This window comes from Endozoicomonas sp. ALD068, from assembly GCF_049310145.1.
GTDB lineage: Bacteria > Pseudomonadota > Gammaproteobacteria > Pseudomonadales > Endozoicomonadaceae > Endozoicomonas_A.
Window position 1 is genome coordinate 2,652,890 of sequence record NZ_JBLYNU010000004.1, and the last position, 461,373, is coordinate 3,114,262.

At 49.2% G+C, this 461,373-nt stretch carries 253 protein-coding genes, 2 tRNA genes and 3 pseudogenes (2 of these 258 only partly in view); 111 read left to right on the forward strand and 147 right to left on the reverse strand.

Annotated elements, in window-relative coordinates; all coding sequences use genetic code 11:
* The 4 genes from fabF to fabD all read right to left on the reverse strand — a co-directional run.
* A protein-coding gene (gene fabF / locus ACO6V5_RS09135; RefSeq protein WP_422133354.1) for a beta-ketoacyl-ACP synthase II crosses the window boundary here: on the reverse strand, positions 1–65 show its 5' end (the start). The gene continues 1,189 nt to the left of window position 1, outside the view; 65 of the gene's 1,254 nt are visible here — the first part of the coding sequence; the start codon lies at positions 63–65; its stop codon lies beyond the left edge, outside the window.
* 421 nt (positions 66–486) lie between these two features.
* Positions 487–720, reverse strand: a complete 234-nt coding sequence (acpP, locus tag ACO6V5_RS09140) for an acyl carrier protein (protein ID WP_034842413.1) — start codon at positions 718–720, stop codon at positions 487–489.
* Between the two features lie 182 nt (positions 721–902).
* On the reverse strand, positions 903–1,649 hold the full coding sequence (fabG, locus tag ACO6V5_RS09145; protein WP_422137727.1) for a 3-oxoacyl-ACP reductase FabG: 747 nt from the start codon (positions 1,647–1,649) through the stop codon (positions 903–905).
* A gap of 171 nt (positions 1,650–1,820) precedes the next feature.
* Positions 1,821–2,753: an ACP S-malonyltransferase gene (gene fabD, locus ACO6V5_RS09150; protein ID WP_422133352.1), complete on the reverse strand. Its 933-nt coding sequence runs from the start codon at positions 2,751–2,753 to the stop codon at positions 1,821–1,823.
* 422 nt (positions 2,754–3,175) lie between these two features.
* On the opposite strand from fabD, the gene ACO6V5_RS09155 reads away from it, so the two are divergent.
* Positions 3,176–4,021 (forward strand): MIP/aquaporin family protein, encoded by an 846-nt coding sequence (locus tag ACO6V5_RS09155; protein ID WP_422133351.1) that lies wholly within the window; start codon positions 3,176–3,178, stop codon positions 4,019–4,021.
* A 76-nt stretch (positions 4,022–4,097) separates the two neighbouring features.
* Here the strand turns inward: ACO6V5_RS09155 and plsX are convergent, their stop codons facing one another.
* The 3 genes from plsX to ACO6V5_RS09170 form a co-directional block, all read right to left on the reverse strand.
* On the reverse strand, positions 4,098–5,144 hold the full coding sequence (gene plsX / locus ACO6V5_RS09160) for a phosphate acyltransferase PlsX (RefSeq protein ID WP_422410467.1): 1,047 nt from the start codon (positions 5,142–5,144) through the stop codon (positions 4,098–4,100).
* A gap of 69 nt (positions 5,145–5,213) precedes the next feature.
* Complete coding sequence (rpmF, locus tag ACO6V5_RS09165; protein ID WP_422133349.1) at positions 5,214–5,393, reverse strand: 50S ribosomal protein L32; 180 nt, start codon at positions 5,391–5,393, stop codon at positions 5,214–5,216.
* Positions 5,394–5,396: 3 nt separating this feature from the next.
* Entirely contained in the window at positions 5,397–5,960 is a 564-nt protein-coding gene (locus tag ACO6V5_RS09170; protein ID WP_422133348.1) for a YceD family protein, read from the reverse strand.
* Between the two features lie 253 nt (positions 5,961–6,213).
* Here ACO6V5_RS09170 and ACO6V5_RS09175 point away from each other — a divergent pair, with 253 nt between their 5' ends.
* Complete coding sequence (locus tag ACO6V5_RS09175) at positions 6,214–6,798, forward strand: Maf family protein (protein ID WP_422133347.1); 585 nt, start codon at positions 6,214–6,216, stop codon at positions 6,796–6,798.
* A gap of 27 nt (positions 6,799–6,825) precedes the next feature.
* A complete protein-coding gene (gene ccoM, locus ACO6V5_RS09180) occupies positions 6,826–7,014 on the forward strand; it encodes a cytochrome c oxidase subunit CcoM (RefSeq protein WP_422410470.1) in 189 nt (62 codons plus the stop codon).
* Positions 7,015–7,030: 16 nt separating this feature from the next.
* On the opposite strand, the gene ACO6V5_RS09185 is transcribed toward ccoM, so the two are convergent.
* Positions 7,031–7,957, reverse strand: a complete 927-nt coding sequence (locus ACO6V5_RS09185; protein ID WP_422410472.1) for a LysR family transcriptional regulator — start codon at positions 7,955–7,957, stop codon at positions 7,031–7,033.
* A 506-nt stretch (positions 7,958–8,463) separates the two neighbouring features.
* Here ACO6V5_RS09185 and ACO6V5_RS09190 point away from each other — a divergent pair.
* Complete coding sequence (locus ACO6V5_RS09190) at positions 8,464–9,516, forward strand: porin (RefSeq protein WP_422410474.1); 1,053 nt, start codon at positions 8,464–8,466, stop codon at positions 9,514–9,516.
* Positions 9,517–9,694: 178 nt separating this feature from the next.
* Here ACO6V5_RS09190 and ACO6V5_RS09195 read toward each other — a convergent pair whose 3' ends face one another.
* Positions 9,695–9,979, reverse strand: coding sequence for a hypothetical protein (locus ACO6V5_RS09195; protein WP_422492094.1), 285 nt, complete (start codon positions 9,977–9,979; stop codon positions 9,695–9,697).
* A gap of 474 nt (positions 9,980–10,453) precedes the next feature.
* On the opposite strand from ACO6V5_RS09195, the gene ACO6V5_RS09200 reads away from it, so the two are divergent.
* Positions 10,454–12,646: a WD40 repeat domain-containing protein gene (locus ACO6V5_RS09200; protein WP_422413830.1), complete on the forward strand. Its 2,193-nt coding sequence runs from the start codon at positions 10,454–10,456 to the stop codon at positions 12,644–12,646.
* 313 nt (positions 12,647–12,959) lie between these two features.
* On the opposite strand, the gene ACO6V5_RS09205 is transcribed toward ACO6V5_RS09200, so the two are convergent.
* From ACO6V5_RS09205 to rluC, 3 genes are all read right to left on the reverse strand, one after another.
* Entirely contained in the window at positions 12,960–13,946 is a 987-nt protein-coding gene (locus tag ACO6V5_RS09205; protein WP_422133341.1) for a S49 family peptidase, read from the reverse strand.
* An 82-nt stretch (positions 13,947–14,028) separates the two neighbouring features.
* Complete coding sequence (locus tag ACO6V5_RS09210) at positions 14,029–14,691, reverse strand: HAD family hydrolase (protein ID WP_422413832.1); 663 nt, start codon at positions 14,689–14,691, stop codon at positions 14,029–14,031.
* A 76-nt stretch (positions 14,692–14,767) separates the two neighbouring features.
* A complete protein-coding gene (rluC, locus tag ACO6V5_RS09215) occupies positions 14,768–15,751 on the reverse strand; it encodes a 23S rRNA pseudouridine(955/2504/2580) synthase RluC (RefSeq protein WP_422133339.1) in 984 nt (327 codons plus the stop codon).
* Between the two features lie 571 nt (positions 15,752–16,322).
* Here rluC and ACO6V5_RS09220 point away from each other — a divergent pair.
* Both ACO6V5_RS09220 and ACO6V5_RS09225 read left to right on the forward strand, forming a co-directional pair.
* Positions 16,323–19,274 (forward strand): Rne/Rng family ribonuclease, encoded by a 2,952-nt coding sequence (locus tag ACO6V5_RS09220; RefSeq protein WP_422413004.1) that lies wholly within the window; start codon positions 16,323–16,325, stop codon positions 19,272–19,274.
* Between the two features lie 353 nt (positions 19,275–19,627).
* A complete protein-coding gene (locus ACO6V5_RS09225) occupies positions 19,628–19,939 on the forward strand; it encodes an RING finger domain-containing protein (protein WP_422413015.1) in 312 nt (103 codons plus the stop codon).
* A gap of 196 nt (positions 19,940–20,135) precedes the next feature.
* Here the strand turns inward: ACO6V5_RS09225 and ACO6V5_RS09230 are convergent, their stop codons facing one another.
* From ACO6V5_RS09230 to ACO6V5_RS09275, 10 genes are all read right to left on the reverse strand, one after another.
* Positions 20,136–20,900: a DeoR/GlpR family transcriptional regulator gene (locus tag ACO6V5_RS09230; RefSeq protein ID WP_422137096.1), complete on the reverse strand. Its 765-nt coding sequence runs from the start codon at positions 20,898–20,900 to the stop codon at positions 20,136–20,138.
* 164 nt (positions 20,901–21,064) lie between these two features.
* Complete coding sequence (locus tag ACO6V5_RS09235; protein WP_422413006.1) at positions 21,065–22,522, reverse strand: L,D-transpeptidase family protein; 1,458 nt, start codon at positions 22,520–22,522, stop codon at positions 21,065–21,067.
* A gap of 170 nt (positions 22,523–22,692) precedes the next feature.
* Complete coding sequence (murB, locus tag ACO6V5_RS09240) at positions 22,693–23,706, reverse strand: UDP-N-acetylmuramate dehydrogenase (protein ID WP_422413008.1); 1,014 nt, start codon at positions 23,704–23,706, stop codon at positions 22,693–22,695.
* A gap of 3 nt (positions 23,707–23,709) precedes the next feature.
* Positions 23,710–24,192 (reverse strand): low molecular weight protein-tyrosine-phosphatase, encoded by a 483-nt coding sequence (locus ACO6V5_RS09245; RefSeq protein ID WP_422133334.1) that lies wholly within the window; start codon positions 24,190–24,192, stop codon positions 23,710–23,712.
* Between the two features lie 25 nt (positions 24,193–24,217).
* Positions 24,218–25,009, reverse strand: a complete 792-nt coding sequence (kdsB, locus tag ACO6V5_RS09250; protein ID WP_422133333.1) for a 3-deoxy-manno-octulosonate cytidylyltransferase — start codon at positions 25,007–25,009, stop codon at positions 24,218–24,220.
* Complete coding sequence (locus tag ACO6V5_RS09255) at positions 25,009–25,230, reverse strand: Trm112 family protein (RefSeq protein ID WP_422133332.1); 222 nt, start codon at positions 25,228–25,230, stop codon at positions 25,009–25,011. The genes kdsB and ACO6V5_RS09255 overlap by 1 nt, the downstream gene beginning before the upstream one ends.
* On the reverse strand, positions 25,211–26,272 hold the full coding sequence (gene lpxK, locus ACO6V5_RS09260; protein ID WP_422413011.1) for a tetraacyldisaccharide 4'-kinase: 1,062 nt from the start codon (positions 26,270–26,272) through the stop codon (positions 25,211–25,213). Before lpxK ends, ACO6V5_RS09255 begins: the two co-directional genes overlap by 20 nt.
* Positions 26,273–26,369: 97 nt before the next feature.
* Entirely contained in the window at positions 26,370–26,798 is a 429-nt protein-coding gene (locus tag ACO6V5_RS09265) for an ExbD/TolR family protein (protein ID WP_422133330.1), read from the reverse strand.
* Positions 26,798–27,427, reverse strand: coding sequence for a MotA/TolQ/ExbB proton channel family protein (locus ACO6V5_RS09270; protein ID WP_422133329.1), 630 nt, complete (start codon positions 27,425–27,427; stop codon positions 26,798–26,800). Before ACO6V5_RS09270 ends, ACO6V5_RS09265 begins: the two co-directional genes overlap by 1 nt.
* Positions 27,428–27,558: 131 nt before the next feature.
* Positions 27,559–30,015 carry a DNA internalization-related competence protein ComEC/Rec2 gene (locus ACO6V5_RS09275; protein WP_422413013.1) on the reverse strand — a complete coding sequence of 819 codons (2,457 nt, stop codon included), beginning with the start codon at positions 30,013–30,015 and terminating at the stop codon, positions 27,559–27,561.
* A gap of 330 nt (positions 30,016–30,345) precedes the next feature.
* On the opposite strand from ACO6V5_RS09275, the gene ACO6V5_RS09280 reads away from it, so the two are divergent.
* Together ACO6V5_RS09280 and ACO6V5_RS09285 are read left to right on the forward strand one after the other, a co-directional pair.
* Positions 30,346–30,873 carry a DUF2062 domain-containing protein gene (locus tag ACO6V5_RS09280; RefSeq protein WP_422133328.1) on the forward strand — a complete coding sequence of 176 codons (528 nt, stop codon included), beginning with the start codon at positions 30,346–30,348 and terminating at the stop codon, positions 30,871–30,873.
* 196 nt (positions 30,874–31,069) lie between these two features.
* Positions 31,070–31,360, forward strand: coding sequence for a hypothetical protein (locus ACO6V5_RS09285; RefSeq protein WP_422133327.1), 291 nt, complete (start codon positions 31,070–31,072; stop codon positions 31,358–31,360).
* Positions 31,361–31,537: 177 nt separating this feature from the next.
* Here the strand turns inward: ACO6V5_RS09285 and ACO6V5_RS09290 are convergent, their stop codons facing one another.
* Both ACO6V5_RS09290 and ACO6V5_RS09295 read right to left on the reverse strand, forming a co-directional pair.
* Complete coding sequence (locus ACO6V5_RS09290; RefSeq protein ID WP_422133326.1) at positions 31,538–32,083, reverse strand: hypothetical protein; 546 nt, start codon at positions 32,081–32,083, stop codon at positions 31,538–31,540.
* Positions 32,084–32,107: 24 nt separating this feature from the next.
* The gene (locus ACO6V5_RS09295; protein WP_422442377.1) at positions 32,108–32,362 is read right to left on the reverse strand and encodes a hypothetical protein; all 255 of its coding nucleotides are present in this window, start codon (positions 32,360–32,362) and stop codon (positions 32,108–32,110) included.
* A 34-nt stretch (positions 32,363–32,396) separates the two neighbouring features.
* Between ACO6V5_RS09295 and ACO6V5_RS09300 the strand changes: the two genes are divergently transcribed.
* Positions 32,397–32,909, forward strand: a complete 513-nt coding sequence (locus tag ACO6V5_RS09300; protein WP_422442375.1) for a lipocalin family protein — start codon at positions 32,397–32,399, stop codon at positions 32,907–32,909.
* 607 nt (positions 32,910–33,516) lie between these two features.
* Here ACO6V5_RS09300 and ACO6V5_RS09305 read toward each other — a convergent pair.
* The 3 genes from ACO6V5_RS09305 to ACO6V5_RS09315 all read right to left on the reverse strand — a co-directional run bounded on the left by ACO6V5_RS09305 (position 33,517) and on the right by ACO6V5_RS09315 (position 35,794).
* Positions 33,517–34,065 carry a hypothetical protein gene (locus tag ACO6V5_RS09305; RefSeq protein WP_422414099.1) on the reverse strand — a complete coding sequence of 183 codons (549 nt, stop codon included), beginning with the start codon at positions 34,063–34,065 and terminating at the stop codon, positions 33,517–33,519.
* A 33-nt stretch (positions 34,066–34,098) separates the two neighbouring features.
* Positions 34,099–34,734, reverse strand: coding sequence for a hypothetical protein (locus tag ACO6V5_RS09310; RefSeq protein ID WP_422133324.1), 636 nt, complete (start codon positions 34,732–34,734; stop codon positions 34,099–34,101).
* Between the two features lie 670 nt (positions 34,735–35,404).
* The gene (locus ACO6V5_RS09315; RefSeq protein ID WP_422413783.1) at positions 35,405–35,794 is read right to left on the reverse strand and encodes a GNAT family N-acetyltransferase; all 390 of its coding nucleotides are present in this window, start codon (positions 35,792–35,794) and stop codon (positions 35,405–35,407) included.
* A 479-nt stretch (positions 35,795–36,273) separates the two neighbouring features.
* On the opposite strand from ACO6V5_RS09315, the gene ACO6V5_RS09320 reads away from it, so the two are divergent.
* Positions 36,274–37,515: a type II restriction endonuclease gene (locus tag ACO6V5_RS09320; RefSeq protein WP_422413785.1), complete on the forward strand. Its 1,242-nt coding sequence runs from the start codon at positions 36,274–36,276 to the stop codon at positions 37,513–37,515.
* On the opposite strand, the gene ACO6V5_RS09325 is transcribed toward ACO6V5_RS09320, so the two are convergent.
* The 4 genes from ACO6V5_RS09325 to ACO6V5_RS09340 form a co-directional block, all read right to left on the reverse strand.
* Positions 37,503–37,967 carry a very short patch repair endonuclease gene (locus ACO6V5_RS09325; protein WP_422413787.1) on the reverse strand — a complete coding sequence of 155 codons (465 nt, stop codon included), beginning with the start codon at positions 37,965–37,967 and terminating at the stop codon, positions 37,503–37,505. The two genes, ACO6V5_RS09320 and ACO6V5_RS09325, sit on opposite strands and share 13 nt — an antisense overlap.
* Positions 37,968–37,980: 13 nt before the next feature.
* Entirely contained in the window at positions 37,981–39,537 is a 1,557-nt protein-coding gene (gene dcm, locus ACO6V5_RS09330) for a DNA (cytosine-5-)-methyltransferase (RefSeq protein ID WP_422413789.1), read from the reverse strand.
* A 723-nt stretch (positions 39,538–40,260) separates the two neighbouring features.
* Positions 40,261–40,473, reverse strand: coding sequence for a hypothetical protein (locus tag ACO6V5_RS09335; RefSeq protein ID WP_422442374.1), 213 nt, complete (start codon positions 40,471–40,473; stop codon positions 40,261–40,263).
* Positions 40,474–40,842: 369 nt separating this feature from the next.
* On the reverse strand, positions 40,843–41,022 hold the full coding sequence (locus ACO6V5_RS09340; RefSeq protein WP_422442372.1) for a hypothetical protein: 180 nt from the start codon (positions 41,020–41,022) through the stop codon (positions 40,843–40,845).
* 290 nt (positions 41,023–41,312) lie between these two features.
* Here ACO6V5_RS09340 and ACO6V5_RS09345 point away from each other — a divergent pair, with 290 nt between their 5' ends.
* A complete protein-coding gene (locus tag ACO6V5_RS09345; RefSeq protein ID WP_422442371.1) occupies positions 41,313–41,675 on the forward strand; it encodes a hypothetical protein in 363 nt (120 codons plus the stop codon).
* Between the two features lie 90 nt (positions 41,676–41,765).
* Here ACO6V5_RS09345 and ACO6V5_RS09350 read toward each other — a convergent pair whose 3' ends face one another.
* Together ACO6V5_RS09350 and ACO6V5_RS09355 are read right to left on the reverse strand one after the other, a co-directional pair.
* Positions 41,766–41,984: a hypothetical protein gene (locus ACO6V5_RS09350; RefSeq protein WP_422442369.1), complete on the reverse strand. Its 219-nt coding sequence runs from the start codon at positions 41,982–41,984 to the stop codon at positions 41,766–41,768.
* Positions 41,985–42,064: 80 nt separating this feature from the next.
* Positions 42,065–42,271 (reverse strand): cold-shock protein, encoded by a 207-nt coding sequence (locus tag ACO6V5_RS09355; protein WP_257275284.1) that lies wholly within the window; start codon positions 42,269–42,271, stop codon positions 42,065–42,067.
* Between the two features lie 465 nt (positions 42,272–42,736).
* Between ACO6V5_RS09355 and ACO6V5_RS09360 the strand changes: the two are divergent.
* Positions 42,737–43,480, forward strand: a pseudogene (locus tag ACO6V5_RS09360) (IS5 family transposase); the annotation flags it as partial.
* A 553-nt stretch (positions 43,481–44,033) separates the two neighbouring features.
* Here the strand turns inward: ACO6V5_RS09360 and ACO6V5_RS09365 are convergent.
* From ACO6V5_RS09365 to gspE, 11 genes are all read right to left on the reverse strand, one after another.
* Positions 44,034–44,110, reverse strand: a tRNA-Asp gene (locus tag ACO6V5_RS09365).
* A gap of 64 nt (positions 44,111–44,174) precedes the next feature.
* A tRNA-Val gene (locus tag ACO6V5_RS09370) sits at positions 44,175–44,250 on the reverse strand.
* Positions 44,251–44,546: 296 nt separating this feature from the next.
* On the reverse strand, positions 44,547–45,056 hold the full coding sequence (gspM, locus tag ACO6V5_RS09375; RefSeq protein WP_422133317.1) for a type II secretion system protein GspM: 510 nt from the start codon (positions 45,054–45,056) through the stop codon (positions 44,547–44,549).
* Between the two features lie 5 nt (positions 45,057–45,061).
* A complete protein-coding gene (gene gspL, locus ACO6V5_RS09380; RefSeq protein ID WP_422137660.1) occupies positions 45,062–46,474 on the reverse strand; it encodes a type II secretion system protein GspL in 1,413 nt (470 codons plus the stop codon).
* A 9-nt stretch (positions 46,475–46,483) separates the two neighbouring features.
* Positions 46,484–47,461, reverse strand: a complete 978-nt coding sequence (gene gspK / locus ACO6V5_RS09385; protein WP_422133315.1) for a type II secretion system minor pseudopilin GspK — start codon at positions 47,459–47,461, stop codon at positions 46,484–46,486.
* Positions 47,458–48,225 (reverse strand): type II secretion system minor pseudopilin GspJ, encoded by a 768-nt coding sequence (gene gspJ, locus ACO6V5_RS09390; RefSeq protein WP_422133314.1) that lies wholly within the window; start codon positions 48,223–48,225, stop codon positions 47,458–47,460. Before gspJ ends, gspK begins: the two co-directional genes overlap by 4 nt.
* Positions 48,222–48,617, reverse strand: coding sequence for a type II secretion system minor pseudopilin GspI (gspI, locus tag ACO6V5_RS09395; protein ID WP_422133313.1), 396 nt, complete (start codon positions 48,615–48,617; stop codon positions 48,222–48,224). Before gspI ends, gspJ begins: the two co-directional genes overlap by 4 nt.
* Entirely contained in the window at positions 48,598–49,098 is a 501-nt protein-coding gene (locus ACO6V5_RS09400) for a prepilin-type N-terminal cleavage/methylation domain-containing protein (protein WP_422133312.1), read from the reverse strand. Before ACO6V5_RS09400 ends, gspI begins: the two co-directional genes overlap by 20 nt.
* 80 nt (positions 49,099–49,178) lie before the next feature.
* A complete protein-coding gene (gene gspG / locus ACO6V5_RS09405) occupies positions 49,179–49,613 on the reverse strand; it encodes a type II secretion system major pseudopilin GspG (protein WP_422133311.1) in 435 nt (144 codons plus the stop codon).
* A 148-nt stretch (positions 49,614–49,761) separates the two neighbouring features.
* Positions 49,762–50,982 (reverse strand): type II secretion system inner membrane protein GspF, encoded by a 1,221-nt coding sequence (gene gspF / locus ACO6V5_RS09410; RefSeq protein WP_422133310.1) that lies wholly within the window; start codon positions 50,980–50,982, stop codon positions 49,762–49,764.
* 29 nt (positions 50,983–51,011) lie between these two features.
* Positions 51,012–52,532, reverse strand: a complete 1,521-nt coding sequence (gene gspE / locus ACO6V5_RS09415; RefSeq protein ID WP_422133309.1) for a type II secretion system ATPase GspE — start codon at positions 52,530–52,532, stop codon at positions 51,012–51,014.
* Between the two features lie 365 nt (positions 52,533–52,897).
* Here gspE and ACO6V5_RS09420 point away from each other — a divergent pair, with 365 nt between their 5' ends.
* Entirely contained in the window at positions 52,898–53,545 is a 648-nt protein-coding gene (locus ACO6V5_RS09420) for a type II secretion system protein N (protein ID WP_422133308.1), read from the forward strand.
* A 34-nt stretch (positions 53,546–53,579) separates the two neighbouring features.
* Positions 53,580–55,700, forward strand: a complete 2,121-nt coding sequence (gene gspD / locus ACO6V5_RS09425) for a type II secretion system secretin GspD (RefSeq protein WP_422442367.1) — start codon at positions 53,580–53,582, stop codon at positions 55,698–55,700.
* Positions 55,701–55,933: 233 nt separating this feature from the next.
* Here the strand turns inward: gspD and ACO6V5_RS09430 are convergent, their stop codons facing one another.
* From ACO6V5_RS09430 to sdhC, 10 genes are all read right to left on the reverse strand, one after another.
* Entirely contained in the window at positions 55,934–56,824 is an 891-nt protein-coding gene (locus tag ACO6V5_RS09430) for a prenyltransferase (RefSeq protein ID WP_422133306.1), read from the reverse strand.
* 197 nt (positions 56,825–57,021) lie between these two features.
* Entirely contained in the window at positions 57,022–57,894 is an 873-nt protein-coding gene (gene sucD, locus ACO6V5_RS09435) for a succinate--CoA ligase subunit alpha (protein ID WP_422137656.1), read from the reverse strand.
* A gap of 2 nt (positions 57,895–57,896) precedes the next feature.
* Positions 57,897–59,063 (reverse strand): ADP-forming succinate--CoA ligase subunit beta, encoded by a 1,167-nt coding sequence (gene sucC, locus ACO6V5_RS09440; RefSeq protein ID WP_422133304.1) that lies wholly within the window; start codon positions 59,061–59,063, stop codon positions 57,897–57,899.
* Positions 59,064–59,330: 267 nt separating this feature from the next.
* A complete protein-coding gene (gene lpdA / locus ACO6V5_RS09445; protein ID WP_422442365.1) occupies positions 59,331–60,770 on the reverse strand; it encodes a dihydrolipoyl dehydrogenase in 1,440 nt (479 codons plus the stop codon).
* A gap of 62 nt (positions 60,771–60,832) precedes the next feature.
* Positions 60,833–62,056 carry a 2-oxoglutarate dehydrogenase complex dihydrolipoyllysine-residue succinyltransferase gene (gene odhB, locus ACO6V5_RS09450; RefSeq protein WP_422137654.1) on the reverse strand — a complete coding sequence of 408 codons (1,224 nt, stop codon included), beginning with the start codon at positions 62,054–62,056 and terminating at the stop codon, positions 60,833–60,835.
* A gap of 56 nt (positions 62,057–62,112) precedes the next feature.
* Entirely contained in the window at positions 62,113–64,944 is a 2,832-nt protein-coding gene (locus ACO6V5_RS09455) for a 2-oxoglutarate dehydrogenase E1 component (RefSeq protein WP_422137093.1), read from the reverse strand.
* Positions 64,945–65,490: 546 nt separating this feature from the next.
* Positions 65,491–66,213, reverse strand: a complete 723-nt coding sequence (locus ACO6V5_RS09460) for a succinate dehydrogenase iron-sulfur subunit (protein WP_422133301.1) — start codon at positions 66,211–66,213, stop codon at positions 65,491–65,493.
* A gap of 15 nt (positions 66,214–66,228) precedes the next feature.
* Complete coding sequence (gene sdhA / locus ACO6V5_RS09465; RefSeq protein WP_422133300.1) at positions 66,229–68,001, reverse strand: succinate dehydrogenase flavoprotein subunit; 1,773 nt, start codon at positions 67,999–68,001, stop codon at positions 66,229–66,231.
* A 3-nt stretch (positions 68,002–68,004) separates the two neighbouring features.
* Entirely contained in the window at positions 68,005–68,373 is a 369-nt protein-coding gene (gene sdhD / locus ACO6V5_RS09470; RefSeq protein WP_422133299.1) for a succinate dehydrogenase, hydrophobic membrane anchor protein, read from the reverse strand.
* Positions 68,367–68,741, reverse strand: a complete 375-nt coding sequence (sdhC, locus tag ACO6V5_RS09475) for a succinate dehydrogenase, cytochrome b556 subunit (RefSeq protein WP_422133298.1) — start codon at positions 68,739–68,741, stop codon at positions 68,367–68,369. Before sdhC ends, sdhD begins: the two co-directional genes overlap by 7 nt.
* A 440-nt stretch (positions 68,742–69,181) precedes the next feature.
* Between sdhC and gltA the strand changes: the two genes are divergently transcribed.
* The 5 genes from gltA (at position 69,182) to ddpX (ending at position 74,004) form a co-directional block, all read left to right on the forward strand.
* The gene (gene gltA / locus ACO6V5_RS09480; protein ID WP_422410733.1) at positions 69,182–70,465 is read left to right on the forward strand and encodes a citrate synthase; all 1,284 of its coding nucleotides are present in this window, start codon (positions 69,182–69,184) and stop codon (positions 70,463–70,465) included.
* Between the two features lie 313 nt (positions 70,466–70,778).
* The gene (locus tag ACO6V5_RS09485; protein WP_422133297.1) at positions 70,779–71,501 is read left to right on the forward strand and encodes a TerC family protein; all 723 of its coding nucleotides are present in this window, start codon (positions 70,779–70,781) and stop codon (positions 71,499–71,501) included.
* 53 nt (positions 71,502–71,554) lie between these two features.
* Positions 71,555–72,178 carry an HAD family hydrolase gene (locus ACO6V5_RS09490; protein WP_422133296.1) on the forward strand — a complete coding sequence of 208 codons (624 nt, stop codon included), beginning with the start codon at positions 71,555–71,557 and terminating at the stop codon, positions 72,176–72,178.
* 183 nt (positions 72,179–72,361) lie between these two features.
* Entirely contained in the window at positions 72,362–73,375 is a 1,014-nt protein-coding gene (locus tag ACO6V5_RS09495; RefSeq protein WP_422133295.1) for a PTS fructose transporter subunit EIIC, read from the forward strand.
* 62 nt (positions 73,376–73,437) lie between these two features.
* On the forward strand, positions 73,438–74,004 hold the full coding sequence (gene ddpX / locus ACO6V5_RS09500; protein WP_422410722.1) for a D-alanyl-D-alanine dipeptidase: 567 nt from the start codon (positions 73,438–73,440) through the stop codon (positions 74,002–74,004).
* Between the two features lie 94 nt (positions 74,005–74,098).
* Here the strand turns inward: ddpX and ACO6V5_RS09505 are convergent, their stop codons facing one another.
* From ACO6V5_RS09505 to nirB, 4 genes are read right to left on the reverse strand one after another with little or no spacing between them, the layout of a single operon-like run.
* Entirely contained in the window at positions 74,099–76,786 is a 2,688-nt protein-coding gene (locus ACO6V5_RS09505; RefSeq protein WP_422410724.1) for a molybdopterin-dependent oxidoreductase, read from the reverse strand.
* Between the two features lie 27 nt (positions 76,787–76,813).
* A complete protein-coding gene (locus ACO6V5_RS09510) occupies positions 76,814–78,079 on the reverse strand; it encodes an NAD(P)/FAD-dependent oxidoreductase (protein ID WP_422410726.1) in 1,266 nt (421 codons plus the stop codon).
* A gap of 1 nt (position 78,080) precedes the next feature.
* On the reverse strand, positions 78,081–78,455 hold the full coding sequence (gene nirD / locus ACO6V5_RS09515; protein WP_422133291.1) for a nitrite reductase small subunit NirD: 375 nt from the start codon (positions 78,453–78,455) through the stop codon (positions 78,081–78,083).
* Positions 78,456–78,495: 40 nt separating this feature from the next.
* Positions 78,496–81,030: a nitrite reductase large subunit NirB gene (gene nirB, locus ACO6V5_RS09520; protein ID WP_422410728.1), complete on the reverse strand. Its 2,535-nt coding sequence runs from the start codon at positions 81,028–81,030 to the stop codon at positions 78,496–78,498.
* Between the two features lie 376 nt (positions 81,031–81,406).
* On the opposite strand from nirB, the gene ACO6V5_RS09525 reads away from it, so the two are divergent.
* Positions 81,407–82,876: a NarK family nitrate/nitrite MFS transporter gene (locus ACO6V5_RS09525; RefSeq protein ID WP_422133289.1), complete on the forward strand. Its 1,470-nt coding sequence runs from the start codon at positions 81,407–81,409 to the stop codon at positions 82,874–82,876.
* A gap of 74 nt (positions 82,877–82,950) precedes the next feature.
* Here ACO6V5_RS09525 and ACO6V5_RS09530 read toward each other — a convergent pair whose 3' ends face one another.
* Complete coding sequence (locus ACO6V5_RS09530) at positions 82,951–83,583, reverse strand: LysE family translocator (protein ID WP_422133288.1); 633 nt, start codon at positions 83,581–83,583, stop codon at positions 82,951–82,953.
* A gap of 365 nt (positions 83,584–83,948) precedes the next feature.
* Here ACO6V5_RS09530 and ACO6V5_RS09535 point away from each other — a divergent pair, with 365 nt between their 5' ends.
* The 5 genes from ACO6V5_RS09535 to ACO6V5_RS09555 all read left to right on the forward strand — a co-directional run bounded on the left by ACO6V5_RS09535 (position 83,949) and on the right by ACO6V5_RS09555 (position 162,099).
* On the forward strand, positions 83,949–93,818 hold the full coding sequence (locus ACO6V5_RS09535) for a hypothetical protein (RefSeq protein ID WP_422492095.1): 9,870 nt from the start codon (positions 83,949–83,951) through the stop codon (positions 93,816–93,818).
* A 195-nt stretch (positions 93,819–94,013) separates the two neighbouring features.
* Positions 94,014–103,844, forward strand: a complete 9,831-nt coding sequence (locus ACO6V5_RS09540) for a hypothetical protein (protein WP_422492096.1) — start codon at positions 94,014–94,016, stop codon at positions 103,842–103,844.
* Positions 103,845–103,874: 30 nt separating this feature from the next.
* Positions 103,875–132,512, forward strand: coding sequence for a TcdA/TcdB catalytic glycosyltransferase domain-containing protein (locus ACO6V5_RS09545; protein WP_422442359.1), 28,638 nt, complete (start codon positions 103,875–103,877; stop codon positions 132,510–132,512).
* A 30-nt stretch (positions 132,513–132,542) separates the two neighbouring features.
* Positions 132,543–161,090, forward strand: coding sequence for a TcdA/TcdB catalytic glycosyltransferase domain-containing protein (locus ACO6V5_RS09550; protein ID WP_422492097.1), 28,548 nt, complete (start codon positions 132,543–132,545; stop codon positions 161,088–161,090).
* A 508-nt stretch (positions 161,091–161,598) separates the two neighbouring features.
* The gene (locus ACO6V5_RS09555) at positions 161,599–162,099 is read left to right on the forward strand and encodes a DUF29 domain-containing protein (RefSeq protein WP_422133284.1); all 501 of its coding nucleotides are present in this window, start codon (positions 161,599–161,601) and stop codon (positions 162,097–162,099) included.
* 324 nt (positions 162,100–162,423) lie between these two features.
* On the opposite strand, the gene ACO6V5_RS09560 is transcribed toward ACO6V5_RS09555, so the two are convergent.
* From ACO6V5_RS09560 to ACO6V5_RS09575, 4 genes and pseudogenes are all read right to left on the reverse strand, one after another.
* On the reverse strand, positions 162,424–162,861 hold the full coding sequence (locus tag ACO6V5_RS09560; protein ID WP_422410921.1) for a type II toxin-antitoxin system VapC family toxin: 438 nt from the start codon (positions 162,859–162,861) through the stop codon (positions 162,424–162,426).
* A complete protein-coding gene (locus ACO6V5_RS09565; protein ID WP_422133282.1) occupies positions 162,845–163,093 on the reverse strand; it encodes a hypothetical protein in 249 nt (82 codons plus the stop codon). Before ACO6V5_RS09565 ends, ACO6V5_RS09560 begins: the two co-directional genes overlap by 17 nt.
* A 268-nt stretch (positions 163,094–163,361) precedes the next feature.
* Positions 163,362–165,848: an ankyrin repeat domain-containing protein gene (locus ACO6V5_RS09570; RefSeq protein ID WP_422410919.1), complete on the reverse strand. Its 2,487-nt coding sequence runs from the start codon at positions 165,846–165,848 to the stop codon at positions 163,362–163,364.
* A 186-nt stretch (positions 165,849–166,034) separates the two neighbouring features.
* A pseudogene (locus ACO6V5_RS09575) lies at positions 166,035–166,271 on the reverse strand (ISNCY family transposase); the annotation flags it as partial.
* Between the two features lie 288 nt (positions 166,272–166,559).
* Between ACO6V5_RS09575 and ACO6V5_RS09580 the strand changes: the two are divergent.
* The gene (locus ACO6V5_RS09580; RefSeq protein WP_422492098.1) at positions 166,560–169,352 is read left to right on the forward strand and encodes a hypothetical protein; all 2,793 of its coding nucleotides are present in this window, start codon (positions 166,560–166,562) and stop codon (positions 169,350–169,352) included.
* Positions 169,353–169,572: 220 nt separating this feature from the next.
* Positions 169,573–172,458: a hypothetical protein gene (locus tag ACO6V5_RS09585; RefSeq protein WP_422410915.1), complete on the forward strand. Its 2,886-nt coding sequence runs from the start codon at positions 169,573–169,575 to the stop codon at positions 172,456–172,458.
* Here ACO6V5_RS09585 and ACO6V5_RS09590 read toward each other — a convergent pair.
* The gene (locus ACO6V5_RS09590; protein ID WP_422137643.1) at positions 172,453–172,587 is read right to left on the reverse strand and encodes a hypothetical protein; all 135 of its coding nucleotides are present in this window, start codon (positions 172,585–172,587) and stop codon (positions 172,453–172,455) included. The genes ACO6V5_RS09585 and ACO6V5_RS09590 overlap by 6 nt on opposite strands.
* 103 nt (positions 172,588–172,690) lie before the next feature.
* Between ACO6V5_RS09590 and ACO6V5_RS09595 the strand changes: the two genes are divergently transcribed.
* Positions 172,691–175,690: an RING finger domain-containing protein gene (locus ACO6V5_RS09595; protein WP_422410912.1), complete on the forward strand. Its 3,000-nt coding sequence runs from the start codon at positions 172,691–172,693 to the stop codon at positions 175,688–175,690.
* Between the two features lie 725 nt (positions 175,691–176,415).
* Here ACO6V5_RS09595 and ACO6V5_RS09600 read toward each other — a convergent pair.
* Positions 176,416–176,916 (reverse strand): hypothetical protein, encoded by a 501-nt coding sequence (locus ACO6V5_RS09600; RefSeq protein ID WP_422137641.1) that lies wholly within the window; start codon positions 176,914–176,916, stop codon positions 176,416–176,418.
* A 107-nt stretch (positions 176,917–177,023) separates the two neighbouring features.
* Here ACO6V5_RS09600 and ACO6V5_RS09605 point away from each other — a divergent pair, with 107 nt between their 5' ends.
* The 13 genes from ACO6V5_RS09605 to ACO6V5_RS09665 all read left to right on the forward strand — a co-directional run bounded on the left by ACO6V5_RS09605 (position 177,024) and on the right by ACO6V5_RS09665 (position 281,657).
* Positions 177,024–177,665: a hypothetical protein gene (locus ACO6V5_RS09605; RefSeq protein WP_422410910.1), complete on the forward strand. Its 642-nt coding sequence runs from the start codon at positions 177,024–177,026 to the stop codon at positions 177,663–177,665.
* A gap of 123 nt (positions 177,666–177,788) precedes the next feature.
* The gene (locus tag ACO6V5_RS09610) at positions 177,789–181,400 is read left to right on the forward strand and encodes a hypothetical protein (protein ID WP_422133272.1); all 3,612 of its coding nucleotides are present in this window, start codon (positions 177,789–177,791) and stop codon (positions 181,398–181,400) included.
* On the forward strand, positions 181,333–205,239 hold the full coding sequence (locus ACO6V5_RS09615; RefSeq protein ID WP_422442353.1) for a TcdA/TcdB catalytic glycosyltransferase domain-containing protein: 23,907 nt from the start codon (positions 181,333–181,335) through the stop codon (positions 205,237–205,239). Before ACO6V5_RS09610 ends, ACO6V5_RS09615 begins: the two co-directional genes overlap by 68 nt.
* Before the next feature lie 30 nt (positions 205,240–205,269).
* Complete coding sequence (locus tag ACO6V5_RS09620) at positions 205,270–233,655, forward strand: TcdA/TcdB catalytic glycosyltransferase domain-containing protein (protein WP_422492099.1); 28,386 nt, start codon at positions 205,270–205,272, stop codon at positions 233,653–233,655.
* Positions 233,656–233,751: 96 nt separating this feature from the next.
* Positions 233,752–243,549, forward strand: coding sequence for a hypothetical protein (locus ACO6V5_RS09625; RefSeq protein ID WP_422492100.1), 9,798 nt, complete (start codon positions 233,752–233,754; stop codon positions 243,547–243,549).
* Positions 243,550–244,866: 1,317 nt separating this feature from the next.
* Positions 244,867–253,521: a hypothetical protein gene (locus ACO6V5_RS09630; RefSeq protein WP_422492102.1), complete on the forward strand. Its 8,655-nt coding sequence runs from the start codon at positions 244,867–244,869 to the stop codon at positions 253,519–253,521.
* 190 nt (positions 253,522–253,711) lie between these two features.
* A complete protein-coding gene (locus ACO6V5_RS09635; protein ID WP_422492103.1) occupies positions 253,712–263,482 on the forward strand; it encodes a hypothetical protein in 9,771 nt (3,256 codons plus the stop codon).
* Positions 263,483–264,267: 785 nt separating this feature from the next.
* A complete protein-coding gene (locus ACO6V5_RS09640) occupies positions 264,268–273,156 on the forward strand; it encodes a hypothetical protein (RefSeq protein ID WP_422492104.1) in 8,889 nt (2,962 codons plus the stop codon).
* A 367-nt stretch (positions 273,157–273,523) separates the two neighbouring features.
* Positions 273,524–275,653 (forward strand): type I secretion system permease/ATPase, encoded by a 2,130-nt coding sequence (locus ACO6V5_RS09645; RefSeq protein ID WP_422133264.1) that lies wholly within the window; start codon positions 273,524–273,526, stop codon positions 275,651–275,653.
* Positions 275,646–277,055, forward strand: coding sequence for an HlyD family type I secretion periplasmic adaptor subunit (locus tag ACO6V5_RS09650; protein WP_422133263.1), 1,410 nt, complete (start codon positions 275,646–275,648; stop codon positions 277,053–277,055). The genes ACO6V5_RS09645 and ACO6V5_RS09650 overlap by 8 nt, the downstream gene beginning before the upstream one ends.
* 10 nt (positions 277,056–277,065) lie before the next feature.
* Positions 277,066–278,877 (forward strand): protein kinase domain-containing protein, encoded by a 1,812-nt coding sequence (locus tag ACO6V5_RS09655; RefSeq protein WP_422137632.1) that lies wholly within the window; start codon positions 277,066–277,068, stop codon positions 278,875–278,877.
* Between the two features lie 290 nt (positions 278,878–279,167).
* Positions 279,168–280,238: a hypothetical protein gene (locus tag ACO6V5_RS09660; RefSeq protein WP_422133261.1), complete on the forward strand. Its 1,071-nt coding sequence runs from the start codon at positions 279,168–279,170 to the stop codon at positions 280,236–280,238.
* Between the two features lie 489 nt (positions 280,239–280,727).
* Positions 280,728–281,657, forward strand: coding sequence for a hypothetical protein (locus tag ACO6V5_RS09665; protein WP_422133260.1), 930 nt, complete (start codon positions 280,728–280,730; stop codon positions 281,655–281,657).
* A 98-nt stretch (positions 281,658–281,755) separates the two neighbouring features.
* Here ACO6V5_RS09665 and ACO6V5_RS09670 read toward each other — a convergent pair whose 3' ends face one another.
* The 5 genes from ACO6V5_RS09670 to pdxB form a co-directional block, all read right to left on the reverse strand.
* Complete coding sequence (locus ACO6V5_RS09670; protein WP_422133259.1) at positions 281,756–281,950, reverse strand: DUF3955 domain-containing protein; 195 nt, start codon at positions 281,948–281,950, stop codon at positions 281,756–281,758.
* A gap of 188 nt (positions 281,951–282,138) precedes the next feature.
* Positions 282,139–282,780 (reverse strand): hypothetical protein, encoded by a 642-nt coding sequence (locus tag ACO6V5_RS09675; protein WP_422133258.1) that lies wholly within the window; start codon positions 282,778–282,780, stop codon positions 282,139–282,141.
* 161 nt (positions 282,781–282,941) lie between these two features.
* The gene (locus ACO6V5_RS09680) at positions 282,942–283,799 is read right to left on the reverse strand and encodes a hypothetical protein (RefSeq protein WP_422133257.1); all 858 of its coding nucleotides are present in this window, start codon (positions 283,797–283,799) and stop codon (positions 282,942–282,944) included.
* A gap of 211 nt (positions 283,800–284,010) precedes the next feature.
* On the reverse strand, positions 284,011–284,388 hold the full coding sequence (locus ACO6V5_RS09685) for a disulfide bond formation protein B (protein WP_422133256.1): 378 nt from the start codon (positions 284,386–284,388) through the stop codon (positions 284,011–284,013).
* 109 nt (positions 284,389–284,497) lie between these two features.
* Positions 284,498–285,649, reverse strand: a complete 1,152-nt coding sequence (gene pdxB, locus ACO6V5_RS09690; protein WP_422133255.1) for a 4-phosphoerythronate dehydrogenase PdxB — start codon at positions 285,647–285,649, stop codon at positions 284,498–284,500.
* 142 nt (positions 285,650–285,791) lie between these two features.
* Between pdxB and ACO6V5_RS09695 the strand changes: the two genes are divergently transcribed.
* Complete coding sequence (locus ACO6V5_RS09695; protein ID WP_422133254.1) at positions 285,792–286,856, forward strand: DUF3080 family protein; 1,065 nt, start codon at positions 285,792–285,794, stop codon at positions 286,854–286,856.
* An 81-nt stretch (positions 286,857–286,937) separates the two neighbouring features.
* Positions 286,938–287,627, forward strand: coding sequence for a hypothetical protein (locus tag ACO6V5_RS09700; protein ID WP_422409067.1), 690 nt, complete (start codon positions 286,938–286,940; stop codon positions 287,625–287,627).
* A gap of 105 nt (positions 287,628–287,732) precedes the next feature.
* Here ACO6V5_RS09700 and ACO6V5_RS09705 read toward each other — a convergent pair whose 3' ends face one another.
* The 4 genes from ACO6V5_RS09705 to ACO6V5_RS09720 all read right to left on the reverse strand — a co-directional run bounded on the left by ACO6V5_RS09705 (position 287,733) and on the right by ACO6V5_RS09720 (position 289,891).
* Entirely contained in the window at positions 287,733–288,146 is a 414-nt protein-coding gene (locus ACO6V5_RS09705) for a hypothetical protein (protein WP_422133252.1), read from the reverse strand.
* A gap of 216 nt (positions 288,147–288,362) precedes the next feature.
* Positions 288,363–288,710, reverse strand: a complete 348-nt coding sequence (locus tag ACO6V5_RS09710; RefSeq protein WP_422409069.1) for a hypothetical protein — start codon at positions 288,708–288,710, stop codon at positions 288,363–288,365.
* Between the two features lie 190 nt (positions 288,711–288,900).
* Positions 288,901–289,248: a hypothetical protein gene (locus ACO6V5_RS09715; protein ID WP_422133250.1), complete on the reverse strand. Its 348-nt coding sequence runs from the start codon at positions 289,246–289,248 to the stop codon at positions 288,901–288,903.
* A gap of 238 nt (positions 289,249–289,486) precedes the next feature.
* A complete protein-coding gene (locus ACO6V5_RS09720) occupies positions 289,487–289,891 on the reverse strand; it encodes a hypothetical protein (protein WP_422133249.1) in 405 nt (134 codons plus the stop codon).
* 602 nt (positions 289,892–290,493) lie between these two features.
* On the opposite strand from ACO6V5_RS09720, the gene ACO6V5_RS09725 reads away from it, so the two are divergent.
* The 3 genes from ACO6V5_RS09725 (at position 290,494) to ACO6V5_RS09735 (ending at position 293,446) form a co-directional block, all read left to right on the forward strand.
* A complete protein-coding gene (locus ACO6V5_RS09725; RefSeq protein ID WP_422409072.1) occupies positions 290,494–291,381 on the forward strand; it encodes a protein kinase domain-containing protein in 888 nt (295 codons plus the stop codon).
* Positions 291,381–292,784: a hypothetical protein gene (locus ACO6V5_RS09730; protein ID WP_422409074.1), complete on the forward strand. Its 1,404-nt coding sequence runs from the start codon at positions 291,381–291,383 to the stop codon at positions 292,782–292,784. Before ACO6V5_RS09725 ends, ACO6V5_RS09730 begins: the two co-directional genes overlap by 1 nt.
* Positions 292,785–292,963: 179 nt before the next feature.
* The gene (locus tag ACO6V5_RS09735) at positions 292,964–293,446 is read left to right on the forward strand and encodes a hypothetical protein (protein ID WP_422137623.1); all 483 of its coding nucleotides are present in this window, start codon (positions 292,964–292,966) and stop codon (positions 293,444–293,446) included.
* A gap of 274 nt (positions 293,447–293,720) precedes the next feature.
* On the opposite strand, the gene ACO6V5_RS09740 is transcribed toward ACO6V5_RS09735, so the two are convergent.
* The 6 genes from ACO6V5_RS09740 to ACO6V5_RS09765 all read right to left on the reverse strand — a co-directional run bounded on the left by ACO6V5_RS09740 (position 293,721) and on the right by ACO6V5_RS09765 (position 301,789).
* Positions 293,721–294,506, reverse strand: coding sequence for a hypothetical protein (locus ACO6V5_RS09740; RefSeq protein WP_422409076.1), 786 nt, complete (start codon positions 294,504–294,506; stop codon positions 293,721–293,723).
* Between the two features lie 262 nt (positions 294,507–294,768).
* Positions 294,769–297,849 (reverse strand): death domain-containing protein, encoded by a 3,081-nt coding sequence (locus ACO6V5_RS09745; RefSeq protein ID WP_422409078.1) that lies wholly within the window; start codon positions 297,847–297,849, stop codon positions 294,769–294,771.
* 603 nt (positions 297,850–298,452) lie between these two features.
* Complete coding sequence (locus ACO6V5_RS09750) at positions 298,453–299,220, reverse strand: hypothetical protein (RefSeq protein WP_422133243.1); 768 nt, start codon at positions 299,218–299,220, stop codon at positions 298,453–298,455.
* Positions 299,221–299,509: 289 nt separating this feature from the next.
* The gene (gene tusA, locus ACO6V5_RS09755; RefSeq protein ID WP_422133242.1) at positions 299,510–299,755 is read right to left on the reverse strand and encodes a sulfurtransferase TusA; all 246 of its coding nucleotides are present in this window, start codon (positions 299,753–299,755) and stop codon (positions 299,510–299,512) included.
* Positions 299,756–299,766: 11 nt separating this feature from the next.
* Positions 299,767–301,092 carry an MATE family efflux transporter gene (locus tag ACO6V5_RS09760; RefSeq protein ID WP_422133241.1) on the reverse strand — a complete coding sequence of 442 codons (1,326 nt, stop codon included), beginning with the start codon at positions 301,090–301,092 and terminating at the stop codon, positions 299,767–299,769.
* 46 nt (positions 301,093–301,138) lie between these two features.
* A complete protein-coding gene (locus ACO6V5_RS09765; protein WP_422137619.1) occupies positions 301,139–301,789 on the reverse strand; it encodes an alpha/beta family hydrolase in 651 nt (216 codons plus the stop codon).
* A 198-nt stretch (positions 301,790–301,987) separates the two neighbouring features.
* Here ACO6V5_RS09765 and ACO6V5_RS09770 point away from each other — a divergent pair, with 198 nt between their 5' ends.
* From ACO6V5_RS09770 to ACO6V5_RS09790, 5 genes are all read left to right on the forward strand, one after another.
* The gene (locus ACO6V5_RS09770; protein WP_422133239.1) at positions 301,988–303,469 is read left to right on the forward strand and encodes an MATE family efflux transporter; all 1,482 of its coding nucleotides are present in this window, start codon (positions 301,988–301,990) and stop codon (positions 303,467–303,469) included.
* Positions 303,470–303,570: 101 nt separating this feature from the next.
* On the forward strand, positions 303,571–304,494 hold the full coding sequence (locus tag ACO6V5_RS09775; RefSeq protein WP_422133238.1) for a Dyp-type peroxidase: 924 nt from the start codon (positions 303,571–303,573) through the stop codon (positions 304,492–304,494).
* A gap of 338 nt (positions 304,495–304,832) precedes the next feature.
* Positions 304,833–305,003, forward strand: coding sequence for a hypothetical protein (locus ACO6V5_RS09780; protein ID WP_422409133.1), 171 nt, complete (start codon positions 304,833–304,835; stop codon positions 305,001–305,003).
* Positions 304,991–305,422 carry a hypothetical protein gene (locus ACO6V5_RS09785; RefSeq protein WP_422133237.1) on the forward strand — a complete coding sequence of 144 codons (432 nt, stop codon included), beginning with the start codon at positions 304,991–304,993 and terminating at the stop codon, positions 305,420–305,422. The genes ACO6V5_RS09780 and ACO6V5_RS09785 overlap by 13 nt, the downstream gene beginning before the upstream one ends.
* Positions 305,385–305,918: an ABC transporter permease gene (locus ACO6V5_RS09790; protein WP_422409082.1), complete on the forward strand. Its 534-nt coding sequence runs from the start codon at positions 305,385–305,387 to the stop codon at positions 305,916–305,918. Before ACO6V5_RS09785 ends, ACO6V5_RS09790 begins: the two co-directional genes overlap by 38 nt.
* Positions 305,919–306,076: 158 nt before the next feature.
* Here the strand turns inward: ACO6V5_RS09790 and ACO6V5_RS09795 are convergent, their stop codons facing one another.
* Both ACO6V5_RS09795 and ACO6V5_RS09800 read right to left on the reverse strand, forming a co-directional pair.
* Complete coding sequence (locus tag ACO6V5_RS09795; protein ID WP_422409084.1) at positions 306,077–306,676, reverse strand: hypothetical protein; 600 nt, start codon at positions 306,674–306,676, stop codon at positions 306,077–306,079.
* Between the two features lie 304 nt (positions 306,677–306,980).
* Entirely contained in the window at positions 306,981–308,678 is a 1,698-nt protein-coding gene (locus tag ACO6V5_RS09800; RefSeq protein ID WP_422133234.1) for a hypothetical protein, read from the reverse strand.
* A gap of 478 nt (positions 308,679–309,156) precedes the next feature.
* On the opposite strand from ACO6V5_RS09800, the gene ACO6V5_RS09805 reads away from it, so the two are divergent.
* Entirely contained in the window at positions 309,157–309,522 is a 366-nt protein-coding gene (locus tag ACO6V5_RS09805; protein WP_422137616.1) for a hypothetical protein, read from the forward strand.
* 332 nt (positions 309,523–309,854) lie between these two features.
* On the opposite strand, the gene ACO6V5_RS09810 is transcribed toward ACO6V5_RS09805, so the two are convergent.
* The 3 genes from ACO6V5_RS09810 to ACO6V5_RS09820 form a co-directional block, all read right to left on the reverse strand.
* The gene (locus tag ACO6V5_RS09810; RefSeq protein WP_422409087.1) at positions 309,855–310,838 is read right to left on the reverse strand and encodes a transposase; all 984 of its coding nucleotides are present in this window, start codon (positions 310,836–310,838) and stop codon (positions 309,855–309,857) included.
* 205 nt (positions 310,839–311,043) lie between these two features.
* Entirely contained in the window at positions 311,044–311,331 is a 288-nt protein-coding gene (locus ACO6V5_RS09815; protein WP_422133231.1) for a helix-turn-helix domain-containing protein, read from the reverse strand.
* Between the two features lie 113 nt (positions 311,332–311,444).
* A complete protein-coding gene (locus ACO6V5_RS09820; protein ID WP_422492106.1) occupies positions 311,445–311,579 on the reverse strand; it encodes a hypothetical protein in 135 nt (44 codons plus the stop codon).
* A gap of 627 nt (positions 311,580–312,206) precedes the next feature.
* On the opposite strand from ACO6V5_RS09820, the gene ACO6V5_RS09825 reads away from it, so the two are divergent.
* From ACO6V5_RS09825 to ACO6V5_RS09870, 10 genes are all read left to right on the forward strand, one after another.
* On the forward strand, positions 312,207–312,524 hold the full coding sequence (locus ACO6V5_RS09825) for a hypothetical protein (protein WP_422409090.1): 318 nt from the start codon (positions 312,207–312,209) through the stop codon (positions 312,522–312,524).
* Between the two features lie 722 nt (positions 312,525–313,246).
* Complete coding sequence (ccoN, locus tag ACO6V5_RS09830; protein ID WP_422133228.1) at positions 313,247–314,689, forward strand: cytochrome-c oxidase, cbb3-type subunit I; 1,443 nt, start codon at positions 313,247–313,249, stop codon at positions 314,687–314,689.
* A gap of 15 nt (positions 314,690–314,704) precedes the next feature.
* A complete protein-coding gene (gene ccoO, locus ACO6V5_RS09835; RefSeq protein ID WP_422133227.1) occupies positions 314,705–315,316 on the forward strand; it encodes a cytochrome-c oxidase, cbb3-type subunit II in 612 nt (203 codons plus the stop codon).
* Between the two features lie 5 nt (positions 315,317–315,321).
* A complete protein-coding gene (locus ACO6V5_RS09840) occupies positions 315,322–315,534 on the forward strand; it encodes a cbb3-type cytochrome oxidase subunit 3 (RefSeq protein ID WP_422133226.1) in 213 nt (70 codons plus the stop codon).
* A complete protein-coding gene (gene ccoP / locus ACO6V5_RS09845) occupies positions 315,534–316,454 on the forward strand; it encodes a cytochrome-c oxidase, cbb3-type subunit III (RefSeq protein ID WP_422133225.1) in 921 nt (306 codons plus the stop codon). Before ACO6V5_RS09840 ends, ccoP begins: the two co-directional genes overlap by 1 nt.
* 363 nt (positions 316,455–316,817) lie before the next feature.
* Positions 316,818–318,218 carry a cytochrome c oxidase accessory protein CcoG gene (ccoG, locus tag ACO6V5_RS09850; RefSeq protein ID WP_422133224.1) on the forward strand — a complete coding sequence of 467 codons (1,401 nt, stop codon included), beginning with the start codon at positions 316,818–316,820 and terminating at the stop codon, positions 318,216–318,218.
* A gap of 18 nt (positions 318,219–318,236) precedes the next feature.
* Positions 318,237–318,815 (forward strand): FixH family protein, encoded by a 579-nt coding sequence (locus ACO6V5_RS09855; RefSeq protein ID WP_422133223.1) that lies wholly within the window; start codon positions 318,237–318,239, stop codon positions 318,813–318,815.
* 19 nt (positions 318,816–318,834) lie between these two features.
* Positions 318,835–321,333, forward strand: a complete 2,499-nt coding sequence (locus tag ACO6V5_RS09860) for a heavy metal translocating P-type ATPase (protein ID WP_422137613.1) — start codon at positions 318,835–318,837, stop codon at positions 321,331–321,333.
* A gap of 6 nt (positions 321,334–321,339) precedes the next feature.
* Positions 321,340–321,513, forward strand: a complete 174-nt coding sequence (ccoS, locus tag ACO6V5_RS09865; RefSeq protein WP_422133221.1) for a cbb3-type cytochrome oxidase assembly protein CcoS — start codon at positions 321,340–321,342, stop codon at positions 321,511–321,513.
* A 66-nt stretch (positions 321,514–321,579) separates the two neighbouring features.
* Complete coding sequence (locus tag ACO6V5_RS09870; protein WP_422409095.1) at positions 321,580–322,293, forward strand: sulfite exporter TauE/SafE family protein; 714 nt, start codon at positions 321,580–321,582, stop codon at positions 322,291–322,293.
* 19 nt (positions 322,294–322,312) lie between these two features.
* On the opposite strand, the gene ACO6V5_RS09875 is transcribed toward ACO6V5_RS09870, so the two are convergent.
* The 4 genes from ACO6V5_RS09875 to ACO6V5_RS09890 form a co-directional block, all read right to left on the reverse strand.
* Entirely contained in the window at positions 322,313–322,873 is a 561-nt protein-coding gene (locus tag ACO6V5_RS09875) for a DUF3605 domain-containing protein (RefSeq protein ID WP_422137612.1), read from the reverse strand.
* A 120-nt stretch (positions 322,874–322,993) separates the two neighbouring features.
* Positions 322,994–323,206: a hypothetical protein gene (locus ACO6V5_RS09880; protein WP_422133218.1), complete on the reverse strand. Its 213-nt coding sequence runs from the start codon at positions 323,204–323,206 to the stop codon at positions 322,994–322,996.
* A gap of 108 nt (positions 323,207–323,314) precedes the next feature.
* Positions 323,315–323,908, reverse strand: coding sequence for a hypothetical protein (locus tag ACO6V5_RS09885; RefSeq protein WP_422137611.1), 594 nt, complete (start codon positions 323,906–323,908; stop codon positions 323,315–323,317).
* 208 nt (positions 323,909–324,116) lie between these two features.
* Positions 324,117–325,139 (reverse strand): hypothetical protein, encoded by a 1,023-nt coding sequence (locus ACO6V5_RS09890; RefSeq protein ID WP_422409097.1) that lies wholly within the window; start codon positions 325,137–325,139, stop codon positions 324,117–324,119.
* Positions 325,140–325,544: 405 nt separating this feature from the next.
* Between ACO6V5_RS09890 and hemN the strand changes: the two genes are divergently transcribed.
* Positions 325,545–326,936: an oxygen-independent coproporphyrinogen III oxidase gene (gene hemN / locus ACO6V5_RS09895; RefSeq protein ID WP_422409099.1), complete on the forward strand. Its 1,392-nt coding sequence runs from the start codon at positions 325,545–325,547 to the stop codon at positions 326,934–326,936.
* Positions 326,937–327,035: 99 nt separating this feature from the next.
* Here hemN and ACO6V5_RS09900 read toward each other — a convergent pair whose 3' ends face one another.
* Positions 327,036–328,610 carry an autotransporter outer membrane beta-barrel domain-containing protein gene (locus ACO6V5_RS09900; protein ID WP_422137608.1) on the reverse strand — a complete coding sequence of 525 codons (1,575 nt, stop codon included), beginning with the start codon at positions 328,608–328,610 and terminating at the stop codon, positions 327,036–327,038.
* A 110-nt stretch (positions 328,611–328,720) separates the two neighbouring features.
* Positions 328,721–332,956: a hypothetical protein gene (locus ACO6V5_RS09905; protein WP_422409101.1), complete on the reverse strand. Its 4,236-nt coding sequence runs from the start codon at positions 332,954–332,956 to the stop codon at positions 328,721–328,723.
* 318 nt (positions 332,957–333,274) lie between these two features.
* On the opposite strand from ACO6V5_RS09905, the gene fnr reads away from it, so the two are divergent.
* From fnr to ACO6V5_RS09920, 3 genes are all read left to right on the forward strand, one after another.
* Complete coding sequence (gene fnr / locus ACO6V5_RS09910) at positions 333,275–334,033, forward strand: fumarate/nitrate reduction transcriptional regulator Fnr (protein ID WP_422133212.1); 759 nt, start codon at positions 333,275–333,277, stop codon at positions 334,031–334,033.
* A 34-nt stretch (positions 334,034–334,067) separates the two neighbouring features.
* Positions 334,068–334,607, forward strand: a complete 540-nt coding sequence (locus tag ACO6V5_RS09915) for an adenine phosphoribosyltransferase (protein WP_422137089.1) — start codon at positions 334,068–334,070, stop codon at positions 334,605–334,607.
* 209 nt (positions 334,608–334,816) lie between these two features.
* Positions 334,817–335,344 carry a hypothetical protein gene (locus ACO6V5_RS09920; RefSeq protein WP_422409103.1) on the forward strand — a complete coding sequence of 176 codons (528 nt, stop codon included), beginning with the start codon at positions 334,817–334,819 and terminating at the stop codon, positions 335,342–335,344.
* A 5-nt stretch (positions 335,345–335,349) separates the two neighbouring features.
* Here ACO6V5_RS09920 and ACO6V5_RS09925 read toward each other — a convergent pair whose 3' ends face one another.
* On the reverse strand, positions 335,350–335,685 hold the full coding sequence (locus ACO6V5_RS09925; RefSeq protein ID WP_317145896.1) for a TraR/DksA family transcriptional regulator: 336 nt from the start codon (positions 335,683–335,685) through the stop codon (positions 335,350–335,352).
* A 356-nt stretch (positions 335,686–336,041) separates the two neighbouring features.
* On the opposite strand from ACO6V5_RS09925, the gene ttcA reads away from it, so the two are divergent.
* A complete protein-coding gene (ttcA, locus tag ACO6V5_RS09930; RefSeq protein ID WP_422137606.1) occupies positions 336,042–336,962 on the forward strand; it encodes a tRNA 2-thiocytidine(32) synthetase TtcA in 921 nt (306 codons plus the stop codon).
* 187 nt (positions 336,963–337,149) lie between these two features.
* On the opposite strand, the gene ACO6V5_RS09935 is transcribed toward ttcA, so the two are convergent.
* A complete protein-coding gene (locus tag ACO6V5_RS09935; protein WP_422409105.1) occupies positions 337,150–337,983 on the reverse strand; it encodes a glucosaminidase domain-containing protein in 834 nt (277 codons plus the stop codon).
* Between the two features lie 433 nt (positions 337,984–338,416).
* Here ACO6V5_RS09935 and ACO6V5_RS09940 point away from each other — a divergent pair, with 433 nt between their 5' ends.
* The 3 genes from ACO6V5_RS09940 to ACO6V5_RS09950 all read left to right on the forward strand — a co-directional run bounded on the left by ACO6V5_RS09940 (position 338,417) and on the right by ACO6V5_RS09950 (position 341,688).
* Positions 338,417–339,028, forward strand: coding sequence for a Yip1 family protein (locus ACO6V5_RS09940; protein WP_422133208.1), 612 nt, complete (start codon positions 338,417–338,419; stop codon positions 339,026–339,028).
* Between the two features lie 143 nt (positions 339,029–339,171).
* A complete protein-coding gene (locus ACO6V5_RS09945) occupies positions 339,172–339,684 on the forward strand; it encodes a SprT family zinc-dependent metalloprotease (protein ID WP_422409107.1) in 513 nt (170 codons plus the stop codon).
* Between the two features lie 381 nt (positions 339,685–340,065).
* Positions 340,066–341,688: an AMP-binding protein gene (locus tag ACO6V5_RS09950; RefSeq protein WP_422452048.1), complete on the forward strand. Its 1,623-nt coding sequence runs from the start codon at positions 340,066–340,068 to the stop codon at positions 341,686–341,688.
* Between the two features lie 139 nt (positions 341,689–341,827).
* On the opposite strand, the gene ACO6V5_RS09955 is transcribed toward ACO6V5_RS09950, so the two are convergent.
* Together ACO6V5_RS09955 and recQ are read right to left on the reverse strand one after the other, a co-directional pair.
* A complete protein-coding gene (locus ACO6V5_RS09955) occupies positions 341,828–343,525 on the reverse strand; it encodes a glycoside hydrolase family 36 protein (RefSeq protein ID WP_422133205.1) in 1,698 nt (565 codons plus the stop codon).
* 127 nt (positions 343,526–343,652) lie between these two features.
* Positions 343,653–345,482 carry a DNA helicase RecQ gene (gene recQ / locus ACO6V5_RS09960; protein WP_422133204.1) on the reverse strand — a complete coding sequence of 610 codons (1,830 nt, stop codon included), beginning with the start codon at positions 345,480–345,482 and terminating at the stop codon, positions 343,653–343,655.
* Between the two features lie 156 nt (positions 345,483–345,638).
* Between recQ and ACO6V5_RS09965 the strand changes: the two genes are divergently transcribed.
* The gene (locus ACO6V5_RS09965) at positions 345,639–346,244 is read left to right on the forward strand and encodes a YecA family protein (protein WP_422133203.1); all 606 of its coding nucleotides are present in this window, start codon (positions 345,639–345,641) and stop codon (positions 346,242–346,244) included.
* A gap of 78 nt (positions 346,245–346,322) precedes the next feature.
* On the opposite strand, the gene ACO6V5_RS09970 is transcribed toward ACO6V5_RS09965, so the two are convergent.
* Positions 346,323–347,684, reverse strand: coding sequence for a substrate-binding domain-containing protein (locus ACO6V5_RS09970; RefSeq protein ID WP_422409110.1), 1,362 nt, complete (start codon positions 347,682–347,684; stop codon positions 346,323–346,325).
* Between the two features lie 177 nt (positions 347,685–347,861).
* Between ACO6V5_RS09970 and ACO6V5_RS09975 the strand changes: the two genes are divergently transcribed.
* Entirely contained in the window at positions 347,862–350,093 is a 2,232-nt protein-coding gene (locus tag ACO6V5_RS09975) for a tyrosine-protein phosphatase (protein WP_422409112.1), read from the forward strand.
* Between the two features lie 41 nt (positions 350,094–350,134).
* On the opposite strand, the gene ACO6V5_RS09980 is transcribed toward ACO6V5_RS09975, so the two are convergent.
* The 6 genes from ACO6V5_RS09980 to ACO6V5_RS10005 form a co-directional block, all read right to left on the reverse strand.
* Positions 350,135–350,503, reverse strand: a complete 369-nt coding sequence (locus ACO6V5_RS09980; protein ID WP_317145885.1) for a MerR family transcriptional regulator — start codon at positions 350,501–350,503, stop codon at positions 350,135–350,137.
* Positions 350,475–350,786 carry an integration host factor subunit alpha gene (ihfA, locus tag ACO6V5_RS09985; protein ID WP_317145884.1) on the reverse strand — a complete coding sequence of 104 codons (312 nt, stop codon included), beginning with the start codon at positions 350,784–350,786 and terminating at the stop codon, positions 350,475–350,477. The genes ACO6V5_RS09980 and ihfA overlap by 29 nt, the downstream gene beginning before the upstream one ends.
* An 89-nt stretch (positions 350,787–350,875) precedes the next feature.
* Entirely contained in the window at positions 350,876–353,254 is a 2,379-nt protein-coding gene (pheT, locus tag ACO6V5_RS09990) for a phenylalanine--tRNA ligase subunit beta (RefSeq protein WP_422133200.1), read from the reverse strand.
* 44 nt (positions 353,255–353,298) lie between these two features.
* Complete coding sequence (gene pheS, locus ACO6V5_RS09995; RefSeq protein ID WP_422137602.1) at positions 353,299–354,327, reverse strand: phenylalanine--tRNA ligase subunit alpha; 1,029 nt, start codon at positions 354,325–354,327, stop codon at positions 353,299–353,301.
* Positions 354,328–354,554: 227 nt separating this feature from the next.
* Complete coding sequence (locus ACO6V5_RS10000) at positions 354,555–357,059, reverse strand: ATP-binding protein (protein ID WP_422409115.1); 2,505 nt, start codon at positions 357,057–357,059, stop codon at positions 354,555–354,557.
* A 375-nt stretch (positions 357,060–357,434) separates the two neighbouring features.
* Complete coding sequence (locus ACO6V5_RS10005; RefSeq protein ID WP_422133197.1) at positions 357,435–358,013, reverse strand: hypothetical protein; 579 nt, start codon at positions 358,011–358,013, stop codon at positions 357,435–357,437.
* A 240-nt stretch (positions 358,014–358,253) separates the two neighbouring features.
* On the opposite strand from ACO6V5_RS10005, the gene thiS reads away from it, so the two are divergent.
* The 6 genes from thiS (at position 358,254) to smrA (ending at position 362,688) form a co-directional block, all read left to right on the forward strand.
* Positions 358,254–358,454, forward strand: a complete 201-nt coding sequence (gene thiS / locus ACO6V5_RS10010) for a sulfur carrier protein ThiS (RefSeq protein WP_422133196.1) — start codon at positions 358,254–358,256, stop codon at positions 358,452–358,454.
* Positions 358,455–358,511: 57 nt separating this feature from the next.
* On the forward strand, positions 358,512–359,279 hold the full coding sequence (locus tag ACO6V5_RS10015) for a thiazole synthase (protein WP_422137088.1): 768 nt from the start codon (positions 358,512–358,514) through the stop codon (positions 359,277–359,279).
* A complete protein-coding gene (thiH, locus tag ACO6V5_RS10020; RefSeq protein ID WP_422133195.1) occupies positions 359,279–360,394 on the forward strand; it encodes a 2-iminoacetate synthase ThiH in 1,116 nt (371 codons plus the stop codon). Before ACO6V5_RS10015 ends, thiH begins: the two co-directional genes overlap by 1 nt.
* A gap of 148 nt (positions 360,395–360,542) precedes the next feature.
* Complete coding sequence (locus tag ACO6V5_RS10025; protein ID WP_422133194.1) at positions 360,543–361,001, forward strand: type III secretion system chaperone; 459 nt, start codon at positions 360,543–360,545, stop codon at positions 360,999–361,001.
* Complete coding sequence (locus ACO6V5_RS10030) at positions 360,998–361,960, forward strand: hypothetical protein (RefSeq protein WP_422133193.1); 963 nt, start codon at positions 360,998–361,000, stop codon at positions 361,958–361,960. Before ACO6V5_RS10025 ends, ACO6V5_RS10030 begins: the two co-directional genes overlap by 4 nt.
* Before the next feature lie 149 nt (positions 361,961–362,109).
* Positions 362,110–362,688 carry a DNA endonuclease SmrA gene (gene smrA / locus ACO6V5_RS10035; protein ID WP_422133192.1) on the forward strand — a complete coding sequence of 193 codons (579 nt, stop codon included), beginning with the start codon at positions 362,110–362,112 and terminating at the stop codon, positions 362,686–362,688.
* Between the two features lie 69 nt (positions 362,689–362,757).
* On the opposite strand, the gene rplT is transcribed toward smrA, so the two are convergent.
* The 4 genes from rplT to thrS form a co-directional block, all read right to left on the reverse strand.
* Positions 362,758–363,114: a 50S ribosomal protein L20 gene (rplT, locus tag ACO6V5_RS10040; protein WP_422409118.1), complete on the reverse strand. Its 357-nt coding sequence runs from the start codon at positions 363,112–363,114 to the stop codon at positions 362,758–362,760.
* Between the two features lie 36 nt (positions 363,115–363,150).
* Positions 363,151–363,342: a 50S ribosomal protein L35 gene (gene rpmI, locus ACO6V5_RS10045; RefSeq protein WP_034837404.1), complete on the reverse strand. Its 192-nt coding sequence runs from the start codon at positions 363,340–363,342 to the stop codon at positions 363,151–363,153.
* A gap of 200 nt (positions 363,343–363,542) precedes the next feature.
* Positions 363,543–364,085, reverse strand: a complete 543-nt coding sequence (infC, locus tag ACO6V5_RS10050; protein ID WP_252180580.1) for a translation initiation factor IF-3 — start codon at positions 364,083–364,085, stop codon at positions 363,543–363,545.
* 83 nt (positions 364,086–364,168) lie between these two features.
* The gene (thrS, locus tag ACO6V5_RS10055; RefSeq protein ID WP_422133191.1) at positions 364,169–366,091 is read right to left on the reverse strand and encodes a threonine--tRNA ligase; all 1,923 of its coding nucleotides are present in this window, start codon (positions 366,089–366,091) and stop codon (positions 364,169–364,171) included.
* A gap of 571 nt (positions 366,092–366,662) precedes the next feature.
* On the opposite strand from thrS, the gene ACO6V5_RS10060 reads away from it, so the two are divergent.
* From ACO6V5_RS10060 to mnmH, 3 genes are all read left to right on the forward strand, one after another.
* The gene (locus ACO6V5_RS10060; RefSeq protein ID WP_422409121.1) at positions 366,663–367,898 is read left to right on the forward strand and encodes a hypothetical protein; all 1,236 of its coding nucleotides are present in this window, start codon (positions 366,663–366,665) and stop codon (positions 367,896–367,898) included.
* Positions 367,899–368,367: 469 nt separating this feature from the next.
* Entirely contained in the window at positions 368,368–369,288 is a 921-nt protein-coding gene (locus ACO6V5_RS10065) for a hypothetical protein (protein WP_422133189.1), read from the forward strand.
* Between the two features lie 291 nt (positions 369,289–369,579).
* Positions 369,580–370,689 carry a tRNA 2-selenouridine(34) synthase MnmH gene (gene mnmH / locus ACO6V5_RS10070; protein WP_422133188.1) on the forward strand — a complete coding sequence of 370 codons (1,110 nt, stop codon included), beginning with the start codon at positions 369,580–369,582 and terminating at the stop codon, positions 370,687–370,689.
* On the opposite strand, the gene ACO6V5_RS10075 is transcribed toward mnmH, so the two are convergent.
* Positions 370,665–371,648, reverse strand: a complete 984-nt coding sequence (locus ACO6V5_RS10075) for a hypothetical protein (protein ID WP_422409123.1) — start codon at positions 371,646–371,648, stop codon at positions 370,665–370,667. The two genes, mnmH and ACO6V5_RS10075, sit on opposite strands and share 25 nt — an antisense overlap.
* A gap of 177 nt (positions 371,649–371,825) precedes the next feature.
* Between ACO6V5_RS10075 and ACO6V5_RS10080 the strand changes: the two genes are divergently transcribed.
* The 4 genes from ACO6V5_RS10080 (at position 371,826) to ACO6V5_RS10095 (ending at position 376,526) form a co-directional block, all read left to right on the forward strand.
* On the forward strand, positions 371,826–372,980 hold the full coding sequence (locus ACO6V5_RS10080; protein ID WP_422409125.1) for a MalY/PatB family protein: 1,155 nt from the start codon (positions 371,826–371,828) through the stop codon (positions 372,978–372,980).
* A 258-nt stretch (positions 372,981–373,238) separates the two neighbouring features.
* Positions 373,239–375,380, forward strand: a complete 2,142-nt coding sequence (gene ovoA, locus ACO6V5_RS10085; RefSeq protein ID WP_422137593.1) for a 5-histidylcysteine sulfoxide synthase — start codon at positions 373,239–373,241, stop codon at positions 375,378–375,380.
* A 170-nt stretch (positions 375,381–375,550) separates the two neighbouring features.
* Entirely contained in the window at positions 375,551–376,264 is a 714-nt protein-coding gene (tsaA, locus tag ACO6V5_RS10090) for a tRNA (N6-threonylcarbamoyladenosine(37)-N6)-methyltransferase TrmO (RefSeq protein WP_422137592.1), read from the forward strand.
* Positions 376,265–376,286: 22 nt separating this feature from the next.
* The gene (locus tag ACO6V5_RS10095) at positions 376,287–376,526 is read left to right on the forward strand and encodes a YheU family protein (RefSeq protein ID WP_422409127.1); all 240 of its coding nucleotides are present in this window, start codon (positions 376,287–376,289) and stop codon (positions 376,524–376,526) included.
* Between the two features lie 64 nt (positions 376,527–376,590).
* Here the strand turns inward: ACO6V5_RS10095 and ACO6V5_RS10100 are convergent, their stop codons facing one another.
* The 4 genes from ACO6V5_RS10100 to ACO6V5_RS10115 all read right to left on the reverse strand — a co-directional run bounded on the left by ACO6V5_RS10100 (position 376,591) and on the right by ACO6V5_RS10115 (position 384,142).
* On the reverse strand, positions 376,591–377,901 hold the full coding sequence (locus ACO6V5_RS10100) for a hypothetical protein (RefSeq protein WP_422409129.1): 1,311 nt from the start codon (positions 377,899–377,901) through the stop codon (positions 376,591–376,593).
* 476 nt (positions 377,902–378,377) lie between these two features.
* Positions 378,378–380,063: a hypothetical protein gene (locus tag ACO6V5_RS10105; RefSeq protein WP_422409131.1), complete on the reverse strand. Its 1,686-nt coding sequence runs from the start codon at positions 380,061–380,063 to the stop codon at positions 378,378–378,380.
* Positions 380,064–380,419: 356 nt separating this feature from the next.
* Positions 380,420–382,222: a hypothetical protein gene (locus tag ACO6V5_RS10110; RefSeq protein ID WP_422413973.1), complete on the reverse strand. Its 1,803-nt coding sequence runs from the start codon at positions 382,220–382,222 to the stop codon at positions 380,420–380,422.
* Positions 382,223–382,357: 135 nt separating this feature from the next.
* Complete coding sequence (locus ACO6V5_RS10115; RefSeq protein WP_422413971.1) at positions 382,358–384,142, reverse strand: hypothetical protein; 1,785 nt, start codon at positions 384,140–384,142, stop codon at positions 382,358–382,360.
* Between the two features lie 311 nt (positions 384,143–384,453).
* On the opposite strand from ACO6V5_RS10115, the gene ACO6V5_RS10120 reads away from it, so the two are divergent.
* The gene (locus tag ACO6V5_RS10120; protein ID WP_422492107.1) at positions 384,454–385,971 is read left to right on the forward strand and encodes an IS1182 family transposase; all 1,518 of its coding nucleotides are present in this window, start codon (positions 384,454–384,456) and stop codon (positions 385,969–385,971) included.
* A gap of 192 nt (positions 385,972–386,163) precedes the next feature.
* Complete coding sequence (locus tag ACO6V5_RS10125) at positions 386,164–387,681, forward strand: IS1182 family transposase (protein ID WP_422492107.1); 1,518 nt, start codon at positions 386,164–386,166, stop codon at positions 387,679–387,681.
* A 654-nt stretch (positions 387,682–388,335) separates the two neighbouring features.
* Here ACO6V5_RS10125 and ACO6V5_RS10130 read toward each other — a convergent pair.
* Positions 388,336–390,096 (reverse strand): PT domain-containing protein, encoded by a 1,761-nt coding sequence (locus ACO6V5_RS10130; RefSeq protein ID WP_422413032.1) that lies wholly within the window; start codon positions 390,094–390,096, stop codon positions 388,336–388,338.
* A 518-nt stretch (positions 390,097–390,614) separates the two neighbouring features.
* On the reverse strand, positions 390,615–390,836 hold the full coding sequence (locus tag ACO6V5_RS10135; RefSeq protein ID WP_422413034.1) for a hypothetical protein: 222 nt from the start codon (positions 390,834–390,836) through the stop codon (positions 390,615–390,617).
* Between the two features lie 269 nt (positions 390,837–391,105).
* Between ACO6V5_RS10135 and ACO6V5_RS10140 the strand changes: the two genes are divergently transcribed.
* Positions 391,106–392,572 carry a hypothetical protein gene (locus ACO6V5_RS10140; protein WP_422413036.1) on the forward strand — a complete coding sequence of 489 codons (1,467 nt, stop codon included), beginning with the start codon at positions 391,106–391,108 and terminating at the stop codon, positions 392,570–392,572.
* A 438-nt stretch (positions 392,573–393,010) separates the two neighbouring features.
* Complete coding sequence (locus tag ACO6V5_RS10145; RefSeq protein WP_422133174.1) at positions 393,011–393,619, forward strand: flavin reductase family protein; 609 nt, start codon at positions 393,011–393,013, stop codon at positions 393,617–393,619.
* 120 nt (positions 393,620–393,739) lie between these two features.
* Here the strand turns inward: ACO6V5_RS10145 and ACO6V5_RS10150 are convergent, their stop codons facing one another.
* The 5 genes from ACO6V5_RS10150 to smc form a co-directional block, all read right to left on the reverse strand.
* Positions 393,740–394,324: a hypothetical protein gene (locus tag ACO6V5_RS10150; RefSeq protein WP_422133173.1), complete on the reverse strand. Its 585-nt coding sequence runs from the start codon at positions 394,322–394,324 to the stop codon at positions 393,740–393,742.
* Positions 394,325–394,327: 3 nt separating this feature from the next.
* Complete coding sequence (gene ligA / locus ACO6V5_RS10155; RefSeq protein WP_422133172.1) at positions 394,328–396,370, reverse strand: NAD-dependent DNA ligase LigA; 2,043 nt, start codon at positions 396,368–396,370, stop codon at positions 394,328–394,330.
* A gap of 195 nt (positions 396,371–396,565) precedes the next feature.
* Entirely contained in the window at positions 396,566–397,648 is a 1,083-nt protein-coding gene (gene zipA, locus ACO6V5_RS10160; protein WP_422137582.1) for a cell division protein ZipA, read from the reverse strand.
* 217 nt (positions 397,649–397,865) lie between these two features.
* Positions 397,866–398,048, reverse strand: a complete 183-nt coding sequence (locus ACO6V5_RS10165; RefSeq protein WP_422133170.1) for a hypothetical protein — start codon at positions 398,046–398,048, stop codon at positions 397,866–397,868.
* Between the two features lie 92 nt (positions 398,049–398,140).
* On the reverse strand, positions 398,141–401,650 hold the full coding sequence (gene smc, locus ACO6V5_RS10170; RefSeq protein WP_422413039.1) for a chromosome segregation protein SMC: 3,510 nt from the start codon (positions 401,648–401,650) through the stop codon (positions 398,141–398,143).
* A gap of 116 nt (positions 401,651–401,766) precedes the next feature.
* Between smc and ACO6V5_RS10175 the strand changes: the two genes are divergently transcribed.
* Positions 401,767–401,940: a hypothetical protein gene (locus ACO6V5_RS10175; RefSeq protein WP_422413041.1), complete on the forward strand. Its 174-nt coding sequence runs from the start codon at positions 401,767–401,769 to the stop codon at positions 401,938–401,940.
* Positions 401,941–402,008: 68 nt separating this feature from the next.
* Positions 402,009–402,992: a transposase gene (locus tag ACO6V5_RS10180; protein WP_422413043.1), complete on the forward strand. Its 984-nt coding sequence runs from the start codon at positions 402,009–402,011 to the stop codon at positions 402,990–402,992.
* A 446-nt stretch (positions 402,993–403,438) separates the two neighbouring features.
* Here the strand turns inward: ACO6V5_RS10180 and ACO6V5_RS10185 are convergent, their stop codons facing one another.
* From ACO6V5_RS10185 to ACO6V5_RS10195, 3 genes are all read right to left on the reverse strand, one after another.
* Positions 403,439–404,857, reverse strand: coding sequence for a hypothetical protein (locus ACO6V5_RS10185; RefSeq protein WP_422410574.1), 1,419 nt, complete (start codon positions 404,855–404,857; stop codon positions 403,439–403,441).
* A 534-nt stretch (positions 404,858–405,391) separates the two neighbouring features.
* Positions 405,392–406,984, reverse strand: a complete 1,593-nt coding sequence (locus tag ACO6V5_RS10190) for a hypothetical protein (protein WP_422410576.1) — start codon at positions 406,982–406,984, stop codon at positions 405,392–405,394.
* A 320-nt stretch (positions 406,985–407,304) separates the two neighbouring features.
* Positions 407,305–409,494, reverse strand: a complete 2,190-nt coding sequence (locus tag ACO6V5_RS10195; RefSeq protein ID WP_422410578.1) for a hypothetical protein — start codon at positions 409,492–409,494, stop codon at positions 407,305–407,307.
* A gap of 391 nt (positions 409,495–409,885) precedes the next feature.
* Between ACO6V5_RS10195 and ACO6V5_RS10200 the strand changes: the two genes are divergently transcribed.
* Positions 409,886–410,869, forward strand: coding sequence for a transposase (locus ACO6V5_RS10200; protein WP_422410580.1), 984 nt, complete (start codon positions 409,886–409,888; stop codon positions 410,867–410,869).
* A 456-nt stretch (positions 410,870–411,325) separates the two neighbouring features.
* The gene (locus ACO6V5_RS10205; protein ID WP_422410582.1) at positions 411,326–411,613 is read left to right on the forward strand and encodes a hypothetical protein; all 288 of its coding nucleotides are present in this window, start codon (positions 411,326–411,328) and stop codon (positions 411,611–411,613) included.
* A gap of 118 nt (positions 411,614–411,731) precedes the next feature.
* Here ACO6V5_RS10205 and ccmI read toward each other — a convergent pair whose 3' ends face one another.
* The 14 genes from ccmI to ACO6V5_RS10275 form a co-directional block, all read right to left on the reverse strand.
* Complete coding sequence (ccmI, locus tag ACO6V5_RS10210) at positions 411,732–412,901, reverse strand: c-type cytochrome biogenesis protein CcmI (protein ID WP_422410584.1); 1,170 nt, start codon at positions 412,899–412,901, stop codon at positions 411,732–411,734.
* Positions 412,898–413,428, reverse strand: coding sequence for a cytochrome c-type biogenesis protein (locus tag ACO6V5_RS10215; RefSeq protein ID WP_422137574.1), 531 nt, complete (start codon positions 413,426–413,428; stop codon positions 412,898–412,900). Before ACO6V5_RS10215 ends, ccmI begins: the two co-directional genes overlap by 4 nt.
* Positions 413,425–413,967, reverse strand: a complete 543-nt coding sequence (locus tag ACO6V5_RS10220; RefSeq protein ID WP_422133159.1) for a DsbE family thiol:disulfide interchange protein — start codon at positions 413,965–413,967, stop codon at positions 413,425–413,427. Before ACO6V5_RS10220 ends, ACO6V5_RS10215 begins: the two co-directional genes overlap by 4 nt.
* Complete coding sequence (locus tag ACO6V5_RS10225) at positions 413,964–415,982, reverse strand: heme lyase CcmF/NrfE family subunit (RefSeq protein WP_422410587.1); 2,019 nt, start codon at positions 415,980–415,982, stop codon at positions 413,964–413,966. Before ACO6V5_RS10225 ends, ACO6V5_RS10220 begins: the two co-directional genes overlap by 4 nt.
* On the reverse strand, positions 415,982–416,515 hold the full coding sequence (gene ccmE / locus ACO6V5_RS10230) for a cytochrome c maturation protein CcmE (protein ID WP_422133157.1): 534 nt from the start codon (positions 416,513–416,515) through the stop codon (positions 415,982–415,984). Before ccmE ends, ACO6V5_RS10225 begins: the two co-directional genes overlap by 1 nt.
* Positions 416,512–416,817, reverse strand: coding sequence for a heme exporter protein CcmD (gene ccmD / locus ACO6V5_RS10235; RefSeq protein WP_422133156.1), 306 nt, complete (start codon positions 416,815–416,817; stop codon positions 416,512–416,514). Before ccmD ends, ccmE begins: the two co-directional genes overlap by 4 nt.
* A gap of 5 nt (positions 416,818–416,822) precedes the next feature.
* Entirely contained in the window at positions 416,823–417,572 is a 750-nt protein-coding gene (locus tag ACO6V5_RS10240) for a heme ABC transporter permease (protein WP_422133155.1), read from the reverse strand.
* A 30-nt stretch (positions 417,573–417,602) separates the two neighbouring features.
* A complete protein-coding gene (gene ccmB, locus ACO6V5_RS10245) occupies positions 417,603–418,310 on the reverse strand; it encodes a heme exporter protein CcmB (protein WP_422133154.1) in 708 nt (235 codons plus the stop codon).
* A complete protein-coding gene (gene ccmA, locus ACO6V5_RS10250) occupies positions 418,307–418,975 on the reverse strand; it encodes a cytochrome c biogenesis heme-transporting ATPase CcmA (protein ID WP_422410590.1) in 669 nt (222 codons plus the stop codon). The genes ccmB and ccmA overlap by 4 nt, the downstream gene beginning before the upstream one ends.
* Before the next feature lie 258 nt (positions 418,976–419,233).
* Positions 419,234–419,509 carry a LuxR C-terminal-related transcriptional regulator gene (locus ACO6V5_RS10255; RefSeq protein WP_422442278.1) on the reverse strand — a complete coding sequence of 92 codons (276 nt, stop codon included), beginning with the start codon at positions 419,507–419,509 and terminating at the stop codon, positions 419,234–419,236.
* Positions 419,416–420,843, reverse strand: a complete 1,428-nt coding sequence (locus ACO6V5_RS10260) for a histidine kinase (protein WP_422410594.1) — start codon at positions 420,841–420,843, stop codon at positions 419,416–419,418. The genes ACO6V5_RS10255 and ACO6V5_RS10260 overlap by 94 nt, the downstream gene beginning before the upstream one ends.
* Positions 420,844–421,044: 201 nt before the next feature.
* On the reverse strand, positions 421,045–421,455 hold the full coding sequence (locus tag ACO6V5_RS10265) for a hypothetical protein (RefSeq protein ID WP_422133150.1): 411 nt from the start codon (positions 421,453–421,455) through the stop codon (positions 421,045–421,047).
* A 149-nt stretch (positions 421,456–421,604) separates the two neighbouring features.
* Positions 421,605–422,000, reverse strand: a complete 396-nt coding sequence (locus tag ACO6V5_RS10270; protein WP_422410597.1) for a hypothetical protein — start codon at positions 421,998–422,000, stop codon at positions 421,605–421,607.
* A 209-nt stretch (positions 422,001–422,209) separates the two neighbouring features.
* Positions 422,210–422,638, reverse strand: coding sequence for a hypothetical protein (locus ACO6V5_RS10275; protein ID WP_422410599.1), 429 nt, complete (start codon positions 422,636–422,638; stop codon positions 422,210–422,212).
* 308 nt (positions 422,639–422,946) lie between these two features.
* On the opposite strand from ACO6V5_RS10275, the pseudogene napA reads away from it, so the two are divergent.
* The 4 genes and pseudogenes from napA (at position 422,947) to ACO6V5_RS10295 (ending at position 428,919) form a co-directional block, all read left to right on the forward strand.
* Positions 422,947–425,091, forward strand: a pseudogene (gene napA, locus ACO6V5_RS10280) (nitrate reductase catalytic subunit NapA).
* Between the two features lie 303 nt (positions 425,092–425,394).
* Entirely contained in the window at positions 425,395–426,285 is an 891-nt protein-coding gene (locus ACO6V5_RS10285; RefSeq protein WP_422133147.1) for a hypothetical protein, read from the forward strand.
* A 102-nt stretch (positions 426,286–426,387) separates the two neighbouring features.
* Entirely contained in the window at positions 426,388–426,654 is a 267-nt protein-coding gene (locus ACO6V5_RS10290) for a NapC/NirT family cytochrome c (protein WP_422410624.1), read from the forward strand.
* Between the two features lie 267 nt (positions 426,655–426,921).
* Positions 426,922–428,919 carry a hypothetical protein gene (locus ACO6V5_RS10295; RefSeq protein WP_422410601.1) on the forward strand — a complete coding sequence of 666 codons (1,998 nt, stop codon included), beginning with the start codon at positions 426,922–426,924 and terminating at the stop codon, positions 428,917–428,919.
* Positions 428,920–429,004: 85 nt separating this feature from the next.
* Here the strand turns inward: ACO6V5_RS10295 and ACO6V5_RS10300 are convergent, their stop codons facing one another.
* The 4 genes from ACO6V5_RS10300 to ACO6V5_RS10315 form a co-directional block, all read right to left on the reverse strand.
* The gene (locus ACO6V5_RS10300; RefSeq protein WP_422410603.1) at positions 429,005–429,442 is read right to left on the reverse strand and encodes a rhodanese-like domain-containing protein; all 438 of its coding nucleotides are present in this window, start codon (positions 429,440–429,442) and stop codon (positions 429,005–429,007) included.
* A gap of 349 nt (positions 429,443–429,791) precedes the next feature.
* Complete coding sequence (locus ACO6V5_RS10305; RefSeq protein WP_422133144.1) at positions 429,792–430,538, reverse strand: RNA polymerase sigma factor FliA; 747 nt, start codon at positions 430,536–430,538, stop codon at positions 429,792–429,794.
* Between the two features lie 2 nt (positions 430,539–430,540).
* Positions 430,541–431,350, reverse strand: coding sequence for a MinD/ParA family ATP-binding protein (locus tag ACO6V5_RS10310; protein ID WP_422133143.1), 810 nt, complete (start codon positions 431,348–431,350; stop codon positions 430,541–430,543).
* A gap of 716 nt (positions 431,351–432,066) precedes the next feature.
* Positions 432,067–433,524: a sigma-54 dependent transcriptional regulator gene (locus tag ACO6V5_RS10315; protein ID WP_422410606.1), complete on the reverse strand. Its 1,458-nt coding sequence runs from the start codon at positions 433,522–433,524 to the stop codon at positions 432,067–432,069.
* Between the two features lie 365 nt (positions 433,525–433,889).
* Here ACO6V5_RS10315 and ACO6V5_RS10320 point away from each other — a divergent pair, with 365 nt between their 5' ends.
* Positions 433,890–434,801, forward strand: a complete 912-nt coding sequence (locus tag ACO6V5_RS10320; protein WP_422410608.1) for a helix-turn-helix domain-containing protein — start codon at positions 433,890–433,892, stop codon at positions 434,799–434,801.
* Between the two features lie 338 nt (positions 434,802–435,139).
* Here ACO6V5_RS10320 and ACO6V5_RS10325 read toward each other — a convergent pair whose 3' ends face one another.
* Together ACO6V5_RS10325 and ACO6V5_RS10330 are read right to left on the reverse strand one after the other, a co-directional pair.
* Entirely contained in the window at positions 435,140–436,342 is a 1,203-nt protein-coding gene (locus tag ACO6V5_RS10325; RefSeq protein ID WP_422410610.1) for an OprO/OprP family phosphate-selective porin, read from the reverse strand.
* A 287-nt stretch (positions 436,343–436,629) separates the two neighbouring features.
* Positions 436,630–437,787 (reverse strand): hypothetical protein, encoded by a 1,158-nt coding sequence (locus tag ACO6V5_RS10330; RefSeq protein ID WP_422410612.1) that lies wholly within the window; start codon positions 437,785–437,787, stop codon positions 436,630–436,632.
* 209 nt (positions 437,788–437,996) lie between these two features.
* Here ACO6V5_RS10330 and ACO6V5_RS10335 point away from each other — a divergent pair, with 209 nt between their 5' ends.
* Both ACO6V5_RS10335 and ACO6V5_RS10340 read left to right on the forward strand, forming a co-directional pair.
* Positions 437,997–439,166: a hypothetical protein gene (locus tag ACO6V5_RS10335; protein ID WP_422133137.1), complete on the forward strand. Its 1,170-nt coding sequence runs from the start codon at positions 437,997–437,999 to the stop codon at positions 439,164–439,166.
* A 158-nt stretch (positions 439,167–439,324) separates the two neighbouring features.
* Positions 439,325–440,464: a hypothetical protein gene (locus ACO6V5_RS10340; RefSeq protein ID WP_422133136.1), complete on the forward strand. Its 1,140-nt coding sequence runs from the start codon at positions 439,325–439,327 to the stop codon at positions 440,462–440,464.
* Positions 440,465–440,501: 37 nt separating this feature from the next.
* On the opposite strand, the gene ACO6V5_RS10345 is transcribed toward ACO6V5_RS10340, so the two are convergent.
* Together ACO6V5_RS10345 and hrpA are read right to left on the reverse strand one after the other, a co-directional pair.
* A complete protein-coding gene (locus tag ACO6V5_RS10345) occupies positions 440,502–440,810 on the reverse strand; it encodes a hypothetical protein (RefSeq protein ID WP_422133135.1) in 309 nt (102 codons plus the stop codon).
* Between the two features lie 60 nt (positions 440,811–440,870).
* Positions 440,871–444,890 carry an ATP-dependent RNA helicase HrpA gene (gene hrpA, locus ACO6V5_RS10350; protein ID WP_422410615.1) on the reverse strand — a complete coding sequence of 1,340 codons (4,020 nt, stop codon included), beginning with the start codon at positions 444,888–444,890 and terminating at the stop codon, positions 440,871–440,873.
* 344 nt (positions 444,891–445,234) lie between these two features.
* Between hrpA and ACO6V5_RS10355 the strand changes: the two genes are divergently transcribed.
* The 3 genes from ACO6V5_RS10355 (at position 445,235) to ACO6V5_RS10365 (ending at position 448,756) form a co-directional block, all read left to right on the forward strand.
* Positions 445,235–446,206, forward strand: coding sequence for an alpha/beta hydrolase (locus ACO6V5_RS10355; protein WP_422410617.1), 972 nt, complete (start codon positions 445,235–445,237; stop codon positions 446,204–446,206).
* A gap of 94 nt (positions 446,207–446,300) precedes the next feature.
* Positions 446,301–446,783, forward strand: coding sequence for a MaoC family dehydratase (locus ACO6V5_RS10360; protein WP_422137555.1), 483 nt, complete (start codon positions 446,301–446,303; stop codon positions 446,781–446,783).
* A 206-nt stretch (positions 446,784–446,989) separates the two neighbouring features.
* Positions 446,990–448,756 carry a hypothetical protein gene (locus ACO6V5_RS10365; protein WP_422410619.1) on the forward strand — a complete coding sequence of 589 codons (1,767 nt, stop codon included), beginning with the start codon at positions 446,990–446,992 and terminating at the stop codon, positions 448,754–448,756.
* Positions 448,757–448,828: 72 nt separating this feature from the next.
* Here the strand turns inward: ACO6V5_RS10365 and ACO6V5_RS10370 are convergent, their stop codons facing one another.
* The 3 genes from ACO6V5_RS10370 to ACO6V5_RS10380 are packed head-to-tail and all read right to left on the reverse strand — an operon-like array spanning position 448,829 to position 451,355.
* Entirely contained in the window at positions 448,829–449,551 is a 723-nt protein-coding gene (locus ACO6V5_RS10370) for an amino acid ABC transporter ATP-binding protein (protein ID WP_422410626.1), read from the reverse strand.
* A gap of 4 nt (positions 449,552–449,555) precedes the next feature.
* Complete coding sequence (locus tag ACO6V5_RS10375) at positions 449,556–450,527, reverse strand: amino acid ABC transporter permease (protein WP_422410621.1); 972 nt, start codon at positions 450,525–450,527, stop codon at positions 449,556–449,558.
* 18 nt (positions 450,528–450,545) lie between these two features.
* On the reverse strand, positions 450,546–451,355 hold the full coding sequence (locus tag ACO6V5_RS10380; RefSeq protein ID WP_422133128.1) for a transporter substrate-binding domain-containing protein: 810 nt from the start codon (positions 451,353–451,355) through the stop codon (positions 450,546–450,548).
* A 295-nt stretch (positions 451,356–451,650) separates the two neighbouring features.
* Here ACO6V5_RS10380 and ACO6V5_RS10385 point away from each other — a divergent pair, with 295 nt between their 5' ends.
* The 3 genes from ACO6V5_RS10385 (at position 451,651) to ACO6V5_RS10395 (ending at position 453,059) form a co-directional block, all read left to right on the forward strand.
* Positions 451,651–451,896: a hypothetical protein gene (locus ACO6V5_RS10385; protein WP_422442275.1), complete on the forward strand. Its 246-nt coding sequence runs from the start codon at positions 451,651–451,653 to the stop codon at positions 451,894–451,896.
* A gap of 318 nt (positions 451,897–452,214) precedes the next feature.
* Positions 452,215–452,568 carry a phage holin family protein gene (locus ACO6V5_RS10390; RefSeq protein WP_422137552.1) on the forward strand — a complete coding sequence of 118 codons (354 nt, stop codon included), beginning with the start codon at positions 452,215–452,217 and terminating at the stop codon, positions 452,566–452,568.
* 92 nt (positions 452,569–452,660) lie between these two features.
* The gene (locus ACO6V5_RS10395) at positions 452,661–453,059 is read left to right on the forward strand and encodes a hypothetical protein (RefSeq protein ID WP_422133125.1); all 399 of its coding nucleotides are present in this window, start codon (positions 452,661–452,663) and stop codon (positions 453,057–453,059) included.
* A 17-nt stretch (positions 453,060–453,076) separates the two neighbouring features.
* On the opposite strand, the gene ACO6V5_RS10400 is transcribed toward ACO6V5_RS10395, so the two are convergent.
* Positions 453,077–454,450, reverse strand: coding sequence for a hypothetical protein (locus ACO6V5_RS10400; RefSeq protein ID WP_422411839.1), 1,374 nt, complete (start codon positions 454,448–454,450; stop codon positions 453,077–453,079).
* Positions 454,451–454,719: 269 nt separating this feature from the next.
* Here ACO6V5_RS10400 and ACO6V5_RS10405 point away from each other — a divergent pair, with 269 nt between their 5' ends.
* The 4 genes from ACO6V5_RS10405 to ACO6V5_RS10420 all read left to right on the forward strand — a co-directional run.
* The gene (locus tag ACO6V5_RS10405; protein WP_422411837.1) at positions 454,720–456,372 is read left to right on the forward strand and encodes a hypothetical protein; all 1,653 of its coding nucleotides are present in this window, start codon (positions 454,720–454,722) and stop codon (positions 456,370–456,372) included.
* 298 nt (positions 456,373–456,670) lie between these two features.
* Entirely contained in the window at positions 456,671–458,947 is a 2,277-nt protein-coding gene (locus tag ACO6V5_RS10410) for a hypothetical protein (protein ID WP_422133122.1), read from the forward strand.
* 329 nt (positions 458,948–459,276) lie between these two features.
* Complete coding sequence (locus ACO6V5_RS10415) at positions 459,277–460,530, forward strand: valine--pyruvate transaminase (RefSeq protein WP_422133121.1); 1,254 nt, start codon at positions 459,277–459,279, stop codon at positions 460,528–460,530.
* Positions 460,531–460,894: 364 nt separating this feature from the next.
* A protein-coding gene (locus ACO6V5_RS10420) for a hypothetical protein (protein WP_422133120.1) crosses the window boundary here: on the forward strand, positions 460,895–461,373 show its 5' portion. The gene runs 247 nt beyond the window's last position; only the first 479 of its 726 coding nucleotides appear in the window; the start codon lies at positions 460,895–460,897; its stop codon lies beyond the right edge, outside the window.

Sequence of the window (461,373 nt, forward strand, 5' to 3'; positions counted from 1 at the left end):
TCAACACCCAGACCTACCGGAGATAAAGCTCCAAGCCCTGTTACCACTACCCTTCTGTGCGACAAAACAATTCACTCCTGCATCAGATCTTCTGACTTTCTTTTTTTATACCCGGGCATTGGGGGCGCTGACAATTAATCATCGAGCTCAGCCCTTTCATGAGTCATAAACCAGTTAAGGCCACAGGTTTACAAAAAATCATGCTAAATGATTATGTAAAAATGATGACATTATCTTTGTGTGAGTAGCTTATACCAATCGTGCTTTCTAACTCCCGTGATAAGCACGGAGATTTTTGCCTCAAGACAAGGCTACGATCGTCAACGCAGGATTAAGGCTCAAATCTTCAGCGCAATAGGGAGTTAGAAAGTTCGATTGGCATTATATCCCAGTCAGGTTACTCACTGTAAAAACACAAAAGCCGCACGCATTTTATTGCGTACGGCTTTTTCAGGACACATTTACTCGCATGCAACCCGGACAGAATCAGGAATGAGCGACAACGTAATCAATGGCTTCCTGAACCGTAGTGATCTTTTCAGCTTCCTCGTCCGGAATCTCAGTTTCAAACTCTTCTTCCAGAGCCATTACCAGCTCAACAGTGTCCAGAGAGTCCGCGCCGAGGTCCTCTACGAATGACGCACTGTTGGTGACTTCCTCTGCTTTTACGCCAAGCTGTTCGCAAACGATCTTTTTGACGCGCTCTTCAATGGTACTCATACCTGGTTGTGCTCCTATGGATATTCGGGTGCAGTAGGGCGATTCAAAGCCACCCTGTCTGCGGTCAATTACTATATATAAACGCTTGCGGTAATTTCAAGGACAGGCCTGTTATATTACCGAAAATTTCATCTTTATCGGAGGGGTTTTTGACACGAGTCAAGTGCAAATAACACCAAACACTAGCCCATGTACATCCCACCATTCACGTGAATGGTTTCTCCGGTAATGTAACCGGCTGCGTCACTGGCCAGAAAAGCCACCACACCGGAAATTTCTTCGGGCTGCCCAAGGCGAGCCATAGGCACCTGGGACTGCAAAAAGGTTCTTTGCTCTTCCGGCAACTCACGGGTCATATCGGTATCAATAAAGCCCGGAGCTACTGTATTCACGGAGATCTGGCGAGAGCCAATTTCTCTGGCCAGAGAGCGACTGAAGCCTTCTATTCCGGCCTTGGCCGCCGCATAGTTGGATTGCCCCTGATTGCCCATGGAACCTACCACGGAACTGATGTTGATGATACGACCCCAACGGGCTTTGGTCATGCCTCTCAATACCGCCTTACTCATTCTGTATATGGAGCTCAGGTTAGTATTGACGACATCGTCCCACTCATCATCCTTCATTCTCATCAGGATATTGTCACGAGTAATGCCAGCATTATTAACCAGAATTTGCGGGGCACCAAATTCGGATGTCACTGCTTTTACCACTTCAGTACAGCTTCCAGTCTCAGAGACATTCAAGACCATACCGCAGCCCTTTATTCCCTCAGCCTGCAGCATTTCAGTGATTCTTGCAGCACCCGGGCCGGAAGTAGCGGTACCTACCACTACAGCCCCCTGCTGGCCCAGATCAAAGGCAATGGCCTTGCCAATTCCGCGACTGGCGCCGGTAACCAGAGCCACCTTGCCTTCAAGGTTCGACATAGTTATATCCTGTTGTTCTAGTGCGAAACTACTTCTTCCAAGCGCCTAAAATAAGCACGTTTTTTTCGCTTATAGCTATCAGTCACAGAAGTGCGTACCAGTCAGCCCTGCAGACTTGAATGTAATGCAAGTCCGACAAACTGCCAGATACCGCATACCTGAAAATGACAATCAAGAATGACCTGGCAAATCATCGAAAGAGGATGCCGATTCAAGAGTCAGTACAGGTGACCTGCGCAGAATCCGCTTGTTAAGCCCAGCAAGCACCTTGCCAGCACCACACTCAACAAACCGAGCCACTCCCGCTCCATTCAGATACTGAATCGTCTCCACCCAACGAACAGGACTATAGAGCTGCCTGACCAGGTTTTCACGCATTTTATCCGGCTCTGAACAAGGCTCTGCAGTGACATTCTGAATCACAGCGATTGAAGGTTGGCTCAACTCAACAAGCTCCAGCTCAACAGCCAGCTTCTGTGCCGCTGGCTTCATCAGTGCGCAGTGAGAGGGCACGCTCACAGGCAAAGGCATTGCCTTTCTGGCACCCACCTCCTTAGCCAGATCAACTGCACGGGCCACTGCTTCTTTTTCACCGGCAATAACCACCTGGCCCGGAGAATTAAAGTTAACCGCTTCGACCACACTTCCCCGGGCAGCATTCTGACAGAGTGAAATCACCTGCTGATCTTCAAGTCCGAGGATGGCAGCCATGGCGCCCGTACCGGTCGGAACGGCCTCTTGCATAAAGAGACCACGCTGACGAACAACCCGAACGGCATCGGCAAACTTCATTACCCCCGAACAGACCAGTGCCGAGTACTCCCCCAGACTGTGACCCGCCATAAAGACAGGCTGCTCACCGCCCTTCTCAAGCCAGAGACGCCACAAAGCTACACTGGCAGTGAGCAGTGCTGGCTGGGTATTCTCCGTTTTGTTGAGTTCCTCTGCAGGCCCCTCACTGATCAGCCTCAGCACATCAAACCCGAGCACTCCAGCAGCCTCAGTGAATGTTTGCACGACAACAGGGTCGTCGATATGGTCAGCAAGCATGCCCACCGACTGGGATCCCTGCCCCGGAAAAACAAATGCAAGTAAATCCGTCATTGCTTTGGGTCTAATCCTGATATAGCCAACCTTTGAAAGAAGCACGCCCTTCCCGGCGATTCAGTTCTTCCTGAAAATCCTGACAATTATAGAAAAAGTCGAACCTCAGGTTGGTAAATTTATGTTTACTTCTGAAACAGCCATGCACGCTATGAAATTAATCCATGACTTTTAAGCTCAATGTCTATGTTTGCCGATAGCCTGCAACAAAGCGGACGAGCAGAGACCAGTTGCGAGAAACAAGCCTGTGAACTACCTTTTTTCCTGCCCCTTGCAGACCTGCCGAGACACCCGGGAGAAGCGATAACACCCCGGAGGAACTCACCACCAGGATCATAACATTCTGTAAATTGCTTCAGAAACAGTTTATCTCCCCGCCTGCGCACCGGATGACCAGACTTCAAATCAGGAGAATGACTCAAATGAACTATCTAAAAGGCTTTGCCGGAGAATTTATAGGCACGTTTATCCTTGTGTTATTTGGCTGCGGCTCAGTGGCCGTCACGGTGCTATTTTCTGCCCATGCCGGACTCTTTCAGGTGGCCATGGTCTGGGGACTGGCAGTGATGCTGGCGATTTACGCCACCCGACGTCTTTCCTGCGCGCATCTCAATCCGGCAGTGAGTATTGCTATGGTGATCAGTCGTCGGATGCCTTTGACCTTACTACCCTGCTATCTGATTGCCCAGTTTGCCGGAGCATTTGCGGCAGCCGCCCTGCTTTACCAGCTTTTCTCCAGCTCAATCGTGCAGTATGAATTAGCCCATGACATTGTCCGTGGTTCCGAGTCATCCATAGCCAGTGCAATGATATTCGGTGACTACTACCCCAACCCGATGGCCGGAGAAACAGCCTCTGTTTCCACTACCAATGCTTTTTTTGCTGAGTGTACAGGCACATTCACTCTGGTATTTATGATTCTCGCCCTTACCGAAACCTGCAACACAGGGCGGCCGGATCAGGCTCTGGCCCCGCTATTTATCGGTTTAACCGTTGCCGCCATTATCTCAATTATTGCGCCACTGACCCAGGCAGGACTCAACCCGGCCAGAGATTTATCCCCTCGTCTGTTAGCCTCAATGTCCGGCTGGGCGAGCGCGGCGTTTCCCGATAACCATTATGGCTTTTTGACGGTGTATGTTTTGGGCCCAATTACCGGAGGAATCATGGCCGCTTTGTGTTTCACGGGGATTATTGAACCACTGATGAACAAAGCACCAGCTGAAGAACATGGCAAAAGCAACAAAGCAGCAGCCCCTGACAAATAACAACCCTCTGACTGTCTCTGCCAGCAGCTCCGGGAGGCTGAGCAAGCGAAAAGGGTAGCCAGACAAACAGGCTCTCTCAGAGCAACCGCTCTTCAACCTCTCGGGCAATCCTTGCCGGAACATCATTTTGTGCTTCTTTTACTGCCTGAAGAATCGCTCGATAGAAACCCTCTTCATCGGCCCCACCGTGACTTTTGATGACAACCCCCTGCAAACCGAGCAAACTGGCACCGTTATGCAACACCGGGTCAACCTTGCGATTAAATTCCTTCAGCAGGGGTGATATTAAAAAATAAAGACATCGGTTTAACAGAGAGCGCTGAAAAATAGCCCTCAGGCCATCACGCACCAGGTTCGCAACTCCCTCTCCGGTTTTAAGGGCAACATTACCGACAAAACCATCACAGACAATCACGTCAGCCCGGCCACTGAAAATATCATGCCCTTCAACAAAACCGATATAATCCAGCCCCTGCTGTACCTCAAGCTTTTCCAGCAGCAGATGATGAGCCAGCCTGACCTGCTCGTTCCCCTTCATTTCCTCAGTACCAATATTCAGCAAAGCTACTTTCGGAGACTCCACACCATAAACTGACGAGGCTAACTGAGCCCCCATAATGGCAAACTGGTAGAGATGCATCGAAGTGCAGTCAACATTCGCGCCCATATCCATTAGCAGAGCACTGCCATTAGAGGTAGGCACACTGGCCGCTATTGCCGGACGATCAATACCAGCAAAGGTTTTAAGCACATAGCGCCCCATAGCCATCAGCGCTCCGGTATTACCTGCACTGACACAGGCTTGCGCCTCACCTTTTGAGACTGTCTCAAGCACCTTCCACATAGAGGAATCTTTTTTTCCACGAAGTGCCAGCGAAGGCCTGTCATGCATGGCTACCGTTTTATTGGCATGAATCAGGGTATAACGTGACTGATCAGAAAATTCGATATCGGAAATATAATCTTCCATGAGCTGTCGATCGCCGACAAGCAGAAGATGGAGAGAAGAATAATGCCTGAGCGACCTGACAGCCGCCTGGATACGAGAACGGGGACTATCGTCCCCGCTCATTACATCAAGCGCAACCGTTATTGTTCTATCTTCGTTTGCACCTGATGTCATTTTATCTCATGCCTTTGAAAGACAGCGAAACAGTCACTGTATCACTCCTTTGGGCAAACAGCCTGAGGCTTAATCTTCGCTGCTTTCAACCACTTTCTTGCCACGGTAGAAACCTTCAGCAGAAACATGGTGACGACGATGAGTTTCGCCGGAAGCTGCTTCTACAGACAGCTGAGCAGAAGTCAGACTGTCGTGGGAACGGCGCATATTACGCTTGGAACGGGTTTTACGGTTTTGCTGAACAGCCATGTGTCAACTCTCCTGGGTCGTAGTATCTTTTTTCAATTTGGCCAGAACGCTGAAAGGGTTACTGCTCCTGCGTTCTTTATCTGCCTCAATGGCAGCAGCCTGAGCCTCTTCTTCAGACTCAGTGGTGTAATATTGCTGAGCTGAACAGTCTTCAGGCGGATGATAGGCCACCAGCGGAAGTGCCAGAATCAGCTCTTCCTCGAGAATAGGCAATAATTCTACCGGCTCATCACCGTACATTAGCGGTTCAAAGTCTTCCGGCAGGGCTTTGGCCTGCTCGTCGGTCAGTACCCCCATCAAATGGAGATCAGCTCGCACCGATAGCTTGGCCACATCCAGACAGCGCTGGCAGATCATGCTCAGTTCCGCCTCAACATGCCCTTCCAGCACAACCCGGTTGTTTTCGCTCAATGAAAAGCGAAGGTCAACCTGGACTTCGCCTCTGTCATCAACCAGACTGCTTACCAGCCGGTCGAATTGACTCAGCGCCAGCGAACCTTGAAACTGCCTGCCTTGACGCGCGAATTTACGCGGATCAAAGGTTTTGGGTAATTGTCCGATAGCCATGAGCTCACGGGTTGGTTGTCATAAGCGCGCAATAATAGGGGCAAGAAAAGTCTCTGTCAAAGGGTTTAACCGCTTTAGACTGTTTAAGGCTCAGACATGGGGCCAGCAGACTCCAGAGCAACAAAAACAATAGGTAATTTCCGCCTCTGACACGTCTTATTCTGGCCTTCCGGGTAGTTATCCCTTAACGTTTGGAATGACTGCCAAAAACCTCTATCAATGAAAGCTTTTCCAACCTGAACAACCAAAATTTATGAAAATCATTCTGGCTTCCAGCTCTCCCTATCGAAAATCCTTATTGGCAAGGCTTGACCTCGCGTTTGAATGTCACTCACCTGATATTGATGAAACACCCGTTGCAGGCGAATCCGCAGAAATGCTGACCCAACGACTTGCCAGGAAAAAAGCCGATACGCTCAAAGCTCACTATCCCGAGCATCTGATTATCGCTTCAGACCAGGCAGCACAACTCAACAATATCACTCTTGGAAAGCCCGGAACCGAACAGCAAGCCATAGAGCAACTGCTGAAGTGCAACGGCCAGTCAGTGACCTTCTACACCAGCCTTTGCCTACTCAACACCCAAACTGACCGATATCAGCTTGCTGTAGTGCCTTACACCGTTCATTTCAGAACCCTGAAAAGGGTCGAAGTTGAGAACTATATAAAGAAGGAAAAACCACTGGATTGCGCAGGCAGCTTTAAGTGTGAGGGACTGGGCATCAGCCTTTTTTCCAGAATGGAGGGGAATGACCCAAACAGCCTGATTGGCTTACCCCTGATTCAACTAAACCACATGCTGATCAACGAAGGCATCAATCCTCTGCTTAGTCATTAGTTAAGAATTTAACAATCAAGAAAAAAGTTGACCCGGATCAATACCCTGCGCCATTCCCCGCTCTATCCTGTGGAAAACAAAAACTCAGGAGAATCAATTATGTATATGGACACGGTCGTGGTCGCAGGATTATTGGTGGTTGCAGCCACACTTATTTTTGGTTGTGCGGTAGCGGGCTTCATTATCAACGATAACCGTAAAAACCGGGGCAAATAAGCCCTGGTTCACCAGCTCAAAGTCTTTCGACCGGTTTGAAAAATTCCTGGAATTTACTTAACAGAAAGCTTCTCATCCACTGATGCGCCTGGTTAAACTGCCAATGCTCTGGCCACACCAGTTCAAATGTCAGGGGTGGAGAATCTGACAAAATAGGAAGGAGAACATAATCCTCAAACAGGTCCATTGCCAGGTACTCTACATTGGTGACAATGGTAAATGCGTCATTGGATCGAATCGCCTTCAAGGCAGCTTCGAGGCTTGGCAGCTTCAGCCAGGGGTTCTGTAAAAAGGCATACTGTTCACGCAATCCATTAATATACGGACTGGCGGCAATCACCGCCTGGGTTACAACAAAAGGATACTGGTCCATCTCGGTCAGATCGAGTGTGTCCCGACCACTCATCGGATGCCCCTTGCGCATCAGAACATTAAACGACGCTGAGGCAATCACTTCTTTGCAGAGATTCTCAGTGGTATCAGGAAAAGCAACAATGGCCCCGAGATCTAACTCGCCCGACTCCATTGAGTAAATTGTTTCCTCATTCGGCAGCGACACCGAACTGCTGATACCAGGCGCAACCTGCTTAAGCTCAATCAAAGCCTGAATGAGAAAATTATCAAGAACAACCGAACTTGTCCCTATCCGGAAATGATGTTCACTGGTTGCAGGGTCAAAGCTCTGATTCTCAAACAGGGTCTCAGAGTCTGCCATCAGTTTTGAAACCAGCGGCTGAATCTGACGCGCTTTTTCGGAAAGAAAAATATGATTGCCTTCCCTGACCAGAATGGGGTCATTCAAGGCTTCTCGCAGCTGTGACAAAGTCCTGCTCATAGTGGATTGGGTCACATGCATCTGATCTGCTGCGCGGGTTACACTTCCGGTATCCAGAATTGCCTGTAAAGCGGGCAGCAAACTCATTTTCAGCCGATTACTGGCCATGAGCACAACTCTCTCTGTTAGACATTGAAATGCCCATATCGCAAAAAAGGTTGCCTGGCAGCCTGACGGACGACTCATTCGATGCACTGAAACAAACTGTTTTTACGCTCTATGAAAGCACTTTGTTTTAGCCTCTTTTAATAAAGAGGAGAAGACAAAACCCTTTCAGCAACCCTATTATGCCGGAAACACTTTAAAGACAATAAACCCTGAAAACAAAAAAGCCGGCATCAATGACTCTGGGTTGATGCCGGCAAATACACACAACACATGAACCGGAGTAGACGATTCATGACGATTAGATTACCCACCCCAACTCCTCTCAGCCAGTGAAAGAAATCACTCAGCCCATTGAACTCACCAATAAGTAATTTACACACTAAGCGGCCAACTAGCACATTCGCGATTTCGATATAACCATTGATGCTTTCAACGTGACCCGTTAGTACAACTACATAACAATCTTGGCTCAACATTAAACACACAATCAGTTGGGATACGTAACCATGCACAAAAAGATTCTGGCCGCAGCAGTAGCCACCGCAGTGGCAGGTCCAGCAATGGCAGTAAACGTTTTTGACGACGGCACAAGCAGCCTGAGTATTGGTGGCCGTGTTGGTGTTGTTGCCAAAAATAATGATGGCGAAAACACCCTGAATAACGACAGCGCTCGTATTAATTTTAAATTCGCGCACAAGTTTGACAGTGGATGGACCGGCCAGGGTGTTGCAGAGTGGGGCTTCCGCGCTCAAGATGAATACGAAAATGGTGAGAAGAAAGACACCTTCTTTAACCGTCTGGGCTATGTTGGCCTGAGCCATGAAGAAATGGGTGCATTCGCTGCCGGTAAAAACTGGAGCGTAACTTATGACGTTTCCGGCTGGACAGACATGTATGCCATCGGTGGTGGTAGCGCTCTGGGTATCTATGACGGTCGCAACGGCGGCGACTTAGACGGTACTGCCCGAGCCGATGATGTTATCCAGTACCGTAACAGCTTCGGCGGTCTAAACATCGGTCTTCAATACCAAATGGAAGATCACTCGGTATCAGGTGCTCAGCGTGATTATGGTTATGGCATCTCTGCCAGCTATGATCTGGCCATAGGCCTCTCTCTGGGTGCCTCTTATTCTGAAACGAAATATGAGGAAGCAGCGGGCTATGAAGGTAAGGAAAAGTCCAAGTCCGCCACTGCCGGTCTGAGATTTGAAAACGAAAGACTGTACCTGGCTGCCATGTACGGCGAGCTGACAAATAAAACTCAACTCGGCGACGAGCTGAACGCCAAGTCCAAAGGTATTGAACTTTACGGTCGACTGGCTATGAACAATGTTCTGCAGGGTTTCTCTCTGGAAGCAGGTTATAATGAGCTGAAAGACGACAGTTCAGCAAACGATGACCAGTTTAAGAATACTCTGAAAGAAACCATGATTGGCGCCATTTATGAAACTGGCCCAATGCAGTTTGCCGTTGAATACGCCATCGATGACAGCAAAAATGATGCTGGCAAGAAAGAGGGTGACAACACCCTGTCTCTGCAGGCGCGTTACTACTTCTAATTGCCCATCAGACACAGCATGAAAAAGGCCAGCAAATCGCTGGCTTTTTTTTACAGAAATCCATTTCAGCCTTAATTTCTCAAGCACTCAATGACAAAGACACATTCTGACCTTTAAACATCAGCTTGACATCCTCCCCGCCGTGAAGAGGGTGTCGCAAAACTTCAACAGCTCGTTCTCACGCTCTGAAGTCGTCATTCCCGCGAAGGCGGGAATCCAGCGCCAACGATGGATCTCTGCCTTCTCGGGGATGACAAGGCCAGGGGGACACCGGGCAGTATGGTTCTGGTGGAGAGTCAGTGTGGATTCCCGCCTTCGCGGGAATGACGAGAATGAAGCCGGGAATGACGAGAATGAAGCCGGGAATGACGAGAATGAAGCCGGGAATGACGAGAATGAAGCCGGGAATGACGAGAATGAAGCCGGGAATGACGAGAATGAAGCCGACAATGAAGGGAGTCAACGCGTTCCCACGCCGGAGAGAGTTTTGCGACACCCTCTGAACGACGGGGATTCCTACAGCTAGACGGTCATGCCCGACCGCAGTGTATACCTTACCCAATAGCGGCATACACCTTATTCGACAATCTGCTCTACCTTTCGGATTGTTAACAAACACGGGCAGAAAGCGGAAGGTATTTTACTTTTCCTGTCAGGTAGCGTAATCGCTAAAAACACCTAACGGATAGTAAAGTAGCACAAGGGGCTTGCTCTGCAAGCCGAGCTTTCATCCCCGTCCTCAAAGTAAGGGGTTTTACGCTCATTCGATAAGAATCATTAATCAATACTCATTCTTAATGGCAAATCAGCATACCACCCACTTCGCATGTGGTTCTATTTTTTGAACTATTGTCCCAAAAAAGACTCTAATCTATTAAATCAACTCCGAATATCATTCTTGATTGCAGGAAAATATCTATCCAGGGAGGGTGCAAGTATGACTCGCATAAATGATAATTACGGCATTGTTGGCCTGTCAGAACCAAAGCAATCTCAGTCAGAGACAACGACCAGAGTCAGTTCGGGGAAGCATGTAACGGCACCTGATAAGCCACAACATTCATTGGCAAATTTGCCCCCCTTGGCACAATCGGAAATTTTTAAATTTCTGGATCTCCGATCTGTTAGCAGCTTAGAAAGGGCATCTCGCCTTTTTCAGGGTGCTACCAAACAAGGCGATACTCTGGCAAAGAATTGGTATGGCCGGTTTCCCTCTTCACACCAGGCTCAATTAAAGACAATACTCAGTAACAAAGATGACAAGCAGCTCACTGAATGGTTGCAGCGCTTTACCGATGATGAGGCGTTAATCGATTCAGTCATGAAACGCCGGGAGAGTGTTTATTTTCCTGCTCTGTTCTTTTTCACTGTCAGTAAAGTGATGTCTCAATGTAAAACATTTAAATTAGAGACAACCAGCATTTCCCATAACAGCAGCATCAACTCAGCGTCCTTAAGCGCCGATGGCCGCCATATGATAACCGTTGGTGACGATCATAGGGTGAAAATCTATGCTCTGGGAGAGGATGGAACACTGGAAGAAAAACTCACCATTTCCCATAGTGGCCGTATCAAATCAGCCAGATTCAGCGACGATGGCAGCAAGGTCGTGACCATCAGCGACGATCACAGTGTGAAAATCCTTGGCCAGGAGGTCGATGGATCATGGCAAGAAAAAACCACCATTCACCATACTGGCAATATCAGGTCAGCTGAGCTCAGCCCCGATGGAAGCCATCTGGTGACCGCCAGTGACGATCACACGGCGAAAATCTATGGCCAGAACGTCGATGGATCATGGGAAGAAAAAACCACCATTTACCATACTGATAAGGTCAACTCAGCCACCTTCAGCGCCGACAACCAACATGTCGTAACCACCAGTGACGATCATACGGTGAAAATCCACAGCCATAAAGCTGGGGGATCATGGGTAGAAAAAACCACCATTTCCAATAATGGTTTGGACAAACCAACTATCTTTAGTTCCGATGGCTGTCGTGTAGTGACCTTCAGTAGCGATAACACGGCGAAAATCTATCAGAAACTCAATGGATTATGGGTCAAAGAAGATACCATTTTGCATAATGCTCCCATGAAGTCAGCCAGCTTTACTGACGATGGTCGCCATTTGATAATCCTCAGTGGCGATAACAGGTTGAGAATGTATACCCGGGGGGCCAGTGGATCATGGATAGAAGAAGACACCGTCGCCGTGACTGGTTGGAGCCGCTCAACGCTCTATAGCGAGCAAGGCCTCTATGTAATTGATATCAAGGACAATGGCACTGCGACAATCCTTGGCCGGAACGGCGATGGATCATGGGTAGAAAAAACCACCATTTCTAATAAAGGTCCTGTCAACTCAGCCAGCTTCAGCATCAAGGGCCACCACCTGGTGACCATCAGTAACGACTACAGAGCGAAAATCTACGACTGGGGTATCGATGGATCATGGAAAGCAAAAACCATCGTTTCCCATAATGATAAGATCAACTCAGCCACCTTCAGCGCCGATGGTCGTCATCTGGCAACCGCCAGTGACGATCACACTGCAAAAATTTATGGAAGGGAGACCGATGGATCATGGGTAGAAAAAGCCACTATTTTCCATAAAGACAAGGTCAGATCAGCCACCTTCAGCGCTGATGGTTGTCACTTAGTGACCATCTGTGACGATCACACGGCCAAAGTCTATGACAAGATGGCCGACGGCTCATGGGTGGAAAGAGTCACCATTACCCATGAGGGTCGAATCAGTTCAGCCGCTTTCAGCGCCAATGGCCGCCATCTGGTGACCACCAGTGACGATCGCACGGCGAAAATTTATGAGCTGGGGGCCGATGAATCATGGACAGAAAAAGTCACCATTTCCCATAATGACAAGGTCATATCAGCCAACATCAGCGCTGATGGGAACCATGTGGTAACGGCCAGTGACGATCACACAGCAATAGTCTATGGCAAGATGGCCGACGGATCATGGGTAAAAAAAGCCACCATTTCCCATGAGGGGCCAATCACATCAGCCACCTTCAGCGCCGATCAACGCCATGTGGTGACCACCAGTAAGGACAAAACAGTACGAGTCACTAAATTGCTGAGGAGTGTGGGCAAGCAGCCTAATTGATTCAATCCTGTAGACATGGGTGACGACTGGATTCAGGGTGAGTGGAACTTCAAAGAGAGACTGAAAAACGACCAGAAGACAGAGGTTCCGTTGTACGCTGGAAAAGCTGATCTCAACTGGATCTGCAACAAACAAGGCCAGCAAATCGCTGGCCTTTCCAGGTTTAATTATACCAATCGAACTTTCTAATTCCCTATTGCACTGAAGATTTGAGCCTTAATCCTGCGTTGGCGATCGTCGCCTTGCTTTAAGGCTCAAATATCCATGCTCATCCCGGGAGTTAGAAAGCACGATGGGTCTTACTCAAAAAACATCACTGCAACGATAAGGAGTTCAACCCAAGCACCTTAACCGCAGTCGAAGCAACCCCGGCACCAAAATCTCTCGCAAAACGCTCGAAAGGAGTCAAACGCAGAGAAAAGTCGACAATTTCTTCTTCACCAATTACTTCGCGTGCTACATAACCGGCACTACCCAGACCATCCAGCAAACCCAGTTTTATTGCCTGTTCTCCTGTCCAGACCATGCCGGAAAAGATATCTTTATTATCAGACAGACGATCACCACGCCCCTGTTTTACGACATTAATAAATTGATTGTGGATCGTATCCAGAGACTGCTGCCAGCGCTGAGTCGCTTCAAAGTCCTCGGGCTGAAAGGGGTCATTGAAGGCTTTGAACTCACCTGCCGTATAGTTACGGCGGGTCACGCCCAGCTTTTTCATAGCCTCGACAAAGCCAAAACCGGAAGAAATCACTCCAATGGAACCGACCAGACTGGCTTTATCTGCATAAATCTTATCTGCCGCCGCCGCCACGTAGTAGCCACCAGAAGCACCGATATCCATGACTACTGCGTAGAGGGGAGTCTTAGGATACAAGCCTCTCAGCCGCCTGATCTCGTCATAGATATAGCCAGACTGAACCGGGCTGCCACCGGGGCTGTTAATACGAAGAATAACCCCCTTGGTACCTTTATCTTCAAAGGCTGCACGCAGCCCGGTAACCACAGAGTCGGCATTGACATCATCGGTTCCGATAACACCGTCCAACTCTACAAGGGCAGTATGGGATGCACTGGCTGGAGCACCAGAAAGATCTACATGCATGGCGTTGTAGAAAACACCAACGGATACAAACAACCAGATAAAAGTCAGAAGCTTGAAGAAAATCCCCCAGCGACGTGCACGACGCTGCTCTTTCAAAGCACCCTGGGCCAGGTTCTCAACCAGCTTCCAGGCACGCCCTTCTTTATCACCTGACTGTTCATAGTCATCACTCTCATTCCATGAACTACTCACTCAACTCACTCCCGCTATTTTCAACAAACTTCTCTGTCCCTTATTCGAACGGAGCACAAAAAAAGTTCTTTTTCTATGACTGTCAGTGTTTGCCCAGCCAATCAATCAAATCATCAAAAGAGTCCACCGTATACACCGGATCATACTCTTTCAGCTTGCTTTCATCCCGAGCGCCATAAGTGACTGCCACACTATCCATACCAGCATTGGCAGCCATGGCCATATCAAACCCGGAATCTCCAACCATAAGCGCCTGATCTGCAGTTACACCGAACTCAGCAAGCAACTGTTCAAGCATCATCGGATGAGGTTTGGAATGGGCATCATCGGCTGTCCGACTGGCCTCGAAGAATGACTGGTAACCGTTAGCGGTCATTGAGCGCTCCAGGCCCGCTCTTTTTTTACCCGTAGCCACCGCCATTTTGATCCTCGTACCTTTCAGATGCTCCAACCCCCGGGTAACCCCGGGGAAAGGACGGGATGGCTTCTGCTCCAGCTTAAGATGAAAGAACCGGTACGCTTCACGATAAGCGGCGACCTGCCCGTCATCCAGCTCAGGATAGAGTCTTGCAACCGCCTCCCCCAGGCTCAGTCCAATTATGCTTTTATAAGTCTCATTTGAAAGAACAGGCAACACCATGTTCTCTGCCGCCCTGACCAGGGCGGTTACGATATTGGGCACAGAATCAATTAAGGTTCCATCCCAGTCAAATACAACCAGTGAATACTCTTTTCTTTCCTTCATACCTGATCAATCTTCTACTGCTTGTCCAGATGTCTGTAACACAAAAAAAAAGACGCCATCAATATCCAAAAAAATATTAATTCCTGATCGTCTCAAGTACATCCTCAAGATCTTCCGGCAAAGGGGCATCAATTGTCAAAGACTGGCCATCCGGCAGAACCAGCTTTAGTTTGGCGGCATGAAGAAACAGTCGCTTCAACCCGAACTGCCTGAATCGTTTATTATCTTCATCTGGCGTGTATTTATCATCTCCAAGAATCGGGTACCCGGCGTGCAGACAATGCACCCTGATCTGGTGCGTTCTACCGGTAACCGGACTGGCCTCTACCAGAGTGGCTGCTTCATTGGCGCAACTGAATCTCTCAAGCACCTGATAAAGGGTTTTTGAACGCTTACCCTCTAAATCCACCGTCACCATCCGCTCTCCGGATCGAAGGGTATTTTTCAGCAAAGGGGCATTCACAAGAACTTTCCTGCTCGGCCAGCGACCCAGGACGAGGGCGTTGTAGATTTTACTGATTTTATCTTCCTTCAGCTGAGCATGAAGATAACGAAGCATGCTTCGCTTTCTGGCAATCATCAGGCAGCCCGAGGTATCCCGGTCCAAACGATGCACCAGTTCCAAACTTCGATCCTGAGGACGGATGTTTCTCAAAGTCTCAATAACGCCATAGGAGATACCACTGCCACCATGAACAGCAATACCGGCTGGCTTATTGATGATAATCAGAGATTTGTCTTCATAGAGGATGGCATCTTCCAGCTTCTGGATAATAACAGCCCCAGGCGTTGCCATGGGAGCCTTTTCAGAAATCCTGACAGGTGGAACCCTTAACAGATCTCCATCCTGAAGCCGGTAATCTGCAGTTACGCGCTTTTTGTTTACTCGTACTTCACCTTTACGGATGATTCTGTAAACCCGGGTTTTGGGCACACCTTTGAGAATCCGTACCAGATAATTATCGACCCGTTGCCCGGCATCTTCGCTGTCAATATTGATCATTTTTACCGCTGGGCGGGGTTCTCCGGCTTGCCGGGAGTCGTTCTGATGTCTATCCATTGCGCTATAGTATCAGCTTTCCGTCATTTGAAGCACTTACAGATTACTGGTATAGTTGTTGCACTGCCTTATGCATATACGAGTAGGCAGTTCGATTTACGAATCCTGAGAGCGGCCGACAGCGGAATTGGCAAGTACGAAAGAGCCATAAAGCCACTTGAACCAGAGCCGATGACACTCAGGACAGATGAAACACCATCACGGCCCAGCCGTGTAAGATAAACAGCGCTACTCTCTGTCAAGCAGTGCACCCCCGGATTCCGGGCGTGAGGAGAACTCCGGGAAGATTGACATTATAATCGGCCTACTTTTTTATCGAGCCAATCGCTATCGATAAACGCCGAAAATTCCCGGTAAAACTGAATTTCCCCGCCCAGGGTGACCCGTCTGAATTAAGACCTGGTCACCGGTTTGATGCTAAATAGTTACAAAGCTGGTTAAAGAAGTACTGGGAAGTAACCCTGATAGCACAGATTATAAACCGGCAGTTCCGCATCAGTGACGGACCGGAAGACAAGAAAACGGGCAGTGCCGGCTTGAGAGGATAGCCTCTTAATGTATTCGGTACTCTATGAAGAGAATGTTAATCAACGCAACTCAGTCTGAAGAGTTGCGCGTCGCGCTGGTTGATGGCCAGCGCCTTTACGATCTGGACATCGAGTCCGGCGCTCGTAAACAGAAAAAAGCCAACATCTACAAAGGAAAAATCACCCGGGTTGAACCCAGCCTGGAAGCAGCTTTTGTCGATTTTGGTGCTGAACGTCACGGATTCCTCCCCCTTAAGGAGATCTCCAGGGAATACTTCAGCTCCCCTCATCAAGGTGGTCGCCCCAACATCAGGGACGTTATCAAAGAGGGGCAGGAAGTCATTGTTCAGGTAGATAAGGAAGAGCGCGGCAATAAGGGCGCTGCTCTCACGACGCTGGTCAGTCTGGCCGGTCGTTATCTGGTTCTGATGCCCAACAACCCAAGAGCCGGCGGCATTTCGCGTCGCATCGAGGGTAATGAACGGGCTGAACTCCGTGAAATCCTGAGCAACCTCAAGATCCCTTCCGAAATGGGTGTTATTGTCCGCACAGCAGGTCTCGGTTGCTCCGGAGATGAACTGCAGTGGGACCTCGATTACCTGCTTCAACTCTGGAGTTCCATCAAGGATGCGGCACAAAAGCCAGCACCTATGCTGATTTACCAGGAAAGCAACGTCATTATCCGGGCAATCAGGGACTATCTGCGTCAGGACATTGGCGAAGTTCTGATCGACAAATCCAGCGTATTTGACGAAGCAGTGGATTTCATCACGCAGGTTATGCCCCAGTACCAGCACAAGGTCAAGCTATACAAAGACAGCATCCCGCTGTTCAACCGCTTCCAGATCGAATCTCAGATCGAAACAGCTTTTCAGCGTGAAGTTGAGCTGCCTTCGGGTGGTTCCATTGTCATTGACCCCACTGAAGCCCTGGTTTCCATAGATATTAACTCCGCCCGGGCAACCCGTGGTGGCGATATTGAAGAAACGGCACTCAACACCAACCTGGAAGCGGCCGATGAAATCGCCCGTCAGCTCAGGCTCCGTGATATCGGCGGGCTGATCGTGATCGACTTCATCGACATGAGCCACAACCGCAATCAGCGTGAAGTCGAGAATCGCATTCGTCAGGCACTCTCCATGGATCGCGCACGCGTGCAGACCGGACGTATTTCTCTTTTCGGACTGCTGGAAATGTCTCGCCAGCGTCTGCGCCCGTCACTGGGTGAAACCAGCGGTGTGGTCTGCCCAAGATGCTCTGGCCAGGGCACTATCCGTGATATTGAATCCCTGGCCCTGTCAATCCTGCGCCTGATGGAAGAAGAAGCTCTCAAAGACAAGACTTCTGAAATCCGTGCCCAGGTGCCGGTCGCTGTTGCTGCCTTCCTGTTGAATGAGAAACGCCAGACCATCGCCAAGATTGAGAAGCGTCACAAGATTCGCATTGTTGCGATTCCCAATCCAAACCTGGAAACACCGCATTACGACGTACAGCGTCTGAGAGATGATCACGTGCTGGAAGGCTCCGAGAGCAGCTACGAAATCATCACTGCCGACGAGCCACAGGAAGAAAAAGTAACCTCTTCACAGACCAGGGCAACTCCACGTCAGGAAGCGGCGGTTAAAAACGTAGCTCCATCTCAACCCGCACCCGCTCTGGCTGAAAAACAAGGCCTGCTGAAGTCTTTTGTCAAAGCAATTGGTGGTCTTTTTACGGCCGAAGAAGCCTCACAAAAGCCTACCCAGGCTGAAACCCAAAAGCCTGCTCCTCAGCAGCGCCAGCCAAGAGATCGCAATAATCAACAGCGCGACTCTCAGCAGCGAGATCATCGTGGCCAACGCCAGCAACGCAACAAGCCACCGCACCGCAAAGAGCAGGCTGATGATCGTCAGGCTCGGAATGAGCGCCGTCGCAGTAGTCGCCAACAGGACGAGAGAAGAGACAACTCGCCCCGTCAGGAACGCGTTGCTCGCCAGCAGCCGGAGGTGCGCAGCTCTCGTCGCCAGCAACAGGAAAGAAGAGATCGCCGTGAGCCTCTGACAGATCAGAAACATCAGGATCAGGCCATTTCCGAGCAGCAGGAAGATAACCGTCGCCGTCGTCGTCCCGGCTCTGCACATCGCAGAAGAAACAACCGTCCCTCCCAGAGAGATCGTAGCCAACTGGAACAGCCCTCACTACCCTCTCTGTCTCAGCCTGAAGAAGGCAAGACGGAAGTACCATCGCAACCTGCTGCCACCAGAACGAGTGCAGCTGTAAAAGAACCTGTAGAACAGACCTCTCAAAAACAGAGTGCTAAACCGGCTCTTCAGCAGGACCTAAGGGCCTCTCAGGAAGTAGAAGCCCTACTGAAAGCACCGACTGAAAAGATGGCTGCCAGAGAATCTGAACAGAAAGCATCCCACCAGCCAGAAAGGGTCGATGCTATTGCCGAAACGCCAGCAACAAGACAGGCTGAGGAAGCGGTTAGCAAGGCAGCTCCTGCCAACGGGCAGAAGCCTCAGGCTGAAGATACCCGACCTGCTAACCCACCAGTTATTGAGGCACCTGAAACTGCAGCGCCTCGCATGACTGAAATGGCCAAGGCAGTCGCTGCCAGCAGCCACAGGGAAGCATCCCCTCTTCAGCAGCCAAATGTTCCGGTTCAGCAAAGCATTGAGCCCACAGTCGCAAAAGCAGAAGAACCTGCCAAGCCCGCAGCTCCAGCAATTGAGAGCAGCAGGGAAGCCACTGCGGCACCGGTTGCTGAAGCAGCACCTCAAAAGCAGGAGGCAAGCAAAGCTGCCGAACCCGAAGATGCAGCCGAGCCAACATCAAATGTTGTTGAGTTCAGCAAGAAAGAAGAACCTGCCCCCCGCCGCAGACGCAGCAGGGCTCACAACGACCCTCGCATGAAGCGTCGTCAGGAGCAACAGCAGGCTTCAACAGCCCTGCAGACCGAAAGCAAACCAACTGAAGATGAGCAACCTGCTGTCTCTGCATCACAGGAAAATTAATCATCAAGCCCGGTGAACTATCATCGGGCTGTTATGACTCCAGTGATGAGAGTTCATCATTTCAACACTGTCAGATTGTAATGACACCCATAAAAAAAGGAGAGGCCATGCCTCTCCTTGCTTGTCTTAAAGCTCATAACTTCATGCTTATTACGGGAGTTGGAAAACACGATTGACGTTGCAACTCCGATTACATCGTTACCGCTTTTCAATAACCACCAAAAATGCAGAGGACCAGGGAACTAAAAGAGATAACGCAGGTCTAAAAAATATAAGCCAAGTAAACAGGAGTAAATATTATGAACGTAATCACGAGCCCTTCTGACCAATATTACTGGCCCGCTACTGAATATATGAAAGAGGACGAATGTCCTGTTTGTTATTTTAGTTTTGCAGAAAAAGAAGTATCGGTTACCAAATGCGCCCACAATTTTCACACATCCTGCCTGGTAACCTGGCTAGAGCATGGTGATGTATGTCCTATGTGTAGGACTCCCCTCAAGGAAAGGACAACCCAGCGAGAGGAATCACTTGTTCATTTCTTGATAGAAGCTGGTAACGTCACATCTATCCAGCACCCGGAGGGTCCAGACCTTAATCCTTTGTATATGTTAAATTTGTTGTTTCAAGCTCGCGTCAACTTCATAAATAGCGATAGCATATAAGCTAGCGGACTTTAATCCCTGAGATAAGAGCTTGTTCTTCTTCACCTGAAAGTCCGCCGGATTCTGGTTAGTATATGGTTGAAAGTCCTTTAACGGATGAAAATTTAATCTGGTATGGCTACAAGTGCTTTTTGGTTCTCTTTAACCATTAACCTTTTTTTGAGTAAAAGCACTTTTTATGAGCGACAGTGATCCGTTATTCGCAAATTACCATCTCTATCGCGCAATTTGCCATAACCTCTTTAAGCGGCTCAGGTGGCTCAACATCCGTGAACAGGACATCAATCTGCTCAAGATGACCCAGCCTGACCATAGCACTGCGACCATATTTACTGTGATCCGCTGCCAGGAAACAGTGTTTGGCATTACCAATCATGGCCTGAGCGACCCTGACTTCATGGTAATCGAAGTCCATCAGGGCACCGTCCATATCGATGCCACTGATGCCCATGACGGCATAATCCACTCTGAATTGCTCAATAAAATCCCGGGTTGCCTGACCGACAATACCGCCATCACGATTACGGACTTCCCCCCCTGCAATGACAACGGTAAAGTCTTCGCGCTGTAGCAAAATTGACGCCACATGAAGGTTATTGGTAACGACTCTTAACGCCTTGTGATTCAACAATGCCCTGGCCACAGCTTCAGTTGAAGTACCGATATTGATAAACAGTGATGCACCATCGGGGATTCTTTTTACCAGCTCGGCAGCAATACAAGCCTTTTCTTCACTCAGGCTCATCTTGCGCTCTGAATAAGCCGTGTTGACTGTACTACTGGACGGCATACCTGCACCACCGTGATGCCTTGAGATCAGGTTCTTTTTGTCCAGCTCATTCAAATCTCTGCGAATCGTTTGGGCAGCCACTTTAAAGTGTTGCACCAATTCATCGGTCGTCATAAAGCCATGCTGACGAATCAAATCAACAATCAATTCCTGACGATGGGTCTGAGGTATAGAAGATACAACAGCTGTCTTGGCAGTCATCCGAAAACTCTTGTCAGCTAAAACACCCTGCGCAGCAGAGTGTTAATCCATGGAGATATTCCAATCAATCCCTTCAGGATACCAACTTCAAATGCTCGTGGCGAAGAAAATTCGAACGTCTCCAGTGGTTGCAATTACAGTCCGGACAGTAATGCATCATCCAGATTGTAGATATCCTGCCTGAAGCGGACACGACCATGACTGTCTGGCCAGGCAGTGAAGTAAACAAAATAGAGTGGAACAGGCTTTCTGAGTTTTAACTTGCCCGTCTCCGAAGAGGCTTGCAAAGTCCTTGCTTCATTTTCCATTCCCTGGCTTTTAAGAATATTGCCAATTAAATGTTCAATATTTTCAACCCGGGTGCAACCGGAACTGAAGGCTCTGACAGATTCCTTAAAAAGATCCGGCTTGTCAGTATCATGCAGGTAAATACTGTAGGCATTGGGAGAGTCGAGCTTATATTTGCCCAGTGGATTCACCTTCCCCGGCTTCTGCTCCAGACGATAGGGAAAGACTCTGCGATTGTATTTTTTCCAGTTAATCGTGTCAGGATCCAGCTCTCTTGCAGTTGACTTCCAACTTTCATACACAGAAAAACCCTCACGTTTCAGGAATGCAGGATCTTTCTGAGCCCTCCTCAATATCGAAGTCGAGGAAATAGAGCTAGGTACCCGCCAGTATGGATTCACTGTAATACTCTCTATACTTTCCTGAAAAATCGGAGTCTGGCGAGAAGGCTTGCCAACAATGGCGCGATAAAGCCTCTGTTTTCTTTGACTCGTCACCCAGGCCACATTAAAACCGGCAATATCCACCAGCACATGAGGATAAGGCAAGGATCTGGGCATCCACCTCATTCGCTCCATATTCACCTTCAGGACTTTGATTCTCTGAAGGGTTAATGCAATCAGAGCCTGACGAGTGCGCTCACCTACATATCCGTCTGCACGAATTCGATACTGCTTCTGTAATGTCTTGACCACTGACATGTGGGATCGACTGTAATGCCCTGTCGGCAGACGATCAGCCAGATCCAGATCAAATAACCATTGGTTCAGAATCAAAATGGAAGGATGCCGATCCCCTTCTTGCAGCACCATACTGGACGGAAAGTGATCAGCAGCCGTCTCCAGATAGGTATAAAACCGTTGTAGCGCTCTCATCAACAACTCATATTGCGGCAGCCTGGGCTCAATCATATCAAGCGAGTTAGAGTCCATATGCTCCTGCAATACAGGCAAAGTAGCTGTGTCTGCAATTCTCCACCCCGGCTGATAAACCCTTCTGTCCAGTCGCCCGGTATCCAGATAAGCCGCAAATTCGTAAGCGACTTTTCGAACATTCTGCTCGGAGGGATCAATCGCCAGCTGCAACCACTGACTCTGTGGAAATTCAATACCATGCAGGGGCGCTGTTGACATCCAGCTGATCAACTGCTCACTGGAAGCAGCTTGTGAATACCCTTCACTCTTGATTTGGATTTCGGGATCTGAAGATACTGAAGGGACTGATAACCAGTCCTCTGCGGACACGGTTGTAGCAGATAGGTTAACAAAGAGGTACGGCAATACTAACGATAGAAAACCACGCATGAAAGCTCCATTTACAGTACAAGCCTCACTGCATAAAAGGCTTTCATCGAACAGAAAACATCTCGTACTTTCTTAAGAGTAGACAGCCTGAAAAAGGGGGTTTTCTTTATCATCAGAAGGGAAGGGGAATGCCAGAAAACTGGCACTCGTGATTGGAAAAGCTCAAGAAATTAATAGACTCTTGGCTCCATATCCAGCTCGACGCCAAATTTATTACGAACCACAGACTGAATATGCTTGGCCAGCCCCAGCAAATCATCGGGCCCTGCCCCACCATGATTGACCAGTACCAGAGCCTGCTTGTGATAAGTGCCTACCGATCCCTGACGAAAACCTTTCAGACCCGCCCTGTCGATCAGCCAGCCAGCGGCCAGCTTCCAGCGGCCTTCAAAGGGATAAGCGACGATATCAGGGTAATCTGCCTGTATCTTCTTCAAAAGTGCTTCATTCACTACAGGATTCCTAAAGAAGCTACCGGCATTACCCAGTTTCAGAGGGTCAGGCAATTTTTCCCTGCGAATATCAGAGACAGCCTCACTGATCACAAGAGCATCAGGGTTTCCGTCTGAGCGCCGCTCTACTTCCTGCTGTAAATCACCATAAGAGAGTTTGGGCGACCATCTGGCATCAAGAGCAAACGAAACAGACGTGATTATAAAGCGGTCTCGAGCTGATTGCTTGAAGATTGAGTCACGATAGCCAAACCGGCAATCCTCAAGAGAAAAGCTTTTCAGTTCTCCGGACTGGATATCCAGTGCTTCCAAACTGCGAAAGTAATCTTTGATTTCAACGCCATAGGCCCCAATGTTCTGAATCGGTGCTGCTCCAACACTCCCCGGAATCAGGGAGAGGTTCTCAAACCCGAACGCCTGTTCAGACAGAGTCCAGCGGACAAACTCATGCCAATTCTCACCCGCTCCCGCTGTCACGGTGACACATTCATCTTCACGGGAGATCACCTTTTTGCCAGGAATATTGATATGGACAAACAGAACCTCCTGATCACCACTTAACACCAGATTGCTACCACCACCCAGGGGAACGAGGGGTAGATTCTTTGTGTTTGCAAAAGCAATGGCCTCGCGGAGATTCTCAACCGAAACGGCATCAACGAAATAACGGGCATTGACCCTGAAACCAAAGGTGTTCAGGGTCTGGAGGGAATAATTTTCAAGAATTCTCATGAACTACCGCAATTCACTCCGATCATGATGTTTGATGTGCTCCAACAGTGACGCCCCGCCCTTCTCAACCAGAGACAGCACCTCGGTAAAACCCTGCGCCCCACCATAATAGGGATCAGGCACTTCACGTTCCGAAACATCACTGAAAGACAGAAAAAGTTGTACTTTATGGCGGTACTCAGGCGGGCAGATATCCAGCAAATCCCGGAGATTACTCTCATCCATGGCCAACACATAGTCAAACTCTTGAAAATCGGAGGTCAAGACCTGCCGTGAACGAATAAACGACAGATCATAGCCCAGACGTGAAGCTTCTGCTATTGACCGGCCATCGGGCTCTGCTCCCTTGTGCCAGCTACTGGTACCGGCTGAATCCACCCCGATCTGACCAGATAAACCGGCCTGCTCCACTAAATGAACAAACACACCGTGAGCGGTGGGAGAACGACAAATATTACCCAGACAGACAAAAAGTACCCGAATCATTCTTTTACCCTTGCTTGGCTGCCAATCAGGAAATATCTGCCAGCCTGTTCTCCATGAGCCCCCTGATCACTTCAAGATCATCTTCCGTATCAACCCCGTGGGGAGGTGTCTCCATGGCGTCAGCCACATGAACACGATGACCATTCCAGAGCAGTCGCAACTGCTCAAGCGACTCAACGGACTCAACCGGACTCTGTTGCCACTGTACGTATTGATTCAGCAGGTTGACACGATAGGCATAGATACCGATATGGCGTCTGAAAATATCCACCTTAGGCAGAACTTTAGCACTGTCAGCAAAGTCATCTCTGGCCCATGGCACAGGAGCACGACTGAAGTAGAGAGCAAACCCTTCATGATCAGTTACTACCTTGACTACATTGGGATTAAACAGATCTTCCCGATTTCGCACAGGCTCCGAAAGGGTCGCAGCACCGGCCGAGTCAGCCTGGATGAGATTATTAGCCACCTGATTAATGACTTTTGCCGGAATCAGTGGCTCATCCCCCTGCACGTTAACAATCACCTCATTGTCACCCATCTCATAAAGGCGGGTAACCTCCTGAAGACGATCGGTTCCGGAAGGATGGCCGGAGAGCGTCATGCAGGCCTCGGCATCGAAACTTTCAGCCACTTTGACAATACGCTCATCATCCGTCGCGATAATGACGCGAGTGGCGTGGCTCTCACAGGCCCGCTCATAGACGTGCTGAATCATGGGCTTACCACAGATATCAATCAGCGGCTTGCCGGGCAGACGACTGGAGCTGAATCGGGCAGGAATAACAACAGTAAACGCAGCATTGGAAGCACTCATCAGGCTGACGTATCCTCTTGGGAAGAAGTCGCCTCACCACCTTCAAGCCGCTCATCAGCAGTCAGGGTGCGGGCTTCGTTTTCCAGCATAACAGGAATACCATCACGAATGGGATAGGCCATGCCGCAGGGACGACAAATCAGCTCAGCCGCTGATTTGTCGTATTTCAGATTGCCCTTGCAGTGGGGACAGGCCAGAATCTCAAACAGCTTCTTGTCCATGGGTATCCTTATCAGGCCGGCTCTGCGGCCCTCGAGTTTCAATCAGTGTCAGAATTCGTTCAAAAACCGGCTCAGGCACCTGTGCCTGGACCGGCAGAAACCAGAAACGGGATTCTGCGAAAGCAGAACATTTTACTGCATCCTTGGCCGTCATGATAACGGGCAGATTGTCCCGAAACTGAAAATCTTCTTTCCTGAACCCATAATGATCGGGAAAAGGATGGGGAATCACCTCATACCCGAGCTTTTCCAGCGTTCTGAAAAAGCGCTCAGGATTACCTATGCCTGCCACTGCATGTATTTTTCCGGAGGCAGGAGGCAGATCTGCTTTTTGCCCATTGACAGGCTTAAGCACACCTGGCTCAAGGGAAAAATGCTCAGAGTGACAATCCAGCGTTCCGGAGGGCTCGCCATTGATCAGCACCTGATCCACTTCCCGGAGTCTGCCAGGGGGTTCCCTGAGAGGTCCGGCAGGCAGAATAAGACCATTACCCAGCATTCTCTGGCCATCAATCACCACCAATTCAACATGGCGATCAAGATTATAGTGCTGAAGGCCATCATCAGCGATGATCAGATTACAATTTTTCTGTTCAATCAACGCCTTCGCTGCTGAAACCCGATCCGGGTCGATCATAATCGGAATATTCAACTGCTGAGCCAACATCACAGGCTCATCCCCGACCAGAGCAGGATCAGAGTCAGGCAATACTTCTGCGGGTAAATGAATACCCTTTCCGGCCCCAAAGCCCCGACTGGCAATCCCGGGCTTGAATCCCTGCTGGATTAATTTTGCCACCAGACTGGCCACAAAAGGCGTTTTACCGGTGCCCCCTACCGTAATGTTGCCAACGATAACAACAGGAACAGGCGACTGCCAGCGCTCGGAGCGCTCTAGTTTTAACCTGCGGTTTTGGGCTATTCGAGCGTATAAAAAGGACAATGGAAGCAACAGTCGGGTCCAGCACCCACGGCCATACCATGACTTGAGAACCGAGTCACTGAATACTGCCTGCCAACGACGAGATTCCTTGCTTTCCATGAGGGGTCAGTTGCTCTCGTAAGAAAAAAATGCCAACGCAGTCTCTAGGAGCCTGCGTTTGTACCAGAGGTAACAGGCCTTTCAGGCTCATTTACCCTTACTGTTCCGATTCTACTGGTTTGCGCGTTGTCATACTGAGGTTGGCAAAACCGAGCTGACCGGCAGCATCCATGGCGGTGACTACTGACTGATAAGGTGTCTTGGCGTCTGCCGTAATAGTAAGAGGCAGATTGGAGTCTCCCTCACTGACTTTTGCCAGAGCGTTTTTCAATGTCTCCAAACCATTGTTCAAAAGAGACTGGCCATTCACCGCATAATGACCTTCACGGCTGATGGTAATTTCCACCTGAGTTTTCTCAACAGACGCGCTCTGCTCGCCACTGGCTTCCGGTAAATCAATGGCCAGCTGGGTCTCTTTGGTGAAGGTCGTCGAGACCATAAAGAAGATCAGCAACAGAAAGACCACATCAATCAGCGGTGTCAGGTTCAGCGAGACTTCTTCCCGGGACTGGCGACGAAATTTCATCACTTGCCCTCGCGGTCTTTCAGCTTACGCTCTCCCTGAAGCACTTCCACCAGCTTGGTGGCTTCCTGCTCCATGGTCACCACCAGCTCATCCACACGACGGGTAAAATAACGGTGAAAGATCAGACTGGGAATCGCAACGGTCAGACCGGCTGCAGTGGTGATCAGGGCTTTGGAGATCCCCCCGGCCAGCACACCGGCATTACCTGTCCCTTCCAGCATGATCACTGTAAACACATCAATCATGCCAATAACCGTGCCCAGCAGGCCCAGTAAAGGGGCAATGGCAGCCACCGTTCCCAAAGTATTGAGATAACGCTCCAGCTCATGGATAACCCTGCCAGCCTGCTCCTCAATACTTTCTTTCATGATATCGCGGCCATAGCGGGCATTACTGATGCCTGCAGCAAGGATTTCACCCAACGGTGACCCACCCCTCAAGCCACTGACTTTCTTGTTGTCCAGATCATTATTCTTTATCCACTTCCAGACCTGAGACAAGGTATTTCTGGGCGCAATACGCGACGGTCTGAGTGTCCAGAGACGTTCAAAAATAATCGCCATGGCAATGACAGAACTAAGCAGGATTGGCAACATCAGCCAACCACCGGATTTCACCAACTCGAACACAGCTCATTCCCTTCCAGAAGCCTGTTTAATGGAAAGACTTTATCACAGAGCATCGGTTTAAAACCACGCACACCTGCGTATCAACCCTAATATTGCCAACAACACGAGTGCAAACATTGGAGACCCCCTCCTCAGCGCCACCAGTATCTGGCACTTTCACTTTTGTATTTCTTCACGGTCTCAGGCTCCTTCCCCATAACAAAGCTGAGGGTTCCTGAACTGGCCGTGTTGAAGAGAGTCGCTCCCAGTTGTTCAACCCGGCTCAGGGTCTCTGCCGCCGGGTGTCCAAATGGATTTCGATAACCCGATGACACCAATACCTGTGATGGGTTGACCTGAGATAGAAACGCCTTTGAGCCTGAAAAGCGGCTGCCATGATGGGGAAGCAGAAGATAATCTGCCTCAAGGTTTTCAACCTGACTGATTAAATAAGACTCGGTTTTTTTGCCAATATCGCCGGTCAGGAGCAACTTTTCAGTGCCTGCTGTCACTTTCAAAACACAGGATCGCTCATTATCAGTCACCGATAACCGACTGCCTGACAATACCTCGAACGCCACTCCATCCCATTGCCATTTCATTCCGGGCAGACAGGGACTCATTGCCCCTTCAAACCCGGCAACCGCAGAGCCTGAAATAATCTCTGCTTCAGGATATCGCTGATGAATCACGTCAAGCCCACCGGAATGATCATTGTCACCATGGGAAATCATGACACGGTTCACCCGGTCAATACCAAAGCGATTAAGGTAAGGAACAATGATGCCATCCACCGAGTTGAAACGACCTCTGGAAGCCACTCCGGTATCATACAGCAGTGTCTTTCGACGAGTTTGCAAGACCACTGCAACACCCTGCCCCACATCCAGTACGGCTACTTTCACTTCACCTGTTTCAGGATAATCCTTGATGGGGAAAAACAGAGGCAGAAGAAAAAAGGGGAAAAGCACTCTTAACCCAAGCCCTCTGGGTGAAGCCAGAATCAATACAGCTGCTGCCATCAGGACAACTTGTATCAGTTCTATGCTGACCTCGGGCATAAAGACTGGTAATGATGACACGGCGGCTAATCCCATATCCCATAACCTGAAAGCACCATCCAGAAAATGAAGAATCCCGTTAGAGACCGAAGTGAAAACAGGCTGAAGGGCCAAAGCAAGAAAAGCTGCTGGCACGACCAGCAGTCCCATAACAGGAATCGCAACGAGATTAATCAGCGGTGAAAACAGAGATACTGACTGCTCATTGAATAACAACATGGGAGCCAGCATCAGGAAAACCAGCCATTGAGGTTTCAGCCAGAGCTTCGACCTGCCTCCCATACTGACATCGTCATCAGCTTTCATGCAAAGCCGTCCACAACAACCGAAAAGCAAAATACCCACCGCCGAAAAGGAATACCAGAATCCGGCACTGGTTATAGCCAGAGGTTCGATAGACAATACGACACAAAGCGCCAACAGGAACAACGTCAGGGGTCTGGCTTTAATACCCAGTAAAGGGCCTGATAATGCCAGACCGGTCATCACCAGTGCTCTCTGAACCGGTACCGTAAAACCTGCCATAAAGGCATACATCAGGGCAAACAGGAGCCCTGCTCCAGCGGCGTACCGGGGTAAGGTAATCTTCCTCAGAGGAACAACGCCTGTTCGTGCCAGCATCATCATTAACCAGTAACCTGCTGCTGCCATAAGACCTATGTGCAGACCCGAGATCACCATTAAATGAGTGGTACCCGTCTGATTCAACCACTGCCATTGCTGCTGAGAGATTCCTGACTTGTCACCAATTAACAGCGCCGATAACAAGCCAGCAGAATGCTCGCTGCAATGTTGATAGAGCCAGTGTCGCACAGCACTTCTAAGGCGACTTCTGAAGAAAACCATGCTATCTGAAGTCGCTATTTTCTCGCCTGTTTTGACATACCCCGTAGCCTGAATATTCTCTCTGGCTGCCCAGGCCTCTCTGTCGAAAGCCCCGGGACTTCGATTGCCGTGAGGGTGCTTGATCCGAACCTGTAATGTCCATAACTCTCCAGCCTGAACTTCAGGTGCCCGGTACCAGCTGAGTCGAATCTTTTTAAGATACCCGGCAGTCTCTCCCTCCAGCGTTTTCACATTAAAATCAAAGCGGGTAAGATGCGGGTGATAAGCAGGAATATCAGAGATAAATCCTGTTACTATCATCGCTCTACTTTCTTGCTCCGTGTTGATCCAGCTCTTCTTAAGCCCATCAGCATGTAAAAATCCTGTAAAGATTCCTATTAACCCCAACCCGACATAAAGGAGAACAGGCACCGAAAAATCATTCGGGAAATAACTAGCACCGGGCAAAATGCTCCGAAGGCTTCGATAAACTTTATAAAATCTCCGGAATCTCGACACTCTGCTTAATGGCACTGAATCTGCGGTTTGGGCGGCTCCAGCCTCCATGATGACAGACAGCAGCCCCGTTATAATCAACAGCACGCCCAGGACGCCGATAACCCTGATAGACATATCGCCTGGTATTGTCGGAAAAAGAACCGTCAGCACTATTCCCGATAAATAGCTACAGTACCCTGTGGGAAGATTGATAGTGTGTTTCATTTAATCAGTGCATAATGTCGCGCTTTTTGCAGAGAAGACAAGGGTCAGACCCATGATGAGTTTAACGCTTGGATCAGGCTCTCAGCATAGTCATCAAGATTGGATTATGCTGAAAGGTGTGCTGGTTAGATGGCTTTTAACCAACCAATTCTGCAAGGCAATGACAGGCTGAGTGATAAACACTCACAAGATTGCCTGATCAAAACAACCGGAGACGACCGACTTTTAAGGTGAGAATCACTAAACTTGATTCGCTGCTTATGGAACGGTATTTCCACACTGAAGACTGGAAATCAGTCTCAGATCAAAGAAAGAGTACAGTTAAGGGACATGGCGAGGAAACTGATAAAACGCTATCTGCCGGATCCGGGAACCATTAAGAACAACCGACATCTTCGGTTTCTGGGCAGTACTATCCATGACGCCAACCTCTGGCACCTGAATCGACGCTCTGCAGCCAGTGCTTTTTTTGTGGGTGTGTTTTGTGCTTTTATCCCCATCCCTTTCCAAATGGTTGTGGCTGCTGCCATGGCCGTTGTATTCCGCTGCAACCTGCCCCTCTCGGTGGCTCTGGTCTGGATCACCAATCCGGTCACTATGCCAGCCATATTTTATTTCACCTATAAGGTGGGATGCTATATTCTGGATGTCCCCATCAGCGAAACCTCTTTTGAGCTCTCGGCACATAGCGTGGGTGTTGAATTGGCCAGAATCTGGAAACCTCTGTATCTGGGTTCATTAGTTACCGGTGTAATTCTGGGTTTTCTTGGCTACCTGCTGATCAGGCTATACTGGCGCTGGAATGTCGTTCACAACTGGCGCCAGCGACGCAAACGTACAATATGCAAAAAGTCATAGACCCTTCTTTGCCCAAGTTTCCCTATGGCCAGTATTCCAGTCCAGGGTTATAAAAGGGTAAATTTCACTTAAAATGCGACATTTTTATTCTATTACTATGGACAGGAGATCGCTGTCTTCCTATAGTTATCGCCATGAGTTAAAGCACTCACGTTTCGAAAACTTTTTTTGACTTCTCGGTAATCCAAATACTGCCATGCAAAGAAGCTTCCAAAAGCGCAAGCCAAAGCTGGAAGGTCGCGGTGTGCTTGAGAACATCAGCACCGAAGGCCCTCACAGTGACTGGCTGGGTATGCCCGATTATTACATTCATACACTGACCATATCCGATGATGAGTATAAGTACCTCTCAGCCGACAAGACCTTGGATGTTAATGTGGGCGATACCATCGTCTTCCGCTATAAAGAACAGAGCAATGAAAAGCGTATCGACAAACGCTCGCTGGGTATCTACATTGATCCAAGCCAGTATATGAACGATAGCTGATCGATACTTCCCGAGCTGCACTTCCGCTGAAGTGCAGTTTGTGCTGGGTGCCAATCCATATAGCCTTCCTTCCAGCAAGCTCCCCATTGATGGACCCGATAAAATTCAGGGCTGCAGCTGCATGCCCAAACATAAGTCTCACATCATCGTTATTGATAGCCATCCATGGCTCCACCCTTATTCTACGTAAGGATATGCAAGCGTCATTCGATGGTTAGAAAGCTTTATAGTCACCTTTGATTGCCATGAAGGATCATACCTCTCCACAACACCTCGCACTGTCAGATAACTCTTAGAACCCTTTCCTGTGAATTCACCATTAATCTCCCCACTTAGCGTCTTCCCATGAAGATTGATGTTCTGAAACCAAAAACTGAAATGGTTACCATTGCACAGGTTGGCCAAATCCGCTGAGTTGCCATAGGGATTAACCAAAAAATACTCTTCTCTGCCATCAGGAACCAGTTGCAGGGTCAAAATCATAAGACCGCCAGGATTCACATGCAGTTTCAGGAGGAGTTTGTTAATGCCTATGTTATGCAATTTGGCCAGATATTTAGCGTCAAGCCTGTAGGTCCCTGCTGGAATGGCGCAAGGAGTAATCGCATGTCCAAATACATGTGGCGGGGGCATTGTGTCGTAGTTAGGATAAGGTGGGAACTCAAAGCCAATGGCAAAAACCAGCTGTGGAATAGCCCATAGGCTGTACCAGTATCTTTTCATGATATTTTACCTTTTCGTCAGGAATCAGAGCGTTAATGCGTATTGACCAGATTCTTCAGGATAGGCGAAAGATAAGGTCTGTTCTGCTAATACAGGGTGGTTATTATTGTCTCGATCGAAAGCCAACGAATTCTGGCATAAATCCATCAGTACCATAATCATCAATTCGTTGGCGATGGTGCCCAGGGCGTAAAGATCAATAATCTTTCTGGACAGAGGGGAAACCCCATCTTCACGACAATAGATGTTTAATTGCTTCCAATCCCCTAAAATCCCCATATCATTACCATGAATAAAAAGAGGATGACTACTTGTGAAACTCATTGCCTGCCTGGCTATGTTCGCAATACTTTCGGGCTGCACAGGAATTCCCGAACACCTAAAGCCAGTAAAACCTTTTGACATCGAAAAATATATGGGCAAGTGGTTTGAAGTTGCCCGACTGGATCATTCCTTTGAGCGAGGACTGAGTCAGGTCACTGCTGATTACACCTTACAAAGCGATGGTTCTGTCAAAGTGATCAACTCTGGCTACTCCGAAAAAGACGATGAATACCGTCAGGCAACAGGCACGGCAAAGTTCGTTCGACACAGTGATGAAGGCTATTTAAAAGTCTCTTTCTTTGGCCCCTTTTATGGCTCTTATGTCATCTTCGAACTGGACCAAAAGGACTACCAGTACGCTTTTGTCAGCGGTTATAACAAACATTATCTATGGCTTTTGTCCCGAACCCCTGAAGTGAGCCAGAAGTTAAAAGAACGGTTTATCCAACAATCCGCTAAGCTCGGATTTGATACTGACCAGTTAATATGGGTCAAACAGTGATAGTCAGAAACAAAACCGTCAGGGCTGAGAACGCGCAACTTTCTCAATCCCTCGGCTGGCCACCTACCCAGCTGGATCATGCTTAACATATTCAAATATCTGACACTCCCCGCTCGTCGCTTCACTCTGGGCGAGGATTCTCGATCGCTCAAATTACCATTGGTCGCCAGCACAGTCACAATCAGCTTTCCAGTATTCGACTGGAAATGAATTCCTATCATTTTATTTATTTTCAAACGGAAGATTACAGCGAGGTAAAATACGGAATCTATGTCTCAGCGGGTGGAAACATTTACTTTATTGCCAGATCTGGCGTTCATCAATTCAGGGATGGGGGCACTCTTTGCCTTCATGTTCACGCAATGCTCTACCGTTTTAAAGTTCGGCAAGTAAGGTATGTAACAAACATTATCAGGCGCAAGTACTCACTTCTACGTTTAAAGACAGTTGTTCTTTGATTCCGATAAACTGGATTAAGCACCAATGGCATACCTTGTCAAAGTTCAACTACCGGCAACACCCCTAAAGCAAAGACGAAAAGAAAATTTCTAATACAGCAACTCAAGATACGTTGAGTGATAGAGACGAAAACATAAGCCTATGACTTTTATTTTTTTGTCGAAGCTCTGATTACTTCCATAAATTTATCTCCGGACTCAGAGTCATACATTTTATTTTCTGTTAGAATTTGATCTATTTCTGCCACCTTGAAAGACAAGGCGATAGATTCCTCTTTAGTAATACTCGCCAAAAGCAGCCTTAAAAAACACATAGCTGTTTTTACCTTCATACGATCAATTTTGGCTAATCCTACACAGGCAGAAGTGATATTATCTGCATCAGATCCATTCGTACCGGAAAACAGATTTATCTTACATAAAGCCCTTGATTTATTTATTTTATGCAATCGGTCAAAAAATAAATCTTTCCTGCTGGTACCAGTGTGGTGGTGAGTTGAAAGAAGGGAAGAATAAGCACAAACTGCATCTTCAGCGAGAGGCATAGCTCTCATGTAAGCGATACTTTCCAGCCCCTTAACCAATCCAACATAAGGGCTCATGTCATAGAAATCAAACAAGTATTCATAGGCATTGGAAATATTGAAATAAGACACTTCAAGTCCTTCTCCCACCAGCATTTTAAATAAACTGGCCACGTCTTTTTCTGAAAAATAGTTTGCTTCTACAGCCTATATAGCATTTTTTTTCAAGGCTGACTTAAATTCATCAAATCGTCTTTGAGATGAAAAGCAGTGTAGCTCTCCCATTGCTTCTTTGTACATTTCAGCAGATTTCAGAACTTTTGATTCGTATATCTCAATGGGAATCCCTTTACGCTTTAAAAAATCCAAAGATAAATGAACCACCTCATAATACTTTTTTGAATTAACCGAAGTTAAATTACTTAAATTCTTTAGCAACTCTCCAGTAAAATTCAAAAGTACTGGATCAATGTCAACTTGTATTATTAATTCTGATATAGATGAAAGCTCAGGAATACAAGATAATAAGCCTGACTCACCCGTGACAATTGATACTCTTCTTGCGCTTATGGGGCATAATTCACGAAGCCCGGTTATCGTACTGACTAATGAAAGCTCACTGCCTCTAATACCACCCGGATACTCGTTAGTGAACCAGAAAGTTGTTTCTGGAGTAAGATTTGTTATTTCCGAAATAGGAAAACGCTTTGCAAGCTTCTCAGCAACCCCTCTCACAGTATAATGTGAAAAATTACCAGACAATTCTTGTTTAGAAGCTGAATTACAATGCTCTCTTGTTATACTTTCCGTACTTTTGGCTGATATGCTTAGGTCAAGATTCATTTTTGATTACTACCTTATAAACCACCTATACCTTTAGACAATATTTTTATTCTTTTGTTCAAAATAACAAAACGAGGAGGTAAGTCCTGCACCGTATGTAACAGAACCCCGGAAGCTTTCTGATTTGTCGCAATTCCAAGCCACGTGCCTGAGAGTCAGGTAGCGGGGATAAGCTCGGAAGCTTTGTCCACTTTAACAAGGAAACGTCGTAACAGTGTTTTCCAACAGTTGCTCAGGGCTATTCCCCCGACACCAGTTCCAGAAGATCATCGATCGTCATAATAGCGTCCATCAACCCAGAACATGGGATGCTCCCCCTCCCAAACGGCTTTAAATGAGCCCAAAATGGAGTTAACCATTTAAACTGGATTAGTCCGAGCGAACCACCCATGACTATTTCAGTACTGGGTATCAATATTGGCAAGAACAGCTACCATCGTTTGGTGTTGATGAACAGGGTCGCAAAGTTATCAGAAAGAAGTTGTCCAGGAAACATCTGCTGGAATACTAAGCCAATCTTGAGCCATGTATTATTATCGTGAAAGCCTGTGGCAGTGCTCATTACCAGGATCAGTTACTTAAGACATATGAGCATACTGTCAAGTTAATCTCATCCCAGTTTGTTAAGCCTTATGTCAAAACCAACAAGAACGAGTGCAACTATTTTTCATCATTTATCAAACAGTAATTGCACCGTTTTCATGGACAAGAACATACGTTCCCGGTCACTTTCTTTCGTTAAGGATTCAAAGCCAAACTGTTCATATAAGGCCGCAATATTATCATTCAAACAGTCAACAATAACAGCATAAGCCCCCATATGAGCATTAATGTCGTATAAGTATTCAAGAGCTTTGATCAAAGCAATCTTTCCACCCCCCCTAACCTTGAAGCCTTTATGAACCGCAAGTTGTGCTAGCAAAAAAACAGGCACAGGATAGCCCGGTAGTTTTTTGGCTAACGACACTGGAAGCGTTTTTCTCGAAATAGAGCCCGGCGCAATGGTGTAAAATGCACAAATCGGGTATTTACCATCCGGCATAGGTTTAGCGGTTGGCAAAAGGATTGTCCGGCTGATAAAGAATCTAATGAGCCGGTTCAAAGCTGAGAGTAGTGGCGCCAAAGAAACCTTGACTATTGGGCTCCACGCAAGAGGCCATTAAAACAGCCAGATCCATACAAGCTTTCAGATCGGCAGGAACATCTGCATGAAAATGTAACTAAACGCCCTCATCTGTAGGTTTCATCAACTCATATTTCTTAACCGACAATTGTCGTTAGCCGAGTCGATCTAACGGGCAGGTCTCTGTGATCTGCCAGAAGCAAACATCTACCCCTTACTTCTTCACTAACGATGAATAAAGTTCAGGCAGCTCATCCCATCCATAACCTGCTGTCAGGTCATCCCTGGAGACCAGTTTTAACTCATTCTTGTGCAAAAACACTGACGCTGACATTCCCATATCAGAATTTAGAGTATGAATGAAACATCTTTAACTGGTATAATCGTACAAGTTGGTATAGATCTAGGTTCGATGAATGTCTGAAATCTCCACATCGGATATACAGCAGTGGCTTCACTCTGTAGGCGATAATAGCTGGCGATGGTTCCTCAAGCGTCTCTCTTGTAATGACACAGGCCAGACAGGCAGCCACCAGGTTGGAATCTATCTACCAAACGAAGCTGCTTTCCAGTTATTCCCCACCCTTAATGATAGAGTTACCAAAAACCCGGATGTCTTCCTAGATGCTAGCACCGATTCGCACAATCGCCCTCAGCGTGAAATCAGAGGAATTTATTACAACACCAAGCATTCTGAAGGTAGAAGAAATGGTCGTGATGAATGCCGTATAACTCGCTGGAAATCAGCAGACCCCCAAAGTCCTCTGCAGGATGTCAACAACACCGGCGCTCTGAGTCTTTTTGCATTCAACATCCCTGAAGACAACACAGCTTGCAAACTTGTTCGAGTGTGGGTTTGCCGAAATGCAGCTGAAGAAGATTTTCTGGAAGATATTGTCGGCCAGATTTACCCAGGTGAAAATCTCTACATCTCGGGCTCTGATGCTTCTGGTGGAATCCCTGTTCTGCCTGCAACCACTGATATCAGAGAAGTTGAAATACCAGAAGTATGGAAAGTTGAATTTCCAAGTGGAGCAGAAATCGTTAATTTTACCTTCCAGCTTGACAAGAAACTTGTTAAGGAATTACCAGACAAGCGCCTAATGAAGAGGAGAGAGCTGGAGTTCAAACTGTTTCGCATGATTGAAGACAGCCATCTCCTGCCCAGAATTGCTCAAGGATTCTCATCCGTCGAAAACTTTGTGAAGCTGGCTAACTCTGTGAGCAATCGACGTAAATCGAGGGGTGGTCGCTCTCTTGAGCTGCACCTAGAACAGATTTTCAGGGAGGAAGGTCTTAGTAGTTTTGCAACTCAAGCCGTTACCGAAGGTAACAAGAAACCTGATTTCCTATTCCCCTCCGAGGTTGCCTACCATGATGACAACTACCCCACGGAAAAACTTAGAATGCTTGCCGTAAAGACGACCTGCAAGGATCGTTGGCGTCAAATATTGAACGAAGCCAACCGTATTGACCAGTGCCATCTGATTACACTACAGGAAGGTGTTTCTGAGAACCAATTCAGTGAAATGCAAGCTGAAGGGGTAATTCTGGTTGTTCCCCAGAAGATGAAAGCAAAATATCCTGAGGCCATTCGTGATCAGCTGATGACCCTTGAGGATTTCGTCCGGGAGACCAAAGCACTTTATGCTTGCTGAGAGATATTCCCTGTCAGTTCTACGAGCTGGTTGCCTACCAGCAACCAATTCTCGACCAGCTCAGTCAACTGCTCTAATGGCAATCGCTTCTTGCCCTTCAGAGCACACTCCCATAACGTCATGACACGCCACCCCAAATCCAGCAGTGTTTGAACGTTTCTGGTATCCCTTTGTCGGTTTCCTTCGATTTTTTCTCTCCAGAAATCGGGTCGACTGGAAGGCCATTTGAATAAATGACACTGATGCCCATGCCAAAAGCAACCATTAATCTGGATAACGGCATGATATTGAGGAAACACCAGATCCGGCTTTCCCGGGAGATCTTGGGAATGCAATTTAAATCGAAAGCCCCTGGCATGAAGGGCTTTGCGAATCAGAAGTTCCGGCTTGGTATTCTTGCCCCGAATACCGGACATCATTCGACTACGAGACTCGGGGGAAACAATATCCATAGCCAGGTTGCCGTCAGGCTCCTTCGGCTTGCAGCAGGTCTTGCTGAATAACTGGCTCTTTCACATGAAGAATCTTTTTCTGCTTCAAGCCAGCTTTTTTCTTGGCTTCGATGATGCGGTCTTTCATCAATCGGGCAACGGCGGAGAACACCGGAACAACCACAGAGTTTCCAAACTGTCGGTAAGCCTGGGTATCCGAAACAGGAATACGAAATTCCTCTCCACCTGGCTGCTCAAAACCCATCAGACGAGCACACTCTCGGGGAGTCAAACGCCGGGGGCGTTGTTCCTGATTCTTACTATTCCAGAAATCTTTCTCACCCAATGTCTTGTCCCAGCCACGATCAATCAAGATTTCAGACCCGTCCTTGTGATACCGGGCTGACAAGGTTCTGGCTACCGCATCGGGCTGTGCAGGGTCCACCAGGCCATACCCAAAGCCATTACCCTTTGCACGATGCTTCTTAGCGTATTCGTAGAGGTATTCCCAAAGGCGTGGTGTCAGTATGTATTTATCGTCCACTTCTTTATCGAGCAGAGCAGAAAAGGCTACCCGATTTTCAGGAAGTTCCTTTTCGATATCCTTTAGAGTAAAACCCTTGTGGACGTTCAAGTCCTTTCTGAAGCCCACCAGCACAATTCGCTCACGATGCTGTGGAATAAAATTCTTGCCATCAATAATTTTTGGGTCCCTGGAGCTCATGTCCTCAATATCCGCCACCCAGTAACCCAGCTCATCCAGCGTTTCCGCAATGACCCGAAAGGTCCTTCCCTTGTCATGGCTCTTGAGGTTCTTGACGTTCTCCAAAACAAAAGCAGCAGGCTGTTTGATTTCGAGAATACGGGCCACATCAAAGAACAGAGTTCCTTGGGTTTTACATTCAAAGCCATGCACACGGCCCAATGCATTTTTCTTAGACACGCCCGCAAGAGAAAAGGGCTGACAAGGAAAACCAGCCAGAAGCACATCATGATCAGGGACATGTTGATCAACAAAGGCAGCAACAGCATTATCCAGCTCCGGGTGAGTTTCACTTAGAGTGACTTCACGAATATCAGAATTAAACGTGTGCTTATCAGGGTCACTGTAATAATTTGCCTTGTAAGTCTGGACCGCGTACTTATTCCACTCACTGGTGAAGACACATTCCCCACCAATCTCTTCAAAGCCCTTGCGTATACCTCCAATACCAGCAAACAGGTCTACAAATTTAAAGGAAGATACTTTCTTCCTCTCTGGCGCGGGAGGTAGCAGACCTGCCAGTATATGGTGCTGCTTGTCATCCAAACTGGGACCATCTTCCAGCTTTAACCATTTGGTGATTTCGGAGTGGTGCTTGCCCAGCTTTTCAGCTACGTTCTTCTTTCCCCATATTTCAACGGTTTTATTCAACAATTCTTTGTTGCTTGGTTTCATGTAAGTTGCAGTCTCGCGGGGTATTTTGTGCTGTTCAGAGTCACATAAATGACCCAGCGACTCAAGAGGTATTTCCCGTGCATGACAGACCATAGCACACGACAGGGTATACACCACAAGCACTCTGAAGAAAAGTTTTGAAACACTGAACATGAAAAGCAGGCACACCAGCCAGATTACTCAAACCGAAGCTTAAACCTAGTCAGATATGTTCCGTTGGGCCAGGCAAAAGACTAAAAGAAGTTGTTTTGCCACTTTGCCAAAATCTATCATGCCAGTAGGCCTAGTTATACAGGAGCTCAATATAAACAGCTTTTAACTTCAGAAAGGCCTTTATAATCAAGTGCCTTTAGGCCTTCAGTAAACGAAAACTAAATCGGGTAGCCGGAGCTCTCTAAACTCCAACCTGGGCTTACGCACCAGTATTCTCATTTAGAGAGCAGGATAAACCTCTTTATATCACTCGGGTTCAGGGCACACAAAAAACAGCCGCCAGCTCAAAACTGACTTTTTGGTTGAATTTTCCACTTAGACACATAAAACTTGTACGCCACGTAGCTGACAATTCAGCGAAAGAAAATTTCAACAGATACATAGAAGCACTTAACATAGACTATCGTACATGTTTGGCCGGATAGGGAAAAACACTTGATAGCGTGTACGACTCAGTATCTCAGTCTTTTCTTAATATGAGCAATACAGTAGCCAGCTTGACCCACAACAGTTAACAACAAGCTTATGCAACCAGCCACAATCAGTAACCGACTGATCGCTGTCAACCATCTGACACTTCCCGCCTTGTCGAGGGTGTCGCAAAAGCCCAACAACTCGTTTCCACGCTCTGCGAGGGTGTCGCAAAACTTCAACAGCTCGTTCTCACGCTCTGAAGTCGTCATTCCCGCGAAGGCGGGAATCCAGCGCCAACGGTGGATCTCTGCCTTCTCGGGGATGACAAGGCCAGGGGGACACCGGGCAGTATGGTTCTGGTGGAGAGTCAGTGTGGATTCCCGCCTTCGCGGGAATGACGAGAATGAAGCCGACAATGACGGGAGTCAGCGCGCTCCCACGCCGGAGAGAGTTTTGCGACACCCTCTGTCAGGCGAGGCTTCTGACTTCACAGGCTACAGCCAGCCTATAGCGACTGGACTTACACAGAAGCCTCCATCAGCAGTAACCGGGTGCCCCTCGGTTATTTATTGATCTTTTGTTTGATTTGCCGCAGCCTTAACGGGTCACTCAGGTATGGGCTCGTCTGGTTCTTCAAGGGCGGTTGGGCAGTTGTCTCTGCCTTAATTTTTTGTTAACAGTGCTTGGTTTTCGTCACCGTGAGTCTCTGCATAGACACAGACCGATGGGAAATATAACCAACTACGTACAAATACTCAACCGGAACGCTCTGCGTTCCCGTCTTATATCCCCGCCCGATTGAGGGTGTCGCAAAACTTCAACAGCTCGTTCTCACGCTCTGAAGTCGTCATTCCCGCGAAGGCGGGAATCCAGCTCCAACGGTGGATCTCTGCCTTCTCGGAGATGACAAAGCCAGGGGGACACCGGGCAGTATGGTTCTGGTGGAGAGTCATTGTGGATTCCCGCCTTCGCGGGAATGACGAGAATGAAGCCGGCAATGACGGGAGTCAACGCGTTCCCTCGCCGGAGAGAGTTTTGCGACACCCTCGATTGGGCGAGGGTTTACGACGATTTTGCTAAACTGATCGCCCTGCCAACCCTGGCCTTGTGCTTTACGCCATGACTGATGGCCGTTTTGCGGTGTGGGACCCTCACCGCAATTATTGACTGCCGCAAAAGAACGGTGAAGATATTCAGGAGCGAACCCCGGCTTTTGTGTTCTCACCCTCAGACGTGCGGGATGGACTGGCTGGGGCTGGCAATGCTTCCCTTTGCAACGGGTTGATTCGGGATTGGGCCAGTTGGCAGAAAGAAAAGAAGAAGCCTTATCAGCAGTTGAAGGCACTATTGGCATGGCGGAGCATACCTTTGTGATCAATTTTTCACCCGATGAAATATCACCTAACCCAGCCCTGCCAGCCAAGCAAAAGGCACTGGCTCGAAAAACCATTACCCGCCTGAAGCTTGATAGTCATCAGAATGATAAAATGGTGGACGACAGCATTGGCGGCATTGATATAGGCAAAAGCCTGAATGGTACAAATATGAATGACTCTCTGGATTCCGATATGCATGGCTCTTTAAGTTCATCATTTGATGGCTCATTTGGTTCTTCATACGATGACAGTTTCAGTTCAGGAGGGGGAATAAACAATGACGGGTAATAATAAATTTACGAGAACCTGAATTGCGCCCTGATGCCTGATGTTCTCAAACCTCCACCTCATGCAGCGCCAAATCCGGCGCAGCCCCCTTTACCTCTCCCCCTGAATAAAAGCCTTCTGCCCTAGTCCCACAGACTCTCTCCTCACTGTCACGACTGAACCACCGCTTAGCTCTGACTGACTCGTTCCATTGCCATTGAGCGCGGTGATTGTAGCTATAACCTTGCTTCCTTCCGGGATAAGCGCCTGAACTGTTGCCAGATGTTGGTAGTGGCCATGGTCTTCCCTTTTACTCTTCCCTGAACGCAAAAAAGGCAACACCCTGAGGTATTGCCTTTTCACCTTCACCAATGTGAAGCATCTCAGCTACATAGTACGTAGCTCAATCTTTACAGAGGACGGATGTCTTCTGCCTGAGGACCTTTCTGACCCTGGGTCACTCGAAATTCAACCTGCTGGCCTTCAGTCAGGGTTTTGAAACCGTCACCAACGATCTGACGGAAATGGGCGAACACGTCAGGACCATTCTCCTGAGCGATGAAACCAAAACCTTTCTCTTCGTTGAACCACTTAACAGTACCGGTAGTAGTAGACATAATCATATCCTGATTTTTTTTAAGCAAAATACCTTGCCGTGTATGCCACGGATAAGGCGGTAAAGCTAGAAGTTTTGTTATCGCTTATGAAGAACAGGACGAGCCACTACGCTCAGAACACTAAATCTATACATAAAGAATCAAACGCACTTATAACCTGGTGCCCATTTTACATGGCTTCGAGCTTTTAACAACGAGTATAAAACAATCATTAACGGTGGTAACTACTCAATTAGCATTAATTCTGTGAGTAGTGCCTTTCTGGCTCGATGATTTGTACCACTCGTCCAGAATCTGCCTTTACGCTTGCCGAAAGGCACAATGCCCTCCAACTCTCTGCATCCTCCTGAACCTCGACCAGGGCGCGTTATTATCCAACCGACCGAACAGATAAAAACATCAGTAACCTGACCGGAAAGACACCTGAAAGTGATCTAGAATGCGGCGTTTAGGTCTGCTACAACTCGCACAGTACTCAAAGATAAACAATGGGATCGGGTCAAAGACATGCTGCCGGGTAAAGTCTCTGACCCCGGACCAACAGCTGACAACAGGTTATTCATTGAGTCGATTCTCTGGCTTGCTCGTACCCGAGTACCGTGGAGAGACATGCCTGAAGAGTTCGGTGATTGGCACAATAATATACAACCGATTCAGTCGCTGGAGCTCGAAAGGAATATGCAATCAAGTCTTTGAAAAACTGAGTCAGGATTGTGATACGGAATACCTCATGGTTGACGGATCAATCACCCGTGTTCATCAACACGGTGCTCCAAAAAAACGGATAACAGTGCCGAAGCAGTTGGAAAATCAAGGGGAGGTTTAACAACCAGGATCCACACTGCAACGGATGCACTTGGTAATCCTGTTCGCTTCATTCTCACAGCTGGACAAGCATCAGAGTAAGAACAGGCAAATGCCATGATAGAGGGATTTTCAGCGGACTTCGTTCTTGCTGACAAGGGATATGACTCAAATGCACTCCTCCTCGAGGTCAAGAAGTCAGGTGCTGAAGCAGTGATTCCTCCGAAGCGAAATCGGATAGATCAGCGAAAATATGACAAAGAAATCTACAAGTAGCGAAATCTAATTGAGCGACTATTCCAAAAGCTCAAGAACTTTCGGCGAGTTGCAACTCGCTATGAACGCTTGGCACGCAATTATATGAAAATGCTTCAGATAGCAGCCATCATGATCTGGTTAGCTTGACAACATCAGTAAATTGATTGTCTGGTTAGAAAAGAACGCTCCCTGGCATCAAGCAGCTGGCTGAGAAAGAGAAGGTGGACAAGGCCAGGGTCTCAAAGTGCATCCGCCTGACCTGTCTGGCTCCGGATATTCAGGAAGATATTTTGTGCTACGAGGGTAAGTGGCAGCTGTCGATGAAAGACTGTATGAAACCCTTCCCGATGCTCTGGTCTGAGCAGCGGGAACATTTTAGAAAGCAAACCACCGCAACATTAGTAGACACTGGTTTGTAATCAGTTTTATCCGCCCAGCATAAAATCGCCCACGAACCCGACATCGACCTCCAGCCCAAAAACCAAACTAACGTACTGATTTGAAAAGAAAAACCAAAGTGGAGGAAGTGACACCCCAATTCCTCCAAAAAAACCGAGAAGAGAGAAAAACAGAGAGGAACAGGAGGAAAAACAGTGAAAAAGTCCGTTTTGCAAAACCGGCAAAAGTTGCAAAAACCCTTTAAACGTAGGGCCAAAACAGAAAAAACCTGTAGACCACAGCCTACAGGTTTTTTGTTATATGGCGGACCGGACGGGACTCGAACCCGCGACCTCCGGCGTGACAGGCCGGCATTCTAACCAACTGAACTACCGGTCCGCTGAACCCTACACATACCGCCCAAAGTAGCCAGTATGCGGTCACGCAACCCCTTTAGAGAAACTGGTGGGTGATGACGGGATCGAACCGCCGACCCTCTGCTTGTAAGGCAGATGCTCTCCCAGCTGAGCTAATCACCCGACTTCTCTCTCTGCGCGGTGCAGTGCGCTGAAGTGGAGCGAATGTTATGCAGATCAGATGAAAGTGTCAAGGAAAAAAACACGTAAAAAGAAGAACTTTTGTGTTCTAGCTGAGAGTTTTTCTGTGTTTTCAATATCAGCGATATGCTATCAATGAGTTTACAAAAACATGAGTCTATTTTTGACAACTCAAACTCTCCTTTAAAACCAAGAAGAAAGCACCAAAATTCAATCTTAAAGCTGTCGTTTATTCAGAGATACGAAAGCTTTTGATGGAGCCCCCGTATCTGCCAGAATCAATTTGCAAGATGCATATAGACTTTCACTCGACCCTCTTCTTTACCTCGATCGATTTTTATCTGCTGAATAGTCACTTCATAACGGGTATCCAATGCAACCATCCAAGCCAGAAGCTTCTGATAGGCCGCATCTTCTATCCAGACTCCCAAACCTTTACGATCAGGTTGAACACGACTTAATGTCAGTTCTGATTGTCTGGCACTGCCCGATACAATAGTAGAAAGGTCTTTTTTTGCACCTGCAGCCCTTTGTTTCCTTTGAGCTTGTTTTGCTTGATCAACATTATCTGCCATCCATTCATAAATGGATTGTTGGTGAGTGAACTCTTCCTGCTGCTTTTCACTCCATTCGGTTATAGGCTTCCAAACGAACAGATAGACTGAAGCCAACAAAAGGAGTGCTGTCAGAAGATGCAATGCTCTTCGATCTTTCTCCGGCATCAGCTCGTACTTAGCCCGAAGCTGGAGCCAGAGCGGACTTCTCTCGAGTAGATGAGTCAGTTTCATCAGCTTCACCTGCCTATCGTCATTCGAGCATTTACGCCCGTTTTTTCCTGGTTGGCACTATCCAGGCGTGCGCTTAGCCCGGATGATTTTACTGCCGCCAACAGCTTATCAACCCCTTCAAGATTGTCTGCTTTCAACTCCAGCACCAGTGCTCCTGTCGCTTCATTGAAATCCATGCTGACCGGCTTCAGCTTAAAATCTGACAAAGAAGATGACACAGCAGAAACCTGTTGCAGCAAAGGTAAAAAGGCTTCTCCAGTGGCACTTTGACCGACATTTTTCAATCGACTTTCCATACGCCCCTTCAGGTTAATGCTTCCAACTGAATGTGTCTGGGCCTCAAGCACCTGCTGATCCTGTGGAAAGACTTCCAAGTAGAGCTCTGCGCTATCCTGCCAGTACTCTTGGGCTTTCTGTTGATACAAAACTCCTTCCCCGACTTTTAAACCCAGCTCAAGCAGCAACCAGATGGAAGCCACCAGGGCCAGAGGCTTCCAGCGGCGCATCTTGCGGGTAGCTCTTTTAGGGCATTGATAAGGGCCATAACGAAGGTCAACTAAGTCGGCAGATCTTTTGGATGAAAAATACAACGCCGCCAGATACTCAAAAACAGTGCCAGTCAATGGTTCTTCTTCCACCAGCCAGCCGTTTTCTTCCAGCCATTGTTTCACCTGATCTCTCTTCTCAGTAGCCAATGACACCAGACCATCAGCAAATCTTATTCTGGCACTAACAAGAGCCTCAGCATCTTCAGCTATCAGCTCCTCATCCGTGTGAATAATATCTTCACTGACCTTTTCCCCCCAATGACCCAAAACAAACTTGAGAGCTTCGTAGTCGAGACAAACACTGGCTTGGTCGGGTGCAGAAAGAATAGAGGAATCATTTTCAAGAAGGAGGTTTAATTCTCGCGGAACGCCCTGCAAAAACTGTAGCTCAGCCATAACTTGCTGGGCGGAAACCCCCTGCTCGTCAAGACAGGCTAATAGAGATTGCATCTGCTCATGGGGAACAGCCGACACGTAAACTTGTTCACTTTTCCTGTTTAGATAACTGGCCAGGTGCATAGACTCGATGTCATCGGCTAGTTCCTCTTCAATCATAAAGGGCAGCGCGGTTGAAAGATGCTTTCGCTGACCACTGTTAATAGGTAGCCGCTTGTGCATGACCAGAGTCCCTGGCAAAAGCACTAACACCTGGTCCGGCATTTCATCTTCCAGAGTGGTCTCGTCCAGCTCTTTGTTATCAGGCTTATGGATAACAAACTGGACCCAGTCATTTTTGACTTGACCCAGCTCCGAGATATGGACATCTCCCAAGAGCTGTCCGTTACTGGCAAAAGCCCCCCACTGAACTCGAGTGTTCGTCTCAATCCGGGAAACCGGCGGTGGTATCCGAATCAACAGGATGTTTTTCATTATTAGACCTCAGGATTCCTTCTTGGCACTTACCCAGTAGTCGTTGGGTCCAATCTCACGACCGGCGATTTGAACCTGTCCCTCTGTATTACGATACATAAGGGTTTTTAAATAGAATGACGTATCTCGATACGTTGCCTTGATGTAAGCAGTAAAATATTGGCTGGCAACATCCAGAGGCACTTCTTTAAGAGCGGCAGTTTTATCTTTCAGGGCCGGCAGCCTGGCCAGATCTTCCAGTCTGACGAACCCTTCTGCACTCTGAGCATCAATAATAGTCTCTACATCACTTTCTGTGAGTTTATCAGACAGTGAACGCATTACTTCAGGCAGCACCGTATTGACGTTGATACTGGTAGTGTCTGGCAAAGCGGTTACCAGAGGAGCTAACAATTCAAACTCATCAATACCAACGCCCTTAATCAGTCTTAACTCGGATAATGAAACAAACGGAGCATCAGAAGTTCTTCTCGGCGGATCCATGGACAGATAATTATTATCTTCTCCACCGTCTTCTGAGGGTTCCTGGTCATGATCAATCCAGTCCTTGATGGCTGAGGCAATCTGTACATTCAGGCCCAGATTTTGCAGTATGATCTCGAACATTCCACGAAACTTTTGTCCGTCCAGTGCATCTGCGGCGAGCCAGTTCAGGTTAAACCGACTGGTTTCATCAACAATGACCAACTCGATATCCCCCTGATCAACGGCATAGCCCACTTCTTGTATATTCCAGCGTTCACTTTCGTGATCCATGATTTTTTTCTTTTTCTTGTCTTCTTCCGCATCCTGCTCTAGCAATAAAGCAACATAGTTTTCAGCCCCCAGAGCCAGATGTCTGGCCTGTATACGCTCCAGATAATGGGTATTTTTTTCAGTGTGGAGCCAGAGACTGGTCATCATCTGGGAAGCCATCAAGGTAATCATCGCGAAGATCAAGAGCACATAGATCAGGGCAATGCCACGCTGCCGGTTAACTGGCCTCATCGTTCTTCCTCTTTCTCATCACCTTCTTCATAGTCACTCTCATACAGCTCTGGTATGAAAGACATTCGCCCTGCTCTATTCTGATCTTTACCCTGTTCCTGATCCGGTTTTGTATGAGCATTCGGGGACTTGTAGTCTAGAGCAGGCAAAATCGTTACCAGTTTTCCAAAATTCCCGTGCTGCATCGTCAGCTCTATTGCGTGGGGCATCACCGGATCTTCTGTTTTCTTTGCTCCAGTTGCCGGTTTCGGTCTCCGGGATTTTTTTTCCGGTGGCCAGCTGTTCTTCCAGCGCTTCTTTTCGTCCATAAAACGGACTTTCAATGCCTGCACATTGTCGAGAATAACCTGCCTTATCAGAACCGGATCAGGAGCCCTGTCCAACATTAACCAGTAGTAACGAACCAGCTCATCGTCTTCCAGGTTATAAGCAACTCGTTGCAGGTTGCTCCTCAGCTCCATCAGCGGGTTACGCCAGCCAGCACGGGTAAATTCCAGAACAAAGCCATCAAGACTGGGAGACTTGACGGCTGGTAGAATCTCACCAAATTCATCCCGTACCGGTCTTGCCGCCAACTGGAACAGATCTTTCTCCAGAATCAGCTTCGCCCGCTGAATTTCATCCAAACTGTCCAGAATGCCATCGGTCACCTGCTGAGCCCGACTCACTGAATCGAACAACTTGTAGGCCGCCGTGCTGATCATGGCAAAGAGCATTATGGCTATCATCAGCTCAAGCAGTGTAAACCCCTTGCTTCCGTTCATTTTCTGGGCTTCCTCAGATAGGACTCCAGAGAGAATATCGGAATATCGTCACCATCAGGCTTCTGAACACCCACAAAGACATCCACAACAATTTTTCTGAAGTCTCTCTTGGTGGTATCCCTGACGGTTTGACGAACGTACCAGTCATACCCAACATAGTTTTCAACCTTTCCTCTGACCCCTTTATCAGGCCAGTTTTTTTCTGCCTGGATACGGCTCAGATACTGGTCAGCCAGCTGTGCAGCCAAAACCTTTTCCTGCATATAGCGGGTTTGGCGGATACTGTTACCGTCTGCCAGCATCAACATGGAAGCGGCTAAAGCAAAAATGACCACAGCCACCATCACCTCAATAAGGGTGAAACCAAAAATACTAGCGGACGACTTCGACATCGGACAAGCCATCGGTTATCAGCACCACCCTCTGCTTTTTGTTTTCACTGGGGATCACGAATAGAGAAAAAGGGGTCACCTGATAGTCTGAATAAAAAACAACATCAGGGCCGACATCTGTGGGTTCGAGAAAGGGTAGATCGTCCTCATCTGTATACAGATAAACATCCAGACTTTCCGGCATCCTGTAGGGCTGAAAAGGTGTCTCTGTAATCACAATCCATTCATTACTTTCCAGCGGCAATACCCACCAGTAGTAACGCCCATTCTCATCAATGGAAAAGCCGTATTCGGCATTATCCAGGAGCGCTTTGTCCCTGACCTGAGAGAACAAAATCTGTAATCTTGCCGCCTGCTCCTGAACTGTTTTTTGAACATTCCCAGTCATTGGGCTCAATAGAGTAATACCCAGCAATATACCTATAATCAGAATGACAACGAGCAATTCAACCAGAGTAAAACCCTGATTTTTGTTAATCACTGTCCTGCTTCCTTCCGATACCATACTGTTCATTGAGCCCCTTTAACTTTGGAAGTTTTAATCCGATATCAGAATTGAGTTCAAGACTCTTCCCAGTTGGTAATATCTGCATTAAGACCTTCACCACCCTCACGGCCATCAGCCCCCTGAGAATAGAGATCGTATTTTCCATGATTACCAGGCTGCAGATAAATGTAGGCATTCCCCCAAGGGTCAACCGGAGCTTTTTTCAAATAGCCCTCCGGATTCCAGTTTCTAGGCTCAGGAGCGATGGTAGGCTTCTTGATCAGGGCATCCAGACCCTGATCCGTCGAAGGATAAAAACCATTGTCCAGTCTGTATAATTCAAGCGCCTGGGAGAGCGTTTCAATATCCGACCTGGCCACTGTAATCTTGGCCTGATCAGGACGGCTGAGAATTTTTGGCGCCACCATGGCAGCCAGTATTCCCAGGATCACGACAACCACCATGATCTCTATGAGGGTAAAACCTCTTTGTACCTGTCTTGTCATCATTTTCACGACCTCATCAATGGATTCCGTACCGAGGAAATGGGATTGCTGCCCCCACTTCCAGAAATCTGTCAGTCAAGCGGCAGATTCTGTCGTGTACGTCCTGTTTCAACCTTTACGAACATTGCTTTAAAAGCCATGCTCACTGCATTCAGTTTAAAAGCTGGTTCATGTTAAGAATGGGCAGCAATATGGCTAACACAATCACCATGACTACACCGCCCATAACCACCAACATTAAGGGTTCAAAAAGCCCCAGCAAGAGGGATATCCTCCCATCCAGCTCCATCTGCTGATTCTGAGCCGTTCTGTCCAGCATTTCGTCCAGCTCACCAGTCGATTCACCACTGCCAATCATGTGAAGCATCAAAGGTGGGAAATAACCGGTTTCAGCCAAGGCTCGGTTCAGACTGGAACCTTCACTGACCCTTCTGGCAACATCTTTAACCGCATCACAAATTGCCCGGTTATCAATAACCTGTGCGGCAATAATCAGGGCTTCCACCAGCGAAACACCACTTCGGGTGAGTATGCTCAGGGTGCTGGCAAATCTTGCGGCACTTAATGTTCTACTAAAGCGGCCAAGAATGGGTAAGCGTAAAAAGAAACGATCCCATGACATCCGGAATGTCGGCTTCTTCAGCGCCTGCCTGAATGCGACAATTCCAAAGAAAATAATACCGAAAATAACGGGCCAGTAGGTCTGGAATCCTTCACTGGCAGCGATCAGTGCAACGGTAATGCCTGGCAAATCCTGACCCGTGTCGACGAAGACCTTTACGACATCGGGCACCACATAGCCCAGAAGAAAACTAACGATCCCCAGAGCCGCCATCAGCAGTATGATGGGGTACAAAAGAGCCTGTTGAATTTTCTGGGTGGATTTCATTCTGGCTTCTGTGTAGTCCGCCAACCGGTTCAGTACTTTGTCCAAATATCCGGCATGTTCACCGGCTGCCACCGTGGCCCGGAACATCTGGGGGAAAATATGAGGAAAATCTTCAAGGCTCTGGGCCAATGTGAAACCTTCAAGTACCTTGGAACGAATCGCCAGCAGTATATTTTTGAGCCTGCGCTTTTCCTGCTGGGAAGCGACACCATAAAGCGCTTCCTCTACAGGCATGGCCGCCTGAATGAGAGTGGCTAACTGACGAGTCAGAGTAGCGAGCTCAACAGCAGAAACACCACGTTGAAAGAGCGTGGACAAACCACCGGAGGCATTCTGTTTCTGCTCTGAGACCTGATTGACCGATAGGGGGGTCAACTCTTTATCACGAAGCATCTGCCGGACATGCCGGTTACTGTCGGCTTCCAGTGTTCCCTTATGCTGTTTGCCCTGCTGGTCGAGGGCGATGTATTCATATGCAGCCATGTCGTGCGGTGATCCGCCTCCGATACGGATTAATCTTTCTGGGTCACTCTGAGCACTTCTTCCAGTGTTGTCAGACCAGCCAATACTTTCTTGGCACCATCTTCCCTTATGCCAGGAGAGCTCTTTCTGACATAGTCAGTAATCACCTGCTCTCCCTCTCCTGCATGAATCATTCTTCTGACCTGCTCGTCGACCATGACCACTTCGTAGATGCCGGTCCGGCCCCGGTATCCACTGTGATTGCAATCTTTACAGCCTTTTGCGTGGTACAGTTCAGGCGCATTGGCTAACTCAACCCCCAACTCCCTGCATTCAGCCTCATCAGGTTGGTAGGGCTGTTTACATTGATTACAGAGAACTCTGACCAGACGCTGAGCCATCACACCCAGCAAGCTGGAAGAGAGTAGAAAAGGTTCAATTCCCATATCCTGCAAGCGGGTCAATGCACCAATGGCAGTATTGGTATGAAGTGTCGATAACACGAGGTGACCGGTCAAACTGGCCTGCACGGCAATTTCAGCTGTTTCGGTATCGCGTATTTCCCCCACCATGACCACATCCGGGTCCTGACGTAGGATGGCTCTCAGCCCCCTTGCAAACGTCATATCAACCTTGGTATTCACCTGAGTCTGGCCAATACCTTCGAGGTTGTATTCGATGGGATCTTCTACGGTGAGAATATTTCGACATTTATCATTCAATGAGGTCAAGCAACCATAGAGAGAGGTGGTTTTACCAGAACCGGTAGGCCCCGTGACTAGAATAATGCCATAGGGTTTGGCCAGCAGGCTTGATACGCATTGGAGATCCTGATTTTCCATACCCAGATGCTTCAGTTCAAGACGACCGGCTGCCTTATCAAGAAGACGCAGTACCACTCTCTCACCATTACTGGAAGGTAGTGTTGAGACCCTGACATCCACCTCTTTACCCGCAACTTTCAGAGAGATACGGCCATCCTGGGGAATGCGTTTTTCAGCAATATCCAGACGAGCCATAACCTTGATCCTCGAGACAAGGAGTGCAGCCAGTGTTCGTTGCAGACTTAGAATCTCTCTCAGAACACCATCTACCCGCACCCTGACAACCAGAATATTTTCGAAAGTTTCGATATGGACATCCGATGCGCCTTCCTTGATCGCTTCCGTCAATAAAGCATTGATCAGGCGAATCACCGGGGCATCGTCACTCTGCTCAAGCAGGTCTTCTGTTACCGGTACTGCTTCAGCAAGACTACTCAGATCCAGATCATCACTAATACCGGCAGCATTCTGCAGAGCTTCGGAACTGTCATTGTGATAACACTCGGACAAGACTTCGGAGAGCCGGTCTGCTCCCACCTTGCGATAAACAGGAGACTGGCAGGAAATTCGTGTGACCTCAGAGAAGATATCAGCTGAAGGCACCGAGCGAAAATAGAGCACCGGCTGTTCCTGCTCCCAGACCAGCACCACCCCATGCCTTTTGGCAAAAGTAAATGGCAGACGATGCAAAATCAGTCCCTGATTTTGGGATGCCTGATCTTCTGGAAGGCTGGCTGTGTCAGTCAAGGCTAACTCCTTGGATAATTAATAATTCCAGAACTTCTATTGGGTTGATCGAGGACAACCAGAAACAATCCGATATTTTTTGCTCTGAACCCTGGAAATTGAATTATTCTTCAAGCACGTCACAGGAAGTGTGATCCAATATCCAAATTTTACAACTGAATTTTAAAAATGATTCAAACACAAACCCAACTTTTTTGATCCAGAAGATATTACTGATCAAAAATGATTAATTAAAAACTGTTTTTAGTGAAAGCATCAGCTTTTAAAAACAGCACTCTTATGCTTTATTTAGGTTAAGAATAGCCCATGACCCATAACGCTTTCCTTAATCAAGTACACATCAAATAGAGAAATTAGAGAACAGTATGAATTCAGAGGTCATAGCCACCTACTTAAAATGGGGCCATCGAAAAAATTGCATAGCACTGACCTGCCTTCTGGCGATCACCATGATTGTTTCATTAGGCGCTCAGTCATTTTTCTTTTATGAATCACTGGCGAAGGAAGATGCTTTTGATAATTATGAACAAGTGTACCAAAATCAACCAAAAGAAAAAATTCTTACTCCTAAAGACTTCGAATTACTCTTTGGTGCCAATCATCAGCCTGAAGTCGCGAAACAGTCCGCCGATATTCCTAAAACAAAGTTAAATCTGGTACTCAGAGGTACTCTTGGAGAACGTGACCAGAAGAATAAGTATTCAAGTGCTATTATCCAAGGCAACAATCAGGACAAGCTTTATGGCATCGAAGACAGACTGCCCGGTGGTGCCATACTCAGGGAAGTGCATTCAGATCATGTGGTTTTAAGTCGCAATGGCCAGCTTGAAATCCTTTATTTTCCGGATGCAGGTAAAGATGACAGGGCTTTGCAGGAATTCAAGAGCCCCTCAGACACTACGGATAAGAATACAGAACGCCCCGGCTTCACTCAGGAGCCGGATGGAAAATCACTTGAACAGCGCATGCAGGAGTTGAGAGATAAACTTCAGCAGGCTAATCAAGGGATTTGATACAAGAATTAAAACTTTTTCATATGGTTAAGTGATGAAAACTAAAGACTGTCCATTTGTATGCATGGCCTTCAGACCTCTGTTTGCTGCATTGCTTGCCCTTAGCCTTCAGAGCAATGTATCAGCGGCCCCTTCTGCTGAAACTGCTGTAGTCAATCTGGCTGCACCCCCTCCCACAAAAGCCCTCAAGGCTGAAACGGCCAAGGACAAAAAGTGGACTCTGAATCATCAGAACGCTGACATTCGTGAATTCATTGGCCAAATCGCCAAGATCACTGGTGAGACCTTTGTCATAGACCCCAGAATCAAGGGGGGTAACACTGTAACGGTTATTTCTTCCAAACCGTTGAGCAGCGACGAAGTTTACGATGTTTTCCTCGAAGTACTGTCAGCTAATGGCTACGCCGTAATACCCAAGGGCAATATCATCAATATAGTGCCCAGTACTACAGCAAAAACCAGCTCTCCCAGTGGAAATCAGAAGCCACGTAATGCTGTCATGACCACACGGGTTCTGGAACTTCACAGTGTATCGGCTATTGAACTGATACCCATTATTCGCCCTCTGATCGCCCAGTATGGGCACGCAGCCGCTTCCGCATCCAGTAACGCTGTTATAGTCAGTGACCTTGCAGACAACGTTGAGCGAATCACCAAGCTGGTGAGGGAGCTGGACAAGACAGGTAATAATGATTACGAAGTGCTTCAGTTGAAGCATGCCTGGGTGGGTGATGTTTCCAAAATCATTCAGGACACACTGATAGCTGCCAAGGGGCAAATGCCAAGCGGACTGCAAGTCATTGCTGATGAGCGCAGCAACCGACTGGTCATCAAAGGTAACTCCAGTAAGCGCCAGAGAGTCAGGAAACTGGTAGAAACGCTGGACAAGGAAGGTATTCGCAAGTCCACTACCAAGGTGATCTTCCTCAGCTATGGCGATGCCAAGAATATTTCAGAAATCCTTGCAGAAGCATCTACCACGATTCAGGAGAGTCAGGAAAAGAAATCCAATTCTTCGGCTTCATCACAACAGCCTGTTCCACCGCACCCCTCTGTTCCCAAGGTTCAGACCAAAGGTCAGCCTTCCGGAAAAAGCAGGGGTTCCGGAGCAGCACCGAACGTGTTCGTTAAAGCCGACGAATCCCAGAACGCCCTCATCATGATTGCTGATCCGGACACTCTGGCAGAGATGGAGCATATCGTTCGGCAGCTTGATGTACCAAGATCACAGGTACTTTTGGAAGCCGTCATCGTAGAAGTCTCTGGCGGTATAGATGATGCTCTGGGTGTCCAGTGGGGTATTGATGGCAAGGAAACCATTCGCGGCTCAACCGAGACAGACCCTTCTGGTAAATCAACCAAAACCGTTGTCGGCAGCAAGAGCAGCATAACAGGACACATTCTCGATAACGCGGCAATCACCCTGGGCTCTCTGGCTTTGAGAGCGGATAATTTTGGTGTGCTGGTATCTGCCTTGAGTTCAAAGTCTAACAACGACATTCTATCTACACCCAGTATGCTGACGCTGGACAACCAGGAAGCTGAATTCCTTGTAGGTCAGAATATTCCTATCAAGACAGGCTCTTATCAAACCTCAGCCGGTGGTGGTAGCAACAACCCGTTCACTACGACGGACCGGAAGGATGTCGGCATTAAGCTAAAGATCACCCCTCACCTCAGTGAAGGTAACGGCATCAGGCTAGAGCTGGAGCAGGAGGTTTCTTCTCTGGACACTCGTACTTCAGAATCCCTTTTAAAGAATGATGACCTGATCTTCAATAACAGAACTCTGAAAACCACCGTTCTGGTAGATGATGGCCAGACCATTGTCATTGGTGGCCTGATTGAAAACGTCAAGAGTCAGACCAAGAAGAAAGTCCCGCTTCTGGGTGATATCCCTATCATCGGAAACCTGTTCCGCTTCGAACAGGATAAGAACCAGAAGCGAAATCTCATGTTGTTTATAAGACCGACCATCATGAGAAACTCTGAAACACTGGCCAAAGCCACCAAAGATCGTTACACCAAGTTGAAAGTGATTCAGCACAACAAAAAGGCACCTGACATGCTACCGGCAGAGCCATCTACCCTGTTCGAACCAGAAGCCTTTGATCTGCGCAAGAAAGATAAAAAAGCCTGGCAAAGTAGTGACTGATACTGGATTCAAGTAATAGTTTCCAGTTAGAAAAAGCCAGATTATGAAGTCTGGCTTTTTCTGTTTTTCATAAAAGGCTTACTGCCTTAAAATTATTTGCAAACTTTTGACTTATAATTTTCACAAAACTGACAATAAAAAAGAAAAAAGTCGTCTATTTTGAAATCTATCCGTCGAAACTAAATTAATTCACCATTCTGATTTTTTTTAACAAAGAGCCCTTCATCAGACGTTCATTCCCAAGAAGGTCTAAACACACTCAATATGAAGCAGATACCGAACACCAGAAAAAAACGTCCAGACAAAGGCGGCAATTTGTTTAGCTCGTAATCACCCAGCGAGCATCTTAACAATTTAATCGGCTGCAAGATGAGTAATAACGAAAATATCAGGTAAACAGGTTTTATCAGCAAGTTGTTCAGGTAGAGGTAATAGCTGATCGGGTATACCGACAGCAACAATATAGCGTATAGTTTCTTACTTGTATCAAACCCTATTCTGACAGTCAGGGTTCTGATGTTGGAAGACTGATCTTCCAGATAATCTCGGATTTCATTCGACACCAGTAGAGCAGCTGTTAAAAGACTCACGGGTATAGAAACCCAAAGTAGCTTATTATTCCAGACACCAGAAACCGCATAGTAAGACCCGCTTACCATCAGTACCCCAGTCAGAATAAAAACGGCTGGAACTCCCAAACCGAGATGTTTATAGACGATAGGCTCTCCTGTATAGAAGTAACCAGCAGTTACACCGAAAAGCCCCATTAGAAACAAAGGCCAGCCCGTTTTCCAGACAAGCCAGAGTCCTATGACAGTTGCTACCAGAGCAAAAAGACCGGCAAAAGCAAAGTTCCTGCGAATCTGCTGAATCACCTGCTCTGCCAATTGGCCTGTCTTGCTGTTCCAGAAATGTAAGTCAGCATGATCATTGGCCAGATTACTGGCTGCCTGTAATAAAATACCCGCAATCATTACAGCCACGGCTCTGGCAATATCTCCCTCTCCCTTTGAGAAAGCTACGGCGACCCCTAATCCGCAAGTGATCAGTGCAACAGAGAAGGAAAAAGGCCTAAGCGCCCTCGCAAAACGGTATTTATCAGGATTGAGATTCGGTGTATCCACTAGAGGATTCCCTGAGGATGGAGATAAATACGGGACTATGTGCCATTAAGCGTCTTAAGCCTATAGCGATATTCCGAAACCCGGATAGCAATTAGGTAAACAGGAGAGAGATTAGCCACTCAGGAACTCAATAAAAAATCGACCCATCTCCTCTGAGATGAGCCGTATAATGAGTCAAAACTGATCAGATCGGACTCTTACCAGCCTGTTTTCTCTTTCAGAGCCTGACCGATTTCTGCCAGAGAGCGAACGGTTTTTACACCGGCTTCTTCCAGTGCAGCAAACTTCTCGTCAGCAGTCCCTTTACCACCAGAAATAATTGCACCCGCATGACCCATGCGCTTACCCGGAGGTGCAGTAACACCGGCAATATAGGAAACAACTGGCTTGGTTACGTTTTCTTTGATGTAAGCAGCCGCCTCTTCTTCAGCTGTACCACCGATTTCGCCGATCATAACGATCGCTTCAGTCTGTGGATCTTCTTGAAACAGCTTCAGGATGTCGATGAAGTTGGAGCCAGGAATCGGGTCACCACCGATACCAACACAGGTGGACTGACCAAAACCAAAATCAGTGGTCTGCTTAACCGCTTCATAAGTCAGGGTCCCGGAACGGGAAACAATTCCAACTTTGCCTGGTTTATGAATGTGGCCAGGCATAATGCCGATCTTACACTCGCCCGGAGTGATAACACCCGGGCAGTTGGGACCAATCAGAGTAACACCCAGCTCGTCGCAGCGGACCTTGCAGTCCAACATATCCAGAGTTGGAATACCTTCGGTAATGCAGACAATCAACTTTATACCGGCATTGGCAGCTTCGAGGATAGAATCCTTACAAAAAGCGGCAGGCACGTAAATTACAGAAGCATCAGCGCCGGTTGTAGCGACTGCCTCGGCAACCGTGTTGAATACAGGTAGACCCAGATGTTCCTGACCCCCCTTGCCCGGAGTAACACCACCAACCATACGAGTACCGTAAGCAATCGCCTGTTCGGAGTGGAAAGTTCCCTGAGAGCCAGTAAAGCCCTGGCAGATCACCTTGGTCTCTTTATTAATCAGGACACTCATTCTTATTTACCCTCCGCTGCTTTTACTACCTGGTCTGCAGCGTCGGAGAGACTGCTTGCAGCGATAATATCGAGTCCACTTTCAGCCAGTTTCTGAGCACCAAGCTCAGCGTTGTTGCCTTCCAGACGCACAACAACAGGTACTTCAACACCGACTTCTTTCACTGCACCGATGATGCCGTCAGCAATCAGGTCACAGCGAACGATGCCGCCGAAGATGTTAACCAGTACCGCTTTAACACTATCGTCAGACAGAATAATCTTGAAAGCTTCACTGACACGTTCTTTGGTAGCACCGCCACCCACGTCCAGGAAGTTTGCGGGAGCACCACCGGACAGCTTAACGATGTCCATGGTACCCATAGCCAGACCAGCGCCGTTTACCATGCAGCCGATGTTACCATCCAGGGCTACGTAGTTGAGTTCCCACTGAGCCGCGTGGGCTTCGCGTGCGTCTTCCTGAGAAGGATCGTGCATGGTCTTCAGACGAGGCTGACGGTAAAGAGCGTTGCTATCAATGTTCAGCTTGGCATCCAGGCAGTGCAGATCGCCAGCTTCAGTGATAACCAATGGATTGATTTCCAGCAGAGCCAAATCCAGATCCTGGAACAGTTTCGCCAGACCCAGGAAGATCTTGGTAAACTGCTTAACCTGTGTAGCGTTCAGACCCAGTTTGAAAGCCAGTTCACGGCCCTGATAGGGCTGAGCACCGACCAGAGGGTCAATAGTTGCCTTCAGAATCTTTTCTGGCGTTTCTTCTGCCACCTTCTCGATTTCAACGCCACCTTCGGTGGAGGCCATAAAAACGATCCGGCGGGTAGAACGGTCTACAACAGCACCCAGGTAAAGTTCCTGAGCGATGTCGGTGCAACTTTCTACCAGAATCTTGCTAACTGGCTGACCATTTTCGTCTGTCTGGTAAGTGACCAGATTCTTACCCAGCCACTTCTCGGCAAATTCACGAATTTGGTCCTTGGAGCTGACCAGCTTTACGCCCCCAGCCTTACCGCGTCCACCTGCATGAACCTGTGCTTTAACAACCCACTGATTTCCGCCAATTTGGTCTGCGGCTGCAGCTGCTTCTTCCGGTGTATCGCAGGCAATACCCTTGGATACCGGCAGGCCATATTCAGCAAATAGCTGCTTACCCTGATATTCATGGAGATTCATACTGACAATACCATTGTTGTTTTAATCAAATTCCTATCCACATCCGTGGATAAAAAAGGTTTCTTTGTTTCGACCCCAACTCTTCAGGCATCGAAATTAAACTTTGGGTCTTGATGCCTGTCTAACTTGTACTTTCGATATAAAATTGTCTCAAGTCTTACAGGCTGAGATCCCCTCTGACACTTCTTCGCATCAGTTTTTTCCATTGAGAAAGCTTACTGCTACATAGGTCTTCCACACATCAGTAAATCATTCCCGGACACTCAGTTAGCGACGTTTACGATTAGGAATATGAATCGCATGACCGTCTACAGCCAGAACTGCTTCGTGCAAAGCTTCACTCAATGTTGGGTGAGAGAATATAGTCAGAGCCAGGTCTTCAGTGCTGGCCGCAAACTCCATGGCAATAACTGCCTGCTGAACCAGTTCAGCAGCGCTTGGGCCTACTACGTGCACACCCAAGACACGGTCAGTTACCTTGTCAGCAATAACCTTAACCATTCCTTCCGTATCGTTAGCAGCCAGAGCACGACCACTGGCAACAAATGGGAAAGTACCTAATTTGTAATCAACACCTTCGGCTTTCAGTTCCTGCTCGGTCTTGCCTACCCATGCAATTTCAGGATGGGTATAGATCACAGAAGGAATCAAATCATAGTTCACATGACCTTTCTGGCCAGCGATGATTTCAGCAACCATGATGCCTTCTTCACTGCCCTTGTGCGCCAACATTGGACCACGAACTACATCACCAACAGCGTATACACCGGGCACGTCAGTAGCACAGTGATCATCAACAAAAATAAAGCCACGCTCATCCAGGTTCACACCACAATCTGCAGCCAGCAGGCTCTCTGTGTATGGACGACGGCCTACAGCAACAATCAGTTTGTCGAATACAACGACCTGTTCACTACCATCAGAATCCGCATAGGTAACGTGTACTTCTTTACCCTTGATTTCAGAACCAGTGACACGGGCACCCAGGCGGATGTCCAGCCCCTGCTTCTTGAAGATTTTCATGGATTCTTTGGAGATCTGCTCGTCGGCAGCTGCCAGGAAACGATCCATGGCTTCCAGAACAATGACTTCAGAGCCAAGACGACCCCAAACGCTACCCAGCTCGAGGCCGATAACACCAGCACCAATGACCCCAAGACGTTTGGGTATTTCCTGGAATTCGAGAGCACCGGTGGAATCAACAATCAAATCACCATCAGTTGGTGCAGGGGGAATTTCTACCGGACGAGAGCCAGTAGCAATGACAACATTACCCGCTTCATAAACTTCAACAGTGCCATCAGCCTTGGTTAGCTCAACCTGCTTGTTCGCCAGTACTTTACCAGCACCTTCCAGCAGAGTTACACCATTTGCTTTAAACAGACCACCGACCCCGGTAGTGAGGGTTTTAACGATCTTGCTCTTGCGGGCGATCATTTGCGGCACGTCCATTTCCACACCAGAGTGATTGATACCGTGCAGCTTGAAGTCTTTTTGAGCTTCAACAAATTTGTGAGAGCTGTCCAGCAGCGCCTTGGAGGGAATGCAACCTACGTTCAGACAGGTTCCGCCCAGAGCTGTTTTTCCTTTGTCATCAGTCCACTTTTCAATACAAGCAGTCTTAAGGCCCAGCTGCGCTGCACGAATTGCACAAACGTAACCTGCAGGACCTGCTCCGATGACAACAACGTCAAACTGATTCGCCATATCTTCTATTCCAAGAAAATGAGAATGGCGGCCTTGTGAGCCGCCGCATAACCCATGAAAACTTACAATTCCAACAGGATTCTGGCTGGATCTTCCAACAGCTCCTTGATGGTAACGAGGAAAGTGACTGCTTCCTTGCCATCCAGCAACCTGTGGTCATAGGACAAAGCCAGATTCATCATGGGCAGAATCTCCACCTGACCGTTGACGGCCATGGGGCGCTCCTGAATTTTGTGCATACCCAGAATAGCGGACTGAGGTGGATTCAGAATCGGTGTAGACAAGAGCGAACCAAACACACCGCCGTTGGAAATAGTAAAGGTTCCACCGGTCATGTCCTCAATATCCAGTTTGCCACCCTGGGCTTTTTTACCGTATTCACGGATTTTGGCCTCAACGTCGGCGAGGCTCATGTTTTCAGCGTTACGCAGAATAGGTACTACCAGACCACGATCGCTGGAGACAGCAACGCCAATATCCTGATAGCCGTGGTAAACGATATCATTACCATCAATGGAGGCATTAACTGCAGGATAACGACGCAGGGCTTCAGCACAGGCTTTGACAAAGAAGGACATAAACCCGAGACGAACACCGTGCCGCTTCTCGAACTGATCTTTATAACGGGCTCTCAGTTCCATAACCGGCTTCATATTGACCTCATTGAAGGTGGTCAGCATGGCGGCTGTCTGCTGTGCTTCTACCAGACGCTGGGCAACTCTAGCACGCAGACGTGTCATTGGTACACGTTTTTCCGTGCGCTCGCCAGCAAATACCGGAGTTGTAGCTTCTACCACAGGCGCAGAAGAAGCATGGACTGTTGGAGCAGGAGCAGCTACCTGAGCTGGCCGCTGCTCTGCATGACGAACGACATCTTCCTTGGTGACACGACCGCCCCTGCCAGTGCCAGAAATAGTCGTTGGGTCAATGCCTTTTTCATTAGCGATCTTACGAGCAGCGGGGCTCAATACTGGCTCTTCCGTACTAGGTGACACTTCACTGGTTGCCGACGCTGATTCAGCTGCAGGAACGGAGGCTGTGGATGCTGCACCGGCTTCAAAAACGGCAATAACCTCTTCGCTCAGGACCGTCTCGTCTTCATTCTTGAGAATCTCTTTCAGCACGCCATCCGCTGGAGCAACAACTTCCAGTACTACCTTATCGGTCTCTATATCGACCAGCAGCTCATCACGAGAGCAAGCTTCTCCGGGCTTCTTGTGCCAAGTGGCAACCACACCGTCAGCGACAGATTCCGGAAACGTTGGTGCTTTTATTTCAGTGGCCATTATGGATCCTTTCGGGGTTGCGACCGATCGCCCCGGAGCTACCGGGGCATCATTAATTAAACGTTAAAAGCGTCTTCTACCAGCTTTTCTTGCTCTTCTACATGCTTGGACATATAACCACATGCTGGTGCCGCTGAAGCATCACGACCTGAATAGGCCAGACGCAGGTTGTTAGAGTGATTATCGAGAGCACGGCGCATATGATGCTGGCTGCAGTACCAGGCGCCCTGGTTCATCGGCTCTTCCTGGCACCAGACAACATCCTTCAGGTTTGGATAGTGCGCAATCACCTCATCAAGGTCATCCTGAGGAAAAGGATACAGCTGCTCGATACGAATGATGGCTGAATTTTTCAGTTCATTTGCACGCTTATACTCAAGCAGATCGTAATAGACCTTACCGCTGCACATGACAAGACGGGTAATTTCCGCTGCTTCATGCACATCAACCTCTGGAATGATGGTCTGGAAGCTGCCTTCAGCCAGCTCTTCCAACGTGGAAACTGCCAGCTTGTGCCTAAGCAGGCTCTTGGGAGTAAAAGCGATTAATGGCTTTCGCAGCGGACGCAACACCTGACGACGCAGCATGTGAAACACCTGAGCCGGAGTGGTTGGCACACACACCTGGATATTGTGCTCTGCACACAGTTGCAGATAACGCTCAAGACGGGCTGAAGAGTGCTCCGGGCCCTGACCTTCATAACCATGAGGCAACAGCATGGTCAGGCCACAGAGACGCCCCCACTTGTGCTCACCACTGGTAATAAACTGGTCAATAACTACCTGACAGCCGTTAGCAAAGTCACCAAACTGGGCTTCCCAGATAACCAGTGCGCCCGGTGTCGTAGTCGCATAACCATATTCGAAAGCCAGCACAGCCTCTTCCGAGAGCAAAGAGTCCCAGATCTGGAAGTCAGGCTGTTTTTCGGAAATATTGGCCAGTGGTACATAGGTAGAACCGTCTTTCTGATTGTGCAGCACCGCATGACGGTGAGAGAAAGTGCCTCGACCAACATCCTGACCGGTAATACGTACCGGATGACCTTCCATAATCAGGGTACCGTATGCCAATGTTTCAGCGGCACCCCAGTTGATGGATTGTGCTCCCGCAGCCATTTTCAGTCGATCATCAATAATCTTGCTGACCTGACGCTGAACAACAAAACCTTCAGGTACCTTGCACAGTTTCTGCCCCAGGCCCTGCAGAGTAGCCAGGGCTACGCGGGTATCGTGACGCGCAGTCCATTCATGTCCTAGGTGAGGAGTCCAATCAACAAACAGTTCTTTGTTGGGTTCTTTTACCAGCGACTTAACAACATGACCGCCGTTGTCCAATGCATTACGGTAGCTGTCTACCAGCGCCTTGTCCTTCTCTGCATCCATGACGCCTGCTTCCATCAGTCTCTCTGCATAGAGATCACGGGTCGTCTTGTGACTCTTGATAATCTGGTACATCAGAGGCTGTGTACCGGAAGGTTCATCGGCTTCATTGTGACCACGACGACGGTAGCAGACCATGTCAATAACAACATCGCGCTTGAATTCCATTCGGTAATCCAGCGCCATTTTGGTCGCAAAGTGGACGGCTTCAGGATCATCACCATTCACATGAAGGATAGGAGCACCGACAATCTTGGCTACATCCGTACAGTACTCTGTAGAACGGGCATCTTCCTGTTTACTGGTTGTAAAACCCACCTGGTTGTTGACGATAATATGCAGAGTACCACCGGTCTTATAAGCACGGGTCTGGGACATCTGCAGGGTTTCCATGACTACCCCCTGACCAGCAAATGCGGCATCACCGTGAATGGCAATCGGTATAACCTGACCACGGGCAGAATCGTTACGACGATCCTGACGAGCACGCACAGAGCCCTCTACTACAGGGGACACTATTTCCAGATGAGAAGGGTTGAATGCCAGTGCCAGGTGAACTTCACCACCCGGTGTCATGACGTTGGAGGAAAAGCCCTGGTGATACTTCACGTCACCAGAGCCGGTATCGGCCATTTTCTTACCCTCGAACTCGTCAAACAGTTCAGAAGGGTTCTTTCCGAGAATATTAACCAATACGTTGAGTCGACCACGGTGAGCCATGCCGATCACGATTTCCTTGGCGCCGTAAGAACCGGAGCGCTGGATAATTTCGTCCAGCATGGGAATCAATGATTCCCCTCCTTCCAAACCAAAACGTTTGGTGCCCGGGTACTTGGTTCCCAGGTATTTTTCCAGACCTTCTGCCGCAGTCAGGCGTTCCAGCAGATGCTGCCGACCTTCAAGGCCCAAATCCGGACGACCTCGAACACTTTCCATGCGGCTTTGGAACCAGCGACGTTCTTCAGTGTTGACAATGTGCATGTATTCAACACCGATGGAGCCGCAGTAGGTGGCCATGAGAGAGTCGATAATCTCGCGCAGCGTTGCCCGCTCTTTACCGATAAAAATGGTACTGGTCTGAAATTCAGTATCCAGATCTGCTTCGCTCAGCCCGTGATACTCAAGGCTCAGATCGGGAAACTGTTCACGCTGCATACAACCCAATGGGTCTATTCTGGCCTGCTGATGCCCGCGGATTCGGAAGGCACTGATCAAACGCAACACCTGAATCTGCTTGCGCTCATGATCGCTGGAAATGGTGCCGGCTTGGATTGGGCGGGTGCTCTGACGCTGACGCGCCATCAGGACAAAATTTTCCTGGATGGTGGAGTGAGGTACATCCGGACCACCACCATTGACCTGAGGAAGTTTTTCAAAATAATCACGCCACTCCTCAGAGACCGAATTCGGATCGCGAAGGAATTGTTCGTAAAGTTCTTCGACGTATGCAGCATTCCCCCCGGATATATGTGAGGTATCCCACATTTGCTGCATCACACCTTCTTGCATCATCACTACCCCGTGAATGAAGGGCTGTCTAATCATGAGAGTCGCACTGTGGTCTGCCTGTCTGTTGTCCTGACAGGCAGAGCGCTGAAAACCGGGGCTTTCGCCTCCCCCGCTTATTCAAACTCCACAGATAGACCGGTGATTGACCGGCCGTCCCGCTGATAAAACCTGCCTGACCTGCCCTTCATTGGTTTGGAGAGTCAGTAGTCAGTCAGGCTTAGAATAAACTACAGTTCCACTTAATTCGTGCGACAGTGGGACCATAGCCAGAAATTCTCTTTGGATCGTCAGCTCCTCCAGAATTCTGGCGTCAGCCTCAGACCCTTTATGTTGAAAATTAGTTTTGAAAACCAGTGTAGATACTGCTGATAGAAAAAACGTACGCTCACATAACATTCGCACATTTCATGTAATCGGACCACCCTCAAATTGATCTAAAATCGAGTTCTCCGACAACTTCCTCTTCCAGGGAGTCTCTTGTGCAGCAATAAAAGAGCCCCCCTGTTGTCTGCTTAATCGCTTAAGGCCGCCTTTTAGAGTGACCGATCAGGATGCACTATCAAACAGCATCTGTTTAATATGACCAATTGCCTTGGTTGGATTCAGGCCTTTTGGACACACAGCCACACAGTTCATGATACCACGGCAACGGAAAACGCTGAACGGATCATCCAGTTCCGCGAGTCGTTCCTGAGTCGCAGTATCACGGCTGTCAGCCAGAAAACGATAGGCCTGCAGCAGGCCGGATGGACCAACAAACTTGTCGGGATTCCACCAGAAAGATGGACAGGCTGTGGAGCAGCATGCACAGAGAATACACTCATACAGGCCATCCAGCTTCTCACGATCTTCAGGACTCTGCAGACGCTCTATGGCCGGTGCAGGCTCTTCATTGATCAAGAAGGGCTTGATCTTTTCGTACTGCTTATAGAAAAGACTCATGTCCACGATCAAGTCACGGATGACCGGCAGTCCAGGCAAGGGACGCAAAATCAACTTCTTCTTGCTACCCATGGCTTCCGACAAAGATGTTACGCAAGCCAGACCATTAGTACCATTAATGCTCATACCATCGGAACCGCAAACACCTTCACGACAGGAGCGACGATACACTAAGGTTTCGTCTTTTTCCTTGATCAGGTTTAAGACATCGAGCACCATCAGGTCTTTGCCTTCAGGAATATCCACCTCAATGTCTTTCATGTAAGGTTTGGAGTCAGTCTCCGGATTGTAGCGATAGACACTGACACTTAATGAACTACCCAACATATTCCTGCCTCCTCCTCAGTAGGTTCTGGCTTTCGGTGGAAAAGCGTCCATGGTTTTAGGAGCAAAGTTGACCTGACGCTTGCCGACCCGTTTCTCAGCCGGAAAATACACGGAATGTGCCAACCAGTTTTCATCATCACGCTCGGTAAAGTCGTTCCGGGCGTGAGCACCACGAGACTCCTTACGCTCTTCGGCAGAAACCGCAGTAGCATAAGCTACTTCATAGAGATTCTCGAGTTCAAGAGCTTCAATGCGGGCTGTATTAAATGCCTGACTCTTGTCTTCGAGGTGAGTATTTTTCAGACGCTCACCCAACTCATTCAGCTTCTTCAGACCTTCCTGCATACTATCGCCTTCACGGAATACACCGAAGTAGAGCTGCATAGTGTTTTGCAAATCCTTACGGACGTCGGCAACCTTTTCACCGCTACCGGACTTGTTCAGCCGATCCAGACGGGACATGGCCGCTTCAACATCACTGTCAGAAGCATCAACACCATCGAAACCCTCTCTCAGGTTTTTCTCGATCTGGATACCTGCTGCACGACCAAACACGACCAGATCCAGGAGAGAGTTACCACCCAGACGGTTAGCACCGTGAACAGATACACATGCAGCTTCACCGCAGGCATAGAGACCTTCTACAACTTTATCGTTACCTTCAGCATCCGGAAACAGAGCCTGCCCACCCACATTGGTAGGAATACCACCCATCATATAGTGACAGGTTGGAACGACCGGAACAGGCACTTTAACCGGATCAGCATGAGCGAAGGTCTTGGACAGTTCACAGATACCTGGCAGACGCAGATTCAGAGTTTCTTCACCCAGATGATCAAGTTTCAGCAGCACGTGGTCCTTATCCGGTCCACAGCCACGTCCTTCCAGAATTTCGAGAATCATGGAGCGAGCTACTACGTCACGGCCAGCCAGATCTTTGGCATTGGGCGCATAACGCTCCATAAAACGCTCACCTTCACTGTTGATCAGGTAACCACCTTCACCACGACAACCCTCAGTCACCAGAACCCCCGCACCGTGAATACCGGTTGGGTGGAACTGCCACATTTCCATATCCTGCATTGGGTAGCCAGCACGCAGAGCCATACCAATACCGTCACCGGTATTGATCAGGGCGTTAGTGGTGGAAGCATAGATACGTCCAGCACCGCCGGTAGCCATAACAGTTGCTTTGGATTTAACATAAACGGTTTCGCCTGTTTCCATGCAAATCGCAATAACACCGGCCACCTGACCATTCTGATTCTTCACCAGATCTACGGCGTACCATTCGTTCAGAAATGTAGTACCACCTTTCAGGTTGGCCTGATACAGAGTATGTAGAAGAGCGTGCCCTGTGCGGTCAGCAGCCGCACAGGTTCGAGCAGCCTGACCACCCTTACCGAATTCTTTGGATTGACCACCGAATGGTCGCTGGTAGATACGCCCTTCTTCAGTACGAGAAAAAGGCAACCCCATATGCTCCAGTTCAAACACAGCCTGGGGACCTACTGAACACATATACTCGATTGCATCCTGGTCACCGATATAGTCCGAACCTTTTACGGTATCGAACATATGCCAGCGCCAGTCATCCTGAGGATCTGCACTGGCAATAGCACAGGTAATACCACCCTGGGCAGATACAGTATGAGAGCGAGTTGGAAACACTTTGGTCACACAGGCCGTTTTAATACCGGCCTGAGTCAGTTGCAGTGCAGCGCGCATGCCAGCGCCACCGCCGCCGATTACGATGGCGTCGTAAGTCAGTGTGCGAAGAGCTGTCATAGATCAATTCCCCCAGAGAATTTGAATGCCCCAGACAATGTAACTGAATACTGCTACAAAACAGATCAGCTGGAAGGGGAAACGAATCAGAACAGACTTGTTCCCAAGTGCACGAGCATTCAGGTAGTCAGTGGCAATGGTCCACATACCCACCCAGGCGTGGGCAGCAATGGAAAGAATGGCGAGCAAGGTAAATACCTTCATCCAGGTCTGCTCGAACAGTCCGTTCCATTGCTGAAAATCCAGACCAGGATTTATAAGAACATAGCCGCCTAAAAACAACGTGTAAGCAGCCAGAATGATGGCAGACAACCTCTGCAGCATCCAGTCGTAGAGTCCACTTCGGGACAAGTTGGTAATATTTGTTACCACAACCACACCCCCGCGAGCACAATCAGTACAGCTGATAAAACAATGGTGACGATCGCACCAGCCTTACCTGACTCCTTACCTTCACCAATACCGATATCCATTAACAAATGCTTGACACCGGCAACAAAGTGGTAGATCAGCCCGGAAAGCAACACCCAGACAATAAATTTGACCAGGCCACCCGACATGAGCGCTTTCAGTTCGGCAAAGGACTGCTCTGAAGACAGCGACAGATCCAGTGCATAGAGCAGGAAACCCACCCCAACAAACAGCAATATTCCCGAAATCCTGTGCAGGATCGAGGTATACGCTGGCAGAGGTAGTTTAATTGTGGTTATGTCTAGATTGACAGGTCTTTTGCTATTCACGTTTTTTGTCCCAACGCCCGAGGCGTGCACAGCTGAATCAGCAACAATATCCAGAGACTACGACCCACTCGGGTTCATACCCTCTTTTTATCAGGCTTGCCTGAACAGGCTACCCTGAATGCAGGTTAAGAAGCCGCGTTAATTCATGTTAACGTTCTTTTCTCACCCCCCTAATGAAGTCCTCCACGACTTCGGCTGAGGAGTATAAACAGTTCGGTTTTCAATTACAATTGATTAACACTCTAGGCAAATTTACTATAGACCTCTGAACTTATTGCGCAGACTTTTTCACAGATACACAGGTTTGACAAACAAATTTCTGGCCCTATAGTGGTCGAACCGTAAAGGGCCCCAACCAAAAAAACTTATTCTGTACGCATAATAATTATGGGTCCGAGAAGACGATAACGACAGAATAAACGGCAAGACAGGAGCCTATGATGGCTGAAAAGAAAGCAACCCTCTCGATTGACGGCAAACAACTGGAACTTCCTGTACATACGGGGTCCCTGGGCCCAGATGTTGTTGATGTTCGCAGCCTGACTGCCAATGGTCTGTTCACATACGACCTTGGTTTTGTATCTACCGCTTCCTGCGAGTCAAAGATCACTTACATAGATGGTGAGAAGGGCGTGCTACTGCACCGTGGCTACCCGATTGAGCAGCTTGCTGAGCACTCTGACTACCTGGAAACCTGCTACCTGCTGATTTATGGCGAACTTCCTAACAGCAAAGAGAAGAAGCATTTTGAAGACACCATCATGCGTCATACCATGATACATGAACAAATGGTGGATCTATTCTCCGGTTTCCGTCGTGACGCTCACCCCATGGCCGTGATGTGCGGTGTAGTAGGTGCTCTCTCTGCCTTCTATCACGATTCACTGGACATCACCAACGAACGTCACCGTGAAATCTGCGCCTATCGCCTGATTTCCAAAATGCCTACGCTGGCAGCCATGACCTACAAATACTCCATCGGCCAGCCATTCGTTTACCCGCGCAATGACCTGGGTTACGGCGGCAATTTCCTGCACATGATGTTTGCTACTCCCTGTGAAGAGTACGAGGTTAATCCTGTACTGGCACGCGCCATGGACCGCATCTTCCTGCTGCATGCTGATCACGAACAGAACGCATCAACTTCGACTGTTCGTCTGGCAGGCTCCAGTGGTGCCAACCCATTCGCCTGTATTGCTGCTGGTATCGCAGCTCTCTGGGGACCGGCTCACGGTGGTGCCAACGAAGCAGTGCTGGTGATGCTGAACCAAATTGGTGATGAGAAACACATCGATGAATTCATTGATCGCGCCAAGGACAAGAATGATCCCTTCCGCCTGATGGGCTTTGGCCATCGAGTCTACAAAAACTTTGACCCACGTGCCAAGGTTATGAAGCAGACCTGTGACGAAGTTCTGAGTGAACTAGGCCTGGAAGACGATCCACTGTTCAAGATCGCCAAGCGCCTGGAAAAGATAGCACTGGAAGACGAATACTTCGTCGAGAAAAAGCTGTACCCGAACGTAGACTTTTACTCCGGCATTATCCTGAAAGCCCTGGGCATTCCAACAGAGATGTTCACAGTAATCTTCGCAACCGGTCGTACTCCGGGCTGGATCGCTCACTGGCATGAAATGATCAGTGGTGAATACCGCATTGGTCGTCCGCGTCAGCTCTACACCGGCGAGACTTCCAGAGACTTTATCCCGGTTTCCGATCGCTAATCACTGCTATACCCGTTACCTGCTGAAAGCCGAAGTCTTATTGGCTTTCAGCCCTCCCTTCTGCCTCAGACTTTTTTGCCCACTTTCATCATCTTCGCAACGTGACCTGCATTTTCTCGAAAGCGGCCAAAAACAACGCCTCGAGCTGATTGCTTACAACACCGACAGAACAACCTTTCAGACTTCCGGGGGTCAAAACATTCTTCACAGCTATCAGCCTCGTCTATTTTTAACCGATATTATTAACGAGTAGCTCAGGGAAGAGCATCCCGGCAAGAACGGCTAATACGATAGAGCGAATACGATAGAAACAATGACTGAACTTTTTCTGACCCCGGAGCCCTGGATAGCTCTGGCAACACTGACCCTTCTGGAGATTATTCTGGGCATCGACAACATCATTTTTATTACGATCGTTGTCGACAAAATGCCTGCACACCAACGCAACAGCGCCCGCAGACTCGGGCTGTTACTGGCCATGTTCACAAGGATCGCCCTGTTGCTCTCCATTACCTGGATCATGAGTCTCACTGCCCCTCTATTCCATCTGTTCAATCATGCCCTATCCGGCCGCGACCTGATTCTTCTCGGAGGCGGGCTCTTCCTGCTGATTAAAGCCACTCACGAGATTCACGATTCTATTGAGCCCGGCGAAGATGAAGGATCTCACCTTAAACCACGAGGGTATGTTATAACCCTGATCCAGATTGCTCTCATCGATATTGTTTTCTCCCTGGATTCAGTCATTACAGCAGTGGGACTGGCAGAACACCTCTGGGTCATGATCACCGCCATTGTTATTTCGGTAGGCATCATGATGTTTGCTGCAGCCCCTATCGGAGAGTTTGTCAGCAATCATCCTACCTTCAAAATGCTGGCGCTCTCCTTTTTGATTCTGGTGGGAGTCTCCCTTATGGGAGAAGGTCTCGACTTTCATATTCCAAAAGGCTACATCTACTTTGCCATGGCCTTTTCTATGGCCGTCGAGATGCTCAACACCCGTTTGCGATCGAGACAGTCTGCGACAAACAAGTAGCATTGGAGTATTCTCAAACAATTGAGCAACACCCTCTTATCACTGGAGCTGTTATGTCCTGTCCGATTCTGTTTGATATGGGTGGCGTGATTGCCGACTCCTGGCAACCCTTCTTCTCTTTCTGGTCAGAAGTTTTGATCAAACTGGACGCAGAAGACCTGGCCACAGAAGAGCAAGTTCTCGCCCTTTTTGAAGGCAATTTTTTTAAAAAGCTAAGCCAGCAAGTCGCCGGAGACAAAGTGCAACACGCTCTTATGAATCATGCACGACTTGCCCACCTGGAGTTCATGAAAAACTGCCGCTCTATTCCTGATGTCAGTGAGAGCTTGCAGCACCTTGGCCAACACTTCCCTCTGTACCTGATCACCTCCAATTTTACCCAAGCTGCAGAGCATTTCCTGAATAATCAGAATATCCGGTGTTTCAGGGGAATAATGGGTATGGAACAGAGCTTTATCAAAACGGACAAAATCCGAACAGTGATGAAACAGCACCCGGATCAGCCCTGTTATTTCGTTAGCGACACCTCAGGAGACCTGCATGAAGCTCGAGAAGCTGGCGCTGTTCCCGTTGCAGTCAGCTGGGGGTGGCATAACCGTAAAACTCTTGAAGACGCGAAGCCCGCTTTCATACTTGACAATCCGTCTGAGCTGCTAGACTTCAGCTTTCACATTTAAAGCCCGGACAGACCCCTATGAGGCTCAACTGTTTCAGATATGGCTTCCCTGGCCACTTCTCACGGAATTTATTCGGGATTAAAAGCAGCCAGTCTCCGGGATCCTTGTGCCTGTTGGCCTGCCCCGGAGATTCTTCTACCCAGATACCTCAAAGGGCATCAATGACTAAAACGGGTGATATTAATGAATAGCGTGAAAGCAGAATTCATTAAGCTCAGATCCCATCTACTCACAGGCACCAGCCACATGATTCCCTTCGTGGTAGCTGGCGGAGTGCTCCTATCGGTGTCTGTCATGTTTCATGGCAAGGGAGCCCCGCCCGAATCCGGTTTTCTCAAAGATGTGTGGGAGATGGGAGTCGCTGGTTTTACCCTCTTCATCCCGGTTCTGGGAGGCTACATAGCCTGGTCTATTGCCAACCGCCCCGGCCTGGCACCTGGCATGATCGGAGCATGGCTGGCAGCTCAGTTTGGATGCGGTTTTCTGGGGGCTATGATTGTCGGGCTTATCGCGGGCTATATCGTCAATGCCCTCAAGAGAATCCCCTTCTCATCGAACATACAACCTGTTGCTACCATCTTTGTCTACCCTCTGGCAGGTACTTTTCTGACCTCCGCTCTGGTGATTTGGGTGATTGGACAACCCATCGCCAATATGATGAGTCACCTCAACGATTGGTTGCATAGTCTTCAGGGATTATCGAAGGTTTCATTGGGGGTCATTCTTGGAGGAATGACCGCTTTTGACATGGGCGGCCCAATTAATAAAGTCGCTACCCTGTTTGCTCAGACTCAGGTAAAGAACCACCCCTACCTTATGGGCGGTGTCGGCGTCGCCATATGCACCCCGCCACTGGGTATGTGGCTGGCCACTCTGCTGTCACCCGGCAAATACACTGCTGAAGAGCGAGAGGCTGGCAAGGCCGCTCTGGCCATGGGTATGATAGGTATATCAGAAGGGGCAATCCCCTTCGCTGTTGCTGACCCGATACGGGTCATACCCGCCATTGTTCTGGGAGGTATTACAGGCAATGTTATAGGTTTCATGGCCGAAGTTATCAACTACGCTCCCTGGGGAGGCTGGATCGTTCTACCGGTTGTCGACGGTCGCTCCTGGTACATTCTGGCCACTATCGCAGGCGCACTGGTAACAGCTCTGGCTGTCAACCTGTTAAAACCTGTAAAACCAGAACTTTAAGAACCTGTCGACGATAATTACCTTTACCCTGAATTAAAAATGCCTGAAGGTTAGATCAACATATGAAGAACTCGCATCCATTGGTTGAAGTCACGCCGCAAAGTCACGACCTTGTTCTCGAGATAGTCTACGCCACCGAGAACAACTTCACCGGTAAGCAGGTTTATAAAAAACCTCTCTGCCTGATGCACGAAGAAGCCGCCAACAAATTGCAAAACGTCATTGAAGTTCTTCAACCCATGGGGCTCAAATTAAAAATATGGGATGCCTTTCGCCCCCTGGAAGCCCAGCAAGAACTCTTTAACTGTGCACCAGACCCTGAATATGTATCTCACCCGAAAACCGGTTTGCGAACCCACTGCAGAGGAATAGCTATCGATCTCACGCTGGTTGATCGGTTTGGGCGGACACTGGAAATGGGTACCGAGTTTGACGACTTTCGTCCTCTGGCTCACCATGGCAATGACCAGATTTCCGAGCTCGCACAGAAAAACCGGTTAATACTGGCAGGTGCCATGAATGTCGCTGGATTCGACTCTTTACAAAACGAATGGTGGCATTATCAATTGCCTGATGCCGACCTGTATCCGATATTAGAAGAAAGTGAAATCGGCTCAGGTATTATTTAGTTCAGCTAGGGGTTCTACTTCACACTGTTCACGCTGAGCTTGTCGAAGTGCGGGTCGCTCTTCGACGAAAACTCAGAATGAATGAAGTGTGTGTCTATGCCAGTGCTGCCGCACTGGTGATCAATTTGCGAATCTCAGGAATACAGGAGCCACAGTTTGTTCCGGCTTTCAGAGACAGGCCCACCTGAGCAGGATCACTGAAGCCTTCCTCTTCAATCACACGACAAATGGTTTTCTCCCCCACACCAAAACAGGCACACACTACTTTGCCGGTATCTTCTCCCTGAGGTGGCATACCTGCCAGTAAACGCCAGCGCTCCGAAAAAGGAATATCCTCTTTTTCAAAGGCAGCCTGTAGCCATGCACGATCACAGTCTGACAATGACTCACCGATAATAAGAAGAGCCTGTAGCTGGCCGAGAGCAAACCAGGCGCTACGGGCGCTGCCTGTCTTCGGATCGGTGTAATCAATTCTTTCCCTCTCAGGGCCGATAGATTCCAGCACGGAAGAATCAATGCCCTGACCTGCCAGCTCATATCGGAATCCCTGCTGGAATTTCACCTCTGTCGCATAATCAAATGGCTCAAAATCCTGTTTTTTGCGACTCAGTAACACAGCCTGTTGTTTCAGAGATACAGCCTCAATCCTTGCAGGAGTGTGTTTACAGCCCGGTTGTTTTGACCAGGGGTCTACCGCAGGCTTCACCAGCACACCACAATGCCCGGTCTTGCTGTTCTGACGTGTCCAGTGCATGGGCATAAAAACATTACCCTTACCTACTGTAGATGTCACAACCACTCTGATCAAAATGGAATCAAAGGCTGTGGACAATCGGCACAATGCCTGATCAACCAGCCCATATTTTTGAGCATCTGCAGGATGAACTTCCAGGAAAGGCTCATCAATATGCTGACTCAACCTGGGAGAGAGTGCGGTGCGTGTCATAGTGTGCCAATGATCACGAACCCTGCCGGTATTCAGCAACAGCGGGTAATCAGCATTGGGCTGATGGTAGGAGACCTCAAACTTCGTCGAAACAATAGTTGCACGACCTGTTTCAGTGAAGAAACCACCCTCAGCAAACAATCTTGTATGTGGATGAGACGTCTGCCCTGAAACCAGTGGCCACTGAAATGGCTCAAGCGCTTCGTATTCTGCATCTGAGATAGCTGCCAGAGCACCAATATTAAAATCTCTTCTACGACCCTCAGAATTATTTTCAAAAGCTGAAAGAGCCGCATGCTCGCGGAAAATATCAGCAGCCCTCTGATAATCAAAGGCGTCACCAAAACCCATTTTCTCTGCCACTTTTGAAATAATCCACCAGTCAGGTTTAGAGTCTCCGGAAAGATCAAAAAGGGCCCTTTGTCTGGAAATTCTTCGCTCCGAGTTTGTGACCGTACCATCCTTTTCACTCCAGCCGGCCGCTGGCAGACGAATATGGGCAAACTCAGAGGTGTCTGTTTTCCCAATACAATCAGACACGACAACCGTCGGACACTTTTTCAGCGCACTGATAACCTTATTGGCATCAGGCATACTGACTACAGGGTTGGTGCCCATAATCCAGACAAACTTAATGTCGCCCTTATCCATGGCATTAAACAAATCGACAGCTGTTTTACCCGGCACAGTGGCAATATTCGGCGCCTTCCAAAACCGTCTGACCCGATCTACATCGTCTGTGTTTGAAAAATCCATGTGGGCAGCCAGCTGATTGGCCAGACCTCCAACCTCTCGCCCTCCCATTGCGTTAGGCTGACCTGTAAGCGACAAGGGTCCAGATCCCGGCTTACCAATACGACCCGTAATCAGGTGACAGTTGATAATGGCATTGACTTTATCGGTGCCAGCAACCGACTGGTTCACACCCTGAGACCAGGCCGTGACAACTTTATCGGTCCCGGCAAACCACTCACAAAATTGCTTGAGTGCAGGTTTTTCAATCCCGCAAAGTTCAGCGACCTCTGAAAAGCTTCCTATTTTTCTGGCGGCTTTCAGAGCCTCATTAAAACCTTGGGTGTGCTGATCAATGTACGACTGATCCAGCTTATTGTGCTTATCGAGATAACTGAATAACTTATTAAAGAGAGCGGTGTCCGTGCCTGATTTCAGCGGAAGATGCAGGTCTGCAATATCACAGGTGTCAGTGGCACGGGGGTCAATAACAACCACCTTCATGTCCGGACGCTGCTCTTTTGCAGCTCTTATTCTCTGGAATAATACCGGGTGACACCAGGCCGTATTGGCTCCGACCAGAACAATCATATCGGCCAATTCAAGATCTTCGTAGCTGCCGGGAACCGTATCGGAACCCAGTGATCTCTTCTGACCTGCTACCGTAGAAGCCATGCAGAGGCGTGAGTTGGTGTCCATATTGCTGGAACCAATAAAACCCTTCATTAGTTTGTTGGCCACATAGTAATCTTCTGTCAGTAATTGACCAGAGCCGTATAAAGCCACCGCTTCAGGCCCGTACTCTTCTATTGTGGCTTTCAGTCGCTCAGCGACTTCATCCAGAGCAAAATCCCAGCTGACTCTCTGTTCACCTATAAAAGGCGTTAGCAGTCTATTTTCCAGAGAAACCGTTTCCCCAAGAGCGCTGCCTTTTGAACAAAGGCGCCCGAAATTAGCGGGGTGATCTTTGCGGCCTTCTATATCTACAAGATGCAAATCTTTATTGGTGACCGTCGCCTTGATACCACAGCCAACACCGCAATAGGCACACGTCGTATGGATGACTTGTTGCTGGTTATTGCAGATATCGATGCTGCCAGACATAGACATACTTCCTTTATTAATAGTTTCCTAGGAATTCAGATAACGTTTGCCGAAAACAAGTCGGTCGCGAATATCTGAAATATCCCGTCCTGTTTCCATCAATTCCTGATACCAGAGACCATCGGAAGCATCTCCAAAGAGCAAAGCCCCCATCAACTTATTATCACGGATCACCAGTTTTCGGTAGATGCCAACCCCTGCAGCATCAATGATGATCTCTTCATCACTCTCTTGCGCAACAAACTGTCCACTGGAAAACAGATCAATACCGTCAACTTTCAGACTGGTAGGAATCGGAACCGGCTCAAACCGCTCTCCCGAGGTACCCAACAGGCGATGCACGGCCACTTGAGCGTGCCCATAAACCGGCGCCACAAGCCCAAACAGGTCACTATTCAACTGAACACACTCACCAATTGCCGTTACTGAAGGGTCAGAAGTTTGCATTCTGTCATTCACCAGAATACCTCTGTCACACTCCAGCCCGGTTTCCCTGATCAGTTCTATATTGGGCCGAACCCCTGCAGTGACGACCACCAGCGAAGCCTGCAACCACTCGCCATCTTTCAGCTGCACGCCAGTCACTTTACCATTTTTGCCCGTGTAGGAATCGAGCATGGCACTGCAACGAAACTCAATGCCCTTTTCTTCCAGTGCTCCTTGCAAAAGCTTACCGGCCTTTTCATCCAGTTGTCGGGCCATGGGAATGGACATGGTATCCACCACGGTGACTTTCATGCCCCGTCTGGCAAGACCACTGGCACATTCAAGCCCCAGAAGTCCGCCACCAATCACCACAGCCTTTGCCTCAGGACCGGATGAAGCGGTCAGCATCTGCTCAACATCATCGAGATTCCTGAAAGCCATAACGCCTTCCAGGTCGGCCCCAGGTACGGGAATACGATTGGGTAGAGATCCCGTCGCCAGGACCAGATGATCATAATCAAAACATTGACCACCCTCTGTCTCGACTCGCTTCAACTCAAGATTGAGATCACTAACCCGATAGTCACAGCCCGATAACAGATTGATATCCTGATCCTGATACCAGGACTCAGGCTGCAGCTGAATCCCCCGGAGATCGACGCTGCCTGCCAACAGTTTGGATAACTGGATTCGGTTATAGCCCGGGCAGGGTTCTTCAGATAGGACGGTGACCTGATATTGATGACCGCTCTGCTCAACCAGCTTTTCCAGAAAACGGACTGAGCCCATGCCATTTCCCACCACCAGCAGCTTCCGCTGCAATGGCGGTTGACGACTAACGTCAGCCGCCTTGAATACCGCTGTCATATCAGGCTGCCTCAATGGAAACCGATACCAGTGAGACCTGAACCCTCTGGTCCACCACTTCTACGGGATAAGCATTCAGCGCCACGCTCTCATCTTCCAGACACTGACCCGTAGTCAAATCAAAGTGCTGCTTGTAAATGGGCGATGCCACTACCAGACGCCCTTCCAGATCACCTACCAGACCACGAGAGATAACATTGGCCTGACTGAATGGATCATAATTATCCAATGCATATACTTGGTCGTCTACTTTAAACAACGCAACCTGCACACCATCCACCAGAGCACAAACACCCAGGTTAGGAATAAGATCACTTTCACTGCAAACGGTTGTCCAACCTTTATTGGCTGTACTGGCTGTGAGCACTTGAGTCATGATTAAAGTCTCCTGTTTTTCAGCGCTATAGGCACTTCGTTTACAGCTGTTTAAGGGCAATTTTTTCGTCACGGGTAGCCGGACGAATCTGATCTCGCTCGTTCACAAACACCACATTAGTGTCGCTTTCATCACTGTTAATAAAGTGATTGAAACGTTTGAGTTTCTCAGGATCTGAGAGGGTGGTTTTCCATTCACATTGATAGGTACCCACCAGGTAGGTCATCTCATCTTCAAGCTCCTGACAGATACCCAGGCTGTCCTCAATAATCACTTCGCGCAGGTAATCGAGACCACCCTCCAGATTTTCCATCCAGACAGAAGTACGCTGCAGACGATCTGCAGTGCGAATATAGAACATCAGGAAACGATCGATGTATTTGACCAGCGTTTCATCATCCAGCTCGGTGGCAAACAGGTCGGCATGACGAGGCTTCATGCCACCATTACCGCAGAGGTAAAGGTTCCAGCCTTTTTCCGTGGCAATAACACCCACATCTTTACTCTGGGCTTCAGCACATTCACGGGTACATCCGGACACAGCCATTTTGATTTTGTGAGGAGAACGTACGCCCCTGTAGCGATTTTCAACTGCAATCGCCATACTGACACTGTCCAGCACCCCATAACGACACCAGGTACTGCCGACGCAGGATTTCACGGTACGCAGTGATTTACCGTAGGCATGACCAGTTTCAAAACCGGCATCGACGAGACGTTTCCAGATCTCTGGCAACTGTTCCACACGGGCACCAAAAAGATCGATACGCTGGCCACCGGTGATTTTTGTGTAGAGGTTAAAGTCCCGTCCTACTTCACCAATGGTGATTAGTTTATCGGGCGTAATTTCACCGCCCGGAACCCTTGGCACAATGGAATAAGTGCCGTCTTTCTGCATGTTTCCAAGAAAATAATCGTTGGTATCCTGCAGCTGAGCATGCTGATCTTTCAACACATATTCGTTCCAGCAGGAAGCCAGAACTGAGCCAATAGTGGGCTTACAGATATCGCAGCCACGCCCCTTGCCATGCTTTGCCAGAACTTCGTCGAAAGACTTTAATTCACCGACACGAACCAGGTGATAGAGTTCCTGCCTGGAGTGTGGAAAGTGCTCACAGATATCTTTTTTGACCTCAACACCCAACTCCGTCAGCTCATGATCCAGAACCTGTTTGACCAGAGCCGTACAGCCACCACAGCCGGTTCCGGCACTGGTTTCGGCTTTCAGTGACCCCATATCCATGCAGCCACCGGCTACCGCGTTGACCAGATCACCTTTACTGACGTCATAGCAGGAACAGATTTGAGCCGTTTCTGGCAGAGCAGCCACGCCCAAACCTGTCGCTGCAGAACCATCGGTCTGAGGCAGAATGAGTTCAGCAGGATTTTCCGGGGGACGCATGTCATTCAGCATCATCTGCAACAGGCTGCCGTACTCTTCAGCATCGCCTATCAATACAGCTCCCAGAACCTTTTTCTTATTTCTGGAAACCACCAGTTTTTTATAAACTTCTTTCTCTTCATCAATCAGCTGGTAGCTCAGGGAACCTTCGGTATTGCCATGGGCATCACCAATACTGGCAACATCAACACCCATCAGTTTCAGCTTGGTGCTCATATCGGCACCAGTAAACTGATTACCGTTCTTACCCGTCAACTGATCTACAACCACCTGCCCCATCTGGTAGCCCGGTGCCACCAGACCAAAGATACGGCCACTCCAGAGTGCACACTCACCAATGGCAAATATACGTTCATCAGATGTACGGCAGTCGTTATCTATAACGATACCGCCTCGCTCACCCAACTCCAGTCCGGAAGCTTTCGCCAGCTCATCTCTTGGGCGAATACCGGCTGAAAACAGTACGATATCGGTATTCAGTTGTTCGCCGTCAGCGAACTGCATCTGGTGAATAGCGCCTTCACCATCAACAATCTGTCGGGTATTTTTGGAGGTATGAATCGTGACCCCCAGACCCTCGATCTTGCGTCTGAGCATGGCACCACCGCTATCATCCACCTGAACAGCCATCAGACGGGGAGCAAATTCGACCACGTGGGTTTCCAGCCCGAGATCTTTCAGAGCTTTTGCTGCTTCAAGCCCCAACAGACCGCCACCCACAACGGCACCGATCTTACTGTTACGGGCAGCTTCTTTAATCGCTTCCAGATCTTCGATGGTACGATAGACAAAACAGTTTTTACGGTCATGCCCGGGTACGGGAGGAACAAATGGATAGGAGCCTGTCGCCAGTACCAGCTGATCGTACTTTTGAGTCATGCCACTGGCTGTCACTACTTCACAGGACTCACGATTTATTGATGTAATGGCTTCATTAAGAACAAGATTAATGCCTTCCTGCTCATAAAAGCCTTCAGAAACCATAGACAGGTCATCCGCTGAGCGACCTGTGAAAAATTCACTGAGATGAACCCGGTCATAGGCAGGACGGATCTCTTCTCCAAATACCACCACATCGAAGCGTTTCAGGCCGCCAGCATCTACCAGTTTCTCCAGAAAGCGGTGACCTACCATGCCGTTACCGACAACCACCAGGGTTTCTTTTCCGATCATCCCAGACATCCTCTTTAGTATCTAGCATTGGGCCGGAACAACTGCATCCTTTAGAGCCAGCCTCTTTTCTAATTCTTGTGCCTATGCAACTGCCGTGCCCACTTTCAAAACACGATAAAAACAGGAAATTCTTTCCTGAGACTTTAGCTACTCGCACAAAAATAATGCACGCAGAAATAATCAAACAGCTAAAGAGCACCATTTTGGTGAGCAGAATAAAAATACTCAGAAACTTCCCGCACTCAAATAAAGAACTTTCTTGCATAGAAGAGAAAATTCATTAAATACGCATAAAAATGCAAGTCAAATCGGTGCATTTATCATATTGGCCTGATGTTTGCTTTTGCTTGGGGAATTTCTTAAACAAGGAGGATGTATGAGCAACCCCGATTCATTTAACCTGTTTTCTTTTAGCGGGAAGACCAAGATTCTGCACCTTAGCTGGATTGCCTTCTTTATTAGCTTTGTGGTCTGGTTTAACCATGCGCCTCTGGCCCTGGCTATTTCCGAGTCTCTGGGCCTGACTCGTGAAGAACTGAAAACCCTGCTGATTCTGAACGTAGCCCTCACTATTCCGGCTCGAGTCATCATCGGTATGCTCACTGATGTTTACGGTCCCAGAAAAGTCTATTCCGGACTCCTGGCCATCTGCAGTATTCCTTGTTTTATGTATGCCATGGCAGATGACTTTACCCAGGCCGCCATAGCCCGCTTTATGCTGGGTACTATTGGTGCAGGCTTTGTGGTCGGCATTCGTCTGGTATCTGAGTGGTTCCCCGCTCGCCAATTGGGTACCGCAGAAGGTATTTACGGTGGCTGGGGCAACTTTGGCTCTGCTGCTGCTGCCATGTCTCTGCCCACCATTGCACTGCTCTTTGGTGGAGAAGATGGCTGGCGTTACGCCATTGGCCTGACCGGATTAATCTCCTTGCTGTTCAGTGTCGTCTTCTACATAAACGTCACAGATACCCCTAAAGGTGCTACCTACTTCCGCCCCAAGAACATTGGCGCCATGGAAGTCACCAGCAAAGGCGACTTTGCCTTGCTGCTGATCATGAAGATTCCGATGTATGCGGCATTGGCTCTGCTGACCTGGAAGCTTTCACCTAAGGGTGTTGCCATGCTGAGTGCCGGGATTTCAACGGCTATTTATGTCGGTCTGACTGCTATCTACCTGTTTGATGTCTGGAAAGTCTGGCAGGTCAACAAGCACATTTTCTCCGAGCCTGTGCCAGCTATTCACCAGTATCAGTTCAAGCAGGTGGCCGTTCTGAACGTTCTTTACTTCGCTACCTTCGGTTCTGAACTGGCCGTGGTGTCCATGCTACCTCTGTTTTTTGCAGATACCTTTGAACTGGATCCGGTCATGGCGGGTCTGGTCGCTTCCGCTTATGCCTTCATGAACCTGATGTCCCGTCCGGGCGGAGGATTACTCAGTGACAAGTTTGGCCGCAAGATCACTCTGCTGGTTCTCACTGCAGGCCTGGCCGGTGGTTACTACATGATGAGTATCATTGATTCCAGCTGGCCACTGGTTCTTGCTGTTGTTGCTGCCATGGCCTGCTCCTTCTTTGTACAGGCCGGTGAAGGTGCGGTATTTGCGGCTGTACCCCTGATCAAGCGTCGACTCACAGGTCAAATTGCCGGTATGACAGGAGCCTATGGTAACGTGGGCGCTGTCTTCTACCTGACAGTATTGTCTCTGGTGGACTACTCCACCTTCTTCATGGTTATCGCAGGCACTGCAGTGTTGGGTTTCTTTACCCTCTTCCTGATGGAAGAACCCAAGGGTCAGATGGCCGAAGTGATGCCTGACGGCAGTGTCACCATGATTGATGTGACCTGATCATTCTGTTTCAGTGGTCCACAATGGGCCACTGAAACAAAACACAGCCACCGGATACTCTTCGGCCTGGCTCTCTATTTCACAACCAACACGGCAGCGATACCCGCCAGAACATAGAGCCCCCCTGTAGAACGCTCAAATAACAACATACTTTTTTTTGTACTCAGCATAGGTTTCACAGATTTTGACAGTAGCCCATAGAGAAGCTTGCAAACCAAATCCACTACACCCCAAGTCATTACAATGATCAATATTTGTTGCACAAGATCCTGATCTCTATTAATAAACTGAGGCAAGAAAGCCATAAAGAAAATAATATCTTTTGGATTACTGGCTCCCAATAGAAAAGCTTTTTTAAACAGATTACTGAAGCCGGGAAACTGCAAAGAACAATCATTGAGACGTTTACTGGTAGTGTCAGCCATCGACTTCCTGATGGTATTAACCCCCAGATAAACCAGATAAAGAACTCCCATCAGTTTCAGTATCAGAAACATGTTTTCCGAAGCCGTAAGAATGGCCCCAAGACCAGTGGCCGAAATAACCAGGTAAAGTGATGAAGCCAGCGTACCACCCAAAAATGCCGGATAGGATCTGATAACCCCATAGTTAATAGAATTGGACACCATGTACAGAGATAGAGGACCAGGAATGAGTATGACTACAAAGATTGAAACAACATACAGAAACCAAACTTCAATACTCATTATTCACTCCAAAAGCAGCGACTGTACCCTATAGCACTCCCTATAGCACTACCAGTTGCTATTTTTACCTCTCCTACAAAACACTTCCTTAAGATACATGGCCCGCACACATGCCTGCAAAAAACCGCTTTGATTCTGAATCCTCCTGACAGAGCAGGAGGCCATAGCGTCGATCCCTGGACGCTCCCGCCGCTTTGGTTTGAGTAGTTGTGCAATAAACGACATTGAATGCAAATAAAATATCAGGAAATTCAAACGCTGTCCCTCCCCCCTACCCCTTTCATCAGTTCTTGATAGATCGAATCATTGAACAGAGGATATGAATCAAGCTATTGAGCTATACCGGAGAATTGTTTGCAGATTTCATGAGGAACCTGACGGAGTTCCGTACTAAACTGCATCTTGCGCTTTTTTCCCATTCTGAGCCTTTTGATCACGTCAGTGAAAGGGCAAGTATCGCCCCCCCTCTGGAGATCGTGTGGGTCAATCCTTCAGGTGTTATCATGCCAAATCACGAAGTACCCAAATTAATTCATGTTAGTATTGTCAGCCCTATTGAAGGTTTGGAGTTTGCTTTTCTAAAAATATGGGCCGAGGTTAACCCGGATTATAAAATCAATGTCTGGGCCCCCGAACGTTTGATATACCAAAAAATTCTATATTCGCTGCTGTTTTCCGAGATAAGCAATAACGCTATCGAAAAAGATGACCCCGGTGATATTGCTCGGCTGAAAGACAGCATCTGGCAAAAAATTGATAACTTTATGGGAGAAAGCAGTGAAATAGAAGAATTAAATATAATGGAATCTGATCTTCCAGACAGTGTAAAGAAGGAATTTGTCATCCAATGGAATAAAATCAATAATTCTTTAGATAAAATTAAAAATTTAATCAGCAACGCTATTGTTCATAAAAAGCTGAAAAACCTAGATCAAGAATATAAAAATTTTATCAGATACAGTTTAGGCTTTACTAACAGTTTAATCATCGAAAGATTTATCGGGCTGAGTCAAAAATTCGTACTAGGAGGGGTATATATTGATAAAGGACTACTACCGGAAATGAACAGTCACCCCTTTCTAAAAAGAAGCAGTTCCCTTGATCCTATATCGGGGACGGCAGTGACTTCTGAGAAGGAAAAGCAGCTCGAAAGTGCCAAGCTACATGCTCTTTTTAAAAAAATGTTTTCAGATGGAACTATTTCAGATCCCAGCCCTTATTTTGAGAGATACGGTACAACCCTGTCGAGAGAAGAAATCACTCGAATTCAAGGTATCGTAGCAGAAAGCAGTATTAGTGATTTATTCCATAGTCTGCCGAAATATGACTTAAAGGAGTATAGCCGTAATAAATTATTCTTCAGTAAGAAAGTAAATTTTGAATATGATACTCCCACTATAGCTCTTGATGATTCAATCCAGCCCCTGATGGTGGCCTCTCGCCAAGGACACCCAACAATCAAACTACTACTTGATGAAATCTGTTTACTTCATGAGACTGTAGAAAATTTAAAAAAATCATCACTAAGAAAAAAAGAAATCACATTAAAGATAAGGAAGGCTATTCATAAATTCTATATGGAAAGAAAAGTTATTATCTCTGATAATGACATCGATAAAATTGCAACCATATCAACTGATCTTCGGCATGATATCGACAAATTTAACTGCATCATTACTGCAAAATTAGGTTATGATGCTTTTGAAAGATTAATAAATCTTGAAAAACCAAAAGACATCAAAATCATTCCAATTAACTACTTCATAGCGAATAATCTCTTTTATAACAGAAGTTTTAGAAACCTTGGTTTTAACTCGTCACCAACAAGTGGTCAGAAATCATATGAAAGATTAATAATCGTTCATTATTCAGATAAAAACATAGAAGGCATAAGCGATTCTTTAATACATTGCTTTAAACTTTATAATAAGTACCGCACTGAAAAAAACAGCGTCTTATACAATGCTGTTGATTCAAATCAAATAGAAACAATAACACTTCAAAAAGTGTCAGGAGTAACGCTCAAAAATATTGGCGAAGACACTAAAGTCATCATGACTGGAAGCCTTCATTTCTATAATAGCGACTTGAATCTATATGATACTTTCTATTACAAGCGCTTAATGTTAAAGCTATCAGCGGTTTTGGGAACGTTGATCCCAAAAAATACCAGAGTACAAACCATAAAATTCTTTTTTGATAACTCTGCACAAGGCATTGAAGATTCTGAGGGTGTACTAAATACCAGCCAGAAAAATTATATTGTACCTGAAGTTTTAAGGAACTTGGCCAAACAAGGTATCTATGCAAACTCAGCTGTTGCGATTCGAGGATTCTTGTCAGCAGGTGATCCTCACGGGCCGTCAACCTCGAAAAATGCCCCCTATCCAGATCTCAACCGCATTGTTTTTACCCTTGACCGTAGCGGCGCCGTGACATACCGAGCCAAGTTCGGGTTGGCCTCCTTTGACCTCGAAAATGAGTTTATCGATAAGACAAGCAAAGAGGATCCGAACGATGACAAACTCACAAAAGAATTTACCGAAGCTCTACTCAAAGGAGAGTTTGCTGATGCCAAACTCAACGATGATTTGGTCAAAGTCGTAATCGAAGACAGGCCTACCTTTGCCGGACTCGAAGATGAGTTGTCTAAAGCCATAGGCGAAGATGAGCCTGGGGATCGAAGAAAAAATGCTGAAAATTACACATTTCACTTTGAGTTCAAAACCGCGATCTTTCATGGATTAAAGGAACACCCACAAACTGAAAAAGCCACTTTCGCCACTTTGGTTGCAGGAGAAACTATTCGTTTGGCAGACACACTTAGCCTTGCACTAAGTTCTCACACATACACTCAGTGGCTTGAGCGCTACGCACTGCGTTTCAGCGCGCCTGATCAGATAGATCAGCTTGAGCAGGCAATGGCCAATTTCCATAGCAACGAAGAAAAGACCAGAGCCTTCGAAACCCTCAAACGTCGGATACAGGTCAAGGCATTCGATATCTACACTCTCGATCCTAAATCGATACTGGGTGCCGCCGAACTTAACAAGGAATACAAAAATGATTTCGCCAACATCAAGCTTCTCACAGGCCGGCTACAGATGCCTTGTGACAGGCCTCGAAGATCAGCCGGTGCCGGCAGCTGCGATGCTCGACGCAAAAACCTGGAGTATGCCCTCCGGTTACTTTCCGGCTTCAAAACCCAGCTCCGTCTTGGCAACGACAGGAAAAAAACGGATATCGCCCTGATCAAACCCGCCAACGAAGATGAGCGCTGGCTGCAGAATTTTTTCACCCGGTTTCGTCGCCTGGAAGGCAAGGACGCATTGGCTCACGCCCGGGGCATGCACTCGGTCATTGCCCTGGACGAAGATTCGTTTACCCGCGCTCAACAGCAGATAAAAGACGGCACCCTGAGTGGTCAGCCCCTGTTGCTGAAAGCTACCCCCGCTGCCGGTTATGTGCTGCTCACACCCGATGGCCGGGTTCAGTCGGCCATCGCCGGGGGAGACGGCAACCGCGTCACCGTTCTCGGTCGGCCAGCCAGACTGATTGCCCATGCTTTGACGACACTGGTCGACTTTACCCCGGACCGCTACATCGCCACCCTGACCGTCAGCGATCTTGCCAGCAGCAACCAGTCCCGCGGAATCACAGCCCTGAACGCCCTGAAAACCTTTATGACCCGCTCGCCCACCCATGGCAAACCCCTGGTCGGCAAGCTGATTGTCGAACCCAGAAGTGGCAGCCCCCAGGTTTTCAAACGACTGGTGAAAGATATCCAGCATCTGATGCCGAAGGACCGCCCGGCGATTGAAAGCCTTGTGCTGCGCTCCCCGGGCACCGGACAACCGGAGTACCGTTTGCTTCCCGGCGAAAAGACTGTGCTGAGGTCGCCCCGGCCATCGGATTCAAATCCCCCGCTCCGCTATTTGCCGCCCAGCCACCTTTCGGTTCCGGTGCCGCCCCGGACTGAAGACAGCCTCTCACGTGTGGCCTCTGAACGAGCCGAATTCAGGCAGCGGCTGCTGGAGTTTGACACCGCCCTGGGGGACATTAAAGCCCGGCACTCACTCGCCGACAGCATGGCTCCCCAACTGGATACCCTTCGTCGGGATGGCCGTGGCTGGCGCATGGACTTTATGGAACCCGATACCCTGACCCGTAAGAACATCCGCTTTACCTCCGGTGCCTTTGATCGCTTCCGGGGCTTTCTCCAGGGGACGGGTCGTCAGGGATTCCGGGTCAAAGGAAAAAAATCTTCCACCAACGGACTGGAAAAGCTCAGGTCTTTTATAGGCCTTTACGACCTGATAGCAGGGCTTTCCCCTGTGGGACACCATTACAAAAATCCCCCGTCTCAGAATATGACGGACACCCAACAGCAGATTTATACCGGGCGCCAGACGCTTTTTTATACGGCTGTGGCATTGCAAGGGATTGAGATCATCAATCTCGGGCGACAGGGGATCAAGACAATCATCCCGGCCATCCGGTCGTCATTGCCCCCCGGTCAGAAACCACCAAAGCTACCCGATATTCCCGGGTCGGGCAAGTTGCCCGGCGGTCTGAAAAAAGTCGGCAGACTGGGTAAAAAAGTCGGTCGTTTTGTGCCCATACTGGGTCTCGCCGTGCCGGGAGCCAGTCTCACCCTGACCCTCATTGAGTACGAGAACGAAGAGGACCCGGAAGTCAAGAAACTCATGGAATCCATGGTGACCTTTGAGTGGGTGGATACCTATGTCTCCGTCATTTCAGAGTTCCTCGGGCCAGTCGGGGCATTTATTGACGGGATCATGCACTACGTCAGGGGTATTTTTCAGGAGAACTATAAAAGGAAGTTAAAAAAGCTGGCCTACAAAAAGTTGCAGGATGCCTCGGGTGAGGCTGCCAAAATCTTTGACCTGATCCACGCCCAGCTGGACCCCAAAAGCTTCCTGGCCAACAAGCAGACCCTCAATGCCTTGATGAGCGAGGATGGCAAAAGTCTCCTGCCCCTGAACATCCGGTCTATCAACCTGGCGAACCAGACCCTGACCTACGGTGGCGTCTATTCATTCAAGCCAACCTTAATCGCCGGGAAAAAAGACGACTGGAAACAGAAAAACTGTGAGAAGATACCCTATGTACCCAAGGCTCCTTTACGGCACTGCGCCAGCGACATCAACCGGATCGAATACTCCCCTGACACCTTTAACCTGATCGACGATGCCCTGGCGACATTGTGCCGGACGGAGTCGCGTTTAACCGGGTATCAATGCTCAGACGGGGTATTCCGCAACCTGGGGCAGATGAGCGATAAAAAGGTCATTTTAATGCCTTCTGTACCCCCGTGGGAGGTCAAGCTCCTCTACAGTCCCTTGGACCAGACCTCTCTGGGGAGTGCGCCAGACAGCAGTTCCCCCGGTGCGAAACTTCTGGATGCTGTCAGCGACAGCAAGCTGAAACGGTTATACCAGAAAAAAGTGAAAGACACCCGGTATACCGAGTGCGACGGGCATGGCTCATGTGATGACATCAGCTACGACTATAAATACCTTGGCCAGATGTTCACCCATACCGACAGTTTGAAATACCGTCGGTCAACCAGCAGACTGTATCTCGATAACAAGGATCACGTCGTCGTCTTTCGCGAGGTCTCATCGACATTCTCCCGACTTCTGAAGTATGACGTGTATAGTCCTGAAGGGGCCAACAAAACCTACGCCCTGATATCCAACGGTGAACACACTATCCACCTTCACCCCCAGGGGCAGACGGCCTCTACCTGGGTGTTGAACTACGACGGCAAGCTCCCCTATGCCTGCATTACTGAGCGGGATGACCAGGTACAAAACTGTCGGTCCTGGGTGAGCCTGTCCTATGAAGATAACCGGGACTTCAAGCTGGGTGAGACCCTTTTCCGATTTCCTGAACCAAGACCACACTCCTGGTATGAACAGGCTCCCTCGTATAAAGTCGTGGCCCGGGATCCCAACGCACAGTTTGAGTGGCGGCTGCTGGATCACAAAGTGATTCAACGCTTGTACGACAATGGCGGGCTGAATGACGGGCCATCAAGGGCGTCGAAACTGAACAGAATCATGAGCCGTTACACTGCGGCCAGCCGGTTCCTGCCGCTGGAGCTGAAAGACTGCGACTTCTCACCTCAGATCCGTGCACGCTGTATGGCCGGAGCGCCGAACCGGTGGACCACAACCACATCCGGGTGGTCACCCAAAATACCGAACCGGTGGGAGATGAACGGTGCCCTTGACCCACTACCCAAGAGCAATAATCGGCAGAACCCAGCCTGGTTACAGCACCAGCGGGACTGTGACCGACAGGTTAATGAGTATCTCAAGAAATCCTACCGCTGCTTCCCTGGCAAGCTGGGACTGGCCGAAGCAGACTGGGATCAGTTGGGCCGGGTCCTGCTTTGGTACGATACCCTTAAGCATCAGGAAATCCGGCTCATTGCTGCCAGCGCCGAGCTGCAACCGGTCCAGCTGCAACCGGTCCAGGGAAACCCGGCTACCGGCTACTATTTTTTTGACTCCGCCAACGGCCAGGTGTTATTTCAGAATAAAGAGGCACTGACCCGGGAAATCAGGCACTTCGATGAGTTGAGTGCCCGCTCGTTTGGCCGCCATGTCTCAAAGATAGTGCCGAACAAAGATGAGTCACAATTGCTGGTATTTGATGCCCCCTATTATTACCTGTTGACGGCCAGCCCGTCCGGTCAGCTGGCTCACCAGGTGATTGCGGCAGAAACCCTGGATGGCCAGCTCAGTGTACCCCCTACCCCACCTGCAGTGGCATCTGACACAACGACATCCGACCATGGGCTGATTCCCTTGCAGGATGTCGATAGCTACGGCAGCCGCCGTCTTCTTAGAACCGGTTTTTATGACGACGCCACCCGAAGCTATATTACCTTCCTGAGCAGCCTGCTGGATGGCGACATGCCAAACAATAGAAACGACGGAAGCCGTTTACGGACGATCAATGAGCGTGTCCGCAGGGCACTGCGTGAAGAGCACCTGCCGGTCCACAAGGTGGTGGTTCGGGGCCAGACTGTTTACTACATTTTGTTCAGTCGGCACTCCGGCAAACTGTATTACTTCAGCACCGACGTGAATCGCCCCGGTGGTATCCAGCGGCTGGACTCCGGTTTCCATTTGATCCGCCCTGCAGGCGAGAAGCGAGCGCTGGAAAAGGCAGAAGTAAAGGCAAAGATAGCCAGAGTCGGCGTCTTCAGGCATGTGCAGGCGCACTCCGGCAGCCTCCTGGCCGATACCAACGGTGGCTACCGGCTGTGGATACCGGACAAGGCCTGGGATAACACCCGGGTGGTCAGCGAAAACCTGTCGGTGGAGTCAGGACCTTTTAAGAACTGGCAGGTGGAAGCCACCGGGCAGATCGTCGCCAAGTCGAACGATACCCTGAGTGTGCACCAGTTCACCCCCCAGTCTGGCCTGATGGTGGACAGCCTGAACCTGGGCAAGGTAGTCAACCTGATCTTCGCCAAACTGACCATAGAACACCCCGGTACAACCTGGACCACCACCAGTGCCCGTTTTTTCATCCGTGAGCTCAAGAGTCTGCTGCGAGACCGGCTGAATGGGGCCCGGGAGGGGTTCTCGGCCAAGGTGGGGCTGGTGCCGCTGAGACCCATCACCGCAATCATCGACCACCCCCTGTTCAGCGCGATCAGGCAACTGGACGTCTGGTACTACCCGGACAGCGACACCCTGCTGGCAGCCAACACCCGTGACCAGTTTGAAGTCATGGTGAACGACGACGGCCAACTGCTCGCCCTGTCGGACACTCGCAAAGAGGAGGCTTTCGAGTTTTTCCGACAGCCTGATCAGGGCGCCAAAGGCCATCCCTTTTGTGGTGAGGCCGCCGCCGCTTCGCTGACCGGGATGCCCAGTGAGTTCGATGACCAAATCTCCGTTCCCTGCCGTTACATGGCTAAGCGTATCGACTTGAGGGGTAGCCACCACTGGGAACACGGTGCCCGGGCGTGGCGCATCCAGACACCAACGGCCCAATACCTGGCTAACCGGGAGCATCTGGCCCTGGTGGCACTGGACCTCAGCCTGATGGGACCCAGAAACACCACCGGCAGGCTGGTCTACTGGACCCGGCAAGATTTTAACCAGGCCATGGGATCTCTGCCAGCGGGCATACGCCAGAAGGCTGACACCGAACTGATCGCCCTCACGCTGCGCTCTGGCTATTCCCCAACCCAGGTAGCCTGGATGGATTACCAGGGCCAGAGTCCACGTAAACAGAGACTGTTGTTCGGTTTGCCTGGCAAGGAGCACGGCGTTCAGCAAGTGATTGGCAGCGTCCGGAAGTTCTCGCTCCCTCCGTCAACGAGCACGGTCGTTTATAACCGGAACAACCAGACGCTGTACCGGGTCACCCAAAAGGGTTACCAATCACTGGGCACCTTTGGCAGGGTCGCCGTGATGGCCGAGGGTCTGCTGCTGTCAGGAACCCCCGGAGCCGACAAGATCAAACTGGAAACGTTGCGGCTGGACACTTACTACCAAGAGCATCGGGTGGCCTTTGTCCGGAACGGTACCCGACAGCGGTTCGGGATCATGGTGGAGAGCCAGGGTGGGTCCGACGTGATTAAACTGGATGAGACAGACTTGTCATTTTTTGCCCGAATCCTCATCCATCCCGGCCTGGCTGAAGAAAGCATCACCAAGCACGACAGGGCACAAACCCGCATTGAACTGAATGTATCGGCCTTCCTCTTCCTTGCCTGGCGCCGGGGTCAGAACCTGGTGCTGTCCAACCGGTTTACCACCGGCGATGCCGAGATCGAGATTCAGCAGGTCTGGGCCAGACAGCACGACCAGTTCCTGCAACCCACAACGCTGGTGTTCAATGACCTTGAGCTGTCATTATCCGACCTGGCAGCACGGGTGACGGACTCAGGTCAGGGGGTCGTCCTGCCACTCACGGTGAGCAGCCTCGTCAGGAAGGAACGCCTCCGATTCATCAACGCCACAGCCAGCAACCCCCTGTACATCCAGCAGGACCAACCGGTAAAAATCGTCACCTACCAGGCGATGGACGGGATTAAACTGACACTGGAACCCCTGAACGCCACATACGTCAGACGTCAGGTGTTTATTACTGGCACAGGACAGTGGGGCTGGGAGCCGGGCAGTGTTCAGGTGAGCGGGCCGAAACCCGACAGCGGTTACCAGTCATGGCCGTTTCTACCCTCCGTAATCAGCTCGTCCGCCGTCGGTAACAGGACAGCGAGACTCTGGGGCAATAGCCGCAGTAATATTCTGTACCTTGGCGCCGACGCCCGACAGTGGTCACTCCGTGGATGGGGCGGTCATGACCTGCTGCTGCTGGGAACCTCAGGCAACATCGCAGCACGGCCAGAAGTGCTGGCAAACCGGGGCGACCAGTGTGACAACCGGAGGCTGGATACGCCCGGCAACAGCAGCCTGTGGCAGGCCATTCTCGACTGGACGCGCCCGCTGGTCGGCGGTGTTGGCAATGACGTCTATGACCTGCGGGCGTGCAGGCCAGCCCGCACAATCGACAGCCATGGCAAGCATTATGTTCTACTGTCGTCCGGGTCTAAGGCGGATTTACGACGTTTGTCGGGTGATAACAGCACCGCACTGTTCTTTACCGACCTGACCCCGGGACAGGTGGCGTTCAGCCAGTGTAACCCGCAGGTGCAGAGCAATCTCACCCGCAGCAGCAACTTTACCCGCAGCAGCGCTTCCCTGCCATTGGAGAGCCAAACCTTCAGGATCATCAATACCGGCACTAACCAGACACTGGCACTGGTGAAACCGGAGGTGCTGGCCAGTCTGCACTTTAAAGGTGGACAAGTCAGCCTGAACCCCATGGCTATGATCAACAGGAATGACAGCAAGTTAGCCATGAACGACAGTGACGGGGGAGAGAATGAAGCCGTGACCTTTCTGAACAAAATCATTCGCAGAGGGCAACGGCTGGTGAATTACCTGTGCAGCCTGGCCGGAGGTGAGAAAAACAACATTGGATCGGAGAGTGAGCGGCCAGTAGGAACAAGCCTGAATAATACGGAACTTTACCAGCACTACCAGCGACTGGTTCAGGACCTCAGTGCCCTGACTGGCAATCGCAGCGGTGATAGCCCGTCGTTTATCCCATCGGCAAAACAGAGAATAGTGCAGAACCTGACGACACCGCTAAGTTTGACGACGATGGGTCTTGGCTGATTGTCAGTAACCTACCCATGCTTAAAAAGACGACAAATTTATTTTATAGAACGGCTAGGCAGGTCAATTTCTCAATTCCGGACTACACTGCACGGTGCGATTTTTAAGCATTTAAAGTCCTCTGACCACGCCGGTGAAAAGACAATTATCAAAACCCTTTTGAAAACCATGTAAATCAATCTATCAGGTATTATCATGCCAGCTATACCCAAGAAGATTCATTTTGCTATTGTCGGTCCTGCTGAAGATTGGGAATTTATTTGCGTGAAAGTATGGGCCTGGGCGAACAAGAACCATGATATCTATGTATGGGCTCCCAAAGCCTTGATATACAAAAGAATTCTATATTTGTTGCTGTATTCTGAGAGAATACAACAAAGGATTGAAACAGATTATCCCGCTGATATTGCGTGGTTGAGGCGTAGTATCTGGCAAAAAATCGATGCTTTTATGGGTGAAAACGATGACATAGAAAGATTGGATATAATGAAAGCCGATTTTTCAGACAGTGTAAAGAGGTTGTTTACCACCCAATGGAATAAAACCAACAATGTATTAAATCAAATTCGAAGAACCATTGGCATGAATAATGTTGTAGGAGATACTTCTGATTTTGAACGACAACACAGTGAATATATCAAGTACACCTTAAGCCTTAAAAAGCCTTTGATAACCGAAAGAGCTATAGGGATTTACCATAAAAACTCTTATGGAGGGGTATATATAGATAAAGGACTGCTACCAGCACTGAAGGCTGGGCCCTTCGAAAAAAGCGGCATCTCGAGCAAGTCTACATCGGGAAGGGAAGTGGACAGTAGTGAGAGAGTGCAGCTAGAAAGAGCTAAGGTACGTGCTGTTTTGGAAAATATGTTTGAACGTAAACTTATCCCTGATCCTGACCGTTACTTCAAGATAGACGATATAAACCTGTCACAAGAAAAATTAAATCGAATTAAAAGTGTCATAGAAGAAAACATTTGTTGCAAACTATTTGTTACACTGAGTGAACGTCCAACGAGTGGAGTTAGTGACGATAAAATATTTTTCGGTAGAACTTTAATTCCTCAAGACAAGAATAAAGCCGGACGCCACGATGATTCAATCAAACCAATGATGTTGGAAGCCTTCCCAAATAACCCACTGATCAACAAAGTACTTGAAGAAACCATATTTTTCCACAGTATTTTAGAAAAATTTAAAAACAATGGAACAAGCAAAGAAAGACGCATAATTGAGATAATCAAGTCTTTGAATGAATCCAATAAACGTAGAGATCCTGCCTACAACAAAGAAATCTATAGAATTGCAATCATGTTAGCGGAGCTTTCATATAATAACGGGGATCTTGACCACCGGATTCTCGCTAAACTAGGTTATGACGCTTTTGAAAGATTAGAAAGAACCGTTTCCGGGGGAAAACCTATAATCTCCGAAGTTAAGAGCTTCTCAACGGAAAATCCCTTCTATAGCATGAACTCTTATGGCACTGATTCTGACCTGCCAGACTCAGCGCTTAGGCGACCATACGACAAGTTAATAATAATTAATATGCCCAGAATTAGGGACAATGGAGAGTCTGCGAGGCAGAGTTATGAAAAACATATTAGGTATCGCACTCCAAACGGCAAGAGCGTCTTATATGACATTGTTTATTCTGATCGAAGTAAAACACTAGAAACTAGAACAATTTTAGGAACACCATTCAAAAATATCGGCGAAGACACTAAAGTCTTTATTACTGGAAGTCTTGATTTCTCTGCTACAGAGTCGAGTGAGATTAATTCCATTAACTCCCTGTACTTAGTGAGAAAGCTATCATCAGTTTTAATCAAAGTGATCCCCGAGAATACCACCGTACAAAACATAGCATTCTCTTTTGATAACTCTGCACAAGACATTCCAGGTTCTAAGGGTGTATTGGGTGCTGACCAGAAAGATTATGTTATACCTGAAGTTCTGAGGGAGTTGGCCAAAAAAGGTATCCGTGCAAATTCTGCTGTTGCAGTTCGGGGATACTTATCCGCAGGCGTTCCACGGCAAACCACCGGTGGTGATCCTAACAGGCCGTCAACCTCAAGAGATGCGCCCGATCCTGAACTCAACCGTATTGTTTTTACCCTGAATGAAGACGACACCGTTACTTACATAGCCAAGTTCGGGTTGGACTCCCTTGACCCTGATAATGAATTTACTCGCAGACCCAACATTGACATTTCCGAATCCATCTTCGCAGATCAGTTGTTCGAATCCGTAGTCGCTGAGAATTCCCAGCGTTCGACCGATCCCAGACTCGCGACGGATTCAGCTGCAGCCCTTGTCGAAATGATGTATGCCGGTGACAGACACCAGGATGGTTCTGCCTCTGCCGGATCCAAAAACAGAGTGCCCACTTCCACAGGCCGCCGAGAGTTTATCGACAATAGAAAAGATGCCAGCAAATACTCATACTACACAGATTTCCAGGCAGCGATCTATTTTGGATTAGTGCAGCAACCGCCGACTGAAAATGCTGCTTTCATTCATCCGCATGAAACAGAAACCACGCGTTTGAGAGAAACACTCCAAATGGCGATGCAATCTTCCTCTTACACTGAGTGGCTTGCGCGCTATGAAAGACGTTTTCACAATGATCACATGAATCAGCTTGAGCGGGAGATAGAACACTTCAAGAGTAATGAAGCAAAGGCCAAGGCCTTCGAAAACATCAAAAACCAAGTACAGAAAGGCTCATACTATATTCACAATGTCGATATTGAAACGCCGGAAGGTGCCGCCGAAATTAACGCAGAATTCAAAAATGATTTCGACAACGTACATGTTCTCCCGGTCCCGCCACAAGGGGCTTGTCGCAGGCCTCGAAGATCAGCCAATACCGACAGCTGCAATGCTCAACGCAAAAATCTGGAGTATGCCCTCCGGTTACTTTCCGGCTTCAAAACCCAGCTCCGTCTTGGCAACGACAGGAAAAAAACGGATATCGCCCTGATCAAACCCGCCAACGAAGATGAGCGCTGGCTGCAGAATTTTTTCACCCGGTTTCGTCGCCTGGAAGGCAAGGACGCATTAGCTCACGCCCGGGGCATGCACTCGGTCATTGCCCTGGACGAAGATTCGTTTACCCGCGCTCAACAGCAGATAAAAGACGGCACCCTGAGTGGTCAGCCCCTGTTGCTGAAAGCTACCCCCGCTGCCGGTTATGTGCTGCTCACACCCGATGGCCGGGTTCAGTCGGCCATCGCCGGGGGAGACGGCAACCGCGTCACCGTTCTCGGTCGGCCAGCCAGACTGATTGCCCATGCTTTGACGACACTGGTCGACTTTACCCCGGACCGCTACATCGCCACCCTGACCGTCAGCGATCTTGCCAGCAGCAACCAGTCCCGCGGAATCACAGCCCTGAACGCCCTGAAAACCTTTATGACCCGCTCGCCCACCCATGGCAAACCCCTGGTCGGCAAGCTGATTGTCGAACCCAGAAGTGGCAGCCCCCAGGTTTTCAAACGACTGGTGAAAGATATCCAGCATCTGATGCCGAAGGACCGCCCGGCGATTGAAAGCCTTGTGCTGCGCTCCCCGGGCACCGGACAACCGGAGTACCGGTTGCTTCCCGGCGAAAAGACTGTGCTGAGGTCGCCCCGGCCATCGGATTCAAATCCCCCGCTCCGCTATTTGCCGCCCAGCCACCTTTCGGTTCCGGTGCCGCCCCGGACTGAAGACAGCCTCTCAAGTGTGGCCTCTGAACGAGCCGAATTCAGGCAGCGGCTGCTGGAGTTTGATACCGCCCTGGGGGACATTAAAGCCCGGCACTCACTCGCCGACAGCATGGCTCCCCAACTGGATACCCTTCGTCGGGATGGCCGTGGCTGGCGCATGGACTTTATGGAACCCGATACCCTGACCCGTAAGAACATCCGGTTTACCTCCGGTGCCTTTGATCGCTTCCGGGGCTTTCTCCAGGGGACGGGTCGTCAGGGATTCCGGGTCAAAGGAAAAAAATCTTCCACCAACGGACTGGAAAAGCTCAGGTCTTTTATAGGCCTTTACGACCTGATAGCAGGGCTTTCCCCTGTGGGACACCATTACAAAAATCCCCCGTCTCAGAATATGACGGACACCCAACAGCAGATTTATACCGGGCGCCAGACGCTTTTTTATACGGCTGTGGCATTGCAAGGGATTGAGATCATCAATCTCGGGCGACAGGGGATCAAGACAATCATCCCGGCCATCCGGTCGTCATTGCCCCCCGGTCAGAAACCACCAAAGCTACCCGATATTTCCGGGTCGGGCAAGTTGCCCGGCGGTCTGAAAAAAGTCGGCAGGCTGGGTAAAAAAGTCGGTCGTTTTGTGCCCATACTGGGTCTCGCCGTGCCGGGAGCCAGTCTCACCCTGACCCTCATTGAGTACGAGAACGAAGAGGACCCGGAAGTCAAGAAACTCATGGAATCCATGGTGACCTTTGAGTGGGTGGATACCTATGTCTCCGTCATTTCAGAGTTCCTCGGGCCAGTCGGGGCATTTATTGACGGGATCATGCACTACGTCAGGGGTATTTTTCAGGAGAACTATAAAAGGAAGTTAAAAAAGCTGGCCTACAAAAAGTTGCAGGATGCCTCGGGTGAGGCTGCCAAAATCTTTGACCTGATCCACGCCCAGCTGGACCCCAAAAGCTTCCTGGCCAACAAGCAGACCCTCAATGCCTTGATGAGCGGGGATGGCAAAAGTCTCCTGCCCCTGAACATCCGGTCTATCAACCTGGAGAACCAGACCCTGACCTACGGTGGCGTCTATTCATTCAAGCCAACCTTAATCGCCGGGAAAAAAGACGACTGGAAACAGAAAAACTGTGAGAAGATACCCTATGTACCCAAGGCTCCTTTACGGCACTGCGCCAGCGACATCAACCGGATCGAATACTCCCCTGACACCTTTAACCTGATCGACGATGCCCTGGCGACATTGTGCCGGACGGAGTCGCGTTTAACCGGGTATCAATGCTCAGACGGGGTATTCCGCAACCTGGGGCAGATGAGCGATAAAAAGGTCATTTTAATGCCTTCTGTACCCCCGTGGGAGGTCAAGCTCCTCTACAGTCCCTTGGACCAGACCTCTCTGGGGAGTGCGCCAGACAGCAGTTCTCCCGGTGCGAAACTTCTGGATGCTGTCAGCGACAGCAAGCTGAAACGGTTATACCAGAAAAAAGTGAAAGACACCCGGTATACCGAGTGCGACGGGCATGGCTCATGTGATGACATCAGCTACGACTATAAATACCTTGGCCAGATGTTCACCCATACCGACAGTTTGAAATACCGTCGCTCAACCAGCAGACTGTATCTCGATAACAAGGATCACGTCGTCGTCTTTCGCGAGGTCTCATCGACATTCTCCCGACTTCTGAAGTATGACGTGTATAGTCCTGAAGGGGCCAACAAAACCTACGCCCTGATATCCAACGGTGAACACACTATCCACCTTCACCCCCAGGGGCAGACGGCCTCTACCTGGGTGTTGAACTACGACGGCAAGCTCCCCTATGCCTGCATTACTGAGCGGGATGACCAGGTACAAAACTGTCGGTCCTGGGTGAGCCTGTCCTATGAAGATAACCGGGACTTCAAGCTGGGTGAGACCCTTTTCCGATTTCCTGAACCAAGACCACACTCCTGGTATGAACAGGCTCCCTCGTATAAAGTAGTGGCCCGGGATCCCAACGCACAGTTTGAGTGGCGGCTGCTGGATCACAAAGTGATTCAGCGCTTGTACGACAATGGAGGACTGAATGACGGGCCATCAAGGGCGTCGAAACTGAACAGAATCATGAGCCGTTACACTGCGGCCAGCCGGTTCCTGCCGCTGGAGCTGAAAGACTGCGACTTCTCACCTCAGATCCGTGCACGCTGTATGGCCGGAGCGCCGAACCGGTGGACCACAACCACATCCGGGTGGTCACCCAAAATACCGAACCGGTGGGAGATGAACGGTGCCCTTGACCCACTACCCAAGAGCAATAATCGGCAGAACCCAGCCTGGTTACAGCACCAGCGGGACTGTGACCGACAGGTTAATGAGTATCTCAAGAAACCCTACCGCTGCTTCCCTGGCAAGCTGGGACTGGCCGAAGCAGACTGGGATCAGTTGGGCCGGGTCCTGCTTTGGTACGATACCCTTAAGCATCAGGAAATCCGGCTCATTGCTGCCAGCGCCCAGGTGCAACCGGTCCAGGTGCAACCGGTCCAGGTGCAACCGGTCCAGGTGCAACCGGTCCAGGTGCAACCGGTCCAGGTGCAACCGGTCCAGGGGAACCCGACTACCGGCTACTATTTTTTCGACTCCGCCAACGGCAAGGTGTTATTCCAGAATAAGGAGGTACTGACCCGGGAAATCTCGCACTTCCAGTTGAATGCCAGCTTGTTTGGCCGCCATGTCTCAAAGATAATGCCGAACAAAGATGAGTCACAATTGCTGGTATTTGATGCCCCCTATTATTACCTGTTGACGGCCAGCCCGTCCGGTCAGCTGGCTCACCAGGTGATTGCGGCAGAAACCCTGGATGGCCAGCTCAGTGTACCCCCTACCCCACCTGCAGTGGCATCTGACACAACGACATCCGACCATGGGCTGATTCCCTTGCAGGATGTCGATAGCTACGGCAGCCGCCGTCTTCTTAGAACCGGTTTTTATGACGACGCCACCCGAAGCTATATTACCTTCCTGAGCAGCCTGCTGGATGGCGACATGCCAAACAATAGAAACGACGGAAGCCGTTTACGGACGATCAATGAGCGTGTCCGCAGGGCACTGCGTGAAGAGCACCTGCCGGTCCACAAGGTGGTGGTTCGGGGCCAGACTGTTTACTACATTTTGTTCAGTCGGCACTCCGGCAAACTGTATTACTTCAGCACCGACGTGAATCGCCCCGGTGGTATCCAGCGGCTGAACTCCGGTTTCCATTTGATCCGCCCTGCAGGCGAGAAGCGAGCGCTGGAAAAGGCAGAAGTAAAGGCAAAGATAGCCAGAGTCGGCGTCTTCAGGCATGTGCAGGCGCACTCCGGCAGCCTCCTGGCCGATACCAACGGTGGCTACCGGCTGTGGATACCGGACAAGGCCTGGGATAACACCCGGGTGGTCAGCGAAAACCTGTCGGTGGAGTCAGGACCTTTTAAGAACTGGCAGGTGGAAGCCACCGGGCAGATCGTCGCCAAGTCGAACGATACCCTGAGTGTGCACCAGTTCACCCCCCAGTCTGGCCTGATGGTGGACAGCCTGAACCTGGGCAAGGTAGTCAACCTGATCTTCGCCAAACTGACCATAGAACACCCCGGTACAACCTGGACCACCACCAGTGCCCGTTTTTTCATCCGTGAGCTCAAGAGTCTGCTGCGAGACCGGCTGAATGGGGCCCGGAAGGGGTTCTCGGCCAAGGTGGGGCTGGTGCCGCTGAGACCCATCACCGCAATCATCGACCACCCCCTGTTCAGCGCGATCAGGCAACTGGACGTCTGGTACTACCCGGACAGCGACACCCTGCTGGCAGCCAACACCCGTGACCAGTTTGAAGTCATGGTGAACGACGACGGCCAACTGCTCGCGCTGTCGGACACTCGCAAAGAGGAGGCTTTCGAGTTTTTCCGACAGCCTGATCAGGGCGCCAAAGGCCATCCCTTTTGTGGTGAGGCCGCCGCCGCTTCGCTGACCGGGATGCCCAGTGAGTTCGATGACCAAATCTCCGTTCCCTGCCGTTACATGGCTAAGCGTATCGACTTGAGGGGTAGCCACCACTGGGAACACGGTGCCCGGGCGTGGCGCATCCAGACACCGACGGCCCAATACCTGGCTAACCGGGAGCATCTGGCCCTGGTGGCACTGGACCTCAGCCTGATGGGACCCAGAAACACCACCGGCAGGCTGGTCTACTGGACCCGGCAAGATTTTAACCAGGCCATGGGATCTCTGCCAGCGGGCATACGCCAGAAGGCTGACACCGAACTGATCGCCCTCACGCTGCGCTCTGGCTATTCCCCAACCCAGGTAGCCTGGATGGATTACCAGGGCCAGAGTCCCCGTAAACAGAGACTGTTGTTCGGTTTGCCTGGCAAGGAGCACGGCGTTCAGCAAGTGATTGGCAGCGTCCGGAAGTTCTCGCTCCCTCCGTCAACGAGCACGGTCGTTTATAACCGGAACAACCAGACGCTGTACCGGGTCACCCAAAAGGGTTACCAATCACTGGGCACCTTTGGCAGGGTCGCCGTGATGGCCGAGGGTCTGCTGCTGTCAGGAACCCCCGGAGCCGACAAGATCAAACTGGAAACGTTGCGGCTGGACACTTACTACCAAGAGCATCGGGTGGCCTTTGTCCGGAACGGTACCCGACAGCGGTTCGGGATCATGGTGGAGAGCCAGGGTGGGTCCGACGTGATTAAACTGGATGAGACAGACTTGTCATTTTTTGCCCGAATCCTCATCCATCCCGGCCTGGCTGAAGAAAGCATCACCAAGCACGACAGGGCACAAACCCGCATTGAACTGAATGTATCGGCCTTCCTCTTCCTTGCCTGGCGCCGGGGTCAGAACCTGGTGCTGTCCAACCGGTTTACCACCGGCGATGCCGAGATCGAGATTCAGCAGGTCTGGGCCAGACAGCACGACCAGTTCCTGCAACCCACAACGCTGGTGTTCAATGACCTTGAGCTATCATTATCCGACCTGGCAGCACGGGTGACGGACTCAGGTCAGGGGGTCGTCCTGCCACTCACGGTGAGCAGCCTCGTCAGGAAGGAACGCCTCCGATTCATCAACGCCACAGCCAGCAACCCCCTGTACATCCAGCAGGACCAACCGGTAAAAATCGTCACCTACCAGGCGATGGACGGGATTAAACTGACACTGGAACCCCTGAACGCCACATACGTCAGACGTCAGGTGTTTATTACTGGCACAGGACAGTGGGGCTGGGAGCCGGGCAGTGTTCAGGTGAGCGGGCCGAAACCCGACAGCGGTTACCAGTCATGGCCGTTTCTGCCCTCCGTGATCAGCTCGTCCGCCGTCGGTAACAGGACAGCGAGACTCTGGGGCAATAGCCGCAGTAATATTCTGTACCTTGGCGCCGACGCCCGACAGTGGTCACTCCGTGGATGGGGCGGTCATGACCTGCTGCTGCTGGGAACCTCAGGCAACATCGCAGCACGGCCAGAAGTGCTGGCAAACCGGGGCGACCAGTGTGACAACCGGAGGCTGGATACGCCCGGCAACAGCAGCCTGTGGCAGGCCATTCTCGACTGGACGCGCCCGCTGGTCGGCGGTGTTGGCAATGACGTCTATGACCTGCGGGCGTGCAGGCCAGCCCGCACAATCGACAGCCATGGCAAGCATTATGTTCTACTGTCGTCCGGGTCTAAGGCGGATTTACGACGTTTGTCGGGTGATAACAGCACCGCACTGTTCTTTACCGACCTGACCCCGGGACAGGTGGCGTTCAGCCAGTGTAACCCGCAGGTGCAGAGCAATCTCACCCGCAGCAGCAACTTTACCCGCAGCAGCGCTTCCCTGCCATTGGAGAGCCAAACCTTCAGGATCATCAATACCGGCACTAACCAGACACTGGCACTGGTGAAACCGGAGGTGCTGGCCAGTCTGCACTTTAAAGGTGGACAAGTCAGCCTGAACCCCATGGCTATGATCAACAGGAATGACAGCAAGTTAGCCATGAACGACAGTGACGGGGGAGAGAATGAAGCCGTGACCTTTCTGAACAAAATCATTCGCAGAGGGCAACGGCTGGTGAATTACCTGTGCAGCCTGGCCGGAGGTGAGAAAAACAACATTGGATCGGAAAGTGAGCGGCCAGTAGGAACAAGCCTGAATAATACGGAACTTTACCAGCACTACCAGCGACTGGTTCAGGACCTCAGCGCCCTGTCAGGCAATTACAGTAGCGGGAGCCCATCGTTTGTGTCATCGGCAAGCCAGGGAATGAAACAAAATCTGACGACTCCGCAACCTTTAACTAGGATAGACGGGGGCTGAACAACCTGTTAGTTACGGAGAGCTTCCCGTATGCCTGCCAATCTGACCGATACCAATCCTCTCAATCCTTCTCCCAAAAGACAGTGGCTCAAGACCAGCAATGGCTGGTTCTACTCGGCCAGTGTTAATACTGATACTTTTGCCATCAAGCTGTCGACGGACCGGGCCCGACCGATGTCGGGCTTTGCCACGCCAGCACATATCAGTACTGTCAGGACAGCCATTGACCGAGCTTTCTGGCTAATCGAGCAGTCCGGTCTTTTTCCTCACTATATACATCGGAATATCAGTATTATCCTGTCTGACCGTGATTTGCCGGGGCAGAATATCTATTATGATGACGATGGCGTGACATTTTTAATCGGGCAATCGATCATCAATCCGTCATCATTGCCCCAGGCTTCAGGCCAACCCTCCAGTCTGGCCGATGCTCCCGGAACTGACCGGCTCGTTGCCAGGTTGCTAAACAATATGGCAATGGTCGTTTATGAGGCCTGTGATCCCAATAACTTCTGGTCAGAATTTCAGGCACGTCAGAATGGTTCCACAGAAAATGGTGGCGGTTTAATCCCGTCTCCCATCAGCCAGACTGATGACGTGGTTTCCGCTATAGCCACTCAAACACAGCTCGACTTTATCTCTGAAACCCTGGCTGCCAAATGGTTGAATCAGAAAGTATCACCGGTTTCACTCTATTGGCTGGAGTCTTTGCTTCCTGATCTGTTCAATGCCCCAAAAAATCCTGGGAAGCCGCCAACTCCTCTAAGTGCCCAACTGCAAGCCAGACACTGGCATTCTAAAAACGATCTTGGTCAAACACTTGCCTGGCTCAAAAGTGAGGAGATCCGTCCAACAGGCAATGTTACCAGACCAGTGCCTGACAGTTTTTCTCCTTTCACACCCGTCGCGCCTCTTTTGCGCATCGACGAGACAATAGCCTGTCCTGCTTTTGGCGATGGTTACCGCACCCGGGTTAACGGAACAGAAATAGGCATCAGGGTATACCCCCAGGGCGACGCCGCTCCGCCACTGCGACTGGCCGACATCACCCTTGATGTGGAAAGCTACCATTCACTCGGTTACAAGGATCCGGCACAAACGCTCCGGCGGCTGGTTTTTGACCTCAAGAAATTGGCAGGACTGTTTCTATACGGTGGTTTTAACCGGCAGTTGCTGACCTTTCTTCACGGACTGCAGATTGCCAGTGATCCGGGTGGCACGGATAACAAAGTCCCTCTTATCAAGGCAGAGTCCGACCGATTATTTATTGACAGTGACGCAACCTTCACAAACGACAGTCGGCCACTGATTCGTCTGGGAGCCGCCGATCTTTCCCGGCACTCTGACGAAGCTCTTGGGCACGGACTGTCGGCCCTGCTGATACCAACATGGAGAGAAACCCTGACCGACAATGCCCTGGCTGTGGCCGGTATTGAACAGCTGTGGGGGATCACTGGCAGCAGGCTGGAAGCACTAAAACCACATTATGGGCTTGATGAACGTTACCAGGCCCGGCAATGGCCACAAGAGTCCGGTGATCTCTACCGGCAACTGGTGTCAGGCCAACGCCATGATCTCAGGAAACGGGGTGGCACAGCGGAAGACTTTGTTGATGCCGTCCGGGAACTTTATCAGGGTGACGGGCTGGCGCCAGCACTTGCCAGCGTTATGGGAGACTGGCAGGCGTTAGCTGAGACTAACCACACAGCCGGGGAAATGGCGGATTTGCTCGAGGCCATTGTCACAGTTTATGGCGAACAGCCGCTACGCAGTGAACAATGGTTTTTCCGCAGGGCACTTGATGCCAGTCTGGACTGGCTGAGTAACAGAGACCCCAACAACCCGGCTCTGGCAAACCTTCAGCGACTGAAAAAAAATGACGAGGCACAACAGGATGAATACGATGGTCTGTTCGAGCCGGAGCAGGCGCCGCTCTTAAACAATACCACCAGCAGCGTTCGGGGCAGATTCCTTACCCTCAAGGCTCTGGGTGACTGGATTGGGGTTTATCTGACACCGGACTATCTGGCCAGTTCCAGTCATCAGACCCTTGCCAGTGACCTGCGGCAACTGGTGGATGCCAGCGAGCTGTTCAGACACCGGTTGAACAATACTGACAAGTTACGGATGCTGTCGGGCAATGTAACGACCCCGATAAGACCTGATACCCTTGGTGACATACACGACCAAGGTTTAATGAAAGTCTCCCCCGATGACCACAACAGGACGATCCCCGGAGAGTATGCCAGTCTGATTATCCCCGGTCGCAATGGTGCATTTCCCGGCAGAGAGCCCGGCCCGCTGACCTACCTGCCCATGCGTCATAGTGCGGAAAATGACACCGTTCATGACCTTGCCCCGAATAACGGGACAGACCTCGCACCCATTAACCAGACAGTCAATAACGGCACCTTCACACTGATCCCTTTTGATCCGGATGAGGGGGATTTACCCTACGGTTCCGGGTGGCTTGCAGGCCATCTTTCGTTCTTTTACCAGCTGGGAGAAGCATTGCGACTGGCGCTCGGGCTGGCGCCAGAAGAAGATACCAATGCGGCCAAAAACCGGATTCGTACTGAACTTGGTTTGCCTCGACACTACTCTGGACAGGGCAACCCCGGACAGGACAGACTGCCGTTACCGGTAGTAAACCCCCGTCAGTTGATGCTCAAAGAGACCCTGCCCATACAGGTAAGGTTTAATCAAACGACAGCGAAAGACAGTAGGAAATCCGTACCTCTGGCCGTGACCGGATATGGCTCCCTGGGGCGTCATCTGGAACTGACAGCAGAGCCTTACGGGAATGGCAGCTATCGTCTGCAACTGGCTGCCGTTGGCACAATGACCGCCGATGACGGTCTTCTGTCTCCTTCCCTGTGGCGCCGCTATCCCGCACTTACCAGACCGGCGGCAGGGCAAAGGGTTCGCCGTTCCGATACTGAGCCTGTTGCAGGTTCAGACTTTGAATTAATGAATAAACTGATTCCTGACTCTGAGACGTTCCGTAAGGAGTTTGCACCGTTATTACACTATCAACGTTCTGTGAACGCAGACTTAAACACACGTTTTGAAAATCTGCTGAAGGCTTTTACTGAGCTTGATGGCTATCGTCGTGAGAGTTCTCCATCAACCTTTGCTTCAGTGACGGGAGTTTACGAAAAACTTACCGACCTGGTCGGGAATCCCCTGATCGAAATGGAAACCGCCAAAAAACTTATGAAACTGGCGACAAACTTCCATCGCTGGTTGGATGCCACCATTAAGCCAGTCCCTGAAAAACTGCATTTTGTCAGCATTGGCCCAACCGTCGGGGAGCTGAACCGTATCCGGTTATGGATTGCAGCCAATGCAAACTCTGGTTTGCAGATAACCCTCTGGTATGACCAACACGCAATGCTCACCAGTCTGCTTTCTGAAGCCCTCAAAAAAGCAGTGACCAGTCAATTAACCAGTGAATCTGGCGCCGGTGATCCGGCTAATTTTGAATCGGATTTAATAAAAGCATTCCTGAAGTTGCAAGATCAGGCCTGGAAATCCATAGAGTCAGATATGAAGCAGGGCCGGGGATTTGATCTGGCGGTGAAGAATTTTCTGGTAGGCCACCTCAACCATAAATCATCGACTATTGATGCGAAAAAAGCCCAAATGATGAAAGCCTACCGGCGATTCAAAAAGAAGATAGAGTCTTCTTATCCCGGGGTGAAGTTTTCCTATGGGGATATTAATAAGGTCTGGACCCCTGCTTATGGAAAAGACGGAGAGAAGGCTAAAAATTACTATCGCAGGGAACTGGGATTGCGCGGCCATCTGTCTGCAGCCTGTGCACTGGCGAAAACCAGAGTGATTGGCGCTCTCGGTGGCGTTTATTCTGATACGTCCCTTCCGCCTGCCATTAACGAGAATCTTTTCAAGGATATTGATTATTCAGACGTTAGCAGAACAGATCGGAACAGGGTGAACAGAGTACAAATTCAGCTTGTCATTCAAAAGTTCGGCAAGGAATTCCTTCCTGATGATCAGGATCCTGCCATAGAACAGAAGATTTCAGACGATCTCGCCTGGTTCGCTGAAAAATACCCCAGGTTGAAAAGCGATATTGAGCAGCTTCTGGCGAGTTCTGATTCCTCGCAACTATTTGAGCCCCTGGGAGAAGTTAAAGTCATTCCCAGTGAGATCTACCTGCCATCGAAACAAGTCCCCAGTGTCTTCTTTGCGGCATTAAAGGGCAGCCCGACCATGCAGATGGTCCAAAACAGTCTTTTATCCGCTTATCAGACGATTGATAAGTATCAGTTGTCCGGCGTGACAGATTGGAAAACGACCCAGGATAAAAAAACGTTTATCAGCACAAAAAAGACAGGTTCCCCGTTTTTGGCCTTTTATCGACTCGGGGCTATATCAAATTTTGCACAAAGCTATCCAATACTGAGTGGTGATGAAGCACTGGTAACAAGCAATAGTGAAATGGGATGGACTGGCAGCCATAGAGATTCGCTGGATGTTCTTCGATTGTCTGCCAGAGAACACTACATGGTTTCCAGCGAATCACTGGCTGTCTGGGACCACAAAATCGATCTCGCAATCAATACCAACACCGATCCAAAGAGCAGAAGTCAATACCGCCAGCAATGGGTTATCCAGATGGAGTCTGGCGATGATAGCCCCATTGCCAGGGCCTGCCGTTATCTGTTTCGCAAATACAACAATCTTCAACCGGCAGAAGGCAGTTATCGTTCAGTCCGTTGGCTGGTGATTGATAACGATGATTGGTCAGATGGAGAGACGGGCGCAAAGGTTAACAAGGTCGATATTGGCAAATTTCTGGACAGTGAAAGCGAAATTCATGCAGTAGGTCTGGGTGACTCCGGGAGCGGGAAATTTACCCTGAGCGGCCAAACCGCCTCAGAACTGGCAAAAAAAATCAATGAATTGACCGGCAATACGGCGGTTAAAACCATTAACCTGGTTGGCTCAGGCATTGACGACAACGGGCTTGTAAGCGACTACCTGAAAGAAACCCTGAGAGCCACAAAAGCCTCGGCAGTGACTGCCCGTGACGGTCTTTTGAGAGTCGATATCTGGGGGCGCCTGTGGGTTGGCCTGGTCTCTGACACAGATTCGGTCACCTGGTCACTGGCCGACAACTCTGACATGCTGAAAGCGCTTCGTAAGAGTGACGGTGAAATTACCGTCGAACGCTGGTCTGAAAAAGAAACATTGGCTGAAGGTGCCATTGGACTCCGGAAGCTGTCCTCTGTGTTATCACAGGAGAGCGGGTTGCTGAGTCCCGTCAATCCTGATGATGTAGTGCCGACTCTGGCGATGTTCAAGCGCCGTTTGAAGCCGGGTTTGCTGAGGGTTCTCGAATCGAATGATTTGGAATCGCTGGAGAATAAAATCGTACAATTTGACCGACTTCGCCCAGCAGGAAGTGCTCTTGAAAAATACATGCTTGTCTATCGCATGCAGAACAACCTGCCCAAAATTCTGAGTGGGGAACCAGCAGCCTCCCATCTGGCTGCGGCAATAAACCAGTACCTGCTGGATGCTTTGGTGGAGGTTCCTAAACAGCTTAACTTTATCTGGATTGGTCGTCTCAAAGAAGGGGTTAAAACCTATCTCAAGGTTTGGGCCAAGATGGTTCCCTCCTGGTCGCAAACGCTCTGGTACGATCCACAAGCGTTTCTGGCGCCTGTGCTTAGCCGGGAAATACGTAAGACTGTTGCGGCTGAGAAAATACCTGAATTATTGAAACATGAACAAGCCAGAGATGATTTTTTGACACGCTTGTATCATCTACAAGACCACGCCTACAGCACTATAAAAGAAGGCATCGCCCAGGGTAAAACCTTTGACGACATGGCCAAGACATTTTTAGTCAGGCACTTGGGTATGGATCAAGGAGAATTAGAACAAATTCAAAGGCAAACTCTGAATGAATTCACGGATCTCGCCAAAGAGCTAACCGGGCTCCGGGGCAACGCCGGATCCGGGGGATTCACGCTGGCAGATATCAATCAACTCTGGCAGTCAGGCAAAGAAGCCAGCCTGAAAAAATGGTACGAGAAAGAAGGTGGGCTGAGGGGGGTTTTAGCGGCAGCAGCTGATTTGGCAAGAGTGGGTATTCTTACTGAGAAAAAGGGAGGTGTCTATTTGGATGTCGACACACTGCCTCCTTTCAATGAGAAACTGTTTAAACACATTGAATTCCCGGATGAGATTTCATCGTCAGAAAGACAGGGTTATGTGATTAACTATATGATTATGGAATATTTGGGGGAGCCAGGGGAGGAACAACTGTTTTTTGACAGAATGGTTGAGACAGAAATACAGGAAGAATGTAGAAAACTAAAGGAAAAATACCCGGTTTTTTTTAAGCAGGTTAGAGAAGCCATCGTTAATCATAACAAAGAGCCTCTTTTTATTTTTCCAGACTCAATCAAGGCTATTCCCGGTTCGATGGAAATAACGTTGGAATTTGGAGATAAAATCCATCCCAATAATAACTTTATTGTTGCGCCGCCAGACAGTGAAGTTCTCAAGGCAGTTAAGCAAGAAATGATAAGGCGTCAGCAGTTGGTTGAGCGTCTGAATATAGACGACCCGGTAAAATTTGCTGATTCCGATAGCGAGCAACTGAGACAATCCATTGCAGATCAATTGGGAATCAGTGATAAAGCTACCGATTTTTTAGTTAACTATCGAAGCGATGGAATACTTTTTGGGTCTGTATCCACGTTGCAGCTATCCGGGCCGAGTTTGATGGCTAAAGTCATCAGGAAGCATCTCGCTTATTTTCTTGCAGAAGATAAACATTTGGATCACAAATCAAATTCCTATTTCACGCAAATTAACCCACTGGCAAGGATTGATTTAGTGAGTTTTTATACGGGTGAAAGGTCCAGTAGCTGGGTTGCCGGTGCTGATAAAACCCAGCGTTATACCCTGATTGCTGGGCAAGACAGCCGTTATATAAACCAGATCATTCTCCAGCTGGGTAACAGCATTAATGAAGCCAGTGCCAGCTTATACCTGGGCGATAAATACCGGCCTGATTTCAGCCAGCTTATACGACTGAAGTCTGATGGCACCCTGATTGATTCGAAGACAGGTGGTGCTATTGAACCCGGGATATTGCAAGCCAGTTTTCTTACAGACGACACACGTATTATTGTTGTTGGTCATGGTACTAAGGTTCAGGACAAAAAGACCGGTTTCAGCAAGTTTCTTCTGGGCGGAAAGACAGCCAGGGAACTGGCCGAAGTGCTTGGGCGCATAACCGGCAGGCGGTCTGTCAAGACTGTCAGTCTGGTGGGTTGTGGCGCTGATGCCAGCGGGGAACATTACCCTGTGGAACAATTCGCCAGGCAACTGATTGCTGAAATCAGGACAGAACGCATCACCGTCCGCAACGCTCTGGTGGCGGTGGATGATCTTGGGCGCAAATGGACCGGCGCTCTACCTGCTGAGGGTGATGTGCTGTGGTCACAGTCAGACCCTCGGGTCAAACTGGTGCTCGAGAAGGATAAACAGGGCCAGTTAATAACCCGTCAGCTCCGGGTTGCAGAAGGGCTGGTGAAAAAACTCCGGAATTTGCCCGCGTTGCCCCCCGGCAGGGATTATGCCTATCTGGGCAAGAATGACCGTCACTTCAACCAGGCCAGAGACCTACTGCTTACTACGATTATCGAAAACAATCGAGAACAGCCACAAAACAATCGAGGACAGCCACAAAACAATCGAGGACAGCCACAAAACAATGGAGGACAGCCACTCTCCCGCCTGATTGAGGATTACAACCTTCGGCTGCAACAAGTCACCCGTGATAACTTTTCCCCTTACCGGTTGATGCCATTACCGGCTGCCGATGTCGAACTGCCTTTTGCGCAGGCAGGGGCACCAAGAGAGCTGCACCTGAGCGCCTTTGTCCGTGCAGACTCAATCGGTGACCCGTTTTCGGGGGTTGGCATGCTGGCCTATGGTAATCCTTTTGCGCAGGAGAATTTTTTCCGGACCCAACAAGCGGGATATCAGCTGGCCCGGCAAGTCGCAAGCCCACCATCCGAAGCCATGGCAGCACTGTTTACCCGCCTGCTGCTTGGGTCTTTGCAGGACATTGTCACACCCGCTGGCCATGACATAGATCCGTTCCGGGTCTCCAGCCCTGATCTGCTGGTTTCGGTATTGGGAAAAGATGACCTGTTTGCCCTGTATGCCCACAAGGAACGAAATGACTTTTCCGAATTGGCCAGGCAGTACGTCAAGGCTCTGAGAGAGTTATCGGGTGACTTTCTGGCCGACAAACGGGCGGAACAAAAAGTGCCGAGACTGAACGCCTGGAAAAGACGTGAACAGAGAAAGTCGTTCCAAAGCACCCTTTCGCTTGGGGTTAAAAAAAGGCTGATGCGCCAACCGGATGGTACGGTCAGTTTCACTGATCCTGTGTCTCTGCCTGATAGAGAGACTTTTGCTGGCAACAAACACGGCAAATACCTGCCCGTTGTCACCAACCTTTCGGGCGAAACTTATGTTCTGGTGAGCGTGCCAGAGATTAACAGCGCAGTTTTTCCGGATAATCTGCGCGATATCCTGTTTATGCTTCAGTCCTCAGGTCCGCTGGAGCAGCGTAATGCCCAGACGCTGATCAAGACCATTGAGTCTGCCTATTCCCATCGCTCACCCTCCCTGGCAGAACAGCGGCTCGATGAAAAAATGGCCCGACTGCCGCTGGCTGATGTGATCACACTGGCCAATGAAATCGATAACTTCGACACCGAGCACAGGGCTGCCCAGAGCCTGATGCGAAAGCTGTTGTTGCGGCTGGTGGACAGCGTAGTGAAGTCTCTGGAAAACGGTGACAAACCGAATCGCCAGCAGAAGCTTCTTATTGCTGAGTTGTCCAACCGGCTTCCCGAAGACAGCCGCAGTTTCAGGATCCCGCTGTCAGAAAACCGCGAACGCCTGGTTTACCTGGACCCTTTCCTGCCTTACAACGAAGATTACCATTCTTCCTCGAAGATTTTTCTGGGAGTGCGTTCGCCATTTTTCCTCTCGGCAATTGATCATAATGTTTATCGCTACCAGCTGCGTGAGCTGGCACAACTGAATGGATTGCCAAAAGAGCTGGACGCTGTGCTTCGCCATTTCAACAAACCGAATAAATTTATCGATAGCCTTCTAACCTGGCATAAATGGCAGACAGAGAATGGTTTGCAGACGATCACGCCACCCGTTGATATCCGGCTGGAACCCTACCTTTTGATCTCGGACAGTCAGGTGATTATCCGGCGGTGGCAAAAAAATCAGCCTGCTATCATCCAGGTCGGACTGTCGAGTAAACGACCAGAATCGTCTGACCTTCCCCTCGCCCGGATAATGACTCAATCCTATGGACTGGCTCTGCTCTTGCAACTGCAAGCAGAGCAGGCACCCGATTCTGTGATCACCAGGGCTATGGAAATTTGGGAAACGGATGATTCTCGCTCTCCTGCTGGCCGTTACGGTTTTACCAACGGTTTGAAACTGCGGCGACTGCCCGCCGACAGTGATCCCGTTTATCAGGTGCTGGTCGCTAACAGCGATGACCATGATCTTAAGTTTGCCCGTGGCACTGTGGATGATTGCCATAGGGCATTGGCGGTATTGTTCAGGGAAGAACGTCTTGCCCGTTCGGTCAGAGCCGTTATTAACTTCCTCAAAATCAAGCCGGAGAGCTCTGTCGATGCGTTTGTGCAAGGACTGGTAAATATCTACACAGATTACTGGCAACAGATGCAGGGTTCGCGGCTGCGTTCTGCGCTGGAGTTGCAGAACACGGATTACCGGATGTTGAAAGCACGAATTTCCAGCTCCGGTTTGTCCGCTGAAGACAAGAGCAGGTTATTGTCAGATATGGGTTTTATGCAAAACCCTCCAGACACAGGTCCGGACACTGACAGAACGTCTTCTTACTTCCATGGTCAGGAAATCAAAGCGGGCAGTCCCGGAATCCTCAGAGAACTTCCACTGGCTTTCTATGGCGACCAAGGCTCGCAGCCGCAAATCGCAATCTTGTTCTCTGCCCAATATATCAGGGATATTCTGAAAAACGATGCGCCTTCCAATGAGATGCATTCAGTACAGGATGCAATTATCAGAACGCTTCGAATATTCAAAAGAACCTTCAAATACGAGAATTTTTCCAAAACACTCAAGAAAACACGGAGCCAGAGCTTTGGCAACCTCAAGACTCTGGTGAATCAGGGGGTTATTGATGGTTCTGTCGGCAGAGGCTTCGAGCGGGTCAAAATACCTGACTCTGTCCGACTATTACTGGTCATCACGCCTCCCGGTTCATTGGCTACAACTCAGCCGGAACCGGTTCTGGTTGGTAATGCCGGTTGTGTCCTGAAAATTGATCCGAGCCAGTATGTCACCGAAGGCAAAATGCGGGTTGAACAATATCACATTTTATCAAGCCTGGTAGCCCGCTATATTGGTGCCGCAAATCGGTTGGAAGGTATCGACAGCAATTCTGAAACCCTTCGAAAAAACATTCTGCATGAAATTGGCATTGACGACATTGCGACATTACAAAGGGATGCAAAAGATCCAAAGATCCCTAGAGACAAGAAAAATGGACGAATCGGTCTTGAAATAGAGTTTGATGGCACAACCGTAGCTCTTGAATCGAGACAACCGCTTGCGTTTACTGAATATGTCTCCAGCAAGCTTTTGAACCCTGTCTACCCTGATCTGGTTGTATCCAGCGAAGAGAGTGAAGGTCGCTCTATCATTGAAATCATTACCGGACCCAAACCTCTCTCGGATTACATGGATGCATCCTCTGTTGTATTTCGTGCCACCAAAACCTTGGCCGATATTTTAGCCAATTTACCTGAGAGTGGTTATACCGTAGACGACATCACTCAAAAGTATAATGACAAGCTACTGGGCAATAATCCCACTGATGATTTAGAAAAATACCGGTTAGGCACTAATCGAAAGATGAATCCTGAAGTCTCATTGCCCGCCGAGCTAAAAGGAAAGCCATTATCTTATCATGTTCAGGTCAATATCGGGGTCGATCTCAGGGGGATTGGGGATATAACATCCTATGTTGCCACTCTTATTGTCCCAAGGAGAAGTGATTTATTAAGGCAAGTTTTTGAGTTGAGCCAATATCAGGCCTCTGTCATTTCAGAAAGACTGGGGCTGAATTCTGACTTGCTGAACTCCATGTTTACCGCTCATTTATTCAAGCAGGCATTAGACAGTTCGACCCAAAAATTTCACAGAAATAAAGGGGGTATTAAAGACTCACCGGTCACTCAACTTGAGGGATTATTAAGGCTGGGTACCGCCGATTTTTTAATGACGGTTATCTCTGATCTGGATGCAGAGCAACTTAAGTCAGCCATCGGGGATTACAGCTGGCAAGCCTTTGCTTCGTTGATGCAGGCAACGGTCGATAACCTGGCCGAAGTGGGATCTCTGGCTGAAGGAACTGGCAGGCAGTGGACAGCGCCCGAAAAACTACTGCAAGCCCGATTAGAATCGCTGTTTATCGACACCCTGGATTACCGTATCAAATATGGAAGGATGCCCTTACCCCCTTCTAAAGCAGATGCTATCGAATTACCGCAAGGCGAAGGCAAAGAATCGACGATTGTTTATATTGGTGCCACAGGCGCCTCAAGACAACACGTCACTCGTTATGACAATGGCAAGGGTGAAACCCATTACCTTGGTATAATCGAGGTGCGCGAACCCTGGCCTGCACTTAAAAAAATGGCTTTTTCCCCTCCCGGGACGGCCACGACTACGGTAATAAAGTCCGTTCAAAATCCAGAGTTACTGGGAGCGGACCCGGATGTTGACGGGATCTTTTTCAGAAGAGCCCAATCCCTGCTCACCACTGACATCATCTCGAGGCATTACCGGGACTGGATCAAGCAATCCATCCTCAACCGGCTGGGTCAACTCGATCAGGCAAGGCTTGAGCATGTAACCCGCTCCTTCTTCGACTATCAGCAGGCAGTAACGGACACATTCGGGCAGGACACACTGGGCCGGTTGCTGCTGACGGCCAATCTCAGGTCAATGACCGGTGGACGAACGGGATCATCCTGGGACACCCTGGCGCAGTTGCAAAAAATAGTGTCTGTGGATTTTAACCTTCAGCGGGTAACCAGCTGGGATCACCAGCTGCCTGCCACGACCACTGACAGCGAAGCCCTGCTTGTCGCCCGCTGGCAGCAGCTGGCAAGGTTCAATCTGCCTGCCACTGTCTACAGGCTTCTGGACTTGTTTTCCGGGCACGAAGATTTTATTAAAGCGGTTCTTGAATCGGGAAAGGCAGTTTCCGGGAACGGCATGTCACTGGGTCGTTTGTGTCGGGAAATAAACATTACCCTCAACCCTGAAAGGTACCTGTATCAGAGTTACCTCGATAGCAATCCACTGACCCTGACGGTGGGAATAAAAGACACCACTTTTGATAACCGTGAGGCTATCGCTGCAGGAAAGCTACTCGCAACAGCCCTGCTAAACCATCCCGACGTGGCGGCTATCGGCCAGACTCAAACGGAGTTGCGGGCAATCTGGGGATTATCAGCAATCACCACTGGCCGTAGCTATGGCCTGACCACAGAACTGGCGCTGGCTATTGTGCCAAACCAGAAAGACGACCTGTACACACAGTTTGTCGATGGCATCAGCCGCACCGATCACAACTGGCAGTTTGCTTCCGGGTCGGTCAGGGATTTCGCCCGGGTTCTGTACTGGTTTTCCGCCCAGCATGATGAGGACAGCCTTAAAAAGGCTTTTGAACGGGTGCGGAACTATCATCGTCAGCATCCCAAAGTATCCCTGGACACTTTTGCCTCGGCTCTGGTGAATACACACAGAAATCTGCCCGATGAACGGGCGGGTCTGGTTCTGCGTGAGGCTATCGGGAAAGAGGGATGCACTTATCTGCAACAGGCCCTGACGAAGAAAAAAGCCTCCGTAGTTGCCGGTCTGAAAACAATGATATTGGTCGGGACTATTGACCAGTTTTATGATGACCGTGATTCGTTCAATGGCATAACTGAGTTTGAGGTTTACAGGCACATATCGGTAAAAGTGAGCCGTGCTTACTTTCGTTATGGCGGAACGGAGTATCTTTCATTAGTCGATAGTCTTCAGGATTTCCTGGCAACGCCTCTGGGCGAAGATTACCTGAAGAGAACCAAGGTCGAAACCACACTTAAATATCAGACCCTGGTCGTTGATGCCCCTAAAGCTGTTGCTGGAAAGCAGCAAATTGTCGTCTGGTTACCACATACTGGCAAGCAAGTGGTGATTAATCCCGATGCCACAGCCAGTCAAAAAAACCGTTTTTCCAGCTTGATCCCGGTGTTTACTGCCCTGGTTAAATCTGGCTATGAACTAAACGGTGGCCGTCAGTCTGACCTCCCTGATGCGAAAAACATTGAACGAATGGTTCGCCAGCAAATGGGATTTGCCCCCCTGGTGAAGCTTGCCGACACAGGGACTGTAGAAAAGGACACCGCATCTGGACGGATAGTCCTTGAAAAAACCTATAGCATCCGCGAACTTGCCAAGTCAGAAAACCTGCAGGTCAAAAGCCCGAAAGAAATCAATGGTTTCCCTTTGATCACTCTGAAATGGCTTGATGCCGGAAACCCGCCGGGGTTGCAACTAATCACGGCCCCGCTTTCTCCCGATGAGCTGAACCAGCACCGGCCTTTCCTGGATGCCGCTTTTCAGGCTTTGGATAAAACGGTTTCGGCATTGTCTGGCCAGGTTAAAAACTGGGATTTAGTCCGAGCTTTTCACAGACAGCTTGCCAACACCGGGACGGTAAAAAAAGAGAGCAAACTGGGCCGGTTAATCTTTGAAAACGTAGCCTACGGAGTCCCCTACCTTGAGCCTGATGCTCTGCTCGAAAGCCCGACCATTATGATGAAATGGCTCACCGGAAAACAGCCGGGATTGCAACTCATAACAGTCCCGCTTTCCCCGAATGAGCTGGACGAGAAAAGGCTTAGGGTGGAACCAAATTTTTACGCGCTGGGTAAAGTGATCTCGGAACTGCCGCACCCGGCCACCCACTATGACTTAGCCACAAACTTTAATAATTATGCTGGTGACCTGTCAGATTTTATTGTTGTAAAACAGCCTTTTGACCAGACCACAATTTGGCAGACAGAAACGACCGGCGAGGCAGGCACCGGGATCACCCTGAAGTTTCCCTTTGAGGATCTGGGTAAGCCGTTGGTGGTGGCACTGTTTGCTGGCAGCCAAAGCCCCGGGGGTGAGCGGTTGATGGCCAGCTTCCGGGCCGCCAACCGTTTGGTAAAGGCTGTTACCCCGGCTTCAGGCCGCGATGGGGTAGCCACTGCCCAGTTAAGGTCGATGTTTACCCTGTTGTTGTTCCGACTGTCGGGGGACAACCCACAGGAGAGAGCCCTGTTTCCGGGGCTAAGGTTGGCAGACTGTATCCATACCTACCTTTCCGACACTGCCGTAACCAAACTCAGTCACTATATCAACCGCGATGGCCTGAAATCGGTGACTGATGAACTGAAAGCGATAATCGCTGACCTCCAACAGGTAACCGATGTTGCGGATGCGCAAGTGGATAAAAGGATTAAAGACCTGTTGGGGATAGCTCTGGATTACCGCCTTGCCAACGGAGCCGGGTTGTTGCCTGCGGTACTGTCGGATGCCTACTCGTTGCCCCTGGCCGATGACCAAAAATATCGGGAACTCTGGACTGGTATGGTGTCAGAGGGCGGCACACCGCAGCCTGTCTCCAGAAATGCTGATGGTCATTATCTTTTGAACCTGGTCCTGCCGGGTCAAAGCGGCAATGTGGAGCGCCTGTTTAGCCGCAAAGCAGCTGAGCCCGATAATCTTGCGGGCCATCTCAAGCTGGTGTTGAAACCGCAATGGCTGGGACGTGATCAGGAAGTTACCCGTGCGTTTATCAAGTTGGCGATGTCCAGGGTGGATAAAGCCGACTGGCCGTGGTTTTCAGAACACTTTTCCTCATTACCGGAATTGCAGCGTTTCAAGGTGGTGGAAGCGCTTGATCAATATCGCGTGCAGTATCCGGAGGCTGATAGCAAGCGGCTGGCCCTTGCCCTTACCGACCTCCAGCTCGCCGAAGTGAACAGCCAGATCAGTCAGGATGATCAGTCCGGGACACCCTCGGTGTTTCGCATCAGGAGTCTGGAATCGCTTAAAGACGGAAGCCATGGCTTGAAACTGGAGACCTACGGGGGAAGCCAGTTCGATCTGCAGGCAGGCTCTCTGGTGCCAGTGCTGACGGGTCAGGCCAAGGCACCACCGGTCAGGCCAGATCCACACCCGATGCTGCTGAGCGGGTCACACAGTAACCGGTTTCCCCCGTCGTTTCTTGATACGCGCCACAGCGAGAGACTGTACCGGCAATCCATGTTGGATGGTCAGCTGCTACCCAACAGTTACCGGAATGATGTCGAGCATTTTATTAAAATTTTCACTGACTTGAAGCCGGAAAGCCATCGCCAGCAACTCCAGAAGCAGGACTCACTTGACCTGAGTGCGGGTCGGCCTGTCCACTGGCGGTTAAACCCTCAGATTCTTTTGCGGGAGTCCCTGCTGCGGGTCCGGGATACGGCGGTCACGATTGAGCTTGGGATGAAGTACAACCTGTTACTGAAGCACAGGTTCCTGGACATAATGATCGGCCAGTTTTATGCCCTGGCTCTGGCCAAAAGTGTCGAGGCGGTGGATACCGCCCTGTTTCGGTCTGTCTGGTCAGAGGATGCTGAACAACTGGCGCGACTGGGCAACGCCGTTGGTTTTGACTCTGCCTACTACTGGGTTTCGACAACCGAGGCGCAGAATCGGGCCAGTCCTCTTTATAGCCTTCTGGCAGGCAACAACCGGGACACCCTTGCACATCATTTTGGCCCCATTGGGTCACCCGCCAGTCAGGAAGACTTTAAACAGGCGATGATATGGCTGTTCTCCAGGGAGCCTGAATTACTCTCATTGAGCCTGAACAAGGTTTCTGACTACATTCAGGCCCATCAGGATGACCCGGATATTGAAACCTTTGCCAAAGCCTTGCGCGAGTTTGACCAGAACCTCCCGGATGATGCCAGAACGCGGTTCAGGGGAGGGATTAGCCATCAACAAGTGGAATTACTGAAGAAGGTTCTGACCCGTCAGGTGCCTGATCAATGGGAACTGGTCAGCTATATAGGTGCACTTAAAAAAACACTCACCTCGCCAGCCCGGGTAACCGCTGCAACCGGGTTTGTAACATCGACGTACCAGCTGGTTGAGTCCGACAGCGGGGTGCAGGCTGGGCTGAAGGATCCGGATGCTTCAGACAAGGGACGTTGTCGGCGTGGGGTTGGCGGCTGTGGGACCCGGCTGTTACTGACGGGAGATTTGGCGGATCGCCCCTTTTTGAACATTGACAGTGCGGATATCAGTGACACCGGCAAACCTTATTACAAAGTTGAGTTCCTGACATACCAGGGGGAGTGGCAACGGGTGCTCAGTCGCTCAGGCACCGATATCACCGTCACCCCCCTGGGCGAAACTTCGGTTTATGACAGTATCCACGATACCGGCGGCTCCCGTTTTGAGCGTGTCATTCAGGCCGGGACGGAGACGGGTACGTTGGTAGCGGTCAAGCGTGCCAGCGGCCAGGTTTACCAGCTGATTTCGAAAGATGGCGGTCAATACCGCGCCGTCAGTCTGCAACCCGGCGACCGGCTGTTAGCGTTTTACGACAGCAGCGGGGAAACCCTGGTTCCGGTGCTGGAAAAAAACGACCATGGCCGAACGGTTTATGGCCTGAGGCTCGACAACGCAGCGTCAGATGCCAACCAGCTGTTTAAACTCAACCCGGTTGCATCGCTGGGGGATCAGCTGGCCGCTGCCCGCCGGGAAGATCACCTGCTGTTAGATGACAGTGCCGAGCTAAGAACCCTGGCGGGTACCGATGACCGGATAGCGGTGATCCTTCCTGGCGACTACCGCCCCGGCCAGCGACTGGCGAATCAGGCCCGGGGGCTCCTGTCCGAGCTGAGGGTCTTTATTGCCACCCCCGCCGGTCAGCGGCTGGTCAATGCCCTGGGATTCTCTGACCGTTTTAGCAGACCCATCAGTATGACTGAGCTGGACAGTCAGCTGTTGCCCGATATGGCGCCCCCCGCCCAGCTCAGGCTGGTGGTCAGGCTTGACAGTCAGGCTACTGCTGACCGGGTGATACCTTATCGTTCCAGGAGCATCGGGGACGTCAGTGGTCACCGGCTTGTGGTGCTGCAGGTTGACCCGGCGGTACTGGACGGGCAGCGCCACTCCACCAGTAATTACCTGGGGGCAGTGGCCTCTGTGCTGAAGGATTTATGTCGGGCAGCACTGGCCAGTACCGACCAGGCGGGCTCACCGGCCATCGCCATGACCTGGTTGCAGGGGAAAAAAATCACCGGGGACCGGACGCTGCTGCAACTGGAAAATCAACTTCGGAAGCAGTTCGGCCTGCTGCCTGTCCAGAGCACGGCTGCCGCCCGGGCTCCGGTTCAGGTAGTTACTGCAGCGGGCGGGATAACCACCGTGACAACAGGCCAGCGGGTCCGGATTGCCTATCAAGCCATGGCTGATCCTCTGTCCGGCTTTAGTCAGCTGGTGGGGGATCTGGAAACCCGTTTACTGTTCGAGCGGGTTCAGTATCGTTGCAACCAATGGGTTGACCGGTTATCCGGGGCTGACCGTTCGCAGGGCAACCTTCGCTCACTGTTGACACAGGTGGTCTGGAGTGAGCTGGTCAGCCGGGGCATGGTGACCGCGCAGCCCGGGCTGCTGGCTGACCCGGTGGATGTGGTGGTGTCCATGCTCAATGACACCGAGCTTAAGACTCTGGCCGATATCAATCATCTGGCCAGGCACCTTGGGGATGTGCTTACTGATGCCCTGAAAGACCGACAGAGCAGCGTCTTCACAGAGACAGAACGACAGGCGTTGTTGACCCGGTTCCGCCATGCCGAGGAGGCTCTGACGAAGGCACGGGCCCTGCGCAACGAATGGGGCGAACCCGGACAGCTCCCCCTTGGTGTGGATTCCCGCAGCAATGTGCCGGTCACCACTGGCAGCCGGAAAAACCTTGCCTTGATGACCCGCACCGAGCGGCAAAAGGTCACCCTGCTGGGTGACCGGCATCTTATTACCATTGAAAGCCAGAATGGCCCCCTGTCCGCTCCGGCAGGGGATGAACTGACCGGTTTGCTGGCGCTGTTAAGGCAGGAGTCTCCTGTTAGCCCGCAGGCTGCGGCTGCTTTGCGGACTCAGCTTCAGTGGCTCCCTGCGGCGGCTGACCCGGACTATTACCGGACTGCGATCGAGGGAATACTGTCACCTTTGTCCCAACAGCAGGCTGGCCAACTGGATAACACCCTTATTGGGTTGTTCGGGCAGCAAACCCCGTCCGGCGCTGAGCCGCTACTGGTGGAGTATTTTTTCCACAGGCGGCTTAAGAATCTGGAAACAACAGACCCCGCAGAGTTGCGGATGAATGCCCTGAAGGCGAATAAATGGCTTGATCTCCTGCAAAAAAATCAGCCAATACCGCCAGGAGCTGGCAGGAAGGCTCCGGTTTTCATCCCCGATATCGGGCTGGGCCGTCACCAGGCCGGGGTTCAGACCACCGATGGGCAAAAGATCTTCACGCTGGGTCGCCGCGATGACCTGGCTTTTTCCGGGCAGGGCCCTGGTTACTCCCTGATCCGCAGCGAAGGTGGCCGCAGGCAGGTCTTTAGCGTCGAGCTTCCCGATAACTGGCCAGACCGTCTTTTGTCGATCAGGCTGGTGGTCGATATGGAGCCTTATCGCGAGATGCAACGCGGGGGCAGTATTGGCAAACATCAGTTACAAAATGACATTCAATACATTGCCCGGGGGCTGGGGGAGTCCCGTTTATCGGAGCTTCTTCAGGCGTTTGTGAAGCCCGTCAGGGATGCAGGCATTCCCGATGGCAGCACTTATGAAGTGAGCATCAGCCCCAAACCTGTCTGGTCGTTTGTGGACAGCCGTGTCGAGGTGAGTGGAGAAAACAGCCGCAGTGCTCTGTTACTGCTGGGCACGAAGGACAGGAACCAGCCGTTTATTTTTCGGGAAACCCTGACCAGCCTGGTCGGTGCCGGTCTGTTAAAGGCCCTTGAGGGCGGTGGTGGGTCGCTGTCAGCATTGCGCCAGCAGGTGCGGGAGCTGTTCGGGATCAACAGCGAGACAGTGCCTGACGCTGAGTCGCGCCCCCTGGGACTGACCCGGCAATACGAACTCACTCTGGCTGCCACCCCTTCTGAAACAAGCCTCTATCGGCAACTGGTCGAAGGCTATCATAACCTGCTACTGGCTGAAGGTACGAAAGCTGATTACCTTAGGGCGCTCGAGTATTTAGAGATCCATAACATCGACAGGATTCTGGCAACAGCGGAACTCCTTGCAAAGGATGATGAAGGTAAGATCAGTGACAGCGATCTGTTCAACAGGGCCATCAACCAAAAACGCTCCCCGGTTGCCATAAAGTTAAGTCGGCCATTCGATCATTCAATCACCCAATACACCACCCTGCCCTCCGGCTCAGAGCAAGTCGACGTGGATTACCGGGCATTCTGGAGTGTCGGTTCCGGCATGGAATCTCTGCTCGACTCGAAACTGCTGGGGTTAAGTCGGGCGGCGGCGGAAAAGCTTCTGTCACAACGGAAAAAGGCCATTAACAAACACTTCGGGCTAAGGCCCGTTATCAGCGATTACCTGAAGTCGCTGGTGGTTCATTTTATCTACTGGAAGATGGAACAGGTACTGGGGAGCAACGGGCAGCCAACCAGCCAGATACACCTGGGGTTGACCGATGCGGTCACGGCCATACTGCCTGACAGCGATATCAATGCCATCAGAAATCTGACGTTGCTTCCGCGCAGAGGGGTGGTATCGGAGCCATCCATGGCCGCCTCATTGGCAAAAGCCTGTACTTATGTTGCCCGGGGGCTGGGCTGGGAGAGTTTTGACACTGGCCTGATGGCCAATATGAATGAGGATGTGCGCACCCTGTTCGAAGAGGCGGTAAGACTGCGAAAGAGCGTCAAAAAGCCCTTCCAGTTGCCTGTTAACCAGCAGCAGGACGCCCAAGGTAGAGAGCCACTGTTTGTGCAGAGTTTACCGGGACAGGATAAGACCATTAAAACCATCGCCAGCAGCCTTCGTCATGTGGTTATGGCAGACGGTGCCCGGCGTTATATAAAAATAACCCCGGCAGGCCCGGGCAATCCTTTCCCGCTTATGTCATCCCAGTCACAGGGAGCTCTGAAGAAGCTGTTACGCCAGCCTCTTGAGCCAGCTGAAAACGCTTCGGTCACAAAGGCTTATCTGTCACAGCTGGCGCGTCATTATAAGGCTTTTATTGAACTGGGGGACATTGATGTTAGCGACCAGGTCAAGGCGGTTATTGAAAATATGGACTCTGCTAACCGGCAGCGGTTTGCTGATGATTTCCTGAAATATGTCCGGCAGTCAGCCATCCCGGCAGGCCTGGCCGAAACCGTCGCCGGGAAGTTACTAGTGGCAGAGGTTAGCGCCTTGGGTTCCCTGCCTGAAAAGATTTCTTCCAAGTTTTACCAGCGGCTCAACGGGCTGCTGAACCTGGCCGGGAAAAAGGAATTTTCACTGACCTCTGGCAACCTGACGATTCGGGTGCTGACCGACCCCTCAATCACCGCCGATGCCTCCTACCTGATGCCTGGGCAACGGACTCTGGTGGTGGGCAACGGCGGTGATGCCAGTCCGCTGACCGCTGCCGCAGCAGTGGCTCTGCTGCAAGCCGCCCAGGCACAAAAACCGGAGGATCAGGCAAAAACATTCCTGGCCCTGCAACAGAAGCGGATCAGGCTGCCAAAGGACATAGACAGCCTGTCGCCAGAGTCACTGGTCAGTGAGTTCATTGTCAAGGAAGGCAAGCTGACGCTTTCCGGACTGGTGGACCGTCTGACCAGCTTTATCGGGCTGGCGAACAGGCTGAACCGCAAGGGCTCTTCCGAAGCCCGTCTTCTGGCCAGGGAGATTCACCAGAATATCGCCGACAGCGTTGTCGCACTCAGGGGCGGTATCGAGTTTGGCCAGCTGGCTGACATCGTTGATATGACCGACTCTGATTTCCGCAAGGCCCTGAAGAGACTGGACAAGGCGGGTTTGCCAGCCGGTCAGGCAACAAGGCTGCCCGCCCCAGACTGTGTGCTGTGCGACGGCTCCGGACCGGTCAAGACGGTGATGGCTCTGATGGACCGGGTCAGCGGGCACCTGGATGCTATTGAGTTCAGTGATCGCTTTAAAACTGTCAGGCAGGCTGCCGGAGACAAAGGGTTGCTGGCAGACGCCTTCCTGCTGATGCAACAGGAGCGTTTTGCCGCAGTGGCCACCGAGGACATTCTGGACAATCCGGAGTTCCGCAGGAAGCTGCTTGATCTATTCCGGAAAGCGCTGGCGGAACGGCAGGGACTGACGCCAGAGCAAATCATTGACCGGGTGGTCATTTTACTTAACGACTCGGGCTACAGTGCTGACGACACCCGCTATGTAAAAGATCAGCTGCTTGGCAACCCGGAATTCATGGAGCAGCTCAAGACCCACAAGAACAATCCCGGTAGTGCTGATCCCCAGAGTCCGGACGACACAGCGCCGGGAGGCAGGTCGAAGAAGTGGCTCAGGAAATTTAGCAAGGGTCTCGGGAAACTGGAGAGAAGTAAAACATACGGACGTACCAAAGCTGCTATCGGCGCAGGGCAATCCATAGCAGGCCTCGTCGGTGCTGTTCAGACCATTGGGAACCTGCAGAAATACGGCGACGCACTGTCTGATGAAGCCCGGGATCTGGCCTATGCCGGGGCCGGCCTGACGATCGGCAGTTCAGTTTATGGTCTGGCGATGACCAGCCACTGGCTGCTGAGTAAAAACAGCAAGCAAGTGGGCAAACAAGTGAGCAAAGGGGGAAGCCGTGCAGCGGGCTCTTCTGTCGAGGCTTTAGAAAACACCACCAAGGTTGCAAAAACCTCAAGGTTTGCGACCAGACTGGTGCCGGTAGCTGGCAATGTGCTTTCCATTACTACTGCCGCTACGTCCATAGCCGCTAATAAAATGGCCAGAGATGAGGCAAAAGCAGCTGGCAACGATGAACAGGTCACTTATTACGAAGTAATGATCGCCCTGGATGCGATTTCGATTGCCCTTGATGTTGTGGGCGCCGTTATGGACGTTTTATGTGGCAAGTGCGGAATTATTATCGACCTGATCGGCTACCTGCTCACTATCATACAGACCGCTATCGCGGCATCTATGCCGCCAAACAATGCCCGGCAGGAGTTCGATGCAGTGTTGAAAAGTGATGGCTTCGCTGAACACATTAACAACATGGCGGAGGACTTTGAAGAAAAAGGATTTTCAAGGTTTGAGTACCATGCCGATGCCGAGGCGTTCCTTCACCAGAGGATGTATGAGGATGACCTGGAGGAATTATGGGTATCCCGAACGAGATCACTGTCTGGTACCGAAAAAGGCCTTTCCTTTATCGACAGGATCAACCGGCGCCTCACAAAGGTGGGGACGAACCTGGAAGACTACATGCTTGGCAAGAAAGGCTACAAGATATTTTATGGTTTGGGTGGCAATGACACCCTGATCATCGACGAGGGGGAGCTGTACGGCGGATCAGACCATGACCGGTTGAAGCTTGAGAAAGGCATAGCGAAAGGGGGCAGCGGCAACGATATTATCCAGATCAGCCAGTCAGGGGAGGCTCATGGGGGCAGTGGTAACGATTTGCTCCATCTGCCCTATAGCGGTGGTGTTGGCTACGGCGGTCCGGGTAGAGACACCATTATTAACGGCAGGGTTCAGTACGGTGGCCCCGGTGATGATCATCTTATAGACGACCTTGGTTATATAAGGCAGTTTGGTGGTAAAGGAAATGACCGGCTTGAACCGGGTTTGGGCAAGGGGATTCTTTATGGAGGACCTGGCAATGATACCCTGATCTTGCCACGCAACGAGATCAATATTCCTTATTTTAGCTACTCTGGAGCCTTCTATGAACACAAGAGAAAGAATTACGATCGTCTTAATTGGACGAAATCTGACACATTATTTGAGGTTAACCTGGAAACCTGGCGCTGGGATAACCTTTTTCCCGAATATCTTAAAGACCATAGAATTGATCGCGATGCGCCGGATGGCGATGAAGGATGGAGTTCATCATACCTTTTAAGGCGCTTTGGCATGCGTGGGTCGCCATCAGGTTTTTATAGGAATCCAGTCAGACCAAGGCTCGACAAAAATGTGCGCCCATACAGAATGTACATTGCCACCCTGTCACAGATAAGAGCTGATTACGGACGTGCTGGGCGTGATAAAAAATTAATGCCCGAATATTATCTGATGGGGTATGACGCAAAGCATACGAAAGTAGAACGGATTTCTGATCATTACGGCCCTCAGGAATACTTTTACGTTGGGGAAGTCAGGTTCAGGGACGCCGAGCATGGTGATGGATCTTCAATAAAGGGCCATATGTATATTTCGAGACAGGGCGCTTACCTGTTGGATTCCAGCAGGCTTCTGTATTATTTCAGCAGGACTGGACTGAGAGAGCGCAGCGAAAGGCCCAGGCCCGATCAGGCCACTGTATTTTACGCAACGGTCATACAGCTACTGGATACCGGAGGGTCGATTGCCAATGTCGAAAATGTAGTAGGGTCGACGATGGGTGTGAATGTGATCGGGACTGCCCAGCCCAACAATATTTACTTATGGGGCAGTGGCAATGAGGTTCATACCGGAGACGGGAATGATTTTGTCGATGCCAGCAATGGCAACGGGATTAACTGGATAGCCCTGGGTTCGGGCGATGACCAGGCGTTGTTGGGGGATGGTGAGAACGGGGTCGATGGCGGTCCTGGCACGGACACCGTTTCTTACCTTGGCCGGAAAAAGGGTCTTAAGCTGGACCTTACCAGCGAGTATCGGTCCGGGTCACAGGAAGAATATCTGAAACAGGTGGAGATCATTCAGGGTTCCCCGGGCAATGACAGCCTCTGGGGAGACCACGGTAATAATGTTTTCATTGTCACCAATGGCACCAATACCGTCGATGTCCGGGGCGGCAATGACACGGTGGTTGCCATTGGCGGAAGCACTGCTATCCGGTTGCGCAGCGGTTTTAATACAGTGGTACTGGGTGAGGGCAAGGGTGAGGGTGAGAGTAGCCACGAGGTTTTCACGGGTACTCACGCGGACACCATTCTGTTGCGCCCCGGCAGCCATCTTGGTAACCACCGAATTCACGTCCATAAACGGCAGGAGCCTTCGACAGGAAAATGGCCACTGTTGGTTATCCAATGGGGATATTTTGGTGAAGTGTGCGGTGACGTTTTCTTCAAGTTAGCCAGCTTGACGATCAATACCTTTGACGAGAGCCTGAATCTGGTTTTTGACGATTTTGAACCCCATAAGAAGACAACCCTTGACTTTCACACTCCTGGTTTATCCAGTTTCGATACGCCATATGCCAATAGAAGTTTTTACTGGGAGGACGTGGCGGGCGAAAACTCTACCCTGTCAATGACCGAAGCCCTGACCAACCTGAGGAACACCACCCTCTCGACTTATCTTAATGCAGGCACAGAGCCTTGCCGGATCATAAAGAGAACAGACGACTATAGCTTTTCCACAGAGGAGATGTTGGCATTCTTGAATCGTTATCCTGAAAAACCCTTAAGTGAATTCCCCCGGGATCAATGGCGTAAAAAGACTGAGCTGAAGAGCCTTGCCAAAGAGGGAAAAACCCTGGGCGCTGGCCTGCACCGGATTGGCAGTCAGGGAAGTAGTCATACCAATCTGGTGATTGAGTTTGGTTTCGTCTCTGACCGTTGCTATCCACGTAGAGGTATTCTGCGCAAACTGACCTTGCAGCTTGGCCAGCAGCAGGTGCTTTTTGAAGGTGAAATCCCCCCCATTAAGAAGCACGGTGTTGTCTTTTTAAGACCATGGCACTCACTGGATTTAAAATTGGTTAAAACCGATGCGGACGGTGGCAGAAAACAACAAGGCCCCAAGGCATTATTTGCCATACCAACAAGTGTCATTAGACAAAAAATCAATAGACAAAATACGGCGAAATGGGCCAGCTCGAAACCATGGATCAAACTGTTCCACGGTCAGCTAATGGCGAAGACCCTGACCATGCTGGAGCTGGATTATAGATTTAATACTTATTTTCGTGACCAATGCAGCGCCTCTCCCTCATACCACAGTTCTGTGATTTTGCCGACGGTTCACCTTGACTTGTCTTCAGACTCTTACTCTGGCATCCCCATCATTTTCGGCGGCCCGGGTAATGATCAGCTGACGGGCAACCCGTCTACGGATAACGTATTAATTGGCATGGGAGGTCATGATCGTTTAAAGGATATGGGAGGCAATAACCAGTTTATTGTCGGCATGGGCAATACCAACGTTACTGCTGGCGGGGAAGGGTATAATCAGTTAATACACGACCAAAGTCGTTATGTTGTTTATGATACCCGGCTTCTGAACAAACACTCCAGGAGTCTTGGCGTCAAGGTCATCAGTTCAACCTATCAACTGGATGGGATAACCGTCAATGTGACGGAAGGGACCGTTCAGACCCGATGGCAGAATACGAATGGAACGGGCAGCTGGCGTTATCATCAGACGGTATTCAGTGGGATCAACCAGATTGCCGGGACTCCGGGTGATGATAGCTATTTTGGCAGCAATGGTACGGATATTTTCAACACCGGGGGTGGCCTGGACACAATAAGAATGGGGGACGGAGACGACCGGGTCATCATTGACGCCCCCTGGCAGAAGGGTACCTTGCTGGACGGCGGTAGCGGTGCCAATACACTGGTCTTTGATTTGCCTGTTCGTCGTGATGTGACTGTCGACCTGAAGGATGGTTTAACGGTCGAAAACTTTATCCTGGAAGACACCGGGAAGGGCAACATAAGATTTTCCGGCGATGATAAAGATAACGTTTATGTATCCAGAGGTTCCCTGCGCAGTTTTAATGGCCGGGGGGGAAATGACTACCTTTTTCTTCTGAAGCTGCCGCCCTATATCCATTTTAACGGTGGTCCGGGCAGGGACACACTGGACTTAAGCCAGGCAACCCTTACCCCGGAATTTGTCCGGCTCAAACTGTCTGTGCAAACAAAACCAGTGAGTCTCTCCTGTGTAACCGATTCGCAACCCTGCTCTGCGGAAACAAACATCGAAAGTCGTCTGTTCCTTACGTTGAGGCTACCCGGATCTCAGGTCACCTATCAAACATGGGATTCTACTGTCAGAAATTTTGAGATTTTCAAGGGCCCGCGCAGCGACGATATTTTCGAAATCCCGGCCCTCACCGGCCTCGTTGTCGATGGAAACGCTGGTGATGACACTTTCAATATTTTCTCTACCCACATCAAGGGCAACAGTTCAATCACCACCACCATAGGGGGAACCGGATACAACCGGCATTATGGCAGCCCGAAAGCTGACCGGATGGTGGCAAACCTGGGGCCTGACCTGCTTTCCGGCGACCTGGGCCCGGATATTTACGTTATTTACCCACAGGCCAATGGTACCCGAATCATAGACCGGGACAACGGGAATACCCTGGTATTGCACGGGGTACAACCTGAAAATCTTGACTGGAAACTGACCGGAAATTATAGCCGTCTGGAAGTGAACAACGATGGACAAATATTTTTCAGCATCGATTTACGGCACGTTCCCCATTGTGCGCGCGAGGATGGCAGCCTGGCCACCGGGCACTTTATCAACAACCTGGAATGGCATTTCTGGCGCCTGACAACGATTGATCCGGCCAACAACGGAAGCAGGCTGCTTAGCGGCAAAAACCTTCGGGACTACTATCACTCCAGGCTGACAGTTGATAAACGGCTGGACAACACTTATCAGCTTGACAATGTTACGGCACCGGTACATGGCGGGCCAGGTGATGACGAGTTCTTCGTCTCGGGTGCTGTCAAGCCGGAGGCCGGACTGTTCGGCGATTCGGGAAATGATATTTTCCATCTCAAAAGCAGGGGTGTCAGTGTTCACCCCGGTTCCGGCAATAATCTTGTCAGTCTGGAGCTGGAGAATGCAGAAGAAAATGGTGTAGTAAAGCTATTCTTTGCTCCCTCTTCGTTTAACCGTGTTCGAATGACTGGCGTCAGCCTTGCGGATTTGCAGGCAGCAAGCTGGCGTTCGCTGGATCAACGCAATGCCACTGACAGCGGTGACCGGGCTGCTTGTCCAGCCGGTTTGTCACACCTGATGCCGCCTCCGGTCACCGGTGGCCGCTTTATGCTGGCGGCCTGGATCCGTAGACAAACAGGGGTCGACAAACTGATTCATTTTGCCGGGGCTGACGGCTCTGATGCCATCAGCCTGAGCCTGAAATCCGGGAGACTGGAGATCAGGCTAACGGATGGTTTCAGGGTCTTTCGTAGCAGAGTCAGGCAATTTTTTACCTCCTCCCGTCAGCACCTGGCCATGACAATAAATGACAGTGGTTTTCTAACCCTCTATCGGGATGGCCAGATGGTTTTGGCCAGGCAAGCCCTCAAGCCAGCCAGGAAAGTTCGGAAGCTGAACTGTTATGCCGCTGATAAACTCATCATCAACCAACGTCTGCCGTCGTCTGAAGGCATAAAAATGATGGTGTCTGGTGTCGACCCGCTGGTGAGAATAGGCACTCGGCAGGATCCTGACCGTATCTTCGCCAATGGCTGGCCAGACAGCCTGGAACTGGATGACGGCATTCTGGATAACAAGGAAATGATCGGTCAACGACTCGAGTCGGGTTATTCACTTTCAGAGCAAACCATCCCCGGACATCAGTATTTAATCGATGAAAAAAGCGCTACTTACCGTTTCTCTGGCGATGACACGGATAACAGCCAATGGCTTCTGGCAAACGCCACGGGCACGGCTGACCAGCTCGAAATTAATACCCATGACTGCCGGACATTGGACTATAAAAAGTCGGGCGGGGATCTTATCCTGACTATCTTGCCGAATGATAGCCTGCTGAAAAACAGTGAAACTAGCACAAAGCCGATCAATGCCACCCGAAGCCTTCGGGTGCAAAATTTTTTCAGCGAGGAAGCCGAGACCATTGAGCGCCTGATCGTCAATAACAGGGTGCTCAGCAGGAACGAGGTGCTTGCGAAAGTAGACACCCCACAGTCACGTGGCAGGCGCTCGCTGAGTGACAGCAGCGCAGAAGGTGCATTGGCCGCTGAGAGTGCAGGCAACGGAACCCTGACCTTTCTGAACAGGATCATTCGCAGTGGGCAACGGTTGTTGAATTACCTGAGCAGTCTGGCCGGAGGTGAGAAAGACGACGTTAATGCGGGTGAAGCCCTGAGTGAGCGCCCCCTGGTGGCGAGCCTGAATGACACAGAACTGAACCAAAACTACCAGCGCCTGGTTCAGGAACTCAACGCCCAGTCAGGCAATCGCAGTGGTGAGAACCCGTCGTTTATCCCATCGACAAGCCAGAGAATGGTACAGAATCTGACGACTCCGCAACCTTTAACTAGGATAGGGATGGGCTGAACAACCTGTTAGTTACGGAGAGGTTCCCGTATGCCTGCCAATCCGACTGATAATAATCCTCGCAATCCTGTTCCTAAAAGACAGTGGCTGAATACCAGCGATGGCTGGTTTTACTTCGCCATGGTTAATACCGGTACTTTTACCATCAGACTGTCAACGGATCAGGCCAGCCCGGGATCGGCCTTTGCCACGCCAGCGCACATTAGTACTGTTAGGACAGCTATTGACAGAGCCTTCTGGCTAATTGAGCAGTCAGGTTTTTTTCCCCACTATATACATCGGAATATCAGTATTATCCTGTCTGATTCTGACTTGCCGGGTCAGAATATCTATTATGACGACGATGGAGTTACATTTTTAATCGGACAATCAATCGGATCTGACCGGCTCGTCGCCACCTTGCTAAAGAATATGGCAATGGTCGTTTATGAGGCCTGTGACCCCAATAACTTCTGGTCAGAATTTCAGGTGCGCCAATATGGTTCTACAGCCACTCGAACACAGCTCGACTTTATCTCTGAAACCCTGGCCGCCAAGTGGTTGCATCAGAAAGTATCACCGGTTTCACTCTATTGGCTGGAGTCCTTGCTTCCTGATCTGTTCAATGCCCCACAGAACCTTGAGAAGCCGCCAACCCCTCTGAGTGCCGAATTGCAAGCCAGGCACTGGCATTCTAAAAACGACCTTGGTCAAACACTTGCCTGGCTCAAAAGCGAGGAGATCCCTTCATCAGGCAATGTTACCAGACCCGTGCCTGACAGTTATTCTACTTTCACGCCCGTCGCGCCGCTTTTGCGCATCGACGAGACAATAGCCTGTCCTGCCTTTGGCAAAGGTTATCGCACCCAGGTTAACGGAACGGAAATAGCGGTCAGGGTATATCCCCAGGGCGACGGTGCTCCGCCGCTGGAGCTGGTGGACATCACCCTTGATGCCCAAGACTACCGTTCCCTCGGTTACAAAGACCCGGCACAAACACTCCAGCGACTGGTTTTTGACCTTGAGAAACTGGCAGGACTGTTTCTATACGGTGGTTTTAACCGGCAGTTGCTGACCTTTCTTCACGGACTTCAGATTGCCAGTGATCCGGGTGGCACGGATAACAAAGTCCCTCTTATCAAGGCAGAGTCCGACCGATTATTTATTGACAGTGACGCAACCTTCACAAACGACAGTCGGCCACTGATTCGTCTGGGAGCCGCCGATCTTTCCCGGCACTCTGACGAAGCTCTTGGGCACGGACTGTCGGCCCTGCTGATACCAACATGGAGAGAAACCCTGACCGACAATGCCCTGGCTGTGGCCGGTATTGAACAGCTGTGGGGGATCACTGGCAGCAGGCTGGAAGCACTAAAACCACATTATGGGCTTGATGAACGTTACCAGGCCCGGCAATGGCCACAAGAGTCCGGTGATCTCTACCGGCAACTGGTGTCAGGCCAACGCCATGATCTCAGGAAACGGGGTGGCACAGCGGAAGACTTTGTTGATGCCGTCCGGGAACTTTACCAGGCTGACGGGCTGGCGCCAGCACTTGCCAGCGTTATGGAAGACTGGCAGGCGTTGGAGACTAATCGCACAGCCGGAGAAATGGCGGATTTGCTCACTGCCATCGAAACCGTTTACAACGAACAACCGTTGCGCAGTGAACAATGGTTTTTCCGCAGGGCGCTTGATGGCAGTCTGGACTGGCTGACTGCCAGAGACCCCGACAGCCCAGTTTTGGCAAACCTTCAGCGACTGAAAAAAAATGATGAGGCACAACAAAGTGAATACGATGGCCTGTTGGAGCCGGAGCAGGCGCCGCTCTTAAACAATACCACCAGCAGCGTTCGGGGCAGATTCCTTACCCTCAAGGCTCTGGGTGACTGGATTGGGGTTTACCTGACACCGGACTATCTGGCCAGTTCCGGTAATCAGACCCTCGCCAGTGACCTGCGGCAACTGGTGGATGCCAGCGACCTGTTCAGACACCGGTTGAACAATACCGAAGGGTTACGGATGCTGTCGGGCAACGTAACAACCCCGATAAGACCTGACACCCTTGGCGATATACACGACCAAGGTTTACTGAAAATACCCCCCGATGAGCGCAACAGGACGATCCCCGGAGAGTATGTCAGTTTAATTATCCCCGGTCGCAATGGTGCATTCCCCGACAGTCAGTCCGGCCCGCTGACCTACCTGCCAATCGAGCATGGTAGGAAAAATGACACGGCTTATGATCTTGTACCGGTTAACCAGACAGTTAATAACGGCACCTTCACGCTGATCCCTTTTGATCCGGATGAAGGGGATTTGCCCTATGGTTCCGGGTGGCTTGCAGGCCATCTTTCGTTCTTTTACCAGCTGGGAGAGGCATTGCAGCTGGCGCTCGGGCTGGCGCCAGAAGCAGATACCAATGCGGCCAAAAACCGGATTCGTACTGAACTGGGTTTGCCACGGCAGGACAACCCCGGACAGGACGAACTGTCGTTACCGGTAGTAAACCCCCGTCAGGTGATGATCAAAGAAACCCTGCCCGTACAGGTAAGGTTTAATCAAACGACAGCGACAGACAGTAAAAAATCCATAACTCTGGCAGTGACCGGATACGGGTCTCTGGGGCGTCATCTGCAACTGACAGCAGAGCCTGACGGGAAGGGTACCTATCGTCTGCAACTGGCTGCCATTGGCACAATAACTGCGCTTGACGACTCACCGCCTCTCCCCCTGTGGCGCTATAACGCAGTGACCAGACCAGTGGCAAAGCGCAGAGTTCGCCGTTCCGATACCGATCCTGATTCTGCTGAAGTTCAGGACCTGAAATTAATTGACAAACTGATTCCTGATTCCGATGCGTTCCTGGAAAAATTCGCACCGTTATTAGACTATCAGCGCGCCGCAAACGACCACTTGAACGCACGTGTTGAAGACCTGCTAGAAGCTTTTGTCAAGCTTGATGGCTCTCGCCATGAGCAGACTCCATCTACCTTCGCTTTGGTATTAGGGGTCTACGACCAACTCATTGAGCTGACCGAGAACCACCCGCTGGAAACCGGTGAAACATTTGCGAAACTGGCTACAGACATCCAGAGCTGGATTGAATCCAGCATGGTGCCAGTCCCTGAAAAGCTGCATTTTGTCAGCATTAGCCCAACAGCCGGGGAGCTAAACCGGGTCTGGTTATGGATTGCAGCCAATTCAAAGTCCGATTTACAAATAACCCTCTGGTACGACCCGGACGCAATGCTCACTACTCTGCTTACCAATGCCCTCAAAAAAGCAGTGATCAGTCAATTAACCAGTCAATCCGGTTCCAGTGATCCGTCTAATTTTGACTCGGATTTAATGGAAGGATTCATGAAGCTGCAAGATCAGGCCTGGAAATTCATAGAGTCAGACATGAAACAGGGACGGGGATTTGATCTGGCAGTGAAGAATTTTCTGGTACGCCACCTCAACCATAAATCATCGGATATTGATGAGCATAAAAACCAAATGGTGAAAGCCTACCAGCTATTTAAACAGAAGGTAGAGTCTTCTTATCCCGGCGCGAAGTTTTCCCGCGAGGATATTAAAACGGTCTGGACCGATGCTTACGGGGAAGACGGTGAGAAGGCCAGAAGTTACTATTTAAGAGAGCTGGGGTTGCGTGGTAATAAGCCAGCGGCCACTGCACTGGTGAAAAGCAGGGTGCTTGGCACTCTCGGTGGTGTTTATTCTGATACGTTCCTTTCGCCGTTCATTAATAAGGATCTTTTCAAGGGTATTGATTACTCCGGCGTCAGCATGACAGATTGGAGCTGGGTAAAGAGGGTACAGGTACAGCTTGTCATCCAACAGTTCAGCAAAGAATTCCTTCCTGGTGACCAGGACCCTGCCATTGCCCAGAAGGTTGCAGACGATCTCGCCTGGTTCGGTAAAAAATACCCCCGGTTAAAGAATGACCTCGAGCAGCGTTTGGCGAGTTCTGATCCCTCGCAACTGTTTGAACCTCTGGGAGAAGTTAAAATCATTCCCGGTACGATCGACCTGTCACTAAAAAACGCACAAAGTCGTTTTTTTTCAGTATCACAGGGCGACCCGACCATGAAGGAGGTCGAAAACCGCCTTTTATTAAATTACCAGACGATTGACCAATATAAATTGTCCAGCGTAACAGCTTGGAAATCTATCCAGGATACAAAAACGTTTTTCACCAAAAAAGAAAAGGGTCAACCGAAATTGGCTTATTATCGATTCGGGGGGGTGTGGGAATTTTCGGAAGGCTACCCATTACTTAACGGCGATGACGCGCTGACAGAAAGCAATAGTGCAGTAGGTTGGACAGAAAGCGATAAAGCTTTGCTTGATTCTCTGCTATTGCTTTCCGGGGAACGCTATACCATTTCCAGCGAAACAGAAGCTTTCTGGTACCACGAAAACGAGATCGCAAACTATATTAAGACGGATCCCCAGAGCACAAGCCAATACAGCCAACAACTGATTATCCAGATGGAACCTGCTGATAATAACCCGATTAGCAGGGCGAGCCGTTACCTGTATCGCAAATATAAAAATCACCAGAAAACTTATAACTCAATCCGTTTGCTGGTCATTGATAATGATGATTGGTCAGATGGAGAGACAGGTGCAAGAGTCAACAAGGCCGATATTAGCAGATTTCTCGACGGTAACAGTCGAATTCATGTAGTTGGACTTGGTAAGTCCGAGAACGGGAAATTTACCCTGAGCGGTCAAACCGCGTCAGAACTCTCAAAAAAAATCAATGAACTGACCGGTGGTACCCCGGTTAAAACCATTAACCTGATTGGCTCAGGCATTGACGACAACGGGCTTGTCAGCCAATGCCTGAAAGAAACCCTGCAAGCAACAAAAACCTCAGCAGTGACTGCCCGTGATGGTCTTTTGATCGTCGATATCTGGGGGCGTCTGTGGGTTGGCCTGCTCTCTGACTCGGGTCTGGTGACCTGGTCACTGGCCGACAGCTCTGACAAGCTGAAAGCGCTTCGCATGAGTAACGGTGAAATCACCGTCAAGCGCTTGTCGGCAAAAGAAACATTGGCTGAAGGTGCCATCAGAATACGTCAGCTGCCCTCTGTTTTGTCAGAGCACAGCGGGTTGCTGGGGCCCGCTAATCCCGATGATCTGGTGCCGACCCCGGCAATGTTCGAGCACAACCTGAAGCCGCATCTGCAGGGTGTTTTCGAGCCGAATGATTTAGCAGCGCTGGAGGAGAAAATTACCCAATTTGACCAACTTCGTCAGGAAGGAGCGGCTCTTGAAAAATACATGCTTGTCTATCGGATGCAGAAAAAACTGCCCAGAATTCTTCCTGGTGGCGCTGTGACCTCCCACCTGGCCGCGACAATAAACCAGTACCTGCTGGATGCTTTGGTGGAGGTCCCTGAAAAGCTTAACTTTATCTGGATTGGTCGTCTCAACGAAGGTGTTAAAGCTCATCTCAAGGTCTGGGCCAAGATGGTTTCCTCCTGGCCAATAACGCTCTGGTACGACCCGCAAGCGCTTCTGGCACCCGTGCTTGCCCGGGAAATACGTAACGCTGTTGCCGCTGAGAAAATACCCGCAACATTCCTGGCAGAAGAAAGGAGTAAACATGATTTTTTGGCACGTATTTTTCAGCTACAAGATTTGGCCTACAGCACTATAAAAAATGGCATTGCCCAGGGCAAAACCTTCGACGACATGGCAAAGGTTTTTTTAGTCAACCACTTGGGTATGGATCGAGCAGAATTAGCACAAATACAAAGGCAAAGCCTGAAGGAATTCACGGATTTTGCCAACGAACTGACCAGGCTTCGGGGCAACCCCGGATCCGGGGGATTCACACTGGCCGATATCAACCAGCTCTGGCAGGCAGGCAGTGACGCAAGCATAAAAAAGTGGTACGAGAAAGAGCTTATGCTGAGAGGGCTTTTAGCAGCAGCATCGGATCTGATACGAGTGGATCTGCTTATTAAAGATAAGAGTGAGGGAGGTGTCTATTTGGATGTCGACTCACTACCTCATTATAATCAACGCTTGTTTAAATATATTAACCCTCCGGAAAATATTTTAATTGAAGGCCAACTGAATAATTTAATTAATCATCTGATTATGGAGTATTTAAGTGAGCCAGGGCCGGAACAACTTTTCCCTAAAAGAAATCCTGATCCGGAAATACAGGAGAAATATAATCAATTAAAGGAAAAATACCCTGATTTTACCCAGGCTGTTAGAGAGGTCATAGCCAATCACAAAGAAGAGCCTCTTTTCGTTTTTCCAGAATCCATCAGGGCTATTCCTGGTTCAGCAGAAATAACCTTGGTTTTTTCAAAAATGGTTCAGCCCAGAAATAGTTTAATTATTGCGCCACGAGACAGCCAGATTCTCAAGGCGGTTAAGCAAGAAATGATAAAGCGGCAACAGTTGATTGAACGTTTAGATATAGACAATCCATCAAAACTTTATAGTTACGATCTCGCTGAAGTCAAGGCAGCCGTTATCAATGAATTGGGAATCGATCGAGTAGCCGCCGGTTTTTTTATTTCATATCGGACTGATGGAATAATGTATGGATCCGGCTCGATCTTGCAGCTATCAGGGCCAAGTGTGTTTCGTGATGTCATGAAGCAATATTTCAATGCTTATCTTTCAGGAGAGGATCTTCTTGATTACGAAAAAAAATCCTATTTCACGCAAATTAATCCATTGGCAAAGATTGATTTAGTGAGTTTGGAAACTGATGAACAGGCCAGTAGCTGGGTCACCAATGTTGATAAAACCGTGCGTTATGCCCTGAACGATGAGCAAGACAGCCATTATGGCAACCAGATTATTCTCCAGCTGGGTAACAGCGACAATGAAGTCAAAGCCAGCGTTTACCTGAGGAAAAAATACCAGCCCTATTTTAGCTGGCATATACGACTGGAGCCTGATGGTACCTTGATTAATCCAGTGACAGGCCGTGACATTGAGCTCAGGATATTGCGAGCCGGTTTTATTAAAGACGACACACGTATTATTGTTGTGGGTCATGGTAGTGAGGGTAACAAGGCTGGCTTGGGCCTGTTTCGCAAAAAGGCCGATTCCAGAGAGTTTCTCCTGGGCGGGAAGACGGTTGGCCAATTGGCCGAGGTGCTCAAGCGCATAACTGGCGGGCAATTTGTCAGCACCGTCAGTTTGGTGGGTTGTGGCGCTGCTGCCAGCGGGGAGCACTACCCTGTGGAAAAGTTCGCCAGGAAACTGTTTGGTAAAATCAGGACAAAACGAATCACTGTCCGTAATGCCCTGGTGGCGGTGGATATGCTCGGGCGCAAATGGACCGGCATTCTCCCTGCCGATGGCAATGTGCTGTGGTCACAATCAGACCCTCGCGTCAAGCTGGTGCTTGAAGAAGACGAACGGGGACAGTTAATGCCCCGCCAGCTCCCGGTTGCAGAAGGGCTGGTGAAAAAACTCCGGAATTTACCCGCTTTGCCCCTCGGCAGGAATTATGCCTATCTGGGCAAGAATGCCCCTCATTTCGATCAGGCCAGACGCTTACTGCTTGATACGATTATCGACAACAATCACCAAAACAATGGCAGGCAGAAACTCTCCGACCTGGTTGACCATTACAACCTTCGGCTGCAACAAGTCACCCGTGATAACTTTTCCCCTTACCGGTTGATGCCGTTGCCGACTGTCGACGCTGAACTGCCTTTTGTGCAGACAGGGGCACCAAGAAAGCTGCACCTCAGCGCCTTTGTTCGTGCAGACTCAATCGGTGACCCGTTTTCGGGTATTGGCTTGCTGGCCTATGGTAATCCTTTTGCGCAGGAGAACTTTTTCCAGACCCAGCAGGCGGGATATCAGCTGGCCCGGCAAGTCGCAAGCCCGCCATCTGACGCCATGGCAACACTGTTTACCCGCCTGCTGCTTGGGTCTTTACAGGACATTTTTGCACCCGGTGGCCACGACATAGATCCGTTCCGGGTTTCTAGTCCTGATCTGCTGGTTTCGGTATTGGGAAAAGATGACCTGCTTGCCCTGAATGCCCAAAAGCTACGAAATGACTTTTCCGAATTGGCCCAGCAGTACGTCAAGACTCTGAGAAGGTTATTGGGTGACTTTCTGGCCGACAAACGGGCGGAACAAAAAGCACCGAGACTGAACGCCTGGAAAAGGCATGAACAAAGAAAGTCGTTTCAAAATACCCTTTCGCGTGAGATTAAAAAAAGGCTGAAGCACCAACCGGATGGTAAGGTCAGTTTCACGGATCCTGTGCCTCTGCCTGACAGAGAGTCTTTTGCTGGCGACAAACCTGGCAAATACCTGCCTGTTGTCGCCAACCCTGCGGGCGAAACTTATGTTTTGGTGAGCGTGCCAGAGTTTAACGGCGGGATTTTTCCGGACAATCTGCGCAATATCCTGTTTATGCTCCAGTCCTCAGGTCCGCTGGAGAAGCGTAATGCCCAAACGCTGATCAAGACCATTGAGTCAGCCTATTCCCATCGCTCATCCTCCCTGCCAGAACAGCGGCTCGATGAAAAAATAGCCCGACTGCCGCTGGCTGATGTGGTCACACTGGCCAATGAAGTTGATCACTTCGACACCGGGCACCGGGCAGTCCAGAGCCTGATGCAAAAACTCTTGTCGCGTCTGGTGGCCAGCGTAGTCACCACGCTGGAAAACGGTGACAAACCCAATCGCCAGCAGAAGCTGCTGATCGCGGAGTTGTCCAGCCGACTTCCCGACGACAACAGCGGCTTCAGGGTTCCGCTTCCGGAAAACCTTGAACACCGGGCTTATCTGGACTTTTCTCTGCCCTACGACGAAGATCGCTATTCTTCCTCACAGACCGTTCTGGGGGCTCGTTCGCCCTTTTCTATCTCTGCCATTGATCATAATGCTTATCACTCCCAGCTGCGTGAGCTGGCGCAATGGGATGAACCACCAAAAGGACTGGAGGATGTGATTGGCTATTTCAATAAACCGAATAAATTCATCGATAGTCTTTTGCTCTGGCGCAAATGGCAGAAAGATAATGGTTTGGAGACGATCAGTCCGCTCGTTGATATCCGGCTGGAATCAGACCGCCTGACCTGGGACAGTCGGGTGATTATCCGGCAGTGGGAAAAAAATGAGCCTGTTATGATTCGGGTCGGACTTGCTGATGTACGGCCAGGTTTGTCTAACACCCGCCTTGCCCGGGTGATGACTCAATCCTACGGACTGGCTCTGCTCCTGCAACTGCAAGCAAAGCAGGTACCCCTCTCTGTTATCGTCAGGGCTATGGAAATATGGGAAACGGATTACCCTCTTTTTCTTGTTGGCCATTACGGTTATGACAATGGTCTGAAACTGCGGCGACTGCCCAATGACAGTGATCCGGTTTATCAGGTGCTGGTCACTCACAGTAAAGATCATGATCTTAAGTTTGCCCGGGGCACTGTGGATGATTTCCATTTGGCATTGGAGGGATTGTTCAGGGAAGAGCGTCTTGCCCATTCGGTCAGAACCGTTATTAATCACCTCGAAAAAAACCCGGAGACCTCTGTCGATACTTTTGTGCAGGGTCTGGTTGATATACACACAGATTATTGGAAAAAGACGCAGGTTTCGCGCCTGCGTTCTGCACTGGAGTTGCAGAACGCGGACTACCGGATGTTGGAAAAACGAATAACCAGCTCCGGTTTACCCCCTAAAGACAGGAACAAGTTGTTGTCAGATCTGGGTGCTATGCAAAAGCTGCCAGACAAAATTCCGTACGCTGGCAAAACGTTTTCTTCTTTCATGGACGTCTATGGTCATGAAATCAAGCCGGATAGCCCCGGATTTATTTCAGAAATCCTACCAGATACCTATGGTGGTAAAGGTTCGCAGCCGAAGATCGCGCTCTTGTTCTCTGGTCAATTTATCAAATATGTTCTGGTAAACGATATTCCTTTAAAACAGCTGTTTTTATTGCGGAATAACGTTATCGGATTTATTCAAATGCTTAAAGAAACCTCTAAATTCGAGGGTTTTTCCAATGCATTGAATGAAGGACGGAGCCAAGTCTTTGGAGATCTCCAGGCTCTGGTGAATCAGGGTGTTATAGATGCTTCTGCCGGTAAAAACTTTGACCAGGTCAAAATACCTGACTCTGTCCGGCTATTACTGGTGCCCACTCCCCCCGGTTCATCCGGCACACTGCCGCCTGAGCCGGTTCTGGTGGGTAATGCCGGCAGTGTCCTGAAATTTGATCCAACCCGTTACTCCATCGCAGGTAAAACGGCTGTTGAAACACATTACATTATGGCTGGCCTGATCAGTCAGTTTGTTGTTGCATCGTATAAGTTAAAAAAAACCGGCGGCGATTTCAGCAATTACTTGCGCATCAAAAAACAGATCCTGCGTGAGCTTGAACCCTCTGTTTCAGAGATTAAGGGAAAAATAAATGTCCCAGTAATAGAAAATCCCAGGCGAATCGGCATTGAGATGGAAGTGCACTACGTAGAGATACATACTCCAGATAAAATCCAATTTGCACGCTCAGCCGGGATTCCTGAGGGTGCAGTTGACAATTCCTACGCTTCACTGATGTTAACCACCGACAGAACGAGTGATTGGAGAGCTGCTGGGACTTTACTGGAAATCATTACCGGACCACAACCCCTTTCTTTTTATCGGGATAAGTCTTCAGGTTTTTATGATGCCATGGAAGCTCTAATAGCCACCGTGAATAGCGCACCTGAAAATGACAAAGGTGATTATACGACAAAAAATCTGGTTGATGATTACAATAGTGCATTGTCAAAGGTGCGATTGGAAAAAAAATACTCGCAAGAGTTTCTTCACCATTTTGCCGTGAGGTTTAACCCAAATGCAGAGAAGAAATTCTCACTGAAAACCTGGAATAAAAAAATGGGGGCCCATCATCGAAGACCACAAATTAATATTTCAATTGACCTTCGTGCATTCGGAGATATAACGTCTGTCATACCTGATCTTATGGCACCGCTAAAAAATGATTTCTTAAAAAAGGTTTTTCAGCAGTGTCAATACGGCGCCAACGAGCTTTTGCAAAAGCTGAATCTGGAGCATTCTCCTTTATTAGCATCAATGTTCACCCTGCACCTCTATAAACAGGTACTGGATAGCTCAACAGAAGAATTCAATCGCGGAAAGCTCGGCAACACGGCTGGTGGTCCTGTGACTAAACTCGGTGGATTACCAAGATTTGCTACCGCTGACCTTATTATGTCAGTCATTTCCAGCCTTGATGCTGAGCGTCTTTATGCCGCAATCAATTATGGCCCAGACTTTTTTTCGCTGATTGAAGAAACGATCAATGGGCTGGTCGAAAAGGGAGCGGAGGCAGAGGGGGCTGGCCGAAATTGGCACGTGCCTACAGAAAAACTAAGAGCCAGAGTAAGCTCGCTGTTTGTGAATTTACTGGATTATCGTATTAAACATGGGCGAATGCTGCTAAATAATGTTTATAAGGACTGTTTCAAACTTCCTCAAAGCGGAATAATATTTTTTCTTGATTCCGTTGAACCAAATTCAAGAGTAAAAATCGTCAGTCATGACAGTGGAGAGGGTGGAATCCATTACTTCTCCGCCATTGAGGTTCGCAAACCTTCGGCCAAGCTCGCCAATATTGCTGTAGCTCCTCCCGATCCCGAAACAACTGCATTAATAAAGTCAGTCCAGGATCCGGATCTGCTGGGAACAGACCCGGGCGTTGACCAAGTCTTTATTAAAAGAGCTCAATCCCTGCTCACCTCTGACACCGGAACCTGGCATTACCGGGACTGGGTAAAGGTGTCCATCCTCGACCGGCTGGGTCAACTTGACCGCGCAAAGCGGGAGCATGTGAACCGCTCCTTCGTCAGCCATCAGCGGGCGGCACCGGACGCAGCCGGGCAGGACGCACTGGGCCAGTTGCTACTTTTTGCCCATCTTAAGGCAATGACCGGCGGGCGATCAGAATCATCCTGGGACACCCTGGCGCAGTTGCAAAAAATAGTGTCCGTAGATTTTGACTTTCAGCGGGTGGCCGGGGCTTACCAGCTCAATAATGACCTTCCGTTGAAAACCATTGACAGCGACGCCCTGCTTGTTGCCCGCTGGCAGCGGCTGGTAAAACTCAATCTGCCCGCCACTCTCTACAGACTTTTGGACTCCGGAGACGAAGATTTTATTAAAGCCGTTCTTGAGTCGGCAAAGATCGTTTCCGGGAACGGAATGTCACTGGGTCGCTTGTTTCGGGAAATGACCATCATCCTTGAACCCGAATGGCGCTCGTATCAGAGTCATCTGAATAACCATCCGCTGACCCTGACGGTGGGAATAAAGGACATTACTTCTGATAGCCATAAGGCTATCGCTATAGGAAAGCTGTTCGCAATAGCCCTTTTAAACCATCCCGAATTGGTGGCACTCGGTCAGACTCAAAGGGAGTTGCAGGCGGTCTGGGGATTATCGGCCATCAGCACTGGCAGTAGCTATGGCCTGACCACAGAACGGGTACCGGTCGCTTTTCCAAAGCAGAAAGCCCCCCTGTATACACAGTTTTTGAATGGCATCGGCAGCATCAATCACAACTGGCAGTTTGCTTCCGGGTCGGTCGCGGATTTCGCCCGGGTTCTCTACCGGTTGTCCGCCCAGCATGATCAGGGCAGGCTGAAAGAGGCCTTTGAACGGGTTCGGAACTACCATCGTCAGCACCCCAAAGTATCCCTGGACACTTTTGTCTCGGCTCTGGTGAAAACACACGGGAACCTGCCCGATGAACTGGCGGGTCTGGTTCTGCGTCAGGCTATCGGGAAAGCGGGATGTACTTATCTGCAACAGGCCCTGACGGAGAAAAAACCATCATTAACCGCCGGGCTCAATACGATGATATGGGTTGGGGCTATTGACTCGTTTTATGATGACCGTGATTCGTTCGATGGCACTACCGCATTTAAGGTTGACCGCCACATCTCGGTAAAACTGAGCCGTGCTTACTTTCGTTATGGGGGCACAGAGTATCTTTTATTAGTCGATGGCCTTCAGGACTTCCTGACCACGCATCTGGGCAAAGATTACCTGAAGAGAATCAGGAACGATCCCGCAGCTTTATCTCAAGATCAGACCCTGACCGTTGATGCCCCGAAAGCCGTGGCCGGAAAGCAGCAAATCGTCGTTTGGTTATCACACACTGGCGAGAAAGTGGTGATTAACCCCGATGCCGCTGCCAGTCAAAAAAACCGTTTGTCCAGCTTGATTCCAGTGTTTACTGCCCTGGTTAAATCCGGCCATGAACTGAACGGTGGCCGTCAGCTTGCCCCTTCAGAGGTTGAAGGGATTGAAAGAAGGGTTCGCCAGCAAATGGGGCTGGCGCCCCTGGTGCAGCTTGCCGACACCGGGAATCTGAATCTGAAAGAGGACACCGCATCTGGCCGGATCGTCCTTGAAAAAACCTACACCATTGACAAACCTGCCATACTGGAAAGCCTGCTGGCCAGAAGCCCGACAGTCGTCAATGACTCACCTTTATTCACCCTTAAATGGCTGGCTGCCGACAGTCAACCGGGCCTGCAACTGATAACAGCCCCACTCTCCCTGGATGAGCTGAGCAGGCACCGGCCTTTGCTGGATGCCGCTTTTCAGGCACTGGGTAAAACGATCTCGACCCAGTCTGGCCCGGTTAAAAACCGGGATTTGGTCTGGACCTTTCACGAACGGCTTGCCAACACGGAGCCAGTAAAAAAAGACAACGCCCTGGGCCGGTTAATCTTTGAAAAAATAACTTACACGGTCCACCGACCCACCGGATCGCACACCCTGATGTATCAAAGCCCGATAAAAATCGGTGCTACACCTTTGACCACCCTGAAATGGCTTGGTCCGGGACTCTATCCGGGTTTGCAACTGGTAACGCCCCCCCTTTCACTGAGTCATCAGACCACCAACAGGGATAAGTTGGAAGCCACTTTTTACGCAGTGGACAAAATTATCTCGACGCAGCCTCAACCGCTCAGTGACCGACTCTTTCACTCAAAGTTTGACGGGTATTTCAGGCACCGGCTGCCTCCTTATGTTGATGAGCCGAAGACAATCTGGCAGACAAAAATCACCGGCAAGGCAGACACCGGAATCATCCTGAGGTTTCCCTCCGGGAACCTGGACAAGCCCCTGGCCCCTGTTCTGTTTGCTGTCACTGACGGTCCTGAGAGAGAGCGACTGCTGGCCAGCCTGCAGGCCGCCACCCGGTTTGTGAACACTGTTATCCCGGCTTCAGGCAACGAGGCAATCCATGCCCAGTTAAGGTCGCTGTTTACCCTGTTGTTGTTCCGACTGTCGAGCGACGACCTGCCCGGGCAAGCGCTGTTTCCGGGGGTAAGGCTGGCAGACTATATCCATACCTACCTCTCCGACGGTGCCGTGACCACACTCAGTCACCACATCAACCGTGTTGGCCTGCAACAAGTCACTGACAATCTGGTCACTGATCTTGGACAACAGGCAGTCGGTACCCCGGACCCGCAAGCGGGTGACAGGATCAAGGACCTGCTGGGGACAGCCCTGGATTACCGCCTTGCCAACGGCGCCGGACTCTTGCCCGGCACGCTGCCTGACACCTACTCGCTGCCCCTGGCGGATGCCGGAAAATACCGGGAACTCTGGACCGGGCTGATGTCAGAGTACGGCACAACGCGACGGGTCTTCAAAGACGCCGATGGCCATTATCTGCTGGACGCAGCTCTGTCGCTCGAAAGTAGCAGTATGGAGCAGCTGTATCAGTCCGATAAGCTGACGGGCCCTCTCAAGCTGGCGTTAAAACCGGACTCGCTGGGCCGCGATCAGGAGGTTACCCGTACCTTTCTTGAAATGGCAATGTCCAGGATGGATACCGACTGGCCGTGGTTTTCGAGACGCTTCTCGTCATTACCGAAATCGCGGCGTTTCACCCTGGTGGAAGCACTGGGTCAATATTCTTCCAACTATCCGGAGGCCGATGTCAGGCGGCTGGCCCGTGCCTTTACCAAAATCCAGCTTGGCGTTATCAATGAGCAGATCATTCAGGGTGATAATCCTGAGACACCGGCGATGTTTCGCATCAAGAGTCTGGAATCGCTCTCAGGCGAGAACACGCTGACCACCGAAGATGGCAGCAAGGTCTATTTTCATGCTGGCTCTCTGTTGCCGGTAACCCACAAAAAGGCCCCATCACCCGATCTTCAACAGATGCTGCTGAGGGGGTCACACAGTAGCCAGTTTCCCGGATCGTTTCTGGATAGGCGCCACAGCGGCAGACTGTACCGGCAAGCCCTGCAGGACGGCCAGATGGCACCCGACCGTTTCCGGGATGATGTCGGGCGGTTTATTGAAATTCTCAGTCACCAGGGGGAAAGCCATCGTCGAGAATTCCACAAGCAGCACCGGCTTGACCTGAGTGCGGGGCGGCCTGTCCACTGGCGGTTAAACCCCCATATTTTACTGCAGGCGTCCAGCTTGCGGGTCACGGGTACGGCGGTCATCATTGAGCTTGGAATGAAGAAGAACCCTTCGCTGACCCTCGAGTCCTTTGGCACAGTCGTCGACCGGTTCTATGCCCTGAGTCTGGCCAAGAGTATAGAGGCTGTCGATGCTGCCCTGTTCCAGTCTGGCTGGCCAAAGGAGGCCGGACAACTGGCGCAACTGGGCAACTCCATTGGTTTTGACGCTGCCCAACAATGGGTTTCCCTGCCTGCGCTGAACCAGGCCAATACTCTCTATACCCTTCTGGCAGACAACAATCGGGAGGCCATTGAGCGTCAGTTTGACCCCATTGGTTCACCCGCCAGTCAGAAAGACTTTAAACAGGCGATGACGTGGCTGTTCGCCTGGAAGCCTGAATTACTCACATTGAGCTTTGACAGGGTCTCTGACTACCTTCAGACGCACCGGGATGACCCGGATATTGGTACCTTCGCCAGGGCACTGTACGAGTTTGACCGGAAACTGTCGAATGATAACAGGGACCTGTTCAGGGGGATGCTCAGCCATCAGCAGGTCGAACAACTGAGCGACGTTCTGGCCTATCAGGCCCCTGAGCAGCGGGAACTGATCAGCTTCATAAACACGCTTAAAACAGCGGTCAACTCCCAAGCCCCGGCAACCGATGCAGCCGGGTTTGCTCCATCGACCTACCGGCTGGTTCGCTCTGAAAGCGGGTTGAAGGTTGTCGTCATCAAGGACCCGGATGCGTCAGACCAGAAGCGCTGCCGACGCGGGGTCGGCGGGTGCGGAACTCGCCTGCTCCTGACGGGAAATCTGGCGGATCACCCCCTTTTGGGCATTGACAGTACAGACATCAGTGACACCGATACCGGCAAACCTTATTACAAAGTTGAGTTCCTGACCTACCAAGGTAAGCTGCACAGAGTGCTTAGCCGTTCAGGTAACGATATCACAGCCACCCCTCTGGACGATGAAGTTTCGCTCCATGACAGTATTCACAATAGCGCCGGTTCCCCAGATGAGCGTGTGATTTCGGACGGAACATTGACCACGACGTCGGTGGCGGTCAAGCGTTCCGGTGGCGAGGTTTATCAGCTGATTTCGGAAGATGGCGATCACTACCGCGCAATCCGCCTGCAAACCGATGACAGGCTGTTAGCCGCCTACGACAGCAGCGGGAAAACCTTGATCCCGGTGCTGGAAAAGAACGACCATGGCCAGACAGTTTATGGCTTGAAACTGGACAATGCCGCGTCAGATACAAACGGGCTGTACAAACTCAACCCGGCGGAACCTCTGGAGGAGCAACTGGCCGCTGCCCGCCGGGAAAATCATCGGCTGTCAGCCGTCAGTTCCGAGCTACGGACGCTGACGGGCACGGATGACAGGATAGCCGTGATCCTCACTGCCGGCTATCGCCCCGGCCAGCCACTGGCAAACCAGGCCCAACGGCTGCTGTCAGAACTGAGAGTCTTTATTGCCAGCCCGGCAGGGCAGCGTCTGGTCAATGCCCTGGGATTCCCCGACAGCTTTATCCAACCCGCCACTATGACTGAGCTGGACAGTAAGCTGTTCCCCGGTATGGCGCCCCCCAACCCTCTGAGGCTGGTGATCAGGCTCGACAAACAGGCTCTCGCTGACCGGGTGATACCCTATCGCCGGGATGGCAACGGGGACCTGAGCGGCAACAGGCTGGTGCTGTTGCAGGTGGACCCGGCGGTGTTGGCCGGGCAACGTCACTCCACCAGTAATTACCTGGGGGCACTGGCCTCTGTCCTGAAAGATTTGTGTCGGGCAGCACTGGCCAGTACTGACCAGTCGGACTCACCGGCTATCGCCATGACCTGGTTGCAGGGGAAAAAAATCACCGGGGACCGGACGCTGCTGCAACTGGAAAATCAACTTCGCAAGCAGTTCGACCTGCAGACCGTCCAGACCAATGCTGCCGCCCCCGAGCCTGTTCAGGTGGTCACTGCAGCAGGCGGGATAACGACCGTGAAAACCCACCAGCAGGTCCGCATTGCCTATAAAGCCATTGCCGAGCCCCTGTCCGGCTTTGACCAGTTGGTAGGAGATAGGGAAACCCGTCTACTGTTTCAGCGGGTTCAGTATTTTTGCAACCAACGGGTTGACCAGTTACCCGGCGCTGGTCGTTCGAGGCTGGGGAACCTCCGTTCACTGTTGACCCAGGTGGCCTGGAGTGGGCTGGTCAGCCAGGGTATGGTAACTTCGCAGCTTGCACTTCTGGCTGACCCGGCGGATGTGGTCACGGCTGTGCTCGACAAAGATGAGCTGAAAGCACTGGCCGGGATCGATGATCTTGCCGGGCACCTTGAGGGTGTGCTGAGCGATGCCCTGAAAGACCGACGGGGCAGCACCCTCACGACGACCAAACGACAGTCGTTGTTGACCTGGTTAAGTCGTGCAGAGACGTTACTGGCAGATGCAAAGGCGGTGCGCGATAAATGGGCCGACCCCGGACAGCTTCCTCTCGGAGAGGATTCCTACGACAATGTGCCGGTCACCGCTGGTAGCCGGAAAAACCTTGTCCTGACCAGCACCGGGCGGCAAAAGGTCACCCGGTTGGGTAACCAGCATCTCATTGCCATTGAAAGCCAGAACAGCCCCCTGGCCGCTCCGGCAGGGGATGAGCTTAACGGTTTGCTGGCACTGTTGAGACAGCAGCCGCCTGCCGGGGCGGCACTGCAGGCCGAGCTTCAGCATGCCCCTGCCTCCGACCCGGACTATTTCCGGGACGCGATCGAGCGTACCCTGTCACCGCTGTCCCGGCAGCAGACCGACAACCTGGACGACACCCTTGTTGATTTGCTCAAAAAACCGTCCCTGACCGGCGCTGAGCCGCTGCTGGCGGAGTATTTTTTTCAACGGCGGCTCAGAGGTTTGGAAACCACAGACCAGACCAGGTTGCGGACCAATGCCCTGAGGGCCAATAAATGGCTTGATCGCCTGCAAAAAAATCCGCCATTGCCTCCGGGCCCGGGCAGGAAGGCCCCGACTTTCATCACCGATACCGGGCTGGGCCGTCACCAGGCCCGGGTTCAAACCACAGCTAGCCAAAAGACGTTCACGCTGGGTCGCCGGGATGACCTGGCTTTTTCCGACCAAGGGCCTGGCTATACCCTGATCCGCAGCGAAGAGCACCGCAAGGTCTTTCGCGTCGAGCTTCCCGATCGCTGGCCAGACCGTCTTTTGCAGATCAGGCTGCTTGTCTTCATGGAGCCTTATCGCAGACTGCAACGGAAGGGCCGTATTGGCAAAGAGCAATTACAGAACGACCTTCAGCTCATTGCCCGGGGGATGGCTGAGTCACGTCTGTCGAACCTTCTTCAGGCGTTGGTGCAACCCATCAGGGACGCGGGCATTGCCGATGATAGCCCGTTTAAAATAAGAATCAGCCTCAAGCCTCTCTTGCCCTTGGTGGACAGTCGTGTCGAGGTGAGTGGGACAGGCAGCGGCATTGTCCTTTTAAGGCTGGGCACGAAGGACAGGAACAAGCCATTTATTTTCCGGGAAACCCTGGCGAGCCTGGTCGGTGCCAGTCTGTTGAAAGCTCTTGAGGGTGGTGGTGGGTCGCTGTCAGCCTTGCGCCAGCAAGTGCGGCGGCAGTTCGGGATCAACACCGGGACAGTGCCTGACGGTGAGTCGCGCACCCTGGGACTGACCCGTCAGTTCGAACTGACCCCGGTGGCTGACAATCCCTCAGGCACAGGCCTCTATCGGCAACTGGTCGCAGGCTATCATAACCTGCTGTTAGCTGAAGGTGTTACTGAGGCCGATTACCGCCGGGCACTGGCGTATTTGGAGCTGCATAATAGCGCCAGGATTCAGGCAATAAAGGACAGCCTTGCCAAAGGGGAAATTAAAGTCAGTGTCAGTGAGCGCACTCTTTTCAACAAGATCGTCAGTGAAAAACGATCTTCTGCTCCCTTGATCCCAGCTCCCCACTTTGATCATACCATCGCCCCCTATATTCCCCCGCCCCCCGGCTCTGAGCTGATCAACGCGGATTACCGGGCCTTCTGGAGTGTCGGTTCCGGCATGGAATCCCTGCTTGACGCCAGGCTGCTGGGGTTAAGTCGGGTGGCGGCAAAAAACTTTTTCGGGCCAAAAGTCTTTGCCAGCGCTTACCTGAAGTCACTGCTGGTTCATTTTATCTACTGGAAGATGGAGCAGGTTCTGGGTAGCAACGGCCAGCCAGCCAGCCGGATACACCTGGGAGTCACCGATGCAGTAACGGCCATACTGCCTGACAGCGACATCAATGAAATCGCAAACCTGGAGAGAAATACGAGGACATCCACAAAGACATCCACAAACGAGAATACGAGGACATCCACAAACGAGAATACGAGGACATCCATAAAGAATTCGAGGACATCCATAAAGAATTCGAGGACATCCATAAAGAATTCGAGGACATCCAAAAATTCGGGGACATCCACAGTCGCCGCACTGGAAAAAGCCTGCACTTTTGTTGCCCGGGGACTCGGCTGGGAGCGTTTTGACACCGGCCTGCTGGCCAATATGAAGCAAGATGTGGACACCGTATTCAAAGAGGCAGTAGAACTGCGACAGCGCGTCGGCAAGCCGTTCCAGTTGCCGGTTAACCAACAGCAGGACGCCCAGAGCAAAGAACCAACGTCTGTGCAAGCTTTAGTGGGGCAGGATACGACCATTGAAACCACCGCCAGCAGCCCTCGTCATATCGTTATGGCAGACGGTAAAAGGCGTTATCTGAAAATAACCCCGGCGGGCCCGGGCAATCCTTTCCCGCTTATGTCTCCCCAATCACAGGATGGTCTGAAGCAACTGTTACGGCGGCCCCTGAATCCGGGTAAAAGTGCTTCGGGCACCGAGGCTTACCTGTCACAGCTGGCACGCCATTATGAGACTTTTAGTGAACTGAAGGACATTGACATTACCGGCCAGGTCAATGCCATTATTGACAAGATGGACGATGTCACCCGCCAGCAGTTTGCAGAGGGTTTCCTGCAATATACCCGGCAGTCAGCCATCCCGGCCGGTCTGGCCGAAACCATCGCCGGGAAATTGCTTGCGGCAGAGGTCACCGCGCTGGGTTCCCTGCCTGAAAGGCTTGCCACCGGGCTTTATCAGCGGCTCAACGGGCTACTGAGCCTGACCGGGAAAAAGGCATTTTCGCTGACCTCCGGCAACCTGATGATTCGGGTGCTGACCGACCCTTCAATGACCGCCGATGCCTCCTACCTGATGCCTGCCCAACACACACTGGTGCTGGGCAATGGCGACGCTGACAGTCCGCTGACCGCCGCGGCAGCACTGGCTCTGCTGCAAGCCGCCCAAGCACAGAAACCAGAGGATCAGACAAAAACATTCCTGGCCCTGCAACAGAAGCGGGTCAGACTACCCGAGGGCATAGACAGCCTGTCGCCAGAGTCGCTGGTCGGCGAGTTCACGGTTAAGGAAGGCAAGCTGACCCTCTCCGGCTTGCTGGAACGTCTGACCAGCTTTATCGGGATGGCGGACAGGCTGAAGCGGGAAAGTTCCTCCGAAGCCCGCACTCTGGCCAGAGATATTCGCCAGAATGTGGCCGACAGCGTTGCCGCACTCAGAAGTGATATCGATTTTGGCCAGATGGCTGACATGGTTGATATGTCCGACCGTCATTTCCGGGAGGCCCTGCAGAAACTGGACCAGACAGGTTTGCCAGCCGGTCAGGCAACGAGGCTGCCCGATGCAGACTGCGTACTGTGCTACGGCTTCGGGCCGGTCAGAACCCTGATAGCTCTGATGGACCGGGTCAGCAGTCACCTGGATGCCATTGAGGTCAGTGGACGCTTCATTAATATCAGACAGACTGCTGGTGACAAGGGGTTGCTGGCAGACGCCTTCCTGCTGCTGGAACAGGGACGTTTTGCGGCGGTTACCACCGAGGACATTCTCGACAATCCGAGGTTTAGAAAGAATCTTCTTGATCTGTTACGGCAAGCGCTGGCGGAACGACAGGGACTGACGCCGGAGCAAGTCATTGACCGAATGGTCATTTTGCTCAATGACTCGGGCTACAGCGCCGACGACACCCGCTATGTCAAGGAACAGCTGCTTGCAAGCCCGGAATTCATGGCGCGCCTCCAGCCCCGAAAAGGCCATACCGGCGGCGATGGCTCTGAGCCCGGTGACACCACACCTGGAGGCGGGTCGAAAAGATGGCAAGGGAAATTCATGCGCACGCTGGACCGGCTGGACCGGAGTAAGAAATTCACCCGAGCCAGAGTGGGTTTCGGCGCAGGGAATGCCATCGCTGGTTTAGCCATGTCCACGATGACACTGATCAATCTGGAAAAGTACGGGTACGCGATGCCTGATGATGCCAGGGACATGGCCTATGCAGGGACGAGCCTGAACATCATCGGCTCAACCTACACCCTCGCTATGAGCGGCAACTGGTTGCTGAGCAAAACCCTTGTCAAAACGAAAAATCCGGCAGGGACTATTGGCGTCGCTTTAAAACTGGGCCCGAAAGCGTCGCGAATGGTTGCCAGGGCTTTACCGGTTATTGGCAATGTCGTTGCTATTGTCTCTGGTTTTCTTTCGCTGAACGGTAATGTCGAAAACGCCGATGCGGCAAGCAAGGCTGGCAACCACAAACAGGCGACCCTTTTTGTGGCAATGATGAGCCTGGATTTGATGACGCTTGGCCTTGATGTGCTCAGTACGGCGCTGGACTTCCTCTGTCCACCGCTGGGTCTGCTAGTGGACCTGGTCAGCACACTGCTGGGCTTCGTGCAGACTGCCCTGGCGGCACTGATGCCGCCACCTAACGCCAGGCAGGATTTCGAGGCTTTATTGGCAGGCGACGAATTCAAGAAATACGTTGACGGCAAGGCCGATCAATTTGAGAAAGCGGGCTACAGGAAGTTTCAGCTCTTCCAGGACGCCAGCGATTTTCTTGATCAGGATAAGTATGAGGATAATCTCGAATCATTAAAGATATCCATTAGCCGACTTCTGGGTGGCAAAAGAGACAAGGGACTGGCCCTTGAAGATCGGCTCAACCTCAGGCGAGTACTGAGTGGGACGTCTGAGCAGGACTATATGTATGGCCAGAAAGGTTACAAGATATTTTATGGTCTGGGTGGCAATGACACCCTGATCGCTGACCGGGGGGAGCTTTATGGCGGAACAGGCCATGACCAGTTGATCCTTAAGAAAGGTAAAGCAGAAGGAGGCTGCGGCCACGATATTATCCGGATCGAAAAGTCAGGGACGGCGTTTGGGGGCCCCGGTAATGACAGGATCTGGATCGGCGAGTCAGGGAGTGCCTATGGCAACAGAGGTAATGACGTCCTCTATCTGCAATATCGCGGGAAAGGCTTTGGCGGACCCGGTGATGACACTCTTTTTGACGGCGCGCTACAGTCCGGCGGCGCTGATAATGACCGGCTCGTAGATGGCCTTGGCGATATCGAACAGTATGGCGGTACTGGCAATGACGTGCTGCAACCGGGTTTAGGCAGAGGAAACATTAGAGGGGGGTATGGAAAAGATACCCTGGTTTTGCCGGCAGAGGTCAGGTTTCCTTACTCCAGAATCAACAACTTCTCGCAAAAGGTTAAGGGTTACCATTACCTTCGCAGGACAGAATCCCGGGCATTCTTCGAGGTTAACCTGGAACAGGGACGCTGGCGTAACCATTTTGCTGAATACCTGCAAGACCACAACCTTAAACGCCTTGCGCCGGATGGCAGGGAAACAGGGGGAACAACCTCTCTTCTGCTCTTTCGCATATCAGAGCGCAGTTTCAGAACCACCGCATCCACCCCCGACGAGGATCTGAATCCAAAGAAATTATACATTGCCCCGCTGTCAGAGATAAAAGCTGACTACCTGCGTGAACAAAACGACAAAGTATTGATATCTGAACATTTACTGACGGGGTACGATCAAAAGCACACAGGCGTAAAACGGATTTCTGATCAGTACCGCAGCCAGACCTTCTATTACGCTGGGAAAATCCTGTACAAATTCGCCAGCAACTGGAGAGGACATACACAAAGAGGCCATGTTTATTTTTCGAATCAGGGCATCTACCTGAAGTCGAACGAGGACGTGTATTACTTCAGCAAGCAGGGACTGATAGAACGCAGCAAAAGAGACCAACCCAATGAGCCCACCGTATTTTACACAACCCTCTGTCAGCTGCTGGAAACCGGGGGGACAATTAGCGGTATTGAAAATGTGGTGGGTTCGAAGCAAGGTCTGATAGTACGGGGAACCGCCGAGCCCAACAAAATTTATTTGCGGGGGGGTAAAAATGTAGCCCATACCCTGGGCGGGAATGATGTTGTCAGTGCTGGCGATGGCACCAACCTGATCCACCTGGGGACGGGTGATGACCTGGCGTTGTTGGGTGAGGGCTCGAACGAGGTGTATGGAGGTCCTGGCAGGGATACCGTTTCTTACCGTCTTAAAAAAAATGGGGTCAGGCTGGACCTCAGCCACCGGAACCCGTCTGATTCGTCGACAGGGCAGCATCTGGAACAGGTAGAGGTCATTCAGGGCTCCCCGGGCAATGACAGGATCTGGGGAGACCACGGCAATACCCTGTTCGTTATCACCAACGGCACCAATGTCGTGGATGTCCGGGGCGGGAACGACACGGTGGTCGCCAACGGCGGAGAAACCTCTATCCGGTTGCGCAGCGGCTTTAACAGGGTGATGCTGGGTGAGGGCTGGCATGAGGTATACACGGGCACTCATGCAGACACCATCTGGCTGCGTCGTGGCAGCGATCTTGGCAATCACAAAATTCACGCTTATCAACACCAGAAGCCTGCAACAGGAAAATGGCCAGTCGTGGTGGTCCGTTGGGAAATAGTCGGTAACGCCTGTGAGCACCGTCAGAAGGCCAGTTTGACGTTTAATCCCTTTGACGAGAGCCTGAACCTGCTTTTTGACGCTCAAATGCCTGACAAGCATGCGACTTTTGTCTTTCATTCCCCCGGTTTATCCAACTTCAACACAGTACAGGTCAATACTGGTATTTACTGGGACGATGTGGTGGGCAAACAACCTTCCCGGTCACTGACCGAGTCCCTGACAATCCTGAGGAACACTACCCTCTCGAGTCATATTATTTCAGGCAGCAGAACATGCCGGATCACCAGGGTTGTGGATGACTATAGCTTTACTAAAGAGGAGATGTTGGCATTTTTAAATCGCCACCCTGACAAACCTGTGGGTGAATTTCCCCGGGATCAATGGCGTAAAAAGGCTGAGCTGGAGAGCCTTGCCGATGAAGGAAAAACCCTCGGCGCTGGTCTGCACAGGATTGGTAGTCAGGAAAGCAATAATATCACGCTAGTGGTTGAGTTTGGTTTCGCCTCTTCCAGATGCAAACCAGGCACTGGTGTTTTGCGGAAGCTGACGTTTAAGCTGAATCAACAGCAGATGCTCACCGAAGGTTCTGGTATTTTGCGGAGGCTGAAGCAACAGCCGAGGCCTTCTGAAGACGCAGCCGTACCAAGGAATATCCAAGGTATTACTTCTTTGGAATTATGGCACACACTGACTTTAACATTGTTTGAAACCGGGGCAGACGGTCGCAGAAAACAACATGGGCGCCCTCAGGTGATACCGGGATTCAGGAAGGCAGGCCAATATACCTCGTTGTCTAAATGGACCCGAATATTCCCCGGTCAGCCAATGGCCAAAACCCTGAACATGCTGGAGATGGATTATACCTTCGAGACTCCTTTTATTCGCAAATGCAGTCCCTCCCCTTTATACAACAGCTCGGTGATTATGCCGACGGTTCACCTTGACCTGTCTTCAGACTCATACTCTGGCATCCCCATTATTATTGGCGGCCCGGGCAATGATCAGCTGACGGGCAACCCATCCACGGATAACGTGTTGCTGGGCATGGGAGGTGATGACCGGTTGCAGGATATGGGAGGCAATAACCTGTTCACGGTTGGCCTGGGTAATACGACAGTGATTACCGGCGGAGAGGGACACAACCAGCTGATACATGACAAGTCTGCCGTCGTTTATAGTACCCGGCTCTTGCGGCGAAGCTCCAGAAGTCTGACCGCCAAGGTGACCCTCTTGAAGTATCAACTGGATGGCATGACCGTCAATGTGACAGAGGGCATCATAAAGACCCGATGGCGAAATACTGACTCAACCGGCAGCTGGCGCTATCACCAGACCCTATTCAATGCTATGGACAAGATTGCCGGGACCTCGGGAGATGATAGCTACTTTGGCAGCAATGGTACGGATATTTTCAGCACCGGGGGTGGCCTGGACAAGGTGAGCATGGGGGACGGAGACGACCGGGTCATCATTGACGCCCCCTGGCAGAAGGGTACCTCGCTGGACGGCGGTAGCGGTGCCAATACACTGGTCTTTGATTTGTCCGTGAGTCGTGATGTGACGGTCGACCTGAAGAATGGTTTAACGGTCGATCACTTTATCCTGGAGGACACCGGGAAGGGCAACATAAGATTTTCCGGTGATGATAACGATAACGTTTATGTGTCCAGAGGTGCCCTGCGCAGTTTTAATGGCCAGGGAGGGGATGACTACCTTTTTGTTCTGAAGCTGCCCGCCTATATCCATTTTAACGGTGGTCCGGGCAAAGACACACTGGACTTAAGCCAGGCAACCCTTGCCCCGGAATTTGTCCGGCTGAAACTGTCCGTGCAAAAAAACTCAGTGCGCCACTCTTGTCCTGTAAACGATACGCAACCCTGCTCACCGGATATAAACATCAAAAGTCGTTTGTTCTTTACGCTCCTGCTGCCCGGATCGCAGGTCACCTATCAGACATGGGATTCCACGGTCAGAAATTTTGAGGTTTTCAATGGCCCGACCAGCGACGATTTTTTCGAAATCCCGGCCCTCGCCGGACTCACCGTCGATGGCAAAGGGGGCGATGATACTTTCATAATTTCCGCTGCCCACATCAGGGGCAATAGTTCAATCACCACCACCATCGGGGGAACAGGATACAACCGACATTATGGTAGCGAAGACGCTGACCGGATGGTGGCGAACCTGGGGCCGGACCTGCTTTCTGGTCACCTGGGTCCGGATACTTACGTTATCCACGCCCAGGCCAATGGCACCCAAATCATAGACCGGGACAACGGGAATAGCCTGATATTGCATGGGGTACAACCGGAAAAGCTGGACTGGCGGCTGACCGAAAACTATACCCTTCTGGAAGTAAACTACGATGGACAAATATTTTTCAGCATCGATTTACGGCACGTTCCCCATTGTGTACGCGAAGACAGCAGTCTGGTTACCGGGCACTTTATTGACAGTCTGGAGCAGCATATCTGGCACCTGACAACGATTGATCCGGTCAGTAACGAAGCCAGAGTTCTGACCGGCCAAAACCTTCGGAGTTACTATCACTCCAGGCTGACTGTTGACAATCGGCTGGACAGCACTTACCAGCTCAGCAATGTCACGGCATCGGTGCATGGCGGGCCAGGTGATGACGTGTTCTTCATCTCGGGTACGGTCAAGCCGGAGGCCGGGCTGTTCGGAGAGTCGGGAAATGATATTTTTCATCTTAAAAGCAGTGGTGCCAGCGTATATCCCGGCCCCGGCAATAACCTTGTCAGCCTGGAACTGGAAAATTCACAGAAAGATGGCAAAGAAAATGGCACGGTGAAGCTGTTCTTTGACCCCTCTTCGTTTAACCGGGTTCAGCTGGAAGGTGTCAGCCTTACGGATTTGCAGGCAGCAAGCTGGCGTCCGCTGGCTCAGCGCAATACCACTGACAGTAGTGACCAGGCTCCTTGTCCAGTCGGCTTATCCCGCCTGCTGCCGCCTCCGGTCACTGGCGGCAGTTTTATCCTGGCAGCCTGGATTCGCCAGGACTTGCCCCTCGGCGGGCTAACACGGGCCGGGAGCACGCTGATTCATTTTGCCGATGCTGACGGCTCTGATGCCATCAGCTTGAGCCAGAAACCTGGTGGGCTGGAGATCAGGCTAACGAAGGGAGTCAGGGTCTTTCATAGAAAGGTCATGCCATTTTTTACCTCCCCCCGTCAGCACCTGGCTATGACAATAGATGACAGAGGGTTTCTAACCATCTACCGGGATGGCCGGGTTGTTTTGGAAACCGAGGCCCTCAGGCCACGCAGAAAAATTCGGGCGCTGAACTGTTATGCCGTTGAGAAACTGGTCATCAGTCGGCATCTCCCGTCGCCTGAAGGCATAAACATGATGGCATCCGGTGGTGTCGAACGTCTGGTGAGGATAGGCGATTGGCGATACCCTCACCTCTTCTATGCCAATGATTGGCCAGACAGTCTGGAGCTGGATGACGGGATTCTGGATAACAAGCAATTCATCCGTCAACGGCTGAAATCTGGCTATTCACTTTTACAGGAAAAAATCCCCGGACATCAGTATCTGATAGATGAAGAGAGCGCCACTTACTACTTTGCTGGCGATGACTTCTCTAACACTGACCAATGGGTTCTGGCAAACGCCACTGGCACGGCTGACCAGCTCGAGGTTAATACCCATGACTGCCAGACATTGCACTATCAAAAAGCAGGCGGGGATCTTATCCTGACGGTCTCGCCAAATACTGGCCTGCTAAAAAACAGCGACAATAGCGCTGAGCCGACAAACTCCACCCAGAGCCTTCGAGTGCAGAATTTTTTCAGCAAGCAAGGCGAGACCATTGAGCGCCTGATCGTCAATAACCGGGTGCTCAATATGAGCGAAGTGCTTGCGCAAGTGGACGCCCCACAGTCAAATGGCAGGCACTCAATGAATGAGAGCCTCCCGGAGGATGCATTGGCTGCTCAGGGTGGAGGCAACGGAACCCTGCCTCTTCTGAACAGGATCATTCGCCGGGGGCAACGGCTGGTGAAATACCTGGGCAGTCTGGCCGGAGGTGAGAAAGATGACGTTGGAGCGGGTGAAGCGGACAGTGAACAACGCGTGGTGGCAAGTCTGAATGACACAGGACTGAACCAACACTACCAGCGTCTGGTTCAGGAGATCAATGCCACGATGGGCAATCGCAGTGGTGAGAGTCCATCGTATGTGCCGACGGCAAGTGGCAGAATAATTCAGAACCTGACGACGCCGGGAATATAAACGACGGAGGTTAATTAATAAAAAATTAAAAACCTCTGTCGCTTTTTAGCAGATTCTGGATGAATTAAGTAGAACTATTGTCCTTTGAGAACTCTAAAGTCGAGCATGATATCAAGGTTTAGCAAGTAATACCTGCTGGAAGACAGGTATCCCCCGAGTAAATTTTGGCTAATGAGGAAGCCTGCCTGATGGGAGCGGTATGAATCGAGAGGTTCACGTACTGTTCTGAGAGGGGCTGACGGGGAAGTTCCGCCGGTCTACTCACCAGGTGAAACCCCCGCCAACAACTTTGCACCCCCCTCACCAACTGCTATCCTCAAACCTCGAACAAAAGTGAAACTCAGACCTGCTGGCCGACTTATCCCCAGGGATGGGGGGTATCCCACCAAGCGCCTGGAGCGCGACTTATCCCCAGGGATGGGGGGTATCCCACCAAGCGCCTGGAGCGCGACTGGGAGGGAGCGGTTGATGGCTGAAGAATGGTATCCGTTTAATGGAGTGAACATCTATGAGTAATTTATACGAAACCGATTATCACCAGTGGTTATCCAATCAGGTAGCTTTGCTGCGAAATCGCCACTTTGACCAGTTGGATTTAGAAAATCTGTTAGAGGATTTGGAGTTGGGCATAGAATCAAAAGTCGATAATCTTGAACATTTTCTAACCAATCTCATACTTCAGCTTCTTAAGTGTGACTACCAAACCAGTGTGCTGCGGGATACTGTAGCTACAAAACGGGTCATAAACGGGTGGCTAAACTCTATTGATAATGCAAGGGACGGCATTAATAAATTATTAAGAAAAAATCACAGTTTAGAACAACGGGTGGAAGATGCTTTAGTTGAGTCATACCCTGATGGGAAAAATGGAGCCATTCGGGAAATGAATCGCCATATCCCCACTAAATGCCCAAAACTGGACAACAGCAGCTTCCCTGATACCTGCCCATGGTCTTATGAAAAGCTAATGGAAAAAGACTGGTATCCCCTTAACGGAGTTGAACTCTAACCTTTGTGGCGCTGCTCCATTTTGACTCGCTCCCATGATTTTAGGCCCTGCGGGTCCCAGCGTGGGAACGAGGTAAAAAAACCACTGTCGCTTAACCCAGGAAAGGGATAGCCCGATCCGCCAGACTCTTCATCCAAGTCCGGTTTTATATTCGGTTTCCTGACGCACAACCTTGAGCATGGCAACCGTCTCGCTTTTTACTGGACTTGAGACGGTTGCTTTTAGCAGATTCTGGATGAATTAATAAGTAGAACTATTGTCCTTTGAAAACTCTAAAGTCGAGTAAGAGTTTTGATCAATACATATAGCTTTTCCATTATATCTTTAAAGTGGGTTTCCCACAGATGGTTGTAGCAGCGGTACCTCAGGAAAATAGGTTTTGAAATTTCCCTTATCCCTTGTTATTAAAACCATATCATTATTTTTTGCCGTAGCGCCAATAACAAAGTCTGCTAACACTGTATGTTTCTTACCTCCATTCCCTTTGCATTTGCGAAATGCAACTCCGGCATCAAACATAATTTGTTCTGTTAATTCCATCTTCTTAATATTGTTGTAATCAAAGAAGTCAATAAGGTCGGCCAGATTAACAAAGTTTGTACTTAACTCTGCTAAAATAGCCAGATTATAATAAAGCACCGAACCTTCGTGTCTACACTGGTTGAGAGTATCACACGACCAATTGAAGTATATACTCTGGCTATCCAGTATATCTATTAATATACAGGTATCAACAAGGGCCAGTTTATTGATTATCTTCATCAATCAACCCCTCCCATTCCTTAGCACTCATCAAGGTTTTGTATTTTTTACAATTTTGCCGAAACGGGTTATCCTCGGCAGGGTCGATGGATTTTAAAGGGGTGGCGTTTGGGTCTTTTGTAGGGAATACCACAAGCTTACCATCTATTGCATCAATCTTTATAGCATTGTTGCCAATGCATTTCTCAGCTTCTTCAGTAACCTCAACCAATAGTGTTTTAAATTGACTCATCTGTCATCTCCCGTAACGTGTCAACATAAGAACTATGATCGATACGTATAGCATTTTCCATAATATCTTTAAAGTGTTCGACTTTAGAGTTTGACAAAAACCAACGTTCGATATAATCCCCAGGCAAGAGACAGCCTGATCCGCCAGACTCGTCATCATATTTTTGCCTATATCGGTTCCAATCCTGGCGAATAGCAATCCTCGGGATATAAGTAGAACTATTGTCCTTTGAGAACTTCTAAAGTCGAGGATGAAGTACACCTCAATCTTACAGCTCAATAACCACAGGAGGTTTCTGCTCAGAGTCACTTTTCGTTCCGTTGGTCTTCGAACCCTCAATTTTATTTCGAATCAATGAAGCCGCTTCGACATTACCAATGGACGTTGCCAAGTCTAAAACCGACTCATTATTGTTATCCGTTAATTGTAAATCTGCACCTTTTTCTATTAAAAATTCTATAGCTTTTTGATTTCCATAACGTAAAGCAACATGTAGAGGTGTCTGTCCTTCATTATTCTGGATATTTAAAGCTGGCTTGTATAAACGAATGAATAATACAGAAGCTTGGTCAAGACCCATTTCTAAAGCAACATGCAAAGGCGTATTACCGGAAAAATCTTGCATATTTTTATCGAAAGACAGGTAGGGATCATGCTCATAAAGTGTTTGAAGAAGTTCTGCGTGGTCAATCCCCTGCAAAACAAACATCCGATGGATAATTGTATGAAATATTTTATTTTCTTTAGGTAAAGTATTATGCCATGTAATCGGGCCCAGAGCTCTTACCATTTTCAATAGCCCTCTTTCAAAGGCAATATCTAAAGGTGTTCGGCCATCTTGCGCACGAATATTGGGGTTGGCAATTTCATCTTTATGTTTATCTTCATTCAGTAGATAATCTACAATTACCTGATTTTCCAGTTGGACTGCAAGATGCAAAGGCGTGTATCCAAGGCCGTTCATTATATTAATACCTGCTCCTGCTGACAAAAGAATTTCAATCATTTCCATATCGTTATTCTGGATTGCATAGTGCAGCGAAGTATTACCTTGGTCGTCCTGTGCATTAATTTTTATCAAACCCACTCTTATTAGAAGCCTTACTACAGAATATGAATTAGCAAGAACCGCCTCATGTAAGACAGTTAGACCTGACTCAGTTTGAACGCAAAACTGGTCCATTGTATCAGGCATGCATGGTTGATAGAACTTAAACCCATGATGTAGACCTCTAATTAGCAAACCTTCCATAAGGGACTCACTATTGAAATTTGCGGCAATATGAAAAAGTGCTGACACTTCATCTTGAGAAATCGCAGATTTCCAGTCTAATAACACTTTTATTGCATCTTGTGTTCCATTAATAGCAGCAAGGTACAGTGGTGTAAATCCATAATTGTTGGATCGTTCCTGGCTAGCACCATTACTAAGAAGTAAAGTCACGACTTTAGTGTTCCTTGCCAATACTGCTAAGTGAAGAGGTGTATTGCCTTGAGAGTCTTCTTGATTGATAATTCTCAATCGTTCAGAAATACGAGCTGGGCTTTCTATCAATAGTTTTACAGCTTCAGGATAATTGTTAATGATTGCTAAGTGCAGTGGTGAGTGTTGCTGATTGTTAAGTATCTCTATATCTGCCCCCGCATTTAGGAGTGCTTCTAAGGTACTTGCGTCCCCCTGTGTTGCAGCTACATGCAACAGCGTATTTCCAAAGGAATCCAATTGATTAATTAAATCCCGAGAAGATTCTAACAGGTTGCCAACTTTTTCAACGTTCCCTTGGCGAACCTCATTTTGCAAATGTGTAAATAATTGCTCTTGCTTAGCGCGATCGGCATCAGTATTAACTTCAGGGTTATCAATAACGGAAATATCAGGCATAACTACAGATGAATCAGGAGGCATGAATAACAAGCTTGTTTGCTGTCTTGCCATTTTTCTTATTAAATCACCTTCAATTTTTCGCCTATTACTTTCTATATCCTTTGCATGAGTAATTCTCGCCTTACGTTCTTCTTTTAAATTTTTATAAAATTCGTAGACACCATAAATAACTGACCCCAATGTTACCACGCCTAAAACAGTAACTATTCCAGCTATCCACTCAAGAATTCTAAAACTCCCTCCTGCATCACTCGAAATGACTTCATCATCAGTTGAGTTACTTGAAGTATGAAGTAGCTTTCTATTTGAAAATTTATTAAATACTTCCCCAGAAACATCTGAACCATTCTCAGAATTTAACTCCAAAACAATTTGCGTGCTGGGTGTTTTACCAACAGCATAAATGACTTTTTCTTCTGCCATTGTCATGATCTTATAAAAGGTAATATCTTTTGGCATGCCGGAAGGATCGTTATCATTTCCCTGCCTAACCCAAATAACTTCACCATTTGGATTCAAAGCGCTAATAAACCACTCTTGTTTGTATTGCAACTGCCCAGCGATGTACAAGTGATTACCTTTGAATACAGATGCGCTGACACTACCAATAAAATCAGGTAATGGTTGCTCATAAGTTTCTTCGTGACCAGCATTCTTAGCAACTTTCCAAAGCAATCGCCTTTTGTCTATATCGAAATAGATGTAATTAATTTCATCGCCATCGGCAGAGTTTCGATACAGTTGTAGTACCTTTGAGTTAGGCCGAACGGAGTCGGAGTTAGCCCTTACCGAAGTCCATGCCATAGTGGTATTGCAGTGAATAAATGCGGCCAGAGTTGCAGAGGCGGCTAAGTAGGAAGGAGTTTTCATAGGAGAAGAACCAAGTAGCGAGCAAAACATGGAAATTGTAGCTGATCAAAAGTAGTACCAAGGTTTTTCAAAATAGTTGCTGGCAAAGCATTGGATCAAGAGCCAACATCTGCGCAGACTTTACCGGGACAGCCTACGCGAGTGTAGAGTTAGACACGATTCGTCGTGCATCCATGGTGACGGCGTAGATAAGAAACCCCGGTCATAACTGACTTGTGATACCTGGGGAAATCGCTGTTTGTTATCTTCTGCAATAGATACAGTCACTTGGTCGCCCGTCTGTTTTTCCATGACCAGATGATGCAGGGTAAAGCCAAACTGATCCTGCAATACGCAGACTCTGAGGCCAGGCTCTACAGGGGTTCCAGCCTTACCTTTGCTGATCCATTCGGTATGACGTTCGAACAATGAAAAAATCTTCTCATTGATACAACCCCAGTGACCAATGCGTTGGGGGTCATAGCCTCTCTGGCCATATTGTTGAATCTATAGCCTGAGTGATTCACCCCCTCGTTTAAAAGAGGCTGTTGCAACGCCCTCGCCCTCTATATGAGCGGCTCAGGAGTCATGGCTAATACCCTGAATAGCAGCACTAAAGAGAGGATTGACAAAAAGATCCGCCTGTTTTCTTGCAACACCACAATCATATTAATGGATAACTATAAACACAGCGTCTAGGCTTCCTGTCGACTTTTCCAGGGAGTCCTGAAAATGATTAAGTTGCGGCACTATTCGAACCTGTTCATCGCTCCTGTATTTCTGTTACTGGCCCTGACCACTCAATCTACACCCACTACAGCGTCAACAGCCCCCATAAAGATTAATGATGCAGAAGACCTGGGCAAGATTGGTCGAGATCGCGACTATCCACTGGACGGTACCTATCAACAGACAGCGGATATTGTTGTCACTAAAGACTATCAATCCATTGGCAATGATACCCATCCATTCACCGGGGAGTACTATGGGCAGTGCCGTACCATCAGCGGTCTGTCTAACTGTTTTATTGACACTCTGAAAGGCAGCATCAGGCACCTTCACTTTACTGGTGCCAATATAACTTCCCATAAGACGACCGGGTTAGCAGCCTGTGTTGTTGATGATACTGGCACAGTCAGTAATATCTGGGTGAAAGATATTCATATTCTCACCAATGGTCGTAAAAGTTACGCTGGCATCGGAGGGGGGCTGATTAAAGGAACGGTTGGCAGCACCACGGCGGTGAACAGCAATGTCACAACCAGGGGTTGGTATGGAATCGCCGGCATCGGGGGGGGGCTGGTTTACGGAACGGTTGGCAACACCACGGCGGTGAACAGCAGGGTCGAAACCGGGGATTATCGTGCACACGCCGACATCGGGGGGGGGGCAGTTAACGGTGGAGGAACGGTTGCCAATACCAAGGCGGTGAACAGCAGGGTCGAAACCTCGGGCGAGGATGCTCACGCTCGGCATCGGGGGGGGATGGTTTTCGGAACGGTTGGCAACACCACGGCGGTGAACAGCACGGTCGAAACCGGGGATTATACTGCAAACGCCGGCATCGGAGGGGGCTTGGTTAATTTTCGAGGAACGGTTGCCAACACCACGGCGGTGAACAGCCATGTTACAACCGGAGGTGATGATGCAAACGCCGGCATCGGGGGGGGGTTGGTTAGACCTAGAGGAACGGTTGCCAACACCACGGCGGTGAACAGCCATGTCACAACCAGGGGTTGGTATGCATACGCCGGCATCGGGGGGGGGTTGGTTAGAGCTAAAGCAACGGTTGCCAACACCACGGCGGTGAACAGCTATGTCAATGGCATTAAAGAGAATTCTGAACCTACCTCCAATGATCAGCTTCTTTGCCAAAAAGCAGACCTACATGTGTTAACAGCCAATTGCTCTTCGAGAACTGAATTTCTGGATGCGCTGGATTTTTCGAACAGTAATGCTTGCCCGGTAAATGCCGCTACAGTGTCAACAGGCACTAAAGAGTCAGCACCCACTACCGCATCAACAGCCGCTAAAGAGTCAACAGCCACTGCAGCGTCAACCCCCATAGAGATTAATGATGCAAGAACCCTGGGCAAGATTGCCCTACATCCCGACTATCCAATAAACGGTACCCATCAACAGAATGCTACTGCAGCTCCTACTACCGCAACTTCCATTCCAAGGAAATTATGCAGCTCTCTCAGAGATCAAACGACGGGGGTTCAACAACGGCTTATCGAGGACAGTGATCTTGTTAGCGAACGACAGTGCGTTGTTCTCAGTGCCGACCCTGCAGATGATTTAAGTGAGTTAATACAACAGATTCCTGATAACACTGTTATCTTGCTTTCCTCCAAAACAACTTCTCCAACCGTTGCCCCCGTGACAGGTAAGCTCACTGTTGAATATTTTATCGCCAATGCAATCGTTTTGAAGAACGGTCAGGACATCATCGGGGCTGCTGATGACGGTTTTGAAATTGTTATCAAGCTTCATGATAACTTTACAAGTAAATACATGATCGGAGTTGGCGTTCACTACGATGACGAATTCAATTTTGGAGAAACAGCAGACAATCATATAAAACACATTACTTTCCAGCCAACCGGAGTTAATCCAGATACTCAAACTGACGCTATTGTCCACACAAACTGCTATAACCGGACATTATCTATAGAGAACAACGTTTTTTATCTCCCTGTCCGGGCCGCAGTTAACATTAATTGTTCTGCGAATCTGGATGCATCCACCAGTAATTTGCACACGGGCCCAGGCTTACGTTTCGCTGATAATCATGTCATTGGTCAAACCATCCACACAACAAAACTCAGTATGATTCCCGAGAAAGCAATATTCATTAATCTTCGCAACATCAATAACCTGTCAAACAAACTCGAAATAATTGGTAACACATTCCGGGGCAAAATCTCGGAATTGGCTCAGATTGCAATTGGATCCGGAAGCAATATTAATATCTTCAGAAACACTGTTGATATTGATAATAAAGGCAAGACACCTGACGAAATTCGTACAGGAATTGAAGGAGGGTTCGCTTTAAAAGGTCTTTCGTCGTCTGCCTATAGAAAAGCGCCTCTCATTAATCTGGCTGGTAACAATATCAACGTCACAAGGACAGCTTTAACTATCTATGACAAGCTTGATCTGGCGCTGGCCTGTAACCACTTTATGGGAATGACTTTGTGGAAAGTAGACAACGAATATTTCCCCCTGAAAGCCGTTGATCCATTGCCACTGGCAGATGAGTGCCCAAGGTCTGTGAGTTCAACCGTTGGCATGGCAACGACCAGCGCGCCGACACTCTGCCAGATCGTGAATAGCTGGACTCCTATCAATGATTCCAAAGCCACTGCTTTGACTGGGCTGACCAACGTCGAGGGGCAGTTCTACTTTGACTCAGCTGTTTGCATGACAGAGCTTCAATCCTTAGCTTCATCAGCGGATACAACTCCAGTGACCAATGCTTTGGGGGTCATAGCCTCTCTGGCCATATTGTTGAATCTATAGCCTGAGCTGATTCATCCCCTCGTTTAAAAGAGGCTGTTGCAACGCCCTCGCTCTGTATATGGATGGCTCAGGAGTCATGGCTAATACCCTGAGTAGCAGCACTAAAGAGAGTATTGACAAAAAGATCCGCCTGTTTTCTTGCAACACCATAATCATATTAATGGAAAACTATAAACACAGCGTCTAGGCTTCTTAGCGACTTTTCCAAGGAGTCCTGAAAATGATCAAGTTGCAGCACAATTCGGCTCTGTTCATTGCTCCTGTATTTCTGTTACTGCCCCTGACCACTCAATCTACACCCGCTAAAGCGTCAACAGCCCCCATAGAAATTTATGATGCAAAAGACCTGGGCAAGATTGGTCGAGAATATCCACTGAACGGTACCTATCAACAGAAAGCGGATATTGTTGTCACTAAAGACTATCAATCCATTGGCAATGATACCCACCCATTCACCGGGGAGTACTATGGGCAGTGCCGTACCATCAGCGGCCTGTCTAACTGTTTTATTGACACTCTGAAAGGCAGCATCAGGAACCTTCACTTTACTGGTGCCAATATAACTTCCCAGAACACGACCGGGTTAGCAGCCTGTGTTGTTGATGATACTGGCACAGTCAGTAATATCCGGGCGAAAGATGTTCATATTCTCACCAATGGTGATGAAAATTACGCTGGCATCGGGGGGGGGCTGGTTAAAGGAACGGTTGGCAACACCACGGCGGTGAACAGCAGGGTCGAAACCTTGGGTTATGAGGCACACGCCGGCATCGGGGGGGGGCAGGTAAAAGGAACGGTTGGCAACACCACGGCGGTGAACAGCAGGGTCGAAACCCGCGGTGCATATGCAAACGCCGGCATCGGGGGGGGGTGGGTTCATAAAGGAAAGATTGGCAACACCACGGCGGTGAACAGCACGGTCGAAACCTTGGGTTGTAGGGCAGACGCAGGCATCGGGGGGGGGCAATTTTTTCGTGGAACGGTTGGCAACACCACGGCGGTGAACAGCAATGTCACAACCAGGGGTTATGGGGCAGACGCCGGCATCGGGGGGGGGCAGGTTTATTTAGGAGTGGTTGGCAACACCACGGCGGTGAACAGCCATGTCACAACCAGGAATGAAAATGCATGCATCGACATCGGGGGGGGCGTGGTTACAGACACGGTTGGCAACACCACGGCGGTGAACAGCAGGAACAAAACCTCGGGCGAGAGAGCAAAAGCTGGCATAGGGGCAGGGATTTTTGCACGTGGAGCGGTCGTCACCAACACCACGGCGGTGAACAGCTTTATCAATGGCAATATAACGAATTTTGGATCTATCTCCAATGATCAGCTTCTTTGCCAAAAAGCCGACCTACGTGTGTTAACAGCCAATTGCTCTTCGAGAACTGAATTTCTGGATGCGCTGGATTTTTCGAATAGTAATGCTTGCCCGGTAAATGCCGCTACAGTGTCAACAGACACTAAAGAGTCAACAGCCACTTCAGAGTCAAGAGCCGCTAAAGAGTCAACACCCACTAAAGCATCAACACCCATAGAAATTAATTATGCAGGAACCCTGGGCAAGATTGGCCTACATCCCGACTATCCAATAAACGGTACCTATCAACAGAATGCTACTGCAGCTACTGCTAATGCTACTGCAGCTACTGCTAATGCTAATGCTAATGCTAATGCTAATGCTACTGCAACTCCTGCTACTGCAGCTCCTGCTACTGCAGCTCCTACTACTACTGCAACTTCCCCTCCAAGGAAATTATGCAGCTCTCTCAGAGGTCAAACGACGGGGGTTCAAAAACGGCTAATCGACGACAGTGATCTTGTCAGGGAACGACATTGCGTTGTTCTCAGTGCCGACCCTGCAGATGATTTAAGTGAGTTGATACAACAGATTCCTGATAACACTGTTATCTTGCTTTCCTCCAAAACAACTTCTCCAACCGTTGCCCCCGTGACAGGTAAGCCCACTGTTGAATATTTTATCGCCAATACAATAGTTTTGAAGAGCGGTCAGGAGATCATCGGGGCTGCTGATGACGGTTTTGAAATTGTTATCAAGCTTCATGATAACTTTACAAGTAGATACATGATCGGAGTTGGCGCTCACTGCGATAACGAATTCAATTTTGGAGAAACAGCAGACAATCATATAAAACACATTACTTTCCAGCCAACCGGAGTTAATCCAGGTACTCAAACTCACGTTATTGTCCACACAAGCTGCTATTATGGGGCACTATCTATAGAGAACAACGTTTTTTATCTTCCTGTCTGGGCCGCAGTTAACATTCATTGTTCTGCGAATCTGGATGCATCCACCAATGATTTGCACACGAGCCCAGGCTTACGTTTCGCTAATAACAAGGTCATTGGTGAAACCATCCACACAACAACACTCAGTATGATTCCCGAGGAAGCAATATTCATTAATCTTCGCAACATCAATAACCTGTCAAACAAACTCGAAATAATTGATAACACATTCCAGGGCAAAATCTCGGAATTGGCTCAGATTGCAATTGGATCCGGAAGCAATATTAATATCTTCAGAAACACTGCTGTTATTGATAATAAAGGCAAGACACGTAGAGAAAGTTGTACAGGAATTGAAACCCGAAGGGGAGGGTTCGCTTTAATAGGTCTTTCCTCGTCTGCCTATTGCAAAGCGCCTCTCATTAATCTGGCTGGTAACAATATCAACGTCACAACGACAGCTTTAACTATCTACGACGAGCTTGATCTGGCACTGACCTGTAACCACTTTCGGGGAATGACTTTGTGGAAAGTAGACAACGAATATTTCTCCCTGAAAGCCGTTGATCCATTGCCACTGGCAGATGAGTGCCCAAGTTCTGTGAGTTCAACCGTCGACCCGGCAACGACCAGTGCACCGACACTTTGCCAGATCGTGAATAGCTGGACTCCTATCAATGATTCCAAAGCCACTGCTTTGACTGGGCTGACCAACGTCGAGGGGCAGTTCTACTTTGACTCAGCTGTTTGCATGACAGAGCTTCAATCCTTTGCTTCATCAGCGGATACAACTCCAGTGACCAATGCTTTGGGGGTCATCGCCTCTCTGGCTATATTGTTGAATCTATAGCCTGAGCTGATTCATCCCCACGTTTAAATTCGGCTCTCGTCCCATGGCAACCTGATCTCTGGCATCGGAAATCAGGGTCAGAATGTTTTTGAAGCCCTGCTTATAGCCATGAAGAATTACTGCAATCATCCTTTGCTGGGTGCTGAATAGTTACCATTGAACTATGGAAAGAAGAGTAGTCCCGGAAAATCTTGGCTATTCTCTGATGCACTTCGAATAATGAGATTCACCCATGGCGTTCCTTTATTTTTACAGAACAGACATTCAACACGGACTGTTCTGGCATTTCCTGACAAACAAAAAGGACGTGGTTGGTATTTTTGCTTTTTCCCTGCTGGCTATGATGATTGTGCCGTTATGTTATTCCTCAAACCTTATTGACCGTCATCATCCCGATGGGCGCAAGACTCTGATTGAAATCAATGATGGGAAAACCCGCAATAGCACACTGAAAGTGACAGGAGGCAAGCTCGCTGACAAAGCCGATTTTCCCGGTGTCGGCGACGGAGGCTTTTTTTATTCGCCGCCTCCGCCCTGGGGAGGTGGAGGCGGCTGGCCATCGGGATTATTCGAAATTGACCTGGCTGTTCTGCAACCCGTCATCAACTGGCTGATGTCCATAGGCAAGACCCATCATGACGATGGCCGACAGGCAGGTAATGAGGATGGACAACCCTCTGGTAGCAGACCTAATGCAGGATCAAATGACGCAACTAACCACCACCATCAACAGGAGCAAAGAAAAGCACCTGAAAACCGAGAGAACAAATCACCCGGAGAAGAAAATAGTGGCAGCGGCGATGGCAATAACAGAAAAGACGACAATGGCGAGGAGGGTAAAAATAGTGCTTTGACTCAGGACCTTCAGCTACTTGCCAACGAGCTTTTAACTATTATTGCAAGCGACAATCCCAACGCCGCTTTTAAATTCAGGGAAATGTTAGAGAAGCTGGACATGCCTCAGCGTTTGCAGGTTCTGGAAAAAAAAGGCACAAATATCAGCGGCGATACTATTACTCCTCTTGAGGCGATATTGGCACTGCCGCGTTCTTCCCTTGAGCAATCAACACGCAACCGATTTATCAGGCAGCTGATAGAAGCCGCTGGCAACAACTGCCAGATGATTTTGTCTGAGATTGTTCTGGACATAATCCACAAGCTCAACCAACCTGACCAACCACCGCAGATAGGGGATTTCGAAAAATGTTGCTTTACTGAGTACTTCCTTCAATTGTTCCTGCTTCATTCAAACCCGGTTGAGCGTATTCGCAATCTATTAGAAAAAATATCAGATTTAGCCATAAGGAATGAGATTATAAATAATCCACAATCATTAACACTCCCCTCCCCCTTTCTGGATACCTTGAAACAATTTAACCAGCACTCATCGTTCCTTGAATTAATACGCTTATCAAATGAACAGTGTATGCAAAATGATTTCATAGCGATCACTGCTTTTGCCAATAATGGACTGCGTGTGGATAAACATGAATCCAGTCAAATTATTGGTGCAGAGTGCGCGGTATGTAAGGAGCCGTTTGAACGCTCGTCAAATATAGTGAAAACGTGCTGCAATCACTTTTATCACGTTGATTGTTTAAGTCAGTGGCTCGAAAAAAGGAGGCGGGATCGTGCAGTCCAAGATTGTCCTACATGTCGTACACAATTAAATGGCTTAACAACAAAACTTAACGACTTTAACAAACTATTGAAAAAATACGACGGTTGTCATTCTTTAGCTATTGCAAAAAGAGCCGTTAAGGAATGGAATAAAACAGAAAAAAATTATGCAACCTTGTACCATTTTGTCCAATTTTGCCGACATAGCAGCCAGGCATCTGATGATTCACGGTTTGCAAAACTCTTGCGAACCCTCATTCATCCCGTGACAAAAGCCAAGATCCGCCATGACGACGTGATCAACTCAGCCACCTTCAGCGCCAATAACCACCTTGTGGTGACCGCCAGTGACGATGGCACTGCGAAAATCTATGTTTATCAGTCCGATGGAACATGGATGGAAGAGTTCACTATCCACCACGGTAGTCCGGTCATAATAGCCAGCTTCAGCGCCGATAGTCGCCGTGTGTTGACCACCAGTGACGATGGGACAGCAAAAATCTATGTTCGAAAGGAGGATAGATCATGGCAAGAAGAAATCACTATCCGCCACGATGGGCCCATTCGTTTAGCCACCTTCAACGCCAATAGTAGCCGCGTGTTGACCGCCGGTGACGATGGGACCGCAAAAATTTATGTTCTGAAGGAGAGTGGATCATGGGAACAAGAAGGGATCACCCACCATGATGGTCCGATCCATTTAGCCAGCTTCAGTCCTGATGCTAGCCATGTGGTGACTGTTGGCAAAGATAACGTGGTAAAAATCACGGGCAAATCAGCCGATGGATCATGGCAAGTAAAAATCAACGTAATCCATAAGCGCGAAGTCAACTCGGCTATCTTTAGCCCCGACAACCGCCATGTGGTGACCGCAAGTGACGATGGTACGGCAAAAATCATTGGCCAGAAAGACGATAAGTCATGGGAAAAAGAAGTTACCATCGGTCACATCAGGACTGTTAGTTCGATCAGATCAGCCGCCTTCAGCCCCGATAGCCGACATGTGCTGACTATCGGCAGTGATGACGAACTGGTTAAAATCATTGGTAAACGGGCCGACGGAACATGGGGAGTAAAAGCCATCATTTCCCATATTGATCGTATCACCTCAGCCACTTTCAGCCCCGATAGCCACCATGTGATGACCGCCAGTTTCGACAAAGAGGCAAAAATCTACGGCGAAAAAACCGATGCATTATGGGAAGAAGAAATCACTATCCACCATAATCATTGGGTCTTATCAGCCACCTTCAGTCCCGATAGCCAACATGCAGTAACCAGCAGTTATGATGGAACCGCAAAAATCCATAGCCACAAAAATGGAGGATCATGGGATCAAGGACTCACTATCCATCACAATGATCGGGGCACTTCAGCCACCTTCAGTACCGATGGCCGCTTAGTTATGACCTTTGGTTTTGATCGTACTGCGAAAATCATTCAACTGGAGGGCGATGGGTCATGGGAACAAGAAATTCGCCACCCCTATCCAATCCACGCAACCAACTTCAGCGCCGATAGCCGCTTTGTGCTGACCCAAAGTTTTTTTTTACCAACATCTGAAAGTTGTAGCAGCATTGTGAAAATTACTGAACTATGGAAGGAAGAGTAACTCCACTAGGAGCCTGACCGAGAATAGTCTGCCCTACTGCGGCGGCAGCAAATTGGTCTGAAAATCCGCTTTTGTTCGTCAAATAGCTCGCTATTCTCCTCACAAAACCGAATTTTCATCCTCAATTTTCTGCCGTCCTCGCTACGGGCGCTATTCTCGGTCAGGCTCCTAGGAGGCTAGCGGGACAGCAACTGGTTGTGATTTCGACGGTGTCAGATCGAGTGACGTAGAAGTTGGCACCTGGACTTGTAGCAATTGCACAGCCTGTGGTTGCTTTGGTAAATGTAGCATTACAAACGGCAAAGCTGGAAAATTGCAGACAAGTACATGTGTCTGTAACTCAGATGGAGATTGCAGCGGAAAAACATGCACAGCTGGCGCAGCTTCCTTAACAGCGGGAGTCTTTAGCCTTTTGGTTGTATCTGTGGCTACTATTGCAGCGAGCTTTTAAAGTATCCCTCTTTATAAAAAGCCCTGATTGGGTAAAGTTGAGTTAGTTCCCGCCCCCGGCTTATGTGATTTGAAGGTATGGTGTCACAAATAAAAATCAGGGGCTACCTTTTCTCAGTAATTCCAAGCTCCGCAAAGGTGCTATTTAAAGGCATTTTCCTGAAGTTTGAGCTAAATGTCAGATATTACACAATCACCGTCGTATCTCCATACCTGTTCCTCAGAAAACCAGAAAATACTCACTGAGCAAACCACGGAGAACTATTGCTTCCGTATCACCTTCTACCTATGATTTTTACATCTCCATTATTTACTTCTTCTTCTGCCGAACTTAAGTCAAGGTAGCCACTTGCACTCTCTGCTGACTCAATACCTATTAAAGCAATTGGTTTATTGTTATCTAATATTATGTTTGCTGTAACAGTAATATAACCAATACCCTTGGGATTATCTTTGCTGAAAAGTTTAACGAAAAATCCTATCTCATGTTCGACTTTTGATTTTTCACCTTCTAACAAGATTGACTTAATAAGCTTGGCGCAAGTTTTCGATGTAAGTACCCAATATTTATTGACTCGAGCACCTGCACAAATACATACACCACCACCCACACCCTTCGTATAACCACCGAATAAAAGTTCACTGTCTGTATCTGCTCCTTTTCGGTAATCGTTGACAACAGAAAAAAATACTAATAAATCTTTTGCAACCTCATCTGGACTATCTTGAGACTCAGCCACACTACTTAAAGTTGTTATAAAAACAAAAAAATGCATCAAAAATAATCAAACCGATTGCGTAGCCACATCGAACTCCCCAAACTTCTAAAGAAAGCTAGGTGAGCAGATTGATGGCAATTCCCCAGCAATTTCCGATAATTTAATTGGCAGGTAATAAAGATGGACAACCTTCTGACAGCGGACCCCCCAATGCAGGAACAAAGGCACAAATCGTTAGCAAATTCGCCCCTGCTTCGTTTAACCGTGTTCGAATGGCTGGTGTTAGCCTCGCAGATTTGCAGGCGGCAAGCTGGCATTCGCTGGCTCGGCGTAATGCCACTGAAAGCGGTGACCAGGCTCGTTGCCCCGCCGGTTTATCCCGCCTGATGCCACCTCCGGTCACTGGCGGCAGTTTTATCCTGGCCGCCTGGATTCGCCAGGGCCTACCGCTGGGCAGGCGAACACGGGCCGGGAGCAAACTGATTCATTTTGCCGCAGCTGACAGCTCTGATGCCATCAGCTTAAGCCTGAGATCCAGGGGGCAACGGCTGGTTAATTACCTGTGCAGCCTGGTCGGAGGTGAGGAAGGCGACGTTGGAACGGGTACAGCGGAAAGTGAGCAACCAGTGATGGCAAGCCTGAATGATACGGAACTTTACCAGCACTACCAGCGACTGGTTCAGGACCTCAGTGCCCTGTCGGGCAATCGCAGTGGCGAGAGCACGTCGTTTGTACCGTCGGCAAGCCAGGGAATGATACAAAACCTGACGACTCCACTACCTTCGACTACGATGAGTCAGGGTTGAAAAACTCAGAAATCATTAACACAGTGATATTACTGATAAGCAACATCTGTTGCATTACTCCAGTTGGTCTTTCCCACTGTTGTACTTCGGTAGAATTCATTACAGCTCCGGAGAGCTTCCTGCATGCCCGCCAATCTAACTGATACAAACCCTCTCAATCCTACTCCCAAAAGACAGTGGTTCAAGACCAGCGATGGCTGGTTTTACCCGGCCATTGTTAATACCGATATTTTTAGCATCAGACTGTCAACGGATCAGGCCAGCCCCGGATCAGCCTTTGCCACGCCAGCACACATCAGCACGGTCAGGACAGCCATTGACAGAGCCTTCTGGTTAATCGAGCAGTCCGGTTTTTTTCCCCACTATTTACATCGGAATATCAGTATTATCCTGTCTGACTCTGATTTGCCGGGTCAGAATATCTTTTATGACGACGATGGCGTTACATTGTTAATCGGGCAATCGCTCGGAGCTGACCAACTCGTTGCCACGTTGCTGAAAAATATGGCAATGGTCGTTTATGAAGCCTGTGACCCCAATAACTTCTGGTCAGAATTTCAGGCACGTCAGAATGGTTCCACAGAAAATGGTGGCGGTTTAATCCCGTCTCCCATCAGCCAGACTGATGACGTGGTTTCCGCTATAGCCACGCAAACACAGCTCGACTTTATCTCTGAAACCCTGGCTGCCAAATGGTTGAATCAGAAAGTATCACCGGTTTCACTCTATTGGCTGGAGTCTTTGCTTCCTGATCTGTTCAATGCCCCAAAAAATCCTGGGAAGCCGCCAACTCCTCTAAGTGCCCAACTGCAAGCCAGACACTGGCATTCTAAAAACGATCTTGGTCAAACACTTGCCTGGCTCAAAAGTGAGGAGATCCGTCCAACAGGCAATGTTACCAGACCAGTGCCTGACAGTTTTTCTCCTTTCACACCCGTCGCGCCTCTTTTGCGCATCGACGAGACAATAGCCTGCCCTGCTTTTGGCGATGGTTACCGCACCCGGGCTAACGGAACAGAAATAGGCATCAGGGTATACCCCCAGGGCGACGCCGCTCCGCCACTGCGACTGGCCGACATCACCCTTGATGTGGAAGGCTACCATTCACTCGGTTACAAAGATCCGGCACAAACGCTCCAGCGGCTGGTTTTTGACCTCAAGAAATTGGCAGGACTGTTTCTATACGGTGGTTTTAACCGGCAATTGCTGACCTTTCTTCACGGACTGCAGATTGCCAGTGATCCGGGTGGCCCGGATCACAAGGTCCCTCTTATCAAGGCAGAGTCCGACCGATTATTTATTGACAGTGACGCAACCTTCACAAACGACAGTCAGCCACTGATTCGTCTGGGAGCCGCCGATCTTTCCCGGCACTCTGACGAGGCTCTTGGACACGGACTGTCATCCCTGTTGGTACCTGCATGGCGAAAAACCCTGACCGACAATGCCGTGGCTGTGGCCGGTATTGAACAGCTCTGGGGAATCACTGACAACAGGCTGAAAGCACTGCAACCGCATTATGGGCTTGATGAACGTTACCAGGCCCGGCAATGGCCACCAGAGTCCGGTGATCTATACCAGCGACTGATGTCAGGCCAACGCCATGACCTCAGGAAACGTGGCGGCACAGCCGAAGACTTTGTTGATGCCGTCCGGGAACTTTATCAGGGTGACGGGCTGGCGCCAGCACTTGCCAGCGTTATGGGAGACTGGCAAGCGTCAGCGGAGAGTAACCGTACAGGCGGGGAAATGGCGGATTTGCTCAAGGCCATCGAAACCGTTTACGACGAACAACCGTTGCGCAGTGAACAATGGTTTTTCCGCAGGGCGCTCGATGACAGTCTGGACTGGCTGATCGCCCGAGATCCCAACAATACGGCTCTGGCAAACCTTCAGCGCCTGAAGAAAAATGACGAAGCACAACAGGATGAATACGATGGCCTGTTGGAGCCGGAACAGGCGCCGCTCTTTAACGACACCACCAGCAGCGTTCGGGGCAGATTCCTTACCCTCAAGGCTCTGGGTGACTGGATAGGGGTTTACCTGACACCGGACTATCTGGCCAGTTCCGGTAATCAGACCCTCGCCAGTGACCTGCGGCAACTGGTGGATGCCAGCGACCTGTTCAGACACCGGTTGAACAATACCGACGCGTTACGAATGCTGTCGGGCAACGTAACGACCCCGATAAGACCTGACACCCTTGGCGACATACACGACCAAGGTATATTTAAGGTCCACCCCGATGAGCGCAACAGGACGATCCCCGGGGAGTATGTCAGCTTGATTATCCCCGATCGCAATGGTGCGTTCCCCGGCAGTCAGTCCGGCCCACTGCCCTACCTGCCCATCGATCATGGTGCGGAAAATGACACTGTCCATGATCTTGCCCCGAATAATGGGACAGACCTTGCACCCATTAACCAGACAGTCAATAACGGCACCTTCACGCTTATCCCTTTTGATCCGGATGAGGGGAACCTGCCCTACGGTTCCGGATGGCTGGCAGGCCATCTTTCGTTCTTTTACCAACTGGGGGAGGCATTACGGCTGGCGCTTGGGCTGGCACCAGAAGAAAATATCAATGCGACCAAAAACCGGATTCGTACTGAGCTTGGTTTGCCACGGCACTATCCCGGACAGGACAAACTGCCGTTACCGGTAGTGAACCCCCGTCAGATGATGGTCAAAGACACCCTTTCCGTTGAGGTAAGGTTTAATCAAACGACAGAGACAGACAGTAGAAAATCTGTGCGTCTGGCAGTGACCGGACGCGGCTCCCTGGGACGTCATCTGGAACTGACGGCAGAGCCTGACAGGAACGGTACTTATCGTCTGCAACTGGCTGCCATTGGCACTATGACCGCAGATGACAGTCTTCTGCCACCTTCCCTGCGGCACCGCTATCCGGCAGTCACAAGACCGGCAAAAGTACAAAGGGTTCGCCGTTCCGATTCTGATCCTGTGGCAGGTTCAGACTTGAAATTAATTGATAAACTGATTCCTGACGCCAAGACGTTCCATATGGAATTTGAGCCGTTATTACAGTATCAACGGATCTTGAACGCAGACTTGAACAAACGTTTTGAAGACCTGTTCTCGTCTTTTATGGTGTTTGATCGTTATCGCCATGTGAATGCACAATCAACCTTTGTTTCGGCGTTGAAAATCTACGAAAAACTCACCGCCCTGATCGTGAATCACCCACAGGCAACCGGCGTAAAATTTGCGAAACTGGCTACCAACATCCGGCGCTGGTTAGAAAGTAATCTGAAGCCAGTCCCTCCACAGCTGCATTTTGTCAGCGTTAACCCAACCGATGACGAACTGAAGCGTATCCGGTCATGGATTTTGGCCAATTCAGAGTCCGGTTTAAAAATAAATCTTTGGTATGACCCCAATGCAATGCTCGCCGGTGTGCTTGCCGAAGCCCTTAAAGAGTCAATGACCCGTAAATTGGCCGGTCAAACCAATCCCGGTAATCCCTCTGATTTTGAATCGGGTTTACTGAAAGACCTGATGAAGTTACAGGATGAGGCCTGGAAAGCCATAAAGCCAAAAATAGAACGGGGCCAGCCGTTTGATCAGGCGGTGAAGAATTTTCTGACAGGCCACCTCAAATACAAGGCGGACCTTGACAAAAAAAAAATCCCAAATGCAGAAATCCTTGCAGGAATTTGCACGGCAGATAGAGTTTTCTTACCCACAGGCGAAGTTTTCCCTCATCGATCTTAATAAGGTCTGGACCGCTGCCTACGGGGAAGATGGTAAGGAGACTGAAGAGGACTATTACAGGGAACTGGGGTTGCGTGGCCATCAGCCTGCGGCTGAGGCACTGGTGAAAATGAGGGTGATGGCCACCCTCGGCGGTGTTTATTCTGATACGTCGCTTTCGCCGGCATTGAATGAGGATCTTTTCAAGGATGTTGATTATTCAGGCGTCAGCAAAACAGATTGGGACAGGGTAAAGGCAGTACAGACACAGTTGGTCATCCAGCGGCTCGGCAAAGAATTCCTTCCTGACGATCAGGCTCCTGACATTGAACAGAAGGTTGCAGACGATATCGCCTGGTTCGGTGAAAAATACCCCGGGTTGAAGAGCGACATCGAACAGCGTCTGGCGAGTGCTGATCCCTCGCAACTGTTTAAGCCTTTGGAAAAAATTCAAGTCATGCCCTATCAGGCCTGTGTGCCATCAGAAAAAAATCCGGGTTTATTTTTCGCGGCGGCACCAGGCAACCCAACCATTGAGTTTGCTCAAAGCAGGCTCTTATTACAACATGAAGATATTAGTCGGCTGGAATTGTCCAGTTTGACAAATTGGAATGATGCCAAACGAAAAGAAGCGGTTTTAACCCAAACAAAGGATGCTGCTGCGGCATTGGTTTATTACCGACTCAGAGGGATACAGAAGTTTGGGAAAGGCTATCAAATCCTGAATGGCGATGAGGCATTGAGGGAAAGCAAGTTTGCCATGAGTTGGACGGCAGGCTACGAAGCTTTACTGGATGTTCTGCAATTTTCAGCCAGAGAACACTTTACCATTTCCAGCGCAGCGGCAGCTGTCCGGGACCAGGAAAACGATATCCGGCGTTATATAGACACGGATCCGCAAAAGCCTGGCCAATACAGCCAACAACTGGTTCTCCAGATGGAGTCTGGCGATGCTAACCCGATTAGCAAGGCCAGCCATTACCTGTTTGACAAATATAAAAACCGCGAACCAACGAGAGTTAGTTATAACTCAATCCGTTGGCTGGTCAATAAGAACAGTTATTGGTCAGATGGAGAGACAGGCGCAAGGATTAATACTGCCGATATTGGTAAATTTCTGGACGGAGATAGCCGAATTCATGTGGTCGGTGCGGGTCAGTCCAGCAATGGGAAATTTACCCTGAGCGGGCAAACCGCGTCAGACCTGTCAAAAACAATCAATGAATTGATTGCAGATACTCCTGTTAAAACCATTAACCTGGTTGGCTCAGGCATTGATCACGACGGGCTTGTCAGCCAATACCTGAGAGAGACCCTGAAAGCAACAAAAACCCAGGCAGTGACTGCCCGTGACGGTCTTTTGAGAGTGGATATCTGGGGGCGTCTGTGGGTTGGCCTGCTTGGAGACACGGGTCTGGTGACCTGGTCGCTGGCCGACAGGTCTGACAAGCTGAAAGCGCTTCGCATGAATGAGGGGGACGCCAGAGTCGAACGCTTGTCTGAAAAAAACCTGCTTGCTGAAAGTGCCGCTGGAATGCGGCAGTTGTCTTCTGTATTGTCAGACAACAGCGGGTTGCTGGGGCCCGTCAATCCCGATGATGCCATGCCGACTCTGGCGATGTTCAAGCACAGCCTGAAGCCCCATCTGGGTACTCTTGGTTCGGATAATTTAGCATCGCTGGAGAAAAAAATTGACCAATTTGACCAACTTCGCCCAGAGGGAACGCCCCTTCAAAAATACGCCCTTGTCTATCGGATGCAGGAAAACCTGCCCAAAACGTTTATGGGTGAAGCAGCCGTCTCCCTGCTGGACGCCACAATAAAGCAGTACCTGCTGGATGCTTTGGTCGAGGTACCGAAAGAGCTTAACACTATCTGGATTGGGCCTCTTAAAAAAGGTGTTGAAGACTGTCTCAAGATCTGGGTTTCACAGATTCCCGCCTGGTCTATGACGCTCTGGTACGATCCGCAAGCGTTTTTAGCGCCCATATTGGCCCGGGAAATACGTGAGTCTGTTGCCGCTGAGAAAGTACCCGAATCATTCCTGAAAAAAGAAAATGCCAGGAATGAATTTGTGAAACGTTTAAATCAACTGCAAGATCTGGCCTATAGCACTATAAAAAACGGCATCGCCCAGGGTAAATCCTTTGACGAAATGGCAAAGGCGTTTTTAGTCAACCATTTGGGTATGGATGAAAGCGAATTAGAAAAAATACGAACAGACAGTCTGAAGCAAATGAAGGCGTTCAGCGACGAGCTGGCCAAGCTCAGGAGCAGCCCTGAATCCGGTGAATTCAAGCTGGCAGACATCAATCAACTCTGGCCGACAGGCAATAAAGCCAGCCTGAAAGAATGGTACATCAAAGAACTTGCACTAAGGGGGATTTTGGCCGCTGCAGCAGATTTGGCAAGAGTGGAAGTACTTGCCAAAGATAAGGAAGGAGGGGGTGTCTATTTGGACGTTGATATACTACCTGCTTTTAACAAGGAATTGTTTAAACACCTTAGATTTCCGGATTTTTTTCCCTTTGGAGACCGTCGGATCGGTCCGGATTACCCCGTTAACCATGCAATCATTAAGTATTTTGGCCAGAAAGGGCCGGAACAGCTGTTTTTTGGCCGGACACCTGATCCGGAACAAGAGAAATACTATGACAGAATAAAGGAAGAATACCCTGATCTTATTAAGGGCATTGAAGAAGCCATAGCCAACCACGGCGAAAAACCCCTTTTTGTCTTTCAAGATTCGCTCAGGGTTATTCCTGGTTCAGTGGAAATAAAATTAATCTACAAAGAAAAAGCAAAGATCAACAACAACTTGATTATCGCGCCACCTGACAGTGAGGCTCTTGACGCAGTTAAGAAAAGAATTATAAGACGTTATAAATTAATTGAACGTTTAAATATCGATAAGCCATTAAACGCTGCTAAGACAGATATAGACAAAACTGCAAAATCAATCGCCAGGGAATTGAATATTGATCAGAGAGTCGCCTACAGTTTTTTTGATTACCGGAAAGATGGAATATTGCACCAGGCTAAATCGACGATGTCCATATCAGGGTCCCGAGGATTTTTAGAAGTCTCCCAGAATTATTTGTCTGATTTTTTTTCAAAAAAAGACCTTGTTGATCTTGAAGTAAAAGACCTTTTCATGGAAATCAATCCATTAGCACAGATTAATTTAATCAGTTGCAGTACTGATGAATGCCCTAGTAGCTGGTTACCCAGAACGGATAAAACCGAGCGTTATGCCCTGAACGCTGAGCAAGACAGCCATTATACAAACCAGGTCATTCTTCAGCTGGGCGACAATGACATTGAAACCACAGCCAGCTTATATCTGGCAAACAAATACCAGCCCGATTTCAGCCGCCATATAGTTCTGGATTCTTATGGTTCCCTGTACGACCCACAGACAGGCCACGACATTAAGCTTGAGGCATTGCAAGCTGATTTTCTTAAAGATGCCACCCGCATTATTGTAGTTGGCCATGGCAGACAGGTTCAGGGGGCTAAGGCCGGTTCTGAAAAGTTTCTTCTGGGCGGGAAGACGGTTGTGCAACTGGCCAAAGTGCTTGAGCGCATAACCGGCGGGCGCTTTGTCAAAACTGTCAGTCTGGTGGGCTGTGGCGCTAATGCCAGCGGCGAGCATTACCCTGTGGAGGCTTTCGCCAGAGCACTGTTTGGTGAAATCCGGACACGTCGAATCACGGTTCGTAACGCTCTGGTAGCGGTGGATGAGTTGGGGCGCAAATGGACGGGTGTGCTGCCCGCCAACGGCGATCCGCTGTGGTCACAGTCAGACCATCGCGTCAAACTGGTGCTTGAGAAAGACGACCGGGGGCAGTTAATAACCCGCCAGCTCCCGGTTGCAGAAGGGGTGGTGAAAAAACTCCGGAATTTGCCCGTTTTGCCCACCGGCAGGGATTATGTTCGTCTGGGTAAAGAGAGTGACCCTGATTTCCAACAAGCCAAACGTTTACTGCTTGAAGCGATTATCGAAAACAATGGCAGGCAGAAACTCTCCGATCTGATTGAGGATTACAACCGTCGACTCTATCAAAACACCGGTGATAACCTTTCTCCTTACCGGTTGATGCCTTTGCCGACTGCCGATGTCGAACTCCCTGTTGCCCAGGCCGGGGCTTCAAAAGAGCTTCAGCCACAAGAAAAACGTCAGATGAGCGCCTTTGTCCGCGCAGACTCAATCGGTGACCCGTTTTCCGGGGTGGGTCTGGTGGCCTATGGCGATCCCTTTGCCCGGGAGAATTTTTTCCGGACCCAGCAGGCGGGGTATCAACTGGCCCGGAAAGTCACAAACCCGCCATCCAATGCGATGACAGCATTGTTTACTCGCCTGTTGCTTGGGTCTTTGCAGGACATTGTCGCACCTGGTGGCAATGACATAGACCCGTTCCAGATCTCCAGCCCTGACCTGATAGCTTCAGTATTCGAAAAAGATGACCTGCTTGCCCTCTCGGTCCGACGGTCACAAACTCACTTTTCCGACTTGAGCGATTGGTATATCAAGTCTCTGAAAAATTTGCTGGGTCACTATCTGACGGACCAAGCAGACAAAAAAGTACTGAGACTGAACGCCAGAAAAAGGAGCGAACAGAGAAAGTCGCTGCAAGCAAGCCTTTCCCTTGGGATTAACAAAAGGCTGAAGCACGATCCTGATGGCGCTCTCAGTTCTACTGATCCTGTGTCTCTGGCCAGTGGTGAGGCTTTTGATAGCGACAAACACAACAAGTACCTGCCTGTTGTCACCGACCTTTCGGGTGAAACTTATGTTCTGGTGGACTTGCCAGAGACCAGGAGCCTGGCTTTTCCGGATAATCTGCGCAATATCCTGTCTATGCTTCAGTCCTCTGGTCCGCTTGGATCGCGTGATGCCCAGACACTGATCAATACCATTGAGTCAGCCTATACCCAACACTCAGACTCCCTGGTAGGACAGCAGCTTGATGAAAAAATAGACCAACTGCCGTTGGCTGATGTAGTCACACTGGCCAACGAAGTCATTAACATGGACTCGGAGCCTGATGCTCTGCGAAGCCTGATACGAAGACTGTTGCTTCGTCTGGTGACCAACGCAGAAAAAGCTCTGGACACTGATCAGAAACCCGATCACCAGGAGAGGTTACTGATCGCAGAATTACTCGCCCTGGCCCCCGACGAAAGGGTCTTCATCGTCGAGCTCCCACCTTCAGGAAACCGTCATCGCAAGGTTTTTCTCGACGGTTTGATGTCTGTCGACAAGCATCAGCGTTTGACCTCGCAAACCACCATGGGGGCTCGTTCACCCTTTTTTTTCTCGACCGTCCAGCACAGAGCCTATCGCTCTCAGCTGCGTGAGCTGTCGAAACTGGATGGAACCCCAGATAGGCTGAAGCCTTTGCTTGGTTATTTCAGTAAACCTAATGAATTCGCCGATGCCCTTTTGGCCTGGCGCAAATGGGAGATAGAGACTGGTTTTGTCGCAAGAAGGGTGCCCATTAGTGTTCGCCCGGAACAAGACCGATTGCTCGCGGACAGTCGGGTAATTGTCCTGGATTGGGAAATAGCCGGGCCTTTCCTCCAGATTGGATTGAAGGATGTAGAGCATTATTCGTCTGATGCCGACCTGGCCCGGGTGATGACCCAATCCTACGGAATGGCTCTATTCCTGCAACTGCGGTTAATTGGGGCAAACCCATTCATTCTCAACAGTGCTTCGGAGATATGGCAAACACAATTCTATAGTGATCCTCTTGGTGAGTTCGGCTTTGACAACAGTATGACAATGCGGCGGTTACCGGATCCCGGCGACCCGCTTTATCGTGAACTGGTCCTTGATAGCAATGACCATGGGCTTAAGTTTGCCGAGGGTACTGTAGATGATTTCCGGCAGGCACTGGAGGTATTGTTTGAGGAAGGAAATCTCTCCCGTTCGGTCAGAAACGTTATTCGTCACCTTGCAAGAGCCCCGGTGGGCTCTGTTTGTACTTTTTCAGAAGGTCTGGTTAAAGTACACGCAGAGTTCTGGAAACAGATGCGGGATTCACAACTGAGGTCTGCACTGCAGTTGCAGGACCCGGATTACCAGATGTTAAAACAACGAATAGCCAGATCTGGTTTATCCGCCAGAAAAAAGAATAGGTTATTTGCAGATCTGGCTAATATTGAAAGCTCGTCAGGCAAAACGTTTTCTCATGACACGGACGTCTATAGCAGTGAAATAAAGGAGAACAGCCCCGGAATTATTAGTGAAGTGACACCGGATTCCTATGGCGATAAGGGTTCGGTTTCGAAGATCGCGATCTTGTTCTCTGCCCGGTTTATCAAACATGTTCTTGAAAACAATGCTCTTGAAAACAATGCTCTTGAAAACAATGCTCTTGAAAACAATGTTCTCAAAAACAATGATCCAGAAAACAATACTCCTTCCAAACAACTGTTTTCATTACGCAATGAGATTATCAAAACCCTTCGATTGCTCAGAACCACCTCTGAATTCAAGGCTTTTTCCGACATCCTGGCAGAGGATCAGAGCCAGGTCTTTGGTGATCTCCGGGCTCTGGTGAATCAGGGCGTTATTGATGGATCTTTCGGGACAGGCTTCGACCAGGCCAAAATACCCGACTCTGTCCGGCTCTTACTGGTCATTACTCCTCCCGATCCATCCGCTACAGAAACGCCACAGCCGGTTCTGGTTGATAATACCGGTTGTATCCTGAAAGTGGATCCGGGCCAGTATTTCACCGAAGACAAAATGCTGGTTGGACACTATCAAACTTTCTCAAGATCAGGCCTGATAGCAGGTTATATTGTTGCATCAAATCGGCTGAAAGGTTTCAGCAGCGATTTTGAAACTATTCGAAAAAGAATTCTGCCTGAACTTGGCATTAAGGGATTACAAAAAAAGAGCAAAACTCCAGAGACACGTCGGGACGATTATAGAGGACGGATCGGCCTTGAAATAGAGAATCTCATCACACGTGTGGGTGCTGACGCGAGGGAAATGCTGGCATCGACTCGATTCAATGATGATGAGGTTCTTAACCCTGATTATCCTAATATGCTCCTGTCTACTGATCTCCATGAGGGTCGCTCTATCATTGAAATCATTACCGGACCCAAACCGCTCTCGGCTTATCTCAGTGAATCCTCAGCTTTATTTCATGCGACCAAGACAATGGTCTCTGTTTTAACAAAAATACCTGAGGGTGGTTATACCGTAGGCGATTTAGTTAGGGCTTATAATGACGAGCTACTTGGCAATAACCCCAGAGGTAATTTAGAAGATTTCAGGTTGCACACCCTTGATGAATATAGAAACAGTCAAGTTTCATTGCTGCCTGACATGATGGAGGCAGCGATAGCGGCAGAAGCACAGATACCGCCTTATCGTATTCATGTCAATATTGGAGTCGATCTTGGTTTGATTGGGGATATAACCTCCTATATTCCCAATCTTTTTGTCTCAAAGACAAAAGACATATTAAGGAAAGTTTTTCATTGGTGCCAGTATAAGGCCTCTGTCATTTCAGAAAGACTGAATCTGAATTCTGACTTGCTGAAATCCATGTTTACCATGCATTTGTACAAGCAGGCATTAGACAGTTCAACCGACAGTTTTATGAGGGGGAAAATGAATATTCCAGGTACCCCTATCAATAAAATAAGAGGATTACTGAGACTGGGTACCGCTGATTTTTTAATGACTGTTATCTCTGATTCGGAGGCCGCCCAACTTAAGTCAGCCATCCGGGATTACAGCTGGCAGGCCTTTACTTCGTTGCTGCAGGAAACGGTCAATAAACTGGCCACAGTGGGATCTGAGGCTGAAGGGCTTGGCAGGGCGTGGAAGGTTCCCAAACAGCGATTGCAAGTCAGGTTAAAATTGCTGTTCACCGACCTGTTGGATCATCGTGTCGAACATGGAAAGATGGTTATCCCCCCTGGTGATCTCTCAGATTATTTCGAATTACCCCAAGGCGAGAACAAAGGACCGAAGCTGGGTTACATAGATGTCATAAGTCCACTCTCAAGACATGATGTCACTTACTATGTCGATGACGAGGGTCAAAACCATTTCCTCGGTACCATGGAGGTTCGAAAACTCTGGCCCAATCTCGAAAACATGGCTTTTTCCCCTCCCGAGCCCTACACGATTTCGATTATAAAGTCCGTTCAAACCCCGGGGTTACTGGGAGCAGACCCGGAGATTGACGGGGTTTTTTTAACAAAAGCCCAATTCCTGGTCAAATCTGAAACCGAAACTCCGGATTACCAGCGCTGGGTGAAGCAGTCCATCCTCGACCGTCTGGGTCAACTCAGCCACGCCAGGCTCAAGCATGTAATCCGCACCTTCGTCAACCGTCTGCAGGAAACCCAGGACACAATCCAACAGGACAAAGTGGCCCGGTTGCTGCTGACTGCCAATCTAAGGGCAATAACCGGCGGGCCGTCAGGTTCAGCCTGGGACACTCTGGCGCAGTTGCAAAAAATGCAGTTGCCAAAAATAGTCTCGGTGGATTTTCAGCGGGCAAGCGAGGGTCAACGGCTTCCTTTAACAACCACTGACAATCTGGCCCCCTGGAAACAGCTGGCAGAGCTTTTTCTGCCCATTGAGTTTTATACAATCCTGGACTTGTTTCCTGCTGATGAAGGTAAAGCTTTTATTGTACCGGTGCTTAAATCGGAGGAGATACTGTCCGGGTACGGAATCTCTCTGAGTCGTGTGTTTCAGGAAATAACGATTGTCTTTAACGCTCAATGGCACTCGTACCAGAGTCGCCTGAATAACAATCCGCTGACCCTGACAGTGGGTACAAAAGACTCGCTGCCTGAACACCGTAAAGCGGTTTCCATAGGAAAGCTGTTCGCCATAGCCCTGTTAAACCATCCCGATGTCGCAGTGCTCAGGCAGGCCCAAAAAGCATTGCGGGCGACCTGGGGGTTATCGGCAATCATCACTGGCCGCAGTTATGGCCTGAGCAAAGGACTGACACTGGCCATTTTGCCAGACCAGCAAGCCCCCCAAGACAGTAACAGCAAGGTGCAAACGGGGCCTGCTCCCCTGGTGCAGCTTACCGACATCGGGACGGTGATAAAAGACAGCGCATCGGGCCGGATCATCCTTGAAAAGATAACCGACACTGTACCCAGACCTGCCGGATCGGACAGCACAAGGCGCGAGAGCCCGACAAAGGTCAATGGCTCACCATTGACGACTCAGAAATGGCTTGGTGCCGAAGGTCAGCCGGGATTGCAATGGCTATCGGCCCCGTTGTCTCTGGATGAACTGGACACCCACAAGCTTTCTCTGGAAGCCGACTTTTATGGGAACCCTGAAGGGCAGTCCATTGACTGGACAAAAACCACTGGCGGGGCAGACACCGGAATCATCCTGAGGTTTCCCTTTGAGAATCTGGATACGCCGGTGTTCGCGGCACTGTTTGCTGACAGTGACAGCCCTGAAGGAGAAAGGCTGCTGGCCAGCCTGAAGTCAGCCAGAGTTATCGCGACAGCGGTTATCCCCCCGGCCTCAGACGATAACAAGGCAATCCATGCTCAGTTAAAATCGCTATTTACCCTGTTATTGTTCCGGCTGTCGGGGGACGACGACTCTCACGAAAAACCCCTGTTTCCGGGAATAAGGCTGGCAGATTATATCCATACCTACCTTTCCGACAGTGCCGTTACCTCACTCAGTGACTACATTAAGCGCGTTGGCCTGCAACAGGTCAGCAAAGAACTGGCAGCGAAGCTCACTGTCCTGGCCCAGCGGGATACCCCGGATCTGCAAGCAAGCGTCAGGATCAGAGACCTGCTGGGGATGGCTCTGGATTACCGTCTTGCCAACGGCGCCGGGCTGCTGCCCGGCACGCTGCCGGACGAGTACTCGCTGCCCCTGAAGGATAACCAAAAATCCAGGGAACTCTGGACTGGCCGGATGTCAGCAGACCGCACAGCGCGACCTGTCGCTACAAACGCCGATGGCCATTATCTTCTGGACCTTGCCCTGCCGGGTCAAACCGGCAGGGTGGAACGCCTGTTTCCGGGAACCCCGGCAACCCCCGATAACCTCCAGAGCCGCCTCAGGCTGGCTTTGCAACCAGACCGGCTTGGCCAAGATCCGGAAATTACCCGTGCGTTTCTTGAACTGGCGATGTCCAGTGTGGGTAAAGCCGGCTGGCCGTGGTTTTCGGAACACTTTTCCTCATTACCCCAATTGCAGCGTTTCGCAGTGGTGGAAGCCTTGGGTCAATATCGCTTGCAGTATCCGGAGGAAGATATTAAGCAGCTGGCCCGTGTTCTTACCAAAATCCAGCTGGCTGAGGTGAACAGGCAGATCAGTCAGGATGATCAAGCCGGGACACCGTCGGCTTTTCGCATCAGGAGTGTGCAACCCCTCGCAGATGGAAGCCATCGCTTCAAGCTGAAGACCGACGCGGGGATTATGCCTGTCCTGGCTGACTCCCTGGAGCCAGTGACCGGACTGTTGACTCAACAACCATCAAACAAACCGTATCCGCAATGGATGCTATTGTCGGCCAGTTCACACAGCAGCCAGTTCCCAGGGGCATTTCTGGATACACACCACAACGAAAGACTGTACCGACAGGCCTTGCACAACAGCGAGCTGGATCCCTACCGCTACCAGCATGATGTCGAGCGGTTTATTAGAATTTTCAGTGATTTTTCACCGGACATCTATCGCCAGCGATTCCAACAGCAGCACTCGCTTGACCTCAGTGTCGGCCTACCTGTTCACTGGCAGTTAAATCCCCATATTATCTTGCAGGCGTCCCGGTTGCAGGTCGGTGATAGCGCTGTAACTATTGAGCTTGGGATGAAGGATAACCCTTCGCTAAGACACGGATTATTTGACTCAGTCGTCAGCATGTTTTACGCCATAGGTCTGGCCAAGAGTGTAGAGGCTGTTGATACCGCCCTGTTCCAGTCTGGCTGGCCTGAGGAAGCCGGGCGACTGGGTCAACTGGGCAACACTATTGGTTATGATTCTGTCCGGCAATGGGATTTCCTGCCTGCGGCAATGAACCGGGATTCAATTGCACTTTATCCTGACCCCGCTGGATCATCCATCACTCGGGAACAAATTAAACAAGAGGTGACATGGCTGTTCAATCAGAAGTCTGAATCATTATCATTGAGACTTGAAGCGCTCTTTGAGTGGATTCAGGAGCATCAGAATGACCAGAGTATTCAAACCTTTACCAGAGCACTCTATGAGTTTGAGCGCGACCTGCCTGATGGTGAAAGAGCCCTGTTCAGGAGGGCTTTCACTGATCAACAGATCAAATTACTGAAGGATGTTCTGACGCAGCAGGCCCCTCACCAGTGGGAACTGATTGACTACGTAGACACACTTAAAACAACGCCCGATTCGCAGGCCCCAACCAATGCCAGCGGGTTTGCTTCATCGGCGTACTGGCTGATTGAGTCTGACAGCGACAGCGACAGTGACAGTGACAACGACGGTGGCAGGAAGTTGAGGATTGTCATCTGGGACCCTGAGGCGCAAGACAACAAACGCTGCCGACGTGGGGTCGACGGGTGCAGTACTCGCCTGCTATCAGCAGGAAATCTGGCGGACCGCCCCTTTTTGGACATTGACAGCACGGATATCAGTAACACCGATACCAACAAACCTTATTACAAAGTTGAGTTCCTTAACCACAACGATGAGCTGTACCGGGTGCTCAGGCGCTCAGACAAGGATATTACTGCCACCCCCCTGGGCCAGGCTTCCGTCTATGACAGCATCCACGATAGCAACGACTCCCCAGCTGAGCGGGTGTTTTCGGACGCAACATTGGCCACCACGTCCGTGGCGGTCAGGCGTTCCGATGGCAAGGTTTATCAGCTGATTTCGGAAGCTGACGGTCACTACCGGGCAGTGAGTTTGCAATCCGGAGATAAGCTGTTAGCGTCGTACGACAGTAACAGTAAAACCCTTATTCCGGTGCTGGAAAAAAACGACCATGGAAAGACGATTTATGGTGTGAAACTGGACGACGCCGCCGCAGGGACAAACGGGCTGTTCAAACTCAACCCGAGGGAATCGCTGAAGGATCAGTTAGCCGCCGCCCGCCACTGGCTGTCAGCGAGCAGTTCCGAGCTACGGACGCTGACGGGCACAGACGACAGGATAGCCGTGATCCTTCCTGCCGACTACCGTCCCGGCCAGAAACTGGCGAATCAGGCCGAACGGCTCTTGTCAGAACTGAGAGTCTTTGTTGCCAGCTCCGCAGGACAGCGTCTGGTCAATGCCCTGGGGTTCCCTGACAGTTTCATCAAACCCGCCACTATGACCGAGCTGGACAGTCAGCTGCTGCCCGGTATGAAGCCCCCTGCCCCTCTCAGGCTGGTGATCAGGTTTGGCAAACAGGCTCTTGCTGACCGGGTGATACCCTATCGTCCCGGGGACAGCGGGGACACCAGTGGCAACCGGCTTGTGGTGCTGAAGGTTGACCCGGCGGTGTTGACCGGGCAACGCCACTCCACCAGTAATTACCTGGGAGCACTGGCCTCGGTCCTGAAGGATTTGTGTCGGGCAGCACTGGTCAGTACTGATCAGGTGAACTCACCAGCCATCGCCATGACCTGGTTGCAGGGGGCCAAAATCACCAGTGCCCGGACGCTGCTGCAACTGGAAAACCAGCTTCGTAAGCAGTACGACCTGCTGCCCGTGCTGGCCACGGCATCAGCCCATACCCCTGTTCAGGAGGTCACCTCAGCGGGCGGGATAACGACTGTGAAAAACCGCCATCGGGTCCGCATTGCCTATCAAGCCATTGCTGAGCCTCTGTCCGGCTTTGCCCGGCTGATAGGGGATATGGAAACCCGTCGACTGTTTCAGCGGGTTCAGTATTATTGCAACCAACGGGTTGACCGGTTATCCGACGCTGGTCGTGCAGGGCTGAGAAACCTTCGCTCACTGTTAACGCAGCTGGCCTGGAGTGGGCTGGTCAGTCAGCGCATGGTGACATCGCAGCCCGCACTGCTGGCTGATCCGGCGGACGTGGTCACAGCCGTGCTTGATGACAGTGAGCTGAAAGCACTGGCCGGGATCAACAACCTCGCCGGGCAGCTTGAAGAGGTGTTGACCGATGCTCTGAAAGACCGACGGGGCATCGCCTTCACAGCGGCAGAACAACAGGGATTATTGCGCTGGCTAAGCCGTGCAGAGGCGGTTCTTACGGACGCACAGGCCGTGCGCAAGGAATGGGCTGAGCCCGGACAACTTCCCCTCGCTGCGGATTCCCGCAGCAATGTACCGGTCACCACTGGTAACCGAAAAACCCTTGCCCTGACCAGCACCGGGCGGCAACCGGTCACCCGGCTGAATGATCAGCCTCTCATTGCTATTGAAAGCCAGAACGGCCCCCTGTCCGCTCCGGCAGGCGATGAGCTTAGCGGTTTGCTGGCCCTGTTGAGACAGGAGTCACCTGACAGCCCGCAGGCTGTCGCTGCTTTAAGGACCGAGCTTGGTTGGGCTCCAGCAGTTACCGACCCGGACTATTACCGGGACGCGATCAAGCGTACTCTGTTATCACTGTCCCCACAGCAGACCAACAACCTGGATGACACCCTTGTTGATTTGCTCAACAAGCCATCCCTGACCGACGGTGAGTCGCTGCTGGCGGAGTATTTTTTTCACCGGCGGCTCAGGGGGCTGGAACCCACAGACCCAGCCGGGTTGCGGGCGGATGCCCTGCGGGCCAATAAATGGCTTGATCTCCTGCAAAAAAATCCGCCATTGCTTCCGGGACCTGGCTGGGAGCGCCCGGCTTTCACCCTCGATACCGGGTTGGGCCGTTACCAGGCTCAGGTTCAAACCAAGGACGGGCAAAAAACGTTCACGCTGGGTCGCCGGGATGACCTGGCTTTTTCCAACCGGGGGCCCGGCTACACCCTGACTCACAGCGAAGGCGACCGCAAGCAGGTCTTTCGCCTCCAGCTTCCTGATGGCTGGCCAGACCGTCTTTTGCCGATCAGGCTGGTTGTCCACATGGAGTTTTATCGCAAGCTGCAACGGAAGGGCAGTATTGGCAAAGAGCAATTACAGAACGACATTCAATTCATTGCCCGGGGGATGGGGGAGCCTCGTCTATCGCAGCTTCTTCAGGCGCTGGTGCAACCCGTCAGGGATGCAGGCATTGCCGATATTAGCCCTTTTAAAATAAAAATCAGCCCCAGGCCGCTCTGGCCGTTGGTGGACAGTCGTGTCGAGGTGAGTGAGGAAAACAGTGCCCACGCCCTGTTATTGCTGGGCACGAAGAACAGGAACAGGCCATTTATTTTCCGGGAAACCCTGACCAACCTGGTGGGTGCCAGTCTGTTGAAGGCACTTGAAGGTGGTGGAGGGTCGCTGACAGCCTTGCGCCAGCAGGTGCGTCAGCAGTTCGGGATCAACACCGCGACACTGCCTGACAAGGAGTCGCGTCCCTTGGGACTGACCCGTCAATACGCACTGACTCTGGCGGTTGACCCCCCTTCAGGCACAAGCCTCTATCGGCAACTGGTCGCAGGCCATCATAACCTGCTGTTAGCCAAAGGTACGAAAGCCGATTATCGCCGGGCATTGGCGTATTTAGAGTTGCATGACAAGACCAGGATTCAGGCAATAAGGGATAGCCTTGCTAAAGGGGAAATTACAGCCAGTGACCGTGAGAAAAAACTTTTCAACGAGGTTGTCAATGATAAACAATCCTCAGCGCCCCTGGTTCCAGATGGCTCTGATAATACCATTGCCTCCTACAAGGCCTTGCCCTTCACCTCTGAGCTGGTCAACGTGGATTACCGGGCCTTCTGGAGCGTTGGTTCCGGTATAGAATCCCTGCTCGACGCCAGACTGCTGGGGTTAAGTCGGGCGGCGGCAGAAAATTTCCTGTCCCAACAGATAGAGGTCGCTAAAAAGCATTTCAGACTAAAAGTCGTTGCCAGCACTTACCTGAAGTCACTGCTGGTTCATTTTATCTACTGGAAGATGGAGCAGGTTCTGGGTGACACCGGCCAGCCAGCCAGCCGGATACGCTTGGGAGTGACCGATGCGGTGACGACCATACTGCCTGACGGCGATATCGATGACATCGCAAAACTGATGTACGTTGATCTTTGGTTGGAGATAAATACGCCAGAGAGTCCGAGGATATCCACTCTCGTCGCATTGGAAAAAGCCTGCACTTTTGTTGCCCGGGGACTCGGCTGGAAGTCTTTTGACACTGGCCTGCTGGCCAATCTGAAGCAAGATGTGGACACCATATTCCATGAGGCGGTAGCACTGCGACGGCGCGTCGGAAGGCCGTTCCAGTTGCCTGTTAATCAACAACCGGACGCCCAGGGTAAAGAGCCCACGTCTGTGCAGGCTTTAGCGGGGCAGGATCAGATCATTGAAACCTTCGCCAGCAGCCCTCGTTATGCGGTTATGGCGAATGCTAAAAGGCGTTATATAAAAATAACTCCGGCGGGCCCGGGCAATCCTTTCTCGCTTATGTCACTCCAGTCACAGGATGGCCTGAAGAGGCTGTTACGGCGGCCTCTTAATCCGGGCAAAAACGCTGCAGCCACTCAGGCTTACCTGTCACAGCTGGCACGCCATTATGAGGCTTTTAGTGAACTGAAGGACATTAACATGACCGGCCAGGTCAATGGCGTTATTGACAAGATGGACCATGTCACCCGGCAGCAGTTTGCCGATGGTTTCCTGCACTATGCCCGGCAGTCAGCCATCCCGGCAGGTCTGGCTGAAACCATCGCCGGGAAGTTACTTGCGGCAGAGCTCAGCGCCCTGGGTTCTCTGCCTGAAACGATTTCTACCGGGCTTTATCAGCGGCTCAACGGGCTGCTGAACCTGACCGGGAAAAAGGAATTTTCACTGACCTCTGGCGACCTGAATATTCGGGTGCTGACCGACCCCTCAATCACCGCCGATGCCTCCTACCTGATGCCTGCCCAAGGCACACTGGTGCTGGGCAATGGTGACGCTGACAGCCCGCTGACCGCCGCCGCAGCAATGGCTCTGCTGCAGGCGTGGGAAGCCCAGAAACCGGAGGATCAGGCAAAAACATTCCTGGCCCTGCATCAGAAGCGAATCCGATTGCCAGAGGGTGTGGAAAGCCTGTCACCAGAGTCGCTGGTCAGTGAGTTCACGGTTAAGGAAGGCAAGCTGGCACTCTCCGGCCTGCTGGAACGTCTGACCAGCTTTATCGGGCTGGCAGACAGGCTGAAGCGGGAGAATTTTTCCGGAGCCCGACTTCTGGCCAGAAAGATTCGCCAGAACGTGGCCGACAGCGTTGCCGCACTCAGGCGTGATATTGATTTTGGCCAGATGGCTGAGCTGGTTGATATCACCGACCGTGATTTCCGGAGAACCTTGCAGGCACTGGACAAGGCTGGTTTGCCAGACGGTCAGGCAGCAAGACTGCCCGATGCAGACTGTGTTCTGTGCGATGGTTCCGGACCGATCAGGACCGCGATGGCCCTGATAGACAGGGTCAGCGGGCATCTGGATGTCATTGAGGCCAGTGATCACTTCATCCATACCAGGCAGAGTGCCGGTGACAAGGGGTTGCTGGCAGACGCCTTCCTGCTGCTGGAACAGGGACGTTTTGCAGCGGTGGTCACCGAAGACATTATGGACAGCCCGGCGTTCCGCAAGGAGCTTCTTGAACTCTTACGACAGACACTGGCGCAAAAGCAGGAGCTGAATCCGGAGCAAGTCATTGATCGGGTGGCCACTTTGCTCAATGACTCGGGCTACAGTGTCGACGACACCCGCTTTGTCAAGCAACAGCTGCTTGGCAACCCGGAGTTCATGGCGAGCCTGCGGACCCGAAAAGGCCAGGTCGGGGATGGCTCTGAGCCCGGCAGCCCGGGTGACATCAGGTCGATAGCCGGGCCGAAAAAAGTGCAAGGGAAGTTTATGCGCATGCTGGATAAGCTGGATCGCAGTACAAAATTCAATACGGGCAGGATGATTTACGGCGGGGTAAGTGCCATCTCTGGCCTGGCCATGGCCTCGGTGTCACTGAATAACCTGGCAAAATACGGAGACGAGATGCCTGCCCAAGCCAGGGACATGGCCTATGCAGGTGCGGGCCTGGGCACCATCAACTCGGTCTACAGCATTGCCACGACCGCCAACTGGGCGCTGAGCAAAACCCTGGTCAAGACGAAAAATCCGGCAGGGGCCATTGGCGTCGCGTTAAAGCTGGGCCCGAAAGTGTCACGAAATGTGGCCAGGGCGGTACCCATTATAGGCGGTGTCATTTCTGTTGCGCTTGGCGCTTCTTCACTGGTCTCTAATGCCAGCAACGCCGATGCGGCAAGAAAAGCTGGCCGCCATAAACAGGCGGCTATTTTTGGTGCAATGGCCGCTTTGGATGCCATTACGATTGGCCTTGATGTGCTCAGTACAGCACTGGACTTCATCAATCCAAAGCTGGGTATTATTGTGGACGTAATCAGTCAACTGCTGAGTTTTCTGCAAACGGCGCTGGCGGCCCTGGTGCCGCCTCCCACCGCCAGGGATGATTTCAGTGCTGTATTGGAGAGCGATAAATTCAAGGAATATCTTAATGACCAGGTAACTCACTTTGAGAAAGAGGGCTACAGGTGGTTTGTGCTCCACCAGGATGCCACTGGTTGGCTTGACCAGGATAATTATAAGGAGGACCTTGAGACAGTGAAGAAATCCTTTCTCCGGTTTTTGGATGGCAAAGGAGACAAAGGACTTGCCCTTCGTGATTTGATCAACGAAAGGCGAACCACGAGAGGATCGTCTCTGTCGGACTACATGTACGGTGAGAAAGGGTTCAAGATCTTTTATGGGCTGGGTGGCGATGACATCCTGATCATTAACGAGGGAGAGCTTTATGGCGGTACCGGCAACGACAGGCTGATCCTGAAAAAAGGCGTGGCAAAAGGGGGCACTGGCAATGACGATATACGGATTGAAGAGTCAGGTGCTGCCCACGGGGACAGTGGCGATGACGTTATCCGGATTGTAAAGACGGGTACGGGTTACGGGGGCAGTGGCAACGACATCATCCGGATTGAAAAGACGGGTACTGCTCACGGGGGCAGTGGCAATGATGTTATCTGGATTGGGCGCTCAGGTAAGGCTTATGGGGGATACGGCGACGACACCCTCTACCTGTCAAAGATCGGTGGAATTGGCTACGGCGGGCCGGGAAATGATCAGATTTATTACGGCAAATTCCAGTATGGCGACGCGGGTGATGACCGGCTCATTGACCAGCTCGGCACCGTCGAACAGCACGGTGGTACAGGTAATGACCGTCTTTCGCCAGGGTTAGGCTATGCACGCCTTTTTGGTGGGCCCGGAGAGGATACTGTTATTCTGCCCAGTCTCTCGCTTCCTGTTTTCCGCCAGGAAAGTGTAGGTAATCTCACGACTCAATACAGTATTGGTCGTTATAGCATCAGCAGGTTCAATGATCAGTCATTCAAAACCACTGATCTCACGCTTCACTACCGTCATGGTTACTCTAAGCCATTACTCTGGGCTGACTTGAAAAACGAAAACTGGCTTAACCGTTTTTATCGTTACCTCATCTTTCAGGGGTTGAACCGCGACCACCCGGATAGCCAGGAAACAGGCAAAAAATCCGTTTTCGATGTTTTTCGTGTAAAGCTTGCCGGCCAGTTATCGGTGACTAAGGCATTGATGACGCACGTCACACCTGACGCCAGTCACACAGGCGTCAGTCGAATTTCTGATATTTACAGGGATCAGCTTTACTTTTACCTCGGCAAAGGCCGGTACGGTAGCGGGCGGGAGGAAGTCCACCTCTATTTTTCGCGTGAAGGCGTTTTCGTGATGAAAGCCGACCGCTCCCTGTTGTTTTTCGAAAAGGGCAGCCTGCTCAGGGCCAGTGAAAGTAACAAAGCCATTGAATTCTTCGCGACCCTCGTGGACTGCCTGATGACCGGTGGCCGTGTTCAGGGTATGGAAAATCTGGTGGGTTCCGAAGACGGCTCAGAAGTTTACGGGACCGACCAGCGCGATAACATTTATCTCAGGGGCGATGAAAATAGTAACAACATAGTGAATGCGCGAGGGGGTGACGATTTTGTCTATGCCAGCAATGGTACAGATGTAATAAAACTGGGGGCGGGCAATGATCGGGCGGTGTTGACCGATCAAAATGCGGTGCACGGTGGCCCCGGCACAGACACCATTTCCTATGCGGTTCGAAAGGAAAATCTTTGGCTGGATATGACCAACCGGGATCCGTCATCGGGAGAGGTGGTGACCGGTGTCGAGGTTATACAGGACTCCCCCCACGATGACAAGATCAAAGGAAACCATGAGAATACGGTTTTCATGACCACCGGTGGCACCAATATTCTGGATGCCGGGGCTGGCAACGACACGGTCATCACTGACGGCGGAAAGACGTCCATCTGGCTGAGAAGCGGTTTTAACACCGTAATACTGGGCGATGGTCACCACAAGGTTTATACAGGCATTCATGCCGACTCAATCAGGGTAAGTGGCAACAACCTTGGTAACCATAAATTTTACGGGCACAAACCCCAGCAGCCTTCGACAGGAAAATGGCCAGTCCTGGCCATCCGCTGGGAACGATTTGGTGCCGGGTGCATCCGGCAGCACAAACAGCTGGCCAGCCTGACTGTCAACCCGGTTAGCGAGCGCATGGACCTGGTTTTCAGCAAACAGAAACCCAATCATAACGTCACCCTGGACTTTAACACTCCCGACATCCCGCCGGTCACAGTCAGCCACGTTAATAGCCACTGGTACCGGGAGGATTTGGCCGGTACGGGCCGCTGGCAGTTCATAGACGGGGATGTGATGAAGCTGAGAAATACGACCCTGTCAGCTTATTTTGGTTCGGGAAAAGGTTCTTGCAAGGTCACCAGGAAAGTGGATATCTATCCCTTTTCCAGAGCGCAGATGCTGGCATTTTTGAATCGCTACCCCGGAAAACCTTTAGGTGAATTCCGCCGGAATCGGTGGCGTGACAGGACAGAGCTGGAGAGTCTTGCTAACGAAGGAAAAAACCTGGGCGTCGGCCTGCACCGGATTAGCAGTGAGGAAAGTAATAATCTCAGTCTGGATATTGAGTTTCGTTTCGACTCTCCCGGTTGCAACCCGCGCAGTGGTGTTTTACGCAAGCTGACCCTGAAGCCGAACCAACAGCTGGTGCGCTTTGAAGGTCTGACCCCTCTCATTGAGAAGCAGGTCAAGTCCTTCAAAAATGGGAAGAACGTTATCTCTTTCAAACCAAAGCACACACTGACTTTAAAACTGGTTAAAACCCATGCAGACGGTCGCAGACGAAAACACGGCCATCGTACAATATCAGAATTAAAACCGGTCTCAAGACAATGGGACGAACTGTTTCCCGGTCAGCCAATGGCGAAAGCCCTGGCCATGCTGGAGATACGTCATAGCTTTGGCTGGGATATGACTTTTCTTAAGGTATGCGGGGTCTCCAGGTCATACAACAGTTCTGTGATCATACCGGATGCTCACCTTGACCTGTCTTCGGACTCACACTCTGGCGTCCCCATCATTATTGGCGGCCCGGGCAACGACCGGCTAACAGGAAACCCCTCTACGGATAATGTATTGCTTGGTATGGGGGGGCACGACATTCTGAAGGATATGGGAGGCAATAACCAGTTCGTGGTCGGCATGGGCAATGCAACCGTTATTGCTGCTGGGGAGGGATACAACCAGCTAATATACGACAAGCTCTCGGTTCTCTATGGTCTCCAACTCCTGCGGAAAGGCTCCACGGGAACCAGTATCAAAGTCGCTTTAACCTATCAACTGGATGGGATGACCGTCAATGTCACCGAGGGGATCGCACAGACTCGATGGCGAAATACGGAAACAGGCAGCTGGCGTTATCACCAGACCGTATTCAATGGGATCGTCCAGATTGCCGGGACCTCGGGAGATGATTCCTACTATGGCAGCAATGGTACGGATATTTTCAGCACCGGGGGTGGTTTGGACAAGGTGCACATGGGGGACGGAGACGACCGGGTCATTGTTAACGCCCGTTGGCAAAATGGCACCTCGCTGGACGGCGGCAGCGGTGCCAATACCCTGCTCTTTGATTTGCCCGACAGCCATCGTGTAGTTGTTGACCTGGAAAGGAGTTTAACGGTCAAGAACTTTGTCCTGGAAGACTCAGGGAAGGGCAAGATAAAACTTTCCGGTGATGATAAAGATAACATTTATGTGTCCAGAGGTTCTCTGTACAGTTTTAATGGCAGGGGAGGAGATGACTACCTTTTTCTTCTGAAGCAGCCGAAGGTCACCCATTTAAACGGTGGTCCGGGCACCGACACGATAGATTTCAGCCAGATGACCATCGAGCCGCCTTTTGTCCGGCTCAATCTGTCTTTAAGAAAAAAAGCAGTGAGCTTTGCCTGTTATGCAAGCGATTCGGGAGCCTGCCCTCCCGATAAAAACGTCAAAGGTCATATGTCTTTTACGGAAAGGTCGTCCAAATCCAAGGGCACTTCCGAAAAATTGTCGACAGCTATCAGTAATTTTGAGATTTTCAAGGGCCCCGATTCCGGCGATATGTTCAACATTCCGGCCCTTGCCGGTATTACCGTTGATGGCGGAGGTGGCAATGATACTTTCAGAATTTCCTCTTCCGACACCTGGGGCAATAGCTCAATCACCTCCACTATAGGAGGAGCTGGATACAACAAACATTATGGCAGCCAGAAAGCTGACCGAATGGTGGCGAACCTGGGGCCTGACCTGCTTTCCGGCGACCTGGGCCCGGATATTTACGTTATTTGCCCACAGGCCAATGGCACCCGGATCGTCGACCGGGACAACGGGAATAGCCTGATATTGCACGGTGTCCAACCTGAAAAGCTGGACTGGCGACTGACTGGGAATTATACCCATCTGGAAGTGGACAACGACGGACATTTCTTTTTCAGCATCGATTTAGGGTACGTTCCCCAGTGTGTGCGCGAAGATGGCAGTTTGGTCACCGGGCACTTTATCAACAGCCTGGAACGGCATATCTGGCGCCTGACAACCATTGATCCGGCCAACAACGGAAGCAGGCAGCTTAGCGGCAAAAACCTTCGAGATTACTATCACGCCAAGCTGACTGTGGATAAACGACTGGATAGCACTTATCAGCTTGGCAATCTTACCGAGCCTGTACACGGCGGGCCCGGTGATGACGAGTTCTTCGTCTCAGGTGCTGTCAGACCGGGGGTTGAGCTGTTTGGAGAGTCGGGAAATGATATTTTCCACCTCAAAAGCAGCGGTGTCAGTGTCCATCCCGGTTCCGGCAATAACCTTGTCAGTCTGGAGCTGGAGAATGCAGATGAAAAGGGTGCGCTAAAGCTATTCTTTGCTCCTTCTTCGTTTAACCGGGTTCGTATGGCTGGTGTCAGCCTTGCGGATGTGCAGGCAGCCAGCTGGCGTTCGCTGGATCTACGCAATGCTCCTGACAGCGGTGACCAGACTCGCTGCCCAGCGGGCTTATCCCGCCTGGTGCCTCCTCCGGTCACCGGCGGCAGTTTTATCCTGGCAGCCTGGATTCGCCGGGGCCTGCCGCTGGGCAGGCGAACACTGGCCGAGAGCACACTGGTTCATTTTGCCGAGGCTGACAGCTCTGATGCCATCAGCCTGAGCCTGAAACCCGGGAAGCTGGAGGTCAGACTAACGGAGGGTGCCAAGGTCTTTCATCGAGGGGTCAGGCCCTTTTTTACCTCCCCCCAGCTGCACCTGGTCATGACAATAAATGACAGTGGTTTTCTAACCATCTACCGGAATGGCCAGATTGCTCTGGCAACCCAGGCCTTCAAGCCAGCCAGGAAAATTCGGACGCTTAACTGTTATGACGCTGACAAACTCATCATCAACCAACGTCTCCCGTCGTTTGAAGGCATAAAAATGATGGCGTCCGGTGCCGATCCCCTGGTGAGAATAGGCACTTGGCAGGAGCCTGACCTTATCTACGCCAATGGCTGGCCAGACAGCCTGGAACTGGATGACAGCATTCTCGATGACAAGGTAAAAATTGCTCAACGACTCGAGTCGGGTTATTCACTTTCAAAGCAAACCATCCCCGGACATCAGTACCTGATAGATGAAAAAAGCACCGTTTACCACTTTGCTGGCGATGACTTCTCTGACACTGACCAATGGCTTCTGGCAAACGCCACAGGCACGGCTGACCAGCTCGAAATTAATACCCATGACTGCCAGAGATTGCGCTATCAAAAGTCGGACGAGGATCTTATCCTGACTGTCAGGCCTAATCATAACCTGCTGAAAAACAGTGAAAATAGCACCAGGCCGATCAATGCCACCCAGAGCCTTCGGGTGCAAAATTTTTTCAGTGAGGGAGGCGAGACCATTGAGCGCCTGATCGTCAATAACAAGGTGCTCAGCATGAGCGAGGTGCTTGCGAAAGTAGACACCCCGCAGTCAAATGGCAGGCGCTCAATGAATGAGAGCATCCCGGAGGGGGCACTGGCCGCTGAGGGTGGAGGCAACGGAACCCAGCCTTTACTGAACAGGATCATTCGTAAGGGGCAACAGCTGGCAAATTACCTGCACAGTCTGGCTGGAGCTAAGAAAGACGACGCTGACACAGGTGAAGCCGAGAGTGAGCAACCCGAGGTAGCGAGTCAGAATGACACCGAATTGAACCGACACTATCAGCGTCTGGTTCAGGAACTCAACACCACGACTGGCAATCACAGTGATGAGAGCCCGTCGTTTGTCCCATCGGCAAGCCAGGGAGCGATGCAGAACCTGACGACCCCGCAACCTTCGACTAGGATTGGTCAAAACTAAACGACCTGTTAGTTGCGGAGATCTTCTCTTATGTCTGCAAATCTGACCGACACCGTCCCTCTCAATCCTACTTATAAGCGACAGTGGATTGATACCGGCGATGACTGGTTTTACTCGGCCACTGTTCATACCGATAGTTTTACCATCAGACTGTCGGCGAACCCGGCCAACCCGGAGTCGGTCTTTGCCACACCAGAACACATTCTTACTGTCAGGACAGCCATTGACCGAGCCTTCTGGTTAATCGAGCAGTCCGGTTTTTTTCCTCACTACATGCATCGGAATATCAGTATTATCCTGTCTGACCCTGATTTGCCGGGGCAGAATATCTATTATGACGACGATGGCGTGACATTGTTAATCGGGCAATCGATCATCAATCCGTCATTATTGCCCCAGGCTTCGGGCAAAGCTGCCGGTATAGCCGATGCTCTTGGAACTGACCGGCTCGTTGCCAAGTTGCTAAACAATATAGCAATGGTCGTTTATGAAGCCTGTGACCCCAATAACTTCTGGTCAGAATTTCAGGCTCGCCAGCATGGTTCCGCAGAAAATAGTGGCGGTTTAATCCCGTCTCCCATCAGCCAGACTGATGACGTGGTTTCCGCTATAGCCACTCAAACACAGCTCGACTTTATCTCTGAAACCCTGGCTGCCAAATGGTTGAATCAGAAAGTATCACCGGCTTCACTCTATTGGCTGGAGTCTTTGCTTCCTGATCTGTTCAATGCCCCAAAAAAACTTACAAAACCGCCAACCCCTCTAAGTGCCGAACTGCAAGCCAGGCACTGGCATTCTAAAAACGACCTTAGCCAAACACTTGCCTGGCTCAAAAGTGAGGAGATCCGTCCAACAGGCAATGTTACCAGACCAGTGCCTGACAGTTTTTCTCCTTTCACACCCGTCGCGCCTCTTTTGCGCATCGACGAGACAATAGCCTGTCCTGCTTTTGGCGATGGTTACCGCACCCGGGTTAACGGAACAGAAATAGGCATCAGGGTATACCCCCAGGGCGACGCCGCTCCGCCACTGCGACTGGCCGACATCACCCTTGATGTGGAAGGCTACCATTCACTCGGTTACAAAGATCCGGCACAAACGCTCCAGCGGCTGGTTTTTGACCTCAAGAAATTGGCAGGACTGTTTCTATACGGTGGTTTTAACCGGCAATTGCTGACCTTTCTTCACGGACTGCAGATTGCCAGTGATCCGGGTGGCCCGGATCACAAGGTCCCTCTTATCAAGGCAGAGTCCGACCGATTATTTATTGACAGTGACGCAACCTTCACAAACGACAGTCAGCCACTGATTCGTCTGGGAGCCGCCGATCTTTCCGGGCACCCTGACGAGGCTCTTGGACACGGACTGTCATCCCTGTTGGTACCTGCATGGCGAAAAACCCTGACCGACAATGCCGTGGCTGTGGCCGGTATTGAACAGCTCTGGGGGATCACTGACAACAGGCTGAAAGCACTGCAACCGCATTATGGGCTTGATGAACGCTACCAGGCCCGGCAATGGCCACAAGAGTCCGGCGATCTCTACCAGCGACTGGTGTCAGGCCAACGCCATGATCTCAGGAAACGAGGTGGCACTGCGGAAGACTTTGTTGATGCGGTCCGGGAACTTTATCAGGGTGACGGGCTGGCGCCAGCACTTGCCAGCGTTATGGGAGACTGGCAGGCGTTAGCTGAGACTAACCACACAGCCGGGGAAATGGCGGATTTGCTCGAGGCCATTGTCACAGTTTATGGCGAACAGCCGCTACGCAGTGAACAATGGTTTTTCCGCAGGGCACTTGATGCCAGTCTGGACTGGCTGAGTAACAGAGACCCCAACAACCCGGCTCTGGCAAACCTTCAGCGACTGAAAAAAAATGACGAGGCACAACAGGATGAATACGATGGTCTGTTCGAGCCGGAGCAGGCGCCGCTCTTAAACAATACCACCAGCAGCGTTCGGGGCAGATTCCTTACCCTCAAGGCTCCGGGTGACTGGATTGGGGTTTATCTGACACCGGACTATCTGGCCAGTTCCAGTCATCAGACCCTTGCCAGTGACCTGCGGCAACTGGTGGATGCCAGCGAGCTGTTCAGACACCGGTTGAACAATACCGAGGAGTTACGGATGCTATCGAGCAACGTAACAACCCCGATAAGACCTGACACTCTTGGTGACATACACGACCAGGGTATACTTAAAGTCCACCCCGATGAGCGCAACAGGACGATCCCCGGGGAGTATGTCAGCTTGATTATCCCAGGTCGCAATGGCGCGTCCACTGCCAGTCAGTCAGGCCCGCTGACCTACCAGCCCATTCGTCATAGTGCGGAAAATGACACCATCCATGATCTTGCTCCGGTTAACCAGACAGTCAATAACGGCACCTTCACGCTTATCCCTTTTGATCCGGATGAGGGGGACCTGCCCTACGGCTCCGGGTGGCTGGCAGGCCATCTTTCGTTCTTTTACCAGCTGGGGGAAGCATTACGGCTGGCCCTTGGGCTGGCACCAGAAGAAGATGCCAATGCGGCCAAAAACAGGATTCGTACTGAGCTTGGTTTGCCACGGTACTACTCTGGACAGGGCAACCCCGGACAGGACAGACTGCCGTTACCGGTAGTAAACCCCCGTCAGGTGATACTCAAAGAGACCCTGCCGGTGCAGGTAAGGTTTAATCAAACGACAGCGACAGACAGTAGAAAACCCGTACCTCTGGCAGTGACCGGATATGGCTCCCTGGGGCGTTATCTGAAACTGACAGCAGAGCCTGACAGGAACGGCACCTATCGTCTGCAACTGGCTGCCATTGGCATAATGACCGCAGATGGCGGTCTTCTGCCACCTTCCCTCTGGCACCGCTATCCCGCACTCACCAGACCGGCGACGGGGCACAGGGTTCGCCGTTCTGATTCTGAATCTGCTCCTGTTGCAGGTTCAGACTTCGAATTAATGAATCAACTGATTCCTGACGTTATCACGTTCTATAGGGAATTTGCGCCTTTATTACACTATCACCGCGCCGTGAATGCAGACTTTTCCGAACGTTTTGAAGATCTGTTCAGGGCTTTTAAGGTGTTTGATGGCTACCGTCGTGTGAATTCTTCATCAACCTTTGCTCTAGCGGTAAAGGTCTACAAAAAACTCATCGACCTGACCAGGAATTACCCGATGAAAGGGGAAGCCGGCGAAAAATTTGCGAAACTGACTACAAACTTTCGTCGCTGGTTAGATGTCGCCATTAAACCAGTCCCTGAAAAGCTGCATTTTGTCAGCATCGGCCCAACCGTCGCAGAGCTGAACACTATCAGGTTATGGATTGCAGCCAATTCAAAGTCCGATTTGCAGATAAACCTCTGGTATGATCAAAACGCAATGCTCGCCACTCTGCTTTCTGAAGCCCTTAAAAAAGCAGTGACCAGTCAATTGACCCGTCAATCTGGTCCCGGTGATCCGTCTAATTTTGAATCGGATTTAACCAGAGGAATCATGCAGCTGCAGGATCAGGCCTGGAAATCCATAGCGTCAGACATGGAACAGGGCCGGGGATTTGATCTGGCGGTGAAGAATTTTCTGGTAGGCCACCTCAACTATAAATCATCGGATATTGATAAGAAAAAAGCCCAAATGATGACAGCCTACCGGCGATTTAAAAAGAAGATAGCGTCTTCTTATCCCGGGGCGAAGTTTTCCTACGAAGATATTAATAAGGTCTGGACCGATACCTTCGGGAAAAAGGGTAAGGAGGCCGAAAGTTACTATCTCAGGGAGCTGGGGTTGCGTGGCCACCTGCCTGCAGCCATTGCACTGGTGAAAACCAGGGTGATTGACACTCTCGGTGGCGTTTGTTCTGACACGAAACTTTCACCTGCCATTAATGAGGATCTTTTCAAGGAAATTGACCATTCAGGCCTCATCAAAACAGATTGGGATAGGATACGGATGGCACTGACAGAGCTTGTCATCCGAAGGTTCGGCAGGGAATTCCTTCCCGAAGATCAGGATCCTGCAATAGAACAGAAGGTTTCAGATGATCTCGTCTGGTTCGGTGAAAAATACCCCGAGTTTAAAGGCGATATTGTACGGAGCCTGACGAACTCTGATCCGTCGCAACTATTTAAGCCCCTGGGAGAAGTTAAAGTCATTCCCAGTGAGATATACCTGCCATTGGAAAAAGCCCCAAGTTTATTTTTTGCAGCATCACAGGGCAGCAAGACCATGCAGATGGTCCAAAACCACCTTTTAACCGCTTATCAGACGATTGATCAATATAAGTTGTTCGACGTGACAGATTGGAAAACTATCGAGGATACAAGAACGTTTTTCACCTCGAATCAGATAGCTTTCCCGTCATTGATTTGTTATCGAGTCGGGGGTATATCAACGTTTGCAGTTAGCTATGAAATACTGAGCGGTAATAATGCGCTGGAGCAAAGCAATAGTGCAATGGGTTGGACTGGAGACCACAGAGATTCGCTGGATATTCCTGAATTGTCTTCCAGCGAATACTATACGATTTCCAGCGAAGCACTGGCTGTCTGGGAGCATGAAAACGATATCGCAGTCAATACCAACACCGATCCACAGAGCAGAAGCCAATACAGCCAACAATTGGTTATCCAGATGGAGCCTGGTGATGATAGCCCGATTGCCAGGGCCAGCCGTTATCTGTTTCGCAAATACAACAATGGTCAGCTGGCGGGAGGTAGTTATCGGCTGGTCATTGATAACGATGCCTGGTCAGATGGAGAAACAGGCGCAAAGGTCAACAAGATCGATATTGGCAGATTTCTGGACAGTGAAAGCCGAATTCATGTGGTAGGTCTGGGTGACTCCGGGAACGGGGAATTTACACTGAGTGGCCAAACCGCGTTAGAACTGTCAAAAAAAATCAATGCATTGACCGGTGATACACCGGTTAAAACCATTAATCTGGTTGGCTCAGGCATTGACGACAATGGGCTTGTCAGCGACTACCTGAAAGAAATTCTGAAAACAACAAAAACCTCGGCAGTGACTGCCCGTGACGGTCTTTTGAGAGTCGATATCTGGGGGCGCCTATGGGTTGGCCTGGTCTCAGAAACAGATCCGGTCACCTGGTCACTGGCCGACCACTCTGACAAGCTGAAAGCGCGTCGTAAGAGTAACGGTGAAATCACCGTCGAACGCTGGTCTGAAAAAGACACATTGGCTGAAGGTGCCACTGGACTCCGGCGGCTGCCCTCTGTGTTATCACAGGACAGCGGGTTGCTGGGGCCCACCGTCAATCCCGATGACCTGGTGCCAACTCTGGCGATGTTCAGGCACCGTTTGAAGCCGGGTCTGCTGAGTTTTCTCAAACCGAGTGATTTAGAAGCACTGGAGACGAAAATTGCAGAATTTGACCAACTTCGCCAGAAGGAGGGAAGTGAAAGTGCCCTGAAAAAGTACATGCTTGTCTATCGGATGCAGAAAAACCTGCCCGCAATTCTGAGTGGGGAATCAGCGGCCTCCCACCTGGCGGCGGCAATAAATCAGTACCTGCTGGATGCTTTGGTGGAGGTTCCTGAAAAGCTTAACTTTATCTGGATTGGTCGTCTCAACGAAGGGGTTAAGGACCATCTCAGGGTCTGGAGTAAGATGGTTCCCTCATGGTCGCTAAGGCTCTGGTACGATCCACAGGCATTTCTGGCGCCCGTGCTTACCCGGGAAATATATAAGGCTGTTGCCGATGAGAAAATAGCCGAGTCATTCCTGGTACATGAACAAGCCAGAGTGGAGTTTTTGACGCGTTTGCGTCATCTACAAGATCTGGCCTACAGCACTATAAAAAAAGGCCTCGCCCAGGGCAAAACCTTTGACGACATGGCGAAGATATTTTTAGTCAACCACCTGGGGATGGATCAAGAAGAATTAACACAAATACAAAGGCAAAGTCTGCAGGAGTTCACAGATCTCGCCAATGAACTGACCGGGCTCCGGGGCAACACCGGATCCGGGGGATTCATGCTGGCAGATATCAATCAACTCTGGCATTCAGGCGATGAAACCAGCATGAAAGCGTTGTACGTGAGAGAACTTGGCTTGAGAGGGATTTTAGCTGCAGCCTCTGATTTGGTAAGAGTAGTACTGCTGAAGGGGGGAGGTGTCTATTTGGACGTCGACACGCTGCCTCATTATAATGAAAAATTGTTTAAAGGGATTGAAATCCCAAGTGAAATTTTACATTCAGGAAGACTGAGTCATTTAATTAACCATATGATTATGGATTATTTTGCTGACCCAGGCCCGGAACAACTGTTTTTTAACAGAACACCTGATCCAGAAATACGGAGAGAATATAACAGATTCAAAGAAATATACCCTGATTTTTTTAAGGCTGTCAAAGAAGCCATCGTTAATCATGGGAAAGAGCCTCTTTTTACTTTTCCAGGCTCAGTCAAGGCTATTCCTGGCTCAATAGAAATAAGGTTACAATTTGTAGAAAGAATCAATGGCGGCAACTGCTTTATTATCGCGCCGCCAGACAGTGAAGTTCTCAAGGCAGTTCATCGAGAAATAATAAGGCGTTACAAATTGATTGATCGGCTGGGAATAGGCGACACGGAAAACTCTTATGACGACAGTATCGATGTCGATACAGTTGAGCAAATGAAAGAGTCAATCGTCAATGAATTGGGAATCAATAACGATTTCGCCAAAGATATAATTAACTATCGAGGTGATGGATTAGTTGTTAGAGGAGCTGGAGCGACGTTGCACCTATCCGGGCCGTCTTTGTTTATTAAAGTCATCAGAAGATCTGTCTTTGCTTTGCTTCCAGAAGAGGACCTTTTTGATTACAAATTAAAAGCCTATTTCACGCAAATTAACCCACTGGCAAGGATTGATTCAGTGAGTGTTGATACGGATGAAAAGCCCAGTAGCTGGATTACCAATACTGATAAAATCGTGCGTTATAAACTGACCAATGAGCGAGACAGCAGTTATAAAAACCAGGTCATTCTCCAGCTCGGTAACAGCGACAATGAAGCCAGAGCCAGCTCATACCTGAGAAATAAATACCAGCCCGATTTCAGCCGTCTTATACGACTGATGCCTGATGGCTCCCTGATTGATGAGAAAGCAGGTTATATCATTGAATCCAGGGTTGTGAAAGCCAGTTTTATTACAGACGACACACGTATTATTGTTGTTGGTCATGGTTCCAAGGTTCAGGATAAAAAGACCGGTTCCGGCAAGTTTCTTCTGGGCGGCAAGACGGTTGAGCAACTGGCTGAAGTGCTCGAGCGCATAACCGGTGGGCAGTTTGTCAGGACTGTCAGTCTGGTGGGTTGTGGTGCTGATGCCAGCGGCGAGCATTACCCTGTAGAAGCGTTCGCCAGAACACTGTTTGCTGAAATCCGGACAGAACGCATCACCGTCCGCAACGCACTGGTGGCAGTGGATATGCTTGGCCGTAAATGGACTGGCACCCTGCCCGCTGATGGCAATATCCTCTGGTCACAGTCAGACCATCGCGTCAAGCTGGTGCTTGAGAAAGACGGACGGGGGCAGTTAATGGCCCGCCAGCTTCCGGTTGCAGAAGGACTGGTGAAAAAACTCCACAATTTGCCCGCTTTGCCCCCCGGCAGGGATTATGCCTATCTGGGCAAGAATGACCGTCATTTCGATCAGGCCAGACGCTTACTGCTTGAAACGATGATCGAAAACAATGGCAGGCAGAAACTCTCTGACCTGATTGAGCATTACAACCGTCGACTGTATCAAAACACCGGTGATGACCTGTCTCCTTACCGGTTGATGCCTTTGCCGGTTGCCGATGTCGAGCTTCCTCTTGCCTCAAAAGAGCCTCAGCCAGAAGAAAGACGTCAGATAAGCGCCTTTGTCCGCGCAGACTCAATCGGTGACCCGTTTTCCGGAGTGGGTCAGCTGGCCTATGACGATCCCCTGGCGCAAGAGAATTTTGCCCGGATCCAGCAGGAGGGGTATCTGCTGGCCATGGGAGTTGCAAACTCGCCATCCGAGGTCATGGCTGCATTGTTTACCCGCCTGTTGCTTGGGTCTGTGCAGGACATTGTGGCACCCGGAGGCAATGACATAGATCCGTTCCGGGTCTCCAGCCTTGAGCTGATGACTTCGGTATTGGGAAAAGGTGACCTGCAGGCTCTCCGTGGCCAGCAGTTGCAAAATGACTTTGCCGACTTGAGCCAGTGGTATATCAAGTCTCTGAAAAAGTTATTGGGTCACTTTCTGGCGGACAAAGCAGACGAAAAAATACCGAGACTGAACGCCAGAGAAAGGAATGAGCAGGGACAGTGGCTGCAAAAAACACTTTCCCTTGGGATTAATAAAAGAGTTCCCCATGACGCTGTCGGTTTTACAGATCCTGTGACCAGGATTCACGGAGAGGCTTTTGATGACAGCAAATACCTGCCTGTTGTCACCGACCCTTCGGGCGTAACTTATGTTCTGCTGGACCTGCCAGAAAGTAACAACGCGGCTTTTCCGGATAATCTGCGCAATATCCTGTTTATGCTTCAGTCCTCAGGGCCGCTGGGGCCGCGTAATGCCCAGACGCTGATCAATACCATTGAGTTAGCCTATTCCCGGCATTCAGATTTCCTGGCAGGAGAGCAGCTTGCTGAAAAAATAACCCGGCTGCCGATGGCTGATGTAGTCACACTGGCCACTGAAGTTATTAACCTCGACACGGAGCCTAAGGCTCTTCGGAGTCTGATACGAAGACTGTTGATTCGCCTGGCAGCCAGCGCAGTGACGGCTCTGGACATCGGTCACAAACCGGATTACCAGCAGAAGTTTCTGATCGCAGAATTACTCGTCCGGGCCCCCGAAGAAAAGACCTTTGTCGTCCTGGTCCCAGAATCGGGAAAATACCAACGCACGATTACTCTGGATCCTTTGAAGACCATCGACACGAATGACTATCGTGGCTTGCATTCGCGAGTCACTCTGGGGGCTCGTTCGCCACTTTTTATCTCGACCATTCAGGACAGTACCTATCGCTCTCAGGTGCGTGAGCTGCTGAAACTGAATGGAATGCCAAAAAAACAGGGACCTGTGTTTCGTTATTTCGACAAACCTAATCAATTTGTCGATACCCTTTTGGCCTGGCGAAAATGGGAAATAGAGTCTGGTTTTGAGGCTAAAAAGCCGAACCTTGATATTCTTCTGGAGCAAGACCGATTCATCCAGGACAGTGAGGCAATTGTCCATCCATGGCAATCAAATAAGTCGATCATCGTCCGGGTTGGAGTGAAGGATGTACCAGAAGAGGCGTCTGACGCCCGCCTGGCCCGGGTGCTGACCCAATCCTACGGGATGGCCCTGTGTCTGCGAATCCGGGCAATGGCTCCAAATGCTCGCTATCTAATCGGGGCTATGGAGATATGGCAAATGGATTACCGTGATAATCCTGAGGGGGATTACGGTTTTGACAATGCTCTGACACTTCGGCAATTCACTGGCGATCCGCTTTACCGGGCACTGATCCGTGACAGTAAGAACCATGATCTTAAGTTTGCCGTGGGTTCTGTAGATGATTTCCAGCGGGCTATGGAGGTATTGGATTCGGAAGGGAAACTCAGCGATTCGGTCAGCAACGTTATTAGCCGCATTGCAATGAATCCGGCGACCTCTGTTAATACTTTTGTAGAAGCTCTGGTTAAGGTATACACAAATTTCTGGAAAGAGATGCAGGATGCACAACTGCGGTCGGTGCTGCAGTTGCAGGCATCGCAATACCAGATATTGAAACAACGATTAACCAGCTCCGATTTAACCGTTAATACCAGGAGCAGGTTATTGTCAAGTCTGGGCAATATGGAAAACCCGCCAGACAAAACTTCGTACACCGGCACCATGCCTTCTCATTACATGGACGTCTATAGCAAAGGAATAAAGGAGAACAGTCCCGGAATTATCAGTGAAGTAACACCAGGCTCCTATGGCGATAATGGTTCGCAGACCAAGGTCGCGATCTTGTTCTCTGCCGGGTTTATCAAATATGTTCGTGATCAGAATGCTCTTGAACAGAATGCTCCTTCCGAACACCTGTTTTCAATACACAGTAAGATTATCAAAAGCCTTAGATGGCTCAGCACCGTCCCTGAATTCAAGGTTTTTTCCGGCGCTCTGGCGAAAGATCGGAGCCAGGCCTTTGGCGACCTCCAGAAGCTGGTGGATCAGGGGGTTATTGATGGTTCTGCCGGTAGCGGCTTCGACCAGGTCAAAATACCCGACTCTGTCCGGCTATTGCTGGTCATTACTCCTCCCGATCCATCGGGTACTCCATCCGCTACAGAAATGCCGCAGCCGGTTCTGGTTAAGAATACCGGTTGTGTTCTGAAAGTGGATCCGAGCCAGTATTTCATCAAAGGACAAATAGAGGTTGAACAACATCAGACCTTATCAGGCCTGATAGCTCGTTATATTGTTGCATCCGGTCTGCTAAAAGGAATCAACGGAGATTATGAAACCCTTCGCAAAAAAATGCTGCGTAAATTTGGCATCAAGGCATTACCAGAAAAGAAAAGCATTATCGTTGTTCCCTTCGACCCTTTCAAGGGACGGGCCGGCCTTGAAATAGAGAATCTCATCACAAGTGTGGACACTGAAGCGAGGAAAAACCTTGCATACTCTCAATTTAATCCTGATGAGCGTATTAACTCTGATTTTCCTAATATACTCCTGTCTACTGATAGCCATGAAGGTCGCACCATCATTGAAATTGTTACCGGCCCCAAACCTCTCTCGGCTTATCTCAGTGAGTCCTCAGATTTATTTCTTGCAACCAAAACGCTGGCCTCTGTTTTAGCGAATATACCTGAAGGGGGGGTTACCGTCAGTGGTTTGGTTGAGGCTTATAATGATCAGCTACTTGGCAATAACCCCGAAGGTAATTTAAAAAATTTCAAGTTATCCAGTTTTGATGAATTTAAAGACAGTCAGATTTCATTGTTGTCTGGCAAGATGGGGGCAGCGGTAGCGGCAGGAGCACAGTCACCACCTTATCGTATTCATGTCAATATTGGGGTCGACCTTAGTTTGATTGGGGATATAACCTCCTATATTCCCGATCTTTTTGTCTCGGATAAAAGCGACACATTAAGGCAGGTTTTTGAGTGGAGCCAGTATAAAGCCGCTGTCATTTCAGAAAAGCTGAATCTGAATTCTGACTTGCTGAAATCCATGTTTACCATGCATTTGTACAAGCAGGCATTAGACAGTTCAACCAACAATTTCAAGAGGGGGAAAATGAGTCTTGCAGGTACCTCTATCAATAAACTTAGAGGATTACTGAGACTGGGTACCGCTGATTTTTTAATGACTGCCATCTCTGAGTCGGAGGCCGAACAACTTAAGACAGCCATCCAGAATTACGGCTGGCAAAGCTTTACTTCGTTGATGCAGGAAACGGTCAATGATCTGGCCACGGTGGGATCTGAGGCTGAAGGAATTGGCAGGGAGTGGAAGGTTCCCGAACAGCGATTGCAAGCCAGGTTAAAATTGTTGTTCACCGACATGTTGGATCATCGTGTCGAACATGGGGCGATGATTATCCCCTACAACCATGGCTCAGATTTTTTCGAATTACCCCAGGGCGAGAACAAAAGCCCGAAGCTGGGTTACGTAGATATCACAAATGCATCCTCAAGACATGGCGTCACTTCTTATGTTGATGAAGAGGGTCAAGCCCATTTTCTCGGGACAGTGGAGGTTCGAAAACTCTGGCCCAATCTCGATAAGATGGCTTTTTCCCCTCCCGACTCTTTCACGGTTTCGGTAATAAAGTCCGTTCAAACCCCGGGGTTACTGGGAGCAGACCCGGAGGTTGACGGGATTTTTTTAGGAAAAGCTCAATCCCTGGTCAGCCCTGAAACCAAAACTTCGCATTTCCAGAGCTGGGTGAAGCAGTCCATCCTCGACCGTTTGGGTCGACTCAGCCAGGCAAAGCTCGAACATGTCACCCGCTCCTTCGTCAACCGTCCGCATGAAACACAGGACCCAATCGGGCAGGAACGAGTGGCCCGGTTGCTGCTGACTGCCAATCTCAGGGCAATAACCGGCGGGTCGTCAGGATCAGCCTGGGACACTCTGGTGCAGTTGCAAAAAATAGTGTCCGTGGATCTTCAGCGGATAACCAGCGAGGAGCAACCGCTTCCTGTGGCAGCCACTGACCGTCAGGCCCGCTGGCAACAGCTGGCAGAGCTTAATCTGTCTACTGAACTCAATACACTTCTGAAACTGTTTTCTGGTGATGAAAGCGAAGGTTTTATTAAGCCGGTGCTTAAATCAGGAGAGGTGCTGTCCGGGTACGGAATGTCTCTGCGCCGTGTGTCCCAGGAAATAACGATTGTCCTTAACCCCCACTGGCACCCGTACCAGAGTCAACTGAACAAGAATCCGCTGACCCTGACAGTGGGAATAAAAGACGCGACGCAAGATAACCATAAAGCTACCCCTATAGGAAAACTTTTCGCAATAGCCCTGTTAAACCATCCCGATGTGGCCGCGCTCCATCAGGCGCAAAAGGATTTGCGGGCGATCTGGGGATTGTCGTCAATCAAGACTGACCGCAACTATGGCCTGACCAAAGAACTGACTCTGGCTATTTTTCCAGAGCAGCAGGACGCCCTTTACACACAGTTTGTGGATGGCATCGGCAACCCCGATCACAATTGGCAGTTTGCTTCCGGGTCGGTTGAGGATTTCGCCCGGGTTCTGTACGGGTTGTCCACCCGCTATGATCAGGACAGTCTGACAGAGGCTTTTCATCGGATTCGGAACTACCACCGTCAAAACACCGGAGTATATCTGGACACCTTTGCCTCAGCAGTGGTGAAGACACACAGGAACCTGCCGGATGGCCGGGCAGCACTGACTCTGCGTCAGGTTATCGGGAGTGACGGCTGCACTTTTCTGAAACAGACCCTGAATGAAAGGCGCGCACCATTAATCAGTGGCCTGGATGCAATAATAGATGCCAGAAGTCTTGACGCGCTTTATAGTGGCCGCGATTTAAAACGACGCCTTCCTGGTATCACACTGAGCAGGGGGATAATGTTAAGGGTCACCCCTGAATACTTCGGTTATGCCGGGGCGAATTATCATTTATTACCCGATGCTATCAGGAACTTCCTGGCAACACCTCTGGGCAAAGATTACCTGAAAAAATTTGAAGAGAGTTTCACGTCCGGCCGTTATCAGTACCTGATTTTTGATGCCCCAAAAGCAAGCGATGGAAAGCAGCAAATCGTTGTTACGTTAACACTGGCTGGCGAAGAAACGGCTGACAGACAAGTGATCATTGATCCCAGTGCCAGTCAAAAGATCCGTTTGTCCAGCTTGATCCCAGTGTTTGTTGACCTGGTTAAATCCGGCTACGACATGGATGATAGCAGTCAGCCTGCCGCCCCGGACGATAAAGACATTGAAACAAGGGTTCGCCAGGAAATGGGGCTGGCTCCCCTGGTGCAGCTTGCCAAAATAGCGGCGGTAAAAAAGGACAGTGCAACTGGCCAGATCGTTCTTGAAAGAGTAACCGACGCTGTCTCCCGACCTGCCGGATGGGACAGCACGGTGCAGCAGAGCCTGACAGAGATCAATGGCTCACCTTTAACGACTCTGAAATGGCTTGGTGCCGAAGGTCAGCCGGGATTGCAATTGGTAACAGCCCCACTCTCCCCGGATGACCTGGACACTCACAGGCTTTCTCTGGCAGCCGATTTTTATGCGCTGGATAAAATGATCTCGACGCTGACTCATCCGGACAATACAAAAGATTACGATGAGGTCTACAAGGAGTATTTTAGCGACCGGTCAGGCTCTGAAGGGCAGCCCATTGACCGGGCAAAAACCACCGACGGCTCAGATACCGGAATCATCCTGAGGCTGCCCTTTGAGGATCTGGACAGGCCGGTGTTCGCTGCCCTGTTTGCTGACAGTGACAGCCCTGAAGGGGAGCGGCTGCTGGCCAGCCTGAAGGCTGCCAAACAGTTCGTGACAGATATTGCCCCGGCCTCAGGCGATTACAGGGCAATCCATGCTCAGTTAAGGTCGCTGCTTACCCTGTTGTTGTACCGGCTGTCGAGGGACGCCCCCCACGGGAAATCCCTGTTTCCGGGAATAAGGCTGGCAGATTATATCCATACCTGCCTTTCCAACAGTGCCGCTGCCTTACTCAGTGACTACATTCACCGTGTTGGCCTGCAACAGGTCACTCAGGAACTGGAAACGAAGCTCACTGTCATTGCAAAGCCGGGTGCCCCGGATCTGCAAGCGGGCCTCAGGATCAAAGACCTGCTAGGGATGGCTTTGGATTACCGCCTTGCCAACGGCGCCATGTTGCTGCCCGGCACGCTGCCGGATTACTACTCGCTGCCCCTGAAAGATAACAAAAAATATCGAGAGCTCTGGACTGGCCAGATGTCAGAGGACAGCAGAGCGCGACCTGTCTCCAGAAACGCCGATGGCCAATATCTTCTGGACCTGGCCTTGCCGGGTCAAAGCGGCATGGTCAAACGCCTGTTGCTCCGAAACCCGGCCCCCCCCGATAACCTCCGGAGCCAGCTCCGATTGGCTTTGAAACCGGACTGGCTGGGCAGTGATCCAGAGGTTACCCGTGCGTTTCTTGAATTGGCGATGTCCGGGGTGGGTAAAGCCGACTGGCCGCAGTTTTTGGAGTACTTCTCTTCATTGCCCCAATTGCAGCGTTCCGCAGTAGTGGTGGCGCTGGGTCAATATCGCTTGCAGTATCCAGAGGACAGTATCAAGCAGCTGGCCCTTGCCCTTACCCGAATCCAGCTGTCGGAAGTGAATCAGCAGATCAGTCAGGATGATCAGGACGGGACACCGCCGGCGTTTCGCATCAGGCGTGTGACATTACCCGAAGACGGAAGTCATGGCTTCAGGCTGGAGACTGACGAGGGGATCATACCTGTGCTGGCCGACTCCCCGGAGCCGGTGACTGGAGAGCCATCACTCAAGCCGTATCCGCAAGGGCTGCTAATGCTCGCCAGTTCATACAGCAGCCAGTTTCCAGGGTCGTTTCTGGATACGCACAACAGCGTCAGACTCTACCGGCAAGCGATGCAGGATAGACAGCTGCATCCCGACCGTTACCAGCATGATGTCCAGTGGCTTATTAAAACGTTCAGTGACTTTGGACCGGAAATCTATCGCCAACGACTTCAGGAGGGGGGGGCGCTTGACCTGAGTGCGGGCCGGCCTCTCCACTGGCAGTTAAATCCCCATATTCCCCTGCAGAAGTCCCGGTTGCAGGTCGGGGATGCCGCTGTAACGATTGAGTTTGGGATGAAGGATAACCCTTTGCAGAGTTACAGATTCTTTAACGAAGTGGTTGGCCGGTTCTACGCCATGGGTCTGGCCAAGAGTGTAGAGGCTGTTGATGCCAGTCTGTTCCAGTCGGTCTGGCCAGAGGAGGCGGAGCGACTGCGTCAACTGGGCGACACTGTTGATTTTGATTCTGTCCAGCGATGGGATTCCCTGCCTGCGGCGCGGCACCTGGATAATACCCTTCCGAGAGACAACAGCCCGGATTTACCAAAACTTTATGCTGGATCCGTCAGTCAGGAAGGCGTGAAACGGACGCTAAAATGGCTGTTCGATCAGAAGCCTGGATCAATTTCATTGGGCCTTGAACAGCTCTTTGACCAAATTCAGGGGGACCAGGATAACCCGGCTGTTCAAACCTTTGCCGAGGCGCTGTATGAGTTTGACCGCAACCTGCCTGATGGTGACAGAGTCCTGTTCAGGGAGGCTTTCACTCCCAGGCAGATCAAATTTCTGAAGGGTGCCCTGACTCACCAGGCCCCTCAGCAGTGGGAACTGATTGACTACATAGACACACTTAAAACAACGTTCGATTCGCAAGCCCAGGTAACCGATGCTGACGGGTTTAAGTCATCGACCTACCGGCTGGTTGAGTCTGGCAGCGGCGACGACAGCGACAGAGAGTCAGTGGTTGTCATCGAAGACCCTGAGGCGCAAGACAACAAACGCTGCCGACGTGGGGTCGACGGGTGCAGTACTCGCCTGCTATCAGCAGGAAATCTGGCGGACCGCCCCTTTTTGGACATTGACAGCACGGATATCAGTTACACCGATACCAACAAACCTTATTACAAAGTTGAGTTCCTTAACCACAACGATGAGCTGTACCAGGTGCTCAGGCGCTCAGACAAGGATATTACTGCCACCCCCCTGGGCCAGGCTTCCGTCTATGACAGCATCCACGATAGCAACGACTCCCCAGCTGAGCGGGTGTTTTCGGACGCAACATTGGCCACCACGTCCGTGGCGGTCAGGCGTTCCGATGGCAAGGTTTATCAGCTGATTTCGGAAGCTGACGGTCACTACCGGGCAGTGAGTTTGCAATCCGGAGATAAGCTGTTAGCGTCGTACGACAGTAACAGTAAAACCCTTATTCCGGTGCTGGAAAAAAACGACCATGGAAAGACGATTTATGGTGTGAAACTGGACGACGCCGCCGCAGGGACAAACGGGCTGTTCAAACTCAACCCGAGGGAATCGCTGAAGGATCAGTTAGCCGCCGCCCGCCACTGGCTGTCAGCGAGCAGTTCCGAGCTACGGACGCTGACGGGCACAGACGACAGGATAGCCGTGATCCTTCCTGCCGACTACCGTCCCGGCCAGAAACTGGCGAATCAGGCCGAACGGCTCTTGTCAGAACTGAGAGTCTTTGTTGCCAGCTCCGCAGGACAGCGTCTGGTCAATGCCCTGGGGTTCCCTGACAGTTTCATCAAACCCGCCACTATGACCGAGCTGGACAGTCAGCTGCTGCCCGGTATGAAGCCCCCTGCCCCTCTCAGGCTGGTGATCAGGTTTGGCAAACAGGCTCTTGCTGACCGGGTGATACCCTATCGTCCCGGGGACAGCGGGGACACCAGTGGCAACCGGCTTGTGGTGCTGAAGGTTGACCCGGCGGTGTTGACCGGGCAACGCCACTCCACCAGTAATTACCTGGGAGCACTGGCCTCGGTCCTGAAGGATTTGTGTCGGGCAGCACTGGTCAGTACTGATCAGGTGAACTCACCAGCCATCGCCATGACCTGGTTGCAGGGGGCCAAAATCACCAGTGCCCGGACGCTGCTGCAACTGGAAAACCAGCTTCGTAAGCAGTACGACCTGCTGCCCGTGCTGGCCACGGCATCAGCCCATACCCCTGTTCAGGAGGTCACCTCAGCGGGCGGGATAACGACTGTGAAAAACCGCCATCGGGTCCGCATTGCCTATCAAGCCATTGCTGAGCCTCTGTCCGGCTTTGCCCGGCTGATAGGGGATATGGAAACCCGTCGACTGTTTCAGCGGGTTCAGTATTATTGCAACCAACGGGTTGACCGGTTATCCGACGCTGGTCGTGCAGGGCTGAGAAACCTTCGCTCACTGTTAACGCAGCTGGCCTGGAGTGGGCTGGTCAGTCAGCGCATGGTGACATCGCAGCCCGCACTGCTGGCTGATCCGGCGGACGTGGTCACAGCCGTGCTTGATGACAGTGAGCTGAAAGCACTGGCCGGGATCAACAACCTCGCCGGGCAGCTTGAAGAGGTGTTGACCGATGCTCTGAAAGACCGACGGGGCATCGCCTTCACAGCGGCAGAACAACAGGGATTATTGCACTGGCTAAGCCGTGCAGAGGCGGTTCTTACGGACGCACAGGCCGTGCGCAAGGAATGGGCCGAGCCCGGACAACTTCCCCTCGCTGCGGATTCCCGCGGCAATGTACCGGTCACCACTGGTAACCGAAAAACCCTTGCCCTGACCAGCACCGGGCGGCAACCGGTCACCCGGCTGAATGATCAGCCTCTCATTGCTATTGAAAGCCAGAACGGCCCCCTGTCCGCTCCGGCAGGCGATGAGCTTAGCGGTTTGCTGGCCCTGTTGAGACAGGAGTCACCTGACAGCCCGCAGGCTGTCGCTGCTTTAAGGACCGAGCTTGGTTGGGCTCCAGCAGTTACCGACCCGGACTATTACCGGGACGCGATCAAGCGTACTCTGTTATCACTGTCCCCACAGCAGACCAACAACCTGGATGACACCCTTGTTGATTTGCTCAACAAGCCATCCCTGACCGACGGTGAGTCGCTGCTGGCGGAGTATTTTTTTCACCGGCGGCTCAGGGGGCTGGAACCCACAGACCCAGCCAGGTTGCGGGCGGATGCCCTGCGGGCCAATAAATGGCTTGATCTCCTGCAAAAAAATCCGCCACCGCTTCCGGGACCTGGCTGGGAGCGCCCGGCTTTCACCCTCGATACCGGGTTGGGCCGTTACCAGGCTCAGGTTCAAACCAAGGACGGGCAAAAAACGTTCACGCTGGGTCGCCGGGATGACCTGGCTTTTTCCAACCGGGGGCCCGGCTACACCCTGACTCACAGCGAAGGCGACCGCAAGCAGGTCTTTCGCCTCCAGCTTCCTGATGGCTGGCCAGACCGTCTTTTGCCGATCAGGCTGGTTGTCCACATGGAGTTTTATCGCAAGCTGCAACGGAAGGGCAGTATTGGCAAAGAGCAATTACAGAACGACATTCAATTCATTGCCCGGGGGATGGGGGAGCCTCGTCTATCGCAGCTTCTTCAGGCGCTGGTGCAACCCGTCAGGGATGCAGGCATTGCCGATATTAGCCCTTTTAAAATAAAAATCAGCCCCAGGCCGCTCTGGCCGTTGGTGGACAGTCGTGTCGAGGTGAGTGAGGAAAACAGTGCCCACGCCCTGTTATTGCTGGGCACGAAGAACAGGAACAGGCCATTTATTTTCCGGGAAACCCTGACCAACCTGGTGGGTGCCAGTCTGTTGAAGGCACTTGAAGGTGGTGGAGGGTCGCTGACAGCCTTGCGCCAGCAGGTGCGCCAGCAGTTCGGGATCAACACCGCGACACTGCCTGACAAGGAGTCGCGTCCCTTGGGACTGACCCGTCAATACGCACTGACTCTGGCGGTTGACCCCCCTTCAGGCACAAGCCTCTATCGGCAACTGGTCGCAGGCCATCATAACCTGCTGTTAGCCAAAGGTACGAAAGCCGATTATCGCCGGGCATTGGCGTATTTAGAGTTGCATGACAAGACCAGGATTCAGGCAATAAGGGATAGCCTTGCTAAAGGGGAAATTACAGCCAGTGACCGTGAGAAAAAACTTTTCAACGAGGTTGTCAATGATAAACAATCCTCAGCGCCCCTGGTTCCAGATGGCTCTGATAATACCATTGCCTCCTACAAGGCCTTGCCCTTCACCTCTGAGCTGGTCAACGTGGATTACCGGGCCTTCTGGAGCGTTGGTTCCGGTATAGAATCCCTGCTCGACGCCAGACTGCTGGGGTTAAGTCGGGCGGCGGCAGAAAATTTCCTGTCCCAACAGATAGAGGTCGCTAAAAAGCATTTCAGACTAAAAGTCGTTGCCAGCACTTACCTGAAGTCACTGCTGGTTCATTTTATCTACTGGAAGATGGAGCAGGTTCTGGGTGACACCGGCCAGCCAGCCAGCCGGATACGCTTGGGAGTGACCGATGCGGTAACGACCATACTGCCTGACGGCGATATCGATGACATCGCAAAACTGATGTACGTTGATCTTTGGTTGGAGATAAATACGCCAGAGAGTCCGAGGATATCCACTCTCGTCGCATTGGAAAAAGCCTGCACTTTTGTTGCCCGGGGACTCGGCTGGAAGTCTTTTGACACTGGCCTGCTGGCCAATCTGAAGCAAGATGTGGACACCGTATTCCATGAGGCGGTAGCACTGCGACGGCGCGTCGGAAGGCCGTTCCAGTTGCCTGTTAATCAACAACCGGACGCCCAGGGTAAAGAGCCCACGTCTGTGCAGGCTATAGCGGGGCAGGATCAGATCATTGAAACCTTCGCCAGCAGCCCTCGTTATGCGGTTATGGCGGATGGTAAAAGGCGTTATATGAAAATAACTCCGGCGGGCCCGGGCAATCCTTTCTCGCTTATGTCACTCCAGTCACAGGATGGCCTGAAGAGGCTGTTACGGCGGCCTCTTAATCCGGGCAAAAACGCTGCAGCCACTCAGGCTTACCTGTCACAGCTGGCACGCCATTATGAGGCTTTTAGTGAACTGAAGGACATTAACATGACCGGCCAAGTCAATGGCGTTATTGACAAGATGGACCATGTCACCCGGCAGCAGTTTGCTGATGGTTTCCTGCACTATGCCCGGCAGTCAGCCATCCCGGCAGGTCTGGCTGAAACCATCGCCGGGAAGTTACTTGCGGCAGAGGTCAGCGCCCTGGGTTCTCTGCCTGAAACGATTTCTACCGGGCTTTATCAGCGGCTCAACGGGCTGCTGAACCTGACCGGGAAAAAGGAATTTTCACTGACCTCTGGCGACCTGAATATTCGGGTGCTGACCGACCCCTCAATCACCGCCGATGCCTCCTACCTGATGCCTGCCCAAGGCACACTGGTGCTGGGCAATGGTGACGCTGACAGCCCGCTGACCGCCGCCGCAGCAATGGCTCTGCTGCAGGCACGGGAAGCCCAGAAACCGGAGGATCAGGCAAAAACATTCCTGGCCCTGCATCAGAAGCGAATCCGATTGCCAGAGGGTGTGGAAAGCCTGTCACCAGAGTCGCTGGTCAGTGAGTTCACGGTTAAGGAAGGCAAGCTGGCACTCTCCGGCCTGCTGGAACGTCTGACCAGCTTTATCGGGCTGGCGGACAGGCTGAAGCGGGAGAATTTTTCCGGAGCCCGACTTCTGGCCAGAAAGATTCGCCAGAACGTGGCCGACGGCGTTGCCGCACTCAGGCGTGATATTGATTTTGGCCAGATGGCTGAGCTGGTTGATATCACCGGCCGCGATTTCCGGAGAACCTTGCAGGCACTGGACAAGGCTGGTTTGCCAGACGGTCAGGCAGCAAGACTGCCCGATGCAGACTGTGTTCTGTGCGATGGTTCCGGACCGATCAGGACCGCGATGGCACTGATAGACAGGGTCAGCGGGCATCTGGATGTCATTGAGGCCAGTGATCACTTCATCCATACCAGGCAGAGTGCCGGTGACAAGGGGTTGCTGGCAGACGCCTTCCTGCTGCTGGAACAGGGACGTTTTGCGGCGGTGGTCACCGAAGACATTATGGACAGCCCGGCGTTCCGCAAGGAGCTTCTTGAGCTCATACGACAAACACTGGCGCAAAGGCAGGGGCTGAAACCGGAGCAAATCATTGATCGGGTGGTCACCTTGCTCGATGATTCGGGCTACAGTCCCGACGACACCCGCTATGTAAAGCAACAGCTGCTTGCAAGCCCGGAATTTGTGGAGAGCCTTAAGCTTCGTGAAGACCATACCGGCGGGGATAGCTTCGAGCCTGATAGCCCGGATGGCAGCAAGTCAGGCGGTGGGTCGAAAAGCTTGCAAGGGAAGTTCATGCGCACGCTGGACGTGCTGGATCGCAGTACAAAATTTAATACGGGCAGGATGGTTGTTGGTGCAGGGAATGCCGTCGCTGGCCTTGCCCTGGCTTCGGTGACACTGAATAACCTGGAAAAATACGGCGACTCGATGCCTCCTGATGCCAGGAACTCGGCCTATGCGAGTGCGAGCCTGGGCATCACCAACTCGGTCTACGGTCTTACCATGAGCGCCAACTGGGCGCTGAGCAAAACCCTTGTCAAGACCAACAATCCGGCAGGTGCCCTGGGCGTCGCGTTAAAGCTGGGTCCGAAAGCGTCACGAAATGTGGCCAGGACTTTACCCGTTATAGGCGGTCTCCTTTCTCTTGAAGTTGGTACGCTTTCACTGGCCGCTAATGCCGCAAACGCCCACGCGGCAAGAAAGGCTGGCAGCTATAAACGGGCGGCCATTTATGGTGCCATGGCAGCCCTGGATGTCATTACCATTGGCCTTGATGTCCTGAGTATGGCGCTGGACTTCATCTTTCCAAAGCTGGGTCTTGTTGTGGACCTGATCAGTATGCTGTTAGGTTTCGTGCAAACGGCCCTGCAGGCCATTATGCCGCCCCCCACCGCCCAGGAGGATTTCAACGCTTTATTGGAGAGCCCGCAATTCAATGGACAGCTTGATCAGCAGATGGAGCACTTTGAGAAAGCAGGCTACAGGCGGTTTATGCTGTTCGACGATGCCAGTAATTATCTTGACCAGAGTAAGTATGACGAGAACCTCGAGACATTGAGGTTCTCCACTATGTGGTTTCTTCTGGATGATTTCGACAAAGACAAATGGTATGCCATTGTTGACAGGCAAAACGTAAGGCGATCCGGGTCAGGGACGTACCTGTCGGACTATATAGAGGGCAGGAAAGGATACAAGAGATTTTTTGGTTTGGGTGGCAATGACACCCTGATCACTGACCTGGGTGAGCTTTATGGCGGTCCGGGCAACGACTTGCTGATTGTCAAAAAAGGCAGAGCAGCAGGGGGCAGTGGCAATGACATTATCCGGGTTGAAGAGTCAGGCGAAGCTTACGGGGACAGTGGCGATGACGATATCCGGATTGAAAAGTCAGGTAAGGCTTACGGGGACAGTGGCAATGACATTATCCGGATTGAAAAGTCAGGTACAGGTTACGGGGGCAGTGGCAATGATGTTATCTGGATTGGGCACACAGGTAAGGCTTACGGGGGATACGGGGACGACACCCTCTACCTGTCAAAGATCGGTGGCATTGGCTATGGCGGGCCGGGGAACGATCAGATTTATTTCGGCAAATCCCAGTATGGCGACTCGGGCGATGACCAGCTCATTGACAAGCTCGGCGCAGTCTACCAGCACGGTGGAACAGGTAATGACCGCCTTTCGCCGGGGTTAGGTTATGCACACCTTTTTGGCGGACCCGGAAATGATACGCTTGTCCTGCCCAGGTTCTCATTTTCTGTGGTCAGCCAGATGCCAAAAGGTAATCTCACGGCTCAGTACACTATTGGTCGTAATACCTTCAGGATTGATGGCCATCCATCCGGTCCCATTCATGACACGCGTCGCTACGCTCATGGTTACTCTAAGCCATTACTCTGGGTTAACTTGAAAAACAGAGTCTGGGGTAACCGTTTTTCTGATTATCTTGAGTTTCAGAAGTTGAAGCGCACCCATCCGGATGGCGAGGAAAAGGAAACAGATAAATCCTTTTTCGGTGTGTTTGGTGTAGGGCCTGGCGGTCAGTCATCGGTGACTAAGGCATTGATGGAGCAGGTTACACCTTTCGCCGGTCACCTGGGCGTCAGTCGAATTTCTGATATTTACGGTACAGGTTCTTACTTTTACCTCGGCAAAGTTCAGTACGGCAGCGCGCGAGAGCAAGTCCACCTCTATTTTTCGCTCAAAGGCGTTTTCGTGATGAAAACTGACCGCTCCCTGTTGTTTTTCAAAGAGAACAGCCTGCTCGAGGCCAGCAAAACTAATAAGGCTGTCAAATTCTTCGCCACCCTCCTGGACAGCTTGGTAACCGGGGGCTCTGTTGATGGTATGGAGCATCTGTTGGGTTCCGAAGACGGCTCGGAAGTCTACGGAACCGAACAGCGCGATAACATTTATCTCAGGGGCGATAAAAATAGCAACAACATAGTGAATACGCGAGGTGGTGACGATTTTGTCTATGCCAGCAATGGCACAGACACAATAAAACTGGGAGAGGGCAATGACCGGGCGGTATTGAGCGATCAAAATAAGGTGGACGGCGGCCCCGGCACAGACACTATTTCCTACGTGGTTCGAAAAAAAGATCTCTGGCTGGATATGACCAACCGGGATCGGTCGAAGGGGGAGGTGGTGACCGGTGTCGAGGTCATACAAGACTCCCCCCATAACGACAAGATCAAAGGCAACTCCGAGAATACGGTTTTTATGGCCACCGGTGGCACCAATACCCTGGATGTCGGAGCTGGCAACGACACGGTTATCACTCAAGGCGGAAAGACATCCATCTGGCTGAGAATCGGTTTTAACTCCGTGATACTGGGTGATGGTCAACACGAGGTTTACACGGGCATTCATGCCGACTCAATCAGGGTGAGTGGCAACAACCTTGTTAACCAAAAATTTTATGTCCACAAACCTCAGGAACCTTCGACAGGAAAATGGCCAGTTCTGGTTATCCGCTGGGGACGATTTAGTGACCGCTGCACCCGGCAGCACGGACAGCTGGCCAGCCTGACTGTCAACCCGTTCAGCGAGCGCATGGACCTGGTTTTCAGCAAACAGAAACCCAATGCTAACGTCACCCTGGACTTTAACACCCCCGACATCCCGCCGGTCACAGTCAAGCAATTTAATACCCACTGGTACCGGAAGGATTTGGATACGGATACGGACCACTGGAGGTACATAGCCGGGGATGTGATGAAACTGAAAAACACTACCCTGACCGATTTTGATTCAAGAAAAGGTGCTTGCAAGGTCACCAGGAAAGTGGACACCCATACCTTTTCCAGAGCACAGATGCTGGCATTTTTGAATCGCTACCCCGGAAAACCTTTAGGTGAATTCCGTCGCAAGCAGTGGCCTGACGAGACTGAGTTGGAGAGTCTTGCCAATGAAGGAAAAAACCTGGGTGCCGGTTTGCACCGCATTAGCAGTGAGGAAAGCAATAATCTCAGGCTGGGGATTGAGATTCGTTTCGACTCTTCCAGTTGCAGCCAGCGCAGTGGTCTTCTACGCAGGCTGACCCTGAAGCCGAACCAACAGCAGGTGCTCTTTGAAGGCTTAGCCCCCGCCCAGAAGGTGCATGCCACGTTCGACAAGGGCAAGGAGATGGTTTTCTCTGTCCCGGCAAAGCACACACTGACTTTACAATTGGTTAAAACCGATGCAGACGGCAGCAGACAACATTATGGCCGTCACCAGATATCAGGAAAAGAACAGTACTCAAAACAATGGCACGAACTGTTCCCCGGTCAGCCAATGGAGGCTGGCCTGGGCATGCTGGAGGTGCGTCATACCTTTCAGAGGACAATGGGGCTCATCAAGCTATGCGGAGCCACCAGACTGTACAACAGCTCTATGACTATACCGGATGTCCAGCTTGACTTGTCTTCAGACTCACACTCTGGCGTTCCCATCATTATCGGTGGTCCGGGCAATGATCGGCTAACAGGCAATCCCTCCACAGATAATATATTGCTTGGCAAGGGAGGGCGCGACATTTTGCAGGATATGGGAGGCAACAACCAGTTTATTGTCGGCATGGGCGATACCACTGTTATGGCTGGCAGGGAAGGACATAATCAGCTAATACACGACAAGTCTTCCTTACTTTATGGGATCCGGCGCCTGCGGCAAGACATCAGGGTTCTTACCTTCAAGGTTGCCACAATATATGAACTGGATGGCATGACCGTCAATGTCACCCAGGGGATCGCACAGACCCGATGGCGAAATACGGAAACAGGCAGCTGGCGTTATCACCAGACCGTATTCAATGGGATCGTCCAGATTGCCGGGACCTCGGGAGATGATTCCTACTATGGCAGCAATGGTACGGATATTTTCAGCACCGGGGGTGGTTTGGACAAGGTGCACATGGGGGACGGAGACGACCGGGTCATTGTTAACGCCCGTTGGCAAAATGGTACCTCGCTGGACGGCGGCAGCGGTGCCAATACCCTGCTCTTTGATTTGCCCGACAGCCATCGTGTAGTTGTTGACCTGGAAAGGAGTTTAACGATCAAGAACTTTGTCCTGGAAGACTCAGGGAAGGGCAAGATAAAACTTTCCGGTGATGATAAAGATAACATTTATGTGTCCAGAGGTTCTCTGTACAGTTTTAATGGCAGGGGAGGAGATGACTACCTTTTTCTTCTGAAGCAGCCGAAGGTCACCCATTTAAACGGTGGTCCGGGCACCGACACGATAGATTTCAGCCAGATGACCATCGAGCCGCATTTTGTCCGGCTCAATCTGTCTTTAAGAAAAAAAGCAGTGAGCTTTGCCTGTTATGCAAGCGATTCGGGATCCTGCCCTCCTGATAAAAACGTCAAAGGTCATATGTCTTTTACGGAAAGGTCGCCCAAACCCAAACCCAAACCCAAACCCAAAACCAAAACCAAATCCAAATCCAAGGGCATTTTCGAAACATGGTCGAAAGCTATCAGTAATTTTGAGATTTTCAAGGGCCCCGATTCCGGCGATATTTTCAACATTCCGGCCCTTGCCGGGATTGTCGTCGATGGCGGAGGTGGCAATGATACTTTCAGAATTTCCTCTCCCCGCATCAAGAGCAACAGTTCAATCACCTCCACCATAGGGGGAACTGGATACAACAGGCATTATGGCAGCCGGGAGGCTGACCGGATGGTGGCGAACCTGGGGCCTGACCTGCTTTCCGGCAACCTGGGCCCGGATATTTACGTTATTTATCCACAGGCCAATGGCACCCGGATCGTCGACCGGGACAACGGAAATAGCCTGATATTGCACGGAGTCCAACCTGAAAAGCTGGACTGGCGACTGACTGGAAATTATACCCATCTGGAAGTGGACAACGACGGACATTTCTTTTTCAGCATCGATTTAGGGCACGTTCCCCAGTGTGTGCGTGAGGATGGCAGCCTGGTCACCGGGCACTTTATCAACAGCCTGGAACGGCATATCTGGCGCCTGACAATAATTGCTCCGGCCAACAACGAAAGCAGGCTGCTGAGCGGCAAAAACCTTCGAGATTACTATCACGCCAAGCTGACTGTGGATAAACGACTGGATAGCACTTATCAGCTTGGCAATATCACCGCACCGGTGCATGGCGGGCCAGGTGATGACGTGTTTTTCTTCTCGGGTGCTGTCAAGCCGGGGGCTGGGCTGTTCGGGGAGTCGGGAAATGATATTTTCCACCTCAAAAGCAGTGGTGCCAGTGTTCACCCCGGTCCTGGCAATAACCTTGTCAGTCTGGAGCTGGGGGGTTTAAAGGATAGTGGCAGGGATAGTGGCAGGGAAAGCGGCTGGGAAAACCGCGCCGTGAAGCTGTTTTTTGCTCCCTTTTCGTTTAACCGTGTTCGAATGGTTGGTGTCAGCCTCACGGATTTGCAGGCAGCAAGCTGGCGTTCGCTGGCTCTGCGTAATGCGCCTGACAGCAATGACCAGACTGGTTGCCCAGCCGGCTTATCCCGCTTGATGCCCCCTCCGGTCACCGGCGGCAGTTTTATCCTGGCAGCCTGGATTCGCCAGGGCCTGCCGCTGGGCAGAGGAACACGGGCCGGGAGCACGCTGATTCATTTTGCCGGGCCTGACGGCTCTGATGCCATCAGCCTGAGCCTGAAACCCGGGAGGCTGGAGGTCAGGGTAACGGAGGGTGCCAGGTTCTTTCATCGAAGGGTCAGGCCATTTTTTACCTCCCCCCGCCTGCATCTGGCCATGACAATAAATGACAGTGGTTTTCTAACTATCTACCGAAATGGTCAGATTGCTTTGGCAACCCAGGCTTTCAAGCCAGCCAGGAAAATTCGGGCGCTGAACTGTTATGCCGCTGACAAACTCATCATCAACCAGCGTCTCCCGTCGCCTGAAGGGATAAAAATGATGGCGTCCGGTGCCGACCCCCTGGTGAGAATAGGCACCTGGCAGGACCCTGACCGTATCTACGCCAATGGCTGGCCAGACAGCCTGGAACTGGATGACGGCATTCTGGATGACAGGGAAAGGATCGGTCGACGACTCGAGTCTGGTTATTCACTTTCAGAGCAAACCATCCCCGGACATCAGTATGAAATCGACGAAAAAAGCACTACTTACCGTTTCTCTGGCGATGACATGGATAACGGCCAATGGCTTCTGGCAAACGCCACGGGCACCGCTGACCAGCTCGAAATTAATACCCATGATTGCCAGACATTGGGCTATCAAAAGTCGGACGAGGATCTGATCCTGACTGTCTTGTCGAATAAGAACCGGTTGAAAATCAGCGACAATAGCAGCCATCCGCTCAATGCCACCCAGAGCCTTCGGGTGCAAAACTTTTTCAGCCAGGAAGGCGATACCGTTGAGCGCCTGATCGTCAATAACCGGGTGCTCAGCATGAGCGAGGTGCTGGCGAAAGTAGATACCCTACAGTCAAATGGCAGCCGCTCACTGAATGAAAGCATCCCAGAGGCAACTTTGGCCGCTGAGGGTGGGGGCAACGGAACCCAGTCCTTACTGAACAGGATCATTGGCAGGGGGAAACAGCTGTTGAATCTGGGCAGTCTGACCGTAGCTAAGAAAGACGACGCTGACACAGGTGAAGCCGAGAGTGAGCGACCCATGGTGGCGAACCTGAATAACACGGAACTGAACCGGCAATACCAGCGTTTGGTTCAGGAAAGAAACACCCTTTCAGGCAATCGCAGTGGCGAGAGCCCATCGTTTATTCCATCGGTAAGCCAAAGAATGGCGCAGAACCTGACGAATCCGCTAAATTTAACGATGATGGGTCAGGGCTGAGTCCTCCGACCACGCCGGTGAAAAGACAAGTATCACAACCCTTCTGATATCACAACCCTTCTGAAAGCCATCTAGATCAATCCATGAGGTGTTATCATGCCAGCTGTACCCAAGGATGTTCATGTTGCTATTGTCGGTCCTGTCGAAGGTTGGGAGTCTATTTGGCTAAAAATATGGGCCAGCTTGAACCCGGACCATACAATCCATGTATGGTCTCCCAAAGCTTTGAGATACAAAAGAATTCTATATTCGTTGCTGTTTTCTGAGAGAATACAACAAATTATTGAAACAGATTATCCCATTGATATTGCGCGGTTGAGGCATAGCATCTGGCAAAAAATCGATACTTTTATGGGGAAAAACGATGATGTAGAAAGATTGGATATAATGAAATCCCATTTTTCAGACAGTGTAAAGATGTCGTTTACCACCCAATGGAATAAAACCAACGATCTGTTAAATCAAATCCGAAATGAAATTGGCACGGTTTCTGTTAACGAATTAGAGTTTGAATTTGAAAAAACACACAGTGAATATATCAAGTACACCTTAAGCCTTAAAAAAACTGTGATAGCCGAAAGAGCTATAGGGTTTTCTCATCAATTCTCTGATGGAGGGGTATATATTGATCAAGGACTGTTACCATCACTGGACGATGAGACCTTTAAAAAAGGGGGTGTTTCGAAAAATCTTATACCGAGAACCAGCGGTAAGATTATTTACACGGAGGAGATAGAAAGAGTTAAGGTGCGTGCTATTCTGATAAAAATGTTTGAAAGTGGAATTATTCCTGATCCTGGACCTTATTTTAAGGTACACCGACAACTGCCAAAAGTAGACTCCGATCGAATTCAAAGAGTCGTAAAAGAAACCAGTATTGACAAACTATTTAAAAAACTAAGTGATCGTGCACTATCGAAAGCTACCTTTCATAAAGTATTTTTCGGTAAAACTATGGCTAGAGGTCGGCCTACAGCTTCATACCTTAGTGATTCAATCAAGCCAATAATGTTCGAAGCTGCCCCAAATAACCGCTTGATCGGAAAAATAATGGAAGAAACCATATATTTCCACAGAGTTTTAGAAAACCTTAAAAAAAATGAAATAAGCAAGCAAGAGCGTATACCAAAGTTACAGGAGTCTTTGAAAGCATTCTATATCTCTAGCGATGACATCGATAAAGTTGCAATGATGTTAACAGAGCTTTCATATCATAATGGGGATTTTGAACACAGGATTCTCGCTAAAATAGGTTATGACGCTTTTGAAAGATTAAAAAATAGCCAATCCGGAGTAAGGACCACAGTTAATTATGATCAAAATTTCTTAGAGTACAATCCCTTCTATTACATGAATTCTTATGACAATGATTTTGACCTGCCAGAATTTGAGCGCAAGCGACCATACAAAAAGTTAATAATGATTAATGTTTTTAAGATTCCAGAGAATAGGGAAGAATCTTTGAGAAAGTCTTACGAACTTTATAATAAGTTACGCACTCAAGATGGCAGCGCTGTTTTGTACGAATTTGTTGAATCTGATGCAGTGCAAAAGCAAGCACTTAGAGTGATGGCAGGAGAATCATTCAAAAATATTGGCGTAGACACTAAAGTTTTTATCACTGGAAGTCTTGATTTCTCTAGTACCGAGTCGAGTGCCGTTAATCACATCAACTCCCAATTCTTAGTGAAAAAGCTATTGTCAGCTTTAATTGAAGCGATCCCCAAGAATACCACCGTACAAAACATAGCATTCTCTTTTGATAACTCCGCACAAGACATTCCAGGTGTTGAGGGTGTCTTGGATGCTGGTCAGAGAGATTATGTTATACCTGAAGTTCTGAGGGGGCTGGCTAAAAAAGGTATCTATGCAAATTCAGCTGTTGCAGTTCGGGGATACTTATCCGCAGTCGTTCCACAGCAAACTACCGGTGGTGATCCTGACAGGCCGTCAACCTCGAGAGATGCGCCCGATTCTGAACTCAACCGTATTGTTTTTACCCGGAATAAAGACGACACCGTTACGTATATAGCCAAGTTCGGGTTGAGCTCGCTTGACCCTGATAATGAGTTTAATCCCACAACCGGCCTTGACACTCGCGAATCCATGTTTGCAGATCAGTTGTTCGAATCCATAGTCGTTGAGGATTCGCAGGATTCGGGCGACCCCAGACTCGGAAAGGAGTCAGCCAAAGCCCTGGTCGAAAAAATGTATGCCGGTGACAGGCAGCAGGATGGTTCTGCCTCTGCCTCTGCCTCTGCCTCTGCCTCTGCCTCTGCCTCTGCCTCTGCCGGACCGGAAAACAGGGTACCCACTTCCACAGTCCACAATGAGGTCGATTATAGAAGAGATGCTGAAAAATACTTATTTGCATCTGAGTTCAAAGATGCGATTTTTTTCGGATTAAACAAAGACTCAACCCCTGGAAGAGTTGCTTTCTTCCATCCGGATTGGAGAGAAACGCGTCGTTTGGAAGACACAATCGACATGGCGAAGGAATCTTCCTCCTACACCGAATGGCTTGACCGCTATGAAAGGCGTTTCCCCGAGTTCAACTACATCACCCAGCTTCGGCAGGAAATGAACCAATATCAGGGTGAAGAAGAGAAGGTCGTGGCCTTCGAAACCTTCAAAAGAAAGGCAAAGACCTATTCATTCGATATCTTCACTTTCGCTCCCCTCACTGAAAAGGGTGCTGCCACAGTTAGGGCAATATACAAAAATGAATTCCCCAACATTGAGCTTCCCGCAAACCAGCTACCGGGGCCTTGTAACAGGCGCCGAAGATCAGCCAATACCGGCAGCTGCGATGCTCGACGCAAAGCGCTGGCGTATGCGCTCCGGTTACTTTCCGGCCCCAAAACCCAACTCAATCTTGATGGCAAAAAAGACAACAAAGGTAAAAAAACCGATATTGCCCTGATCAAACCCACCAACGAAGGTGTGCGCTGGCTGCAGAATTTTTTCACCCGGTATCGTCGCCTCGAAGCCAGGGACGCATTAGCTAACACCCGGGGCATGCACTCGGTCATTGCCCTGAACGAAGACTCGTTTACCCGTGCTCAACAGCAGATAAAAGACGGGACCTTGAGTGGCCAACCCCTGTTGCTGAAAACCACCCCCTCCGGCAGTTATGCGCTGCTCACACCCGATGGCCGGGTTCAGTCGGCCATCGCCGGGGGAGACGGCAACCGCGTCACCGTTGTCGGTCGGCCAGCCAGACTGATCGCCGATGCTTTGACGACACTGTCCTACTTTACCCCGGACATCCACATCGCCAGCCTGACCGTCAGCGATCTTGCCAGCAGCAAACAGTCAAGCGGAATCACCGCCCTGAACGCCCTGAAAACCTTTGTGGCCCTTTCACCCACCAACGGCAAACCCCTGGTGGGCGAACTGATTATCGAGCCCAGAAGTCGCAGCCCCGAGGTTTTCAAACGACTGGTGAAGGATATCCAGCGCCAGATGCCGAAGGATCGCCCGGCGATCGAAACCCTTGTGCTGCGCTCCCCGGCCACCGGAGAACCGCAGTACCGGCTTTTTTCTGGCGAAAAGGCGGTGCTGATGTCACCCCGGCCATCGGATTCAAAAGCCCTTATTCGGTATTTGCCATCCAGCCAGCTTTCGGTTCCGGAGCAGCCCCGGACTAAAGACAAACTCTCAGGTTTGGCCTCTGAACGAGCCGAATTCAGGCAGCGGCTGCAGGAGTTTGACACCGCCCTGGGGGACATTAAAGCCCGGCACTCTCTCCCCGACAGTATGATCCCCCAACTCGATACCCTTCGTCGGGATGGCCGTGGCTGGCGCATCGACTTTTTAGAACCCGATACCCTGGCCCGTAAGAACATACAGTTTACGTCCGGAGCTTTTGACCGCTTCCGGGGCTTTCTCCAGGGCAAGGGTCGTCCATCACCATCGCGGCTCAAAGGAAAAAAAGGAGCCACCGGCAGCTGGGATAAACTCAGGTCTGTTATAGGTCTTTTCGACCTGGTCACCGGGATTGCCCCCGCAGGATTTCATTACAAAAACTCCCCGCCTCAGAATATGACGGACACTGAACGACAGATTTATACCGGGCGTCAGGTGGTTTTTTATGCAGCGGTCACCTTGCAGGGGATTGAGATGATCGATCTCGGGCGACAGGGACTCAAACTGTTCACCCCGAACTTCAAGCAGCCATTTTCTACCCACCGGACAGCGCCAAAGCTACCCGGTACCGAGCTGAAAAAGCCGGTCAGTGGGCTGAAAAAAGTCGGCAGGCTGGGTAAAAAAGCCGCTCGTTTTTTGCCTTTAGTGGGTTCCAGTGTGCCGATAACCAGTCTCACCCTGACCGTGATTGACTATGAGAACGAAGAGGACCCGGAAGTCAAGGAACTCAAGAAATCCATGGTGATCTTTGAGTCGGTGGACATGGGTATCTCAATTTTTTCAGACTTTCTCGGGCCGCTCGGGTTTACGGTTGACGGTCTCATGCACTACGTCAGGGCTATTTTTGCCGAGGATTATAAAGAAAAGTTCGCCAAGCTGGCCTATAAAAAGTTACGGGACGCCTCGGGCAAGGCGGCCCACATCTTTAACCCGATTCACGCCCAACTGGATCCCAAAAGTTTTCTGGCCAACAACCAGACCCTCAATGCTTTGGTGAGCGAGGACGGCAAAAACCTCCTGCCCCTGAACATCGAGTCCATCAACCTGGCGGACAAGACTCTGACCTACGGAGGCGTCTATACGCACGGGATAACCTTCGTGGCCAAAGATAATGGCGACTGGAATTGGAAGAAATGCAAGGAAAAGGTCGATGTAGCACACAACACCCTGGAATGCCCTACCTATACCAACCGGCTCGACCGCTCCCCGGCCCCCTTTAACCTGATCAACGATGCTCTGAAGACATTGTGCCGGAAGGAATCGCGTTTAATCCCGTACCAATGCTCAAACGGGGTGTTTCACAACCTGGGACAGATGAGCGATAAAAAGATCATTTTAATGCCTGCCGTACCCGAGTTGAAGCTCACACTCGAATACACTGACATTGATCAGGACTTTCAAGGGAGTGCGCCGGACGGCAGTTCACCCGGTGCGCAGCTGCTCGATGCCGTCAGCGATGATAAGCTGAAACGGATTTACCAGAAAAAGGTGAAAGACACCAAAGTCACTCGGTGTGTGAGCATCTTTTTTAAGAAGTGTAAAGAAAAAGTGACTTACACATATAAATACCTTGGCAAGACGTTCACTCATATAAGCGGCCAGGAGTACCTTCAATCAACCAGCAGCCTGAATCTCGATAAAAACGATCACATCGTCGTCTTTCGCTGGGTCTCAGACGAATTCTCCTGGCTGCTGGATTATGACCTGTACAGTCCTAAAGGGTCCGACAACACCTACGTCCTGGTGTCCAACGGTGACCATGTTATCCGCATTCACCCCCGGGGGCAGACGGCCTCTACCTGGGTGTTGAACTACGACGGCAAGCGCCCCTACGCCTGCATTACCGAGCGGGATGACCAGATACAAAACTGTAGCTCCTCGCTGAGCCAGATCAGGAACCCAACCTGGGACATCAGGCTGGGTGAGACCCTTTTCCGGTTTCCTGATCCGGCGCCGTCCCCCTCTCACGAACCCATCCCCTCGTATAAAGTTGTGGTACAGGATCCCAACGCACAGTTTGAGTGGCTGCCGGACGACAAAGTGATTCATCACTTATACGACACCGGTACACTGAATGACAGGCCGTCAAGAGCATCGAAACTGAACAGAATCATGAGCCGTTACACTGCGGCCAGGCGTTTCCTGCCGCTGGAGCTGAAAGACTGCGACGCCTCATTTCAGCTCCGTCAACACTGTATGGCCGGAGCGCCGAACCGGTGGACCACAACCACATCCGGGTGGTCACCCAAAATACCGAACCGGTGGGCGATGAACGGTGCCCTTGACCCACTACCCAGGAGCAATAATCGGCAGAACCCGGCCTGGTTACAGCACCAGCGGGACTGTGACCGACAGGTTAATGAGTATCTCAAGAAACCTTACCGCTGCTTCCCCGGCAAACTGGGACTGGCCAGAGCGGACTGGCATAAGTTAGACCGGATCCAGATCTGGTACGATACCCTTAACCATCAGGAAATCCGGCTCATTGCTGCCAAGGTGCAACCGGTCCAGGGGAACCCGGCTACCGGCTACTATTTTTTTGACTCCGCCAACGGCAAGGTGTTATTCCAGAATAAGGAGGTACTGACCCGGGAAATCAGGCACTTTGATGAGTTGAATGCCAGCTTGTTTGGCCGCCACGTCTCTAAGATAGTGCCGAACAAAGATGAGTCACAATTGCTGGTATTTGATGCCCCCTATTATTACCTGTTGACGGCCAGCCCGTCCGGTCAGCTGAATCACCAGTTGATTGCGGCAGAAACTCTGGATGGCCAGCTCAGCGAACCTCCTGTACCACCTGCAGCGGCATCCGGCACAACGGCATCTGACCATGGACTGATTTCCATGCGGGTCGTCGATAGCTACAACAAACGTCGTATACTTAGAGCCGGTTTTTATGACGATGCCACCCGAACCCATTTTGCCTTCCTGAGCAGCCTGTTGGATGGCGACGTGCCGAATAATAAAAACGACGGAAGCCACTTACGGACGATTGATGAGCGTGTCCGCAGAGTACTGAGTGAAGAGCACCTGCCGGTCCACAAGGTGGTTTGGGGCAAGAAAGTTTACTACATTTTGTTCAGCAAGCACTCCGGAGACCTGTATTACCTGACCGCCGACGTAAAAAACCCCAAGAATGTCCAGCGGCTGAGCTCCGGTTTCCATTTGATCCGCCCGGCAGGCGAGAAGCAAGCGCTGGAAAAGGCAAAAGTAGAGGCAAAGATGGCCAGGGGCGGCGTCTTCAGGCATGTGCAGGCGCACTCCGGCAGCCTTCTGGCCGATACCAACGGTCACTACCGGCTGTGGATACCGGACAAGGCCTGGGACAACACCCGGGTGGTCAGCGAAAACCTGTCGGTGGAGTCAGGACCTTTTAAGAACTGGCAGGTCGAAGCTACCGGGCAGATCGTCGCCAAGTCGAACGATACCCTGAGTGTGCACCAGTTCACCCCCCAATCTGGCGTGGTGATAGACAGCCTGGACCTGGGCAAGGTAGTCAACCTGATCTTCGCCAAACTGACCATAGAACACCCCGGTACAACCTGGACCACCACCAGTGCCCGTTTTTTCATCCGTGAGCTCAAGAGTCTGCTGCGAGACCGGCTGAATGGGGCCCGGGAGGGGTTCTCGGCCAAGGTGGGGCTGGTGCCGCTGAGACCCATCACCGCAATCATCGACCACCCCCTGTTCAGCGCGATCAGGCAACTGGACGTCTGGTACTACCCGGACAGCGACACCCTGCTGGCAGCCAACACCCGTGACCAGTTTGAAGTCATGGTGAACGACGACGGCCAACTGCTCGCGCTGTCGGACACTCGCAAAGAGGAGGCTTTCGAGTTTTTCCGACAGCCTGATCAGGGCGCCAAAGGCCATCCCTTTTGTGGTGAGGCCGCCGCCGCTTCGCTGACCGGGATGCCCAGTGAGTTCGATGACCAGATCTCCCCTCCCTGCCGTTACACCCTGCCTAAGCGCACCGACTTGAGGGGCAGCTACCAGTGGAAATTCGGTGCCCGGGCATGGCGCATCAAGACACCGAAGGCTCAATACCTGGCCAACCGTGAGCGTCTGGCCCTGGTGGCGCTGGACCTCAGCCTGATGGGACCCAGGAACACCACCGGCAGGCTGGTCTACTGGACCCGGCAGGATTTTAACCAGACCGTGGGCTCTCTGCCAGCGGACGTACGACAGCGGGCTGACATCGGACTGATCGCCCTCACGCTGCGCCCTGATTATTCCCCCACCCAGGTAGCCTGGATGGATTACCGGGGCCAGAGTCCCCGTAAACAGAGACTGTTGTTCGGTTTGCCTGGCAAGGAACACGGTGTTCAGCAAGTGATTGGCAGCACCCGGAAGTTCTCGTCCCCTAAGTCAACGAGCGCGGTCGTTTATAACCAGAACAACCAGACGCTGTACCGGGTCACCCAAAAGGGTTACCAATCACTGGGCACCTTTGGCAGGGTCGCCGTGATGGCCGAGGGTCTGCTGCTGTCAGGAACCCCCGGAGCCGACAAGATCAAACTGGAAACGTTGCGGCTGGACACTTACTACCAAGAGCAAGAGCATCAGGTGGCCTTTGTCCGGAACGGTACCCGACAGCGGTTCGGGATCATGGTGGAGGGCCAGGGTGGGTCCGACGTGATTAAACTGGATGAGACAGACTTGTCATTTTTTGCCCGAATCCTCATCCATCCCGGCCTGGCTGAAGAAAGCATCACCAAGCACGACAGGGCACAAACCCGCATTGAACTGAATGTATCGGCCTTCCTCTTCCTTGCCTGGCGCCGGGGTCAGAACCTGGTGCTGTCCAACCGGTTTACCACCGGCGATGCCGAGATCGAGATTCAGCAGGTCTGGGCCAGACAGCACGACCAGTTCCTGCAACCCACAACGCTGGTGTTCAATGACCTTGAGCTGTCATTATCCGACCTGGCAGCACGGGTGACGGACTCAGGTCAGGGGGTCGTCCTGCCACTCACGGTGAGCAGCCTCGTCAGGAAGGAACGCCTCCGATTCATCAACGCCACAGCCAGCAACCCCCTGTACATCCAGCAGGACCAACCGGTAAAAATCGTCACCTACCAGGCGATGGACGGGATTAAACTGACACTGGAACCCCTGAACGCCACATACGTCAGACGTCAGGTGTTTATTACCGGCACAGGACAGTGGGGCTGGGAGCCGGGCAGTGTTCAGGTGAGCGGGCCGAAACCCGACAGCGGTTACCAGTCATGGCCGTTTCTACCCTCCGTAATCAGCTCGTCCGCCGTCGGTAACAGGACAGCGAGACTCTGGGGCAATAGCCGCAGTAATATTCTGTACCTTGGCGCCGACGCCCGACAGTGGTCACTCCGTGGATGGGGCGGTCATGACCTGCTGCTGCTGGGAACCTCAGGCAACATCGCAGCACGGCCAGAAGTGCTGGCAAACCGGGGCGACCAGTGTGACAACCGGAGGCTGGATACGCCCGGCAACAGCAGCCTGTGGCAGGCCATTCTCGACTGGACCCGCCCGCTGGTCGGCGGTGTTGGCAATGACGTCTATGACCTGCGGGCGTGCAGGCCAGCCCGCACAATCGACAGCCGTGGCAAGCATTATGTTCTACTGTCGTCCGGGTCTAAGGCGGATTTACGACGTTTGTCGGGTGATAACAGCACCGCACTGTTCTTTACCGACCTGACCCCGGAACAGGTGGCGTTCAGCCAGTGTAACCCGCAGGCGCAGAGCAATCTCACCCGCAGCAGCAACTTTACCCGCAGCAACGCTTCCCTGCCATTGGAGAGCCAAACCTTCAGGATCATCAATACCCGCAACAACCAGACACTGGCACTGGTGAAACCGGACGTGCTGGCCAGCCTGCACTTTAAAGGTGGACAAGTCAGCCTGAACCCCATGACTGTCATCAACAGGAATGACAGTAAATCAGCCATGGACATCAGTGACGGGGGAGAGAATGAAGCCGTGACCTATCTGAACAGGATCATTCGCAGGGGGCAACGACTGGTGAATTACCTGTGCAGCCTGGCAGGCGGCAATAAAGACGACAAAAGGTCGGATAATGAGCGGCCAGTAGGAACAAGCCTGAATAATACGGAACTTTACCAGCACTACCAGCGACTGGTTCAGGACCTCAGTGCCCTGTCAGGCAATTACAGTAGCGAGAGCCCGTCGTTTATCACGTCGGAAAATCAGAGGATGATGCAGAACTTGACGACACCACAACCTTTAACGACGTTAGGTCATGGGTGATTATCAGCGACTGATCACGCTTAATTAAACGACATACTTTTTTTATAAAACGGATAAGCAGGTCATTATCCCAGTTCCGAACTACACTACATGGTGCAATTTTTAAGCATTTAAAATACTCTGATCACGCCGGTGAAAAGAGCAAGTATCAAAACCCTTTTGAAAACCATGTAAATCAATCTTTCAGGTGTTATCATGGCAAACTTCCCAATACCCAAGAAGGTTCATGTTGCTCTTGTCGGTCCTGCTAAAGGTTGGGAGCATATTTGGCTAACAATATGGGACAGAGTGAACCCAGGCCATACAATCTACGTTTGGGCTCCCAAGACCTTGATATACAAAAGAATTCTATATTCGCTGCTGTTTTCTGAGAGAATACAACAAACTACTGAAACAGATTATCCCTTTGATATTGTGAGGTTGAGGCATAGCATCTGGCAAAAAATCGATACTTTTATGGGTGAAAACGTTGATGTAGAAAGATTGGATATAATGAGAGCCGATTTTTCAGGCAGTGTAAAGAAGTCGTTTATTGACCAATGGAATAAAACCAAACGTGTGTTAAATACAATTAAAAATTCCATTAGCAGGGCTGTTGTTGAAGAATCCGAGTCTTATTTTGAACGAGAAAACAGTGAGTATATCAAATACACCTTAGGTCTTAAAAAAACTTTGGTAGCCGCAAGAGCTATAGGGTTTTCTCATTTACTCTCTGATGGAGGGGTATATATTGATAAAGGACTGCTACCATCACTGAACGAAGAGCCCTTTAAAAAAAGGGGTGTTTCGCTCACGAGCATATCTGGAATGGGATGGGGCAGGATTGCCAGGGAGCCGCTAGAAAGAGCTAAGGTAAGTGCTCTTTTGCAAAAAATGTACGCAAATGGAATTATTCCTAATCCTGGAGATTATTTTAAGGTAGACGATATAAAACTGCCAAAAGAAGCATTCAATCTAGTTAAAAGAGTCGTAGAAGAAATCAGTATTGGCGATCTATTTAACAAACTGAGTTCTATTGGACTAAACGGATACACCCATCATAAAATACTTTTCAGTAGAGCTTTATTTTCTGAAAATAGGGCTGAAGCTTCATACCTTAATGATTCAATCGAGCCAATAATGTTGGAGGCTCTCCCAAATAACCTACTGCTCCAAAAAGTAATTAAAGAAACCTTACTTTTCCACACGCTTTTAGAAAAATTTAAAAAAAATGAAACAATCAAACAAGTACGCATACCACAATTACAGGAGACTTTGAAGGAATTCTATAAAAATAAAGCTGCTGTCTCCAGCGATGAAATCGTTAAAGTATCAATAATGTTAACAGAGCTTTCATATCATAACGGGGATTTTGACTACCGGATTCTCGCCAGTCTAGGTTATGACGCTTTTGAAAGATTAAAAAAGACCCATGCCAGAGCAATTAGCTCAATTACCGAGAAGAATGGTTTCTTAGCGAACAATCCCTTCTATAGCACGATTTCTTATGGCAATGATTCTGACCTGCCAGAACCAAAGTACAAACGAGCATACGACAAGTTCATAATGATTAATCTTCATGACATTCCGGAAAATATAGAAGAATCTTTGAGAAAGTGTTATAGACTTTATAATAATTACCGCATTCAAGATAGCAGCTCTGTTCTGTACGACTTTGTTGAATCTGATGCAATGCAAAGGCAAGAACTTAGTATAATTGCAGGAAAACCATTCAAAAATATTGGCGAAGACACTAAAGTATTCATTACTGGAAGTCTTGATTTCTCTGGTACCGAGTCGAGTGCCGTTAATCACATCAACTCCCGATTCTTAGTGAAAAAGCTATTATCAGTTTTAAGTAAAGTGATCCCTGAGAATACCACCGTACAAAACATAGCATTCTCTTTTGATAACTCCGCACAAGACATTCCAGATGTTGAAGGTGTATTGGCTGCTGGTCAGAGAGATTATGTTATACCTGAAGTTCTGAGGGAGCTGGCTAAAAAAGGTATCCATGCAAATTCAGCTGTTGCAGTTCGGGGATACTTATCCGCAGGCGTTCCACGGCAAACCACCGGTGGTGATCCTAACGGGCCGTCAACCTCAAGAGATGCGCCCGATCCTGAACTCAACCGTATTGTTTTTACCCGGAATGAAGACGACACCGTTACTTACATAGCCAAGTTCGGGTTGGACTCCCTTGACCCTGATAATGAATTTACTCGCAGACCCAACATTGACATTTCCGAATCCATGTTCGCAGATCAGTTGTTCGAATCCGTAGTCGCTGAGAATTCCCAGCGTTCGACCGATCCCAGACTCGCGCCGGATTCAGCTGCAGCTCTTGTCGAAATGATGTATGCCGGTGACAGACACCGGGATGGTTCTGCCTCTGCCGGATCCGAAAACAGAGTGCCCACTTCCACAGGCCGCCGTGAGTTTATCGACAATAGAAAAGATGCCAGCAAATACTCATACTACACAGATTTCCAGGCAGCGATCTATTTTGGATTAGTGCAGCAACCGCCGACTGAAAATGCTGCTTTCATTCATCCGCATGAAACAGAAACCAGGCGTTTGAGAGAAACACTCCAAATGGCGATGCAATCTTCCTCTTACACTGAGTGGCTTGCGCGCTATGAAAGACGTTTTACCAATGATCACATGAATCAGCTTGAGCGGGAGATAGAACACTTCAAAAGTAATGAAGCAAAGGCCAAGGCCTTCGAAAACATCAAAAACCAAGTACAGAAAGGCTCATACTATATTCACAATGTCGATATTGAAACGCCGAAAGGTGCCGCCGAAATTAACGCAGAATTCAAAAATGATTTCGACAACGTACATGTTCTCCCGGTCCCGCCACAAGGGGCTTGTCGCAGGCCTCGAAGATCAGCCGGTGCCGGCAGCTGCGATGCTCGACGCAAAAACCTGGAGTATGCCCTCCGGTTACTTTCCGGCTTCAAAACCCAGCTCCGTCTTGGCAACGACAGGAAAAAAACGGATATCGCCCTGATCAAACCCGCCAACGAAGATGAGCGCTGGCTGCAGAATTTTTTCACCCGGTATCGTCGCCTGGAAGGCAAGGACGCATTAGCTTACACCCGGGGTATGCACTCGGTTATTGCCCTGAACGAAGACTCGTTTACCCGCGCTCAACAGCAGATAAAAGACGGCACCCTGAGTGGTCAGCCCCTGTTGCTGAAAGCTACCCCCGCTGCCGGTTATGTGCTGCTCACACCCGATGGCCGGGTTCAGTCGGCCATCGCCGGGGGAGACGGCAACCGCGTCACCGTTCTCGGTCGGCCAGCCAGACTGATTGCCCATGCTTTGACGACACTGGTCGACTTTACCCCGGACCGCTACATCGCCACCCTGACCGTCAGCGATCTTGCCAGCAGCAACCAGTCCCGCGGAATCACAGCCCTGAACGCCCTGAAAACCTTTATGACCCGCTCGCCCACCCATGGCAAACCCCTGGTCGGCAAGCTGATTGTCGAACCCAGAAGTGGCAGCCCCCAGGTTTTCAAACGACTGGTGAAAGATATCCAGCATCTGATGCCGAAGGACCGCCCGGCGATTGAAAGCCTTGTGCTGCGCTCCCCGGGCACCGGACAACCGGAGTACCGGTTGCTTCCCGGCGAAAAGACTGTGCTGAGGTCGCCCCGGCCATCGGATTCAAATCCCCCGCTCCGCTATTTGCCGCCCAGCCACCTTTCGGTTCCGGTGCCGCCCCGGACTGAAGACAGCCTCTCAAGTGTGGCCTCTGAACGAGCCGAATTCAGGCAGCGGCTGCTGGAGTTTGATACCGCCCTGGGGGACATTAAAGCCCGGCACTCACTCGCCGACAGCATGGCTCCCCAACTGGATACCCTTCGTCGGGATGGCCGTGGCTGGCGCATGGACTTTATGGAACCCGATACCCTGACCCGTAAGAACATCCGGTTTACCTCCGGTGCCTTTGATCGCTTCCGGGGCTTTCTCCAGGGGACGGGTCGTCAGGGATTCCGGGTCAAAGGAAAAAAATCTTCCACCAACGGACTGGAAAAGCTCAGGTCTTTTATAGGCCTTTACGACCTGATAGCAGGGCTTTCCCCTGTGGGACACCATTACAAAAATCCCCCGTCTCAGAATATGACGGACACCCAACAGCAGATTTATACCGGGCGCCAGACGCTTTTTTATACGGCTGTGGCATTGCAAGGGATTGAGATCATCAATCTCGGGCGACAGGGGATCAAGACAATCATCCCGGCCATCCGGTCGTCATTGCCCCCCGGTCAGAAACCACCAAAGCTACCCGATATTTCCGGGTCGGGCAAGTTGCCCGGCGGTCTGAAAAAAGTCGGCAGGCTGGGTAAAAAAGTCGGTCGTTTTGTGCCCATACTGGGTCTCGCCGTGCCGGGAGCCAGTCTCACCTTGACCCTCATTGAGTACGAGAACGAAGAGGACCCGGAAGTCAAGAAACTCATGGAATCCATGGTGACCTTTGAGTGGGTGGATACCTATGTCTCCGTCATTTCAGAGTTCCTCGGGCCAGTCGGGGCATTTATTGACGGGATCATGCACTACGTCAGGGGTATTTTTCAGGAGAACTATAAAAGGAAGTTAAAAAAGCTGGCCTACAAAAAGTTGCAGGATGCTTCGGGTGAGGCTGCCAAAATCTTTGACCTGATCCACGCCCAGCTGGACCCCAAAAGCTTCCTGGCCAACAAGCAGACCCTCAATGCCTTGATGAGCGGGGATGGCAAAAGTCTCCTGCCCCTGAACATCCGGTCTATCAACCTGGAGAACCAGACCCTGACCTACGGTGGCGTCTATTCATTCAAGCCAACCTTAATCGCCGGGAAAAAAGACGACTGGAAACAGAAAAACTGTGAGAAGATACCCTATGTACCCAAGGCTCCTTTACGGCACTGCGCCAGCGACATCAACCGGATCGAATACTCCCCTGACACCTTTAACCTGATCGACGATGCCCTGGCGACATTGTGCCGGACGGAGTCGCGTTTAACCGGGTATCAATGCTCAGACGGGGTATTCCGCAACCTGGGGCAGATGAGCGATAAAAAGGTCATTTTAATGCCTTCTGTACCCCCGTGGGAGGTCAAGCTCCTCTACAGTCCCTTGGACCAGACCTCTCTGGGGAGTGCGCCAGACAGCAGTTCCCCCGGTGCGAAACTTCTGGATGCTGTCAGCGACAGCAAGCTGAAACGGTTATACCAGAAAAAAGTGAAAGACACCCGGTATACCGAGTGCGACGGGCATGGCTCATGTGATGACATCAGCTACGACTATAAATACCTTGGCCAGATGTTCACCCATACCGACAGTTTGAAATACCGTCGGTCAACCAGCAGACTGTATCTCGATAACAAGGATCACGTCGTCGTCTTTCGCGAGGTCTCATCGACATTCTCCCGACTTCTGAAGTATGACGTGTATAGTCCTGAAGGGGCCAACAAAACCTACGCCCTGATATCCAACGGTGAACACACTATCCACCTTCACCCCCAGGGGCAGACGGCCTCTACCTGGGTGTTGAACTACGACGGCAAGCTCCCCTATGCCTGCATTACTGAGCGGGATGACCAGGTACAAAACTGTCGGTCCTGGGTGAGCCTGTCCTATGAAGATAACCGGGACTTCAAGCTGGGTGAGACCCTTTTCCGATTTCCTGAACCAAGACCACACTCCTGGTATGAACAGGCTCCCTCGTATAAAGTCGTGGCCCGGGATCCCAACGCACAGTTTGAGTGGCGGCTGCTGGATCACAAAGTGATTCAGCGCTTGTACGACAATGGAGGACTGAATGACGGGCCATCAAGGGCGTCGAAACTGAACAGAATCATGAGCCGTTACACTGCGGCCAGCCGGTTCCTGCCGCTGGAGCTGAAAGACTGCGACTTCTCACCTCAGATCCGTGCACGCTGTATGGACGGAGCGCCGAACCGGTGGACCACAACCACATCCGGGTGGTCACCCAAAATACCGAACCGGTGGGAGATGAACGGTGCCCTTGACCCACTACCCAAGAGCAATAATCGGCAGAACCCAGCCTGGTTACAGCACCAGCGGGACTGTGACCGACAGGTTAATGAGTATCTCAAGAAACCCTACCGCTGCTTCCCTGGCAAGCTGGGACTGGCCGAAGCAGACTGGGATCAGTTGGGCCGGGTCCTGCTTTGGTACGATACCCTTAAGCATCAGGAAATCCGGCTCATTGCTGCCAGCGCCGAGCTGCAACCGGTCCAGGGAAACCCGGCTACCGGCTACTATTTTTTTGACTCCGCCAACGGCCAGGTGTTATTTCAGAATAAAGAGGCACTGACCCGGGAAATCAGGCACTTCGATGAGTTGAGTGCCCGCTCGTTTGGCCACCATGTCTCAAAGATAGTGCCGAACAAAGATGAGTCACAATTGCTGGTATTTGATGCCCCCTATTATTACCTGTTGACGGCCAGCCCGTCCGGTCAGCTGGCTCACCAGGTGATTGCGGCAGAAACCCTGGATGGCCAGCTCAGTGTACCCCCTACCCCACCTGCAGTGGCATCTGACACAACGACATCCGACCATGGGCTGATTCCCTTGCAGGATGTCGATAGCTACGGCAGCCGCCGTCTTCTTAGAACCGGTTTTTATGACGACGCCACCCGAAGCTATATTACCTTCCTGAGCAGCCTGCTGGATGGCGACATGCCAAACAATAGAAACGACGGAAGCCGTTTACGGACGATCAATGAGCGTGTCCGCAGGGCACTGCGTGAAGAGCACCTGCCGGTCCACAAGGTGGTGGTTCGGGGCCAGACTGTTTACTACATTTTGTTCAGTCGGCACTCCGGCAAACTGTATTACTTCAGCACCGACGTGAATCGCCCCGGTGGTATCCAGCGGCTGAACTCCGGTTTCCATTTGATCCGCCCTGCAGGCGAGAAGCGAGCGCTGGAAAAGGCAGAAGTAAAGGCAAAGATAGCCAGAGTCGGCGTCTTCAGGCATGTGCAGGCGCACTCCGGCAGCCTCCTGGCCGATACCAACGGTGGCTACCGGCTGTGGATACCGGACAAGGCCTGGGATAACACCCGGGTGGTCAGCGAAAACCTGTCGGTGGAGTCAGGACCTTTTAAGAACTGGCAGGTGGAAGCCACCGGGCAGATCGTCGCCAAGTCGAACGATACCCTGAGTGTGCACCAGTTCACCCCCCAGTCTGGCCTGATGGTGGACAGCCTGAACCTGGGCAAGGTAGTCAACCTGATCTTCGCCAAACTGACCATAGAACACCCCGGTACAACCTGGACCACCACCAGTGCCCGTTTTTTCATCCGTGAGCTCAAGAGTCTGCTGCGAGACCGGCTGAATGGGGCCCGGGAGGGGTTCTCGGCCAAGGTGGGGCTGGTGCCGCTGAGACCCATCACCGCAATCATCGACCACCCCCTGTTCAGCGCGATCAGGCAACTGGACGTCTGGTACTACCCGGACAGCGACACCCTGCTGGCAGCCAACACCCGTGACCAGTTTGAAGTCATGGTGAACGACGACGGCCAACTGCTCGCGCTGTCGGACACTCGCAAAGAGGAGGCTTTCGAGTTTTTCCGACAGCCTGATCAGGGCGCCAAAGGCCATCCCTTTTGTGGTGAGGCCGCCGCCGCTTCGCTGACCGGGATGCCCAGTGAGTTCGATGACCAAATCTCCGTTCCCTGCCGTTACATGGCTAAGCGTATCGACTTGAGGGGTAGCCACCACTGGGAACACGGTGCCCGGGCGTGGCGCATCCAGACACCGACGGCCCAATACCTGGCTAACCGGGAGCATCTGGCCCTGGTGGCGCTGGACCTCAGCCTGATAGGACCCAGAAACACCACCGGCAGGCTGGTCTACTGGACCCGGCAAGATTTTAACCAGGCCATGGGATCTCTGCCAGCGGGCATACGCCAGAAGGCTGACACCGAACTGATCGCCCTCACGCTGCGCTCTGGCTATTCCCCAACCCAGGTAGCCTGGATGGATTACCAGGGCCGGAGTCCCCGTAAACAGAGACTGTTGTTCGGTTTGCCTGGCAAGGAGCACGGCGTTCAGCAAGTGATTGGCAGCGTCCGGAAGTTCTCGCTCCCTCCGTCAACGAGCACGGTCGTTTATAACCGGAACAACCAGACGCTGTACCGGGTCACCCAAAAGGGTTACCAATCACTGGGCACCTTTGGCAGGGTCGCCGTGATGGCCGAGGGTCTGCTGCTGTCAGGAACCCCCGGAGCCGACAAGATCAAACTGGAAACGTTGCGGCTGGACACTTACTACCAAGAGCATCGGGTGGCCTTTGTCCGGAACGGTACCCGACAGCGGTTCGGGATCATGGTGGAGAGCCAGGGTGGGTCCGACGTGATTAAACTGGATGAGACAGACTTGTCATTTTTTGCCCGAATCCTCATCCATCCCGGCCTGGCTGAAGAAAGCATCACCAAGCACGACAGGGCACAAACCCGCATTGAACTGAATGTATCGGCCTTCCTCTTCCTTGCCTGGCGCCGGGGTCAGAACCTGGTGCTGTCCAACCGGTTTACCACCGGCGATGCCGAGATCGAGATTCAGCAGGTCTGGGCCAGACAGCACGACCAGTTCCTGCAACCCACAACGCTGGTGTTCAATGACCTTGAGCTGTCATTATCCGACCTGGCAGCACGGGTGACGGACTCAGGTCAGGGGGTCGTCCTGCCACTCACGGTGAGCAGCCTCGTCAGGAAGGAACGCCTCCGATTCATCAACGCCACAGCCAGCAACCCCCTGTACATCCAGCAGGACCAACCCGTAAAAATCGTCACCTACCAGGCGATGGACGGGATTAAACTGACAGTGGAACCCCTGAACGCCACATACGTCAGACGTCAGGTGTTTATTACTGGCACAGGACAGTGGGGCTGGGAGCCGGGCAGTGTTCAGGTGAGCGGGCCGAAACCCGACAGCGGTTACCAGTCATGGCCGTTTCTGCCCTCCGTGATCAGCTCGTCCGCCGTCGGTAACAGGACAGCGAGACTCTGGGGCAATAGCCGCAGTAATATTCTGTACCTTGGCGCCGACGCCCGACAGTGGTCACTCCGTGGATGGGGCGGTCATGACCTGCTGCTGCTGGGAACCTCAGGCAACATCGCAGCACGGCCAGAAGTGCTGGCAAACCGGGGCGACCAGTGTGACAACCGGAGGCTGGATACGCCCGGCAACAGCAGCCTTTGGCAGGCCATTCTCGACTGGACCCGCCCGCTGGTCGGCGGTGTTGGCAATGACGTCTATGACCTGCGGGCGTGCAGGCCAGCCCGCACAATCGACAGCCATGGCAAGCATTATGTTCTACTGTCGTCCGGGTCTAAGGCGGATTTACGACGTTTGTCGGGTGATAACAGCACCGCACTGTTCTTTACCGACCTGACCCCGGGACAGGTGGCGTTCAGCCAGTGTAACCCGCAGGTGCAGAGCAATCTCACCCGCAGCAGCAACTTTACCCGCAGCAGCGCTTCCCTGCCATTGGAGAGCCAAACCTTCAGGATCATCAATACCGGCACTAACCAGACACTGGCACTGGTGAAACCGGAGGTGCTGGCCAGTCTGCACTTTAAAGGTGGACAAGTCAGCCTGAACCCCATGGCTATGATCAACAGGAATGACAGCAAGTTAGCCATGAACGACAGTGACGGGGGAGAGAATGAAGCCGTGACCTTTCTGAACAAAATCATTCGCAGAGGGCAACGGCTGGTGAATTACCTGTGCAGCCTGGCCGGAGGTGAGAAAAACAACATTGGGTCGGAGAGTGAGCGGCCAGTAGGAACAAGCCTGAATAATACGGAACTTTACCAGCACTACCAGCGACTGGTTCAGGACCTCAGTGCCCTGTCAGGCAATCGCAGCAGCGAGAGCCCGTCGTCTATGCCATCGGAAATCAAGGGAATAATGCAGAACCTGACGACTCCGCTAAATTTGACGACGATGGTCAAGGCTGAACAACATTAAAAATTCCCTATCATTAAAATTTAATACGACACTTTTATTTTATATAACTGAAAAGAAGGTCACCTTCTCAATTACGAACTACACTGCACGGTGCAATCTTTGAGCATTTAAAGTCCTCTGAGCACGCCAGTGAAAAGACAAGTATCACCCCCCTCTGAAAACCATGCAGTTCAATCTACCAGGAGTTATCATGCCATCTATAACCAATAAGGTACATGTTGCTATTGTCGATGCTATTGAAGGTTGGGAGCGTATTTGGCTGGCAATATGGGCCTGGGCGAACCCGAACCATGACATCTATGTATGGGCTCCCAAAGCCTTGATATACAAAAGAATTTTATATTCGTTGCTGTATTCTGAGAGAATGCAACAAACGATTGAAACAGATTACCCCGCTGATATTGCGCGGTTGAGGCGTAGTATCTGGCAAAAAATCGATACTTTTATGGGTGAAAACGTTGATGTAGAAAGATTGGATATAATGAAAGCCGATTTTTCAGACAGTGTAAAGAGGTCGTTTACCACCCAATGGAATAAAACCATCAATGTGTTAAATCAAATTCAAAATTCCATTAGCAGGGCTTATGTTAGAGGAGATACTTCTGCTTTTGAACGACAACACAGTGAATATATTAAGTACACCTTAAGCCTTAAAAAAACTGTGATAACCGCAAGAACTATAGGGTTTTCTCATTTATTCTCTGATGGAGGGGTCTATTTTGATAAAGGACTGCTACCAGCACTGAGGCTTGCGCCCTTTGAAAAACAGGGCATTTCGCACGCGCCTGTGTCGGAAGGGGGATTGGACAGTAGTGAGAGAGAGCAGCTAGAAAGAGCTAAGATACATGCTATTGTGCAACATATGTTCAAACGTGGAATCATTCCTGATCCTGACCGTTTTTTCAACACAGACGATATAAACCTGCCACAAGAACAATTAAATCGAATTAGAGCTGCCGTAGAAATAACCAATATTAGCGATCTATTTCATAGACTGAGTAATCGTCAAAATATGAAGTGGGCTAGTAATTCTAAAATATTTTTCGGTAGAACTATACCTCCTAAAGACGAGATTAGAGCTGGACACCTCGATGATTCAGTCAAACCAATGATGGTGGAAGCTTTCCCAAATAACCCACTGATCAACAAAGTAATCCAGGAAGCCACATTTTTCCATAGTGTTTTAGAAAAATTTAAAAATAATAATGAAATAAGCAAAGAAAGACGCGTAACGGAGATAAACAAGACTTTGAATGAATTCTTTAAATATGAAGATCCTGCCGACAACAAAAAAATCAATGGAATTGCAATCATGTTAGCGGAGCTTTCATATAATAACGGGGATCTTGACCACCGGATTCTCGCTAAACTAGGTTATGACGCTTTTGAAAGAATAGAAAGCACCGATTACGGAGAAGAACCTTTAATCTCCCGAGTTAAGAGCTTCTCAGAGCAAAACCCCTTCTATAGCATGAACTCTGATTCTGACCTGCCAGATCCGGCGCACAGGCGACCATACGACAAGTTCATAATGATTAATATGCCCCCGACTAAGGACGATGGAAAGTCTGCAAGGCAGAGTTATGGAAAATATTATAGGTTTCGCACTCCAGCAGACAAGAACGTCTTGTATGACTTTTTTTATTCTGTTAAAAGGCAAAGACTAGTAATTAAAACAATTTTAGGAACACCATTCAAAAATATCGGCGAAGACACTAAAGTCTTCATTACTGGAAGTCTTGATTTCCCTGATATCGAATCGGATAACATTTATTCTATTCACTCCCTATCCTTAGTGCAAAGGCTATCAATAATCTTAAGAACAGTGATCCCCGAGAATACCACCGTACAAAACATAGCATTCTCTTTTGATAACTCTGCACAAGGCATTCCAGATTCTGAGGGTGTATTGGATGCTGGCCAGAAAGGTTATATTGTACCTGAAGTTCTGAGAGAATTGGCCAAAAAAGGTATCCGTGCAAATTCTGCTGTTGCAGTTCGGGGATACTTATCCGCAGGCGTTCCACGGCAAACCACCGGTGGTGATCCTAACAGGCCGTCAACCTCAAGAGATGCGCCCGATCCTGAACTCAACCGTATTGTTTTTACCCGGAATGAAGACGACACCGTTACTTACATAGCCAAGTTCGGGTTGGACTCCCTTGACCCTGATAAAGAGTTTCATCCCAGACCCGACATTAAAACTCCCGAATCCATGTTCGCAGATCAGTTGTTCGAATCCGTAGTCGCTGAGAATTCGCAGCGTTCAACCGATCCCAGACTCGTGACGGATTCAGCTGCAGCCCTTGTCGAAATGTTGTATGCCGGTGACAGACACCAGGATGGTTCTGACTCTGCCGGATCCGAAAACAGAGTGCCCACTTCCACAGGCCGCCGAGAGTTTATCGACAATAGAAAAGATGCCAGCAAATACTCATACTACACAGATTTCCAGGCAGCGATCTATTTTGGATTAGTGCAGCAACCGCCGACTGAAAATGCTGCTTTCATTCATCCGCATGAAACAGAAACCAGGCGTTTGAGAGAAACACTCCAAATGGCGATGCAATCTTCCTCTTACACTGAGTGGCTTGCGCGCTATGAAAGACGTTTTACCAATGATCACATGAATCAGCTTGAGCGGGAGATAGAACACTTCAAAAGTAATGAAGCAAAGGCCAAGGCCTTCGAAAACATCAAAAACCAAGTACAGAAAGGCTCATACTATATTCACAATGTCGATATTGAAACGCCGAAAGGTGCCGCCGAAATTAACGCAGAATTCAAAAATGATTTCGACAACGTACATGTTCTCCCGGTCCCGCCACAAGGGGCTTGTCGCAGGCCTCGAAGATCAGCCGGTGCCGGCAGCTGCGATGCTCGACGCAAAAACCTGGAGTATGCCCTCCGGTTACTTTCCGGCTTCAAAACCCAGCTCCGTCTTGGCAACGACAGGAAAAAAACGGATATCGCCCTGATCAAACCCGCCAACGAAGATGAGCGCTGGCTGCAGAATTTTTTCACCCGGTTTCGTCGCCTGGAAGGCAAGGACGCATTGGCTCACGCCCGGGGCATGCACTCGGTCATTGCCCTGGACGAAGATTCGTTTACCCGCGCTCAACAGCAGATAAAAGACGGCACCCTGAGTGGTCAGCCCCTGTTGCTGAAAGCTACCCCCGCTGCCGGTTATGTGCTGCTCACACCCGATGGCCGGGTTCAGTCGGCCATCGCCGGGGGAGACGGCAACCGCGTCACCGTTCTCGGTCGGCCAGCCAGACTGATTGCCCATGCTTTGACGACACTGGTCGACTTTACCCCGGACCGCTACATCGCCACCCTGACCGTCAGCGATCTTGCCAGCAGCAACCAGTCCCGCGGAATCACAGCCCTGAACGCCCTGAAAACCTTTATGACCCGCTCGCCCACCCATGGCAAACCCCTGGTCGGCAAGCTGATTGTCGAACCCAGAAGTGGCAGCCCCCAGGTTTTCAAACGACTGGTGAAAGATATCCAGCATCTGATGCCGAAGGACCGCCCGGCGATTGAAAGCCTTGTGCTGCGCTCCCCGGGCACCGGACAACCGGAGTACCGGTTGCTTCCCGGCGAAAAGACTGTGCTGAGGTCGCCCCGGTCATTGGATTCAAATCCCCCGCTCCGCTATTTGCCGCCCAGCCACCTTTCGGTTCCGGTGCCGCCCCGGACTGAAGACAGCCTCTCAAGTGTGGCCTCTGAACGAGCCGAATTCAGGCAGCGGCTGCTGGAGTTTGATACCGCCCTGGGGGACATTAAAGCCCGGCACTCACTCGCCGACAGCATGGCTCCCCAACTGGATACCCTTCGTCGGGATGGCCGTGGCTGGCGCATGGACTTTATGGAACCCGATACCCTGACCCGTAAGAACATCCGGTTTACCTCCGGTGCCTTTGATCGCTTCCGGGGCTTTCTCCAGGGGACGGGTCGTCAGGGATTCCGGGTCAAAGGAAAAAAATCTTCCACCAACGGACTGGAAAAGCTCAGGTCTTTTATAGGCCTTTACGACCTGATAGCAGGGCTTTCCCCTGTGGGACACCATTACAAAAATCCCCCGTCTCAGAATATGACGGACACCCAACAGCAGATTTATACCGGGCGCCAGACGCTTTTTTATACGGCTGTGGCATTGCAAGGGATTGAGATCATCAATCTCGGGCGACAGGGGATCAAGACAATCATCCCGGCCATCCGGTCGTCATTGCCCCCCGGTCAGAAACCACCAAAGCTACCCGATATTTCCGGGTCGGGCAAGTTGCCCGGCGGTCTGAAAAAAGTCGGCAGGCTGGGTAAAAAAGTCGGTCGTTTTGTGCCCATACTGGGTCTCGCCGTGCCGGGAGCCAGTCTCACCCTGACCCTCATTGAGTACGAGAACGAAGAGGACCCGGAAGTCAAGAAACTCATGGAATCCATGGTGACCTTTGAGTGGGTGGATACCTATGTCTCCGTCATTTCAGAGTTCCTCGGGCCAGTCGGGGCATTTATTGACGGGATCATGCACTACGTCAGGGGTATTTTTCAGGAGAACTATAAAAGGAAGTTAAAAAAGCTGGCCTACAAAAAGTTGCAGGATGCCTCGGGTGAGGCTGCCAAAATCTTTGACCTGATCCACGCCCAGCTGGACCCCAAAAGCTTCCTGGCCAACAAGCAGACCCTCAATGCCTTGATGAGCGAGGATGGCAAAAGTCTCCTGCCCCTGAACATCCGGTCTATCAACCTGGCGAACCAGACCCTGACCTACGGTGGCGTCTATTCATTCAAGCCAACCTTAATCGCCGGGAAAAAAGACGACTGGAAACAGAAAAACTGTGAGAAGATACCCTATGTACCTAAGGCTCCTTTACGGCACTGCGCCAGCGACATCAACCGGATCGAATACTCCCCTGACACCTTTAACCTGATCGACGATGCCCTGGCGACATTGTGCCGGACGGAGTCGCGTTTAACCGGGTATCAATGCTCAGACGGGGTATTCCGCAACCTGGGGCAGATGAGCGATAAAAAGGTCATTTTAATGCCTTCTGTACCCCCGTGGGAGGTCAAGCTCCTCTACAGTCCCTTGGACCAGACCTCTCTGGGGAGTGCGCCAGACAGCAGTTCCCCCGGTGCGAAACTTCTGGATGCTGTCAGCGACAGCAAGCTGAAACGGTTATACCAGAAAAAAGTGAAAGACACCCGGTATACCGAGTGCGACGGGCATGGCTCATGTGATGACATCAGCTACGACTATAAATACCTTGGCCAGATGTTCACCCATACCGACAGTTTGAAATACCGTCGGTCAACCAGCAGACTGTATCTCGATAACAAGGATCACGTCGTCGTCTTTCGCGAGGTCTCATCGACATTCTCCCGACTTCTGAAGTATGACGTGTATAGTCCTGAAGGGGCCAACAAAACCTACGCCCTGATATCCAACGGTGAACACACTATCCACCTTCACCCCCAGGGGCAGACGGCCTCTACCTGGGTGTTGAACTACGACGGCAAGCTCCCCTATGCCTGCATTACTGAGCGGGATGACCAGGTACAAAACTGTCGGTCCTGGGTGAGCCTGTCCTATGAAGATAACCGGGACTTCAAGCTGGGTGAGACCCTTTTCCGATTTCCTGAACCAAGACCACACTCCTGGTATGAACAGGCTCCCTCGTATAAAGTAGTGGCCCGGGATCCCAACGCACAGTTTGAGTGGCGGCTGCTGGATCACAAAGTGATTCAACGCTTGTACGACAATGGCGGGCTGAATGACGGGCCATCAAGGGCGTCGAAACTGAACAGAATCATGAGCCGTTACACTGCGGCCAGCCGGTTCCTGCCGCTGGAGCTGAAAGACTGCGACTTCTCACCTCAGATCCGTGCACGCTGTATGGACGGAGCGCCGAACCGGTGGACCACAACCACATCCGGGTGGTCACCCAAAATACCGAACCGGTGGGAGATGAACGGTGCCCTTGACCCACTACCCAAGAGCAATAATCGGCAGAACCCAGCCTGGTTACAGCACCAGCGGGACTGTGACCGACAGGTTAATGAGTATCTCAAGAAACCCTACCGCTGCTTCCCTGGCAAGCTGGGACTGGCCGAAGCAGACTGGGATCAGTTGGGCCGGGTCCTGCTTTGGTACGATACCCTTAAGCATCAGGAAATCCGGCTCATTGCTGCCAGCGCCCAGGTGCAACCGGTCCAGCTGCAACCGGTCCAGGGAAACCCGGCTACCGGCTACTATTTTTTTGACTCCGCCAACGGCCAGGTGTTATTTCAGAATAAAGAGGCACTGACCCGGGAAATCAGGCACTTCGATGAGTTGAGTGCCCGCTCGTTTGGCCACCATGTCTCAAAGATAGTGCCGAACAAAGATGAGTCACAATTGCTGGTATTTGATGCCCCCTATTATTACCTGTTGACGGCCAGCCCGTCCGGTCAGCTGGCTCACCAGGTGATTGCGGCAGAAACCCTGGATGGCCAGCTCAGTGTACCCCCTACCCCACCTGCAGTGGCATCTGACACAACGACATCCGACCATGGGCTGATTCCCTTGCAGGATGTCGATAGCTACGGCAGCCGCCGTCTTCTTAGAACCGGTTTTTATGACGACACCACCCGAAGCTATATTACCTTCCTGAGCAGCCTGCTGGATGGCGACATGCCAAACAATAGAAACGACGGAAGCCGTTTACGGACGATCAATGAGCGTGTCCGCAGGGCACTGCGTGAAGAGCACCTGCCGGTCCACAAGGTGGTGGTTCGGGGCCAGACTGTTTACTACATTTTGTTCAGTCGGCACTCCGGCAAACTGTATTACTTCAGCACCGACGTGAATCGCCCCGGTGGTATCCAGCGGCTGAACTCCGGTTTCCATTTGATCCGCCCTGCAGGCGAGAAGCGAGCGCTGGAAAAGGCAGAAGTAAAGGCAAAGATAGCCAGAGTCGGCGTCTTCAGGCATGTGCAGGCGCACTCCGGCAGCCTCCTGGCCGATACCAACGGTGGCTACCGGCTGTGGATACCGGACAAGGCCTGGGATAACACCCGGGTGGTCAGCGAAAACCTGTCGGTGGAGTCAGGACCTTTTAAGAACTGGCAGGTGGAAGCCACCGGGCAGATCGTCGCCAAGTCGAACGATACCCTGAGTGTGCACCAGTTCACCCCCCAGTCTGGCCTGATGGTGGACAGCCTGAACCTGGGCAAGGTAGTCAACCTGATCTTCGCCAAACTGACCATAGAACACCCCGGTACAGCCTGGACCACCACCAGTGCCCGTTTTTTCATCCGTGAGCTCAAGAGTCTGCTGCGAGACCGGCTGAAAGGGGCCCGGGAGGGGTTCTCGGCCAAGGTGGGGCTGGTGCCGCTGAGACCCATCACCGCAATCATCGACCACCCCCTGTTCAGCGCGATCAGGCAACTGGACGTCTGGTACTACCCGGACAGCGACACCCTGCTGGCAGCCAACACCGGTGACCAGTTTGAAGTCATGGTGAACGACGACGGCCAACTGCTCGCCCTGTCGGACACTCGCAAAGAGGAGGCTTTCGAGTTTTTCCGACAGCCTGATCAGGGCGCCAAAGGCCATCCCTTTTGTGGTGAGGCCGCCGCCGCTTCGCTGACCGGGATGCCCAGTGAGTTCGATGACCAAATCTCCGTTCCCTGCCGTTACATGGCTAAGCGTATCGACTTGAGGGGTAGCCACCACTGGGAACACGGTGCCCGGGCGTGGCGCATCCAGACACCGACGGCCCAATACCTGGCTAACCGGGAGCATCTGGCCCTGGTGGCGCTGGACCTCAGCCTGATAGGACCCAGAAACACCACCGGCAGGCTGGTCTACTGGACCCGGCAAGATTTTAACCAGGCCATGGGATCTCTGCCAGCGGGCATACGCCAGAAGGCTGACACCGAACTGATCGCCCTCACGCTGCGCTCTGGCTATTCCCCAACCCAGGTAGCCTGGATGGATTACCAGGGCCAGAGTCCACGTAAACAGAGACTGTTGTTCGGTTTGCCTGGCAAGGAGCACGGCGTTCAGCAAGTGATTGGCAGCGTCCGGAAGTTCTCGCTCCCTCCGTCAACGAGCACGGTCGTTTATAACCGGAACAACCAGACGCTGTACCGGGTCACCCAAAAGGGTTACCAATCACTGGGCACCTTTGGCAGGGTCGCCGTGATGGCCGAGGGTCTGCTGCTGTCAGGAACCCCCGGAGCCGACAAGATCAAACTGGAAACGTTGCGGCTGGACACTTACTACCAAGAGCATCGGGTGGCCTTTGTCCGGAACGGTACCCGACAGCGGTTCGGGATCATGGTGGAGAGCCAGGGTGGGTCCGACGTGATTAAACTGGATGAGACAGACTTGTCATTTTTTGCCCGAATCCTCATCCATCCCGGCCTGGCTGAAGAAAGCATCACCAAGCACGACAGGGCACAAACCCGCATTGAACTGAATGTATCGGCCTTCCTCTTCCTTGCCTGGCGCCGGGGTCAGAACCTGGTGCTGTCCAACCGGTTTACCACCGGCGATGCCGAGATCGAGATTCAGCAGGTCTGGGCCAGACAGCACGACCAGTTCCTGCAACCCACAACGCTGGTGTTCAATGACCTTGAGCTGTCATTATCCGACCTGGCAGCACGGGTGACGGACTCAGGTCAGGGGGTCGTCCTGCCACTCACGGTGAGCAGCCTCGTCAGGAAGGAACGCCTCCGATTCATCAACGCCACAGCCAGCAACCCCCTGTACATCCAGCAGGACCAACCCGTAAAAATCGTCACCTACCAGGCGATGGACGGGATTAAACTGACAGTGGAACCCCTGAACGCCACATACGTCAGACGTCAGGTGTTTATTACTGGCACAGGACAGTGGGGCTGGGAGCCGGGCAGTGTTCAGGTGAACGGGCCGAAACCCGACAGCGGTTACCAGTCATGGCCGTTTCTGCCCTCCGTGATCAGCTCGTCCGCCGTCGGTAACAGGACAGCGAGACTCTGGGGCAATAGCCGCAGTAATATTCTGTACCTTGGCGCCGACGCCCGACAGTGGTCACTCCGTGGATGGGGCGGTCATGACCTGCTGCTGCTGGGAACCTCAGGCAACATCGCAGCACGGCCAGAAGTGCTGGCAAACCGGGGCGACCAGTGTGACAACCGGAGGCTGGATACGCCCGGCAACAGCAGCCTGTGGCAGGCCATTCTCGACTGGACGCGCCCGCTGGTCGGCGGTGTTGGCAATGACGTCTATGACCTGCGGGCGTGCAGGCCAGCCCGCACAATCGACAGCCATGGCAAGCATTATGTTCTACTGTCGTCCGGGTCTAAGGCGGATTTACGACGTTTGTCGGGTGATAACAGCACCGCACTGTTCTTTACCGACCTGACCCCGGGACAGGTGGCGTTCAGCCAGTGTAACCCGCAGGTGCAGAGCAATCTCACCCGCAGCAGCAACTTTACCCGCAGCAGCGCTTCCCTGCCATTGGAGAGCCAAACCTTCAGGATCATCAATACCGGCACTAACCAGACACTGGCACTGGTGAAACCGGAGGTGCTGGCCAGTCTGCACTTTAAAGGTGGACAAGTCAGCCTGAACCCCATGGCTATGATCAACAGGAATGACAGCAAGTTAGCCATGAACGACAGTGACGGGGGAGAGAATGAAGCCGTGACCTTTCTGAACAAAATCATTCGCAGAGGGCAACGGCTGGTGAATTACCTGTGCAGCCTGGCCGGTGGTGAGAAAAACAACATTGGGTCGGAGAGTGAGCGGCCAGTAGGAACAAGCCTGAATAATACGGAACTTTACCAGCACTACCAGCGACTGGTTCAGGACCTCAGTGCCCTGTCAGGCAATTACAGTGTTGAGAGCCCGTCGTTTATTCCGTCAGCAAATCGGGGAACAATACAAAGCCTGACGACTCCTCAACCTTTAGCTACGATAGGCCAGAGCTGAACAACATTTACGACGCATTTATTTTTTTATAAATCCAGTCATTGAACTAAGGATGTAAATCAAGCCACTGCGATAGACCGGAAAGATGCGTAGTTTCCGTAAGGAGCATGGTGGAGTTCCGTACTACACTGCAGGATGCGGTTTTTGCGCATTTAGAGCTCTCTGATCACACCGTTGAAAAGTCAGGCATCACACCCGTTCGGGGAACCGTACGGGTTAATCTATCAGGTGTCATCATGCTAATATCCAAGAATATTCATTTCAGTATTGTCGGTCCTGTTAAAGGTTGGGAGCTTAGTATTCTAACAATATGGGCAAGGGTGAACCCGCACCATACCCTCCATGTATGGGCCCCTCAACGTTTGATATACCAAAAAATTCTATATTCGTTGCTGTTATCTGAGATAAAAGCAGAAGCTATTGAAAAAGATTACCCCAGAGGTATTGCTCAGTTGAAACGCAGCATCTGGGATAAAATTGATAGCTTTTTCGGTGAAAACCGTGACATAAATAATTTGGATATAATGCATTCTGTTTTTTCAGATGGTGTAAAGAAGGAATTTCTCACCCAATGGAATAAAACCAACCATATATTAGATCAAATTGAAAGATCTATCAGTAAGGCTCTCATCCATAGAAGCCTGGATAATTTTGACGGACCGACCGATAAATTTATCAGGTACACTTTAGGCTTTGACAACACTTTAATAACCGAAAGATTTATAGGACTGCATCATCACTTCAAGCTTGGGGGAACATATATTGATAAAGGACTACTACCAAAAATGGATCCTAAACTCTTTCAAAAAAGTAGCAATTTGCTCAACCCTATATCGGGGATGGCAGCAGGTGATGGGAGGGAAAAGCAGATCGAAAGGGCTGTGATACGTGCTCTTTTAGAAAAAATGTTTGCAGATGGAACTATTTCAGACCCTGACCCTTATTTTGAAACATACGACAAAGACCTGCCAAAAAAGGCATTCACTCTAATCAAAAGCATCATAAAACAAAGCAATATTGGGGATGTATTCAATAAACTTGAGGAATACGAACTAACGGACCACACCAGTAATAAATTATTTTTTAGCAAAGAAGTAAATTTTGAAGACAACATTATCCATGGATCTCTTTATGACTCACTCAAACCAATAATGGTGACATCTCGCACAAAAAACCCGGTAATCATACTACAACTCGATGAACTCTGTTTTATTCATAACACTGTAGAAGGTTTAAAAAAATCAAAAATAAACACAAAAGAACTCACAGCAAAGATAAAGGAGTATTTGAATCAATTCTATAGAGAAAAAAAAATCAGTGTCTCCAGCGATGACATCAATAAAGTTGCAATCATGGCAACTAACCTTTTATATGATCCCGGGAAGGATGACTATCAGCTTATCGCCCAATTAGGTTATCAGGCCTTTGAAAGATTAAAAAATTACCAAACAAAAATAAAACCGACAATCAAGCTAACTGATGACTTCTCAGCAAACAATCCCTTCTATAACAGAAAACCCTATACCCCGGATATTGTCCAGTCAGTAATAGTACGGCAGAAGCCGTACGAAAAACTAATAATGATTCATGTTTCTGATAATCAGATCGACATGATCGATTCTTTAAAAAAGTGTCGTAAAGTTTATGATAACTACCGCACTGAAGACAGCAGCGTTTTGTTCAACGCTGTTAATGTCGATTCAACGGAAAGAAAAAAACTTGAAACAATAAAAGGTGCTCGGATCACAAATATTGGCGAAGACACTAAAGTCATCATTACTGGAAACCTTCACTTCTTTGATACCAAGTTGAATGCAATTTCTCCTCTCTACACCAGATACTTGGTGGAAAAGCTATCAACAGTCCTGCGAATGGTGATCCCCAGGCATACCACCGTACAAAACATAACGTTCTTGTTTGACAACTCTGCGCAAGACATTCCGGGCTCTGAAGGTTTACTGGATATTAGACAGAAAGATTATGTTGTCCCTGAAGTTTTGAGGGAGTTGGCCAAAGAGAGTATCCGTGCACATTCAGCTGTTGCGGTTCGAGAGCCGATGTCAGCAGGCGCTCCTCAGCAAACCACTGGTCGTGATCCTGATAAGCCGTCAACCTCGAGAGATACGCCCTATCCTGAACTCAACCGTATTGTTTTTACCCTGAACGACGACGATACCATTAAATATAAAGCCAGGTTCGGGTTGGCCTCCATTGACCCCGAAAGTCAGTTGACTTATGCCAGACCCGAAGGCGAGTGCACCGGTACCATAGCCACAGGCAAGATTGTTGATGTCTTAAGCCAGGATGAGTCTTTTGTTAATTTAGAAGAAGATTCGATCAAAGCCTTAGACAAAATTCCATTTATCGGTGCCAACCCCGAAGGTCATTCTTCCTCTCAAAGACTCGAAGGTGAGCACTATAACGAGATGGGAGATGACTTTAACGATCCCAGAAAAGATGCTCGAGATTATAAATTACAATTTAATTTCCAAGCCGCAATCTCTCATGGATTATGGGAAAATAATGGCAATAAAAAAGTTGCTTTCGTCAATCCGGATCACAGAAAAACTGATCGTTTATCAGACTCACTCTACCTGGCTGAGCATTCTTCCTCGTACAGTGAATGGCTTGCACGCTACAAAAGACGTTTTCCCGAGGCTCACGAAGTCGACCTGCTTGAGCGGGAAATGGACAAATTCAAGAGTGAAGAAGCGAAGGTCAAGGCCTTCGAAACCCTTAAAAGACGGATACAGGCAAAATCATACGATATTCACACTGTCGATCCTTTAACAGTAGAAGGTGCTGCCAGACTTAACGGGAGATACAAAAATGATTTCGACAACATCGATTTTCTCACAGTCGAGCTACCGGGGCCTTGTAACAGGCCTCGAAGATCAGCCGATACCAACAGCTGTGTCACCCGGCGTAAAGAACTGGCAAATGCCCTCCGTTTACTTTCCGGCTCCGATACCCAACTCTATCTTGGCGACGACAACGACAAAACGGATATCGCCCTGCTGAAAACCTCCAACGAAGGTGAGCGCTGGCTGCAGGATTTTTTCACCCGGTTTCGTCGCCTGGAAGGCAAGGACGCATTAGCTCACACACGGGGCATTCACTCTGTCATTGCCCTGGACGACGCCTCGTTTGATTTCGCCCAAAGGCAAATCAAGAAAGGGACGCTGAGTGGCCAGCCCCTGTTGCTGAAAGCCACCCCCTCTGCCAGTTATGTACTGCTCACACCCGCTGGCCGGGTTCAGTCGGCCATCGCCGGAGGAGAGGGCAACCAAGTTACTGTCCTCGGTCGACCAGCTCGACTCATCGCTCATGCTTTGACGACACTGGTCGAATTTACCCCAGACTGCCGCATCGCCACCCTGACCGTCGGTGATCTTGCCAGCAGCAGCCAGCCTCGCGGAATCAAGGCCCTGAACGCCCTGAAAACCTTTATGACCCGTTCGCCCACCGACGGCAAACCCCTGGTGGGCGAACTGATTATCGAGCCCAGAAGTCGTAGTGCCCATGTCTTCAAACGACTGGTGAAGGATATCGAGCGCCTGATGCCAAAGGACCGCCCGGCGATTGAAACCCTTGTGCTACGCTCCCCGGCCACCCGGCAACCGGAGTACCGGCTGCTCCCTGGCGAAACGACTGTGCTGATGTCGCCCCGGCCATCGGATGCAAAAATCTCCCCCCACTATTTGCCGCCCGGCCACCCTTCGGTTCCGGTGCAACCCCGGACTGAAGACAGTCTCTCAGGTGTGGCCAGTGAGCGGGGCGAATTCAGGCAGCGTCTGCTGGAGTTCGACACCGCCCTGAGGGACGTTAAAGCCGGGCACTCACTCCCCGACAGCATGGTCCCCCGACTGGATACCCTCCACAGGCGTGGCCGGGGCTGGCGCATGGACTTTTTGGAACCCGATACACAGGCCCGAAAAAACATCCGGTTTACGTCCGGAGCCTTTGAACGCTTCCGCAGCTTTCTCCAGGGGCCAGATCATCAAGGGTTCCGAGTCAAAGGGAAAAAAACCTCCGCTGGAGGTCTGAAAAAAGCTGGTCGTTTTATGCCCTTGCTGGGTAGCGGAGTGCCCTTAGCCAGTCTCAACCTGACCGTCAATGAGTACGAGAAGGAACAGGACCCGGAAGTCAACAAACTCATGAAATCCAGGGTGATCTTCGAGTCGGTGGATACGGCAAATTCCACCACTTCTGAGTTTACCGGGCGGTACGGGGTCTTCATTGACAGTTTCATGCACCATGTCAGGGAAGTTTTTAATGGCTATTATAAGGAACAGTTAGAGGAGCTGGCCTCTAAAGGATTGCGGGACGCTCCGGCCAAGACTACACAGATCTTTGACCTGATTCACGCCCAACTAGACCCCGAAAGCTTCCTGGCCAACAACCAGACCCTCAATGCGTTGATGAGCGGGGATGGCAAAAATCTCCTGACCTTGAACATCCAGTCCATCAACCTGGCGAAACAGACCCTGACCTACGGTGGCGGCTATTCATTCCAGACAACCTTAATCGCCGGAAAAAAAGACGACTGGAAACCATGTAAGGACGAATCCGTTATACTTAACTATTTCAAACCATACTGCGCCAGCGACATTAACCGGATCGAATACTCTCCTGACACCTTTAACCTGATCAACGATGCCCTGACGACATTATGCAGGACGGAGTCGCGTTTAACCGGGTATCAATGCTCAGACGGGGTATTCCACAACCTGCGGCAGATGACCGGTAAAATGATCATCTTAATGCCTTCCGTACCCCCGTGGAAGGTCAAGCTCCGCTACACCCCCTTAGAAAATATCCTTTCAAGGAGTGCGCTGGACAGCAGCTCCCCCGGTTTGAAGCTTCTGGATGCCGTCAGCGACAGCAAGCTGAAATGGCTTTACCACAAAATAGTGAAAGACATCCGGTATACCGAGCTTGAGCGGCGTGGCTCCACTTATGTCAGGTCCGACCATTTCAGCTACGACCATAAATACCTTGGCCAGATGCTCACCAGTACCGACGGTTTGAAGTTCCGTCCGTCAACCAGCAGTCTGTATCTCGATAGCCACAATCACCTCGTCGTTTTTCGTCAGGTCTCAGACGAATTTTCCAGACTGCTGGGTTATGACCTGTATAGTCCTGCTGAAGGGGCCGGCAAGACCTACGTCCTGATGTCCAACGGTAACCACCTCATCCGCGTTCACCCCCGGGGGCAGACCTCTACCTGGGTGTTGAACTACGACGGGCGGCTCCCCTATGCCTGCATTAACGGATGGGGTGGAGGGGTGGAACGCTGTTCATCCGGGCCGACTGACAACCAAACCTGGACCCTCACACTGGGTGAGACCCGCTTCCAGTTTCCTAACCCGACGCCAGACGCCCCCTATAGAGTGATAGCTCAGGATCCCAACACCCAGTTTGAGTGGCTGCCGGACCGCAAAGTGATTCATCGCTTGTACGACACTGGCGAACTGAATCACAGTTCGTTAAGGGCCATCAAGCTGGAAGGAATAATGATCAACTACACCGGGGCCAGCCGTTTCCTGCCGCTGGAGCTGAAAGACTGCGACGCCTCACCCCGGATCCGCGCACGCTGTATGGCCGTAGCGCCGGAACAGTGGCTCACATCCGGGTTTGTGCCCAAAAAACCGAAGCTGTGGGCGATGGCCGGTGCCATTGACCCGTTACCCATGAAAGCTGATCCGCCCCCGCGAGTCGAGCAGAACCCGGCCTGGCTGCAACATAAGCAGGACTGTGACCGACAGGTCAATGAGTATCTTAAAAAACCTTACCGCTGCTTCCCTGACAAGCTGGGACTGGCAGAAGCGGACTGGGATCAGTTAGACCGGATCCGGCTCTGGTACGATACCCACCACAGCACGGTAATCCCGCTCGTTGCTCCCTCCGATGACCAGGTAGAACCACTCCAGGGAGGCCCGGACACTGGCTACTATTTTTTTGACTCCGCCAACGGCCAGGTGTTACTACAGACCACCGGAGTCCTGAACCGGGACATCAGCCACTTCCATGAGCTTGAGGTCAGCAAACATGGCGCCTTGTTTGGTAACCACGTATCAAAGACAGTGCCGAACAAAGATGAGTCACAATTGCTGGTGTTTGATGCCCCCTATTATTACCTGTTGACGGCCAGCCCGGCCGGTCAGCTGGCTCACCAGGTTATTGCGGCAGAAACACTGGATGGGCAGCTCAGCGTACCTCCTACCCCACCTGCAGCGACACCCGACACAACGACATCTGACGAGGAGCTGATTCCCTTGCGGATGGTCAATAAATACGACAGTCCAAGTATACTTGGGACCGGCTTTTATGACGGTGCCACCCGAACCTATATTGCTTTCCTGAGCAGCCTGTTGGATGGCGGCCTGCTGATCAATAAGGACGACGGCAGCCGCTTCCGGCAGATCAATGAGCCAGTCCAGAAGACACTGCGCGAGGAGCACCTGCCGGTGCGCAAGGTGGTGCAGGGCCGGACTGTTTACTACCTTTTGTTCAGCCAGCATTCCGGCAATCTGTATTACATAACCACTGTCGTCAAAAATACCAAGAGCGTCCAGCGCCTGAGCTCCGGTTTCCAGGTGATCCGCCCGGCGGGCGAGCGCCGGTCCCCGGCACAGATGGCCGACAACCGGATCTTTGCCCGTGTGCAGGCGCGCTCCGGCGGCCTTTTGGCTGATACCCTCAGTGGCTATCGGCTGTGGATACCAGACCAAGCCTGGGACAACACCCGGGTGGTCAGCGAAAACCTGTCAGTGGAGTCAGGACCCTTTGAGCACTGGGAAGTCAAGGCCACCGGGCAGACTGTCGCCAAGTCGAACGAGACCCTGAGTGTGCGCCAGTTCACCCCCCAATCCGGCGTGGTGATGGACAGCCTGAACCTGGGCCAGATAGTCAACCAGGTCTTCACCAAAGTAACCCTGAGACACCCCGGCACAGCCTGGACCACCGCCAGTGCCCGGGCATTCATCGGTGGGCTTAAGGAACGGTTGCGCACCTTGGTGGCAGAGGCCCGGAAGCAGTTTTCGGCAACGGTGGGACTGGTGCCGCTGAGACCGATCACCCCGATGACTGACCACCCCCTGCTAAGCGCGATCAGACAGTTGGACTGCTGGTACTTCCCAGGCCATGATACCCTGCTGGCGGCCAACACCCGAGACCGGTTTAAGGTCATGGTGAACGACGATGGCCAGCTGCTCGCCCTTTCAGACACCCGCAAACAGGAGGCTTTCGAGTTTTTCCCCCAGCCTGACCAGGGCGCCAAAGGCCATCCCTTTTGTGGCAAGGCTGCCGCCGTTCCGCTGACCGGGGTGCCCAACGAGTTCAACACCCTGATCTCCGGTCCCTGCAGTTACACCCTGCCCTATCTGCCCTATGACACCCAATTGCGAGGCAGTTACCAGTGGCAAGCCAGTGCTCAGGCATGGCGGGTCCAAACGCAGCAGGCCCAATACCTGGCCAACCGGGAGCGTCTGGCCCTGGTGGCCCTCGACCTCAGCCGGATGGGGCCCAGGAAAGCTTCCAACAGCCGAATGTTCAGGACCCGGCAGGATTTCAACCATGGCATGAGATCCCTGCCACGAGACATTCGAGAGCGGATCGACACCGGACTGATCGACCTCAGGCTGCGCCCTGGCTATCTCCCAACCCAGACAGCCTGGATAGATTACCGGGGCCGATTTCCCGCACAACAGAGACTGTTGTTCGGCCTGCCTGACAAGGGGCACAGTGTTCAGCAACTGATTGGGCAAACTTCGGCCATCATGAAAGACCATCACTGGTACTGGTTCCGTCATTCAGCAGCTACGGTCGTTTATAGTAAGGATCAGCAAACGCTGTACCGGGTTAACCTCAGAGGTTACCAGTCCCTGGGTACTTTTAATGGGGTAGCTGTGATGGCCGAGGGTCTGCTGCTGTCAGGAACCCCCGGAGCCGACAAGATCAAACTGGAAACGTTGCGGCTGGACACTTACTACCAAGAGCAAGAGCATCAGGTGGCCTTTGTCCGGAACGGTACCCGACAGCGGTTCGGGATCATGGTGGAGGGCCAGGGTGGGTCCGACGTGATTAAACTGGATGAGACAGACTTGTCATTTTTTGCCCGAATCCTCATCCATCCCGGCCTGGCTGAAGAAAGCATCACCAAGCACGACAGGGCACAAACCCGCATTGAACTGAATGTATCGGCCTTCCTCTTCCTTGCCTGGCGCCGGGGTCAGAACCTGGTGCTGTCCAACCGGTTTACCACCGGCGATGCCGAGATCGAGATTCAGCAGGTCTGGGCCAGACAGCACGACCAGTTCCTGCAACCCACAACGCTGGTGTTCAATGACCTTGAGCTGTCATTATCCGACCTTGCAGCACGGGTGACGGACTCAGGTCAGGGGGTCGTCCTGCCACTCACGGTGAGCAGCCTCGTCAGGAAGGAACGCCTCCGATTCATCAACGCCACAGCCAGCAACCCCCTGTACATCCAGCAGGACCAACCCGTAAAAATCGTCACCTACCAGGCGATGGACGGGATTAAACTGACACTGGAACCCCTGAACGCCACATACGTCAGACGTCAGGTGTTTATTACCGTCACAGGACAGTGGGGCTGGGAGCCGGGCAGTGTTCAGGTGAGCGGGCCGAAACCCGACAGCGGTTACCAGTCATGGCCGTTTCTACCCTCCGTGATCAGCTCGTCCGCCGTCGGTAACAGGACAGCGAGACTCTGGGGCAATAGCCGCAGTAATATTCTGTACCTTGGCGCCGACGCCCGACAGTGGTCACTCCGTGGATGGGGCGGTCATGACCTGCTGCTGCTGGGAACCTCAGGCAACATCGCAGCACGGCCAGAAGTGCTGGCAAACCGGGGCGACCAGTGTGACAACCGGAGGCTGGATACGCCCGGCAACAGCAGCCTTTGGCAGGCCATTCTCGACTGGACGCGCCCGCTGGTCGGCGGTGTTGGCAATGACGTCTATGACCTGCGGGCGTGCAGGCCAGCCCGCACAATCGACAGCCGTGGCAAGCATTATGTTCTACTGTCGTCCGGGTCTAAGGCGGATTTACGACGTTTGTCGGGTGATAACAGCACCGCACTGTTCTTTACCGACCTGACCCCGGAACAGGTGGCGTTCAGCCAGTGTAACCCGCAGGCGCAGAGCAACCTCACCCACAGCAACCACTCCCTGCCATTGGATAGCCAAACCTTCAGGATCATCAATACCCGCAACAACCAGACACTGGCACTGGTGAAACCGGACGTGCTGGCCAGCCTGCACTTTAAAGGTGGACAAGTCAGCCTGAACCCTATGGCTATGATCAACAGAAATGACAGTACGTCAGCCATGGACGACAGTGACGGGGGAGAGAATGAAGCCGTGACCTTTCTGAACAAAATCATTCGCAGAGGGCAACGGCTGGTGAATTACCTGTGCAGCCTGGCCGGAGGTGAGAAAGGCGACATTGAATCAGAGAGCGAGCGGCCATTAGGGACAAGCCTGAATGATACGGAACTGTACCAGCACTACCAGCGACTTGTTCAGGACCTCAGTGCCCTATCAGGCAATCACAGTAGCGAGAGCCCGTCGTTTATTACATCGGCAAGCCAGGGAATGACACAAAACCTGACGACTCCGCTAAATTTGACGTTGATAAATCGGGGTTGAGTAAACAGGCTGATCAAGTCATTACGATAGTCCGGAAGTTTGTGTGCAAATTCTGTGAGGAACATGGCGGAGTTCCATACTACACTGCGTGTTGCGTTTTTTACGCATTTGAAGCCCTCTGTTTCAGCATTCCCTGATGTTTATTGATATTGGGTGATGGCTGAAAAAAGCAGAAGGGCTTTATTTATTTTGCAAGATCAATTTCCAAGGTTTCAATAATCAAGGTTTTCAATAGATTGTGTTTTTTGATGGGAACTAACCTACAGAAATGACCTTAAAAATAATTTTTTTTCAGGCTTTGTTTGTTTACACAAAGCTGGTTTGCACATAGTTCGTTTGCACAAAAAAACATTGCAGGCAGTACACAATGGATCAACCCAACACGCACTCGGCAGCAAGTGCACTCGCTCTGCTGCTGAAATTCCATGAAAAAAACGTCGACATCAACTCGCTGATTCATGAGTTATCCGGCAAAGACGTCAGTATCGACATACGGGAACTTGTCAGGTTATCCCGGCGCCTTGGCATGAAGGCCCGGAAGGTCAGAATTAAAAACAACCTACATAAAGCCCCTCTTCCCTTTATCGCCCAGGGAAAAGATCACCAGTTTTTTATCATTGCCAATATCGATACAGATAAGCAGACCGCGATGGTGCAATTTTTTGGTCAGCAGCCATGTATTCTGAAACTGGCAGAACTCTGGAAAAGCTGGGATGGCAGCGCCCTTTGGATGACCCGACGGTTTGATTTGGCCCACACCATGAAACGCTTTGGCATCAGCTGGTTTATTCCGGTGGTGATCAAATACCGCCGGGTATTGGGCGAAGTGGTTCTTGCCTCATTTTTCCTGCAACTGTTCGCCCTGATTACCCCGATCTGTTTTCAGGTTGTTATGGATACAGTGCTGGTGCACCAGGCCATATCCACCCTGAATGTTATTGCCATTGCCCTGCTGGCCATGTCACTGTTTGAAGTGGCGCTGAGCACCTTGCGGATGTATCTGTTCTCCCACACCAGCTGCCGGGTGGATGTAGAGCTGGGCAGCCGACTGTTCGAGCACCTGTTGAAAATCCCCATTGCCTATTTCAGTGCCCGGCCTGTGGGTCAGGTGGTGGCCCGGGTTCGGGAGCTGGAGAACATTCGGGCATTTCTTACCAACAATGCCATGACTCTGATACTGGATCTGTTTTTCACCATTGTTTTGTTTATCGCCATGTACTTCTACTCATCCACACTCACCTGGGTCGTATTGGCTTCCATCCCTTTTTACGTTCTGCTTTCCGTACTGATCAGCCCTAGCCTGCACAATCGCGCCAAGGAACTGTTTGAGCGCAGTGCCATCAATCAGGCCTTCCTGACTGAAGCAGTTACCGGCATGGAAACCCTGAAGTCAACTGCTGTTGAACCAAGAATGCAGTCCCGCTGGGAGCGTTACCTGTCGAGTTATGCCAAAGCCAGCTTCAACAGCAGCGTACTGGGCACAGTTGGCAGCAACCTGGTGGAGCTGATTAACAAAATTGTCACCGTAGCCCTGTTGTGGATTGGCGCCAAAGAGGTCATTAGCGGTCAACTGACCATTGGTGAGCTGATTGCTTTCAATATGCTTTCAGGTCAAGTCGCCCAGCCGATCCTGAGGCTTTCCCAACTCTGGCAGGAGTTCCAGCAGTTCCGGATATCCATTGCCCGCTTGGGTGATGTTCTGAACACCCCCCAGGAGCCACAGCAGAGTCTGGATAAACCACCCATAGAGGCATTGCAGGGTCATATCCAGATGGAGCGGGTCAATTTCAGCTACAGCTGCGAACTGCAGAATACCCTGAGCGACATCTCCCTGATAATTCCTGCCGGACAAACTATCGGCATTGTTGGCGAGTCCGGCTCCGGTAAGTCGACCCTGGCAAAACTGCTGCTGCGTCTGTATGTGCCAAACACCGGGAAAGTATTAATAGACGACAACGACATTGCGCTTCTTGACCCCTCCTGGTTGCGGCGGCAAATCAGCGTTGTGCTTCAGGAGAACACACTGTTCAACGGTACCATCCGGGAGAACATTGCCCATTCAGACCCCCTGCTACCTATGGAAGCTGTGATTGGTGCTGCCAAACTGGCAGGTGCCCATGAATTCATCACCCGTATGGCCCGGGGCTACGACACCGAGCTGGGTGAGCGTGGTACAGGACTGTCCGGTGGACAGAGACAACGAATTGCCATTGCCAGGGCACTGACCAGCAATCCGAAAATTCTTATTTTCGATGAGGCAACCTCAGCACTGGACTACGAGTCCGAACATGTGCTGCAACAAAATATGGACGCCATTTCCGAAGACCGAACGGTGATCACCATTGCCCACCGACTTTCAACCATCCGACATTGTGACCGGATTATTGTCATGAAAGATGGCAGGATTACCGAAGACGGCACCCACCATAGCCTGATCGATATGAACGGTTACTACACAAGATTGTGGAACATCCAGTCAGGTAACCAAGATGATTAAACAGCTCAAGCGTCTCTTCTCTGCTTTTCGTCCCAAAGAAGAAAACGAGTTCCTGCCCGCTGCGGTAGAAATCCTGGAGACCCCCGCTTCCCCCCTTAAGCACGTCTTAACCCTCGGTATCTGCCTGTTACTGGTGATTGCTCTGGTCTGGGCATGGTTTGGTAATCTTGATGTCGTCGTAGAAGCGGAAGGGCGTGTTATCCCCGACGGGTACTCAAAAAAAATCAGTCCCATACAGGTGGCCAGAGTCAGCACCATTTTTGTCGATGAGGGTAGTCGGGTCAAAAAGGGTGACAAACTTATTGAACTGATCCCCAACCCCACTGACTCAGAAAATAATACCCTGCAAACCGCCCGTGAAATTACCAGTGCCCAGTTGTCTGCCCTTAGAGAAAAAACCCTGCTCAGGATGGTCAACACCCCGGACCTTAACCAGCCGGTTTCCGTTAATCTGGAACAGGAAGCAGCCCTTGCACAGCTGGTTTTTGAGGTCCCCCCTGACGAACAGCGATGGTCGACAGAAAACAGCAACCTGACCAGTGAGCTGGATGCTTTTCTTTCGGCGGATAAAGCTATAGCAAAAACCATTGATGAGTTGTCTACGACCCTGCTGGTTGATACCGAAGAAATTGAACGTCTTCGGCTTCTACACCCTATTCATGACAAGCTGGCCACCATTACCCAAGGCCTCTATCAGAAAAAAATGATGTCCGAAGTGGACTGGCTGACACGACGGGAAAAACAGATTGACACCACTCAGCAACTGAAAGTCATGGTGCTGCGCCATAAGGAACACGAAGCGCGATATCAGGCTTTATTGGCCGAACGACAACAAAAGCGTGAATCTTTTATCTCGAACCATGTTAAGGAGTATCTGGGAGCGATCGAACAACTGGATCGTGCAGACAAGACGGGGCAAAAGGCGAACCAGCGAGAAAAAAACCAGATATTAATCGCACCCATCGATGGCATTGTCCAGCAAATTCAGACCCACTCCTCCGGGGATGTGGTTCAGCCGGGCCAGCCTGTTATGGTGATTGTGCCCACCAATATGCTGCTGATCGTTGAAGCCATCATTCTTAATAAAGACATTCGCTGGGTCAGGCCCGAGCAAAAAGTACAGGTAAAAGTCGAAACCTTTCCCTACACCCGCTATGGCTATCTGGACGGTCATGTCCGAAGAGTATCCAGCGACGCAATTAACGATGAACAAAAGGGCTGGGTTTTCCAAATCTATATTGATCTGGAAAAAGACTGGTTTCAGGTGGAAAATCTCAGGATCAGATTACAGCCTGGGATGATAGTCACCGCTGACGTTATTGTTAGCCAGCGTCGTTTACTGGAATACTTCCTGTCACCCCTGCTGCGTTATCAGAAAGAAACCTTCCGAGAAACCATGTAGGTCAATGTTAATGCAAGACCACAGCACTTCTATTGTTATTGCATTTGACAGCACCTGCCAGCAATGGTTTTCTAGGCGCCGGGAAACAGAAAAGAAGAATATGAAGCCGTTAAAAATGACCACAGCCGGTGCCAGCAGTGCCGGCGTCAAGGAAGAAAATCAGGACGCCTGGGTGGCGGAGGTGCCAGCAAACACCCATGTAATGCATAACAAAGGTGCTGTTCTGGCTCTGGCCGACGGCGTCAGCGCCTGTAGTGAAGCCCGTCGGGCCAGCCATACCTCTATCTCCAGCTTTACCTCTGATTATTACAGTACCCCGGATTCCTGGACGGCCCGTTATTCGGCCGCCAGGATTCTCAGCGCATTGAACCGCTGGCTTTATCAGCAGGGTCATACGGACCCCATGGATAAGGGCAGCTGGTGTACCACTTTTACCGCCATGATTCTGAAGTCAGCGACATTGCATCTGGTGCATACCGGTGACTCCAGAGCCTGGCGGATAAGAAATAATGAGCTGGAATGTCTGACCCGGGATCATACTGCCACTCTGGGTGGACGACAGTATTTAGGTCGGGCACTGGGCATGGCGCCTGATGTCGAAGTGGATTACAGATCAGAAGCTTTGGATGTCGGAGACATACTGCTACTGACCACCGATGGCATTCATGATTTTCTCTCACAGGATGCCCTCAAAAAGTGCTTTTCCGATCAAAGATCACTGGATGAAGTGGCACAACATCTGGTGGACCTGGCATTAAAGAACGGCAGCCATGACAACCTGACCTGCGTCATCGGTCGCATTGATGAAGTCCCTGCCGGAGATGCTGGTGAAAACCTGGAAAGGCTTTCCCAACTGAGATTGCCACCAGATCTCTACCCTGGTCAGATACTCGACGGCTATCGTATTCTTGAAGAACTTCACGCCAGCAAACGCAGCCAGCTTTATCTCGCAGAAGATATTGGGCCTGAGGAAGTCGCTGCCCATCATGTGGTCATCAAAACCCCTTCTATCAACTATGAAGATGACCCCGATTACCTCGAAGGTTTTATGCGTGAAGAATGGATTGGTCGCAGAGTAAAACATCCTTCTATTATGGCAATCATGGCCCCCAGGCCAGGTCGGAAATTTCTTTACCATACCTGTGAATACATAAAAGGTCAGACCCTGCGCAGCTGGATGCAGGAGAACCCCAAACCGACTCTGACTCAGGTCAGGGATATTGTCGCCCAGATGATCACCGCTGTTCGGGGGCTGCACAGACTTCAGATTCTGCACCAGGATCTGAAGCCGGAAAATCTGATGTTTGACCAGAAAGGCCGTCTGAAACTGATTGATTTTGGATCAGCAAGAGTCGCGGGGGATTTGGAAAATCAGCAGGCTCATCACAGCGATTTACCCCAGGGCAGCAAAAACTATACGGCGCCGGAATACTTTCTGGACGGGGTTATCGACGAAAGAGCGGATCAGTTTGCCATTGGCGTGATGGCCTATGAATTGCTGACCGGTAAACTGCCCTACCCGGAACATTCAGGCAGCAGTATCAGGGTCAGACATTATCAGCATATGCAATACCGCCACGCCAACCTGTCTGACTCATCCATTCCTTCATGGATTGATTCGGCACTGGCAAAAGCCGTGGCTGCTGACCCGGCTAAACGATACCCTGCCCTGTCTGAGTTTTTGCAAGATCTCAAACAACCGAACCGTTCATTCAGGAACCGGGACTTTCAGCCCCTGATAGAACGAAATCCGGTGTTGACCTGGCAGTTGATTGCGCTGTTACTTTTTATTGTCAATCTGATCCAGTATTTAAGCAGTTAAACCAGAGCGGGTTTTACATATAACACAACGTCCGTGATTGTCTTCACAGCGTGAGAATGAGGTCTGATCCACTCGAGAGCTTTATACCTACGGTAAGTCAGGCCACTTTTCAGGCAATGTCTTTCAGATCCGTAGCATTGAGTGGCACCATTATGCATGTACTGAGAGGCAAAAACTTTGTTAGTTACACTTAACAACTTGTTATGAACTTCTTTTATAAATCTGATTCTAACTTACTACCTTTAATCCTGACTGGATAAAGGTAAATATTGGCTTTGGAGTAATAATTCATGGACGGTATCAATAAAAGAAATGAGTCATTCAATCCATTTCCACCAGAACCTAAGCGAGCTAAATCAGAGGAAGCATCCACCGGTGCTATTATGGGCAGGGACGTCACTGTACGTAACACTAGTGAACCTTCACTGCCTGAATCGCCTCTATTACCCGATACAGGGAAATCAACTGTAACTCATGTAACATCGGTTGAAGAAACGACTCGAGCAATAGAGCGCTACCTGAAGGACAGCTCCGGCAAAGAGCCACTGAACAAGCTTGGCATGACAGCGGAAGGGCGGATTGTCCGTTTGGCAGAGCAGGATGAATGCCATCAGCCGAAACTGCGCCGAGTGCTTGAACAACAGTTTGCGGCCCTGCTACCCACGGCTAAAGGCAAGTCGTTCTGGAAGCCGGAGGTTAAGAACACTTTAAGCACTGAATTTAAGACCCTTTTAAATTTCCGAAACCGAATCCAGCGGGACCGGCAGATCCGAAATCGGCTGATGGAGCTGGAGAAGCAATATGCTTCTGAATTTGAAAAACTCGATAAGCTGACCACAACCAAAATAACCGTCCTCGATGAGGCGATCACTAAAGGCAGCAATCAACCGGGCGAACCTTTTGCGCAATACATGTTTAAAAACGAGTTTACCCAAAGCCGCTGGGCATTTTCAGATAACCGCAAATCCGGGGCTATCAAACCCAGAGACTTCTATATGAGCAATGTGATTGCCCGTCAGTTTAAGTTGAGTTTCGACAGTTTCGGATGGCTTCTGGAACTGCCGGAGATCATTGACCGGGAAATGATTACGAATCAGAAAACCATAGAGATCCTGTTAGAGCACAAAAAAGATTACGGCTCGGACGCTTTCAAGACAGCCTTTCTGGAAACAACGGTAAACGGAAAGAGTACGGTTAATGTTGCACGGGATCTTGGACTGATTATTGAACGTATCACCGTTAGTTATCATCACAAGCTGGTGGAGAGGATTGATGAATCGATTACCGACAAAGAGGCGTATAAGTGGTTTGATGTGCATGTCCATGTCAGACCTGACGAAGTGCTGTACGACCCAGTATGAAAGTAATTCTCTGGTACAGGAAGTGCCTTAATATCAGTAATTTTGTTGAGAGTTTTTTTCTGAGTGGTGTTCATAAGCCCTTGTGAAAAAATAGACACTATAGAAGGACACCGCGCTGGCATTCCGGCGCCAGAGCTACAACACCCTAAACCGGCAGAAACAGCTAAAGCAGTTCGTAAAGATAAAAGTGGCATACGTACATTTGTGCATAGCAAGAAGATCTTTCCTTCGTAGGCAATGAGAATAATGATTTTCATGTGAAGTCCTTGCTGATTTAGAAGCATTTAATGGATGTCCTATTTCCCCTTACTTCCTGATTTAGAAGCATTTAATGGATGTCCTATTTCCCCTTACTTCCTCCTTCCTATTTCCCCTTTTCGTCGCATGAGCGCCTGACTCCAATGCTGCCGTTTCACGATCTCTGGTAGTTTGAAACCATTTCATCTTTTTAATGTCTAATACTATATACACAGTATGGAGATGAAAGCTATGTTGCTCAGAATAATAGTTTTATTATACTTATTTTCTTTTTTACTTAGTGCAGATGCCTCTGCGCTACGACCAACTTACGTAATGGTTTTTCATGAAAATTATTGTAAAAACTATAATAGTGCGATTCAACATTATATGGATAGCCTGGAGTTAAACGGGTATTCCGCATTTCATTTTTGCACTGACACTGTTGATATAAATGAGCTAAAAAAACGAATCAACCATAATACCGAAAAGAGAAAAGTGAGTTTATCCGAGATAAAAGGAATTAATATCTTTGGCCCAATCACTTCCACTAAAGTAATCGATTATCTTAAACCCTATGGCCTCTCATTTTATCCTACCACAACTTTAGCGGCTGATAATATTGAGTTAGTTTTACGGAAAAATACAGTAATCGATATTAAAACTGAAAAGTATAAATCTCCCGTTATTAAACGATGGGTGTCACATATATTTGCATCACCCAGTGAAATTAATACAGATATATCTACAGCACTGTATGCTTTTTCAGATAAGCTGGCTCGGCATGGAGTTATTTCCGCTGGAGAAATTTTCAAAAACAATCTACAGAATAATTTTTCGAATTACAGAACAATCGAGTATTATAGCTTCCCTCGCGGTGAAGGAACTGCAATAATAGGAATGACATCTTTTCCTGTCCTCTGGACCATTTCCGGACTTGCTCGCATGCGAGAAGGTTACGGTTTCTGGAAGCGATATCAAACATTCGGTGATTATTTTGGCAGCTCTCTTCTTATAGGCTTAATGTTAGGGCTTGAAGCATACTCAATAAAGAGTTATTTATATACTCAATATTACCTACCTGATGACAATCGATGGAAAAAAGTCTTATTGACAAAATCGTTAGCTATTGATGGTTTTCTCGATACTTATGCCGAGCAACATAACCATTTCCATTATTGAAAAATATTACTTTGAGAAGAAATGACAAGTACCTAAAGTAATGAGAGGCATTTTTTTTTCGCAAGGTTAGGTACTTATGACAATTATTTATTTTTAGCTCATTCTGGCTTAAAAAAGCTGATAGCAAACGCCACCAAAGCCAACAGTTGAAAAATCCAGAACAATGGGAGAAAACCGAATGACTCGGTTAGTATTCCGTTGTGATTTACGTATGCACCGACAGAGTAGTAGACGACTAAGCAGCCTATGCCACATAAGCTCAAGATCAGACTTATCTTATATTTACGGAACATAAAAACCTCAACGCTCTAACCTTTCGATGTTTAAGCTTCTGCTCAAAAAAACGATTCTCGATTATCTTAAAGTAGCTATTAATTATGATTCTATCACCAACCATTGTGAACCGCCGGTGTAAAGAAGCTATTATCGGACGCTTTAGATAAATACCAGAAACCTCTGGCCATCCAATTTTTTCGCTTTACTATCTACTTACTCCTCGCTTGATTGTCCAGGTAGAAATCAGTGCCTCTGCTAACAACAAAGGGGTGGGTAAAAAAGTTAATAAATGTGCCCCTGACTGATTCGAGAACAACTTCCCAGCATAATGACCCTGAGAAATTGAACTAAATACGGTTCGCGATTCTTCAACAAACATACTTTGTTTTTCGGGTTTCATAGTTCCGAAAAATTCTTGTATCATTTCAAAAATAAGTTCTTTTTTAACTGTTCCTTTCATTTCATAAAAAACTGCAGACTGGAGTATCATAACATATCTTAAAATCAACTCACGGCTCTCATTTGGAACATAATGCAAACACAATGTTGCCAATATGAGTAGTGAAAGAACATCCCCTTTAGCGGCGTATTCTTCACTTAGGGTTGAAACAAAGGGTATCAATTCACTTCGAATGCCATGTTCTGAAACAATCTCATCAGTAATATGCAGCATTGAAACCGCATCATGCTGCATCCCCCAGGAAAGTGAACCATGCAATCTATCTGTAAAAGCTATTTTGAATTCATTTATACTGGCTTCTAATTTCTCTTTACCATCTGCAAATCCTGAGTTAGGAAACATAGAAAAAGCTATAAAAATTGACAAGAAAATCTTTATACTTTTCATGATGTACCACCATGTGTTTTTAACATCAGAAACTAAAAATAGCTCATTTTTTTCACTTTGCCTTTTAACTTGACACCAGCAGTCATTACCGAAGCAGTTTTTGCATTGAGTGCACCAAAACTTTTTTGGAGTACCAGGCGTGCCGCAGATAACCAGAAGGCTCAGTCATTTCCTTCAAAGGTTATTTGTTTTGAATAATATTCAGGCGCTAATCTAACGATCCTCACTGAGTCTGAAGGGTATGACTCCTGAGCAGCTGACAATGACTGAAAAAATATATCACACACTCCATGTTTGCTTATATACCTTCCATCTCCTATGTAAAAAAGACTATGAACTAAACTTTCACCTGATAATAATTGAACGATGTCTCCCCAGCGTACTTTTTCCTGATCGAATTTTTGAATAGATACAAATGAAAGCTTTTCATACCAGCCATTGAAATTTTGACTTATTTGTTTATCCATTCCAAATGCCAGGTAATTAACAAATTGATGACAAACACCACTCACAACACTTTCCTGATCTTCAAAAAAATATAAAGTTTTGCAAACATTCTCAAAGCCGTGCGTAAAGATATCTGACAACCTTTTTTTTACTTTCTCCCGATAGCATAAATCAAGATTTACTTCCTCGCTCAAAGGCAAAGACACTGAAAAATCTTTTCCTGAAACAGGGTAATCCGGACTTAATCTATAATGCTTTACACCATTTAAACTAAACGGAAAAACATGATTTTTTTTAACTCCGGATTTTTTTTCAACGTCGAGCTTTTCAGCGTAATGTTCTTCAAGGTACCATTTTATTACGTAGAGTTCTTCATTAAGAAAACGAAAATCATTAGCAGAGTCAACCTTTCTTTCTGATAATAATTTTGTTCCAACCTGAGCTTGGTAACTTTGATAAGAGCTAACTTGATTAACTCCTAACTCTTTAGCTCCTAAACCTTTAGCTTCAGTAGTTTCTGATTGAATTGAAGCCAGGTTGAATTGTAATTGCATTTCTGTCACTGAGTTCATTGTTATACATCCATTAGTATTTCATTAAGCACCTGTCCAGATGGTTTATCAAATCTGGATGGCAGTTTTTTTATTCTTCCAGATTAAAAATCTTATTATTCATTTGACAGATAAAACGAATAATAATTTCCTTTTATGGATATTAATACTAACCATAAAGTAAGCCAGCATAACAAATAGCCGGAACTTATCTTCGGACTTTTGTTTCAGACTATTGCTTCAGACTTTTACGGCTTAGTAAAGCCCGTTCGATCAAGAGCAGCAACTCGCCACAGAGCAAACACAGAGCAATGATAACCAGCGGGGTATTCAACGAGAAGTGCCAGCTTTTTATCATCAGGAACAGGTGCTGGGAAGCCGTGACCAGACCGACCACGGAAAACAGACAGGTTAAGAAAATACTGATATAGCGGTAATGAGGCAAAACCATCAGAACACCGAGCAGACCAATGGCAGTTCTTTCCGTGCGGCAGAATGGACAGGTTTTCACGATCTCTGTCAGATCCATCCACCAGGTCACTGCGCAAATCGCAATAGCTATCCAGCCCAAAGGTCTAATGTAGCGGCTCATCACCAGTGTTTTGATCATGTAACCTGTCCCAGTGCACTCATCTGTACAGGTTTATCGTAAGATTCCTGAGACTCTTTATAACGAAGTGATCGTATCGATCTGCATACGAGAAACTAGCAAAACTGTCTCAGACCTCCTGAAGATTAAAGCCCAGGGCCTTCAGATGTTCTTGAACCTTAGGCTCACACTTTTTGGCCTGAAGCACCAGAGTGCTGAATTCCCGCCGCTCCCGGTAGTGCTTTCTCATCCGGTCAAATTCGATAGCGCACGCCTCTTTCTTCATGGTGATGAGACGTCGCATAAGCGCATCGTCACGGCGCAGATCGTAGACGGATTTCATCGCAATACCTGCGGCCTGGGCAGCGGTAGCTGAGTCATTAAAACCCATTCTCTTCAGTGCAGGCATGGGAGTGATAGCGGCCAGTCTAACCCTGCACGGCAAGCCAAAGGTCTGGCAAAGGGCCTTATAGACCTTCTCGGTACCCGAGATCTTGCCGTCAAGACTATAGCCCGCAATATGGGGGGTGCCGATATCCACGCGAGCCAGCAAATCCAGATTGACATCGGGCTCATATTCCCAGACATCCAGCACCACACTGAGATCCAGACCTTCTTCGAGTAATTCCAACAGCGCCTGATTATCAATGACCGGGCCTCTCCCGGCATTGATCAGAATAGAGCCCGGTTTTATCTTGCTCAGCCTGTCATAATCCAACATATGATAGGTAGGATAATCCACGTCCTGGGTCAGGGGAGTATGCAGAGCAATGACATCACACTGACGTAACAAAGTTTCCAGGGATTCGAACCGAACACCCGCCGTTCGTTCACAAAGTGGATCACAGGCCATGACCTCAACACCCAGCCCTTCAAGGGTTTTATACAGTTGGCTGCCCACCTGACCATGACCCACAATACCTACCTTTCTGTTCACCAGACTGAAGCCATCCCGATCGGCAAGAATATCCAGGGCGCAAAGCACATACTCAACAACAGAACGGGCATTACAGCCAGGCGCATTGGCAAAAGTAATGCCCCGGCCAGCCAGAGTTTGCTGATCGATATGGTCAACGCCCGCAGTACAAGAACCAACAAACCTGAGAGATGAAGCCTGCCGCAGTAGTGCTTCATTCACCACTGTTACTGAACGCACCAGCAGCGCGTCTGCGTCCGCAATATCGCTTGCAGTAATATCTCGCCCGTGTAAAGCCACTACTTCACCCAGTGCCCCGAAGCATTCATGAAGTAATGGAATGTTCTCGTCAGCAACAATTTTCATCGATGGCCGTATTCGTTAAATCCAGTGATGGCGTGATACTATAGTCCATTCTTAAAATTAACAACTCAGGGCTTATGTGGATCGGTCACTCCTGTTTGAGAAATAAAACCTATACTGCACTCAATCCTGTCAATCACTGCTCATGACTTTGAAAGTAACTGTTCGCTCCCTTGCCTTGCTTTTGCTGATCACACTGGCAGGCTGTGGTTATCGTTCCACAGCTGAATACCAGCTGGAAGAGTATGAAGAAAGAATCAGTAACGTTACCGGACAGCCAATGCCGTCTGCTACGGTCAGTTTTCCTGAAATGCCTCCGTTAAGACAGCGTCAATATCCATTACCGGATATTCGTTTAAAAGCACTGGAAGCCCTGAATCTTCTCGAATGCCCAAGACTTACGCAGCTTATTGCACACCGCAACAACAGTTTAGGTAAGCAGATGCAGCCTTCCCAGTTGCTGCACTACGAAAAAAAACTGATCGTCCAGCTGGAAGACTGCACAAACTATTTACAGCAGCAGAATAAAAAGGCAGAACTAAGAGCCAGATTGAAAGCTATCCTTCAGCGGAAAGAAGCCGCATTGCCTGCCGCCAAATGGAACATGCTGCTGTCTGGAACTGAACTGCCAAGCCAGTTGAGCGGCTTTCAGACCCTGCTTCCTCTCCATGGAGATAATGGCCGTCAGGGAACACTGGAAGCCTTAAACTATCTGAGGCTTTATCTGAAAGATGACCGTTTTGCTCCTCCCTACGATCAACAGTCTCTGGAAATGCAACTGCAACAATTAACCGCTTCTCACTACAGTGGTCAACTACTGGCTGCCGCGTCAGCTATTACCAACACTCTCAACCGTGTTTCAGTGATGCTGGAAAAGAGCGACAATATCTGCCCTCAAGGTCGGCGCTCTGTAAAAATAGAACGACTCAACAATGTCTTCAGACTTTTCTACGTCGACAGTATCCAACCCTACATGGCCAAAGTCGTTTCAGAAGGGAGAGAGTGGCGATCTGTCATGTTGCCTTTACTGCTTGAACTGCCACCTGCTCCAGACAAGGCCATGAAAGACTACCTATTGGCCATTACCGGTTCTGATTACGCCTTTTCAGTTTGGCAGCAATTGGACAAGGCCATTCTGCGCCATACCCGAAGTTGGCAAAAAGTGCTGTCTGAATGCCAGATGCAACCCGGACAAATCCCTCCGAATTAACTTCCAGACTCCAGTGCCGATAGACAGCCTTAAGGGCGATTCCTGACTCACACTTATACGCCCTGCACCACCGGAGATTCAATGGATAAAAAGCCGGATGACGAAGGGAATGTGATTGACCTTTTTACCCGCAAACCCGTCAACGAAACCGAAAGTGAAAAAATTATCAGGCTGGCGCCGGAGCAGGATGGCCTGGAAATGCTTTACAGCAACGACGCTAATCCCGGAAAACTGTTCAGTATGAAAATTCTCTGCTGGGCCCTGAAAAAAGATGGCACAGTGGATGCTCTGGTGCCATGGCTCAATAAGCTGGTGCCTGCACGAGAGCTCAATGACCCACTGAATGGACGCTGGGAAGGCTACTACGACAGCTTTCATGATCACGCCTTTTTTGAGCCTCCCGAATACAAAATAACAGAGCTGGAAACCGCCGCCCTATATTTTCAAACGAAAGAAGAAGACCCCGACTTCATTTTGCAGGAAATTGGCGACAATATTGGCACTCATGCGATCCTGACAGAAGACAACTTTCACACCCTGATGTTGATTCATGTCACTAGCTGGCGCCTGTACAATGATGGTCGTATTCTTGCCATGCTGGCCGATGAGAAGAAAGTAAAAACCACACCCATTCTGCCCAAAGATGAATGCCTTTTTCCAGCGCAGGAGCATGAAGATTTCAAGTATTTCTTTCACCACATCATTGCCAACAAAATTAAACATGGTGACCCTGATGCCATTGCAGCCTTCACCGAAATGATCGAAGATTAAGCACCTGATGTCAGGGAAGATTTTTTCTAATTATTAACCCCCCCATTTGGAGAGGCTGCGCTACAGGGAAAGTCCCTTGCTAATCTTTGTTATGAACTCTATTTCTTAATATTTTGGTTTTAATACGCACTGATCCCTTCCTTGCCCAGGGTTAAAGCTTATGGAATCTACAATCACTTCTTTATAAAATGAGCCTTGGGGATGACCAACAAATATTTGGCTAATTGAATCCAGATCGTACAAAGGTAAAACATGTGCCACAGTCAAATAAAATTGCCCCATCATCACGCCAGTAATTGCTTGATAAATATCACCATCAGTTGTTATTACGATTACTTGCAAAGGAGGATTTAATAAATAAGTTAGTGATTTCACACTGCACTCTTCTTTTTTTACAGTTTTTTTTACAGTTGTGTCCTGGCTGATATTCTTATCAGAACCTGAGTTATCTTCTTCCATCATGCCCCAAGTGTTTATTGAAATAAATTTAACAACAAAGAGTAGAACAGAAACCTTCATTACAACACCAACTTAAATAGAACAAAATCAGATTGGGTATTATAGCTTATACTGAGAGGCTTATAACGCCTGTCGCTTGAGGAGCGCACAGCAGGAATCTCGTGAAAAACCCTACCAAGTGCATTTTTATTAGTTTGATATTTTCATCACAAGAACCACTTAAAAGATTCTATAAAATACCTTCTCACAGTTTTAAATTGATTCTAATTTATTAATTTAATGATCATACACCGAAAGAGATAGCTCATAATTATAGATAGCATTTCTTCTTGAAAAGGCTCTTTTCATTAAAACCCTGATGACATAGTTACCATCTTTAAGTATTTCAACAGGCTTATCATTTTCTAAAGTAAGGTTGACTGGAGAATAAATTATAACTTCAAGGTTTTTTGCTCGTAGATTGGATAAAAGTTTATCATTTTTATATAAATACAATTTATACTCGTCGTATGCATAACCTGAAATACTCCCTCTATAAACGTATTTATGAATATCGCCCTGACTGATATAAAAACAACCAGTTAGAACCACTAACAGAAAGACATGGGAATATTTTTTAATCATCTTTCCTCCACTACCTCTAACTCTGATGCTCTTTGTTCTACTCTTTCCCCCTTATACTTTATATTAAATCACTAACCTATACGCTCGAAATCGTATTCAGGTGCGCCGTAGAGCCTGTGTTTTTTATGGTCCGATTTTAAAGTATGCTTTTAATCGTCTTGATGAGTTTTATTAAAAGAGTTTCAAGATTTCACCGTCGTTGAACCTGAATGTGCTGAATTTTCCCATCATACACGACCACATCTTCCGAACCAGAATACTCTACAACTTCACCAGTGTGTGTTTCACCGACAAAGTTAAAAGTAAAATGAACAATTCCGGGTTTGGTTTCTGTGACACTGCTTACTTGCCATTCAAGTCTTGCAAACATACCATGATAAAGTCTCTGCATAGTCATGATGTCATTCACACCCAGAAAAAGCTCACCCTTTCCTGATCTGTAAGTAGTACTTTCACAAAATAGCTTTGTGATCTCATCAAAATTACTGTCATTTGAGAGTTGGAAGTAATACTTTGCTATCTTCAATGGATCGGTCATGCTTTGAGCTCCTCAACTGTAAAGAACTGAGTCATAGCATAGCCAGCCCGGGAACATAACACCAGCTTCAGCTGAACCACCGACTGCAGTGAGCAGTTGAACCAAGTCCCGGATAGAATTGGCAGATGCAGGAATTTTCACAAACTAAGCTAATGCATCTTGCAAAATATTTCTATTGACTCTGCCAAGACCAGAATAGTCAGACTTGAAAAAACGAAAGCTGATACGAATAATGCTTTTATTTACTTTGCTTTAACCCCATAATTTCACTTTTTAACTCTTGAAGCTCTTCGCTCAAGCCTAAGTCACTACATATGTTGATATACTCTCCACCTTCATTCAAAACATTCAAAACTCCTAGTAAGAGCTCCATTAACTGATCATTTAAGTCTTTATTTTTTTGCAAACCCAGAAAAGTAAAATCAACAAAACCACCTGACGCGGATACAGAAGAAGACTTTATCAGCTGATTAAAACCAGTGCGACCTAAACCATCTTCTGCCAACCTTTTTAATTGCCTCAAATATATTTCTTTTGGTTTTTTTGGATTATATTGAGTTCCAATTAAGACTACTGAAGATATAATTCTAATCATATCAATTATTTCTGCAAGCCCAGATATTTCACAAGCATTCAAAAACATTTGATGACACTCAGCACTTTTTTTATATGATATTATTAATCCTCTGTCGTTAATCGAAAGAAAACGAGAACTGATTGAAAGAACTGTTGCGTACGAATGAAATGAAAGCAAAAATATCAGCAACAATGAGATCGTCTTTTTGAACCTCATAATAAACTGTTCTCATGGTCTATTTACCTTGAAAAATAGCACTGGATATTTCGGAAAACAAAAAAAATAGAAACGACCAGGCTGCTGCGAGCTCGAGCCCTGGAATAACCAACTAAAACGACAAGAATAGATAAGTACCTAACCAGTTGGTTTCGCATATTCTGGACGGCGGCTTTTTCCATCCTTCTGCGTTCCAACTCTGGTTGCGTAGCTATGGCTACGCGCCCGTCGTTGCCCCTTGAAGGATGAAAAAATCCACTCGCCAGAATATGCGAAACCAACTGGCCAGGTACTTAACAGGATGAAAATTGTTCACCGGTAGATTGGTCAAATTTACGGTTTTGCTTATTATCCTCCTAACTTATTGGTAAGTAATGCTAACAAATAAAGAAACATTTTAAATGTAAAGCACACTAATGTATAAATTCACAATACATTACAGGTTTACCAAAATGCAGCCGACTTCTTCAGCGACCCATGTAAAGGGAGCACAAATACCACCCCCAAACTCAACTAATGAGACAACAGTTGTTTTAGCTAAAGGCCATTATGTAAAAATACAATTGATTGGTAGCGGATCTTATGGAAAAGTTTATTTAGCTAAAAATGAAACAGAATCTACGAACAAAGATAATTTTGTTGCTCTTAAAATAGCACAAAGATATGGAGAGATTGAAATCAACGTATTAAGTAAGCTAAACCCTCATAGAAACATTGTAAATCTGTTAGATTTTTCTATTTCTGATCACAAAGTATGCTTAGCCTTAGAACTTGGAGACTGTTCTCTGGATAAACTTGTTGGTTTATGGGGTAAAGAAAAAATAAAATTATCAATTGGACAACTTGATTTTTTACTTACTGAGTTATTAGAGGCCTATAAGTATATTGAGAGTAAGGGATTATTAAACAACACTGATTTATCTGAAGGCAATGTCCTCTATTTTAAAAGTGAAAACAGATTAAAACTAACAGATTTTGGAATTAACTGGGATGGTAGTACAACACAATCCAAAATCGGGAATCTTGTCTATTATGTTTTAACCCGATTAAGCCATAATTGTGATGCTCTGCCTTATGAGGAAAAAGCTGCTTTTTGTAATGTAAAATGTTTTAAAAGAATTTTCTTCGAGCCTGACTTTTCATATTTAGATTGGAAAAAGGATTTAGATAAAAAACACATAGAATTAATTATTAACTTATCAAAAGGTGTATTTAGTATTCCAGATATCACAACCTTATTGAACAATCTAAGTGAGAAATTAGAGCTTTTACCTGTGCCCGAGAATTTAATCTCAGGAGAAAATATTAAAGCACATATAGACCAAAGGGATATGGAATAATGGATCAAGCGATAAAACCAGACATATCATCATGGGGGTACATCCTGCCATACCCCGAAGTGGTGGCAGACACTCCATCCAGATATAGAGCTGATGCTGAAAAGTATCTTCCAAACCTTGATGAATACACAGAAAATCAATTGCTAAATAAAGACCTTTCATCAAGATGCATTTCTTTGGCTCAGACCGAAAAAAATAATGATAATTACCACCTCAAGCTTGCAAAAGATATAGTCTTTACCCAGGATCGAACTTATTTTGAGTTAATTGATGAAGAGTCCTGGAAAAACATGGCTGACAGTTTAAAATTTTCAGGCATTGATTCATTAGAAAAAGCTATTGCTATGGATTTGAGGGTATGTCCACCATGTCCGGTTTTCCATACATGGGTCGCACTGCATGGTACCAGCATATTTAATGGCTTGAATAATCCTGAAAAATTAGCGGGACTTAATTATGTTCAAAGAATTTTAGAAGAAGGAACCAACCTCAGTAAAAGTGATATACCACTACTAATAGTGTATTCAGATAAAAATCTAACAATATCTCAAATTAATGAGATGAAAGCTGAATTTAAAGATCATGACAATATTTTATGCATCTCTTTTGAAACAGATCTGCAACTAAAATTTCTCGCCCAATTAGAGCGATATGCCTCATCCATGAACTTTCATTTTATGGATTCTATTAGAATTATTGTATCGCAAAACATTACTAAGACTATAAGCTTTTGTATAGATAAGGCAAAGTCTGAAAACAAAACAGAACTGGCTAATCGTTTAGAAAAGCTCGGGGTTAATCATTTATTTTATTCAGACATTGATAATCAATGGTTAACCAGACCACCTTATATATTAGCGAGTCATGGGACTTTTACTCAGCCAATGATTTCAAAAATATTATCACTAACTCACATACGAGAAGGCGTTGTAGAAAAGTTATCTGAAATCAATAGAGAGCTCTTAGGGTGGCATAAATCATTTTTCTCAGAAATGCCTTACTTCAAAAAAAGAAAATCAACAAAATGGTCTGTAGAAAAAGCGAAAAAGTTATTTGATTATATTTTAAGTGGTGACGCAGAAAGTAATTATGAACATTTATCAAAACAGATTGCACATATTTCACCACACCACAATTATCTATTGATTCCTGATAGAGCAGCTTCCTGGGAGGGCGAAAATAGTTGTTGTTTTTTTTCAGAGCAGTCTAAAGATGTTTTTTTAAAAGGCGCTTTGAAAAGGCCTTTCATCATAGACCTTCATCAAATGCCAGATAGTCGACTTGATAATGACTCTTATAATCCAGATCAATATTACAGAGAGGCACACAGTCTCGTTGGGATGCAACTACTCAAATATTATTCTCATGGAAATGATAACACTTGGCACATTGCTACCTGGTAAACTCAAACAGAGTGGCCCTGACACCATGTAAATAATATCCATCATCAATGTTTTTAAATCTCGACTTCGGCTTTCAATCTCACTTTGTCAGAGATACTCACACTCTTGTTAGCAATTAATTAGAACTAAACAAAGTTAAAAGACTCTAAAAATTATTGGGTATCAAAAGGAGCAATGACGTGGATAAAGTTTTAGGAGAGAACATATTTCCAGGAGAATATTCGTCACCATACTCTAAAACCGAGTATGAGAGCCCATCTGAAGCTATGAAATATCTCTCTGAAGCAAAAAACGATGGAGATTCTCTTAGTTATAAGGACTTATCATCAAGATACGTTGCTCCGGTAACACCCGAAAAAGGTAACGACAACCACCACTTCCAACTGGCAAAGAATATAGTCGCCACTCTGGATCCAGTTTATTTTGATTCCATTGATGACGAGTCCTGGAAAAACATGGCTGATAGTTTAAAGTTTTCGGGCATAAATTCATTAGAGAAAGCCACAGCTATGGATTTGAAGGTATGTCCTCCATGCCCGGTATTTCACACATGGGTCGCACTGCACGGCACGACCATATTTAATGGCAAGAACAATCCTGAAGCTCAACCAGGAATAAATTATATTCAGAGAATATTAGAAGAAGCATTATCATGGGCATGATAAGACCTAGGTAGGGTAAAAATTCTAAGTACAATGGACTGATATTTCAGGCAGGAGTCGGTTGCTGGTAAATTCTGTATTTTTCTAACTCAGAAATATTTACGCTCATATTACTGATGGCGAGTCCAGCGGAGGCTTTCCGAACAAAAAAACCACACCACTTTGGGAAAAGGTTTTAGATCAGCATTCGCTAATAACAGGAGCCGCAAGTTTTACGGCTTTGTTTTTGGTTTTTTTCTACAGGCTCGTTATATGCTGTAAGTGAATCATACTACTAACGGAATTCAAGTCTTTGCTTCAAGGAGTGAAGTAAAAATGGAATACAAACAGCTACTATTGGGGTTACTATAATGATTGCCACTGAAAATACTGAAGCACTTGCACTAAATAGTAGTTTCACTGCAATATCTGATGGATAAGTTATTTCTCTACTATTACCAATAAGAAACTCACATCGACTACCAGTATAAACTTCAGTGAAAGAAAGCTCCTCTCTTGCATTATTCAGCCCGTCAAAGTTTAAAAGAGATTTATATAAGTATATTTTCCTAAGTGTCCATTTGTTATCTAACTCAGTGGAGTGGATACTTTTTTCCGAAAATACAAGTGTTATATTCTCATTGCTTAGTGTTGTTACAATACCATGGGCAATTGTAATATCATTCTGAGATTGAATATCTGTGATATAGACAGGCTTATCAGTAACTTCGCTAACAAAAAATGTTAGTGGTAATAATTTTCGTATAACACTTACATCTTTAAACTTATCCATAAAAAGAAAAAATTCTTCATTGGGGATATCTCTATTATTATTACGTCCTTCCAAAAGCCCCTTAAAATAGACATAATCATGAGAATATTCTTCCAAGCTTTCATTACTTGCATAGCGAATCATTCTTACATTGTTAAATAACACACTATTTTCGTATCTGCTAATATCTCCGGTAATCGTAAATCCACTTCTGTGTTCTGCAATAAACGGAGAAGAATGACAAGCAGATGAAATTAAATTACAAATACATAATGCAATGGCTTGTATATTTGAACATAAAATTTTCATGGTTGATCCGGTTATCCAAAAGTTCACAAGACATAGTGGATAAAAGTAGCAAAGAAGTCAGGGGTTGCACATAAATCCGTTAGCCGGAGGTCTCTAGCCCCCACACCATGGCAAGCCGGTCCGCAGTCGGCGATTCACTGGGGATAGTTAAACCGGATCCATAAGTCTTTCTGAGTAACAAGCCCAAAGTTTGCAAGAAGAGTGTCGTTCAATGCCTGCTCCGCCGTAAAGGCTTGCCCTGTGCAGGCCAAAGAGACTCATTTCAAAAATGGTAACGCCTTACTAAATATTGTATAAGGTCGTATCGTCCGATCTTTGCAAAAACTTCCAGTAAGTCATCGAAGATAATCCGACCTTTCATTTTTTGCCATTTTTCTATCATTACCCTTGCCTTATCATGATCGTCACCCTTATTAATCTCTCTTAGATGTTCTTCATTAAAAACACCGGTCTGTTTGGCAAATCTTTGCCAATCGATTCCCAGTTTAGAAGCAATAATCAGGAGTTCCTCTTGTGCTACGGTAGAGCTCAACTTTACAGTGCTTTTTCTTTCGACAATTTGGTTAGGATCGATGCCTAGTTTAGAACAAACACCCATCATTTTTTCTAAATGAGGGCTCAAAGTTGCAGGCTGTCGCCTGCTTATTTCTGATTGCTGATACTGTGGATCTGCGGACACATGTGCAACGGCTTGTGTTGACGGAACGGGTTCAGGACCCGATAGTTCATCAAACGATTGATCCGATGGCTTACCAAATAGTGCCCCAGGGGCCATACCAAAGATCAAAAACATACTATGTATAAACTTGTCTTTTTCTTCTGCTCCCTTCTGTTCCAGAAGCGTAACAAGCTGTTCACCGGCTTTTAAGGTAAAGGTTCTTAGAAGCTCAAGTTGCTTACTTGATACATCTTCCGCAAAACTAACATTTTCATAGAATAGATCTTTTAAACGCTTTCCGTGCATTGATCTTATGAGAACAAAAGCAGTCAATAGAGTTTCAATTTCATAAAAATCTATAAACTGATTGGTACTAATATTTAATGCCAAATCATGAAATGATTGACTATTGGTTCCAGTTAAATAATTTCTGTTACTTGGAGTAATAAAAGAGTATTCACCACCAAACCCAAACTTAAGAATTCTTGTTAACTCCCCACGATTATTGTACGGATCCGGTATACCAAAACCGTACCTATCATAAACATCTCTACCAAATTTATTGAACATTATTACTATTAAAAAACTTGATGGAAATATTTCAGCTTTTAGCGACCGACTCATTTCTTCAAATATTTTATAAATATAATTGATTAACACTATTTTCTGTTGGCTATCTAATCCTGAATAAAAAACTTGACCCACATCATCAGAAGCTAAAAAATCATTACCGGTTAGCTGGTTCAGCAATTCGTTTCCGAATCGATTCAAACTGGTTTCGCTCTCAAACTCATCCCTGTGAATAGCAAGTGTTTTAACAATCCTTGTCACCTCAGCGTAATCTTCAACTCCCTGGGTTTTTGCCAACTCACCGACTTGTAAAATAAGGTGATAAAGAGACAGACTGCCTTTTAAAAATTCAAACCATTTCGGATAAAATTCACTTAACGCATTTTTATCTGACATCAAACTTTGCGTTAAAAGGTTATAAAGTGCCGGTAAATTATAGTAATGATTAATGCGAAAACAATCTTCTCTCTCCCTTTCATTTAAATCCAAAGCTTTGAACCATTGAAATACATCGGTTACTGAAGTATCAGCGTCTTGTGTACCTGACACAGGTTCTTCTTCCCTGTCTTGTGCCATTGCAGAAGGCTGCGCTTCAGTCGATTCCTGCTCAAGTACACCAGATTCACGATCCAGACATTCTTTGCATTTATTAAAGGCGAGTACAGGCTTATTATTATTACAATTCTGGCATAATCTACCGTTTGATGAACCACCTGCCCCATCATCTCCGCCACTCTCTCTTCCACCACCGCTGTCCTGATTTTGACGACCATAGCCACCTTGAAACTGAGTTGGCTGGGCCCTGTTGAGATCGCCCTTTTGACTACCAGCCTGACCGGTTCCGGTTCCGGTTCCGGTTCCGGTTCCGGTTCCGGTTCCTCCAGGATGGCTGATCCCGGTGGAGATCTGGCCAGGAAAAACGGACACGCTGCGTAATTGTTTGGGACTTAAAATGAACGCTTGCTGTCCATAACGACGGTAGTGTTCTGTTTGTAGCGGTTGTGGCGGGTTACTGCTCAGGTAATATTCAAACACAGCTTCCGGATTATCAGGATTTCTGGACAATGCCAGAAAAAGCCCTGAACTCCTTTCAAGATTTGCAGCTTTTATTTTATCCCAAAGTTCCTGCGAAATAATAATGGCCTGCTCATTCCAACCCTGCTTGATTTTGAGCACAATCCGGGCATCCCAAATCTGTTTTTTTACGGCCTGGCCGTCAGTGCCAGGCACCAGAATAACCCTGCTGACCTGCTCACTCATCCATTCAAAGGAGTAAAGGGGGCCGCCCATCCCACCACTCGGCCTCTTCTTGAATAAATCGCCTAAATCATCGCCACTGCCAAAACCGCCTCCGCCAGAGCTTGTGAATGGTTCGCTGTTATCCGCAGTACCCGAGGCTCCGGGTATCGCAAAAGGCCCACTGACACGACTGCTGTCGTCAGAATGTCCAGACCCATCCTTTTCAGTCGGTTTATCGCGGTAAAAAATATCGACAAATGATATTTTTTTGTTAGCAGACGCATTACTGCCAGGTAACAACGGTAAAGACCCGTTTTCTGAAACAATACCGCTGCATTCCGGTTCTATAATCCAGCCATCATCATTATCTTCAATGGCTAAAACCAACGATTGATGACCTGCCGGTAAACGCCATCTGGCCGAGTACTCGTGTTGCCATCGACCCCTGTCGGGTGTTGAAGCAACCCGTCTTATTCTCCCACTTTGCATATCCGGCATACCCTGACCCGTTACAGGCTTTTTAAATACCGGCAGAGAGGGAAAATCCCCTGTCGACGATGCAGGAGACGTCCGGAAACAAAAATTAAATTGATCGCCCGGTTGACTATCGAGAATGACATAAAACTGATTGTTCTCCAATTCAGAAACTGTTTTACCGTTCTCACCAACCGCTTTGCGATCATAAGTTAGAAGAAGAGGCGGATTGTTCCCTCTAAACGACAGTTTACTAATTTCTCCCGTTGTCTCACCCCATGTCTCAGTAACTTTGGAGGAACTCCCCCAACCTGCCCAGCTCAACAGGCTGGTATAAGCATTGCAGTGACCAGCGAGCGGCAAAGTAACAGACAAAATAAATAAAAAAAACAGGTGATCCATAGTCAGGAACCTCGTTGCTTTCATGTCTGAATTTATTTTTTAAGGTTTTATCGACAAAAAATAACAATAGACATTATATTTGAAAGTGCTTTATTTATTTCGGGTATTCGAAAACGGTTGCAGTGCCTTTCCCTCCTGACCCTGTGATAAACAGAAATCAATCACTTGAATTTGCATCATCAAACAATAGTGTCCAGTGTTGCCTTCTGTGATTTGACAAGACTTGATGCTCTTCTGCTATGGCAGACTCCAAAGTCACAGGCTGTAATCTGCTTGCTTCTGATAGGGGATGTGCGGCCGCGTGTGTGATGGCTTGCGTTGACGGAGCAGGTTCGGGATCTGATAGCTCATCATTACAGAGAGGCACATAGTCTCGTTGGAATGTTACTCAAGTATCATTATCAAAATGATTTTACTTGGTAAGCGTTCAGGCGGGACAGACTGCTATGACCTGCCGAGCTTAGATTTAAAAGAATTAAAACCTGCTTTTAAGAATTGGGGGATCAAATTTATGGATGCCCTGAAATCCATATGATGAAAAACCAACGCAAAGCGCTGGCTTTTCCATCACAACACTGTTCCAACTGACAGATATGAAAGCTTTTAGAAATTTGCCTGCACTATGAACTGTGGCAGGTTTTGATCCTGCCCATCACGACCAAGCTTGTTTTTCCAGTAGTTGTATTCAATGCCGGCGTAATATTTGCCTTCTTTACCGAAGAAATCACCCACATCCAGTTTTAACTGAGGCTGTGCAATAATTTGCATTTCGACATCTTTACCCGAGTTATTTTCCGTAGCATTAGTAATATCCACAAAGCCGTCAAATAACCATTTAGTTGAACCTAGAGAAAAAGGCACGGCCCAGGCTGTAGTAAATTGAAAATTGTCATCCAACTCAACGTCAAAAGAGTCTTTGCCATTAGCACGATAATAAACGGCAGTATCCAGGAAGATAAAGCCAGGTACATTCCAACCGATTGCACCACCCAATAAAATATTATCCAGATTTACCGTCGCAGCATGTTCCCACTGTGTCGCAAAATAAACGTCCTTGATCACAGAGTCTTTAAAGCCTTCACCTCCAGTAAGCGAAAAATCAATATGTACCTCACCGTAGGTGTCATCATTATCAACGTCATCTTCTACAAAAGAACGATCAACAAAAGAAAAGCTCTTACCCCAGGTGTATGCTGCAGCATGCTCGAGAGTTACCACCTGGGATTTACCCTCTTCACCGGAAAAAGCATTCAAATAGCCGTCACCGGTCAAATAAGTTGCCGAGACATTACTCCACAGGATATCCGCTTGAGCGCCTGCAGAGGCAGCAGCAATAGTTGCAGCAATAGCGGCTTGTTTCATTAACTTCATGATTATTCCCTTCAGGATTTATTGTAATAATTCTGTTCTGAATAAATGCACGCAATTATTTCAGCGTAACCCGTGCTTTTATAGCTATATCCAATAGCCGCTGTATCAGCGTCTGGTATAGACAATGCAAATACCTGACCAACTCGTCAACTTTATATAAAAACTAACTATTTAGTCAATTTTCTTCAATTTCTCTACCGCAATGCGTTTCGCAACGACCCAGCATGGTGCACAGCGCACCATGCTGGGACCCCGGAACAGTTATGTGAAATGATTGCCAGATTAAGTCCTAGGCACCGGCCTTGCGAATCAGGTAAATATACTGTTTTTCCAGCTGCTCACGAGACAGCAGCTCATGATTCAGAAAGTTACAGAACTTGGGAATATCACGCTCGGTCGAAGGATCAGTCGCTATAACCCTGACCGTTTCTCCCGTCTTCATGTCCCTCACTTTGTTATGCAACATCATGACCGGCTCCGGGCAGAGCAGACCTGAAGTATCCAGTTCATGATTGATTTCTATAGTCTCCGACACATTCACTCCTGTTATCTGACCCAGGACCCGGACCGACTCAGGGATCGATAAACAATAGCCAGTCCTGCACTGCGGGCCAGCATAAAGGCACTGTAGGCTAACCACAAGCCGTGATTTCCCATATCCCGGGTGACATACCAGACCGGCAGGAACACAATTAACGTTGCCACCAGCATGGTGTTTTGCATCGTATCCGTTCGCACGGCACCAATAAACACACCATCCAGCCAATAGCACCAGACAGCAAATAATGGCATGGCGGCCAGCCAGGGCAGATAGATGTTGGCAGTTTCTGCGACAGCAGGAATATCCGTCAACAAGCCAATGATGCCCTGCCCCACCAGCGAGAAGGTGAGGAAAAACAGAACAGCACACATGAGCGAGCAATAGCCCGTTACCCTGACAATCTGCTTAAAGCGATCTTCTTTTCGCTGCCCCAGAGCTTCGCCGCTCAGTGCCTCGGCAGCGTGGGCAAAGCCATCCAATCCATTGGAAATCAGCAGCAACATATTCAGTAACAGAGCGTTGGCAGCCAGTATATGACTGCCGCTCTGGGCCCCCTGTGCCGTAAAGAAAGCCTGAGTTGCAAGCAGACAAAGCGTGCGAACAAACAGATGTCGATTTAATAACAACAGGCGGCGCATAGAGCCCGGGTTCAGAATCCTTGCGCGAACAAAGCTTCCGGACATACCTCTCAAGGTTTGACTGACCATCCATACCCCCAGCACAAGGCTGGTATAATCAGCGATCACTGTTGCCAATGCTGCGCCTCGGGTAGCCATTCCGAGACCCAGAACAAACAGCAGATCCAGAATAATATTGACCACATTGGCCAGTACCAGAATAAACATGGGCCCCTTGGGACGATGCATTCCGATCAACCAGCCGACGATCGCGTAGTTAATCAAGACCGCAGGAGCTGAAAGTATTCGGGTGGTGAAATAGATTCTGGCCTGCTCGGCCACCTGAGGAGCCGCGTTAAATAAAGGCAGGGCAATATCCAGAAGCGGACGGTATAAAAGGATCAGGAAAACACCGATTACAACAGCCAGCAGGATCGACTGGGCCAGCCACTGCCGGGTTTCCTGATGATCATCCTGACCCAGGGCCTGAGCCACCAGTCCGGTAGTACCCATTCTAAGGAAGCCAAAAGCCCAGAACAGCAGTGTAAATAATGTACTGCCAATGGCGACACCTGCCAGGTAAATATCACTGGAGAGATGCCCCAGGACCCCAGAATCAACCAGACCCAGCAGGGGAACCGAAATATTGGAAAGAATAGCAGGCCAGGCAAACTTCCAGACCCGCCGATACAACGCTGCTGTTGAGGTCAACACCAATCCTCACTATTGCCCGACAGAATTGAGACTATTCTATGAGACTTTAGTTCAGACCAGTACACGTAAACTTTGTCTTTATGAAGTCAGAGATCTTTTGTGCGGCTTCAACCAAATGCTGCTGATGAGTAAAACCCGATTTTATCCGGGGTTTCAGATCATGATTACCATCCGCCAGCCAGTGAAGCTCAATATTCTCTGACAGTTCATAACCCTGAACGGTTGCATAATCACCCATGGCATCCCGACTGCCCTGCACCACCAGCATGGGTAATGGGAAATCGGCAAGATGCTCTGTTCTGGGCCTGTCCTGTTTACCCGGTGCATGGAACGGGTAGCCCAGACATACGACGCCACTCAACGAAAGATCAGTCATCTCAGACACCAGCAGGCTGGCCATTCGTCCACCCATTGACTTACCGCCAACATACAGAGAGTCGCTGTATTCATTTTTGATTTGCCCGATCACATCCTGCCAGCATTGCAATAATTTTGGCTGCCTGTCTGGTGGTCTTTTTTTACCGGTTTCTCTTCGCTCTCGCATATAAGGGAATTCAAAGCGCACGACACTGATACCTTCTGTCACCAATAAGTCAGCCATTTGATTCATGAAATCACTGTCCATGGCCGCGCCGGCACCATGGGCCAGTATCAGTAATGGGGACCCGGTTTCAACCCGGTTCCAGATAAGATCCATAGAAAAACAGTCCGCAATTGCTAAAGCGTTTTATTGTAACGCCATTTAACCGACCCGTCGCCGGGATCTGAACTAAGCTGGTCGAAACACAATATCCTGTTCACTGAGCAAAATACGGCTCTTTACTATCCGTAATTCTAACGACTTTTGTCGTTTTATGCCCAACTCACCTAAACAGTGTCGAAAGGTTAGCCTACGATGACCCATGCCCGCTTTACCCAGGGCTCAACAATGAAGCACGTCATTGTTATGAGTCTCAGCAATGCAGCGGGCATCACTACGCTCTTTTTTGTCGACCTGCTCGACCTGTTCTTTCTCAGTTTGCTCGGTGAAAAATATCTGGCTGCAGCTATTGGTTATGCGGGCACTATCCTGTTTATCACTTCCGCTTTGGGTATTGGTTTATCCATTGCCGCAGGGGCTCTGGTCTCCAGATCCATTGGCAGCCACAACCGGAAAAAAGCCTGCCAATATCAGGTAAACATCTGTTTCCTGGTGCTATTAGTCAGTGTCACGCTGGCCATCCTCTTCTGGCTTCTTATTCCGCAAATGGTTGCTCTGTTGGGAGCCACCGGACGAGTTCATGAACTGGCCGACAGTTACCTGCATATTGTGATTCCCTCGATGCCTCTGGTCAGCTTGTCCATGACCCTTGGAGCCGGACTCAGAGCTGTTGGAGATGCCAGGCTCTCCATGACATCGTCACTCTCAGCCGGAGCTGTGAATGCCATCCTGGACCCCATTCTGATCTTTCTTCTGGAACTCAGTATAGAGGGGGCAGCCATTGCCTCAGTGATGGCCCGTGTCACGATGTTTGGTATTTCCTTTTACGGTATTTTTTATAAACATAAACTCTACTCCCCCTTTGATTGGTCGCTTTTTTGCAAGGATCTCAAAAACATTCTTGCCATCACCCTCCCTGCCATTGCCACCAATCTGGCCATGCCTTTCAGTGGTGCCTGGATGGTTCGCTATATGTCACATTACGGCAACAGTTACGTAGCAGGCTATTCCATCATTAACCGGCTGATACCTGTTGCATTTGGTGTCATTTTTGCCCTGTCTGGCGCGGTTGGACCCATAATAGGCCAGAATTTTGGGGCAAGACGCATGAGCCGGGTCAGGGAGTCGCTTCGAAATGCTATCCTCTTTACCGTGTATTATGTCCTTGTGATTTCAGTCATACTGTTTTTACTGCAGGACATTCTCATTCAGGTGTTCAGAGCCCGGGGTGAAGCTGCCAGTCTGGTGTCGTTTTTCTGCAACTGGATTGCCATCAGCTTTTTGTTTACAGGAACTATGTTCGTTGCCAATGCGGCCTTTAACAATCTGGGCAAGCCCGGATACTCAACCCTGTTAAACTGGGGCCGGGCGACACTGGGTACAGTCCCTTTCATCTGGGTCGCCTCTGAATATATGGGGGCTTATGGGGTACTGGTGGGTCAGGCAGCCGGAGGCGTCCTGTTTTCATTCATAGCAGTCTGGCTGAGCTTTCGAACCATTGACTCCATTGAGAGCAAGATTATCAGGCAAGACACTATTGCCAGCCTCATGACCCGTCAGGAAGAGACCACAGCCTGTCCTTTCCAGCCGATGTCATCGGAATGTTCGCAACTGGCACAAATGGCTGAAGAGGGTGAGTGCGAAGAGGCCCGCAATCTATCCGATAAAGCCAGATAAGCGTATTGATCCAAACTATAAACCCCTTCATGCTATGCAAGGTAACCTGACAGAAAACAGACAGGTTCCCATTGTTACGAAAACTGACGTTAGAGTTGGAAATGAGCACACCACAATCAGGAATTACTCCAGAAGCCAATACCGATGCCTGCTTTCTGGTTTTAACTATCAGACAAGATGCAGACAGCCTTGAACAGATTAGAAAGACCTGTGCACTGATTCCCCGACTGACTGAGGAGCTCAGCCAACAGTATCCCGATGCAAGGCTGTCCTCCACGATCAGTATTGGCAGCGAGGCCTGGGATGTTCTGTACAAAGACGGTAAGCCGGCCCTTCTTGCTCCTTTCAAAGCACTGACAGAAGGTGACCGGACTGCACCTGCCACTCAGGGTGACCTGCTGCTTCATATCCGTTCCAACCGCCGGGATATCAACTTTATCCTGTTGCACAGAGCCATGGATGATTTTGGACAGGCGGTTGAAATTCAGGAAGACGAGACAGGTTTTCGTTACCTGGACAGCCGTGACCTGAGTGGATTTGTTGACGGCACCGAAAATCCCCAGGGCGATGACAGGGCCAGCGTCACTCTGGTGGGTGATGAAGATCAGTCGTTTGCCGGTGGCTGCTATATCCACACCCAGAAGTGGGTTCATTCGTTGAAAAAGTGGAACAAACTGGCAGTACCCGAGCAGGAAAAAGTGATCGGGCGCACCAAGGAAGACAACATTGAATTCAGTGGCGAAGAAAAAGCACCAACCGCTCACGTAAAACGTTCCAACGTCAAGAACAGCGAAGGCAAAAGTATGGAAATACTCCGTCACAGTATGCCCTATGGTAATGCCAGTGAGGGAGGACTCTACTTTGTCTCCTACTGTCGCACTCCAGTCCATTTTGACAAGATGATGGAGTCCATGATCAAGGCCGATAACCATGGTCACTACGATCACTTGATGGATTATTCACAGGCCGTCACCGGATGTGCATTCTTTGCACCCTCAGTTGAGTTCCTGACATCAGCTGAGTGATCGACCTTAAACGTCTATTTGAGTACCGATCTTCCCCGCTTCCTGAGTGATTCGGTACTCACTGCTTTCCTTCTCACAGACTTCGGGTTCATCACGTATCAGACATTGGCGAGACAGTTATAAGACGTCTCTTCGTTTTGTGTCTACATTTGTTGGATGTTAATCATCATGAAAAACGCCTTCACTCTATGAACCGATGGATAAAGAATCATCTTGCGTTAACTTAAGCTGCCGCTCTGACACTCCTGCTTTCCGGCTGCTTCTCTTCCGATCACCATCAGGCGCTGGGGACACTTGAACGAGACAGAGTCACTCTGACAGCCACCGCTTCGGAGCTGATTACAGACATTCTTATCCCTGAGGGAAACCCTGTTAAAACCGGTCAATTGATCCTGAAGCTGGATGATCACAAACAACAGGCCGCTGTTGCTGCCACCCTAGCCGAAACGGAGCGGGCACGAGCCTATCTCAATGAAATGGTGTCAACGGCGCGAGAATGGAAGACATAGCAGCAGCGAGGGCCAGTGTCGGGCAAATTGAGGCCCGGCTGGTAGATGCCGACAAAAGGTTTCAGAGAAACGAAGTGGAAAAATCTTCCACCCTGTCAGGCATGACCAACAGCCTGCAAAGAATCTTCTCAATCCTGATGAAGGAATTTCGACAATTGTCACGTGATCATGCCACCTTTGCCATGATCGTCATTATTCCTCTGGCTGAATTACTGCTGTTTGGCTACGCCATCAATATCGATGTCAGAGAGATACCGGTCAGTATTGTGGATCAGAGCCAAACTTACTTCAGCCGGGCTCTTGTCGACGCGGTGAAGACAACGATCCGTCGTCAACACGGTTCCTGGTTTGGTGGGCGTTATTCTGACCATGACGATGATTATGTTCACTTCTGCCGCATTGGTACGGGAAAGGGGTAACCTGGAACTGTTGATAGCGACACCCGTTCACCCGATAGAGCTGATGATTGGCAAAATCATCCCCTATATTTTTGCAGGTTTTATTCAGACCGGCATTATTATGTTGCTGGGTAACCTGATTTTTAAGGTACCCTTTGTCGGCAGTATTTTCCAAATGTTACTGGCCACCCTGCTGTTTATTTCTGCCAGTCTGACAATGGGGCTGATTATCTCCACCTGCGCGGAAACGCAATTGCAGGCTTCACAAATGACCATTTTCATTCTGCTGCCTTCCATTCTGTTGTCAGGGTTTATGTTTCCTTTTAAAGGCATGCCAATCGCTGCTCAATGGTTTTCCGAACTCTTGCCTGCAACCCACTATATGCGGTTGATGAAGGGTATTATTTTAAGAGGTGCAGAATTACAGGGCATGGCAAAAGATGTTGCTTACCTGGGCGTTTTTACGATCGTTGGATTAGTGGTTGCGGCAAAACGATTTAAGAAGAGTCTGGATTAGATGCACTTATCAACACGCGCTGATCAACCTTGAAGATGCCAAGGTAGCCAGAAACAAAAAAAGTCTGCAAGGAAGAGCCAGTCAAAGTAGCCTGATATGTTGTAAATATAACACTTTTCGAATTAATCAGACCTCACTATGGTTCCCTTGTCGTCTGGTTATTGTCTGCTTACAAAATCAAATAACCATTTCAGATCTTCTGGCAACACAGGTAATATCTCTTCCAAATCAAGATTATTTTCCATAAAAACAACAAAAGAGTTAATTATCAGGAAAGGTAAAGACCCTATAATGACATTGAGTTCAGAAAGGCTATTGGGGGCTGTAAAATTACCGTACTTTAACGTTTTCCACCAATAATAATAAATAATTAAATGCAACCACCTTTTATCAACCAATGCATGGTTCCACTCCCATAGAGAGTCACCAAAAGGGTCTGCACCAAAACTGAGCAATGCAACAATTTCAGATATCGTTGAGGCATCATTTAAAATATGTGCGACCCTCAAACTATTATAGGTATGTGTATAGGTAAATGAATTCGGGCTAGCACCATGCTTAAGCACAAAAAGCAGCATTTCCAATGATCCGGAATTAAGTGCGTCGGACACGGCATCATTCTCTCTTTCGAGCATATAACCTTTCTTGATGAGCTCTTCTATTGCTGTAAAATTGTTACCTAAAATAGCATCAGAAAATCTCCCTGCCACAGAAAATTGCGTAAAAAAAAAGATAAGAATGAAAAAAAATGCTTTCACTGCGTCACTTCCTCTTGGATTACTGTTTGTGAACTCTAGTAGTACTATGACTCTTGACAAATGAAACTAATCAAAACCCTTCATCGGTTATGCTCACACACAATTCCAATAGCTGCACTCTGTGGTAGATGGCCTCTGATCCGGAGAATCCCCTCAGACAGCCATCGACCTTATTGTTTATCAAATTTTTTTGAACATTCAGGAAAAATATGGACCAATAGTGAAGTTGTATGACAATACCCGATATTTCAGTGACAATGACTGCCTCAAGAGCAAGAACAGGCCTTACAATGCGCTGAACTACTTATTCAGAAAGAGACTGTGGAACAACGACTTTACTCCAGTCAATTTCAAGCCACCCTCCGGGTAAATCCTGTGAAGTTGTATTTCCTTGATTAGCTTGAGTTCTGGCCACTTGATCAGCAGGCATTACCAACAACCAATGATTAGAAGCATGAAGCAACATCATACAATGACGATTTTCATGTAACGCTTCGACAATTTCGTTTTGATTCTGAAAGTTAATATCAACACCATCTGGTGTTATCAAGCTAATCTGAAAAGGACATCCTGAAGTGGGAGCATTAGAAGCTATATCAAACATTAAAATATTTTGGTTGATAAACGGGGCAATCAGGTAACGAATATGATTATCTTCAAGCCACATTCTATCCGAATGAGACCCATTCATTTCATTGGCCATTGATACGACAAAGTCAGGTTCATCACCTTCATCAACCCGTTCTTGCGCTCTGGCAGAAAAATATTCAAATACACCACTTGCCGTTAATTCATCTGGATTTTCAGTCATTTCAGATAAAAGCTCATATCTGTTGTTTCTGATCCAACTGAGGATAGCATGCCAGCCACAGTAGCCATCAGTTGGCATATTATGAACCTCAAAGCCGAGCTCATTTAAATATTTACTCGTATTTTCCAGACTGTTAGAACCGTCTGACTTTACTCTTTTGAAACTATTGACAATTCCCGTCAGAGCAACGAATAAGGCTTTAGTAATGCTAAAGACATCTGCCGAGGTTTTAGTGTACTCTCTGCAGGCTTCATAGATATTTTTAGCTTTAGCAGTAACATTAGTACCAGTGCCGGGGCTTTCTTCAACAAAGGTTTCCAGTTGGTTGTAGCTTCTGGGAAATGTCCATACACAAGCATTGTTTGAACCAATCATTCCGAAAGCGCAATAGTCTTCCTGATTCTGTACGCTGCTGAGGGCCAGCGTTTCGCAGGATTTCTTCTGACATACTAATGATGGAAAAAAAATCATAGAACCTTTATTTCTCTCTCCTTTCCTTCTTACACCGGACTTTTCAATATCCAAACGAACATTGGAATCTAGCTGAAAAGTCTGGGAATTATTATGGTGTTCATTTCCAAGAGGAATAATAATTCTAATGTATATAAAACCATCTTTTCTTCTGTCTTTAGTTTCAATATTCCACCCAAACCACTCAAGGCTCTCTAATAAATAGTCTTTACAGTCATTTCTCGACTCTTCATCACCAAAACACTTAAATAAAAGCACTACTTCCAAATCAGAGATTTTACTAACAAATGATTCAGCAAACTTTGACTCTCTATTTTTTTGCTCGATAAATGACGTATAAAAAAGATGATACCAAAAAGACTTGGTAATAAAATATTGAGTAAAACCTGGCTCATCATCTCCAAAATCAAAATAATGCAAATAAAATTTATAATCATCAGAACCCTCAGCAAAAACCCCAAACTCACGAGAAGGAACCAAAAAACAAGAGAATGGGTTTTTTAAATGTTTCATAAAGACGACTACTGCTTTACGACTCCCTTTATTTTCATCTTTAACATCTTCTATAGAGTAACTGAACTCTGTATTAAACTGATAACACCCATCCATCAAGAATTTCAAATTAGATGGTTCGACAACGAAAAAAACTCTTAAATCTTCAACTGCTCTTACATCTTGTAGATAAATTACTAATAGCCAAAAAAAGAAGTGTCTATACATTCCAAGACTCCTGTATTGTTATAGCCGTCAGAAATTAGGGCGAAGCCTACATGGTAGACTACAGGATGCCATTTCAATCAAGTTTTCCATACTTGCGCCCCTACTGCCTGTAAATCTGTAGCAGATGACCCTGGAATGAAAGATCATACACAAAGCGCGTTTTCGTCAGACTGGCAAAAGCGTCGTGGCATTGCCGACTTGCACCCACTCACTTACTGGGCTGATCTCTCGTCGTTTATAGTACTTTCGTACATTTTTTACTCAGATTAATTTGCTACCAAAGGCTGTGATCTTTCAGTACCAGCAGGCGTGCTTCTGCAATGGTGTCTGAACTGCTGCAATCACCGGCCACTCCCGAAGACTCATAAGTACTCAATCGGCTTTGGCAAGCTTTTCAATTTTTTTAAAACCTTTTGAACTTTTTCGGCAAAAGATCATCAGATAGAGTAATGAGTTGGAATTATAAAGGACTATATCCATGCATTTACCACCAATCTCCTCACAGCCAAAGCACATCTCGGCAGATACGACTTGCCAGGCGGGCCCGTGCCCGAAAATTACCAAGCGGTTGCCTGTAGATGACACTCTTTCAGATGAGCAACAGAGCCTTCATCCCATAAAAACAAGAAAAATAACAACCCTGGAAAAACCAGCAGGCTATTTCACCGTTGGCGAAAAATACAAAATATCATTAATGGAAGATTACCTGCACGGAAACACTCAGCACTTCAGTGACGATGACTGGCTCTATCTGATAATAAAAATGGGTAAGAGGATTATCAACAGAAAAAACAGGAAGCATTTCAAAAAGAATCCAGTAGAACAAAAAAAGAGTGTTTTTTAATAAAAATGACCAAATTACAAATATTGAGATACAAAATTGAAGATGTAGTTCATCATTCGCACTTAAAAGAGAATAAGACACCCATAAAAAATAACAAAGAGAATAAGACACCCATAAAAAGAGAATAAGACACCCATAAAAAATAAGACATTCAAAAACTGTAACCCCAAAAAGGATCAGAAAATCTATCTTCAAGTAGCGTATCAATGAGACACACAGCGCCATCCAACGAACAGAGGCTGTCCAAGCCATAATTCAGACAATGTAAATCCATTCCGACATACGTCGAAGAGATAAAGAGAGCGTCTTTGACTTCTTAACTGACTTCTACGCTAACCTGTCAGGTACAAACGACTGCAGGCGTTTAAACCTCGAAGCCACTTCTGTCCGGCTTCAAGTGCAAAGGCCTTCATCGCTTCCAGACGGCCAACTGCCCGATAAAAACGATTATTCCATTGCATGGTTTTCAGCCACTCATCCGGATCAATGTCCAACCTTTGAAGAATCGGAGGGGTGCACGACGGGATGAAACCTTTCTTATCTGTTCTAACAATGCGACCGCTCCAGTCAACCAGTTCCAGATAGTCGTGAAGAAGGTAGGGAAGGGCAACGTCCGTATTCTGGCCCTGCGAACAAAAAGGTTTCAGGGTCAGCGGCTGTTTTTTAGTCTCAGAATGTGTAACCTGCTCCACGCGTTCCTGAATCGACGTGTAGTCGGACTCTTCGGGTGTTTCTACCTTTCCAGCCCGAATCGGATTCAAGTCAACATAGGTCATGCAGGTCAGTAACGCTGCTTCGTCCAGCAATGCCTGGCTTTTAAAGCGACCTTCCCAGAAGCGTCCTTTACACTCGTCTTCTTTGTTGGCCTTACGAGCAAGACATTCATTCAGGCAGCGCATAAACCAGCTGATATCCGTTAAACGACGCCGGTATTCCTCAGCATATTCATCAATACGGGCCAATTCAGCGCCGCCCAGTTTGTCAGCAGCCAAATACCTTTGCACCAGAAGTGGACCCGTAAACAAGGTCGTCCAACGATGAAGCACTTCGTCCCGTGACCAGCCTCTGGCAGATGACTGATTGATGTGCAAAACCACATGATAATGATTCGACATGACAGCGTAAGCGCAGACTTCGATAGCAAAGACTGAAACCAGTTCCCGGAGTTTATCCACCACCCACTGGCGGCGATGCTCGTAGTTCTTGCCAGTCAGGTAGTTCTCTCCACAGAGGTAAGCCTGACGAACACATCTTGCCATGCAGTGGTAATAAGGCGTTGAACTGGGGTCAATCAGAGTATTGCGGGCCTGAGCCATGGACTCACCTGTCCTGGTAAAAAATCAGTGATGGATGAAAAAGTAGACCAGGTGGATGATAAAGCAAATTTATGGATGTCTATTTTACTTTATTGCGAGCTTGGGCCATGAACTTAACTGTCTGGGTAAAAAATCAGTGATGGGTGAAAAAGTAGACCAGGTGGATGGTAAAGCAAATTTATGGGTGTCTATTTTACTTTATGGGTTAGCGTAACTCTTGAAATACTTCAGGACACTGCTCTGCTATTCTGAGCAAGGCTTTTGCCGGACCTTGTGGCGTTCTACGTCCTTGCTCCCAGTCTTGAATGGTTCTGATACTCACTCCCATGAAACCAGCAAATGCTGATTGTGAAAGTTGTAATTTTTGTCGAATTTCTTTGGCTGGAGATGGCTCTGAAAGAGTAGAAGTTTTCAACTTTCCCTTACCTGATTTAAAAGCCTTAATTTCTTCTATACCATCAAGAATTTCTTGGCCGATATCACGATCATTCATTTACGATAGCCTCCGCAATCTTTCTAAGTATGTGGCCGGGTATAGAGGCTTGTTCAGACTTACTGTACATTGTGAGCATTCATATTTCATGGTCACTCTTTTTCCAGTAATAATTACTCTAACGCCAACACTTTTACCTTTGCCTTCTGGTGCCCAACGTACTTTACGGACACCTCCGCTACCACGAACAATGTCACCAGAATCAGGTTTCTCCTGAAGGTGCCATTGCAACATTCTGTATTCATCATCTGACAAACAATAAGAGAGTATCTTGGTAAATTTACTTGTTTCGATGAAAATCATAGATTAGAAGTATACGGCATTGCCGTATTTTGTCAAATTCACCTATTTTAATGGCTCTATTCCTGAAGAAAACAAATTTATGGGTGTCATTTTTTTTTTTTATGGCCTGGACAAATGCCCGGATAAAGGCATTGTAGGCTTTAAGCGGTACGTTGCGCTGCTGTTGTTGCCAGCAATCTAAAGCGATTAGGTAAAATTCTTCTGAGTAGAGATCGTCAATAGCTTTCCAGCCTGTTACCGGTCAGTTTTTGTTTTATCGTGCTATGCATGAGGGTTTTGCACGATTTGGAAAGGGTGTTTTTGTTTATATTTCACACAAATGAGTATAAGAAATAGCCTTTGCTTGCCGTAGCAGTAAAGTTCAGTCGCTATGAATGGATGTCAGTCAGAATTCGCTGTGAATTTTCTGGGTTTTCTGACAGGCACCGCATAGAACCTCATTAGAAATAGTCTATTGGTCCGCTATGCAGCCGTATGAAATGACGGAGGATTTTTTTATTTCAAGACATGATCATAAGTACCAGAACTATTTCTCACATATCAAGCAGAATAAAAGACCTGATCCAGAGATAATGAAAACTTCAAAGGAAATCCATAATGATTCACTTTCTCATAAAGCGGACGATGATAGAAATCATGATTTTGGACTTGCACATATGTTTGGCTTTCCCTTACAGGCCTTTATAAAAGGGCTGTGCAAATTATCTATAAACATTCTGGAACAGCAATCACCTACTCACTCTGATGAATACGAACAGTTCAGTTCAATAGCCATCTGGGTTGTTATGCGGCTACTGGCGTTTCTTCCAGCAATAGTCAGATCTCATGCAGAGCAGACTTTTGTGCTTCTGGCTTCTGCTAACACTGACACAAAACTGAACATCCTCTGACAATGGCAGAAATTGACAGCAATGACCCATCTTACTCGTCTGATACAGCCCTGACCCCATGGCGATCCTGACAGACTCTATACAAAACAGGCCATCACAAAAGATTTCAATACATAGCAGCCAGTCATACCCAAAAAGCATTAGCAGGCCAAGTAATATTTCTGTATGATTGCGACGGGTTTGGCGGTATCACAAAACTCTGCCAACCGATAAGGACCGGATAATAACCAGAAGTGTGCAAGATCAGGACTATCGGATCAGGATCAAAACACTCGGAGTCTGAAGGTAATAGGTCAGTCCCAAGTCATTCAGCCAGAGCCTGAGGATCTCTGTCAGGTAATGAATTTGACAACTGTCTTATATCAAACACTCGCGAGCGCAGCTTTTTGGCCGCCCTCATGAGCGCAACGTTCCGACTCAACTCGTTAACTGCATTTTTACTAACAAAAAATTTGCAGGAAGCACGGCCTTACGTAAACCCGGGGGAGCTGGCCAGTAGCAAAGAATATCTGGCCTGAAATCCAGTAAAACAGTTTCACCTTTACTTTTCAGAAGACTTTGGCGACCAGATAGCCTTGGCCTGACTCTGAAAACACTGCGCCCAGTGTCAAAGTGAATACCAAAATTGGAATGTGTTACTGGATTTTCGGTCAAAGTTGCAAAGCCTCAGGTTATCTCCAAGTCGTAATAATTGTTAGCAGAACCCGAAGGTAACACGGAGCATGAGCACTGCAACGATACAGCCAACCTATAACTATAAGGTTGTCAGGCAGTTTGCCATCATGGCGGTGGTTTGGGCCGTCGTCGGGATGGGGATGGGACTGTTCATCGCTACCCAGATGGTATTCCCTGAACTGAATCTTGATCTACCCTGGACCAGTTTTGGCAGACTGAGACCCTTACACACAAACGCCGTTATTTTTGCATTTGGAGGCTGCGTCCTTTTCGCCACCTCTTACTATGTCGTTCAGAGAACCTGTCAGGCTCCACTGGCCATGCCCGGACTGGCATCTTTTACTTTCTGGGGTTGGCAGCTGGTGATTGTCCTGGCCGCTATTACCTTGCCTATGGGCATGACTTCTTCAAAGGAATATGCCGAACTGGAATGGCCCATCGATATCCTGATTGCCATTGTCTGGGTAAGCTACGCGATTGTCTTCTTTGCCACAATCATGAAACGTAAAGCCAGGCACATCTATGTTGCCAACTGGTTCTTCGGTGCCTTTATCATTACTGTTGCGATCCTGCATATTGTCAACAGCGCCTCTGTACCCGTCACGCTGACCAAGTCTTACTCTGCTTACGCTGGCGCTATGGATGCCATGATTCAGTGGTGGTACGGACACAATGCAGTAGGCTTCTTCCTGACCGCTGGCTTCCTGGGAATGATGTACTACTTCGTACCCAAACAAGCTGAGCGTCCGGTATACTCTTACCGCCTGTCTATCGTGCACTTCTGGGCTCTGATCGCCATCTACATCTGGGCGGGCCCACACCACCTGCATTACACCGCACTGCCCGACTGGGCCCAGAGCCTGGGTATGGTAATGTCCCTGATTCTGCTGGCTCCATCCTGGGGAGGCATGATCAACGGCATCATGACCCTGTCCGGCGCCTGGCACAAACTGCGCACCGATCCAATTCTGCGTTTCCTGGTGGTATCCCTGTCCTTCTACGGTATGTCGACCTTTGAAGGCCCTATGATGGCCATCAAGACAGTCAACGCTCTGTCTCACTACACCGACTGGACGATCGGTCATGTCCACTCCGGCGCACTGGGCTGGGTAGCCATGGTCTCCTTCGGCTCCCTGTACCACCTGATTCCCAAGGTGTGTGGTCGTGAACAGATGTACAGTGTTGGCCTGATCAACGCTCACTTCTGGCTGGCTACTATCGGAACCGTTCTATACGTTGTGGCTATGTGGGTCAACGGCATTACCCAGGGCCTGATGTGGAGAGCTGTAAACAACGACGGCACCCTGACCTACAGCTTCCTCGAGTCTGTAACCGCCAGCCACTTTGGCTACGTTGTCCGTGCAATCGGTGGCGCCTTCTTCGTAGCAGGTGTTCTGATCATGGCTTACAACTTATACCGCACTGTCAGACAGGGCAGTGAAAACCAGCAGGAAGGTGAAGTTCAGGCGTCACCTGTACAGACGGCCTGACCGGGGGAGTTCACCATGAAAAAACATGATTTAGTTGAAAAAAATCTTGGTTTAATGGTGGCACTGATCGTAGTAGCCATCAGCTTTGGCGGCCTCGTTGAGATTGTGCCACTGTTCTTCCAGAAAACCACCACTGAGCCGGTGGCAGGCCTGAAGCCTTACAACGCCCTTCAACTGGAAGGTCGTGACATCTACATTCGCGAAGGCTGTGTAGGCTGTCACTCACAAATGGTTCGCCCCTTGCGCGCTGAAGTAGAGCGTTACGGTCACTACTCTGTAGCCGGCGAATCTGTCTACGACCATCCCTTCCTGTGGGGCTCTAAACGAACAGGCCCGGACCTGGCCCGAGTTGGTGGTCGTTACTCTGACGAGTGGCACCGTGCCCACCTGAACAACCCCAGAGATGTTGTGCCCGAGTCCATCATGCCATCTTATCCATGGCTGAATGAAAACGTTCTGGACGGCAAACTGACCGGCAAGAAAATGGAAGTTCTGAGAAGCCTGGGCGTACCCTACACCGATGATGACATTGAAGGTGCAGCTGCCGCTGTCAAGGGTCACTCTGAAATGGACGCCGTAGTGGCTTATCTGCAGTCACTGGGCACCGCTCTCCAGAACAAACGGTGACACTCATGGATATTAATGATCTGAGAGGACTGTCCACTGTGTTAGCCATGCTCGCCTTTGTGGGGGTTTGTTTCTGGGCGTACAGTGGCCATAAAAAGCGCGACTTTAATGAAGCGGCATCATTGCCGTTTGCAGATGACGAAGCTCATATAAATACGCAACACGCCAGTGGCATAGCAAATACTGAGCACGCAGACAAGGACAAAGGGGCCATATAATGATGAGTAGTTTCTGGAGTGGATGGGTCGTCATCCTTACTCTGGCCTGCCTGGCATTTGTAATCTATGTGCTGTTTACTACCTGGAAGCAGCAGCGCGAAGAGACAACGACTGAAACCACCGGGCACGCCTACGACGGTATCGAAGAGCTGGATAACCCCATGCCTAAATGGTGGCTGGCTTTGTTTGTCGCCACCTTCATCTTTTCTGCTGTTTACCTGGCTCTCTACCCGGGTCTGGGAAACTGGAAGGGCTTTCTGGGCTGGACTTCTACGGGTGAACTGGAACGTCACCAGCTAAAACATGATCGCCGTTATCAGCCACTGTTTGCCCAGTACGCTGATACTCCGATCGAAGAGCTGGTTAAGAACCCTAAAGCCGTCAAGATGGGTGAGCGTATCTTCCTGAACAACTGTGCCTTGTGTCACGGAAGTGATGCCGCCGGTGCTTTTGGCTTCCCGAACCTGACCGACAATGCCTGGCTCTATGGTGGCACGGCTGACGCCATCACCACCACGATCATGGAAGGCCGCAACGGGCAGATGCCTGCCTGGGGTGCGGTGATTGGAGAGAAAGGTGTTCGTGACGTTGCCACTTTCATCCGTGCTAATGCAGGTCTGATCGACAAGGTAGACACGGCCACAATGACTGCAGGCAAGAAGATTTATGACACGACTTGTGCAGTGTGTCATGGTGCCGACGGCAAAGGTAACCAGACGCTGGGGGCACCCGACCTGACCGATGAGATCTGGCTGTATGGCTCAAGCCAGGCTCAGGTGGAATACACCATTCGCAAAGGTCGTAACGGTGTAATGCCAGCCTGGAAAGACATTCTGGGCAGTGAAAAAGTCCATCTGGTCGCTACCTACGTATTCAGTCTGGACGCAGACAACAAAGACAACGAAGAAGCGCAGGACTAATACCAATCGTGCTTTCTAACTCCCGTGATGAGCATGGAGATTTGAGCCTTAAGACAAGGCGGCGTGAGGAGTCATAGCCTTAGCTATGGCGACGATCGGCAACGCAGGATTAAGGCTCAAATCTTCAGCGCAATAGGGAGTTAGAAAGTTCGATTGGTATAATTACCTTCTGGCACCTTGTCATGAAAACCGCAGTCATCTGGCTGCGGTTTTTTTTATCATGTAAAATAATGCCGAGTTTCCGATAGCATCTTTTATAAGCAATGAAAAACAAATGCCGTTCGAAGGACCGCTTCTCAAATTCATAGGGGAGAATTCGGTTCGCTGGACAGCCTGTATCGACCATCAGGGCAGTGAAGTGAAATGCCAGAGTCAGACCAAAAAATCCAATCCAATGGACCGGAATTGATTGACCTGTATCAAAAACCGGACAAAATCTACACTCGCAGTTTCCAGGGGTACTTTCGCAATCTCAGGCTAGTCGGGGGAGCGCTGTTATTCCTTCTGTATTTCGGCACGGCCTGGCTAAATCTGGATGGCCGACAGGCTGTGCTGTTCGACTTGCCAGAGCGTAAATTTCATATTTTTTCCGCTACTTTCTGGCCGCAGGACTTTATTCTGCTGTCATGGCTCTTGATTATCTGCGCCTTTGGCCTGTTTGCCATAACGGTGTTTGCCGGTCGGATCTGGTGTGGCTACACCTGCCCCCAAAGTGTGTTCACCTGGGTATTTATGTGGGCGGAGAAGATCACAGAAGGTGAACGCAACCAGCGAATACGCAGGGATAAAGGTCCAGTGTCGGCAGAAAAAGTTCTGCGCAAACTGGCAAAGCATGGTATCTGGCTGAGTGTTTCTGTTGCCACGGCTATCACATTTGTCGGGTACTTTACTCCGATTCGGGAACTGGTTCCGAATATTTTGTCCCTGAAGGTAAGCCCCTGGGCGCTTTTCTGGCTGGGCTTCTTCACTCTGGCAACTTACGGCAATGCTGGTTATCTGAGGGAGATGGTCTGCCTGCACATGTGCCCCTATGCACGGTTCCAGAGTGTTATGTTTGACCGGGACACTCTGGTGGTCGCCTACGATCATAACCGTGGTGAAAACCGGGGCTCTCGCAAAAAAGGTGTGGACCCCAAAAGCCAGGGACTGGGTGACTGTATTGACTGCAGCGTCTGTGTACAGGTCTGTCCGACCGGTATTGATATCAGGAACGGGCTGCAGATCGGCTGCATAGGCTGTGCGGCCTGCATCGATGCCTGCGACAGCATTATGGACAAGATGGGCTACGAAAAAGGCCTGATCCGCTACACCACAGATAATGAGCTTTCAGGTAAGAAAACCCGTTTCGTACGTCCCAGGCTGATCGCTTACACCACTGCCCTGCTAGCAATGATCGGATTGTTCATAGGAAGCCTGAACAATCGCTCGGCACTGGAACTGGACATTCTCAGAGACCGCAATCAGCTTTATCGCACCACTTCTGATGGCAGCATTGAAAATACCTATATCCTCAAACTGGCTAACAAGGATCAGCGCCCGCTGACCATGACCGTCAGTGTCAGGGACATAGGGGATCTGAGTACCAAAGGCGATATGAGCTTTACGGTCAATGCTGGCGAAGTTGCGCAACACGTAGTTCGACTGGTGTTGCCTGCGGGTTCTATCGATTCCGGCAGCCGCGATATTGAATTTATAATCAGCAGCGATCAGCCGGATATTGAGCCTGTGAGTGCCGAAAGCCGATTCCTTGCTCCGCAAATCTGAAGACAGGTAATAACGATTATGAGCCTTGTGAAGAATGAACCCGTCACCCGCTGGTACCAGGAACCCTGGGTATGGGGAATTCTGGGAGTACTGGCCGTCACCTTTGTCTGGGGCAGCTACCGGACCTACTATGCGTTCAAGATTCAGGACAGTGTGGTGGTCGATGACTACTACAAAACAGGTAAACAGATCAATGAAGACCTCACCCGTGATCACAACGCCAGGGACTATGGCATTCGTGCCAACCTGCTGATTGATGACCTGACAGGAGAGGTCCGAATCACCCTGAAGGGCGACATCAGTGAGTGGCCCAAACAATTAAAACTGAGCCTGCTTTCTCCGGTATTCGCCGATCAGGACAAGGTCATCATGGTCAACCGTTCCATCTCTGGTGATCAGTCCACCCAGATCTATGTGGGCCAGGTTGATGAAGCGGTTGAGGGGAAAACCTATGTCCAGCTGGAAACACTGGATGAACTGATTCCTGAAGTCGGTTACGAAACAGGCTGGCGCCTGAATCAGCCTCTGATGCTGAAAGCCGGTGTTGTCAGCGCGCTGCTGCCACGTGGTAGCTCAAAAGCCAGCTCTGAACCCTGAAGCATTTTGGATTGAGTGGATGAGTAAACATTCTGAAAGTTGCCACTGTTTCCATTGTCACCTGCCTATCGAAGGGACTCCGCCTTACACGGCGATGGTTGAAGATGTAGAACAGCCTATGTGCTGCCCTGGCTGCAAGATGGTGACTGAAGCCATCATTGCCGGCGGTCTGGACAGCTATTACCAGCACCGCACCGATCCCGGTCTGCAAGCCAATGCACTCAGTCAGCGACTGGAAGAAGAACTCCGGCTCTACGACCGGGATGACATTCAGCAGGACTTTGTGATCCGCAATGGCGATTCTGAAAGACAGGCCAGCCTATTGATAGAAGGCATCACCTGTGCTGCCTGTATCTGGCTGCTGGAGAGTCATATTGGCCTGATCGAGGGTGTGGAAAACGTCACTGTTAACCTGAGTACTCATGAAGCCCAGATCAGCTGGAATAATGAACAGGTTCCACTCAGCGATATTCTGATCGCCATTCACCAGATTGGTTACAAGGCCTACCCCTGGCGAGCGGATCGTCAGGAAGCCATGCTCAAGAAAGAGAACCGCGTATTTATACGACGCCTCGCCATTGCCGGTATTGGCACCATGCAGGTCATGATGTATGCCATCGCGCTATACTCCGGAGCGATCAGTAATGACATGACGGCCCCCTATCGGGATCTGATCCGATACATCAGTGCCCTGGTGGCCACTCCGGTGATACTCTACTCTGCTGCACCTTTCTTTAAAGCAGCTCTGCGAGATGTCCGTACCCGTCATCTCAGCATGGATGTACCGGTCTCCATTGCCATCGGTGGCGCCTATGTTGCCAGCCTCTGGGCAACGGTAAACGGCAGTGGCGAAGTGTATTTCGACTCGGTTTCAATGTTTACTTTCTTCCTGCTGACCGGTCGCTATCTGGAACTCCGTGCAAGACACTCAACCTCACGGGCAGCCCGGGCCCTCAGCAACCTGCTGCCCTCCAGCTGCCTGAAAAAAGACGGTGATAAGTATGTTCGAGTCCCTCTTCAAGATCTGAAACCCAAAGACTATGTTCGGGTATTGCCCGGTGATTCCATCCCGGCTGATGCCGTTATAGTGCAGGGAAGCAGCAGTGTCGATGAGTCCATGCTGACCGGCGAATATCTGCCAATAGCCCGCAGCAAAGGTGAATCAGTAATGGGAGGCAGCCTTAATATCGACAACGCCCTTGAAATTGAAATCACTCATGTGGGCGAAGAAACCCGGATGTCTGCGATTCTCCGACTGCTAAAACATGCCCAGCAGGACAAACCTGCCATTGCCCGACTGGCAGATCGTGTTGCCGGTTACTTTGTAGCTTCGGTACTGGTGACCGCAACGGTCGTTTACTTTTACTGGTCCGGTGTTGCAGCGGAAGAAGCGTTCTGGATCACCCTGTCGGTACTGGTCGTCACTTGCCCCTGTGCACTCTCTCTGGCAACGCCAACGGCTCTGACGGCAGCAACAGGCTATTTGCATAAATTAGGATTCCTGGTTACCCGGGGTCATGTACTCGAAGGTCTGGGCAAAATCACCCACATTGTTTTTGATAAAACCGGCACCTTGACCCAGGGCCGTTTAAGAATGGAAGGCATTTATCCCGTTGCCGACTGCCAGTATTCTGAAGATAATTTGCTCGCCATTGCTTCAGCCATTGAAGCGCATTCGGAACACCCGATTGCCAGAGCTTTTGCCGTCGCCACTGACCTCAGGGCTGAAGAGGTCGTCAGTCATACCGGACGGGGCATTGAAGCGAGAGTGGCTGCAAATTACTACAAAATTGGTCGTCCCGATTTTTGTTGTCAAACAAATAGACCGGCACCTCCGGAGCAGCAAGGACAATGGTTACTGATGTCCGAGAATGACTTGCCACTGTGCTGGTTTAAAGTGGCAGACAGTCTCAGACCCGAAGCGGCCCGTGTCATTGCTCAGTTAAAAGAATCCGGTTTCAGGGTTACACTGCTCAGTGGTGATCAGGAGCCGGTGGTAGCAGCTGTCTCCCGACAATTAGCCATAGAACAATGGCACTCTCAGGCCAGTCCGGATGACAAACTGCAATTTATTCGTCAGCGACAAGCTGATGGCGAACATGTTCTGATGGTGGGCGATGGTATTAATGACGTACCGGTTCTGGCCGGCGCAGACATCTCTCTGGCCATGGGCAATGCTTCAGATCTGGCCAAGACCAGTGCCGATGCCGTTCTTCTATCCGATGACCTGAGTCGTCTGATTGACGCCTTTGACCTGGTCAGGCGAACCCGCAAGATCATTCGCCAGAATCTGGCCTGGGCATTTGGCTACAACATGACGGCCCTGCCCCTGGCAGCGGCCGCTATGGTGGCTCCCTGGATGGCTGCGATTGGCATGGCACTGAGTTCTCTTTTGGTAGTAGGCAACGCACTGCGTTTGAGCAAAGACAAAAAGCCTGCTCCCCGGGGAGAACAACTTGCCAGCCGGGATAGTGATCGTGAAAATGCGAATAATCTGCAAGTTGCTGTGAAGGTATAGAGCCCTATGGAAAGCCTGATCATTCTTATCCCTATAGCCGTAGTGTTGATTGCCGTTGCTGTCAGGATATTCCTGTGGGCAGTCGATAATGACCAGTTTGATGATCTGGAAGGGCCCGCCCATAGTATTCTTTTTGACGATGGCCCGCCAAAAGCCAGTCGTCCGTCCAAAAAAGAGTGATCAGAAACAGCCCTGAGCCTATAAAAAGCCCTGAGCATATAAACTACCCTGAGCAGATAGATAGCCATGACCGAAGTACCCACTCTACTAGCCGCAAGCACCCTTGGCTTGCTGGGAAGTACTCACTGCATTGGCATGTGTGGGGGTATCACCTCGGCCCTTAGCCTTTCCCTCAGAGGGCGCTCAAAAGCTGAAACCAGCTGGTTAATGCTGACATATCATGCAGGCCGAATCAGCAGTTATGCTCTGGCGGGCCTGCTACTTGGATTAGTGGGCTGGTTCCTGGGGGATGCCAGCGAAGCCCTGCAATCTTCACTTCGAATCATTGCCAGCGCTATGCTGATCGCCATGGGTCTTTATATCACCGGTTGGTGGAAAGGTCTGATGAAAATGGAAAAGCTGGGGCAGCACCTCTGGAAACACATTCAACCGCTCGCCAGCAAACTACTGCCTATTCGCAGCACACCTAATGCTCTGGCCCTGGGTGCCCTTTGGGGTTGGCTTCCCTGTGGATTGGTTTACAGCACACTGATCTGGTCTGCCAGTCAGAATAACCCGACTCAGTCTGCCTTATTGATGGCCGCTTTTGGGCTGGGCACCCTGCCCTCTGTATTTCTGACCGGACTATTTGCAAGACAACTGGCGTCTGTCATACAAGCCAGCATGACCCGCAATATTGCCGGCATTATGATGATTCTCTTTGGTCTCTACAGTATTCCGGGCCCGCAACAGGGTTGGGTCATGTCCGTACTCTCTGTTGGACACGGCGGGCATTACTGAACGACCAGGGATCCCGCCCTTATTGACCAGACTGCAAGATCTGCTCGACCTGATCAGCAATCTCCTTTGAGTTCACACTCCTGAGGAAGATATGAGCATGAGCCAGACCCGCCACCGTTCGTTTATGGGGCGGATTCACATGGACATACCATTCCAGAGAGTACTTTGACAGTAACTCGCCAAGATTTTTCTTTAACAGCCGGTTTGACTCTTCCTGCAAAAACTCTTCCTGCCAGTCCTTGCCGGATATAAACAGCAACAGATGTACTACGTCGTCTTCCAGCCAATAAGGAAAACTATTCAACGCCAGTCGGCTTTCCAACATACAATGACCATCACTGCATTCCAGCGCCCTTTGCTTTGATAGCTTGAAAATATTCTCCAGAACAGCAGTTTCAGGCGATTTCCCAGTCAGCTTCAATTGCGTCAGATAGCCAAGGTAAGCCGCCAGCTGGCCAGGACTTCTTCGGGTATCAATATGGCCTGACTGAATCTCTTGCCAGGTAATCACTCCGGAGAAGGTGACAATACCGAAAAGAACCTTGAACAATGCAAGACTGCAAAGGCCAATAACTCCCAAAATATTCTCTCCCGGTTGAGTCCAATGTTATTTGTTGTCCAGCATAGACTGATTGGGTGCTGTCGGCGCAGAAGTGGATGCTTTGCCGTTGTGATCCTTGGTGAGATTAACCCCATGCTTTCAGGCGCTCTGTGTCCCAGTGTGGGTAGCTAAGTCGTCATTCCCGCGAAGGCGGGAATCCAGCGCCAACAGTGGATCTCTGCCTTCTCGGTGATGACAAGGCCAGGAGGGCACCGGGCAGTATGGTTCTGGTGGTGAGTCAGTGTGGATTCCCGCCTTCGCGGGAATGACGGGAGTAAACTCGTTCCCATGCTGGAAAGAGTTTTGCGACACCCTCTGGAGCGTGGGAACGAGTAAAGAGTAATGAATCGCTCGAGGAAGCAGTGCGATCAATAAACCCCTGTCGCTTTTTGTGCACTTACCTTTCTACAGCAACGTTTTTTACTGATGTGGCTGGGCCGGTCCCGGTTCTCTATAATCGGTCAGATTTTTACTATCATCGTTCAGCCGACGTTTATAAAAGTCCTGCTCCGTTTCAATAAACATTCCATCATAAAAGCCCCGGTTCGTTTCAATAAACATTCCATTAATTGTAGGAAAGATTGTGGGCTCTCCTCCAATTCCAAGAGTTAGGCCCATCATGTTTCCTCCTGAAAAACTATTAGGTGAACTCGAAGATTCACTTAGATAACTATAAGTTGGTGCAGAATAGCCATTGGCCCCCGATTCACAATTCTGCGGTGGTTGAGATTTCGCTCTGGTTGCGGCGCTGCCTGAACCCTGACTTACATCGGCTGCATTTCGGCCTGTAAAATTTGGGATTACTTCCAGACGCTCACAGGTACGTTGAGCACATGAAACAGATTGGAGCGGATCTTGTCTTGTTGGGCTTACATGAGATGAAGGCTCAACCCCAACGAGACTTCGACCATTTGACGTTGTTGTCGAACAGTTATTGGACCCCGCTGCAGTGTATTGCGGCGGTTGAAATTCAGCTCTGGTTGCAGCGCTGCTAGTTGTTGTTCCGTAAGCCATAATCTATCCTCCGTGATAATGAATGGTTTTGGGCAGGCAACGGACATTAAAAGTTCCCGATTACCTGAAGCCCCTTAGACTATTCAACGCAGCAAATCCTTGCTTCGTCGTAAATGGACTATACCCTTCTCGCAAAAGCTTTTTGATGACATAACGGTTAGCCGTTCTAATCAATAGGGGACGCAACAGCCCGTTTTGAGCAGGTGGCTCAATGATTGATCATCTTGAACACCTTCTGACAGAACATATCCAATAAGTCGGGACTTAAAACAATTTTCAACTTATCACGTATATCATCGAGGTTGCCTGATGGGGTGATTTCTAGCCAATCGTCGAGCAATTGACAATTGCTTTCATCCATATTTTTTACAAATTTTTCCAGATAATCATTATCTATATTATCAATCAGACTGCTCCAGTCAGGTGCAATAGTAATACATGGAGTGTAATGATCCTGGGTACTGGAATTCGAATCTTCTTCGTATATGAATGGATGACCACTTTCCAGAATTCCAAATCCAAGGAGTTTATCTATACTGTCCTGCACCCCCATCATAAATGAGTAAAATGCTTTTACCTTTAACTCAGTGTCTGGCTCCAGTGTGTACTCCCTAAGACCTACCCGGAGGCCCCTGACCTCAAAATCCTCTGAATCCTCTGAATCCTCTGAATCCTCTGAATCATCTGAATCCTCTGAACCCTTTGACATTATGTATTCACTGTAACGATTGCCGTTCTCGTCTACTACATCATAGGGTGTCAATAAAAATGGCAGTGCATCTTTATCTTCTTTTAATTGGGATAAATCTTCAGGCTTAAATCTTTCTTCCTCTAACACTAAGTTGGTCATTTCTTGAATAAACTCAGCAGGGATTTTTCCGATTTTTTCAAAAACTTTGCCAGTGCCCTCCGATTCACAATACTGCGATGGTTCTGATTCCGCTGTGGTTGCGACGCTGCTTGCAGCCCGATTTACATCGGTTACATTCTGGCCTGTAAAACTTTGGAGTTCTTCCAACCACTGACAGGTACGTTGATCCAATGAACCACGTTGGCGCAGATCGTATCCTGTTGCGCTTGTACTACTTGTACTAGATGCAGGCTCAACCAGACGTCGACCGTTCGATGTTGTCGCCGGACAAGTATCAGACCCCGCTGAACTGTTCTGCGGCGGTTGAAATTTAGCCCCGGTTGCGGAGCTGTCTGTTGTTGGTGTTAATCCATAAGCCATGATCTATCCTCCGTGATAATTTATAGTGTTAGACAGGCAACGGACATTAAAAGTTCCCGATTGCCTGTATGAACTCTCAGGTTTGCAATGAAGCAAATTCCTTACTTTGCTATCAATTGATTTTAGCCTTCACGCAAAGACCTCTTAATGACATTCCGGTTAGCATTTCTAACGGCCTTTCTCCTGAATCCACAGCCCTAAAGAAAACTTTTTCCATGTCTGCCCCACAGGCGCGAAAGCATGGGAACCGGTATGAATTGCGTCACCTACTTATTGACACACGTCAAATACATTTGGCTTTTTAGTCTTTAAACTGTTAATAAAAGAACCGGTCAATCGGCTGTTTACCTGTATAGTCATCAACAGAGCCCAGCCAGATGAGCTGTAACCAATTCGAGAGTTAATATGAGTACAGCCCCCGTATGGGATACAGGTCTGATCAAGAAGTATGACCTCAGTGGCCCAAGATACACATCCTACCCCACTGCCGTTCAGTTTCAGGAGGGGTTTAAACCCGAGCACTATGAATCCAGCGCCCGGGAAAGCAGTGCGACTAATAAACCCCTGTCGCTTTATGTACACATACCTTTCTGCAGCCACGTCTGCTACTACTGTGGCTGCAACAAGATAGTCACCAAACACCGTTCCAAGGCAAAAGACTACCTTGACTACCTGTTTCGCGAGATTGACATGCAAGCCAGTCTGTTTGGCCGGGAGCAGAGAGTCGAACAGCTTCATTTTGGTGGCGGCACTCCGACGTTTCTGAGCCCGGACCAGATTTCTGCGGTGATGGACAAGCTGAGATCCGTCTTCAACTTCAACTGTCAAAGTCATTCGGACTTTTCCATCGAGCTGGACCCTCGCGAGGTGGATTGGGTCATGATGTCTCGCCTGCGTGACGAGGGCTTTAACCGTATCAGTATCGGTGTACAGGATCTGGACGAGAAGGTTCAGAAAGCCATCAACCGGGTGCAACCCGAAGAACAGGTTCAGTCTGTTCTGGATGCCGCCAGAACCATGGCTTTCAAGTCAGTGCATATGGACCTGATTTATGGCCTGCCTCATCAGACCGTCGAAGGTTTTATGAATACCGTGAACCGGGTGATCGAGATGGCACCAGACCGACTGTCATTATTTAACTACGCTCACCTGCCACACCGTTTCAAACCGCAGAGAAGGATCAACGAGGCAGATCTGCCTTCTCCTGAGGAAAAGCTCGACATTCTGCATAAGGCTACCGAGAGGCTGGTGGAGCGCGGCTATGTCTTCATCGGCATGGATCACTTTGCCCTGCCGGATGACGAGCTGGCCATTGCCCAGGAAACAGGCACCCTGCACAGAAACTTCCAGGGTTACACTACACACAGTCACTGCGATCTGATTGCCATGGGCGTCTCTTCTATCAGCAAGGTGGGCGGTGTTTATGCGCAAAACCATGTCAGCATGGAAGCGTATGAAAACTCGATCAATGAAGCCCACCTGCCAATCTACCGTGGTTTGACCATGAATCGTGACGATGAGATTCGCCAGAGTGTCATCAACGAACTGATCTGCCATTTCAAACTGAACTTTGCTGAGGTGGAAGAGCATTATGGCCTCAAGTTCAGTGACTATTTTTCTGATGCACTGGCAGCACTGAAACCTATGGCTGACGATGGTTTGCTTTCTTTGACTGAGCAGGGAATTAAGGTGGAACCCAGGGGCAAAATGCTGATCAGAAACATCTGCATGCAGTTTGATGGTTATTTTAAGCAGCAGATACAACAGCAGCAGAACCTCTATTCAAAGGTTATTTGACACTTTTCGTGTAGAAATGCGGGCAATGCACGATTTCTATTGTTTGGTTATCCTTTTAAAAGCCAGAATAGCCAGACAGCCCGGTTTTTGTGGTAACAATCAGAAAGATCGTGTGTAGCTCAGCTGAAGGCCATCACTGGTACTGCGACTGGATCGAATCGCCGTATAATTCATGCTCAGACTGGATTGCCCGGACATTGTGGTGTTGTAGCCCATACTCAGATACAACCCATTGTCGTTAATCTCCTGAGCCCGATATTCTGACGATGCATGTTGGCCGGTATTATTAACTGTGTATCTGGACTTTCCACTCAACACCGTCTGCTGCTGGTAGCCCGCAGAAAACTTCAGGGCCGAGGGGGTATCCCCGGTTTCATTCAGTAAGACAAAGTCACTGCCCAATCGTAAAATCGATTGCTCAAAAGACTGCCCGCGCACAGCCAGCGCTCCGTCAGACAAGCCTTTCTCTCTAAAGCTGTCCGACTCTGAATGATGATAAAGGAACTCAACCATAGGTGTGACGGTAAGACCATCGAGCCAGTTATCCATATCGATGTCATAACCCAGGGCACCGAAGGCATTCCAGTCGGTGCCTGAGCGATAGGCTCGAAGTCGATGACCATCGCTACCCGTGCGTTTGCTGCTGTATTGTTTGGTACCAAGAGTCAGGGCACCATCAAACTGCCATTGATCCCTCTGCCAGGACAGGAACGGACCAAAGTGAACAGACTCTATGGAGCCCGAACCCAATTTCTGCTGAAAACTGGCTGATGTTTTCCGGCTACCCAGCATCAGGCCGACAAGGGTATTTTCAGTGGCCTGAGTGAATACTCCGACATTCAGCCCGTGACTGTCGGCATTCATTCCCTCTAAACCAGGCAGTGATGAGTAATGGGATTTCGAACCATAAGTTTGTACAAAGCTGTGCCACTGACTGCTCTCACCGCTCTGCAACTTCCCGGTAGATGTTTGGTTACCGCCTTTCACAGTACGTTGATCCAGACTGGCATTATCAAGAAGAAAAGCCTGACCATTGCGGTAGAAATCCAGAATCTGACGCAGATCACTCAACTGACTGAACAGCGCCCGGGTAGTAGCCATTTCCAAGTGGCGTGAGCCATTTAACGTCGCCTGAGCACTGGGAGACGGATGAAAGAGCACTTCTCCGGCTTCAGGCAGAGACTGATCAATCAGTGACTGCAACTCACGACTGGCAGCCCCTTTCTCAACTCTGACAACCACCCATTTTTCCTGAGCACCTTTTACCCCATCGACAGGTTTTCCAGGCTTTTTCGGACTTGCAGGATCTGTCGGGATGAGACTCGAATCCGAGTCAGGTTTATGATTAACGTGCGCTTCTCCGCCTTCACCACCGCCTCCGTCACCGCCATTTTCAAGGAGCCTGAGAGTAATTTCATAAGGCTTGTCTTCACCGGGATTAAAAAAAGAGACCGGTTCAACCAATACCGGAGCAGGTTTATCATCACTGCCGTTGTCCGGGCCGTATAGCCATTGACCAAATTTGTAGGAGAGTCCGCCAAGCCCAGTCCCCAGCAGGGCCGTTCCCCCGGTCACAATTATGGCCGGATCAATGGCCAGCACTGGCAATGGCAACACAGCGGTTGCCAACAGCATGACCAAGACCATAGATAATTTGAGCGATTTTCTGGCCATAATTCCCTCCCCCGGAGTACTGATTTAATTCCTTCGGGGGACTATGACCGATTATTTTCAGGATTTGACTAACAAGGTTGTTATATTAACGGTTGTGTATTGCCCGCTTGCTAACGAAACTTTTGCATTATATTGACAGCATCTTCCTGCCGGAGCCAGTCGATAAGCTTTTGCTTCCTCTGTTCCAGCCTGACTCGCGGACTCTCTGGCCCGGTTTCTTCATCGGAAGATTCAGACCAATCCAGCTCTTCAAGCTCCCGGTCAATTTTCTCCAGCTCATCCACTGCAGAGCTCACTTGCTGGTAAAGGTAAAACTCTTCCTGATAGTCCAAATCTTCAGGCAGCTGCTGCCAGAGCGTCTCATTCTCAACAGAATCCTCAAGGCTGTCGACTTCAGACTGGGTCGAATCGTATTCTGATGGCGGATTGTCTTCATCGTCAGAGGCACAAGAAGTTAAATCGTTAAAGCCCCCTGAATAGTGATCTAAAAAATCACTATAATCCCATTTCAATCCCACAGGGTCATCGAGCTGCAGACTGCCCGGGTCATTTGCCGTCGACTGCAATGACGAAAGCACGGTTATCGCTGTGGGTGAAATCGTCTGGGAGGAGTCTTTAAGCCTTCCATCCCTTCGCAGTTGATCAACAATAATGTCTTGTAGCTCGCCCATGCCCCATTCCAGCGCTTTTGTTGTTAATCCACGATATTCCAGTTCAGCGATCAGGTATGTCCGAAGGGCCATCAATTCTTTGAAGTATGCCCTTGAGCGAAGCTGTTCCTCATTCAGGGCCTGCTGCCAGCTCTCAAGAGCTTCTTCGCCAGCCAGCTCAATCTCCCAGTCTCTGGCGTCATCGTCATAATCGTCAATGCGGTGAATATAATCCAGAGGTTCGGTCAGCATGGCTTCCAGACCTGCCCCGAGACGGGTTTCATGTTCATCAACGGCAATGTACTTTTTAACCACTTCCAGAATTACCCTGGGGTAGTCTTCATCAGGAATCTCCGACAGTGGCATTTCAGAATGCTGTAGAACAAACTGCATCTTCAGCGTATTGATCTGACTGAGATAATCTGCTGACTTTTTTTGCTCCAGCAAGAGATCATCGCGCACCCGTTCCAGCGCCAGGGCTTCGGGATCTGCTTCAGCCTGAATAACAGGATGATTCTTCACTGTCATGAGAGTCCGTGACAGCTCTTTCGCTTCCTGTCTTGATGCCTGCAGCGAGGCTTCAGCAGCAACCAATTCTTCAGCAAACTTGTCTGCCTGTTCAGGGTCGCTGCCTTTTTGCAACCCATTGAGCGTTCTCAGAGCTTCAACCAGCTTAACCTGAGTTTCCAGAGTCTTGGTCTGACCCTCTATTTCCTGAACTTTCAACAGATAGTTCATATCATGGAGCTGTTCGACCTGACGTTTGAGAGCGGTCATTTCCTGTCCCGTCAGAACAACGATCTCCTGACATTCAGACTTCAGCCGGGACAAGGTCCTGGTAAACTCATCAGCATTACTTTGAAACGACTCATGAGGCGTTTGCAAATACCCCCCGAGGAGCGACAGCTGTTCCTCAATGTCCCTGAGCTTACCTTTGAGCTCTGGCAACGTCTGAACATCAGCCAGAGATTCGCTTACAAGATTGTCACTGGCACTCAGCTCTCCCTGTAATTTTTTGACATTGCCTTGTGCTTTTTCCAGCTCGTCCACGACTCGTTGATGAGCTTCTTTATCAATGCCTTCGGGTTTTGACCTGAGCAGCTCAAGCTCGTTGGTCAGGGAATCCAGTCTGAATTGCAGTTTAGCCCCGGAGTCTTCCAATTCTTTGAGCTTTAGCCTTCGCTCTTCGGACTCTATCTTGGTTGACTGCAGCTGAACGGATACAGCACTCGCTTCCTGCTTTGTGGCATTTAACTGCTCCGAGACCTGAGCGAACGCCTCTTCAACTTGCTTAAGTCTCTCACTCATTTCATGAACTGAGTCGTTTTTGCTGATCAGGTCCTGCTGTAATTTTCTGGCAAGAAGCTGACTCTGCTCAGCTTCAGATTTGGCCTGCCTGATTTGCTGTTGCCAGACTCTTCTTTTTTTCTGACCTCGTTTATTATTAAACTGAGTGACTTCTTCGAGCAGCTGCTTATTCATACTGCTCAACGCCTGAAACTGGAGCTCCAGGTTATGCTTTTGCTCCTCAACCTTTCTTAAGTGGTTTTTGGTATTCAGCGAATCACTGGTCAGTTGATCCACGTGATCCATAGCGCTGACCACAGTCCCCTCTATGGCCTGGCTGCGCACAGACTCATACTCTGCATTCAGGTCAAATACCTTCTGTTCAGAGCTTTCCAGAACACTTTCTGTTTTCTGTAAAAGGTCGCGAACTTCCCTGATCTCTCTATCTCTAACCAGCACCTCTAGTCTCACCCGGTCCAGTTCGGCTCTGAGCTGTTGATTCGAAAGCTCACCCTGACTGATATTCTCCTGAAGGCGGGTATAACTTTCCTGCAACAATTCAAGCTCATTCTTTTTCTCTTCAAGCTGACGCTCTGTCAAGACGAGCGCATCCCGATCGGTCTTTTCCTGTTCCCTGAGATGCTGGATCTGCACCTCCAGCAAACCTTTTTCTTTAGCAACGGCTGCTTCCCGTTGCTTAAAACCATTGAGCTCTGCTGTCAGCACTTTTCTGGAAGAAGCCTCATGTTGCAACTGAACTCTGGTTTCCTGGAGCAGTTCCCCCTGAGCCTGCAGTTCTTTTTCAACATCCTTGAGACGCTGAGTCGACTTATGGGCTTCTACCCAACGGGCTCTGACCATCTGCTCTTCCCGGGTGAGCAGATCAATCTGCTCCCGATAAAACTGATTCTCGGAAGCGACCTTTGCTGAGTTATTGATCAACCTGGCCTTCTCTTTTTGCAATTGTTCCAGATCTGACCTCAGTTGCCTTTCCTGAATGCGTTGAGCCGCCTTATCCTCCTCCAGCTGATTCTCCAGCTCATGCTGTAACATCTGACTGCTTTCAAGCTGCATACGAACAGCATTAAGTTCATCAATGACAATCAGGTAGTCCTTATAGGTTTTGTCTTTATGCTGAATGGCAGAACTCAGCTGAGACTCCAGGAACAGTACCTTCTCAGTAGCCCTCTCCAAATCAAGCTTTTGGGTAACCGCCTCATCAGAAACCGTCTTTACCTCCGTTTCCAGAGATCGAACTGTCTGCTGGGTTTGAAACAGCTGGTTTTGAATAGCCTGCTGATCGGCTCCTGCCTCCATCAGCATCCGCTCGGCTGCCCTGAGTCTTCTTTGCAATGGTTTAATGGTGTCTCGCTCAACGGCTTTCTTCTGCAAAATCAGTGCCTGAATGTCAGTAGTCTGATGGTTTTTCTGCCGATTCAGCCTTTCAAACTCAATATCTTTTTCTTTAATGGTTTCAGTCAGAATCCGTGCTTCATCTTCAAGCGCCTCGACCTTTTCCTGAAAAAGCTGAAGTGTCTCTTGTAACCTCAAATCCTGTTGTTTTAACTGCTGGCGATCTCTTCCCTTATCACTGCCTTGCCTGTTCCTGAGCGCCTCACTCAGTTGTTCAACTTCGTCAAGCACTTCCACCATCTCACGATCAACTTTCCTGTGCTGCTCAGTCAGTGTTTTCAACTCACCAGCCAACTCTTTTTGCTGTTTCTCCGCAGCCCTGAGTTTTTCGATTCTATGTTGCATTTGTTTAAAGTGTTCTTGCCCTGATGCCAGATCCGCTTTTCCCGGGAGCAGCTGGTCGGCCAACTCTGCTTTTCGCTGTTTCTCCAACTTCAGCGCGTCTTCTGCCTCACGGAGCCTTCTATCCAGAGCCTCTGCACGCTCAGACTCTCTTAGCTCCAGCTGTTCCCGAATGATTCTCTGGGGTTGTGCATGGGTAATGACAAAATCAGTCAGTTGCTTTGAACGTGTTTCCAGCTCGCCTGAATGGGTCCGCAGATAAAACAGGTAGCCCACCCCTGAACATACAGCCAGTCCGGCAGCAACAGGCACCGATACAGAAGCGGCCCCGGCAGCAAAAGCACCGACGACCAGAACCCCGGTTCCCTTGGCTATCGTGACAGCAATTCTGCGGCCATCCCAGATCGCACTTTTTTGAAGCCGGATACGATGCGCCTCTTCAAGCTCAGCACACTCGGCCTCTTCGAGCTTTAATGCCCTGAGTTCCTCAATTGTCAGCTCACCCTTTCTGGCCATCAGGATTTGCTTTTCCTGTGGTGAAAGATCATTGAACGTCAAATCCTCAGCGGCAACGAGTTCCTCAAAGGTTCGAGGTTCAGCCACTTGCACGGTTGGAGTAAACAGAATCCCTGTCACTGAGCTGAGCAGACTCATGGCGTAAATCTCCCTGATTTACGAAATTGTATTCAGTACAGTTATCGACACATTGGCGCTGAAGAACATCTTTCTTGCATCATAGGTATTGATAGCGTTCACAGCCTTCTCATCAAGCTCAATGACTTAACTGCCAGGCAACTGATCAAGTACAACATTTTTTTAGTGCGGACTTATCGCAACCCAGTAAGGATTTTCCGAAAAAGCCTTAAGTATGAAGGAATTACGCTTTAGTCTCGGAAAGCACAGACTTACACTTTGGTAGCATTTTCAATAGAATCGTCAGCGATTTCGCCAATACGACTTTGAGGCCACTCAATGACGTCAAAGCCCAATGTACGACAACCTGGCCATGTGGCCTGCAGAGACTGCAGTCTTAGCTCCCTCTGCCTACCTCTGGCATTGAATCTACAAGACATTGACCAGCTTGATCGCATCATCAAGCGAAGCCGCCCTCTCAAGAAGGGGGAACACCTGTTCCTGGAAGGAGACCGGTTTACCAGCGTCTTCGCTGTCCGTTCCGGGGCCTTAAAAACTTATACCGCCACCAATGAAGGTGAGGAACAGATTACGTCTTTCTATCTTCCCAGTGAGATATTGGGCCTGAGTGGTCTCGATACTGACGTCTACCCGGTCTCTGCTCAGGCCATGGAAACCACCATGATCTGTGAAATCCCCTTTGACCAGCTGGAAACGCTATCCGACCGATTCCCGGAGTTGCGTCGTCATATGATGCGCCTGATGAGTAAGAAGATTCGTGAAGATCAGCAGATGATGATGCTATTGTCCAAGAAAAACGCTGATGAAAGAATTGCGACCTTCCTGATCAACCTGGCCAGTCGTTTTCGTCGCAGAGGCTTCTCATCCCAGTCATTCCGCCTGTCCATGTCCCGCAATGAAATGGGCAATTACCTGGGACTGGCTGTAGAAACCGTTAGCCGGGTATTTACCCGGTTCCAGAAAAACGATCTGATCTTCGCAGTGGGCAAAGAAATTGAAATCCGTGACCCGATTCAATTATGCTCCCTGGCGGGTGGAAAGTCTGTCGGTTTGGAACAGATTATCTCCTCCGCATAAGCGCACCAGGAACGGACATTAAGGGAAAGATATGATCGTTGACGAAGCTTATCTGAAAGCACAGATTAGAACCGTTTCTGACTGGCCAAAGCCCGGCATTCAGTTTCGGGATGTGACCACTCTTTTCGAGAACCCCAAAGCCTGGCGGTCGGTCATGGACAGCCTCATTCATCGCTATATGGATGTTGAGTTTGACCGGATCGGCGCTCTTGATGCGCGGGGCTTCCTGATAGGCTCTGCATTGTCATATGCCCTGAACAAACCACTGATCCTGTTTAGAAAAAAGGGAAAGCTGCCCTACAATACTGTCGCTCAGGATTATGAACTTGAGTACGGGAAGGCAACGCTTGAAGTTCATGCAGACACTATTAAGAAAGGCGATAAAGTCATTCTGGTTGACGACCTGATTGCTACAGGTGGCACTTTGCTTGCGGCCGGTCAACTGGTCAGACAACTGGGCGGACAAATTCTGGAAGCAGCTGCCATTATGGATCTTCCAGACCTTGGTGGTTCAAAGATACTAAATGAAGCAGGAATTCCTGTCTTCTCACTGTGTGAATTTGAAGGGGAGTAGTCTCCTTCTTTTCTTTCCCGGCACCCCACGCCTTTCAACGCCTTCGCAACTTTCAGGTATTCAGTTTTATCGGAAAATGACTATCAGGGGCTGCTGTGGTTTTCACACCCGAAGTATGCCCTGGTTAAATTATGCTGTACTTAAGAATTTTCTGAGTGCTACGATAATCTGAATAATGAAAATAATGCTCTAAGACAAAGGAAATCCCGATGGGTATTTGTGCAAAGGAGCTGCGCCACTACGTTGTTCGCCCGACCCTGAAGCATTTAAAAATGTGGAGTCCTACGGCAGAAAATCTGCTGCTGGGAACAGCTGCCAGAGAATCCGGACTGGGTTTTCATCTTAAACAGGAACACCATCAGGCTCTGGGAATTTTTCAAATCTCGCCCAGAATGCATCGCAATATCTGGGACCATTATCTGGCGAAGAAATCCGACCTTTCCAGTTTGATCCGGGGACTGGCCAGCCAGAGAGAATTTCTGGCTCATCCGCATCTGGAATTAGCGACCAATCTCTCTTACGCTACCGCCATTGCCTGGATGATTTATTATCGAATCGATAAGCCAATCCACAAGGTGCCCCACGATGACGTCTATGCCTTGGGTAAGCTTTGGCATAATTACTACCACCGTCACCACCCCGGCCCCATTGAGAGCTTTGTGGACAGTTACAAGGCTTTGATAACGAATTCTACTGAGACAGAAAAGACAGTGTCAGAGAGCCTGAAGACTCCCTAACGCTGTCAGCTGGCACGATCCCGCTTTTCTGCACATTTGATGCAAAGATCGGCGTAAGGCATAGCTGCCAGACGGGCTTCAACTATCTTGTCACCGCAGCCGGTACAGAAGCCGTAATCATCATGATTCATACGATCCAATGCTTTGTTTATCAGATTAAGTTCAGCCCGGGCATCATTACCCAGCTGATCAATAACCTCATCATTTTCCCTCTCCTGCGCCTGCTCCGACCAATCGGCATTGGCTCTGCGAGTCATATCTTTATTGATGTTTCCGAGCCGGATATTCAACTCGTCTCTGCGAGATAATAACCAGACTCTCAGTTTCTCGTAATCAGCCATGGAAGTCCCCTGAATAAATGTCCACGATTATTCTGTGTATAAACGACTGGAACCTGTGTCCCTGCGCATTTTGTCCATTAGATAAGCATAGCTTCACTTAACCATATTTCGACAGCTCATTCACAATAGCAGCCGTCAGCCCTGTGAGTTCGGGAGGTAACTAATTGGTTAGGTACTTATAGCTGCTGCTGTCATTATCCCTGATGTCTATCGTGAAACCTTTGATTATAATGTTGTGAATTTTCGGGATCTTGCCCGTTTCACCATTATCCAGAGCAGTAAGTCACCCGGTTTAACCGCCCCCTCTAAGGGCCTTAAATGAAGTTGGGTACTTTCAGAGACAAGACAGAACCAAAATGCAGAGCCAAACAAAAAGCGCAAAAACCCACTTCAACAAACTACAGAAACGCCTGAGACGAGAGGTAGGTCGGGCCATCGCCGAATACAACATGATTGAGGACGGCGACCGCATCATGGTCTGTCTGTCCGGGGGTAAGGACAGCTATACCCTGCTGGATATTCTGCTGAACCTGAAGACTTATGCGCCGGTCAATTTTGACCTTATCGCAGTCAACCTTGATCAGAAACAGCCTGGCTTTCCTGAACATGTACTGCCTGATTATCTGGAAACCCTGGGTATTGAGTACCGCGTTGTTGAGGAAGATACCTACTCCATCGTCAAAGAGAAGGTGCCTGAAGGCAAAACCACATGCGCACTCTGCTCTCGGCTGCGCCGAGGCATCCTCTACCGCACGGCCAGCGAACTGAAAGTCACCAAGATTGCCCTGGGCCATCATCGGGATGATATTCTGGAAACCCTGTTCCTGAACATGTTCTATGGCGGCAAGATGAAAGCCATGCCGCCCAAACTGGTCAGTGACGACGGTCAGCACACGGTAATCCGTCCTCTTGCCTTCTGCCGTGAAAAGGATATTGTCCGTTTTTCCGAGTTTAAGGCATTCCCGATTATTCCCTGCAATCTCTGCGGCTCTCAGGAAAACCTTCAGAGGCAGGCAATCAAGGCTATGTTCACCGAGTGGGACAAACGCTTCCCCGGCAGAATGGAGAGCATGTTCAGAGCTCTGAGGAACGTAGCGCCCTCCCATCTGGCAGACAGCTCACTGTTTGATTTCAACAATCTGTCGGCGGATGGTCAGCCTGTTAAGGATGGAGACACTGCGTTTGACCCGGTGGATGTACCTCTGTCCTTCAGGGATGAAAACGATGAAGAGGAAAAGCCTGAACAAGCTTCCATTGTGAATATTGTTAACCTCTGACACGCACACTCTTGGCTTTGCTTTGGCCAGGTTCTTGAATCACTCCAGGAACCTTGCTGATGCAACACGCCTTCCCTGGCTCGTTACTTTTATCCAACCCCTCCGGTATTCACCGGAGGGTGCTGCCTGCTGCTGAGGCATCAGCAATATAAGTGCAATCAATGGCTACACTATTGCTCTGGGCAGACTAGTGGCCCGTTAGAGGCTTTTCCAGATCGTACTTCAACAAATCATTACTCTCAATCATGGATACCAACTCTTCTATATAATCAATACCTCTGGAGGAATAGGCATAAAGTCCCTGTGCCAGTACCGGCCCGGTAACCGGGTGTCCCATGGATTTTCTTTTTGAACGCAGCTCCCTCAAACCCTCATAATGATGGCTGGTATTGAGGTTATGCATATACGACCGTACCGATGCCTCCAATGAAGAAAACTTCCTGACTTCGTAGGTCGCACCTTCCGGACGCTCACCAGGAACAACACCACAGCCCGGAGTAAAACACCACTGGCCAAAGTAGTTGTTGGCTTCAACGGCAAACCTTGAAGTCCCCCAGGCCGACTCGTTAGCCGCCTGCACCAGAGCAAGCGATACCGGGATCTCGTCCGCCCTGTGCAGCAGGTCGTCATAAAGCGCATCACTGACTTTAAGCTCTTCATCCACTCTGAACTTTCGGGCCATATCCAACAGCCACTTTTCTTCGCTTTCATGCAGAGCCGATTTTTCCCTGAGCATCTTAACTTCCTGACGAATACCCGCCAGACGCTCATTCTCTTCATCAACCATTTGCTTCACGTGGGCAAAGAACTGACTTTTCTTCTTATTGACGTCCTCAATGGCAGCAAAGTCGGGAATATTCTTTTGAACCTTTTTTTCAACCTTGACTTCCTCCCTGGTGACCTTTTGCACCTGTTCTATTGCGGGCTCTTTAACAGGCTGAAAATCTCTGTTGTACCCGCTTCCCAGAGCAACGAGCCCTGCCAGCAGTAAAAGAAACAAACGATCAATTCTAGTCATCATGGTCTATGTCATTCTCCTGAGCCCGTCCGGCAAAAACGAAACTATTTAGACACTACTTTTTAACAAAAACGGCTTCGCCTGAAGTCATGTAATCATTCCGGAGTTCTATGATACTAACCGTTTAGTCTCACAATCCACCAAACCAGCGAACTGAACCAGACAGTCATGCCGAAGCCTTTATGAGACTGATAAACGAGGAAATAATTGCCCTATTATTCAATAAAAGAACCTGTATTGGGACGATATTACTTTACTTCGTATAAGAAATATGTAAACACTGAAGTCAAGGCTATCGAACGATCCTGTTGAACAGGAAGAGCCGATGCCTGTCACAGTGAATAATAACAACATATTAGCCGCTGTTTTGTAGCTGATAACTTAGCAAAACGTAAGGATTACCAGCTACTGGTACAGCCATAACGGAGGTTGCACCATGATATTAAGTCACTTTTGGGGGCTTCTCTTTCGTCCGAAAGAAGAGTGGACCGATATTCGGGAGCACCCTCCCGGCATTATTCGCCTTTACCTGGGTCAGGTCATATGGCTGGCTGCCCTGCCAGCGGTCTGTACTTATCTGGGGACGACTCGAACCGGCTGGACAGTCCCGGGCAGTGATCAGGTCGTCAAGTTAACGGAAACCAGTGCTGCTTTCATGGCATTTTTTGCCTGGCTGGCCATACTGGCGGGCGTTGCCGTTATGGGTGCATTCATCCAATGGATGGCAGAAACCTTTGGCAGCAAACCCAACATGACACAGAGTGTTGCATTTAGCTGTTATACCGCTTTACCACTCTTTCTGGCGGGCCTGTGCGGGCTTTATCCCTCTATCTGGCTGACTATTGTTGCTGGCACTATCGCCATGACCTGCTCAGCCCTGATTCTGTATTCCGGTTTGCCAACCTTTATGCAGATACCTAAGGAGCAGGGGTTTGTCTATGCCAGTTCTGTGCTTTGCATCGGGCTGGTTGTTCTGGTCTCGATTATGATCACTACCGTGATCTTCTGGGGTATGGGTGTAAGCCCCGAATACATTCAAGTTTACTGAAGTTCAGCGCCAAGCCAGATGAATTAAGCTGTATCATCTGGAAGCGATGCCTTGACGAAACCTGCCTGATTATTCCAATAAACCCACTGTACAGATACAATCCCTCTGCTATCCTCCCATGAGTTTTCCAAGTCAGCCTGTTTATGTCGAATATACAATGCCCCTATTTGCCTACCGTTGAGTTACGGGTCAGTGAGCTTTACTGCCTGGCCGAGCGGCATTTTCTTAAACGATTTCCACGCCCCCGGATCAGTCTGAGTTTAAGAGGCGAAACGGCCGGACAAGCCTGGACCGAAAAAAACCTGCTTCGTCTGAACAAACAACTGCTCAAAGAAAACCAGGAACATTTTCTGAAGCATACCGTGGGTCATGAAGTCGCACACCTCATTGCCCACCAACTGTTTGGCGGAAAGATCCGCCCCCATGGCAGAGAGTGGCAATTGATTATGCAAGAGGTGTTCAAACTCCCGGCCCGGAGAACCCACAGCTACAACACCAGCAATGCCAGCAAAAGACCATTCCTATACAGTTGCAGCTGTGCAGGAAAGACCATCCCGCTCAGTTCCATTCGCCACAACAGGGCCGTAAGAGGTGCAGTCTATTTGTGCGCCCAGTGTCGAGAACCTTTGAAATTCGTTGAGAAAATCAACGTTTGATGATCAGTGCTTCAGGGGGAATTGCGGATCAATTATCGTTAAATTTTTTAAAATACAATAAGTACTCAGCCATACAGAATCGAATATTTCTGGCTTATTGGGCAGGTGCTCTGCAAGGCGCAACAACGGGAACATAGCAAGCTATGTGACCAGAGTTGCAACGCATCACGACTGCATGGATGCAGGAGCTAGAGCAACGCAGGAGCAGTTGCCGCGAGTGCCTGAACAATAAGTCAGAAAATATGATTTCGTATGGTTGAGTACTTAATTGTTGTATCTATCCATTGTACAAGTTAGAGTTCATCCGTTAGCTAATGTTAGCAACCAAAGAATGTACGAAAAAATAATAATATGAAAAATCGTAGAACCCCCCTGGCACAAATGCAGCTAAACGTTGCAAGGCATCCCGATAAGGTCTGGCTTAATCAGCCTGACAACAGGCAATGGACTTCTTACACTTGGGGGGAAGCTGACGAGCAAGCCCGCAAGATCGCTCAAGGTCTTTTATCCAATGGAATATCAAAGGGCGATAAAGTCGCCATCATCGCCAAAAATTCAGCCGAATGGTATATTGCTGATTTAGCCATCATGATGGCAGGCCTGATCAGTGTGCCGATATACCCAACAGCTGGGGCAGACAACATAAAATATGTGCTTGAGCACAGTAATGCAAAGGCTATTTTTGTTGGCAAACTGGACAGCACTGAAGCCCTTTCAGAAGCAATGCCAGATGACTTTCTCAGCATCTCATTTCCATACCCTACACTTGATTGCAAAGAGCAGTGGCTTGACTGGTTGAATAATTATGAGCCACTAAAAACACTCCATAATCCGGATATCGACGATCTATTTTCTATTATCTATACCTCAGGCAGTACAGGCCTTGCCAAAGGCGTCATGATCAGCCAGAGAAATGTAGCTTCTTCGGCCATGGCTGGAGGTGAGAAGTTTTTAACAGGTCAAGAAAGACGGGTAATGTCATATTTACCCCTTGCCCACATTACTGAGCGATGCGTTGTTGAACTCCCATCAATTTATTACTCTGCCGAGATTTTCTTTGTCGAGTCCTTAGATACTTTTGTCGATGATGTTCGCTATGCACGCCCCACTGCTTTTTTATCAGTGCCCAGATTATGGACTAAGTTTCAGTCACAAATTCTGGCCAAAATGCCCAACAAAAAGCTACAAACTCTTTTGAAAATCCCCATTATCGGTAAATTAGTAGCAAAGAAAATTCGCACTGCTCTGGGCCTGCAGGAAGCTAAAATTTTCGGCTCTGGTAGCGCACCTATCTCTCCAGAGGTTTTGAAGTGGTTCCAAAAGTTGGGTATTCGTATTAGCGAAGGCTGGGGTATGACCGAAACCTCAGGCTTATCATGCAGCAACATCCCTTTCAAACCCGATGATATTGGCACAATAGGCAGCCCTCAATCTTGTGTCGAAATGTCACTTTCCGAGCAAGGAGAAGTGTTGATTCGAGGAGAAGCGGTATTTAAGTCTTACTACAACAATCCTGAAGCAACAGACGCTGCCTTTGAGAACGGCTGGTTTAAAACAGGTGATAAAGCTGAAATAACCTCTGAGGGTTCATGGAAAATCATTGGTCGGGTTAAAGAACAATTTAAAACCAGCAAAGGCAAATATGTTTCTCCGGTACCTATCGAGTCGAGCCTCGGTCGTAACCCGGATATCGAGCAGGTCTGTGTTATGGGGATTGGGCGCAAACAACCTATAGCAATGATTGTGCTGGGAGAAGGCGCTTCAAAAGATCGTGACCAGCAAAAAGAACAATTGGTCAGCACGATGACATCGGTTAATAATGAGCTGGAGGCTCATGAAAAGCTGGATCATATCATAGTCGCCAAAACGACCTGGAGTATTGAGAATGAAATGCTCACTCCAACACTGAAGCTAAAGCGGGATGAGCTTGAAAAGGAATATGGTCATTTTTTAACTCTGAAACATGACTCAGAAGTTATTTTTGAAGAGGAAATAGGCAGTTAAAAAGTGAAAGGTACAGTCTATTTATGTACCCAGTTTCGACAGCCTTTAAAGTTCGTTGAGATAATCTGCGTTTGAAGACCATTGCTTCCAGGGCAATTAAAGAGAGGTAAAACCTCTGTTTTTTGGGAGTGAGCCTCTCTTACATCGAAGCAATGATCGCGCGACCCGTTAGCCCGGCTGCCAATAAAACCCTGACCTTTTGAACAGGCCCCTCAGTGAGCTTCTCGCCGCTCCAGTAATCGTACCAATAAAGAGGGTGATCGGAGGTCAATGTCACCTCCCTGGCATTCTCGTTGTAGTTAAATAAACAGTGGAGTTTTTTACCCTCTGTTAATGCCAGAGAAGCGTGATGTAAAGACAGTGAAGTAAATTGAGCGGCGTCTTGACTATAACGATGGCGCAGTATCAATTTGCTTAACGTCGTTTTAGCAAACGGAGTAAGATCAGGCAGCGGATCGCCCGAAAGCAGAAGCCCGCCACTGGCGAGTAATACATTGCGATGAAAGTCATAATTACAGGGATCCGTTGATTGATTAGCAAGCGAAACAAAGGTGCCGCAATCAGGATCAATCTGCCACAATTTACGATGCTGCCAACTACGATGGAAGGTTTCTTTCGCAATTTGCTCAAACCGCTGAGCGCTCCGCTCCACATCGTCCGAGACTCTCATGGCATCAACAAGTCCTAAAGACGGCCACATGGGTGCGTTACACCCAAGTAAAAGAGCATCCTGAGCGCCCTTCGCTATTGCCTCCATACCCATTCGGTACGCCTGCACTCCGGTGACGCCTCTCTGATAACGTTTTCCTTTGAGCGTTCCCCAGTAATTGGCATCAAGTTTAAACAGCTCAACACCCCACTCTTCTCGCATGGTTTTGACTATGTGAGTTAGATGAGCCTGTACCTCGGGGTTGGATGTATCCAATACGTACCAGGGGGTACAACGCCAACCTCCGTAGGTCACATCTTCGGCCTTGAGGAGATCACCGTTATGATGGCGAACAAACCACGATGGATTCTGTTTAAACACTTCTGACTCAGGCTGAGCAATAAAAGGAGCAAGCCAAATCGCCGACTTTTTTCCTTTGCGCTTGATATCCGCTATTAATTCTTTCACTCCTCCAGAAAATTTATCCGACGGAGTCAACCAGTCGCCCATAAATGCCTGATAACCATCATCCAACAGTACCCACTCCAGATCGCTGAGATCTCCCGTCATTACATTCAGATTCTGGCGGATATTGTCCTCGGTGACATCAGTATAATAGACATACCAGGAACACCAGCCAATGGGGGCTGGTTGCACAACGCCTGCCCTTACGGGGTGATGCTGAGCAATCAACCCTGCGTATTCCTGATAAAGTTGGGGTAAAGAGCCTCCAGTTAGCACGACGACAGATTCCAACTCTCTGCTGCCCCAGTCCTGAGGAGAAGTTCCTTCCCCATCGATAGAGGCTGAGACCAAAACACCTCTCTCACCACTGACTATTTCGAAGTAGCCCGCATAGCGATGACAACAGGTAAAACCAAACAGGGTGTACTCCACTGAATCGTCTACAACCAAGTAGTTGTAGTAACGCTTTCCCTGCTGCTCTCCATAAATCCGGTAACTACTGCTGTTATCCGGACATCGACCAATATCAACCGGTTTGTCGTACGTCCCGGTGGTTTGCGCCAACATCTGAAATCCATCACCCAGCAAAGTCGCACTATGACCAAAATCAAACTCACTGGTGAATAGCTGATAGTTGTCCGGTATTGGATCGTTATGTAAACCGATATAGTGAAAGGTCACCTGGTTTTCACGAGCTTCATCCAGTAGGTCTGGATTTGCCAATGTGATTTCTCTGTGACACGGTAGATGAATGCTATGAGACATAAGAACCTGCTAAAGCCGATAAAAAGAAAACCGATAGCGTGATTCGAAAAGCACCCATACTCCAGCATAGAAAAAAATACCCGGATCAAACAGTCGAAACAACAAACCCGGATATTAACTCTACAAAGGTCTGCCCATATTTTTCCAGCTTATACTCACCCACCCCTGAAATATGAGACAGAGCTTCCAAACTGGCGGGTTTAACCGCTAACATTTCATAGAGTGTTTTGTCATTAAAAATGACATAAGCAGGAACACCCTGCTCTTCCGCCAGCTCTTTACGACGCGCTCTCATGGCTTCCCATAATGGACGATCATGGTCGTCAATAATAACTCTGCCCTGATCCACTCTCCGGGTTTTGCGTGCTGCACTCTCAGAGGCGTATTCAAAGCGATCCTGACGGAGCAATAATCGCTCACTACCTTTGAGCAGAGGACGGCATTTTTCATTCAATTTGAGAGCCCCATGCCCTTCTACATCAACATTTATATACCCTCTGGACACCAACTGCCGGAAAATTGAGCGCCACTCACTCTGTTTGAATTCACTACCTATACCAAAAGTGCTTATCCGTCGGTGACCAAATTGACTGACTTTGGCCGTTTCTTTGCCAAGCAGAACGTCGACCAGATGAGAGACTCCAAACATTTGCCCGGTCCGGTAAACACAGGAAAGGGCTTTTCTGGCGGCTTCCGTACCATCCCAGGTCGTCACCGGCTCCAGACAAAGGTCACAGTTGCCACACTTATCTTTCAAGGGTTCATCAAAATACTCCAGCAACACCTGACGGCGACAACCCGTTACTTCACAGAGAAACAACATGGCCTCCAGCTTTTGCTGCTCAATTCGCTGAATTTCAGGCGCTGCGGTAGAATTCGACTGAATCTGTCTCAGCAACATGACGTCCTGAAGACCATAAACCATCCAGGCAGTAGCCGGGAGTCCATCACGACCGGCCCGACCGGTTTCCTGATAATAAGCTTCGATACTTCTTGGCAGGTCCAGATGAGCAACAAAACGAACGTCAGGCTTATCAATCCCCATTCCGAATGCCAGGGTAGCAACAATAATCATGCCGTCTTCGTTGAGAAAACGATGCTGATTATTCTTGCGATCGTGAGCTGTCATACCGCCATGATAAGGCAGTGCTTTTCGGCCCTGGGCATTCAGCCAGGCAGCAGTATCCTCCACCCGTTTTCTGGAAAGACAGTAGACTATGCCCGAATCATCAGGGTGCTCTTTTTCCAGAAATCTCAACAATTGCTGCTTACCCTGCTTCTTCTGACTGATGCGGTAAAAAATATTGGCCCGGTTAAAGCTGTCAACAAACACCCTGGCCTGCGCCAGACCCAGACGTTCGATAATTTCCTGTCGGGTTCGTTTGTCTGCTGTGGCGGTCAGGGCAATTCTGGGAACCGTTGGAAAACGTGTTTTCAGTACCGAGAGCTGCAGATATTCAGGCCTGAAATCGTGCCCCCATTGCGACACACAGTGAGCCTCGTCAATAGCAAACAGAGAAATCTGTATCCGATCCAGCTTCCTTAGCATCATTTCAGTCATCAGACGTTCGGGAGCAACATAGAGCAGGTCAATATGCCCGGTGAACAGCTCCTGCTCTATTCGGTACTGCTCTTCCATGGAAATGCCCGAATTCAGGCTTTCGGCCCGAATACCTATCTGCTTGAGATTACGGATCTGATCTTCCATCAGGGCAATCAGAGGGGACACAACAATAGCTGTACCCGCCATAACCAGAGCCGGTACCTGGTAGCAAAGTGACTTACCACCGCCAGTAGGCATAAGGACCAGCGCGTCACGCCCTTCTGTGACCTCTCTGATGACCTCTCCCTGGAAGCCACGGAAAGATTCGAACCCGAAAGTATTTTGCAGAACATTCAGAGCAGGATCAGTCATTACAGTCCAATGCACATTTAAACGACGGTGATTAATTAGATAAGAAAAGACAAACCAGTATACCATCAAACTGAGGACCTGACCGAGAATAGACAGGAATCTTTCAGAAAACTACTGTAGACTCCCCGGTTTTCATTCATACCGGATTCTCTTTAAATGCAGGACATCTGTTCTACTCTGGAGCCGCTGCTGAACAGGTATGCGGATGAGGAAGGTTTTACTTTCCACGCCATCCATGGCTTCTATAGCGCCATGGCTATCGTCCCGTTCGAATTGAAGACCGATGTGCGTAATGAGATTCTGTTTGGCACTCGGGTAACACTCTCCGGGGAAGATTCAGCCCTTCTGGAACAGGCTCTTGATCAGTTGTCACGAGCGATAGATCGACAGTTCAATGAAGAAGAAGGCTTTGAGCTTTCCTGTGAAGAATTTGCCGACCCGAATGATGAAGACCTGCTGGACTGGTGCTGCGGTTTTCTTCAGGCTCATATGATGACGGAAGAAGAGTGGTTCCGAGAGAATGAACAGGAAGTCAGTGAACTGTTGCTCCCGGTCATGCTCGGCTCTGGTCTGTTTGACGACGAGCCTGAGTTCGAAGCTATTCTGGAAGACGAAAAGCTGACTGAAGATATGTGCAGCCAGATACCTGAGGTGTTGATGGAGCTTTATCTGATGTTTAACTCTCCAGAGGAGGCCAGCGGCAAGCCGCCAGCCAATAAGTTAAAATCAGCCCGCAAGGCCCCACCGCGCAGGCACCGGTAACATAGTCTGCACTGCTCAAGAAGGAAGTGAACAGTGCTTCATGCTATTGTACCGCCTTTATGAAATTTATCGGTGAATTCAAAAGGAGGCCGCCACTTGATTGGATTCACTGTCTGCTTTGACCCAGACTTCCACCCGGCGGTTTCTTATTTTACTGGCCAGACTCTCTGCTGAAGACAATGCCATATACTGACCGTAACCCCGGTACTGGATTTTCTTCCGTGGAACTCCAGCCTTGACCAGAGCTCTTCTGACCACATCAGCCCTGAGCTTAGCCAAAAGATCTGAATTTCTCGATTGCGCCCTCTGATCTGCGAAACCAATTAACAGAACCTCGCCTGGCTGTCGATCAATGAAACGCGCCAGCCTTTCAATATCATTGATAGCCTTGTTATCAAGCTGGGCACGCCCCTGAGCAAAGCGGAAATTAACAGACGCACGGTCAAACTGGTCAACAATCCGCTGATAATCCTCTGGTGCAGACTGCACATCAGGGCTCATCAGCTCAACCGCCTGATGAACATAACCAACAGAAGCTACGACAGGTTGTGCCTGATCGCTGGTTGCAAAACGGAGAAAGTCGAGAGCATCAGGATCAGCGTCCTTTTCTGGCAGATACATATAAAGACGGCGACTCAGAACATAATCTTCCGTCGAAACATGCAGCAGCTCAGGCTTCAATGCTCTGTCAGTGCCTTCAGAAACCATCAATGGTCTGGCTCGACCAATGGTATTCAGGCTGACAAAACCAATGCCCCCCGGGGTCGATGCCACCTTGTCAGAGACATCGGCATTGGACTCAAAACGCATGGCAGTTGGGTCGAGCTGGTATTTTTTGGCCAACACGAGGTTTTTGAAAGTATCCCAGGTTCCCGAACGATCATCGCGGGCAAACAGCGAAACCGGCAGATCGGCCCCTCCCAATTCTTTCCAGTTCTTCACTTCACCAGAAAAAAGACGGGCAATATCTTTGATATCCAGCTTGTTAATACTGTTACCCGGATTCACAATAATCGCCAGACCGTCAATGCCAACAACATACTCTGCTTCCAGACTGCTGAAATCGCCCATGCCAGACAACATGGCCTGCTCTTTAGTCTTTATCGGTCGTGAAGCGGCGGCAATCTGTCCTTTCCCGCTGGCCAGTGCTTTAAAACCACTGGATGAACCATGTGCAGCAATAAAGATGCTGACCAATTTACCCTTAGCGGGTAAAAAGCCAGTCACTTTGACCTCATTATCCAGACCGGTCGGGAAAACACCTACGCCTTCTGCCCCCAGATACTTCAGATAGGACTCAGCTAATGATGGCCCTAATCTGGCACCCACAGTATTTGAGCCATGAATCGAGAACAATAATTCTTCTTGAGCCTGAGCGCCAAAAGAAACAAGAGATAAGAATGAATAAAACAGCAGAGATCGGAATGTTGTTATTGTCATGAGTAAATTTCAGAGCACACTTCTAATTTTTCGGTGAGTCTATCGGCGAATTATGACAGAAATATGACACCCATTAACGATAAACGCCTGTCAGCGCCGCTTGACCCTGACTCTGTGGAAAATGTTACATAGCCTTTTATACTGCAAGAATCAGGGAAGATTCTCAGGAGAGAGGTTGTGGGCAATACAATTAATAACGGCGGGACTTCTTCAATAGGCCATTCTCAAACAGCGGGCGCTGATCCACAGAATTCAATAACCAAGACAGTCAAGGTCAACGGTAAGCTCTACAATTGCAGTGCTTCGAAAGTCTGGGGTTTGAGAGTTGCACGGGAAGTTCTCGGTGTTCACGGTCTGGTTAAACCCGTCTATGACCACTTCCATGGCAAGTTGCATGAACATCTCGCTGATAATACAGCGACCCCATCAAAAGCGCCTTCAACACCGCTCTCAGAAAGAAGCACCCGCCCACTGCCCAAGCTTCCCAACCAGATGAACGAGCAACCCAGGACCCATTCTAAACCTGCTAATACACCACTTGCAGTCAGAAACAGCAGTCCTGAAACCCAACCGGCTAAAGCCCTGAAAGCACCGGAAATCATTAAAAACCTGGAGCATGGCAAATTTGAGGATAAATCCGGCTTCTCACTCAACAAGTTCTCGGAAGCCGTCCAACAGCTCTCTACTCCGGATATCAAGGAATTGATCTTTCAACTTAGCCAAAAGGACGACCCTGGTTATGATACGATCATGCAAGAAGTACGAGAGATTTATGCTGAAAGAAAAGTCACCGAGGGGCTGAAAGAATTTGGTGATAATGTGCAGGGTCTCAAAGACAGATGCGCCGGACGCTATGCCAATTCCCCCAAACTTGCAGCTGCGGTGTTTGCAGAGATTGATCGTCAAGTTGGTCTTCAGGAACCCCCCGACTCCCGATCCCTTGAACTTAAGGAACTGACTCCGTCCTTGCAGTGTGTCTATGGGTCAGACCATGGATCTCAACTTGAATTTGGCACTTACCAGGGAGCTTCGCTTAACTTGAGTCAGGAGTTCCCCTATAAGCCTGACGACTCTGAAATTAATACGCAATACAAAAAGATTAAAAGCCCACAGATACAAGGAAGGATCGATAACCAACCTTTCTTCGAAAAGGCACATCCAAAATTTTCTGACATCCATCTTGGCAATAGAGACAAAGGATTTGCACCGGGAGCACCCTATCATGCCGCAAAAGTCGACCTGCCTGGTGGCAGCTTTATCGCGAGTCAGGGGCCACTTGAAAACACAGAAAACAACTTCATAAAAATGCTTGCTCATCATCGTCCTGCCGTATCCGTTTCTCTTGTTAACTCCAAAGAACTCGAAGATCCGGAAATTTCCCATAAACCAGATAAGAAGCGTTCTATCGAAGTTGGCCCTAAGGAAGTCGGCGAAGAAAAAGACTGTGGCGGCGTTAAGGTTAGACTGGATGGACAATACTCTTTTGATGAGGGTAAAGTTACCGTCAAACAACTCTCCATTAATGGGGAGACACAATTCAGGGTTTACGATAAAGGCTGGGCAGACCATAGCGCCGGCACCCCGGAAAGACTGGCAAAACTGTCGGTACTGGTTGAAAAGTTACGTCAGCACCCCTCTGTTGCAGCCAGGTCAAACAACCCCACCGTCGTCAACTGCAATGCGGGAGTCGGCAGAACCGGAACCTTCATCACGATTGATAACAGCCTGCGGCAGTATCAAAAAACGGGTGAGGTTCCCCGGGATTTCACTCAAACCATTACTACCGCGCGCCAGGTCAGGAACAAATTCGTGCAAACAGCAGGACAGTTCAATACCCTGACAGCGGTTCACGGACAGTTCACACCCTTGTTTAATCCCTTATTGAAAGAAGCGGGTCTGACCGTTGCGACACCTGCTACCCCTCAAAAAGCCCCGGAGCCCAAAGATAACGGACTGGGGTACGGCTCAGAAGATTATGCCGTCGTCAATAAGGAAGCGCGAGATGCTGCCAGACTCAGAAGAGCCAATAGGGATGACACTTACGTCAATCTCAACTTTGCAGATAAAACAAAAACTTCTGTTGAAAAGGCTCCAGACTTACCACCGGTAGCAGCGAAGAGAACCAAATACAATGGCCCTAAAGATGCCGAAGAATTGTTGGATAAAATTACTGGCGGCGGCTATGGAATGACAATACAAACATTTAATAAACAGAAGCTGACCACTGAACTTACCCATGTCTTGCGTCAGGCACATCAGAATCGGGATCAGAAACAGTTCGATGAAATTTCTAGATACACCGAGACCTTGAAAGCGGATAAAAACTGGAGTCGGATAGGCCTGCTTATTGATAAAATCGTCAATAACCGCACGCAAAACGGCCCCCCGCCCACTCCTTCCCGAAGGTAAATTATACCGGCATCCGCCGGTATTTTTTTATCTGCATATTCTCACTTGGAAGGAATCCCATCCAAGGCATCGACAACATCTTCCAGTTCAGCAATGGTTTGCCGGATCAGTTGTTTGTACTGGGAAGCGTCCAGCTTCTGCACTTCGCCTTTGAGATGATTACGGGCGCCGTCAATGGTAAAACGCTTGTCGTAGAGCAAACTGCGAATTTGCCGGATAAGCAGCACATCCTGTCGCCGGTAATAACGACGGTTCCCGCGCCTGACCGGTTTTAACTGCGAAAACTCCTGTTCCCAGTATCGCAGGACATGGGATTTGACCTGACACAAGTCGCTGACCTCACCGATGGTGAAGTAACGCTTGCCGGGAATAACAGGGAGATCACTCTTCCTGAGCTCTGTTTCCTGCATAAGCCTCGACTCGTGACCTGAGTTTCTGACCAGGCTTGAAAGTCACCACCCTGCGAGGAGAGATAGGAACCTCTTCGCCGGTTTTGGGGTTTCGGCCGGGCCGCTGACTTTTGTCTCGCAGTTCAAAATTACCGAAGCCGGATAACTTGACCTGTTCATTATTCTCTAATGCCTGACGGATCTGTTCGAAAAACTGCTCGACCATATCCTTGGCTTCGCGCTTGTTCAAACCGAGTTCTTCGTGCAGACGCTCGGCTATATCAGCTTTCGTCAGAGCTCCCATGGATAACTTCCGCTCTCTTATAACCAGGGCAGCGAACTGTCGAGCCTGCTCAGAAAACAGGCCCGATACAGAGCGCTTGCATTGGCTGATTAGCTTCGGAGACTGGCACCAAATTCCGATCCCAGCCGACTTACGATGCTGTCAATCACTTGATTAACTTCTTCGTCTTTTAGAGTGCGGGAAGCGTGCTGCAAGGTCAAGCCCAAAGCAAGACTCTTATGACCTTCCGCAATGCCTTTTCCGGCATAAACGTCGAAAATACGAACATCTTTCAACAGCTCAGAGGCTTCTTCCCGAATGACCTGGTTCAGACTGTCAGCCGCCACTTCCTGCTTGACAAGCAAGGCCAGGTCACGACGAACTTCAGGGAACTTTGACAGCGGTGTGAACTCTGTTACTTTGCCCAGGCTCATCGCTTCCAGACTTGCCTCAAACATGATCAGCGCATCATTCACCTCCAACTTTTTCGTCAGACTTGGGTGCAGAGCGCCTATATGACCGACCACCTTGCCATCACGAACCAGCGCTGCACACTGACCTGGGTGCATGGCATCGTGGCTGCTGTTTTCAAAACGGAACTCCCCTGCAGCACCACCCAGTTCCAGCAGAGCTTCCACATCCCCTTTCAGGTCGTAGAAGTCTGCGGGCTCCGCTTTAATCGCCCAGCTTTCAGGGTAGCGACTGCCTGTAATCACGGCAGCAATCTGATTTTCCTGCCTCAGAGAGTCGCCTTCACGAACGAACGTCTGACCGGTTTCAAACAGACGAACACGGCTCTGCTGACGATTCAGGTTGTAGCTGACTGTTTTAACCAGGCCCGGTAGCAGAGATGTTCGCATGACAGAAAGATCGCTGGCGATGGGGTTCGCCAGAACCACAGGCTCACGCCCGGGATCAAACAGCTGATGCAACTTCGGGTCAATAAAGCTGAAGGAGACCGCTTCCTGATAGCCACGAGCGACCAGAATACGACGAATATCCCCTTCTTTAACTCTGTTTTCATCCACTTGCTTAAGCTTTAACAGAGCCGTTGGGATGGTTTCTGGCAGTCGTTCATAACCGTAGATACGACCCAGTTCTTCCACCAGGTCTTCTTCTATAGAGATATCAAAGCGCCAGCTTGGCACAGAAACGGACCACTCACCTTCGGCAATAGAACTCATCTCCAGACCCAGTCGTGTCAGCAGAGCTTCAATCAGGTCATTCTCGATGGTAATGCCCAGCAGAGAAGCCACTTTTTCAGCTCTCAGCTTGACTGTGCTCAGTTCAGGCAGCTTGTCTTCGCTCACTGCCTCGGCAACAGGACCTGGCTGACCACCGCAGATTTCCAGAATCAGGGCGGTTGCTCTCTCAATGGCCTTACGCTGCAGCTGGAAGTCCACACCACGCTCAAAGCGATGGGAAGCATCGGTGTGCAGTCCGAAGGAACGGGCTTTACCGGCAATGGTAATGGGATCAAAGAAAGCCGCTTCCAGCAGCACGTTACGGGTGGTTTGTGAGACACCAGAGCCTTCTCCGCCCATCACACCGGCAATACCCAGAGCCTGCTGCTCATCGGCAATGACCAGAGTCCCGGTATTCATAATGACTTCCTGTCCGTCCAGCAGAACCAGCTTCTCCTGCTCATGGGCCATGCGAACAATCAGGGAACCCTTCAGGGTATCCAGATCATAACCGTGCATAGGCTGACCCAGTTCCAGCATGACATAAGCGGTCACATCAACAACGGGATCAATGGAACGAATACCGGAACGACGCAGGCGCTCAATCATCCACAGAGGGGTAGGTTGAGTAATATCAACATCTTTCAGGATACGGGTCAGAAATCGTGGCGCCCCTTCTTTGGATTCAACAGCCACCTTAAAAGTATCATCAATCGTTGGGGCTACCGGCTCAACCTGAACTTCGCTGACATCAGCCAGGAAGTTCGCACTGACTTCCCGGGCCAGACCCGCAATGCTCAAACAGTCGCCACGGTTTGGCGTCAGGTCTACATCAATAATCCTGTCATCCAGGCTCAGGTACTCTCGGATATCCTGACCCACAGTAGCATCCGCTGGCAGCTCCATCAGGCCGTCTGAAGATTCAGCCATGCCCAACTCTTCTTCCGCACAAAGCATGCCAAAAGATTCAACACCACGCAGTTTGGCTTTCTTGATTTTGAAATTGCCCGGCAGAACGGAACCGACTGTTGCAAAAGGTACACGAATACCCACACGGGCATTAGGCGCACCACAAACCACCTGGAACTCCTCTGATCCGGTGCTGACACGAGTGACACGCAATTTATCCGCATCCGGGTGTTGTTCACAGGCAACAATTTCACCCACAACCACACCGGAAAACTCGCCTGCTACCGGGTCAACGTCGTCCACTTCCAGGCCAGCCATGGTGATCTTATCTACCAGCTCCTGAGTGTCCGCTTCCAGGGCAACCCACTGACGTAACCATTGTTCACTGAATTTCATAGACTTTTCTCAACTCCGTTATTCGATCTGATCGCCGCAAACCGTTAATTGAACTGGCTCAGGAAGCGCAGGTCATTATCGAAAAACTGACGTAAATCGTTTACGCCGTAACGGAGCATGGCAAAACGCTCAACCCCCAGACCGAAGGCAAAGCCTGTGTACTTGCTGGTATCAATACCGGAGTATTCAAACACTTTCGGGTGGACCATACCGCAGCCCAGAACCTCCAGCCACTTGATGGAACCGTCTTCATTGCGTCCCCATTCAATGTCCACTTCTGCTGAAGGCTCAGTGAACGGGAAGTAGGACGGACGGAAGCGGACTTTCAAGTCGTCACGCTCAAAGAACACCCTCAGAAAGTCACTGAGAACACTCTTCAGGTCAGCAAAACTGACTTTCTCTGCCACATAAAGACCTTCGACCTGATGAAACATCGGGCTGTGAGTCTGGTCGGAATCGCAACGGTAAACCTTGCCCGGGCAAACAATGGCAATAGGAGGTTTCTCACCGGCCTTGCTCAGGGCCTCCATGACACGAACCTGAACCGGAGAGGTGTGGGTTCTCAGAACGGTGTTGTCATTGAAGTAAAAAGTATCGTGCATGGCACGGGCCGGGTGATGACCGGGAATATTCAACGCTTCGAAGTTGTGGTAATCGTCTTCGATTTCCGGCCCCTGGGCCACTTCAAAGCCGATGTTGCCGAAGTAATCGGTGATACGCTCCATGGTGCGGGTAACAGGGTGCACCGTCCCCAGGTTCTGGCTACGGCCGGACAGGGTGACATCAATGGTTTCACTGGCCAGGCGAGCTTCCAGAGCCACTTTTTCCAGACCTTCACGTTTCACATCCAGGGCGGCCTGAACCTGCTGCTTGGCTTCGTTAATAAAGCCGCCCGCCTTCGGACGTTCTTCCGGAGACAGTTTGCCCAGACCTTTCAACAGCTGGGTCAGCTCGCCTTTTTTGCCAAGAAACCGCACCCGAACATGGTCCAGATCAGTGGCATTGGCAGCTGACTCAACTTCAGCCAGTGCAGAGACGACTATAGGTGAAACAAGTGTTTCCAGATTCTCCATGGGATTCCTGATAACCGATGCGTAGAGAAAATAAACCGCCAATTCTAGCGGTTGAGGAAGGGTTTGAATAGATTTACTTGCAGGACGGATTTCACCAGTACAGGAAAGCCCTGACATTCATAACGGTACTGCGATAAATCGGTCTGAAAATTCCTGCTCCCTCGTCAAATAGCTCGCTATTCTCCTCGGAATCAGAAATTTTTATCCTCAATTTATCGCAATCTTCGCTAGGGACGCTTAAGTCTGTCAGGCTGCTCCTGCAGTCCGGATTCCGCAAAGTCCGGGAACATATGCTCTAGCCGCTCTCTGATACGAACCTCCCCATTTAGAAGTTGAAGAAATTTTAAATAATCCATTACAGCTTCCAAGAATAATGTGCGGTTATTGGTTTTCACTACCAGCTTCAAGCCTTCGTCGTGTACTTTCTGAACAACATTTAAGAACTGCTCTATCCAAGTACTACTAACAGTAAAATTACACTCCATAAAAACAGCCTGATGCTCCGTTTTGGATAAATGGCTGAAATGGAAATCCTGGCTTAGAAATTCTGTTCCAGGTAATACGGGAGGGCCCACCTGGCGGATCCGATCAGCTGGAATACTGAGTAATCTGGCTATTTCCTCTGTTGGTACGGCGTGCTCAGTGATCACTCCTGCCGCATTGCGGCCATGATACTGACCCAGTTGCGCTAGTGCATCAGCAGCCTGTACATCAGGGCTGTGCCACCATTGGGAACGGCAACTGTCTCCCTGCAAATCACTAAGGTAAAGAAAATTATGGGCACACCTGGTTAAGGGCTCGATATCGCCAAGGAATTCAGCTTTGACAGGAATATGATGATTTGAACTGACCATGATAGCTTTCTTGGCAGTCATCACATGTTTCATTGTTTTTGCCAGAAGTTGTTTGCTAAAGTGACCGCCGTTAGCATCATCGATTACCACCAAATCTTTACCGGCAAGCATTTCCTCGATCTTGCTATCCCATTCATTACCCTGGAAGCACTGATACAGTTCGCCTGCCTTATCTGCGTCTAGATACAGGGTGTTGACACCATAGTCGGCTGCTTTTTTGGTAACTGCTACACAAAGATGTGTTTTTCCTAGTCCCGGTGATCCGGTCAGGAATAGTCCCATGGGCTTTTTATACGAGGCTCCACCCTGATTATTAATCACAGCACGCGTGAACTTCAGGGCCGTCTCATGCATCAGTTCCTGCTGTGTTGAGCGGGGTTCGAATTGATCTATATCAGCATCAAGATTTTCAGTATGGAAACGTGACACCTGGTGCACCGGCTTTGGTTTCATAGCCCGAGTGACAGACAAAAGCGGTTGACGGTGCCAGACTTGATCGCACTCGGACAAAAAATTTTCCCAGGTCACAGTATTAAATCGAGCCACGATAGTGATGCCACCAATAGGGTGATCATAGGGCAGGATATCGTCGGTCCAATCTTTATAGCTTGATTTCCCTTCTTTAATGGCAAGGATTGTCTCAGGACTCTGTGGTCTATTGTAGCCATCAATCAGTATTTTTTTGACCTGCTCGTAGGTTTTCGGTTCAACAAATTCACCCGGACCAAACCCCAGATAGAGATTCTGTCCGCTGCTGTTTTGCCCGGTGCATACCAGATTAAAACCGACAGCATCACCAGTTGCGTGCTTCAAATCGTAGCCTTCTACGCCCTGAATATAGAGGATATCACCCTTTTTTATTTTCAGCTCTGACTGCCCATTGCTCCCTGAACCTTTGTAAAACTCGAGATACTCAAACAGACAATGGAGAGGGTTGCTGTACTTGATCCGATTGACATATTCACCCTTTGTGAAGCATCCAATAACCTGGGACATGTGACCGAAAAGGGTGACTGGAATTCTGAACTTTGAGATCGGTGCGCCAAAGATGCGGTCGAATTCGTCGGTGCCAATGATGGTTTCAATGGCCCGATACTGACAGGCCGAAAGGGTCGTTGCACAGTCTGCAATGGTGGGGCCATGAAAAAAAGCATTCAGACACTCACTTGGTTTATAGCCATTATCCATTGCTACAAAGTTATACTTGTTCGTTATGTCAAAATATTCCGGCAGTGAGTGCTTCCCGAGGTATGAACTTTTTGACAGACCGGGAAGTTCGAGAGTCCGATAATCCTCAGGATAAAAAACACCCAGACGTTTTTTTTCTACTTGGGTCCGATATTTCTTGATACAAAAACCATCCTGAAATAGCTCTTCTCCTGCTTCAGAACCTTCCACTCGACGCTGAAAGCTTGTCTCAACTGAGTCCCGATCAGCGTAGGATGTGTTACTGAGCTGGAGCCAGTCAATTGTATTCTCGGCGAACTGCTCAGCCACGGACTTAGTGCTGCGACTTTTCGGAAAGGGTTTGTAAGTGGGGGTTATCTGACGTATAGAGTTGAGATGATCGTTCAAAGTAGCAGTATCGTCGTCCGAGACATTATTTGAAACTGATTTCTTCTCATCACCTGATAGCAAAGATGATACGCGCCTGGACAAAACAGGTTTATGTATCGGTTTCTCTTCGCACTCAATATCGATTGCGGTTAAAGCTTGCGAATCTGAAGAATCAAATCGCACAGGTGATACACACCTTGAGGGGTTAAACGAAAACTTTCTCGTGGAACTTTCGTTACAATCCGTTTTAGTAAATTTAACATCCTCTGCTCTGGGCTGAAAATATGTGCCGGGGTGAGAGCCTTCAGGTTTAATATCCATATTTCTTATCCTCCATTCACTTATGCTTGCTGTTAATACCTTCTTGAAGTCAGCTCATTTAGTCAGCCTGTTCAATCCTGCCTGACAGTATTTCAGGTCATCTCAAGAGAACGTGCGAATTATATGATACTGAAACTATCGTCTTAATAGTTTTGACAACCAGGAAATAATTTAGTTCATTGCCAAATGGAGGTGCCCGTTTCAGGAACTTGAAACATGATCTACTAAATATCGCATCAGGTCAGACCTAACCTTTTGATCAAGTTCGCCTTTTTTGCCAAGGAGCCTTGCCCGACCTGGTCCAGGTCAGCGGCATTGGCAGCTGACTCAACTTCAGCCAAGGCAGTGACGTTGCTGTGATTTAAAACCTTCCATCTACCTGTGTTTTGAATAAAGGACATCGCAATGAAATATATTCTTTTTTCCCGGGAACTGCGAGCTTGGCTGAACCAATATAAAAAACAACCCAATTCCTAGCTCATAGCCATTCAATTCTCTGTTTAATGCACTAACAAAGCGAGAAAGCTTACGCTGGCTTATAGATAAATAGTCTTTTTCCTCGACTCCCAAGCCTGCTCCACAGTCTATCTGCTCATGATAAGTGCTAAAAACTTTTATTGTTGATGACCAGGCGTCCGAAGTAATCAGTTGATTCCCAGAAAATTTTTTATCGAAGATATACTGCACCGAAAAAACAGCATCCTCCGGTGTTGCAACATAACCATTTGAAAACAATTCATTTCGAATTAACGCAGAAACACGTTCTGGAGTAGAACATCTTTTATTCAAAGCCTGTGGCAGGTTATGCTCAATGTAAGCCTTAAATGAATCCGATAACGGCAAGCTGTTTGTCTTAACAGTTATTAGTGAATCAGGGTAACATACCGATGAATCCGCATAACATACCGATGCAGCCAGAAAAGCTAAAGCGGTTACTATTTTTCTGAAAACCATATACAACCTCAAGTCATTGCATATATGTAAACTGTTTAACCTGTTTTTCAGTTTTAAGTTCAATATTCTCGTCTCTGACCCTATCCACTAGCCCATAAGCCCTGCCATGACAAGTCTCGCTACGCCGCTCAAAAAGGCTGACCGAGATCACAAGAACGGCTCCTGACTGCCCACCATTTATCCGGAGAAGAATTTGCTTTAAACTTCCCCCCCTGTTTTCAAAACCTCCCAGAATGATCTATGCAATTTTTTGTTAATGACCAGCCCCTGAGCTTTGAGTCCCCTCTGACGCTAGAGCAGCTGCTGGAACAGATCAATCAGGCTGAAAAGGGCGTGGCACTTGCGGTCAATCAAGAGATCGTCAGTCGCTCCCAATGGCCCCGCAGAAAAGTAGAAGAAGGTGACCGCATCACCCTGATCAAGGCTACCGCAGGTGGCTGATAGCGCGCAGAAATCGCACTTGGAATGACCGACAATTTATCGAATTACAGGGCTGGTATGCTGACCATTGCTGATAAAACCTTCCATTCTCGCCTGTTTACCGGTACCGGGAAATTCAATAACAGCCAGACCATGGCTGAAGCCATCAGGGCTTCACAGAGCGAACTGGTGACCATGGCACTTAAGCGAGTGGACCTGAATAATGATCAGGATGATATTCTCTCACCCCTGATTGAAGCAGGTGTTAACCTGCTGCCCAATACTTCCGGTGCCCGCAACGCCAAAGAAGCCGTGTATGCAGCCCAGCTGGCCAGAGAAGCCCTGCAGACCAACTGGCTAAAACTGGAAATTCACCCGGACCCCAAATATTTGCTGCCTGACCCCATCGAAACACTAAAAGCCTGCGAAGAACTTGTCGAACTGGGATTTGTTGTTCTACCTTATGTTCACGCTGACCCGGTCTTGTGCAAGAGACTGGAAGAAGCGGGTGCCGCTGCGGTTATGCCTCTCGGGGCACCCATTGGCAGCAACCTGGGCCTGAAAACCGAGGCGTTTCTGAACATCATTATCGAGCAGAGCCAGGTCCCTGTGGTTGTAGATGCCGGTATTGGCAGCCCTTCCGACGCCGCTAAAGCGATGGAAATCGGAGCTGACGCCGTGCTGGTGAATACAGCCATTGCTGTTTCAAATGACCCGGTAGCCATGGGTATTGCTTTCAGGGAAGCCGTGACAGCTGGCAGACGAGCCTACGAGGCTGGCCTCGGAATACGTTCGCACCAGGCTCAGGCAAGCAGCCCACTGACTGCATTTCTGGAAGACTTTTAATGTCATTTGTAGACACGTTTAACCAGTTAAACTGGGATGAAATCAGGATGAGCATCCTCAGCAAAACCGCTGCGGATGTCGAACATGCCCTGTCCACCGGCAGACTGGCCCATGATCAGTTTCTGTCGCTCATCTCCCCAGCGGCTGAACCTTACCTGGAACAGATGGCACAGAAAAGCATGGCACTCACCCGCCAGCGTTTTGGCAATACAGTTCAGATGTACATTCCCTTATACCTGTCCAACAAGTGCACCAACATCTGTACCTACTGTGGTTTCAGCCTTGACAACAAAATTCGACGCAAAACCCTGAGCACGGAAGAGCTGGACCGGGAACTGAAAGCCATCAAAGCCATGGGGTTTGATCATATCCTGCTGGTGACTGGCGAAGCCCAGGGCACGGTGGGCACCGAATATTTCAAAACCGTACTGGACAAAGTCAGATTGCACTTTTCCCACATTACGCTGGAAGTACAACCTCTGGAACAGAGCGAATACGAAGAGTTGATGGCGCTGGGGCTGGACGCCGTGCTGGTTTACCAGGAGACTTACAATCGCCCGGCCTACGGGAAATACCACCTGCGAGGCAGCAAGATGGATTTCGACTATCGTCTGGAAACCGCTGACAGACTCGGCAGAGCAGGCATCGACAAAATTGGTGTGGGCGCCCTGATTGGTCTGGAAGACTGGCGTACAGACTCTGCCATGGTCGCCGCACACCTCGACTACCTGGAAAAGACCTACTGGAAAACCCGTTACTCCATCTCTTTTCCCAGACTGCGCCCCTGCGAAGGTGAATTCCAGCCCGTTTCCGTCATTTCAGACAGACAACTGGTACAGCTGATCTGTGCTTACCGCCTGTTTAAACCGGAAGCGGAACTGTCACTGTCCACTCGAGAGTCGGAATCGTTCAGAGACAATGTATTGCCTCTGGGTATTACCGCCATGAGCGCTTTCTCAAGCACTCAACCTGGCGGTTATGCCAATGGTGCCGTGGAATCTCTGGAACAGTTCGCCATCGACGACAACCGTCGTCCTGAAGTGGTTGCAGCTGCGATTAAATCAAAAGGTCTGGAACCGGTCTGGAAGGATTGGGACCGCAGTTATAGCCACTAACCCAAGTCATCTCATGATCTGATTGTCGGGCCTGGTCATTAAGACAGGCTCTGACAGCCTGATGATACATAGCTCTTCCGCCAAACCCTTCAATTTCATTTATCCAAGCCGAACCAAACACTAATGATTTGCTATGGAGAGCCCGGCTATGATTGAGCCTTACGAACAATTTAAAGAGTTTTTAAAGGACTTTGGTGAACATATTGGTCATGACCTGACCACAGAAGACAACACCTGCGCCCTGGTAGACGAGCACAATGAGATCGCAGTGATCATAGAGTTACCTGAGAACAGTGATCTGTTACTGCTGCACCGTATGCTGACAACCATGCCAACAGATCCTGAGCTACAGGCCGCCAGAGCAATGCAGCTGTTGTCTCTCAACGGAGCCCCAGACAAGCTCAAAGGCGCCTGGTTTTATACGGACCAGGATGGAATAGGTTTGCACCTTATGACCAGTCACCCTGTCGGCAGTCTGACCCATGAGACTTTCAATAACCTGGTGCTTGGCTTCATAGAGCTCGCCAACACATTAACCCGGGAACTGACAGAAGAAGAGCAGGAGCTTACTTACGACTCATCACCTTCTGGAGGGATAGCACAATGAGAGGAGTCTTCTTTGGAGCAGGTTTATCTGCAAGTAGATACGCAGAAGCAAACAGTAGAAGTGAAGATACTCAAAAGCCCAAGCTCAAACCAATGACAAACTCACCTCCGGGTTATATTGGAAATTTTGCATCATTGGCCAACCCCTGGCAGCATCACGTAGGAACTCTGACTCCGGATAAAGGTACTCCCAGAAATAACTGGCGAATGGGTGAAGCTATGGCTGTTGAGGCAAGGATTGCCGCTTACCCTTACGAAAAGTCCATAGACGGCTGGGGATTAAAAGACAAAAAGATCCTGAATGAACTTAAGTCCTGGGATACTGACCGCCGTCTCGCCCTGTATGCTGGCAAAGCAGCCGGATTATCCACCAAAGGATCCGAAGGCTGTGTGTTCGACAAGAAAACCGGGCTCACTGCCTATATTCTTCGTAACCCCAAAACCAGTCCTCCCGAAGTTCGCATTGTTTTTGGCAGCTGGGACGCCCTGAAAAAACCGGATGAGCTTTCTCATACTGGAAGGTTCAAAAAAGCATTCACTCTCATCCGCTGGGTACGAAATCTGAGAAACGCAAGGCGAAAAACTGTGCCTGAAAGTTACCAGCAAGCCAGCAAGCTCACTAAGCAGGTTCAGAACCTGATGAAGAAAAACAGTGCCTTTAAAGGCTGGACTCTGAAATTATCGGGCTACGAAAAAGGCGGGGCTCAGGCGGCTTACGCAGCGGTTTCACAAGATAAGGTTTTACCTGCCAGATGCTTTTCCAGTGAATACATGAGCAGCCATATTATCAACTCTCTGGACAAGGAAAAACGGCAGGCCGCCGATGTCATCCACTACCAACCTGTGGAAAACGAGTACGTATTGAATCTGGAAAAGCATGACAGGTTTTTCCAAAATAAAGTCATAGGAAAACCTGTTGCTATGTATGCCTTGAATTATGAAAAAACGAATTTCCTCTGAATTCAGGTTTAGGGAAAAAGTCGCTTAAAGCAGCTATAGTTCTCCGGATACACAAAAACAGGTACTATCAAAATTCATTGAGGTGTATCCAAACGTCAAACTTCCAGACCGTCGAGCACCTCTGACCGTTCTACGACAAGTACAAAGCCATGAGTTACGACGACCAGGATCTGTTCCTCCAGGAAATGGAGGGAGTAGCTCCCCTGAAAAGCAGCACCAAAGCGAACCTCAAGAAACATCAGACAGCGACTCCCGGTCAGGCCCTGAGAAGGAAGGCAGCCCAGGCTGAGCTGAATGACCCTAATTTTTTATCTCTGGATAACCCGAAAAGAGTCCAGCCTTACGATCACCTGGAATATAAACGCTCCGGTGTTCAGGAAGGTGTTTTCAAGAAAATGAGACTGGGCAAATACGACATTGAAGCCAGACTCGACCTGCATAATCACACAGCGGCTGAGGCTCGAAAAGCAGTTTTTGACTTCATCAACGACTGTCAGCAACACGAGCTTCGCTCACTCATTATCAATCATGGCCGGGGCCTGAACACTAATCCCCCGGCCATCATTAAAAGCTACGTCAACACCTGGCTGCGGGAAATGGACCAGGTACTCTGCTTTCATACCGCATTAAAGTTTCATGGCGGTTCTGCGGCGCTGTATGTGGTGCTAAGAAAGAGTGAAAGAAAAAAACTGGAAAACCGGGAGCGTCACTCCAAACGCACCGCCTGATTCTGACCCAACACATAAAACGGGGTTATGGAAAACCATAACCCCGTTAAAGGCTGATATGAATCAGACTCAAGCCAGAGAAGCTTTAGCCTTTTCAACCAGCTGACCGAAAACAGCCTTGTCGTGCACAGCCAGATCAGCCAGAACCTTACGGTCGATTTCGATCGCAGACTTTTTCAGACCCGCGATGAAACGACTGTAAGACAGACCGCTGGTGCGCGCACCGGCGTTGATACGGGCAATCCACAAAGCACGGAACTGACGTTTACGCTGACGACGATCGCGGTAAGCATACTGACCAGCTTTGGTTACAGCCTGTTTGGCTACGCGAAATACACGTGAACGTGCTCCGTAGTAACCTTTGGCGGCCTTGAGAACTTTCTTGTGACGCTTGCGCGCGATTACACCACGTTTTACACGTGCCATGAGCTATATCTCCGAAAAAAATGATCTATAAAGCGATTAGTCGCGCAGCATACGCTTAACGAGGCCCTGGTCAGCAGGTGTTACCATGGAGGTACCACGCAGCTGACGCTTACGCTTGGTGGTCATTTTGGTCAGGATGTGACTCTTGAAAGCACCCTTACGCTTGTAACCGCTGGCCGTTTTTTTGAAACGCTTGGCGGCACCACTGTTGGTTTTCATTTTTGGCATGAAAAAGCACTCCGCATTCGCGACCACCTACCCCTTCTCATCTTGGAAAGCGGCGCCCGTTTCAGGGCCATGAGGTGTCGGGATATTAAAAATAAAAGCGACTGTCGTTTAATCCGGGAGAAAATTTTCTGTGTAGAAAAGCCTCATCCAGGACATGAAAAACCGGCCACTGAGGCAGTGACCGGTTTTTCATACTCAAATCACTTCTTCTTTTTCGGGGCAATAACCATGATCAGTTGACGACCTTCCATCTTTGGACGCTGTTCAACGGTACCAATCTCTTCCAGATCTTTTTCAACCCGGTTCATCAGTTCCATGCCCAGCTGCTGGTGAGCCATCTCACGACCACGATAACGAAGAGAAACCTTCGCCTTGTTGCCCTCTGTCAGGAAACGTACCAGGTTGCGCAGTTTTACCTGGTAATCCCCTTCCTCTGTGCCCGGGCGAAACTTGACTTCTTTCACCTGGGTCTGAACCTGTTTCTTCTTGGCTGCGGCTTTCTGCTTCTTTTGCTCGTACTGATGCTTGCCGTAGTCAAGGATCTTACAGACTGGCGGTTCGCTGGTTGCATTAATTTCAACCAGATCCAGCCCTGCTTCCTGGGCCATGGACAAAGCGTCACGGGTATCGACCACCCCTACCTGAGAGCCATCGGCTCCTATTAGACGGACTTCTTTGGCACGGATATTCTCATTAATCGGCGCCTTCTGCGGGCGACGATCGCGGAAGCTGTTACGTCTGATGGGTGTATCTCCTGTAAAGGCAGCCTGTGCGAAAGGGCTCGTCGACGTTTAACATCAAGATCGACAAGCCCGTTACAGATTAATTACGCAGTACGGCCACGCTTGCTGATATCCGCTGCAAGGCGCTCCTTGAATGCCTCTACAGGCATGGTACCCAGGTCTTCACCTGTGCGGGTACGCACAGCAACGGTTCTGTTTTCCATTTCCTTATCGCCAATAACCAGCAAATAAGGCACCTTATTTAAGGTATGCTCGCGGATTTTAAAGCCGATCTTCTCGTTTCTCAAGTCCGCTTTTACCCTAACTCCCTTTTCCATCAACATTTTTTCCAGTTCTACCGCATAAGAAGCCTGTCTGTCAGTAATGTTGAGGATGGCAACCTGCTTGGGAGCCAACCATGGCGGCATGGCCCCTTCATAGTGTTCAATGAGTATGCCGATGAACCGCTCAAACGACCCCAGAATCGCTCTGTGGAGCATGACCGGTGTTTTGCGTTCACCGCTTTCATCGACATATTCAGCACCCAGACGGCCCGGCATCGAGAAATCGACCTGAATCGTACCACACTGCCACACCCGGCCAATGCAGTCTTTCAGGGAAAATTCGATTTTTGGTCCGTAGAAAGCACCTTCACCCGGTAGTTCTTCCCATGGCAGCGCCTGTGCATCCAGAGCATCGGCCAGGGCTTTTTCGGCTTTATCCCAGATTTCATCAGAACCCACGCGCTTTTCAGGACGCGTAGACAGTTTGTAAAGCATGTTTTCACGACTGAAGCCAAAATCCTCATACACCTCATGGAGGAAATCAATAAAAGCAGCCACTTCCGACTGAATCTGATCTTCTGTTGCGAAAATATGGGCATCGTCCTGAACAAAGCCACGGACACGCATGATTCCATGAAGCGCACCAGATGGCTCGTTACGATGACAGGAACCAAATTCCGCCAGTCGCAGCGGCAGATCACGGTAGCTTTTCAGCCCCTGATTGAAGACCTGGACGTGACACGGGCAGTTCATGGGCTTAACAGCAATATCACGCTCTTCCGAATTGGTGGTGAACATGTCGTCCTGAAACTTGTCCCAGTGACCGGATTTTTCCCAGAGGGAGCGATCCACCAGCTGAGGCGTTCTGATCTCTTTGTAGCCATGCATAATCTGCTTTTTACGCATGTACTGTTCCAGTTCCTGATAGATGGCCCAGCCATTGGGGTGCCAAAACACCATGCCCGGTGCTTCTTCCTGCATATGGAACAGGTCCAGCTTCTTACCCAATTTACGGTGATCACGCTTCTCCGCTTCTTCCAGACGCTGCAGGTAAGCTTTCAGGGCTTTCTTGTCTTCCCAGGCCGTTCCATAGATACGGGTCAGCATTTCGTTGCTGGAATCACCACGCCAGTAAGCACCGGCCACACGCATCAGTTTGAAGGCTTTCAGCTTACCTGTTGAGGGAACATGTGGGCCACGGCAAAGATCCATCCACTCACCCTGACGGTAAACAGAAATCACTTCATTTTTCGGCAGGTCATTAATGATCTCGACCTTGTACTCTTCACCCATGGCTTTGAAAGCACTGATGGCTTCGTCACGAGTCATCACCACTCGCTCAATCCCCAGATCCTGCTTTGCCAGCTCAGCCATGCGCTTTTCAATCTTCTCCAGGTCTTCGAGGTTAAATGCCCGCTCATAGGAGAAGTCATAATAGAAGCCATTATCAATCACGGGACCAATAGTGACCTGGGCACCGGGGTACAGATCCTGAGTGGCCATTGCCAGCAGGTGAGCCGTTGAGTGACGGATCACCTCAACACCTTCTTCGTCACGGGAAGTGATAATAGCCAGCTCAGAGTCATCGGTGATTTTGGCACTGGCATCTACCAGCTCACCGTTAATACGACCCGCCAGAGTCGCCTTGGCCAGGCCCGGACCAATATCCTGGGCCACTTCCATGACAGAAACGGCGTCAGCAAATTCGCGCTTGCTGCCGTCGGGAAGCGTAATTACAGGCATGAGGAGATATTCCTTAATTTTTTGCCGCCAGGGCTTTTGCCGCCATTGGCATTATGTTCATCTTCAGTGGCAACCTGTACCGGAGGCTGCTTGCTCAGCGTTCTTGCCAGCCCATACCAGAGGCTGAGAACTTTTGTACCAGTGGCAACCCATACCAGGGGATGCTTGGATTTTCTCACCGATCGAAAGGAGAAAATCTTCGGACAGTCATTAGTATTTAGCAAAGAAAAGCCGAAAGATTATTATTTTGAGTTTTTCACAGCCTGTGTCAAGTCAGGAATAAAGATAACCTCAGCAGGGCTCTTGAGTTTTTAAAGGCAAGAATGGAGAAGTATCCTCCCAACGTGGGAGCTCTTTAACCGGAAAGAGCGAGAAGCTCAGTACTTTTGCGACAGCCTCCCGGGAGGGATAGCTCAGCATGCTCAGCCAGAAAGTAAAAACTCCGGAAGCTTCCAGTAAATCCGAACAAGTTGCATTTCATCTTACATTGTCTATACCTATCCGAGCCACGACAAACCGGTCGAGCCGAATTCAGTTTATATCAATCAGCCTGTTGATGGAGAACCATCCAATGCAGTTATTAAAACCTGATCGTCTGCTTTTAATATCGACGCTGATTGTTTATATCCTGAGTCATTCGGCTTTGGCTAAAACTGACATAAATACGACGGCGTCAGTCAATCCTGAAAGTTCCACCTTTTCTTCAAATTTCAGTGAGCCTGCAATCGTTTCAGAATTTAATGTCAGCTCATCGAGTACGGTTTCCCTGGGTATCAGGCTGCCCCTGACATCATCAGACGATATCCTTTTCAGGAAAAACCAAGGTGGACTGACGGGCTTTATCTGCTCACTAATCAACCTGCCAAGTAACTCAACTTTCGTTTATGGCAACAGCTCTCACTTGAACAATATTAAAAATCATCTGGGATGTGACGCCCCCCTTCCAGTAGACGCCATAAAAAATATTCCCGATTACGACCGCTGGTTGAGCAGTATTTCCATCTGGGTTCGCGAGGGCGTGGAGATGTTCATACTGCTTAGTGCCTCTATAAAAGTTAACCCTGGAGCCAGAAAGCAGATTTTGTACGCAGCGTATCTGACCAGTGCCATCACTATGAGTAGCCTTTACAGTACTGGCGTTGCACTCGCGGCATCCGGTAAGGAAATCCCCGAGAAATGGATTCAACTTATTGACGGGTTAACAAAATTAAAAGCCAGTCTCTGCATTGGTGGCTGGGCTCTTGGGATGGCTGGAGGAATTGCAGATAAAAAAGAGCTCGCCTTATCAGGGTTACTGATAAATGTTATCTCGAACACGTTTCGCGAAACCGGCAATGCCGTTCTCACTACTGTACCGCTGATCCTTGATAAAAAATACGAAGCCGGCCTATTGGGTTTAATCCCTTTGGGGATCATTGCTTCAAAACTCATAAAATTCAACCCGAAAACCAACACTGTCTTTTTGCAGAGGTTCTCATGGTTTGTAATGGCCAGTCTCGGGGCCGGACTGTTCTCGGGAGCCTGGCATAATTTTGAAAAAATTGCCGGTGAATCCGCTACTGTCTGGGATTTGGGCAAACAAACAACGGTGAGCGATGGCTATGAGATACTCAGCGATAAAAAACTGCCAATGTCGATTATTGCTCCCTTTGGATACAGACCCGATCCTACGGTTATCACCTTAACGTCCGGCCTGGGCTATTTTACATTGGTAACTCTTGCAGGCCTCTATCTTGTTATCCACAGAGTGCAACCCACAAGTATTGATCAGTTACTGCCTGATAGCGCCGAGACATTGGGGTTGTAATGCTTATACAAGCTTTCCTTTGGGCTGTTCGGCGATCCTGCAAACGAGTTGCGTTTCACCCCAGATTTACTATACCTACTCGAGCCAATACGAATGTGTTCATAACAGCTTATCTGAATTCAATCGATATCAATCAGCCGGTCAGCTCATGGAGACACATCCAATGCAACGGTCAAAAACCTGTCTTGTGCTCTTAATATCGACGATGATTGCTTATGTTTCTGTTCATTCAGCTCTAGCTAGTCCTGCTCTGAATACTTCAGAATTAGTTAAATCTGACTACTCCACAGTGGCTTCAGCAGTTAACGGAAGCACACCTGCTTCAAAATTCAATATCATACTACCGGACAGGGTTTCCATGAGCACCAGACTGCCGCAGACAGCATCAGACGATATCAGCTGCGGGGAGAACAGAGGAAAGCTGAAAGCCTTTGTCTGCTCAGAAATCAACAACCCGAATAACTCAACTGTGTTTTATAATAACAGCTCTGACTTTAACGCCATTAAAGATAAACTGGGATGTGAAAGCTCTACTGCAACTGTCGCCAAAAAAAGCAAACAAGGTACCGAGCCGCTTCTTACCAGCGTTGCTATCTGGATTATGGAAGGCGTGGAGATGTTCGTACTCCTTGAGGGCTCTATCAGAGTTAAACCAGAAGCCAAATATAAGATTTTGGGGACAGCGCTTGGCACCAGTCTCATTACCATGGGCGGTGTATTCACTTCGGGTGTCTTACTCTCGCAGTCAGGGATGGAAATCCCCGAGAAATGGGTTGAACTTATTGCTGGCTTAACATCATTAAAAGCCAGCATCTGCGCTGGTGGCTGGGCTCTCGGGCTCGCTGGAGGTGTCACAGGTAAAAAAGAACTTCTCTTGTCAGGGTTGCTGATCAATGTTGTCTCATATACTTTTCGCGAAGCCGGAGAAGGCGCTCTGGCCACCTTACCGCTGATCCTTGATAAAAAATACGAAGCCATTTCCTTGTCTTTTATTCCTATGGGAGTCATTGCTACAAAACTAATACCATTCAACCCGGAAACCGATAGCGCCTGTTTGAGAGCATTTTCATGGATTGTAATCGCCAGTCTGGGAGCTGGACTGTTCTCGAATGCCTGGCATGAATTTGAAAAAATTGCGGGTCAATCGAGCACTCTCTGGGACTTGGGAAAAAATTTAATCGTTGGCAATAGTTATGAAATACTCAGTCGTGAAAAACTGCCTATGTCAATTGTTGCTGCCTTTGGATACAGACCTGACCCTACAATTATTACAGTAACCACCGGTCTGGGCTTTTTTACGTTCGTATCTTTAGCAAGCCTCTACCACCTTCTCCACAAAGCCAAACCCAGAGGCAACAGACAGCTTGAAATAGAAATCATGCAGTTTTAATGCTCATCAAATGTTAAAAACCTGTTGTCAGAAAGCCATTTGGGCAATCGCTATGGCGATGTAAACCTTGTGCAGAATGTTGTACTCAGATATACACAGCAGCCAAACTCTGATTCCTATACACAGCCTGTATTGTGCCGCCTGGTTTTGTTCCGGTAAGTTTGGCTGTACTCTGCCCTTCTATATCCGATAGAAACAATCCACACTTGCTTAAACAGACAGGTTCCAGCGAAACTATAGGGCTTTTGGACAAGAACCCAGCCCGCTCCCGTTGAGCTGTTACGGAACCTTATGACCCAGCAACGCCCGGATACTCACGACTACCTCGCCCTGTTCCTGAATGATGTGCCACTGATGGATGTTCGGGCTCCTGTTGAATTCAACAAAGGTTCATTCCCACTGGCGACCAGCCTGCCAATCCTGGATGATTACCAGCGTGAAGTGATTGGTACTGAGTACAGGCAGCGGGGGCAAGATGCTGCCGTCGCCCTGGGTTATCAGCTAGCCACTGACGATGTGCGTGATGAAAGAGTGACCCACTGGCAGCAATTTGTACAAAAGCATCCAGAAGGCTACCTATTCTGTTTTCGTGGCGGTCAGCGCTCTCATATTACCCAATCCTGGCTGGCCGAGTCCGGATCCCCTTACCCTCTGATCAAAGGGGGCTACAAGGCACTGAGAAGGTTCCTGATCGATGAACTGGAAAAGTCTGTTGAAGACATTCCCTTTATGATTCTCAGTGGCAAAACCGGTACCGGCAAAACTCGTCTGATTTATGACATTGAAGACAGCATTGATCTGGAGGATTTGGCCAACCATCGGGGGTCGAGCTTCGGTCGTCGTTATGGTGGCCAGCCCACTCAGATTGACTTTGAAAATCGTCTTTCTATCGCCATGCTCAAGCACCGCCACTTTAAACCAGGGCGCGCTCTGCTTCTGGAAGACGAAAGCAAGCTGATCGGGCGCTGTAGCCTGTCCCAGGTGTTCAGCAACAAGATGCAAAAGTCCTCCATTATTCTGCTGGAAGCTTCTATAGAAGAGCGTGTAGAGATAGGTCTTCAGGAGTATGTCAGCAATAACCTGGCCGAATACCAGAACGTTTACGGCAAAGAAGAGGGCTTTGCCCGCTTCAGCGAGGGGCTGACTGACAGCCTTTGCCGGATTCGCAGAAGATTGGGTGGAGCCCGTTATCAGGAGCTGGGAGAGCTTCTCTCTTCAGCCCTTCAGCAACATGAAGTTCATGGTGTCATTGATGGTTATCGGCCACTGATTGAGCAATTATTGGTTGGCTACTATGACCCCATGTACGAGTATCAGCTGGAGCAGAAACAGGAAAGAATTCTCTTCAGAGGTAACCGGGACGAGATCAGAAACAACTATCCTGAGCTGGTATTAAATTGAGAAACAGTTCGGTTCCGGTAAAAAAGAGCCATACTCGAAACCAGGATGGCAATGACTGCCCACTCCTGATTGTTGGGTATGCGCCCTTCCAGCATGAAGACAAAAAGCACTCCAAATAAAACCTCAAGGGTTGTGCAGGGATAAAATCCTGAATCACTGTTGTGCGACACTGCTTTGCGTCTGCATATCCGGGCCAAACCGGTGGCTAATATCCCTGCTACCAACCCCCCTCCTCCGAAGTAAGCCCAGTCAATATTGACAACACCTCCCGAAAACAGGGTGAATTCAGGGTGGTCCAGCCAGGTCAGTGGATAAATCATGGGCAATGCCAATACAGAGCCCAGTCCGGTTAACAGATAACGATCGGAAGGATCAATATCGGGGCGCTCAGTAGCCATTAATAACTGTATGCGGGTACCTGTGAGCCAGCAGATACTCGCCAGCAGTAAACAGAACAATCCATAGACCATACTCTGCTCATGTGAGTCCGGATTAACCTGATCAAACTTCTGGGAAATCAACAGAAAAAAGGCTCCAATCAACAGCAGTAGAGGCATAGTGAGCTGGCTGGCAGCCTTTCTTTCCAAAAAGCATTTCTGAAAAATCATGGGTAAGGCGGCTATCAGAATACAGGCAAAAACGCCGCCGAGGCTCCGGATACTGATGACAAGAAACAGGTAATAAAGAAGATTCGTCAGCAGGGCCACCCAAATCCATGGCACGATACCATCTTGCCGGACTCTTTTAATAATCTCGCGACGAAAAAGGACAATGATAGATACCCATAGACCAAATACTGCAAAGCGTCCTGCTACCAGCTCAATAGCAGAATATTCCGACATCAATCCAGGAAGAATGATCAGACTCCCCAACAAGGCTCCTGACAACAGCGAATAGACAACGCCTCTGGCAATCAACTCGGGACTTCTCCACAGAGAAACTTCAGGTTCTCTGAGCATTGTCTACAAAACCGTGATTTTCCAGCCTCCTGGCAGGATTTACCACCCTGAGCTGACCAGCGAGACAGCAAAACGGATAAAATCGGCAAAGCCATCCTGATAAATCAGATTTCAAAAAAGACTGACTGCAGGTAGTATCAGTGAAACACATTCAATCCAACCCCGGGGGAAGTATCCGTGTCCACAGATTTCGATACTTTTATCGACCGAAGTCATACCTCAAGCCTTAAGTGGGATCGCTACAAAGATAGAGATATCTTGCCTTTCTGGGTGGCGGATATGGACTTCAAATCCGCCCCTGAAATCATTGAAGCTGTGCAACAACGTGTTGACCACGGTGTTTTTGGCTATACCCTGGCCGATGAGGGTCTGGAAGATCGAATTGTCGAGCGAATGCAAAACCTCTACGGCTGGCAGATTGAAAAAGACTGGATTGTCTGGCTGCCGGGACTGGTGACCGCACTCAATATTGCGGTGAGAAGCGTCGCTGGTCCCGGAGAGACCGTTGCAGTGCCTCTGCCGGTTTACTACCCCTTTCTGATGGCACCCAGGTTGGGAGGACGCCAGATGATCGGACTGGACTGGGTGATCAGGGACAATCAGTGGCAGCTGGATTTGGAAGCCTTTGAACACAGGATCACCGACGACACCCGGCTGTTGATGCTATGTAATCCTCAGAACCCCAATGGCCGGGTACTTACCCGGGAAGAACTGGAGACTATCGAGGCGCTCTGCAAAAAGTACAGCATTGTCGTCTGTTCTGACGAAGTGCATTGCGACCTGATTCTTGATCGTAATGCCGAACACATCCCCTATGCCAGTCTGAGTGAATTCACCCGGGACACATCTATCACCCTGATGTCGCCTTCCAAGACATTTAATCTGGCCGGCTTTGGCTGTGCCTTTGCCGTAATACCAGATGGCACATTGCGCATGGAATTTCAAAGAGTGCGCAAGGGTATCGTCCCTGATCCGGATAACATGCTGATAGGCTTCACGGCTGCCAGAGCCGCCTACGAACATGGCGAACCCTGGCGCCAGAGTCTGCTCGACTATCTTCGGGGTAACCACGATTTACTGATGTCCGAAATCAATGACATTATGGGCTTAAGTATGCTGCCACTGCAGTCTACCTACCTGGCCTGGATTAATGTCAGCGAACTGGGCCTGGATGATCCACACCGCTTCTTTGAAGATGCCGGTGTGGGATTCTCCCCCGGTGCCCAGTTTGGAGACCGTGACTACCTGAGACTGAACTTTGGCTGCAGTCGATCTACTCTGGAGGAAGGCATTCGCAGGATCAGGGCCGCAATAGCTGAGTTCAAACCCTGAATGGATTATATAGGTCTGTCATTGAATAACTGACAGACCTTTCAACTCTTTCCAGAGCAATCCATTGATAACCTGTCATCCAACAACACTTTGAAAACGTATGATCTGTGGCAGCGCGAAAGGCATTAGTCAACTGGCTGAAATTGACATATCGGTCAACCTTGATACTACTGCCTTTAAGCTCTAGACCATATAGGATATTTTAATAGTCTCTGGTCAAACCGTAACGCATTGTTAAATTGCTTTGGAGGTTAGCTCGTGCCAAATGTGACGTCTACTGAAAACACCTCGCCACTCCAGATCCCCACAAGAACGCTGATACTCGATTCAGGCACTCCGGAAGCAAAACGCCAGGAACTGATTCAGTATTTCTGCGAAACCTACGATATCTACGATCGTCTTTTTGAAACACTCACCAGTGATGAGGCCTATTATCGTAAGGCTATTTCCCAGAGACACCCCCTGATTTTCTACTACGGCCATACCGCAGCATTTTTTATCAACAAACTGATTGCTGCCCGCCTGATTAATGAACGAGTAGATACCGATATTGAGGCAATGGTAGCCATCGGCGTTGATGAAATGTCCTGGGATGATCTGGACGAAAACAACTACGACTGGCCAACGGTTCCAGCCATGAAGGAATACCGTCAAAAAGTCAGGGCACTCATCGTTGAATTTATAGAAACCATGCCTTTGGAAATACCCATCACCTGGGAAAGTCCAGCCTGGCTGATCATGATGGGCATTGAGCATGAGCGCATCCACCTGGAGACCTCATCGGTTCTCATTCGTCAGCTACCCCTGGCTTACGTCACGCCTCACCCGGACTGGCAACCCTGCAAAACTTCCGGGGCAGCGCCGGAAAATCAGTTGATTGAACATGCCGGTGGCCACCAGATTCTCGGCAAGCCATATGATCATGCTCTTTATGGCTGGGACAACGAATACGGTCACTATGAAGAAACTATCCCTGCCTTCAAGGCCAGCCAGTACCTGGTCAGCAACCAGGAGTTTCTTGAGTTTGTCCGGGATGGGGGCTACAACGCCGAAAAATATTGGACCGACGAGGGCTGGGCGTGGGCTACCTTTGCCGAAGCCATTCACCCTGAGTTTTGGGTTCCCGGTGATGAAAATTACCGATACCGGACCATGCTGGAAGAGATAGACATGCCCTGGAACTGGCCCGTGGATGTCAACTGCCATGAGGCTCAGGCTTTCTGCCGATGGAAGTCAGAAATGACAGGGCTGCAGATACAACTGCCGTCCGAAGCTGAATGGTATTGTTTGCGAGACAGCATTGATACAGACCAACCTTATTGGAAACAGGCTCCTGGCAACATCAACCTCGAATACTGGGCCTCTTCCTGTCCGGTTAACCAGTTCAGGACGGGGGACTTTTATGATGTCATTGGCAATGTCTGGCAATGGACAACGACTCCCATTGATGCCTTTGAAGGCTTCAAGGTTCATCCCTACTACGATGACTTTTCAACCCCCACATTTGACGGCCGGCATAACCTGATCAAAGGTGGCTGCTGGATCTCGACAGGTAACTATGCGATCCGGGATTCCCGATATGCTTTCAGGCGACATTTTTTCCAGCATGCCGGTTTTCGCTATGTTGAATCCACTGCTGAGCTTAATGCCAACCTGAACCCCTACGAAACCGATGTGCTGGTGGCTCAGTATCTGGAATTTCATTATGGTGAAAGCTACTTTGGTGTTGAAAATTTCCCCCGGGCCTGTGCCGAAGTCTGCCATGAGCTGTTGACAGACCTCAACTGCACCCGGGCACTGGATCTGGGCTGCTCGGTAGGGAGAAGCAGTTTTGAGCTGGCCCGCTGGTTCAAACATGTTGATGGAATCGACTTCTCAGCTCGTTTTATCTCTGCGGCCTCCAGGCTTCAGCAGAATGGAAAAATTCGATACTTTGTGCCCTTTGAGGGAGAACTGGGTGAATACCGTGAAGCCAAACTGACTGACTTTGCCGATAACATTGATGTCAGTCGTGTTCTGTTTACCCAGGGAGACGCCTGTAATCTCAAAACCAAATACAATAACTATGACCTTGTCTTTGCCGGGAATCTGATTGATCGACTCAACGATCCCCATAAATTCCTTTCTTCTGTTCATGAGCGAATCCGTCCGGAGGGACTGCTGGTGCTGACTTCGCCCTATACCTGGCTGGAAGAATACACGTCAAAGGATAAATGGCTGGGAGGAATACGTGAGAATGGTGAGGCCCTGACAACCTATGACGGGCTGAAAAGAGTTCTGGGCCAACATTTTGAGGAGATTAAACCACCCAGAGATATTCCTTTTGTCATCCGGGAAACCGCCAGAAAACACCAGCATACCCTTGCCCAGGCAACCTTCTGGAGAAAAAAGACTTCCTGAAAACAACAGGAGTCTGATAGTCTCTGTCAGGCTCCTGATCTTTCTAAAGAAATCCTGATCAGGCCCAGCACAGTTGCTTTGAAACAATGACCCGTCATGAGGCTAAGACCTGTTAAGAGCCTCATTTTTCCATTATATTGCCCGGTCAAAACAGCGATTACGGGTTAAATGTGAGCAAAAACAGTTTCCAGTTTCAACAAATTGGAGTGATTCACTCCTGCTACCGGCAAAAATTTGGAATCCCCCGCCAACCGGGCATTGTCACAGCGGCAGAGTCAGAGCTGGAACTGTTACCACCCTTCAACCAGGAGAACCTGGTACGTGGTCTGGAAGGTTTCTCTCACCTCTGGGTTCATTTTGTTTTTCACGAAACCATGAATCAAGGCTGGCGCCCTACCATTCGCCCTCCCCGACTTGGCGGCAAACAGCGCATGGGCGTTTTTGCCACTCGTTCGACCCATCGTCCTAACCCTATTGGCCTGTCTGTGGTAAAACTGAAAAGCATCCAATCGGGGAACGGCAAGTTGATACTGAGACTGGCAGAAGCTGATCTGCTGGATGGCACACCGGTTATTGATATCAAACCCTACCTGCCCTACGCCGATGCTCTGCCAGAAGCTAAAGGTGGCTTTGCACCTTTACCCGCCATCATGGCAGCAGTGGAATTCAGCGAAGAGGCCATGATTAAATGCCTGGCTTATGAACGCCGGACCGGACGCTCTCTGGTGGAACTGATTCAACAGGTATTGGGGCAGGATCCACGCCCGGCCTACCTCAGAGATACCACCGGGCGAAGGCATGGCTTCGCACTCTGGGACGTTAATGTGGTCTGGGAGTCCAGGGGAGACCACTTTCTGGTCACCGATCTGGAATTATATCCATAAGGCCATATTCAGGAGCTGAAGAATGATTATTCCTTATCAGGAATTAAACACAGAAACACTGCACAACCTGATTGCTGAATTTGTCAGCCGGGAAGGGACCGACAACGGTTTTGAGCAGAATCAGGAAAGTCGTATTCAGCAGGTACTTGGGTTATTGAAATCAGGTGAAGTCTCTATTGTTTTTGATCCCCAAACCGAGAGCGTCAATATCATACCTGCCAAAGAAGCTCAAAATTATGAGTTTATGGTCAACCACACCTGAAAGCTCAGGCTTTTTTTCAACACATCAATTACCCCGTCAGGGTGGCGGGGCATGAAACCACAAACTAAAGTTGATTCTGATCCTTTAATAGCCAGAACAATAAGGAGAGCTTTGTCTCTCCTACCACTCCAGTTCTGCAGTATGTCAATTGCAATGCAGGAAGACCAAAGCCCATTATAGATGCTAACGCCCTGCTGGTGTGTCTGATCCAGGCCTGCTTGATATGGTATGAAAGAAAGAACCAGGTATGAGTGATGGCCTGATCCAGAAGAATCAGGACTGCAATTGCGGCTCTCTGATAGGTTAATGCTTGCATCTCATTATTGATAACCTGAGCACCTGTATCCGGATCGGAACCGGCTATAAATGAAATGTTGACTACCAGATTTGTATAAGGCGAGGCTGTTAATAAATTGGGTGAAATGGATGACGCGGATGAAGCAGGCTCTAGCGTAGTACAATTACAAGCAACATCAAAGCCTGTCTCAGACCATTCGCTCACTGGAGCAAAGCCTGTATGATAACCGTTTCCCAATTCAGCCACGCAGCTATGCTTATCGTTATGATCCGTTGCTATCAGACCCCATGCCTGTTCTCTGTCTTTTAATCCAAACGCTCCCTGAATTATTTTGATACCTGAACAGTAACTTCTACCGTCAGTAGGTACGAATATAACGGTTTTAGTGTTTTTCATGGTCAACTGCACTTTCCCTGTTTTCTCAAAACACTCAACATTCAGTACAGCGTTTTGAAAATCTTTCCGTCCTTTTACGCCTCTCAGAAGATCAAATTCAGAATTCATAAATCGATAGACGAAGTTTACTTCTGATGCTCTCCCACCAGCAAAGCTTCTACACCCGAGTTTCACCGGTTTAATCCGCATCTGATTATCTGCCGGATCCAGCACCACTTTGACGTTGTTCGCAACAAAGATACCTGCACCCATCAGATTCAGAACGCCTGCCAGTAGATGATTCTGTTTGGTTGGAGTTAATTCGGAAGACCCAGCCAGAGCCACTGCTGATGAATTATTCAAGACTTGGGGATTCCTGGAATCAATTTCAATATTAGCCAGATAATAGACAGAATCACTGTGAGTCGCCGATATCACGAAGTGATCCTGTAAGACTCCCTGAGTAACAAACACAGGCAGAATATCCGCTCTATTTCCCACAAAAGCCGAGTTATCCGGCAAGTGAAAAGTTGATCCCCCTTCGTGGCTGATTCTGGCATCCTCTGTCAATGGCAATTCATAGACGACTGGCTGTTTCTTTTCATGTAATTGCTCTGCATCAAAGATAAAGAGGGTTGGATGGAGCGTTTCAAAAACCTCATGACTCAATCTTTCTGATGTAGCAGATATTTTTCGTATCATGACCGTTTCAGGAATTAGAGAAAGACGATTGTTCTTTTCCCTGATAAGGGCCTTGAAAGCGGCTAAATGATGACTGCACACGTTTCTGTCGACACGACTGGTCAACTCAGAACAACTCGAAACCTCTGTATATGTGGAGCTGACCGTTGAACTAACGGCAGGAAAAGCACAACTGGGGAAGGCATAAATTGATAACAGTAAAGCAACTACTATATCTAACCTGAAAATTATCATAACAGTAATCTGTCGATTTTTTAAAAGTCAAGATAGAAGCGTCCTTAACGTAACAATCCTTCCTAGGGCCGTTATTCATCCTAGACCAGATATTTAATAAATAAAGGCAAAGTCTTCTCTAGCAAAAAGAATATCCATTGTCGTATTTTTTTAACCGAATGAGGAATTACAGCAACGCAGGAGCAGTTGCCACGAACGCCTGAAAAACAGGTCAGAAAATGTGATTTCGTACGGTGGGGTACTTAGAGTGAATCAAAATCATCATGTAACAGAGAGTGCCTTATCGGCGATACACTGTACCCTTTCAATCCACTGACACATTTCGGAACCAACTGGAGTGCTGGGAGACCCAAACCCAATGTAGCCGCCAACACCTGACTGGTGTGCCTTATCCAGGCTTGCCTGATACGGTCTGAAAGCCGGAACCAGATTTGAGCAATGAACTGGCTCCCGCCGAACAGGCAACATATACCTATGATCTCTAATCCGGTTAATTTTGATCTGCTGATTTTATTCCCGACCAGAGCATCTGCATCAGCCGTTGTGTAAGGTATCTGAGTTGCAAAGGGAGAAGCAGTGCATGCAACATTAAAACCTGCCTTAGACCATACACCCACTGGAGCAAAACCCGCTCGATAACTCTTCTCATATTGAGCCCAACAGCTCTCTTTTTCGGCATGTTCAACCGGTATCCAACCCCATGCCTGATCACTGTCTTTTAATCCGAACGCTCCCTGAACCATTTTGATATCAGAACAGTCACTGCCAAAGACGCCGCCCATATAGTGATCGGGATCCGATGGATTAGCAGGGTCAATGGATAGATCGTTACGAAACTGATCAACGACACTGTTACAGGTAGAATTAAAAAAGCTCAGAATATTTTCCTTAGGCAACAAGCTAATGGAGAACAACACACTACTGCCCTGGGGCATCCCGCGTCCTGCAGCATCAGTTTCAGTGGATACAGACAAGACAGTTGTAGTGTTTTTCATAGTCAACCGCACTTGCCCTGTTTCCTTATAACATTCAAGATTCAATGCAGCGTTATGAACATTATTTAACCCTGGCTGAAGTTCAATGTCAGAGTCTGTAAATCGATAGATGAAATACTCTTCTGCTCCTCTCCCGTCAGCATAATCAGTACACCCCAGGTCTACTGTATTAACCCTCATCCCATTATCCGCATGATCAAGTACCACCTTGATATTGTCTGCAACAAAAATACCTGCCCCCCTCAAATCCAGAATACCCGGAGGCGCATGATACTGCTTGGTCGGGGTTGAACCGGGGGATACTGTGGCAGCTGTTGCTAATGAACCACCCTGCTCTTGAGGATTTCTGGAATTGATTTTGATATTCGCCAGATAATAGACGGAATCATTATAGGTTGCCGACATCACGTGATGATTCTGCATGCCTCCCGCAATCACAAATTCAGGCAGAATATCCTCTCTGTTCCCCACAAAAGCCGAATTAACAGGCAATTGAAAACTCCTGGTCATCCTGGGATTGCCACTGTCAGGCTCTGTCAGTGGTAATTCATAGACGGCGTGTTGACCCTTTCCTGATGATCGCTCTGCATCAAAGATGAACAAGGTTGGATGGGTGTCCCTAAAAACCTCATGACTCAATCTTTCTGTTGTAGCGGATATTTTTCTTATCCAGACCGTCTCAGAAATTGGAGCTGCGGTTGAGGAAGGTGTTGCCGAAGATACCTGATTATTCTTTTTCCTGATAAGAGCCTTGAGAGCGGGTAAATGTTGACTGCACACCTTTCTGTCGAAACTACTGGTTAATTTTGAACAACTTAAAAACTTTGTATATTCGGAACCGACCGTTGGCCCAACAGTAGTGATAGCATGACAAGAGAAGCCATAAATTGCTGACAATAGCGCAACAGCTAACCCGATTCCGGAAATATTCATAACCGCACTCTGTCTGATTTTTAAACGTTAAAACAGAAGTATCCTTTCCTTAACCATACTTTTTAAGGGCGTTATTTATCCTAGACCGGATATTTCATAAATACAGGAAAAGTCCTGTCCCATAGTAAATAACCCGGACCACCGAATTGTGGAGGGTTCAGAAAAACCTTCCGGAGGCGGATCATATGGGCTCCTAGCAGCCTGTCGGACTTAAGCGTCCGTAGCGAGGATTGCAAGAAATTGAGGATAAAAATCTCTGTTTCTGAGGAGAATAGCGAGCTATTTGACGAAGAAACAGGGATTTTTAGACCAATTTATTGCAACCGCAGTAGGACAGTCTTAAGTCCGACAGGCTGCTAGCGTGGTTCAAATATATCTTGATATCCCAATGGCTCCTTATCTCCCAATACGGCGTGCCCTGACCTTCCTCTCAATCCACTGATACATCCCGGTAGCCACTGAAATGCCGGAAAACCCAAACCAAACGTAATAGCTAATGCCTGACTGGTATGCCTTATCCAGGCTTGCCTGATCCGTTTTGAAAGATGGAACCAGGACTGAGTAACGATCTGGTCAGCAAGAAACACGCCAGCTCCAACGCATACTTTCTCCCCCGTGGTTAATTTTTCTAATGCCTTTAATCCTGCGGCATCAGTCTTATTCATAACCAGAGCGCCTGTATCAACAACATCAGAAGTCAGTGCGGGTGAAACCTGAGTCGTATAGGAAGAAGTTGTGAATGAACTGACTGAAGTGTTTGAAATGGATGAAGTAGATGTTGGCATACTGCAATGACAGGCAACATGAACATCTGCCGAAGACCATTCGCTCACCGAAGCAAATCCTGCCTGATATCTTTTCTTACCCCAGCAGCTACGCTTACCGACGTGCTCAACAGCCGGCACAAAACCCCATGCTTGCGCTCTGCCTTTTAATCCAAATGCTCCATCTATCATTTTGAAGTCAAAACAGAAATTATTATTAAAGACGCGCCCCATATAGTGATCAGGATCCGATGGATTATCCCGATCAATGGATAAATCATTGCGAAACTGATCAACGACGCTGTTACAGGTAGAATCGACGAAGTTCAGAACGTTTTTCCTGAAATATAAGGCTATATAGAACAACTCACTACTGCTTTTTGGTGAATCGGTTGCTGTCCTGCCAGTGGGTACAGATATGAATGTTGTGGTGTCTTTCAAGGTCAACGCCACTTGCCCTGTTTTCTGAAGACATCTGACACTCAATGCAGCGTTTTGACGGCGTGTTGGTCCTTGCTCTCCTTGTGACAGATAAAACTCAGAGCGCATAAATCGGTAGATGAAATTTTCCTCGGTTCCAACCCCGTCAGCATAATTGGTACAGCCCAGCTCTACCAGCCCGATCTTCATATCACTATCCGCTGGGTCCATTACCAATTTAATGTTGTCAGCAACAAAAATACCCGCACCTCTGAGATCCATAATACCGAACGGAGTGTGATTCTGTGTGGTCGGGGTTGTAAACGACTGCCCTGTTGCTAAACCCCTCCCCATATCTAAAGGATTTCTGGAATCAATTTCGATATTCGCCAGATAGTAAACAGCATTATTACGGGTTGCCGAGATCATGAAATGATGATGTTTGCCTCTCCCAATCACAAATTCCGGCAGAATATCTGCATTGTTTCCCACGAAGGCCGAATTATCCGGTAATTGAAAAGTATTAATTGTTCTATGACCGCGACTGATGGTCTTAAGTGGTAATTCATAGACGGCTGGTTGCTCCTCTCCTGACGATTGCTCTGCATCAAAGATAAACAGGGTTGGAACGTTCGTTTTAAAAACCTCTTGACCCAATGGTTCTGCTGTAGCGGATATTTTTCTTATCTCGACCGTTTCAGCAATGGGCGCAGACACTGAGGGGGTACCTGGAGAAGTGCCCGGCGTAAATGTTGCCGGAGGTACCTGATTGTTCTTTTGCCTGATGAGATCCTTAAAAGCATCTAAATGGTGTATGCAAAAGCTCCTATCGGTATCACTGGCTAATTTAGAACAACTTGAAAATTTTGTACATATGGAACTTTCCGTTGAGCAAGCTGTGGGAGAAGCATGACAGGAGAAGGTATGGATTGCTAACAATAGAACAGCCCCTTGCCCGGATCTGGAAATATTCATAACTGCACTCTGTCTAATTTTTAATAGCTGAAACAGAAGCATCCATACTGTTACAATCCTTATTAAGAACGTTATATATCCTAGACCGGATATTTTATAAATAAAGGTATCGCCCTCTGGTATTTTTTCGACAAACTACATCTGTTGAGCGGGATCTTTCAATAGGCCGATCTCTATATCTGTTTTTTTCAATCCACTTTTACATTTCGGTAGCAACTGGATGGCCGGAATACCCAAACCTAAAGTAGCAGCTAGTACCTGACTGGTATGCCTTATCCAGGCCTGCTTGATACGGCTTGAAAGATAGAACCAGCAATGAGTAATGGCCTGATCCAAAGTAACTGCGGCAATACCAATGCCTGCTTTCTCCAATTCGGTCAATCCTCTAGTGCCGTTACTGTCAATAGCCAGAGCACCTTTACCCGGAATCTGTGTGGGTGAAGTGTATGCTACCTGCGTTGTGTAAGGATAGGTTGGGAATGAACTGAATGAAATTGATGTTGGCATGGTGCAATTGCAGGCAACATCAAAGCCTGCCTTCGACCATGCACTCACAGGAGCAAATCCCAATTGATAACGCTTATCCAATGCAGTCGAACAGCTGTGCATATCGGTGTGATCAACAACTATCAAGCCCCATGCTTCCTCTATGTCTTTTATTCCAAAAGCTCCTTGCATTATTTTGATATCAGAACAGTAATTGACGCCCCGGACACCACCCATGTAATGATCTGGATGAAATTTGTTTGTTAAGTCGACCGATAAATCATTGCCATGCTGATCAACGACGCTGTTACAGGTAGATTTATCCAGGCGTAGTACATCTTCTCTAGGCGCTAAATTCATAGAGAACACGACACCATTGCTATGTGTCGGACGGGGTAACAAAGTTTTAGTGGGTACAAATATGACTGTTGTAGTGTCTTTCATGGTCAACTCCACATACCCTGTTTTCTCATCGCAATCGACACTCAATGCAGCATTTTGAAAATGTGTTACATCTTTCAGGCTTTTCTGGAGATCAAATTTGGTCTCCGTAAATCGATAGATAAAACGCTCTTCTGTTCCTTTCCTGTCAGCAGAATTTGTACACCCCAGTTTTACCAGATCAATATCATCCTGATTATCCGCCGGATCAAGTACTACCTTGATGTTATCCGCAAAAAAGATACCTGCGCCCTTCAGGTTCAGAACGCCTGCGGGTATGTGAGCCTTTGAAGTGGGAGTTGTAACCGCCGGGTATCCTGTAGGAGCTGTCGTTGATCTAACAGCCTTTTTCCGAGGATTCCTGGAATCAATTTCAATATTCGCCAAATAATAGACAGAATCATTATTGGGTGCCGACATCACGTAATGACTCTGTATACCGCCCTCAATAACAAATTGAGGCCGAACAGTCGCGCCGTTCCCAACAAAAGCCGAGTTATTCGGTAACTGAAAACTGTTGACACTTCCGGAACTGCCACTGACGCCACCTTTCAACGGTAATTCATAGATGGCCGGTTGCCCCTTTCCGGGGACTTGCTCTGCATCAAAGATAAACAAGGTTGGATCATCAGTTCTAAAAATCTCATGACCCAGTCTTTTTGTCGTAGCGGATATTTTTCTAATATTGAACGTTTCATCTATTAAGTAGGTACTTGGAGCAGTGCTCAGGGAGCTATTTGGAGAAATACTTGAGTAAGCAACCGGGAAAGACGTTGTTGGAGATACCTGACTGTTTTTTTCTCTGATGAGTTTCTTAAAAGCAGATAAATGAGCACTGCACACGCCTCTATCAACACCGGTTAACTGAGAACAGCTTGAAAAATCTTTGAACAGGGTACTGTCCGTTGGCCCATCAATGGCGAAAGCATGACAGGGAAAAGCATACGTTGTCGAGAGTAGAGCAACCACCAGGACGGGTCTGGAAATATTCATAACTGTACTCTGTCTGATTTTTTAAAAGCCAAAACTGCAGCATGTTTACTGTGATAATTCTCTTTAAGTTCGTCATAAATCCTAGCAGCCTGTCGGACTTAAGCGTCCGTAGCGAGGATTGCAAGAAATTGAGGATAAAAATCTCTGTTTCTAAGGAGAATAGCGAGCTATTTGACGAAGAAACAGAGATTTTTAGACCAATTTATTGCAACCGCAGTAGGACAGTCTTAAGTCCGACAGGCTGCTAGGAGCCTGACCGAGAATAGGCTTATCTGTTATGATAAGCCTTAAACCAACTCTGATTATGCCAAATGTCACCACCACCAAAGTTTAAGGACAGTCCTGTTGAGTTTGATCAGCATCTGCTGTTCCCAACCAACGTTTTCGATTTGCTTCCCAAAGATCATGATTGTTTTATTTATGAAAGCATTTTTCAGAACATTAATACGTCTGAAGTCGAAAAAAAATATCACCACCTTGGTCAGCACGCATACCCTCCAAAGCTCATTGTCGCTATTCTGATCTACGCATACAGCCATGGTGTTTTCAGTTCCCGTGAGATTGAGCGACGGTGTCGACAAGACTTGGCGTTCATGTATATCTCACAAATGAACTGCCCGAATTTCAGGGTTCTTGGTGACTTTCGTAAGGATAATCTGTCGTTTTTCCATGACTGCTTCAAACAGTCAGTCAAACTGGCCATTGAACTCAAAATGGCATCACTGGGTCATATCAGCCTGGACGGCTCCAAGTTCAAAGCCAACAGCTCAAAACACAAGGCCATGAGCTACGGGAGGCTCAAAGCGAAAGAGGCAGAACTCAGTGCCGAAGTGGATGAGCTGATCAAAAAAGCCAGTCAGTGTGATCAGGAAGAAGATGACGCCTACAAAGCAACCAATGGTTACAGCATTCCTGAAGACCTCCAGTTTAAAGAAGAGCGCCTGAAAAAAATCAAAGAGGCCAAGAAAGCACTTGAAGAACGTGAAAAAGCTTTAAATCCAGACAAACCAATAGACGACAAAAAGCAGATCAGTTTTGCAGATCACGATGCCCGCGTGATGAGCAAGAAGGGGTATTGTGAGTACAGCTACAATGCTCAAATTACAGTTGATTCCGATAACCAGATCATTGTTGGCCAGCATGTCAGCCAACACGCCAACGATGTACAGGAAGTGGAGCCGGCGCTGAGGGCATTATCAGGAGCCACTGATGGCGCGGCTGTAGATAAGTGGAGTATGGATAATGGTTACTTCTCAGGGTCAAACTTACATACAGTCGAGCGACATGAGATTGATGCCTATATCGCAACCGACAAGGCGGAGAAGCCTGCCGCTGACGACCTTGAAAGCTCTGACAGGAAGTTTGTCAAAGCGGATTTTGCGTATGATTCCGAAGCTGATGTATTTATCTGTCCGGCAGGGGAAAAGCTGGTAACGAACCCGGCCAGCAAAAGCAAAAGAAAAAGCTACCGGGCAAACAAGACGGTATGCAGGGAATGCCCTTATCGTCGGAATTGCAGTGATTCAAAGAAAGAGGCTGGCAGGGTTATCCGTACCGATAAGTTTGAAAAAGCACGTCAGGCTATGAATAAGAAAATGGAGACAGCCGGTGCGAAAGCCATATATGAGCGTCGTAAAGTTATTGCGGAGCCACCATTTGGACAGATAAAAGAATCTGGTTTCCGAGGGTTCAGTCTCCGCAGCAAAGAAAAAGTTTCAGCGGAATTTTCACTGGTATGCACTGCGCATAATATCAAAAAATTTGTAAAAGCGGCTTCCACGAGGTCAATCCGTCTTGAAGATTTGAAAGAGGCTAAAAAGGCAGCATAGAGGCTGTGAGAAGGCATAAATATGCAAAAATGAGCAAAATCCCACTAATAATTGGATATTTTTTGCTCATTTTAAGATTTGGGAAAACTTCTGTTGGTCTGGTTGCGCTATTCTCGGTCAGGCTCCTAGGAGCCTGACCGAGAATAGGCTTATCTGTTATGATAAGCCTTAAACCAACTCTGATTATGCCAAATGTCACCACCACCAAAGTTTAAGGACAGTCCTGTTGAGTTTGATCAGCATCTGCTGTTCCCAACCAACGTTTTCGATTTGCTTCCCAAAGATCATGATTGTTTTATTTATGAAAGCATTTTTCAGAACATTAATACGTCTGAAGTCGAAAAAAAATATCACCACCTTGGTCAGCACGCATACCCTCCAAAGCTCATTGTCGCTATTCTGATCTACGCATACAGCCATGGTGTTTTCAGTTCCCGTGAGATTGAGCGACGGTGTCGACAAGACTTGGCGTTCATGTATATCTCACAAATGAACTGCCCGAATTTCAGGGTTCTTGGTGACTTTCGTAAGGATAATCTGTCGTTTTTCCATGACTGCTTCAAACAGTCAGTCAAACTGGCCATTGAACTCAAAATGGCATCACTGGGTCATATCAGCCTGGACGGCTCCAAGTTCAAAGCCAACAGCTCAAAACACAAGGCCATGAGCTACGGGAGGCTCAAAGCGAAAGAGGCAGAACTCAGTGCCGAAGTGGATGAGCTGATCAAAAAAGCCAGTCAGTGTGATCAGGAAGAAGATGACGCCTACAAAGCAACCAATGGTTACAGCATTCCTGAAGACCTCCAGTTTAAAGAAGAGCGCCTGAAAAAAATCAAAGAGGCCAAGAAAGCACTTGAAGAACGTGAAAAAGCTTTAAATCCAGACAAACCAATAGACGACAAAAAGCAGATCAGTTTTGCAGATCACGATGCCCGCGTGATGAGCAAGAAGGGGTATTGTGAGTACAGCTACAATGCTCAAATTACAGTTGATTCCGATAACCAGATCATTGTTGGCCAGCATGTCAGCCAACACGCCAACGATGTACAGGAAGTGGAGCCGGCGCTGAGGGCATTATCAGGAGCCACTGATGGCGCGGCTGTAGATAAGTGGAGTATGGATAATGGTTACTTTTCAGGGTCAAACTTACATACAGTCGAGCGACATGAGATTGATGCCTATATCGCAACCGACAAGGCGGAGAAGCCTGCCGCTGACGACCTTGAAAGCTCTGACAGGAAGTTTGTCAAAGCGGATTTTGCGTATGATTCCGAAGCTGATGTATTTATCTGTCCGGCAGGGGAAAAGCTGGTAACGAACCCGGCCAGCAAAAGCAAAAGAAAAAGCTACCGGGCAAACAAGACGGTATGCAGGGAATGCCCTTATCGTCGGAATTGCAGTGATTCAAAGAAAGAGGCTGGCAGGGTTATCCGTACCGATAAGTTTGAAAAAGCACGTCAGGCTATGAATAAGAAAATGGAGACAGCCGGTGCGAAAGCCATATATGAGCGTCGTAAAGTTATTGCGGAGCCACCATTTGGACAGATAAAAGAATCTGGTTTCCGAGGGTTCAGTCTCCGCAGCAAAGAAAAAGTTTCAGCGGAATTTTCACTGGTATGCACTGCGCATAATATCAAAAAATTTGTAAAAGCGGCTTCCACGAGGTCAATCCGTCTTGAAGATTTGAAAGAGGCTAAAAAGGCAGCATAGAGGCTGTGAGAAGGCATAAATATGCAAAAATGAGCAAAATCCCACTAATAATTGGATATTTTTTGCTCATTTTAAGATTTGGGAAAACTTCTGTTGGTCTGGTTGCGCTGTTCTCGGTCAGGCTCCTAGGAGGCCGACCGAGAATAGACTGCCCTACTGCGGCGGCAGCAAATTGGTCTGAAAATCCGCTTTTGTTCGTCAAATAGCTCGCTATTCTCCTCACAAAACCGAATTTTCATCCTCAATTTTCTGCCGTCCTCGCTACGGGCGCTATTCTCGGTCGGCCTCCTAGACCGGATATTTCATAAATAAAGGGTGACACTCCCGCTTTGTCGAGGATGTCGCAAAACTCTGGTTCCCATGCTTTCAGGCCCTGTGGGTCCCAGCGTGGGAACCCATAACTATCTCACGGTGTAGAGTCTGCTTTTCAGTGGAGGTATGCATTCCCACGCAGAAGTCTCCATCAGCAGTAACCGGGTACCCCTCGGTTGCACAAACACGCAAGCAGAAGGCTCTGCACCTGTGCGGCTCGGCCTGCGCGGCTCGGCCTGCGCGGCTCGGCCTTCACGCCTTATATCACCGCCCTGAAAGGGCGATGGTTTACGGCGATTTACGCTAATCCAGATTACCGACTTACAGGGGGCTAGCAACAAACTATGGCTGCTTCTCTTCTGTCAATAGAGTGTGCACTGCACTCCTACCTCTCAACCGACTGATGCATTTTGGCATCAACTGGATTACCGGCAGCCCCACCCCCAATGTAGCGGCTAACGCCTGACTGGTATGTCTAATCCAGTCTTGCCTGATCTGGTGTGAAAGGTAGAACCAGCCCTGAGTAATGACTTGGTCCACAAAAACAGCGGCAAGTCCTATGCCTGCTATTTGCCCCGGGGTTAATCCTGCCGCACTGGCATCATTCTTTTCCAGAGCATCGGCACCAACAATAGCGTAGGGCACCCGGGTTATAGAAGTAGATGTTGGCATTGTGCAATTAGCTGTAACTTCAACACCTGCTTTAGACCATTCGCTCAATGAAGCATACCTTGGTCGATAAGTTTTTTTCACTGCAGGATTACAGCCATAATTACTGTTGTAATCAGTTAATATCCAACCCCATGCCAGTTCTCTGTCTTTTAATCCAAAGGCTCCCTGAATCATATTAATCTCTGTACAGAAACTGGTATAGATGTCACCCATATACAGATCGCGATACGATGGATCAGCTGAGCTAATGGATAGATCATTGTCAAACTGATCAACGACACTGTTACAGGAAGAACCGACAAAGCGCATAATGTTGTCTCTTGGCCATAAGTCAATAGAGAACAACTTACCACTGCCTGGTGCATAAGGGGATATTGGATCTCCAGGGGGTACAAATATAACAGTTTTGGTGTTTCTCATGGTCAACTGCACTTGCCCTGTTTTTTGATAACAGGAAACAGTTACTGCAGCGTGTAAACCATATTTTGTTTTTTTTAAGCCTTGCAGTAGATCAAATTCAGAGTTCATAAATCGATAGACGAAAGTCTCTTCTGTTCCTCTTCCATCAGCAAAATTTGTACATCCCAGCTTTACTGGTTGGAGAGTCTTACGATAATCCGCCGGATCCAGTACCACCTTGATGTTGTCTGCAACAAAAATACCCGCACCTTTCAGTTCAAGAACGCCAAAAGGTTTATGAATCTCTTTACCGGTGGAGTCTAAGGCAGCCGTCACTGAAGAACTGCCCCTGTCCAGAGGATTTCTGGAATCAATTTCGATATTCGCCAGATAGTAGACAGCATCATTATTGGGTGCCGACATCACAAAATGATTTTGTATGCCTCCCTCAATTACGAACTCTGGCCGAATATCTTCACTGTTCCCCACAAAAGCGGAGTTATCAGGCAACTGAAAACTCTTTACTCCCCTGAGACCGTCGCCACTAACGGGCACAGTCAATGGCAATTCATAAACGGCGGGGTGTTCCTGTCCGGGTGATTGCGCATCAAAGATAAACAATGTTGGAAAGCTGGTTTCGAAAACCTCTTTATCCAGCCTTGTCGTAGCCGATATTTTTTTTATATTGACCGTTTCGGGAATTGGAGAAGCACTAGGTGAAGCCGTTGAGTATGATGTTGTTGGAGATATCTGATCGTTTTTTTCCCTGATCAGAGCCTCAAAAGCCGACAAATGATAGTCACACACCTTCTTATCTACTTCGCTGGCTAATTCAGAGCATCTTGAAACATCCGTATCTGTGAGACTACCTGTTGGAGCATCTGTGGGACTGCCTGTTGGCGCATCTGTGGAATTGCCTGTTGGAGCATCTGTGGGGCTGCCTGCTGGCGCATCTGTGGCGTAGACATGACAGGGTAAGGCATAAATTATTGACAATAAAGTGATGACCAAACTGTATCTGGAAATATTCATAACTGTACTCTGTCTGATATTTTAAAGTCACAACAGATGAATCCTTACCACGATAATCCCATTTAATGTCTTCATAAATAAAGGCAATGTCTTCAACAGTAGGAAATGAGCCTCATGCTTTTGGAATGTTTATATCAGGAAGCCGGTGACACTGCTTTAAAAATTCATATTACCGACTTGCAAAGAGCTTTGTGCCAAACCACGATCGAGCTTAATGTGTCAACAGAGTATAGAATCTCTTTCCACTCAATCCACTGCCACATTTTGGGTAGCGGCTGGACTGCTGACTGCTGACTGCTGGGTACTTGGCTTCTGACCTGAGGTTAATCCTGCTGTGCCAATATTATTCATAGCCATAAGTACCTAACCAGTTGGTTTCGCATATTCTGGACGGCGGCTTTTTCCATCCTTCTGCGTTCCAACTCTGGTTGCGTAGCTGTGGCTACGCGCCCGTCGTTGCGCCTTGAAGGATGAAAAAATCCACTCACCAGAATATGCGAAACCAACTGGCCAGGTACTTAGCCCCTGACATCAGAAATATCGCAGGATACCGGTGTTTTATCCTGAGTGGCTTTGGAAGTCGGCAAATCAGAATGACAGGCAACATCAAAGCCTGCCGAAGACCATGTGCTCACGGAAGCAAATCCCAGTTGATAACGCTTAGCAAACACATTCGAACATCTGTGGGAAGCGGCTGGATCAACGTCTATCAAGCCCCATGCCTCGTCTCTGCCTTTCAATCCAAATGCTCCCCGGAATGCCAAACGTGAACACCCTGCACGAGATGGTTATTCAGGACGAACAAGATTAGGTTTTTGTGCTGTGGGTGGGGCTTAATATTTACCCTGAGACCTGTGATTAAAATCAATGTGTAAACGTTGCCAATGGAGAGGTTTTTTTTATTAAATTCTGAAAAGTTTTTACAGCACTGAACGGAACAATTTTTTTGATGGATAAGTATAAATACAGAGACTAGACTTCTTCTCGATTGCTTCAAGGGGTCCTGAGCATGATCACGCTGAAACACTATTTATTAGCCCGATTAGTCGTCCCTTTACTCCTGTTGATGGCTTTGTTTGCAGAAGCCCGGACGACTCAATCTCCAAACGTCAACTCTTCTCCAGCCACAACCTCTTCTTCTACAGCACCCTATTCTCCTCTGCCGACAGTATTGTGTGACTCTCTTACGGGACTAACGACGGGGGTTATTCAGCGGCTGAACCAGTACAGCAAACTTTTTAGTGGACGACAGTGTATTGTTCTCACTGCTGATCCGACAGGGGAGACAGAAGATCTGAGTGAGACGATCAAACGGATTCCTGAAGACACTGTTATACTGCTCTCTTCCGAGACTCTGTCTACTGCGCCATCTACTTCTACATCCTCTCTCCCTCCGGTGGATAAAACCCAGGTTGAGTATCTTATTGATAAAGCAATAGTTTTGAAGAACGGTCAGGACATCATTGGTGCAGCAGACGATGGTTTTGAAATAGTTATCAGAGTTGATGCAGGTTTTAGAGATCTATCTATGGTCTTAATTGATGACATGCACGATTTCGATAAAACCAGAGACAGTCACATAAGGCATGTTACTTTCCAGCCCGTTGGACCTGATAACAATGTGGGGGCTTTTTCTATTATTTATGCTGGTTGTTATAACCGGAAACTGATTGTAGAAAATAACCTGTTCCATGTGTCTGTCAGACGGGCCGGACTTTACTTCTCTTGCGCAGGACCCCTTGATGCATCGGTGAACCAGAGTTCGGGCCTGCGGTTTGCCACTAACATCATGATAGGTAAATCCATACTCTACGACGGGAGGGATATTGTTCCCAAAGGGATAGATATTTATTATGCCGGTACGCAGCAGTTACAGAAGATCGCTGTTATTGGAAATACATTCAAGGGCGAGATGGCACACGCGGGTGACTTTTACCTACCGGCAGGGAGCAGTATGGATATTTTCAGAAACATTGTTGATATCAACAACAATACTCTGGGCAAGAAACCTCTTCCAACAGGATTAGCTCGTTTTAGAGATGGTTTCCTTCTCAGAGGTAGTTATGATACTAAAGTCAACTTGGTACCTCCTCTTTTTAATCTGGCAGGCAATCGGATACGCTCAAAAAATACAGCTATAGGTATCGAAGGACACATTAAACTGGCACTGGCCTGTAACCATCTCAAGGCGGTCAATCCGTGGCGACAATATCCACCTTCATGGTGGTGGCGACCACAACAATACGGCTTGAAAGCCGTTGATCCACTACCATTGGCAGGAGAGTGTAAAGGCACTGCGGATTCAACCGGTGCCATAGTAACGCCCACTTCAGCGAAAGTCTGCCAGGTTTTCAATACCTGGAGGTCTATCAATGGTTCCATGATCAATCCTTTGAGTGGACTGGACAGCCTTGATGGTCAGCTATTCAGTCTTGATGGTCAGTTATTTTTGATTTATGAGTCTGCCCCTCGGTGACTGTTGTTTCCTACAACACGAGCTCTGAGGCCGACGAGGCCCGCACGGTGTCCACTTAAACACCTTCAACCATTTTCCCCTGGCAGACGGTCGTTAAACTTCTGGAAAACGGTATTCCGCTTTCCAAACTCACAGGAGGTCACGCCATGGAATACCTATACGAATGAGATAAAGCATACGATCAGGCTTGTTATTTATACGGGCTTGTTTGAGAATTGGCTGAAGCTTCAACCAGTGCTTGTCACAGAGCATGAGGCGGGGCATAAAAGATTCGTATCAGGGCTTGTGGGAACTGCAATGATACGGGTCTGTGAACCTTTCTCAAGCCTGCGAACAAAACCTCAAAAGCCCCCGGGGCCACCAAAGCCCGAATTCGATTGAAAAGTATAAGAAACAGCTTGCAAAAACAGAGAGCTGATTTTTCCAGGGAAGCGTGTTATGCACCTTAACGTAGAAGAAATGTCTGATACACAAGCCTATCACTTATTGACCCAAACTGTGATTCCCCGGCCTGTGGCCTGGGTGCTCACTGCCAATGAAGAGGGCGATTTTAATCTGGCACCGTTTTCATTTTTTACCGCAATCAGCAGTAACCCACCGCTGATTATGTTTTCTGTCGGAAGTAAGCCCTCTGGCGAAATAAAAGACACACGTCGCAATATTTTGCGTAGCAGATCGTTTGTTGTTCATATTGCACCTTCCTCATTAGCAGAAGAAATGACTGAGACAGCTCGAACGCTGGACTATGGCCAATCTGAATTAGAGCGTATTCATCTGACAACCAACAATGATTGGCAACAATCACTGCCTCGCTTATCTGAATGTGATATCGCTTTGTACTGCCAACTCTATGAGTATCAGGAAATCGGCAAGAACAAACAGGGACTTGTATTCGGCGAAATCAAACAAGCGTATCTGTCGGAGAAAGTCGCATCTAAAGGCGAACGGCTGGTCATTGATGCAACTCAGGTAGATCCCATTTCTCGACTGGGTGGTAATGATTACGCTGCGCTGGGTAAGATCATTACCATTCAGCGACCCGTTTAACTGGCGCTATTTTTCGGGATGAAAGTCATTCAGAGGCCTTTGATGATCTCTTGAAGAAAGCGAAAATGACGATAACGTCCCGAACTGCGATCAGTCGCTGAATCCTTGGAGGCTTCTTGCTCAAAGACGGCAACGTCGAAGCTGGGCACCGTAGTTTGAGGCTCGGCTGTGCACTTTTTTAGAGGTATTCAACAGCCAGGTTTTTTTCTTGTGACTACCCCGTTTGTAGCCGCCCCAACCCTCATGGTAATTCAGGTACAGCAGATCGGTATGCCACAGAGAGACACCATTGATAGTACGCGTTTTATGGGTATACCAGCCAATAAAATCAATGGCATCCTCAAAGTCATCCCGCGCCTTGAACCAGCCACCATTCTCTTTCAGATACATCTCCCAGGTGCCGTCCAGGGCCTGGGCATAGCCGTAGGCCGATGAACTTCTGGGCAGTGGTATGAACAGGAAACGGGGTCTGGGGGGCCTTACATCATGACGATAAGCGGACTCCTGATACATAATAGCCATCATGACCTGGATGGGAGTCCCCCATTTTTCATTGGCTTTTTTAGCATGGCGATACCAGCTACGCTTTTCTTTAAAAATACTACAGAGGTTATGAGGGTTGGCAGGTGGTGTTGTACTGGTGGCACAGCCGGTCAGCAAAAGAAATCCGGCTATGGTTACGATCAGTGCCAACCTTCGTTTCACTTATCAAACTCCCCATTCCTTCAGCAAATGAGCAAACTCATCTTCTGTGACGACACGAACGCCGAGATTTTGAGCTTTAGTCAGCTTGGATCCTGCCTTTTCTCCGGCCAGTAACGCCGTGGTTTTTGCTGAAACAGAGCCGGTGACTTTGGCTCCCAGCTTCTGTAATACAGCCTTGCCTTCATCACGGGTCATAGTGAGCAGGGAACCTGTCAGCACCCAAACCTCACCTGCCAGTGGTTGAACCACGTCGGCTTCCGGTTCGGCTTCTTCTTCCCAGTGCACCCCAACCTTCAGCAGTTCATCAATCACTTCAAGATTATGTTCCTGCTTAAAAAACTTTTCAATATGAGCGGCAACGACCGGGCCAACGTCATCCACTTCCTGTAACTGCTCAAGGGTCGCTGACCTGATCGCCTCAAGATCACGATAATGAGCCACCAGACTCTGGGCAGTCGCTTCACCTACCTCACGAATGCCGAGGCTGTAGATAAATCTGGCCAGTGTCGTTTTCTGACTAACCTTCAGAGCATTGATCAGGTTAGTGGCTGATTTCTTACCCATGCGCTCCAGGGATGCAACAGGCTCTACTCCGAGCTTGTGGAGATCAGCGACAGTATTCACAAGACCTTTGTCGACAAACTGCTCCACCAGCTTATCACCCAGGCCATCGATATCCATGGCTTTTCTGGAAGCAAAGTGCTTGATAGCTTCCTTACGCTGGGCGGAACAATAAAGACCGCCGGTGCATCGGGCTGCTGCTTCGTCTTCATCTCTTTCAACGTCTGAATGACAAACCGGGCAGTGTTCAGGCAACTCAATATCTCTGGCATCATCCGGTCTTCGGTCGGGAATGACCCGAACCACCTTCGGAATCACATCCCCGGCACGGTGAATCACAACGGTATCACCGATTTTCAGCCCCAGACGTGCTACCTCGGCCATATTATGAAGGGTTGCATTGCTGACGGTGACCCCACCCACAAACACCGGCTCGAGTCTGGCAACCGGGGTAATGGCACCGGTTCTTCCCACCTGGAACTCGACCTCTTTCAGAATGGTCATTTCTTCCTGGGCGGGAAACTTGCGAGCAATGGCCCAGCGGGGAGCACGGGCGACAAACCCCAGTTGTTCCTGCTGGGCCAGACTGTTGACCTTGTAAACGATACCATCAATTTCGTAGGGCAAGGCTTCGCGCTTGTCTTCCATTCTGGAGAAATATTCAGCGCAGGCAGCAGCCCCTTTCACTACGCGCAGTTCAGGGTTTACCCGCAGGCCCCAGGTTCTAAAACACTCAAGAATATCGGCATGTCTGTCTGGTAACTCACCCCCTTCAACAATGCCGGCACCATAACAATAAATCTCCAGGGGTCTTTTCGCCGTTATTTTTGAGTCAAGCTGCCTCAGACTGCCCGCTGCTGCATTACGTGGATTGACAAACACTTTTTCATCCCTGGCTTTAGCTCTCTGATTGAGTCTTTCAAAACCTTCCCTGGGCATAAAGATTTCACCACGGACTTCCAGACGATCAGGCCAACCATCGCCCAGCAACTTCAGAGGAATAGAAACGATGGTGCGCACATTCAGAGTGATATCTTCACCGGTCCTGCCATCCCCCCGGGTAGCACCTCGCACCAGTGAACCCCTCTCGTACAGAAGGCTGACCGCAATGCCGTCCAGCTTGGGTTCGCAGGCATATTCCACCACTGAACCAGTGCCCAGACGCTCCCGTACCCTGCGGTCAAAGTCATCGAGATCATCCTGGTTAAAAGCGTTATCCAGTGACAACATGGGCAGTTCATGACGAATCTGTCCAAACGCCGACAGAGGTGCGGCGCCCACACGCTGGGTGGGTGATTCAGGTGTGACCAGCTCCGGAAAGTCCGCTTCGATGGACTTCAGCTGTTGCATCAGGCGATCATAACTGGCGTCGGCAATGACGGGATCGTCGATTACATAATAACGATAGTTATGATCATCAATCTGTTCTCGCAGCTTCTGAGCTTGTTGTTCGGCTTCCTTGAGAGAGAGCTTAGTCTGGGTCATGATTCTGTTACTTAAGCGGCCTGAAGTGATTGTAAACAGCCTTGAGCTATTAAACTGACAATTCCCGGGAGGTACGAAGCCGTCTCTGGTTCCCTCGCCGACGTCGAAGGAGCCTGATCGCGAGGAAACGAGATGTTGGAGTTTTGCGACCCTCAGTCCGGGAGAGGATTTGGATTGATGAAGGCTAGAAAGAAATCAGTCAACCATCTTCTGGGTTAACTGTTTTCTTTCGAAATCACGAATGCGTTGACGATAGTGCTCCAGCGTCTGTTGAGTCAGTACACTGAAGTGCTCGTCTTTTAGCTCTCCACCCAGATCCAGTGCTAACTGACGAACCGTTTCTTCCATCAGCATAAACGATTTGAGTGGCTCACGGGGCCCCGGCAATCCCATAAAGATACTGACTGCCGGTGTATCAGTCGATTCCAGTTTGCCGATGTCAAAAGTGCCCGGCTCTACCCCGTTTGCCATGCTGAACAGAATCTGCCCGGTTCCATCTTTGTTGGCATAACGATGAAAGATCGACATATCACCATAGCGCATGCCCGAAGCCAGCAGGCTTTGGAGCAACCTTGCTCCGTTAAACTTTTCGCCTCCTTTAGCCAGCAGATTGATGACCAGAACTTCACTGGCAGCAGGACGATCCGCCAGTTTTTCCTGATTGACAGGACGGTGACTTTTTTCCGCTCTTGCAGGTTTGGTCGTTGTAACAGGTGGGACAGCCACCTGGAGTTCTTCAACAAACCCGGGCGTCAAAGTAAAGCTTTCCTGCACAGGTGTGCGCTCTTCAACTCCGGGGGCTGGTTTTTCAATCTCTGGAGTGGGCTCTTCAACTCCAGCTCCGGGCCCTGCAGAAAGCACTTCCGAGACATCATCCACCTGGGTCAGGACGGGTAAGGGTTCCGACGCTTTCTGAACCTCTGGCGCTTCGACAGGCTGCGCCTGCACCGATGTCACTGGCCTGGCAGGCGCTACTATTTCTGATTCAAGACTGGATATTTCCGGCTCGATTCGCTCCCTTACAGGCAAATGGGATGATTCTTCCGAACGTACCCAGCCCTTGACTGTTTCCAGCTTCTGGGGGCTTCCCTCAGACTTTCTGGCTCCACCATTGGGCAATTCACTACCAAATTCGTCTTCGTTACCTTTTACATCTTCAAGACCGAAAGACAGTTCTGACGCTCTTTTTCTAGCCAGACGCATACGGCGGTATCCATCAGCCAGAACGCCAATAATGACGACGATTCCGATTACTACCAACCAATCTCGTAAACTCATGTCCATGCCGCCTGCTTACCCAATGGATTGTTGCTGCCTGAAAATCAACAACCCGAAAACGCAAAAAAATCTGAAAATTGTAAATCAGTAAAATGTGCTACTATATTACAGCAAAAAATCTTGTAATCAGACCGTTGTCTATGACTATTGTCCAAGACTGCTGCTGAAACACGTCCTTGATCGTTACTTTCACATCGCTGTTCGGAAAGTGCCAGAATCAGGACAAACGAATCGCTCTGACCTGAAGCCCTATTCTGGCGAGTATTTGTTGTCCCTTCAAGCGCAGACCACGGATATCATTAACAATCTTCTTCAGGCACCTGGCCAAATGGGCAGGCACCTGAATAGTGATAACTTTTTCCAGCCGCCAGTGCAACTCTGTAAACAGTTCACCATTCACAAGAGGGTTGCACAGCAACAAATTTCCGAATCTTAACAACGAATAACAAACCAATATATTAGAAAACAGCCTGTAAAGACTGTTCCCGAGACTCAGAGTTCTGCCATGGCTGCGGCCTCTTCCACATCCACAGATACGGGCCTGGAGACACCGGGTTCCTGCATCGTTACACCCACGAGTTGATTCGCTGCCTGCATGGCGATCTTGTTGTGAGTGATATAGATGAACTGAACCTTGTCACTCATTTCCGAAACCATTTTGGCGTAACGGCCCACATTGGCATCATCCAATGGCGCATCCACCTCATCAAGCATACAGAAGGGTGAGGGGTTCAACTGGAAGATGGCAAAAACCAGGGCAATCGCCGTCAGCGCTTTTTCACCACCAGACAGCAAATGAATGGTACTGTTCTTCTTACCCGGTGGTTGCGCCATAATCGCCACCCCGGTATCCAGCAAATCTTCACCGGTCAACTGCAGATATGCCCGGCCACCGCCAAAGACTCTGGGGAACAGCTCCTGCAAACCGGAATTGACCTTATCAAAGGTCACTTTAAAACGCTGGCGGGTCTCCCGGTCGATTTTGCGGATAGCATTTTCCAATGTTTCCAGTGCGGACTCCAGATCCTGGTTCTGTGCATCCAGATAGGTTTTGCGTTCCGACTGGGTTTCGTATTCTTCGATCGCTGCCAGGTTGATCGCTCCCAGCCTTTCAATCCGCGCCTGCAGTCTTTCCAGCTCCTGCTCCCAGGTTTTCTCGGTGGCTTCTTCCGGCATGTTGGCCAGAACGGTATCCAGATCAAACTGGTCTTCCCGCAATTGATCCGACAAGGTCGTACGCCGGACCTGCATGCCTTGCCAGTCCATTCTTAATTTCTCAAGTCTTGAACGGGCCGTCTGGGCTTTTTGCTCAGCTGACTGTCGGCTCCTTTCCATTTGTTGCAGTCGTTGTTCAACGTCTTCCAGTTCGCTGCGAGCCTTCTGCATGGCTTCCTCTTCTTCCAGCCTTCTGGCCAGAAGAATCTCCAGCTGTTCCTGCAACTCTCCTTCAGGAGAATGGTACTCTGACAGTGACGCCTGAAGCAACTCCCGGCGCTCCCGCAGCTTTGTGGATTGCTGGCTGAGTCGCTCGATAGCTGCCCGCAGGGATTCCGCCTGACTGTTGATGGTTTGCTGCCTCAAGGCCAGCTGATGCAGACGATCCTTATCCTGACGGGAAGTCTGCCGCAACTGTTCCAGCTTCTCCCGGCCCTTCTCTCTTTTTTCCAGCAAATCCTCTTTCAGACCACTGTCCATTTCCATTCGATCCAGAGCGTCCTGAAGTCGCAAACGAGACTCTCCGATACTTTCCTGTTCAGCCTGACTGAGCTCCTGACATTCAGCAATCTCGTGCTGAAGTCGGGTACGTCTTTCTGAAAACTGCTCGAGCCTGACTTTTCGGGCACCGAGATCCGCTCTGACCTCACCCTGGGTTCGGTTAAGCTCAGTGATCTGGTGTTGAGTCTGCTGTCGGCGGGTTTCCAGCTGCTCGGCCAGAGTTCTGGCATCAGCCAGACGTTCTTCTACCTGCAGGCTAAGCGCTTCCAAAGATCCCATCCGGCTGCCAAGCTCTTCAAGCTCCTGCTGACGGGCCAGAACACCGGAGTGATTGTCTGTTTCACGACAAACTCTAAGCCAGTTTCTGGACAGCCAGATACCCTCTCTCGTGACGATGGATTCGTGAGCCTGCAGGGAAGCTCGAGCAGATAGAGCCGCTTCCAGTGAATCAGTGACATAAATGCCTGCCAATAACCCTTTGGCCTCACTGCCTGACTGTACTTTGCTGGCCAGGCTATCCAGTCCCCCTTTGCCACTCTCAGTGACCTGATGGGCAGAAGCATCCAGCAAAACCGCTGTGCCCTGTTCCAGAGAATTCAAAAACCCTGCAACAGGGTCCAGATCATCCACACAGAGTGCCTGCAGGCTTTCTCCAAGAACGGTTTCAACGGCCAGTTCCCAGCCTGACTCCACCTGCAGTTTTTCGGCCAGCCTGGGTGCCGATGCCAGTCCATGCTGCTGCAACCAGACCATGACCTCGGTGTCCTGCCCCATAGCCGCCTGCTGCAGAGCTTCCAGAGAAGCATGACGCCCTCTGATCATACTCAGCTCATTGCGATGGCTGTCACGATCTTCCTGTGACTGATCAAATTGAAGGCGGGTTTCCTCTATGTCTGAGGTAACCTCTTCCAGTTTCAGTTCGTGATTTTCGCGAGTCAGCTCCAACTCGGTCAGCTTTTCGGAGAGCAATTCCATCTCTTCAATGTCTTCACCACCGCCAAGACTGCTGCTCTCTTCACGCAGACGCTGTTCACGCTCCTGCAAACGCTCCAGTACGGTTTCAGCATGTTGAATCCTGGACTGTTCTACTTCAGCCGCCTTCTGAGGCTCATGGGAGCGTTGATTAAACTGATCCCATTCCTGTTGCACACGATGCACTTCCGCTTCCACCTGGGCAAGGGAGTCACCGGACTGGTACTCCTGCTCCTGAAGCATCTCCAGCTCAGGCTCAATCTGCAATTTTTCTGCTTCCAGAATTTCCAGCTGAGACTGATCTTCAGCCATCTGTTCACGGGCTTCCTGCCAGCTTTGTTCAAGCTGTTGCAGGTCGTGGCTCAGTTCTTTGGCGCGCTCTTCTTTGTGGCGAAGCGTCTGCTCAATCCGGGTGATTTCATTGCCCGTGCCATAATACCTGGCCTGGGTTTCATGGAAATGATCACTCAGCTCCATTTGCTGGGCGCGGTCTTTTTCCATCCCGGCGTCGGAAGAGCGCTGTTCACTGACGGCAGCTTCCAGCTGGACTTCCAGCTCGGAAATCACATGTTCCTGATTCCTGACCTTTTCATCGATGCCGTGCCAGCGCAGGGCCTGAAGCTGGGCTTTTTTCAGTCGTTCATCGGCCTTGTATTCTTTGTACTTTTCTGCCGCCTCGGCCTGTCTCTGCAAATGCCCGAGACGACGCCCCAGCTCCTCACGCAGGTCAGTCAGTCTTTCAAGGTTTTCATTGGTTCGGCGAATGCGGTTTTCTGTCTCACGGCGGCGCTCCTTGTACTTGGAGATACCGGCAGCTTCCTCAATAAAGACTCTGAGCTCTTCCGGCTTGGACTCAATCAGCGTGGAAACGATACCCTGACTGATGATGGAGTAACTGCGCGGACCCAGGCCGGTTCCCAGAAAGATATCCATAACATCTTTCCGGCGACACTTGTTGCCATTGAGGAAGTAAAAGTTCTTGGCTTCCGAGGTGAGCATCCTGCGAACTGAAATCTCGCTGTAGGCAGCAAATTCGCCAGTGACCCGACCTTCGTTGTTATCAAAGATCAACTCTACCGTCGCCTTTGCTGAAGGCTTGCGACTATTGGAGCCCTTGAAGATAACGTCGGTCATGGATTCACCACGAAGGTGCTTGGCAGAAGATTCCCCCATAACCCAGCGCACGGCGTCAATAATATTGGACTTGCCGCAGCCGTTGGGACCAACGACACCGCACATATTGGAGGGAAAATGAACCGTTGTGGGATCCACGAAGGATTTGAAACCGGCCAGTTTGATCGATTTAAGACGCATCTTTTCCTTAGTTCGTAGCTATCAGGACCACAGCTGCCTGGTTATCAGTAGGTAACAATTCTCTACGAGTGTACACAGATTATGCCCATCAGGAAAAGTCGTTGTAACCGAAAGCTTTGATCATCAGCCTTCAGGCAAGTTCAGCAAGAAATAAAGAAAAAAGAAAAAAAAAAGAAAAGAAAAAAAAAGACACCCATGAAAAAGAAAACCAAAAGAAAAAAAAAAGACACCCAAACACACCCACAACAAGAAAAAAAGAAAAAGAAAAAGAAAAAAAAAGACACCCATAAATTTGCTTTACCATACACATAGTCTACTTTTGACCTACAACTGATTTTTTGCCCAGACAGGTGAGTTCATGGCCCAAGCTCGCAATACCCTGATTGATCCCAGCTCAACTCCTTACTACCACTGCATGGCAAGATGTGTTCGTCAGGCTTACCTCTGTGGAGAGAACCATCTGACTGGCAAGAATTACGAGCATCGCCGCCAATGGGTGGTGGATAAACTTCGGGAACTGGTTTCAGTCTTTGCTATCGAAGTCTGCGCTTACGCTGTCATGTCAAATCATTATCACGTGGTTTTGCACATCAATCAGTCATCTGCCAGAGGCTGGTCACGGAATGAAGTGCTTCATCGTTGGACGACCTTGTTTGCAGGTCCACTACTTGTACAAAGGCATTTGGCTGCTGACAAACTGGACAGCGCTGAGCTGACCCGTTTCGATGAATATGTTGAAGAATACCGGCGTCGTTTAACGGATATCAGCTGGTTTATGCGCTGCCTGAATGAACATCTTGCTCGTGAGGCCAATAAAGAAGACCAGTGTAAAGGACGCTTCTGGGAAGGACGCTTTAAAAGCCAGGCATTGCTGGACGAAGCAGCGTTACTGACCTGCATGACCTACGTTGACTTGAATCCGATTCGGGCTGGAAAGCTAGAAACACCGGAAGAGTCAGAGTACACGTCGATTCAGGAACGGGTGGAGCAGGTTACACATTCCGAGACTAAAAATCAGCCGCTGACCCTAAAACCTTTTTGTTTGCAGGGTCAGAATACGGACGTTGCCCTTCCCTACCTTCTTCACGACTATCTGGAACTGGTTGACTGGAGTGGCCGCATTGTCAGGACAGATAAGAAAGGTTCCATCCCGTCGTGTACCCCTCCTATTCTTCAAAGGTTGGACATTGATCCGGATGAGTGGCTGAAAACCATGCAATGGAATAATCGTTTTTATCGGGCAGTTGGCCGTCTGGAGGCGATGAAGGCTTACGCACTTGAAGCCGGACAGAAGTGGCTTCAAGGCTTAAACGTCTGTAGCCGTTTGTACCTGACAGGTTAGCGTAGAAGTCAGTTAAGAAATTAAACACTTTCTCTTTATCCCCCCTCGACTTTAAGTTGGAATAAGTTTGTGTTGTCTGAATCATGGCCTGAGCAGCCTCTGTTCGTGGGATGCTTCTGTATGGCTCGCTGATAGACTATTCGAAGATAGGTTTTTAGATCCTTTTTTAGGAATACAGTTTTTAGATGTCTTAATTATTTAATGGGTGTCTTTAAATCGATCAAACTGGCCGGTTTCAAATATTTTTTATTTTATGGGTGTCATGTGCCTCCTTTTGGGTGTCATGTACCTTATTAATTATTTAATGGGTGTCTTATTTATTTTTATTTTATGGGTGTCATGTGCCTCCTTTTGGGTGTCATGTACCTTATTAATTATTTAATGGGTGTCTTATTTATTTTTATTTTATGGGTGTCATGTGCCTCCTCATGTGCCTTATTAATTATTTAATGGGATTTAATGGGTGTCTTATTTTTTTGGGTGTCATGTGCCTTTTGTTTATGGGTGTCATGTGCCTTTTGTTTTTGGGTGTCATGTGCCTTTTGTTTATGGGTGTCATGTGCCTTTGCCTTTTGGGCGTCGTCCGTCGGACTTGTCTCGGAACACTCAATAATGCCCAGAATACTTCCTAAACAAGATGCGCCATGACAATCACCATAATTCTGGCTATTTATCAGCATATTATTCATTTCCTGCCTGACGTAGTCCGTCACACTTGCCCTTGCATCCAGGATAATGCGTAGCAAACCATTCGCATCAGTCCAACGCCTGGTTTTCAGGCTCTCTAACAGCATGTTGCTCAGTACCTGCTGGTCGTCGTCCAGCAGACTTGTCTCAGTGTCCTGAATAACGCCCAGAAAACGACCTACACTATCCCAATCCCAACGCTTCCGGGCCTCTATCAGCATGTTACCCAATACCTGCTGGAGGCCGTTCGTGAGACTTACCCTGGCATCCCGAATAATGCCTACTAAACGATCTACTTCATCCCAGTCCCTATTAATCAGGGCCTCTGTCAGCTCATAACTCAGTTCTTCGGGGGCTTCTTGCATCCCCGTTGCCCCAGTGCCCTGATCACTGAGTTGTTGTGTTCCCTGAGGCAGCAGGGTATCAACCGGCCTTTCCTGATTTGTTGTTGTCTCTGCTCTTTGAGTAGTCGCGTCGGAGACACTGGCAGAAGCCGTTTGTGAGGAATGAGTATCCGTCGGCTCGTTACAGGAATCGGGTAAGTCCACCTGTGCTTCTTCGAGTTCCCGCCGGGCGTCGTCCTTCGGACTTGTCTCGGAACACTCAATAATGCCCAGAATACTTTTTAAACGAGATGCTCCATGACAATCACCATAATTCTGGCTCTTTATAAGCATGTTACTCATTTCCTGCCTGTCGTAGTCCGTCACACTTGCCCTGGCATCACGGATAATGCGTAGCAAACCATTCGCATCAGTCCAACGCCTGGTTTTCAGGCTCTCTAACAGCATGTTGCTCAGTACCTGCTGGTCGTCGTCCAACAGACTTGTCTCAGTGTCCTGAATAATGCCCAGTAAACAACTTACACTACCCCAATCCCAACGTTTCCGGGCCCCTATCAGCATGTTACCCAGTACCTGCCGGGGTTCGTTCGTGAGACTTACCTTGGCATCCCGAATAATGCTTACTAGACGATCTACTTCATCCCAATCCCCATTAATCAGAGCCTCTGTCAGCTCATAACTCAGTTCTTCGGGGGCTTCTTGCATCCCTCTTGCCCCAGTGCCCTGATCACCGGGTTCAGGACCCAATATTTCTGTTAACTCAGGCAAGTTTTTTCTACATAGCGGGCAGGTTGACCTTGCCTCAAGTGGAGTATGTTGAAACAACTTCTGCATACAATCTCTGTGAATTTTATTGTTACAACATGGAATGAGTGTCACGCCTCTGCCAAACACGCGCTGACATATACAGCACCTGCCGTTCGCTTCAGCAGGCTGTCTGTTTTGAGAATGATTAACTGAGTTACCTGGCTTTAAGTTATCCATTATTAATACTTCCCTGCAAAATTGTTTAAACCTGGTATTTTGACCACCAGTCTTCAGGAAAGTTCCATTTCGGTCTGCCCGTGGAAGAGCATCAAACTCCCTCTCATTTAAGATCTGGAGAACAACCACGATGAGGAAACTACCGCTCGTATCCACAACAATAATGCTTGCAGCCTGTTAGCAGGCTGTGTCACTGAGCGATGGTTCGGGACTGCATATCAACAATGACTGCTGGACCGCCAAATCTTGTTCTTCTTTACTATTTGCTCTGGCGAGTGAAAAGAGAATAAAACCTTTTTGATTTTCTGAGCGACACCTTTCAGTGACCCGCTTGCTGACCTTGGCTCCTCGCGGAATTGACCCCGAATATGCATGAGCGGTCCCTCACGATGCCTTGCGTCTTCGCACGGACATCCGGGATGCAAGGGCTGGCAACAAAGGCGGTGAAACAGGGTCCACACTGATGCCAAAGATTTTACTCATGACGTGATCACCCATCCCGTCGGTAGTGAGTATCTTAAGCAAAGGGCTCAGTATTGTGGGGGTAATAGCCTGGGCAAACCCTGTTTTTAGCTTCTGCCACTGCTGCTGCATTGGTGATATTTCGCTTTGCCCTGACAGTGCTGAAAATTCCCTGCAGGCAGCTTTTTTAGCATCGTTTTCGTCGGCGTATATACCGAGACACTTAAAGCCTTTATCGCCAACATCACCACCTTGATGTTCGATAAATGTCAGCAATTGATCAAGCAAATGGCGCAAGCCCTGTTTATCATGACACGACAGGTTTTTGGCCGATTTCTCACCGATTTTGAAGATGATTCTGGAAAAAAGCATGCCAATTTCAGGGGATAAAAGGCTTTGTATCGCAGGCAAATTTAATGCTTTGGCTAACCCTGGATTATGATCCGATAACTGATCCACCAAGCGCTGAAAATCATTATACTTCTGTCGCAACCCATCAAGATCGGTTTTAATCTGCGAAGCCTCATAAATTAAATCATCCTGAGACAACATTGCCGATTTTGGAACCGTTGTTGTAAACAGAAAAGATTGACTATCGTGATTGAGGAAACGATCACGGTACTTCTTTTGCGGATGCTCTGCATAAATTTCTTTCAGTTTCTTGTATGGCCACCGTTCGGTATAGCTTGGGCACTCGATGTAATTTTTGCGACCAGCCTGGCAGACAAGGTAGTGCCCCTGTTCACTGTACCCACCATCGACTTTGGGATCTAGCGGGTAACTGACACGGAGAAATGTTTTCTTATCCGTTTTGGCCAGATAACAATTGTCATCATCGTGTTCAACATCGCTTTTGCCCAATATGGTCTGAAGAACAGCCAGCATTGATTTCATTGATGCCAGATAACTCCCTGAGGAGTCCATATAATCGGTAAACTCCTTCAAGGTTTTACGGTATTCACAGCCATTACAGCGGACAAAACCATCTTTAAGATAAAACCCCTTTAGTGCCAGAAGGCTTATTAATTCCTTTACGTCAGCGCCTTGGATGTAAGGTAACAAGGGGTGAAAACTTCGTAATCTTTCAGCGTAATCTGGCACCTCATCAGCCAGAACAAATATTTTATCTTGCCCATGTTGGCCAACTATCCTGGAAGCCTTTATCACTCGCTTATCGGTGTAGTCGTTGACCAGAAATATTTTCACATCCCGGTGCCTGATGGCAGTCATACGAAACTTGCAATCAAACCCTGACACTGGCTGAAACTTCAGAAAAACTGACTCACCCCTGGCCACCGTTATTTCAAAATGATTTATTTGATCAGCTTTATCGCTGACAATTCCTGCCCAAACCAGATAACTCTCTTGGCTGGCCCGAGCATGCATTTCATCCAGATCAATACTGAACTCAGTGTCACCCTTATCATTCTTGACATCCAATTTTTTGATAGAATTTTGGGATACTGATGGTAAAGGTCGAACCGGAATAAAGATCCTTGACTGTGCAGGAAACATAATTAAAACTCCTTTAAAAAATACTCACTCCTTTTTAGGGCTTAAGCACCAAATAAGTACTATGAAACTTAATAATCCCTCAAGCTTTTCGTTGTCCCGACCAGCAGCTAACCGTTTAAGTTTTATACCGTCAACAGCGAATGACAGTCACATTTCTGCCAAACTTTTCTCTTAGCTGAATAATCGTCAAGCTTCGTAACAGCTTAAATTCCAGTAGATCACGAACTTTGTACGCCGTCCTTGCTCCGCTGCTCTTGATAATCTTCTGGAAAATATCTGCTTTATCCCAAGACTCATTATCCAAGGCCTCTATCAGCTTGTCACTCAGTGCCTGCTGAGCTCCGAGCATCAGCCTTGCCATCGTCCATCGGCCTTGCTCCGATGCTCTCCAGAATGCATCGAATTCTATCTGCGCTATCCCAGGAATCGTTATACATAGCCTGTACCCGCATGTCACTCAGTGCCCGCTGGTCGTCGTCTGCCAGCCTTACCCCGGTGATCTGGATAATGCCTTGAAAACTGTTTGCCTTATCCCACAACCTCTTTAGCACAGCCTCAACCAGCTTGTCACTGAGTACCCGCTGATCGTGGTCCGTCAGCCTTGCCACGGTGCCATCGTCCATCAGCCTTGCCCCGGTGCTCTGCATAATGCCTTGAAAACTATTTGCGTCATCCCACGCCCCATTTTGCACAGCCTCTATCATCTTGTTACTCAGTGCCCGCTGGGCGTCGTCCGTCAGCCTTACCATGGTGCCATCGTCCATCAACCTTGCCCCGGTGCCCTGGATAATGCTTTGCAAACTAAATGCTCTTTCCCATAACCCATTATTCACAGCCTCTATCAACATATTAATCAGTACCCGCTGGTCGTCGTCCGTCAGCTTTGTCATGGTGCCCTGGATAATGCTTTGCAAATTATATGCGTTTTCCCACGATCCATTATTCACAGCCTCTATCAGTTTGTGACTCAATACCTTCATTTCGTCGTTCGGCAGTATTGTCCAGGTGCCTTTAAAAATCTGCTGTAAACGATCTGTGATATCCCAAGACTCATTATTCAAAGCCTCCATCAGTTTGTTCGCCAGTGCCTGCTGGTCGTCATCCGACAGCCTTGCCCTGGTACCCTGGAAAATGCGTTGAATTTTATCTGTGTCATCCCACAAGCCATTATTCACAGCCTCTATCAGCTTGTTACTCAGTATCCGTTCGTCGGCGTCCGTCAGACTTGCCCCGATGCCGTTAATAACCTGCTGTAAAAGATCTGCGTTATCCCACGACCCGTTATTCAAAGCCTCTATCAGCATGTTACTCAGTGCCCGCTCGGCTTCCTGCGTCGGCCTTAACCATAGAATTTTGCCCGTCGGCCGTGCCCCGATGTCCTGGATAATGCGTTGCAGGCTATATACTTCACCCCACAACCCATTATTCACAGCGTCCATCAGCTTATTACCCAGAGCCCGCTCGTGTTCGAACTGCGGTATTGTCCTGGTGCCCTTAATAATCTGCCGTAAAATATCTGCTTTATCCCAGGACTTATCATCCACGGCCTCTATGAGCTTGTTACACAGTGCATCCTGGAAATTGTTCGGCATCCTTACCACGGTGTCCTGGATAATGCATCGCAAACTATCTGCTTCATCCCACAACCCATTATTCACAGCCTCTATCAGCCTGTTACCCAGTGCCTCCTGGAAGTCGATGCTCGGCCTTGCCCCGGTGCCCTGGATAATGCATCGCAAACTATCTGCTTCATCCCACAACCCATTATTCACAGCCTCTATCAGCCTGTTATCCAGTGCCTCCTGGACGTCGTAGATCGGCGTTGCCCCGGTGCTCTTAAAAATCTGCTGTAAAAGATCTGCCTTCTCCCAAAACCCAGTATCCACGGCCTCTATGAGCATGTTACCCAGTGCCAGTTTAGCTTCATAAGTGACCCAGATATAATCGGGCTTCAGCTTTATCCCAGCATCCTGAATAGCGCGTTGAATGTTATATGCCTTATCCCATAACCCATTATTCACAGCCTCTGTCAGATTGCCAATCAGTGCCCACTGATCGTCTTCCGCCAGCCCTGCACTGGTGCCCTGAACACTGTCTTGTTGAAGTTCCGTAGGAGGCAGGGTATCCATCTGTCTTTCATGACTTGTTGTTGTCTCTGCTTTTTGGGTAGCGGAAAAATTACCAGAGGCCGATTGTGAGGAACAGGCACCCAGAGGCTCGTTAAGCGAACCTGGTATGTTCCGTTGCGCCCCGACGCTAACTGAGAAAGGTTCTGATTGCGCTGAATCAAGCTGCCCGGCGTTGCACAATGGGCATCTTAGCCTTACCTCCAGTGGAGTAGCTTGAAGCGCCTGTAGCAAATAGGCTGTATCAATTTTTTTCGAACAACAAGCGGTGACGGTCACATCTCTGCCAAACACTATTTTGCATATAGGGCAGCTATTACCTGCTTCAGCAGGTTGGCTATTTTGAGAATGATCAACTGGCTTAGTGGAGTTTGGATTTATCATGATTAATTCCTACATGAAAGTTTTTTCAGTTAAAGTGCGGACAAGTCATCTGCGGGATCTGCAAACCATTAAATGCCAGCTTGATAGTGAATTCTCTGGGCAGACCTTAGCACCACAGAATTTGATCATATATTTTGACAGCAGTTAATTAATTTGGTTCCGTAACCAACGCATTAAAGCTAATACGGGATTGATGCCAGCCAAGGGAAACAGGAACAGGAAAACACCCACTGAAAAAAGAAAAAAAAGCCCCCCCCCCAAAAAAAAACAAAAAAAAAGACACCCATAAATTTGCTTTACCATCAAAAAAAAGACACCCATAAATTTGCTTTACCATCCACCTGGTCTACTTTTCACCTACGATTGATTTTTTTCCCAGACAGGTGAGTTCATGGCCCAAGCTCGCAATACCCTGATTGACCCCGGCTCAACGCCTTATTACCACTGCATGGCAAGATGTGTTCGTCAGGCTTACCTCTGTGGAGAGAACCACCTGACTGGCAAGAATTACGAGCATCGCCGCCAGTGGGTGGTGGATAAACTCCGGGAACTGGTTTCTGTCTTTGCTATCGAAGTCTGCGCTTACGCTGTCATGTCGAATCATTATCATGTGGTTTTGCACATCAATCAGTCATCTGCCAGAGGCTGGTCACGGAATGAAGTGCTTCACCGTTGGACGACCTTGTTCGCAGGCCCGCTTCAGGTGCAAAGGCATCTGGCCGCTGACAAACTGGGCAGCGCTGAGTTGGCCCGTATCGATGAATATGCTGAGGAATACCGACGTCGTTTAATGGATATCAGCTGGTTTATGCGCTGCCTGAATGAACATCTTGCTCGTGAGGCCAATAAAGAAGACCAGTGTAAAGGACGCTTCTGGGAAGGACGCTTTAAAAGCCAGGCATTGCTGGACGAAGCAGCGTTACTGACCTGCATGACCTACGTTGACTTGAATCCGATTCGGGCTGGAAAGGTAGAAACACCGGAAGAATCAGACTACACGTCGATTCAGGAACGTGTGGAGCAGATTGAACATTCTGAAACCAAAAGGCAGCCGCTGACCCTGAAACCTTTCTGTTTACAAGGACAGGATACGGACGTTGCCCTTCCCTACCTTCTTCACGACTATCTGGAACTGGTTGACTGGAGTGGCCGCGTTGTCAGGACAGATAAGAAAGGTTCCATCCCGTCGTGTACCCCTCCTATTCTTGAAAGATTGGACATTGATCCGGATGAGTGGCTGAAAACCATGCAATGGAATAATCGTTTTTATCGGGCAGTTGGCCGTCTGGAAGCGATGAAGGCCTTTGCACTTGAAGTTGGACAGAAGTGGCTTCGAGGGTTAAACGCCTGCAGTCGTTTGTACCTGACAGGTTAGCGTAGAAGTCAGTTAAGGAATTAAACACTTTCTCTTTATCCTTCCTCGACTTTAAGTCGGAATAGTTTTGTGTTGTCTGAATCATGGCTTGAGCAGCCTCTGTTCGTCGAATCCTGTTGTGTGGCTCGGTGATAAGCTATTCGAAGATAGGTTTTCAGATCCTTTTTTGGGGATACAGTTTTTAAATGTTTTATTCAATGGGTGTTTTATTTTTTATGGGTGTCTTATTTTTTTTCTTTTTCTTTATATCTTATTTTTTATGGGTGTCTTATTTTTTTTTTGGGTGTCTTATTTTTTTATTTTTTTTTATGGGTGTCTTATTTTCTTGCCGAAAGCTTTGACCATCAGCCTTCGGGCAAGATCAACCCCTGATTTAACACTGAACCTGCCCCTTTGATAACAACGTCTATAATTCCTTATCACTCTTAATAAATACAAGACAGGAAAACACTCACTATGACAAAACTACTGCTCTTACCGACAACAACAATCATACTGTGCAGCCTTTTATCAGGCTGCGTCACCGAGCCAATGGTTCAGGATGATAGCTTCCATAACGACCAGCGCCCCGCTCCGGTATTGACTGAGGAAGAATCTGGCATCAGCCGCCAGAACCGAATTAATCACAACCAATACAGGATGAAACATGACCGACGGATGGAGTATCAGCCCTCTCCCGGACCGCAGAACATGCCCTCCTGGAAAATGACCTTTCCCAACATTGAGCCGGTCATCGTAGACTGAATCACAGTAAACAGGCATGAAGAGGCGAAAATGGAACGAGGTGTACAGGAAGAAAAAATAACGCTGCCCGGTCAGTCAACGAGGCAGCAAATTTAAAGAATTTAGAAGGGCAGCAAGATCAGCTGGCAGGTGCGATTCGCAGCTGAATAACGCCGTTATCCTTGATTTTTACATCACGGACCTCAGCCTGATAATCAGCCTGAGCCACATCGCCTGAAAGTGTAACACGAGCCACCACATCCAGACTTTCTGTATCCGACAGGCTGACTGAGCCCATCATCATGGCAGCATTATCATCCAGTATTACCTCTTTGGGAAGGTCACTGACCTGCAGAGGAACAGCAGCAATAGGGGGCTTTTTGGCACCGCTCTCACGGGCAAAAACAATGACTCTGGCTTTACCCGGAAGATTACTAAGCTCAGGAGCCAATTCGACATTGATCCGCAATTCTGCAACCGTTTCACCCATTAGTTTGCGTGCTTTGGTAATACCGGCAGACAAGGACTGTCGGGCAGCCATATCATCTTCAAAAGAGAGGGCTTTGGTCCAGGCCTGAACTGCCTGCTGGTAGTCTTCCTGCTCAAAAGCATCAATACCCTTGAGCCCTAATGCCGTGGTGTTGCTTTCATCCTTGCTGAGTGCATCCTGATAGAGGCCACGCACCTCGCCATTGATCTGGTTGCGGTTCGCCAGGAACAGCACCTGAGCCAGTTGGGCCGACGCCTGAGGACTGCCTTCGGTGACGGTGTACAGCTTCTTATAAGCGTCAATCGCCTTATTAACCTCACCCCTGGCCATGTAACGACCTGCCAGCATATACCAGGCCTGAGCATTGTCAGGTCGTTTGTCACTCCAGGCTTCCAGGGTAGAGATCATCTCTTCATGAGACACATCCCGGTTCATCATCTCAACGACAGACAGTTCTGTCTGTGAACCGAGGTAAAGGTAAACGGGCACAGCCATGGCTGGAATCAGGAAGGCCAGAAACAGAGCCAGGCTTTTGTTACTACTGCCGGTGTAACTGAGCTTCACTTTCTTATCAGCCACATCCTCCAGCAGCTTCTTTTCCAGCTCAGTGCGAATCTGTTCAGCATCTTCCGGTGTCAGCAAACCCTGATCCAGCTGCTTTTTCAGTTCGGCTTCTTGCTCTTTGAAATAAGCAATATTGGAAGCCTTGTCGGAAACACCCTGATCCGCACCAGGTCGACTGCGGAACCACAGTGGCGTAACGACGAGAGCCATACCCATGAGAGTTAAAATGGAAGCGATTATCCAGAACTGCGTCATTTATCTTTACCACCCAGTATCTTTTCCAGCACGGCTTTGTCCTGCTCGTCCAGCGTTTCATCTGCGATCCCGGGACGATGCTGTTTAAGGATTCTGAACAGTATGAAAATGCCCAGCAACAGCAGAATCAGAGGACCAAACCAGAGGGCGATGGTGCGGGCATCCATTCGGGGCTTGTAGAGTACAAAGTCACCGTACCGATCCAGCATAAACTGGATAACGGTGTCATCATCGGCCTTCTCTTCAACAATCATACGGTGAACTTCACGACGCAGATCCTGAGCAATAGGCGCATTGGAATCGGCAATAGACTGATTCTGACATTGAGGGCAGCGCAGTTCTTCGTTCAGACGGAAAAACTGCTCCTGCTGCCGGGGAGAATCAAACTGATAGTTATCAATAACCCCGGCATAGGCGCCCGTGCTGACCACCACTGCGACGAACAGCGCCAGTATGAGCCTGAAAGAAAGAACAACACTCGCAGATTTCAGCAGCGATGAGTGCCTGAACAAATAGTCGAGAGTCATTGTACTAACTCCTTCTGCAGAGCGTCGTAACGAGGCTTGAGATCTTCCTTCCAGACCCGGTCATCAATGATCCCGATGTGTTTGTGACGAATCACACCCTTTTTGTCGATCAGAAAGGTTTCCGGTGCGCCATAAACACCCAGGTCCAGACCCAGCCTGCCATCCTTATCAACAATGTTAAAAAGGTAAGGATCTTCGAGGCGATCCAGCCACTCCAGAGCATCCTGACGCTCATCTTTGTAGTTGAGGCCTACAATATTGATGCCTTCCCGGGCAAGCTTTATCAGGTAAGGGTGCTCAACCTTACAGGCCGGACACCACGAACCCCAGACATTGAGTAGCAGAACCTTGCCTTTCAAGGCTGCTTCGGTAACGCTCTCTTCAGGCTGCTTCAGTTTTTCGAGGCTGAATTCCGGAACAGGTTTATCCAGCAGCATAGAAGGCAGTTCACTTTTATCTTCCATGAACAAACCGATATAAAGCAGCACACTGAACGTCAGAAAGAAACCTAATGGGAGAAATAGTTTCCAGCGCTTCACGCCTGACCTCCTGTCGTGATGGCTGCATCCTTATCTGAATCCCCGGCGGGCTTTTTGTTACCCAGTAAAGCCTCTTTCCTGTTCTTGAGACGGACACGATATCGCTTGTCAGAAATCGCCAGCAAACCACCCAGAGCCATAAAGATGGAACCCAGCCAGATGAAACGAACATAAGGCTTAACGTGGAGACGGACTGCCCAACTATCGCCACCCAGTGGCTCGCCCAGGGCGACATAGAGATCACGGGTTAAGCCCGGATCAATATCCGCATCAGTCATCGGCATGTTCTGCACGGTATAAATACGCTTTTCCGGTTCGAGGACAGCTATTTTCTTCTCATCCTCAAAGACACTTATAGTGCCGTAGTCCGCTACATAGTTAGGCCCCTGACGCTGACTCACACCATCAAACCGGAAGACGTATTCGCCGACCTGGGCAGAGTCACCCGGACTCATTCGCAGATCTTTTTGAACACTGTAACCAGACGTCAGTGCCACACCAATAAAGGTAACCGCCAGACCCAAGTGTGCCAGCTGCATGCCATAGTAGGCTGGCTTGAGCTTTGTCAGTCCTCTCAGCAGACCGGTATTACGGGTTTTATTACGTACATCCTTGCCAATGGTGAGTACCATCCAGAGGACAAGCCCAATCGCCAGCGCTTCACTCACCCGGAAGCGATCTCCGTACAGGAAGCTGAATGCGACACCGCCGATCACAGAGACAATAAGAATCCAGCGCACCTGCTGTTTCAGCCAGCTGACGGAGCCTTTTTTCCAGTTCAGCAGAATACCGATACCCAGACAGGCAGCCAGCAGCATGGCGAGAGGAACAAACAGCAGATTAAAGTAGGGAGGGCCTACAGAAATCATGCCCAGATCCAAGGCATCCAGCAGCAGTGGGAACATAGTACCCAGCAGTACCGTGGCGCAGCTGGTCACCAGAATAATGTTATTCAGCAACAGCAGGGTTTCACGGGAAAGCAGGGAGAAACTGATTTTACTTCTCACTTCCGGTGCCCTGAATGCAAACAGGGTCAGGGAAGCACCCACCACCACCAGCAGATAGCCCAGAATAAAGAGACCACGCTCAGGATCGTTGGCAAAGGCGTGAACCGAGGTCAGCACACCGGAACGAACCAGGAAAGTACCGAACAGACTCAGGGAAAATGTGGTGATCGCCAGCAGCAGTGTCCAGCTCTTGAACAGCCCGCGTTTTTCAGTCACTGCCAAAGAGTGAATAAGTGCCGTACCCGTCAACCAGGGCATCAGGGAAGCATTTTCCACAGGGTCCCAGAACCACCAGCCACCCCAGCCCAGCTCGTAATAGGCCCACCAGCTACCGAGGGAAATACCTGCTGTCAGGAAACACCATGCCACAGTTGTCCAGGGGCGAGCCCAGCGTGCCCAGGCGCTGTCCAGCTGGCCACCGAGCAATGCCGCAATAGCAAAGGCAAAAGCGACCGCAAAACCAACATAGCCCATATACAACATGGGCGGATGCACAATCATACCCAGATCCTGCAGCAGCGGGTTCAGATCAGAACCGTCGGCAGGAGGAAATGGCAGAATACGGGCGAACGGGTTTGAGGTCAGCAGGATAAACAGCATAAAGCCAACGCTGATCATACCCATGACCGATAACACTCTTGCAGACAGTTCCGGAGGCAGTTTATTACTGCGCAGAGCAACCGCCTGTCCCCAACCGGTCAGGGTCAGAACCCAGAGCAACAGAGAACCTTCATGGCCACCCCAGACGGCAGTGACCTTGTAGTAAACAGGCAACAGGGAGTTGGAGTTGCTGGCTACGTACTGAACCGAAAAGTCATCCGAAAGAAAAGCAACTACCAGACACATGAACGACAACAGGACAAAAACAAACTGACCTGTTGCCAGCGTTTTACCGGTAGCCATCCAGTTCAGTCGGCCATTGTAGCTACCTGCCAGTGGGATAATACTTTGCAGCAGAGCCAGACAGGTTGCCAGTATCAGGGCAAACAGCCCCAGTTCAGGATTCATTACTTGCTCTCCGATGCCTGAGAGTGAAGGCTCTCAAGGGGCTGTTGACTCTCCTGTGGGTATGACGGGGCGCCATCAGGCTTATCTGACGGATTGCCTGACTTCGAACCATGAGCTTTGTCGATGGCCTTCTGTACTTCCGGAGGCATATAGTTTTCATCATGCTTGGCTAACAGCTCCTCGGCTACAAAACGACGGTTTTCATCCAGTTTGCCGGTTCCGACAATGCCCTGACCTTCTTTGAAAAGGTCTGGCAGGATTCCGGTATATTCCACTTCCACTTCGCCATCGCCATCACTGATTCGGAATCTGGCTTTCAGGCTGTTCGGATCACGTATGACCGAACCCGGAACGACGATACCGCCACCACGGATCCTCTGACCGACGGGCGCTTCGCCTCTGGCCATCTGGGCTGGAGAAAAGTAATGGTTGATGTTTTCCTTCAGGGCAAACAGAGCAAGGGCCACAGCAATACCGACGCCGGCCACCAATAAAAGCACTAATAATAAGCGTTGTTTGCGAACTGGATTCATTCCACTTCTCCCTCCCGGACACCCTGATCTTTAATATTGACTCTGTCTTCCCGCTGACGGGTTATTGTCATTTTTTGCTTTCTGTCAGCTGTCAAGCTTTGGCGCCTGTTCGCTGTTAAGCTCCGGTCTCTGGACCGGCTGCTGCGCACCTGACGCAGAACCTGGGAAAGGATCCGCTTTCTGGCCCGCAACGGAGAAATTATGTTGTAGGCAATGATCACCAGACCAATGCCGTAGGCCGCCCAAACAAAGACACCGTGACCATCCATGCGTATCAAACTGGCCAGACTTTCAAAATACATAGTTTTCAGTTCTCCAGTTTGGCCAATACGGTCTTGTGAACCCATTTGGTTCGGCGCTCACGGTCCAGTATTTCGGTTCGCAAACGGAGAATAAGGACAACGGTAAAAAACAGATAAAAAGCCGCAATACTGATCAGCAGAGGCCAAAGCATCTCAGGTGCCATGGACGGCTTTTCAGTCAACTTGAGCGTGGCGCCCTGATGAAGGGTATTCCACCACTGGACAGAAAATTTGATGACCGGGATATTGATCACCCCAACCAGAGTCAGAATGGCACAGGCCTTTGCCGCAGTATTGGTGTTCCTCATAGCACCACGAAGAGCGATGACACCCATGTAGAGGAACAGCAGAATCAACATAGAGGTCAGCCTGGCGTCCCAAACCCACCAGGTACCCCAGGTCGGTTTACCCCAGATAGCACCGGTTACCAGAGCCATCAGGCAGAATGAAGCTCCGATGGGTGCACAGCACTTCAGTACCATGTCAGCCAGCTTCATTTTCCATACCAGAGTGACAACACCAGCACAGGCCATCATCACGTAGATAGCAGAAGCCAGAAAGGCGGTAGGAACGTGGATAAATATGATCCGGTAACTATTGCCTTGCAGATAGTCCGGTGGCGCAAACATCAGACCCCAGATCAAGCCGGTGGCCATCAACAGGGCTGCCAGAATGGCCAACCAGGGCAACCACTTGCCACTGATCTCGTAAAACCATTTGGGTGATCCCAGTTTGTGAAAAAAAGTCCAGTTCATTATTACTCTACCGTGACTGGTTCCTGTTGCTCAGTCTGCAACTATTCTCAGTGATGCGGCTATCGCCAGTGGCGCCAGACACAATCCAAACATCAGCAATGCTGCCATCCACAACAAGTGCCCTGAATAGGACATACCCTCAACTGCCGTCTGAACAGCCCCTGTCCCGAATATCAGAACAGGAATATATAAAGGTAAAGACAGCAATGTCAGTAGTATTCCTCCCCTCTGAACACGCACTGTCAACGCTGCACCAATACCTCCAGCGAGACTCATCAGGGGTGTACCCACCAGCAGACTCAGTATTAATGCAGGAAAAGCCTGTGACGGTAAATGCAGCATCAAGGCCAGTAAGGGGGCCATCACTATCAGTGCTACGCCGGTCGTCAGCCAGTGCGCAAAGATTTTAGCCAACACCAGTAAAGGCAATGGGTGCGGCGATAACAATAGCTGATCCAGTGAGCCGTCTTCCTGGTCACTTCTGAACAGGGAATCCAGGGAGAGAAGAACCGCCAGCAGAGCGCCTATCCAGACGATGCCACCGGCTAACTGAGACAAAAGTTCTTTTTCAGGGGCGATACCCAGAGGAAAAAGACTGGCGACCATCAGATAAAATGCCACGGGATTCAGGGTCTGTCCCGGTGTCCGAAAGGCCAGGATCAGATCTCGTTTAACCAACCCCAGAAACGCCCGACCGCCCTGTAATGAGCTGCTGCCCTGCAATGAAGTGTCACTCATAACCAGGCCCCCGACTCTTCATGACCGGTCTCTTCATCGGAAGTTGCATAGGCCTCCAGACGAAGCTTTCTGACCCGGTCAGACAGCTTTGACAGGCTCTGGTGGCTGGTCATCACCACAGTGCCATTTTTTTCAATGTGCCGGGCCAGCAATTGCTCAAGCCAGGCCACGCCATCGACATCAATAGCCGTAAAGGGCTCATCGAGAATCCAGAGCGGCACGGTTGAAAGTGAAAGGTCTGCCAGAGCCACCCGTCTGTGCTGCCCTGCAGAAAGTTGCCCGCAGGGAACTTCTTCATAGCCAGCAAGGTTCACTTGCTCCAGCGCAGAAACAACCCAAGGCTCCGGGTAACGTTCGTTACGAAGGTTTGAGCGCCAGAGAATATTTTCTATTGGAGTGAGTTCGGTTTTAACGGCAGGTTTGTGACCAAAATAAAAGGTTGACAGCCGAAAGTCTGCATAAACACTGGAAAGCTTCTGCCCTTGCCAGATCACCTGGCCACGATAATCACCACAGAGGCCTGCCAGCACTCTCAAAAGCGTGGTTTTACCCGCTCCGTTACAGCCTTCTATCTGTAGCAGTTCACCGGGAAACAGTTGAATGGAGAGGTTTGAAAAAAGAACACGATCGTCTCGTTCACACCCCAGCTTAGCCACTTCAAGCAAGTCGTTTTCCCTACAGTCTGTCAGTCAATTGAGTGATTCAGAGACCTGAAGCCTCTACCCCCTTATACGGCTGAAATTTCATAGCAGTTTACGATTGACGCCTGGTAGCTGTTCAAAAAACACTCTAACAGACATAAACCCGGGCAGGATTATATCGAAAAAGACGTTCGTTCCGAAGTAATTAACTATCTAGATTGGGTAAATTCGCTGACATTGACCTGACTCGATTCAGCCCAACACTCTCATTCGCAAGGGGCATCAACGGTCCCGGCTGTTCACCCACCAGACCGCAGCCTCAACCCGCGAACGAAAGTCCAGTTTTCGAAGCATACGTTTGACGTGAACCTTGACAGTGCCTTCACTGATGTCCATTTTTCGGGCAATCACCTTATTGGCATCCCCTTCCGCAATAAACTGGAGAACCTCCCTCTCTTTAGGTGTCAGCAGATCAATCTTGCTGGTCTCGCTGCTATCAGGCCTGAGAACAGAAGCCAGCACTTCTGCCAGCCGGGCATCCACTGCCAGTTTTCCCATGGCCGCAGCTGGCGATAGGCACTGTTAATGCCTTCACGAATTTCTTCGACAATTGAGTCGACGGATTCTTCCGCTCCCATCCGCTTTAGAACCTTCCTCAATCGAGTGACCTGAATTTTCTGGTAAGACAATGCCTGAGCCAGAGAATCATGTAACTCCCTGGCTATGACGGCTCGCTCTTCCATCAAAAGCAATTGCTTCTCCTGAGTCTGGTAGCCACTGCGATACAGTGAGGCAGAAACAATATCGCCAAACGTTCTCAACCACTGCCTGCTCTCTTCGGTCAATGACTGCCCTTCTTGCAGAGAGATTTGCAGATAACCATAACCCTCATCATTCTGGCTCAGTGAAAACTGGACATCCGATGAGGGTTCTCGAATACAGCCTTCACACCGACCCGTGTTGCAGACATCATTAAAAGCCTCGCTTTGCGGAAAAATCCGCTGTAATTTCATGCTCCCGGCATTGCCAGTCAAACAGACGCAGGCACTTTTAAGTCCGAGCAGCCGCTTCCAGCGTTCCAGCAACAACGCCAGTTGATCTTCGTCGTAGGGGGTCATGCCCAACGTCCGGGACGTTTCATAGAATAGTTGCAAAGCCGTGTTTGAATGTTCCAGTGATCGAGTCTTCCCTGACACCTGGGCCTCGAGATCACTGTAAAGAAGCGAGAGGCTGTCGGCCATGGCAGAGAAAGTCTCTGTGAGCTGCCCCATTTCATTGGCATTCTTATAATTGAGACGCAGGTGGTTAAACTTACCAAGACGGACCTTCTTTGCCGCATAACTGAGCTGTTCAACCGGCCTGATCAGGTTCAATTGGATGTAACGTATCGTCAAAGCCCCAATGGCCAGAATGGAACAAAGTGAAAAAATCGCCAGTATCATCAGCCACTGCAGTTTTCGCTCGGTATGCAACTGTAATGAGGTCACCAGATCGTTCAGACGATCAACAAAACCGGGAACCTTATCCGCAAACTCTCGCCATCCGACTTTATCTCGCAATAAAGGTCGCATCTCACTGTGCCATTCACTGACCAGAGCCTGATAACGACGGCCAACAATATCGGTTCTGTCAGCCAAATGCCTCAAAGTAGGACTGTCAAGGCTGCTGTCATAGATCTTGATTAACTGGCTCAATCCGTTGTCGCTGGTCTCCTCAGAGTTGACCCGGTCTACCAGACGCCATGCCTGCATTCTCAATGATCCGGCAAGGTTGATAGCGGCGGCATCACTCTCTGTGGTCGCTGCAAACCACAACGAACCACTGACACTGAGCAACCCCAAAAAACAGATGGTAATAATAGCGGCCAGCGCCTTGAACCGAATGGGCTTCAACAACATGCACCTTAAATAAAGACTCGACACTCAGAGCTGTCAGACAGCTCTGAGAAAAGATTTAGACCCGGGAAGAGAGCCATGACACAAAGTCGTCACGACTTTATCAGAACCAGTGCCGCAGACGTCACTGCCGCAGGAGTGGGGAAAAATTTGGGAATTGAGACAAGTGCTTATCAGATACCCTCTCATAGCCATTAATTATTCAAGATTCATGCATTTTTCAAAGGCTTCTCTAATCTCACCACCAACGCCCTGAAAGACATCGCCTAATGTTGAGTAAACTTTATACAGCAGCCAGTCTTTGCTAAGTATGCTGACACCAGCGAAATAATTTGTATCCTGAGCTTTACTCAGTCCACCAACACCCATGCAACAGTGATAACGCTTGCCAGTAGGACAATAGCCATTGACATCGAAAAGATTACATTGATTCCCGGTGGCAGCCGTTGGATCACTGTCGGGTGCAAAATACCAAGCGTACCATTTATCCTTATGAGGAGTGTATAGATAGTGACAATCACGTTCTTCCAGTTGTCGACCGACGGCATAACTGGTACTCATAAAACCAAGATAAACGACAACAAGCAGCAGTAGTTGATATTTCCTCATAGTGTTACCACCATTTCATGTACGTCAGCTCAAGCAGAGTATAGAACTCTGGAGAAGGTGGTTGCTGTAAACCCTTGATTAATCTTAAAACAGGCTAACAATAAAAACAGAGGCTACAACAATACATACCGGACAGCCTCTCAGGTCTATTATTGACTCATACATTTTTCGTAGGCTTTTCTAAGCTCGCCTTTGCTGACGCTCTGGAAGAGTTCAGCTTTGGTCAGGTAATCTTTATACACTAGCCATCTTCCGCTAAGAAGAATACTAACACCGCCGTAATAAGCTGTATCTGGCGTGTTATTGTCTCCGGCAATAATCAGGCAACAAGAATTATGCTTCCCAATAGGACAAGACACATCGTACGCTTGTAAAAGAGTGCATTGAGCCCCTGAGTCAGTATATGGATTTTCAGGAGTAAAACTCCAATATGTATCTGATGGAGTGTATAGAGACTGACAGTCACCATTGGTGATTTGTGAACCAGCATAGCTTACATTGATAAAGCCAATGCAAAACAAAAAAAGCAGCTCGTACTTCTTCATCGTTTCCACCATTTCCTTTTCTGCCGGGTACCAAGTATAGCCCTACCCGTTCAGCTGTCTCTCAGTCACAAATTCCGGAAGGCCACAAAACCTTCCAATCCCTTTATTCCTATGGAGTAAGGGATTGCTCAGTATGTCGATTTAGTGATTTTTCATACTCAAATAATGACTCATATACGACAATGTATGCGAATACCCTGCCAGAGAAATTATTCAGTTAAACATTTTTGATAGACTCTCTTGAGCTCACCACTATTAACGTCATGGAAGAGCTCAGCTTTGGTTGAATACTGTTTATAAACTAACCAGCCTGCTTTATAGGTATTCACACCACCGAGATAATCTGTATCTGAAGTTTTGTTCGCTCCAGCTATGGTGAGACAACACCGATAATGCTTACCAGCAGGACAGCCCTGGTCACCCCACGTATGCAGAAGAGTACATTGAGCCCCAAGAGCACTGCTTGGATCACTGGCGGAGGTAAAGTCCCAAAATGTACCCGAAGGAGTATATAGACTTACGCAATCACCTTCGTTTAATTGTGAGCCCGCATAACCAACATTAACAAAACCGAGACAAATCAAAAAAAACAGCTGACACTTACTCATCATTAGCACCACTTTGTCTGCTTCAGCCATCGCTAAGTATGGCCCTATCCTCCTGCCCTGTGGTCGGGTAGCACTGACATTGAGTACCCCTAAATAACCGCTTGCTGCTGAAAACAGAGGTTACAAAAATCCGTACCGCATTGCTAAGCCAACGCTTTATCAAGCCTTCGCAGAACCACTACCTCCTAAGGGGTATGCCAGATTTACGTCTTGCTTACACAACATCTAAAAGGGCTTTTTTGTACGTCCATCCTTATTAAAATACGCTTCCGTAAAGCTTGAAACTTCAACCCGGATTCCATGCCAGAAAAGTCGTACAACACTAGAGTCACAGCATCGTGAGTCAAAAATTAGATCTTGATCGCCGTGGATTCTTGACTGGAAAAACGGTTTCAGCACCCATTGAGCCGCCTGCCCGCCCCCCCTGCAGGTTCTGTGGTACTGGCTGCTCGGTACTGGTGGGCACACAGCATGGTCGTGTAGTAGCCACTCAGGCGGACCCTCAGGCACCTGTGAACAAAGGCCTGAACTGCATCAAAGGTTACTTCCTGTCGAAAATCATGTACGGCAAGGATCGTCTTGAAACACCGCTGCTGAGAATGAAAAACGGCAAATTCGACAAAAATGGTGACTTCACTCCGATCTCCTGGGATCAGGCGTTCGATATCATGGCGGAAAAATGGAAGGCGGCCATAGCCAAAACCCGTAATTCCGATGAGATGCCCCCCGTGGGCATGTTCGGCTCTGGTCAATGGACTGTCTGGGAAGGTTACGCAGCCTCCAAGCTAATGAAAGCCGGTTTCCGTTCCAACCACATCGATCCTAATGCACGACACTGCATGGCTTCTGCGGTGGTAGGCTTTATGCGTACCTTTGGTATTGATGAGCCCATGGGTTGTTATGACGACTTTGAACATGCCGATGCGTTTGTACTCTGGGGCTCCAACATGGCCGAGATGCACCCGGTACTCTGGTCAAGGCTGGTTGACCGTCGTCTATCCAACCCCCATGTCAAAGTAGCGGTAATGTCCACTTTTAAGCACCGCTCCTTTGAACTGGCCGACCAGCCCATCATCTTCAACCCTCAGTCTGACCTGGCTATTTGTAACTACATCGCCAACTACATCATCCAGAACGGCAAGGTCAACCAGGACTTTGTTAAGAAGCATACCGTTTTCCGCAAAGGTGTAACGGATATTGGCTATGGCCTGCGCCCGGATCACGAGCTGGAAAAGAAAGCCAAAAACCCGGGAAATGGCGGCACAACACCTCTCGACTTTGATGGCTTTGCAGAGTTTGTCAGCGAATACACGGCTGAAAAAGTCTCAAAACTGTCTGGCGTCTCCGAAACACAGCTGGAAGAGCTGGCGAAACTCTATGCTGACCCCGACACCAGGGTGATGTCCCTCTGGACCATGGGCGTAAACCAGCATACCCGTGGTGTCTGGATGAACAACATCATCTACAACCTGCACCTGCTGACCGGAAAGATTTCCCAGCCGGGTAACAGTCCATTCTCTCTGACCGGCCAGCCATCTGCCTGCGGTACCGCCAGAGAAGTCGGTACTTTTGCTCATCGTCTGCCTGCGGACATGGTCGTAGTTAACAAAGCCCATAGAGACTAAGCCGAGAAAATCTGGAAACTGCCTGAAGGCACCCTTCCTGCCAAACCGGGTTTCCACGCCGTATTGCAAAACCGGATGCTCAAAGACGGCAAACTCAATGCTTATTGGGTCATGTGCAACAACAACGCCCAGACAGCTCCGAACCTGAACCATGAAACACTGCCCGGCTACAGAAATCCTGACAATTTCATCGTGGTTTCTGACCCTTACCCAACCCTGACCGGACAAATTGCCGATCTGATTCTGCCAACCGCCATGTGGGTCGAGAAAGAAGGTGCTTACGGAAACGCAGAACGTCGTACCCAGTTCTGGTATCAGCAGGTAAAAGCTCCTGCCGAAGCCAAATCCGACCTGTGGCAGCTGATGGAATTCTCCAGGCGTTTCAAGGTTGAGGAAGTCTGGTCAGACGCCCTGTTGGCAAAGCACCCACAATATCGTGGCAAGACCCTGTTTGATGTTCTGTATGCCAACGGACAGGTTGACCGGTTCAAACTGGATGAGATTCCTGAAGACCGATTGAACGACGACGCCCGAGCTTTGGGTTTTTATGCCCAGAAGGGTCTGTTTGAAGAATACGCCACCTTCGGTCGTGGCAAAGCTCACGATCTGGCGGACTTTGAGCGTTATCACCAGGAGCGAGGCTTGCGCTGGCCTGTAGTGGATGATCAGGAAACCCTCTGGCGTTTCAAGGAAGGCTCTGACCCTTATGCCAAAGCGGGCAGTGACTTCGACTTCTATGGCAAGCCCGATGGCAAAGCCTGGATTTTTGCCCTGCCCTACGAACCACCCCATGACGCTTCGGACGAAGAGTTCGACCTTTGGTTGTCCACCGGTCGTGTTTTGAAACAACGCTGCTGAGAGTGAAAGACAGCATGTTCGACAAGAACAGTAAATTCGGCCAGAAGTCTGATGCCTTACCGCAGGTTTGAAAGCAAAATACTCATGGAGGAGAGTTATCCGGCTCTGAAAAGAAAATTAATGGAACTTATTTATAGTTGAACGATCAAACAAGTAATAAACTTAACTCTATTATCAGACTCGGAGGCACATGCAATTAACCTCTGGAATTTTGCAAGCTATGCTAGCTCACACTCCATCTGATGAAAGAGCAATCAGGAAATCCAGTTCTGCCAATATTCATTGACCAATGGAGGTGTAACCATGCACATCAGTAACACAATTAAGACCAACCCACCCAGCTCTCCTGCAGACTGGCAAACTGCAACAACTGAAACAGTCAAAGCCTTTGCCCGGGAAGTTGCTGCATATCCAGGAAAAACCTACCTGCCAGAATCTAAAAATGGATCCTTCAGTCATAATCCATTCTGGCAACATAAGGGTCAATTCAGGTTTACTCCTACTCTGAAAACACCATCCCATATTGGAGTGGTATATAGGGGCGATTCGAGGCCTCCGGAAACCATTTTCAAAACGGGATTTAATCGAAAATCAGATGATTCGGACTCTATTAACGATAATGATTTCCTTGAAGCTCTGCTCAGTACAAAATTAAGTGGCCATAAACTAGCGTATCAACCAATCTTTAGTAACTACCAATTGGTGAATGACTCAGCAAACAAGATCATCTGCACTAGCCGCAACATCGCAGTTGCAACCTGGTTCCCAATGTTTTTATCGCAGAATCAGCCTGACTCGCCTGTGCTTTACATTCCTGAGCCTGGAGAGGAAGACAGCACCTATGTTTATCAGTGTTATGTCAATACCGGTATCGACATGTGCAAAACAGCTGCAGATCTGAAGGGACCTGGGCTACGCACTACTTCTATCAAATCTGCTGAAGAAGTAATCACGACACGCATACCACCTGAACATGTAGTGAGTGCATGGCCGGTTAAACGAACGGTATTTAATGCTGGGCCTTATTATATATTTGGTTTAAAAACCAGAATTCAGGAAAAAATAGTAAACCCTGACATTGATCAATGTGTAAAAACATATACAGCAGCATTTCTGCCACCTTTGGATCCAGTAAATCGCACCCATTCAATTTCATTAAACGCAAGTGCAATATTTAAAATAGCTCCTGACTGACAGGATGATGAGCCGAAAGGCATTCAGGGGCAGGTCTTTCTTCTTGATTCGACCCAGGAAGAAAGGCCCATCCCGGTTTTCTTTTCGTCGGTAGCCAGAGGCATCCAAACAGGCAAGGTAGACACCCCGGTGAAGTTTGAAGCCCATCGAAAGGCAATGGCTGAGCGGGAATGGGCTCGCATGGAAGCCAATGATTCTCAGGAGTGCCGTAACTGCCATACCCAGGAATCTATGGAACTGTCTGAACAATCACTTTTGGCGGTTAAAAACCATACCGCTGCAGAGAAAAACGGTGAAACCTGCATTCAGTGTCACAAGGGTATTGCCCATAAGCTACCTGACATGACCGGTGTGCCAGGTTGGGAGTAGCTACCCACTGGTACTGCCCTCACACAGGCTTCGGAGTTCCGTCAGGGAAATACCGGAGCCTGTCCACATGAAAACAATGAGCAGGTAATCGTTTGATTATCGGTGCAGGCTGACAGTCTCTGTTTTTTTATGAACTGACGTTCAGGATCATTCATTAAAAAAGAATCAAACAAAGGAACTTTTCTGAAATCAGCCAGTCTATATCTTCATTAGTCAAAACTCTCTTGTTTGGCCTGACCCGACATACACATATTAAGGAGAATTACGATGTCACTCCCTGTTTCCGGTCACAGCACCTTAATCCACGGAAGATTTGGCTATGCACCAGAACAATCCACAAAATCAGACAAGAAAAAACAATGGGGTCGCCGGAAAGTAAGAAAAAACACCCTTCCCAAAGAAACCACAAAGAAACAAACGGCTGCAGTCCGTGGTAAACATTTTTCTGATATGTCGATAACAGAGCGCTTCGTTTTTGCTCTTGGTCTTTTTTCAGGCTTGCAGTCAGTGCATGCACTAAGCAATGGAAGAAGTAACGTTTGTAGCATGGCTTCCCTGGCAAAAGCTGAACTCAACACTTGCCCAAAAACTGGCCTTACAGACTGGGTCACAAAGTTAGAGAAAACAGGCGGAAAAGATGATGCGAAGGCAGTGTGCCTGGCAGATAAGTGCTCAGCCCCCACAGAAATAATTCACAAAAAAAGAACAGCGCCTAAAAGAGAAGTTCAGTCTCAGTCCTGTCACCAACCAAGCCTGATGGAGCAGATCGGTCCTGAGAATAGAATGACCGGGGTTTATAAAAAATCAGATGAGACCGGCATAGTGCTTGGTATTCAGAACCCTGAATCGGTTCCTGTAATGAAAAAATATAAAGACCTTGTCCGTTTGGAGTCCAAGACATTACAATTAAAAAAGATTCTGGAACAGACTAACAACTACATCCATATACACAACAATGATTTCGGAATGCTTGTTTTTGATGAGAAGCGACTCACTGTTCTTAAGAAATATGAGTACTTCCCTCTAAGCCCCTGTATGAAAAATCTGCTCGATGAACTCGATAGCTACGATACGGCATTAAAACAAATTTTCATGTATCAGAAAGAATCCGGAGATTACAAAGCCTATGCTAGAGAACTGGACCACTTAATAAAAGGACGCAATACTGTATTTGTGAGCTTGTTACAATCATTAAAAAGCAAACTTGATGATTTAGAAAGACAGACATCAACTGCATTAAAAGTTAATAGTGATCACAAAAAAGAGGATATCCTGCAGCACAGAAAATACATTAATTCCCAGATTAGAAAATCTGCAGCCATTCTTAGCCCTGTAGAAATAAAAAAAATGTTCCAACAATGCATAAAGGATCGTCAAGCATGCCTCAACGAGCACAAGCGGACTGAAGCCAGGGAGCTTGCTGAAAGAGTAAGAGCCAGGAGAGAAGCAAACAACAACAGCTTTACTATGAAGCTCTTTAATTTAGCGTCTGTAGCTTCCTATACATTTTACCTTCTGTGCATGTTAGGTTCTACACTTGCATTGGTGCCTTTACCGAAAAAAATAACCCGTTACTTCGCCTACAGAAAGAAAATAGACACTAGTCGTTTGTTAGAAAAAATAATCAGAACCGAGAAAAAGAAGATGCCAGTGGACATCAAAAAATCTATGGATAAGTGCGATAACGCTCAAGACTTAGCGTTTTCAACCAAAACCAACGTCAATTACCCCGACGACTGGAAGCAGCCGTATTTACCCTTCTATCATGACTTAACACAGATCAAGAAAAAAAAACGCCCTAAAAAAAGTCGAAGTATTGGGGCAATAGCCAGGAAACTCAAGGATATCATTATGCCGAAGGACCAGTTGCCTGCGAGGCCGTGGAAAGAGGATATACCGATAGACAACCAATACATCAGACCTATTTACAGAAGAGGCTTTACCCCGTCAAGTAAAGATACGGGTAAAAAAAACATTGTTGCCTATGCCTATTTTGACGCTTCATCAGATGCAATCAAAAGCACAATATCCGATAATGCCCTTAAAAAAATGCAAAGCATTCACGAAACAGGCCGGTATGCAGCCCATGAAGAAGGCGCTACAGGCTACAAATGCTTTAAATATAAGAGCGAGCCATTATGGGAGTTTAAAGTGGCTGGAGATGAACGGGTTTACGGCTTAACGATTCAGGCAAATGAAGAAGGGAGACATGCGGGTGTCGCTCCACTGGTTATATTCGACACAATATTGAATAAAAAATTATAGGCATCAACTGGCTCTTGTATACCATGGGTTTCTGCAAGTTATAAAAAAAACGCCACATGACGCCTTTTTTATAACTTGAAATAACTTATTTCATCAACATGGACGAGAATGTCTGCGAATCACTCATATCATCTATCTTTTGCTTTCCTGGCTTCCAACTGATGACTTCTTCTGTTTCCAGTTCTGAATAAAGTGTTACCGGATAATCAAGTGCCAACCAGGAAAAGTAGCCGTCCCTGAAAAAGAACACTCTCTCGTAACCCCAGAGTGCGGCAAGGTAACTCGCTATCGCTCCCCTCATGTGATACGTGCTGTTTCCGTAGATGACAATAGGCGTCTTTTTATCCAAAGTGCCAGGCTTGAACAGCTGTCTGAAGCCCGCCCTTAAATCCAGACTTTGAGACCGGTCAATATGCCCCCATTCCCACTGCTGATATGGTCTCACATCTATAAATAAAGCCCCCAACTCATGAAGGCGCTTGGCCTGATGAGTGTTAATGGTAACAACGTTCTTGATATTCACTGGCGCTTCCTGTGCAGACAGGAAGCAGGAGGTAAGGGCCAGAAAGCACCCTGCGAGATAAGAATTCCATTTCATATTAATACAGGTCCGTTATAAGACTACTTAATAAAAACTACTTTATAAAAAAGTATATGGAGTAAGGACCTGCGTACTTGGAATAATAGGAAGCTAAAAGCTTGCTGCTCACTGCCAGAGAGCATATAGAGTGAAAAAATACCGTTTACTCTACAAATCATTCATTCCAGCCACAGGGTTTGGAGAAGCAATGACCCTGGATAGAAACAAAAAATGCTTGCTTTAGAGCTTGGGGACCCTATACCCACGAGTCCCCCTCGGGTACACTGGTGGTTTAACCTAACCAGTTATGGAGCTTGGCTCTTAATCTGACGGCTGCCTGAGAGTGAATCTGGCTGACCCTGGACTCACTGACGCCCAGAACCTTACCAATTTCCTTGAGATTCATCTCCTCATCGTAATAAAGCATCAGGACCAGCTTTTCCCGCTCAGGTAACTTCTCTAAAGCTTCTACCAGGGCATACTTGAACTTCTCTTCCTGAATATCGGCTGATGGACCTCTATCTCCAGAGCGAGCCTGCATTCTGGACTCTTCGCTGTCGAACAGTTCTTCAAAACTGAACAGTCGGCAACCACGAAGGTCACTGAGAATGGTGTAGAACTCATCCAGATTGACTTCCAGCTCCTTGGCCACTTCGAAGTCTCTGGCATCTCTTCCAAGGCGGGCTTCAACCTTCTGAATCGCCTCAGTCACTCTGCGACTGTTTCTGTAAACGGATCTTGGCCCCCAGTCACCTTTTCGGATTTCATCCAGCATGGCACCACGGATACGAATGCCCGCAAATGTTTCGAAACTGGCACCTTTACTGGCATCGTACTTTGAGGCCGCTTCCAGCAGACCGATCATGCCTGATTGAACCAGGTCATCGATCTGAACGCTGGCCGGCATCCTCGCGGCCAGATGATTCGCAATTCTTTTTACCAGAGCCTTATGAGTTTCAACCATTTCGGTCTGAATCAGTTTCTGACTCTTTTCCTGATTGGCTTGAGTTGCCTGCACTCCCTGTGCTGTAGCATCCATGCTTATACCCTCTCTTTTATTCTTGTTGGCAAGAAGAATTCGATACGACCTCTTGGCGGTGTTACTGGTATCGCCATCATCTGATGTGCAATACGCAAAATGGCTTTCGAAGCCCGGCAATCCGGATTTACCTGCAGAAGTGCCTGCTGACGGGTGAGTGATTCTGCGACAGCCTTGTCGAATGGAATCGCCCCCAGATAACGGAGAATAATTTCTACTTCATCATTCAGATAGGATTGCAACCTTTCAAACTGGTTCGATCCATACCGACGGTTATTAACGGCGTTGACAATCACTCCAAAACGACGGACACCGTATATTCGGTAAAGCACACGGATCATTCTCACAGCATCGAGCAGTGACACAACTTCCTGATTGATGACGATGAGAATTTCTCCCGCAGCCTGAATAAGAGCTACATTGTCCGGAGCTAATCCAGGTGCGGTATCAATGACCAGGGTATCAAGAGTTGGAGCCAGTGACTCCAGACTTTCTATCATTCGGACAGCATGACCGGTTTCTACGGTCTCCCTCCAGATAGGTTCCCCTTTTGGCGACAGCACCTTCAGACCCGAGGGCCCATCCTGAATAAAACTGGAAAAAGAGTCGTTGGCATCGAAGTGGGCCACATCCAGCTTCTTCTCGAGCCCAAGGCTTATTCCAACATCGGGGACAGCCAGGTTTCCATCCATTAAAACCACACGTCTTCCGTTGTTTGTGAGAGCCAGTGCGAGATTGACTGCAACTAATGTTTTACCTACTCCACCCTTACACCCCGCAACTGCAATAATCTGTTTTGTTGATGAGTTCATGGCTTTCAGCTTCTTTTCAGTGATTACTGCATAAAATCTGGAATCAAAAACGTTTTTTCTTTTTTTACTGCCTGTACTTTATTAATAACAAGAGCCGTGCCAATTTTTTAAAACGCCTGTTTTTCACTCATGGTCACATAGCTGACGTGACATCATTTTGACCAGTTCCAGCCTAAAGATCATAACCTACTGTTTTTATTGAGATTTATTTTTACCGGTCGAATTTCCGTCATGTTACTTTTTTGACAGAGTCAAAATCGATCTAAAAAGAAGACATCAAACGTCGTTTCATTGAAAAATAAAAAGAAAGTTATTTGACAGTGTCATTTTATAGTGACGAATTACTGTCGCATAATATTTTCCAGAGGGATATAAAGTGTTACTTAATTGACAAAATAAATTCCGAAACTGAGAGATTTAAAAAACGACAAAATAAAGTTAATTTCCAATGTTGGATAAAAACACTTTATCCAGAGATAAAAAACGTCAAAAATTTTATCTTCCTACTTGTTTGATAATTGATAAAACCGACTTACTTTTAGATAAAAAAGACAGCTACCAGGTAAAAATTTTCGGGATTCTAAAAATACAAAAACGGCCTCGTCTACTTTTTTTCAAAAGCAGACGAGGCCGTCATAAAATCGAACCTGGTAAGTTAAGACAAAAAAAAATGGCTATCAGCTCACGCTGATAGCCATTTTTTTGAACCGATCTGATTAACGCATGGTCTCTTCATAACGATGAAGGCCATACTTTCTCATTTTCTCAACCAGTGTCGTCCGGCGAATCTGAAGTTTGTCAGCCGCTCTGGCCACAACGCCGTTGCAGTCACTCAGAGCTTGCTGGATCAGGCTTTTTTCCAGCCGTGTCAAAAATTCCTTCAGATTCAGGCCGCCCACAGGAAGAATCGCCAAATCATCGACTTTTCCGGTTCCTGCAGGTTGAATACTATCCGGGAACAGCTCGGCAACACCGTCATCATCAGTAATAGCTTCCATATGACGGAAATTCTGTGGCAGATCCTGAACACCTACGACACCGTAGGGATACATAATCGCCAGTCTTTCCAGCAAATTGGACATTTCCCTGACATTACCCGGCCAGTCATGACGGCATAGCGACATAATCGCAGCAGAACTCAGACGAATGGAGCCGCGACTCTGTTTTTCCATTGCACTGACCAGCTCGTTGAGAATCAGCGGAATATCTTCCGGACGATCCCTGAGAGCAGGCATTTCAATGGGGAATACATTCAGCCGGTAGTACAAGTCTTCCCTGAACTCACCGGACTCAATCATTTCAGAAAGGTTTTTATGAGTAGCCGCTATAATTCTGACGTCTACGGGAATCTGCTCGGATCCCCCCACCCTTTCAATAGTGCGCTCCTGCAAAACCCTGAGCAACTTAACCTGCATGTGCAGCGGCATATCACCAATTTCATCAAGAAACAGTGTGCCACCCTGTGCCAGTTCAAACCGCCCTTTTCTTGAGCTGACCGCACCGGTAAAAGAACCTTTCTCATGGCCAAACAGCTCACTTTCCAGCAATTCATTAGGAATAGCACCACAGTTTACCGGCACAAAAGGCATATCCCGACGATGGGAGTGGTCGTGCAGATTCCTGGCCACCAGCTCTTTGCCTGTTCCTGACTCACCGGTCACCATAACATTGACGTCACGGTCAGCCACCTGTGCCATGGAAGCGCGAACTTTGCGGACTTTATCACTTTTACCCACCAGCCCGCGGAACAGCTCTACTTGCTGATTCATACCTGTCTGATGAAGGTGGCGCCATTGTTCACGATACACCTGACCGTAATGCAGGCAAGAGAGTAACTGCGAACGATTGCAGGGCCAGTCGATACGGGCAATGACCTGTCTGCGGAGTGAGGATTGGAGGTTTTCCGGAAGGGGTTCGGCTATACGAATGACGGGGACACCGCCACTCCAGTTCTGTATGCGGGCGATCATGCCCTGCATTGAGCTTTCTGCCTGGAGAAAATCGCCAAGAAAAAGCGCACAGAATCCATCTTTGCTGGACTCGCTGATAGCATCTTCCCAGTAGGCGGAACTGACCGCCCTGGCACGATACCCCATAAATTCGATAACGGTACTTAGATCATGTCGGCGCTGTTGAGAGTCCTCTATGATCAATACCTGATCTGCTGCATCCATTGTAACGACTTTCCTTGTCATCAACGCAATGTAACAAACAGCTCTGAATAATATGAATTGCAATAAGCAAACTCTTATTCATTCATTTAAGGTCTAAAATTCTATTTCGTCAAATTTCTCGGCCACTTTAATTCATTTTTTGATTTTTTTATAAAAAATGACGTGAAATAGCCCTGTTCATCGATCGCTTGCTGGAATAACCGGAGCATTCTCTCCATAAAACCGATAGCCTGATTCTCCACTGATCGAGTTGGTATTGATGAGCTTTCAGAAGAAAATAATGAAATCATGGTTTACCTGTTACAAGAAGCTGCATAAACGGTAACATAACCACTGTCGGGTATGGGCAGCCATCAGGAATTTGAATGCTGATTATCGAAACGCTTGGAGATATTGCCGCCATGCGGGAAAGTGTGGACGTGGAGTGTAAACTGGCACAGGGGCGGGATGGCAAAGGTGCTATCCCGAAAGACATGTGGGAAACCTATAGTGCTTTTGCCAATACCCAGGGCGGCGATATTTTTCTGGGCCTTAAAGAAAAATCGGGTCACCGATTTGTTCTGGAAGGTATTGCCGACACCCCGAAAGTTCTGAAAGAGTTTTGGGATACCCTGAACAATCCACAAAAAATCAGCACTTGTATTATTCGAGATCGTTGGGTCAAGGTTCTGGAGATTGAGGGGAAATCTCTCATCCACATTCATGTCCCTCCCGCCAATCGTAAGCAAAAGCCAGTCTACATCAAAGGTAACCCCATGATCGGCACCTATCGTCGCTTTAACAGTGGTGATATGCAGGTGAGTGAAGAGATGGTTCGCCGGATGATGGCTGAGCAGGTTGAGGAGAGCCGGGATGCCGAAATCCTGGGGGAAGTAGTTTTTGATAAATTAGGCAAGCAAGAGCAGCTTATCCTGATTACTGCTCATATTGAAAAGACAGTGGATCATGCCAGAATGATGTCTATTCTGGATATTCACCCTCGAGACCTCTCGGCCCTGCTTGCCTCTCTTGTTGACAAAAAGCTTCTATATCAAGATGGTAGTGGTCGTGGAACAATTTATTTCACCGCCCAGGCTATGGCAGAAGATACGATGCTAGAACGGATTTTCGAAGGTATGGAGATGGAAAGATCCTGGTCTGAAGGCGAAAGGTCCGGACCTTTAGAGAACCAGCTTTCGACTCTGGCAGAGCCTGTCGCTACAAAAAAGCGAGCCCCCAGCGAAGAGGTGCGCCAAGCCATCCTTAACTTGTGTGCGCTGCGAACATTACAACTGTAAGAACTGGAAAAACTGCTGAATCGAAGTGGCGAATCTCTGCGCAAAAAATACCTGCAACCATTGATCAAAGAGCACAAACTCAGGCTGATGTACCCCACCAGGCTCAACCACCCTCAACAGGCGTATATTACCGTTGGGTCAGTGATCGATAAGGAGTACAAATGATCACAGAAGATCAACTGGAACAGCTCTGTCCGGGCTGGTTCCAGAATCTCAATTATGACCATGTATGCGGATAAGATATCCCCCCGGAGAACCGGCTGCAGAACATTTTGGCTTAGCCAAAAAGGCCCCGCAAAAGCAGGGCCAGGCTCACACACTAAGGAACTGAATGGGGATCAGAACACGTATTGCAGGCGGGATACGATAGCGCTTCCCTTATCATTTTCTATGTTTTCGTTGGTTTTGCCTTGAACATAGTTCAGGCTGGCGCGGATATTCCTGGTCGCAAAGTAGTTTACGCCCAGAGTAGTGGTTTTCAGTTCAAGATCATCACTCGCACTATCCTGGTCGATAGTCGCCTGAGTATAACGTGCGAACACTTCCCACTGACCACCGGTTGGCTTACCAAAAGCACCTTCTTTATAAGAACGCTTGCCACCGTCCAGCAGGTAAGAAATCTGTCCGTAGTAGCCTGAGACTTTTGCGTCGCTGTTAGCGTCTTTAGACTTCAAGTCTCTAACCGCATACTCACCCTGAAGCTGGAGTGATTGGAACTGACCCGCCAATTCCAAAACATATTCAGAATCTTTATCAACGTTTGTGACCGTTACAGCACGGTCTGCACCTTTTTTAACGCCTAAGGAGGACTCTAAATCAACATTAGAAGCACCATCCGGATTCTTGTTGTAATAGTTCAGACCCAGATGAAGCAGCATGTCATCATTCATGATGGGAGCATAGGTAGCACGCACGATGTAGCTGGCAGTCCGTTCTACTTCCGGCTTGTCTTCTTCCGCCTGTCCATCATGGTGAATGCCAAACACTGCGGTATAGTTATCACCACCGGTCGCTACCTGAATACCGTAGTCATTACCTTCATCGCCCTGCAGAAAGTCGTAGATCATTGGACGCTCGATCGCCATGATCCAGGAAGAACTCACGGTATTTTCCAGTCCATAATCACGACCCCAGCGACCCAGAGTCACTTCTACAGGTTTGAAGCCAACATAAGTGATCTTGGCATCATCCAGTTCGATTGAGTCGTCGCTTTTGGTTTTCAGCTTAAGCTTGTATTTCCAGTCGGTGTAAGCCTTACCACTGAAACCAACCTCGGCACGGCGAATATAGCCTTTACGGGCTTCAGCGTCATTACCAGTGTCTGCGACATAGAGATCATCAAGGCTTGCGTAGTCCCACTGCAGCTTGCCGCTTACCTTAAAGGAAAAGGCGCCGTCATCTGTTTTCAGCTGAAGACCACCGTTCTTGGTGCTGACGATAATATCTTCGCCTTCCGTCTTAACAACACCAGCGTGGGCAGAAGACAGGGTCAGACCTGCAGCAACAGCGGCTACTGCCAAAGAAACAGGTTTAAGTTTCATTCAAAACTCCATTTATATCGTGCTTTTGTATTTATTACTTGGCTCTAAAGAGCGATGTGTTGGCATTTTTTGTTATTCGCAGCCTGATAAGCCCTACCGCCTCCCCAGATTCCGGAGCACGGCTGCAAGACTCTCATGGCTGTTTTTTTGTTAACTGCGGGTGAGTATATTGGGCTGGAAATATTTCTTGGAGGTGACAGCAAAAAGAAGGTTTTATGACAGTACTGTTCACCTCCCATAAAAAGCAGGCATCACTATTCAAGAGCCTGGGACTATTCCTAAGCATGTCAGAATGCTCTTGCAGCAATAAGATACATTGAGACCAAAAAGGCAAATCCCGGCAGGTGATAGAGGGAGTTTGCTTCACTGATAAGGCGTTGCCTGAAGTTACCTGCATTGCCTACATTAACTGTCAGGGTCGATTTCCATGGCCTGACGCTGCCATACTCGGCTAATGCCTCAAACTGATAAACGTCACCATTTTGGTATTCGGGTTTGAGAATAACCAGGCGCTCGCCTGCATACTGACATAACCAGCTATCAACTATGGTTCCTTTATCGTTCAGCAGGCGGACCTTGCTGTTGGGCGCTTCACAAAGTGCCACCAGCGGGTGATTTGCTGCATCTGAAATATGTTCGGTTTGAGTCTGGTTGTAGCCGATCAGCCACACTAACTCAATGGATCGTGCCGGTGGATGATGATATCCGGCTGAAGTGGACTCAGCAGCCCCGGCAGTGGTCGCTTGAGTCACTGTTGTGGTATCAGCGACAGTGTCATCATAGGTCTCGGAAATAGTGGTAGGAACAGGAGTCGTCAACGGAGCAAGAGTCGTCACGCGACCAGGATCAGCAACAGGATCAGCAACAGGATTGGTTGCAGGACAAATATTTGACTTGGGATCATAGGGTCCACCGCAGTTGGGATCAGGATCAGCAAATGATTTACAGACATGAATCCTGATGCGCATATTATGTCTAAGACAGTTTCCACCTTCACGGCTATTGATTGAAGACTCAAGACCATTGGATGTGGATATCAAATAGTAATCTTTGCCCCCTTCAAATACCCCTGTAGAATCGAAATATTTTTCAAGAAAAAGCAGTGTCAAATAAGTCAAAGAATGAGGTTTATTACATAAAAAAAGCTCTGCCTTAGGATCATACTTTTTATCAACCCGACAGTTATCGTAGCTCGTTTTGTTCTCTACCAACCATATATTTTCGAACAGATTAGAGCTTTGTCGACTTTTAATACTTTTCCTTACAGCAATGTAAGAGTTTGGGCAAATAAACCTTATCTTTGAGTTTAAAGATACGTATAGAGTCGTATTCACCTCGTGCGAAAATAAATCCTTATAAAAAAAAATGCTTTCGTATTCATCTATCGCATAACACACCGGCAACAGGTTAAATAACAGTACGAACCCAAATAAAACAAGCTTCATGTTTTTTCCTCAATACAGCTCAAGGACAAAAATAGCAGAAATTCTTGCATACCCATGTCTTTTATCTTTTCGCTAAACGTTTACGAGTTCACCGAGTCTTTGATGCCCTGAAGAGCCTGCTCTTACGGAGGTTTGGTTATTTATCATGGCGTACAAGCCAATGTAGTGCTATAGAGTCCGGTGTTTTCAAAAAAGGTCAGGTGCCTGTTATGATCCGTCAGTATTTCCGCATTTCATGGAGGAATTGCATTGCAGCAAATTTGTTTGGAGTCGCCTTACTGCTACTTCTGTTTAAGGCTCAGGCGACTGATCACTACCCTTCAATATTTTGGATGGCCAGTGATTTTTCAAAGAATGAGAATAAAACTCTATTCGTAATACCTGAAGCAATAGTCTATTTTATTTGTGACAATACTCATATCTTTCTGAAGCCAGCAGTGCATCCTAAAAGCAAAAACGAACTGTATGATAACCTGTGGCTAGTTGATAAAGCCGACTATGAGCAATGCAAAGTGAATGTCAGCAAGCCCACAAGCAGGCGTTTGGAGCTGTGTCGAAAACCTTTTGAATTAAATACATACAGAGTAATTTTTAGAGAATACGGTGCTGGCAATCTCCCAGTCTATTTACCGGGTCAATTCTACTATTATATATCCACAGCAAATGGGGCTGAATCTTCACTCGGTGACCTTGAAGGCGGTCACTGCAGATCTCATAACATGCGCCTTGCCGTATATGTCTGTGAAACCCATGATGACCCCAAATGCACTGATAAAAAAACTGAAACAACGACTCATCCTGTAATAACCACTTACCCTTATTCTGAGACAAGCAATTACACTGAAACAACAAACTACACTGAAACAACAAACCACACTGAGACAGCGAATGTCACTCAGACAGGAAACTATTCTGAAGCAACGACTTACCCCGTGACAACAACTTACCCAACAACCATTCCAACGACGTACAGTCATTCAATTAAACAACCTTTCGAAATCATTTGGAGTGTTCGCTATAACGAGAATCAGAATCTGTATATTCACAGCACATCAGAGTTTCCAATCGTTGCACTGTGCGAAACTAACAGTGTCATTTACCGGTTGGGCGATGAAGGCGAATACATCAAGAGCTGGCCATGTCAGAATGGGGACCAGCATTTAGTTATTTTACAACCAGAATATAATAATGGTGACGTTTATATCTTTGAAGCCCTACCCGAACAACGGAGCTTGCAGGTACGGAAATCATCCCTGACCGTGAATATAGGAAGTGCAGATAACGTCAAATATCTTGCAAGTGAAGCAACCCCGTCTCCCGGTAAGCCAGCATTTGCTTTTCTGATTTCATTGTATGTTTTAACGGCAAGCGCATGGTAAAACACCATGCACTTGCAGGATACTGAGTCCACATCCTTCGACTCCGCTCAGGATGAACAAGAATCCTGATTCGCATATTATGGGTAAGACGGTCATGGCGCACAAGCCAATGTAGTGCTATACAGTGCGGTGTTTTCAAAAAAGGTCAGGTACCTGTTATGATCCGTCAGTATTTCCACATTTCATGGAGCAATTGCATTGTAGTGAACTTGTTTGGACTCGCCTTGCTGCTACTTCTGTTTAAAGCTCAAGCATCTACTTTCAACCCTTCAATATTTTGGATGGCCAGTAATTTCTCAAAGAATGAGAATAAAACCCTATTCGTAAGATCTGAATCAATAGTCTATTTTATTTGTGACAATACTCATCTCTTTCTGAAGCGGACAACGGGTTTTAAAACAGATAACGACCTATATGATAACCTGTGGCTAGTTGATAAAGCCGATTATGAGCAATGTAAAGTGGATGCCAGCAAGCCCACAAGCTGGCCCTTGAAGACATGTCGAAAACCCCTTCATTTCAGTTCACACAGGGAAGTTTTCAGGGAATACGGTACCGGTAAACCTGTCTATTTACCAGGTCATATCTACTATTATATATCCACAGCAAATGGGTCTGAATCTTCACTCAATAGCCTTGAAGGCGGTCATTGCAGATCTCATAACATGCGCCTTGCTGTGTATATCTGCAAAACCTATGGCCCCGAATGCATTAACGAAAAAACTGAAACAACCACTCATCCTGTAATAACCACTTACCCTGAACCAACGACTTATTCTGAGACAAGCAATTACACTGAAACAACAAACCACACTGAGACAGGGAACTATTCTGAAGCAACGACTTACCCCGTGGTAAAAACTTATCCAACAACCGTTCCAACGACGCATAGCCATTCAATTAAACAACCTTTTGAACTCGTTTGGAATGTTCGCTATAACGAGAGTCAGAATCTCTATATTTACAAGGAATCAGATTTTCCAATCGTTGCATTTTGCGAAGCCAACAGTGTCATTACCCGATTGGGTGACGAAGGTGAAGTCGTCAATAGCTGGCCATGTCAGAGTGGAGTTCATCATTTAGTTATTTTAAAACCAAAATATAATAACGGTGATGTTTATGTCTTTGAAGCATTTCCTGAGCAAGGAAGCGTGCAGGTATTGAAATCGATCCTGACCGTGAATATAGCAAGTGAGGGTAACCTTGAGTATCTTGTAAGTGACGCCATACCCTCTACTGGCAAGCCAGCATTCGCTTTTCTGATTTCAGTTTATCTTTTGACTGCAAGCGCATGGTGAAAACTATGCCCTTGCAGAATATTGACTGCAGAAGGTATTAATAGTCCTGCTCTGCGACGCTTTGATCATGATCAGAATCATCACTGTATTCGTCATCATCGTACTTGTCTTCATCGTACCTTTCTTCATCGAACCTTTCTTCATCAGCCTCATCCTCACCTTCTGAGTCAAAGTACGGGTCCGGATACTGAGTCGTTTCATTGTGATACAGATCTTCTGCGTCATAGCCGTGCTGCCCGGAGTCAGTATCATTTTGCTCTTCAAAAAGATCCATCTCATTGGCAACGGTAAAACCAAGCCCCAAAGCAGCCAGGATCAGAATAGCCCCCTTCAAAAGCTTTTTCATGGGTGTGGCCTCCCTGCCAAACTGTGTTTAACGACTTTCTCTGAAGGTTAACGACTTTTTTCAGACTTCCTGAACCTCCAGCCATAGTTTCCTGAGGCGTTTGTCGGATACCGGGAAACGGGTTCCCAGTTTCTGGGCAAATAACGAGACGCGGTATTCCTCAAGCATCCAGCGATAAAGCATGAGGTTTTCATCAACAATTTTATGCTTCTCATGAATGGCTCTACGCTTTTCCCAGGCTTTGAAAAGGGTAGCCAGCTCCTCTGACCAGGCCCGGTCTTTATTGACCTGGGCAGGCAGTTTCTCCAGTCTTACCTCAATGCCTTCGAGGAACCTTGGATAGTGCCTGAGCCACTCAATGCCTGCATCACAGAGAAAACCGGGACAGATCAGCTGCCCCAGATTCTGTTTGATATCGGAAAGTGAAAATGCCCGATCAAAGGATATTTTGCCCTTCAGCTGCTTGCTGATGTTCTGAGCCTTCTGGAAAATCCCAAACAACAGGCCATCGACCTCTTCAGCAAAAGGCACCAGATGACCTTTTCGATCTTCAATCAGAGCATTGAAAGCCGCTTCATCCCTCGGCCCATTATTCCCGGATAACAGGGCAGGATCTCGAACAAACACCTCCGAAATCAGAAACGCCTGAAGGTCTTCCTCCAGTGCTCTGGCCTGTACGATGCCTGTGGTCAGCAGTTTCACCTGTTTCAGATGGTTCATTTTCGACAAGGCAAACTTCAGCTGTTTGGACAGCCTGAACTGAAGCAGACGAGTCACCCCCATACGGTGAGTTGCTTCAGCCATAGCTTTGTCTTCAAACAGTTTAACGGCCACAGAGCTTTTCTGATCCACCAGAGCCGGATAGGTTTTGAGCACCAGCCCTCCCACTTTGCGGGTTATCTCTTCCGGCAGTTCACCACAGCTCCAATCTTTCAAACCTTCCTGCTGCAATGAACTGTCCGTGAGTCTGCGCATACTGTCTTCAGACTCCCGACCAAACTTTTCTTTGAGCTTGATCAGATCACGGCCCTGTCCCAGCACCTTCCCGCTTTCATCCATCAGCCGGAAGTTCATCTGCAAATGATCGGGCAGATCATCAGTGTCCCAGTGCTCATCCAGAATACGCATACCGGACATACGATGCAGATGATGACCCAGTATGTCGGTCAGAGGCTCATCACAGATAGACATAGACTCCATAGCACCGCGAACATAATCCGGTACCGGGACAAAGTTTTTGCGCACCGCCTTGGGCAAGGCTCTTACCAGAGCCACACACTTGTCGTAAAGCATACCGGGCACCAGCCATTCCAACCGGTGTTTAGGCAATAGTCTCAGGGCCTGTACCGGTAATGTCAGCGTAACCCCGTCGTCCAGTGCACCTGGCTCAAAATGATACGACAGCGGTAATTCCAGCCCTTCCCAGCGGAAAAGATCGGGGTATTTGTTCCCGGTCACCTCGTCGGCATCATGCCTCATCAGATACTCTTTGGTGAGGTACAACAGCTGAGCATCCTGTTTCTCAGCCTCCTTACGCCACTTTTCAAAACCCGCTCCATTGTGGAGATTGGCTGGCAGCTTCTCATCGTAGAATTGATAAAGGGTTTCCGAGTCCACCAGAATATCTCTGCGTCGGGACTTGGCTTCCAGTTCATCCACTTCCTGAATCAACGACAGGTTGTGGGACTGGAACTTGCCCTGTGAATGATAATGCCCCTCCACCAGAGCTTCCCGGATAAAAATCTCACGGGATACTACGGGGTCAATGGCGCCATAACCGACCCGACGACGACCCACAATAATCAGGCCGTATAAAGTCACCTGCTCAAAAGCCACCACCTGGGCTCTTTTCTTCTCCCAGTGGGGCTCAAAATAATTTCTTTTGATCAGATGACCCGCCAGCGGCTCAATCCACTGGGGCTCCACTTTGGCATTAGTGCGGGCATAGAGTCTGGAGGTTTCCACCAGCTCTGCCGTCATCAACCACTTGGGCTTGCGCTTATAAAGCGTTGAAGACGGGAACACATAAAAACGACGGTTACGTGCTCCCATATAATCTGCGTCGTCATCTTTGCTACCCAGGTGAGACAGCAAACCCGCCAGCAGGGATTTATGAATATCAGCGTAACTGGCCTCGTCTTCATTGGTTTTCAGACCGACTTCTTTGCAGGCCAGCGCTAATTGTCGATGCAGGTCCCGCCACTCTCGCATTCTCATAAACGACAGGAACTGTTGTTTGCAATATTTACGCAACTGGTTCTGGGACAGCGTCTGACGCTGTTCTTCATAGGTATTCCAGAGCTGTACCAGGCTCATAAAGTCGGAGTCGTCGTGATAATGTTCACGGTGTCGCTGATCGGCAGCCTGCTTTTTCTCTGCCGGACGCTCTCTTGGGTCCTGAATGGCCAGGGCACTGGTGATGACGAGCAATTCGCCAAGAGCACGGTTTTTATCCGCTTCCACCAGCATTCGAGCCATTCGGGGATCTACCGGCAATCTGGAGATCTGCTGTCCGATTCGAGTCATACGTCGTTTATCACTGACGGCACCCAGCTCCTGCAACAGCTTGAAACCGTCGTTGATCGCCCTGGCATCAGGTGCATCAACAAAAGGAAAGGCCGCAATATCACCCAGACCCAACCGCAGCATCTGTAAAATAACCGCCGCCAGATTGGTTCTGACAATTTCGGCATCGGTAAATTCAGGACGCCCCAGAAAGTCTTCTTCAGAATAAAGTCGGTAGCAAACACCCTCTGCTACACGACCACATCGCCCTTTTCGCTGATTGGCAGAAGCCTGGGATATCGGTTCAACAGGTAGCCGCTGAACTTTTGAACGGACACTGTAACGGCTGATTCTTGCCGTACCCGGGTCTATAACGTAGCGAATACCCGGCACGGTCAGGGAGGTTTCCGCTACATTGGTAGACAGGATCACTCTTCGACCGCCACCATGAGGCTGAAAGATGCGGTTCTGTTCTGCTGCAGACAGGCGGGCATAAAGGGGAAGAATCTCGGTATGAGCCAGCCGCGCATCCTTGAGGAATTTATTGGTTTCCCGGATTTCCCGCTCACCACTGAGAAAGACCAGCACATCTCCCAGACGTCCGCCTTTGCCGGAACGTTCCAGATGCTCAATCTCCCGCAGACAGGATAATATACCCTGTTGAACTCTCAGGTCAGCATCCCGACCTTCCAGCTCCAGTTCTTCCACTGGGCGATAATTGACTTCCACGGGATAGGTTCGGCCAGAAACCTCAATAACAGGCGCATTATCAAAATGTTTGGAGAAACGCTCAACATCAATGGTGGCCGAAGTAATAATCAACTTCAGGTCAGGTCGTTTGGGTAACAGAATTTTCAGATAACCCAGCAGGAAATCAATATTCAGACTGCGCTCATGGGCTTCATCAATAATGAGGGTATCGTAGCGGTTCAGAAAACGATCATTCTGAATCTCTGCCAGCAGAATACCGTCGGTCATCAGTTTAATCAGGGTGTTCTCATTACCGTGATCGCTGAATCGAACCTGATAACCTACCTGCTCTCCCACAGGCACTTTCAGCTCCTGCGCTATCCGGCTGGCGACTGATCGCGCGGCCAGTCTTCTCGGCTGGGTGTGACCTATCTGGCCAACAATACCCCGGCCAGCTTCCAGACAGATTTTCGGAATCTGAGTGGTTTTACCGGAACCTGTTTCGCCAGCAATAACAACCACCTGATGTTTTTCAATCGCCTTACGGATCTCATCACGACGGGCTACGACGGGCAGCGCCTCATCGTATTCAATGTCAGGCACAGCCTGTCGCCTTTCCTGAACTCTGCAAGTGGATCGATTGATTCTTTCCTGCAGCTTATCCATCGCTGTCTGGTCGCCGGTTTTCAGTCTCTGAATCTGCCTGCGAACAGGAAAACGATCCCTGAGCATGCACTGCTCCAGAGCGTCGTATAATGCTTTCTTGTTTAGCTGGCCGCCCTTTGCAGGGTCGCGCTCTGGGGAATGTTCGCTGGGCGATGACCTTTCTTGACGCTGGGTGGGCTCAGGGCTCTGGATAGGCTCAGGGCTGTTTCGGCCGGACACTCATATCTCCCGGAAAATGCATTTCAATCAAAACGCCCAATTATACTCGGTCCGGGCTCTGATATCCGATTTTCTTTCATACGCTTGCAGGGAATGAAGCGGCTTCTGAGAGTCATTCGCCAGAAGCGACGGGGTGTCGAAGATGATCATTTTTTCTGTTTTCCCGGTAGTGAGCCGGTAGAAAAAATCGTTAAACCATTTACTAATTGTTTCATTTTTGCCATAAAGTGTCCTCTGACTTTATAAGTCTTGAGCCGCCCTGTCTCGCCTGTCTTATAGAGGTACTAACCTGTAGTCATGGCTAAAGAGCAAAAATTCAACAATAACGAGAGCAGCTCCACGGCATGAAAATCTACACACTGAAAAGCGACGACCACAGCATTCCTCTCTATTGCTGGAATAACCTGCCTGAATGTGTGGACCGCAAAGGCATTGTTCACATCAGCCATGGCATGGCGGAATATGGACAGCGTTACCGCTCTTTTGCCTCAGAACTGAATCAGGCAGGCTACCTTGTCTTCGCCCATGATCATAGAGGGCATGGCGCTTGTATTGAGCAAGAGGGTGCAGGCTATTTCGCCGGGCAACGAGGCTGGCATAAAGTAGTGGATGATCTGGCAACCGTTGTTGAGTTTATTCAGAAAAAGTTTCCCAACGCCCCGCTGGTTCTCATGGGTCACAGTATGGGGAGCTATATCTTGCAGAGCTACCTGATCCATCACACTCCCAGGCTGGCTGGAGCTATTCTCTCTGGCTCAAATTATGCCCCCAGGCTGTTACTGGAAGTCGGCCTGCTGGTCGCCAAACTGGAATGCCTGAGACAGGGCAAGAAAGGCATAAGCCCCCTGATCAAACAACTAACCTTCTCCAGTTATAACCGCCGATTCAAGCCAAACCGTACTGAGTTTGACTGGCTCAGCAGAGACCCACAAGCGGTGGATGATTATATCTCCGATGAGTTCTGTGGTTTCTCCTGCAGCAATCAATTGTGGCACGACCTTTTCCAGGGTTTACTTCATATCGGGGCCACCTACCATCTTAAACAAATCGAATCGAAGCTGCCTTTTCTGGTCATGGGCGGTGAAAAAGATCCAGTCAGCGCTCCCTTGGGGCAACAGAAACTTACCAAAGCATTACGGAAAGCCGGTTTAAGAAATGTCACACTGAGCCTGTATCCTGAAGGCCGTCACGAAATGTTGAACGAAACGAATTCTCAGCAAGTAATAAAACGCTTGTTACAATGGATCAATCAAACAGTCATGAGTCAGGAATATTGCTCAGTGAATAATTCCGCCCCGGAGCTCACAGAGTCATGATCGTAAAAAGCTTTTCGCGGCATTAATGGATTTGTCAGCCGGTAGTGTTTACTGCCGCCCTTTCTTGTTATGTTGCCTTTAAGGGCCAATGATAATGCGCAAACTGGAAAACACCCCGTTTGATGAGCTAAAAATCGGGGATAAAGATACTCTGACCCGGACACTGACCGAGCAGGATCTGCTGCTGTTCGCAAAGGTTTCCGGCGATACCAATCCTGTGCATCTGGACAAGGATTATGCCGCAAAGACTCAGTTTGAGGGTCGTATTGCTCATGGAATGTGGACGTCATCCCTGATCTCCTGTGCCCTCGCCACCCAACTGCCCGGTCCCGGCGGCATTTACCTGTCACAGGAAGTGAAATTCATGCGTCCTGTCAAAATCGGTGACACGATAACCGTTGAATTGGAAGTGATTGAGATTAATGAACGTCGCAAACGCGCCACTATCTCCACGAACGTAGTGAACCAGAACGGCAAAACGGTGGTCAAAGGCAAAGCGGAAGTCATGCCCGCTGTCGACAAAGTGGTGGTGGATGAATATCCATTACCCGATGTGGAGCTGATCAACAGAGCCTGATTATCCTGGAGCCGGGCAGCCCTGGCTGAACGCTTCGACTGTCTGTCTACAACTCTGGAAATGCCTTTCAAGGACAACGTGGACTCGCCGGATGAGTACCAGGGCAGGATCCCCCGGGGTTTTATGGATTTACTGGAAACTGCCCCGAAGCAAGCTACTTTGAATGAGCACCTCAGAAACTAAACCTTTTTAGAGAAGTGTGCTCTATGAATTTCAAAAATTGTAACTTCTTCAAACCAGACTCAGTGACGCGACGACAGTTGTTTTTTCTCACCCTGGCGATTCTGCCATTGTCGATGAATGCAACACCGGCCAGGTCTCAGTCTGCTGATTGTTCTCTCATTGTTAAACCCGGCGGAGCATCGGCAGGATATGGTCGATGTCCTGTCGATAAACGCTGCAAACCTTCTGATGATGAAAAGGATTGTATACCGGAGTTTGGACCCAGACTAAAAAATGGCCATTTCGGCCCATCAATTCGTCAATGGGGTAGTTCCAGAATCGGAGGCCTGAACAAGCCTGTAGCAGTGGCAGAGAACCCCAATGCAAGAGGTCAGTTCTTTGTGCTGAACAGCGGCGATGACAGCATAAGTATTTTTTACTGTCCCGGTGTAAAGTCCGCTTCTTCATACAAACCGGAACATCGTCGTGACCTGGCTTCCTGTCATTTCATGCACCGACCCACTGATATCGCCTTTGGTGGCTCACCCACCCTGGGTGATGTCCCGCAATTCGAAGGGCAGGAGGTTCATAATATAAGCCAGACCGGAACATTTGCTACCACGGGTGGTAGCTGTAACGATTACACGGCATCTGCCTTTATGGGATACGATTTCACTCAGCGAACCTGCTCGGACTTTATGGGACCGACTCTTTGGGAAAACAACCTTAAAACCTTTGCGATTAAAAACAATGATTTTTTTCCGGATGATCTCGCCACAAAACCTTTTGGTTCCCATATCGACATGCTTCATCAGGAACCCTACGCAATGGGTATCACCTGGGAAGGCAGGCAAGCGGGTTACTGGTCGTGGGACGCAGGCCCCGACTCTAAATATGGAAGTATTGTGTACAGCAATATTACCCGCTCCCATGGCTATGGTGGACATGAACATACCCATGCCTTTCTGTATCGGTACGCCAATACAACCATGAACTTAAAGCCCGGAAGCAATATTGTCCCCGGACAAATGGCCAGGTACGAGAAGTATTTGTTTGTAGCCAATCCAGCAAAAGGCGTAATTAACGTTCTTGATACTGAAAGCGGAACCGAAGAGGGGGATGTAAAGCCCGAAAATGAATGGCGTGAAAAATATGCCGCCTATACCAGAATAGTAGGTGCCAGCTTCACCGAACTCAGTGTCGCCGGACTTGAACTAAAAAGCCCCAGCGGTCTGGTTATTTCTAACAAGAGGCTGTTTGTCAGCGATTCTGAGACCGGAAAGATCCACGCCATAAGTCTCGACACTACAGGAAACCATACCTACATAGGCTGCATTCAAACGCCCGCAGGCCAGATTGCAGGTCTTGAGGTCGATCAAAAAACCGGACGCCTCTGGTTTGTTGACGCTACCTGGCACACACTGAATGTTGTTGAACCTCTGTGTCCGAGCCGCGATGACTGTGTATCTGATTCACCCTGGGGTCAGCAATGTGCTCCCGACACCGATGAAAATGGCAAGACTGTCTGGCAAGTGCATCTGGAAGAATCGAACAATTATGATAATTTTCAAGGGTGTGCCAGGTATTACTTTCTTGCTTGTCCGGGAGGCGATTCACACAAGAACAGTAAGCTTCCCGTTTGCAAGGCACAGGGTGGCACATGGCGGGATGCAAAAGTCAGCTGGATTGACGGACAGAGTACCTGCAAATGCATACCCCCTGAATTAAGACTGTCCTCCGAATCCAATCGGGTCGCTTCTGCCTGGCTGCCACTGGGCATTTTGCCATTACTGGCCCTGTATTACCGCTAAAGGGAGTCATGCTGCACTGGAAGGCATGGCCCTGAATCCACAAAGCCATATCTTCCAGAACCCAGTGATGACTCAGATGACCTGACTCAGAAAAGCCTGCAGGCGTTCACTGTCAGGACTCCCAAAAAAGCTATCAGGAACACTGTCTTCCAACAGCTCACCGGACTCCATAAACAGAACCCGGTCGGCCACTTCACGGGCAAAGCCCATTTCGTGAGTGACCACAACCATCGTCATACCTGAGCGAGCCAGTTGTTTCATCACCTCCAGAACCTCACCGACCATTTCCGGGTCCAGTGCTGAAGTCGGCTCATCAAACAACATGATCTTCGGCTGCATGGCCAGTGCCCGGGCTATGGCTACACGCTGCTGCTGACCACCCGATAATTGAGGTGAAAAACTCCTGGCTTTGTCAGACAAACCGACTTTGGCCAACAATGCTAAGGCCCTGTCTTCAGCGTCGCTTCTGGAGATACCACGCACTTTCATCGGTGCAAGACAGATGTTGTCCAGTACGCTCAGGTGAGGAAACAGGTTGAAGGACTGGAACACCATGCCCACTTCTTCCCTCAACTTATTGACATCACCGGGCGTGGTCAGGGAGATTCCGTCCACGACAATTTCACCGGCATTGATAGTTTCCAGCTGATTCAGGGTACGCAGAAAAGTCGATTTGCCCGAGCCACTGGGCCCAACCACAACCACCACCTCTCCTTCCCTGATGGTCTGACTGACATTTTTCAGGGCATGAACCCCATTGGGGTAGACCTTGTGAATGCTCGTCACGGAAATGATAGCGTCAGTTTCTTGCAGCATACTTCACCTCCATTCTTCTGACGACAAACGACAGGATACCGGTCAGTACCAGGTAAAGTGCCGCAACCGTGAACCAGACTTCAAAGGGACTGAAGGTACTGCTCACCGTTTCCCGACCGGCTTTGGTCAGATCGGTCAGGGAAATCACCGAAACCAGTGAAGAGTCCTTGATCAGGTTAATAAACTGACCAGCCAGCGGTGGCAGAACACGTTTAAAAGCCTGGGGCAGAATGATATAGCGCAGGGTTGCACCACGACTCATTCCAAGACTGCGCCCAGCCTCCATCTGACCTTTGTGAATCGACTCAATACCGGCTCGAATAATCTCTGCAATGTAGGCGCCGGTGAAGATCGACAGTGCTGCAACACCGGCTGTAAAGCGATCCAGATGAAGAACCGTACCAATAAAGAAATAAACAATGAAAATCTGCACCAGCAACGGGGTGCCACGAATCACCTCGATATAGAGTATCGAGAGATTTCTCAACGCCGGATTGGGAGAAATTCTCGCCAACCCTGAAATCACTCCCAGGAGAATGGCAAAAACAATAGAGACCAGCGACAGCTTTATGGTCATCACCAAACCATTGGCTATGGGTCCGGCCTTCCATTCATAATTGACAGCCAGCAAATCCCCTTCAAAGACCAGATCACCGTCATAAACCTGAACGTCGGCAAAGCCTTTAATGACCGTCTGCTCTGAGTCATCAAAGTCATTCACCAGAACAAGTTGTCCACTGTCGTTGGTTTTAACAGTGCCGTCGTATTCAGCCCTGAGTGGATTTTCTGCCTTGAAGAAAACGTACTGAGGAATGCGCTCCCAGCGCCAGATATACTCAATCGATTGGCTTGACTTATAGATACCCACGCCCATCAGCAGCAATAACGCACCGAAAACCAGGTTCCACAAAACCTGGTTCGGTTGTTTTTCCATTTGCAGCGGACGGCCGGTCAAGGGTTTACTGCTCAGCACTTAGTTCAGAGTCTTCTGCCATTCGGAGCTTTGGAACCACTTGGCATAAATCTTATCGTAGGTGCCATCGGCCTTGATCTGACTCATAAAGTTATTCAGCCAGTTTTCAAAATCAGGATCACCTTTACGAATACCCCAGGCCAGAGGCTCATGAGTGAAGGCGGTGTCCAGATGAGTCAGCTTTCCTTCGTTCTGGCTGGAGTAAATCGCATTGAAAGGAAAGTCATAAACGAAAGCATCTGCCTTGCCGTTAGCAACTTCCAGAGCACCATCGGCTTCTGTTTCAAACAGGCGAATATTGGCTTTACTCAGGTAACGTTTGGTCGCCTGTTCACCGGTAGTACCCAATTTGGTAGCAACAGTGTACTTCTTGTTATTCAGATCCTTGTAGCTCTTGATTTCACCTTCCAGCCCCTTGCGCAGCAGGATACTTTGACCGACGACAATGTAAGGCTGGGCAAAGTTGATCTGCAGGTTACGCTGAGGAGTCAGGGTCATGCCGGACATAATAATATCAAACTTGCCGGTCAGCAGGGCAGGAATGATTCCATCCCAAGCAGTGTTGACCAGTTCCAGCTCAACACCCATGGCTTTGGCCATCTGACGGGCAATGTCTACATCAAAGCCGACAATATCACCGCGTTTATTGGTCATTTCAAAAGGCATGTAGCCCGCTTCCATGCCAACACGGAGGGTTTTGCGCTCAATGATTTCATTCAGGGTAGACTCTTGCCAAAGCTCTGTGTCAGAAGCAAAAAGGCTGGTGCTAAAGGCCAGCATAAACGTCAGAAATACCATTATTTTTTGCATTATGTTTCACTCCAGGGTCCCGGTTTGGCCGGAACTCAGTCACTACCAGTTTTTTATAATGTGAAATATGCTGTCAGAGACAGCACAGTATCTCGCTTATTTGTCGTTTTGTTTGGCCTTCAACAGAAGGTCAAATGCGCACAAGACCAGGGTATTCTACATAGACATGTCGATTTGAACAGTACTTTAGTACTATTCAATACTGAACCAAAGCATTTCGCTAAAGAGGGTGTCGCAAAACTCTGGTTCACATCTTCAGAGGGTGTCGCAAAACTCTCTCCAGCGTGGGAACGATTTGACTCCCGTCATTCCCGGCTTCATTCTCGTCATTCCCGGCTTCATTCTCGTCATTCCCGGCTTCATTCTCGTCATTCCCGGCTTCATTCTCGTCATTCCCGGCTTCATTCTCGTCATTCCCGCGAAGGCGGGAATCCACACTGACTCACCACCAGAACCATACTGCCCGGTGCCCCTGGCCTTGTCATCCCCGAGAAGGCAGAGATCCACCGTTGGCGCTGGATTCCCGCCTTCGCGGGAATGACGACCTAAGAGCATGGGAACGAGCTGTTGGAGTTTTGCGACACCCTCCTTCAGCGTGGGAACGATAAATTCAGGACTAAGTACCTGGCCAGTTGGTTTCGCATATTCTGGCGAGTGGATTTTTTCATCCTTCAAGGCGCAACGACGGGCGCGTAGCCATAGCTACGCAACCAGAGTTGGAACGCAGAAGGATGGAAAAAGCCGCCGTCCAGAATATGCGAAACCAACTGGTTAGGTACTTACCACCTGTTTTTCTGTCTTTGACTTCAGGATGGTGTAAAGTGCACAAGCCATTGATGCCATCTGGAGAACATTTGCCATGCTGAGCCTGATTTTATACTTCCTGATCAATGGTCTGGCTGTTTTTATCACCGCCAGAATCCTTAAAGGCGTAGAGATTGAAAACTACGGAAGTGCGATATTAGTATCTATCCTGCTGGCTGTGGTGAATACCTTTGTCAAACCGATTCTGTTTTTCCTGACCCTGCCCATCACCATCCTGACTCTGGGTTTATTTATCCTGATACTCAATGCCTTTATGTTGATGATCGTTAATTACTTTATGGACAGTTTTCATGTGAAAAATTTTGGCTGGGCACTGATCATGAGTATTGTACTTTCTATCATCAATTCAGCGCTGTTCCTAGTGATACCCGGCGTAATGATTCCTTAGCATCATGCCGACTGTTCAAATTGGAGAGGATGTCAAGTTTTAAACCTTACAGTCGAGACATATTTGCAGAGACTCTGACGAAAGGAACACTGATGAAAAGGATCACTCTGGTACTGGCCAGCCTCTGCGTCCTGCTTATTTCGCCAATGACCCAGGCCAGCGCCCAGGAAGCGGCCCTGAACTTTTATTTTCAAAAAGATCCGGGCACCAGGGGGTACGCTGTCACGCTGCCACTGATGCTGAGTCCTACTTCCAGAGATCAGCCCATGGAAATCAATGAATTCCCAGCTTTCAAAGTGTCTGTTCAGCAGGGTATACGGGGGCTGGACATCCTCTTCTTCGACAAACTTTCCGGCAAGTTACTGGCCAAGATGCGCTACCCAATGTTGAATCGTCTGAAGAATACTTTTCAGACACAGGGATTTACCGGGCTTCAATATATCCATCACCCCAATGGAGCTGTGCTCCAGTTTATTGGAATGGTGAAATAGACAACAGTGACTGAATATCACTCTGGACTATCCCCATCCTCAAACTCGTAATCAGTATTTAAGCCTCCCCGATTCTGATCTGACCCGGAGAGACGCTCAACTCTTGAACAGGTATTATCAATATGCTCCTGGACGACCACACTATCACAACCCTGCAGTGCCCGAGAGCATATCGGACAACTGATCTGACAATGGAAAAACGCCCAGTGATTAACCACTGCCATTTCTGACATCAGTGGCAGATCAACCGTATAATCCGCATTGTCGAACTGTTGCAGATGACCTCCCATCAGAAGCACTCGAAGCAGGGACTCAGCCCCCTCATCACCCTGGCATGAACCACAACGGTATGACTCGATATGACGGGGCAGATGAGCTTGCAGGACTTGCTGGTTGTTGAAAGTTACAGCACAAAAACAACAGCTGTATTGCAAATGGCTATTCATGTGGAAAGCGGAAGGCTGGTGAATGCGCCCGAACTGATTAAGAGTGCAGCCTGATACCGGACATTCCGCCTGCCCCTGATGTGAGGACTCAAAATGAGCAGTGTTGTCTGTTTCTGCTGTTAAAACACTCTCACATCGGGGAAAAATACAGGCGGTAAAACAGTGTTGCAGCAAAGCATTCATGAGCTGTTGCCGGGGAAGATTTAATTCCAGGTTCTCGCTACAATGCCGACACATTGCATGGACTCTTCCTCTGGACCACTGTTGCAAATGCTCCGAAAAAAAATGAGCCCTGCCCCCCCCCTGATCAAGTACAATAGTTCTATGCTCAGGAGGGCAAAGATTACAGTGAACCCTGGGCCTTCTGCTCTTGCCACAGCATGGACACCTGGCAGGTGAGGCTCCAAAGAACCGATAGCAGTCTTCACAAAGACATTTGCCACAACAGGAGTATTTCCAGCGAATCGCCTTTTTCTGGCAATACCAGCACAGATGAGAAATCTTTTTATCTCCAGGTCCCGAGCTTCGTCCATCGCTATTATCCTCCTTGTGATCCTCCCCCCCGGTCGCAACAAGCCTATCTGGCTCAGACGACGCCTCTTTCGTACCTGTGCCTTTTCTGTTACCCCCCCCGCTATTCTCATCAGTTGAGCTCTTATCACTGCACCGGCTCACATCGGCGCCGAACTGCAGAATTCCGTTCAAGGCACCATAAAAAGAGTTCAGATTACTGGCCGCCTCAAAAACCCTATCCTGAGAGCTGCCGCCTATCGCCCGGATCGTATTTGGCATCAGGCCGTTATAAACAGGAATATGGGCGCTAAACAAGGGAGTCAGAAAAATCAGCAACAAGGCTTCATGACAAAAAGCCACTCCCGGCTGTCCTTCCCCTGAAGCTTGAGCAGGGCCCCACCAGACCAGAAAAACCAGCGGCAGAAATATCAATATCTTCAAGACTCTTCGTGCCATCAAAAAGGTGAATGGTTTTAATAGGACAGTCAGTTTCAGTCGGCCAATAAAACCTTTTGCAAAATAATGATTTTTATCAGCCTTATTTCTGCCTGCTACCTATACTCCTCTGTTGAATAAAAAGCGCTGTCCAGTAAAAACGATATTACCTGGTTGAGATTAAACCAGTAGTCCTGACAGGGCATGAATGATTGTCTGTAGAAAACGCTTTTACTCTACGAGCAATGTTGTCTAACGAGGAAACGATGAAGCTTTTACTGTCTCTTGGCATTCTCGCTCTTATAACGGTCCTGTCTGCTGAATCTTGTCCGGCTTTGCCGACAATACCAACAAGTCAAACCACTGCCGCAACAAGTGAACTTAGGCTTTACGAGCTCTGCTCAGGAAATATCGAGAATCAGGAACTGCTCAGCACTGTGGCCATGAAAAGGGCAACGGTAAAGGCTCTGGAACAGGTCCTGGCCAGGTCTACACAGCCCATCGACCGTTGTGTTATCGAGACCCCGACCAAGGGAAACTATCTTGATGAAAGCATCAATGGATTCAATACCAACAAATCAAGAGAAGACACCGCCAATACCGCTTTCCTGCTGGTAGGTGTCGGCATAAAATCAGAACCTGTCAGAGCAGCAGAGGACTGCGCTTCGACGAAACCGGTCATTGCCGGAAAACAGAAGGGACAGCCTTCGGTTTTACCCAGGGACTGGCTTGAACAGTTTCAGCTCAGAAAAACCATTTATTTAAAACCGGGACAGATGCTGATCGGGGTGCCACTGGATAGCAGCAACGGTGCATTTGCAAAGGGTTATTTTGCAGGTCTAAAGAGAAAAATTGACCCGGCAAATAACTGCTCCAAACACTTATACAACCTCAGAAGTCTTTTTTACAAAGGGGAGATGATTCATTTTAGTGGTACAAACATCCTGATTACTGGTTTAACCACGTTACCATCATTCACTGGTACTTATCAGGCTGACCTCCAAACAAAAACTCTTTGCGATCGGGATTGGCTTAATACACTTAGAGCCGCTCCAGGCCACGAAATGCACACTGAAATACTGAAAGGAGAGCTGGACCTGAAATCGCCGGAAGTTCCGGATGAAGGCGACATAGTCAATATTTTCGGGAATGAGCTCTTTCAAATCCTTCAGCCCGCCGTTAGCATTTCTCTGGCGGATGAATCCCGAGACGTAGATTCAAGGTTATTTAACAACAGAACCCTGATTGATTTTTCGAACAATCAGGTCTATTCCTGCTACCCGGGGCAGGTTGAAACGGCCGTGAATATTAACATTGCCTATCAGAATGCCTCACCAGAGTCCGGGGTCATTCAGGCTCTGGAATTTAATGACAATCACATCCTGGGAAATGCAGCGCAAGCCATAAACCTTGTGCTTCCGGAACAGGTTAAAGCCAGCATTATCAACAATCTTTTTGTGACGACAAAAGTCAGTGACAAGGATACAAAAGGTATCAGTATCAATGGCCCGGACCAGAGCAGCAAGAACTGGCAAGCCTCATTAACCCTTAATGTAACCGGAAAACTTATAAAAGGTTATCAGGCTGCATTGTCTCTGGCAGGTCATCAAAAGCGGGGGTTGTATCCTGATCCATCATCCAGCAGTAAATCAACCCCCGCTTTACTCAGCGCCGTGACTGAAATACAGGCAGCATTCAGCGATGCAACAGAGAGCACTTATTTTCAGTTCTCTGCTTATACAGAAAGTAACAACCCGGAAGACTCCAACGCCTGGCCACTCACAGCAATGGTCATTGGCGGAGTTTCGATTGCGACCCTGGGTGTTATTGGCGGATACCTTAAGTACAAAATAAGAAACTATTACTTGGCGAGATTTGGTTCTGAAATGGCACTATCAGGACCAAAATCCAAGTTCTGAGCAATGCAAACAGGTCACCGGAATACCCTGCCTCCAGTCAAATCATGAGGCAGGATACAGGCGAGGTTTCGCTGTAAATCACTCACCCCTGAAGAAAACGTTTTTGCGCCAGTATTTCGATCAATTCTCAAAAAAACCTACCAATGGATAACACCGTCTATACTCCCTTAGCAAATAAAAACATTATCTAACAAAAACAACAGTACCTGCTTGATATTGAGCAGCCATTTTTCGGCATGAATGATTGCCTGTACTAACCGTTTTTGTTTTACGACACTTATTGTGTAATGAGGACGCCATGAAATACTTACTGTCTCTCTGCATTATTATTTTTATAACGGCCTTATTGGCTGAATCTTCCCCAGCTTTCCCCACCACTGCAACAACCGCGAGCCCCACTTACAGTGCCAGCCAACCTCAAACCACTGTCGCAACAGGCAGACTGGAACTTTCCGAGTTGTGCTCAGGGAGAGTCGTGAACCTCGACCTGCTCACCTCAGAAGCCATGAAACAGGCAACTGTAAAAGCACTCAGGCAAGTCTCTGCCAGGACCAGACAATCCATTGACCGATGTGTTATCAATACCCCGACCAGAAGCAGCTATCTCGACGAAGACATTGATGAGTTCAATAGTGACAAACCATGGGAAGAGACCACCAACACCGCGTTTATTCTGGTGGGTGTCGGCATGAAGTCAGAAGCTGTTTCCGCTGGTGAAGACTGCGCTTCGAAACGGCCGGTCATTGCCGGTAAACACGACGATCTGCCTTCAGTCCTGCCCGGTAACTGGCTTGAACACTTTCAGGTCAGAAAAACCATCAATTTAAAAGCAGGGCAGATGCTCATCGGGGTGCCACTGGACAGCCGTGATGGTTCATTGGCAGACGACTATTTTGCTGCCCTGAAGAGAAAAGTTAAGTTCGAACATACATGCGATGGATATTACTATCGCTCCCACAAAAGCAGCAAAATAGATCCTAAAATAAGTCCTTTAGTTGAGCTGATTCACTTTGACGGTGCCGGCATCCTGATTACGGGTTTGACCACGTTACCTGCACTAGAGGGCTTTAAGGATGATGGTGGCAAATTCTGCGGAACTAGTTCGAAGATCGTCACTGCTCCCAGCCACGAAGCGCAAGCTGAGATGCTGAAAGGAGAGTTGAACCTGAAGTCCGTGGAAGTCCCGGACAATGGCTACATGGCCAATATTTTCAGGAATGAGTTCTTTCAGATCCTCAAACCGGCTATCAGCCTTTCTCTTGCCGATGAATCGGAAAACGTCTATTCAGCACTTTTCAGGAACAGAACCCTGATTAGCTTTTCGAACAATAAGGTCTATTCCTGCTACGACAAGGGAAATCCCGTTGAAACGGCTGTGGATATTGACCTTACCTACCGGGATGCCACACCCAAACCTGAATTTATTCAGGCTCTGGAATTCAAGGATAATTACATCCTGGGGAATGCGCCAAAGGCTATGAGCCTGGCTCTTCCCGAACACGTTAAAGTCAGCATTGCCAACAATGAGTTTGTGACAACAGAAGTGGATGACGGGGATACAAGAGGCATCAGCATTGATGGCCCGAACCAGAGCAGCGTAGAATGGCAAGCCCCGTTGACTGTGGATATGACGGGCAATCTTATCCAGGGTTATCAGGCAGCACTGTCTTTGACCGGTTATCAAAAACTGGTGTTGAAATCAAACCAGCTTCTTGGCAAGCGGGTGTCCATAGAACGTCGGAGCGATCTGACACTGCCTGTCACACTCTCAGGCGACAGAAACAACCAGTTTAATACCTTAGGTAATGATCCCTGCCACCAGCTTGAACATACTACCATCATCGGTGGCTTTGTATTTTCTGACGGGACGACTTCCTGCCCGGGAGGGTTTGTCATTCCAACAACAGGACTCCCCCCGTCTGAGCTGTCAGACTCCGACAAGCGCAGGAATCACTTTCCTGGAACACCCTCTTCAGACAGCCGTCGCTTTTCAGAAAAGCCAACAGAAACAAGCTATGAGAGCAGTTTCAGAGAGTCTGCAACGCATTCTGTCACAACACCCGATCTGAGCTCCCGGGCAGAGAAACCAGTGACCTCTGGCTTATCCCTCAGAAGTAAATCTGATTTAGAGTCGATAACGGCAAGTTCACACAAAAATTTCAATGGCACATCACCGCCGGCTTCGCCAACCCCACTAAAGTCTACCGATAAACGCAGCAACAGTAGCAAGGATAAAATTTCCGAACATATAAATACCAGGGGTAACAGCACCAGAGAACATCCAGATTCATCACCAGCCAGCAGCCTGCCCACCCATTCACAAAGCCTCGTGACACAAATACAGCCAACCAACAACAATTCAACTCCGGCAGGTCTTGAGTTTTCGGACGACAGGAAAAGACTCGACTCGTCAGGTATGCACGACTGGCAAACCGTTCTGATAACCACTGGCGTAGTTGCCCTTGTTGGTGCGGGCATTGTAATCAGCTACATGAGGTACAAAAGTAAACGTTCTCTCCAAAGGGAGCCTCTTATCAAAATGAATGCTATTGCAGAAGATCCTATACCCGAGTAGCTTGCAAAGAGTTCGCCGGAACCCCGCCCCGCTGCAAACGATGAGCAGGGCGGCGGCGGGGCTGCATAAAATATCTTATGCACAAAAGCACAATCTCAGTTAAACTGCCCAGTTATTTCCTGGTATAAGAGCGCTGCGATTCAAACGACTCGAGTGTCCGCAAGCACCGGGACTAGCGCACAAGTAGCGGGCAAAGCGAAGCACTTTTGCGACAGTCTTGCACCCTGACGGCAATCTTCACTCAATACAGCCTTCAGCAGGATAACCCTTTCCGGGCTTTACTGCGAATGAGCAAAAGCCTTTCGATTTTATGTTGACCTGAGACAAGCATGAAGCTTTCCACATTTGGCACGAAATTTACCAGTCATTCGGGCATTCTCCAACTTATGGATGACCTGGGAAATGCACTGGCCGGCGGCCAGGATATGATCATGATGGGTGGAGGCAATCCGGCCCATATTCCTGAAGTGGAAGAGGCTTTTCGTCAGCGACTTCGGAAAATTCTGGATAGTCAATCTGAGTTCACCCGTCTGATCGGGACCTATGACCCCCCCCAGGGAGAAAAAGAATTTATTCATGAGACGGCTCGCTTTCTGAACCGTCAGTTTGGCTGGCAGCTGGGGCCGGAAAACATTGCTCTGAGCAACGGCAGTCAGGCGGCATTTTTCATGCTCTTCAATATGTTTGCTGGTGATTATGATGATGGCAGTCATCGTTGTATTCAGTTACCACTGGCGCCTGAATATATTGGCTACGGTGATGCAGGTCTGAGTGAAAATTTCTTCATCGCTAACAAGCCTGAAATCAGGATCATTGATAAATACATGTTCAAATACCATGTTGATTTCAGCAGCCTGAAAGTCGATGAACGGACCGGTGCACTCTGCGCTTCCCGCCCGACCAACCCAACCGGCAATGTCCTGACCGACTCGGAAGTCAGTCGGCTGGACGAAATAGCCAGAGCCCATAACATTCCTCTGATCATTGACGGCGCCTACGGCACCCCGTTCCCGAATCTGATCTTCAGTAATGCCAACCCGGAATGGAATGAGAACACCATTCTCTGTCTTAGCCTTTCCAAGCTTGGGCTGCCCGCTGCCAGAACCGGCATCGTCATTGCCAACGAACAGGTTATCAAAGCATTGTCTGGTATTAACGCCATCATGAATCTGGCTCCCAACAGCTTTGGTAGCCTGATTGTGCTGGATATGATCCGTGATGACAGCATCATAGATCTTAGTAAAAATGTGATTCGTCCTTACTATGAAGACAAGGTCAGATTTGCCGTTTCTCTATTACATAAGTATCTCAATGGCGTGAACTGGAAAATACACAAACCGGAAGGTGCCATGTTCCTGTGGCTCTGGTTTGAAGGACTGCCCATCAGCAGTCAGGAACTTTACGAGCGACTGAAAAAACGTAACGTTCTGGTCGTCTCCGGCCACTATTTCTTCCCGGGCATGGATGATGACTGGCAACACAAGCATGAATGTCTGAGGATGACTTACTCACGCGATAATGAAACGGTAGAGCGTGGTATCCATGTTATTGCCGAAGAAGTCCGCAAAGCTTATCAAGATTGACTCTGCTCGCCCTGTCAAGGCTGTCGCAAAACACGGACTCCCATAAGCTGTCTTTGTTATCAAAGTCCGGTTCCCGGCCCTTATGCGCTCTCACGCGGAGCGAAGGGACGAGTTGTTAGAGTTTTGGACAGCCTTTATCGGGCGATGGTCAGTTAATATTGGAGAAGACTCAGGCTTGCATTCCAACCATTCAAATCTACATTAACAGCTAGTATATGGCTTCAATGAGTTTGACTGAAAACAAAACCATTCAGCCGGAAGCCTGTCGGAAAGATGTAAATTCATAATTCGGTTTTATGTTCCAGTTTGCATAAGACCTCTTCTGCGGCTTCGCATCTGCAATATAAAACGCAGGTACTGTGTTATGTACAGACAATTCCTGTCCTGTTTCTCTCGAGCCTTGATCCTGTCACTGATCATGTCGTTATTATTAGTGACTGACGGCAAGGCCGAATCGCCAACACCTGTGGAAGCTAACCGCCTGTGGCCATTGGAACAGATCATCATTCAGATTCGAAAGAAGTACGGTGAGGTCATCATTCAGAGTGTACGTATGACTGAAGAAGACAAACGTAAGGTCAGGGTCATAGACTTCACTGACAGTATGAACAGAAACCAGCGTGCAGTGGTTGATGCCCGATCAGGCAGGATCATTGAAGTTGCTCAATTACAGTCGCCCATGCCGCTGGAAAAAATCATAGCCAAAGTCAAAAGTAAACATTCTGTTGTAGCCATACTGAAAACAAGGACCGACATGCAAAATGGCCAGCTGGTTCAAATCGTTGACTTTATAGACAAGAAACACAAGCGCTGGTCTACGACGCTTGATGCCTATACTGGCAT

Excerpts from the sequence above, each read along its gene's own strand:
- gspM (WP_422133317.1), bottom strand. The coding sequence starts at position 45,056 with ATGAAACTGACTCATCTACTCGAGAGAAGTCCGCTCTGGCTCCAGCTT.
- ACO6V5_RS09685 (WP_422133256.1), bottom strand. The coding sequence starts at position 284,388 with ATGATCAAAACACTGGTGATGAGCCGCTACATTAGACCTTTGGGCTGG.
- ACO6V5_RS09860 (WP_422137613.1), top strand. The coding sequence starts at position 318,835 with ATGAGTAAACATTCTGAAAGTTGCCACTGTTTCCATTGTCACCTGCCT.
- ACO6V5_RS10265 (WP_422133150.1), bottom strand. The coding sequence starts at position 421,455 with ATGAGGAAATATCAACTACTGCTGCTTGTTGTCGTTTATCTTGGTTTT.
- ACO6V5_RS10075 (WP_422409123.1), bottom strand. The coding sequence starts at position 371,648 with ATGCTCAGAGAACCTGAAGTTTCTCTGTGGAGAAGTCCCGAGTTGATT.
- ACO6V5_RS09610 (WP_422133272.1), top strand. The coding sequence starts at position 177,789 with ATGCCCGCCAATCTAACTGATACAAACCCTCTCAATCCTACTCCCAAA.
- ACO6V5_RS09925 (WP_317145896.1), bottom strand. The coding sequence starts at position 335,685 with ATGGCTGATTACGAGAAACTGAGAGTCTGGTTATTATCTCGCAGAGAC.
- ACO6V5_RS09650 (WP_422133263.1), top strand. The coding sequence starts at position 275,646 with ATGATTAAACAGCTCAAGCGTCTCTTCTCTGCTTTTCGTCCCAAAGAA.
- ACO6V5_RS09455 (WP_422137093.1), bottom strand. The coding sequence starts at position 64,944 with ATGCAAGAAGGTGTGATGCAGCAAATGTGGGATACCTCACATATATCC.
- ACO6V5_RS10255 (WP_422442278.1), bottom strand. The coding sequence starts at position 419,509 with ATGGGAAAACTGGCAGTGGATGCCCGGCTGGCAGAAGTGCTGGCTTCT.
- ligA (WP_422133172.1), bottom strand. The coding sequence starts at position 396,370 with ATGACCCAGACTAAGCTCTCTCTCAAGGAAGCCGAACAACAAGCTCAG.
- thiH (WP_422133195.1), top strand. The coding sequence starts at position 359,279 with ATGTCATTTGTAGACACGTTTAACCAGTTAAACTGGGATGAAATCAGG.
- ACO6V5_RS09555 (WP_422133284.1), top strand. The coding sequence starts at position 161,599 with ATGAGTAATTTATACGAAACCGATTATCACCAGTGGTTATCCAATCAG.
- ACO6V5_RS10015 (WP_422137088.1), top strand. The coding sequence starts at position 358,512 with ATGCTGACCATTGCTGATAAAACCTTCCATTCTCGCCTGTTTACCGGT.
- pheS (WP_422137602.1), bottom strand. The coding sequence starts at position 354,327 with ATGGAGAATCTGGAAACACTTGTTTCACCTATAGTCGTCTCTGCACTG.
- ACO6V5_RS09700 (WP_422409067.1), top strand. The coding sequence starts at position 286,938 with ATGGATAAAAAGCCGGATGACGAAGGGAATGTGATTGACCTTTTTACC.
- ACO6V5_RS09825 (WP_422409090.1), top strand. The coding sequence starts at position 312,207 with ATGAAAACTTCAAAGGAAATCCATAATGATTCACTTTCTCATAAAGCG.
- ACO6V5_RS10200 (WP_422410580.1), top strand. The coding sequence starts at position 409,886 with ATGGCCCAAGCTCGCAATACCCTGATTGACCCCGGCTCAACGCCTTAT.
- sucD (WP_422137656.1), bottom strand. The coding sequence starts at position 57,894 with ATGAGTGTCCTGATTAATAAAGAGACCAAGGTGATCTGCCAGGGCTTT.
- ACO6V5_RS09770 (WP_422133239.1), top strand. The coding sequence starts at position 301,988 with ATGACCCATGCCCGCTTTACCCAGGGCTCAACAATGAAGCACGTCATT.
- ACO6V5_RS09535 (WP_422492095.1), top strand. The coding sequence starts at position 83,949 with ATGAGGAACCTGACGGAGTTCCGTACTAAACTGCATCTTGCGCTTTTT.
- ACO6V5_RS09920 (WP_422409103.1), top strand. The coding sequence starts at position 334,817 with ATGGGTATTTGTGCAAAGGAGCTGCGCCACTACGTTGTTCGCCCGACC.
- sucC (WP_422133304.1), bottom strand. The coding sequence starts at position 59,063 with ATGAATCTCCATGAATATCAGGGTAAGCAGCTATTTGCTGAATATGGC.
- ACO6V5_RS09630 (WP_422492102.1), top strand. The coding sequence starts at position 244,867 with ATGTTAACAGAGCTTTCATATCATAACGGGGATTTTGACTACCGGATT.
- ccoG (WP_422133224.1), top strand. The coding sequence starts at position 316,818 with ATGCCAGAGTCAGACCAAAAAATCCAATCCAATGGACCGGAATTGATT.
- ACO6V5_RS09200 (WP_422413830.1), top strand. The coding sequence starts at position 10,454 with ATGACTCGCATAAATGATAATTACGGCATTGTTGGCCTGTCAGAACCA.
- gspD (WP_422442367.1), top strand. The coding sequence starts at position 53,580 with ATGAAAACTAAAGACTGTCCATTTGTATGCATGGCCTTCAGACCTCTG.
- ACO6V5_RS10360 (WP_422137555.1), top strand. The coding sequence starts at position 446,301 with ATGCGCAAACTGGAAAACACCCCGTTTGATGAGCTAAAAATCGGGGAT.
- ACO6V5_RS09210 (WP_422413832.1), bottom strand. The coding sequence starts at position 14,691 with ATGAAGGAAAGAAAAGAGTATTCACTGGTTGTATTTGACTGGGATGGA.
- ACO6V5_RS09280 (WP_422133328.1), top strand. The coding sequence starts at position 30,346 with ATGGCGAGGAAACTGATAAAACGCTATCTGCCGGATCCGGGAACCATT.
- ACO6V5_RS09635 (WP_422492103.1), top strand. The coding sequence starts at position 253,712 with ATGCCATCTATAACCAATAAGGTACATGTTGCTATTGTCGATGCTATT.
- ACO6V5_RS10345 (WP_422133135.1), bottom strand. The coding sequence starts at position 440,810 with ATGAAAAAGCTTTTGAAGGGGGCTATTCTGATCCTGGCTGCTTTGGGG.
- ACO6V5_RS09190 (WP_422410474.1), top strand. The coding sequence starts at position 8,464 with ATGCACAAAAAGATTCTGGCCGCAGCAGTAGCCACCGCAGTGGCAGGT.
- ccoO (WP_422133227.1), top strand. The coding sequence starts at position 314,705 with ATGAAAAAACATGATTTAGTTGAAAAAAATCTTGGTTTAATGGTGGCA.
- ACO6V5_RS09710 (WP_422409069.1), bottom strand. The coding sequence starts at position 288,710 with ATGATTAAAAAATATTCCCATGTCTTTCTGTTAGTGGTTCTAACTGGT.
- ACO6V5_RS10295 (WP_422410601.1), top strand. The coding sequence starts at position 426,922 with ATGTCACTCCCTGTTTCCGGTCACAGCACCTTAATCCACGGAAGATTT.
- ACO6V5_RS09225 (WP_422413015.1), top strand. The coding sequence starts at position 19,628 with ATGAAAGAGGACGAATGTCCTGTTTGTTATTTTAGTTTTGCAGAAAAA.
- rpmF (WP_422133349.1), bottom strand. The coding sequence starts at position 5,393 with ATGGCTGTTCAGCAAAACCGTAAAACCCGTTCCAAGCGTAATATGCGC.
- ACO6V5_RS09255 (WP_422133332.1), bottom strand. The coding sequence starts at position 25,230 with ATGGACAAGAAGCTGTTTGAGATTCTGGCCTGTCCCCACTGCAAGGGC.
- ACO6V5_RS09185 (WP_422410472.1), bottom strand. The coding sequence starts at position 7,957 with ATGGCCAGTAATCGGCTGAAAATGAGTTTGCTGCCCGCTTTACAGGCA.
- ACO6V5_RS10325 (WP_422410610.1), bottom strand. The coding sequence starts at position 436,342 with ATGAAACTTAAACCTGTTTCTTTGGCAGTAGCCGCTGTTGCTGCAGGT.
- ACO6V5_RS09720 (WP_422133249.1), bottom strand. The coding sequence starts at position 289,891 with ATGTTTTTGAATGCTTGTGAAATATCTGGGCTTGCAGAAATAATTGAT.
- ACO6V5_RS09900 (WP_422137608.1), bottom strand. The coding sequence starts at position 328,610 with ATGGCCAGAAAATCGCTCAAATTATCTATGGTCTTGGTCATGCTGTTG.
- ACO6V5_RS09805 (WP_422137616.1), top strand. The coding sequence starts at position 309,157 with ATGCATTTACCACCAATCTCCTCACAGCCAAAGCACATCTCGGCAGAT.
- ACO6V5_RS10285 (WP_422133147.1), top strand. The coding sequence starts at position 425,395 with ATGCACATCAGTAACACAATTAAGACCAACCCACCCAGCTCTCCTGCA.
- ACO6V5_RS09560 (WP_422410921.1), bottom strand. The coding sequence starts at position 162,861 with ATGAAGATAATCAATAAACTGGCCCTTGTTGATACCTGTATATTAATA.
- recQ (WP_422133204.1), bottom strand. The coding sequence starts at position 345,482 with ATGACTGATCCTGCTCTGAATGTTCTGCAAAATACTTTCGGGTTCGAA.
- ttcA (WP_422137606.1), top strand. The coding sequence starts at position 336,042 with ATGCAGAGCCAAACAAAAAGCGCAAAAACCCACTTCAACAAACTACAG.
- ACO6V5_RS09525 (WP_422133289.1), top strand. The coding sequence starts at position 81,407 with ATGAGCAACCCCGATTCATTTAACCTGTTTTCTTTTAGCGGGAAGACC.
- ccmI (WP_422410584.1), bottom strand. The coding sequence starts at position 412,901 with ATGACGCAGTTCTGGATAATCGCTTCCATTTTAACTCTCATGGGTATG.
- odhB (WP_422137654.1), bottom strand. The coding sequence starts at position 62,056 with ATGGCCACTGAAATAAAAGCACCAACGTTTCCGGAATCTGTCGCTGAC.
- ACO6V5_RS10190 (WP_422410576.1), bottom strand. The coding sequence starts at position 406,984 with ATGTTTCCTGCACAGTCAAGGATCTTTATTCCGGTTCGACCTTTACCA.
- lpxK (WP_422413011.1), bottom strand. The coding sequence starts at position 26,272 with ATGGAAAGCAAGGAATCTCGTCGTTGGCAGGCAGTATTCAGTGACTCG.
- lpdA (WP_422442365.1), bottom strand. The coding sequence starts at position 60,770 with ATGGCGAATCAGTTTGACGTTGTTGTCATCGGAGCAGGTCCTGCAGGT.
- ACO6V5_RS09730 (WP_422409074.1), top strand. The coding sequence starts at position 291,381 with ATGGATCAAGCGATAAAACCAGACATATCATCATGGGGGTACATCCTG.
- gspK (WP_422133315.1), bottom strand. The coding sequence starts at position 47,461 with ATGAGGCCAGTTAACCGGCAGCGTGGCATTGCCCTGATCTATGTGCTC.
- ACO6V5_RS09265 (WP_422133330.1), bottom strand. The coding sequence starts at position 26,798 with ATGAAATTTCGTCGCCAGTCCCGGGAAGAAGTCTCGCTGAACCTGACA.
- ACO6V5_RS09945 (WP_422409107.1), top strand. The coding sequence starts at position 339,172 with ATGTCGAATATACAATGCCCCTATTTGCCTACCGTTGAGTTACGGGTC.
- ACO6V5_RS09800 (WP_422133234.1), bottom strand. The coding sequence starts at position 308,678 with ATGTATAGACACTTCTTTTTTTGGCTATTAGTAATTTATCTACAAGAT.
- gspG (WP_422133311.1), bottom strand. The coding sequence starts at position 49,613 with ATGATGACAAGACAGGTACAAAGAGGTTTTACCCTCATAGAGATCATG.
- ACO6V5_RS09660 (WP_422133261.1), top strand. The coding sequence starts at position 279,168 with ATGGACGGTATCAATAAAAGAAATGAGTCATTCAATCCATTTCCACCA.
- ACO6V5_RS10125 (WP_422492107.1), top strand. The coding sequence starts at position 386,164 with ATGTCACCACCACCAAAGTTTAAGGACAGTCCTGTTGAGTTTGATCAG.
- ACO6V5_RS09715 (WP_422133250.1), bottom strand. The coding sequence starts at position 289,248 with ATGACCGATCCATTGAAGATAGCAAAGTATTACTTCCAACTCTCAAAT.
- ACO6V5_RS10315 (WP_422410606.1), bottom strand. The coding sequence starts at position 433,524 with ATGGATGCAGCAGATCAGGTATTGATCATAGAGGACTCTCAACAGCGC.
- ACO6V5_RS10405 (WP_422411837.1), top strand. The coding sequence starts at position 454,720 with ATGAAGCTTTTACTGTCTCTTGGCATTCTCGCTCTTATAACGGTCCTG.
- ACO6V5_RS09285 (WP_422133327.1), top strand. The coding sequence starts at position 31,070 with ATGCAAAGAAGCTTCCAAAAGCGCAAGCCAAAGCTGGAAGGTCGCGGT.
- ACO6V5_RS09325 (WP_422413787.1), bottom strand. The coding sequence starts at position 37,967 with ATGGATATTGTTTCCCCCGAGTCTCGTAGTCGAATGATGTCCGGTATT.
- ACO6V5_RS10270 (WP_422410597.1), bottom strand. The coding sequence starts at position 422,000 with ATGAAGAAGTACGAGCTGCTTTTTTTGTTTTGCATTGGCTTTATCAAT.
- ACO6V5_RS09290 (WP_422133326.1), bottom strand. The coding sequence starts at position 32,083 with ATGAAAAGATACTGGTACAGCCTATGGGCTATTCCACAGCTGGTTTTT.
- dcm (WP_422413789.1), bottom strand. The coding sequence starts at position 39,537 with ATGTTCAGTGTTTCAAAACTTTTCTTCAGAGTGCTTGTGGTGTATACC.
- ACO6V5_RS09175 (WP_422133347.1), top strand. The coding sequence starts at position 6,214 with ATGAAAATCATTCTGGCTTCCAGCTCTCCCTATCGAAAATCCTTATTG.
- gspF (WP_422133310.1), bottom strand. The coding sequence starts at position 50,982 with ATGGCTGCATATGAATACATCGCCCTCGACCAGCAGGGCAAACAGCAT.
- ACO6V5_RS10415 (WP_422133121.1), top strand. The coding sequence starts at position 459,277 with ATGAAGCTTTCCACATTTGGCACGAAATTTACCAGTCATTCGGGCATT.
- ACO6V5_RS10205 (WP_422410582.1), top strand. The coding sequence starts at position 411,326 with ATGACAAAACTACTGCTCTTACCGACAACAACAATCATACTGTGCAGC.
- ACO6V5_RS09745 (WP_422409078.1), bottom strand. The coding sequence starts at position 297,849 with ATGGATCACCTGTTTTTTTTATTTATTTTGTCTGTTACTTTGCCGCTC.
- rplT (WP_422409118.1), bottom strand. The coding sequence starts at position 363,114 with ATGGCACGTGTAAAACGTGGTGTAATCGCGCGCAAGCGTCACAAGAAA.
- rluC (WP_422133339.1), bottom strand. The coding sequence starts at position 15,751 with ATGGATAGACATCAGAACGACTCCCGGCAAGCCGGAGAACCCCGCCCA.
- ACO6V5_RS10310 (WP_422133143.1), bottom strand. The coding sequence starts at position 431,350 with ATGAACTCATCAACAAAACAGATTATTGCAGTTGCGGGGTGTAAGGGT.
- ccmE (WP_422133157.1), bottom strand. The coding sequence starts at position 416,515 with ATGAATCCAGTTCGCAAACAACGCTTATTATTAGTGCTTTTATTGGTG.
- ACO6V5_RS09750 (WP_422133243.1), bottom strand. The coding sequence starts at position 299,220 with ATGAAGTTAATGAAACAAGCCGCTATTGCTGCAACTATTGCTGCTGCC.
- ACO6V5_RS09785 (WP_422133237.1), top strand. The coding sequence starts at position 304,991 with ATGGAAGACATAGCAGCAGCGAGGGCCAGTGTCGGGCAAATTGAGGCC.
- ACO6V5_RS09170 (WP_422133348.1), bottom strand. The coding sequence starts at position 5,960 with ATGGCTATCGGACAATTACCCAAAACCTTTGATCCGCGTAAATTCGCG.
- ACO6V5_RS09980 (WP_317145885.1), bottom strand. The coding sequence starts at position 350,503 with ATGCAGGAAACAGAGCTCAGGAAGAGTGATCTCCCTGTTATTCCCGGC.
- ACO6V5_RS10060 (WP_422409121.1), top strand. The coding sequence starts at position 366,663 with ATGCAGTTATTAAAACCTGATCGTCTGCTTTTAATATCGACGCTGATT.
- ACO6V5_RS10380 (WP_422133128.1), bottom strand. The coding sequence starts at position 451,355 with ATGCAAAAAATAATGGTATTTCTGACGTTTATGCTGGCCTTTAGCACC.
- mnmH (WP_422133188.1), top strand. The coding sequence starts at position 369,580 with ATGACCCAGCAACGCCCGGATACTCACGACTACCTCGCCCTGTTCCTG.
- ACO6V5_RS09545 (WP_422442359.1), top strand. The coding sequence starts at position 103,875 with ATGCCTGCCAATCTGACCGATACCAATCCTCTCAATCCTTCTCCCAAA.
- thrS (WP_422133191.1), bottom strand. The coding sequence starts at position 366,091 with ATGCCTGTAATTACGCTTCCCGACGGCAGCAAGCGCGAATTTGCTGAC.
- gspL (WP_422137660.1), bottom strand. The coding sequence starts at position 46,474 with ATGAAAAACATCCTGTTGATTCGGATACCACCGCCGGTTTCCCGGATT.
- ACO6V5_RS09935 (WP_422409105.1), bottom strand. The coding sequence starts at position 337,983 with ATGATGACTAGAATTGATCGTTTGTTTCTTTTACTGCTGGCAGGGCTC.
- ACO6V5_RS09245 (WP_422133334.1), bottom strand. The coding sequence starts at position 24,192 with ATGATTCGGGTACTTTTTGTCTGTCTGGGTAATATTTGTCGTTCTCCC.
- ACO6V5_RS10275 (WP_422410599.1), bottom strand. The coding sequence starts at position 422,638 with ATGGCTGAAGCAGACAAAGTGGTGCTAATGATGAGTAAGTGTCAGCTG.
- hemN (WP_422409099.1), top strand. The coding sequence starts at position 325,545 with ATGAGTACAGCCCCCGTATGGGATACAGGTCTGATCAAGAAGTATGAC.
- ACO6V5_RS09355 (WP_257275284.1), bottom strand. The coding sequence starts at position 42,271 with ATGTCTACTACTACCGGTACTGTTAAGTGGTTCAACGAAGAGAAAGGT.
- ACO6V5_RS10145 (WP_422133174.1), top strand. The coding sequence starts at position 393,011 with ATGCACCTTAACGTAGAAGAAATGTCTGATACACAAGCCTATCACTTA.
- ACO6V5_RS10225 (WP_422410587.1), bottom strand. The coding sequence starts at position 415,982 with ATGAATCCTGAACTGGGGCTGTTTGCCCTGATACTGGCAACCTGTCTG.
- ihfA (WP_317145884.1), bottom strand. The coding sequence starts at position 350,786 with ATGGGAGCTCTGACGAAAGCTGATATAGCCGAGCGTCTGCACGAAGAA.
- ACO6V5_RS10395 (WP_422133125.1), top strand. The coding sequence starts at position 452,661 with ATGAAAAGGATCACTCTGGTACTGGCCAGCCTCTGCGTCCTGCTTATT.
- ACO6V5_RS10335 (WP_422133137.1), top strand. The coding sequence starts at position 437,997 with ATGATCCGTCAGTATTTCCGCATTTCATGGAGGAATTGCATTGCAGCA.
- kdsB (WP_422133333.1), bottom strand. The coding sequence starts at position 25,009 with ATGAGTGCTTCCAATGCTGCGTTTACTGTTGTTATTCCTGCCCGATTC.
- ACO6V5_RS10105 (WP_422409131.1), bottom strand. The coding sequence starts at position 380,063 with ATGAATATTTCCGGAATCGGGTTAGCTGTTGCGCTATTGTCAGCAATT.
- ACO6V5_RS10115 (WP_422413971.1), bottom strand. The coding sequence starts at position 384,142 with ATGAATATTTCCAGACCCGTCCTGGTGGTTGCTCTACTCTCGACAACG.
- ACO6V5_RS09570 (WP_422410919.1), bottom strand. The coding sequence starts at position 165,848 with ATGAAAACTCCTTCCTACTTAGCCGCCTCTGCAACTCTGGCCGCATTT.
- ACO6V5_RS09680 (WP_422133257.1), bottom strand. The coding sequence starts at position 283,799 with ATGAACTCAGTGACAGAAATGCAATTACAATTCAACCTGGCTTCAATT.
- ACO6V5_RS10340 (WP_422133136.1), top strand. The coding sequence starts at position 439,325 with ATGATCCGTCAGTATTTCCACATTTCATGGAGCAATTGCATTGTAGTG.
- ACO6V5_RS10000 (WP_422409115.1), bottom strand. The coding sequence starts at position 357,059 with ATGGATATTAAACCTGAAGGCTCTCACCCCGGCACATATTTTCAGCCC.
- pheT (WP_422133200.1), bottom strand. The coding sequence starts at position 353,254 with ATGAAATTCAGTGAACAATGGTTACGTCAGTGGGTTGCCCTGGAAGCG.
- ACO6V5_RS09540 (WP_422492096.1), top strand. The coding sequence starts at position 94,014 with ATGCCAGCTATACCCAAGAAGATTCATTTTGCTATTGTCGGTCCTGCT.
- ACO6V5_RS09220 (WP_422413004.1), top strand. The coding sequence starts at position 16,323 with ATGAAGAGAATGTTAATCAACGCAACTCAGTCTGAAGAGTTGCGCGTC.
- ACO6V5_RS10130 (WP_422413032.1), bottom strand. The coding sequence starts at position 390,096 with ATGAATATTTCCAGATACAGTTTGGTCATCACTTTATTGTCAATAATT.
- ACO6V5_RS09495 (WP_422133295.1), top strand. The coding sequence starts at position 72,362 with ATGAATAGCGTGAAAGCAGAATTCATTAAGCTCAGATCCCATCTACTC.
- ccoS (WP_422133221.1), top strand. The coding sequence starts at position 321,340 with ATGGAAAGCCTGATCATTCTTATCCCTATAGCCGTAGTGTTGATTGCC.
- rpmI (WP_034837404.1), bottom strand. The coding sequence starts at position 363,342 with ATGCCAAAAATGAAAACCAACAGTGGTGCCGCCAAGCGTTTCAAAAAA.
- ACO6V5_RS09590 (WP_422137643.1), bottom strand. The coding sequence starts at position 172,587 with ATGATTGCAGTAATTCTTCATGGCTATAAGCAGGGCTTCAAAAACATT.
- ACO6V5_RS09510 (WP_422410726.1), bottom strand. The coding sequence starts at position 78,079 with ATGACAGCGGTATTCAAGGCGGCTGACGTTAGTCGTCAACCGCCATTG.
- ACO6V5_RS10330 (WP_422410612.1), bottom strand. The coding sequence starts at position 437,787 with ATGAAGCTTGTTTTATTTGGGTTCGTACTGTTATTTAACCTGTTGCCG.
- ACO6V5_RS09695 (WP_422133254.1), top strand. The coding sequence starts at position 285,792 with ATGACTTTGAAAGTAACTGTTCGCTCCCTTGCCTTGCTTTTGCTGATC.
- ccoN (WP_422133228.1), top strand. The coding sequence starts at position 313,247 with ATGAGCACTGCAACGATACAGCCAACCTATAACTATAAGGTTGTCAGG.
- ACO6V5_RS09625 (WP_422492100.1), top strand. The coding sequence starts at position 233,752 with ATGCCAGCTGTACCCAAGGATGTTCATGTTGCTATTGTCGGTCCTGTC.
- ACO6V5_RS09565 (WP_422133282.1), bottom strand. The coding sequence starts at position 163,093 with ATGAGTCAATTTAAAACACTATTGGTTGAGGTTACTGAAGAAGCTGAG.
- acpP (WP_034842413.1), bottom strand. The coding sequence starts at position 720 with ATGAGTACCATTGAAGAGCGCGTCAAAAAGATCGTTTGCGAACAGCTT.
- ACO6V5_RS10025 (WP_422133194.1), top strand. The coding sequence starts at position 360,543 with ATGATTGAGCCTTACGAACAATTTAAAGAGTTTTTAAAGGACTTTGGT.
- fabD (WP_422133352.1), bottom strand. The coding sequence starts at position 2,753 with ATGACGGATTTACTTGCATTTGTTTTTCCGGGGCAGGGATCCCAGTCG.
- thiS (WP_422133196.1), top strand. The coding sequence starts at position 358,254 with ATGCAATTTTTTGTTAATGACCAGCCCCTGAGCTTTGAGTCCCCTCTG.
- murB (WP_422413008.1), bottom strand. The coding sequence starts at position 23,706 with ATGAGAATTCTTGAAAATTATTCCCTCCAGACCCTGAACACCTTTGGT.
- ACO6V5_RS10390 (WP_422137552.1), top strand. The coding sequence starts at position 452,215 with ATGCTGAGCCTGATTTTATACTTCCTGATCAATGGTCTGGCTGTTTTT.
- ACO6V5_RS09855 (WP_422133223.1), top strand. The coding sequence starts at position 318,237 with ATGAGCCTTGTGAAGAATGAACCCGTCACCCGCTGGTACCAGGAACCC.
- ACO6V5_RS09670 (WP_422133259.1), bottom strand. The coding sequence starts at position 281,950 with ATGTTCCGTAAATATAAGATAAGTCTGATCTTGAGCTTATGTGGCATA.
- ACO6V5_RS09890 (WP_422409097.1), bottom strand. The coding sequence starts at position 325,139 with ATGGCTTATGGATTAACACCAACAACAGACAGCTCCGCAACCGGGGCT.
- ACO6V5_RS10095 (WP_422409127.1), top strand. The coding sequence starts at position 376,287 with ATGATTATTCCTTATCAGGAATTAAACACAGAAACACTGCACAACCTG.
- ACO6V5_RS09885 (WP_422137611.1), bottom strand. The coding sequence starts at position 323,908 with ATGGCTTACGGAACAACAACTAGCAGCGCTGCAACCAGAGCTGAATTT.
- ACO6V5_RS10100 (WP_422409129.1), bottom strand. The coding sequence starts at position 377,901 with ATGATACGAAAAATATCTGCTACATCAGAAAGATTGAGTCATGAGGTT.
- pdxB (WP_422133255.1), bottom strand. The coding sequence starts at position 285,649 with ATGAAAATTGTTGCTGACGAGAACATTCCATTACTTCATGAATGCTTC.
- ACO6V5_RS10410 (WP_422133122.1), top strand. The coding sequence starts at position 456,671 with ATGAAATACTTACTGTCTCTCTGCATTATTATTTTTATAACGGCCTTA.
- sdhA (WP_422133300.1), bottom strand. The coding sequence starts at position 68,001 with ATGACAGCTCTTCGCACACTGACTTACGACGCCATCGTAATCGGCGGC.
- gspI (WP_422133313.1), bottom strand. The coding sequence starts at position 48,617 with ATGTCGAAGTCGTCCGCTAGTATTTTTGGTTTCACCCTTATTGAGGTG.
- ACO6V5_RS09530 (WP_422133288.1), bottom strand. The coding sequence starts at position 83,583 with ATGAGTATTGAAGTTTGGTTTCTGTATGTTGTTTCAATCTTTGTAGTC.
- ACO6V5_RS10305 (WP_422133144.1), bottom strand. The coding sequence starts at position 430,538 with ATGGATGCTACAGCACAGGGAGTGCAGGCAACTCAAGCCAATCAGGAA.
- ACO6V5_RS09940 (WP_422133208.1), top strand. The coding sequence starts at position 338,417 with ATGATATTAAGTCACTTTTGGGGGCTTCTCTTTCGTCCGAAAGAAGAG.
- smrA (WP_422133192.1), top strand. The coding sequence starts at position 362,110 with ATGAGTTACGACGACCAGGATCTGTTCCTCCAGGAAATGGAGGGAGTA.
- ACO6V5_RS09620 (WP_422492099.1), top strand. The coding sequence starts at position 205,270 with ATGTCTGCAAATCTGACCGACACCGTCCCTCTCAATCCTACTTATAAG.
- ACO6V5_RS09645 (WP_422133264.1), top strand. The coding sequence starts at position 273,524 with ATGGATCAACCCAACACGCACTCGGCAGCAAGTGCACTCGCTCTGCTG.
- ACO6V5_RS09725 (WP_422409072.1), top strand. The coding sequence starts at position 290,494 with ATGCAGCCGACTTCTTCAGCGACCCATGTAAAGGGAGCACAAATACCA.
- ACO6V5_RS09490 (WP_422133296.1), top strand. The coding sequence starts at position 71,555 with ATGTCCTGTCCGATTCTGTTTGATATGGGTGGCGTGATTGCCGACTCC.
- ACO6V5_RS09155 (WP_422133351.1), top strand. The coding sequence starts at position 3,176 with ATGAACTATCTAAAAGGCTTTGCCGGAGAATTTATAGGCACGTTTATC.
- ACO6V5_RS09550 (WP_422492097.1), top strand. The coding sequence starts at position 132,543 with ATGCCTGCCAATCCGACTGATAATAATCCTCGCAATCCTGTTCCTAAA.
- ACO6V5_RS09310 (WP_422133324.1), bottom strand. The coding sequence starts at position 34,734 with ATGAATCTTGACCTAAGCATATCAGCCAAAAGTACGGAAAGTATAACA.
- ACO6V5_RS09320 (WP_422413785.1), top strand. The coding sequence starts at position 36,274 with ATGTCTGAAATCTCCACATCGGATATACAGCAGTGGCTTCACTCTGTA.
- ACO6V5_RS10365 (WP_422410619.1), top strand. The coding sequence starts at position 446,990 with ATGAATTTCAAAAATTGTAACTTCTTCAAACCAGACTCAGTGACGCGA.
- ACO6V5_RS09705 (WP_422133252.1), bottom strand. The coding sequence starts at position 288,146 with ATGAAGGTTTCTGTTCTACTCTTTGTTGTTAAATTTATTTCAATAAAC.
- ACO6V5_RS09790 (WP_422409082.1), top strand. The coding sequence starts at position 305,385 with ATGTTCACTTCTGCCGCATTGGTACGGGAAAGGGGTAACCTGGAACTG.
- plsX (WP_422410467.1), bottom strand. The coding sequence starts at position 5,144 with ATGACATCAGGTGCAAACGAAGATAGAACAATAACGGTTGCGCTTGAT.
- ACO6V5_RS09275 (WP_422413013.1), bottom strand. The coding sequence starts at position 30,015 with ATGAAACACACTATCAATCTTCCCACAGGGTACTGTAGCTATTTATCG.
- gltA (WP_422410733.1), top strand. The coding sequence starts at position 69,182 with ATGGCTGAAAAGAAAGCAACCCTCTCGATTGACGGCAAACAACTGGAA.
- ACO6V5_RS09950 (WP_422452048.1), top strand. The coding sequence starts at position 340,066 with ATGCAGCTAAACGTTGCAAGGCATCCCGATAAGGTCTGGCTTAATCAG.
- ACO6V5_RS09655 (WP_422137632.1), top strand. The coding sequence starts at position 277,066 with ATGCAAGACCACAGCACTTCTATTGTTATTGCATTTGACAGCACCTGC.
- ACO6V5_RS10140 (WP_422413036.1), top strand. The coding sequence starts at position 391,106 with ATGATCACGCTGAAACACTATTTATTAGCCCGATTAGTCGTCCCTTTA.
- ACO6V5_RS10030 (WP_422133193.1), top strand. The coding sequence starts at position 360,998 with ATGAGAGGAGTCTTCTTTGGAGCAGGTTTATCTGCAAGTAGATACGCA.
- ACO6V5_RS09840 (WP_422133226.1), top strand. The coding sequence starts at position 315,322 with ATGGATATTAATGATCTGAGAGGACTGTCCACTGTGTTAGCCATGCTC.
- ddpX (WP_422410722.1), top strand. The coding sequence starts at position 73,438 with ATGAAGAACTCGCATCCATTGGTTGAAGTCACGCCGCAAAGTCACGAC.
- ACO6V5_RS09810 (WP_422409087.1), bottom strand. The coding sequence starts at position 310,838 with ATGGCTCAGGCCCGCAATACTCTGATTGACCCCAGTTCAACGCCTTAT.
- ACO6V5_RS09485 (WP_422133297.1), top strand. The coding sequence starts at position 70,779 with ATGACTGAACTTTTTCTGACCCCGGAGCCCTGGATAGCTCTGGCAACA.
- ACO6V5_RS09640 (WP_422492104.1), top strand. The coding sequence starts at position 264,268 with ATGGATCCTAAACTCTTTCAAAAAAGTAGCAATTTGCTCAACCCTATA.
- ACO6V5_RS09595 (WP_422410912.1), top strand. The coding sequence starts at position 172,691 with ATGGCGTTCCTTTATTTTTACAGAACAGACATTCAACACGGACTGTTC.
- ACO6V5_RS09675 (WP_422133258.1), bottom strand. The coding sequence starts at position 282,780 with ATGAAAAGTATAAAGATTTTCTTGTCAATTTTTATAGCTTTTTCTATG.
- ACO6V5_RS10185 (WP_422410574.1), bottom strand. The coding sequence starts at position 404,857 with ATGCAGAAGTTGTTTCAACATACTCCACTTGAGGCAAGGTCAACCTGC.
- ACO6V5_RS09235 (WP_422413006.1), bottom strand. The coding sequence starts at position 22,522 with ATGCGTGGTTTTCTATCGTTAGTATTGCCGTACCTCTTTGTTAACCTA.
- ACO6V5_RS09665 (WP_422133260.1), top strand. The coding sequence starts at position 280,728 with ATGTTGCTCAGAATAATAGTTTTATTATACTTATTTTCTTTTTTACTT.
- ACO6V5_RS09965 (WP_422133203.1), top strand. The coding sequence starts at position 345,639 with ATGCAGGACATCTGTTCTACTCTGGAGCCGCTGCTGAACAGGTATGCG.
- ACO6V5_RS09295 (WP_422442377.1), bottom strand. The coding sequence starts at position 32,362 with ATGGGGATTTTAGGGGATTGGAAGCAATTAAACATCTATTGTCGTGAA.
- ACO6V5_RS09505 (WP_422410724.1), bottom strand. The coding sequence starts at position 76,786 with ATGTCTGGCAGCATCGATATCTGCAATAACCAGCAACAAGTCATCCAT.
- ACO6V5_RS09815 (WP_422133231.1), bottom strand. The coding sequence starts at position 311,331 with ATGAATGATCGTGATATCGGCCAAGAAATTCTTGATGGTATAGAAGAA.
- ACO6V5_RS09585 (WP_422410915.1), top strand. The coding sequence starts at position 169,573 with ATGATCAAGTTGCAGCACAATTCGGCTCTGTTCATTGCTCCTGTATTT.
- ACO6V5_RS09775 (WP_422133238.1), top strand. The coding sequence starts at position 303,571 with ATGAGCACACCACAATCAGGAATTACTCCAGAAGCCAATACCGATGCC.
- ACO6V5_RS09970 (WP_422409110.1), bottom strand. The coding sequence starts at position 347,684 with ATGACAATAACAACATTCCGATCTCTGCTGTTTTATTCATTCTTATCT.
- ACO6V5_RS09870 (WP_422409095.1), top strand. The coding sequence starts at position 321,580 with ATGACCGAAGTACCCACTCTACTAGCCGCAAGCACCCTTGGCTTGCTG.
- ACO6V5_RS10215 (WP_422137574.1), bottom strand. The coding sequence starts at position 413,428 with ATGACTCTCGACTATTTGTTCAGGCACTCATCGCTGCTGAAATCTGCG.
- ACO6V5_RS09580 (WP_422492098.1), top strand. The coding sequence starts at position 166,560 with ATGATTAAGTTGCGGCACTATTCGAACCTGTTCATCGCTCCTGTATTT.
- ACO6V5_RS10180 (WP_422413043.1), top strand. The coding sequence starts at position 402,009 with ATGGCCCAAGCTCGCAATACCCTGATTGATCCCAGCTCAACTCCTTAC.
- ACO6V5_RS10110 (WP_422413973.1), bottom strand. The coding sequence starts at position 382,222 with ATGAATATTTCCAGATCCGGGCAAGGGGCTGTTCTATTGTTAGCAATC.
- ACO6V5_RS10120 (WP_422492107.1), top strand. The coding sequence starts at position 384,454 with ATGTCACCACCACCAAAGTTTAAGGACAGTCCTGTTGAGTTTGATCAG.
- nirD (WP_422133291.1), bottom strand. The coding sequence starts at position 78,455 with ATGACTCAAGTGCTCACAGCCAGTACAGCCAATAAAGGTTGGACAACC.
- ACO6V5_RS10355 (WP_422410617.1), top strand. The coding sequence starts at position 445,235 with ATGAAAATCTACACACTGAAAAGCGACGACCACAGCATTCCTCTCTAT.
- ccoP (WP_422133225.1), top strand. The coding sequence starts at position 315,534 with ATGATGAGTAGTTTCTGGAGTGGATGGGTCGTCATCCTTACTCTGGCC.
- ACO6V5_RS09600 (WP_422137641.1), bottom strand. The coding sequence starts at position 176,916 with ATGCATTTTTTTGTTTTTATAACAACTTTAAGTAGTGTGGCTGAGTCT.
- fabG (WP_422137727.1), bottom strand. The coding sequence starts at position 1,649 with ATGTCGAACCTTGAAGGCAAGGTGGCTCTGGTTACCGGCGCCAGTCGC.
- ACO6V5_RS09420 (WP_422133308.1), top strand. The coding sequence starts at position 52,898 with ATGAATTCAGAGGTCATAGCCACCTACTTAAAATGGGGCCATCGAAAA.
- ACO6V5_RS09460 (WP_422133301.1), bottom strand. The coding sequence starts at position 66,213 with ATGTTGGGTAGTTCATTAAGTGTCAGTGTCTATCGCTACAATCCGGAG.
- ACO6V5_RS09765 (WP_422137619.1), bottom strand. The coding sequence starts at position 301,789 with ATGGATCTTATCTGGAACCGGGTTGAAACCGGGTCCCCATTACTGATA.
- ACO6V5_RS10240 (WP_422133155.1), bottom strand. The coding sequence starts at position 417,572 with ATGAACTGGACTTTTTTTCACAAACTGGGATCACCCAAATGGTTTTAC.
- smc (WP_422413039.1), bottom strand. The coding sequence starts at position 401,650 with ATGCGTCTTAAATCGATCAAACTGGCCGGTTTCAAATCCTTCGTGGAT.
- fnr (WP_422133212.1), top strand. The coding sequence starts at position 333,275 with ATGACGTCAAAGCCCAATGTACGACAACCTGGCCATGTGGCCTGCAGA.
- zipA (WP_422137582.1), bottom strand. The coding sequence starts at position 397,648 with ATGAGTTTACGAGATTGGTTGGTAGTAATCGGAATCGTCGTCATTATT.
- gspJ (WP_422133314.1), bottom strand. The coding sequence starts at position 48,225 with ATGAACGGAAGCAAGGGGTTTACACTGCTTGAGCTGATGATAGCCATA.
- nirB (WP_422410728.1), bottom strand. The coding sequence starts at position 81,030 with ATGATCGGAAAAGAAACCCTGGTGGTTGTCGGTAACGGCATGGTAGGT.
- ACO6V5_RS09740 (WP_422409076.1), bottom strand. The coding sequence starts at position 294,506 with ATGAAAATTTTATGTTCAAATATACAAGCCATTGCATTATGTATTTGT.
- ACO6V5_RS10195 (WP_422410578.1), bottom strand. The coding sequence starts at position 409,494 with ATGATAAATCCAAACTCCACTAAGCCAGTTGATCATTCTCAAAATAGC.
- ACO6V5_RS10320 (WP_422410608.1), top strand. The coding sequence starts at position 433,890 with ATGCTGATTATCGAAACGCTTGGAGATATTGCCGCCATGCGGGAAAGT.
- ACO6V5_RS10005 (WP_422133197.1), bottom strand. The coding sequence starts at position 358,013 with ATGGTTTTCAGAAAAATAGTAACCGCTTTAGCTTTTCTGGCTGCATCG.
- ccmB (WP_422133154.1), bottom strand. The coding sequence starts at position 418,310 with ATGAGTGACACTTCATTGCAGGGCAGCAGCTCATTACAGGGCGGTCGG.
- ACO6V5_RS09905 (WP_422409101.1), bottom strand. The coding sequence starts at position 332,956 with ATGAGTCTGCTCAGCTCAGTGACAGGGATTCTGTTTACTCCAACCGTG.
- ccmD (WP_422133156.1), bottom strand. The coding sequence starts at position 416,817 with ATGTATTTTGAAAGTCTGGCCAGTTTGATACGCATGGATGGTCACGGT.
- ACO6V5_RS09820 (WP_422492106.1), bottom strand. The coding sequence starts at position 311,579 with ATGATGAATACAGAATGTTGCAATGGCACCTTCAGGAGAAACCTGATT.